The following is a 456,382-nucleotide window of genomic DNA, read 5'->3' as shown; positions in this document are numbered from 1 at the left end:
GCTACCATGACGTTTTAACGTTATCTTCACCCGGTGAGACGCGAACCGATCATGTCCGAGACCCTGACCGAGCCTGTTGCCGTGTCTGATGCTGCCGTGGCCGATGCCGAGGCGCTGCTTTCTGCCGAGCTGCTGGAATTTCTGGGCTGCCGCACGCCCGATGCATGGGTGGCGTGGGCGCTGGAGAACCCCGAGCTACTGCTGATCGACCACGCCCAGTGTGAGAAGAAGGCGGCTTCCACCGCCATGAGCCTGCTCTACCGCTATGTCGATCAGCCGCTGCTGCTCACCAAGATGAGCCAGCTGGCCCGCGAGGAGCTGCTGCACTTCGAGCAGGTGGTCAAGCTGATGGAAGCTCGTGGCATCGCCTACCGGCACCTGAGCGCCTCGCGCTATGCCGAGGGACTTCGCCGCCATGTGCGGCCCGCCGACCCTGAGCGGCTGATCGATATCCTGATCATCGGCGCGCTGATCGAGGCGCGCAGCTGCGAGCGCTTCGCCCGCCTGATTCCCCACCTCGATGCCGAGCTTGCCAAGTTCTATCGCACTCTGGTTAAGTCGGAGGGCCGCCACTATGAGGACTACCTGATGCTGGCTCAGCACCTGAGTACCGCGCCGGTCGAGTCCCGAATCGCCTTCTTCGCCGAGCGCGAGGCGGCGCTGATACAAGAGCCGGATACGGCCTTTCGTTTTCACAGCGGTGTGCCGGCCTGATCCCGGCCTGCCGCTCAGGACGCAGGAATACCATGATGCGGGATGCTTCCGACGTCGCCGATACCCCCACTTCGGCTCGGCTGACACTCTTCGGCCACTTCTCGCTGTGTCTCGGCGAGGACACCTTCACCCAGTTCAGCTATGACAAGGTCAAGGCACTACTGGTCTACCTGCTGCTGCACCATCAGCCGGTTAGCCGAGCCACCCTGGCCGAGTTGCTGTGGCCCGACCAGGGCCTCTCTTCGGGGCGCACCAACCTGCGTCACGCGCTGCACTGCCTCCGCCAGTCGCTGGGCGATCACGCCGACGAGGTTCTGGTGGTGTCGCGCCAGACCATCGCCTTCCAGCTGCCCCAGAGCTGGAGTCTCGACCTCCACGACATCCAGCAGCTGCTCGACGGCGAGCGCGACCTGCCGACCCTGGCTTCCATGCTCCAGCACTATCAGGGCGACCTGGTAGAAGAGCTGCAGATCACTAACTGCCCTGAGTTCCAACGCTGGCTGGTGCAGGTTCGCAACGACTGGCGTCAGCGCGTGATCCGCTTCTCGGAGGCGCTGCTCGAACGTTATGAGAGCGTGCCCGATGAGCTGCTCGAAGGTCTGGTCAACCGCTTCTCCGGCTACGGGCCCTTCCATGAGCGACTGGTCCGCCAGCTCGCCGAGCAGGGTCAGCTGGCCGCAGCTCATGAGCAGTACAACGCCTATCTGCAGCTCCTGGCGCTCTCGGGGCAGCAGCCCGAGGCCGGCTTCCTGCAGCTGGCCCGCTATTGGTCCGATGTTCAGGCCGACACCGCTGGCGCCGGCAGCGTAGGTTTCTCGCGCACCATGGCGGCGGACAGCTCGCCGCTGCGCGAGGACGAGATCGAGCAGCGTCAGCTTTCGGTGATGGCCATACGGCTGCGTCTCAAGGCCGACCTCTCGACCCGTCCCTCCAGCCGTGCCTGCCTGATGCTGCAGTTCGAGCTGATGCGCTGGCTGGAGGAGCAGTGTCACCACCTGGGCGGCTTCTGGCTGCCCGGCGCCACCGGTGGCCTGGGCCTGGCCTGCTTCGGCACCCACGGTCCAGCGCATCAGCTGGCCGAGCTGGTGGCGCTCTACGAGCACTGTCGGCGCATGCTGCCGGAGGAGTCCGCGCGTCACTGGACGGGGGAGGGCGAGCCGCCGCGGGTGAAGCTCGCCGCCGGCCTCAACAGCGGTCGCGTGATCTACCTGCCCGAGCGTCGTCTGGTCGACCCGCTGGGTCAGGTTACCCAAGGCTCCCTGGATCTGATGAGCGCCGCCGAAGGCAGCGAGCTGGTGATCTCCCAGGAGGCCAGCCAGCACATGCCGCCGGCGCTGGACCTGCAGCCGCGGCTGAGCTCGCGGCTGGTGGCCAGCGACGGCCGCGTGCGGCTGCGCGCTCTCGTGCTGGGGGCGAATGATGGCGGGCGTGAGGCGCTGCCTCCCAGCCTGATCGGCCGCGAGACACACCTGCGCACCCTGCGCGATGCCCTGGCCCGCGCCGGCATCGGCCTGCGCCAGAGCGTGCTGGTCCGTGGCCCCTCGGGGATGGGCAAGTCGGCGCTGATGGTGGGCTTCCGTCAGCTTGAGCAGAGCCGCGACGCTGCCATCTGCTGGCAGCCCACCACGCGCCTCTCGGTGCAGGAGCCCCATGGCGTAGCACGCAAGCTGCTGCGCTGGCACCTGGGGCATGACCTGGATGCCGAGAGCCTGGCTGCCCTGCGTCAGCGGCTAGAAATACCGACACTCGATGAGCTGTCCAGCGAGTTGCTCGAGGAGGCGCTGGGCGCCCGCGAGGCCCGTGCCGGGGCCGAACTTACCCAGAGCGGCGAAGCAGTGGAGCTGGTGGTCGGCCTGGTGCAGCGCCTGATCGGCCAGATTGCCGCCGAGCGCACTCTGGTGCTGATGATCGACGATCTGCAGTGGCTCGACGAGCCCAGCGTCAAGGTGCTGGCCGGCCTCCAGGCACGCCTGCCGATCAACTGCGGCTTCATGCTGGTGGCCAGTCACCACGGCCGCGAAGGTCTGCCCGCCAAGCTGCACTGGGACCACCAGATTACCCTCGGCAAGCTCGATGCCATGCAGTCCTCGCGGCTGCTCTCCCAGCTGGCCCGCCGCTATCGGCTGCACCTCAGCCCACGGCTGCGCGGCCAGATCATCGAACGCTGCGATGGCGTGCCGTTGTACCTTCAGGAGATCGTGCGCCGCGTCGACATGGACCGCCGCGAAGGGCGCAGCGTGCAGCTCGACGAACTGCCCCACGGCCTGCTCGGCCTGCTCGCCAGCCGCATTGACCAGCTCGACGGCGACCGCGAAGTGGCGCATGTGGCCGCGGTGCTGGGCCGGCGCTTCCGCTACGACTTCCTGGCCGAGTGCAGCGAGCTCGAAGGCGCGCGCCTGACCCAGGCCCTGGAGCAGATGCGCCGCCTGGAGATCATCGAGCCCGTGGAGGGCGATGACGCCGGCCGCGAGTTCCAGTTCACCCACCAACTGCTGCAGGAAGCGGCCTACCTCTCCTGCCCGCGGGACGTGCGTACCGCCATCCACCGCCAGGTTGTCGAGCTCATCGAGGAGCGTTTCCCGATGTGGATCGGCCGCCACCCGGGAGACTTCGCCACCCACCTGCGGCGGAGCGGCCAGTACGCCCGCGGCGCGCGCTACTACGAGCTCGCCGCCCGCGAGGCACTCAAGGTCAGCGCTAACCGTACTGCCATGAAAATGGCCGACCTGGGCCTGGCCAGCTTGCGCCAGGTGGCGGGCCAGGCCGAGCGCGAGATCAGCCTGCTCACCGTGCGCGGCCAGGCCGCCTTCGCCCTGGAGGGGCACGGCTCGCGCACCGCCCACGAGAGCTTCGTGCGTGCCCGCGAGCTGATCAAGGCGCTGGCCGAGGAGGGTGAGAGCGTCGATCTGGAGCAGGCCTTCCTGGTCAAGTGGGGGCTGTGGGTGGGCTGCAGCCAGCGTCACGCCCATGCCGATGCCTTCCGGCTAGCCGCTGCGCTGGCAGACATCGCCAGGCAGCTCGAGGATCCACGCTATTCGCGCCTCGCCGAGTACGCCCAGGCCAGCTGCGAGTACTGGGCCGGGCGTATCCCGCTCGCCTATGACCACCTCGACGAGATCAATCCGCTCGAATCACCGATGATGATCGAGTGGCTGCCCTTCTCCGACCACCCCCAGGTGGCGGCGGCCTGCTTCCAGGGCTGGGCGCTCTGCCTGCGGGGCGACTACCGCCGCGCCGAGACCCAGGTGGAGTCGGCCACTCGCCTTGCCGAACGCATCGGCCACCCTGGCAGCCTAGCCATGGCGCTGATGTACGCCGCCGCACTTTACCGGCAGTTGGGCCACGTGCACCTGGCAGCGGCTCGCGCCGAGCGTGCCCAGGCGCTGACAGGGACTCCCGACCTGCACCTGTGGCAGATGGCCGCTCGCGGCGTGCTCGGCTGGCAGCGTGCCATCGCCGGCGATCGCGACGGCCTTGCCCAGATCGAGGCCACCCAGGAGGAGCTCACCGAGCTCACCGGCCGCGATCCCTACACCCGGCCCTCGCTGTGGTTGGTGGACGCCTGCATCGCCCTGGGCGAATTCGGACGCGCCGAGGACTACCTCGACCAGGCGCTGGTCCTCGCCCGCGAGCGCACCACGCTGTTCGTGCCGGAACTCGCCGTGCAGCTGGTGCGTGTGCGCCACCGCCTGGGTCATCCCCGCGAGGAGCTTGTCGCCCTGATCCAGCTGGCCCTGACCCACGCCCGCGAGGACGGCAACCTCCACCAGCAGATCGGCGCCCTGGAGGCCTGGCTTACCCTGATCGACCCCGCCGACGCCGGCGTCCGTCAGGAGTTCCGCCAACTCCTCGCTGAAGTCAGCTACAGCGATGCTCCCATCCTCACCCGCTGGCACAGCCTGCTCGACCGCGCCCAGCCGAGGGCGGTGGATATCGCGCATTAATCTCGGATTGGGGGCATACCCGGGATTCTATTTCGGGGTTGCCCCCAATGGGGGCAGAGGCTCCGGCCTGCCGAACAGGAAGCCCTGGAAGCGTTGGCAGCCACGGGCCTTCAGCCAGTGGTGCTGTTCCTCGGTCTCCACGCCCTCGGCGGTGACCTCGAGCCCCAGGCGGTTGGCCAGCGTCAGAGTGGTGTCGACGATGGCCATGTCGGCGGGGTCATAGGGAATACCGGCGACGAAGCTGCCATCGATCTTCAGTTCGTGCAGGCTCAGCCGCTTGAGGTAGTTGAGCGACGAGTAGCCGGTGCCGAAGTCGTCCAGTGACAGGCGCACGCCCAGGTCGCGCAGTTCGCTCAGCCGCTGGCTGACGCACTCCGGGTTCTGCATCAGCAGTGACTCGGTGACTTCGAGTACCAGCCGCCGCGGTGGGGCGCCGGTGGCGTCCAGGATCTTCCTGAGCTCGGCGACGAATGCCTCCTCGCTGAACTGCACCGGGCTGACGTTGACCGAGATCGCCTGCTCGGCCTGTACGGGATCGCTGGCCCACTCGGCCAGACGATGGCAGGCGGTCTCCACCACCCAGCGCCCGATCGGCACGATCAGCCCGGTCTCCTCGGCCAGCGGAATGAATTCCGCCGGCGAGATCATTCCCTGCTGCGGGTGTGCCCAGCGCAGCAGCGCCTCCCGGCCCGAGACTTCGCCGCGCTCGTCCACCTGGACCTGGTAGAAGAGCCTGAGCTCGTCGCGCTGCAGGGCGCGGCGCAGGTCCGCCTCCAGTCGCACCTGGCGATTCACCGCGGCCTGCACCGCATCGTCGAAGAAGCGCAGCCGGTTACCGCCGGCGGCCTTGGCCTGGCCCACCGCCATGTCCGCCTGCTGCAGGGCGGTGTCGGGGGAGGGCGCCTCGCCATCGAACAGCGAGACCCCGACGCTGCCCGTGATGCCCAGGTCGGCCACCTCCGGCGTCTGAGCGGCGACGATGGCGGAGAGCAACCGCTCACCCAGCCGCTCGACCCGCTGGGCGGCCTGGTCGGCACGTTGGCCGAGGTCGTCCACCAGCACGGCGAACTCGTCGGCGCCCAGGTGGGCGAGGAAGGTCGTGGTGCCGCCCAGCACCTCCTCGAACTGCTCGGAGAGCTGGAACAGCAGTTCGTCCCCCTCGCGGTGGCTGCGGGTGTCGTTGATGCGCTTGAAGCGGTCCAGGTCGATCAGCAGCAGGGCGGTGTAGCGGTGCGCCGCAGGAGGCGTATCGAGTCGCCGGTGCAGCTGCTCCATGAGGTGACGACGATTGGGCAGGCCGGTGAGGGAGTCGTAGAGGGTCAAGCGGCGGTTATCCTCGCGCACCTGGCGGATGGCTGCCAGGTGGTCCTGCACCCGGCGGCGCAGCTTGAGGTTGCCGACCATCGCCAGGCCCATCAGGACACTGGAGCCGATCAGCGCCCAGCCCAGCCATTTCGGCACCGGGCGCCGCCCGTCGCCGCTTCGCCAGCTCTCCAGGGCCTGGTGGTAGGGGGAGCCGGGTTGGCGCTTCCAGCTCAGGAGCTGCGCATCCACCTGTTCCAGCAGTGTTGTATCCCGGCCCGGCGGGGCGGCGAAGAAAAGCCGTGAGGGCTCGAACATGATGGGGCTGGCCGTCAGCCCGTAGCGCGGGGCTTGCCAGCCACCGAAGAGGTGGTTGCTCACCACCGCGTCCGTCGTCCCCTGCTGCACGCTGGTGAAGCCTTCCCGGAAGCCTTCCAGCGCCACCAGCTTGGCCTCGATGCCGAAGCTCTCGAGCATCCGTGCCATGGAGCGCTGCTGCATCGAGTCCTCCAGTACCGCGATGCGCAGCCCCGCGAGGTCGAGCATACCCTCGATCTCGAGCGCTGGGCGATGGTAGAGCTGCGACCAGCTGTGCAGCACTGGCACCCGATGGAAGGTGAAGCGCTCGGCACGCGTCGCGGTCCAGGCCACGTCCGGCATCAGATCTAGCTTGCCGGCTTCCAGCATCGCCAGGCACTCTTGCCAGGTGCACGTCACGGGCTCCAGCTGCCAGTCGTTCTCCTCGGCCAGTGCGACCGCCAGGTCGCCGAAGATGCCGCTGGGCTCGCCATCCTCGCCTGACTGGATCTTGGGCGGGTTGTGGTAGATGCCGATGCGCACCGGCGCCGCCCCCAAGGCGAGTGGAGAGACGAGGGGAGCGGTGGCCAGCAGCGTCGCCAGCAGGGCGATGGTCATCGGCCGAACCCGCGGCATTAGGACGGCGCGGGCTGGGCGGTAAGGCAGGTGCATCCATTCACCGTTGTTGTTGGAGCGGCACACTCACTTATAGCAGAGCGACGGCAGGCGCTGGTTAGAATTTCGGCGACCTCTCAGCCTGCTTCGCGCGGCCGCGGGCAGTGAGCAAGGCCACACAACTCGTCCCTGGGCCCGTATAATGTGGCGCTGACTGTTCCTCACGGCTTGAAAGGATTCCCCATGAAGATCGCCATCGCGGGTACCGGCTACGTCGGCCTCTCCAACGCCATGCTGCTCGCCCAGCACAATCAGGTCGTAGCGCTGGATATCGTTCCCGAGAAGGTCGAGGCGCTCAACGCGGGCCGCTCGCCCATCGAGGATGCCGAGATCAGCGACTTCCTGGCCCACCGCGAGCTCGACTTCACGGCCACCCTGGACAAGCAGGTTGCCTACCGCGACGCGGACTTTGTCGTCATCGCCACGCCCACCGACTACGATCCGATGACCAACACCTTCAACACCTCCAGCGTCGAGGCGGTGATCCAGGATGTGATGGCCATCAACCCGGCGGCAGTGATGGTGATCAAGTCCACCGTGCCGGTGGGCTACACCGTGGAGGCCAGCCGGCGCTTCGGTACCCAGAACCTGCTCTTCTCGCCGGAGTTCCTGCGCGAGGGCAGGGCGCTCTACGACAACCTGCACCCGTCGCGGATCATCGTCGGCGAGCGCTCGGCTCGCGCCGAGACCTTCGCCGAGCTGCTCAAGCAGGGCGCCGAGAAGCAGGCCATCCCGGTGCTCTTCACCAACAGCACCGAGGCCGAGGCAACCAAGCTCTTCGCCAATACCTATCTCGCCATGCGCGTGGCCTATTTCAACGAGCTGGATACCTACGCCGAGACCCACGGCCTCGACACCCGTCAGATCATCGAAGGCGTGGGCCTGGACCCGCGCATCGGCAAGCACTACAACAATCCCAGCTTCGGCTACGGCGGCTATTGCCTGCCCAAGGACACCAAGCAGCTGCTGGCCAACTACCAGGATGTGCCGAGCAACATGATCCAGGCGGTGGTGGATGCCAACCGGACTCGCAAGGACTTCATCGCCGAGCAGGTGTTGGCGCGCAAGCCAGGCGTGGTGGGGATCTACCGACTGATCATGAAGACCGGCTCCGACAACTTCCGGGCCAGCGCCATGCAGGGGGTGATGAAGCGCATCAAGGCCAAGGGCATCGAGGTAATCGTCTATGAGCCGGTGCTGGAGGAGGAGACCTTCTACGGCTCCCGAGTGCTGCGCGACTTCGCGGCCTTCAAGGCCGAGGCCGATGTGATCCTGAGCAACCGCATGGCGGAAGAACTCGCCGATGTGGCAGACAAGGTGTACACGCGGGATCTGTTCGGCAGCGACTGAGGCGGGGTAGAACTTGGGGCTAAGGTGCTGGTGCCCCAAGCGAACACGGTTTCTTGTCGTTGGGGCGGCAGATCGCAAGGGTTTGCCCAGAGTTTTCGGCTCACTGCTAAAGATGTAACCCACACTCCCGCTGCATGCCGAAGAAACGGGTCTCCTCTTCAGTCATGCCGGGCTGCAGCGGCTGGCTGGTGTGCCAGTCGCCAACCGAGGTGTAGCCCTGTTCCCACAGTGGGTGGTAGGGCAGGTCATGCTCGGTCAGGTAACGGTGCACGTCGCGGCTGTGCCAGTCGATCAGCGGATAGACCTTGTAGCGGCCATCGCCCCGCTGCTCCACGACGGGGCGCTGCTCCCGGGTGCTGGACTGCTGGCGGCGCAGCCCGGCGAACCAGGTGCCCACCCGCAGCTCATTCAGCATCCGTTCCATCGGCTCGACCTTCATCAGCCGGTTATAGCGTGTCAGGCCTTCCTGACCCTGCTCCCAGAGCTTGCCGTGGCGCATCTCCAGATGCCCTGGCGACAGCACTGGCCTGGCCACCTTGAGGTTGAGATTCAGCCGCTCGGTCAGCTCGTCGACGAAACGGTAAGTCTCGGGAAACAGATAGCCGGTATCCACCAGCAGCACCGGCAGGTCCGGCATGATACGGGTCGCCAGGTGCAGCAGCACGGCTGACTGGATGCCGAAGCTGGAGCTGAGCACGAAGGTGCCAGGCAGGTTCTCCAGCGCCCACTCGATACGTGCTTGCGCCGACTGCGATTCGAGCAGCGCGCTGGCATGGTCGATATCGATCTCTTGCTGTAAGGCCGCAGATCCCATTGGGTCACTCCGTCTACTCGATTTCCCCTAGAGTAGAGGGCATTTGACAGATAAAAAAGAAATTAATATCTATCTTTTGATCTCTTTTTGGAATATGCGGCCATAATCGGGGTTGGTGGTTCCGGCGCCTACCTCTCGCCCCACACCACGAAGTAGGGATTGAGCTTCTCGGCGGGGGTGGCGTAGGAAAGTGCCTCGCCCTCCAGGGTCTCCACGCGGCCGCCGGCCTGCTCCACCACCGCCTGGGCGGCGCCGGTGTCCCAGAGGCAGGTGGGGCCAAGGCGTGGGTAGACGTCGGCCTTGCCCTCGGCGATCAGGCAGAGCTTCAACGAGCTACCCATGGGCACCATGTCGTGGTTGCCGAGTTGCTCCAGCCACTCGGCCAGGTCGGGGCTGGGGTGGGAGCGGCTGCCCACCACGCGCCAGGTGGCGCCCTCGGCGGGCTTGCCGGCCACGCGGATCGACGTGCGCTCGCCGCTCTTCTCCTCATCCCACGCCACCTTGAACGCCCCCACGCCCCGGGCGGCGAGATAGCTGACCTCCAACGCCGGGGCCACCACCACGCCGAGCACCGGCTTGCCGTTCTCGATCAGGGCGATGTTGACGGTGAACTCGCCATTGCGCTTGATGAACTCCTTGGTACCATCCAGCGGATCGACCAGCCAGTAGCGGCCGTTGGCATCGGCGCCGGCGAAACCCTCGGCATCCTCCTCGGAGAGCACCGGGATGCCCTCGGGCAGGGCATTCAGGCCGGCGACGATGACGTCATGTGCCGCCTTGTCGGCCTCGGTCAGCGGGCTCTTGTCCTCCTTCTCCTCGATGGAGAAGTCACGGGCGTAGACGGCCATGATGGCATCGCCGGCTTTGAGGGCGATGCTATGCACGTCGTTCAGCAGGGTAGAGAAATCCATGGGAATTCCTTGTCCAGTGGCGGTGACCCGCGCTCTTGGGTCAGACCCCGGCAAAACCCCGCCGGTGTCTGACCCGCAAACGCTGCTCAGGAGATCAGCTGGCGCTTACGCAGCATCTCGACGATGGCATCGGCGGCTTCGTCGCTGCTCATCTCGGTGGTCTTGATGTGCAGGTCCGGGGTCTCCGGTGCCTCGTAGGCCGAGTCGATGCCGGTAAAGTTCTTCAGCTCGCCGCGGCGGGCCTTCTTGTAGAGCCCCTTGGGATCACGGTCTTCGGCGACATTCAGCGGGGTATCAATGAAGATCTCGATGAATTCACCTTCCTCCACCAGGTCGCGAGCCATCTGGCGTTCGCTGCGGAACGGCGAGATGAAGGCGGTCAGCACGATCAGGCCGGCATCGACCATCAGCTTGGCCACCTCGCCCACACGACGGATGTTCTCCACGCGGTCAGCGTCGGTGAAGCCCAGGTCGCGGTTGAGGCCGTGACGCACGTTGTCACCATCCAGTAGGTAGGTGTGCTGGCCGGCGGCGTGCAGTTTCTTCTCTACCAGGTTGGCGATGGTCGACTTGCCGGCGCCAGAGAGCCCGGTGAACCACAGCACCGCCGGCTGTTGCGCCTTGGAAAGGGCACGTGCCTGCTTGTCGATATCCACGTGCTGCATATGGATGTTCTGGCTGCGCCGCAGGGCGAAGTTCAGCATGCCGGCGCCGACGGTGTTGTTGGTCATCCGGTCGATCAGGATGAAGCCACCGGTGTCGGCATTCTCCTTGTAGGGATCGAAGGCCACCGCCTTGTTCAGGCTCAGGGTGCACACGCCGATGCCGTTAAGGTCGAGTTGCTTGGCCGCGGTGTGCTCCAGGGTGTTGATGTTCACCTGGTACTTGATGTCGGTGACCGTGGCCGACATCGTCTGGGTGCCCAGCTTCATGAGATACGGGCGACCCGGCAACAGCGGCTCGTCGTGCATCCATACCAGGCTGGTCTCGAACTGGTCGGCGATCTCGGCGGGCTGATCCACACCGGAGATCACATCGCCGCGCGAGATATCGATCTCGTCCTCCAGTAGCAGGGTCACCGACTGGCCGGCGATCGCCTCGTCCAGATCACCGTCGAAGGTGTAGATCTGCTTGATGGTGCTGGACTGGCCGGAAGGCTGCACACGGATGGCATCGCCCGGCTTGATACTGCCGCTGGCGATCATGCCGGTGAAGCCGCGGAAATCCAGGTTGGGGCGGTTGACCCACTGCACCGGCATGCGGAACGGCTGACGTTGCAGGCGCTCCTCGTCCACCTCCACGGTCTCCAGGTAGGCCATCAGCGTGGGGCCGTGATACCACGGCATATGGTGGCCATGCTCGATGACGTTGTCACCCTTGAGCGCCGACATCGGGATGAAGGTGATGTCCTCGAGGCCCAGCTGTTTCGCAAATTCGCGGTACTCCTCGACGATCTCGTCGAAGCGATCCTTCGAGTACTCCACCAGATCCATCTTGTTGATCGCCACCACAATATGGCGCATGCCGATCAGCGACATCAGGAAACTGTGGCGGCGGGTCTGCGGCAGGATCCCTTGGCGCGCATCCACCATCAGGATGGCGGCATCGGCGGTGGAGGCCCCGGTGACCATGTTGCGCGTGTACTGCTCATGCCCCGGCGTATCGGCGACGATGAACTTGCGCTTGTCGGTGGAGAAGAAGCGGTAGGCCACGTCGATGGTGATGCCCTGTTCGCGCTCGGCGGCCAGGCCATCCACCAGCAGCGCGAAATCCATCTCGCCGCCCTGGGTGCCCCACTTCTTGGAATCCGCCTCGATGGCGGCCAGCTGATCCTCGAACAGCAGCTTGGACTCGAACAGCAGCCGCCCGATCAGGGTGCTCTTGCCGTCGTCGACGCTGCCGCAGGTGATGAAACGCAGCAGACCCTTGTGCTCGTGCGACTTCAGGTAGCCCTCGATGTCGCCGGCGATCATGTCGGAGGAATGAGCCATTAGAAATATCCTTCCTGCTTTTTCTTTTCCATGGAGGCAGCGCTGTCGTTATCGATAACGCGGCCCTGGCGTTCGGAGGTCTTGGTGAGCAGCATTTCCTGGATGATTGCCGGCAGGGTATCGGCCTCGGATTCGATGGCGCCGGTCAGCGGGTAGCAGCCCAGGGTGCGGAAGCGCACCTTGCGCATCATCGGCACCTCGCCCGGTTCCAGCGGCATGCGCTCATCGTCGACCATGATCAGCGTGCCGTCGCGTTCCACCACGGGGCGCTCGGCAGAGTAGTAGAGCGGCACGATGGGGATGTTCTGCAGGTAGATGTACTGCCAGATATCCAGCTCGGTCCAGTTGGAGAGCGGGAAGACACGGATCGACTCACCCTTGTGCTTGCGGGTGTTGAAGAGCCGCCACAGCTCGGGACGCTGGTTCTTCGGGTCCCAGCGGTGCTGGGCGGTACGGAACGAGAACACCCGCTCCTTGGCACGCGACTTCTCTTCGTCGCGGCGAGCACCACCGAAGGCGGCATCGAAGCCGTACTTGTCCAGTGCCTGTTTGAGGCCCTCGGTCTTCATCACATCGGTGTGGATCGCCGAGCCGTGGTCGAAGGGGTTGATGTCCTTCTCGATCCCCTCGGGGTTGATATGCACGATCAGATCCATGCCGGTTTCCTCGGCCATCTTGTCGCGGAACTCGTACATGGCCCGGAACTTCCAGCGTGTATCCACGTGCAGGAGAGGGAAGGGCGGTGGCGCCGGCGCAAACGCCTTGCGTGCCAGGTGCAGCATCACCGCGCTATCCTTGCCCACCGAGTAGAGCATCACCGGATTTTCGGTCTCGGCGACCACCTCTCGCATGATCTGGATGCTCTCGGCCTCGAGCTTTTCGAGGTGTGTCAATGTCGTCATGTTTCTTAGTCCTTGGTTAAGAAGCTGTAAGCCGTAAGCCTTGAGCTGTATGAAAACCTGACATCAAGGATTTCAGGTTTTCGCCGCGCAGCGGCGGATCGACAGCTTACGGCTTAAAGCTCCGGGCTGTGTCCGGCGGCACCATCATCAGCCGCACCTCCGGATGCTGCGACAACCAGTCGCCAATGGCCGGTGCCGCCCGGAAATAGGCGCCATGAAAGATCAGCGCCACAGGCTTTCCCTCGGCCTGGTCGAGCAGGCGCTGGAAGAGCGCCAGGTAGTCAGCGACCATCGGCGGTGTCGTCAGTACTCGGCTATACAGCACGCCACGCTTGCCGTGTAGATAGAGTTGGTAAAGCGGCGGCTCGGGCGGCGTGGCCTCCTCCGTCTCCCTCTGCAAGGGGCGGGCGATACGCACGCCACCTTGCCAGAGGCTGTCACCGACCTTGCCGACTTCCTCGAGCACTGGTGCGACCTGCTGGCGATACCAGCGCCCCGCCTGACCACGCTTGCGCTCGAGTGCTTCCAGGGCCATGGGCTCCGGCTTGAGGTCGCGTGCCTCCAGCCAGTGATCGATGGCGCGCGGTGAGACGTCATGCCCCGCCTCCGTGAGCGCATCGGCCAGGGCGCGACTGCTCCAGGCCGGCTCCGCTGTCTCCGGAAAGTTGCGCAAGCATTCATCCAGCACCTCCTGCGCCATGGCATCCAGCCGAGCCGCCTGGCCTGCTTTGCGACCCCGCGGGCGAACCGGCACAGCCTCCCAGCCGCCCTCGCGGAAGGCCTTCCAGGCGGCCGACACCGTCGGCGCCGACAAGCCAGTGCGTGTGGTGGTCTCGGCGACGGTGTGACCATCCAGTCGCAACCTTACGGCCTGCAATCGGCGCTCATTGAGCTTGTCAGGCGACAAATGTTTTGCGCTCATTAGTTGGCATAACCTTATGTTCTGTAACGAAACATCTGCTGACAATTGCAAATGACCGAAGCGCGTTATCGACAATATCATAAAAGGCCAAGTAAACTCCCACAAGCTGGATTTCCTTACCACACTGCAAAGAGCTTCAAGGACGACGCGTCATGACCTGGGCCGTGCTTTTCTCCATTGCCGGACTCCTCGGCCTGCTGATCAGTGGCGTGGTGCGCCCGGCCGTCGCCTTCGTCGGCCTGGCCGGCGCCTACCTGCTGCTGGGTCTGGTTGATACTGCCACCCTACTGGCGCAGTACACCAACCCGGCTCTGGCCACCCTCCTGCTTCTGCTTTTGGTCTCTCTGGCCCTCGAACGCACCCCGCTGCTCGATTGGCTCTCCCAGCGCCTGCTCACAGGCAGCGAGAAGACCGCCACTGCCCGATTGATGGGGGCCAGCGCCGTGCTCTCGGCATTTCTCAACAACACCGCCGTGGTGGCCGCTTTCCTGGGTGCCATCTCGCGTCAGAAGCGCATCGCCCCCTCGCGGCTGCTGATCCCGCTCTCCTACGCCTCCATCCTCGGCGGCATGACCACCCTGGTAGGCACTTCTACCAACCTGGTGGTCAACTCCTTCGCCCTGGGTAGTGGTGGCTTCGAGCTGGGCATGTTCCAGTTCAGTCTGGTGGGTATCCCCGTGGCACTGCTCACCTTCGGGGTACTGCTGTGGCGGGCGCGCAAGCTACCCGAGCATCCGCCGGAAGATACCGCGGAGAAACTCTCCTATTTCCTGGCTGCCGATCTGGAGGCCGGTTCGGAGATGGTGGGCAAGAGCATCGAGCAGAACCAGTTGCGCAGTCTCGAGGGACTCTACCTGCTGGAGCTCGAGCGGGAAGGGCGCCTGATCAGTCCGGTGGGGCCCGAGGAGATCCTGCAGGCCGGCGATACGCTGGTATTCACCGGCGAGGTGGGCAAGGTGCAGGCGCTACAGCGTTTTCCCGGGCTCAACCTGTTTGGCCACCAGGCCGATGACCTGCTGGCCACCAATCTGGTGGAGGTGGTCATTTCCCATGAATCGGAGCTGGCCGGCCAGACCCTGCAGGACGTGGACTTCCGCAGCATGTTCAACGCCGGTGTGGTGGGCATCCGTCGGGGTGGCAAGCGCCTGGAGGGGCAGCTGGGGCAGATCCCGTTGCGCGTGGGTGACTGCCTGGTGTTGGCGGTGGGCAGCGACTTTCGCCAGCACCGCAACATCGAGCGCAACTTCCACCTGCTCAGTGGCAGCTTCAAGCGCCCGCAACTCAAGCGGACCGAAAGTATACTGACCCTGGCCGGCTTCACGGCGGTGATCGGCCTGGCGGCCCTGGAGTGGTTACCGCTGTTCCACGGCCTGCTACTGCTGATGGCCGGGCTCGTAGCCGGCAAGGTGCTCAGCCCCGCCGAGCTACGCCGCCGCTTCCCCTTCGAGCTGTGGCTGATCATCGGCTCGGCGCTGGCCATCGCCCAGGGGCTGGAGAGCTCCGGCGCCGCGGCCCTGCTCGCCCAGGGCATGCAGACGCTGTTTTCCGGCTACGGCATCTACGCCGCCTTCGTGGGCTGCTACCTGATGACCCTGCTGCTTACCGAGACCGTTACCAACAACGCCGCTGCGGCACTGGCCTTCCCCATCGCCTGGACCACCGCCCAGGCCTTCGGCGCCGACCCCATGCCTTTCATCATGGCCGTGGCCTACGGGGCCAGCGCCTGCTTCCTGATCCCTTACGGCTACCAGACCCACCTGATGGTCTACTCCCCCGGCCGCTACAAGATCAGCGACTTCCTCAAGACCGGCCTGCCGGTGAGCCTCACCTACTCGGCCGGGGTGTTGGTGCTGACGCCGCTGGTGTTTCCTTTCTAATCAAACCTACATGGCGGCTTGCTTGGGGCGCGTGCTCTGAGTCCAGTAGGTCGCCTCCTACTTTACGCAACTCGACTACGTGCCGCCGGAGGGGAGAGCGGCGCGGGCTGCCTGTGCCGGATTGAGTGCCTTTCGTGCAGTGTTGGGCCCAGAACCGCGTGCCATGTATACTTTGCCGCCTATCGCCTGAACTGGATACGCGACATCGAGGAAGCAAGGATGGCCGAGGTAGTGACAGCCTTGGCGCAAGCAGCCCGTAACGAACCGTTGAGCGCAATTGTTAGCCGCTTAAGGTACCAGGCCGCCGCGCATAGTGAGGTGCCACTCAGTCGTTGGCTTAAAACGGACAAGCCATCGAACCGGGAGCGGGTTGATGCGTTACGTTGGCAGGTGGGCCCTGTAAGCCTGGATGCCAGCAAGCAACAGCTGGATTTGCCGACACTCGAGCTGCTGCTCGAGTGGGTTGAGTTGTGTGGGTTGGATCACCAGCGCAGCGCTCTCTTCGCCGGGAAGCCGGTCAATGTCAGCGATCGGCGGGCAGCCTTGCACACGGCGCTTAGATGGCCAACGGACGAGCCGGCTCCTGCTGGAAGTGAGCCGGCTGTTGAAGCGGTGCAGAGCCAAAAAGCCAAGATGGCCAACTTGGTAGAGCGGATCAGGTCTGGCGATTGGCAAGGTGCTACAGGCAAACCTATCCGCCACCTGATACATATCGGTGTCGGTGGCTCGGATCTAGGGCCGCGCCTGGCCAGCCAGGCCCTCTCCGAGGAGTGCCAGCAGGGATCCATAGATGTGTATTTTGTCTCCTGCATGGATGGCGGCCAGCTGCTTCCCCTCATGCGTACCCTGGACCCAGCCGTCACCCTTGTCGTCGTTGCCTCCAAATCCTTTGGCACCGTCGATACGCTGTTCAATCTTCGTACGGCGCTGACCTGGATCAGTGATGGCGTCGGACTCGATGAGCAGTCCGTGTGTCAGCACCAGCTGTTGGGCGTCTCTACGCGACCTGACAGGATGGCAGAGTTCGGCATTCCCACTGAGCATCAGCTAGAGTTCGAAGCTTGGGTCGGCGGTCGCTTCTCCCTGTGGTCAACAATCGGGGTGAGCCTGGCCGTGCAGATCGGCATGCCAGCCTTTGAGGCCCTGCTGGATGGTGCGCATGCCATGGATCGCCACTTTCTCGAGGCGCCGGCACATGACAATCTCCCTGTGCTGACCGCCGTGATCGGAGCTTGGAATAGCCAGTTCCTTGAGATACCCACTCATGTGGTGCTTCCCTACGACAGCCGACTCGCCCTGTTGCCTGCCTATCTCCAGCAGTTGGAGATGGAGTCCAACGGCAAGAGCTGCTCACGCGAGGGTTCACCGGTAGAGAGTCGCACCTGTCCCATTTTGTGGGGTGACCTCGGCCCTAATGCCCAGCATGCCTTCTACCAGTTACTGCATCAGGGCAGTCATACGGTGAGTGCTGATCTGCTGGCGGTGACCGAGCGCTATCAGAACGAAGACGGAGATATGCTGGAGCCGCTTCAGGATCAACAGCGTTTGACGTTGGCGAACTGCCTGGCGCAGTCACAGTTGCTGGCACTAGGCGATCAAGCGATCCCTCCCTCCCTGCGGGGGCATCTGTCACATGGCTACCGTGGCAATCATCCCCACTCGCTGTTTCTACTGAAACGGCTGACGCCCTATTCGCTGGGAATGTTGTTGGCACTCTATGAGCACAAGGTGTTTGTGCAGTCACTGCTGTGGAATCTCAACCCCTTCGACCAGCCAGGTGTCGAACTGGGCAAGCGCCTCGCCGAATCAGTTTATCTGCGCCTCAGCGGCGCACAGGCCGAAGCTGCGGAGATGGTTGATGATCTCTCAACGCAAGCGTTATTCGATGACTTCGCGCCTGGCTGTCCTAGTTGATCCTTTTTTCGAACCCCCAACGGAATTATTAACATGACGCAAGTGCGCAAAGCCATCATCCCGGTAGCAGGCTTCGGGACACGCCTTCTGCCTATCTCCAAGGCTATCCCAAAGGAGATGGTGCCGGTAGTTGATCGTCCCATCATCCAGCATGTGGTAGAAGAAGCATTGGCTGCAGGAATCCACGAGATCCTGTTGGTTACACGCACTGGAAAGTCCTCGATCGAAGATCATTTCGACACGCATTTCGAACTGGAGGCGAGCCTCGAGAAGAGCGGCAAGGACGCGATCCTGGCTATGGTCAGGGAGATCGCACCACCTGAGCTCAAGATCACCACCGTACGCCAACCGGAGGCGAAAGGGCTGGGGCATGCCGTCCACTGTGCCGCTCACCTGTTGGGTGAGGGTGAGCCCTTCGCCGTGCTACTCCCCGACGTGCTGGTCAAGCCACAACCGGGTGAAAGTGGCAATGACCTCAGTGCCATGAATGCAATATGGCAGCAATCCGGTGCTGCGCAGATCATGGTGGAGGCCGTGCCGGAAGAAGAGGTGAACCGCTACGGGATAGTGGATTGCGGTGGGGAAGAGCCTGTCAGCGGGGAAAGCCGGGCTATGCGTGGAGTGGTAGAGAAGCCCTCACCTGAAACTGCTCCCTCGCAACTTTCGGTGATCGGGCGTTACATCCTGCCTCATCGCGCGATGCAACTGCTTGCTGACCTCCCGCCCGGAGCCGGCAATGAGATTCAGCTGACCGATGCCATCGACCGCTACCTTAAGGAAGGTGGCCGCGTGGAGGCTTACCGAATGCGTGGTCGCTCCTTCGATTGTGGCAATGTGCAAGGCTGGAATGCCGCCAATGCGCAGCTCGCCAGCGAGGCCGGCCTGCTTATCGCTCTTCGGTGATTGTTGCCATCTGCAGACATGAATACTTTGAGGAGCCACACAGCAAAGTCTATGTCGTTGGTGACGCAGGTATAGCGCCCTTAGAATAGCGTAATACACAGCTGCCCGGGCGAGGGTTTCGGGTGGCAGCCAGTGTTTTCAGGGCATGGGAACCGCCCGGAACAATCCTTGGGCGGTAGCGTGCTCAGTCGCTCCTAAGCTTCTCCCAGTGGTTAGGTGTGCAGACTATTTGGGATAACAGCCACCGGAAAATGCATTTTGTGAAGAATACAGCAGGTACGAGCCGAAACGCCGATGAATGACAGCTCCGAAAATACCGGCAATGTAACGGATGCATTGCCACCGCCGGATGCGGCGCTTGCTTGGGCAAGACTCGCCATGCGCAACAGAAATTGGCAGGATGCTACCGAGAGGTGGGCCATTGTCCGTGAGGTCTACCCACGGCAAGAAGCGGCCTGGGTGCAGGCTGCGGCGGCCCACCGAAGACAGGAAGAGTTTGATGCTTCCGCACGGCTGCTAAATGAGGCAAGGCAACGCTTTCCCGCGCGCCTTGGCCCCATTCTTGGGCTTATCAGCCTGGCTTGCGATCGCGAGCTATGGGACGACGCTGAGGCCTGGGCAGCGGAGGCGCGAACTCGAGAACCGGAAAATCTCCAGTCTTGGTTGAAATCCGCTGAAGTAGCCTCGCGTCGGGGAGATCGAACGCAGGCGGAAGCCTTCAACGAGAGTGCTCGTAGCACATTTCAGGACAAGCCGAAGGTTTGGATCCAACATGCCGAACTGGCCATGCAGGACCAGGACTGGCATCAGGCATTGGAACGCTGGGCTCTGGTACGGGAGCGGTTTCCCGAGCATGCAGAGGGCTTCGTACGCGCCGCGGACGCAGCTCGCGAATTGGGTAACGAGCCTCTGGCGCGCCAGCTGCAGCTCGCGCGCGAGTATGGAAACGCCTGGCTGGAGAGCCTGACGGATAACGAGAGTGACGACGACAGCGAAGAGGAGGGCGAACACCGTGTCACCCCGCCCCAGCGGCGTAACTGGCGGACTTTCGCGGATCTTGTCTGGACCAAGGCGCGCCTCAACCTCAAGAGCGAGGCCAGCAAGAATCACCTGCGCTACCTGTGGTGGATTCTCGACCCCGTGCTCTATATGACGGTGTTCTATATCGTCTTCGGCGTATTGATGGAGCGCGGAGGACCCGGTTTCATCGCCTACCTTTTGACCGGCCTAGTGCCTTTCCAGTGGTTTGCCAAGACGGTGAGCCAGACTTCCAACTCCATCGTCGGTGGCAAGGGGCTGATGCACAAGGTGCGCATCTCGCCGCTGTTTTTCCCCTTGGTAGGCATCGTGCAGAATACCGGCAAACAACTGCTGGTATTTGCCATGCTCGGGGCCTTCCTGATCTTCTATGACCTGCCACCGACCATCCACTGGTTGGCCTTCGTACCCGTGGTATTGTCTCAGCTGTTGCTGATGGTGGTGGTAAGCTGCCTGGTGGCGATGATCATTCCCTTTATCCGCGACCTCAGCAACCTAGTGCCTACCGGCATCCAGTTCCTGCTGTTCACCAGCGGCATATTCTATACCGTGGATCGCATCCCTCAAGAATGGCAGTCGCTGTTCTTCACGAACCCCATGGCCAATATCCTCTTTCAATATCGGCAGATCTTCGTCGAGAACCAATGGCCCGTGTGGAGCATGCTGGGTTGGGTGGTGCTGGGCTCGCTGATTGGCCTCGGTATCGTGCTATGGCTTTACCACCGGCTAGAGCCGGTATTCCCCAAGGTAGTGATTGAGTAATGTCAGGTCAACGAAGCGAGATAATTATTTCATTGAAGGATGTGGGTGTTCGTTACAAGCGTCGTGGCGGATTATTTCGCAAGCCTGAGTACTACCAGGCGTTGGAGGGAGTCAGCTTCGATATTCATCGTGGCGAGTCACTGGGTATAGTGGGACGCAACGGCGCTGGCAAATCCACGTTGCTCAAAGTCATCGCCGGCATCATTCAACCGGATAGCGGCGTAGTGATTAACCATGGAGTAACCGCCTCTCTACTGACACTCCAAGCGGGATTCGACCCCGAGTTGCCGGGTATTGATAACGCCATTCTGGGAGGTATGTTGATGGGCTATACAAGGAAACAAGTAGAAGCAAGGTTAGATGATATCTCTAAGTTTTCTGAACTTAGAGAGTTTATGTATGAGCCTGTAAAGACATATTCGTCAGGCATGCGGTCTAGGTTGGGGTTTTCGATAGCGATGTATATGAGCCCTGATGTCCTTTTGCTTGATGAGATATTAAGTGTCGGAGACCAATCTTTTAAGCAGAAAGCAGAGTCTGAGATGATGAAAAAAATCCATTCAAATCAAACTGTCGTTTTGGTTTCGCATTCTCAGCATCAGATAGATAGAACTTGTGGAAGGAAGATCAAGTTAGAGTCGGCACAAAAATGAAAACTATATATCTTCATGTTGGTGCTCACAAGACTGGGTCTACGGCAGTGCAAAGCTTTTTTAGCTTGAATAGAGAGAAACTTATAAAAAGAGGGGTGCTTTACCCAAAGTTTGATCATTATCAAGAGCTTCCCCATCATATTATCCTAAGACCACTTGTTGAACCTCGCATAAATGACCATATTTGGGATTTTCCGCATTCTGAACATATCGGCTCAGTAGATACAATAAGAAATATATTAAATGAAGAAGCGGAGGAGAGTCAGTGTGACTCTTTGCTGATAAGTACAGAATTTCTTTTTGTCAACAAACCCATTTTTGGGAATATTGTGTGCGGTGCCAATTTTGCGAAATATGCCAAAGAACTTTTTGCGGGATATAAAATAAAGCCTATAGTTTATCTGAGGAATCAATGTGACTGGATCGAGTCATGCTATGTAGAGGCAGTTAAAGGGGCGCACACTTGCTATTATGGATCTTTTGATGAATATTTTTCGGAAAATAAAGGGGCTTTGGATTACCGTCAATATTTGGAGCCTTGGGTTAAAGAATTTGGTGAAGATTTAAGCGTAAGATGTTACGAGCATTATAAAAAAGAGGGTGTGGAGGAAGATTTAATAAATTTTTTGGGTTTTCCATACGATGGTAGTGAGTTTTCAAAGGTAAATAGAGCTGTGTCGAATGTGGGGATATCTAAAGAAGGTGTAGAAATAATAAGAGCCTTCAATTACCTCAATAGCAGAAGGGTTCATGGAGATAAATATATATTCCCATATACAAACAAAGAGCTTGAAGAGAAAGGGTATTTTGGCAAAGAAGGGTATTTAACAAAAGATCAATGCCAGGAAATATATGATGATTTGTATGATGGAAATAAGGAAATCGAGAAACTGTTCTCATCGAATGTCCTTGATGATACATGGCAAGAAGTATTGAAAAGTAGGGGGGGCTCAAATGAGCGTCCTGTTGAAATGTATGCATCAGCAGAGTTAATAAAAGACTTATGTGAAAGCAAGGCGAATTTTGACAGAGGGCTGTTTAATAGTGAAGGAAAATTGAGCGAGATCAATAGCTCTATTTTAGATAATGAAAACAAGCTTAAGAAACTTTGTAATTTAATATCGGAAGTTGATAAAAAACTAGATTCTATTTGCAAGGATGTATATTGCATCAATGAAGCGGTTGAGAAGAATCTTGAGAAATATTATTCATTAACACAGAAAACAAATTCTATAGAAGAAACGATCGTGGAGCTAAGTAATAAAATGGGAGAGAGTAGGGTAGAGAAGGTGCTAAAATTGTTGGGGAAGAAGGATTAGTGCAATGGAGAATGTTATAATACATATTGGAACTCCAAAGACCGGCACAACAGCACTGCAAAGGTTTTTATACCTAAACTCTAAGAAAATGGAGGCAGCAGGGTTTTTATATCCCAAAGAGTTGTGTCATCAGGAGGGGCCCCACTACTCAGTCACTTGGGCCATAGAAGATAATGATGATCAGGTGAAGAGAAAGTTAGATGACATAATAAAGAAAAGCAAGGCGCATACACTAATTATTTCATCTGAAAATTTTTCGGCACCAAGATATCAATCGCCTCTTGCAGTAGGAAAGACAATTGATTTTTTCAAAAGTCTTGGATTCAGGCTTCCGAATATAAAAGTTTTAGTTTATCTAAGAAGGCAGGATGAGTATTATGAGTCGATTTATAATGAGAGAATTAAAAATCATGGTGTGGGGATGCCAATAGGAAAGACAGTGGCACCGCTGGACTACTATTATCTTCTTGGCTTGTGGTCAGAAAAGGTAGGGAAAAAAAATATAATTGCTAGGGTTTACGAAAAACAAAAGTTTCTTGGCGGTAGTATATTTTCTGATTTCTGTCATGGGATCAATTATAAAATGGATGGGAAGGAGAAGTCTCCGGCGGGGGATGTAAACAAGAAACTTTCTCCATATGAAGTTGAAATTTTCAGAGTCGTAAATGGGGTTCCAATGGACTTGGAAAAAAGGAGAGAAATGAATGAATTTATAAGAGAAACCTTATCGGATTGTTTGACGGATATAGAAAGAAATCATACCTTGCTTGGTAAGGAGGAGAAAGAAAAAATATTGTCAATCTATCAAGGAACTAATAAACTTATAGAAGAGGAGTATGATATAAAAGAAAAGCCAATTTTCAGTTCATTTTTAGATGCGAAATCTGCTGAAATGAATCCAGAAAGAATTAGTGAGCTAATGGCGAAGGTCATAGTAGAACTTTGGGAATCAAGGAAAACTCGGTAATTTTTAAGAGGAGGTGTTTGTGAGGGTAGCCCAGGTCAGTAAAGCGGATTCATTTGGAGGAGGAGCTAGCCAAGTAGCGGAACTTTTATACAATGGGCTACATAACCGAGGTTATTTTTCTCATCATCTCACGAGTTGGGCGGGTAAGGGGTATGAAGATAACCGATATCCTTTGTATGGAAAATATGAAAGAGAAATCAGAAAGCTTCACCTTATTACAAAGAAGCTCTTTGTCCCGGAGCTGATGCCATATGAGATTTTCCCACTACGGCGTCATGATCAACGTTCAAACTATAATCTGTTACACTTTCATGACCTTTCTTCAGCCATATCACCTTTAACTCTTGAATATATTTCTAAGAAGATTCCAGTAGTTTGGACGATACATGACTGTTCAGCTGTAACTGCAGGCTGTCTTTACCCTATGGGGTGTGAGAAATATAAAAGCACATGTGTGTCATGTCCGCAAAAAGGGCAGTGGCCTATGGACTCAAAGATAGACCTCTCTTTTATTGGCCATTATATGAAAAAAAGCCTCCACAAGACTAGGAGGATTAATTTGGTCACTCCATCACAATGGATGGCAGATTTTATCCATGGTAGTGGTTTGGTGGATCATGATATTAAGGTCATCTCTAACGGCATTGATACCAGCGCTTTTACACCATCTGCCACAAGCGATGTTGGTAAAAAAATCAGCAGCAAGCGAGGAATAAAGGTACTCCTATCATCAGGGGATATTCTCGATGAAAGGAAAGGTATCAAGTTTTCGCTTCAGGTTTTGAAAAAGCTTAAGCACTTAAATCCGGTAGTCATCGTTGCCGGAAATGTATCTGATGAAGCCAAAAAACTATTCTCTGAGTTTGATACGTTCTACGCCGGGTATGTTTCAGACAAACAGGTCATGGCCTCCCTGTACTCTACAGCTGATATTTTCCTGTTTTGTTCGCTGGCAGATAATCAGCCCCTCGCTGTAATGGAGTCCTTGGCCTCCGGAACACCCGTATATGGATTCAAGACGGGCGGAATCCCTGAAATGATCATGGATGGTGCTAACGGGCATCTAGTAGAACAGATGGATGTGGGTGGGCTAGCAAGGATCATTGAGAATGACTTAAATGCTGGTCGGGTAAAGCGGATGGGTATTGCGGCACGTAATGATGCGGTTAAAAAGTATGATGTAAATTTTATGGTCGATAATTATATTTCGCATTATGAAAATTTGGTCAGCAAATTTTTAAGCTGTGTGTGAGGGGTAGCCAGTGTCCAGCTTTGATTCGGTGTTTAAGCAGGTTGTTAATATTTTTTCCAAGCAAGATATTAGTGTTTTTTCACTCGATGTGTTTGACACGATTCTGCATCGTTCCTGTCCGCCTCAAGTAGTATTGGACACAGTAGATAGGTTCGTTGTTGCCAAAGCGGATGCTTGCGGTCTAGATATTACGATTGATCAAGTAAAGCACGCGCGGGGAGAAGCCTATCTTCGCTGTGCCAATAAAAACGCTGAATCTGGGCTTGATCAGGAAACTCATGTTGAGGATTTCTTTCCCGTATGGATGGAATTAGTAGGGTTCGAGAGAAATATTGCTCATACGATTGCCAATGAAGTAGTTGAATATGAACTTGAGCTCGAGGAACGGGTGCTATATTGCGACCCAGGTATGATTGAGCTGATACGTCATGCTGTAAAGCGCGACATTCGCGTAGTTTATTGCTCGGATATGTATCTCCCAGGGTATTTTATTGATCGTATTCTAGATAAGTTTGGTGTTCTTGAGTTTTTTAGTGGGCGCTATGTTTCATCCGAATATAAGAAACTGAAAAGGACTGGGCAGCTTTTTGAAGTGGTTTTAAGATCCGAGGCGGTGGCTCCCGAACAGGTTGTGCATATTGGAGATAATGTCACGTCGGATTATTTGAAGTCCAAATCAGCTGGGATGCACAGCGTATGGCTGCATGAGACACCTTACTTGAGGCGTCGTGCCTCGTTAGATTATGACTATGATCATTGCCAGGATGAGTGCGCTAAAGCATTTCTTTCCGCTGAACTTGGCTCTTTTTACACTGAAAGCTCTAGCCTCCCTTATTCGATAGGGCGAAAATTTTTAGGACCAGCCTATACGTCCTTTGTCGCTGATGTTATTGAAAAAGCAAAATTTCACAAAATAGAGAAGGTGTTTTTTTTAGCCCGCGAGGGGTATGCATTAAAACGTATCTATGATGTTTTGGCATCATCTCTCAAGGACAGCACTCCTCCTTCAAGTTACATTGCGGGATCACGTATAATAAGCTTGCTTTATTCTGTTGATACGGGTTTAAGTCTTCGCCATCTTGCTGATATATTCTCGAATACTTCTCATTTTACAGTTAAGAACATTTTGTCTCCATTTTCTTTGTCAGAAGAGTTTTTGGAGAAGGTGTGCAAAAGAAATGGTATTTTATATGATCAGGCGCTGCCGCCAAATTTCCTGGAGTGGCCGCCTTTTATCCGCATCTCCGAGGACACGGAACTTAATCAGCTTATAGCTCAGAAGGCTAGTGAGCACCGAGATCTCTATACTCAGTACCTTAAAGAGGTTGGACTGATCGGTACTGGGCGTGTGATGGTTGTGGATGTCGGCTGGGGGGGGCAAATTCAAGATAATTTATTCAGGGGATTACAGATAGCAGGTCACGAGCCAGAGTTCATGACAGGCTGTTATCTAGCCTTGAACGAAAAAGCCCATCACCGGAAGTTGCCTGGCAGCTGGAAGGAGTGGTCTTTGGCGGATAAGGGGCATCTGGAATGGAATGGATACTCCTGCTTTGACACCGTATTTATTTATGAAGCTGCTGTTCGTGCACCACATGGCACTGTCTTACGTCTTGAGAAGAGCGACATCGATGGAAGCGTCTATCCAGTGCTCAAGTCAGAGGAGCAGACATCGCGGGGTGTCGAATTAAAGGATGATCCGGCCTTAGCACAACTTCAGAAAGGGATTATCGATTTTTCCGAATCTTTTTCACTAGTCACAGAACTTTATCCCGACTTTGGCTATAAGGCATTGATGCCTTACGCCTTGTCGTGCCTCTCCGCTGTTAATAGATTTCCTGAGTTTAAAGATTATAATTGGCTCGCATCGGTAGGCAATGTCGCTGATTTAGGCTCAGATCAAGTAAATATTGCGGGCGCTACTTTTTCTAAGAAATTATCTTTTTCCCTAAGGCGTGCCATCTTGGATGCGTCTTGGCGCGAGTTTGTTGCATTTAACTCTCTAGGGATTTTTGGTGTTGCCTATCTGTCGATCATTAAATATGGGCGGTCAATTCCCCATCGGCTTCACGCCTTAATTCCAGGTATCCCATTTCCCGAAATTTCTAATGAAAAAATGTCGAGTTCATTCCGATCTGGGTCTAAATGCTTTACTAACTATAAAGTCGAGTCGTTTCTTTATGATTTGGCTGAAAAGGAGCATTGCACCATGCACGAAAAAGGTGCTCGGGAAGCGGCTTGGGTTAGTGCTAGATACAAGGACGTGTTGACAAAAAAGATTGTAGTTAATTTCTTGGTATATAAGCTTGTGAATATCTCTTTGAGATTTAGGAAGCGGCATCGCTTTTATAATAATGGGTTGGCTCTCAGGTATGTTGTAAAGCGAAGTGCGTACTCTAAAGTATTTCAAATAAATTCCATGCTTAAGAAATATGGCGTTAAGAAATGAGAAGGAAAATTTCTCTGAAATTCCCCTTATTCTATGATTGGCTGCTTAATTTATTTCGTTATTTAAAAATTAAAAAAGGAAATGAATGGAAGTGTAGAGTGTCGGCTCCGGAGGCTTATTTTCAGCCTTTAACTCTTCCTTCTGATGAGATAGGAGCCGGAAGGGCTCCAATATGCCTATTCGCTATTCATTGGTTTTCTCCAAGCGGAGCGGAATATTATGCTCTTGAGTGCGCTCGTCTTGCCCGCGAAGAAGGATTCAAAATTGTGTGGCTGGTGGACTTTCCTACTGGTGAGGGTGGGTGGGAAAAAAAATTTATGGACATTTCATCAAATGCTGTTCTAATTTGGAAGGAGGTAAGTCCTATCTCTTCAATTATGGAGAGATTTCGTAATTCCGAGGGGGCCGTAAAAGCAATACATATCCATCATTCATACTATGCCTATGATCACTTGGATGAATTGAAGTCGCTTTTCCCGGAAGCCAGTGTAATTGATTCAACCCATATTATTGAGATTTCTGATGGAGGATTTCCTCGTCGTTCTCTGAACGCAGGCGATAAGATTGATATACGTAATCCTATATCTCAAGGGTTGTCTGACTACTTTGAAGATCATGGTGTTGTTAGAGATTCTATTTTTCGTACGGCAATTACTCCTCCATTTTGCAATGTTGAAAAAGTCAGTAATGAAGTTTTTTCAATAGGTGTGATTGGTCGACTTTCTCAGCAGAAACGGCCATATCTAATTCCTTTCTTTCTGAAGAATCTAGACCGCTGCCTGCGAGAGGAATCATTTTGTAGTGTTGTTAACTTTTATATTTTTGGTTATGGCCCATATTTAAAATACTTTAAGAGTTTCCCGGGTTTTGGGCGGATTAATATCTGCCTGAAAGAAAATTGTTATGAAAAGGATGAGATGTATGGTGGGCTTAGTTGCGTACTGCAGCTAAGCGAGAATGAGGGGGTTTCACTAGTCAGTTATGAGTCAGCATCTTATTGTGTTCCCTTCGTCGCTACGGATGTAGGGCAGCAAGCTGAGATGGTACACCCCGACATGTTATTGCCAAGAAACCCCAGGCAGGCAGTGAAAAAGGCAGCAAAAATTATTTCCGACATGATAATTAATCCAGAAAAATACAGCTATGTTATTGAATGGCAGAAAGATCGGTTGATTTTTCTTCGTGATCAATATGAATATAAGAATAGGATGAGTCAGCTATATCGGAGGCTACTTGGCTAGTAGAAATATTTTGATGGTAGGCGCCGGCTTCTCCGGCGCGGTAATAGGCCGCAAACTCGCCGAGGCTGGACACGAAGTCACCATTGTGGATGCGCGTTCTCATATCGCCGGCAACTGCCATACTGAGCGTGATGGCGAGACCGGAGTAATGGTGCATTCTTACGGCCCGCATATCTTTCATACCGACGATCAGGAGGTGTGGGATTACGTCAATCGCTTCATGCCCTTCAAGCCCTATGTGAACAGAGTGAAGGCGACTTCCAGAGGGCAGGTGTTCTCGCTGCCGATCAACCTGCACACAATCAACCAGTTCTTCGGCAAGACCATGCGCCCGGACGAGGCCCGTGCCTTCATCGAGGCCCAGGCCGATACCTCCATCGAGGATCCGCAGACCTTCGAGGAGCAGGCGCTGCGCTTCGTGGGCTGGGATCTCTACGAGGCCTTCTTCAAGGGGTACACACAGAAACAGTGGGGCTGCCATCCCAGCGAGCTGCCGGCCAGCATCCTCAAGCGGCTTCCGGTGCGCTTCAATTACAACGACAACTATTTCTTCCACCGCTTCCAAGGCATGCCGGAGCGCGGCTATACCCGTCTGGTGGAGGGCATCCTCGATCACCCGAACATCACTGTGCACCTGAACACCCACTTCGAACGCAGCCAGGTGGAGGCGTACGATCATGTGTTCTACTCCGGTCCGCTGGACGGCTTCTTTGACTACGAGCTGGGCCGGCTGGGCTACCGTACGCTGGATTTTGAGCGCTTCACCCACCAGGGAGACTACCAGGGCTGCGCAGTGATGAACTATGGCGAGGAAACGGTGCCGTATACCCGCATCACCGAGCACAAGCACTTCTCGCCCTGGGAGGAGCACGAGGCCAGTGTGTGCTACCGAGAGTTCAGTCGGGCCTGTGAGCCGGAGGACGTGCCGTATTATCCTATCCGGCTGGTGAATGAGAAGGCGCTGCTCGCTCAGTATGTGGAGAAGGCCAGGCAGCACGATAAGGTGACCTTTGTGGGGCGCCTGGGCACCTATCGCTATCTCGATATGGACGTGACCATTCGTGAGGCGCTAGATACCGCCCAGGGTTTCCTCGAACGTGTTAACAATGACGAGCCCGTGCCGACGTTCTTCGTCGAGATCTAGACCGGGCTCACGAACATAGTGACTAGCAAACGGAATGCCTGACAATCAACCAATCAAGACACCGCCATCGGCCGCCATGCGACTGGTGGCGGTGATCGTTTCCTTCAACCGCCGCGAACACCTCAAGCAGGGGGTGGCGGCGGTACTCGACGAGCCCGTTGCAGGGCTGGTAGTGGTGGATAACGGCTCCACCGATGGCAGCCGCGAATGGTTGGCCGACCAGAACGACCCACGCCTGCATGTTCTCACTCCGGATCAAAACCTCGGCGGTGCCGGGGGGTTCGAGCTGGGTTTCCGCGAGGCGCTCGAGGCCTTCCAGCCCGACTGGCTGGTGTGCTTCGACGATGATGCTCGCCCGGCACCGGGGGCTCTGGGTACCTTCATGGAAGAGGAACTTGAAGGCGTCGACGGGGCCGCGGCGGCAGTCTACTACCCAGATGGGCGAATCTGCGAAATGAACCGTCCGAGTTGGAACCCTTTCTGGCATGGCAAGCTGTTGTGGCGTACTGCCCTAGGAGTATTTACCGGACAGTCTCGAGAGGGCTTTCATCTGGCCGATCGCCACTATACAGCGGGGCGGCGAGTCGAGATCGATTCGTCGTCCTTTGTGGGCTGCTTCGTGCGTGCGGATGCCGTACGGCGTATCGGCTTGCCGAGGGGCGAGCTCTTCATCTACGGCGATGACATAATCTATACCCTGAGCTTACGCAAGGGGGGAGGGCGCCATGTCTTCCTGCCGGGCGTGCGCTTCGTGCATGACTGCTCCACCTTCCAGGGAGAAGTGGTGCGCTATTCTCCGCTATGGAAGGCCTACTACACCTATCGCAATGGCCTGGTGATGTACCGGATAGCGGCTGGTGGTTGGTTCCCACTGGTTCTTCCAGTAAAAGTGCTAAGTTGGATTTCAGCGGTGCGCCATTACCCCGATAAGCGCCAGTATCTGCGGCTCTGCTGGGAGGCCTTGCGTGATGGGTTGAGTCGCTATCCGGGCCGCTCCCACGATGAGCTGGCAAGGCGGTATCCCTGATGGCCAGGGCCAAGACTCTTTCGGGGTTCGATGCCTACTCGCATGTAGCCGCGCGCCTTGCTGATGCCTTCGCGCTGATCGCCGGGGGCTTCATGGCTTACTGGATGCGTTTCGGTTACCTCGTCGACATGGTCGAGCGCTACCAGTGGATGATGCTCTCGGGTATGCTGTTGGGGCTGACCATCTTCGGCTCATGCGGGATATATCGCTCCTGGCGCGGTGCGGTTCGCGTCGAATTGGTGGTGCGTATCGTCCATGCATTCGTGATCTTGGGCGGGGTCATCTTCACCTACCTCTACTTCACCAAGACCGGTGAGCGTTTCTCACGCCTCTGGCTCGGGCTATGGCTCACTAATGCCTTGGTGCTAAGCGTCGGCGCGCGCACTGTAGCCTATCCGATACTAAATCGGCTGCGTAGCCGGGGGAAGAATCGTAAGAGCATTGTCCTCATTGGTGATCTCAACTCCTGCCTGATCGCGCATCGACATATCATGACTCAGCCCTCTGCAGGCTTCGATGTCAGTGCCGTTCGGCTGATGAACGAGGGAAGTTGCCACAAGATTGATGTGCCCGATTGTCGCGCCTTCGATAGGCAGCGTGACAGCAGCATCGTAAGTGATGAGGTCTGGGTTTGTCTGCCTCTGGCTCGTGGCAAATTGGTCGAGGAGATTCTAAGTAACCTGGATCACTGTGTCGGTAATGTTCGTTACATGCCGGACATGAAGGGGCTGCGGTTACTCAATCACGATATCTCGACCGTGGCCGGACTGTACCTGTTCGATATGAGCTGCAGCCCGATGAGCGGCAAGGCTCGCTTGATCAAGGCAGTGGAAGATAAGTTGCTCGCTGGCCTGGCGCTAATACTGCTGTCTCCCCTGATGCTATTGATTGCCCTGGCGGTGAAACTGACTTCGCCCGGGGCGGTGCTCTATCGGCAGGAGCGCATGAGTTGGAACGGCGATCGTTTTCAGATGCTGAAGTTTCGCAGCATGTCTGTAGACAATGAAGCGGATAGCGTCCGCTGGGGTGGCGCCGCCACCAAGAAAGTGACGCTTGTAGGACGGCTGCTGAGACGCTCCAGCCTGGATGAATTGCCACAGCTGATCAATGTGTTGAAGGGGGATATGTCGCTGGTCGGCCCCCGACCCGAACGCACTGTCTTCGTCGAACGCTTCAAGCACGAGATTCCCGGCTACATGCAGAAACACATGGTGCATGCCGGTATCACGGGCTGGGCCCAGGTGCATGGTTGGCGGGGGGATACCGACCTCAAGATGCGTATCGAGCACGACCTCTGGTATATCGACAACTGGTCGGTGTGGCTGGATCTCAAGATTCTCTTTCTTACCGTGTGGCGAGGGTTCTTTCACCCCAACGCACAGTGATCTACTCAAGGATGGTAACCATGCAGGTACTGGTGACTGGAGGCGCAGGCTACATTGGCTCCCACACCGTGGTCGAACTGCTTCACGCGGGTCACGAGGTCGTCGTCATTGATAACCTCTGCAACGGCTCTCGAGAGTCCGTAAGGCGTGTGGAGCGCATCACCGGGAGAGTGGTGCACTTCGTCAAGTGTGATATCCGCGATCGGCAAGCGCTTGATAGTGTCTTTGCTGAGTATGCCATCGAGGCGGTGATCCATTTCGCCGGTCTCAAGGCAGTGGGAGAGAGCGTGGACATGCCGCTTGCCTACTACGACAACAATGTCAATGGCACCCTGGTGCTGTGCGAGGCGATGGCGGCTGCCGGCGTGCACCGCATCATCTTCAGCTCCTCGGCGACCGTGTACGGCAGCGAGGCGCCGGTGCCCTATCTCGAAAGCATGCCGCGCGGCACCACGTCCAACCCCTATGGCACCTCCAAGGCGATGGTGGAGAAGGTGCTGGAAGACCTGGCTACGGCCGACAAGCGCTGGTCTGTGGCGTTGCTGCGCTACTTCAATCCCATCGGCGCGCACCCCTCTGGGCTGATCGGGGAGGATCCCCAGGGTATCCCCAACAATCTGATGCCCTTTATCGCGCAGGTGGCTGTGGGCCGCCGCGATGAGTTGACTATCTTCGGCAACGACTATCCGACAACGGATGGCACCTGCGAGCGGGACTACCTGCATGTGGTGGACTTGGCAGTAGGGCACCTCAAGGCGTTGAAGGCACTGGAGGCGCCAGGTGTCTCCGTCTATAACCTGGGCACCGGCCAGGGTGTTTCAGTACTGGAGATGGTCAAGAGCTTCAAGGGCGTGACGGGTGTAGAGGTGCCGTATCGCTTCGGTGACCGCCGCCCCGGCGACTTACCGGCGTTCTGGGCGGATGCTGCCAAGGCAGAGCGCGAGCTTGGCTGGGCCACCGAGAAGAACCTCGATGACATGATGGCGGATACCTGGCGCTGGCAGTCAGCCAATCCGCAAGGCTACGCAGAGTAGCGAACGACAGGAATCACGCGTGCTAGAATGGCCGGCCTTGTGCCGGCCATTTCTGTTTCTGGCCCCTGGAATTCCCGACCACCGAGCATTTTGCCTTCATGTCCACTCACCACGACACTGGATCGCCTGCATCCTCGACTTATATATCACCGCCCCAGCGCTACACCAGCCTCGCGGTCTTCCTTTTCTGCGCCCTTGCCTTGGTGGTGGATTCCGGCTATTCACTGGGTGCGGCCATGTTGCTCTTGGGCAGTGTGGTGCTGTTGGTGAAGAGGCCTCGCCTGGAGTTGGGTCGACAAGATCTGGCCATCATGGCGGCCCTCACGTTCTACGCGGTTATACGCATCGTCGAGGCGTGGTGGGATGGCCAAGGCTGGTCGGGTGTCGATAATCCATCTCGCTTTATTCTGGCGATTCCCGCGATGTTATTGGTTATGGCATACCCACCACGCTTGAGCTGGTTTTGGAGCGGTCTTGCCACCGGTGCGATGGGGGCTGGGAGTTGGGCTGCCGGGCAAAAGCTCATCATTGGTGTCGATCGTGCGTCTGGTCATACTCATGTAATCCAGTTCGGCAATTTGAGCATGTTGCTCGGTATTCTGTGTCTAGCCGGGCTTGGATGGGCCTATATGCAGCGTCACCGCCACGTTTGGTTGACTTTCATGGCGCTAGGGGCCCTTTTCGGCATTATGGGTTCGCTTTTTTCCGGCAGTCGTGGTGGCTGGGTGGGTATCCCGTTCATTCTGCTGGTGCTCTACCGAGGCTATGGTCGTGATCTCGCCCTTGGATTCAAGGTAGCCGCCCTGGCTATTGTCCTGGTTGGTGGCGTGCTGATGTATGCCTTACCGCAAACCGGCGTACAGCCGCGTGTTCTTCAGGCGTTCGATGATATCGAGCGCTATATCGAGGGCGGCAGTCGTACTAGCTCTCTGGGTGCACGTTTCGAGATGTGGAAGGGCGCCACCCATCTGATTATGGAGAAGCCGCTGACCGGTTGGGGGGAAACCGGATATCGTCAAGGTATGGAAGCACTGGGAGATGAGGGCATCGTTCACCCCAAGGTGGCAAACACCTTCGGGCATCCCCACAACGAGTTTCTCAACGAGCTAGCCAAGCGCGGCGTGATTGGCTTGATAGCATTGTTGGCACTTTACCTGGTTCCGATGCGCCTGTTTGGTCGCCAGTTAGCGGATCGGAATCTTGAGCTGCGTAGCCTGGCCATTGCCGGGGTGCTGCTATCGGTGGCGTATATCGACTTTGGCCTGTCGCAGGCGTTTCTTGCCCATAACAGCGGTAGCATGATGTTTGCTTTCCTGCTGGCGGTGCTGTGGGGCCTTCGAAAGGGACACGGTGGAAACCTGGCATCGAGCTAGTGCGCGTGGGGGAGGCTCCGTTGCTGACGTATCTGTCGCATCAATAAAACGTCGGGTCCGGAACCGTGACGTTGAGGTTCTGCGCCACTTCATGTGGATTGGGCCGGGTCGAACAGCCGTACGCAATGGGATGGAGTCCTCCCCATATTAGGGGTAGCATCCATGGCAACGGCGGTATCCGTGAGCAGACGTTTGTGGTGAACATCAGCTTACTCGGATTTACCGCCGTTTCTCTATCCCGCCTTCGCCCAAGAGTACTTTGCTTTCACGCCAGTCTGCGAAGAACCAAAAAAACGCCGGACACAGTGAGTGACCGGCGCTGTGAGCCTGAAGCGAGTGCCGCTTAGAAGCGGTAGGTGACACCCGCGCCGACGGTCAGCGGGTCGAGCCGCAGGTCGTCCACGGTCTGGCCGGCCTGCTCGAACTCGGCATCGACCTCGGTGTAACGCGCGATGGCAGTGGCGCTGAGGTTGTCGGTGATCATCAGATCCATACCGAGCTGGCCTGCGAAGCCATAGTCGTCATCCACATCCATATCAGCGCCGCTGACGCTGGAGAAGCGAGTATAGTTCACGCCCACGCCGATAAAGGGCTGCACGCGGGCCGCTGATACACCGCCCAGGGGATAGTACTGCAGCAGCAGGTTGGCCGGCATGCGATCGAGCTCGCCTGACTCGCCGGTCTCAAGCGCGTAGTCATGCTCGACATCCTCACCGATGCCGAGCTCCACGCCCAACTTGTCATGAAACAGGTAGCCGCCGGCCAGTCCAAAAGCGTTCTCGCGAGAAAACTCGTCGGCACTGATGTCGGCTTTTGTGAACTCACCGCGGACATAGACGTCGCCGGCCTGATAGGCCATGGCCTGGCCAGCGGCCAGTGAGAGCGTCAGGGCAGCGGTAGCTGCCATTACGGGATTGAAACGCATTATGTCATCTCCTTGGTGTGACCCATCCTAGGTGTACGGTATCAGTGTACGAAAGTCGAACACCGTTTTCCAATTTTCCTGCTGTTCTAGCAGCTTGTTACTCCAAGGCGCTGCTGTGTTCTTCCCAATACCTTCCCAGGTCGCGCTCTTCCGTCAGGTCGTAGAGCGAGTAGCGACGGTTCAGAGTGGCGCCGCCGTCCCGGGTGAGGGGCTGCCAGGCGATCTCGGCGCGATCACGACTGGAGCGAGTGAACATGGCATCGAAGGGAACCGATAAGTAAAGGCCCTTATCGAAGCCACCTTCACCAAAGGCGTCATCGGCATCAGTCCAGGTGCCCCAGGCGCCAACCCGCACGCCGGAGTCGAATTCCCGCGACAGATCCAGCGTGGTGCCCACATCGCCAGCAAGATAGCGCCCCACGCTGAGTTTCGCCAGCACATCCTCGATGCCGGTCTCGAGATAACCGGTCAGGTGGCCGGTCCACTCATCGTAGTCGCGCAGGCCGAAGCGTTGATCGAAGTCGCGTTGCCGCACCCAGTTGAGATCCAGGCCTACCGCCAGCGGACTGTTGAACGGGCGATAGAGCAATTCGCCACCGGCGCCGGCGTACATCATCTCCAGTAGTCCGCCGTAGCCCATGGCGAACCAGTCGTCGCCGAGCTTGGCAGTGCGCGTGTATTGCAGGTTCTCGATGCCCACGGTGGACTCGCTCAGGTAGTCGCCGATATAGGTGCGCACGCGGGGCAGCTCGGAATCGGCGATGTACTCGTACTCATCCAGGTTGTCGAAGGCGGTCCAGGCCAGCTGGCCGGAGAACCAGCCATTGCGGTCTGTTCGGTATTCGGCATCGAGCACCGCCATCAGTCGATAGAGATAGCCGTCCGGGCCGCCGAAGTTCTGGTCCAGCCTCGGGGCAAGGTTCCAGGTGAAACGCTGGGGTTGCGAGGCATAAAGGACGTCACCAGAAGGTTTACGAAGCTCAGCATGAGCGTAGATACCATAAAGGTGATCGCCCGCTCGGTCCGCATCGCGAGTCGCTGCCACCAACGTCTCGCGTTGATGGACGTCTTCACGTAACGCAAGACCGCGGTTTTCCCAACGGAAGCGAAAGCGTTCTATGTCATCGTCGACCTGGGCGTTGAGGATCCGCCCGGCACGCACTTCGCTTTGCATGAGTGAGGGGTAAGTGACTGGCTCACCAGTCACGGTCAGATCGCGACCGTTTTGTTTGATTTCAGATACAGCGATGCCAGCGTTCTGCTCAAGCTCCCGTGTTACGGCCCCCCAATCTGAGCGAGCCGGGGCTGCTGGGTCGGCGGGCGGTGGGTCACGCTTGATCTGGCTCAGTCCTGCCAAATCGAGGTTATATGTAACCCCTGCCATAGCGGTATCACCGCGCTGCCAACCAGCACGGAGTTCCAGTCCATCCGTCAATGCCAGTCGTGCACCATAGTTCAGGCGACTATCCTGCTCCTGGTTGTTGGCCTGGGGCTCGTTGCCATAGTCGTTCCCTTCGTATTCCAGCTGCAGCACCAGCGGATCCCAGGGGGTCTGGTACTCCACGCCACCGAATACCGCCATGGGACCACGGAACAGAGCATCGACGGCAAACTCACCGCCTTGGTCTCCGCCAGCATCGCCTGGGCGTTCGTCAAAGCGGTCGTGTAGCCAGCCAAGGGGTGAGTCGACGTCAGAGGCGTTGCCCAAATACCCCCACCCCAGCCCCAGGGTGAAGTCGAGGTCGTACCAGCGCTTGCTGGCCACCAGGTACTCAGCACCAAATAGGGTGGTGCCACCGACATCACGCAGGCCCAAGGCAAGTTGTGGCCAGTAACGGCTCTCCTGGAGTAGGCGCAGCTTGATATCGAAGCCCTTGTCGAGGTTGGGACGCTCCTCGTCGGAGGCCGCATACTGGCGGTTCTCTACCTCTACATAGCGAAAGCCACCCTCGAGCCACTCCGTAGGCTGAAAGAATACGCTGTAGCGGCGGTAGGGCGAGGTGCGGCTCCAGCTCGCGCTCATGGTACCCAGAGGCACCATGCGCGCCGTTGGCGTCTGCATCAGGCCTACGCCACCGAAATCGCTCTGTCCGGTGCCAAGGTCGCCGGCCAAGCCGTCGGCAAGGGCAGAGGAAGTTATCAGGAGCGAGCTGCAAGCCGCCAGGCTGCCAAACCACCAAGCGGCTGATCCTCCATGCCCACGTTGGGCAGTCCTTGCTCCCTGAGTCCGTTGTTCTTTTGGCCTCCTGGCCACTCGATCCATTTCCTCATGCCGCTTGCAGCGTGTAGCTGAAATCATCCTTCTTCCCTTGCTTCCTGCACTATGCACGAGTCCCCGGGCAACCGCGTAGCCAGATACGCTGGCAGCCTTTCGTTGATCAGCTCCCGTATGCCGCTTGTCTCACCGACATGGTGGGGTAACTTGAGCATTATCCGGCTGCCTGGAGTAAGCGAGGTTGCCTGACGGTTCCAGGCGGCGATGCCACGGGTATGTTGCTTTCCGGCCGGTGTGATAACCACCGCCTGTTCTGCCTCTTGGGTGGCCAGATCAGGTAGGCCAGAGAGTGCCTGATTGAGGTCGAGCCCCGGCTGCCAGGTCACGCGTGAGATACCCCCCAGGTGCCACATCTCGATCCAGTCGGGCACCGCACAGTACCCCCACGAGCGAATCCGCGATAGCACCGGATCGTAACGTTGATTAGCACCCAGCCAGGGGAGGTCATGGCGGCCAGGAGTACGGGCGGGCAGGGGAGGGGTACTCTCCAGCGTCTCACGCCATTGCGTGAGCCCCGCTGCCAGGCTGGCTTGACCGTTGGCCAGAGCACTGAGAATCAGTGGTGCCAACTCGGCAGCCAGGCGCCGCCGCTGGGTTTCCAGACCTCCGGCTGTCTCTTCGCGCAGTGCAAAGGCGTGGTGCCAGGCTACTTGCTGATCTGTCTGCTGTAGGGTGCTGAGCCAGGCATCGGAAAGACGCGCCTCCGGCGAGGGTTCTGCCGGCTGGGCCAAGGCGCCGTAGGGGGCCAGCAGCAGACCGAGGGTCAGGGCTAGTGCGGGGCGTACCGGGTTCACCACCATTGTCTGGCCACCTCCCAGCGAATCGTAGGGCCATCGGGCCAGGGCTGCTCCTCACCGGCCCATAGCCGCCGACTCTGGGGCTCGCGCCACAGCTGCCCCTCAGTGGTGGCGCCGTTCTCCCAGTGCAGCGTCATCTCGCATGGTTCCAGGGTCAGGGTGGCCAGCGGTAACTCGTAGGGTTGGGCCGGCCCGCAATGCAGGTTGCCTTGAGCAGTCAGGCGTTGAGGAAGACCTTCGGCATCTTGCCAGGCGCGAGTAACCGCGAATGAGACAGGAGCCTCCGCCCTCCAAGGCACCTCGAATTCGGCCAACCCACTGTAGTGGGTGTCCAGCAGGTCAGCGACCAAGCCGACGGTCACATGCAGTCCTTCGTGTCGCAGGGTAATAAGCCCACTATTACCGGTGGGCCAGTAGGTTTCGGCATTAGCCTGGGCACCCAGCACTATTAGGCCCTGACGATCACCGGCATCGACGATCAGGCTGGCATAAGGAATCTCGGCAGCCCTTTCGCTGGCATCGTCAGCCGGGACAAGAGCATCGCTGAATACAGATAGCAGGGGGGAGGCCCCCGTGCTTGTACATCCCGCTAAAGCAGCGAGCATTGCGCCGAGCAAAGAGGCTTGGCTCAGACGCGAGAGAGCCGCCCTAGGGCGGCTCTGCAGGGTCATGCTGCCGTGTCTCATAAACGGTATTCGCGACTCCACTCAGTTGGTGCCAGTGGTGCCCGACGATGAACCACCTGATGCTGCAACGCCAACCGCAACGGCGATTGCGGCACCGATACCAACGGTCAAGGCAGCGTTGCTGACGCCCAGAGCGTTGGCGAGGCCAGATGCGCCGCCGCTGGCTGGTGCAGATTGCGGCGCCGGTGCCTGCGCGGCGGAATCGGGGGCACTATCCTGAGCCATGGCGAGCGGTGTGGTCAGCATGCCAGCGATCGCGACCAGAGCAATACCTTTTTTCATCGTGCATTCCCTCCTTCTTGTGATTCTCGAGTAAGCCTGTCGACCCGAGTGTCAAAGCGTTCCACCCCAAGGGTAATGGCTTTCGCGCTGTTTGTCTTGCCTGTGACCTGTAATCTTTTGCGATCGTGGCAGCTTGTCAAGGATCTCTCGTCGCTGTGTAGGAAATCGCCGACATCTTGTGCCGGGGTGACTCGGACAGGTAGAGGTGACATCCGCTCGTCATGTATCATCCCCAGCCTTGGAATCGCTTCTTTGCTTTTCTACCAGATATTTGCATGTTGCCACATGCCGACAGAACCCAGTACCAAGCACTCTCGTCGAGCACGTGAGCCAAGCCGATTCAAACTTTCACGACAGGCTCTATGCCATGCCGAATGCAACCCCCATCAAGCTAGCGGTCACCCTGAGCGGGATCCTGTGGTTAAGTGGTTGTTCGCTGGCCCCGGGCGGGCACATCGACCACCGCTATGAGGCAGCGCCGATTGCCGAACTCGTGGATATCGAGCCCATCACGCCAGGCCTGGTGGCTACCTACCGCCAATCCGTTGACGCCGCCGCGGCGATGCCGGCAGATGTTGTCCAGGCACTGGAGGATTACCAGTACCGCATCGGCAAGGGGGATGTGCTCAACATCATCGTCTATGACCACCCCGAGCTGACGATTCCTGCCGGGTCCGAGCGCAGCGCGGCCGAGGCGGGCAACCAGGTACGCAATGATGGCACGATCTTCTATCCCTACGTGGGCCGCCTGCAGGTCGCAGGCCTGACCCTGGAAGAGGTCCGCAGCCTGCTGACCCGTCGCCTGTCCGAGTACATCATGGAGCCGCAGGTCGATGTGGGGGTGGCAGATTTCCGCTCTCAGAAGGTCTATGTCAGCGGTGCTGTTGAGGAGCCGGGGCGTGTGCCGATCACCACGGTGCCGCTGACCCTGACCGAGGCGATCAGCGCTGTAGGTGGTGCCGAAAACACCGCAAACTGGCATGACGTCATCCTGACCCGCGATGGCGAGAAAGAGCGTCTCTCCCTGTATGCCCTGTTGAGAGAGGGCGACAAACGCCATGAGCGCCTGCTGCAGGACGGGGATGTTCTGCATGTACCCAGCGCCGAGAACCAGGGGGTCTCGGTGATGGGTCAGGTCAATCGCCCCGGCAACATTCCGGTTGGCAACGAACGGCTGACCCTGACCGATGCGATTTCCCAGAGCGGCGGCATGGACGAGCGAAGCGCCGAGGCCTCTGGCATCTTTGTCATCCGGCCGAACCCGCCGGCGCAAGGTGTCAATCAGGTGGCCACTGTCTATCAGCTGGACGTCAGCGATGCGATGGCCTTCTCGCTGGGCAGCCAGTTTACGCTGGAGCCGCAGGATGTGGTCTATGTGACCAGCGCACCGCTTGCCCGCTGGAACCGTGTGATCAGTCTCCTCTTGCCGTCCATCAGCTTGCCGGGGGTCGCGGCGGAAACCGTGGATGACGTGGACCGGGCACAGAACTGATGTTTGACAACATTCTGGTGGTCTGTGTCGGCAACATCTGCCGTAGCCCCGTCGCCGAGGCCATGCTGTGCCGAGCATTGCCTCAAAAGCGAATTCAGTCCGCGGGACTGGGGGCGCTGGTGGGGCAGGGGGTGGATGCCACCGCGCGTCAGCTTGCCGAGGCTGACGGCCTGGCGGTGGCGGATCACCGTGCCCGGCAGCTGACGGTCGAGATGCTCCAGGACGCCGACCTGATCCTGGTCATGAGCCAAGGCCAGCGTCGGGCGGTCGGTGAGCTGTCCCCCCAGGCGCTGGGCAAGACCATGACCTTGGGACGCTGGCTACCTGACGAGCCTGAGATACCCGATCCCTACCGTAAAAGCCGCGATGCCTTCGAGCACGTTCATCACCTCCTCAAAGATGCCACCAATGCCTGGGCGAAGCGCCTCTAGCTCCCAGGCATTGTCAGCACAAGGATTCACTCCCAACGGATGCCGTACCCTTCATCATGAGCGAAACAGACCAGCCATCACAGCGCCCGACGCCTGCTGCCGCGGACGATGAAATTGATCTAGGCCGTCTCTTCGGCCTGTTGCTTGACCATAAATGGCTCATCGTGGCGGTCACCGTGCTGTTTGCGGTGGTGGGTGCCGCCTATGCCTTGCTGGCCACCCCGGTGTATCAGGGCGATGCGCTGGTGCAGGTGGAGCGGCGCTCGTCCGTCAGCCCGTTGGGTGATCTCGCCGAGGTGTTCGGGGAGGAGAGCGAATCCAGCACCGCCGCAGAAGTCCAGATCCTGCAGTCGCGGATGGTGCTGGGGCAGGTTGTCGAGCGGGTCGGGCTCGACACCGTGGTCAGTCCCGTAGAGCTGCCCGTGGTGGGCGGCTTCTTTCGCCGTAACGGCGTAGAGCGGCCAGGCTTCCGGGAAGGGGCGGCTGAGATCTGGGCGGGCGAGTCCCTTCAGTTAGGCCGTTTCGAGGCGACTCGGCCGTGGCAAGGGTTGCCACTGACACTGCGCATTGAAGGGCCCGAGCGTTACTCGCTCTGGCATGACGAAGAGCGTCTGGGAGAAGGGCAGCGGGGCACCCTGGTGGAACTGGCCCAGGGCGAGATTCAGCTGCGCGTCGCCGATTGGCAAGCTTCCGCGGGGGCCGAGTTCGTGCTGCAGAAGCGCTCCGTGCCGGCGGCGATCAATCACCTCAAGTCGCGGCTCGCGGTGAGTGAGATAGGGGGTGGACGCAACAGCAGCACCGGCATGCTGCAGCTGACATTGACCGGCACCGATAGAGAGGAGATTCGTACGGCGCTGGATGCCGTGGCCGAGACGTTCCTCACCCAGAATGTCGAGCGCCAGTCGGCGGAGGCCCAACAGAGCCTGGAGTTCCTGCGTGAGCAGGCACCGGAATTGCGTGCCCAGCTCAGCCAGGCGGAAGACGCGCTGAACAGCTATCGCGTGGAAATGGACAGCGTCGACCTCTCCAGCGAGTCCCAGGCGGCAATTGAGCAGTTCATTGCCCTGGAGCAGCAGCTCAACGAGCTCGAGTTCCAGGAGGCGGAGCTGGCTCAGCGGTTCACCCCCAACCATCCTGCCTACGAGACGTTGCTGCGCAAGAAACGCCAGCTGCAGCAGGAGCGTGCCCAGTTGAACGAGCGGGTCAACGAACTGCCTGCCGCCCAACAGGAAGTGGTGCGCCTGACACGTGATGTGGAGGTGACCCAGGCGATCTACGTCAACGTGCTCAACAAGATCCAGGAGCTGGAGGTGGCGCGCGCGGGTACCGTCGGCAATGTGCGGATCATCGATGAAGCGCTCGTGGGGCAGGCCCCGATCGAGCCCAAGAAGCCCTTGATCGTGGTGCTGGCCACGCTGCTTGGCGGGATGCTCAGTGTCGGCTTCGTGCTGGTGCGTGGCTTGCTGCGTCGGGGGGTGGAATCTCCCGAACAGATCGAGGAAGCCGGCATGCCGGTGTATGCCACCGTGCCGCTCTCCGAGGAGCAGAATAAACTGGTGCGGCGGGTGAAACACCGTCGAGACAAGAAGGCCGCGACCATCAATGCGGGGCTCCTCGCCGACCGAGCGCCGTCAGACAATGCGATAGAGGCTCTGCGTGGCCTGCGTACCAGTCTGCACTTCGCGATGATGGAGGCCAGCAACAACCGGCTGATGATTACCGGCCCCAGTCCGAACATCGGCAAGAGCTTCATCTCGCTCAACCTGGGCGCAGTGTGTGCCCAGGCAGGTCTCAAGGTGCTGGTGGTGGATGCCGATCTGCGCAAGGGGCACGTGCACCATGCCTTCAAGCAGCCGGTGGAGGGCGGTCTGTCCGATCTGCTGTCCGCACAAGCGGAGTACGCGGATGTCATTCGCCAGACCAAGGTGGAAGGTCTCGACTACGTGTCACGCGGCAAGGCGCCGCCCAACCCCTCCGAGTTGCTGATGAATGCCCATTTCACGGCGTTCCTGGAGGAAGCCGGCGCCGGTTATGACCTGGTCATCGTCGATACGCCGCCGATTCTCGCCGTCACGGACGCCGCCATTGTCGGCAAGCAGTGTGGTACCAGCCTGATGGTGGCGCGCTTCCAGCAGAACCCGGTGAAGGAGCTCGAGATCGCCAGTCGCCGTCTGCAGACGGCGGGGGTGAGTCTCAAGGGCGTCATCCTCAACGCCATGGAGCACAAGGCCGCGACGTACTATGGGTATGGTTACTACAACTATTCCTATAAGTGACAACGTGGCCGGCGCTGGCACGAGACTGACGCTGGCCGGCTGAGCGGACAGACCGACAAAGGGACCTCACCCCCGAGCAGCATCCGGGGGTGAGGTCCTTTTGCTATCGGGTGGCCAGGACATGGCCATGGATGATCCCCAGTACGTGGGCATAGTGCGAGAGCATGGTGGAGGGGTGGCTGTGGCCGATCCATTTGGCCACCTGCAGCCACAGGGTGCCACGCTCCAGCGTCGCCTGACCCTCGGCTCCACAGAAGTGCGCAAGCGTGCTGTCGAGGACGTCCGGGGCAAACATCCAGTGGTGCTGGTGTACCAGCTGAGCCACGAAGTCGCGGTGTTGTGCCGCGTGCAAGCGCAGCAGCGTCCAGGAGACGGCGGCGTGGCGCAGGCCGTGGAAATCGATGTCCCCACCGAGCAGCGCGCGCAACCAGTTGATAAGGGGTGTTATCAATCCCGCATAGGTATAGGCATCGGGGGAGGCGTCAGGTCCCAACAGCCCGATGTCGCCAAGCGCTACCTTCGCAAAGCGGGCGCGGCGGGTGCGTATCCAGCCGCGCAGCAGCGCGACCACCGGGGGAGGGGCCATGATGTGCAGGGCCACCCGGCGTCGTGCGCACTCGGATTTCCCGTCGAGGATCTCCACCCAGCAACTGTCGTGGTCCCGCGCGTCGCGCGTGTCGATGACGATGTCGTTGAGTGTCAGTGACAGCACCTCGGAGGCACGTAAGCCGCCGTAGAAGCCCAGTGCGAAGGCCAGCGCCATGGCCTGACGCGGGTCGCCGTCGGGGACGTTCTGCGTCAACGGTGTCCAGACAGTCTGGAAATGGTCCGGGGTCAGAATGCGCGTGCGCAAGGTGCTCGGCGACAGCGGCGAATTGTCCACCCCTGGCAGATGCACGCCATCCAGTTTTCCATGCTCCTGGCAGAAACGGATGAACGTCCGCAATGACGCGATGAAGTTGCGTCGTGTCCGCGGCTGCCACCTGCCGCCAGAATCCGCCGCGATCTGCAGCTCGGTCACGGTTTCATCATCCCAGTCGCTGATGTCCAGAACGGCCTCATCCAGCATCAGGGTGATGGGCATGAGCAGCGACACCTCATTGCTCACCGACTTGACCACGTTGCCTTCACGGCACAGCTTGTAGTAGCAGTAGTGCAATATCCACTGCGGGTAACTGCCGGCGTGGCCGATCAAGGCCTGCAGCTGTTGGTCATACTGTTCGAGCAGCTGGCGCATCCTCGGCTCGACGGCGGCCGTGTTGAGTCGCTTCTTGCCGATGCGTCCGACGTCGGTGAGGAATTTCCGCAGTATCCCCCTGGCACGGGCCGACCAGTCCACGGGCAGGTGGTCGGTGGCGATCTCGGTGGCGCCGGGGGCTTGAGTGATCTTGTTGGGTGTCGCGTCGGCGGCTGACTGTAGCCACTCGAGTGCCTGACGGCTGGAGTCGCGATCGGGGAGGCGGCCACGCAGGGCCCCGGGGTGATAGAGATGCGCCACCTCGCTGTCCGTGGTCAGGGGCATGTCAGTGCAGGTCGGCAGGGGGTAGCGGTTGAGCAGGGTGCTCCACACGGGCGTGTGGCCACGCAGGACGTTGGTGTACTGGCAGGCGTCGGCCAGCGATGTCCAGTTGGTTAGCTGGGTCCAGCGATGCGCCTCGTCCTGTTGGGCCAGTGCCTTGATGGCTTGCTTTGACACCTTGCCGAGTCGCCGGGTCACGTCCTTCACTTTCTGCTGGTGAGTGAGCGAGTCACACGCCGGGGTCTTCGCCACCAGCCAGACGGTGTCGCGTTTCTTGGCGAGGGTGTGCAGGTGGCGCAGCGGGATCCAGATGCTGCTGGGAAGTGGGATACGATAGTGAGCGCCGGAGATGGGCTCTTCCGGCGCGCAGGGAATCAGTAACCAGCGGCCGTTGATATGGTCGGTGGTCAACATCGCCGATGTCGCGACTGCCACGGAGCGGCTCATGCCCAGGTGTTGCATCAGGCGCAGCACGAATACCAACAGCCAGGCATCCATGGAGGTGTCGTTCTGGCACCACTTCAACAGGTGTTGATCCAGGGCCATGATGCTATCGGCGAGTGCCATATCGCGCCCGGTGGCCGGGTGCGCCGTCTGACGTGGCGCGGGTACCGGTAGCGGGAGTAATTTCGCCTCGACGTTGGGGAGGGTGTTCAATGCCTCCAACACGCGATTGACTCGCCTCATGGCGCCATGCTTGCTGATGGCTAGCTGGTGCTGTTTTTTCCACTGGTAGAGCCTTAGTGCGGCTGCCCGGGAGGTGTCGGGATGAATGTCCACGCTGTCTTGTAATTCGTCGCCCACGACGGTCTTCAGAATGAACGTGGTGTCAGTCACTGATCTGGCTGAGACCACCTTGTGCTCTTCGGCGTTGAGCAAAGACAGAATTCGATCTGTGTTTAATGCTGTCATCGCAGAATCTCCCATTTAATGGTTTTAAATCCGCAGCTCTTCAGCCATGTTTGGATCTCCTTGCGTAATGTGCTGCATTTTCCTAAGTTTGTTGTGGCATGAGGCTCCGCCAGGCTTTTTCCATCGCGAGCATGTCCCAGCAGATAGTCGATATAGGGCTCGCTGACCCTTCCTCTTAAATGTGTCGCCAGTGAGTGCCGTGCACAGTTATTAGCCAGTGGGGCCAAATCGTCAGGGAGACTGGTCCTGAGGTCCGCCCAGGTCATGTCTCGGATGACGATTCGTTTGCCTTGCCTTTCTAACCAGCTGGGCGTGTCTCGCCGTCCTTCCCGTTTATCGTTGAGTGTGAAGCCCGCTTCCTCCAGTTGTAACAAGAGCCGGGATGTCCACGTTTGATACTGGCGGACATCGTCTCGGATTTCAGGCAGCAGAGGGATGGTGCGGAACTCCTGTGCCAGGGTCGAGTTCTTGTCGGCGATCCACTGGTAGTGTGAGCCTAACCGGTTCTGGCTGGAGGGGCCGATTGGCCTGGCACCCGTAGACAGGTGCCAGGCCAGTTGGGTATGACAGGCTAACCACCGGGAAAGCGCCAATAAAATATCGGTAGGTGGAGGAGTTTGGCCGTAGTGCATGCTGAGTTCACGCAGTTGCGTCGTGATATGTTGTTTTATTTTCTTGAATATGGGGACAAATACATGTGCTGGCGCCGCTTTCGTCGAACCGATGGTGTCGGAGTCAGTGATATTGCTGTGGCCAGTCAGGGTCTTGTTAATACCCTTGGCAGGGTGGCTGGACAGATGATCCAGATGATTCAATACCGCATCAAATATTTCCTGAAGCTCCGCCATTGGTATTTCCCGATAGGTAGCTGGGGCCGCAATGGACTGTGTGAGGTCGCCGGTGAGTGTCATGGCGGCACAATCATCCAGCGCATGGGGCCGACATAATAACCAGCTGCTGGCACCCAGGCGGGACGCTGTGGGAGTAATGCCGGGAAAGTTCTTGAAATGGCGTCTTAGTTCACTATCAAGTTTTCGTCGCGCACCCTTGAATATATATTCACCCGGTGTGAGAGTGGTTTGCTCTGATAAAAAATCAGTGAAGGTTTCAGGTAGCGACAGCGAGATCCACTGCTTTTCACCTTTCGTGGTGCCAGTCGCCTGCAGTACATAGGTGAGAGTTCCGGTCCGAGGATCCCAGATAGGTTGGCGGGCGTCATGATCATCGCGGTCAGTTGATACAATGGTGAGGCGTAGCCGATTCACAGAGATTCCCGTGGCTAATACGAGTGTCGCGAGCACACGCGATAATGGGGAGAGCGGAATATTCACGATCTCCTTGATAACCTCGGGAACCAGTCTGTGTACATCGGATGTTGCAGGCAATGAACTGGTGCCAATGCTGGAGGACCAGCGGCGTGCCATCTGTTTATCATCATTAACAGATAGCAGGGATGGCGTGGAGCGTTTGAAATATACTATCTCGGTACTGTCATCGTTGTCGCCACCAGACGGTCCTGCAGTATCAAACGTCCTTTTTAACCCTGTTTTTGCCATTTCTTGATCGGCCAGTGAGGTGTTACTGGACCGCTCGGCTGGGGGTTTTTCCTTGCCATGCTGCACCCGTTCACGCTTGGGAGGGTCAGCATCGGCCAGATGAGTTAGCTGTTTGTCATGCCACGGGTCTTTGCGACGCTTTTTCCGGTTTTTTTCGCCAATCGCGCGGCCTCCGCCGTGTCCGTGCCTCTCTCGCTCACCCGGTTTTCGCTGCCCCGAGATGAGCAGTGAAAATTTTTCATAGTATTCCCGCATAGAATCCCGTTTCTGATACAGGATGTCGCTATCAAGGCTGCTGATAAAGAAACTTTTCGGATCGACTGGTAGTGAAGGGGGTGGTATTTCTGACTGTACTACTGCCATTACCATGTGTCGTGTGGTGATCAGGTCAGTATAAAATTTATGACGTGATATACTTTCCACTTCTTCGATGATGAAAATTTCGCGTATCAACTGGCGCGCGATGGAGCTCTTAACACATTTCGCGTCGCCTAGAAAATTTTGGCTTACGATGGCGTAAAATACAGGATATTTTGTGGCGAGCCGCCTTGGGAGTGCTTGTGGCAGCGCATCACTGTTCAGATAAGCCACGATCTCTGCGCTGATAGTGCTATCAACGGTTTTGGTGTCCGTTTCAAACAGAGGGATCGAGGAGGTAAAGGATTCTGCAGCAACGGGAGGTTGCGAATAGCCAACAATCTCCAAAAAATTTTCTGCGGCTACGTCACTCAGCCCGGATGATTTGATCTTTTCCATCCATGCATCTGTGATCTCATGCGGAAATTGAGCGTTGTCAGGATCGTACATGCTTCCTCCGTTTTTTCGAGTCATAACTCCATAATGTTAAAACGCTAGATTCAGCTGATTTTTGTCTATTTCTTTCTTTTTATTAGGCTTGGTATTTACTCTGGCCTCCGGTCCTTCTGCTTCCGGATTTGTTGCGTCCGGCTCTGTTGCCTGCGGCTCTGTTGCCTTAGGCTCTATTGCCTGCGGCTCTGTTGCCTTAGGCTCTATTGCCTTAGGCTCTATTGCCTCCGGCTCTGTTGCCTTAGGCTCTATTGCCTCCGGCTCTGTTGCCTTAGGCTCTGTTGCCTGCGGCGCGGCCTCAGTCCCAGGCTCTGCGATAATCGCAGTGTCTACACCTGTTTCAGGTGTTAGCTTTTTTATTGCATTGTTTCTTTTCTTTACCGATCTCTTTTTTGCCGTTTTATTGTTTTTTTTGGGGTCACCTTCATTTTTCTCTTTTGCGCAGGCTGCTGAATTATTTTCTATTTTAGAAAGGTGCTTAAGGTGCTTAAGGTGCTTAAGGTGCTCAGCAATCGACCGATACTCTATCTTGGCCGAATTTAGTAGTTGAGTGTATTTCGGTCCGTCTAGAGCTTTGTTGTCAAATATCGCTGCCTCAATAGACTCCTTTAGATCAGGGTCATTTTCAATTCTGTTGATTGCAATTTTCCATAAGAGCTCATTGTGGATTTTTTTCTCATGCATGGACATTTGTAATGTTTTAACAATAAACTCGACTAGCTTGCGCGGAATGTTAGGGTTGTCATCCGGGTGGTACTCCAATACATAGAAACTCTTGGGGAGTTTCTTAATCTCTCCGTTTTTGTCTTTCGGAAACTGTTCCCTGACAACGTCTGGATTTAAGAAAGGCCTGCTTCCGTCATCGTTAACAATCCTGAACGGTGGTGTCGTAAGACGCACGCCTTCCTTGCCGACCGGTGATGGATTTTCCTGTCCGCTAAAAACGTCACTAGTGGGTGCGTAAGCCTCCCTGAGCACCAAATAAAAGTCGATGCCTGGTATTGGTTGGAAATCAAATTTTTTCATTACTTTACCCCCATGTCCAGATTGGGCATGTTTTTTATGCAGCCCATGTAAGGGAGTGAGATGTGCTGTTTCAGACCAGTGCCTGTAGTCAGCTCGTCGGGAATACTGCACCCGGTAATGATGTGCCGCCATCCACTGAGATTCGGCGTGGTACGCGATATCTCGGGTTGATGGTGGTCTGCGCAGTGAGCCTGACCGCCACGTCCGACAATTGCGTTCGTATGGTGTATGGATTGCATGCTGAACTCCCGTTTTGTCCTACCTTAAATACAGGGGTCCAACTCGCCGGATTTGTGATGACGGGCGAAAAAAAATTTCTAGCGGCCACCGACTCGGTGTGGGTGTGGTCGATGCAACGTCTGGGCCAGCGCATGCTGATCAAGAGGGCCGGCGCGGGTTATGGGGCTCGTGGAAGGCACCGTCGGGCCTACGCGAACGAGATCGAAAGACGTGAGGAGGTCGTGCCGTTGTGGGGTTGTGGGCCGGGCGCTCCTTGCCTGCAGCACCTCGGCATGGTGTGAATGGCGGTGTTTGTAATCCATGGCTTACATCCTGTGTAGCCATTTTCCCAGTCAAGAAAACTGAAGCCCGGGCTGTCGGCTGGTAGAATCGCCAGCCTGGTGCTATTCAACCCTCCTCAAGGATCAGAGGCCCACATCCTGTGCTGATGCGTCTTCTCACCCCCCTGTTTCGACTGCCACGGGCGCAAAAACGGGCAATCCAGCTGCTGGCGGATGCCGCGTTGATCACGCTGAGCTATCTGCTTGCGATGCTGCTGCGTCTGGACAGCTGGGTATTTGCTAGCGATCCGATGGTTTGGGCAGTGCTTCCGGCGATCATCCCGGTGAGTCTGGCCATCTTTACTCGCTTGGGCTTCTATCGTGCGGTCATCCGGTACATGAGCATGAAAGCGGTGAAGGCGATCCTGGCCGGGGTAGCCGGCTCATCGCTGACTCTGGTAGTGGTGAACTACCTGTTTAGCCTGCCGGTGCCGCGTTCGGTGCCATTCATCTATGCCATGTTGGCGATGATCACGATCGGTGGTGTGCGCTTTGCCCTGCGTGGTCTCTACCTCCGCAACCAGCTTCGGTATAAGACACGGGTTGTCGTGTATGGCGCAGGTGCGGCAGGGCGTCAGCTGGTGATGTCACTGCGCCATGGCTCCGAGTACGAGCCAGTTGCCTTTATGGATGACTCGCCCAGCCTTGAGGGTGCCTTCGTTCAGGGCCTGAAGGTCTACCTGCCCGACGATATCCAGCGACTGATCGATTACTACGGCATCGAAAAAATCCTGCTGGCTATCCCCAGTGCCCCTCGAGCCCGGCGTCGTGAAATTATTGAGCATCTTGAGACGTTGGATGTGCCGGTGCAGACCATTCCCGGCATGGCTGACGTGGTGGCTGGCCGCGCGAAGATCAGTGACCTGCGCGATGTATCAGTGGAAGACCTACTAGGCCGTGATCCCGTGCCGCCTGAGCCTGAGCTGATGGGTGCCAACATAACTGGCAAAGTCGTCATGGTGACTGGTGCAGGAGGTTCTATTGGTAGTGAGCTGTGCCGCCAGATTCTGCGCCAAGCCCCGGCCAAGCTGCTGTTGTTAGACCTCTCTGAGTTCAGCCTCTATCGGATTGAGCAGGATCTCGAGCAGATTGCGCGCGAGGAGGGCATAACCTGCCCGGTGAGGGCGCTGTTGGGCTCTGTGCAGCACCGTAGTCGTGTGCAGAAAATTCTGAGTGCGTTCCGGGTGCAGACGATCTACCACGCCGCCGCCTACAAGCATGTGCCCATGGTGGAGCACAACATAGTGGAGGGGCTGCGCAACAATGTCATGGGGACTCTGGAAACCGCAAAGGCAGCAGTGGAGGCTGGGGTAGAGAATTTCGTTCTGGTCTCCACCGACAAGGCGGTGCGGCCCACCAATGTGATGGGGGCGAGCAAGCGCCTCGCCGAGTTGTGCTGTCAGTCCATGGCGCGGGCTCAGCAGGCTACCCGCTTCAGCATGGTCCGGTTCGGCAACGTGCTCGGATCCAGTGGCTCCGTGGTACCACTGTTTCGCCGCCAAATCGCCGCCGGCGGACCGGTAACAGTGACTCACCCTGACATCACCCGCTATTTTATGACCATTCCCGAAGCCGCCCAACTGGTGATCCAGGCAGGGGCCATGGCCCGAGGCGGCGATGTTTTCGTGCTCGACATGGGGGAACCGGTTAAGATCGCTCAGCTGGCCGGGCATCTGATTCGTCTTTCAGGGTTAGAGCCTAGCTATCCGGTTAGTGACGGAACCGATCGAGCTGGTGGCGATATCGAGATCCGTTTCACAGGCTTGCGTCCGGGTGAGAAGCTCTTCGAAGAGCTGTTGATTGGCGATAATGTTCGCCCTACCCGCCATTCGCGGATAATGACTGCCAGCGAGACATCCCTGAGTTGGGAAGAGTTGGAAGCGTTTATCGAGGTCTTGTTTAACGCCTGCCAGGCTTTTGATGCTCCGCGTATCCGTGAATTGCTGGTCAAGGCCCCGCTGGGATACCAGCCCCAGAGCGAGCTCGTTGACGTGGTCTGGGAAGAACAGACTCCCAACCAGGAGGCGCCGTTGACTCAGCCACCTGACGGCCAGAAGGTCGTCAGACTGAGATCCCGGCAGGCGCCTAACGCTAGCTGACTGCTCCCCACCTGCAAGGTCCCGGATGATCAAATGATATAGAGGAGTTATCCTCTGCTGGCAGCCTGAGTGCTTCTACAGCAATTCATTCGGGAGCAGGTTCATGGACATCAAGCTGCATAAGCAGGCAACCACGACACCGAAGATCCGGTCCGAGATCCAGGCGGCGCCCTCCAGCCTCACGGATAGCGAATTGGCCCGCCAGTATGGCGCCTCCCCCGCGACCATCCGGCGCTGGCGGCACCGCGACGATATCCATGACGGGTCGCACACGCGTCACAACCTGCTGGCCACCGTGCTCTTCACCTGCTGCACGTAGCGACGCAGGGTACGCTCCGAGACCGTCAACTCGCCGACCTTCTCGCGCAGCTTGCGGGCGACCTTGACGCTGCTCAGCTGGGGAAAGGTGCGCAGCAGGCAGACGATGTAGTCGCGGCGGGCGTCGACTTTCTTCTCGCGCTCGCGGTTCGACTGCGCCGCCTCGATGGTGGCCTCGTCCTGACGCAGGTACTTACGGACGGTGTTGCGGGAGATGCCCAGCTCCTGGCCGATGGCACGGATCGACAGGCCCTGTCCGTCATCGTATAACGCTTTGATCTTTTGAATCATTCCCCAGTCCTTCACATCTCCGTCCCGACCCTTGGCTGAGCCGACACGGTAGGTGGCAGCGCTGCCACCTCGGGGGTGGGTCAGAAGCGTTGGCCGATACTGGGTCAGTTTACTTGGCCATTGACACCGCCAGCCCGTGACCGTGCAACCGACTCCTGACACGCAGTGCGGCCGCCTTTTGACACTGATGCCCGTGCTCTGGTCGGGAGAAGGTCAGCTCATGCCTCGGTATAGCCTTCCAACGCAAACGGGTTCAGAAACTGCCTGCCCCACAGGAAGTCGCGGTCGACTGGGCTCAGGTCGGCCTCATCGCAGATAGCACCCCAGTGCTCATGGATGGTCGCGATCTGGTGATTGATGATCTCACGGGCCTGAGTCTGGCTCAGGCCGAGCCGCTCCGCGGCGGCCAGGCAGTGGACCAGCTGACTGCGGCGTTCTTGATCATGCAGCAGCATCGCCTGGGTGGCTTCGCCGCCGGTACGTGACTGAGGGCAGATGTCGTAGGCCGGCGTCAGTCGATAGCTCCCGCCATCCCAGAAAGCCGCATGGTTACGGGCATGGTCGTCGGTGTTGCCGCAGAGCACGTTGAAGACGATGCGGCCGAACAGCTCGCGCAGCGTTTGCCCTGGCTGGTCGAACTCGGCTCGGATTCGATGGGCGAGATCCTCATAGCTGGCATAGCGGGCCATCATCTCGTCCAGACCGAGCAGCGTAAGGGCCGAGAGCACAATGTGCCGACCCCAGCCGTCAGGGGTCTTCACTCTGTCGAAGCGTTCCACCAGTAGGACATCCTTGCCCAGTGAGCGGGCCATCTCGACGGGCGCGACATTGAGACCCGTCTGCTTGGCCAGCCGCATGGCGACGAACTCCGCCTTCACCACGCTGTAGAGGTCAGTGCTGGAAGAAAACTTGGCCACCAGCTTGCGATCCCGATCGTCCAGCAGGGCCTTGGGTCGGGCGCCACCGATACTGCTGCCGTGCTGAATGGCCTGGTCCAGGGCCGGAGGCAGCGGTTCTCCTGCCTCCACATACGCTGAGGCTTCCTGCAGCTCATCCAGGGAGGCAGTCTGGCTCTCGCGTGGCCGGTAATCGGTGGCAGATTCTTGGAAGTCCAGCGCACCGATCCTGTCCGACCCGGATTCGAGCAGGTAGCCTAGCTCGCTGAAGTCGACACCATCAGCCGCATCGCCCTTCTGCCCTGTCAGAAGGTTGATGATGACGCGACGCCCCCAGGCATCCGGGGAGGCGTCACGCAGGCAGGAGGGTAGAGCACCGTTGGTCTGCTCCTGGCTTCCGGGCCGAAGGGGAACCTCGTCGGGGAAGAGGCTGATCGCATCAGGCCGCTCAAGGTAGCGACGACCATAGGTGAAGCGATAACGATCCTGGTCATCGCGGTCGATGCGACCGGCGACCACGGGGAATGTCTGTTCGGGAAGCCAGATCCAGACGTAGGCGCGTCGGCTAGAAGTCATCATCGATGGGCTCTTGGGGCTGACGGCGAACTCGCTTGGGGAGCAGTGTCAGCCGCTCCCGCTGGATCGCCTGTTCGCGTTTCAGTGTGTCCGGGTCATCGGTGAACAGCGACACGCCGACCAGTGCCGCGGCTTCGAAGTATGTTCCGATGGCGACTCGGGGGGAGCCCTTGGCGACCTGGCGGATCGTGACCACGCCGACACCAACCCGCTCGGCGAACTCGTCGCGGGTCCACCCCTTACGTCGCCTTCCCTCTTCGATCAGTCCGGCGAATAGGCGCAGGGAGAGGGAGGCCTTAGGGCTGAGAGTGACGTGTCGCGTTTTCATGGCGATATTATGGCATCGGTAATGGCTTTTATCGATACTATAATGTCATTTTCTTTGCGCTTGCCGACCGCCCCTCTAATGTCATTTTCAGAAGACGACTGCACCAGGTGACGGAGCGTAACGCCAGGTTGCGTATTCCGGGGCATCGTGACCGCCCGTTCCGATCTATCGTGACCGACCATTCCGGGCCAACGTGACCGGCCATTCCATTTCATCGTGACCGATTTCGGCCTCTTTCCCGGAATCCGCGGTCACGATGTCGGAATCATCGGTCACGTTCCCGGAATCTCACCTAACTCGCTGGAATGATTCGGACTTTTACGGCATACCCTTCCTTTTGCCTGCGCTCCAGGAGAGGGACATGCCAGCACCGAGGATTCCCATGCGAACCATCACCGAGGTGTTGCGCCTCAAGTACGACGCCGGCCTCAGCCACGAGAAGATTGCCCGGGCCTGCGGCCTCTCCAAGGGCGTGGTCAGCAAGTACGTCAGCCTGGCCCAGGTGGCCGGCATCCGCTGGCCGTTGCCCGACGGCACCGACGAGGCGGCGCTGGAGGCGCGGCTGTTCCCGGCCAAATCGCCGCCAGTGCGCTTCTCAGCGCCGGACTACTTCCAGGTCCACCAGGCACTCAAGCGCAAGGGCGTCACCCTGCAGCTGCTGTGGGCGGAGTACGTCGAGGTCCATGGCGACAAGGCCTACCGCTACAGTCGATTCTGCGATCATTACCGCGCCTGGCGGGAACGCCAGCGGCGCAGCATGCGCCAGGTCCACCGTGCCGGCGAGAAGCTGTTCATCGACTACTGCGGCCCGACCGTGCCGATCATCAACCAGGCCACCGGCGAGGAGCGACGGGCCCAGGTGTTCGTTGCCGTGCTGGGCGCCTCCAGCTACACCTACGCCGAGGCCACCTGGAGCCAGGCGCTGCCCGACTGGATCGCTTCTCACCAGCGCACCTTCCAGTTCCTGGGCGGTGTCCCCGAACTACTCGTCCCCGACAACCTGAAGAGCGCCGTGACGCGGGCGTGTCGCTACGAGAGCCAGCTCAACACGACCTACGCCGAGATGGCCCGGCACTACCAGATCGCGGTGCTGCCGGCGCGGCCTTACAAGCCCAAGGACAAGGCCAAGGCGGAGGCCGCGGTACTGCTGGTGGAGCGCTGGATCCTGGCTCGCCTGCGCCACCACACCTTCTTCACGCTGGCCTCGCTGAACCAGGCCATCCGCGAGCTGCTGGAGGATCTCAACCGCCGACCCTTCCAGGGCCGCGAGGAGAGCCGGCGCGATCTGTTCCAGGCCATCGACCGGCCAGTGCTGCGCCCGCTGCCGGAGACGCCCTACGAGTACGCCGAGTGGCGCAAGGCCAAGCCTGGCATCGACTACCACCTCGACATCGACAAGCGACTGTACAGCGTCCCGCACAGCCTGGTTGGCCAGGTGCTGGAGGTGCGCCTGACCCACGCCATGCTGGAGGTGTTCCACAAGGGGCACCGGGTGGCGGCGCACCCGCGCCACGCGCCGGGGCGTTTCTCGACCCTGGCCGAGCACATGCCCAAGCGCCACCAGGCGCACCGCGACTGGTCGCCAAGCCGCTTTCTGGGCTGGGCGAAGGGCATTGGCGTCGCCACCCTTGAGATGACCCAGCGGCAACTGCAGGACCGCCCCCATCCCGAGCATGGCTACCGTGCCTGCCTGGGCCTGCTGCAGCTCAGCCGGCGCTACGGCAAGGACCGCCTGGAGCAGGCCTGCGCGCATGCCCTGGCGATCCCCACCACGCGCTACAGCAGCATCGCCTCGATCCTCAAGCAGGGGCTGGATCAGCAGCCGATGCTGACGCTCCCCGAGGCCCTCGATGACCTGCCACCCCACACCAACGTGCGCGGTGCCGAGTACTACCACTGACCCGAGGAGACGACCGATGATGACCCAGCCCCTGCTCGACACCCTGCGCCACCTCAAGCTGACCGGCATGCACGACGCCCTGGCTCACCAGCTCACCCAGCCGGACACCTACGACCTGCCGTTCGAGGATCGCCTGGGCATGCTGCTCGACCGTGAGGTTCTGCATCGCGATAACCGTCGCCTCGACCGGCTGCTGAAGGCCGCCAAGCTGCGGGTGACGGCCTGCGTCGAGGACATCGACTACCGCCACCCCCGCGGCCTGGAGCGGGGCCGCATGGCACCGCTGACGAGCGGCGAGTGGATTGGCCAGTCACTCAACCTGTGCATCACCGGCCCCACCGGGTGCGGCAAAACCTGGCTGGCCTGCGCGCTGGGCAACCAGGCCTGCCGGCAAGGTTACTCGGTGCGCTACCTGCGGGTGCCGAGGCTGTTCGAGCAGCTGCGCATCGCTCAAGGCGACGGCTCTTACGCCCGGCTGATGGGCCAGCTGCAGAAGACCGACCTGCTGATCCTCGACGACTGGGGCATGCAGAAGATGACCGCCCCGCAGCGCCAGGACCTGATGGAGGTGATCGAGGACCGGCACGGCCGGGGCTCGACGCTGATTGCCAGCCAGCTGCCCATCGAGCACTGGCACGACTACATCGGTGCCGCGACGGTGGCCGACGCCATTCTGGACCGGCTGCTGCACAGCGCCCACCGCCTGACACTCAGAGGAGAATCGATGCGCAAGAACGCCGCCCCGCAAGCGGCAGAAGTTGACCCATCGTGACCGGTCAGCTTACAAAACCAGAGCCAGCGAGAGAGCGGTGAGCAGATCGGTCACGATCCCCGGAATGACCGGTCACGTTCGTCGGAATACGCAACGCCAAACCACCGCGCCTAACGGCCAGCACGAAAACCTTCCCCAGTCTTTACGGCAGCCAGTGTGCCAAGCTCAACACCGATGCCAGCCATGCCTTTATCAAGGTGCATTGGCAGAATGACTGGATTTGGATGGGATTTGGGCTGAAAGGCACCTGCCGGTTTCGAGGGAAAGGCAAGGCCAAGTCGCCACTGCTGACCACGAATGGGCGACAGTGGCAGCTTTCCTTACCGGAACAGTTCGAGCCACCGAAGCCAGTAAAAGGTGCGCCTGAGCGGGTATTAGCGGTTGATGTAGGGATTAATACGGCGGCCACCTGGGCGGTGGTTGATACTCAAGGCACTGTCCATGCGCGCGGCTTTATCTCGCGCACGGATAAAGACCGGGAGTGTCGACTGATGGCCCGTATTCGCCAGGCCGCCAAAAAGCACACGCGGCACGGAAGCCGGCTGCCGCCCGGCTTCTGCCGCCGCGACCACCAACGGCTAACCCATCTGGCAGACAATCAAGCCCACCAGATCAGTCGGCAGTTGGTGAATCTAGCGCTTGATCATCACTGCCAGGCCATTGCAGTCGAAAACCTGAAGGGCTGGCGACCCAAAGCGGGTAAAAAACGGACACCGATGAAGGCGCGGTTTCACCGCTGGTTTCATCGCCAACTGGTGACACGCCTCGACAGCAAGGCCGTCGAGGTGGGGCTTCGCTATGTGGCGGTATATGCCCGCGGTACGTCCCGCCACGCCTTCGACGGATCAGGGCCAGTAAGGCGCGACAGAGATAACTACAGCCAGTGTACGTTTAGTTCCGGCAAGCGCTACCACGCCGATCTGAACGCGGCCTATAACATCGCCGCCCGAGGCCATGTTTACTACCAGGGGTGTCGCCGCAAGGCAGCGCCCCGTGCCGGCTCGCAGAAGTCGACCGGCACACCGCGAACTCCGGTATCGCTCTCCTCGCTCTGGCAACAGAGTGCGTGAGAGGGGTAAGAATCCGCGATTCTATTCTTCGAATGAATCGTCGGAGGGTTCAATAATAAAGGATTCGATATGAGTGGCCGATCAAAATTAATAGTGTGAGCAGATCTGTCACTGCCGAGTGGGCGATGAACCTCGTTGCAGAGCCGGTCAAACGTGTGCTCGTCAACTGAGCGTTTCCTCCTCAAACGCCACGACCTGCCGCTCGACGCTGGAAAATTCCACCCCGATCAGATGGATGGGCTTGCCGGAGGTGAGGTACTTGTCAGCATAGCCCTTGGCCTTGATCTGCTCCAGCGCCTTACCCTCGGGCAGTTGCTCTACCACCTTGAACTCGAACAGGTAGAGGTGCCCGAAAGCGTCGACAGTCATGTCCACGCGGCCATGGTGGCTGGCGTCCTCCACCGTGATGGCAAGCCCCAATGCGGCGAAGTGGCTGTAGAAGACGCTGGCGTAGTGTCCCTCGTAGCGAGCGATCGGGTTGTTTCGGTACCAGTCATGAGGCAGGCCGGCGAAGAGCGCCTTGAGATGGGTCTCCAGGCCTGGTAGATCGGCGGTTTTCAGTAGGCGAGGCAGTCGAACCATCAGCTCATCGAGGTGGTCGTTGTTGATGCCTAGTACCGGCAACAACGCCTCGTTCAGGCTGGCTTCTACCTCCTGGTTGGGAAACCCCAGTGCATAGATCGGGCGGTTCGGGATTTCCTCGCGTACGGCCTTGATGGTCAGGTAGCCGGTCTGGAACAGCAGCGCCTCGGTGGCAATATCATCAACGTCGAACCTGCTCAGCAGTGCCGGTCGGCTATGCCAAGCCGTTAGGGCTGGGGTAAAGACACCGCGCTGCTTGAGCACCTCGACCAAGAAGGTCGGCGTCGCGCTCTCGAACCAGTAGGGGCTGAACTTGCGCTCCTGGAACAGCAGCAGCGCATCGAAGGGGTTGTAGACAGAGGCGACGTTCTGGCCGCCCCACCGGTAGCCGTTGTACCAGGCACGGATTTGGTCACGGTCGAGTGCCTGAAGCTCTGGGGCGAAGACGCTGTCGATGTCCTCGTCGGTATAGCCGCAGATCGATGAATAGGGCTCGCTCAGGGTGATGTCACGCAGGTTGTTGAGCCCGGAGAAGAGGCTGACCTTGCTGAATTTGGAGACGCCGGTGAGCAGCACGAAGGCCAGGTGTGGGTCGGCATCCTTGAGCACGCTATAGAGGTTCTTGAGCCCTTCGCGCAGCTCGCGGGCGCGGTCGGGCGCGAGCAGGTTGTCTAGGATTGGTTTGTCGTACTCATCTACCAGGATGACGACACGCTGGCCGTGCTGCCGGTGGACCTTGTGGATCAGCTCGCGAAATCTGCCGGCAATGGAGATGTTGTCGAAGGTCACGGAATGGCGTGTGGCTTCGGCCTGCAGCAGTTCGTTGATGTGCTGGTCCAGTGCCTCACGGTCACTGATAACGCCATCGGCGAAGCTCAGGCGGATGACGGGGTGTTGAGCTCGCCAATCCCATTTGTCGTGAATATATAGTCCGTTAAACAGGGCTTCGCGGCCTTCGAAGAGGCAGCGCAGTGTGTCCACCAGCAGGCTCTTACCGAAGCGCCGCGGCCGCGAGAGGAAGTAATACTTGCCCTCTTGCACCAGGCGGTGGATGTGCGGGGTCTTGTCGACATAGTAGTAGCCACCCTCGATGATGTCTGCGAAGGTCTGAATGCCGATGGGCAGCTTCTTGCGGGTTCGGGTCAAGGCAACCTCCGGTTGGGGCGCTCGTCGTCAACAATAGCAGAGTTATGTGAGCCGCTTCTTGATGCTGTCCATCCAGCCAAGAGCGCCCGGGGTAGCCTGGAAGAGGTCGCGCATTTCCTGGCGGTAATACCATGCCTGGTCGGGGCCGCCGATCGTCATGCCCTGGGGGTTGAGCTTTGGCTGCTTGCACTTGTTGGCGACCAGGAAGTTGAGCACCTTGGGGAGCGCCCGATAGGCCTGGGAAAGGGCCTTTTCGGCATCATGCAGGCGGTTGAGCCGCACCAGAGCCAGCACCCTGCCATAACGGGTCTCTGCCAGCATATCGTCCGAAAATCGCTCACAGATGACCAGGGCCTGCTCATCCTGTCCCGCGCGGAGCAGGCCGTTGACCAGTGGGGCGCGCACGCCCAGGTTGTCGTTTGGGCAGAGATCCAGCAGCCTTGAGAGGCCGCGAATGGCGGCGCTATGGTTCTCCTGCTCGACGGCGTGCTGCATCATCAGCCTGAGCAGGGGGCGATGTTCCAGCCAGGCCCAGGGCAGCTGGCCGTCCTCGGGCAGCGCGTCCAGCACATGGGCAATCAATCGCTCCTGCTGCCGCTGCAGCGCCTTGTTGAACTGCTCGTGAGCGGTACTGAAGGCAATGCCGGCAAAGGCGTCGAGCTGTTGCAGGAAGTCGAGACTTTGCAGCAGCGCCGGGTATTGTCGGATGAGGTCGGGATTCAGCGGATCCTGACTGTCATCAGCCTGGTAGTAGGCCGCCTGGGCCTGCTCGACCTGGGAAGGCAGGATCAGCCCCCACTGGGTGTCATCGCCATCAGGCCCGGGTGGGCCCGGCTCGAAACTGACCGGGTAGAGGGGCTGGCGGAGTGCGGCCTTCAGCAGGCCGGCAATCGGCTTCAGGAGCTCATCCGGCGCGCCGAACATGGCCATGAGGCGGTCGTCTTCCTCGGCGTCCGTTGACAACGCTTCGGGCTCATCTGCGTCATCGGGGATGACGTCTGGCAGGGTGGCCAGGCTAGCCTGCTCTTCGAAGAAGTCGATGGCGTCCGCGAGACCCAGCTCACGGGCAACCGGCAGCCACTCCTGAGCGGTTCGCTGGGCATCTGTATCGGCGCCGATGTCACGCAGGCAAGCCACCCTGAAGAGACCGTTGGACAGGTTGTCGGGGTCCAGCTTCTCGGCTTGGTGGAGGTGTAGTAGGGCTTCGGCGGGGCGTCCATCCACCAGGGCCTGTCCGGTCAGCCAGTGAAGCGCCTCGGCGGCAGCCGCCGGCTTCAGGCTGGGGAGCAGATCGCTCAGGGCCTTCTCGCCGGCCGAGTGATGGCCGAGGGCATTATAGGCGTCGCCTAGCAGGTGGACGGCCTGGGCCTGCAGGTCGGGATTCAGGCCTCCCTGCTTGAGCAGTTGCAACAGTTGGGTGCGCGCCTTGCCGGGGTGGCTGGCCTCCAGTTCCCGCTCGGCGAGTATCAGCCGCAGCGTAGGCGGCGCCTTGCTGGCGGCCTCCTTGCGCTGCTTGGCGGTGAAGAGTGACGCGGCGATCTGCAACACCGGCAACTCGTCGTCGAGGTCTAGAAGGTTTTCACGCTGTAGCGGCTGGCAGCAGCGCTTGAACTTTTTGCCCGAGCCGCAGGGGCAGGGATCGTTGCGCTTCGACTGGGGTAGCGGATCCGGTCGGAAGCCTCGCGAGGGGAGCGGAGCGTTGTCCCATAGGCTGCGTGCAATCGACCAGTAGGGCATCTGCGAATCGAACCATTCGGTAACACCGCTACGTCGGGCGATCTCATCAAGCGCTGCGAAGTAGGCGTCGGCACTCTCGTACTGAAGGATGTGCCGTAATGACGCCTCCAGGAAGGCGTTGATGCTGCTTTCGAGCTCTGCAGGAATCTCGGGATGATCGGCTTCCACCATGGGTAACTCGCCTAGTTTATCCAGTTCAGTTCGTGTTCAGCGGTCGGCCTCATAGGTGGCTGTGTGCTGAGAGGCCACCAGCAGTTCATTGACGCCGGCGGGCTTCATGCTCTTGCCCTCGCCGTGTGCCTTGCCTACAGGGCGGCTCGCCAGCTGCTGCGCATGGTCGATAAGCGCCAAATCTGCCGCAGTGGGTCGGTAGCACCCGTGTCTTGGCACATAGGATACCTGCAAGGGGCCGGTAAGCCGACCTCCTGATTGACCGGAGCCGCCACTACGCCCCCCAATCAAGCCCCCTGCGCTCGATCACCGCCGGCATCCACCAGGCGAGCTCCATCGCCGTGGCCGAGGCGGCCAAGGTAATATGGTGAAAGCCATCGTGCCCACCGGCAAGAAGGCCGGCATCCATACGGGCCGTGTCGCTGTTCGGAAAACAGGCCGCTTCAACATTCAGACCGAGTAGGGAGCGGTGCAAGGCATCTCGCACAAGCACTGCTTGCTGATCCAACGCGGTGATGGCTACGGCTACCACCTCACCTCATCCATTCAACCCAAGGAAGGAGCGGGGCAGGTGGTGGCGTAACAGGTCGCCCTGCGGGCGACGCGCTATCCCTCCCGGTACTGAAAGTACCGGGTATCCCGCGCAAAATCTGATGATGTTGCGGACCTGCTCCGTTCGGTTTTGCAACAGGGACGTTACAAAAAAGTGAATGGTGCCAGCAGGCGTGCGACAACAAGCGCACGATGCTGGCCTTCCGCAAGGAGGTGGATGGCCTGTTGACGGGGCCGAGCTGCGTGCACTGCGCGACCGCCTGGGCATCTCCCAGGCTCAGGCTGCACGGTTGTTCGGCGGCGGTCCGGTTGCCTTCTCCACGTATGAGAACGATGATTTGGCTCAGTCCGAGGCTATGGACCGCCTGATTCGACTGGCGGCGGATGTGCCGTAGGCATTGCGCTGGCTGACACAAGTAGCTATTGAATAAGAGGATGCTGATATAATCGGCAGTGGATCTGACCGAGGCGGAGGGCTATTGGGCGCCACCCTTCGACTTTGAAAGAGTGAAGTTGGTGGCCGATATTGCCGTTGGTTTCGCCAAAGACCAGCAGGACGATCCCAGGCAGTTCATGGTCGAAATGACGGTGGCGATCCCCAACGATCCAGAAGATGGCAAGCGGGCCCCTTATACCTTGCATATCCAGGCCCAGGCATGGATTGAAGCCGCCGATGGCATTCCCAAGGAGCTGATCATGTCCCCCTCGCACAATCCGTCGGAGGATGGCGGCATCAAGCCCACCACCGACAATGGCAGGATCGCCCTGCGCCCCAGTGGCACAGAACTCCTCTACAAACGCTACGCCGAAAGCTTCCGCGACACGGAGCACCTTCAGGCGCTAATAGACGACGCCCAGGCGGCGCTGCGGCAAGTGGCTGGGGAGGGGAGCGAGAGTGCTGCCCCCTGAGAGCCCCCTCCAGACTGACCGAAAGGCCGTCGCCTCCCAGTCCCGCTATTTGAGGTGGCAGACCGCTGCCAGCCTGCCGCTGGTGGCGTTAATGCCACTGCTCCTCCCTGATGGCGGTACCTGGGCCCTGGGAGTGCTCTTCCTCCTGGGACTGGCGTTGGCGCTCCGTGCCGTGGTTGCCTCATCGCCACTGCCCTGGCGGCTACCGCTGCTTTTGGCGGGTATGGCACTGCTCTGGTGGGGCACTGCCCTGCTGCAGGGTGAGGGGAGAGAGGCGCTGCCCTTCGTTGCCGTACTGCTGATGGCCAGCGTGGCCAGCTGGGTTCGCCCGCTCGTGGTGCCGTGCCAGTCAGCCTGGTGGTGGGGTATCGGGCTCACCGGACTCGGCACTGCCGGCTGGGCGCTCTGGCAACATGGAATACAGGGCGTGTCTAGGGCCGATGGCCATGCGCCCCTGCATGCGATTCTCTACGGAAACCTGTCGCTACTGGCGGGGCTATGCTGCCTGGTGGGACTGGTGTGGGCCGCTTCGCAGCCACATCACCGGTGCTGGCTCGCCTGGTTGGTGGCCGGTGCTCTGGGTGGCCTGTTGGCGTCGCTGCTCTCCGGCAGTCGTGGCGGCTGGATCTCCTTGCCGGTGGTTGCCTGGCTCCTCTATCGCCTGTGGTGGTGTCATTGGTCTGTGTGCCGCCGCTGGGTGGTGGGCATGCTCGCACTGGGTCTCCTTGCTCTGCCTGTGCTGCTGCCCCAGACCGGCGTGCAGAGCCGAGTTGCGGCTGCCGTTTCAGAAGTGCAGGACACCCTGGCGGGAGATGCCCGTGGCTCGATCGGCACCCGCGTGGAGATCTATAAGGGCAGCCTGACGTTGATCGCCGAGCGCCCGCTGCTGGGACACGGCCTGGCAGGCTTTCGGGAAGACATGCGCGAGCAGGTGGAGCAGGGCGCGCTGATACCCGTGGTGGCCCGTCACTGGCATGCCCACAACGACCTGCTGGAGGCCTGGGTGAAACGCGGCCTGCCCGGATTGCTGATCGTCATGGGGCTCTACCTGATCCCGCTGTGGGCGGTACTGGGCGCCTGGCCTGGGCTACCGGCGTCACGCCGCAGCCTGGCAATGGCGGGATTGCTGCTCCCGGTCATGTTCTTCGACTTCGGGCTCAGCTATGCCTTCTTCGCCTACCCCCAGGCTCTCGCCGGCTACTTGGCCTGGGCGGTGGTGCTGATGCCCTCGGTCAGCGCGTCAAGACAGCCTGGAAGCTATGGTGTGGCAAATTGAGCTGTGGTTGCAGGTCGCGGCACGGCGTTCGCGCTACACTCTAATCAGCAAAAAACTGTATGTCTGAACATGTATAAGGGCTGTGATGGGACAGGCGCTGATCAATGCCGAAATGTTGAGCTGGGCCCGGGAGCGGGCAGGGCTTAGCACCTCTGTGCTTGCCGAAAAACTCAAGCAGTCTGAGGACAAGGTCTCAGCCTGGGAGGCCGGTGAGGACCGACCGACCTTCCGTCAGGCGCAGCAGTTTGCTCAGCAAGTTCACGTCCCTTTCGGCTACCTGTTCCTGCGCGAGCCCCCCGAGGATGATCTACCCATTCCTGATCTCCGCACGGTAGGCGACCATGCCCCGCGCGAAATCAGCGTGGACCTGAAGGATGTAATGCGTGATGTGCTGCGCCGGCAAATCTGGTATCGCGACTATCAGGTCGCGATGGATGATAGTGCTGCAGCGGTTGTGGGGCGTGCCCGGAGCAGCATGACAGCCGATGCGATCGTGACTGACATGCGGGAGTGGCTGGAGGTGCCGCCTCATCCGGAGAGAGGCCGCTGGGACGACTACTTCCGCGACCTGGTTCAGCGCATCGAGCGGCTGGGCATTCTTGTCATGCGCAGTGGTATTGTGGGCAACAATACGCGCCGTGTGTTGAGTGTTGACGAGTTTCGCGGCTTCGCCATCGCCGACGCCGTCGCACCGGTGATCTTCATCAATACTGCGGACGTGCCTGAAGCTCGACTGTTCACGCTTGTGCATGAGCTGGCTCATATCTGGTTAGGGGAGTCCGGGATTTCCGATGGAGATCCAGCCAACCGCAGACGCATCGAGACACTGTGCAACGCGGTCGCGGCAGAATTTCTGGTGCCAGAGCAGGAGTTTTTGCCGCTGTGGCAGGAGGTAGAGGATTGGAAAGCCAACCTGGCTCCCTTGGCCGCGCATTTTCATGTGAGCCAGTGGGTGATTGCTCGCCGGGCCCGGGAGCTCGAACTGATTGGTGATCAGGACTACCGTCGATATGTGGTCAATCGGCTGGAAGCTCACCGCAATAGGGAAGAGGGTGGGGGAGGGAGTTTTTCTCGGGTGGTGCCTGGTCGTGTCAGTAAACGCCTGGCACAGGCGGTCGCCAGTGAGGCGCTCAGCGGGCGGTTATTGTTGAGAGATGCCTACCAACTGATTGGCGTGAGACCACATAGGCTCAAGACATTTGCCCGCAAGGAGCTCGGCCTGGATGTTGCACTGGGCCGGCCAGACGCTCCCAGATCTCAGGCTCGGTGAGGACGATGGCGTTCCGAGCTTGAGATTAGCTATTTCTTGATCAATTTTCTGCGCTCAGGACGCACTGCCCCAACCCCCATGTCTTTTCTGTGCTGGGGACAGCACGCCGCGGCGCTATCCTGGCACCAGCTTGCTGGCCAGCTTCAGGAAGAGGTCCTGCTCCGGGTACTGGCTGCTCAACATCAGCCGAATCGTGCGCGTGTTGCGGGTGATGACAGCGCCGATCTTCAGCAGCTTCAGGCGGAGGGTGTTGACCTGGGCCTGGGCGAAGGCAGTGCGCTTGAGGTAGATCCGGCGTAGTCGCTCCAGCAGCAGGTAGGCCAACCCCGACAGCAGCAGTCGGTACTGGTTGGGCCACCATTCGTGGCAGCTGGTGCGGTCGGAGAACAGGAACTGCTGCTCCTTGATACGGTTCTCCATCTTGCCCTGGGCACAGTAGCGGTGGTCATAGAGCCACTCGGCGCTGCAGCCGCGCAGGCTGGTGACCACATAGCGGGTGTTGAAGCCACGCCGGCTGGTCTCGGACTTGACGATGACCTTTCGTCGACGCTCCTTCCAGCTCTTGGCAGCGTACTCGATGAAGCCGAAGACACGCTCCTTCTCCCAGCTCTTCTCGAAGCGGATGGCCGACGCGTAGTCGATGTTCAGAGCCAGCTTGGCCAAGCGCTTATTGCCGGCGAGGCCGATGATGTAATCGACGCCGTGGCGGTCACACCAGTTGAGGATCAGCGGACGGCAGAAGCCGCTGTCGCCGCGGAACACGATCTTCACCTCAGGCCACGCCTGGCGCAGCCGCCGGACCAACAGGGCGAGGATGGCACCGGCGTGGTGAGCGGCATCCAGCGAGGCCGGACGCAGATAGCTGACCAGCAGCTGGTCGCCCCAGAACACGAACAGCGGCAGGAAGATGTAGTGGTTGTAGTAGCCATTGAAGTGCCGCCCGAGCTGCTGGCCATGCACCCGATCGTCGGTGGCATCGAAGTCGAGGTAGAGCGGTTTCTTGGGTGGCCGCCGGAACGAGCGAATGAACTGCTCGATCATCTCCTCGTGGATGGTGATCGCCCAGTCCCGGTCGGCTTGCTGCTCGAAGCGGCACAAGGTGGACTGACTGGCCAGCACGCCATCGGTATCGACGGCGGTCTGCAGGGCGATATCGTGACGCAGGGCCTGATGGTCATTGAGATCCTCATAGCCCAGCGCCAGGCCGAACACGCGCTGGCGGACCAGGGTTTCGGTGCGATGCAGGCAGCGCTGAGCGTCGCGCTCGTCGCTGAGCCGGCGAGCGACGGCGCGGGTCAGGCCCATCTCGCGATCGAGCTGCCTCAGCAGCAGGATACCGCCGTCGGAAGTGACATCACCGCCATCGAAACGGGCGATGACCTGACGGCCTTTGCAGCGTGGAAAGGAAGCGGACGGCGTGGTACATTTTGTCATGACGGCTGTAGCGGTTGATTCTGGTGTAGGAGCTTGAATCATAACCGATTTTCAGCCGCTTCTTTCATGTCTGATGCAATATCCAGGATAGCCGATGATCATGCGCCACCTCCCCGTGTGGCCATGTCATCCTCAAGACCCAACGCCTCCCAGTCATCGATGCCCACCGGCTCTAACGGCTCTTGGTACCCCTGCACCGAGCCTTTCAGGCGCTCCACCGGGCTAGCCGGGGGAGTTCCATCAGCACAATGGGGCGGCTCTCCGTCTTGTCGTGACATCTCGACACTTTGTAGAAAACAAACCTTCGTTTTCTTTACAGAAAGGTCGCATATAGGAGCCACACCAGAATAGGGTGTCGCACCGGAGACCTATTGATTGCTTTCCCTGCCATTGACGAGGCAATGCGATTGCATTACCTTAAGTGCATTGCTGTTGCATTGCTGTTGCATTGCCATTGAGCGGAGGCCAATCATGAACACGGCCATTGAGGATGACTCCACCCTGACGGATCGCTACCAGACGACCATTCCGGCATCTGTTCGTCGTGCGCTGAAGCTGAAGCGCCGCGATCGGATTCACTACATGATTCGCCCCAATGGGGAAGTGGTGCTCACTCGCGCCCGCGATGAGTCCAGTCAAGACCCCGTGATGGCTAGCTTCCTGGCCTTCCTTGAGCGCGATCTGCAGGAGCACCCGGAAAATATTCGTTCTGTCACTGCCAGCACCTTTACCGAGGCCGAACGCCTGACGGCGGGCATTGAGGTAGACCTCGATGAGGAACTGCCAGAAGACGACGACGACACATGAGTCCTCTGGAGATAAACGGATGGACGATCTACGCACATCCGCTATTCCTGGAGCAGGTCGATGCGCTCACCAGTAAGGTGAAGCGACTCCAGGAAAAGGATCCACTCGGATATCGCAGCAAACCGGCCACCAAGCGTCTGGCGGCGATTGTGAAGCTGGCCAAGAGCGACATTCCACAGGACCCAGCAGGCCCTCAGTATCGCCAAGGAAACACCCTTGGGGCTGAGCACACCCATTGGTGCCGGGCAAAGTTCTACCAGCAGTACCGGCTGTTCTTTCGCTACGACCTTGCGAGCAAGATCCTCATCTACGCCTGGGTCAACGACGAATCCACCAAGCGCGCCTATGACAGCAAACAGGACGCTTACGTTGTATTCCGCAAGATGCTCAACAACGGTAACCCACCGGATAGCTGGAATGACTTGTGGAGAGCGGCCATCAATGATGGTGAACGCATCAAAGCGCTTCTGGGGGCAGAGGATGATGAGCCTTAATTTCGACATGCTGGGGTCGGCACCTCGTTATCCGTCCCCCAATTAGCCGGCCACATCCTCAGCCTCAGCGGTCGCGTGCAAGCCGGTTACCGGGTAGTCCCCCAATCTCTTAGCGTGTCCTGCCTGAAGGTCTCTCGCTTTCCCTCATGCTGACCCGGCCGCCATGGCTGTCGATGCTCAGCCATCATGTAAAACAATCCTAAGGGTTTTACCCAAAGCGGATGGCTCTTTTGGTTCAGGTTCTGGGTCTAATGCATTGAATTTCGGAAGAATATATGCCGCTACCGTCGTTTCAGGCCGGCCTCATGAATTAACGGGGATTGGGCAGGGTTGCGGGAGGTATGGCGTTTCGGTCCAATACTGGCCTCGCTTTCATGCTTTGAGGAGTCCCCTGTGGCTGAAGCTCATCTCGACGATGCTGCCCCGACGCTCTACCACACCCTGGAGGATATCCAGTGGCAGCGTAGCTTCGACGCGCGCTCGCTGACCCGTGGGCGCGGCTACGCGCGGCAGGACCGGGTGCGTCGGGGAATCCGTCTCGAACATGAGGGAGAGATGCTGGTCTTGCGGGCGCAGGTGGACGGAAGCGGGCGCAGTCGCTATCTCACGAGTCTGGCTGTAGACCCTGACAACCACTCTATGGGCGTGGTCAGCGACTGCAGTTGCCCGGTGGGGCGTCAGTGCAAACATGCGGTGGCGGTGATCCAGAGCTTCATCGACGACATGGAGGCCGACGGCATTCCGCCCCGGAATGACTCGGCGCTACTCGAGCAGCGCTGGGAGTCGTGGCTTGCCGAGCTCCAAACGCCGCTTGGTGGCAAGCGCTACGTCGAGGAGCTGGAAGACGACTATCGCCTGGCGTTGTTTCTGGATATCGACTCGAACCCTCGTGACCCTGTGCTTCAGGTGTCACCGGTCTGGGTGCGGCCAACCAAGCAACGCTCGCGTGGCAACGGCTGGGTCAAGCCACGCCCTATCATGCTGCGAAGTGACGGTAGCCTGACGCCCAGGCCCCCTCAAGGGCTGGTGTCGGCACAGAAAGAGGGGTTGGAGATGCTGATGCTTGGCGAGCAGCGCCGCCAGTTCTCCAGCGTCGGATATGAGCAGTTGTGGAGCCGGGTTACCCACGGCTTCCAGGCGCGGGCCCTGTGGTCGCTGCTGGAGAGCGACACGCCGCCGCTGCTGTTCCATCCCAAACAGACCGGCACAATGCTTGACCCGGGCCAGGCCTGTCGGCTGACCCTGGCCTGGGAGCCTGATGCCGACGGCAACCAGCACCTCTACGCAGATGCCGAGCCCACTGATGTCATCTCCCATGAAGCCGCGATCGTGCGTGCTGGCAGTGAACTCTGTTATCTCGACGAGAAAAATGGTCTTTTCGGGCGCCTGGAGGGTGATCCAAATCTGCTGATGCGCCTGCGCCGCGTGCCCCCACTGCCTCCGGAGATGAGCGGCTGGCTCACCGAGCGTCTGCATCAGGTGCCTGGCCTGGCGGAGCGCCTTCCGGTACCCCAGGAAGTCGAGGAGCGCACTTTGGAGGGTGTGGCGCCCCGCCTCAAGGTCACCATGCAAGTGGCCACCGGACAGCTGGGCTATCGAGATGGCGCCATGGTGCCGCGCTGGATCGAGGTGGGGGCCGCCATCATAGGTTTCGACTACGACGGTATCGAGGTGCCGCCGGAGGAGGGCGAATCCCACCAGGCCTTCCGTGACGGCCAACGCCTCACTGTGATGCGCGACCGTAAGGCGGAGCTGGCCCTGGTGCGGACCCTGCCGCCCGGTATGGTGACTCTGGAACGCCTACGTCAGATTGAGGCGGTGCCTGAATATCTCGACCTTCCCGAGTGGACACTGCTTCTGCCCGTGGAGGGAACGCCACCGAGGAGCGCCGCTGAGTGGCCGACCCACCTGGCCGGGCCCGACGAGTGGTGGGAGATGATCGCCAGGCTGCGTGAGGCCGGTTGCCTGGTTTACTTCAGCGACGACTTTCCCGAGGAACCGACCTACCTCGAGCCGGATGACTGGTACGGCGAGCTGGAACCGGTAGGCAATGGTTGGTTCGACCTGGCACTCGATATCGAGGTGGAAGGGGAGCGGCTCAATCTGCTGCCGATCCTGCGTCGGTTGTTCAGGGATCCGGACTTCCCACTGGAGCCCGCAGAGGACGAAGCCGAGGGTGCCAGCTGGACGCTTGCTCTGCCGGAGAACCGTCGCCTGGTAATGCCGCTCTCGCGGCTGCGGTCGTTGATGGCGCCGATCCTGGATTGGCTCAGCGACGAGAGTGACCCGGAGGCAGCGCTGCGTTTACCGGTGACCGCCGCCGAGAAGGTCGCGCCGCTTGCCGAGCACGAGCGCTGGGCGGGCCGTGAGGACGTCACCGCCTTGGCCAACCGCCTGCGCGCACTGCCCGCCAGCCTGCCGGCTCCCCACGGCTTTACCGGCGAGCTGCGTGACTACCAGGCCCGCGGCATCGCCTGGATGCGCTTCCTTTCCGAGCTCGGCACCGGCGGCATCCTGGCCGACGACATGGGGCTGGGCAAGACCGTGCAGGTGCTGGCGCATGTCCTCGACGAGCGTGCCCGCGGCGCGCTGACCCGCCCCACCCTGGTGGTGGCACCCACCAGTCTGGTGGGCAACTGGTGTGCCGAAGCCGAGCGTTTTGCTCCTGAGCTCAAGGTGGTGGCCCTGCAGGGCGGCCGTGCCCAGCGTGAGCGGCAGTTCGAAGAGACGCTGCCCGGTGCGGACCTGGCCGTCACGACCTATGCGCTGCTGATCCGTGATCTCGAACGCTTGCGTAACCACGACTTCGGCCTTCTGGTGCTCGACGAAGCCCAGGCGATCAAGAACGCCGCCAGCCAGACTGCCCGCGCGGTGCGCGAGCTCAACGTCGGTCGCGCCGTCGCCATGACCGGCACGCCACTGGAGAATCACCTGGGTGAGCTGTGGGCCCAGCTCGATGCCGTGGCCCCAGGCGCCCTGGGCAGTCAGCAGTGGTTTGGTCAACGTTTCCGCACCCCCATCGAGAAGGAGGGCGATGTCGAGCTACGTCAGCGTCTTTCGCGACGCATTGCCCCGCTGATGCTGCGCCGGACCAAACAGCAGGTGCTCACCGAGCTGCCGGAGATGACCGAGACCCGGCGCGAGGTCACCCTGAATGGCGCCCAGCGTGAGCTCTACGAGAGCCTGCGTTTGGCCCAGCATCAACGGGTCCAGCAGGCAGTGGCCGAGCGTGGCCTGGCTGCCTCCGGCATCGTCATGCTTGATGCGCTGCTCAAGCTGCGCCAGGTATGCTGCGACCCGCGACTGGTCAAGTTGGAGAGCGCGCGCAAGACGAAGCGTTCCGCCAAGCTGGATCAGCTACGTGAGCTGGTCCCGCCGCTGGTGGAGGAGGGGAGGCGTATCCTGATCTTCTCCCAGTTTACCGAAATGCTGGCGCTGATCGGTGAAGCGCTCGAGAAGGACGGCATCCCTTTCACCACGCTGACCGGCGACACTCCTGGAAGGACCCGCACCCAGCGTGTGGCACTGTTCCAGCAGGGCGAGATCCCGGTGTTCCTGATTAGCCTCAAGGCGGGCGGCACGGGGCTCAACCTCACCACCGCGGATACCGTGATCCACTACGACCCCTGGTGGAACCCTGCGGTGGAAGCCCAGGCCACCGGCCGTGCCCACCGCATGGGCCAGCAGAACCCGGTGTTCGTCTACAAGTTGGTGTGTGCCGGCACCGTGGAGGAGCGCATCCTCGACCTACAGGCGCGCAAGTCAGACCTCGCCGCATCGATCCTCGAAGGCGGCGCCGAGCAAAGTAGCGAAGGCGCGCTGTTCGATGAGGAGGACCTGGCGCTTCTCTTCGCCCCGGTGACGTAGTCGTGTTTGTCGAGTGGTGGTGGGGGGGGAGTGCGGCATGTTGGCTCGCTAAGCCCATCTACCATGCTTAAGGCTCGAGTGCGGCCGTATCGAATGCCACGATCTGTCGCTGCTCCCGGGAGAACTCCACCCCGATCAGGTGAATCGGCTTTCCGGCGGCAAGGTACTTGTCGGCATAGCCGCGGGCATGTATTTGATCCAACGCCTTGCCCTCGGGCAGCTGCTCCACCACCTTGAACTCGAACAGGTAGAGTTGGCCGAAGGCTGCTACGGTCATGTCCACTCGGCCGTGGTGGCTGGCGTCTTCCACCGTGATATCGAGCCCCAGGGCGGCAAAGTGGCTGTAGAAGACGCTGGCATAGTGGCCTTCGTACCTGGCGATCGGGTTGTTGCGGTACCAGTCGTGGGGCAAGCCGGCGAAGAGAGCCTTGAGGTGGGTCTCGAGGCTCGCTAGATCGTGGCGCTGCAAGACGTCCATCAGGCCGAGCTGGTGGATCTGGGCCTCACTATGGTCAATCCCGAGCACGGGGAGCAGCAGATCGTTGAGGCTGCTTTCCACCTCCAGGTTGGGGAACCCCAGGGTGTAGAGTCGGTAGCCCTGCATGGGCTCCTGCATGTGCTTGATGGTGATGTAGCCGGTCTGGAACAGCAGCCCCTCGGTGGTGATATCGTCAACATCGAAGCGTCCGAGCAGCTGGGCCTTGGCCTGCAGCCGATCCAACTGAGGGGTGAAGACCCCGCGCTGCCTGAGGATGTCTACGAGAAATGTTGGCGTGGCGCTCTCGAACCAGTAGGGGCCGAACTCACGCTTCTGGAATAGCAGCAGCACATCGAAGGGGTTGTAGACCGAAGTGACGTCAGCATCGCCCCAGCGGTAGCCGTTGTACCAGGTACGGATAGTGTCGCGGTCCAGGCCAGGCAGCTCGGGCGCAAAGACTGTGTCAATGTCGTCATCGGTATATCCGCAAATCGTGCTGAACGGGGCATCCAGAGTGATGTCGTTGAGATTGTTCAGTCCCGAGAAAAGGCTGACCTTGCTGAACTTGGAGACCCCGGTAATCAGCACCAAGTGCAGGTGCGGGTCAGCGTCCTTGATCACGCTATAGAGGTTCTTCAGTCCCTCACGTAGCTCCCGGGCACGCTCGTGCGACAGGATATTGTCGAGGATCGGCTTGTCGTACTCGTCAATCAGCACCACTGCCCGTTGGCCGTGTCGCTGATGGGTGTGGTGGATCAGCTCCCGAAAACGGCCGGCAATGGAAGTGTTACGCAGGGAGACGCCTTGCACCTCAGCCTGGGCGTCGAGCAGTTCATGGATGTGGATATCCAGAGCCTCGCGGCTGGTGAGCACGCCATCGCCAAAGCTCAGCCGAATCACCGGGTGGGTCTGCTGCCAGTCCCAGCGATCGTGAATATACAGCCCCGCGAAGAGCTCTTGGCGCCCTTGGAACAGGCAGTGCAAGGTATCCAGCAGCAGGCTCTTGCCGAAGCGCCGGGGGCGGGAGAGGAAATAGTACTTGTTCTGCTGGACCAGGCGCTCAATCACCGGGGTCTTGTCGACGTAGTAGTAGCCCCCCTCGATGATCTCGGAGAAGGTCTGGATCCCGATGGGCAGGCGTTTCTTCCCGGTGGTGGCCAAGGCATCCTCCTGTGAGCGAGCAGCATGGGGCAGGGCCGTGGGCAGAGGATAGCATGCGGGGCGTCGTGAGTGACGGAGCTAGCCTGGAAGGCGAGCAGGGAGGTGCCTCGCCCGCCGCTGTAACGTCGTGATGGCCGATGAGTGCCGGTCGGGCCCACCGACCGAAAATGTCGCCTCCGTGGTTCTAGAGCGGATCGGGCGCCGTTGTTGTCATGGCGCGCTCTGCGTCTCGATATCGAAAGCCACGATCTGTCGCTGCTCCCGGGAGAACTCCACCCCGATCAGGTGAATCGGTTTGCCGGCGGCGCGGTACTTGTCGGCGTAGCCGCGGGCATGTATCTGATCCAACGCCTTGCCTTCGGGCAGCTGCTCCACCACCTTGAACTCGAACAGGTAGAGGTGGCCGAAGGCGGCTACCGTCATGTCCACTCGGCCGTGGTGGCTGGCGTCTTCCACGGTGATATCGAGCCCCAGGGCGGCAAAGTGGCTATAGAAGACGCTGGCATAGTGTCCTTCGTACTTGGCGATCGGATTATTACGGTACCAGTCGTGGGGCAGGCTGGCGAAGAGAGCCTTGAGATGGGTTTCCAGACCTGACAGGTCGTGCTGCTGCAGTTGCTTGAACAAGCTACGGCGCTGAGTCGGACCATCCTCCACGCCAAGGGAAGGCAATAGCGCGTAATTCAGGCTGGTCTCTACCTCACGGTTAGGAAAGCCGAGCGTATACTGGCGATAGCCCAGCATAGGCTCTTCGACATTTTGGATGGTCAGATAACCGGTCTGAAAGAGCAGGGCGTCGGTACTGATATCATCAACATCGAACTGGCTGAGCAGTTCGTACTCCGTCTCCCACTGCTCCAGCTGAGGCGTAAAGACCCCACGCTGCCTGAGGATGTCTACAAGAAATGTTGGCGTGGCGCTCTCGAACCAGTAGGGGCCAAACTCACGATTCTGGAATAACAGCAACACGTCAAAGGGGTTGTAAACCGAAGTGACGTCAGCACCGCCCCAGCGATAGCCGTTGTACCAGGTGCGGATAGTGTCGCGGTCCAGACCGGGCAATGCTGGGGCGAAGACGCTATCAATGTCATCATCAGTGTATCCGCAGATCGTCGCGTATTCTGACAGCAGAGTGATATCACGCAGGTTGTTCAGTCCCGAGAAGAGGCTGACCTTGCTGAACTTGGAGACCCCGGTAATCAGCACCAAGTGCAAGTGTGGGTCCGCGTCCTTGATCACGCTATAGAGGTTCTTCAGTCCCTCACGCAGCTCCCGGGCACGCTCGTGCGACAGGATATTGTCGAGGATCGGCTTGTCGTACTCGTCAATCAGCACCACTGCCCGTTGGCCGTGTCGCTGATGAGTGTGTTGAATCAATTCCCGAAAACGGCCGGCAATGGAAGTGTTATGCAGGGAGACGCCTTGCGCCTCAGCCTGGGCGTCGAGCAGTTCATGGATGTGGATATCCAGAGCCTCGCGGCTGGTGAGCACGCCATCGCCAAAGCTCAGCCGAATCACCGGGTGGGTCTGCTGCCAGTCCCAGCGATCGTGAATATACAGCCCCGCGAAGAGCTCTTGGCGCCCTTGGAACAGGCAGTGCAAGGTATCCAGCAGCAGGCTCTTGCCGAAGCGCCGGGGGCGGGAGAGGAAATAGTACTTGTTCTGCTGGACCAGGCGCTCGATCACCGGGGTCTTGTCGACGTAGTAGTAGCCCCCCTCGATGATCTCGGAGAAGGTCTGGATCCCGATGGGCAGGCGTTTCTTCCCGGTGGTGGCCAAGGCAGCCTCCTGTGAGCGAGCAGCATGGGGCAGAGTCGTGGGCTGAGGATAGCATGCGGGGCATCGTGAGCGACGGGGCTGGCCTGGAAGGCGAGCAGGGAGGTGCCCCGCCCGGCCGTGTAACGTCGTGATGGCCGATGAGGGCGGTTCCGGTGCTTACCGAACGAAAAAACCGTCTCCGTGGTACTCGAACGGATCGGACGCCGTTGTTGTCATGGCGCGCTCTGCGTCTCGATATCGAAAGCCACGATCTGTCGCTGCTCCCGGGAGAACTCCACCCCGATCAGGTGAATCGGTTTGCCGGCGGCGCGGTACTTGTCGGCATAGCCGCGGGCATGTATCTGATCCAACGCCTTGCCTTCGGGCAGCTGCTCCACCACCTTGAACTCGAACAGGTACAGGTGGCCGAAGGCGGCTACCGTCATGTCCACTCGGCCGTGGTGGCTGGCGTCTTCCACGGTGATATCGAGCCCCAGGGCAGCAAAGTGGCTGTAGAAGACGCTGGCATAGTGTCCTTCGTACTTGGCGATCGGATTATTACGGTACCAGTCGTGGGGCAGGCTGGCGAAGAGCGCCTTGAGGTGGGCTTCAAGGCCTGCCAGGTTGTTCTGCTGCAGTTGCTTGAACAAGCTACGGCGCTGAGTCGGACCATCCTCCACGCCAAGGGCGGGTAATAGTGCGTGATTCAGGCTGGTCTCTACCTCACGGTTAGGAAAGCCGAGCGTATACTGGCGATAGCCTAGCATAGGCTCCTCGACATTCCGGATGGTGAGATAACCGGTTTGAAAGAGCAGGGCGTCGGTACTGATATCATCAACATCGAACTGGCTGAGCAGTTCGTACTCCGTCTCCCACTGCTCCAGCTCAGGCGTAAAGACCCCGCGCTGCCTGAGGATGTCTACGAGAAATGTTGGCGTGGCGCTCTCGAACCAGTAGGGGCCGAACTCACGCTTCTGGAATAGCAGCAGCACATCGAAGGGGTTGTACACCGATGCGACCTCAGCATCGCCCCAGCGGTAGCCGTTGTACCAGGTACGGATAGTGTCGCGGTCCAGGCCAGGCAGTTCGGGCGCAAAGACTGTGTCAATGTCGTCATCGGTATAGCCGCAAATCGTGCTGAAGGGGGCATCCAGAGTGATGTCGTTGAGATTGTTCAGTCCCGAGAAGAGGCTGACCTTGCTGAACTTGGAGACCCCGGTGATCAGCACCAGGTGCAGGTGCGGGTCAGCGTCCTTCAAGACGCTGTAAAGGTTCTTCAGTCCCTCACGCAGCTCGCGGGCGCGTTCGGGGTCAATGATGTTATCGAGAATGGGTTTGTCGTACTCGTCGATCAACACGACGACCGGCTGGCCAGTTGCCTGGTGAGCGAGCTCCAGCAGGTCCGAGAGCTCACCGGGGATATCCGTCTTGGGGCTGGTAGGCAGATCGAGATGTTCGCGGTTTTTGCGCAACTGATGGCGGATGCGCGCATCCAACTCCTCGCGGTTGCGCATGACGCCACTGCCGAAGCTCAGCCTAACCACCGGGTGGGTCTGCTCCCAGTCCCAGCGGTCGTGGATATATAGACCTTCAAACAGTGCCTGGCGCCCCCGGAACAGGCAGTGCAGGGTGTCGAGCAGCAGGCTCTTGCCGAAGCGCCGGGGGCGGGAGAGGATATAGTACTTGTTCTGCTGGACCAGGCGCTCGATCACCGGTGTCTTGTCGACGTAGTAGTAGCCCCCTTCGATGATCTCGGAGAAGGTCTGGATCCCGATGGGCAAGCGTTTGTTCCCGGTGGCGGACAAGGCAGCCTCCTGTTTAGGAATTGGGGAGTGTCGTGAACATAGCATGCATGGCTCGGTGGGCCAGGCGTTGCCTTTCAGGGGCGACCGGGGTGGGGCCCCGGTCGTCTTGACGACGTCTCGCTGGGTTAGTTGGAAACGTATGAGCTCACAAACCGAAAAAGTCGCCACCGTGGTTCTCGAACGCGTCGGCAATGCGAATGTACCTCTCGAACGTTCTCTGATCGCGGTGTCCGCTGACCCGCTTGATCTGTACATCGCTCTTGCCGCGAAGATGGGCCTCGGTGATGAATCCCGCCCGAAAGCTATGTGGGGAATACCCTTTTTTCGTCAGGCCTGCTGCCTTGAGGCTCTTCCTCATGCGCCTTGCCAACGTTTGCGCACCCAAGCGACTGCCATTGAGGAGCTGGCCATTGGTGGTTATGGCCCGGAATATCGCACCCTTCGTAATCCCTGAGGCGGTTAGCCAGCGTTCCAGCATGGTGACGGGGCAATATCTTGTACCGGGCGGCGCACGCATGATGCTTTTGGTCTCGATGCGCCCGGTGTGGTTGGTCTTGCTGTGGTGGAGCGTGACGATGACTCCCTCGGGACGCCAGTCAAGATCCTCGCAGGCAATCACGACGACCTCGCTACGCCGGAAGGCACCATAGAAGCAAAGCAGGAATAACGCGCTGTCCCGCAGTCCATGCAGAGTTTGGCGATCTATTACATCCAGCAGCTGATGCAGCTCATTGAGCCGTAGTGCCGGTGCTGAGGCCTGACGTGTATCCCGCGATTTCTTGATGCCCCGTATCACGCTGCGCACCGCCATGCTTTTCACCGGAGATGGCAAGTTGTGGTAGCGGTGCCACATGTGGAGCGAGTTGGCGTACCGAAGCAGTGTCGCTACTGCCTTGCCAGCCTCGTTCTGTGCCGACAGGAAATTGGCAATGTCGACCTCGGTAGCGGGTAGCATGCCGCCGGCCTTCTGGTAGACCTTAAGGTCCGAGCGCAATGCCCGCACGGTGTTGGGCGTGACGCTGGCTGACAGAAGCCGGCGTGCTTCTGATGATAGCCCTTCGGTGGGCAGGACAACGGCACCCTGATCGTATGGGTTGGCACGATGAATGGTCGCCGGGTCATGCTTATCGTGGTGACTCATGATCAGCCCCTCTCAAGTCGTCAGCCGCAAGGCGATCAGGCGCTCGAAGAACGCCTCTGAGAACTCGACATCGGGTGCAATGCCGACTGTCTGCTGAGCATCGGATGTCCCCCAGCTCACCGAGGTGTTCGCGTCCGCACTGGCAGTGGGTGCATCGTCTGCAGCCGCGGGTGACGCTGCCGCCTGAGGTGTCGGCGGTGCGTCCCCGGGGGGAGTTGCACCATGTCCTCCCATGGGTGCTGAGGGGCCATTATCGACCGCGACAGTGGCCAGATCGTCGGGCAGGTCATTACTCAGCCGCCGCGCCATATGAGCCAGCCTGCTGTCGTTCAAGGCATAGAAGTAGCAATCCGGGTCCGTGTCTCCCTGCCGCCGGATGATTCTGCCGAGTACCTGACGGAAATGCTGCTCGGTACGGATATGGCTCAGATAGCAGCCGACACGCAGGCGCGGAATGTCGACGCCCTCGGCCACCATGCCTACCGCGACAATCCAAGGTGTCGTTGCCTGACGGAACTCCGCCAGGCGGGCATGCGCGAGGGGATCACGGCTGGTCACCAGGCAGACGTCGTGGCCATCCGCCTCCAGCTCCTGAGCCACCGCCTCGGCGTGTTCAATGTCGGCGGCGACCACCAGGCCCGCTGCCTGAGGGTCTTGTTGACGAAGGGCGCTCAGCTGTCGGCTGCCCAGGGCCAACAGGCGTTGCATGGGGGCGCCCAAGCGGACCAGGCTGCTGTAATCGACGGCGGGGTGGCGTAGCAGCTGGGGGATGCTGGTATAGCGATGGGTTTCCTGACGCCCAGTCCGTGGGTGAAACCGGCTGAGTTCGATGGCGCGATTATCGACCAACTGCACCCGTGGAAAGCGGCAGACCTTATCGCGGATGGCATCCTGCAGGGTATACACGAAGTCGGGCAGCAGTACCTGTGAAGGGGAGGCTGGCGATGTGTGGCTGTTTGCCGGCGTTCCCATGCCGGCGGGCTCTCCGGCGTGGGGATCCTGAGAGTCCTCCGCGACCTCCAGGTAGCGCAGCAGCGGGAGGCAGCTTCCGTCAGTGCGCCACGGGGTGCCGGACAGCGCCAGGGTATAGGTCATGTAACGCTCCAGCGCCATCAGGGCCATGCCCCACTGGTTGGGACCCTCGCCACCGGCGTGGCCCGCGGCGTGATGGCTCTCGTCCCAGATCAGTAGGACGCGATGCCGTTGCCCAAGGTGTTTCAGGGCCTCCAAGCGTCCCGTGAGGGCCTGATAGGTCAGTCCCGCCCCGACAGCGCCCAGCTCTCCGCTTACCGGATGTCCGGTGCGAGCCTCCAGGGTCTCTATAGCGGCACTGACCACGGCCCGCGTCGGGCCGAGGTACAGGACATGATCAATATCGCCGCGGGCCATCAAGGCCTGTGTGAGCTCGGCCGCCAGGCGCATCTTCCCGGCACCGGGCGTGGCCTGACACAGGAAGTGCGGGTGCTGGGGAGAAAGAGTCGACAACGCCTGTTCAAGGCATTGGGCCTGCCAGTCACGCAGCGGCGGCAGAGTCTGCTGATCGGCGTCATGGTGAGAAGTCGGTAGTATCATGCCATGCCCTCCGCCATGCTGGACTGGTTAGACGGGTCTACCTGATGGGAAACGCAGCGACGCACCTTGAGGTTGGCTTCCCACTTTCCCTGCAGTTGGCCACTACGCTCTAACGCCTGTTCTAGCAGAGGCGTGATGAGCCGGCGGTCGTCGGGAAACTGAGCGATCAGGCTCCGGTAGTGCTCGGCTTCACTGATCGCCACGTGCATGGCGCTCTGCAAGTAACCGCGTTCCTGTTCGAGATGATCGAGAATCGATGTTGTGTCGTCAGAGGGTGAGGGAATAGCAGTATCAGAAGAGGGAGGTGTCGGCTCTGAGACAGTCTCGCCGTCGGGCGTCATTGGTAGGGTCATCCGGAACAAGCGCCGCCGTTTGCCCTGCATTCCGACTTCCTTGGCGAGTTCGAGCTTTTCTAGCGTCTTGATACGATCACGGACCCGGAAGCGCAGCGCGTTGCTATCTACATGCTCAAGTTCCGGCAGCTTGAGCAACTGGTCGCGTACCTCGGGAATACTGAAGGTGCACTCTGACTCCGCATAGCAGAGCAGTTGATGATCCAAGGCTTCCGCGATCATCCGACTCAGCGGGTCACTCAGGTGGCGCTTCTGGCGAGGGAGGGTGGTGGCAGTATCGACACGCGGGCTCATTGGCTCACCTCCTGAATTGCCTCCAGGGAGATGGCATCCGCGGCACGAGATAGGGACTCGGCCTTGCGCATGTGAGCGTTGTAGCGACGATAGCGAACCCGAAGGCTGCTGTTGGAGGAGAGGGCGGCGAATGCCATGGCGCGGTGGGCGGCAGCTCGCGCGCGGCGATCACTGCGGTGGGGGAGTGCGATTGAATAGTTCATGGGTAAGACTTCCTTTGTGATAGAAGTCGCCCACATTGCTGTCAATCAATGGAGGCGACGGTACGCGGGTTGACAGACCGGACACAAAGGAACCCGGCAGACCCGAAGGTCTCCCACGCACCGCCGCCATAGACATGGAAGGCAGAGAAAAAGCGCCTACCATGGCAGTGGCGCCTGTGCGCCTTTGTGATTTCGGGCTGTCAATCCCGATCGAGCTATTTAACTCGATGAATATACAGTAGCAGCTGGTCTTATATCTGTAAAGCCCCTGAATGCGACGTTATCACGGTTCGCATGATGGATTGACTTCCAAACGCTTAGTCATGCCTCGTCGCCCGGTCAATCGACTGTGCAGTGGTCTGAAGCCAGCACTAATACTCTTGATTCCGGCATCTACTATATAGATTCGACTTGTGCCTTCACCTGCTCAACTATGTGCGCCCCGATGGGGATTGCCGAGGTGGCAGCCGGTGAAGGCGCATTGCCGACGTTCACGGTCCGAGGGGTGTTGACGAACAGGAAGTCGTCCACCAGCGTCCCGTCGCGAGACACTGCCTGAGCCCGCACTCCGGCCGGATAGGGGGTGAGATCGTCGAGGGTTAAGCTCGGGCAATACTTGCGGACCAACTCAAGGTAGCCCCGCTTGTGCAGAGAGTTCTTCATCTCCGAGAGGCCCGGGCGCAGGTTCCTAGCCAGAACCTTGAGGATGCCGGGATTGGTCAGCATCTGTGTCAGGTCACGAGGAGACACATCGCGCCGACGATAGCCCTCGCGCTTCAAGGCCAGTACGGCATTGGGGCCTACGGTCACGGAGCCATCGATCATTCGCGTCAGGTGGACACCCAGAAAGGGCATGGAGGGGTCCGGGATCGGGTAGATCAAGTGGTTGACGATGTCGTTGTGCTGTTCCGGCAGCTGATAGTATTCACCGCGGAAGGGGCAGATGCTGAACCCCGGATCCTGGCCCAACATGCGGATCACCCGGTCAGCCATCAAGCCTGAGCAGGTGACGAGATAGCGCCCGGTGAAGTCGCCGGCGCTGGTGGTCACTACCACTTCTTGCTCCCGCTCATCCAGGTCGGTGACCTCCGCCCCATAGCGGATCTCACCCCCTGTGCGCTCGAACTCGGCAGCCATGGCGCGGGTCACTGCCGCGTAGTCGACGATACCGCTGGAGGGCACGAATATGCCGCCAAGCCCAGTAATGTTGGGTTCACGCTCGGCGAGTGCCTCGGGCTCTAGCCACTCACGCTCCAGGCCGTTGGCCTCGGTGCGTTCCCACAGCGCCTGCATGCGCTGCATCTCCAGCTCGTTGGTAGCCACCAGCAGCTTGCCACAGCTGTCGTAGGGAATGTCGTGGGCCTCGCAGAAGGCCTTGGTGGCTTTATTGCCCTCCAGGCAAAAACGCGCCTTGAGACTTCCCGGCGTGTAGTAGACCCCGGCGTGGATCACACCGCTGTTGTGTCCGGTCTGGTGGCGGGCCGCCTCGGACTCCTTTTCCACCAGGAGCATTCTGCGCTCTGGATAGGCCTGCTGGAGTTGCATGGCAGTAGACATGCCCAAGATGCCGCCGCCGATAATGATGAAATCGTACATGCCGTCCTAATTCCTCGTTGTCCTGCTGTACGGGCTCCGTCATGACCTGACGGGGCCGAAGCAGTGTGGTTTCATTTGCTGGCGAGTGCTGCCCCCTGCAACTCTGCTTCAAGGAGAGTTGCAGGGTTTAGCCACTTGATGGTGATCTCGCCAGCACGCCTGGCCGTTTAAGCAGTGCGGGCGATATGTCCAGCCTGGTGGCGTCCCTGGTGAACGCTCCACACGAATATGGCAACGAAGATACCCAAGCCGACCAGGTCGATGGTGAGCATGCCGTGCGGCCACAGCATCAGGGCGCCGATCGGGAACATCAGCAACCGCAGCCACCAGGTCAGCTCGTGTTCGAGGTACCCCTCGAGGCCTGCGATGATCGCGTAGATGCCAAACAGCGCCATGGCGAACACGATGGTCATCTCCAGCGGCGTGCCGGTGATCAACGGTGACCAGACAAAGAGCAGCGGTACGATGTAAAGCCCCTTGGCGATCTTCCATGCGGTCAGGCCGGTGCGCATCTGCGGCGTGCCAGCGATCGCCGCTGCGGCGAAAGCGGTCAGACACACCGGCGGGGTGACGTTGGAGTCCTGCGAAAGCCAGAAGATCACCATGTGTGCCGCGACCAGCGACATGGTTAAAAAGTGTGGCGACAGTGCCTGCTCATAGAGCTGGCTTGTGAAGGTATCGGGTACTGCATCGAGAAGGGCTTGGGCCTCGGCCAGGCTCATCGGTGCCGCCAGGGCTTGCAGTTGATCCGGTGCAGCCAGCATGAATACCGCCTTGGCCTGTTCTGGCAGGTTGCCGGCGACGATTAGGTCGAGAAGCTGGCCATGGGCCATGAGGTTGTACAGCGCAGGCGCCGACAACGTAGCCAGCACGATGTAGGACGCGGTGACCGGAAGACCCATGCCGAGGATCAGTGAGGCGATGGCGATCAGCACGATGGTTATCAGCAGGCTACCGCCCGCCCAGTCGGTGATCATCAGCGAGAAGGTATTGCCGATACCGGTAGTCGAGACCACGTTGATGATCAGGCCCACGGTGATCAACAGGATCGCTGTGGTGATCATGTTGCGTGTTCCCTGAACCAACGCCTCGACGATCAACTTCGGCGTCATCGGTTGCTTGGAAAGCCAGGAGGCGACGATCACCGAGACGATGGCGATGCCCGCCGCATAGGTCGGTGTGAAACCATAAACGAGTGCTGCCACCAGCACGACGAGCGGCAGCAGGTAGTGCCAGCCGTTTTTGAGAACCTCGCCGATGCGCGGTGCATCGGGGTCGTCGAGGTGCTGGGCGTTGCTGCGCTTGGCTTCGATGCGCACGAACATGGCGACGGATAGAAAGTAGAGCAGTGCTGGTAGTGCCGCGACACCGATGATGGTCAGGTAGGAGACCTGGGTATAGGAAGCCATGATGAAGGCTCCAGCCCCCATGACCGGTGGCATCAATTGGCCACCTGTCGAGGCAGAGGCCTCAACACCAGCGGCGAAGCGCGCCGGAAAACCCGCCTTGCGCATCAGCGGGATCGTGATCACACCGGTGGAGACGGTGTTGGCCACGGCAGATCCTGACACCGAGCCCATCAAGCCCGATGAAAACACCGCCACGAAGCCGGGGCCGCCGATGAAGCGTCCCGCGGCACAACGTGCGAGCTCGATGATGAATTCCCCGGCGCCTGATTTGACCAGGAAGGCACCGAAGAGGATGAACATGAATACATAGGACCAGGAGATCCGGGCGATCGAGCCCAGCATGCCCTCGCCGCCGATATAGCTGCGGAACAGCACCGTTTCCCACGACAAGCCGGGGAAGTTGAATACGCCACCGACGTACTGCCCCCACCAGGCCACATAGGTCAGCGCGATCACGCTCAGTACGGGAATGAACCAGCCGGTGGTGCGCCTTGCGAATTCTAGGATCAGCCCCACCGCAACGATCGAGACGATCCAGTCCGAGGCGATGAAGGTCACGCCACGCTCATAGAGGGCATTCTCGAACACCATCAAGTAGACAGCACAGCCGATAGCGGCCACTGCGAGCAGAATATCAATGGCGAACACCGCCCGCCGTGGCCCGGCATGTTGAGGTCGTGCCAGAGGGACGGCCAGGGCGCATAGCGCGCCGAACAGGCCGAAGTGCATGGCGCTCGTCCATAGCGTGGATAGCGTAGAGAAGGTGTTGAAATAGATATGAGCACAGGCAATAACGATGGCGAAGGCAATGAGAAATGGCCCCAGCCATGGATGCGATAGGCGTTCATCGGCCTCTTGTGCATCCTCATCACGGATGGAATCGAGGGTTGAGTTGCTCACGGCGATCTCCTGATAGCGGCGTGCGTCATGAGGGGAGCGGCAGCGTCGCAATCGAGCGCAGCACCGTCCGTTGGAAGGAGGGCTGGGCGCCCAGCCAGTGGCCGGACGCCCGGTGCGGGTCTCGGGTTACTCTGCGATCAGGCGCTCGGGGATCTCCAGCCCCTGCTCTTCGAAGAAGCGTGCCGCCCCCGGGTGCAGGGGCATCGGCAGGCCGACGATCGCTTTCTCAAGAGCCATCGCCTTGGTCGCGGGATGGATGTTGTTGAGGAACGGCAGGTTCTCGTACATCGCCTTGGTGATGGCGTAAACGTCATCTTCAGGAACGTCGGCGCGTGCCGCCAGAATATTGGGCTGGGCGATGGTATGGATAACCTCGTCCTGGTTCGGGTAGGTGCCTGCCGGGATGTCGTAGGCGGACCAAAGCTCGAACTTGCTGTTGACCTTCTCCAGCTGCTCCTCAGTGAAGTCCAGTGTGGTGATATCGCCGTCGGCATTGGCATAGGCACGGGTCACGGCCGAGGCAGGTACACCTGCGGGAATGTTCATGCCGTCGATGGTGCCGTTCTGCAGGGCGTCTGCGCTCGGACCATAGCCCAGGTAGGCGATATCCATTTCGTCTGGCTCGATGCCCAGCTGACCGAGGATGTAGCGACCTGACCCTTCAGTACCGGAGTTGCGTGCACCGATCGAGAACGACTCGCCGTAGAGATTAGTCATGTCGTCGATGGTGCCGGAGTCGACCACGTCGTCCTCAACCACGAAGTGCTCAACGTTTTGCCACAGCATGGACACGCTGCGCAGGTTCTTGTACGCCTTGGGCACGGGGCCGTCACCTTCCCAGGCATAGGCGCCATATAGCCCCTGCAGAATCCCGAACTGGGCCTGGTCTTCGTCCATCAACTTCAGGTTCTCACTGGAACCAGCGGAGCTGATGGCTGACAGGGCAATGCCGGTCTCGGGTTCGAGCTTGACCTTGACCAGGGTGGAAAGCGCGACCCCGACGGGATAGTAAGTCCCCCCAGTGGTGGCGGTGCCCATGATGTACTGGTGGGATTCCTGGGCCAGTGCGGAGGAGGCGGAGATGCCCAGAGCCGCGGCGGAGGCCAGGCCGATGGCGGATTTGAGGAACTGACGCTTATGCATGCCATGTCTCCCTTGAGGAAAGTTAGCGATTATTGTGTTGCGTCAGTTTATAAGCAGATGGCCTGCCAGAAAGATATAAGTAGAATTAAATCAGTTGGTTAAGTTTTTTTTGGTAAAGGGAGGAGGGCGGCATCGGCAAGTTCTTGCCTGCATGCAGAGGGGTGTCGGCCATTTTTTGCCGATGCAACAGCAGCCCTGCAGGTAGCATTGCCATATCGCCCGTGGCATCGAAAGCGATATGGCGTGGGATGGTGGGGGAGGTTGATGTTCTCATCCCTGGCCGGATGGCTTGGTTGGAGTTGAACCTTCAGACGTTCCCGGTGGCCACCGTGGAGGTATCGGCTTGCCCGCAGAACGCCTCGCGACGCAGCCCGTGGCGTTGCATCTTCTGGTTGAGGGTCCGTCTCGGCAGATCGAGCTCTTCAAGTACCGCCTGGATGTTGCCACGATGACGAGTCAGCGCTGCACGCAGCAAGGAGGCCTCAAAGGCGGCGACTTGATCGGCGAGTGATCCTTCGGTTGCCTCCCCGGACGCGACCTCAAGGTAAGGGATGTCCAGGTTGAGCGTGAAGCGCGTCGCCGCGTTGCGCAGCTCGCGCAGGTTTCCGGGCCAGTGATGGCGCCCAAGCGCCGCGAGTAGCTCACCATCGGCCTCGCGTTGGGGGCGCTGATGAACCTCTGCTGCTTGGCGGCTGAAGTGTATGAACAGCGTGGCAATGTCTTCGCGGCGCTCACGCAGGGGAGGGATCCTCAATTCGGCGATGGCCAGCCGGTAGTACAGGTCCTCGCGAAACTCACCGAGAGCCGCCTGCTGCAGGAGGTCTGTCTTTGTCGCCGCCACCACGCGAAGATCGACGTTGATGACCTGGTTGCTGCCCACCCGCATTACCTCACCCTCCTGCAGTGCTCGCAGCAACTTCACTTGAGTGGCGAGTGGCATTGACTCGATCTCGTCGAGGAAGAGGGTGCCGCCGCTGGCGTGTTCGAGCTTGCCGACGCGGCTTTCTAGCGCACCGGTGAAGGCTCCCTTCTCGTGGCCGAAAAGTTCTGACTCGACTAGCTCCGGGGGAATGGCCCCGCAGTTAAGGACCACGAAAGGTGTGGCTTCGCCGGGACCGAATTCGTGCAAGCAACGCGCCACGACCTCCTTGCCGCTGCCGGTTTCGCCATGTATCAGCACATGGGCGCGAGTCGAGGCGAGGTTGGCGATCTGGTCGCGCAGGCGCTGCATGCCCGGCGCCTCGCCGATCAAGCGCGCCGCCAGGCCGCCCTGGCGCAGCGCTTGGCGCAATCGGCGGTTCTCCTGTCCCAGGCGGCGGCGCTCCAGTGCCCGTTGGACCTGTTCTTCGAGTCGCTCCGGATCGTAAGGCTTCTCGACAAAATCCCAGGCCCCCTGCCGCATGGCATGCACCGCCATGGGCACATCGCCATGGCCAGTGATCAGCAATACGGGCAGGTCATCATCGGTGTCCTTTACAGCCTGCAGGAGTTGCAGGCCGTCGAGACCGGGCATCTTGACGTCGGAGATCAGCACGCCGCAGGGAGAGCCCGCCCGGAGCTCGTCAAGAACTGCCTGGCCGCTCGCGAAGGTGCGCACCGCCAAGTCACAAAGCTCGAACCACTGGGTCAGCGACTCCCGTACCCCGGGATCGTCGTCGACTAGCCAGACGGGTAGCTCGCTCATGTCGGGATGTCCTTGTTGCCAGGTTGCCGTGATGACTCGCCGTTTACCCGCGTCAATATGACATGGAAAACGGCGCCGCCGAGGTGGGCAGGGCGGTTTTCGGCGCGGATGCGACCCTTGAGATCCTGAACGATCCCATAGGCGATGAACAGCCCCAGGCCGAGGCCGTCGCCCACCTCCTTGGTGGTGTAGAAAGGGTCGAAAATATGTTCGAGGGTCGCCTCGTCTATACCAGGCCCATTGTCCGCCACGGCCAGTTCGACCTGCTCGGGGGTCAAGTCCACGCGGACGTCAAGACGCGGGGACGGGGTATCGCGCAGGGCATCCAGGGCGTTGCGCAGCAGGTTGGTAAGAAGCTGTTCAATGCGGACGCTATCCCCGGCGACCCATGCCGTGGAGTCCTCGGGCAGCTCTAGATGCAGCTCGACCTTTTGACGCTCCAGGCGATCCCTGAGCAGCTCAAGCACAAACTGTAGTCTTGCGACCAGGTCGACAGATTCAAGCGTTCCGCCCTTGCGAGCGAAGATCTTGAGCTGTCGGATCAGAGTCGCCAAGCGGTCGGACAGGTCGTGGATATGGCGGAAGTTGTCGATGGCCGTGGCCTCACGGCCACGCTCCAGCAGACGAGCCCCGCTAACTGCATAGGTCCGGATGCCGGCCAGGGGTTGGTTCAGCTCGTGAGCGATACCTGCCGCCATGGTGCCCAGTGCCGCGAGCTTGCCAGCTTGCACCAGTTCCGCTTGGGCCGCTTCGAGTTCCTGCGTACGCGCTTTTACCCTTGCCTCGAGGCGCTCGTTGGCCTCCTGAATGATGCGCGCTTCTCGGTCACGCAGACGTTGACGCTTCTGGCGCTCGCGTAGCCAGAGGCCCAGTAGCAGCAGGGCCAGGGTGGTGCCTGAGGCAGCTAGCAGAGCATTGCGTGCGACGGTGTAGAGTGGTCGGACGGGCACCAGGTAGTGCATGGTCCAGTCGAGGGTCGTCTGGGGTAGGGTCAGGTCAAGGTAGCGTTCACCCAGGTCTCCAGTGCTTGTGTCGCCAACATGCAGGGAGCCGTCAGGCAGGCGTTCGCCAAGAGGGCGCAGCGGTGTCTTCAGGAATTGTCGCTGTTCGTGGATCTCCTCCATGGCATTGACACCGATATCGTCCAGTCGACGATAACGCCATTCCGGGCGGCTCGAAAGGATCACCACGCCGTTGGTATCGGAGAGCAGCACTTGCTCGCCTGCCTGTCGCCAGCTGTCCTGCAGAGCTTCCAGAGAGATCTTGACGACCAATACGCCACCGGGGCGGCCCGAGGCCCCTCCCTGAACTGCGGCAGAGACAAAATAGCCGGCTCGCCCCGTGGTGCTGCCGATGGCAAAGAACTCACCCTGACCCTCGGCCATGGCATCCTGGAAATAGGGTCGGAAGTCATAATGGTGGCCGAGAAAACTGGCATCGCTGGCATAGTTGCTGGCAGCGATGGTGACACCCTCATCATCCATCAGGAAGATGGCCTCGGCCCCCGAGCTCTCGGCCACATGGGCCAAGTATCGATTGACCTGCTCAGTGAAAACGCCGACCTCATCGACAACCGCCGCCTGGACCAGGGAATGGCGAGCCAGTAGTCCTGGAAGATAGGTGAAGCGTTCCAGCGCCCCGTTGAGGCTGCTGGTGTAGAGCGCTAGGCGCGAATCGGCGTGCCGACGTGCCTCATTCGTGACACGCTCTAACTGCCAATGCCACACCCACCACAACATCACAGCGAGAGCTGCGGCGGTGATGGCGATCGTCAGGCGACCTAGTCTACGACGAAGTACTTGGTTCACGGGTCAGCCTCCCGCTGGCATGCAGGCGGCCGGTAGACCAAGTTGCTGACCATATCTATGACGAGCACTCCATATACGGAGGAAACAGTCCATCAGGTGGTGACAGGGTAGGGTAGCCCGATTTTACCCCGCCGACGGCTGTCAGGCAGCTGTAGCGGGATTTATGCAGTGTTTCCCTAGCCGCCTAACATAGCCCGCAGCGCCGGGGCCTTTGTCCTAACACCGTTGGCATGGCCCTTCTGAGTCCAAATGGCTATGCGACGTCAACTACTTTGGCCGCTTGGCGACAATTAAAATGGCCGGTTGGGTGGGGTAGTTGTCGTCAGTCCGACGACCCAGCTTTTCCTCCTTGTAATTGTCGTTGATAAGCACGCTTACGGTAGCTCTCCCCGCTCAGCTCCATCAGCGTGGCGTGGTGCACCAACCGGTCGATGGCGGCCACGGCCATCATGCTGTCGGGGAAGATACTGTCCCAGGCGCTGAACGGCTGGTTGGCGGTGATGATCAGGCTGGCCGACTCGTAGCGATGGGCGATCAGCTCGAACAGCACTGACGTCTCGGCCTCGCTGCGTTGGACGTAGCCGATATCGTCGATCACCAGCACGGCGTACTTGTCGAGCTTGATCAGGGCGTCGCTCAGGCGCAGTGCCTGCTTGGCAGCCTGGAGCTCCTGGACCAGGCTTGAGGCGGTGGCGTAGCGCACCCGGTAACCCTGGTCGACCAGCGTATGCCCGAGCCCGGCCGCCACGTGGCTCTTGCCGACGCCGGAGGGCCCAAACAGCAGCAGGTTGTGAGCCTGGTCGACCCACTGCGTGTCGCCGGCCAAGGCGCTCAGTTGCCGGCGCTGCTCGGCCGCGATGGCGTCGAACTCGAAGGACTCCAGCGTCTTGCCCACCGGCAGCCGGGCCTCCTTGAGGTGCCGGGCCAGCCGGCGTCGCTCACGCTCGGCCAGCTCGTGCTCGCATAGGGCGGCCAGTGTTTGTGGCAGGCTCCAGTTTTCGGCTCGGGCGCGGGTTTCCAGCTGGGGCCAGCAGGCGGCCATGGTGGGCAGGCGGAGCTGTCGCAGTAGCAGCGGCAGCGTCTGGGCATCAGGCATGGCAGCACACCTCTGTGGTCGGCACGCTGGGCACCAGATGGTTGTAGCTGGCGATGTCATGCTGAGTCACCTGGGGGAAAACCAGCGTGGCGCTCGGCGTGGCGGCGAAGCGGGCCTGGAGCTCGGCCAGCGTCGGGCTCTTCCCGCGCGCCAGGGCGCCCAGCCAGTAACTGGCGATCGCCTCGGCCTGGTCCTGCTCGGCGGCCAACGCCAGAGCGCCAACGATGCGCTTGCAGGCCTCGGCGACCGGCAAGGCGGCGGTCAGCCGGGCGTACAGCTCGCGCCACTCCGCACTCGGCAACAGGTCGTCGCGGAACGTCAGCCCCGCCAGCGCCCGGGGCTTGCGGACCAGCCAGCCGATCACATGGCGGTAATCGATGACCCGCAACCGGCCGCTTTCCGGCGTGGCATGCAGCCGCCTCAGCGTCAGCAATGCTTGCTGTGCGTGATGCAGCACCAAGCGATCATCGTAAAGGTGCACCCGCAGGTTCTCGCCGATCAGCCGGGACGGCACCGAGTAGAGCACCTTGCGCACCTGGATGGTGCTGGAGGTAGTGACGCGCACCGTCACCTCGCTGTAGTCGGTACCGGGCCGGCTGGGCAGTGGCTGTAGCGCGCCACGCTCGACGGTGATCCGGGCCGCGTTGCGGCGGTTGATCGCGGTGGTCACCTCATCGAGGAAGGCCTGATAGTCATCGAGGCTAGCGAAGTCCTGGGAGCCGCGCAGCGTCAGGCGCTGTTGCAGGCGCCGCTTGAAGTGGCCATGTGGCGACTCGATGCTGGCGTTTTCATGGCCGCGCCCTGGGTTATTACGGGTGGCCGTCATGCCGTAGTGAGCGCACAGGGCAGCATAACGCTCGGTGAGGTCGGCTTCCGCCTCCCGGCCGAGGTTGCGGAAGGCCGCCGACAAGCTGTCGGTGCGGTGCTCCGCGGGGACACCGCCAAGCCGCTCCAGCGCACGGGTCAGGCCTTCAGCCAGCGCCGGGTAGCTCTCGCCACCGAGCACCACCCGGACATAACACCAGCCGCTGTAGGCCAGGCGGAAGTGGTAGAGCCGGTGATCAAGCAGCTCCCCTGCCACGGTAATGACAATCCCCTTGAGCTCGGTGAAGTCGGAGAGGCCGCGCAGCCCGGGGCCATGGGTTTGCGGGAACATTACCTCTTTCTCCGGGCCGTGCGCGGCTCGCCAGCCCTTGACCCGGCGCTGCAGGGTTCGCAGCAGGCTGTCCGGGTACTGGCCGGGGTGCTGCTCCTGCAACCACTCCAGCAGGGTCAGTGCCTGCAAGCCCGGGGCGGCGGCCAGCTGGGGGACGAGCGTGGTCTCCCACACATCGGCGAAGGGGTCGGGCCGGGTTCGCCAGTGCCGTGATGCCGGCGGCTCGGAGGACTCAGCCCGGCGTTCGAGGCGGCGAGCGGTTCTGACGGAGAGGCCGGCCTTGGCGGCGGCGACCTCCTGGGTCTGGCCTTGTTGACGTTGCGACATATAGAGCGTGACCTGTTGGCTGGTGACCGCCATACCGGCTCCCTGGTGGGTCGGGACAAGCGGTCAAGCTTAGGGCAACCGGTCACAGTAGTTGTCGTCGGCCGGCCAGAGTAATTGTCGCTCTATAAAATGGCCAAGGCTCGGCAAGGATGGCTGTTTTATATCACTTTGCACAATCGAGCAGCCGGGGGTTCTGCGTTCTTGTCTCTGCATGGCAGTGGGTGCACGTAATCAAGGCGAGAGAGTTGGGCTGTGGCTCGACAACGAATTCCTGCCAAGGATGCTGTCCCAGACCCATTTCAACGCTGCCGCACTGTAAGCAGCAGATGATGAAGGCCCCTTCAGGGTCTCGTTCCAACGTGATCAAAGGTGGCATACGGCTCCCTCCATGGTGGCCATTCGCCAGCTTAGAATGGACATCTCTACTGTGATAGACGATTCCCACCCGGTTTCCTGTCAGTATTCTCTTACAAAGCCAGCGTCAGTGTCGGCAGTGTAGCGATGCACAGTCACAGAGTTTCCCGTGGCCTTCGACATTCGCGGCGCTTCGTCCAGAGGCTATTATTGGCTTCAGAGGCGATTTTTTCGCCTGGCCGGGCACGATGGACGATCATCCCACGGGAGATCCAGGCAACCGGGCGGTGTAGCTAGTTTGTAAGAGATCTCTGACATTGTCCGTGTCGAGCCGCAATCGCATAGATGAGGGTCTCCGTCTGTGCTAACATTCCCGGCTTAAGATTGCTGTGGTTCTTGCTTTAACTGCTTGATAAGCCCGGTTTAATTTTGTTTTCGAGCCGCCAGGGAGGGGTGGCTTCAGGTGTACAGCTTGATATGCTTGCGCGTCACGTTAAGGCGTCAAGCCCAACGGCCTCAGGGATGCGCCTCGGACACCCTGGGGCGGTAGCGTGCCTGAACGCCTTACAGGAGCACAGCGAGAGTAGGCGGTAGACAGCCTCAGGATCCTTAGAGAACCAGCCGGCATCGGTCTGGCTTTGGGCCTCTTCCCTCTGTCCTCGCCAAGTTGGCGACCGACGATCCCCACCGGCACAGCGTCACCGCTAAAACACTTGGGATGACGGCTCCTTCACGCCGCCGTAGAAATCTCCGGCGTGACCTTCGAAAGCATCGCTACGCCGGATATAGCGCTCGAAGGTGCTCTGGGAGCGATGACCGCTGACACGCTTGATATCCTCTGCCGCCTTGCCGCGACGATGGGCCTCGGTGATGAAACCGGCGCGAAAGCTGTGAGGTGAGAAACCACGGTCGGCCATGCCAGCGGCTTCCAGGTGGTGCGCCAAGCGCTGGGCGACCACGCTAGCGGTCAATCGCCCGGCACCCAGCCTGTCACCATGGGTGAGGCTGCGAAATACCGCCCTGCGCTGGATGCCAGATGCCGCCAGCCAAGCCTCAAGCAGCCGCACGGGGCAGTAGGGTAGCGCAGCAGGCGCGCGGAGGATTGCCTTGGTCTCCTCAACGCCTTTCTGGTTGGTCTTGCTACGCCGCAGACCAACTAGAACGCCCCCGGCCTCCCACTGGATATCCTCCAGGTAGAGCGCCACCACCTCGCTGCGACGAAAGGCGCCGTGAAAGGCGAGGGCAAAGAGGGCGCTATCGCGCTTGCCGCGTAGGGTCGAACGATCGATGTGATCCAGCAGGCGATTCAGGTCCTCAAGCAACAGCGGCGGCGCCTTCTTCTGGCGGGTACCGGCCGAACGGCGAATGCCGCGCATCACTGAGCGCACCGGCATGCTTCTCACCGGGGACGGCAGGTTCATGTAGCGATGCCACATGTGCAGTGAGTTGAGATAGCGCTCAAGTGTTGCGGGCTTCTTGCCCAAGGCTCGCTGGTCGGCAATGAAGTTGGCGATATCGAACTCATCCGCCGGCAGCAGGCCTCCTGCATGCTGGTAGACGCGCAGGTCGGCCCGCATGCCGCGAATGGTGTTCTTCGACACGCTGTTGGCGATATGGCGGCGCGCCCGGGCCGACAGGCGCTTCACCACCTGGGGAAGGCGTTCGAACTCCACCACCGCCTCATCAGGCTCGATCAGCTGCCCGTTGGGCAGGGAAAACGCATGAAAAACCGCTCTACGACGGGCTTCGTAGCGCTTTACCAGTAGGAGCTAATGTGGTCATCTAACGGTTTTTTTCATGGATGACACGATGCTGACATCGTCCCTTATGCACCATCTATCGATCGTTCCCGATTTCCGCCAGGCGTGGAAAGTGCAGCATCAGCTGTCGGATATTCTCTTCCTGACGGTCTGTGCAGTGATCTGCGGTGCGGAGGGATGGGACGAGATAGAGGATTTTGGCCACGCAAAGCTGGATTTTCTTCGCCAGTACGGTGATTTTGAGGCTGGCATACCGAGCCATGACACCCTGGCCAGGGTGATGGCGCTGGTGAATGCCGAGCAGCTTCAAACCGCCTTTGCCGAGTGGATGAAGGCTTGTCATGACGTCACCGATGGGACGGTGGTTGCCATCGATGGCAAGACCCTGCGCGGCTCGTACTGCCGAGGGAAGGGCAAAGGGGCAATCCACATGGTCAGCGCCTTCAGTGCGGCGAATGGTGTGGTGCTGGGCCAGGTCAAGACGGCCGAAAAGTCCAACGAGATCACGGCGATTCCCGAGCTGCTCAAGCTTCTCAACCTGCAAGGCTGTCTGGTGACGATCGATGCCATGGGGTGCCAGAAGAAGATCGCCACTCAGATCCTGCAGAAGGGCGCCGATTACCTGCTGTCCGTGAAGGGCAACCAGCCGGCCTTGGCTGACGCCTTCGAGGCCGCATTTCCCATGGCCAAGGTCGCCAGCTTCGAGGGTGACGCCTATATCACGGATGAGAAGAACCGAGGACGGCAAGAGACCAGATACCATATTGTCAGCGAGGTTACTGAAGAATTTCAGTAGCTTAGCTATGAATGGCCGGGGCTGAAATCGGTAGGCGTGGTGATGAGTTTCCGCCAGGAAGGCGATGAGACGCCGGAAGCCCCGATGATCCGCTACTACATCAGCTCTGCCGATCTGAGCGCCAAGAAGCTCGACGAGGCGGCTCGTCAGCACTGGCATATTGAGGCGAAGCTTCACTGGTCCTTGGATGTGGCACTGCGTGAGGATGCCTGCAAAATCCATCGCGGACGGGCGGCAGAAAACCTCGGCAGGGTCCGACATATCGCTTTGAATTACCTGAAAGGGGAGAAGCGTTTCAAGGGCGGAATCCGGCGGAAACAGAAGAAAGCGGCGCTGGATGAGACCTATCTGGCAGACATTCTCGCGGTGTAGGATCTTTCATGCGTTTTCCCTGGCCCGTTGGGAATATCACAAGCCATGGCGCTCCCCCTTTACTGCTCGGCTTAGGCTATGCTGGAAAAAAAGACAGTATAGATGCCGAGGGGGTGGACGCCATGGCTAAACACCACGACACGGGGTACAAGGAGCTCTTCAGCCACCCGGAGTTCGTCAACAGCTCATTGAAGGCTTTGTATCGAGCGAAATCGCCGAGCTGATGGACTTCACCACCCTGAAGAACCACAGCGGCAACTACATCACGCCACTGTTCGAAGAGAGGCTCGAGGACCTTGTATGGTTGGTCGAAGCCCGCTGGGAGGGTGTCTCCCAGCGGGTCTTCCTTTACATCCTGCTCGAGCTCCAATCCTCAGTGGACCAGCGCATGCCGATTCGGTTGCTGCACTATGTGGCCTGCTTCTATGACCATCTGCTCAAGACACGGCAGACCACGCCCGCCAAGGGGTTTCCGCCGGTGCTGCCGATTGTGCTCTACAACGGCACGCGGCCCTGGACGGCATGCGAGGATGTCTATCACATGGTTCAGCCGGAACCCCCGGCCTTCCTACGGGTCTATCAGCCGCACCTGCGCTACTATCTGGTCGACGAGGGTCGCTATACTGATGAGGAGCTGGCCGAGCGCCCCACGCCGCTTAGCGGCGTGTTCGGCATCGAGAACGCCACGGGGGACCGGCAGGCGCTGCAGCGTGCGGTAGATCGCATCGTGGCCATCATCCAGGCCGATCCGAACATGCGGCGTACCGACGAGATCGTGACCCGTTGGCTGAAGCGACATCTTCAGTGGCTGGGTACTGGGTTCAACCTGGATCGGCTCAACAGTGTGGTGGAGGATAAAGAGATGTTGGCAGAAAACCTCGAGAATTGGGCGAAGAAAGAACGTCAGCAAGCCTGGCAGCAAGGCCATCAGCAAGGCCATCAGGAAGGCCATCAGGAAGGCATATCTTTGGGAGAGCAAAAGGCCCGGCGCGAAACCGCCTGCAACCTGATTAAGACGACCAAGTTGGACGACGCCACCATCGCCCACGCCACCGGTCTACCGCAGGCCGAAATCGCCGCTTTGCGGCATGAGCTAGAGCGCTGACTGAATTATTCTGAATCTTTCCACGTTGCCCAGGCTTTCTGTGTAAGAAGGGGGCGCTGAATGTCAGATCAATTCCCAACAATAATTCAGAAGGTCATGCATGAACCAATCAGGTTTCAGCATAGGGAATGGCTGATAGGATGGCTGCAAGGAAGATTAGGAGCTGCTAGGAAACTAGCAGTAGCGCAACTAAAGGCCGGCGCTTGGGGTGAAAAAGAGATTGCTCAGGTGTGTGGGTTGCCGTTGGCAGAGGTGCATGCGCTGCGTGACAATCCTGACATCAGTGGGGAGCTATCTGAACAGTCAGCAGATAGATTGGAAAAATGGGCAGAAAGAATCTGGCGAGAGGGTGCGCGCCATCTCCTGAGAAAAACACTGGTTGATCGATTTGGTTGTTTGTCTGAGTGGGCCATCAGGAAGTTAGACATTGCGAGCGATTTACAGATTTCGCAATGGCTTTATGAGATGCTTTTTGCCGAGACGATGGAGGACCTGCTTGAAGATGAATACGAATATGCACCGACTCGTAAAACCCTTATGGAACAATGGATAGATAGCGGCATCAAGCAAGGGGTAAGACGTGCTCTCCGAAGGCAGATATATGTAAAGTTTGGAGAGCTTCCCGCCTGGGTCGATGAGCGCCTGAAGCAAGCCAGTGACGAACAGCTGGATACCTGGGTAGCCAGGATCCTCACCGCCAACACACTCGATGAGATCTTCAACCACTGAGCTATGCGTCTGAATCAGCACGAAATTGATGTCATCAAGGCGTCCGCCGCGGAAATATTTGGCAAAGAAGCCGAGGTCCGTCTCTTCGGATCCCGCGTTGATGACGCTGCCAGGGGTGGCGACATCGACTTGATGGTCACTGTCACCCAGCCCGTTGAGAACCCTGCCTGGGACTGTGCGCGTCTCGAAGGGGCGATCATCATGAAGCTCGGCGAGCAGAAGATCGATGTTCTGCTGGATGCTCCTGGGTTGAAGCGTTTCCCGATCCATGACATCGCCCGGGAGAAGGGCATCCGGCTGTGAGGAGCAAGCAATGACTCTATCGCCGGAAACCGCCGAAAGACTGTCGTTTCTCGTGAGGGTCGTCGGTAAGGAAATTAATCACCTCGAGTATGCCGATGAGCAGGCATTCATCCCGCCTCTGACCCGTGAAGCAGTTGAAGGTTTGGATAACAATCCCGCACTAGCCTTGAGGATCGAAGCCTTCACTAGCTGTTTCTGTCGCCTTCAGGATACCGTTGGCGATAAGCTCTTGCCGGCTCTTCTTAAGGCGCTGGGGGAGCCTGCAAGTGCTTTACTGATCAACCTCAACAAGGCGGAAAAGTACGGTTGGCTGAACTCAGCTGATCAATGGGTCAACTTGCGACAGCTTCGCAACAAGATGATCCACGAATATATCGAGGATTCAGACGTCCTATACGTCTCATTGATGACGGCACATGACAATCTCTCGGTCTTGAAGAAATTTGCTAGTAGCCTTGTTTCGCAAGTAGAACAGTTGAAAACATCTTGATCCTTTTACCATGCGCTTATCTTCGTCTGACATTAATGCTATCAAGGCAGTGGTTGCCGAAAACTGTGGCGAAAGGGCCGTCGTTCGGCTCTTCGGCTCCCGCCTCGATGACACCGCCAAGGGCGGTGATATCGACCTCATGGTGGAACTCGATCAAGCGGTTGAGCACCCTGCGCGCTTGTCGGCCTGGCTCAGTGTCAAGATCATGCGCGCCACGCAGGGTCGCAAGGTGGATGTGATTCTGGCGGCCCCCAACCTCGAGGAGTTGCCGATTCACCGTATTGCCCGTGAACAGGGGGTAATATTTTAGTCGCAACAGCCTTGATCGGGTGAATCACGATGCTTTAATCTCTCCGCGAGATCGCTATTTCGGGTTCAAGTTAGAAACCCGGCGCTATGCACGGCTAACAAGCTTCTTCAAAGATCTTGAGGGGCGACTGTATCGTTCCGCCATTTACGCCGTTAAGCAAGAGTTAGAGCGCGTGCATGCTCTACTCAAAGAAACTGGGCTTGATCAGCGTTACAAGCACAACGACACGAAATTCGCCAAGCACCTTTTTAAAGAGATCACAATGCTTCAGCCTCGACAGCCGAAAGTAAGCTAAACTTAGGATAAAGTCGATTAGGGATTAGCGTGTCGATAGAAGCGAGAAACCAGCCCACGATTGAGCCTGACACGGCATTGGGAATTGCTTTAGTTTCCTTTTTCGATGTTCTTGAGCCAGTCTTCGCCTCTGGTGACAAGGGCGTTTTCCAAGTTATTATTTTTGGCGGGTGTGCGGTCCATATTCATACGCAAGCGCGCGGTAGTGCGGACGTGGATGCTGAGGTGGCGTCTTACGGCTATGCCGATAAGTCTGAAATCGTTGCTCTACTGAATGACGACGCCTACGTGTTTTCGAATGAAGAGGGAATGCCGCAGATATTAGAGCTGGATACCAGTTTCAACACAACACTTGGCCCATTGCATGAAGACTACGAGGACCGCGTCATTCGGCTGATGACGAGAACGAGCGTTCCCAACGTGGAGGTCTACATTGCCAGTGCTCTGGATGTGGCAATTTCCAAGCTCGGTCGTTTTGGCGACCGTGACCAGCATGATATCCAGGCGCTGCTCCAGCTTCCTTATGTTGACATCGACGAGTTTGAGCGATTGGCTCGGGAAGCGATCAGCTATTTCGTTGGCGACGAAATCCGTATATTGGGCAACCTGAAAGTAGTACTTGACGAATATCACCATTGTGGGGGGGAGTCATGACGCTTTCCTTTACACGCAAACGCCTGTATCGGGTCGGCTCGCGCCCACTCGAGTATGCTGTCGATGACGTGAGGCGGCTAGCCGAGGCCGTCTGGTATCTCGGATATCGCCCGACGCAACCCGAACTGGAATGGCTGCGTAGCGTGATGCCACGTGAGGCATTTCAGCGTACGCTTTGCGTGTTAGAACTGCTTAGTCAGTATCCAGTGTGTCGCCGAGATACCGCACAACATCTGCAACAGCTTACCCGGTATTTCCATGAACAACTGCTGGGAAGCTATGCCCTCCCCAACCAAGGGCGATATTCTCCCAGCAGACGGTGGGGGCTGAACGAAACGGTCGCGCCACTACGTAAAGCATTGCTTCCTTTGCAGACGCGAACATACGCTGATGCAACTGGTCATCGTCATGGGTTGAGTGCCTAATACTGCCTTTCGACCTTTCCGGCAGCCTTCCCTTATCGCTAATATCTCGCCAAATCAATAGGTTAGATAAATCGCTTTCGCCACAATGCGGCACCACCCCGCCAAATGGCGGGGCCTTTGACGAAACGCCCGAGTCCGCCAATTGGCGGGCCCAGGTGTTTCGGCAGTACGCTGCCAGTGGCCATTCGTGACCCAGTTGCCACTCTTGTGATGACGTCCTGTTTACCGCGAATTACTGCGTTTATTTCTTCAATTCAGAATTGCGATTCCTCAATCTTAGCGACACTGATATATAGCCATGAAACTCCTGATCACCGGCGGCGCGGGCTTTATCGGCTCGGCCGTGATTCGTCATATCATCCGCCATACCGCTGACAGCGTCGTCAACGTCGACAAGCTCACCTATGCCGGCAATTTGGAGTCTCTGGCGGAAGTGGCAGACAGCGACCGCTATGCCTTTGAGCAGGTCGATATCTGCGATCGCGCCGAAGTGGAACGCGTTTTCCGTGAGCATCAGCCTGACGCGGTGATGCACTTGGCGGCCGAGAGCCATGTGGACCGCTCCATCGATGGCCCGGCGGAGTTCATCCAGACCAATATCGTGGGTACCTATACGCTGCTGGAAGTGGCCCGTGCCTATTGGAACGGTCTGGATGCCGAGCGCCGCGATGCCTTCCGCTTCCACCATATCTCAACCGATGAGGTTTATGGCGACCTGGAAGGGCCCGAAGGGCTCTTCACCGAAGAGACTTCCTACGCCCCCAGCTCACCCTACTCGGCCAGCAAGGCCAGTTCGGATCATCTGGTGCGCGCCTGGCAGCGCACCTACGGCCTGCCGACGCTGATCACCAACTGCTCCAACAACTACGGGCCCTATCACTTCCCCGAGAAGCTGATCCCGCTGATGATCCTGAACGCCCTGGAAGGCAAGGCACTGCCGGTCTACGGCAAGGGCGAGCAGGTCCGTGACTGGCTCTACGTGGAAGACCACGCCCGTGCCCTCTACAAGGTGGTGACGGAAGGGGAGGTAGGGGAGACCTACAACATCGGCGGCCATAACGAGAAGCAGAACATCGAGGTGGTGAATACCATCTGCGCGCTGCTGGATGAGCTGGCCCCGTCGCAGCACTCCCCCTATGCCTGCCTGATCACCTACGTGGCCGACCGCCCCGGCCACGATCTGCGCTACGCCATCGACGCCGACAAGATCGAGCGCGAGCTCGGCTGGCGGCCGGAAGAGACCTTCGAGTCCGGCATCCGCAAGACGGTGCAGTGGTACATGAAAAACCAGGCGTGGTGCCGTCGCTTGCAGGACGGCAGCTACCAGCGCGAGAGGCTGGGTACGACCACTAACGTGTAGGAGCGCAGATCCTGCGCGATCCTTCGCGAAGCGATGGCAGCACACAGAACACAGAAAGGAATCACCATGGCACGCAAAGGCATCATTCTCGCCGGTGGCTCCGGCACCCGGCTCTACCCCATCACCATGGGCGTCTCAAAGCAGCTGCTGCCGATCTACGACAAGCCGATGATCTATTACCCGCTCTCCGTGCTGATGCTGGCCGGCATTCGCGAGGTGCTGATCATCAGTACCCCGGAAGACCTGCCGAGCTTCCAGCGCCTGCTGGGAGATGGCAGCCAGTTCGGCATCGAGCTGACCTATGCGGAGCAGCCTAGCCCCGATGGCCTGGCCCAGGCCTTCATCATCGGCGAGGAGTTTATCGGCAGTGACAGCGTCTGCCTGGTGCTGGGCGATAACATCTTCTATGGCCAGGGCTTCTCACCCAAGCTCAAAGAAGCCTCGGCACGAGCCAGCGGTGCCACGGTTTTCGGTTACCAGGTGAAGGATCCGGAGCGATTCGGTGTGGTCGAGTTCGATGCCGGCAAGCGCGCTATCTCCATCGAGGAGAAGCCGGTCAAGCCCAAGTCGCACTACGCGGTCACCGGTCTCTACTTCTACGATAACGACGTGATCGAGATTGCCAAGGGTGTGGAGCCGTCGCATCGCGGTGAGCTGGAGATCACCAGCGTCAACCAGGCCTACCTGGAACGCGGCGACCTCAACGTGGAGCAGCTTGGCCGCGGTTTTGCCTGGCTGGATACCGGCACCCACGAGAGCCTGCTGGAAGCCGCCCAGTTCGTGGAAACCATCGAGCGGCGACAGGGCTACAAGATCGCCTGCCTGGAAGAGATCGCCTGGCGTAACGGCTGGATGAGCACCGCCGAGATGGTGGACGCCGGCGAGCGTTTGGCCAAGAACGGCTATGGGCAGTATCTGCTCTCTCTGGTCGAAGACGAATAAACCGTGTCAGCGCCTCCCTTCACCAACGGTTGCCCACCATGATCCCCGTCACCAAGCCCTACCTGCCCAACCGGGAAAAGCTCAAAGCCTACATAGATGGCATCTACGACCGCCAATGGCTCACCAACAATGGCCAGCTGGTGCAAGAGCTCACCAAGCGGCTGGAAGCCTACCTGGGCGTTGAAAACCTTCTGCTGGTTGCTAACGGAACCCTGGCCTTGCAGATCGCCTATCGCGCCCTGGGCGTGAGTGATGCAACTCCGGGCGCACAGTCGGAAGCCATCACCACCCCGTTTACCTTCATCGCCACCGCCAGCTCCCTGAAATGGGACGGCGTGCAGCCTGTATTTGCCGACATAGACCCGAACTCCTGGTGTCTGAACCCGGCCAACATTGAGGCGGCCATTACCCCGAACACCCGGGCTATCGTGCCCGTGCACGTATTCGGCAACACCTGCGATGTTGAGGCCATCGGCGCCATCGCCCAGAAGCACAAGCTGAAAGTCATCTACGATGCCTCCCACGCCTTTGGTGTGACCTACAAGGGTGAAAGCCTGCTCAAGCACGGTGATGCCGCCACCCTCAGCTTCCACGCCACCAAGCTGTTCCACACGGGCGAGGGCGGGGCCATTATCTTCAAGCGCAATGAAGATCTGGAGCGGGCGAAGAAAATGATCAACTTCGGCATCACCGGGCCAGAGAGCATCGAAGAGCTGGGCATCAACGCCAAGATGAATGAGCTGCAGGCGGCGATGGGCTTGTGTGTGCTGGATGAAATGGAAGACAACCTGACAGCCCGTGTGGCTGTATGGCACCGGTATGAACAGGCTCTGAGCCCGGCCCTGCAACAGCAAGCCAAGCCGGAAGCACTGCAATACAACTACGCCTATTTCCCGGTGGTGTTTGACAGCGAGGAACAGGCTGTGCGAGTGGCGGCCACGCTGAAGGAGAATGGCATTCTGGCGAGGCGGTATTTTTATCCGACCCTGGAATCGGTGGCGTGTTTGGGTGCGGAGGCCGACCAGCCCGTCTCCAGAGATATTGCCAATCGGATACTTTGCCTGCCGATCTATTCCAACCTTTCTATTGACAGTATCGATAAAATCACAGGCATCGTGACAGAGGTAACTAACGGATGAAAAAGGTTCTTTTCCTTGGTGGCGCGCCCACTCAGATTCCGCCAATTAAGTACGCTCTTGAGCAAGGCCATCACGTTATCACTCTGGATTACTTGCCGGAAAACCCCGGCCACAAGCTTGCACACAAGTACTACAACATTTCGACTACGGACAAGGATGCTGTGCTGGAAGTGGCGCAGACTGAGGAAATTGATGGCGTCTTAGCTTATGCCTCAGACCCTGCCGCGCCTACCGCAGCCTATGTAGCAGAAAAAATGGACTTGCCAGGCAACCCGTATGAGTCAGTGGAGATTCTTGCCCGGAAAGATCTGTTCCGAGATTTCCTAGCTAAGCACAACTTCAACGTGCCACGCTCAAAAGCTTTTTATAACGAATACGAAGCCAAGTTATGGCTGGATGAAATTGGCGTACCGGCCTTTGTAAAGCCCGTAGACTCATCTGGCAGCAAAGGCGTGACTCACTTGCAAAATGCTGAGGACTTTAGCGCAGCATTTGAACACGCGTTGAGTTTTTCGCGTGAAAAGAAAGTGGTCGTTGAGGAGAAAATTGTACGTCAGGGCTATCAGGTTGCCGGCGATGGTTTTGTGCTGGATGGAGAGCTGGTGTTCAGGTGTTGGGCGGACGAGCATTTCGATAAACTTTGCAATGGCTTGGTTCCTATCGGTCAAACATTCCCCACATCGCATAACGAAGACCTGCTGAATGAAGCCCATCGGGAAACACAGCGGCTTTTAACCTTGCTGGAAATGAAAACGGGCGCACTGAACTTTGACTTTGTCTTCTCCGAAGATGGGAAGTTTTACTTTCTTGAGCTTGGCCCACGGAACGGCGGCTGCTTGATCCCCGAAGTTATTCGGTACGCAACAGGTGTAGACTTGATCAAGTACACGGTAGATGCGGCGCTTGGCTTGCCCTGTACAGGGCTGACAATGAAGCCAATTAATGGGTTCTGGTCAAGTTACATGGTGCATGCTATTGACGACGGGAAATTCAAAGAGCTGTCTCTATCCGAAAGAGCCAAAGAATACATCGTAGAACAAAATGTTCAAGTGAGGCCGGGCACCCAGGTAAACGTATTTAGCGGGTCCCATGATACCTTGGGCACGATGATTCTGAAGTATCCAAGCCAAGAAGAAATGCTGGATATGGTCGACAATATGGAGCGGGATATTCGTGTCATTGTCGACTGAAGCTCTTGGCGGTTATCTTGAACTGGAGCTACCGAAACGTAGCGCTCTTTGGCTTGATACTGCCTGCAAGTTCAATTCTGCTAGGGCAGCGTTTGCCAGCTTGGTAGGTCAGCTAAATGTAAAGAGTGTCTGGCTTCCACGTTATCTCTGCAATACGATGATTGATGTATTGAGTGGTCAGGATGTTGAGCTGTATTCCTACGATCTGACTGATGATTTTGGCGTAAAGGGTAACTTTTCCCTAAATCGGGATTCATTACTTTTATACGTAAATTACTTTGGTGTATGTACTCGGCAGGCGCGTGAAATCATAGACCAGTATGGTGCTGATAACGTCGTTATAGACAATTCTCAGGCTCTGTTTGGTGGGCAGTTTGAAGCTCTTGCAACCATCTATTCTCCAAGAAAGTTCTTTGGTTTACCAGATGGGGGCTTGCTCTATTCAACCGACCCTCGGATTAAGCAGCCAGAGCAGCGGGATGAATCTTCAGAATCCCGAATGGTTCATCTTATCAGTCGGATCACGAAAAGCCCGGAAGCGGCTTATCAGCATTATCTCGAGGCTGAACGAGCGATCTCGAAATTACCCGTGCAAGGGATGTCGCGTTTGACGGAGCGCCTGCTTCTGTCAGTCGATTATCAAAGGGCGAGAAAAACACGAACCAGTAACGCTCGGTATCTTCACGAGCGCCTGGGCCAATACAATCAGCTGAACCTCAATATTGACGAAACTGCCGCGCCCTTGTGTTATCCGTTTCTGCCGAGCGTGAAAGCAGTTAGTAGGACAGATCTAATTAAAGGGCGTATATTTGTGCCAACCTATTGGCCCGAGGTGCTGGGCCGAGTGGAGGAAGGTTCTTTCGAATGGAATCTCGTCACGAACGGCTTGTTCCTGCCCTGTGATCAGCGCTACAACGAAGACGATATGGACAGGCTAATCAGCCTGATTGCAATAAAGTAAAAGGTTCCAAAATGGCAGCTCCAGAAAAACGGATTGAAAAATACGCACGGGTTTCCGCTCTCGAGGAATTGCTAAAAGATCTGAATGGCAATCTGGCAGATACTAATAAAAAATATCTGAAAAATTCAGGCGAGCGGTTCTCTAAAATCTTTTTAATGGGGCCTCATCGCTCTGGTAGCACCCTATTCATGCAATGGCTCGCCAATACCGGCCTCGTAGCTTACCCAACCAATATGCTTTCCCGCTTCTTTGGGGCACCTCTGGTAGGCGCAAAAATCCAGCAACTGCTGACGGACCCTCGTTACAACTTTCGCAACGAAATTCTGGACTTCAATTCCGATGTTAACTTCAGCTCCGACAACGGAAAGACCAAGGGCGCGTTGGCTCCGAACGAGTTCTGGTACTTCTGGCGCCGGTTCCTGCCGTTCGACGAACTGGATTACATGCCAGCGGATGAGCTAAGGTTAAACGCCAACCTGGCAGGCTTCCGGGACGAACTGAACGCTCTGGCAAACATCTTCGAAAAGCCGTTCGCCATGAAAGCCATGATCATGAATCAGAACATACCGGAGCTGGCCGAACAGTTCGAAATGCCACTTTTTATCTGGATTCGCCGCGACCCAGTCTTCAACATCCAGTCTGCCCTGGAAGCCCGAAAACGACAGTACGGCGACATCAACACCTGGTATTCATTCAAGATAAAAGAATACCCGGAGCTGAAGAGCCTCGACCCGCTCGAATCCGTAGCCGGTCAGATCGCGGCCATCAACCGCTCGGTAGAACAGGGCATTGCTGCGTTGCCAGACCACAAGAAGCTTGTCGTTCAGTATGAGGATTTTTGCCAGCGGCCGGAGTACTACTACAACGAAATCACCCGCCGGCTGGTTGACCAGGGTGGTATTCTTTCAGCGCCAGAATATTGTGGTGATACGTCATTTACCAATAAAAACCAGTGGCGCTTAAAGGAGTATTCGTTTGCCAATGCTGAAATAGTATATCAGAAGATCTGACGTGTTACATTGCTTCCTTATGAAACAGGCAATGGGCGATAACTATAATAACTCCTAACAATCTGCGCGATAGCGCAATCTCAGCATCTGCATACTGGAGATGTCATGAACCCGCCTGATTCACGAGGGTGCTGATCGGGCGGTCTGAAGGTTCTGGCTAACGGGGTCGCTTATCAGAACCGGGCTCTTTAGCGCGAGTGGCCGTTGATTAATGCCATAGCTAGGCCTTTTTCCCGCTTTCTTATAGCTCTTTTGAATAAATTGCGGCCGTCCAAGCAAACGTGATCGGCGACCGCTGCTCCGGTCGCTCGCTTTCTAATGCTGTGGTGGTCTCGCAGGAGCATCAGCTCAGTGCGGTCAGCTTCGGCAGCCCCTTCAGCAACGTCGGCCACCACTTGTCGGCGGCGGCCTCCAGATAAAAGGTGATTCGCCGAGCGTGCAGCCTCAGCGTGGCGGCCACCTTCAGCACCTGCTCGCGCATCCGGCTGAGGCTCCAACCTTGCCGGGTCTGCCGCTCCAGCAGGCAGCTCAGGCCATGCAGGACCTGGTAGGCGTAGAGGTTAAGCAGCAGGCTCACTTCATTATGTGCCATCACGTCCCAGGCCCCCACTGTCAAGCTAGTTGGAGTGTCAGCGGCTGTTAGACTCTGAACGATGTGGGGCGTGACGAGGTTCCGATGAAGTACTCAGACGAGCGCCGGGAAGCCATCCTCAAGAAGCTGCTCCCGCCGCATAACCGCACGGTGGCGGAGGTGGCCCAGGAAGAAGGCATCTCCGCGGCAACGCTGTACACCTGGCGCAAGAAGGCTCGGCAAGCAGGCCGCCTCCTGCCGGACCAGAGTGATGACCCTGAGGGCTGGAGCTCTCAGGACAAGTTCCACGCCGTACTGGAAACGGCGGCCCTCAGTGAAGCCGAGCGTGCCGAGTACTGCCGGCAGCGGGGCCTCTACCCCGAGCAGATCCAGCGCTGGCGGGCGAGCTGCGAAGGTGCCAACGACCGGAGCGATGCCGCTTCGAAGCAGGTCAGCGAAGCCCGCAAGGCGGAGCGCCAGGAGAACAAGGAGCTCAAACGTGAGCTTCGCCGCAAGGAGGCTGCTCTCGCGGAAACCGCGGCGCTGCTAGCGTTGAGAAAAAAGGCCCGAGCGATCTGGGGGGACGAGGACGAATGATCAGCACTTCAGATCGCCAGGACGCCGTACAGCTGATCGATGAAGCCCGCGCCGCAGGGGCCCGCCTACAGGCCGCCTGTGCAGAGCTCGGCATCGGTACCAACACCTACCGTCGCTGGGTGCGGGGCGATCAGGACCGCCGGCCTGAGGCCGTGCGGCCTGTGCCGCGCCACGCGCTGTCGCCTGAGGAGCGTCAGCAGGTGCTGGAGATCTGCCATCGTCCCGAGTTTGCCAGCCTGCCGCCGGGGCAGATCGTGCCGCGGCTGCTGGACGAGGAAGGCCTCTATGTGGCGTCAGAGTCCAGCTACTACCGCATCCTCCGGGAGCATGGCGAGCAGCACCATCGTGGCCGGGCTCGTGCCCCACGTCCCAAGGGTGATCCACAGAGACACCGCGTAACGCGCCCAAATGCCTGTTGGAGCTGGGACGTGACATACCTGCCGACCCCGGTGCGTGGGCAGTTCTACTACCTCTACATGATCGTCGACATCTACAGCCGCAAGATCGTCGATGCCGAGGTCTTTGACCAAGAGTCCATGGCCAACAGTAGCGAGGTCATCCAGCGCGCTGTGTTGCGCGAGGGCTGCATCAATCAGCCACTGGTGTTGCATGCCGACAACGGCTCCGCCATGAAGGGCTCGACGCTCCAGGCGACGCTGCAGCGGCTGAACATCACCCCGTCGTACAGCCGCCCCCGAGTCTCCAATGACAACGCCTTCTCGGAGTCGCTGTTCCGGACCTGCAAGTACCGGCCCGACTACCCGGTGGATGGCTACGAGAACCTGACAGCGGCGCAGCAGTGGGTAACCGGCTTCGTGCACTGGTACAACCACGAGCACCGCCACAGCGCCATTCGGTTCGTTACCCCGGGTGAGCGGCATGCTGGCCAGGATGATGAGGTGCTGGCCAGGCGAGATGCCATCTATGCCGAGGCGAAACGACAACATCCCGGTCGGTGGAGCGGTGCCACTCGGAACTGGACACCGCGCCGGACGGTCTGGCTGAACCCGGACCGGGAAGACCCGCTGGTTCAACGCGATCAGCGATTAGAAGCCGCCTGATTCCAGGTTCCAACAAGCTTGACAGGCATCGCAGGGAAAACGCATGAAAAACCGCTCTACGACGGGCTTCGTAGCGCTTTACCAGTAGGAGCTAATGTGGTCATCTAACGGCTTTTTTCATGGATGACCCGATGCTGACACCGTCCCCAGGGAAAACGCATGAAAAACCGCTCTACGACGGGCTTCGTAGTGCTTTACCAGTAGGAGCTAATGTGGTCATCTAGCGGCTTTTGCTCATGGATGACCCGATGCTGACACCATCCCTTATGCACCATTTATCGATCGTTCCCGACTTCCGCCAGGCGTGGAAAGTGCAGCATCAGCTGTCGGATATCCTGTTTTTGACGGTCTGTGCGGTGATCTGTGGTGCCGAGGGTTGGGACGAAATCGAGGATTTTGGCCACGCGAAGCTCGATTTTCTCCGTCAATACGGCGATTTTGAGGCTGGCGTGCCCAGCCATGACACCTTGGCCAGGGTCATGGCTCTGGTAAATGCCGAGCAGCTGCAAAGCGCATTCGCCGAGTGGATGAAGGCCTGCCACGATGTAACGGAGGGCGCGGTGGTGGCCATCGATGGCAAGACCCTGCGCGGCTCGTACTGCCGAGGGAAGGGCAAAGGGGCAATCCACATGGTCAGCGCCTTCAGTGCGGCGAATGGTGTGGTGCTGGGCCAGGTCAAGACGGCGGAGAAATCCAACGAGATCACGGCGATTCCCGAGCTGCTCAAGCTTCTCAACCTGCAAGGCTGTCTGGTGACGATCGATGCCATGGGGTGCCAGAAGAAGATCGCCACTCAGATCCTGCAGAAGGGCGCCGATTACCTGCTGTCCGTGAAGGGCAACCAGCCGGCCTTGGCTGACGCCTTCGAGGCCGCATTCCCCATGGCCAAGGTCGCCAGCTTCGAGGGTGACGCCTATGTCACGGATGAGAAGAACCGAGGCCGGCAAGAGACCAGATACCATATTGTCAGCGAGGTTACTGAAGAATTTCAGAAGCTTAGCTATGAATGGCCGGGCCTGAAATCGGTAGGCGTGGTGATGAGTTTCCGCCAGGAAGGCGATGAGGTGCCCGAAGCCCCGATGATCCGCTACTACATCAGCTCTGCCGATCTGAGCGCCAAGAAGCTCGCCGAGGCGGCTCGTCAGCACTGGCATATTGAGGCGAAGCTCCACTGGTCCTTGGATGTGGCACTGCGTGAGGATGCCTGCAAAATCCATCGCGGCCGGGCGGCAGAAAACCTCGGCAGGGTCCGACATATCGCTTTGAATTACCTGAAAGGGGAGAAGCGTTTCAAGGGCGGAATCCGGCGGAAACAGAAGAAAGCGGCGCTGGATGAGACCTATCTGGCAGACATTCTCGCGGTGTAGGATCTTTCATGCGTTTTCCCTGGGTGGCCGGCCGCGTGGCCGCTTCAGGAGCGGTGCTGCCAGCTTCTGTAGACCGGTGTGACTGCGCAGCCGGGTTCTTTGCGGAACACACTGAATTTTCAAGAGAATACCATCCGCGATCTTTTTATTCAGGTCGGCCTCATGAATAAGCTAGGATAAACTTTCTTTGGTTAGTCAATCAAGCGGGTCAGTAATTTAACAAACGTACATGTAATTTCAAGATAAGTTAAATCTAGCTGTTAACTATGATTGTCTGCCTTAGATACAATATTACTTGACTTATATTAAAAATCACATTTTTCTATGGCATCCAGTTCGCCTTTTACCCAAAAAGTAATTCATAATCTTATTTTGTCCTCATATTTAATTTCGAATTTAGGAAATTGAAGAACATTAAAATCGAGAAATTAATGGAATATGCTCCAGTATTGATCACCGTATATAATCGCCATCAACATCTCAAAAGATGTGTTGAAAGTCTTTTAAGATGTCCGGAATCTAAATATACAGTGTTATATATTGCTTCTGATGCTCCCGCTAGAGAGGAAGACGAAGTTGATGTGATAAAGGTGCGAGAATATATTAGGTCTATAGAGGGTTTCTATAATGTTATTGCGTTTAACCGAAATAAAAATATTGGATCATTTAATAATTCTCATCAGGCACGACGAGCGATTTCAGACATCCACCCAACGCATATACGGCTTGAAGATGATGTAATTGTTGGCAAGGGTTTTTTACGTTTCATGAATGCTGGGCTGGCGAATTTTAAGGAAGACCCAAAAGTAGTGGCGGTGTGTGGTTATCTTCCGCCCAACATAAGAAGTGAAAATGGAAAACCATTTGCAATGAACCAATTTTCTCCATATGGCTTTGCAAAATGGAGCGATAAAGACAAAAAAATATATAGTATGTTAGACTCCAAAGTTCTTAAAGACTGCTTCAAGGATTTTAAATTTTTTAGAGAATTCGAAAATAATCACCCTGCCTCTGCAAGGTCACTACCTTTGATCTGGAATGGCGACTTTATGCCTGGTGATATCATTCATGATATATTAATGCAGAAAAATAACTATCTTGCATTGTATCCGCCAGTATCCATAACGGCCACAAGAGGGAACGATGGAACAGGTCTGAATACTGGTGTGAGTCGAATTCTACAAAGTCAAGAGCCCTCAGATTTGTTTTTTGAACCTACAGATTTAAATATTAAGAGTGGGCTGAATGTAGCTGAAAGAATTTCAATATCAAGGCGCAGATTCTTTAGTAGGGTTTTGAACTACTCAATATTTTTTTCTTCAAAGTGTTTTAAAGGGTATTATAAAATATACCGGTTTGCTAGGTGGTTCACAAAACTCCTTCGTAGAATAAGCTAATACTGTGATTGCTAAAAGCCTTGCTAAGTTGTTTTCAGGAAATATAGTGGTTCAATTGGCATCATTGTCGCTTATGCCAATAGTAACAAGGATTTATAGCCCTGAAGAACTTGGACTTTACCAGTTTTTGACCTCGACAGCTCTGATAATTTCGCCATTCGTTACGTTATCATTGACGCATGCGATGATTGCAGTAGATCAGGATGAAGAGTTTTTTAATATAGGGAGTGCCTCAATATTACTAGTAAATTTTGTGTCAGGTTTTTTTTCCATCATTTTCTTTTTTTTAAGCATGTTTTTTAATATGCTTGATGGTTTAAACGCTGCGCACTCTCTTTATTTATATTTTTTGCTTATGGGGGGAGGGTTGTATTTAGTATTTTCAACCTTAAGCGTAAGAAAAAAAAGATACATGAGATTCTCGATCCAGTCTATAATATTGTCTTTGTCTAGCAATTTTTCAAAAGTTTTGCTAGGTACTGTTAAACCTGTTGCAGAATCATTGGTCTTGGGCACTATAGCTGGAAACTTTTTAGCGATATTATATTCAATAAGATTTTGGCCAGTTAAACGGATTTTTTTCTCTATAGTACCAAGCTTCTGGTCTCTCTCTCATTATGTTTTAAAATATAAAGATTTTTCTCTGCATTTAACCTTTTCAAATGTTATCTCAATTTTTTTAAGCTGGCATATCATATTTATGGCGCCTTTTTTTGGCGAAGCTAAAGAAGTGGGTTTTTTGTCTCTAGCAATTATGGCAATAAGAACTCCGGCTTACCCCTTCTTGATGAGCATATCAAACTATACATTTAATGAGGTTGCAAGAGCGAGAGAAGAGGGCGTTAACTCTTCTATTTTTTTAGCTAAAGTTGGAGCAATCGGATTGGCGATAAGTCTCTCAATATTTTTCACTTTATATTTTTTTAGCGAGAATTTATTCGCCTTGGTTTTTGGCAGAGAGTGGATAGGGTCCGAAGCTTTTGCTCTTCTAATATCTTTTCCTTTGATTAGTGCTTTTTCTTTTTCTCCAATATACAAAGCTATAGCAAATGTTTTTGGTTTTCAAAAAGAACTGTTGATTATAGATTTCTTTTTTTTATTAATAATTACATTTGTTTGTTATTTTTCAATTGTATTGGGTGTTGATCTTTTGTTTTTCTTGAAGATGAGCTGCTTTGCTTTGTTTTTTTTACATATTGTTAAGATGTCAATAGTTTCGGTCTTCTTTTTATATGGCAAAAAATATGTTGCTTAGACGTGAAGGTGTTATAGTCAAATCTGGTGGATGGTGGTTAGGTTAGGCGGCCCCTGTCTGACTGATCGGTTACCTGCTCCCCATCCTGAAGCCGGACGTTGTTCACGACCAGGTCGAGTAGCCCGAGGGAACCGCCCCCCCCCAGTGTCAGAATGAGTGTCGCACCCTCTGATACCCTGTTCTTATAAACCGATCAGGGGGCGAAAGGAGACACCCATGCCTCGTTACTCCGAGGATCGCCGGCAAGCCGTGGTCACCAAGCTGCTGCCTCCCCACAACCCGATGCCTGTCAAGCTTGTTGGAACCTGGAATCAGGCGGCTTCTAATCGCTGATCGCGTTGAACCAGCGGGTCTTCCCGGTCCGGGTTCAGCCAGACCGTCCGGCGCGGTGTCCAGTTCCGAGTGGCACCGCTCCACCGACCGGGATGTTGTCGTTTCGCCTCGGCATAGATGGCATCTCGCCTGGCCAGCACCTCATCATCCTGGCCAGCATGCCGCTCACCCGGGGTAACGAACCGAATGGCGCTGTGGCGGTGCTCGTGGTTGTACCAGTGCACGAAGCCGGTTACCCACTGCTGCGCCGCTGTCAGGTTCTCGTAGCCATCCACCGGGTAGTCGGGCCGGTACTTGCAGGTCCGGAACAGCGACTCCGAGAAGGCGTTGTCATTGGAGACTCGGGGGCGGCTGTACGACGGGGTGATGTTCAGCCGCTGCAGCGTCGCCTGGAGCGTCGAGCCCTTCATGGCGGAGCCGTTGTCGGCATGCAACACCAGTGGCTGATTGATGCAGCCCTCGCGCAACACAGCGCGCTGGATGACCTCGCTACTGTTGGCCATGGACTCTTGGTCAAAGACCTCGGCATCGACGATCTTGCGGCTGTAGATGTCGACGATCATGTAGAGGTAGTAGAACTGCCCACGCACCGGGGTCGGCAGGTATGTCACGTCCCAGCTCCAACAGGCATTTGGGCGCGTTACGCGGTGTCTCTGTGGATCACCCTTGGGACGTGGGGCACGAGCCCGGCCACGATGGTGCTGCTCGCCATGCTCCCGGAGGATGCGGTAGTAGCTGGACTCTGACGCCACATAGAGGCCTTCCTCGTCCAGCAGCCGCGGCACGATCTGCCCCGGCGGCAGGCTGGCAAACTCGGGACGATGGCAGATCTCCAGCACCTGCTGACGCTCCTCAGGCGACAGCGCGTGGCGCGGCACAGGCCGCACGGCCTCAGGCCGGCGGTCCTGATCGCCCCGCACCCAGCGACGGTAGGTGTTGGTACCGATGCCGAGCTCTGCACAGGCGGCCTGTAGGCGGGCCCCTGCGGCGCGGGCTTCATCGATCAGCTGTACGGCGTCCTGGCGATCTGAAGTGCTGATCATTCGTCCTCGTCCCCCCAGATCGCTCGGGCCTTTTTTCTCAACGCTAGCAGCGCCGCGGTTTCCGCGAGAGCAGCCTCCTTGCGGCGAAGCTCACGTTTGAGCTCCTTGTTCTCCTGGCGCTCCGCCTTGCGGGCTTCGCTGACCTGCTTCGAAGCGGCATCGCTCCGGTCGTTGGCACCTTCGCAGCTCGCCCGCCAGCGCTGGATCTGCTCGGGGTAGAGGCCCCGCTGCCGGCAGTACTCGGCACGCTCGGCTTCACTGAGGGCCGCCGTTTCCAGTACGGCGTGGAACTTGTCCTGAGAGCTCCAGCCCTCAGGGTCATCACTCTGGTCCGGCAGGAGGCGGCCTGCTTGCCGAGCCTTCTTGCGCCAGGTGTACAGCGTTGCCGCGGAGATGCCTTCTTCCTGGGCCACCTCCGCCACCGTGCGGTTATGCGGCGGGAGCAGCTTCTTGAGGATGGCTTCCCGGCGCTCGTCTGAGTACTTCATCGGAACCTCGTCACGCCCCACATCGTTCAGAGTCTAACAGCCGCTGACACTCCAACTAGCTTGACAGTGGGGGAACCTCTCTCCGCAGGTGATCGCGGAGCAGGAAGGGATCTCACTGGGTACCGTCTACAAGTGGCGTAAGGAAGCCCGTGCCGGGGGGCGTTGCCTGCCGGATGCCCTGGGCAAGGGCGCCGATGGCTGGTCGTCCAAGGACAAGTTCAGAGCCGTGTTCGAAACCGCCTCGATGAACGCCCAGGAAACCGCGGAATACTGCCGCCGTCGGGGGATCTATCCCGAACAGCTGGAGCGCTGGCGGCATGACTGTGAGCAGGCCGCTAGTCTCTCGCACTCGGAACGCCAGCGTGAGGCCGACGAGGCCAAGCAGCAGCGCAAGCGCATCAAAGCGCTGGAGAAGGAGCTTGCGCGCAAGAACGAGGCCAGGGAAAACGCATGAAAAACCGCTCTACGACGGGCTTCGTAGCGCTTTACCAGTAGGAGCTAATGTGGTCATCTAACGGTTTTTTTCATGGATGACACGATGCTGACATCGTCCCTTATGCACCATCTATCGATCGTTCCCGATTTCCGCCAGGCGTGGAAAGTGCAGCATCAGCTGTCGGATATTCTCTTCCTGACGGTCTGTGCAGTGATCTGCGGTGCGGAGGGATGGGACGAGATAGAGGATTTTGGCCACGCAAAGCTGGATTTTCTTCGCCAGTACGGTGATTTTGAGGCTGGCATACCGAGCCATGACACCCTGGCCAGGGTGATGGCGCTGGTGAATGCCGAGCAGCTTCAAACCGCCTTTGCCGAGTGGATGAAGGCTTGTCATGACGTCACCGATGGGACGGTGGTTGCCATCGATGGCAAGACCCTGCGCGGCTCGTACTGCCGAGGGAAGGGCAAAGGGGCAATCCACATGGTCAGCGCCTTCAGTGCGGCGAATGGTGTGGTGCTGGGCCAGGTCAAGACGGCCGAAAAGTCCAACGAGATCACGGCGATTCCCGAGCTGCTCAAGCTTCTCAACCTGCAAGGCTGTCTGGTGACGATCGATGCCATGGGGTGCCAGAAGAAGATCGCCACTCAGATCCTGCAGAAGGGCGCCGATTACCTGCTGTCCGTGAAGGGCAACCAGCCGGCCTTGGCTGACGCCTTCGAGGCCGCATTTCCCATGGCCAAGGTCGCCAGCTTCGAGGGTGACGCCTATATCACGGATGAGAAGAACCGAGGACGGCAAGAGACCAGATACCATATTGTCAGCGAGGTTACTGAAGAATTTCAGGAGCTTAGCTATGAATGGCCGGGGCTGAAATCGGTAGGCGTGGTGATGAGTTTCCGCCAGGAAGGCGATGAGACGCCGGAAGCCCCGATGATCCGCTACTACATCAGCTCTGCCGATCTGAGCGCCAAGAAGCTCGCCGAGGCGGCTCGTCAGCACTGGCATATTGAGGCGAAGCTCCACTGGTCCTTGGATGTGGCACTGCGTGAGGATGCCTGCAAAATCCATCGCGGACGGGCGGCAGAAAACCTCGGCAGGGTCCGACATATCGCTTTGAATTACCTGAAAGGGGAGAAGCGTTTCAAGGGCGGAATCCGGCGGAAACAGAAGAAAGCGGCGCTGGATGAGACCTATCTGGCAGACATTCTCGCGGTGTAGGATCTTTCATGCGTTTTCCCTGAGGGCACACCTCCAACTAGCTTGACAGTGGGGGAAGTGGTGCTGGATCAAATGGCTGAGCCGGCGATCCTAGAAGGCAAGGATTGTGTGGCGGAATGCGCTTCAACTCTTTAAGTTACTGCCGTTTCCCAAGGCGAGGATCGTTCACCCATGCTGATCCTTCAGCGAAACTGATGGTTGAAGAGCCTGATGCGTTAATTGCGCGCGTCCGGATCTGTGGGGGGGCCGGGTCGAGCAATCGCTCGGTCTACCCGACTATCTTCGTTTTCAGGCCGCCCTCATGAATAAGGGGGGGGGCAATAGCGTTGCGCTTGGAACTTGAGACCGCCCTCCCAATTGTTTTTAACAATGCCAAAAAATAGGCTATAGCTTATAATGAGTGTAATTTTAATATGTAATATTATTGTTTGGTTTTGGCCCTTATTTTTTTTTAGAGGGTTGCGGTTTCTTTCATACCTTTTTGTTGCCTATTTGTTTTCACAGTCCTACTATCTTCAGCCGCTCATCTATGAACTTTTTGGTATAGATTATTGGTACGGTTTCCCGATAGATCAGTTGGGAAAAATATCTTTATATAGTGCGTTGTCGGGTTTTATTTACAGCCTTACTTTTTATGTATTCTCAAAAAATATAAAAACAAAAAGTAGAGATATTGTTAGAGGGCCTTTAAACTTTATTCTCGGATTATTCCCAAGGTCAAAAATAGTTCTTTTCGTATATTTTGTTTCTTTTATTTATTTGGCATATTTAATATATAGTGTTTCTTTTTATATTGGTGATCTAAATAGATATCAGTGGTGGTATGGAGGGTACCGAGAGCAGTTTGGCTCGGGTCTTTTATTTATAAAATATTTATTGCCGATTCTGATTTTTTGGGTTTTTAATGCATTTTCTAAATCTAAAAAGTTTGCATTTATTTTAAATTTTTGTATATTGTTTATGGCTGTTGTATTTGTTTCTTTTGATGGTTCCCGAAGGGAGCTCGTATTGCCTTTGCTATCTTTTTTGGTTTTTTCAGTACGTTGTTTTCAGTTAAATAATCGCGGTATTGGGATATTTTATTTAGGCTCGTTTGTTTTTTTTATATTATTTATTGCTTACGCAGGAATCTCTCGGTCTGTTGTAGGTTGGTCTGCTATATTAGGAGGGGTGGAAGGTGTTAACTTGGGACACTTTTTTTCAGGACTTCTTTCTCCTATGCCAACAGTCTACGTATCTGGATCCATGATCGAATATATTAGTTCAAATGGAGTTCAAGGGTTTGGAAGCTATTTTTCAGCAGTGGTGAATGCAATATTCCCACATTTTATATTTGGGTATTATGTAGGTGGCCAGCCGCTAGTTTTAGAAATGCACAACCAACTTGGTTGGGTTGGGAGAGATTTTGGGTTTTTAGCTGAAGCAATTTACGCTGGAAGTTGGTACGCAGTAGCTCTTATGCATTTTTTAGTTGCAGTGTATCATTCTTTTATTTTTAATTTAGTTGTTAAGATTAATACTTTAGCATGTTTTTTATTTTTTGTATTTTTCCATGTAGCCCTAATTCAATCCTTACGGTCTGACTTTATGAACCTTCTCAAGTGGGCAGTTTATCCCGCAGTTTTTTTGGTGATTTTGTTTTTCGTGATTCGTGCTCTCAGGTGGTTTTTAAAGAAAGCTTATTAATATTCACCGTCAAGGAACTTCTGATCAATTCGTCTCTGAGCGGCTGGAGGACTCAGAGGAGCACAATCACCACGTCGACGCTCACTCTCCAAGGAAAACGCATGAAAAACCGCTCTACGACGGCTTCGTAGCGCTTTACCAGTAGGAGCTAATGTGGGCTCTTCGTCGTTGGGTGTGGAATTCGCCCCCTGAGCTGGGCCAGGATATGGCCTCCACGACGACAGGAGACATGGCATGGACGGCACCCAGATTCTGACCCTCGGCCTGGGCCTGGAAGCGCCCTGGATCCTCAAGGACCAGCACCTGGATACCGCCGTGTCACCCCACCGGCTGGACCTCTACGTCGAGGCCGAGCGGGGCAGCCTCTACCCCTGTCCTGACTGCGGCAAGGCCTGCCCGGCTCACGACTTCGCCGACAAGACCTGGCGGCATCTGAACTTCTTCCAGCACCACTGCTACCTGCACGCCCGCGTGCCTCGCACCAAGTGCCCCGAGCATGGTGTGAAACGCATCGAGGTGCCCTGGGCGCGACCGGGCAGAGACTTCACCCTGCTGTTCGAGCAAGCCGCCATGTCGTTGGTCAAGGAGATGCCGGTACTGGCCGTCTCCCGGCAGCTGGAGATCTCCGACAAGCGGCTGTGGCGCATCGTGCACCACTACGTTGGCCGCATGCTGGGGGAGCTGGATCTGAGCAACGTGGCCACCGTCGGAGTGGACGAAACCGCGTCCCGACGTGGCCAGCGTTACGTGACGGTGTTCCTCGACATGCGGCGCAAGCAGGAGCCGGTGATCTTCGCCGTCCCCGGCCACGGCAAGGACACCATCAAGGCCTTCAGCGCCTTCCTGGCGGCTCATGGCGGCGATCCGGACAACGTGGTCGAGGTCGTCTGTGACATGTCACAGGCCTTCCTGAGCGGCGTGGCCGAGCATCTTCCCAGGGCCGAGGTCACGGTCGACTGGTTTCATATCGTGCAGACCTTCACCAAGCGGCTGGACGAGGTACGCAAGAAGGAGCGCCGGGAGCAGGGACACCCCAAGTCGCTGCGCTGGGCCCTGCTGAAGAGCCTGGACAACGAGAACCTGACACCCAAGCAGCTGGCGGCGCTCCAGGAACTGGTGGCTGACCAGAGCGCCACGTCCGATGCCTGGGTGATCAAGGAGAAGCTGCGCTGGATCCAGAAGGCACCGACACCGCGAGCGGCCCGGTGGCGTATCACGAACTACCTCAAGGTCATGAAGGCGGCGGTCTCGGAGAAGCCACTGCTGAAGCCCATGGGAAAAGCTCTGGAGACGCTGGAGCGGCACACCGACGCGGTGGTCAGGCGCTGGATCTCGGGGCTGACGAACGCGCGACTGGAAGGGATGAACGGCTTGTTCCAGGCGGCTCGGTCACGCGCACGCGGCTACCGGAACGAGGCCAACTTCCTAAGAAACTCGCTGCTCGGGGGCCTGCACCGGAGCCAGTTCGTACCCCAGTGACTTCGCCCGCCGATGGAGGTTGCTCACCAGCCGCTGCCGGTAACGCTCCTCGTAATGGTCTACCCCAGGGTCCTGATATTTCCAGCCGTAGCGTAATGTGTTGTAGAACAGTAACGCCAGCTTGCGTGCCGTGGCCGTCACCGCCTTGGCCTTGCCAATGCGGCTCGCCAGCCGACGGTAGTAGGCACCCAGCGCCGTCTCCGTTCGCCCGATGACATTGGCTACCAGCCGCAGCAGGGCCGCCGCTCGACTCCTGGTGCGCTTGGTTCTCGATGACAGCAGCTTGCCGCCGGAGATCTTGTTACCTGGCGACAGCCCTAACCAGGACGTGAAGTGCTTAGGTGTCGGCCACTTGGCCATGTCGATGCCGCATTCGGCAATCAACTTGAGCACCAGATAGGCCCCAAATCCATTCACCTGCGTCAGGTCAACGCCCAGCACCCGGAATAGCCGCCCACGCAGGTCGAACGTCGGCGCATTGTGGTTGGTGTCAGCGCGTCGCGGCGGGGGTAAAGGTGCCGGTGGCAGCGGCGCATTGTCCGCCAGGGCGGTCAGCGCCGCCTCGATATGCCTATCGCAGTCGGCCACATGGTCTTGATAGGTGTCGTAGAGGGCCAAGGACTGACGCAGGGCCAGCACATGTTCCTCACGGTAGTGGCCCACCAGCGCCTCGCGAATCGTCGCCTCGCTCGACTTGCAGCGGCGGTCGCGATAGCTGGCCAGCACTGCCGGGTCGCGTTCACCGGCGACGATGGCCCGTAGGATTTGCATGCCGGTCTTGCCGGTGATGTCGCTGACGACATGGTGGAGCTGCAGGTTCATCTCCATCAACGCTTTCTGCATGTGCTGAATATGCGAGGCGGCATAGGCCAATAGGCGTTCACGATGGCGGACCAGGGCGCGAAGGCTGGCCAGTTCCTGGGTAGGCCGGAAGCTACCACGCAGCAGGCCATAGGCATGCAGGCGCTGGAGCCACTGAGCGTCGTTGACATCCGTCTTGCGACACGGCACGTTCTTGACGTCACGGGCATTGACCAGCAGCGCTTCCAGGCCACGCTCTTCCAGGATCTCGAACACCGGAATCCAGTAGATACCGGTGGACTCCATGGCCACGGTGGTGATGCCCTGCTGCACCAGCCAGTGGGCCAGGCGTTCGAGATCATCCCGCCTCATTCACGAGGGCGCTGATCGGGCGGTCTGAAAGTACTGGCTGGCGGCATCGCTCATCAAGATTGGCTTCTTCAGCGCGAATGGTCGTTGAGTAATGCCAGAATGCGGACTATTTCCCGCTTTCTTATAGCTCTTTGGAATCAATTGCGGCCGTCCAAGCAGCCGCGATCGCCGACCGCCGCTCCGGTCGCTCGCTTTCTGATGCTGTGGTGGTCTCGCAGGAGCGTCAGCTCAGTGCGGTCAGCTTCGGCAGCCCCTTCAGCAGCGTCGGCCACCACTTGTCGGCGGCGGCACCCAGATGAACGGTGATTCGCCGAGCGTGCAGCCTCAGCGTGGCGGCGACCTTCAGCACCTGCTCGCGCATCCGGCTGAGGCTCCAGCCTTGCCGGGTCTGCCGCTCCAGCAGGCAGCGCAGGCCATGCAGGACCTGGTAGGCGTAGAGGCTGAGCAGCAGGCTCACCTCGTTGCGTGCCATCACGTCCTGAACGGTGGAGGCGCCGCGATCAGTCGACGAGAGGTGCACGTCGAGCGCCGACTTCACCTCGCCCATGTGCGCCTCGGCGCTGCCGCGCTTGCGGTAGAGCGCCAGGACCTTCTCCGGCGGCCAGTCGAACTTGCCGAGGTTGGTGACCAAAAAGAAGGCATGCAGCAGCAGGTCATCGGGGCGTTCCTGCACCACCAGCACGACGCGACGCGGTGCCGACCAAGAGCCCGCTTGATACTCCAGATCGTGGCACCACTCGCCAGGGAAAACGCACGAAAAACCGCTCTACGACGGGCTTCGTAGTGCTTTACCAGTAGGAGCTAATGTGGTCATCTAGCGGCTTTTGCTCATGGATGACCCGATGCTGACACCATCCCTTATGCACCATTTATCGATCGTTCCCGACTTCCGCCAGGCGTGGAAAGTGCAGCATCAGCTGTCGGATATCCTGTTTTTGACGGTCTGTGCGGTGATCTGTGGTGCCGAGGGTTGGGACGAAATCGAGGATTTTGGCCACGCGAAGCTCGATTTTCTCCGTCAATACGGCGATTTTGAGGCTGGCGTGCCCAGCCATGACACCTTGGCCAGGGTCATGGCTCTGGTAAATGCCGAGCAGCTGCAAAGCGCATTCGCCGAGTGGATGAAGGCCTGCCACGATGTAACGGAGGGCGCGGTGGTGGCCATCGATGGCAAGACCCTGCGCGGCTCGTACTGCCGAGGGAAGGGCAAAGGGGCAATCCACATGGTCAGCGCCTTCAGTGCGGCGAATGGTGTGGTGCTGGGCCAGGTCAAGACGGCGGAGAAATCCAACGAGATCACGGCGATTCCCGAGCTGCTCAAGCTTCTCAACCTGCAAGGCTGTCTGGTGACGATCGATGCCATGGGGTGCCAGAAGAAGATCGCCACTCAGATCCTGCAGAAGGGCGCCGATTACCTGCTGTCCGTGAAGGGCAACCAGCCGGCCTTGGCTGACGCCTTCGAGGCCGCATTCCCCATGGCCAAGGTCGCCAGCTTCGAGGGTGACGCCTATGTCACGGATGAGAAGAACCGAGGCCGGCAAGAGACCAGATACCATATTGTCAGCGAGGTTACTGAAGAATTTCAGAAGCTTAGCTATGAATGGCCGGGCCTGAAATCGGTAGGCGTGGTGATGAGTTTCCGCCAGGAAGGCGATGAGGTGCCCGAAGCCCCGATGATCCGCTACTACATCAGCTCTGCCGATCTGAGCGCCAAGAAGCTCGCCGAGGCGGCTCGTCAGCACTGGCATATTGAGGCGAAGCTCCACTGGTCCTTGGACGTGGCACTGCGTGAGGATGCCTGCAAAATCCATCGCGGACGGGCGGCAGAAAACCTCGCCAGGGTCCGACATATCGCTTTGAATTACCTGAAAGGGGAGAAGCGTTTCAAGGGCGGAATTCGGCGGAAACAGAAGAAGGCGGCCCTGGATGAGACCTATCTGGCAGACATTCTCGCGGTGTAGGATCTTTCATGCGTTTTCCCTGGCTCGCTCAGCACGTGGTATCGGCAGCTGCGTGAGGCCAAGGAGAGCGGTGACCGCCGACCTCAGCGTGCGCCTCAACACCATGCCGTGCCACGCATCACGGCAAGGGCCGCCAATAAGGCGTGACGTGGGACATCAGCAAATTGCCCACGCAGCGACACGGCGTCTACCTCAATTTCTACGTGGTGCTGGACCTGTACTGTCTTCATCGTGGCTTGGATGGTCTCCCACAAGGAGAATGCCGCCTTGGCTCAGTAGCTCTTCCAGGAGGCCGTGGATCGCTACGGAATCCCGCACGGAGCGCTGACGCTCCACCAGGATCGAGATCGAGGCTCGCCGATGATCGCCCGGAGCTATTTGGACCTCATGGGAGAGCTCGGGGTCACGTGCAGTCATACCCGGCCGCGGGTCAGTAACGACAACCCCTTCAGCGAAAGCAGGTTCAAGACCAGATATCGCGAGATTGTCGAGGTCCGCCAGCGAGCACTCGATGACAGCTTGGAGGCGCACCCTGAGCGGTTCATACGTGGACGCCCCAAGGTGGCGATGCCACCGGCCAGTGTCTCGATCAATCCGGTACAGCCCGATGACGACGACCCGGTCCCCTACAGTGTGGTGAACTTCCCGACGCTATCCGCGGCAGGTTCCGCCACCGCGACGAAATCGACATTAATTTTTAACGATCTGTCCGAATCAGGTTGACAGGTTCCGCCAGGGTCCGACATATCGCTTTGAATCACTTGAAAGGCGAGACATCTTTCAAAGGTGGTATCCGGCGCAAGCAGGCGAAAGTCGCGCTGGATGAGACCTACCTGGCAGACATTCTCGCGGTGTAGGATTTTTCATGCGTTTTCCCTAGTTTACCAAGCGATTGGTTAATAACACGGGAGCCGGCACATAGTAAAAATATAACATATTTGACTTTTAGGGCAGAGTTCATCAATGTGATTTAGTTAATTAATTAAATTGGTAATTTTTGAATTTTTAGGAAATAGAGGGCTCAAAGGTGGTGCTAATAAATGCATCTAATCTTCATACAGGAGGTGGCGTGCAAGTTGCCGCTTCATTTGTATTTGAAATAGTAAGCATTGAAGATTCTGATCTTGATTTTAAGATTTGGATATCAAGTTCTGTAAGTGATTCTCTAGTTAGGCTTGGCGTACCTGTAGAGAGATTACCTTTTGTCGAAGTTGTAGATGTTTATGGGCTGATGGGTTTTTTTTCTCCACTGAACTCTTGTCTTTCTGATTTTGATCTTGTTTTTACAATATTTGGCCCAAATTATTTCCGGAATAGAGATTATATAAATATCGTTGGTTTTGCTCAGTTATGGATTCTTGATGATTCCGCGTACACTGTTTTATCTCCGCTAAGCCGCATTAAATCCAAGCTTAAATACCTTGTTCAAAAGGTTTTCTTTAAAAATTCAGATGCGCTTGTCGTTGAGTTGGAGCATGTTAGGGAAGGTATTTGTAGAGAGAGAATTGCTACGCCTGACACTGTGTATGTGGCCAACAACTGCATTTCATCTCTTTACTTTGAGTCGGGGGTTTGGCAGTCGTTGGAGGATGATGTCAGCAGTTCGAACTTCAAAGTTGGTTTTCTTGGCAGGGACTATCCTCATAAAAATACTGTTATACTCCCTGAAATAAAGCGTATTTTATTGGAAAAGTACAGTCTTTCCGTTGATTTCTTCGTTACACTTAATCAATACGAATGGGAGGGTAAATCTGAAGGCTTTAAGTCTTCTGTCACGAACGTAGGTAGCCTTTCAGTTACTCAGTGTCCAAGTTTCTACCAAGCTCTTGATGCTGTTATTTTTCCTAGCCTGCTGGAGTGTTTTTCTGCTACGCCGTTGGAGGCCATGGCGATGGAAAAGCCGCTTTTCGCCTCAGACAGGCGTTTTGTTAAGGATATATGTGGTGACTTTGCTTTCTACTTTAATCCTCTTGACCCTGAGAATGCAGCCGACGTAATTAGTGAGTATCTCCGTAATTGGCACGGTACAGACACAGCTAGGCTGAGATTAGCTAGAAATCATGCGGTTAATTTTTCCAATGCAAGAGAGCGGGCCGAGCGATACCTCGAAATTGTTAATGCTGAATTGGTCAGGCATCGAGGACGTAGAAGTTGATAAAATTTTTTGACTATTGGGAGATTTTGTTTGTTTAAGAATAAGACCCTTCTTATCACAGGCGGCACCGGATCCTTCGGCAACGCCGTTCTCAACCGATTCCTTGATACCGACATCGAAGAAATACGCATCTTCAGCCGGGATGAAAAAAAACAGGATGAGATGCGCAAGCGCTACGCTAATCCCAAGCTCAAGTTTTATATTGGCGATGTGCGGGACTACAATAGTGTTCTGAGCGCGATCCGATGTGTGGACTTTATTTTTCATGCCGCCGCGCTCAAGCAGGTTCCGTCCTGCGAGTTTCACCCCATGGAGGCGGTGAAAACTAACGTCATCGGCACCGAGAACGTGCTGGAGGCGGCCATCCAGAACGAAGTGAAGCGGGTGGTGTGCCTGAGTACCGACAAGGCGGTTTACCCCATAAACGCCATGGGTATTTCCAAGGCGATGATGGAGAAGGTGATGGTGGCCAAGTCCCGCAATGTGGACCCGGAAAAAACCGTGATCTGCGGCACTCGCTACGGCAACGTGATGGCCTCTCGTGGCTCGGTTATTCCGCTGTTTGTGGACCAAATTCGAGCCGGCCAATCCCTCACGATTACCGACCCAAACATGACCCGCTTCATGATGTCCCTGGCGGATGCGGTGGACCTGGTTTTGTACGCCTTCGAACACGGCAGGAATGGTGACCTGTTCGTGCAGAAAGCTCCAGCGGCAACCATCGAAACCCTAGCCCGGGCGCTAACCAGTCTGGTGGGTAATCCGGACCACCCCATCAATGTGATTGGCACCCGCCACGGTGAAAAGCTATTTGAAGCCCTGCTCAGTCGGGAAGAAATGGCCTGCGCCCAGGATATGGGGGATTACTATCGCGTTCCACCGGATCTGCGGGATCTGAATTACGGCAAGTTTGTGGAGCAAGGCGAGGAGAGGATCACCCTCACCGAGGATTACAACTCCCACAATACCGAACGCCTGGATGTAGCCGGTATGCAAACCTTGCTGCGTAACCTGGAATTCATTCGCGCCCTGGAGCGGGGTGAGTACCAGAGCCCGGAGGACTGAGTGATGAAAGTACTAGTAACCGGCGCTAACGGTTTTATCGGCAAGAACCTGCAAATCCACCTTCAGGAGAAGGGTGGTTTTGAGGTGGTGCCCTTCACCCGGGAACACACCGAGCATGACCTGCCCGGCCTGCTGGACGGCGTGGATTGGATTGTGCATCTGGCAGGCATCAACCGACCGCAAGACCCGGCCGAGTTCATTACTGGCAATGCCGGGCTGACCCAGGCATTGTGTAATGCAGTGCATGCCACAGGCCGGCGCATTCCGGTAATCTATAGCTCGTCGATTCAGGCCGAGCGGGATAACGACTACGGCAACAGCAAGCGCGAAGCAGAAGAGGCCCTGCTAGCACTGCACGAAGCCACCGGCAACCCGATGTACATCTACCGCTTGGCCAACGTGTTCGGAAAATGGGCACGGCCCCACTACAACTCGGCGGTGGCCACTTTCTGTCACAACATCGCCCGGGATATACCGGTACAGATTAATGCCCCGGATGCGGTGATCAACCTGGTGTACGTGGACGATGTGATCGCGAGCTTTCTCAGCCTGCTGAGTGGCGAGCCACAGAGTGGCCCGTTTGTAGAGGTGGAACCGGTTTACCAGATTACGGTAGGCGAGCTGGCCAGCCAGTTGAACCGTTTCAAAGCCACCCGCGATAACCTGATTACCGAGCCGGTAGGCACCGGGCTGGTGCGGGCGCTCTATTCCACCTACGTAAGTTACCTGCCCCCGGAGTGCTTCACATACACAGTGCCTCAGCACAGAGACGACCGCGGTGTATTTGTGGAAATGCTGAAAACCCCAAGCGCCGGCCAGTTTTCATTTTTCACCGCCCATCCGGGCATCACCCGTGGCGGCCATTACCACCACTCGAAAACCGAGAAGTTTCTGGTGATCAAGGGCAAGGCTTGCTTCCGCTTCCGCCACATCCTCACCGGGGAGTTCTACGAGCGGTTTACCCATGGCTCCAAGTCGGAGATTGTGGAAACTGTTCCGGGCTGGACCCACGACATCACCAACGTAGGCGAAGAGGAGCTGGTTTGTATGCTCTGGGCCAATGAAATCTTTGACCGGGACAACCCGGATACTTTTTCGTGCCCGGTGGGTACCGAAGCCTGAACGAATCTGGAACTGCCATGAAAAAACTTAAAGTCATGACTATTCTGGGCACTCGCCCGGAGATCATTCGCCTCTCACGGGTGATGGCAGCGCTGGATCAGGTGGTCGATCATAAGATCGTCCACACCGGCCAGAACTATGACTACGAACTCAATGACGTCTTCTTCGAGGAGCTGGGCGTACGCCGTCCGGACTACTTCCTCGACGTGAATACCTCATCCTTGGGCCGCAGCTTGGGTGAGATCCTGATCAAGACGGAGCAGGTGCTGCTGGAGGAGAAGCCTGACGCCGTGCTGGTGCTGGGCGATACCAACAGCGCCATCGCCACGTTGATGGCCAAGCGTATGAAGATACCCACCTACCACATGGAGGCGGGGAACCGCAGCTTCGACGCCAACGTGCCGGAGGAGATCAACCGTAAGCTGGTCGACCACCTGGCCGACTTCAACCTGGTCTATACCGAGCACGCTCGGCGCCACCTGATCAGCGAAGGGCTCTTGCATCGCTTCATCTATCTTACCGGCTCGCCCATGCGCGAGGTGCTGGAGCACATGCTGCCGGAGATCCAGGCGTCCACCATTCTGGAGACCCTGGGTCTCGAGGCCGGCAAGTACTTCATCGTCAGCGTGCACCGCGAGGAGAACGTGGATAGCCGCGACAACCTGCGTGAGGTGGTCGAGGCAATGCAAGCCCTGCACCAGCACCATGGCTACCCGGTGGTGGTCTCGACCCACCCGCGGACCCGCAATCGCCTGGAGAAGCTGGGGCTGGCCGGGGAAGGCGAACAAGAAGGAGGCATTCGCTTCCTCAAGCCGTTCGGCTTCTTCGACTACAACCAGCTGCAGATGCAGGCCTGTTGCGCCATCTCCGATAGTGGCACCATCAGCGAAGAGGCATCGATCCTCGGCTTCCCGGCGGTAACGCTGCGCCGCTCCATCGAGCGCCCGGAAGCGCTGGATACCGGTGCCATTGCCCTCACTGGCCTCGGCAAGGAAGGGCTGCTGGATGGCGTACGCATCGCCACGGCGTCGCGGGAGGTGTTCTCCGGTAACGAGCGGGAAGTGCCCGAGGCCTACCAGGTGCGCAATACCTCCGAGCGGGTGGTGCGGTTGATCACCGGCACAGCCAAGCTGGCTAACCGCTGGCGGAACATGGATGAGTTCAGTCGCTATGACTGGAACTGAAACTTACACGCAAGCATCGGCTGATACCGCGGCATCGACCAGGCCACTCAGAGTGCTGGCTGTACACCGTTATTACTGGCCGGACACGCCGCCCTACGCAGCCATGTTGCGTCGCATCGTGGCGAGTTGGCGTGATGCAGGCCACCAGGTGGAGGTGCTGTCTTCCCAGCCCTCCTACAAGGGAGAGCTGGACAACGCCAAGCGATCCCGCCGCGATGATGTCGATGGCATCAGCGTCACCCGCCTTTCCCTGCCTAGCGAGGCTGGCCGGCCACTGACGAGGATGGTGAACGCCATCCGCCTTGGAGGTGCCGTGATCTTGCGCGCCATCACGCGCCGGCCCGATGTGATCATGATCTCCACGGCACCGCCGGTTCTGGGCGGAGCTGCCGCTGCACTGGCCGCAAAGCTGACCGGGGCACGTTTCATCTATCACTGTATGGATCTTCACCCCGAAGTAGGCAAGGTGTCGGGCGAGTTCGCGCATCCGCTGGTCTACGGCGTGCTTGGCAGGCTCGATAACTGGAACTGCCGGCGGGCCGATCCCGTCGTTGTCCTGTCACGCGACATGGAGAAAACGTTAAGAGAGCGACGGGGTGGCGAGTGCTTGTCCATCGAGGTGCTCAACAACTTCAGCCTGCCCGCTGAAAAAACGTTGCCTGATGAACTTCCGTTCGAGTGGTCCGATGAGACCTTCCGGGTATTGTTCGCAGGAAATATTGGCCGCTTCCAGGGGCTCGATACCGTGGTGGAAGCCATGGGCTTGCTGAAGGAGCGAGAGGACATCGAGTTCGTGCTGATGGGTGAGGGGGCTGCCAAGCAGCGCCTTCAGCGGAGAAGTAATGAGCTCGGGGCCCGTGTGCGCTTCCTTGGCCACCAACCCGTGGAGATTGCCAAGGCAGCCATGCAACGCGCCGATGCAGGGTTTGTCAGCCTGTCGGCCGGCGTCTATCGCTATGCCTATCCCAGCAAGACCATGACTTATCTGGAGCAGGGCTGCCCCTTGATCGTGGCCGTGGAGCCCGAGAGTGAACTGGCGTCTGAGGTGGGTGCGGGTGGATATGGCCACACGGTTCCGGTCGGTGACAGCCAGGTGTTGGCAGAATTATTGATTCGACTGGCGGATGATCGCTCTGAAGCTGCGGACATGCGCGCTCGGGCCAGAGAAAAGGCAAAAAACACCTTTTCCGAGGATGTCGTACTCAAGCAGTGGGTCGAATTGCTGCAATCAAGCGAGGTGGAAAGGGAGTGACATCCAATAACGTGATCATCATCGGTGCCCCCCGGAGCGGCACCAACATGCTGCGCGACGTGCTCTGTGAATTTGATGGCGTGGCTACCTGGCCTTGCGACGAGATTAATTACCTCTGGCGCCATGGCAATGTTCGTTATCCCTCCGACGAGATCCCTGCTGAGCGTGCCACGCCTGCTGTACAAGCCTATATGCAGAAGCAGTTCCGGTGGGTCTCCGAGCGTTATGGGGCGCATACAGTGGTCGAAAAGACCTGCGCCAACAGCCTGCGCGTGCCCTTCACCGATCGCGCCGTGCCGGATGCCCGATATATCTACATCTACCGCGATGGACTCGATACCACCGGCTCGGCCAAGTTGCGATGGCAGGCGAAGCTGGACATTCCGTACTTGATGGAGAAGGTGCGGTTCGTTCCCCTGACGGATCTGCCGTATTACGGCACGCGCTACCTGTGGAGCCGCGCCTATCGGCTGTTTTCCCGGGAACAGCGCCTGGCGTTCTGGGGGCCAGCCCTTGACGGCATGCCTGAGATTCTTGAGCGCCATACACTCAACGAGGTGTGCGCGCTTCAATGGCAGCGCTGCGTCGAGAACGCCGAGGTGGCCTTCGCCAAGATGCCCGATGAACGGGTTATCCGTGTGCGTTACGAGGACTTCGTACGTGATCCCGAAGGAGAGCTGAGGCGGCTGGTCGAATTTCTTGGACTCCAGGTAAGCGACGTGACCATTCGGGAATCCGTTTCGGGAGTTTCCAGCCGCAGCATCGGTAAAGGGCGAGCCTCATTGGAAGAGGATGAAGTCGCGGGTCTTGAGGCGTTGATCGGAAGGACACTGGAGCGCTATGGCTATTGTGGTTGAATCGTCGGGGCTAAGCCTAGGCCAGTCTCTCTTGAAGCGGGTCTTCGATGTGATGTTGTCTGCCATTGGGCTGATCTTGAGTGGTTGGCTGATTTTGCTGGCCTGGTTCGCAGCTAGCCTCGATACTCGCAGCAATGGTTTTTTTGTCCAGAAACGCGTTGGGAAAGGCGGCCGTCTTTTCACTGTGGTAAAGATCAAGACAATGCGTCCTGATGGCAAACTGACAACTACGGTCACTCGTTCGGGAGATCCCCGTATTACTCCTCTGGGAGCTTTCTTTCGTCGCACCAAGATTGATGAGTTGCCACAGCTTTGGAATGTACTATTGGGTGACATGAGCTTCGTTGGTCCTCGGCCGGATGTTCCTGGTTATGCAGATAAACTGCAAGGCGAGGAACGGGCCATGTTGTCGATCCGACCAGGCATTACCGGGCCGGCCACGCTCAAGTATCGGAATGAAGAAGAGTTGCTGGCAGCCCAGAACGATCCGGAAACCTATAACCAAGAAGTGATCTGGCCTGACAAGGTCCAGGTTAACCTTGAGTACATTCGTAACTGGTCGCTACGGCGCGACATTCGGTACATTATGAATACGGTGTTTCATTAAATGCTAAATGGACCTTTCTCACCTTGGCCATCTTTTACTCAAGAAGAAGCCGATGCGGTGCAGCGCGTGCTGCTCTCCAACAAGGTGAACTACTGGACCGGTCAGGAAGGGCGCGAGTTTGAGCGCGAGTTCGCCGACTTTGCGGGTAGTGAATACGCCATTGCCGTTGCCAACGGCACCACGGGGCTGGACCTGGCGCTGAAGGGGCTGGGCATCGGCGAAGGGGAAGGTAGGGGGCGTGATGAGGTGATCGTCACCTCGCGCACCTTCCTGGCTTCGGCCTCCAGCATAGTCACCGCCGGGGCGGTACCGGTGTTTGCCGATGTGGACCGCGATTCCCAGAACATTACCGCCGAGACGGTGGCGGTGAAGATCACGCCGCGCACTCGGGCTATTCTCGCAGTGCATCTGGCCGGTTGGCCCTGTGAGATGGATGCCCTGATGACGCTGGCCGAGCAGCACGGCCTAACTGTGATCGAGGACTGCGCCCAAGCCCACGGTGCCCGCTATCGCGGCTGCAGCGTGGGCAGCATCGGCTACGTGGGCTGCTGGTCGTTCTGCCAGGACAAGATCATGACTACCGGTGGGGAGGGAGGCATGGTCACCACCAACGACGAGGCGCTGTGGCGGCGCATGTGGGCCTACAAGGACCACGGCAAGGGCTGGGAGGCGGTCTACGAGCGCGAGCACCCTCCGGGATTTCGCTGGCTGCACGAGAGCTTCGGCACCAACTGGCGGTTGACTGAGATGCAGTCCGCCATCGGGCGCATTCAGCTTGCGCGTATGCCGGAGTGGAAGGCGGCGCGTCAGGCCAATGCCCGGCGCATTTGGCAGACGGCTGCTGAGTGCCATGGCCTGAGGGTGCCGGAGATTCCTGCGCATATCGAGCATGCCGCCTATAAGTGCTATGTGTTCGTGGAGCCGGAAAAGCTGGCCGAAGGGTGGGATCGTGACCGCATCCAGAGCGCGATCATCAGCCGTGGCGTGCCGTCTTTCTCTGGCTCCTGCTCGGAGGTGTACCTGGAGAAGGCGTTTGATGGCACTGGATGGCGGCCTGAAGAGCCGCTAACGGTAGCTCGAGAGCTGGGGGAGACCAGTCTGATGTTTCTCTGTCACCCCACGCTGACCGAGGCGGAGATCGACAAGACCTGCCGGGTGCTGCGGGAGGTGATGGAGTTGGCCAGTGAGAACAAGGACGATTCATGACGGTTTTGGTTACCGGCGGCGCCGGCTATATCGGCTCCCATACGGTGCTGGCCCTGCTGGAGGCGGGGCATGAGGTGGTGGTGCTGGATAACCTCTGCAACGCCTCCCGTGAGTCGCTGCGCCGGGTGGGGCGATTGACCGGACGCTCTCTGTTCTTTGTCGAGGGGGATATCCGCGACCGCGCTCTGCTGGATCGGCTGTTCCGCGAGCATTTGGTCAGTGCAGTGATTCACTTCGCTGGGCTCAAGGCGGTAGGAGAGAGCGTTCAGCAGCCACTCTCCTACTACGAGAACAACGTCGCAGGCACCCTGGTGCTCTGCCAGGCCATGCAGGCCGCCGGCGTCACGCGGTTGGTCTTCAGCTCGTCTGCCACGGTGTATGGCGATAGCCACCCCATGCCGCTGCATGAAGGCCTCCCCACCGGGCAGCCCACCAATCCCTACGGGCGCTCCAAGCTGATGTTGGAGGAGGTGCTGCGCGATCTGGCCGTGTCAGACAACGCCTGGTCCATTGCGCTGCTGCGCTACTTCAACCCCGTCGGTGCCCATTCGAGCGGGCTGATTGGTGAAGACCCCCAGGGCATACCCAACAACCTGCTTCCTTATGTGGCCCAGGTGGCCGTGGGGCGCCGCGAGCGCCTGACGGTCTATGGCAGCGACTACCCCACATCCGACGGCACCGGCGTTCGCGACTACATCCATGTGATGGACCTGGCCGAAGGGCACCTCTGCGCCCTGAATGCTCTGGCTGAACGCGATGGTGTGCATACCTGGAACCTGGGCACCGGCCAGGGATACTCCGTACTCGAGGTGGTGAAGGCCTTCGAGCAGGCCTCGAGGCGTGCGGTGCCCTACCGCATCGAACCGCGCCGCCCGGGCGACGTGGCCGCCTGCTGGGCAGATGCGACCCTTGCCGAGCGGGAGCTGGGCTGGAAGGCTAGACGCGGTTTGGCGGAGATGATGGGTGATATCTGGCGCTGGCAACGGCAGAACCCGAATGGCTATCGATAGTCTGCGTTGCTCTGGTAACGAAACAAAGGAATCAAGATGAAAGTCGCCATTGTCGGCACCGGCTACGTTGGCCTCTCCAACGCCACGATCTGGCCCAGAACAACCGGGTCCTGGCACTGGATATCGTTCCCGAGAAGGTGGCGATGCTTAACGACCGCTGATCGCCCATCGTGGACGCCGAGATCAGCGCCTTTCACGCCCACCGCAAGCTCGACTTTACCGCTAGCCTGGATCACGAAGCCGCCTGATCCCACGTTCTAAGAAGCCTGACAGGCATCGCCCCACAGGCGGTCAGCTTCGGCACCTCCGGCCATCGGGGCCGCGCCACTGCGGGCTCCTTCAACTGCGACCATCTGCTGGCGATCACCCAGGCGGTGGTTACCTACCGCCGCCGGGAGGGCATCGACGGGCCGCTGTTCCAGGGCCAGGACAGCCATGCGCTCTGCGCCCCGCCCGGCCTGGGAGACGGCCCTGGGCGTGCTGGTGGCCAACGGGGTGGAGGTGCGCATCGAGCGCGATACGGCGCTGACCGCCACGCCCCTGGTCAGCCACGCCATCCTGTGCCATAACCGCGGCCGCGAGGCGGCCCTGACCGATGGGCTGATCATGACCCCCTCACACAATCCGCCGGAAGATGCCGGTATCAAGTATAACCCGCCCCACGGCGGCCCGGCGGATACCCGGACCACCGGCTGGATCGAGGGCGAGGCCAACCGCCTGCTGGCTGCGGGGACGGCGACGATTGCCTGCGCGACGCCGGACGAGGCCCGGGCCCTGGCCGTACCCCAGGACATGCTGGGCGAGTACGTCGAGGCCCTGGGGGAGGCCATCGACATGGACGCCATCGCCCGCTCGGGCTTGCGCCTGGTCGCGGACCCCATGGGCGGCACTACGCTGCCGGTGTGGCAGGCCATCGCCGAGCGCTGGGGCCTCAACCTCGAGGTGGTGAATACCGCGCTGGACCCGAGCTTCGCCTTCATGCCGCCGGACCACGACGGCAGGATCCGCATGGACTGTTCCAGCGCAGCGGCCATGGCGGGGCTTCTATCCCGCAAGACCGACTTCGATCTGGCCTTCGGCAATGACCCGGACGCCGCTCGCCATGGCACCGTCGATGCGGCGGGGCTGATGAACCCGAACCACTACCTGGCGGTGGCCATCGACTACCTGCTGACCCACCGCCCGGCCTGGGAGCGCTCGCTCAAGGTGGGCAAGACCCTGGTCTCCTCCTCGATGATCGACCGGGTGGTGGCCAGCCACGGCTGCACCCTCTTCGAGGTGCCGGTGGGGTTCAAGTGGTTCGTGGAAGGGCTGCATCGCGGCGAGCTAGCCTTCGGCGGCGAGGAGAGCGCCGGGGCGAGCTTTCTCACCATGGATGGCCGGCCCTGGTCTACGGACAAGGATGGCATCCTGCTCTGCCTGCTCGCCGCGGAGCTGATGGGGGTGACCGGCCAGCGCCCCAGCGAGCGCTACGCTGAGCTGGTCGCCCGCCACGGCGAACCCCATTACCGCCGGGTAGACACCCCCTGCAGCCGCGAGCAGCAGCAGGCGCTGAAGACTCTCGACGCCACCGCCCTCGACCTCGAGACCCTTGGCGGCGACCCGCTCCACCAGCGCCTCAACGCCGCCCACGGCAACCTGGCCCCAATCGGTGGCATCAAGCTCACCACCGACAATGGCTGGATCGCCCTGCGCCCCAGCGGTACAGAACCCCTCTACAAGCTCTACGCCGATAGCTTCCGCGACACGGAGCACCTTCAGGCGTTAATAGACGATGCCCAGTCGGCGCTGCGGCGAGTAGCCGGGGCGGGGAGCGAGAGTGCTGCCCGCTGAGAGCAACTTCCAGACTGACCGAAAGGCCGTCGCCTCCCAGTCCCGCTATTTGATGTGGCTGACCGCTGCCAGCCTGCCGCTGGTGGCGTTGATGCCGTTGCTGCTCCCTGATGGCGGTACCTGGGCACTGGGCATGCTCTTCCTTCTGGGGCTGGCGTTGGCGCTCCGTGCCGTGGTTGCCTCATCGCCACTGCCTTGGCGGTTGCCGCTGCTGCTGGCCGGTATGGCACTGCTCTGGTGGGGCACTGCCCTGCTGCAGGTCGAAGAGAGCGACGCGCTGCCCTTCGTGGCCGTGCTGCTGATGGCCAGCGTGGCCAGCTGGGTTCGCCCGCTCGTGGTGCCGTGCCAGGCCGCCTGGTGGTGGGGCATCGGGCTCACCGGGCTGGGCACCGGCGGCTGGGCGCTCTGGCAACATGGGATACAGGGGATGTCTCGGGCCGTTGGCCATGCGCCCCTGCATGCGATTCTCTACGGAAACCTGTCGCTACTGGCGGGGCTGTGCTGCCTGGTGGGGTTGGTCTGGGCCGCAACGCAGCCACATCGCCGGTGCTGGCTCGCCTGGTTGGTGGCCGGTGCCCTGGGCAGTGTGCTGGCGTCGCTTCTCTCCGGCAGCCGTGGCGGCTGGCTCTCCTTGCCGGTGGTTGCCTGGCTCCTCTATCGCCTGTGGTGGTGTCATTGGTCTGTGTGCCGTCGCTGGGTGGCGGGCATGCTCGCACTGGGTCTCCTTGCTGTGCCTGTGCTGCTGCCCCAGACCGGCGTGCAGAGCCGGGTCGCGGCTGCCGTTTCAGAAGTGCAGGACACCCTGGCGGGGGAGGCCCGTGGCTCGATCGGCACCCGTGTAGAGATCTATAAGGGCAGCCTGGCGTTAATCGCCGAGCGCCCGCTGCTGGGACACGGCCTGGCAGGCTATCGGGAAGGCATGCGCGAGCGGGTGGAGCAGGGCGCGCTGATTCCCACGGTGGCCCGCCACTGGCACGCCCACAATGACCTGCTGGAGGCCTGGGTGAAACGCGGCCTGCCCGGATTGCTGATCGTTATGGGGCTTTACCTGACCCCGCTCTGGGCGGTGCTGCGTGCCTGGCCTGGGCTCCCGGCATCACGCCGCAGCCTGGCCATGGCGGGACTGCTGCTCCCGGTCATGTTCTTCGACTTCGGGCTCAGCTACGCCTTCTTCGCCTACCCCCAGGCCCTCGCCGGCTACCTGGCCTGGGCGGTGGTGTTGATGCCGCCGAATCAGCCAAGGTACGCACGGTGATGGCCAGTTCAGGTTTTGCGCGCGATCGCCAATGGAGCCGGTTGGCATCAGTGTACCGTCCAGTTGGGAGTGGGCCACTCTACACCCGTGGAACTCCCGCGTTACCATGGCATGACATTGAATGCTGGAGAGTCGCTGTGCCCGATATTCGCCTGCGAATCGAACTGCTTGATACCGATCCGTTGGTCTGGCGCCGTATGGTGGTGCCCGAGCAGATAAACCTGCATCGTCTTCACGAGCTCATCCAGGACGTGTTGGGCTGGGGAGACTGCCACCTCTACGAATTCGAGTGCAACGACCGTTATTACGGCGAGCCGGACGAGTGGAGCGATCGCCCCATCGCACAGGCACGCAATGCCAAGCTGAAGTCACTGGCGGCCCGTGCCAAGGGTGGCATCTTCCACTACCTCTATGATTTCGGCGATGGCTGGGAGCACCGCATTGTGGTTGAGGCAACAGGGCTGGAGGAGAGTGACCCCTGCCCTCGGCTGATCGACGGTGACATGGCCTGTCCGCCGGAAGATATCGGTGGCACAGGAGGCTATGCGGCCCTGAAGGCGGCGGCAGCCGGTGAGAAGGATGCCTATGGTCAGGAGTTGCTGGAGGCGATCGGTGGCCAATTCGATCCCGAGGCGCTGGATGAGGACGAGATCGCCTTCATGCTCGAGCCCTTCCAGGCGAGCTTTCGGCGCTTGGGCAGCGGATCTGCACAGCCGCGCCCGACGCAGGGCCAGCCCCTGGACATGGAGCAGTTCCTCAAGGCCCAGGGCATCCATAGCATCGAGGAGCTGATGCAGGCCCTGCAAGGCGAGATCGACCAGAATCGCAAGTGAATGAATGCCCCTGACACTCAGGGAGCCTTGCCAGCCGTCCTTCCCCTTATCATGCTGATCGGCGCAACGCGTCCACCTACCCCCGAGAGACCCTTATGAGCACCGAACCCGAACCCCAACTCATACAGAGTTCCTTGAGCCAGACCATCACCCGCGATAGTCATATCCTGCAGATTGATATTTACCGGCTGGAGGAGGAGGCCAGCTGGGTGCTGGAAGTGGTCAACGAGACTGGCACGTCCCATGTGTGGGACGACCGCTTCGCCACGGATCAGGCTGCATTGGATGCGGTACACGAGGCGCTCGACGACGACGGCATCACCGCCTTTCTGGACTGACAGGCAGAACGACCTGATCGGGAAGGTACGGCTGGGTGACCGGGCATGGGAGGAGCTCCCGTGTCAGGTAGCTCGTCGATAGCCCGAAGGCGATGAGCTGGCCACCAAGGAGCGTGTTGATGTACGACCTGTTGAAGGTCCTGGTAGCGAACCTGATGATGCCGCTGCCGGTGAGTCTGGGGCTGGGTCTCCTGGGGCTTCTCCTGTTCCGCTGGCAACGGCGGTGGGGTGTCGCGCTGATGGGCCTAGGGCTGGGCGTTCTGTTCCTGGCCAGCTGGCCGCCGGTGGCGGATCGCTTGCTTGCCCCCCTGGAATCACGCTATGCGGCACTGGACACCTTGCCCGACGATGACGTATTAGCGGCCGTGGTGGTGCTGGGCGGGGGCTGGGAGCCCGACTCGCCGCGCTCGGCGGTGGGCCGTTTGAGTGACAGCTCGGCCATGCGGCTGATGGAAGGCATCCGACTCTGGCGACAGCGACCTGAGCTGCCGTTGATCGTCTCGGGTGCCAGCCGTGACCCCGACATCGCTCCGGTCGCTCAGGGCTATGCCGACGCGGGAGCTGAACTCGGTGTCCCGGAGGACCGGCTGATGGTGCTCGACACCCCGACCGACACTGGCCTGGAGGCGCAAGCCGTGCGTAATGCCCTGGGGGAGGGCAGCCAGGTGGTGGTGGTCACCTCGGCCTCACATATGCCGCGTGCCATCCACCACTTCCAGCAGGCCGGGTTGCTGCCGGTGCCGGCGCCGACCCACTACCTGGCGCGCCATCAGCGCCGGGGGCAGCTTCAGGAGTGGGTGCCCTCTGCCACCGAGCTTCGCAAGACCGAACGGGCGGTCTATGAAGCCCTGGGACGCCTGGCTGTCAGCTGGGAACATTGAAACGAGCGTGTCGAGATCTAAGCGCCGGTAACGGCGCCATCGGCCACGAGAGGCTCTAGGACGGGGGCTGCGGCGTATTGGCGATAAGGCCCGCTTATCGGTACAGAGTAGCATCGTGGTGTCGCTTTCCAGTAGGTAGCGCGCAGAGATTACGAGCCATGGAATGCCTTCGGCGAGCTGCAACCCCGCGTATGCATTGCGACAGTGGGTGGGTCACGTCAAAAACTGCCATCAAACGATGTGCCTAGCTAACAAGCCAACGCTCCGATTTCCCCCCATATAACAACGCTTTGCCGCCCCACTCCGATCCAAGACATGATGAATACCCCACAAAAGCTAAGCTGAGCCTTGCAAGGTGGTGGATCGTAACTTAATGTAACCTCAGGTGCTGAACGTGACGGCATCGCTGGTGTTAATCGGGTGGCTGGCCGCCCACGACAACCCGAAGGGCCCATGGGCCGGACGGACAGGAGAAGGGGAAAGACGATGAAGACAAACGAATTAGTGAAAGCGAAGCGCGGTCAGGGTGGTTTTACCCTGATTGAACTGATGATTGTGGTAGCGATCGTTGGTATACTTGCTGCGATTGCTATTCCCAGATATCAGGACTATGTTGCAAGGTCTCAAGTTACCGAAGGCTTATCCTTGGCTTCAGGGTTGAAAGTCGACATGTCTGAAACTTTTTTGTCTACGGGTAGCTGGCCAACTACCATTGGTTATGGAACAGCCACAGACCCTGCTGGAAAATATGTGCAATCGCTTGCAACTTCGACTAGTGGGTCCGGCTCTTCGGCTGTTGGTGTTATACAAGTGACTATGAAAGGGTCTGGAGTTGCTAGTGCAATAACTTCAGACACCTTTAACTTGTTTGCTACCCTTGATGCTAGTAATGCAGCTATCACTGGCTGGCCTTGTTCTGTTGGCTCATTGGAAGATAAATATTTGCCCACTTCTTGTCGTAAGTAAGCTTTCCGCTCTGGTCGTGTAATTTTTGGCTGGGCAATGCCCAGCCTTTTCTTGTGGCTTCGTGTGCGGCCTTTATTTTTTTATTTTTCGGGAAAAGCCTATTAGCTTCCTTGCCTGTGGTTGATTGATTTTGGTAGAGACGACTTTCTGCAATAATTATATTTCCGTAAAGCTCAGGGGATGGCATAATTTTTTTGTTTTTATTTGCCCATTTTATAAATAACGAAATTGAATCTTTATCTTTGATGTCTAGTGACGAGCGTAGATGTTGGCTCATTAATATTAAGTCAAGCATCATAGGGGTTCCAAATGGGTTGTCTATGATGGAAAACCCATAAATTTTATTTTGCCCTGATTCAATATGGTTTTTTACTTTCCAAAGAGTAAAGTTATGACTTGCCATAAACAATATTACTATTAATGGTACGGCTATTCCACTGGCGCGAATTCCAGATGTGTACAGGTTTTTCTTGTTTTTTTCTTGCCAGCATTTCCCTGCCGCCATCCCCAAAAGCAACACAAACACCAGCCAGTGTACCTGGCTATGATAGAAGGGCAGTTCCAGCATGCTGTGAATCAGCAGCGGCAGCAGCAGGGCGGCCAGTACCAACCTGTCTCCCTTCTGCTCTTTCGCGACTAGCTTCCAAAGCACCCAGCCGCCGAAGGTGACCAGCGAAAGCAGTGGCAACAACCCGCCTTCGATGCCCCAGTAGAGCAGCTCGTTATGCGGATGGGCATACGTCTGAGTGATGATCGGATCGACGATCTCCGGTTGGTTCTGCAGCAGGGCGGCACGCCAGTCGGCGAAACTGTGCAGGAATTCGAATTGGAAACGGCCATAACCCCATCCGGTGAGGGGTTCCTCCAGGATCATCTTCAGGCTATGCAGGTACACCGGAATCCGTTCGCCACCACCTTGTTCCAGCTTGCGTGCCACCGCACCGCCACCTTCCGTGGTCAGCAGGAACAGCGCTGCGGCGATCACGATGCCGGCGATCAGGGCGGTGCCCCATTGCCTGAAGCGAGCGCGATCCTGATGCCACAGGTAACCCATCACCAGCGGCACGGCGATCAGGGTGCCTAGGAAACCGCTGCGCGAGGCGATAGTAAGCAGCAGAAACGGAATGAATAGCGGCGCCAGCAAGGTGATACCGCGCTCTACGTTGCTGCGCGCCTCGGCGAACAGCCAGGCGGAGATCACCAACCCCGTGGCCAGGAAGCTTGCCATTACGTTGACCTGCTGGAAGACGCCATAGGGGCGCCCGCTCTCGACGGGGTAGCCAAGCCAGTTGCCTGGCTGCAGCACGAAGTGCTGCACGTAGCCGAAGGCGGTCTCCAGCAGCACCCCCGAGAAGATCGCCATGCCGATCCACCACCAATCGCGGCGGGTGAACTGCAGTTGGGCGATACCCAGCAGCAGGATGGCGCCGGCGGTGACGGTGAGCATACGGGGCAGGGCGATCAACGAGGCCTCGTTCCAGCTCCACAGGAAGGGCAGCCATAGCGCCAGCAGTAACAGGCCTAGGCCCTTGTGGAAGGCGCTGAAGCGGATCACCCCGCGGCTCGCCGGCCACATGGCGATGGCCATCATCACCCCGAAGCCCATCCATACCGCGGCGTTGTGGGGCATGCGCAGCCCGGTGCCGCCCAGGTTGGGGAAGGTGACGTGCAGCAGCACGGTGAAAGTGACGAAGGCGGTGACGATGAACGCCTTTCTCAGGCGCGGGTTGGGGGCTTGGTCGTCGTCCTCTGGCCCAGTGTGGGACGCGTTGGTGTCCTGGGCAGCTGGCATGGTGTTGGCTGTCATGATGTTCCAGACCTATAGAGCCTTGGGGCTGTAGCAATTTGTAACCGCTAGTCTCCGGGTTGCCGGGGTCGAGCGCAACATGCCGACCGAATCTGGAGGTGAGCCAATGTGTCATCGGATGATGGTGCATCGCACATGGATGGAGTTTTGTGCCGCTGAAGAGATGGCTGAGTCGTTAGTAGGGTTGGCTATCAGATAGCCAATCCTGATGAGATTTATCTATGTGATATGTGCCTCCACAGGCTGCACAAATTCAGATCGTAACGTGGTCGTCGGTGGTCCGGTGTTGAAAAAGTGCAGACCGAGTGGTGGTCGATGGGCTGCACTTTTTCAGCAGGCGCAGCAAAAGTGCTGGAATTCGGGTTTTGCTGAAGTGGGTGCAATTGTGCGTCGGCCGGTGAAAAAGTGCAGATGCCCGTGGAGCGTCAGTCGGGTAATTGAGTCGTCGGATCTGCAAAAGTGCAGAGAATCGGGTTTTGCTAATATGGCTGCATTTGTGCGCCAGAGGGTGAAAAAGTGCAGATGTGGGAAGGGGGACCATCTGGGGCGGATCTGCAAAAGTGCAGGAAATCCGCTTTCGCGCAAAGGGGTGAATTTGTGCAGCAGGTGCTGCAAAAGTGCAGCTGGCGTTCTCGTAAGCGGTTGATTTTAAAAGATTCGACCGATAAGAGGTGTATTATCGATACCCTGGATACGCTCAACACTAGCAGGCAACGGCGCTGCACCATCAGTGAAGTGGACCCCATCCTTCGGACCACCTGACAGGTCATCTAAGCTCGGATCGGATCATCATCGGCGTCAGGCCGCCTGTTTCACTGGTTGTGGGAAGTACGCCTCATCCGGTGTTGCATCGTCCAATCCCTGATGGGGCCGCTCCTGGTTGTACCAGGCGAAGTAACGGCCCAGTTCCTGCTTCAGGTGGGCCCCGTCCTTGAAGGCCCTCAGGTAGACACACTCGTACTTCACGCTGCGCCAGAGCCGCTTCACGAAAATGTTGTCTCGGTAGCAGCCCTTGCCGTCCATGCTGATGGTGACGCTGTGAGCTTCCAGGACACCGCTGAAGGCCTGGCTGGTGAACTGGCACCCCTTGAAGATCTCGGGCGCTCCGTGACGGGCCAGTGCTTCCTCCAGCGCATCCACACAGAAGTCCGTGTCCAGAGTGCTGGAGACCCGCCACGACAGGGCACGGCGGCTATACCAGTCCATCACCACCATCAGGTACATGAACCCGCGTGCCAGCGGAATGTAGCTGATGTCGGTCGCCCACACCTGGTTCGGCCGGTCGATCGTCAGGCCGCGCAGCCGGTAGGGGTAGATCCGGTGGCCCTTGCCCGGCAGGCTGGTCCGTGGCCGCGGGTAGACGGCCTGGAGACCCATCTGACGCATCAAACGGCGCACCCGCTTGCGGTTGACCCGGTGCCCCAGCCGGTTGAGGTGGACGGTCATCCGGCGGGATCCGTAGACCGGCGTCAGCAGGTGCTGCTCATCGATCAGGCGCATCAGCACCAGATTCTCGGCCAGCCATTCGCGCTGCTGGTAGTACAGTGAGGAACGGCTGATGCCCAGCAGCTGACACTGCCGTCTCAGACTCGGGGTAGCGGAAGATGGCGGCTCGATCATGGCCAGGCGCTGGGCCCGGCTCAACGATCGAGCCTGCGAGATAAAAAATCTCGTTCTACCGTCAACTTACCGATCTCACGGTACAGAGTATCGATCTCCTCCTGGCTCTTCTGGGCGGCCTTGCCGCTGCTGCCCTTGAAGATGTCAGCGGCGTTGTCCAGCAGTTCACGCTTCCACTGGCTCACCATGGAGGGATGTAGCTCGAAGCGAGCTGCCAGCGCCGAGGTGGTCTCGTCGCCCTTCAGCGCAGCCAAGGCCACCTTGGCCTTGAACTCGTTGCTGTACTGCCGACGTTTCTTGCTCATGATCAGGGTCTCCTGGTCGGTCTGATCAGAGCTTAGCGCCTGGTCCGAATTTCGGGGACCACTTCACAGTCACCGATTGCAGCGATGAAGGAGAGGTCCATTCGTCCTGAGTTATTTACCAAAAGGGTGGTCAATCACACGGGACCCGACACCTATACTCTAGTGCGGCTTTCGGCCTTCAAGACGCAGAAGTACCGGCCAAGCTTCCCCGCCGACGGTTTCGCGACCCTGACCAAGGCCCAGGAGTGGGTTCAGCAATTCACCGAGTGGTACAACCACCAGCACCGGCACAGCGCCCTTCGCTACGTCACGCCGAGCCAGCGCCATAATGGCGAGGCCAAAGGCATCCTGGCGCAGCGCCGGGAGGTCTTCGAGGCGGCGAAGCAACGTCACCCGGAGCGCTGGTCGGGTGACATCCGGAAACTCAGCCTGCCAGAGGTAGTGCACCTGAATCCCGAGAGGGACCCGGTGCCACAGGCAGCAGGGTTTTAAAGAGCCAGAACCATTTCATGTGCCAACTATGTTGACAGACTCCGACGTTCTACAGTACGAAAAGCCGCCCATACAGCGCCATCAGCGGTTCTCCCGACAACAGGGTAATCCAGCCGGCAAGCGACAAATAGGGGCCGAAAGGCATGGGGGCGCCTCGCAAGCGCGGCACGGCCAGCTGGATAAGGATTCCGAGTACGGCGCCGACGCCGGCGGAGAGGATCAGCAGCAGGGGCAGGTACTGCCAGCCCATCCAGGCGCCTAGGGCGGCGAGCAGTTTGAAGTCGCCATAGCCCATGCCCTCCTTACCGGTGATCAGCTTGAAGGCCCAGTAGAAGCTCCACAGCACCAGATACCCGGCCATGGCGCCGATTACGGCACTGGACAGCATCAGCGGCTGGAACAGCAGCTGGTAGAGCAGGCCGGCCCACAGCAGCGGCAGGGTGAGGTTGTCCGGCAGCAGTTGGGTGCGCAGGTCGATCACCGCCATGGCTAGCAGCGCCAGACAGGCGCCGAGGATAAACACACCCTGCCAGGTGGCGCCGAAGAGTACCACCACGGCGAGCGCCAGGGCACCGCCGGCCAGCTCCACCAGCGGGTACTGGGGGCTAATACGCGCCTGGCAGTTGGCACAGCGTCCGCGGCACTTTAGCCAGCCCATGACCGGAATATTGTCGTGCCAGGCGATGGGGTGCTCGCAGCTCGGGCACATGGAGCGTGGGGTAAGCAGGTTGAACGGCTCGTTATGTTCCTCGGGCAGTTCCAGGGCTTCGCGAGCTTCGGCTCGCCAGCCGCGCATTAGCATTACCGGCAGGCGGGCGATGACCACGTTGAGGAAGCTGCCCAGGCAGAGGCCCACGAAGGCCGCCAGGGGGAAGAGCAGGGAGGTGGGGAGGTCTAGCAAAACAGGGCCTCAAGGAAGCAAGGGGTTAGGTGCCTGCCGCCCCTTTTGGGGTCAGACCCCGGCCAGGACGTCAGGTGTTGTCAGGGTGCACGATTCTGGCGGTGGTCCCTCCGCTGGGGTCTGACCCCAAAAGGAGGTTCGGTGGAACGGCCGGGGCGCCTGACGGCGCCAGTCGCGAGGCGGAGCCGGAACGCCGGACCGCTCCCTTCTACAATTCGATAGCCGCTTGGTCGGCTTTGTTAGATGACAGAGCCGAGCTCGAAGATCGGCAGATACATCGAAATCACCAGGCCGCCGACCAGTACGCCGAGAACCACGATGATAAAGGGTTCGAGCAGTGAGGTGAGGGTGTCGACCATGTTGTCGACCTCCTCCTCGTAGTAGTCGGCGACGCGGTTGAGCATGGCGTCCAGCGAACCGGCTTCCTCGCCGATGCCGACCATCTGCACCGCCAACGGCGGAAACTGCTCGGTCATGCGCATAGCGAAGGCGAGCTGCTGGCCGGTGGCGACGTCCTCGCGGATCTGGCCCACGGCGCGCTCATAGACCTTGTTGCCAGTGGCGCCGGCGGCGGTGTCCAGCGCCTCCACCAGCGGCACGCCGGCGCCAAAAGTGGTGGCTAGGGTGCGCGAATAGCGTGCCACGGCAGACTTGTCGAGGATCTGGCCGATCACCGGGATCTTCAGCGACCAGGCGTGCATGCGGTAGGCAAAGCTCTCGGATTTCTTCACCCCGGTGCGGATAAAGAAGATAAAGGCCGCCACGCCGACGATGAACCACCACCAGTAGGCCTGGGCGAACTCCGACATTGAGATGGTCATGCGGGTCATGGCCGGCAGTTCGGCGCCAAAGCCGTGGAACAGGCTCTCGAACTGCGGCACCACCTTGATCAGCAGCAGGGCGGTGACGCCGATGCCTACCGCGATGACAGCGGCGGGGTACCATAGCGCCTTCTTCACCCGGGACTTGAGCGATTCCACCTTCTCCTTGTAGGTAGCCACGCGCTCGAGCATGCGATCCAGCGAGCCGGACTGTTCGCCAGCCGCCACCAGGTTGCAGAACAGCTTGTCGAAGTGCTGCGGGTGGCGCTGCATCGCCTCGGAGAAGCTGGCACCGGCGCCAACATCGTTCATCAGCTCCTGCACCAGGGCGCTCATGGCAGGCTTCTTCATGCTCTCCGCCACCACCTGGAAGGCCTGCAGGATAGGCACGCCGGCGCGGATCATGGTGGCCATCTGGCGGGCGAACAACATGATGTCGCGGGGCTTGATCTTGCCCATGCCACCGCCGATCCCGCCCTTGCGGCGCACGTTCTTGACGATGATGTTCTGGCCGCCGAGGATTCGCTCGACCTCCTGTTTCTGGGCGGCGATCAATTCTCCACCCACCTTGCGCCCGCCGGGTCCCTTGCCGGTCCAGTTCCAGCGGTAGAGCTTGGTCTTCTGGTGAGCCCTGAGTTTGCGTGCCGTGGCCATGGTGTGTTCCCTGTTCCCTGAGTTCTTCTTAGCTACAAGTTACAAGGCGCAAGCTTCAAGGAGAAGGCTTGAAGGGCTGCTGTCTGGTAGGAGGGATGCTTTGCATCGCGATCAGAGGCCGCAGGCCTCCCGGTAAACCCACCTATGTTTGGCAACTCCCCCCAAGGCGCCTGGCGGCGCCAGTCGCGAGGCGGAGCCTCCCTCCTACAATTTTGCCGTGCAGGGCATTCTTCCAGCTTTTAATCCTTCGTCACCCTGAACACCTCCGCCAGGCTGGTCACGCCCTGCATCGCCTTGAGCAGGGCGCTGCGGCGCAGGTCCGGGTGGCCTTCCTCGCGGGCCTGGGTGTCAAAATCCATGGAGTTGCCGTTGCGCATGATCAGCTGGCTCATGGCGTTGCTGATCGGCACCACCTCGTAGATGCCCACGCGGCCCTTGAAGCCCTTTGTGCAGTGCTTGCAGCCCACCGGTTCGAAGATGGTGGCACCGGCGATCTCCTCAGGCGTGAAGCCCTGCTCCTCCAGCACTTCGTGGGGGATGTCCGCGGGCTGCTTGCAGTGCTTGCACAGCCGCCGGGCCAGGCGCTGGGCGATGATCAGGCTCACGGAGCTGGCGATATTGAATGGCGCCAGGCCCATGTTGGCTAGGCGCGTCAGCGTCTCCGCCGCCGAGTTGGTGTGCACGGTGGAGAGCACCAGGTGGCCGGTCTGGGAGGCCTTGACGGCGATCTCGGCGGTCTCCAGGTCGCGAATCTCGCCGACCATCACCACGTCCGGGTCTTGGCGCAGGAAGGCGCGCAGGGCGCTGGCGAAGTCGAGCCCGATCTTTGGCAGCACGTTGACCTGGTTGACCCCGGGCACCTTGATCTCCACCGGGTCTTCGGCGGTGCAGATGTTGCGTTCCACCTCGTTCAAGATATTGATGCCGGTGTAGAGCGTCACCGTCTTGCCGCTGCCGGTGGGGCCGGTGACCAGGATCATGCCCTGGGGCTGGTCAAGCACCGTCTCGTACATCGCCTTCTGCTCGGGGGTGAAGCCGAGCTGCTCGATGCCGATCTGCGCCGAGGTGGGGTCGAGGATACGCAGCACCACCTTCTCGCCGTACACCGTGGGCAGCGAGTTGACGCGAAAGTCGATGGAGCGTGACTTGGAGAGCCGCAGCTTGATGGCGCCATCCTGCGGCAGACGGCGCTCGGAGATATCCAGCCGCGACATCACCTTGAGGCGTGCGGCGATTCGAGTGCGCATGGCGAAGGGCGGATGGGCAACGTCGTGGAGCATGCCGTCGATGCGAAAGCGCACCCGGTAGCTGGTCTCGTAGGGTTCGAAGTGGATATCCGAGGCGCCACGGTTGATGGCGTCGAGCAGGATCTTGTTGACGAATTTGATGATCGGCGCATCTTCACGGGCTGACTGTGCGTCGGCATGGATATCCACCTCGCCGCTGCCGTCATCATCGGCGTAGCCTAGCTCGCCGATGGCGTCGTCTACTCCCTTGAGCGAGTCGAGCATGCTCTTCTCGCTGTTGGCGAGATACCCTTCCAGCACGGGCACCAACTGGTCCACCGGGGCCAGGATGCCTTCCGGCGTGAGGCCGGTAGCGAACTGCAGTTCGTCGAGCTGGGCCAGGGTTGAGGGGTAGGGCACCGCCACGGTAAGGCGGTGACCGTGCTGGATCAGCGGCAGCACCTTGAGCTTGCGCAGGATCTTCTCGGGAAAGCGCTCTGCTTTGGGCAGCGTCTCAGCGCGGATGGCATCCAGATCCATGATCGGCAGACCATATTCCCAGGCCGCTGTCAGCGTGGCCTGGCGGGCCGAGACCAGCCCAGTATCGATCACATGCTCCAGCAGCGAGACCTCGCTCTCACGGGCCTCCTCCTCAGCGCGCACCGCGGCCGCGTGTGAGAACCGCCCATCCGCCACGAGCCGCCGCGCCAGGCCGCGCAGCCCGCTGGTATCAGGCTGGGTACTCTTGAGCGGGGCTTGGGGTGGGCTGCGGTAATCGTTCATGGTGTCTCGCGCTGTTGGGGCGGGGCCATCAGCCCCCGGATGGCAAATGCCATGCTGGCTTTACGATATGCCCCATTCTAGCCTCCAACCTCTCTCACGCCCAGCCGGCGGCGCGCCGACACCGACGGGATTTCAACTCTGTGGAGGACCCTGCCTCAACTCGTTGAGTTGGGGCAGGGTATGTTTTGCTGTTGATCGTGGTGGCGCGATCATCGGGATTCTGGCGGCGATTGCAATACTGCAGTAACAGAATTATTGATTGCAATTGACCCCGCACCGTAAGGCTAGTCCGGGACAGACTCCCATTTCCGCACCTGGCCTTCAGGCATGAACGCGCCAGCGACCTGCAGAGATGCCGGCCGTTGGCGTTTACGCTCCTGCTTGCCACGCACAACCCCTGTCGTTGATGTTGCAACGCAGCACTAAGTGGTGCTATTGTGCATTGCAGCAGAGCGGGGCCTTGAATGAGAGATCCCGTTCCCATCAGCCAGAACCGGAGTATCTCGATATGATCAACGCATTCGCATTCGACACCAAGCAGTTCGACACCGCCCAGTTCGACTCGCTTTTCTTGGCCCCGGCCCGCGCCTTCGCCGCTCTTTCGGTCGATTACACCGAGAAGCTGGTCAACGCCCAGCTCGAGGCAACCAAGGCCTACACCGACACCAGTCTGACGCAGCTGCGTAACCTGGTGCAGGTGAACGACGCCGAAGGCCTGAAGAGTTACCTGGAAGGCCAGCAGCAGGTAGCCCAGGAACTGAGCGAGCGCCTCAAAGGGGATGCCGAGAAGGTCGTGGCCCTGCAGCAGGAGTTCGTGCAGGAGAGCCAGAAGCTGGCCGAAGGCAGCGTCAAGCAGGCCCAGGAATCCGCCAAGCAGGTCACCGAGTCTGCCGCCACCGCTACCAGCAAGGCCGCCAAGGAAGCCGCTCCGGCTACCAAGGCCAAGACTGCCGCTCAGGCGTAAGTCTCCGGCCCGCATCGCGGGCTGACAGAGCTGGAAGACCCCAACAAGCCGCCGATCCATGGTCGGCGGCTTGTTGCTGTTCCAGCCTTGTTGCTTGACCCCTTGACCCCTTGACCCCTTGACCCCTTGACCCCTTGACCCCTTGACCCCTTGACCCCTTGACCCCTTGACCCCTTGACCCCTTGGCCGCTTGCCCCCTGCCTGTCGCCTACACTAAAGGCGATTCCCCCGGCAAGGAGGCCAGCGCAATGCCCGACTACCCCTATATTGAACACCACGGCGGCGCCAGTGGCGTCACCGGTAGCTGCCCTCGCCTGCAGATCAGTGATGACCTCGCGTTGCTGGTCGACTGCGGGCTGTTTCAGGGCCAGGATGCCGACCACGTCGATGGCTTCGAGCAGCTCCAGGTGCGCTTCTCGGTCGATGACGAGCTGGCGCTGGTGGTGATCCATGTGCATATCGACCATATCGGCCGGCTGCCCTACCTGCTGGCGGCGGGATATCGCGGGCCGATACTCTGCTCGGTGCTATCAAGCAGGCTGTTGCCGCTGGTGATCGAGGATGCGCTGAAGATCGGCTTTACCCGAGATCGAGCGCTGATTGAACGCTTCCTGGCCGAGGTGGAGGGGCGCCTGGTACCGCTGCGCTACCGGGAGTGGCACACCCTGGTGGATGACGAGCGCCACCGGGTGCGGGTCACGCTGCGCCGGGCGGGGCATATCCTCGGCTCCTGCTATGTGGAGGTGGACGTGCTCGAGCGGCAGAGTGGTCGCAGCCAGCGCACCATCTTCTCCGGCGACCTGGGCGCGCCCTATGCGCCGCTGCTCTCGGTACCCCAGGCCCCGTGGGGATGCGACAGCCTGGTGCTGGAGAGCACCTACGGCGACCGGCGCCACGAGGATCGCCGCCAGCGCCGTGGGCGGCTTAAGGCGGCCATCGACCGGGCGCTGGAGAACGGCGGCACGGTGGTGATCCCGGCGTTCAGCATCGGCCGCACCCAGGAGCTGCTCTACGAGATGGAGATGCTGATCCACCAGGCGGATAGCCCGCGCTGGCGGGGGCTCGAGATCATCGTCGATTCGCCCCTGGCGGCGCGCTTCACCGAGGTGTATCGCGAGCTCAAGCCGTGGTGGGATGCCGAGGCCCATGTCCGATTGCGCGCCGGGCGGCATCCTTTGAGCTTCGAGAATCTTTATATCGTTAGCTCGCACCAGGAGCACGAGCGTACGGTGGCCTATCTGGCCGAGAGCCATCGCCCGGCGGTGGTGATCGCGGCCAGTGGCATGGTCAGCGGCGGGCGGGTGGTCAACTACCTCAAGCGCATGCTGGGCGATCCGCGCCACTGCGTGCTGTTTACCGGCTACCAGGGCGCCGGTACGCTGGGGCGCGATATCCAGCGCTACGGGCCCCGGGGCGGCTGGGTAGAATTGGACGGTGAGCGCATCGATATCCGCGCCCGGGTGGAGACGGTCTCGGGCTATTCCGCCCACGCCGATGCCCGGGACCTTCTGAACTTCGTGCGCCGCATTCGCCGCCCGCCACTGCATATCCGCCTGGTGCACGGCGAGCGCCACGCCCAGCAGGCGCTGCGTGAGGCGCTTATGGCCTGGGCGGCCCAGAAAGGGCATGAGATGACGGTAACGCTGGGGGTGGATCTTGGCGAGGGCTGATCGACTCTCTCCGCGGTTTTCCCAAGGTGCCTGCAAGCTGCGATACTCTGCCGTTGACCTCGATCACCGTTGCAGGGAGCACGCCATGGCCACCATCGAACACTCCGCCATTCTCGCGGCGCCGCCGGGGCGGGTCTTCGCGCTGCTGGAGCGGGTGGAGGACTTCGCCGACTACTCCGACCTGATCCACAGCATCGAGGCGCTGGGCGATGAGCGCTACCGCTGGCATGTGCATGCGGTGGGGCGCGACTGGCACTTCGACGTGGAGATTACCGAGCGTCGCGCGCCGGAAGTGCTGGCCTGGGCATCGCTGGACGGGGTGGAAAACCAGGGGCGCTACCGGTTGCGAGCGGTGGAGGGTGGCACCGAGGTCAACTTGACCCTGACCTACAAGCTGCGTAACAAGCTGCTAGAGAAGGCGGTGAACAAGGCCGCCACGCCGCTGGTCGGCCGGGTAAGCCGGCAGATCCTGGCAAGGGTGGCCGAGAGATTGTGACAGGTTAGACCTTGGGGTCTGACCCCCATGTAGTTGATTGTTCAACCATTCCAGAGTGTTGGCGCAACACGCAGCAACGGGGTCAGACCCCAAGGGCGATCAGCTTCAAAGGGCTAAGTCGAACTCTGGGGCTGACTCCAGAAGATAAATCAGCGCCGTCGACGGCATCTTTCAAACTATACTGAACCGGCCTGGCTTGTCGGCACCGTCGCAGGAGCGGTGGGATGGCCGCATCCACAGGGAGGGCGAGAGATGTTCAAGGAGTTCAAGGAATTTGCCGTTCGCGGCAACGTGGTCGACATGGCGGTGGGCATCATCATCGGCGGCGCCTTCGGCACCATCGTTACCAGCCTGGTGAATGACGTGCTGATGCCGCCGATCGGTCTGCTGATGGGCGGGGTCGACTTTTCCAATATCTTCCTGGTGCTGAAGGGTGAGGGGCCCTATGCCACTCCGGTTGATGCCGCCGCCGACGGTGCGGTTACCCTGAATATCGGGCTGTTCGTCAATAACGTGATCAGCTTCCTGATCGTGGCGTTTTCAGTGTTCCTGCTGGTGAAGGGGATCAACCGCCTGCGTCGCCAGGAGGCCGCGGCGCCGACCGAACCGGCGGCGCCGCCGGAGGATATCCTGCTGCTGCGCCAGATTCGCGACAGCCTGGTCGAGCGGGGCGATGAGAGCCCGGGTGAGCCTGTCGACCCAGTTCCCACGAAGATGGGCTGAACCAGTTGATACGAGGTCGGGGCCGGCGCCATGCCGGCCCTGCACATTTGTGGGCTATCGATTACCCCGGACAGATGTGCAAATTCTATTAGCCGGCTATCTAGCTCGATATCAAGCGGGGGGCTATGATCATTGCTGAGGAGGCCGGGGGGTCTCCCTTGAGGATATGGCCATGATCAAGGCGCTGTTCTGGTGTTTCCTGGTGCTTTTCTCGCAGCTGTGGCTGCTGCGCTGGGTCGATGGGCGGGTGTTGGGGATGCAGTTCGGGGAGCAGCAAGAAAAAGATTCATCGCACACTGGCGTGAACCAGTTAGGCAGTGAGTAGAGGGAGGCCGTGGTTCATTGTGGGAGGCCGGGTTCCCCGAGCGACTGGCGCCGATAGATGCCCTGATGATGTTGCCTGATTACGAGCGGCTACTGTGGGAGGCCTTCGGCCTCCAGTCGCGATGCAAAGCACCCCTCCTACAAGCTAACAGACGGAGTCACGCTGCGAAGCCGGAAAGCCGAACTGATCCCTCCTACAGCGTGGATCGGGCCCAATTGCGAAGACCGTTAGGTCCCTACCGATAACGGTAGACCCTCAGGCTGGGCAGAAAGGGCTCGTCCTCGAGGCGTTCGTCGCGGCGGCGAGCGCGGGTGCGTGCCTCGGGTGGTTGCAGTGGCGGCAGGTTGTGGTCGGGCAGGCGGCCGTCGGGCGCGGGGATAAACAGCGGCAGGGCGACGTTCATGGCGCGGCGGGTGCGGCCGTCGTCGAGGGGCTCACGATAGAAGAGGTTAGCGCGCATCAGCGGGGCCTGGCGTTGCACCTGGGCCAGGGGCTCGCCGCTGGGCAGGCCGGCCAGCTTGCGCAGCTGGATGCGGATATGCGGCGCGTCGCTGTCGAGGGCCAGCAGCTTCTGCTCGGCCTCCCGCACCGTCAGCTTCTTGATCGAGCGCCCGCTCGAATACCAGGCCAGACGCACCCGGGCCAACGGCGCCTCGCTTGCGGGAATCGCCCGCCAGCACTGCTTGAGGTGCACCCGGGCCAGCCCCTCGCCACGCAGGTGGTCGTGCAGGGCGGGGTGGCGGAAGGGCAGCACCGCCTTGGCCTCGGGGATCAGCGCCGGCACCTGGTCGCGAATCTTGGCGGTCAGGGCGGCAAACTCGGCCTTGGCCGTATTGGCCGCCGCCACGGCCTCCATCACGCTCTCACTCGCCGCCACCAGGCCGATATGCGCACGCGTGGCGCGACCGTCCTGGCCATCCTGATACCAGACATCCTGCAGCGCCCCGCGCAGCCACTCCTCGGCACGGTCATGCTCGACCGGCTCGGGTTCGCTGAAGATCCAGCAGGCGCCGGGGGAGCGGGCATACGCCTCGGCGACCTCGGCGGTGCCCTCGATCAGGGCGTCGAAGACCGCCTCAAGCTCGGCGAGCAGGCGGTACTCCGGTGGCTGGATGTGGGGCGCGGTCATGGTTATTGATCGTCCTGGAAGGCGCGTTCGGCGCGCATGATCATCTCGTCGATCTCTGTCTCGTCCATGGCCGGCTCACCGGCAATGCGGTGGCTGCCATCGGCCCAGGCGCCGAGATCGATCAGCCGGCAGCGCTCGCTGCAGAAGGGGCGGTAGGGGTTGTCCTCGCGCCATTGGACCTTCTTGCGGCACTGGGGACAGGCGACTTCCAGGGGGCGGTTTGAATCGGTCATGGGGCTCCGGGGGGGAGGGTTAGTTGGTGAGTACATAAGGGGCAGATCCAGAGATGCCCTCAGAGTTTTACATCTAAATCAAGAGGCTACATATTTCTAGCGGATGCCAGAGAGATCGGTGTAGCCCTTGGGGTCTGACCCCCCCACGTTGTTGTTGCTCAGTCATATCAGATTGTGGGTGCAACACGCAGCAGCGGGGTCAGACCCCAAGGGCGCGGCACCGTGCTAAGCCCAATGGTCTGATCCCAAAGAGGACTGAGACGCCAGCTCTCGATAGCGCCGATCCAACTCGGCGACCTGGCGGCGCATCTGGGCTTCGCTGCCGCCATTATCCAGCACGTCGTCGGCGCGGGCCAGGCGTTCGGCGCGCGGCATCTGGGCGGCGACGATGGCGCGGGCCTGGATTTCGTCCACGCCGTCCCGGGCGGCGGTGCGTTGGATCTGCAGTGCCTCGGGGACGTCGATCACCAGGGCGCGGTCGACCATCTGGTGCTGGCCGGATTCGAACAGCAGCGGCGAGACCAGCAGCACATAGGGTGCACCGCTTTCCGCCAGGTGCTCGAGATGGGCGATCAGCCGCTCTCGGATGCGTGGGTGGGTCACTGACTCCAGCCAGCGCCGCTCTCCTTCATCCTGAAAGACGATCTCGCGCAGCGCCCGGCGGTTGAGGGTGCCATCGGCGTTGAGCACCTCAGAGCCGAAGCGCGCGGCGATCTCGGCCAGGGCCGGCTCGCCGGGCTCGACCACCTCGCGTGCGACGTCGTCGGCGTCCACCCAGGGCGCACCGAGTGCCTCGAAGGCGCGCGCCACGGTGGACTTGCCCGAGGCGATGCCGCCGGTGAGGCCGATGATCAAGGCCATGTCGCTGTTCTCCTTGGGGTCCCGTTGGCGGCGTAGTCTAGCATTCTTGACCTGGGTGCTGGCGGCAAGCTCGCTCCTGCTCCATGGTTGTGATATCAGCCATGGATGTTGCAACAGGAGAGGATGATGGTCGAGCCGCTGGGTGTGGCGCAGGTGTTTCAGGCGTGCTCGGAGGAGGCGTTCACCTTCGAGGTCTCGAGCGAACTGGAGTCGCTGGATCTCTTGGCCGGCCACGAGCGGGCCCGGGAGGCGCTGGCCTTCGGCACGGCGATCCGCAGCGACGGCTTCAACCTGTTCGTGCTCGGCCAGCCGGGGCACGGCAAGCACAACCTGGTGGGGCGCTACCTGAACGAGCGCTCGAGTAACGACCCATCGCCGCCGGACTGGTGCTATCTCTACAACTTCGAGGACCCCTCGGTGCCGCTCTATCTGGAGTTGCCCCGGGGGCTGGGGCGCCAGCTGCGCGGCGATATCGAGGCGCTGACCGACGAGCTGCGTGGGGCGATCCCGGCGGTGTTCGAGAGCGACGAGTACCAGAATCGCCTGCAGGAGATGAAGCAGGCCATGGGCGAGCGCCAGCGCGATGCCATCGAGGCGATCCGCCGCGAGGCTCGCGAGCAGGGCGTGCTGCTGCTCTCCACCCCCAACGGCTTCACCTTCGCCCCCGCCGACGGCGACAACGACAAGATGATGTCGCCCCAGGAGTACGAGAAGCTGCCCAAGGAGGAGCGCGAGCGCATCGAGCATACGGTGGAGATTCTGCAGCGCAAGCTGACCCAGACGATCCGCCGTATGCCGCGGTTGGCCAAGGAGCTGCGCGAGCAGGTCCAGCAGCTCAACGAGGAGGTGCTGCAGAGCGCCATCGGTGCGCCGCTGGCGGAGCTGGAGGAGCGCTACCAGGCCGAGGAGGGCGTCATCGCGCACCTGACGGCGATTCGCGAGGCGATCCTGCAGCACGCCGAGGCCTTTACCGCCGATGATCCCGAGATACCGCCGGAGGCGATCTTCAGTCGGTTCTACATCAACCTTCTGGTCGACAACGCCGACACCCAAGGCGCACCGGTGATCTACCAGGACCTGCCGGGCCACCAGCACCTGGTGGGGCGCATCGAGCACCATGTGCACAATGGCACCCTGCTCACCGACTTCTCGCTCATCCGCGCCGGCGCCCTGCATCGCGCCAACGGCGGCTATCTGGTGCTGGATATCCGCGGGCTGCTGACCCAGCCCGGCGCCTGGGAGACCCTCAAGCGGGTCCTGCATGCCGGCGAGATTCGCACTGAGTCGCTGGAGCAGGCCTACGGGCTGATCAGTACCGTGAGCCTGGAGCCCCAGCCGATCCCTCTGGACGTCAAGATCGTGCTGCTCGGCGAGCGGCTCCTCTACTACCTGCTCTGCGAACACGACCCGGAGTTCCTGGAGCTGTTCAAGGTGCAGGTGGACCTGGAGGATGAGCTTGAGCGCAACGAAGAGAGCCTGGCCCTCTATGCGCGGATGGTTGCCACCCTGGCTCGGGAGGCGGCCCTGGCGCCGCTGGATCGCAGCGGCGTGGCGGCGACCATCGAGCGCGCCAGTCGGCTGGCCGATGACCAGCAGCGCCTGACCGCACGCCACCGCGACCTGCATGACCTGCTGATGGAGGCCGATCACTGGGCCACCGTGGCGGGTTCCAGCGTGATCCAGCGTGAGCATGTGGAGAAGGCGGTGGCCCAACAGCTGTGGCGAGCCGGGCGTATCCGCGAGCGCAGCCATGAGCAGATCACCCGCGGCACCCATATGATCGCCACCGAGGGGCACGTGGTGGGGCAGGTCAACGGCCTCTCGGTGCTGGCATTAGGTGACTTCGCCTTCGGCCAGCCCACCCGCATCACCGCCACAGCGCGGCCAGGCAGTGGCCAGGTGGTTGATATCGAACGCGAGGCGCGCCTGGGTGGACGCATACACTCCAAGGCGGTGATGATCCTGTCGCGCTACCTGGCCGGCCGCTATGCCCGGGAGGCGCCGCTATCGCTGTCGGCGAGCCTCGCCTTCGAGCAGTCCTACGGCGGCATCGAGGGCGATAGCGCCTCGGTGGCCGAGGTGTGCGCACTGGTCTCGGCCATCACCCGGGTGGGTCTCGACCAGGCGTTTGCGGTCACCGGCTCCATCAACCAGCACGGCGAGGTGCAGGCGGTGGGTGGCGTCAACGAGAAGATCGAGGGCTTCTTCGATGTCTGCCGCGCGCGGGGCGAACTGAACGGCCAGGCGGTGATCCTGCCGGCCACCAACGTCGAGCACCTGATGCTCAAGCGCGAGGTGCGCGAGGCGATGGCGGCGGGCACGTTTCGAATCTACGCGGTGCGCCACGTGGATGAGGCACTCGCCCTGCTCACCAGCGAGACACTGGGCGAGGCCGATGTAGAGGGCAACTTCCCGGCGGAAAGTCTGAACGGTCGCGTCCAGGCGCGCCTGGCGGCCTTCCAGGCCGTGGTCAAGGCCGCCTCCGGCGATGACGAGGAGGATGCCGCCGACGGCGGCGAGGAGGGCGGAGATGCCTCGTGAAGTGATACCTCGTGAGGCGAGGCCCCATGAAACAAAAGCCCCGCTGGAGCAGACAGTAGGTGCCGAGGCGCTACGCGTACTGGCACTGCTGGATGACTCCCGCCAGGGGCTGGCGGCGCTACAGGCCGCGGCGGCCCTGGCCGAGCAGGCGCGTGCCGAGCTGGTGGCGCTGTTTGTCGAGGACCTGGACCTGCTGCACTGTGCCGCCTTCCCGTTCTCGTGTGAGGTGGGTGCCAGCAGTGGGGTGGCGCGGCCTCTCAGCCTGGAGCTTATGGAGTCGAACCTGATTCGCCAGGTGAGGCGGGTAGAGCGGGCGTTGCAGCAGGCCGCGGCGGGCAGGGAGCTGCGCCATCGCCTGCAGGTCAGCAGGGGGCAGGTGGCAAGCGAGGCCCTGGCCGAGGCGTCGCCCGGCGATGTGCTGGTACTGGGTAAGGCGGGCCTGTCGGCGCGTTGGGGCAGCCGGCTGGGCTCCACCAGCCGACGGCTGATCCTGGAGGCACCCTGCACCGTGGTTATCTGGGATGAGCGCCACCCGCCGGAACCGGGGCCGCTACGTTACTTCCGCGGTGAGGCGCCAGTGCTGCCCTGGGGCGAGACGCCGGAGGAGGCGGTGCGCCGCCATCCGCTGTTCCTGGGCCGCGAGGAGCTGGCTTCCATGGACGCGCCGACGCTGGAACGCTTCCTGGCCCGCGCCCGCCGCGGCGCCCTGGCCATCACGCGTAAGCGCCTTGTTGCGCTGCTCGAACAGGATGCCGACCTGCTGGCCCGCATCCCGGTGCCGGTGGTAGTGGTGCCTTGAGATCGCCTCATCAGTTCATTGGAGTTTACGTATGAAAAGGATCAGCGATGTCGATCTCCGAGAAAAACTTGATTCTGTCCTCGATAATCTGAGTGGGCCTGTGATGGTGACTCGAAATCGAGGTGAGCCCGCTGTATTGCTGTCATATCAAGAGTTCCGGTCTCTCCAGGAGACTTTGCATCTCATGACAAGTCCACGAAATGCTCAGCGACTCGATGAAGCTATCGCCGAGGTTTCACATTCCCCAGCTGACCCGGAACGTTAGCCCGGTGGCCACGAAGGCCACCGAGAGCAGGGTGACCGCAGCGATATGCCAGCCCATCAGCGGCAGGGTGTCGGAAGAGAGCCTGGGTATGACCCGGAAGCGGGCATGGGCGGCGACCAGGGCGGTCAGCAGTAGAAGCAGCAGCTTGATGCGGATCAGGTGGGCGATGGGGCCGGCGTCCATGTCGAACCACAATGCCAGCGACGGCACCTTCTGCCAGGCCAGCCACAGCCCGGTGACGATCTGCACCAGCAGGGCCGGCATGCCGAGCCTCTCGTAGCCCTGCTCGAACCAGTGCAGCGAGGCGACGTCGCGGCCCTTCAATACCCGGGGCAGGATGGTGAAGGCGAGCACCAGGTGGCCACCGGTCCAGATGGTGGCGCCGAGCAGGTGCAGAAGCAGCAGGGTGGCGGTCATGTCGCCCTCCTTTGGCGAGAATGATTTTCGCTAATTCTACTGGATCGTTGTCGTCCGGCTATCTCTCCAAGTGGGTAGAGGTGCTATCTTGGGCCTCAATCGCCTATCGCAAGGAGCCTTCATGAGCCAGCCCACCCCTCCCGAACCTCGACCCGACGCAGCGGTGCCCTCCACCAGCGGCAAGCGATATGAACGCATCTTCGAACGCTTCCTGTGGAATAGTCGGCTGCTGGTGATGTTGGCGGTGGTGCCGAGCCTGCTGGGGGCACTGGTGCTGTTCATCATCGGTACCATGGATATTCTCAAGCTCACGGTGACCGCCGCGACCTACTACCTGGTCGGCGGGCAGCCCGATATCCACGAGACGGTGGTGCCGAGCGTGGTGATGGCGGTGGACATCTACCTGGTGGCCATTGTGCTGCTGATCTTCGGCCTGGGGGTGTATCGGCTGTTCGTGTCGCCGATCGAACCGGCCGAGTCGCACCCGGCCTCGAACCCCTTCAATGTCTCGTCCTTCGACGAGCTCAAGGACAAGATCGCCCGGGTGGTGATCCTGGCCGTGATCATCGAGTTTTTCCGCGCGGTGGTGGATATCACCTTCGAGACGCCGCTGGATGCCATTTACCTGGCGCTCTCGGTGCTGGCCCTGGCCGGGGCCCTCTACCTGATGAGTCGCGCCCATAAGCACCACCGGGAGTAGGCTCGCCGACGCTATGGCACAATACTCCTTTTTTATGTTCGACAAGGATCGCCAATGGCGTATGTGCTGGTGATGGGCGGCCTCGCCCTCTCGGTAAGCTTCACCCTGGGCTGGGCGCTATGGCGCCTGGGCCGTGCTGCCCTGGGCTGGCTGGGCGGTGGCCCCTCTACGGGCAAGTCGAAGGTCAAGCCGCGGGCCCGCAAGCCTGCGGCAAAAAAGCCGGCCGCCAGCAAGGCGGCAACCCCGCGCAAGACGACCGCCCGGCAACCGGCCAGGACGCCCAGCGAGCCCTGGGCACTTACGCGCTGGCTGGCGGCGCGCGACTCCCTGTTACCCCTGGCCAGCCTGGCACTGATGCTCTATGCCCTGGGGCGCATCGTGGTGTTCGGCCTTCAGCACCGTCCGGTGGAAGCGCCGGCATCATTCCCCCAGGTCGTCGACGTGGTGGGCTGGACGGCGGCGGTGCTGCTGGGCCTGGCGCTGCTCTCCCTGCTGGCACGCTGGCGCTGCCGTGATTAACCCCGCCCCCCCTTGGGGTCAGCCTCCCCCCTAGGTGGGTTCATAAGGCTGACCCAAGGGCTGGCGAACCCCGGGGCGGCTGGCGGGTCCCAGCCTTAGCGAAGAGAAAGGAGACACTCGTGTTAGCCAATATCCAGCGATTCTTTCAGGAGATGCTCGCCGAGGGGGAGGGTGGTGCTGGTCGCGAGGCGCCGAGCCTCGAGCTTGCCGCAGCGGCTCTGCTCTGCGAGGTGATGCGTGCCGACTACGAGGTGACGCCGGAGGAGCTCGACACCCTGCGCGCTCAGCTGCGCGACCATCTGCGGGTCAGTGATGAGGCCCTCGACGAACTGATGACCCTGGCTCAGGAGGAGGTCGATGGCGCCGTGGATCACTACCAGTTCGTCTCCCTGATCAAGCAGCATTACGACTACGACAGGCGCTGCGAGCTGGTAAGAATGATGTGGGCCCTGGCGCTGGCCGACGGTGAGCAGCATCATCTGGAGGAGCACCGTATCCGGCAGCTGGCCGATCTGCTGCATGTCAGCCATGGCGACTTCATCCGCACCAAGCTTCAGGTGCGGGAGCAGGCCGGGGCCTCGGCCGGCGGTTAAGCTGGCTCCTCACCAACTCTGTGCTGTCGAGTGGAGAAAGGCATTCTGTCCGGACATCATCATTTATCGATGGTGACTAAAAGGCGCGCCATGTCCCGCACTAGAAATCGGGAGCATGGCGCGCATTTTGGACAAGTCAGTGGGAAGCCAGATCGTTGAAGAGTGCTGGGTTGTCGCGAAGCGTCGCTAGCACCTTGGCCGCCAGGCCTGTGGGGTTACGGCGCTTGGTTTCCCAGCTTCTGATGGTGTCGACGCTAGTGCCCATGGCGCTGGCAAACTCGGCCTGAGAGACATGCAACTGGGCCCTGATGGCCTTCACGTCGGCGACCTCATGGCGCGTGACGCGGCTAGCTTGGGTCCGGCCCTGTTTGATGTCGACGGCTTCCTGCAGCGATGTCTGGAGTTCGTCAAAGATGCTCATTCTGAAGGCCGATGTGTTGATATATGTACAAAGTACATCTCTCGGCCATGGATGTCGATCATGCTCCATCCCTTACGACGAGGCCCGCTGCGCCATTATGCCGCGACTTCGATAAAGAGATAGCTAATGCTCATCTTCACCCAGAGGGTGCGACGAGGAAGTCCCACTGTTATGTTTTATTTAACACTCAGGATGAGCCATGCTAGGGGGACAACAAGACGTTTCCCCGAGGAGCCTTCGCTATGCTGGAAACCCGTTCCGCCCGCCAGTCTGCGGCCCATGACCACTCACCCCGTGCCGAGCATGCTGCCATCAACCGCCACTTCTGGATGCCGTTCAGCGCCAACCGCGACTTTCATGCCCATCCGCGGCTGATCACCGGCGCCGAGGGGCGCTACTTCATCGACGATAGCGGCCGCCGGCTGTTTGACTCCCTCTCGGGTCTCTGGACCTGCGGCGCCGGACATAATCGCGAGGAGATCCAGCAGGCCGTGGCCCGCCAGCTCGGCACCCTCGACTATGCTCCGGGCTTCCAGGTGGCGCATCCGCTGGCGTTCCAGCTGGCCGAGAAGATCGCCGAGATCACGCCGCCGGGGCTGGATCATGTGTTCTTCACCGATTCTGGCTCCGAGTCGGCGGACACCGCCGTGAAGATGGCCAAGGCCTACTGGCGCGCCAGGGGGCGTCCAGAGAAGACCCGCCTGATCGGTCGCGCCAAGGGCTATCACGGCGTGAACGTCGGTGGGACGAGCCTGGGTGGCATCGGCGGTAACCGCAAGCACTATGGCCAGCTGATGGAGGTCAGCCATCTGCCGCACACCCTGCAGCCGCAGCTCGCCTTTACCCGTGGCCAGGCCGAGAGCGGTGCCGAGCTTGCCGATGCGCTGCTCGAGCATATTGCCCTGCATGATGCCTCCAACATCGCCGCGGTGATCGTCGAGCCGATGTCCGGCTCCGCCGGGGTGATCGTGCCGCCCAAGGGCTATCTCGAGCGGCTGCGCGATATCTGCACGGCCCACGATATCCTGCTGATCTTCGATGAGGTGATCACTGCCTTCGGTCGCAGCGGAGCGCGCACCGGTGCCGAGGCCTTCGGCGTGGTGCCGGACATGATGACGGTGGCCAAGCAGCTCACCAACGGCGCGGTGCCCATGGGCGCGGTGATCGCCTCAACCGAGATCTATGACACCTTCATGCACGCCGGCGGCCCCGAGCACGCCATCGAGTTTCCCCACGGCTATACCTACAGTGCCCACCCGGTGGCCTGCGCCGCAGGCCTGGCGGCACTGGAGCTGTTCGAGCGCGAGGACTTCCCCGCCCAGGTGCGTGCCATCGCCCCGGCGTTCGAGGCGAAGCTGCATGCGCTGAAGGGGCGTTCCCATGTGGTGGATATTCGCAACCATGGCCTGGCCGGGGCGATCCAGCTCGCGCCACGCGACGGGGACCCGACGATTCGCCCCCGCGATGCTCACCTGGCGTTGTGGGAGGCGGGTTTCTATGTCCGCTTCGGCGGCGACACCCTGCAGTTCGGCCCGCCGTTCGCCAGCACCGAGGCGGAGCTGGAGCGGCTGTTTGATGCGGTGGCCACGGTGCTGGACTCGATAGTCTGAGGTTTTTCGTATTACTGGATTATTCATCTATAAATGGGTCGATAAACAAGAATAAATCATCCATTAAGTGGGTTGTTTGGCATCCTGGTCTGCTGGTGCAACGTTATGATGCGTTGAGTGTTCAGCCACCGTGTCGTCGGTCGACCGGGTGGCGCTTGTGCGTCTATCGTTGAGTCAGGCCTCGCCGCATGGTGAGGCCTGTGTCCTTTTCCAGGAGGTGTTGGTGATGTCTCGTGAAATCGTGGTTCTGGGTGCCGGCATGGTCGGCGTATCGGTGGCCTGGCATCTGGTGCGCCAGGGCCATTCGGTGACGCTGGTGGATCGCCGCGAGCCCGGCCGCGAGACGTCGTTCGGCAATGCCGGCATCATCCAGCGCGAGGCGGTGCGTCCCTATCGCTTTCCTCGTGACCTCGGCACCCTGATGCGCGTACTGCCCAACCGCGAGGTGGATATTCGCTATCGCCCCACGGGCATGGTCGGCGCGGCAAGCCCGCTGCTGCAGTACTGGATCAACTCCGGCAAGTCCCGCTACGCCAAGATCGTGCCGGAGTACGCCTCACTGATCATGCGCTGCCTGGAGACCCATGCCCCTATGGTCGAGGCCGCCGGTGCCGATCACCTGGTGCGTCGCGACGGCTGGCTGGAGCTCTATCACACCCAGAAGCCCTTCGATGAGCGTATCGCCGAGGCGCGCGAGAACCGTGAGCGCTTCGGTGTGGAATTCGAGGTGCTCGACGCGGCTGGCCTATATGCCAAGGAGCCACACCTGAAGAAGGGTCTGGTGGGGGCCATCCACTGGATCCAGCCGTGGACAGTGGCGGATCCCGGCGCCCTGGTGCAGGCCTATGCCGAGCACTTCCAGCAACAGGGCGGCCGTTTCGTGCAGGCCGAGGTCAAGGGTGTCGAGAAGGGCGGCAAGGGCTGGAAGGTGACAACCACCGGTGACGAGACACTGGAGGCCGAGCAGCTGGTGGTTGCCATGGGCCCCTGGAGCGGCAAGCTGCTCTCGCGCCTGGGCATCTCGGTGCCGCTGTTCGTCAAGCGCGGCTACCATATGCACTACGCCAGCGCCGACGAGAATGCCCACCTCAACCACTGGATCATGGATGCCGAGACCGGCTTCCTGCTCGAGCCAATGCGTGCAGGCATTCGCCTGACCACTGGGGCAGAGCTGGCCGACCTGGATGCGCCGCCCAGGTTCAAGCAGCTCAAGGCGGCGGAACAGGCCGCCAGGAAGATCTATCCGCTGGGTGAGCGTCGCGATCCGGAACCCTGGAAGGGCGCGCGCCCCTGCTTGCCTGACATGAAGCCGATCATCGGCCCGGCGCCCGGGCAGGAGGGAATGTGGCTGGCCTTCGGCCATGGCCACCAGGGCTTCACTCTGGGGCCGGTGACCGGGCTGCTGCTGAGCCAGATGATGGCCGGCGAGACCCCCGAGGTGGATATGGCACCGTTCAGCGCCACGCGCTTCTGAAACGACTCCGAGTCTTTGGTGCCGCGGGGTGTGCTATGCCTTGCGGCGCTGCTTGACCTGGTGGGTACCCAGCTTGACCAGCAGGGTGACGATGAATACCAGCCAGCCGGCGGTGGCCACCACGTTGAAGAGCAGCAGTTTCTGGATGCCGCTCAAGGGCGTGAAGATCAGTTCGAAGGTGATCCCGAACAGGAAGGCGAGGAACAGCGGCAGCGCCAGGATGTGCATCCACATCTCGGTGCGCCGCTTTCTGACGTGGTAGCGCCGCAGCAGTACCCGCGTCGGGCGGTGCACGAAGGTGACCAGCACGGTGGTGCCCAGCAGCAGCAGGGCGGCCAGGGTCGGCTCCAGGTTGCCCAGGTGGGCCGACAGGCTGATCGACCAGTAGACGACCAGCCACATCAGGCCGGCCAGGATGGCGGCCAGATCGGCATAGTGGCGAACCTTGGGCATCGTCTCTCCCTCGTGAAGCTGGCCCCGCGAAAACTGGCGGCATGATACGGGATTTTCTTGCTTCATGGCGAGTTGCTGCGAGTGCCGGGCGACCTCTTCTGCGGTTTGTCCCCCGCGCCCCGCGCTGGTGGGCTTGCTACCTGGCAGAACGCAGTACCAGCTTCCTTACCCAGTACCATCGATTGATCAGTAGTGCGGCGAAGATCAGCGAGCAGCCCGCGAGCTGCAACAGACTCATTGTCTCGCCGTACCAGGCGGCGGCCAGCAGTGCTGTCCATACTGCCTCGAGCATCAGGATGACGGCGGCGTGGCTCGGCGTGGTCAGGCCCTGGGCGTAGACCTGCAGGAAGAAGCGCAGGGTGCTGGCGAGCAGCACGCTGGCCGCCAGCCAGCCCAGTGTGATGCCACCGATACGTGCGGGCCAGGGTTCGATCAGCGCCGAGACCAGACCGAGCAGGATGCCGACCACCGTGAGCTGGATGGCGGTGAGCGGCAGGGCGGGGAGGTGGCGTACCACCCGGGTGTTGACGTTGATCAGCAGCGAGAAGAGCACGGCGGAGGTGGCGATCAGCCACTGGCTGGGCTCCAGGCGCAGGCCGGCGTTGAGCGAGAGCAGGGCGAAGCCGGCCAGGGCGATGGGCAGGGCGATCCAGGTGGTGCGTGGCGGGCGGTCGCCGAACAGCAGTTTCGCCACGATCGGCACCAGCAGGATGCCCAGGCTGTTGATGAAGGCACTCTCGCCGAGGTGGCTCGAGTGGTAGAGCCCCATGATCCAGAAACTCAAGGCTCCGCTGAACAACAGGCCGACACCGGCGCCGGCGGCGAAGTCCCGGGCGGAGAGGCGGCGCAGGGCCGGGAGGGCGAACAGCGCAAGCAGCAGCCCGGCCAGCAGGAAGCGCGTGCCGATGAACAGCAGCGGCGGCATGCCGTCCAGCGCCTCCTTGGAGAAGATCCAGCCAGCAGCGGCGAGCAGGGTGACGGTGAGCAGCAGCAGGTCGGCACGCAGCGGACTGCGCTCGAGGGAGTCGGTCATGGAAGTCCCGGTGGTCAAGCGAAGCCCATAGGTTAGCAGACTAGCGGCCATCGGGCTCTGCCTCGCCAGGCGCCATTGGGTATACTGGCGCCACGCCGATATGAACCCGCCAATACAGGATCCACCGTGACTACCCTGACCCTGACCCTGACTCGCCCCGACGACTGGCACCTCCATCTACGTGACGACCAGGCGCTGGCCGCCGTGGTCGAGGCCTCCGCCCGCCAGATGGGTCGCGCCATCATCATGCCCAACCTGAAGCCGCCGGTGACCACCACCGAGCAGGCGCTGGCCTATCGCGAGCGTATCCTGGCGGCGTTGCCCGAGGGCAGCCGCTTTCAGCCGCTGATGACGCTCTACCTCACCGACAATACCCCCGCCGAGGAGATCGAGCGCGCCCACGCCAATGGCCTGGTGCAGGCGGTGAAGCTCTATCCCGCCGGCGCGACCACCAACTCGGCCTCCGGGGTCACCGACATCACCCTGTGTGACGATGCCATCGCCACCATGGAGCGCCTGGGTATCCCGCTGCTGATGCACGGCGAGGTCACCGATGCCGAGATCGATATCTTCGATCGCGAGGCGGTGTTCATCGAGACGGTGCTCAAGCCGCTGCTGGAGCGTCACCCGAACCTCAAGGTGGTGTTCGAGCATATCACCACCGCCGAGGCGGCCGAGTTCGTCGCCGCGGCGCCGGCCAACGTGGGCGCCACCATCACCGCCCACCATCTGCTGTTCAACCGCAACCATATGCTGGTCGGCGGTATCCGGCCGCACTACTACTGCCTGCCGATCCTCAAGCGCGAGCGGCATCGCCAGGCGCTGCTGGCGGCGGCCACCTCGGGCAGCCCGAAGTTCTTCCTGGGCACCGACAGCGCGCCCCACGCACAGGGCGACAAGGAGAGCGCCTGCGGCTGCGCCGGGGCCTACACCGCGCCTGCGGCGATCGAATACTACGCCACGGCCTTCGAGCAGGCCGGCGCCATCGAGCGTCTCGAGGGCTTCGCCAGCCACCATGGCCCGGACTTCTATGGCCTGCCACGCAACAGCGATACCGTCACCCTGGTCCGCGAGCCCTGGCAGCTGCCCGAGTCGTTGCCCTATGCCGGAGGCGCCCGCATCGTGCCGCTGATGGCCGGCGAGACGCTGGAGTGGAAGCTGGTTGGTGAGCAAACGGCTTAGCCTTCGATATCGCCGATAAATCGGGCTCCCACAAGATAAATCAGGCTCCGGCAATAGGCAGTCTGCAGTCTCACTCGGCGATAGCGAGGATAGGCGTGGCTATGCATCACATGTGTTGCTATTCTGTCTTAAAAGCAACAGATGTGGTGCATTATTATGAGCATTCACGAAGAGCTGAAGCGTCGCCGTCATGACCTCGGCTTTACCCAGTCCCAGATCGCGGACCGTATCGGCATGACTCGCCAGCAGTACCAGCGCCTGGAGCGGGGGGGCAATCCGCGGCTGGATACCCTGCAACTGGCTGCGGATGGTCTCAATACCCGCCTGATGCTGATCCCTGTCGAGCAGTGGTATCGGGTCAAGGAGCTTCTCGAGGAGGGGCAGGAGGAGACCGTTCCCCTCGATGAGGATCCCTGGCAGGGCCTGCTCGACGAGGAGGACTGAGCATGGTCAACGAAAGTGTCGAGATGCTGTCGCTGTGGCTGCACGGCCGCCGCCTGGGTTGGCTGGCTGAATATCGTGGTGGTCGCAATGTGCTGGTGTTCGACGACTGGCGACTCGACGAGAGCCGCGCCACCTTGTCGCTGTCGCTGATGCCTTCGGCACCGCACAGTCAGCGACTGCTGCAGTCGCCCTGGATACGTCGCCAGCGGCTGCATCCCTGGCTCTCCAACCTGCTGCCGGAGGGCGCGCTGCGGGAATGGCTTGCCGCCGAACTCAAGGTGCATCCGGACAACGAGTTCCCTCTGCTGGCGGCCCTTGGTCATGACCTCCCGGGGGCCCTGGAGGTCGCCGCCGTGGCGCCCGATGAAATGCCCGCCTGGGTGCTTGCCCATCGCCGGAGCATCAGCCCGGAGCCGCGCCAGGTCGCTGTGGGGCGGGGCTTCTCCCTGGCGGGGGTGCAGATGAAGTTTTCCATGCGTGGGCAGGACGGGCGTTTCCTGGGCGCCGGGCAGGCGCTGCCCGGGGACTGGATCATCAAGCCGCCATCTCCTGTTCATCCGTGGCTCGTGGAGAACGAATACTCCGCTATGCGCCTGGCAGAGGCGGCCGGGGTGACGATTCCGGAGATTCGACTGATCCCCCTCGAGGAACTGGATGGGCTGCCGCGCCTGAATCTGCCCGATGAGCCAATGGCCTATGCGATCAAGCGATTTGATCGGGCTGGGAGTGAGCGGGTGCATGCGGAAGACTTCGCCCAGGTGCTGTTTCGCTACCCCCATGAGAAGTGCTCCGGCCCAAGCTATGAGCAGGTCGGGCGGCTGGTACGCGAGTTCTCCGCCGACGGCATGGCGTGCGCGGCGCAGATGGCGCGGCGCCTGCTGGTTAATGCACTGTTGGCCAACGGCGATGCTCACCTGAAGAACTGGAGCCTTGTCTATCCCGATCGCAAACGGCCAACCTTGTCGCCTGCCTACGACATCGTGATGACGCGGGCTTATCTGCCTGCTGAGGGGGAGGCAGCGTTGAACCTAAACGGCAAGAAAGGCTGGGAGCAGCTGCGGCTCACCGATTTTCAGCACTGGGCGGGCAGGGTAGGCGTAAGCTGGCCGGCCGTGGAGTCGGAACTGCAGGATACGCTGCGTCGTGCCAGAGACAACTGGCCCGATATGCTGGAATCGCTGCCCATGGCCGAGTCGCACAAGGCATTGCTGCGCGAGCACTGGCAAAGCCTGGCAACGGAATGGCGGATCGGTTAACGCTCCTCGTCGATCTTCGACGGGTAGTGAGGGGCGTTAACCTGTCGCTCCAGGAAGTCGAGGCCGGTCTCGATGGCATCGCCACGGGTAAGGAAACTGAGGAAGTGGCCGCGACCGTGCTGGAGGAAGAGCTCGGCTTCACCGCCCTGGGCCCTCAGCGCCTGGTAGAAGTCGGTGGCATGATCCACCGGGACCAGGCGGTCCCAGGTGCCGTGGAACAGGAAGAAGGGCGGCGGTGTGCTCTGGATCTGTCTGGCCGGGGAGGCAAGCCGATACTGCTCGGGCACCTCGGCGCGGGTGCCCCCCAGAAACTGCACTACCAGCTTGCCATCATCGAATTTGAACAGATCGGTGGGCGTGCCGCCCGCGACGACAGCCGCCAGCCGGGCGTGCTCGCCTCCGTGGGGCTCGGCCAGGGGCCCGTCGCTGCCGGCCAGGGCCAGCAGGCTGACCAGATGCGCCCCCGAGGAGAAGCCGACCCCGACGATGCGATCGGTGTCCACGCGCCACGCCTCGGCGTTGGCATGCAGCCACGCCATGGCCTGCTGGAGGTCGTGCAGCTGGGCGGGGAAGCGGTAGTCGGGGGCGAAGCGGTGTTCGATATTCACCGTGATGAAGCCGCGCCGGGTAAGGGCCTCGGCGATCTCTTCCATGTCGTCCGGCGTGCGATTGCGCCAGCCGCCGCCGTGAACCAGCAGGGCGGCCGGGCGCAGGTCGTCGCTTTCGCCCCGGGGCAGGCGCACCCGCGCACTGAGCGGCTCCGGCCAGTCATCCGGGGTATAGCGGTGGTTTGCCAGCTGCCGGATGGTGGCCGGCTCCCCTGTCACTCCAGGGTGGTCGGCGTCTTCGACCTCGCGGCCGTCGCTTCCCAGGTGGGTGTTGGCGCAGCCAGCGAGGCCCAGGCTGGCCAGCAGCAGGGCGCCTCGGCACCAGGTCGTGGCTGCCATTGCCTCAGGCGCCCGCCACTGCCGTCTCACGCTTTCGATCGGCCAGGCGTGCCACCATCGCCTCGATCATCTTCGAGGAGTGCAGGGCGGCCTTCTCCAAGAACTGCTCGAAGGAGAGGTGATTGTCGCCGCCGCCGGCGATGTCGGAGAGGGCGCGGATCACCACGAAGGGGCAGTCGTAGAGGTGGCAGGTCTGGGCGATGGCCGCGGCCTCCATCTCGGCGGCGAGCATGGTGGGGAAGCGCTGGCGGGTCTGGGCCACCAGGTTGGGGCAGGCCATGAACACATCGCCGGTGGCGATCAGCCCCTCGACCACATTGACCTCGCCCAGCGCCTCGACACACTCCCGGGCCAGGTGGACCAGGCGCTCGTCGGGCAGGTAGGCCGCGGGCATGTCGGGGACCTGGCCGTGCTCGTAGCCGAACACTACGGCGTCGACGTCATGGTGTCGCACCTCGCTGGAGACGACGATATCGCCGATCTCCAGACCCTCGCCGAAGCCACCGGCGGAGCCGGTGTTGATGATCGCCTCGGGCTTGTACATGTCGAGCAGCAGGGTGGTGCCGACGGCGGCATTCACCTTGCCGATGCCCGACTGCAGGATCACCACCTCGACGCCATGCAGCAGGCCGCTATGAAAGGTATTGCCGACATGGGTGTGGGTCTCGCGCCCCTCGAGCAGGGAGGCGAGCCGTGCCACCTCCTGGCTCATGGCGCCGATGATGCCGATGCGCTTCATGCGAAGACCTGGCTCCACTCGTCGCGCTTGGCCAGGAAGCCACGCGCGATCTGTTTGGCGCCTTCCAGGCTGTGACTGGCGGCCCAGCCGCACTGCATCTCGTTGCAGGCCGGGACTTCGCTGGCCTCGAGCACGTCCTTGAGGGTCTTCTCGACCAGCTCGAGCACGCCGTCGTAGTCGTCGTGGTTGAGCATCGCCCAGTAGAAGCCGGTCTGGCAGCCCATGGGGCTGATGTCGACGACCTTGTCTGTGTGGTTGCGCGACATTTCTGCCATCAGGTGCTCCAGGGAGTGCAGGCCGGGCATCTCCATATGATCTTGGTTGGGCTGGCAGATGCGCATGTCGTACTTGTGGATGGTGTCGCCGTGCTCGCCGGTCTTGACGTCGGCCAGGCGCACGTAGGGAGCCTTCACCTTGGTGTGGTCGAGGTTGAAGCTTTCGACGTTCATCTTGTCGCTCATGAAATCCTCATTCTGCTGTGGGGTCAGACCCCTAAGTGTGCTTTGGGGTCTGGCCCTTAGGGAAAATTAGCTGGCGTCGTGGAGGTCGGCGGCCTGCAGGGTGTTCTCCAGCAGGCTGGCCACGGTCATGGGGCCGACGCCGCCGGGGACGGGGGTGATCCAGGCGGCACGCTTCGCGGCGGCCTCGAAGTCGACATCGCCGATCAGGCGGCCGTCCTCCTGGCGGTTGATGCCCACGTCGATGACGATGGCGCCCTCCTTGACCCACTCCCCCTTGACCAGGCCGGGCTTGCCCACCGCCACGATCAGGACATCGGCACGGCGCACATGTTCCTCGAGGTTGCGCGTGAAGCGGTGACAGACGGTGGTGGTGCAACCGGCGATCATCAGCTCCAGGGACATGGGGCGGCCGACAATATTGGAGGCGCCGACCACGGTGGCGTCCAGGCCGCGGATCGCCAGGCCGGTCTCCTCGAACAGCGTCATCACGCCCTTGGGCGTGCAGGGGCGCAGCAGTGGCAGGCGCTGGGCCAGGCGGCCCAGGTTGTAGGGGTGGAAGCCGTCCACGTCCTTGTCCGGGCGGATGCGCTCGAGGAGGGGGCGGGCATCGAGCTGCTCGGGCAGCGGCAGCTGGACCAGGATGCCATCCACGGCCGGGTCGGCGTTGAGACGGTCGATCAGTGCCTCGAGCTCGTGCTGGGTCGTGTCCGCGGGCAGCTGGTGACGAAACGACTCGATGCCGGCCTCGACACAGGCGTTGTGCTTGTTGCGCACATAGACCGCGGAGGCGGGGTCCTCTCCGACCAGTATGACGGCAAGACCCGGTGCTCGGCCCCCGGCCTCGCGGCGCGCCTGCACCTGGCGGGCGACCTGCTGGCGAACACGGGCGGCTATGGCTTTGCCATCGATCAGTTGCGCGGTCATCGAGGATCCTCTGGGTGGCTGGAATGGGTGGCTAAAAAATCAGAGGCGTGATTTTCGCATGCCGGGCCCGCGAAACAAAGCGGGCGATAGCGGAAGGTGGTACGTATTTACTTGACCGGGCGGGAAAGTCACGTAGAATACGCAGCGCTCGACGAGGCCTCTGCGGCGGCGTCCAGCCCGCTAGATCGCCGGCGGAGTGTAGCGCAGCCTGGTAGCGCGCCTGCTTTGGGAGCAGGATGTCGGGGGTTCGAATCCCTCCACTCCGACCACAACTTCTTGAATGTCTTGCGGTTTCTTGGCACTCAGGGTTGCGGCGAGGCGACCTGGAACGTAGAATGCGCCCATAGCTCAATCGGATAGAGCAACGGCCTTCTAAGCCGTAGGCTGCAGGTTCGAGTCCTGCTGGGCGCGCCATCCGGGTGCGGTAGCAGGAAGTCGATTCGAGCAACTGTCGATGTGGTGGATGTAGCTCAGTGGTAGAGCCCCGGATTGTGGCTCCGGTGGTCGTGGGTTCGATCCCCATCATCCACCCCACCTCGACATCTTTAGCAAGGCAATGGTGGATGTAGCTCAGTGGTAGAGCCCCGGATTGTGGCTCCGGTGGTCGTGGGTTCGATCCCCATCATCCACCCCACGCCTTGACTCCTCAGCAAGAACCTCCGAACGTGCTCCATAGATCGCCTTCGTCAGATGCTCTCCGCGAGGTCGTCTGATTGGTGTGGCTGGCTCTTCGTCAATAGTTCGTCGTCAACCGATATCCTCCAGGCATTCCAGTGCGTGGCGCAAGGTGTGCGCATGCGGTCGCCCTGGCGTCGGCGATTTCTGGCGTAGATGCGTCGCCAAGCCTTGTAATCTCTCGCTTCGCCCCCATTTGTCTCGCCATGGCGCTTGCCAGTGCCGGGCGGGATTCATAAAATCCCCCCTTTGAATTTCCATTCACGCAACACGATGCCCCCAGTCGGTAGAGGACATTTCATGCAAGTTTCCGTCGATACGACCTCCCAGATCGAACGCCGCATCACGGTTCAAGTACCGGCCGCCGAGATCGATGAGGCCGTCAATGCCCGTCTCAAGGATGCCGCCAAGAACGTTCGTATGGACGGTTTTCGTCGGGGCAAGGTGCCGATGTCGGTGATTCGTCAGCGCTACGGCAGCGACGTGCGCAACGAGGTGGTGGGCGAGGTGATGCGTGAGCGCTACGTTCGCGCCATCTCCGAGCACGAGCTCAACCCGGCTGGCTTCCCGCAGATCGAGCCTACCGTCAACGAGGCGGGCAAGGACCTCGAGTTCGTGGCGACCCTGGAGGTCTACCCGGAGGTCGAGCTGGCCCCGATCGAAGGCACCGAGGTCGAGCGTCCCGTGGTCGAGGTGACCGAGGCCGACGTCGACGAGATGATCGATACCCTGCGCAAGCAGAATGCTGCCTGGGAAGCGGTCGAGCGCGCCGCCGAGGATGGCGACCAGGTGACCATCGACTTCCAGGGCTTCCTGGGTGACGAGCCCTTCGAGGGCGGCAGCGCCGAGGGTCACGACCTGGTGATCGGTTCCGGCAGCTTCATCCCCGGCTTCGAGGAGCAGCTGATCGGTGCCCAGGCCGGCGAAGAGAAGGAGATCAAGGTCACCTTCCCTGAGGACTACCAGGCCGAGAACCTGGCCGGCCAGGAAGCCACCTTCAAGGTCAAGGTCCACGCGGTGAAGGGTCAGACCCTGCCCGAGGTCGATGCCGAGTTCGTCCATAAGTTCGGCGTCGAGGATGGTGATCTCGACAAGTTCCGCGCCGAGGTCAAGAAGAACATGACCCGCGAGGCGAGCCAGGCGGTGGATAACCGCGTCAAGCAGCAGGTGCTGACCGCGCTGCAGAAGGCCAACGAGATTCCGGTGCCCCAGGCGCTGGTCCAGCAGGAGACCGATGGCCTCAAGCGCCAGGCGGCCCAGCAGTTCGGCCTGGGCGAGGACTTCGACGTCTCCCAGTTGCCCAACGAGCTGTTCGAGGAGCAGGCCCGGAGCCGCGTCGAGGTGGGTCTGCTGCTGGCTGAGGTGATCAAGGCCAACGAGCTGGAGGCCAGCGACGACGAGATCCGCGCCAAGGTGCAGGAGCTCGCCGAGCAGTACCAGGAGCCCGAGCAGGTGGTCGAGCACTACATGGGTAACGACCAGCTCAAGACCCAGGTCAAGTCCGCTATCCTCGAAGAGAAGGCCGTGGACGTGCTGCTTGGCCAGGCCAGCGTCAAGGACGTCGAGATGTCCTACCAGGACGTGCTGGCCGCGGCCCAGCAGCAGGAAGAGGCCGAGGAGGACGAGGGCAGCGAAGAGGCCGGCGAGCAAGAGCGCCAGGCCTGATTGATGCCCCCGCGCCCCGGTTCATGCCGGGGCGCTGTTTCTCTTCGCTTCCATTCATCGGATGCAAGGACAACACGCAGATGAGCAACGAGTTCGATATCCAGAATGCCGGCGGCCTGGTGCCCATGGTGGTCGAGCAGAGCGCGCGCGGCGAGCGTGCCTACGACATCTATTCCCGCCTGCTCAAGGAGCGTGTGATCTTCCTGGTGGGTCCGGTGGAAGACTACATGGCCAACCTGGTGGTGGCACAGATGCTGTTCCTGGAATCCGAAAATCCGGACAAGGACATCCACCTGTACATCAACTCGCCGGGGGGGTCGGTGACGGCGGGCATGTCGATCTACGACACCATGCAGTTCGTCAAGCCCGACGTCTCCACCGTGTGCATCGGTCAGGCGGCGAGCATGGGCGCGCTGCTGCTGGCCGGCGGGGCGGCAGGCAAGCGTTTCTGCCTGCCCAACTCGCGGATGATGATCCACCAGCCGCTGGGCGGCTACCAGGGTCAGGCCTCGGACATCGAGATCCACACCCGTGAGATCCTCGGTATTCGCGACAAGCTCAATCGCATCCTGGCGCAGCATACCGGCCAGGACATCGAGACGATCGCCCGGGATACCGACCGCGACAACTTCATGGACGGCAACCAGGCCGCGGAGTATGGCCTGATCGACGCCGTGCTGGATAAGCGGCCCACATCCTGATAGCGTGATTTGCATTACACGCTGAATGTTCCCGGCGGCGCTGGCCGCCGTTGTGAGCTCGGTGGCGCCGGCTCTGGCAGGTGCCACCAACATGAAAAGAGGTAAGCGAATGGCCGACGGCAAAGGCAAGGACGACGGTGGCAAGCTGCTCTACTGCTCGTTCTGCGGCAAGAACCAGAACGAGGTGCGCAAGCTCATTGCCGGCCCGTCCGTCTATATCTGTGATGAGTGTGTCGACCTCTGCAATGACATCATTCGCGAGGAGGTGCTCGATGCCGATGCCGAGAGCGACGATGAGCGTCTGCCGACGCCTCGCGAGATCCGTCACACGCTCGATGATTATGTGATCGGCCAGGACCGCGCCAAGATGGTGCTGTCCGTTGCGGTCTATAACCACTACAAGCGCCTGAGCTCCGACGTGAAGAAAGACGACGTGGAGTTGGGCAAGTCGAACATCCTGCTGATCGGCCCCACCGGCAGCGGCAAGACGCTGCTCGCCGAAACCATGGCGCGGCTGCTCAATGTGCCGTTCACCATTGCCGATGCCACTACGCTGACCGAGGCCGGCTACGTGGGCGAGGATGTCGAGAACATCATCCAGAAGCTGCTGCAGAAGTGTGACTACGATGTGGAGAAGGCCGAGCGCGGCATCGTCTACATCGACGAGATCGACAAGATCTCGCGTAAGTCGGACAACCCCTCCATCACCCGTGACGTCTCGGGAGAGGGCGTGCAGCAGGCGCTGCTGAAGCTGATCGAGGGCACCACCGCCTCGGTGCCGCCCCAGGGTGGCCGCAAGCATCCGCAGCAGGAGTTCCTGCAGGTTCACACCGGCAACATCCTGTTCATCGTCGGCGGCGCCTTCGCCGGTCTCGACAAGGTGATCCGCGACCGCGCCGAGAAGGGCGGTATCGGCTTCAATGCCGAGGTCAAGAGCAAGGATGACAGCAAGCCGGTGGGCGATATCCTGGCCACCGTGGAGCCCGAGGACCTGGTCAAGTTCGGCCTGATTCCGGAGTTCGTCGGTCGTCTGCCGGTCATCGCGACCCTGACCGAGCTCACCGAGGATGCGTTGATCGAGATCCTCACCGAGCCCAAGAACTCGCTGATCAAGCAGTACGCCAAGCTGTTCGAGATGGAAGGCGTCGAACTTGAGTTCCGTGACGATGCCCTGCGGGCAGTGGCTGGCAAGGCCATGGCGCGCAAGACTGGTGCACGTGGCCTGCGCTCGATCCTCGAATCGGTGCTGCTCGACACCATGTACGAGATTCCCTCGCTGGAGGGTGTCAGCAAGGTGGTGATCGACGCCTCGGTGATCGGCGGCGAAAGCGAACCGCTACTGATCTATTCGCAGCAGCAGGAAGCCGCCAGCGACGGTACCGACGGCTGATCGATCGGGATCTATCCCACGGGAGCGCCCTGTCTCCATCGCCGGCCCGGCCGGCTGGAGTCGCGGCAGCTCCCGTTTTTTTTGTCCTCTCGGCTCCTGCCTTGCAAAGTCACCCGGTCGCCCCCATTCCACGGGGCATCCCTTCGTTTTCTTTGAGGTACGTCTGCGATGCAGCAGAACGCTGATCAGACCCTGAGTCTGCCCCTTTTGCCGCTGCGGGACGTGGTCGTCTACCCGCAGATGGTCATTCCCCTGTTCGTGGGTCGCGAGAAGTCGATCCAGGCGCTAGACGCCGCCATGAGTGCCGACAAGAGAGTGCTGCTGGTTGCCCAGCGCGAGGCCAGCAAGGACGATCCCGACCGCGACGACCTCTTCGCCATCGGCACCGTGGCCGAGATCATGCAGCTGCTCAAGCTGCCCGACGGTACCGTCAAGGTGCTGATCGAGGGCGTTTCGCGCGCCGATGTCGGCGAGCTGCAGGCCGGCGATGATTACACCAGCGCCGAGGCTCTGCTGCGCGAGAGCGTGCCGCTCACCGAGCGAGAGCAGGAAGCGCTGGTGCGCGTGCTGCTCAACCAGTTCGAGCAGTACGTCAAGATGTCGAAGAAGGTGCCTAACGAGGTGCTCAATTCGCTCTCCGGCATCGAGGACCCCAGCCGTCTGGTAGACACCATCTGCGCTCACCTGTCGCTGAAGATCGACGACAAGCAGCAGCTGCTGGAGATGGACAAGGTGCGCGACCGCATCGAGCACCTGATGGCACTGATCGAGTCCGAGATCGACCTGCTGCAGGTGGAGAAGCGCATCCGCTCTCGGGTCAAGGACCAGATGGAGAAGTCCCAGCGCGAGTACTATCTCAACGAGCAGATGAAGGCCATCCAGAAGGAGATGGGCGAGCTCGAGAATGTGCCCAACGAGGCCGAGAAGTACGAGCAGGCCATCGAAGAGTCCGGCATGCCCAAGGAGGCCCGCGAGAAGGCCACCCAGGAGCTGGGCAAGCTGAAGATGATGTCGCCGAACTCCGCCGAGGCCACCGTGGTGCGCTCCTACCTGGACTGGCTGGTGTCGGTGCCCTGGAAGAAGCGCACCCGGGTCAAGCACGACCTGGTCCACGCCCAGAAGGTGTTGGACGAGGACCACTATGGCCTCGACGAGGTCAAGGCGCGGATCCTCGAGTACCTGGCGGTGCACAAGCGGGTCAAGAAGCTCAAGGGGCCGGTGCTGTGTCTGGTGGGGCCGCCCGGGGTGGGCAAGACCTCGCTGGGCAAGTCCATCGCCCGGGCCACCAACCGCAAGTACGTGCGCCTGGCGTTGGGCGGCGTGCGTGATGAGTCCGAGATCCGTGGTCACCGCCGCACCTACATCGGCTCGCTCCCGGGCAAGATCGTGCAACGCATGTCCCGCGCCGGGGTCAGGAACCCGCTGTTCCTGCTCGACGAGGTCGACAAGATCGGCATGGACCATCGCGGCGACCCTGCGTCGGCGCTGCTCGAGGTGCTCGACCCGGAGCAGAACGATACCTTCAGCGACCACTATCTGGAGCTGGACTACGATCTCTCCGAGACGCTGTTCATTTGTACCGCCAACTCGATGAACATCCCCGGACCGCTGCTCGACCGCATGGAGGTGATCCGCCTGCCCGGCTACACCGAGGACGAGAAGCTGGCCATCGCCAAGCGCTACCTGGTGCCCAAGCAGCTCAAGGCCAACGGCTTCAAGGACGAGGAGCTGGCGTTCTCCGACGAGTCGCTGCTCGAGCTGATCCGCTACTACAGCCGCGAGGCCGGGGTGCGCGAGCTGGAACGCCAGATCGCCAAGGTGTGTCGCAAGGTGCTGCGCGTGCGTCTCGAGAAGGAGAGCAAGGAGGGGGCCCAGGCACCCATGCTGCTGGCCGCCGCGGATATCGAGGAGTATGCTGGGGTGCGCCGCTACAGCTACGGGCTGGCCGACCAGGAAGATCAGGTCGGTCGCGTGACCGGGCTTGCCTGGACGTCGGTGGGTGGTGAGCTGCTCAATATCGAGTCGGTAGTGACCCCGGGCAAGGGGCGCGTCAACAAGACCGGTTCGCTGGGTGACGTGATGAAGGAGTCGGTGAGTGCCGCCCACACCGTGGTGCGTGCACGTGCGCTGTCTCTGGGTATCGACCCCGAGCGCTTCGAGAAGGAAGACCTGCATATCCACGTGCCCGAGGGCGCGACGCCCAAGGATGGCCCCAGCGCGGGTATCGCCATGGTCACCGCCATGGTCTCTGCCTACACCGGTCGGCCGGTGCGCTGCGATGTGGCCATGACCGGTGAGGTCAACCTGCGCGGAGAGGTCATGCCGATCGGCGGCCTGAAGGAGAAATTGCTGGCCGCCAGGCGCGGTGGTATAAAGACCGTGCTGGTACCCGAGGAGAACCGCCGGGACCTCAAGGAGGTGCCGGATAATATCAAGGAGGCTCTCGATATCAGGCCGGTACGCTGGATCGACGAGGTGCTTGAGGTGGCATTAGCTAAAAGGAATGAGGAATCCGAGGGGGAATCCCGTTCCGATGACGCCTCTTCAGCGCAGTCAATGATCAGCACGCATTGAGGTCAATTTCCCCACTATTATTCTGCTCAAAGCCTGATATGGTGGGGCTCTGCCCTGAATGTTGCTTGACAGCGCTTTCTCCGCATTGCTATAAATTACCTCATGCTGTGATCGTGCTTGTTGGTTGAAATACCGGTTCGATTGGGGCCAATTTCCGAAAAAGTCAAGGGGTGAAGTGTGAACAAGTCTGAGCTGATCGAAGCCATCGCCGCGTCTGCCGATATTCCCAAGGCATCCGCCGCGCGCGCTCTGGATGCCATGGTGGATTCCGTGACCGATAGCCTGAAGAAAGGCGACAGTGTCTCCCTCGTCGGTTTCGGTACCTTCCATGTGAAGGAGCGTGCTGCTCGCACCGGTCGCAACCCCCAGACCGGTCAGCCGATCGAGATCAAGGCGGCCAAGGTGCCCGGTTTCAAGGCCGGCAAGGCGCTGAAGGATTCCGTCAACTAATCCTGGCCAACTGGAGAAGCGCGCCGTTCGCGCCGCCGCTGGTTGACCGTTGATGGTTGATTGATACAGGCGCATCGCCCTCGGCGGTGCGCCTGTCTTTGTTATCGGCAGCCGAATTTTTAGATATCCATTTCGAGGCAACACTTCCGAGGCCTGCATGCTGCAAAGTATTCGAGACCGCTCCCGAAGCTGGGGAGCCAAGATCATCGTCGGGGCAGTCGTGGTGACCATGGCGCTGTTCGGTGTGGAGTCGCTGGTGGGCCTGTTCGGCAACAGCGGTGACGAGGTCGCCGAGGTCAACGGCGAGCCGATCATGCGCCAGGAGCTCGAGCTCTCCGTTCAGCGCGCTATCCGCAGCGGCCAGGTCCCGCCGGAGCAGGAGCGCGCGCTGCGTGGCCAGATGCTCGACGAGCTGATCACCGACAAGGTGCTCAGCCAGTATGCCGAGGAGGGCGGCCTGCATCTCTCCGAGGAGCAGCTCGACCAGATCATCGTCTCGCTGCCCGAGTTCCAGGATCAGGAGGGACGGTTCGACAGTGAGCTGTTCCGCAACCGCCTGGCCAGCGCCGGCTATACGCCGGTGGGCTTCCGCGACCAGCTGCGCCGCGACATGAAGCAGCAGCAGCTGCAGCAGGGGCTGGCGTTCAGTGATTTCACGCTGCCCAGCGAGCAGCAGCGCCTGGCCGAGCTGCAGCGCCAGACGCGGACCTTCCGCCACGCGGCTCTGGATGCCGGGTCACTGGAGGAGGAGATCGTTCCCTCCGAGACGGCCATCGAGGAGTACTACGCCGAACACCAGGACAGCTTCCGCCGGCCCGAGCAGGTACGCCTGAACTATGTGGTGCTCGACCGCCAGGTGATGGCCGACCAGGTGGAGATCGACGAGGAGGCGCTGCGCGACGCCTGGCGTGAGCAGACTGCCGATGCCGATCGCCGTCTCTCGCACATCATGCTCAGCTTCGGTGAAGAGCGCAGCCGTGAGGAGGCGATGGCCGAGCTGGAAGCGGTCCAGGCCCGCCTCGCCGAGGGCGAGTCCTTTGCCGATCTGGCCGCCCGGGTGTCCGATGACACCGTCTCCGCCGAGCAGGGGGGCGACCTGGGCGTGGTCAGTCGTGGCTTCTTCGGTGAGGCCTTCGACGAGGCCGCCTTCTCCCTGGATGAGGGAGAAGTCTCGGAGATCGTCGAGACCGACAACGGCCTGCACCTGCTGACCGTGACCGGCCTGGAGCGCGAGTCGTTCGAGTCGATGCGTGACGACCTGCGTCGTCAGCTGGCCCAGGACCGGGTCAGCGGGGAGTTCAACGACAGGGCCCAGCAACTGATCGACGAGAGCTTCGCCTCAGACGACCTGCAGAGTGTCGCCGAGGATCTCGGGCTCGAGCTCCAGACCAGCGACTGGGTTTCCCGCGACGGTGCCGAAGGCGTTCTCTCCGAGCCGGGCGTGATGTCCCAGGCGTTCAGCGGGGACGTGCTCGAGGAGGGCTACAACAGCGAGGTGATCGAACTGGACAACGATCGCCGTATGGTGCTGCGCGTAGCCGAACACCGTGAGGCGACCACGCTGCCGTTGGCTGAGGTGCGCGACGAGGTTGCCGCCGAGGTCGAGAGAGAGATGCGTCGCGATGCGCTGCGTGCCCGGGCCGATGAGCTTGTTGCCGCCCTGCGTGACGGCGAGTCGATCGACCTCGACTGGCAGCAGGCCGAGGAGGTCAGCCGTCAGGATAGCCAGGGACTTTCTCGAGGCATCGTCGACGCCGCCTTCCGGCTGCCGGCCCCCGAGGGTGATGCCCCGGCCTATGGCACGGTGGTCGACGGCGATCGCGCCGTAATCATCGCCCTGGAGTCGGTCGGTGAAGGCGAGGTCGACGAGCAGGTCGAGCAGTTCGTCTCCTCTATGGCCGAGCGCCTGCGCGCCCAGGCCGCCATCCAGGGGCTCATCGAGCACCTGCGTAGCGAGGCCGAGATCAAGCGCTAGGTGGACAAGCTATAAGCTGCCAACCAGCCAAGCGGCCAAGAAAAAGTAGAAAGCAGAAAGTAGAAACCCCGCACCCCTACAGGGCCCGCGGGGTTTTCTTTTGGTGCTCCAGTTTGATGTGAAACCAGTTCGTATGGGGGCAGCTCCGTTGCGCGACTGGAGGCCGAAGACCTCCCCGGATGACGCCACCCCAGATCGGCAACTTCACGTTAATGCGCGATGAGTTATAAAATTGTTATGGTGTAACATTATGACTCCCGAGAGGATCCTTATGTCCGCGCCCCTGGCCAATATCCCCGTCCACCTGATCACCGGCTTTCTGGGTAGCGGCAAGAGCACGCTCATCCATCGCCTGATCGACCAGAAGCCCGCTGGCGAACGCTGGGCGGTGCTGGTGAACGAGTTCGGCCAGGTGGGCATCGACCAGGCGATGTTCGATGAGCGGGATGATCTGGTGGTCAAGGGGCTTCCCGGAGGTTGCCTCTGTTGCCAGCTGGCCTTCGTGATGCAGGCGACCCTGGTCAACCTGCTCCATCGCTATCGGCCGGACCGGCTGATCATCGAGCCCTCGGGGCTGGGTCATCCGGCGGGGCTGCTGGAGGTACTCCGCGGGGAAGCCTTTAACGACGTGCTGGCGGTTCAGGACATCATCACCGTGCTGGATCCGCGCCGCCTCGACGACCCTCGCTCCCGTGAACACGAGACCTTCCGTGACCAACTGGCCATCGCGGATGCCGTGGCGCTGACAATGGATGACCTGGCAACGCCCAGCCAGCGCGCCGCCGCCGAGGCCCTGCTGGCCGAGAGTTGGCCGGCCAAGAAGTGGGTACGACCGGCTCCCCATGGCGAGCTGCCTCTGGCGCTGCTGCTGGATGGGGTTGGTGGAAACCGAGTGCCATCCCGGTCGTCACCCGACAGCGAGGCGCATCGCCAGTTACGCGAAGCGGCGGGCTCCAGTCTTGTGTTGGAGGGGTTCAGCGAAGCCACGCCGACGCCGGGGCAGCCCGTGCGTCAGCAAGGCGACTCGCTGGGCTATGCCACCCTTGGATGGCGCTGGCACCCGGAGGATTGCTTCGATCTGGATTGCATCACGGCGCTGCTCGGCGAGTTGCCGGTACAGCTGCGCATCAAGGGGGTACTGCATACTGATGCCGGCTGGAAACGCTACAACCGCGCCGATGCCACGGTGAGCCTGGAACAGGCCGGCTGGCGACAGGATTCGCGGCTGGAGATCATCGGTGAGGCGGGTAGTCTGCCGGAGGCGGCGGCCCTGGAGGCCCGCCTTGCTGCCTGCCGACTTGCGCCGCCTTCAGACTAAGGCGATCTCGCGCAGCTCGGGCTCCCCATCGCCGTCGACCACGATCTCCCACCCCTTGCCGGGTTGCCAGTCACCGAGCACGATGCGCTGTGCGGGCTGGTCGTCGACCTCGAGTTCATGCACCGCCGGGCGATGGGTGTGGCCGTGGATCAGGGTGGTAACGCCGTGCTTGGCCATCACCTTGACTACCTCCTCGGGCGTCACATCCATGATGTCCTCGGCCTTGTTGGAGTTGGCCTCACCGGATTGGGCACGCAGCTGGCTGGCCAGGGCGACGCGCTGGTCGATGGGCATCGACAGTACCTGCTCCTGCCACAGCGGGTGGCGGGCCTGGGCGCGGAAGGCCTGGTAGGCCTCGTCCCGCGTGCACAGGCTGTCGCCATGCATCAGCAACACGGGCTTGCCGCCCAGCTCGACCACGCTGGGATCATCCAGCAGGGTGGCGCCGGCCTCGCGGGCGAAGCGCTCACCCAGCAGGAAGTCGCGGTTGCCATGCATCAGGAAGATCTTGGTGCCATCATCCGCAAGCCGGCGCAGCGCTCGGGCGATACGCGCCGCCAGGTCGGCATTGCCGCTGGGGTCGGCACCGACGAGGTCCAGCAGGTCATCACCAATCCACGCCTCGAAGAAGTCGCCGAGGATATACAGGGCATCGCTGCCGCAGGCGCGCTCCTCCAGCCAGCGCAGGAAGCCCTCGGTGATCTCGGGGGTGCCGGGGTGCAGGTGCAGATCGGAAATCAGCAGGGTGGCCATGATGGTGAGTTCTCACGTCGTGCGTCGCAAGGCAAGACGCCCGCACGGGGCGGGCGCCAGCTGAGGCAGGGCAGGGGGATCAGTCTTCCTTGACGTAGGCCTTTTCGATGATTACGTCCTGGGCCGGCACGTCGGCGTGCATCCCACGACGGGTGGTTTCGACGTTCTTGATCTTCTCGACCACGTCCATGCCGTCGACTACGCGTCCGAACACGCAATAGCCCCAGCCCTGGATGGACTTGCCGCTGTGGTTGAGGAAGGTGTTGTCAGCGACGTTGATGAAGAACTGGGCGGTGGCGGAGTGCGGATCCTGGGTGCGCGCCATGGCCAGGGTGCCCTTCTCGTTGGCCAGGCCGTTGTCGGCCTCGTTCTCGATCGGGTCGCGGGTGGGCTTCTGGTTGAAGTCCTCGTCGAAGCCGCCGCCCTGGACCATGAAGCCCTCGATCACGCGGTGGAAGAGGGTGCCGTCGTAGAAGCCGTCGCGCACATACTGCTCGAAGTTGGCGGCGGTCTTGGGGGCCTTCTCGTGGTCCAGCTCGACGCTGATGTCACCGTAGGTGGTCTGCAGAACGATCATCGCTAAGTTCCTGTGCAATAAAGGGGCTCCGCCTTGGCGTTGCCCGTGGGCGTGGCGCTATAATACCGGTTTTGCTTCCATGCGCGAAGCGAGCGTGGGGCAGGGCACGGCGGTTGCCATTGGTGGCGGCGCCCGGGGCTGATCCGGCGGCAGGCCTTCGAGGAGGCGCTGTGACCCCCTCCTTGGGCGCTACCGACGCCATCCCTGGCGTAGGACCTCCTCTAGCCCTGCCCCCGGCGCCTCCCACTGAGGCGCGTTGGCAACGCTTGCGCCGTCAGGCCCGCACTTTCAACCAGAGGCTGTTCTTCTCAACATGTCCACCGAAACCACCAGCGCCCCGAATTTCATCCGCAATCAGATTCGCGAGGAGCTCGAGGCCGGGCGTACCGGCAAGATCGTGACCCGCTTCCCGCCGGAGCCCAACGGCTTCCTGCATATCGGGCACGCCAAGTCGATCTGTCTCAACTTCGGGCTGGCCGAGCAGTTCGGTGGCGACTGTCATCTGCGCTTCGATGACACCAACCCAGCCAAGGAGGAGCAGGCCTATATCGACGCCATCAAGGAGGACGTCAGCTGGCTGGGCTTTGAGTGGGCAGGGGAGGTGCGCTTCGCATCCGACTACTTCGACCAGCTCTATGCCTGGGCCCAGCACCTGATCCGCGAGGGCAAGGCCTATGTCGATGACCTCTCGCCGGACGAGATCCGCGAATACCGCGGTACCCTCACCGAGCCGGGTCGCCCGAGCCCCTATCGCGAGCGCAGCCCCGAGGAGAACCTCGACCTGCTGGAGCGCATGCGCACAGGCGAGTTTGCCGAGGGCGAGAAGGTGCTGCGGGCGAAGATCGACATGGCCTCGCCCAATATCAACCTGCGCGACCCGATCCTCTACCGCATTCGCCATGCCACGCACCACCAGACCGGCGACAAGTGGAAGATCTATCCCTCCTACGACTTCACCCATGGCCAGTCCGACGCCATCGAGGGGATCACCCACTCCATCTGCACCCTGGAGTTCGAGGATCATCGCCCGCTGTACGAGTGGTTCCTCGACAACCTGCCGGTGCCGGCCAAGCCGCGCCAGATCGAGTTCGCGCGACTCAACCTCAACTACACCCTGACCTCCAAGCGCAAGCTCAAGCTGCTGGTGGACGAGGGCATCGTCGATGGCTGGGACGATCCGCGCCTGCCGACCATCTCCGGGATGCGTCGCCGTGGCTACACGCCGGCGTCGATCCGCAAGTTCTGCGAGATGATCGGGGTGACCCGCGCTGACGGCGGCCTGGTGGATATCGCCATGCTCTACCACGCCATCCGCGCCGACCTCGAGGACAATGCGCCGCGGGCCATGGCCGTGCTCAAGCCGCTCAAGGTGGTGCTGACCAACGTCCCGGAAGGCCACGAGGAGACCTACGAGGTCCCCGGCCATCCGGCGCGCGAGGACATGGCCGTGCGCAAGGTGCCCTTCACCCGCGAGATCTATATCGATCGCGACGACTTCATGGAGGAGCCGCCCAAGAAGTTCTTCCGCCTGGCACCGGGCAAGGAGGTGCGGCTGCGTAACTCCTACGTGATCCGCTGCGACGAGGTGGTCAAGGACGACGCCGGCGAGATCACCGAGCTGCGCTGCTCCGTGGACTTCGACACCCTGGGCAAGAACCCGGAAGGGCGCAAGGTCAAGGGCGTGATCCACTGGGTCAGTGCCGAGCACGGTGTGCCCATGGAGGTACGCCTCTATGACAACCTCTTCCTTGAGGAGCAGCCGGACAAGGACAAGGACGCCGACTTCCTGGAGCACCTCAACCCCGATTCGCTGGTGGTCTGCCAGGCCGTGGGTGAGCCCAGCCTGGCCGAGGTCGACGCCGAGAGCCGCTTCCAGTTCGAGCGCGTGGGCTACTTCTGTGCCGACCGCCACGCCTGCCGCGATGGCAAGCTGGTGTTCAACCGTACCGTGGGGCTGAAGGACACCTGGGCCAAGGTTCAGAAGAAGGAAGCCCAGAAGAACGTCCAGGACAAGCAGAAGGGCTGACATGCAGATCTACAACACGCTGACCCGTCGCAAGGAACCCTTCACGCCGATTGAGCCGGGCAAGGTGCGCATGTATGTCTGCGGCATGACTGTCTATGACTACTGCCACCTGGGCCATGCCCGGGTGATGGTGGCCTTCGATGTCATCACCCGCTATCTGCGCCAGCGCGGCTATGACGTCACCTATGTGCGTAACGTCACCGATATCGACGACAAGATCCTGCGCCGGGCCGACGAGAACGGCGAGACGATCGCCTCGCTCACCGAGCGGATGATCGAGGCGATGCACGAGGATGAGGCGCGCCTCGGTGTATTGCCGCCTGATCATGAGCCGCGTGCCACCCGGCATATCGACGACATCCTCGCCATGATCGAGACCCTGATTGCCAAGGGGTACGCCTATGCGGCGGACAACGGCGATGTTTACTACCGGGTACGCCGCTTCGAGGGCTACGGCAAGCTCAACAACCGCGACCTCGACGAGATGCGTTCGGGAGCCCGGGTCGAGGTGGACGAGCACAAGGAGGACCCGCTCGACTTCGTGCTTTGGAAGGCGGCCAAGCCCGGCGAGGCGAGCTGGCCATCGCCCTGGGGCGAGGGCCGTCCTGGCTGGCATATCGAGTGCTCGGCGATGTCCAAGTGCTGCCTGGGTGAGACCTTCGATATCCACGGCGGCGGGCCGGACCTGACCTTCCCCCACCACGAGAACGAGATCGCCCAGTCCGAGGCGGCCAACGGCAAGCCGTTCGTGAATACCTGGATGCATGCCGGGGCGGTGCGGGTGAACCACGAGAAGATGTCCAAGTCGCTGGGCAACTTCTTCACCATCCGCGAGGTGCTCGAGCACCACGACCCCGAGGTGGTGCGCTACCTGCTGGTGGCGAGCCACTACCGCAGCGCGATCAACTATGCGCCGGAGTCCCTGGCCGAGGCCCGCAAGTCGCTTGAGCGCTTCTACAATGCTCTCGAAGGGCTGGCTCTTGAAGGACTCGCTCTTGAAGGGCGGGCGCTTGAGGGGGGCGCGGGCGATGGCGCCGGTGGCCAAGTGGCGTCGGAGTTCGAGTCGCGCTTTACCGCCGCCATGGACGACGACTTCAATACCCCCGAGGCGCTCTCGGTGCTCTTCGACCTGGCCCGGGAGCTGAACCGGGCGAAGAAGGAAGCGCCCGGCGAGGCGCCGGCCCTGGCGGCAGAGCTCAGGCGCCTGGGGGCCGTCCTGGGCCTGCTGCAGCAGGATCCGGCCACCTTCCTCAAGGCTGGCGCTGGTGAACTGCCGCTATCAGAGGAACAGATACAAGCGAAGATCGACGAGCGCGCCGCGGCCAAGAAGGCGAAAGACTTCGCCGCCGCCGACGCCATCCGCGACGAACTGGCGGCATTGGGCATCATCCTCAAGGACTCCCGGGAGGGCACCGGCTGGGTGTTCGAGAAGCCTGAGGCCGAGGAATAGGGCAGGCCCCTTGCGCTGAACGCCTCGCTCCAGAAAGCCTGCCAGACAACCAGGACGCCCGGCCCCCTGAGCTTCATCCACAGGGGAGTTGGGCGTTGTGGTCTTCGGGGTAGAGGGCCGGCGGACTATCCGGTCAGAAGAGCGCAGTTGGCTTTCTGGAGAGCATCCAGGTGCTGCGCTATTTCCCGACGTACTCCTGCACTGATGCCCAGCCCCCTGGCCTCCTCATCCCATGCGTTGATCGCCGTCACTACTTCCTCGATGACTTGCCGAGCCTCGCTCCAGCGTGTGAAGCCGGCCTGGTCGGCCAGTGCTTGAACGACCTTTAACGGCGGGTTCTTGCCGTGCCCCTTGAAGGCGGTGGCGTGCTCGCCGTAAGGGCCCGGGCTAAAGGTCATGTCATAGGCGGGGGAAAGGCACCATTGACCGTCATCCTGCAGGAGAAAGGCCCAGTTCTTGCTGTGGTCGTCCTGGTTGCATGCGAAGAGGTTGAATATTGCCCGACGAAATAGTGCTCTGCCGATGGCGGGACTGCCGCAGAGGACCTGGCCGGCTTTGATGATGTCTTCGTAATCGAGCGATGGCAGGCGGAAGTCGGCGTCCAGTAGTCCGCAGGCACTGCTCATGTGGTAGCGCCCCTGTTGGCTGCAGTCGAAGCGCCGCAGCGCCAGCCACGCTAGTGCCGGAGAGCCTTTGGGTGGGGTGATGAGCTGCCAGTCAGGCGTTTCGATTCCGCCCCGCTTGGCCAGGGTCAAGTAGACCGCCTCGCATAGCCCTTCTTCATGTCCCAGCGCCAGTGCGCTGGAGGTGAACTTGACGAGCCAGGGCTCCAGTCCCGGGCGAGGGCGGGTGCTGGCCCGGTCGGTGCTGCCTGGCGAGAGGTAAACCTGCACCTTGGGGCGGGCCCCTCCTGAGCTGCCCGCCTGAGCGAGTGTGGCGAGCACAGTATCGGTCTGGCCCTCGAAGAGCTGTCGGGCCTGTTCACCCAGCTCGCCCAGGCGACTCCAGTGGTCGGCTTCGTCTGAACCAATAAGTGCCGAGGCCGGGTGATAGCTGAGAGCTCCCATGCCGTGCTCGCCGACGAAGGCCAGCCGGTCCATGGCAGTCACCGCATGGGGTGGTATGCCGTGCTGCCGAAACAGGCGATCCATCAGCATCAACCCCCAGCCGTCTGGCAGCGAGTCGGCGAATAGGCCGTGGAGCCCCTTGTGGGGAGCGGGAGGGGCAGCATGCAATCGCGCGTCGAAGGGGAGCTGGAACGGCGACAGGCTGTGGTGCTCGCGACAGTAGGCGTCGTCGTACTGGAAGAAGACGCCCTGCCTGTTCTGGGCCAGGCGGCCGACGAGTACCCGATGGCCATCGCTGAGGCGACGTCGCACGTCCAGTTGTCGGATGGGAGTGAAGTCAATCGTCACGCAGCACCTCTTCTATGCTGCCAGGCATGGTCGGCGCTGGCGCCGCCAACTCTGCCACACGCTCCAGGCGATCCACGCTCTGCCACAGCAGCAGGAACTGCCGCAATGAAATCTGGCCGGTCGTCTCGAATCGCTTGATCGTGGGGGCCGGCACGCCGCTCCGCTCTGCCAGGGCGTCGCGGGACAGCTTGAGCTCGCGCCTGCGCTTCCTGATGGCTCTCGCCAAGTCGTGCTGGACATCGCTTGCGGTAAGTAGCGTGAGTCGCATGGCGCCTCTTATAGACATTATGATGTCTATAACTGAATGCTTTGAATGAAAATAGATATTATAGTATCCAGTATGTGCTTATTCAACTCATCGCAGGCCTGTTTCTAGATGCTTATTTTCCCATTAGGGAAAATCTCCGGGCAGACCCCCTTGATGCTTATAATTTTGGCTCTTCGACGCCAGGTGTGGAATTCGCCCCCTGAGCTGGGCCAGGATATGACCTCCACGACGACAGGAGGCATGACATGGACGGCACCCAGATTCTGACCCTCGGCCTGGGCCTGGAAGCGCCCTGGATCCTCAAGGACCAGCACCTGGATACCTCCGTGTCACCCCATCGCCTGGATCTCTACGTCGAGGCCGAGCGGGGCAGCCTCTACCCCTGTCCTGACTGCGGCAAGGCCTGTCCGGCTCACGATTTCGCCGACAAGACATGGCGGCACCTGAACTTCTTCCAGCATCACTGCTACCTTCACGCCCGCGTGCCCCGCACCAAGTGCCCGGAGCATGGCGTCAGGCGCATCGAGGTGCCCTGGGCCCGGCCGGGCAGCGACTTCACCCTACTGTTCGAGCAAGCCGCCATGTCGCTGGTCAAGGAGATGCCAGTGCTGGCCGTCTCCCGCCAGCTGGAGATCTCTGACAAGCGGCTGTGGCGCATCGTGCACCACTACGTCGGCCGGATGCTGGGGGAGCTGGATCTGAGCAACGTGGCCACCGTCGGCATCGACGAAACCGCCTCTCGGCGCGGCCAGCGTTACGTGACGGTATTCCTCGACATGCAGCGCAAGCAGGAGCCGGTGATCTTCGCCGTCCAAGGCCACGGCAAAGACGCCATCACGGCGTTCAGCGCCTTCCTGGCGGCCCATGGCGGCGATCCTGACAACGTGGTCGAGGTCGTCTGTGACATGTCACAGGCCTTCCTGAGCGGCGTGGCCGAGCATCTTCCCAAGGCCGAGGTCACGGTCGACTGGTTTCATATCGTGCAGACCTTCACCAAGCGGCTGGACGAGGTGCGCAAGGAGCGCCGGGAGCAGGAACACCTCAACGTCCTGCAGGAGGCTGGGATGAGTGAGCACGGGTGGAGCAGGCTACAGCAGCAGCGCCACCACATTGCCTGGCAGTGTCGACGCGCAGATGGGTGGTAGGTAGCATAGAGTTTTGTGCGCTATGATGCTCATTTAACCTGCTGGTATGATTCATTGTGAGCTATGCTTCTCATAAATAGCGTTTTAGTCAAGAATTGAGCATTTAAATGCGCATAGGTAAGCCGTGAAACTGACCCTGCAAATCCATTTCGACAAGACCTGGCACGATGCCGCCCAGGTGTCACTGCCAGATCCGGAGCGCGGGACCTTTGGCGTGTCCAGGCTTCGATACGAAACTGACTATGCCGTCGAGTGGATGTTTCACGATGACTTACATGCCACCAGCTTGGTGCTGCCGGTAGAGCTGATGCTGACGCATGAGTCTCCGCGTTGGTTTGGTTTCCTGGAGGACATCATGCCGGCGGGGGCCAGCCGTCGCTTCTGGGTGGACTATCTCGGTATCCAGCACCTTTCGAGCGGACGACAGGATACGGAGCTACTGGCTCGCGGCACCATTGCGCCGGTGGGTAACCTTCGCGTCAAGGAGGCAGTCCCCGACAATCGCCTGAGGGATGCCCTCGGTGAACGACGCTTCCCGGTGCAGAGCGTGGTGGAACGGGATGTCGACTTTCTGGAGTATGCCCAGCAGATGGGCGCGGCTAGCGGCGGGGCCACAGGTGCCGGTGGCGAGGCTCCCAAGCTGCTGCTCCGGCTTACCACGGACGAGCAGGTCTGGATCGATACCTGGCAGGATGAGGTCCATTGCGCGGACCTGCCGATGTTGGTGAAGTTTCCCCGCGGCCGCCGTAGTGCCGATGACTGCGATATCCTGCGTGCCGAGTATCACTACTACAAGGAGCTCGCCGCTCTTGGCATCGACACCATCGAAACCGACGCCATGCGATTGATCGAGGGCGAGCGCTATCCCTCGCTGTGGCTGCCGCGCTTCGATATGCACTACCGAGACGGGGCCTGGATTCGGTACGGTCTGGAATCTGTTTACTCCTTGCTGGGAGCGTCGCCTGGCACCTTCCTTCGCCATGGTGAGACCCTACGTCGCCTGGTGGCGCTGCTTCAGGGCCAGTACCGTATCCGCGAAGGGGGTGAGGCCTTCGACACCCGGGCCTTCGTCATCGAATGGGTGCAGCGTGATCTGCTGAACATCGCGTTCGGCAACTCCGACAACCACGGCCGCAATACGGCGCTGCTGAAACGCCCCGAGGGAGTTTGGCTCTCACCGGTCTACGATTTCGCCCCGATGCGAGCCGATTCCGAGGGCGTCACGCGGACCACCCAGTGGGGCCCGCCGCTTGAGGCTGGGGGCGAATACGACTGGCACGCCGTTGCGAAATCTCTGTCGGATCTCGTGGAGCCCGATCAGCTGATGGAGGCGCTCCGGCAGCTGGCAGGCGATCTCGAAGGCCTCGATGAGCGCCTGGCCTTGCGCGGCGTTCCCTCTCGAATTCTGGATATGCCATCGGTAGGGTTACGGTCCCTTGGCACGCGCCTCAAGCGCTGGGGGTTGTTGTGAAGCCACGCCATGTCGATGAACGTGAAGCGGCGCTGGTGGCGTTGCTCCAGCGCTTCTATGCAAGCGAGCTGACCGACGGTCAGCTGTTGCGTGCCCTGCGTCGGGACGTGCTGGGTCTCTCCCAGACCCGCTACGCGGCTCTGGTCGGCATCAGCCGTCGCACCCTCTCCGACCTGGAGGGCGACAAGGGCAATGTCACCCTGGAGGTGAAGAACCGCGTCTTCCGGCCCCTGGGGCTGGAGGTCACCTTGCTGCCGCGCAAGCGAGCCCTGCTGGCCCAGGCCCTGTCACCCACCAAGTAAATGGGAGCCCGCTTGGACTACACCCCCTTTAGCTATGTCACTGCCGAAAAGGCTGAGCTCTACCGGAGGGTGATGCGCGCCTTCGTGGAGGCAAAGTCGCACTTCCTGGTGCATCTGCGCCCGGAGGATGTGCAGCAGCAGATCGGCGAGCCGGAACTGGCCAGCGTGCAGTCGGCGCTGACCCAGCTGGTGGCCTGGGGCAACCTGGATGCCGAACGTGACAATGCCCGGGTGACCAGTGTTGAGGACTACTATCGCGCGCTCTACGTCTATCAGATTACCCGCCAGGGCGAAGCCGTGGAGGCGGCCCTGGCCACCTTCGAGCAGGAGCTGGGGCGGCGCGGGGCCCTGCAGAGCGTGGCGCTGGAGGATATCCGTACTCGCCTGCGCGCCCTGCTGACCCTGGCACAGAGCGAGTCGCCCTCGGCCACCGAGAGCCAGCTGCTGCTGCGCGACCTGGCCGGCGTCTTCGCCGATCTGGCCGAGAATGCCCGGGCCTTCATGACCGGACTGAACCGCACCCTGGAGGGGCAGGGCAGTGATGCCGATGCCTTCCTGCTCTACAAGGAGCGGGTGATCGGCTATATCGAGCGTTTCCTGGGGGACCTGACTACCTCTTCCGGTGAGATCGCCGAGCTGATTCGCGCATTGGATGGCGACGGCGATGCGCAAGCGCCCGTGGCGCGATTGCTGCGCCAGGCTGCCGAGCGCGAGCTCCTCGATCTGGCACCCGGAGAATCTCCCGATGATGATGAGCGTGCCCGGGCCTTCGCCGAGGCTTGGCGGCGTTGGCACGGTCACTGGGAGGGCTTGCGCGCCTGGTTCCTCGACCAGCCGGGGCGTCAGGCTCAGGCCCGCCTGCTGCGCAGCAGTGCTCGTCGTGCGGTGACCCAATTGCTGGAGATGGTCGGCCGGCTCAACGAGCGGCGCATGGCGCGCAGCGACCGCTCCGCTGACTTTCGCACCCTGGCACGCTGGTTTCTGGAGTGTGATGGCGACCGCGATGCGCATCGCCTTTGGCGAACTGCCTTCGGCCTGACGCCGGCCCGCCATCTGGTGATCGACGCAGAAACCGCGGAGGCGTGGCAACAGTCTCCGGTACCGGCCAGTACGCCCTGGGCGGAGGCCCCGGGCATGCAGGTGCAGGCGCGGCTGCGCGCCACCGGCAGCTACCAGAAGCCCGGGGCGCCGCCCAAGCTGCGCAGTCGCGCCCGGGAGCGCGAGTTGCTGGCCCGCCAGTTGGCTGAGGAAGCCAGTGCGGCACGAGCTGCGCGGCGCCAGTTGGTGGAGCGGCGTGCTGAGCGACTCTCGGAACTGGGCGAGCTGGATGATGGCGCCTTTCGCCTGCTGCTCAACCTGCTCGGCGATGCCCTGGCGGCGAGTCCCGGCGATGATTCCCCAGTGACGACAACCACCGGCGACGGTAGCCTGCGCATCACCTTGACGCCGCTGGGACCCAAGAGCACCGCGACCCTGCGCACGGAAGCCGGTGTACTCCGTGGCCGTGACTATCGTCTGGAGATCGTCGATCTGGAGGAAGACGAATGGAGGAGCTGAGCGATGCCCTGACGCGGCAGCGCCAGGAGGAGCAACGCCGTGCCTTGCGTGCGCTGCTGGCGAGGCCGCTGATCCGCAGCGATGACAGCGCCTTCCCCCTGATTCGCCGTCACGTGGCCACCCTGCGCGACTGGCTGGCCCGGGAGACCGGTTGGCACCTGCAGAGCGAGCGTGACTTCGTGCGCCTGCACAAGCGCCCCGCTGATCTCCAAGACCCGACTCGCCCAGCGACGGTAGGGCGGGGGACCCAGCGCAAGACCTTCAATCGTCGCCGCTATGCGCTGTTCTGCTTGCTGCTGGCGGATCTCGAACGCGGTGATGCCCAGATCACCCTGGGGCGCCTGGGGGAGGGACTGGGGCAGGCGGTCGATGATCCTGCCCTGGCCGAGCGCGGGCTGGCCTTCTCCCTTGACCATCAGGAGGCGCGCCGCGACCTGGTGGTCGTCGTCCGCCTGCTGATGGAACTCGGGGTGCTGGTGCGCGTGGCCGGCGATGAGGAGCAGTTCCTACGTCGTGGCCTGGAGGGCGATGTGCTCTATGACGTGGACCGCCGACTGCTTTCCGCCCTGCTGGTCACCGCCCGAGGCCCTTCCCTGATGGCCCTGAACGGTGCCGATGCCGAGCTCGACCTGGACGCACGCCTGCGTGCCCTGAGCGAGACCTTCGTGCCGGATACCCCCGACGGGCGCAATCGCGAGCTGCGTCACCGCCTGGCACGCCGGCTGCTGGACGACCCGGTGGTCTATCTTGAGTCCCTCGACGAGGAGGAGGCTGCCTATCTGGCCAATCAACGCGGGCCCATGCTGCGTCGCCTGCAGCAGGCCACGGGGCTGGTGGCCGAGGTGCGCGCCGAAGGGCTGGCACTGGTGGATCCTGAGGGCGAGCTCACCGATGAGAAGATGCCGGCGGAGGGCACCGAGGGACACCTTGCGTTGCTGATGGCTGAGCGCCTGGCCGAGGACGCCCCCGCCGCAAGTGGCCCCAAGGGCATTACCCTGGAGGAGGCGGAGTCCTGGATCCTTCAGTGGCAGGCCGACTACCGACGCTACTGGCGCAAGTCCGCCTGCGAGCCGGGCGCCGTCCATGGCCTGGCACGGCAAACCCTGGCCCGCCTCGCGGCGCTGGGTCTGGTCCGGCGCCAGGCTCAGCATGAAGGCGGCCGCATTCTGCCGCTGCCGGCACTGGGGCGCTTCCGCGTGCATGCACCAACACTGCCGGATGCCTCCGATACCTCTCGATACGCCCAATCCGATTTGTCCGAGTCCGACACCAATGACTGAGCCTTCCGCCCCGATGAGTGAGCTTCCCGAACCGCAGAGCACCCGCTGGCAGCCCCTGCGCTGTGGCCTGGTGGAGATCTTCTACTACGACGAGGAGGTCTTTCACTTCCACGACGGGCGGCTGCTGCTGCGCGGCAACAACGGTACCGGCAAGTCCAAGGTGATGGCGCTGACCCTGCCGTTTCTGCTCGATGGCCAGTTGCTTCCCTCGCGGGTGGAGCCCGATGGCGACAGCGCCAAGCGCATGGAGTGGAACCTGTTGGTGGGCGAGTATCAGGAACGCCTGGGCTACACCTGGCTAGAGTTCGGGCGCCTGGGGGATGAGGGGCCCGAGACCTTCACGGTGGGCTGTGGGCTCAAGGCAGTCGCGGGGCGACCGGTGCGCTCCTGGTTCTTCACCACCCCACAACGCGTCGGGCGTGATCTCTTCCTGATCGATAACGGGAGAAGCGTGAGTCGTGAGCGTCTTGGCCAGGCGTTGGGCAACGTGGGGCAGCTGTATGATCGTGCCGCCGACTATCGGCGTGCCATCGATGAACGGCTCTTTCATCTGGGCGAGCAGCGCTATGGCGCCTTGCTCGACCTGCTGCTGCAGCTGCGCCAGCCACAGCTGGCCAAGAAGCCTGACCCCAATCGTCTCTCCCAGGCCCTCAGCGATGCTCTGCCACCCCTCGGACGAGGCCTGATTGGTGAGGTGGCCGAGGCCTATCGCAGCCTGGATGTCTACCGCGAGGAGATACAGGGGCTGGAGGAGACGGCTCGTGCGGTGGAGGCCTTCCTGGGCCACTACCGCCACTATGCCGGCATCGCGGTGCGCCGCCGGGCCGACTTCCTGACCGCTGCCCACGCCGAATATGAGAGGGTGCGCCTGCAGCTGGGCCGCGATCGCCAGGCCCACGCAGAGGCGCGGGAGAGTCGCGAGGCGTTGGGTGAGTCCCGCGAGGTCCTCGCCGAGCAGCAGCGGGAGCTGGCGGCACGTCAGCGCACCCTGGAAGCCAGCGACGCGATGCGCTCGGCGGAGGCGCTGCGCAATGCCGATGAGTTGGCGCGTCAGCGCAGAACTCGCGCTGACCTCGAACATCGACGGCTCGGCCGGGATCGCGAGAGCGACCGGCGAGCCGAGGCCCGCTTCCTGGAGGCCGAAGAGTCATTGAAGGGCGGCGTCGCGAATCTGGAGACACGCCGCGATGAGAGCGCGGCGCTGGCCGATGCGGCGGGTGTGGGCGGCGACCATCGTCGAGAAATCGCCACGCGATTATCGGCGGAAACGGGCGAGCAGGCGCCTCCCGATGCCCGGGGTGTAGAGTCGCTGCAGCAGGCGCTGCGGGACCTGCAGCGTCGTCGCGAGGAGGGCGTGACACACCTCAACCGCCGCCTCGATGAGATCGACAAGGCCGAGCGGGCCTTCCACCGGGTGGAGGATGCGGCGCGCCGGGAGGAGGAGACCCTGGCGAGTCGCGAGGAAGAGTGCCAGGAGGCGACGGGTGCGCGTGCCGAGGCGGCTGAAGCCCTTCAAGCTGACTGGCGTGAATACTGCGTCGCCCTGAAGGAGCTTAAACCCGAGGATCCTGAGGCGCTGCTCGCCGAGCTCGCTCCCTGGTGCGATCACCTGAGCGGTGATGACCCTGTCGAGGCAGGGCTCTCCATGGCGCGAGATGCCCGGCGCGAGGCGCTGGGCCAGCAACGTCATACGCTGGAACAACGGCATCGAGAGTTAGACCTCGAGCGCAGCGAACTCGAGCAAGAGCGACAGCGGTTGGAAACAGGTGAAGCGCGAGTGCCACCCACGCCCCACACCCGGGGCGAGGGTGGTCGTGAGGCTCGTCCCGGCGCCCCGCTTTGGCAACTGGTGGACTTTAAGGCAGGCCTCAAAGCGAGACAGCGTGCCGGGCTGGAGGCGGCCCTGGAGGCTTCTGGGCTGCTGGACGCCTGGGTGCTGCCGGATGGCGAGCTGCTCGCCCCCGGCACCTGGGATACATTGCTCACGCCGCTCGCCGATGGCGCCATCCGAGTGGGGGAGGAGAGCCTGGCCTCCGCCCTATGCCCCGACCTTCCCGAGCATTCTCCGGTGAGCCTGGCGGTGGTCGAGAAACTGCTGGCTAGCATTGGCCTGGGTGTTTCCGAGACCTTTGCCTGGGTGAGTCCCAAAGGTGCCTGGCGGCTGGGTCCGCTTGGCGGGCAGTGGGGCAAGGACGAAGCGGTCTATATCGGTCACGCTGCCCGGGAAGCGGCACGTCAGCGCCGGCTGGCAGAGATTGCCAAGATGCTGGAGGGCCTTGCCATGGAGGCTGACGGCATCACCGCCGAGCTCGAGCAGCTCGCTGCGTGTCTCGAGGTCATCGACCAGGAGTGGCAGCGTCGTCCCAGTGCCCAGGCCCTGCGTGACGCCCACGCCGCCGAGGCGGCAGCGCGGCGCGCTCGGGATACGCAAGCCGAGCGTCTGGAGCACGCCCAGGCCAAACGTGAAGAGGCCCGCGAGATGCTGGAGGCCCAGCGCGGCGAGCTGTATCTCGCCGCCGAGGATCTGCGTCTGCCGGCCGAACGTGAGTCCCTGGCCCGCCTTCAGTCCGCGCTTAATGATTACCGGCTCGCCATCAGCGAACTGGTGCAGGCCATCACGGCCTGGCAGCAGGCCAGGCTTCGCTGTGACGAACTGAAGGAAGAGCACCAGCTGGCTCGTGAGGCGTTGGCCCAGGCCGAGCGGGAGCAGGCCGAGGCCGAGGAGCAGGCTCGTGAGGCGGAGGTGCGCCGGGATACCCTGCGCGACACCATGGGGGCCGAGGTGCAGGAGCTGGAGCGGCAATTGGCGGCCCTTCAGGAGCGCAGCGAGGCGTTGGTACAAGAGGAGCGTGAGCTCGCCTCACGCTACGAGACTCTTCTCGGCGAAGTGGCACGCCTCGCCGAGAAGGTGGACCAGGGCGAGCAGCGCCTGGGCGAACTGGACGAACGTCGGGCAGGGAGGATCGCTGACTTCCGGTCCCTGGTGGAGGAGGGACTGCTGCGGGTGGCTGCGCCGGAACGTTTCATGGACGAGGAGGCGCCTGGCTCCTGGGCGGCAGACCCTGCTGTGCGCCTGGCTCGGGCCGCCGCCCAGGCTACCGCCGCTATCAATGCCGATGACGAGAGCTGGCACGCCCACCAGGGGCGGCTGCACGAGCACATCAAGCTGCTCACCGATGTGCTCTCCCGCGGCGGTCACGACTGCATCGCCGAAGCCCGGGACGACCTGTTGCTGGTGCGTATCGTCTTCCAGGGGCGTCGCCAGGATCCCGATGCCCTGCATCGCCAGCTCAACGACGAAATCAATCAACGCCAGGCGCTGCTCAATGCCCGGGAGCGTGAGCTGCTCGAGAACTACCTGATCGACGAGGTGGCAAGCCACATCCAGGAGCGCATCACCGACACCGAGCGTCACGTACGCGAGATGAACGGCGAGCTGGAGAGTCGTCCCACCAGTACCGGTATGCGGCTGCGCATCCGCTGGCAGCCACTTGGCGAGGGACAGAGCGCCGGTGGCATGACCGCCCCGGCGGGGCTGGAGGATGTCTGCCAGCGGCTGCGGCGTCAGGCCCTAGATGCTTGGTCGGTAGAAGATCGTGAGGTAGTGGGGGACTTCCTGCGCCGGCGCATCGAGGAGGCACGGGCCAATGACGAGGGCGGTGCCCTGCAGGAAATACTCGAACGCGCCCTGGACTACCGCTTCTGGCACCGCTTCGTGGTGGAACGCCATCAGAACGGCCAGTGGCGCCCCGCCTATGGCCCGGCCTCCGGGGGCGAGCGCGCCCTGGTGATCACCTTGCCGCTATTTGCTGCAGCGGCCAGCCACTATGGCAGCGCCCATGAGCATGCGCCGCGTCTGGTAATGCTCGACGAAGTGTTTGCGGGGATCGACGACGACGCCCGAGCCAAGAGCATGGGGCTGTTGGCCCAGTTCGATCTCGACGCCGTGATGACTTCGGAGCGTGAGTGGGGTTGCTACCCCGATGTGCCGGGCCTGGCCATCGCCCAGCTGGTACGTCGCGAAGGGGTTGATGCCGTGCATGTGACCCGTTGGAAATGGGACGGCCGGCGCCGGACAAGAGACGAGGTGCCCGTCAGTCAGGCGCCGCAAGAGGTTGCGGAACCAGCGCAGATGTCAGCGCCGGGCGGGATGGACAGCCTGTTCTAGCGCGTCCTCGATCTGCTTTTCTATGCCCAGTGCCCACCAGTAGGGTTGAAAGCTGCGCTCCACGCTCTCGCTGAGCAACGCAAGAAACGGCTCGTAGTCGCCGCTGCAGTGGGCAGTATCCAAGGCTTCATAGTAAGCTAGGCGCTGCTCGATCTGGATCAACGCTGCGGGGAAACCGGCCTTCATCAGCTCAAGGTTCATCAACAAGCGCGAGGTACGGCCGTTACCGTCAATGAAGGGATGAATTTTGACGAATTCGCCGTGCACACGGGCGGCACGCTGAACTGGGTGTAACCGCTCTGCATCGTCACGATACCAAGCGATAAAGTCACTCATGGATTGGGGGACGATATGGGCTTCAGGCGGTCGGTGCTCTGCCCCTGAGATCAACACATTACTCTGGCGGTAGGCTCCGGCATGCTTGTCGTCGATGTTTTTCATCACGAGTTGATGCAGCGATTTGATCAACCATTCCGAGAGAGGAGCGTTCTGGCTGACCATTTCCTCCACCATCAGAATTGCCTCTCGGTGGTTGATCGCCTCGAAGTGCTCGCGGAGGGTCTTGCCCCCTACGGTGATGCCTTCGAGCGCGACCTTGGTTTCCTTGAGGGTTAGTGTGTTCCCCTCGATAGCGTTGCTATGGTATGTCCATTGCAGCACAAGAGAATCATGCAGATTTTCAACTACCTGGGGCGGCAAAGGTCGGTGCTGGTCCAGTTGGGCCTTGAGCCAGTCCAGACGGTGAAAGCGTTCCGACATGTGTGGCCTCCTGGCCAGGTTGCTTTTTGCGAGGCGTCTATAAGGCAGGAGCGAATGCCCTGTACTGTATACGAATATATCATTAGGGCTGATGTGTCGCCTTTGACGTAAGGTAATGTTGTGAGAAAGGAGGTCCAATGGCCAAGCGAAAATTGCCTATCGGCATCCAGACCTTCGCCGATATCTTCAACGGTAAATACCGCTCGGTGGGCAAGCCGTTCCACATCATCGGTGTCGAGTTCTCTCCCGAGCAACGCCAGATCGTCGCCGTCGAGTGAGAGCAGATCCCGGCGTGACCGATGATGTGGATCATGATCGCTTGCGGCGGCTGCTGGGCGGTCCAGAGCTTGCCCGCTTGCGTCAGCGCCTGAGAGGCAAGCTACTGCGCGAGGGGGGTGGCCGCCTGACCCTGAGCCGGGCCAGCGAGCTGGAACGTGACGCCGTGGAGCGCCTGGTGGGGCGGCCTCCGCGCCAGGGCAAGTCACTGAGCGTGGAGCTCGAGGTCCTCTCCCGTGCGCTGGCGCGGGCCGGTGTGTCGACAGATCTGCAAAGCGCCCTGGAGGCGCTGGATGGCCCGCTGGTTGATGCTCGGACCGAGCGCGATGCGGCACGCCAACGCTGGGACGAGCTGCTTGACTCCTATCATACTGATGCCAAACGGTTGGGGGTGAGCGACTGGCTTGCGGACCTGTGCAGGGGCGGCCAGCTCAAGCGCCTGACCGGTGGTAGTGAAGAGCAGGGCGCTCGCCTACTCGAACAGGCACTCTCGGTACTCGAGCGTCTGCCAGCACAGGGGTTGACGCTGAGTACCCTGGCCGCCGAGTGTCTGGGTGATGCCCACGCACTGGATGCCGGCCAGCCGGTCTCGGCCCTGGTACGCCGCGCCCTGGCCCGCCACTGGCGTGGGGGTGTGGCGCTGGAGCATCCGGATGAGCGCTCAACCTGGGCCCATGCCGGTGTGCTGCTGGGCGGCGATATCACCAGTGCGGTGCTGACCCTGGGCCTTCCCGTGCGTGGCAGTGAAGGTGTGGATGCGGCGCTTGAACACTACCTTCGGGTTGCTGAGCCCAGCTGGTTGACCTTACGTCAGCTGCTGCGTCATCCCCCGGAGTGGGACGTTGAGGGGCGTGATGTCTTCGTCTGTGAAAACCCGGCAGTGGTCGCTGAAGCCGCCGAACGGTTGGGGACCGGGTGCGCTCCGCTGGTGACCACCTGGGGGCGTCCCGGTGCCGCCGTGCTCACGCTGCTCGAACAGCTGGAGGCTGCCGGCGCGGTGCTGTACTACCACGGTGACTTCGACTGGCCGGGCATCAGTATCGCCAACGCCCTGCTGGCGCGCTTCGCCATGCGACCCTGGCGGATGGGGGGAGCCGATCTGGAGGCCTGTGCTCATCTCGAGGGCAAGCCGTTGGAGGGCAAGCCCCTCGAGGCTGTGTGGGATTCGCAGTTGCGCAGTGCCATGGAAAGTCGAGACCGCGCGCTGCATGAGGAGCAGCTCATCGAGATTCTACTAGGCGACCTGCGGTTGCCGCCGGGGCATCAGCTGTCGGGATAGGGTGGCAGCGGGATCTGCCTCGGCCAGTCGTCGGCGACCAGGAAGAGACGCTGCCAGCCGGCGTCCGGGTGCCATAGGGCGATCTGCAGCGGGGCGGCCGGGATCCGGAAGTGGTCGATGAGCTGAGCCTCCAGGTCGCGCAGGCGCAGCAGGTGCTCGGGGCGGGGCAAGGCGAGCCAGTGGGGCTTGTGGAGCCGGGTGCCATGGATGCCGCGGGGCAGACCGTCGCGGTAGCGGTGCCAGTCACGCCAGTAGAGCCAGCATCCGCGTAGATGGTCGTGAGTCGCCTCCCGCGGCGGTTGCAAGGGTCGTTGCCAGGGAACGAAGAGCACGCCGGGCATGGCTACCTGACGCTGCAGGTTCGCCAGCCCGTCGCCTCTGTGGCGGTGTAATCCCAGTCTGGCCCTGATGGCGTCCCGTGTCTCGGGCAGGTCGGTCAGGCGCAGCTGGCGGCGGTGCAGGTGCTCGCGCTTGCCGGCCAGGCTGTCGGCGCCGCCCGGCCCGATCCAGCGCGCCTGGCTCTGGGGGTCGCCCGGCCCCTCGACAAGCCCCAGATAGAACTTGATGGCCACCTCAAGGTGGGTGATCGAGGCTTCCCCATGGCGTCGATAGAGCAGGTCCAGCTCGCCGAGGGTCAGCTTGCCGCTCATGATGCGCAGGTTGTGGGCGAGAAGTTCGGTGCCCGGTGCCCAGGCCAGCAGGAACTGCCAGAGCCGCTCGTGGTAGAGCCCCATGCGGCCCTTGAGCGTGTTGCCGACGCATCGCTCCAGCGGCTGCGGCCAGGCCTCCAGGGTATCCAGCCAGCGGGCGGTGCGTTCATCGTCCTCCAGGCCCAGGGTTTCCCGGCTCGGGCGGCCCGGCCAGGGCATGCGGATCAGGTCGGGGGCCAGCAGCACCCAGGCCAGATCACGCACCAGCGGGTGATGGCAGCGATCCAGCAGGGGCAGGGCATCGGTGGGCATGCAAGCTTCCTGTGCGTTGGCGGTGGAACACTGCAGGTATTCCCAGGTTTCCTTATACTTCAGCGTACATCCATGAACCGCCAGGTGGTATTTCGCCATGCGACACGCCCTGCTTCCCATCGCCAGCCTCGCCGCCGCCATTTCACTTGCCGCCACGCCTCTGCATGCCCAGGAACCGGTCACGGTCTCCTCCAAGATCGATACCGAGGGTTCAGTGCTGGGCGAGCTGATCATTCAGCGCCTCGAGGCCGGCGGTGTCGAGGTGGAGGAGCGCCTGCAGCTGGGCGCCACCAGTATCGTGCGCGAGGCGCTGCTGGCCGGTGAGATCGACCTCTACCCCGAGTACACCGGCAACGGGGCGTTCTTCTTCGACATGACCGACAGCGACGTCTGGCACGATCCCCAGGCCGCCTATGAGACGGTCCGTGAGCTGGACGCCGAGAACGACCTGACCTGGCTGACGCCGGCCTCGGCCAACAACACCTGGGCAATCAGCGTGCGTGGAGAGCTGGCCCGGGAACATGAGCTGGCCACCCTTGCGGACCTGGCGGCCTTCCTCGACGAGGGCGGGGAGATCAAGCTGGCCGCCAGCGCCGAGTTCGTCGAGTCCGAGCAGGCCCTGCCGGCGTTCCAGCGGGCCTATGGCTTCGAACTTGATGATGACCAGCTGCTGGTGCTCTCCGGTGGCAATACCGCCTCCACCATGCGCGCGGCTGCCCAGCAGACCAGCGGCGTCAATGCCGCCATGACCTATGGCACCGATGGCGGCCTCAAGGCGCTGGATCTGGTGGTACTGGAAGATACCCTGGGCGTTCAACCGGTCTACCAGCCGGCGCCAGTGGTGCGTGCCGAGGTTCTGGAGGCCTGGCCGGAGATCGAAAGTCTGTTGGCACCGGTCTTCGCGGCCCTGGACCTCGATACTCTTCAGCGGCTCAACGGTGATGTGGCGGTGAACGGGCGCGCCCCGGCCGATGTGGCCGCCGACTTCCTCTCCAGCCTGGAGGAGTAGGCGAGTGCTGCGCAGGGATGCGCCTATCAACCGGGTGATGCTGTCGCTGGCGCTGGTCGCGCTAGTGACCTGGCTTTCGCTCCCTCTGGGGAGCATCGCCCCCAATCGCATCGTGCCCGGCACGGCCCACGTCATCACATCGGCCATCGGCTGGCCGCTGTCGCTGGTGAGCTGTCTGCCGCTGCTAGGCCTTCTGATGCTGGCCTGGCGGCCCGGCCGAAATGTCTATCGCCTGGCGCTGGGCCTGACCCTGTTGCTGCTACTGGCACTGCCAGCCTGGCTGGCGCTGATGGCTCAGCAGCGCCTCGACCCCGAGCTGCCTCAGGCGCGGCTGGGTATCGGCGCGGCCTGGTGGCTGATGCTGTTCTGGCTCTCGCTGCTGTTGATTGAGCTGCGGACGCGCCTTGCCCTTGCCGGCTGGCGGTTGGCGCTGCTGATGCTGCCCGTGCTGGGCGGCTGGTGGTTGGCGGCCGGCTGGCTCGAGCCACTGGCGCTCTGGCAGGAGCTGGCTGGCCGCCGCAGTGCGTTCGTCGAGGCGGTGGTCGACCACCTGCTGCTGGTGGGTGGTGCCGTGGGGGCGAGCCTGCTGCTGGGCGCGGGCATTGCCCTGGCCATGCGCCAGAATCCGCGTGTCGAGCGTATCGGCTTCGCGCTTCTTAACTTCCTGCAGACCATTCCCAGCCTGGCGCTGTTTGGCCTGCTACTGGCGCCGCTGGCCTGGCTCGCCTCTCGGTTCGAGTGGCTCGCCGCATTCGGGGTGAGCGGGATCGGCTGGGCACCGGCCTTCCTGGCGCTGCTTGGTTATAGCCTGTTGCCCATGGTACGCAACACCTTCGTCGCCCTCTCCGAGGTGGATCCCGGCGTACTTGAGGCGGCGCGCGGCATGGGCATGAGCCGAGGCCAGGTGTTTCGCCAGGTGCGCCTGCCGCTGGCCCTGCCGGTGGTCATCGAGGGCGTGCGCATCACCACCGTCCAGGCGATCGGCTTGACCGCCGTGGCGGCGCTGATCGGCGCCGGGGGGCTGGGCACCTTCATCTTCCAGGGGCTGGGTCAGGCGGCCATGGATCTGGTGCTGCTAGGCGCCCTGCCGATACTGGTCATGGCGCTGGCCGCCGATGCCCTGCTGGGTGCCCTGACGCGGCGCCTCGATCACCGCACCGACCTGGCCCCGGGAGCCACCCCATGATCGAACTCAAGAGTGTCACCAAGCGTTTCGGTGGCGAGACGGCGGTGGATGCCATCTCGTTGACGGTGAATCGGGGTGAGCTGTGCGCCCTGGTGGGCACCTCGGGCTGTGGCAAGTCCACCACCCTGCGTATGATCAACCGCCTGATCGAGCATGATGGCGGCGAGATCCATATCGATGGGCGGCCGATTCGCGAGTTCGACGGGAAGATCCTGCGCCGCCGGATCGGCTATGCCATCCAGAGCACTGGGCTCTTTCCGCACTGGACCGTGGCCCGCAACATCGGCCTGGTGCCGCGGCTGCTCAAGTGGCCGGCGGACCGGGTCAACGCGCGTGTAGAGGAGCTGATGGCGCTGCTCGGGCTTTCGGTCGAGCAGTTCGCCGACAAGTACCCCTCCCAGCTGTCGGGTGGTCAGGCCCAGCGCGTGGGGGTGGCTCGGGCGCTGGCGGCGGATCCCGATATCCTGCTGATGGACGAGCCCTTCGGCGCCCTGGATCCGATCACCCGCGAGGGGCTGCAGGTCGAGCTGCGCGACCTGCAGTCACGCCTGCAGAAGACCATCGTCTTCGTGACCCACGACATGGATGAGGCTCTGGCGCTGGCCGACCGCCTGGTGGTGATGAATGCCGGACGCATCGTCCAGCAGGGCAGGCCGCTCGAGCTGCTGCGGGCACCGGCCGACGACTTCGTGGCGTCGCTGCTGGGCGGGGATGATCGCGGTCTCAAGGAGGCCGCCATCACTCGGGTCGCCGAGCGCATGCAACCGCTCTCGCCGCGTCTGCCGCCCCAGGCCCGGGTGCATCGCGACTCCACCCTGCGCCAGGCCCTGGCGGTGATGTTCCGTGAACATGCCGACAGGCTGGCGGTGGTCGACGACGAGGCGATGCCAGTGGGGGAGCTCTCGCTGCGGCGTATCGTCGGGGCGGGTCGCGAGGGAGGCAGTGACACGTGAGCATGGCCCTCCTGACACGCTGGTCCGCGCCGTTGGTCTGGCTCGCCCTGCTGCTGGCCCTGGCTCTGGGGGGCGAGTGGCTCGAGCCGCTGCTGCGCTGGAGCGAACCCGATGCCCGCCGGCTTCTCTACCCCCAGGCCGACCTGCTGACCTTGCTGGCGCGCCATGTGCAGGTGGTGGCGATCGCCTCCGGCCTGGCAGTGGTGATCGGGGTGGGGGCGGCGATCCTGGTGACGCGCCCCGGGGGGCGCGATTTCCTGCCCTTGGTGGCGCAGTTCGCCTCCATGGGACAGACCTTCCCCCCGGTGGCGGTGCTGGCCCTGGCGGTGCCGGTGCTGGGCTTTGGCACCTGGCCGATCATCGTGGCGCTGCTGCTCTATGGGCTGCTGCCGATCGTGCGCAATACCCTGGCGGGACTGGAAGGGCTCGATCCCGCGGTTGAGGAGGCCGCTCGCGGCATGGGCATGGGCGGCGGCCAGCGGTTATGGCAGGTGGAGCTGCCCCTCGCGGCACCGATCATCCTCGCCGGCATCCGCACCTCGGTCACCGTCAACATCGCCACGGCAGCGCTGGGGGCCACGGTGGGGGCGAGCAACCTCGGCGCGCCGATCATCGCCGGCATCGTCAACGGCAATACCGCCTATATCCTTCAAGGCGCCGTGATGATCGGCCTGCTGGCGCTGGCGGTTGATAGCTTGTTTGCCCGGTTGGTGCCAGCAAGGCAGTAATATCGTCTGCTGATATCGACCAAAGGTGAAGGCTTTTCTGCTGTCGATACTCGCCAGTTTACGTTAACGTCATCTCGGGTTGCGTTGATCCCTCGGGAGTGATCCTCCTGGCAAGGGGCGAGACAAGCGACAACACTGCCCTCAAAAGGGGGAGAGGATGACAAGATGACAACGACACAAGATATCCATTCGCCGCAGTTCCTCAGCGGCGACGAGTTCTCCATTCCGACCTTCCGCCTGCTGAAGCAGGACGGCAGCCTGTATGACAGTGCCGAGGCGCCCGAGCTCTCCCGCGAGCAGGCGCTGAAGATCTATCACGCCATGGTGGCCACCCGGGTGCTCGACGAGCGCATGATGGCGGCCCAGCGCCAGGGGCGGCTGTCGTTCTACATGCAGTGCACTGGCGAGGAGGCCGCGGTCATCGGTGCCACCGCGGCACTCGACGATGCCGACATGATCATGGCCCAGTACCGCGAGCAGGGTGCGCTGGTCTACCGCGGCTTCAGCTATGACGAGTTCATGAACCAGCTGTTCGGCAACGAGCTCGACTACGGCAAGGGTCGGCAGATGCCGATCCACTACGGCTCGCGCAAGCTGCACTACATGACCATCTCCTCGCCGTTGGCCACCCAGATTCCCCAGGCCGCCGGCTACGCCTACGGCCAGAAGCTCGCCGGCGAGGGCCACTGCACGCTGTGCTTCTTCGGCGAGGGCGCCGCCTCGGAAGGCGACTTCCACGCCGCGCTCAACATGGCCGCGGTGCACGAGGTGCCGGTGATCTTCTTCTGCCGCAACAACGGCTATGCGATCTCCACCCCCTCCATCGAGCAGTTCGCCGCCGATGGCGTGGCGCCGCGGGCCTTCGGCTACCGCATGCACGTGATCCGCGTCGACGGCAACGATATCCTGGCGGTGCTGTCGGCGACCCGCGAGGCGCGGCGCATCGCCGTGGAGCACAACAAGCCGGTGCTGATCGAAGCGATGAGCTATCGTCTGGCGGCCCACTCCTCCTCGGACGACCCCTCGGGCTATCGCTCGAAGAAGGAGGAGGAGGCTTGGCGCGAGAAGGATCCGATCCTGCGCATGCAGCACTGGCTGACCGAGCAGGGGTGGTGGAACGACGACGAGGAGAAGGCGCTGCAGGAGTCGCTGCGCCGCGAGGTGCTGGAGACCATGAAGCGCGCCGAGAAGCGCCCGCCGCCCCCGCTGGACAGCCTGGTCAGCGATGTCTATGCCGACGTCACCCCGGCGCTGCAGCGCCAGCTCGACCGCCTGAAGACCCATATCCGCCAGTATCCGGAGAGCTACCCGAAGGGGGCGCGCTCCCTCGACCCGGACGTGAAGGTTCGCGACAACGAAAGCGCAGCCGATGCTCAGGGAGGGGAGTGAGATGCCGACCATGAACATGCTGCAGGCGATCAATAACGCCCTGGATATCGCCATGGCCGAGGACGACAAGGTGCTCTGCTTCGGCGAGGACGTCGGCATCTTCGGCGGCGTCTTCCGCGCCACCAGCCACCTGCAGGAGAAGTACGGCCGCACGCGCTGCTTCAACACGCCGCTGGTGGAGCAGGGCATCATCGGCTTCGCCAACGGCCTGGCCGCCCAGGGCTCGGTGCCGGTGGCGGAGATCCAGTTCGCCGACTACATCTTTCCGGCCTTCGACCAGATCGTCAACGAGACCGCCAAGTTCCGCTATCGCTCCGGTGACCTGTTCAACGTCGGCGGCCTGACCATCCGTGCTCCTTACGGCGGAGGCATCTCCGGCGGGCTCTACCACTCCCAGTCGCCGGAGGCCTATTTCGCGCATACGCCGGGGCTCAAGATCGCGGTGCCGCGCAATCCCTACCAGGCCAAGGGTCTCCTGCTGGCGGCGATCCGCGATCCGGATCCGGTGCTGTTCTTCGAGCCCAAGCGTCTCTATCGCGCCTCCACCGGCGAGGTGCCCGAGGAGGACTACCAGCTGCTCCTCGGCGAGGCGGAGGTGACCCGCGAAGGCACCGACGTCACCGTGCTCGGCTGGGGAGCGCAGATGGAAGTGATCGACCGCGCCGTGGAGCTAGCCGAGAAGGAGGGCATCTCCTGCGAAGTGATCGACCTGCGCACCATCCTGCCCTGGGACGAGGAAAGCGTGGTGGAGTCGGTGCTCAAGACCGGGCGGCTGGTGATTACCCACGAGGCGCCGCTGACCGGCGGCTTCGCCGGCGAGATTGCCGCCACTGTTCAGGAACGCTGCTTCCTCTACCTGGAGTCGCCCATCGCCCGGGTGACCGGCCTGGATACCCCCTTCCCGCTGACTTTGGAGAAGGAGTATCTGCCGGACCACCTCAAGGTGTTCGAAGCGATCAGGGCCAGCGTGGCCTTCTGATCCGATATCGGAAGCGACCAGGACAGGAGTGAACCAGATGAGCGATTTCATGCTGCCCGATATCGGCGAAGGTATCGTGGAGTGCGAAGTAGTGGAGTGGCGCGTGGCCGAGGGCGACGTGATCGAGGAGGACCAGCCGGTGGTCGAGGTGATGACCGACAAGGCGCTGGTGGAGATCACCGCGCCGGAGGCGGGGCGCATTACCCGGCTGCATGTGGCGAAGGGTGATACGGCCCGCGTGCATGCCCCGCTGTTCGCCTACGAGGCCGAGGGTGAGGCAACCACCGAGGCGGCCGAGCCGTCGACCAGTGCCGCCGAGGAACCGGCCGCGCCGAAGCCGTCGTCTACGCCGGCAGCCACCGGGAGCGCGGCCAGCAAGGACTTTATCCTGCCCGATGTGGGCGAGGGGATCGTCGAGTGCGAGGTGGTCGAGTGGCGGGTCCAGGAGGGCGAGGCCATCGCCGAGGACCAGCCGGTGGTCGACGTGATGACCGACAAGGCGTTGGTGGAGATCACCGCCCCCGAGGCGGGGGTGGTGAGCAAGCTGCATGTTGCCCAGGGCGAGATCGCCCGGGTCCATGCGCCGCTCTATGCTTACCGCCCGGAACATGTCGAAGGCGAGGGTAGCGAGGTTTCCGGCGCCGCCGAGCCAGGGCCGAAGCCTGTGACCCGAAGTGTATCTTCCGACGATAGTGGCGATGCACGGGAGGCAGAGCCTGGCCGCGGCCCCTCAGAGCCTGGCCGGGGCCCCTACGGACGGATCCCCGCGGCGCCTGCGGTACGACGGCTGCTGCGCGAGCACGGCCTCTCACTGGAAACGGTCCCCGGCAGCGGCAAGCAGGGGCGCGTGCTCAAGGAGGATGTGCTGAGCTATCTAGAGAAGGGCGAGCTCGAGCAGGGCAAGGCGAGCGTCGCCGGCGAGAAGGCGACGGCCGCTTCCTCGAAGTCCCCCGCGCAGGGTGAGGTGCGCGTGGAGCCGCTGCGAGGCGTGCGCGCGGTAATGGCCAAGCGCATGGTGGAGGCGGCCAGCACCATTCCCCACTTCCAGTATGGGGAGGAGATCGATGTCACCGAGCTGCTGGCACTGCGCGAGCGGCTCAAGCCCCGCGCCGAGGCCGAGGGCGTGCGCCTGACGTTGATGCCCTTCTTCATGAAGGCCATGGCGCTGGCGGTGCGCGAGGCGCCGATCCTCAATGCGCGTCTCAACGAGGCGGTTGATGAGATCCACTACCTGCCCTCGGTCAACGTCGGCATGGCGGTGGATAGCCGTGCCGGCCTGCTGGTGCCCAACGTCAAGGGGGTGGAGGGGCTATCGCTGCTGGACATCGCCGCCGAGGTCGCGCGCCTTACCGAGGCGGCACGCTCGGGCAAGGTGGCCCAGGAGGACCTGCGGGAGGGCACCATCAGCATCTCCAATATCGGCGCCCTGGGCGGCACCTACGCCGCACCGATCATCAATGCCCCGGAGCTGGCTATCGTCGCCATCGGCAAGACCCAGTGGCTGCCGCGCTTCGATGCCGAGGATCGGGTGGTCAAGCGGGCGATCATGACCGTGACCTGGGCCGGCGATCACCGGGTCATCGACGGCGGCACCATCGCGCGCTTCTGCAATGCCTGGAAGGGCTACCTGGAAGCACCCGAGACGATGCTGCTTCACTTGAGCTGAGACCATGCCCCAGGCGCCCCTGCAGCAGTTCTATATCCCCGAGGAGCAGTCGGTCTACCTGCTCAGCCAGGACGACGCCCGCAAGCTCAAGGCCTGGGTGGCGCTCTGCCAGGAGCAGCTGGAGCAGCTTGGCTATCGGAATATCGAGCTGGTCGGCAAGGGCGCCTATGGCTTCGTCTTCGCCGGCGTCACCGCCGTGGGGGACCAGTACGTCTTCAAGTTCACCCGGGTCAACCTGCCCCAGCATCTGCAGGATCGCCTTGAGGAGGAGGCCTTCATGCTGGAGCAGGTCGACCATCCGCGGGTGCCGCGGCTGATCGCCTATCAGCGGGTGCGCCACCAGTCGATTCTGGTGATGCAGCGCGCGCCGGGGCTGAACCTCGAGGAGGTCTCCCTGCGCGAGGGGCGGCTTTCGCCGCGGCTGATCGTGCGCATCGCCGACCAGCTCGCCGATATCCTGCGCAGTCTGCGGCGCGAGTCGGGCCCCGCCGGCAAGCCCATCGTGCATGGCGATATCAAGCCCTCCAACCTGGTCTTCGATGACCGCGACGAGACCATCGCCCTGATCGACTGGGGCTCCTCGGTGTTCGCCCAGCTCGATGCCAACCAGCAGTTTGTGGCTTCCAATGTCATGGAGCTGATGTCCGACAACCTGCAGCAGACCAACGCCCGGCTGGGGGATGTCTACTTCATCGGCGAGGAGCAGTTGAACGGGGCGCTCTCCTCGCCGCGCTTCGACGAGCAGGGCGCCGCAGGCACCCTGTATGCGCTGGCCTCGGCGCAGTCCTGTCGCTTCGGCTACCACGCCATCCCGGCCACCTCGCTGGGCCTGCCGGTGGAGTTCGCGCGCATGCTCGATGGCATGCTCGACCCCGATCCACGCCTGCGTCTCAAGGCCGGTGACCACTTCATTCGCGAGATGCCGCGCCTGGCGCGCACCGTGATGATCGACCTGCCCGAGCCCGCCGAGGCGGCGCTGGTGCCGGTGTGGGCGCGCCCCACCAGCCGCGAGATCGATACCGTGGTGTACAGCTCGCGCAAGGCCTTCCTGCGCGAGGAGGGCGCGCCGGAGACCCTCAACGACGTCAATGACGTGCAGCTCGATCGCTACTACAAGAACTTCATGCAGGGCATGGGGGAGACCGAGAAGGCCTTCCTCGCCGCGGTGAGTCGCCTCGGCCGCTATCCGGTGGTGGGGGGGCTGGCGGTACGCTGGGAGAGCGACGGGGTGTATATCGACACCACCCTGAACCTGCATGATCCGGCGCTGAAGCCGGCCTTCATCGCCGCGGTCAACAACATGGTCAACCTGGCGCGGGCCATCTACCGTCGGGGGATCTTCAAGAGCTGCCTGTTCAATGCCCGCGATACTCTGCACCTGGAGCGTGAGAGCCCGGAGCAGTCGTTCGAGATCGAGCCGGGCATGCGGCTGCACTACGAGGTGAGTGCGGTGCCGGAACTGGAGGATCGGGCGCGCCTGCACAGCTACTTCGAGGATGGCCCCGACCCCGAGGAGTTCCTGGTGCTGCCCGAGGCGATCATCACCTCGCTGGAGGCCCTCAACGATATCCACCACACCGGCATGATCATCTTCGAGGCGCTGCCGGCGCATCTGAAGATCCACAGCTACTACCGCCTGCTGGATCCCTCCCGGGAGGCCGAGTTCCGTGCCCGGCTGGAGGAGATCCTCGCTGCCGTGGGGCTGATCGAGGGACTCGGCGTCTCCGGCTTCATGAAGATGCCCTACAAGGACACCCGCTTTTTCCCCCATGTGGAGCGTCAGCCCGAGCGGTTCTACCCGCGCAATCCACGTCAGGTCTTCGACTAGAACGTTCCGTGTCTCGTGATGGGTTTATGCTATTATTGTGTCTGTAGATACATGGCGCAAAGGGGTTAACCATGGCCACCATGGAAGCACCGGCAACCGACAGGTCGAAAAGTGCCACTGGGTTGAAGACTGCCGTCGCGATACTGGAGAAATGGGGAGCGAGCGGTGAACAGGTCGCGGCAATCCTGAGGGTATCGCGCAGTACTTATGCCCGGGCCAAGCGAGCTGACCCCGAGTGGCGGGTCAGCCTGGACGAGGATCAGCTGACACGTGTCAGCCTGGTGCTTAACCTCCATGCAAGCCTGCGGGTCCTCTTTGACAATCCCTGCAACCTCTATGGCTTTATGGCCATGGCCAACCATAATGCGCCGTTCCATGGACGCTCGCCGCTCGAGGTGATTTCGGGTGGCAACATCCTGGCGCTCTACGATGTCTTTCGCCATATCGATAGCCTGCGAGGCGCCCAGTGGTAGCACTGTCATCGCTACCGCGGCTGGTGGCGGGTGAGCAGCAGGGCTATCGCCTGGTCAACTCCAAGTTCCCACCCATCCACCTCTTCGACGATGTCGCCAGTGCGGATGAGTTCCAGGCTCTCTATGAGCTCCAGGCATTGACCAACTCCCGGCTACGCGCCGAGGTGGGGGACCTGAGTCTGCTGCCCATCGAGGAGATCCCCTTTGATACCCCGGGCTGCTCCTATGCCGTGGCACCTTTCACCCACGTCAATCCGGCAGGGTCGCGCTTCAGCTCGGGAGAGTACGGTGTTCTATATATTGCTGATGCCATGGCTACGGCACTGTCCGAGGTGCGGCATCATCAGGAGGCCTACTGGCGCAATGTGGCCGATCTTAACTATGAGCGCTTCGTGTTGCGTGGCTTGAAATGCCGATTCCATGAGTCAGCCATGCTGGATGCTCTCGGACTCCGGGCAACTCACCCGATCTATGACCCGGATGACTACACGGCGGCCCGGACATTGGGGCAAAGCGTTAAACGCGCCGGCCTGCCGGGGCTTCGTTACCGCTCGGTACGCCGTCCCGGTGCCGCCTGCTGGGCGCTGCTGACCCCGAAACCGGTGATCTCCATGGTCCAGACCGCTCACTATGAGATGGTCTGGAATGGCACTATCACCGGCGTTAACCGGCTGTCCACCCCCTGAACAGGAACCCAGATGTTAGAGCCGATGCTGTTCAAGCTGCTGGCCACCGCCGGCATCGTCATCCTCGTCGCCCTGGCGGTGGCCCGGGTGGGGCCGCGCCTGGGCGGCATCCTGGCCGGCACCCCGGTGATCCTTGGGCCCGGTTACTTCTTCATGCTGCGCGAACAGGCTCCGGCCTTCGTGCAGGAGGCGGTGCTCTCGACATTGCATGCACTGGTGGCGACGCTGCTGTTCACGGTCTGCTTCGTGATCAGCGCCGCCCGGCTATCGGCATTGAAGAGCCTGAGCCTTGCGAGCCTGCTGTGGGTACCGGCGGCGCTGCTGTTCACCCAACTGCCGGGTGGGCTGATGGGCGCCCTGGGCGCCTACCTGGCGGTGCTGCTGGTGGCCGAAGGGATCAATCGCTGGCTCAGGCTGGGGCAGCCGGTAGTGGTGGCGAGCTCGGGGTGGCTCGACCTGCTCTTGCGGGGCCTGCTGGCCGGTGGGCTGGTAAGCATTGCCACCACCCTGGCGGCCCGGGCGGGACCGGGCTTCTCTGGCATCATCCTGGGGTTTCCGGCCGGCATCCTGACCATCGCCTGGGCGCTGCATGAACGCTACGGGGCTGAGGTGGCACGCATGACGGTGAGCATGACCCAGCGGGGCATGCTCAGCCTGCTGGCCTTCTGTACGGTGAGCTATCTCGGCGTGGGGCTGCTGCCCGGGATGGTGGTGTTCGCGCTCTCCCTGGCGGCCTCGATGGCCACCAGCTTCCTGCTGTTCATGTTCAGCCTGTGGCGGGCACGGCGGCGGTATGCCTGGCAGCCTACGGCGAGAGCCGAGTGAGAGCGTGCTGGCGACAGGCTGCCGAGCCCCGGCGCGCCGCGGAGGTGCCGTCGACCTCTCCCCCAGCGGCCGAGTTACCCGGGAGGCGGGGGGGACGTTGAGGCGTGAACCTGGCCGCTCACGCCCCCAGCCCGCTCTCGCGCAGCAGCTGGTCGATGCTGGTGGCCGCCCGGGTAGAGTGGGACCCCTCCAGTAGCAGTTCGGCCTCGAGGGACGCGACACCGCTTTCCAGGCAGCGTTCGATAAGCAGCGTCTTGCTCAGGCCGGTGGCCTGGGCGAGGTGCTCGAGACGTTCCTCCAGTTCACGCGGAAGTCGCAGCAGATGAGGCATGTCACGTTCTCCATTATTAGAGGCTTGCCGTGTTACCCGACATTGGCCATCCTTGCAGGCCTTCATGTCGCTACCATGACAGATTTTCTGGAGTGTGGCACCGGGACGACCCGGCTTGCCTTCCACGCTGCGGGGACGGCCTCGCCAAGCAAGGGATGAACGACCATGGGAATGGCCTGGATGCTGCTGGTCCTGGCGGGGCTGCTGGAGGTGGCCTGGGCACTGGGACTCAAGGCCTCGGAGGGCTTCACGCGGCTGTGGCCCAGCCTGTTTACCGTGACCACCATGCTGGTGAGTTTCTATCTGCTGGCCCAGGCCATGAAGGCGCTGCCGGTCGGCACTGCCTATGCGGTGTGGGTGGGTATCGGGGCGCTGGGCACCGTGGTGCTGGGCATCCTGATCTACGGCGACAGCGCCTCTCCGCTGCGCCTGGCCAGCCTGGCGCTGGTCCTGGTGGGGCTGGTCGGCCTCAAGCTGGCCGGCTGACAGAGGGACTTCCCCTCAGGCCAGCCCTTGCTGACGCATGGCCTCGGTGATGATCGGCACCGGCGTCATCAGGTGCTCGCGCATCATCTCGGTGGCGCGCTCGGTATCCCGGGCCAGGATCACCTCGACCAACTCGGCGTGCTCCTGATGCTTGCGCGCCAAGGCCTCCTGGGAGAGCACCGTCTCGCGCAGCCAGAGATGGCGATAGCGCTCCACCTGGTCGAACAGGCTGTCGCGGATCTGCAGCAGGTGCGGCGAGCGACAGCCACTGACGATGGCGGTATGGAAGGCCTGGTGGCGTGTGTCCCAGACGTCGAGCAACTCGTCGGTGGAGTCGACCTTCATCACCTTGGAGAGGGTGTGGGCCCGAGCCAGGATCTCGGCTTCCCAGCTGTCGTCGCCGCGCTCGATGGCGAGCCTGAGCAGCAGGCCTTCGACCTGGGCCCGGGCGTCGTAGATATCGGCGAGCTCGGCCAGTGACATCGGCGCCACCCGGAAGCCGCGCTGGCTGATAGCCACCACCAGCCGCTCCGCCACCAGTTGGGAGAGCGCCTCGCGCAGGGGGCCGACGCCCAGGTCGTAGCGCTCCTTCAGCCGGCTCATCAGCAGCTTCTCGCCGGGCTTGAAGACGTTGCGGATGATGTCCTTCTTCAGGCGATGATAGGCGCTGATGCCGAGGTTCTCGCGGGTCGCCGCAGTGTCGAGAGTCGATGAGTCCATGCTGTCGTCATTTTGTCCATGTGCCTGACATGATAGCCGAATATCGCCACACTCGATAATCCCTCACCGGGCTCCGTCCGACTCCTCGCTGTCGGTGTCCTTCGCCGGGGGCGGCTTGAGTGCCTGCCAGGCCGCGTAGGTGCTGAGGAATACCCGCCCCGTCAGGTCATCCAGAAAATCGCTGCGCTTCAGGCGGTCCATTACCGGGCCCTTGACCTCGGCCAGGTGCAGCGTCACTTCCGCCTCCCTGAGGCGTTCGTTGATGGCGTCCAGGCTCTCCAGTGCCGAGGCATCGATCAGGTTGACCGCCGAGCAGATCAGCACCACGTGTTCCAGTCCCGGCTGGCGCGCCACCATGCGCAGCACCGTGTCCTCCAGGTAACGCGCATTGGCGAAATAGAGGCTCTCGTCGATGCGCAGGAAGGCCACGCTGCTCAGGGTCTCGACCTCGTGGCGCTGGGTGCTGCGGAAGTGCTCAGTATCCGGGATGCGGCCCACCACCGCGCTGTGGGGGCGGCTGGTGCGGTAGAGGAAGAGCCCGATGGAGAGCAGCACGCCGCTGATGATACCGGCCTCGACGCCCTCCACCAGCGTCAGCAGGATGGTTACCGCCATGGCCGAGAAGTCGCTGCGCGAGTAGCGCCAGGTCTGGCGAATCAGCGGGATATCGACCAGGGTAAGGATCGCCACGGTGATGGTGGCGGCCAGGGTGGCGATGGGCAGGTGGTGCAGCAGCGGGGTGAACAGCAGCGTCACCAGGCCGATGCCCAGGGCGGCGAAGAGGCCGGCCAGTGGTGTCTGGGCCCCCGCCTCGTCGTTGATCACGGTGCGCGAGAGCCCCCCGGTCACCGGCATGCCCGCGGTGAAGGCCGCGGCCAGGTTGGCGCCGCCCAGCCCGACCAGCTCCTGGTTGGGCGAGATGCGCTGGCGACGCTTGGCGGCGAGCATTTGGGCCATGGATATCGACTCCACGAAGCCCACCACGCTGATCAGCAGGGCGGGAATCAGCAGGGCGCGCCACAGGGTGAGATCCATGCTCGGCAGGGTCAGCGGTGGCAGCCCGGCGGGAATGGCGCCGACCACGGCGACGCCGCGCTCGGCGAGTCCCAGCTGCCAGCTGAGCAGGGTGGTGGCAACTACCGCCAGCACCGGGCCGCTGCGCGCCACCAGGCCGGCGGTGGAAGCGGCCAGCCCCAGTCGCGTCAGCAGGCGGGTGGCATAGCGGCGGCTGACGACCAGGAAGAGCAGGGTACCCAGGCCTATCGCCAGTGTGAGCCAGTGCAACCGATGGAGCTGCCCGGCGAGGCTGGTCAGCAGGTCGAGGGCGTTATAGCCACTGGCCGAGATCCCCGCCAGGTGGGCTGTCTGGCTGATGGCGATCAACAGCGCCGAGGAGGAGAGGAAGCCGGCGATCACCGGGTGGCTCAGGAAGTTGGCGAAGAAGCCCAGGCGCAGCAGGCCCATGGCCACCAGCATCGCACCGGAGAGCAGCGACAGCACCAGTGCCGCCTGCAGGTAGGCGGCGCTGCCTGGCATGGCCACATTGGAGAGCGCTGCGCCGGTCATCAGCGCGATGATTGCCACGGGGCCGATCGCCAGAGTGCGACTGGTGCCAAGCAGGGCATAGAGCACCGCCGGCAGCAGGCTGGCATAGAGCCCCACCACGGCGGGCAGCCCGGCGAGCAGCGCATAGGCCAGCGACTGGGGGATCACCATCACGGTGACGATCACCCCTGCCAGCAGGTCGGCCCCCAGCAGGCGTCGGTTGTAGTGGGGCAGCCAGGTGAGTACCGGCAGATAGCGCTTGAGCATCCTGTCCCTGATCGGCTTGGGGAATAAGGCGTTAGCCTAAACGATATTAGTGCTTGCGTTCAGGGTTGGTTAGCATCAGGTAAAACCGACAACACCCCACAACATGCAAGGACACGCCATGCAACGCGAAACCATCGCCCTCCATCACGGCTATGCCCCCGACGACCAGCACGCGGTGGCGGTTCCGATCCACCAGACCACCTCGTTTGCCTTCGATAGCGCCCAGCATGCCGCGGACCTGTTCGACCTCAAGGTCGAGGGCAACATCTACTCGCGGATCATGAATCCGACCTGCGCCGTGCTCGAGCAGCGGGTCGCGGCGCTGGAGGGCGGCATCGCCGGCCTGGCGGTGGCTTCGGGCATGGCGGCGATTACCTACGCCATCCAGACCATCGCCGAGGCGGGCGACAATATCGTCTCCATCAGCGAGCTCTACGGCGGCACCTACAACCTCTTCGCCCATACCCTGCCGCGCCAGGGCATCCAGGTGCGCTTCGCCGACAGGGATGACCTGGCCGGCCTCGAGGGGCTGATCGACGAGCGCACCAAGGCGGTGTTCTGTGAGAGTGTCGGCAACCCCTCCGGCGGCGTGGTCGACATGCAGGCCCTGGCCGAGGTCGCCCATCGCCACGGTGTGCCGGTGATCGTCGACAACACCGTGCCCACACCCTTCCTGTGGCGACCCATCGAGCATGGGGCCGATATCGTCATCCATTCGGCCACCAAGTATATCGGTGGCCATGGCACCACCGTGGGTGGGGTGATCGTCGACTCCGGCAAGTTTCCCTGGGCCGACAATGCCGAGCGTTTCCCGCTGCTCAACGAGCCGGATGTCTCCTACCATGGCGTCTGCTATACCCGTGACCTGGGCGAGGCGGCCTTCATCGGGCGTGCCCGGGTCGTTCCGTTGCGCAACATGGGGGCGGCACTCTCCGCCCAGGCCGCCTGGCAGCTGCTGCAGGGCCTCGAGACCCTGGGACTGCGCATCGAACGCATCTGTGACAATGCCCAGCGCATCGCCGAGTACCTGCAGGGCCACGATGCCGTGACCTGGGTGCAGTATGCCGGCCTCGAGAACCACAAGGACCACGCCCTGGCGCAGAAGTACATGGGCGGTCGCGCCTCAGGCATCCTCAGCTTCGGCATCAAGGGCGGCCGCGAGGCCGGCGCGCGCTTCTACGATGCCCTGGGGCTGGTGCTGCGCCTGGTCAATATCGGCGACGCCAAGACCTGCTCGTCGATCCCGGCCGCCACCACCCACCGCCAGCTCAATGACGAGGAACTGGTCAAGGCGGGCGTGACCGCCGACATGGTGCGTCTCTCCATCGGCATCGAGCATGTCGACGACATCATCGCGGACCTCGATCAGGCGCTGGCGACAAGCCAGGCTTGAGACGTCCCGGGGCCGCTCACGGTCCCGGTTTTTGCTATTTCCCGGCCGGCTGCGTGACCTCACGCGGCCGGCTTTGCCATGCCGACCACGAGTAGAGGGCGAGTCCGGTCCAGATCAGCACGAAAGTGATCAGCTGCGCACCGGATAGCGCTTCGCCGAACACCAGCAGGGCGATCAGGAACTGGATGGTGGGGTTGAGGTACATCAGGAAGCCCAGTGTTGCCAGGCGAAGTCGCCTGGCGGCCCCGGCGAAGGCGAGCAGCGGCAGGGCGGTGATCACCCCGCTGGCGATCAGCAGCAGAGTGGTCCGCGTGTCCCCCAGGAAGTGCGAGAGGTCGGCCTGGGTCAGCCAGCCCAGGGCGACCAGCCCCAGGGGCAGCAGCAGCAGGGTCTCCACGAACAACCCCGAGAGGCCATCCAGGGGCACCTGCTTGCGCAGCAGGCCGTAGGTGCCGAAGGAGAAGGCCAGCGCCAGGCTGATCCACGGCAGCTCGCCGAGCAGCACCAGCTGGATGAGGATCGCCACGGCGGCCAGCGCCACCGCCACCGCCTGCAGGCGGTGCATGGTCTCGCGCAGCACCAGCATGCCCAGTGCCACGTTGACCAGCGGGGTCATGAAGTAGCCGAGACTGGCCTGGAGCACATGGCGGGTCTCCACCGAATAGATGTAGAGCCCCCAGTTGAAGGCGATCAGCAGCGCGCAGCCGAGTACCCGTCCCAGGCGCCGGGGCTGGGCCAGGGCCTCGCGGATCGGTGCCCAGCGCCCGAGCAGGGTCACCAGGCCGACCAGGAACAGGCAGGACCACAGCACCCGGTGAATCAGGATCTCGAAGGCGGGCACCCCCTCGAACAGCGCGAAGAACAGCGGGAAGCAGCCCCACATGCCGTAGGCGGCCAGACCGAACATGACGCCCTGACGGGCCTCGCGATCGGCGGGGGGAGTGGCGATAGACATCGTGAACCTCGTGGCGAAACAATCCGCCAACTTAGCAGGCTATTGGGCGCCGTTCCACGCTGCCGGCTGACGCTGGTCGCCACTCTGGGGTAGTCTGGGCGCCAATAACGTCACCGCGAGGGGAAGAAGGATGAGCGAGCTGAGAACCACCCTGGTGCAGTGTGACCTGCGCTGGGAGGATCCGGCGGCCAACTGCCGGATGCTGGAGGAGACCCTGGGCGATCTCGGCAGCGAGCAGACCGACCTGATCGTGCTGCCGGAGATGTTCGCCACTGGCTTCACCATGAACTCCCGTGAGATGGCCGAACCCTTGGGCGAGAGCGCGACCGTCGCCTGGCTGCGCGAGCAGGCCTGGCAGCGCGGCTGCGTGGTCACCGGCAGCGTGGCGATCGTCGAGAATGGCGACTATTACAATCGTCTGGTGTGGGCGCGCCCGGATGGCTCCTGTGCCACCTATGACAAGCGCCACCTGTTCCGCATGGCTGGCGAGCACGAGCGCTATGCCATGGGGCACGAGCGGGTGATCGTCGAGCTCAAGGGCTTCCGTATCCTGCTCAGCGTCTGCTACGACCTGCGCTTTCCGGTCTGGCTGCGTCAGCAGCCCGGCGAGGGCGAGCATTTCGAGTATGACGTCCTGCTGTGCGTGGCCAACTGGCCGGCGCCGCGGCGCCACCCCTGGCGTGTCCTGCTGCAGGCCCGCGCCATCGAGAACCTGTGTCCGGTGATCGGCGTCAACCGCGTCGGCGAGGATGCCAAGGGGCTGCCCTATGCCGGGGACTCTATGCTCATCGATGCCAAGGGGGAGGCCCTGATCGACGAGCCCGAGGGCAGCGCCTTCGTCAAGACCGCCAGCCTCTCGCTGGACGAGCTGCGGGCCTTCCGCGACAAGTTTCCCGCCTGGCGTGATGCCGACCATTTCAGTCTCGCGGATGGGGTAGGCAGCTGATGCGTCTCGATCGTTTCCTGAGTGAATCCACCGAGCTGACCCGCAGCCTGGCCAAGAAGGCGATGCACCGCGGCGAGGTCAGCGTCGACGGTGAAGTGGTCAAGAACCCGGCCACCCAGGTGGACGAGACCCGCCGGGTGACCTGGAACGGCCAGCCGCTCGCCCTGGTGGGGCTGCGCTACGTGATGCTGCACAAGCCGGCCGGGGTGGAGTGCACGGCGCGCCGGACCCTCTATCCCCGGGCCATTGACCTGATCGAGCTGCCCATGCTCGAGCGCCTGCAGACGGTGGGGCGTCTGGACGTGGACACCACCGGCCTGGTGCTGCTCACCGACGATGGCCAGTGGTCGCATCGTGTCACCTCGCCCAAGCGGCGTTGTGGCAAGGTCTACCGGGTGACCCTCGCCGAGCCGCTCGAGGGCAGTGCCCTCGATGACGCTATCGCCCGCTTCGCCGAGGGGCTGCTGCTCGACGGCGAGGAGAAGCCAACCCGTCCCGCCGAGCTCGCCATGCGCGAACCCACCGTCGCCGAGCTGACCCTCTTCGAGGGCAAGTATCATCAGGTGAAGCGGATGTTCGCGGCCATCGGCCATCACGTCGTGGCCCTGCACCGTGAGTCCATCGGCCCGCTGTCGCTGGGTGATCTTGCCGAGGGCGAGTGGCGCGAGCTCAGCGCCGAGGAGGTCGCGGCCTTCTAGCCAGCGGCGGCCGGCGGCAGGGGCTCGGCGGCGAGCGATGACCAGGTGGCGCTGCGATTGCGCCCCTGGTATTTCGCCTGGTAGAGCGCCTTGTCGGCCAGGCCCAGCAGGGCGATGGGTTCCCGGGAGTGGCAGGGATAGGTGGCCACGCCGCAGGAGAGGGTGACCGTCGGCAGCGCCTGGTCTCCGTGGTGCAGGGTCAGCCGTCGGACCCGTTCAACCAGCTCGCCGGCCCGGGCCTCGGCGCGTTCGGTCGTGGCGCCGGGGAGCAGGGCGACGAACTCCTCGCCTCCCATGCGACACACCACGTCGGCGTCGCGGAAGTGATCCTGGAGCAGTTCGGCCACCGCCATCAGCACGCTGTCACCCGCCTCGTGGCCATAGCGGTCGTTGATCTGTTTGAAGTGGTCGAGGTCGATCATGATCAGCGAGAGCGGCGACCCCTCGCGATCGGCACGGCTCGCCTCGTGCTGCATCAGTTCGTCGAAGTAGCGACGATTCTTGAGCCCGGTGAGCGGGTCCTCGTAGGAGAAGCCCTCGAGCTTGCGTACCAGGCAGTCGAGCTTGGCGGTCCGCTCGCGAACCTGCTCCTCGAGGTGCCGGTTGAGGCGCGACAGCTGGCGCTGGGTCCGGCGGTAGTGCCATAGCGATACCCCCACGATAGCCAGCGAGAAGGCCAGCAGCCCCAGGCTGACCGGTACCTTGCGCCAGTCCAGCAGGCCATGGGCGACCGCCATGTCCGCCAACAGCAGCCCCGCCATCACCGCGAAACTGCCGATGATCCAGCGCTGCTCGGCTTCCAGGCGATGCAAGTGCCAGGCGGCCAGCGCCAGCATCAGTGGCAGGGTGATCGCCAGCATAAGGTCGAAGGGCGGAAAGGTGCTGGCCACGGTCACCAGGCCCAGCTGGCTGAGCGCCAGTGCGCCGAGCAGGTAGGCCAGATGCAGGCGCCATAGCACCCCCATGCAGCGTTGCGGTGTCCCCTCCAGCCAGTGCGTGAGCAGCAACCCCATGCCTATCGGCAGCGTGAAGTAGCCGGCCGCGGCCAGGCTGTCCCACAGCAGCGGGCGGTCGAGGAGCAGCTGGCTGAACTGGGTTTCGGCGAGGATCATGGTGCTGGCCGCCAGCGAGAAGAGGGACACCGCGCCCAGGCTATGACGCTGCGCCCCGATCAGCGCGAAGCTGCCGGCGAGCAGGGCGAGGAGCAGCGAGAAGGCGCTGATCACCACATCCTGCCAGGAGCGCTGCACGATCATCGTCAGCACATCCAGGCGATCCATGACCCTCGCCTCGCCCCACAGGCCGATGTCGGTGTAGTCGGAGAAGACCCTGACATGCAGCGTCTTGCCGGCGAAGTCTTCGGGCAGCTCGATCATGTGCCAGGGCCAGCCGGCGAAGCGGCCACGGCCCTGATCGTCGAACTCCCCGTAGTGGTAGAGCGGCTCCCCGTCCAGGTAGAACTGGGCGATCAGGTCGATGCTGTAGATGTAGATCACCGGGTCGCGCCACTCCCCGTCGGGGAGCACCGTGCGTAGCCAGAGGTGCTCCTGCCCGGCACGACCGGGGGGATTGGACGGGAAATCGATGGCTTGCCACGCGCTGCTGTCGGCGTCATCGAGCCAGGTGGGGGTGCCCGAGGCATCCCGGGGAGAGTCTCCCCAGCGCCACTCCCAGCCGACAAGGTCTCTGGGCGGCGCGGTGGCCGCCAGCAGCGCTTCGGATAGCAACAGGCTCAGCAGGACGGTGACAGCAAGGATCAGGGAGCGCATGGGACACCCATGGTTTACAAGGGTGCGCCGAGTATAGGCCAGAGCCGGTGGCCCGGCCCTGTTCATTTGCAGGGGAAATGCCTCATCCGCTGGCCGACAGCCCGGCGGCCCTGACCAGTGCCCGGGTGTAGTCGCTGCGCGGTTGCTTCAGCACCTCGCGGCAGCTGCCTGCCTCGACCACCTCGCCCTCCTTGAGCACCATGACGCGGTGGGCCATGGCGCGCACCACCGCCAGGTCATGGCTGATGAACAGGTAGCTCATGCCGCGGCGCGCCTGGAGGTCGCGCAACAGGGCTACCAGCTGCTTCTGGACGGTGCGGTCCAGCGCCGAGGTGGGCTCGTCGAGCACCAGCAGGGCGGGTTCGAGGATGATCGCCCTGGCCACGGCGATGCGCTGACGCTGGCCACCGGAGAACTCGTGGGGGTAGCGGTCGGCGCAGTCGGCCGGCAGGCCCACCTCGCGCAGGGTGTCGGCCACCCGGCGGCGCACCTCGCTCTCGGCGAGTTCCGGGTGGTGAAAGCGCAGCCCCTCGCTGACGATCTCGGCGACCGGCAGGCGCGGTGAGAGCGAGCCATAGGGATCCTGGAAGACGATCTGCACCTGCTGGCGCATGCGGCGCAGGGCACCACCGGAGAGGGTATCCAGCCGGGTGTCATCGAGGTGGATCTCGCCGTGGCTCTCCACCAGGCGCAGCAACGCCATGGCCAGGGTGGTCTTGCCGGAACCGGACTCGCCGACGATGCCCAGCGTCTCGCCGCGACCCAGGGTGAGCGACAGCGGCCTGACCGCCTCGAAGGCGGGCGGGCGCGGCATGAAGAGCTTCCTGGGGCGCTGGAAGCGCACGCCCAGGCGTTCGGCGCGCAGCAGAGGTTGTTGCGTCGAGCTGACCGGCTCGGGGCGCCCCTCGGGCTCGGCCTCCAGCAGGGTGCGGGTGTAGGCGCTCTGGGGTGAGGCGAACACACGCTCCACCGGCCCCGTCTCCTGCTCGCGGCCCTGGTAGAGCACGCAGACCCGGTCGGCGTGGCGGCGCACCAGGTTGAGGTCGTGGGTGATGAACAGCATGCCCATGCCGTGGTGGTCGCGCAGCTCGGCGAGCAGGGCGAGGATCTCCTGCTGCACGGTGACATCCAGCGCCGTGGTCGGCTCGTCGGCGATCAGCAGCTCCGGGTCGTTGGCGATGGCCATGGCGATCATCACTCGCTGACGCTGGCCGCCGGAGAGCTGGTGCGGCCAGGCGTCGACCAGCTCTTCGGCGCGAGGCAGCTTGACCTGGGCCAGCAGCTCGATGACCCGGGTGCGTGCCGCACGTCCGGAGAGTCCCTGGTGCAGGCGCAGGGTCTCGCCGATCTGCTTGCCCACGGTATGCAGGGGGTTGAGCGAGGTCATCGGCTCCTGGAACACGAAGCCCACCCGGCCACCACGCAGGCCCTGCCAGTCGCGGTGGCGCAGGCGCGCCAGGTCGGTATCACCCAGCCATCGCCCGCCGCTGACGCTGGCATTGCCCGGCAGCAGGTTCATGGCGCCCAGCGCCGACACCGACTTGCCGGAGCCGGACTCGCCCACCAATGCCAGGGTCTCGCCGCGCCCGACGATGAGGTTCAGGCGGTCGACCACGGTGACGCCGTCGAAGGCGATGGAGAACTCCTCGAGACGCAGCAGATCAGGCATCGGCGGGACTCCTCTCGACGGCCGGGGCCGGGGCAGGGTGTTGGATATGGCGAGGGTCGAAGGCGTCGCGCAGCCCCTCGCCGATGAACACCAGCAGCGACAGCATCAGCGACAGGCTGACGAAGGCGGTGATGCCGAGCCAGGGGGCATGCAGGTTGTTCTTGCCCTGGGCCACCAGTTCACCCAGTGACGGCGAGCCCGGCGGCAGACCGAAGCCCAGGAAGTCCAGCGCGGTGAGGGTAGTGATGGCGCCGGTAAACAGGAAGGGGATGAAGGTCAGGGTGGCGACCATGGCGTTGGGCAGCACATGGCGCCACATGATCAGCCGCGGGGTCAGGCCCATGGCGCGCGCGGCGCGCACGTACTCCAGGTTGCGGGCGCGCAGGAACTCAGCGCGCACCACGTCGACCAGGCCCAGCCATGAGAACAGCAGCATGATCCCCAGCAGCCACCAGAAGCCGGGCTGCACGAAGCTGGCCAGGATGATCAGCAGGAAGAGCACCGGCAGCCCCTGCCAGATCTCGGTGAAGCGCTGGCCGATCAGGTCGGTCTTGCCACCGAAATAGCCCTGGATGCCGCCGACCAGCACACCCAGAGCCAGCGAGCCGGCGGTGAGTACCAGGGCGAAGGCCACCGACAGGCGGAAGCCGTAGATTACCCGGGCCAGCACATCGCGACCCTGGTCGTCGGTGCCCAGCCAGTGCCGCCCATCGGGGGGCGCCGGGGAGGGGCGCATCATCTGCATGTCCAGGGTCTGGTAGGAAAAAGGCACCGGTGGCCACAGCGCCCAGCCATGTTCCTTGATTTGGGCGCGCACGAAGGGGTCGTGATAGTCGGTGGTGGTTGGCAGGAAACCGCCGAACTCGGTCTCCGGGTAGTCGACCAGCAGCGGCACGTACCACTGGCCGTCGTAGTGCATCACCAGCGGCTTGTCGTTGGCGATCAGCTCGGCGGCGAGGCTGACCACGAAGAGCGCCAGGAACACCCACAGCGAGACCCAGGCGCGGCGATTGGCGCGGAACACGCCGAAGCGGCGCCGGGTGATCGGCGAGAAGCGTCCCGCCAGGGTGGTGAGAAAGCTAGCGGCCATCGGCTCAGGATCCCCGTGTCTCGAAGTCGATGCGTGGATCGACCCACACATAGGTGAGGTCGGAGACCAGCTTGAGCAGCAGGCCGATCAACGTATACAGGTAGAGGGTGCCGAAGATCACCGGGTAGTCACGCTGCATCACTGCCTCGAAGCCGAGCAGGCCGAGCCCCTCAAGCGAGAAGATCACCTCGATCAGCAGTGACCCGGTGAAGAAGATCGACACCAGCGCGCCGGGCAGGCCGGCGATGATGATCAGCATGGCGTTGCGAAAGACATGCCCGTAGAGCACGCGCTGGTCGCTGGCGCCCTTGGCCCTTGCGGTGAGCACGTACTGCTTGTGGATCTCGTCCAGGAAGCTGTTCTTGGTCAGCATGGTCAGGGTGGCGAAGCTGCCGATGGTCATGGCGATCACCGGCAGGGTGATGTGCCAGACGTAGTCCTTTACCTTGCCCCAGGCCGAGAGATCGTCGAAGTTCGGCGAGGTGAGCCCGCGCAGAGGGAAGAGGTCCCAGTAGCTGCCGCCGGCGAACAGCACGATCAGCAGGATAGCGAACAGGAAGCCGGGAATGGCGTAGCCGACGATCACCAGCCCCGAGGTCCAGACGTCGAAGCGTGAGCCATGGCGCAGAGCCTTGCGGATGCCCAGCGGGATGGAGATCAGGTAGACCAGCAGGGTGGTCCATAGCCCCAGCGAGACCGACACCGGCAGGCGTTCGATCATCAGCTCGATCACCGGTCGGTCGCGGAAGAAGCTCACCCCGAAGTCGAAGGTGGCATAGTCGGCCAGCATGCCCAGGAAGCGCTCGTGGGCCGGCTGGTCGAATCCGAACTGGACCTCGAGCTGCTCGATGAAGCGCGGGTCGATGCCCCTGGCGCCACGGGACTCGTCCTGAACCACCACCTCGCCGCCGCCGGTATCGAGGCGCGTGCTGGACATGCTGTCGACACCTTCGAAGCGGGCCAGCATCTGGTCTATGGGCCCGCCGGGGGCGGCCTGCACGATGATGAAGTTGAGCAGCATGATGCCCAGCAGGGTGGGGATCATCAGCAGCAGGCGACGCAGGACATAGCGGCTCACGTTCGCGCTCCTCCCCGGTTGCGGTTGTCACGGGTCGACATGCCCCTAGCCTCCCTGCTGTCGGCGTTCGATGGTCGCCGCGCGTTCGGGGTCCACCCACCAGGCCTCGAGGTCCATGCCGTATTCGGGGGATGGTTCCGGCCAGCCGAACTTGTCCCATACCGCGAGCCGCGTCTCGCCGGAGTGATAGTGTGGGATGACGATGAAGCGATGGCGCAGCACGCGGTCCAGGGCGCGGGCCAGGGTGTTGAGCGTCTCGCGGCTGTCGGCGCGGATCAGTTGCTCGACCAGGTCGTCTACCACCGGGTCGGCCAGGCCCATCAGGTTGCGGCTCTGGGGGACCTCGGCATATTCGCTGGTCCAGAACTCGCGCTGTTCGTTGCCGGGGTTGTTGGATTGCGGGAACTGGCCGACCACCAGGTCGAAGTCGAAGCTTCGCAGCCGGTTCAGGTACTGGTTGATGTCGACGATGCGGATGGTGCCGCGGATGCCCAGGCGCGCCATGTTGCGCACCATCGGCTGGACCACCCGCTCCATGCCGGTATCGTAGAGCAGCACCTCGAGCTCCAGCGGCCGCCCTGTCTCGGCGTTGACAAGGCCGCCGTCGCGCACTTCAAAGCCCGCGTCGCGCAGCAGTTCCAGGGCCAGGCGCAGCCGCTCGCGCAACGTCTCGGGATGATCCATGGGCAGCGGTTCGCTGAACACGTCGTCGGGCAGCTGGTCGCGCCAGGGCTCGAGCACCTCGAGCTCGGCGGTGCTGGGCAGCCCCTCGGCGGCCATCTCGGAGTTCTGGAAGAAGCTCTCGGTACGCCGGTAGGCGTCGTAGAAGATGTTGGCGTTGAGCCACGGGAAGTCGAAGGTCAGCGCCAGGGCCTCGCGGACCCTCGGGTCCTGGAACGTCTCCTGGCGCAGATTGAAGACGAAGGCCTGCATCCTCGCGGGTTGGCCGTCGGGCACGCTGAGCTTCCTGACCAGGCCCTCCTCGAAGGCCGGGAAGTCGTAGCCGATGGCCCAGGTGGCGGCGCGCGCATCGACGCGGTAGTCGAGGATGCCCGCCTTGAACGCCTCCCAGGCGATATCGCGGTCGCGGTAGTAGTCGTAGATCAGTCGGTCGATATTGTGGCGTCCGCGCTTTACCGCCAGCTCGCGCCCCCAGTACTCCTCCACCCGTGCATAGACGATGCGCCGGCCCGGGTCGACCTCGGCGATGCGGTAGGGACCGGAGCCGGGGTGGGCATCGAGGGTCGGGGAGGTGAAGTCGCGCCCTTCCCAGTAGTGCTTCGGCAGCACCGGCAACTGACCGACGATCAGCGGCAGCTCCCGGGAGTGGCTGGAGGCGAAATCGAAACGCACCGTGTCCGCGTCCAGGGCGGTGACACTCTCCACATCGGCGTAGTAGGCGCCGTAGAAGGGGTTACCCTGCTCGGTCAGCAGGCTGAAGCTGAAGACCACGTCCTCGGCGGTGACCGGCTCGCCGTCATGGAAACGCGCCTCGGGCCGCAGGTCGAACTCGATCCACTCGCGTTCGGGGTCCAGCCGGATGCCCTCGGCCAGCAGGCCGTAGAGCGTGAAGGGCTCGTCGGGATTGCCCTCGAGCAGGGTGTCGTAGATGCGCGAGACCCCGGCGGCGGGTGTGCCGCGTATGATGAAGGGGTTGGTGGAGTCGAAGCTGCCCCCCACTGCCGCCTGAGTCAAGGTGCCGCCCTTGGGTGCCTCGGGGTTGACGTAGGGGAAGTGCTCGAAGCCGGCGGGAAGCTCGGGTTCGCCATACAGCGCTAGGCCGTGCACGGTGGGCACGTCGTCGGCATCCGACGAGGCCTGGACGGCACTCAGCGGGACCACAAGGGCGAGCAGGGCAAATAACGAGGCGGCAGCGGGCCGAACGAAAGGCGAGGCGGCAGCGGGCCGGCATGAAGGTATTGGCATTCTGACATCCCGTGTCGACAGGGACGCCGGCCGGTGCCGGCGTCTTACCCACTAGGCATGGCCACTTAAGGTGTCAGCCCCGGGCACGAAAGACAATACCCGCCTGCTGCGCGGCGGGGCCACCCATGGCCCCGCAGGGTCCTCAACGCGAGGCGAGGCTACGTGTCGGCAGCTCGAGCGCCTGTCCGGGTTGGATCATGTTGCCGTTTATGCCGTTGGCCTGGCGCAGCTCGGCGACGCTGATGCCCTGGCGGGCGGCGATGTCGGCCAGGGTATCGCCGCGGCGAACCACGTAGCGGTCGTCGCCGGGCGCGGCGCTTGCCACGGCCGAAGCGGGCGATGCCAGGCGGGCCATCATTGCGTCGGCTCGCTCGCTGGGCACCAGTAGTACCCGATCCTTGCCGGGATGGATGGCGCCACCGGTGACTCCCGGGTTGAGCTCGGCGATGGTGACCTGGGAGACGCCGGCGAGGCGGGCCGCCTCATCCAGGCGTAGAGGCCGTTGCACGGGGATCTTGGCGAAGGCCGGGGCGTCCTCGATCTCGGGGAGGGCGACCTGGTAGTCGTCAGGATCATTGATGATGGCAGCGATGGCCTTGAGCTTGGGCACGTAGTTCATGGTCTCCCGTGGCAGCGAGAGGCTCCAGTAGTCGCCACCCTTGCCCTGGGCCATGGCCCGGCGACGGGCCTTGTTGACGGTGCCGGCACCGGCATTGTAGGCCGCCAGGGAGAGTTCGATGTCTCCCTCGTACCACTGGTCCGCCTGATACTCGATATAGTCCAGGGCCGCATAGGTGGAAGCCACCACGTCGAGGCGTCCGTCGTAGCCGCGCTGCCGGGAGAGGCCCAGGGAGTCACCGGTGCGTGGCATGAACTGCCACAGCCCGGCGGCCCCGCGGTGGGAGCGTGCGGCCGGGTCGAAGGAGCTTTCGATGAAGGGGATCAGGGCGATCTCGCCGGGCAGGCCGCGCTCCTCGACCTTCTGGGTGATCCAGGCCAGCCAGGGGCGCGCGCGCTCGGTGATCTCGGCGATGTTGTGCGGAGACTGCCGGTAGTGGTCGATCCAGGCCTGCACGCGCGGATCGTGCAGGTCGTCCTGCCACTGGAAGCTGTCGCGCAACCGGCTCCAGGCGTCACGGGTCTCCAGCGCCAGGGCATCCCAGAAGTGCTGGGTCATGTCGCCGGGGGCGGGCTGAATCGCGCCGTGCTGTGCGGTGCCGGCGGAGCGCTCGAGTGTGGCGGCCTGGCTGTGGGCGCCGGCGGTCATCAGGGCGCCCAGCAGGGCGGCGCTGCTGGCGAAGGCGAATAGCCTGCGGCGGGTGGTGTGGTAGGTCATCCGGAAGTGTTCCTCCAAGGCGCGTCGAGGCCGTCCGAACGATTCGGAGCCATGGGACGTCCAGGGATCGAGTTCAGAAGTTGTCCTTCCAGGCGCGCAGGGTGGCGAAGGTCGCCTCGTCGCTGTCGACGTCGCCATGGGACGAGGCGGCCTGGCGCACGCCGGCATCTGCCACGCGCAGGAAGGGATTGATGCGTTTCTCGCGGGCCATGGTGGTGGGCAGGGTGGGGCGCTCAAGCTCCCGTGCCCGCTGGCACTCTTCCATGGCCTGTGCCACGTCCGGATTGTGGGGGTCGGCGGCCAGCGCAAAGCGCAGGTTGGCCTGGGTATATTCGTGGGCGGCAAACACCAGGGTGTCGTCCGGCAGGGCGGTCAGCTTTTCCAGCGAGGCGTGCATCTGCTGCGGGGTGCCCTCGAAGAGACGGCCGCAGCCGGCACTGAACAGGGCGTCGCCGCCGAACAGCAGCGGCGGGATGCCGGCGGTGAAGAAGGCGATATGATCCAGGGTGTGCCCGGGTACCGCGATCACCTCGAACAGCCGCCCCATGACGCGAACCTCATCGCCCTCGGCCACCGGGGTGTCGATCCCGGTGATGGCCGGGTTGTCGGGCCCGATCACCCGCGGTGAGTAGCGCTCGATGAGTTCGCCAAGGCCGCCGGTATGATCCTGGTGATGATGGGTGATCAGAACGGTCGAAAGCGTGAGCCCCTCGCGTTCGAGCAGGTCGATGACCGGGGTGGCATCTCCGGGATCCACCACGCACACATCGGGGGTCGTGTCCTGGCGCAGAAGCCAGATATAGTTATCGCTAAACGCGGGAATCGGTGTCACGCTCAACATGGCCTAGTGTCCTGAGTGGGCATGAACGGTTCGCAAAATCCGCCCAATATGAAGAGTAGGGAGGGTCATGTCAACCGAGACCAGCGCCCAGCGCCTCGCTGCGCTGTTCCGCGAGGGCCAGCAGTTCTGGGCCACGCCGGCGGGTGAGGCCGTGCGTCGTGCCGAACGAGCCTGCCTGGGACCGGCCTGTGAGCGGCTCTTCGGCGTGCATAGCCTCGAGCTTGGGTTCGCTGGCCTGCTGGCCGACATGTGCCCGGTTCGCCATGCGCTGCGCTGGGCCCCCACCCGCGAGCTGGCGCAGGGGCCCTCGACCCTGGTCTGCTCCCCCGATGCGCTGCCTCTCCCCGATGAAAGCCTCAGCCTGGTGGTGGTGCATCACCTGCTGGAGATTGCTCCGGATCCGCACCATATGCTGCAGGAGGCAGCGCGTGTGACCGCCGACGAGGGACGTCTCATCCTCTTCGGTTGGATGCCGATCTCCGCGGGAGGCATGGGGCGACTGTTGCCGGCGCGGCGACGGGTGATGCCCTGGCGGGGCCAGTGGCGTGCGCCGGGCCGCCTGCGCGACTGGCTGGCGTTTGTCGACTTCGAGATCGAGCGGGTAGACTACTGCGCTTTCCACCTGCCCGGCCGGTCACCCCGCAATGCCCTGTTCGAGACGCTGGGCCGGCGCCACAACCTGCCGCTGGGCGATAGCTACATGATCCAGGCGTGCCGTCGTCCCCAACTCGTTCAGCCCCATGGCAGCCGCCTGCGCTTTGCCGCTCCCGTGGGCGGTTCGGCGTTTGGCGCCGCCCGGCTCAAGCCCGATCCTGGTGCGGCCCAAGAGAGAAGGAAGAGAGAGGTTGAGTGAGTCAGACGCCGGCGAACTCCCGTCGGTCACCATCTATACCGACGGTGCCTGCCGCGGCAATCCCGGTCCCGGCGGCTGGGGTGCACTCTTGATCAGTGGGCCCCACGAGAAGCCGTTGAACGGTTACGAGGCGCGCACCACCAATAACCGCATGGAGCTGATGGCGGCGATAATGGCGCTGCGCGAGCTGAAGCGGCCGTGTCGCGTGGCGCTGTGGACCGACTCTGAGTACCTGCGCCGTGGCATCACCGAGTGGGTCCACAACTGGCTCAAGCGGGGCTGGAAGACCGCGGGTCGCCAACCGGTCAAGAATGCCGAGCTGTGGAAGGAGCTACTCGAGGAGACCCATCGCCACCGGATCGAGTGGCACTGGGTCAAGGGGCACAGCGGCCATCCGGGCAACGAGCGCGCCGACGCACTGGCCAACGAGGCCATCGACAGTCACCGACAGCAGGCGTGAGAGAGTAACGATGCGGCAAATAGTGCTTGATACAGAAACCACGGGGATCGATCCCCGGGAGGGCCACCGGCTGATCGAGATCGGCGCGGTGGAGATGGTCAACCGCCGGCTCACCGGGCGTACCTATCATCAGTTCATCAATCCCGAGCGGGAGATCGAGGCAGAGGCGATCTCGGTGCACGGTATCACCAACGAGCGGGTCGCCGATGAGCCGCTCTTTGCCGAGATCGTCGATGAGTTCTGGGCCTTCATCGAAGGTGCCGAGCTGGTGATCCACAACGCGCCCTTCGACGTGGGCTTCATCGACCATGAGCTGTCGATGCTCAACGGCACACGGGGCGAGTCGCGCCTGGGGCCGGTGGCCGAGCACTGCGGCATCCTCGATACCCTGCAGATGGCGCGGGACAAGCATCCCGGCCAGCGCAACAGCCTGGATGCGCTGTGCAAGCGCTACGAGATCGACAATGGCCACCGTGTCCTCCACGGCGCCCTGCTCGATGCCGAGATCCTGGCCGAGGTCTACCTGGCGATGACCGGCGGCCAGACCGCGCTGCTGCTCGACTCCTCCATGGGCGCGGAGGGCGGCAGCCGCATGGGGATCCAGCGGCGTCCGGTATCGCTTCCGGCGGGGCAGCTGAGGGTATCGGCTCCCAGTGATGAAGAGCTCGCCGCCCATCGCCAGAAACTGGCGCGAATCCGCGAGGCGGCGGGCGAGTGCCTGTGGGACAGCATCGAGGGGATCGTGCACTGATGCTGCGTCGTGAATTGCCCCTGGAGGCCCGGGAGGGCCATGTCATTCGGCTGGCCGAGGGGCGCATCGCCCCGGCCCCCGACGGTGGTGTGCTGCAGCCGGTGATGCCCTGGACAGCGCAGATGCAGCCACTGGGCTACTGGCAGGATGTGCCGCTGGCGCTCTCCCTCGAGGCACAGGCCGGCAGCGACTGGCCGACGGCCCGCGACTGGCTGGCGCGCTTGCCCGAGTCTCGCTTCCCGCTGGTGTCGACGGCCCTCCAGGTGGGCGCCTGGCTGCGCAACCATCGGTTCTGCGGTCGTTGCGGGGCGCCGGCCGAGCGACTCGACGCCGAATTCGCGATGCACTGTCATGCCTGCGGGCACCGCAACTATCCCCGGATCTCGCCCTGCATCATCACCCTGGTGACCCATGGCGAGGCCCTGCTGCTGGCGCGCAGTCCGCGTTTTCCGCCGGGGCGCTACTCGACCCTGGCCGGCTTCATCGAGCCGGGAGAGTCGGCTGAGGAGGCCGTGCGCCGCGAGATCTTCGAGGAGGTGGGGCTCAGCGTCGGGCGGATTCGCTACTTCCGCAGCCAGGCCTGGCCCTTTCCCCACTCGCTGATGCTGGGCTTCTTCGCCGAGGCGGCCAGCCGCAGGATCCGTATCGACGGCGTGGAGATCGCCGATGCCGCCTGGTTCTCGCCCCGCAAGCTGCCGCAGCTGCCGCCGCTCTACTCGATCTCCCGGGCACTCATCGAGACCCATCTGGCCGAGGTGGCGGCACGCTAGGGGGCGTCGCGGCGGGCCGTCAGCGCGCCCTCTCGCGATCCCTGCGGGATGTCAGTCGGCGGGGAACAGGCTGGTCAGCTTGGTGGCCAGCATTACGTTACCGGTGGCCTTCAACTTGCCGGTCATGAAGGCGGTCATGCCGTTGACCTCGCCGGTCATCAGCCCCTTGAGCGTGGCGGTGCTCATGGAGAGGCTGACGGACGGGTCATCATGCTCTCCCTCCTCGACACTCAGCTCACCGTTCTGGATGACCAGGTAGTGGCTGTCGGCATCGTCGAAGTGGAACTGGAAGACGTCATCCATGCCGCTGGCGGCCTGGGGGTCGAATCGGGAGATCAGCGTGTCGAGGGTGGACTGGCTCATTGGTGGCTCCTGGTGGGGCGGGTTGACGCCGCGAGCGTATTTCAAACAATCGTTTTATTCAAGCGGGCCGTGAGGCCGCTCACTCATGCAAGCGGCCAGAGGCCGCAGAGGAGGCGACGATGGGAGACTGGCTGGCGGATTTCGGACTGTTCCTGGCCCAGCTGACGAGTCTGGTGGTTATCGTTGGACTCGCTGTCACGGTGGTGGCCAGGCTACGCAGCGAGGCGGGCAGTGACTCGCGCCTCAAGCTCGAGGAGCTCAACCGGGGGCGTGATGACAGGAAGCGGCGACTGCGCCTGGCGGCCAGCGAACCGGGTGCCCGCAAGCGCCTGATCAAGGCGTTTCGCCGCGAGGACAAGGGGCGCGCCAAGGCCGGCAAGTCGGAGAAGGGCGATCAGGAGAGGGGCCGCACGACGGTCTGGCTGCTCGACTTCCATGGCGATATCCGCGCCAGCGGCACCGGGCGCTTTGCCGAGGAAATCTCGGCGGTGATCTCGGCCGCCGAGTCGGGGGACGAGGTAGTGGTTCGCCTGGAGTCCGCCGGTGGCCTGGTGCACGCCTATGGCCTGGCCGCCGCGGAACTCGATCGCCTGCGCGAGGCGGGACTGACCACCACCGTCTGCGTCGACAAGGTGGCTGCGAGTGGCGGTTACCTGATGGCATGCGGGGCGGACAGTGTCCGCGCCGCCCCGCTGGCGGTGCTGGGGTCGATCGGCGTGGTAGCCCAGGTGCCAAACGTCCATCGCCTGCTCAAGCGTCACGATATCGATGTCGAAGTGCTTACCGCCGGGCGCTACAAGCGCACCCTGACAGTGCTCGGCGAGAATACCGAGGAGGGCCGCGAGAAGTTTCTCGACGACCTGGAGACGACCCACGAGCTGTTCAAGCGCCATGTGGCCAAGCGTCGCCCCGCACTGGATATCGAGGCGATCGCCACCGGCGAGATCTGGTACGGCAGCGAGGCGCTCGACAGGGGCCTGATCGATGCCCTGGGCACCAGCGAGGCCTACCTGGTGGAGCGCATGCAGGAGGCCCGGGTGATACGGGTCAGGCTGGAACCACAGCGTCGGCTTGCCGAACGCCTGGGGGTGGCGGTGTCGGCGGGCGTGGAGCGGGCGCTGCTGAGGGGCGCGGAGGTGCTCGACGCCAGTCGCTGGCATAAGCGCTAGGGCGGATATTGATGCCGGCGCCTCGGCTGAATCACTCCTCGGCCAGGCCTAGATTGACCAGGGTGGCGATGATCGCCCTGGCACTATCCCCCTGCAGCGAGTAGTAGATGGTCTGGGAACTGCGCCGTGTGGTGACCAGCTCCTCCCGGCGCAGGATCGCGAGATGTTGTGAGAGGGCCGACTGACTGAGGGTCAGTTGTGCATTGAGTTCGGTCACCGACATCTCGCCCCCGTCGAGCAGGCAGAGGATACGCAGTCGGTTGTCGTTGGCCATGGCCTTGAGCAGGGCCGTGGCGCGATCGATGGCGCCGCTGCCCCCTTCGATGAGTCTTTCTGCCTCGTGGCTGGGAGTGTGCATGGCGTGTCCCCGCGCTACGCGTGAGTGGAAAGGTCGAGTCGCACACGATGGCGCACCGTGACCGTATATTGGGGTTTACTCAAGCATAGCCTAGTCCCCGCCAAGCGTGCGCGTTGAATTGACCTCTTTCGCGAGTCGTTATTGCACCCGTTGTTGACAATAAAGCTTCAGGCCTTGCACCTTTCGTCGAAAATTAGCCTATCGTATGAGGGTGTTTCGGGGTTTGTGCTTTACAGTGTCAACAATCATCCGCACTGACCGTGACAGGAACGCCATGAGCACCTACGCCAACGAATTCCGCCGTTCGATCGAGCAACCCGAGACCTTCTGGGCCGAGCAGGCCCGACGCATTCCCTGGTTCAAGGAACCTCAGCGGATCCTCGACTATGACGAGGCCAATCATGCGCGCTGGTATGGTGACGGTGAGCTGAATATCGCCTATGCCGCCCTCGATCATCACGTCGAGCAGGGGCGCGGTGACCAGCCGGCCCTGCTGTGGGACTCCCCGGTGACCGACAGCAAGCGCACCCTGACCTATCGCGAGATGCGTGACCAGGTGGCAGCCTTCGCCGGCGCGCTCAGGGACCTGGGCGTCGAGAAGGGTGATCGGGTGGTGATCTACATGCCCATGGTGCCCGAGGCGCTGGTGGCCATGTATGCCTGTGCCAGGCTGGGTGCCGTGCACTCGGTGGTGTTCGGTGGCTTCGCTCCCCATGAGCTGGCCGTACGTATCGAGGATGCCGCACCCAAGGTCGTGGTGGCGGCCTCCTGCGGTGTCGAGGTCAACAAGGTACTGCCCTACAAGCCGATCATCGATGCGGCCATCGAGCAGAGCGAACACAAGCCAGACGCCTGCGTGATCTTCCAGCGCGAACAGCATATCGCCGACCTGGGGGAGCGCGACCACGACTGGGCGACCCTGGTGGAGCAGGCCACTCCCGCCGACTGCGTGGCGGTGAAGGGTACCGATCCGCTCTACGTGCTCTACACCTCAGGCACCACCGGCAAGCCCAAGGGCGTGGTCCGCGACACCGGCGGTTATGCGGTGGCGCTGGCCTACTCCATGGACGTGATCTACGACGTGGCCCCGGGCGAGGTGTTCTTCTCCGCCTCGGACGTGGGCTGGGTGGTCGGCCACTCCTATATCGTCTATGCACCGCTGCTGCGTGGGGCCACCAGCGTGGTCTACGAGGGCAAGCCGGTGAAGACACCGGATGCCGGCGCCTTCTGGCGGTTGATCGAGGAGTATCGAGTCAAGAGCTTCTTCACCGCGCCGACCGCCTTCCGCGCCATCAAGAAGGAGGACCCGGACGGCAAGCTGCTGGCCGAGTACGACATTTCCAGCCTCAAGGCGCTGTTCCTGGCCGGCGAGCGTCTCGACCCGCCCACCTTCCACTGGCTGGATGACCTGCTCGACGTGCCGGTGATCGACCACTGGTGGCAGACCGAGACTGGTTGGCCGATCGCCGCCAACCTGCACGGCCTGGAGCCGATGCCCACCAAGGCGGGCAGTGCCACCGTGCCGGTGCCGGGCTTCGACGTGCAGATCCTCGATCGTGAGGGCGAGCAGGTCGCGCCCATGGAGCAGGGTAGCGTGGTGATCAAGCAGCCCATGCCGCCGGGCTGCCTGACCGGCGTGTGGGGCGACCCCCAGCGCTTCCATGCGGCCTATATGGCAGCCTTCCCGGGCTACTACCTGACCGGGGACGGTGGTTATATCGACGAGGATGGCTACCTGTTCATCATGGGGCGCACCGATGATGTCATCAACGTTGCCGGCCATCGTCTCTCCACTGGCGAGATGGAGGAGGTCGTTGGCGCGCACCCCGCCGTTGCCGAGTGCACCGTGATCGGTATCCACGATGCGCTCAAGGGGCAGCTGCCGGTGGGCCTGGTGATTCCCAAGGACGGTTTCACCGGCCGCGAGGTGGAGCTCGAGGAGGAGCTGATCGCCCTGGTGCGCGAGAAGATCGGTCCGATCGCCTGTTTCAAGCAGGTGCTGGTGGTGGATCGCCTGCCCAAGACCCGCTCCGGCAAGATCCTGCGCAAGCTGCTGCGCAATATCGCCGACGGCAAGGAGTTCGCCATCCCCTCGACCATCGATGATCCGGCGAGCCTCGAGGAGATCCACGACGCCATGAAGTCGCGGGAGGTCGGTGCCGCGCACGATGCCCGTCAGGTCTGATCCGCGAGCCATCCAGCGACAACGCACGCCGCCCCCGGGGCGGCGTGCTGCGTTGGGAGGGAAGGGCGCGCATGGCCAGCGGGCAAGCCAACCCGTATAATGTGCCCGCGCCGGCAGATGCCGGCGCCTTCCTGCAAGAGGGTTCCCTCACCCCTCCACCAAAAAAGGACCCGAGATGTTCGTGCTTTCCGACTCCCAGTATCGCCGCTGCCTGGCGCTGCTCGTCACCTTCCATATCGCCGTGATTGCCGCCAGCAACTACCTGGTGCAGTTGCCCTTCACGCTGTTCGGCTACCATACCACCTGGGGCGCCTTCAGCTTTCCCTTCATCTTCCTGGCCACCGACCTGACCGTGCGCCTGTTCGGCAAGGGACCGGCTCGGGCCATCATCATGCGGGTGATGCTGCCGGCACTGGTGATCTCCTATGTCATCTCGGTGGTGTTTCCGCGGGGCAGCTTCGTCGGGGTGGAGGCCCTGGGGGAGTGGAACCTGTTCGTCGCCCGCATCGCCGTGGCCAGTTTCATGGCCTATGTGCTGGGTCAGCTGCTCGACGTGCACGTCTTCGACCGTCTGCGCCGCCTCCGGGCCTGGTGGGTGGCGCCGGCGATCTCCACGGTGGTGGGCAACCTGGCCGATACCTTCGCCTTCTTCTCGATCGCCTTCCACAACAGCCCCGACGCCTTCATGGCGGCCAACTGGCTGGAGATCGCCACGGTGGACTATGTCAGCAAGCTGATCATCAGCCTGCTGTTCTTCCTGCCCCTCTACGGGGTGCTGCTGGCCTGGCTGAGTCGCCGCCTGGTGGCCGTCACCGGTAGCGACGATGTGGCTCCCGAGGTGGCGCGCGCTCGCTACTGAATCCCAACCGACACCCCTGGACGAGGACAACCCCATGTCGATCGAGCTCAATTACCTGGATACCGGCGGCGATGGCACGCCGCTGGTGGTGATCCATGGCCTGTTCGGCAGCGCCGATAACTGGCGCTCGCATATCAAGGCGTGGGAGACGAGCCGCCGGGTGGTGGCGGTGGACCTGCGTAACCATGGCCGTTCTCCGCATGTCGCGGGCATGGGCTATGCGGAGATGGCCGGGGATGTGCTGGCGCTGCTCGACCGCCTGTCGATATCGCGAGCCCATCTGCTCGGCCACTCCATGGGCGGCAAGGTGGCGATCTCCCTGGCGCGCCTGGCGCCGGAGCGAGTCACATCGCTGATCGTCGGCGATATCGCGCCGGTGGCCTATGGCCATGACCACGATAGCGTGTTCGCCGGACTGCGTCGGGTGGTGGAGGGCCGCCCGGCCAATCGCCGCGAGGCCGATGCGTTGCTCGCCGAGCACGTGAGCGAAAAGGCCGTGCGACTGTTCCTGGCCACCAACCTGGTGCGTGGGGAGGGAGAAGGGCTTGCCCTGCGGCTGGGGCTGGACGAGATCCAGGATGACTACGAGTCGATCATGGGGGAGCCGGCCGGCAGCGAGCCCTTCGCCGGGCCGACCCTGGTGCTGCGGGGCAGCGCCTCACACTATATCGCCGATGAGCACCTGCCGGCGCTGCGAGCGGTATTGCCGGAGACGCGACTGGTGACCCTGGAGGCGGGTCACTGGCTGCATGCCGAGAAGCCCGACGCCTTCCGGGAGTCGATCGATGCCTTCCTGGCGGAGGTGGAGCCGACCGCCGACTGACCCTTACTCGGCGCCGGGGTCCACCGCCAACCGCTCCAGCGGGCTGATCGTTTCGATCAGCCCGTTTTCATGCAGGTAGGCCTCAACCTGGCGATAGCGCCTGCTGTCCAGTGCCGCCGGCTGGGCGCTCAGGCGCATCAGGGTGGCACTCCAGGCGTCACGGTTGGCGGCAGTATCGAGGGTCGGCTCCAGTTCGACCAGGGTTTCCCATGCCGCCTCGGGGTGCTCGATCATCCAGAGTGTCGTGTCGCGCAGGATATCGACGAGTTCGATGATGGGTTCCCGGAGGCGGGACAGGCGGTCGCGATTCGCCACGAGTATCAGCCCGTCGTGAAGCGGAATGCCGTGCTCCTCGACGTTGAGCAGGCGGGTCGATACGCCGCGATCGGCCAGCTGGCGTGGCAGTGTCAGGCGCAGAGGCGTTACCAGGCCATCCAGCGACTGCTCGGTCAGGGCGGTGGCCAGGGGGAAACCGGTCTCCACCAGGGTGACCTCGTCGCGGGCGATGCCGTGGGGGGCGATCAGGGCAGGCAGCAGGAGCTCACGGCCCTCCTCGGTTGCGTGTCCCAGGGTGAGTCCGGCGAGGTCCGCCGGTCCCTCGACGCCGGTGGATTCGCGGATCACCACGCCGGCCAGCGGGGTATCCGCCAGGGTCGCCACGCGAACAGCAGACTTGCCGCGCGCGACCTGCAGGTGCAGCTGCAGCTGATGGGTGAGTGCCAGGTCGACGAGGTTGGCATCCAGGAGGCGCAGCGGGGCGCCGGGGTCGGCCGGGGTCCTGAGTTCCAGCTCCAGTCCCTCGCGCTGGGGCAGGCCGTTGCCCGCCGCCAGGATCAGGGCGGCATGATGCAGGCTGGGATACCAGTCGAGCATGACCGTCAGGGACTCCAGCGGCGGAGGCGCCAACGGTTCGGGAGGCGCGTGGGTGACGCTGGGAACCGGCAGGTCGGGCTCATCGGCCGATCTCTCGTCGCTGACAGGTGGCACTTCGACCTCGATTACCTCAGGTGGCGCAGTTGCCTGCTCTGGTGTCGCATCGAGGTCGGGCACCATGACATCGCCATCCAGGGTCAGCGGTGCGGGAGGGGCTTCGAGGCTCTCCTCTGCCCAGGTCTGGGCGGGCATCAGCGCCAGGAGGACCGGCAGGCAGAGGGCGAGGCATGAGCGTCGCCAGGCAACAGGGACACGGGGGTTGGGCATTCACGGGCTCCGCGACGGGTAGGTGGCGCTTGGCCGAGGGCAAGTGTATCCGCGCAGCCTGCCGGGTGGCCAGTGGCCCGCCATCGGCATCGCGCGGTCACGGGGCGCATGCGATAATGACACTTCTGCCATCGAGAGGATGCCATGGACGTCATCAATACCCTGTTCTTCTTCACCGGGCTGCTGATCGCCTTGAGCGTGCTGGGCAGTCGACTCTCCAGCCTGATAGGGCTTCCCCTGCTGCTGATCTTCCTCGGCCTGGGGATGCTGGCGGGTGAGGACGGGTTGCTGGGTATCCGGTTCGACAATTACCCGCTGGCGTTCATCATCAGCCATCTGGCCCTTGCGATGATCCTTCTCGACGGCGGGCTTCGCACCCGTCTGAAGACCTTTCGCGTGGGTTTCAGGCCGGCCCTGACGCTGGCCACCCTGGGGGTATTCATCACCAGCGGGCTGGTCGGCCTCTTCGCCATGTGGGTCTTCGAGCTCACCCTGATCCAGGGACTGCTGGTAGGCGCCATCGTCGGCTCCACGGATGCCGCGGCGGTGTTCTCGATGCTCAGCGGCCGCGGACTGAACCTCAACGAGCGCGTCGGGGCGACACTCGAGATCGAGTCCGGGACCAACGATCCCATGGCGATCTTCCTGACCATGGTCCTGGCCGAGATACTGGTTGGCCAGATAGAGGGTCCCCTGGAGACCGGGCTGCTGCTTGTCGAGCAGTTCGGCCTGGGCCTGCTGATCGGGCTGGGGGCCGGCTGGTTGAGCGCGCGACTGTTGCGTTGGGTGGATTTGGCGCCCGGGCTCTACTCGCTGCTCGCCCTGTCACTGGGCTTCTGCATCTTCGGTCTGACCAGCTTCCTCGGCGGCAGCGGCTTCCTGGCGATCTACCTGGCCGGGCTGATGATCGGCAACCAGAAGGGCCGCCATCTCAATTTCATCCTGCCGGTGCACGACGGCCTGGCCTGGCTGAGCCAGATCGGACTGTTCCTGATGCTCGGCCTGCTGGTATCGCCCTCGGACCTGCTGCAGTATGCGCTGCCGGCGACGCTGGTTGGTCTGATGCTGATCTTCGTGGCCCGCCCGATAGCCGTGGTCATCTCGCTCAAGCCGTTCTTCAAGTTCCGCTGGCGCGAGATCGGCTTCATCTCCTGGGTGGGGCTGCGCGGTGCGGTGCCCATCGTGCTGGCCATCTTCCCCGTCATCAGCGGGGTGGAAGGGGCCTCGTTGTATTTCAATATAGCCTTCGCGGTCGTGCTGCTGTCGCTGCTGGTGCAGGGCGGGACACTGTCGCTGATGGCACGCTGGACCCGTGTGCTGATGCCCAGCACGGTGACCCCCAACCATCGCGGCCCCCTGGGGATCCTGCCCGAGAACGACTACGAGATGTTCGTCTATCGAGTCGATAACGAGGATATCGCCGATACCCCCATCCGGCTGCTGCGCTTCCCCTCCGGCGCCCTGATCTCGGCGCTGTTTCGTGAACATGCCATGCTGCACCCCAAGGGCAGTACCCGGCTGCAGCTGGGCGATGTGCTGTGCGTGATCGGCCGCAGCGAGGACCTGCCGGCGCTGAACCGGCTGTTCAATGGCGAGGCCAAGCTCAAGCAGGAGCGTGCCTTCTTCGGTACCTTCACCTTCGACGGTGACGCCAGGATGCAGGAGATTGCCGATGCCTACGGGCTGACCCTGAGTCCCGGCGAGCGGGACATGAGCCTGAGTGACTTCGTGTCGTTGCGCGTCGGTGGCCACCCGGTGGTGGGCGACGACGTCGACTGGCATGGCATTCACTGGGTGGTCAGCGAGATGGAGGGCAACCGCGTGACCCGGGTCGGCCTGCGGCTCTACTAATGGCAGCTAAGGTCTTGATCGCATTTGGCTCTTGACCGAGGCGCGAAAGCTGGTAATATTCTCCGCCGTAAGCCGGAGGGATGGCAGAGCGGTTGAATGCACCGGTCTTGAAAACCGGCGTGCCTTCGCGGGCACCCAGGGTTCGAATCCCTGTCCCTCCGCCATTATGTCTTACGAATCAAGCGCCTACGGGCGCTTTTTTCGTTGTGCGCCTACCAGGGATCCTTAAGGCTGTTATCGGTGCGGCTTGCGAGTGACCGTGCAGTGGCACACATCGCCGTCGATACTATCAATGCGAACAACGACTGGGCGGTCCTCGGCTGGGTCTTCGGTGAACAGGAGCCAGCTATTGGAATCCAGTCCCCGGATATACTCCCTGCCCACTTCAGGCTCCTTCACCTGGTCAGTGCCGATGTCTGTGGTCATGCCAACCTCAAGACGTCTGATGTCTTGCATGGTCTGCTCCTATATCACTGAAAACGGATTACCATCCTGCAGGATGGCCTGTTGCGTCCTTATGTGGATGTTCTGCCTTCGACATTGGGATGCTGGAGAAATTCATCAGAACCGGCTGATCCCTTGCGGGCGTCGCCGAGAACTCACAGAGTAGGGGCATCACTGTCGTCCGAGTCGATCATGCCGAATTCTGAAGCCTCTCATGTCCTGTCTAGACCCGTTACGGCTGTTTCCACTGCACTGCTGTGGAACGGCCGTATCCTGATGGTGCGCCGCGCCCATGCGCCCAATGCCGGGCGGCTGGCCCTGCCGGGCGGCAAGGTAGAGCCCGGGGAGACCCTGCAGGCCGCCGCCGAACGTGAACTGCTCGAGGAGACAGGGTTGCGAGCGCGTGCCGGCGAGGTCTTCACGGCAATCGATGTGTTCGACCATGAGATCGACGGCAACCTGCGAGCCCACTACGTGATCATCGTCCTGCGCATGGAGTGGCAGGGCGGCGTGGAGGGTGCCGCCAGCGATGCCACCGAGCTGGTCTGGCTGGATCAGGGCGAGCTCGAGGCCGCGGGCAACGACGTCTGCAGTACGGCTGCACGGGTCGCCAGGGCGCTTCTGAAGGATGCCGCACAGCAGAAACAGCGTTGAGTGCCGACGGCTCAGACTCTTGCGTGCGGAACTTCCAGACGGCATGCTAGTCCACTGGCAAGATCAATTGACGACAGGGAGCACAGGATCAATGGCCTATCAAGAGTCACAGATGACCCGCCAGGAGACCCAGACCCGGGTGTCCAGCACCAACAAGGTGCTGCGCAATACCTACGGGCTGCTGGCCATGACGCTGCTCTTCTCCGCCGTGACCGCTGGTGCCGCCATGACCATGGGCATCGAGCGCATGAACATCTTCGTGTTCTTCATCGGCGCCTACGGACTGATGTTCCTGGTCCATAAGACCGCTCACTCCGCCATGGGGCTGCTCACCACCTTCGCCTTCACCGGCTTCATGGGCTTCACCCTCGGTCCGATTCTCAATGCCTACCTGGCACTGCCCAACGGCGCCGCCCTGGTGATGAACGCCCTGGCCATGACCGGTCTGACCTTCATCGGCCTTTCCGCCGTGGCGCTGGTGACCAAGAAGGACTTCAGCTTCCTGGGTAACTTCATGATGGCAGGCGCCATCGTGCTGGTCCTGGCCATGCTGGCCGGGCTGATCTTCCAGATCCCCGCCCTGATGCTGATGGTTTCCGCCGGCTTCGTGCTGTTCTCCTCCGCGGCGATCCTCTACCAGACCAGCGAGATCGTTCACCGCGCCGGCGAGACCAACTATATCCTGGCCACCATTACGCTCTACGTGTCGATCTACAACCTCTTCGTCAGCCTGCTGTCCCTGCTGGGGATCATGAGCAACGACTGACGTCGCGTTCGACAGGCCATGAAGAAATGGCTGGCCCCGCCTCGGCGGGGCCAGCCTGTTTTCAGGAGACCCATGGATGCGCTACGCCATCCTTCTGCTCGATGCCCCCTATACCAGCCAGGCGGCCCACTCGGCGTTGCGCTTCACCCGCGCGCTGTTGGCCGGGGGGCATGTCGTCGATGGAGTGTTCTTCTACCATGACGGCGTGCATAACGCCGCCAGGTTGGCCGCTCCGCCTCAGGATGAGCCCCACCTGGTCGATGCCTGGGCCGAATTGGGTCGTGAGCACGCTGTGCCGCTGCAGGTCTGTATCGCCGCTGCCTTGAGGCGTGGCCTGCTCGACGAGAAGGAAGCCGCGCGCCACGGCAAGCAGGGCTTCAGCGTCGAGCCCCCCTTCGAATTGACGGGGCTGGGCCAGCTGGTCGATCTCGGCCTGCGCTGCGACCGCCTGATCACCTTCGGCCCTTGAGGAGAAACTTGCCATGCAAGACGAGATGCCCCAGGCCGACCTGCTGGTGATCCTGCGCCATGCCCCCCATGGGTCGAGCTGGCTGAAGGAAGGGCTGGATGTTGCTCTGGTCGCCGCGGCCTTCGATCGCCGGGTGACGCTGCTGTTCATGGGAGAGGGCATCACGGCGCTGCTCGAGGGCCAGCAGGCGGGACCCCTGGGGCAGAAGGGCACCGCCGCGACCCTGGCCATGCTGGAGATGTACGATATCGACAGCCTGCTGGTGGAGGAGCGCGGGATGGAGGAGCTTGGCCTGACCAGTGAGCAGCTGATGCTGCCGGTGAGGCGCGTGGCCGATGCCGAGATCCCCGGCCTGCTGGCAGACCATGCCCTGGTACTGAACTTCTGATGAGACACGCCATGTTGCTGCATACCCTGAATCACTCTCCGCGGTCCCCTGTCCTCGACCAGGTGCTGGCCGCGATGGGGCCGGAGGACAGGCTGCTGCTGATCGAGGACGCGGTTATCGGCGCCTTGCCGGCCCACCAGGGCCGGTTCGAGAGCGTGACCGGGCGTGTCTACGCCCTGCATGAGGACCTCGCGTCACGCGGACTGCTCGCGCTTTGCGACGAAGCGGTACGGGTCGTCGACATCGCGGGCTTCGTGGCCCTGACCGAGGAGTGTGAGCGCACGGTGAGCTGGTACTGATGGCAAGCACAGAAATATACCGTTATCTATCTTATGCGAAACAAACTATCCCGCTCGATCCCGAAGGCTTCCTCGTCAACATGGAAGACTGGTCACCGGAGGTCGCCGAACAGCTGGCCGAGGAGGAGGGCATCGTGCTGAGCGAGGAGCACTGGGAGGTCATTCGCGTGCTGCGTGACTTCTATGCACGCTTCGAACAGGCGCCGGCAATGCGGCCGCTGGTGAAGGCTGTCGGCCAGGCACTCGGACCCGACAAGGGACGCTCCATGCACCTGATGAAGCTGTTTCCGGGCAGCCCCGCCAAGGTCGGCGCGCGGCTAGCGGGGCTGCCCAAGCCCACCAACTGCCTGTGAGCATGCCGTCAGCTACCTCTCCCTGCGGGAGAGGCTTGTGAAAGCAAGTCCGGCTGACCAGGGAGAGCGGTAACCAACCCGCTACGTTGATAACAGGTCGCCAAGACCCACCGCCAGATGCTTCCTCAGTCTGGCGCTCTGGAAGATCAGAATCATGCTGCGGTACGCCGCCTCGGGCGCAAGGTAAAACGCCGAAGGTTCTGATCGCGGCGGAAACGCAGGAGCCGGTTATCGACATTCCCGAGGGGAGACGGGCCGACAGGCCCGCGACACCAGGCCCGTAAGGGCATTGATAGGGAGACAATCGCATCGCGGTTTTCGTATTGGATAAATAGAAGCAGCCCTTGATGCCGTGCAGCGAGAAACGCGCCCGGCTGCTGCTGGCGCGGGGTCGGGCGGTGGTGCATAAGCGCTACCCGTTCACGATCCGGCTCAAGGGTCGGGTAGGTGGCGACACCCAGCCGCTGCGACTCGGCATCGACCCCGGCAGCAAGACCACCGGGCTGGCGCTGGTGCGCAAGGATGCTGAGGATCGTCACGTGCTGTGCCTGTTCGATCTTGTCCATCGTGGCTTTCAGATTCGCAAGGTGCTGGCGCAGCGCCGAGCCTTTCGTCGCCGTCGTCGTAGCCAGAACCTGCGCTACCGGGCGCCACGCATCAACAACCGCACCCGACCCAAGGGCTGGCTGGCTCCCAGCCTGCAGTACCGTGTCGATACCGTCACGGCTTGGGTGAACCGGCTGACTCGTCTGGCGCCGGTCACTGCCATCAGTCAGGAGTTGGTGCGCTTCGATACGCAGAAGCTGGAGAACCCGGAGATCAGCGGTGTCGAGTACCAGCAGGGCTCGCTGCTCGGCTACGAGGTGCGCGAATACCTGCTGGAAAAGTGGGGTCGCGAGTGCGCCTACTGTGGTGATACCGACACCCCACTGGAGGTCGAGCATGTGGTGCCTCGCGCTCACGGCGGCTCGAACCGCGTCAGCAACCTGACGCTGGCCTGCCACGCCTGCAACCAGGGGAAAGGCAACGGCACGCTGGACGCCTTCTTTACCACCGACAAGGGGCTCAAGAAGCGACTCAAGGCCAACAGCCAGTCGGCGGGTGCTCGACTGGAGCGCGTGCAACGTGAGCTCAAGCGCCCGCTGGGGGACGCCAGCGCCGTCAATGCGACCCGTTGGGTGCTGTTCGTTGCCCTCAAGGCCACCGGTCTGCCGGTGACAGCAGGTAGCGGCGGGCGCACCAAGTACAACCGCCAGCGCCTCGGCATTCCCAAGACCCATGCCCTCGACGCCGCCTGCGTCGGTCCATTCGGCCGGCTGCATGGCGAGAACCGCCCTACGCTGGTCATCAAGGCAGCCGGGCGCGGCAGCTATCAACGCACCCGACTGAACCGGCACGGCTTCCCGCGTGGCTATCTAATGCGGCAGAAGCAGGTTCGCGGCTTTCAGACCGGCGACATGGTGAAAGCCGTTGTGCCCACCGGCAAGAAGGCCGGCATCCATACGGGCCGTGTCGCTGTCCGGAAAACCGGCAGCTTCAACATTCAGACCGAGCAGGGAGCGGTGCAAGGGATCTCGCACAAGCACTGTTTGCTGATCCAACGGGGTGATGGCTACGGCTACCACCTCACCTCATCCATTCAACCCAAGGGAGGAGCGGGGCAGGCGGTAGCGTAACAGATCGCCCTGCGGGCGACGCACTATCCCTCCCGGCACTGAAAGTACCGGGTATCCCGCGCAAAATCTGATGAACTTCCTGGCCCATGCCTGGCTGGCCCGCGGCGGCGGCGATGACTTCCTCTACGGCAACCTGATCGCCGACGGGGTGAAGGGACCTGATCTCGACGGCTGGTCCGCCGAGGTCGCCCGCGGGATTCGTCATCACCGTCGCGTCGATGCCTTCGTGGACTGCCATGGGGTGACGCGCGAGATCCTCGCGCGCTCACCGCGCTCGGGCAGACGCTTCGTGGGCATCGCCCTGGACCTGGTCTGGGATCACTTCGTGGCCCTGGAACCAGGGGTGGCGGAAGGGGATTCGCCCCTCGTCAAGCGCAGCTATCGGCTTCTCGCCCGCCGCGCGGCGCCGGCACGCCTGGCACCGATGATGCCGTTGCTGGTGGAGCAGGACTGGCTGAGACGCTATGCCGACTTCGCCTTTACCTGCCGTGCCATCGCCGGCATCGGCCAGCGACTCTCCGGCCCCAACCGGCTGATGGAACTGGTGCCCTGGCTGGAAGCCGAGTACCCGCTCCTGCGTGATGATTTCCAGCGCCTCTGGCCTGCGGTGCGCGAGGCGCTGGAGGTGACTCCCGACTCGCCTAGGCGTCACTCCTGAGCCACAGGCAGGTCACGCGATCGCCCGGCGAGATCGTGGTCTGCGGGGGAATCACGGCCAGGGCATCGGCCTCAATGCACGAGGAGAGCACCGCCGAATTCTGGTCGGCGAAGGTCTCGGCATGTGGTCCCTGCTCGTCGAACCGCAGCGCTACCCGCATGTAGTGGGCCCGCGGGCCGGTGCGGGTCGAGAAGCTGCTGAGCGCCGGGATCTCGGGCAGCGAGACCAGCGCCGAGCAGCCCAGCATGCTGCCGACCAGTGGCCTCAGGAACAGCCAGGCACCCACGAAGCTCGATACCGGGTTGCCCGGCAGCCCCACGAAGCGTGTCTCACCGTCTCCCCGTGGGATCCTGCCCAAGGCCAGCGGCTTGCCCGGGCGGATCGCCAGTCGCCACAGATCCAGCTGCCCGAGGGACTCCACGGCCGCCTTGACGTGGTCCTCCTCGCCGACGCTGACGCCGCCAGTGGTCACCACGATATCCGCCTGGCTGGCGGCCTCGGCCAGCACCTCCCGGGTAGTGGCAGGGTCATCGGGTATCGACGCCGTCATTACCAGAGAGGCCCCGAAGCGCTCCAGCAGGCGGCGGAGCATGGGGCGGTTGGAGTTGTAGAGCTGGCCCGGACCCAGCGGCTGGCCGGGGTCGACGATCTCGTCGCCGGTGGAGAGCAGGGCGACCCGCGGCCGACGCCGCACCTCGACCTCGGTGATGCCCTGGCCGGCGAGATGCCCCAGGGCGGCGGCCTCCAGCCGTCGTCCGGCCTCGAGGAGCGTGTTGCCGCAGGCGACGTCCCGCCCACGGCGACGGATGCTGTCACCTGCCGTGACATCCGCCGGGATAAGGGCGGTGTCACCCGAAATCTCGACGCGCTCCTGCATCACCACGCAGTCGGCGCCCGGCGGTATCTCGCCGCCGGTGAAGATCCTGGCGCAACTGCCCGGTTCCAGGGGCTGGACCGGGCTCCCAGCGGCGATACGCTGGCGGATCGGCAGGCTGCGTCCCGCGTCCCGATGGTGCAAGGCATAGCCATCCATGGCGCTGTTGTCGAAGGAGGGCACGTCGAGCCTCGCCATGACAGCCTCGGCCAGCACGCGACCGGCTGCCTCGTCACACGGCACCCTCTCGCTGTCCAGCATGGCGACACCCTGCAGCAGTGCCTCCAGCGCCGCAGCGACCGGCTTGAGTTCGTTATCCATGCTGGCCTCGCTCCGGGATCACCGGGTTGGCCTGAATGTATAGAAAGTTGCATGGTTTGTGCCGATTGATCGTCATGTCAGCCATGCTGGCCTCGTTCGGGAATCACCAGATTGGCGAAATTACACGGCTTGTGTCGGCTGTCGAGCTGTTCGGCGAGGATGCCATCCCAGGCGGTACGACAGGCACCGGTAGAACCTGGCAGGCAGAACAGCACCGTGGCGTTCGCCAGCCCGCCCAGGCAGCGGCTCTGCACGGTGGAGCTGCCGATCTCCTGCCAGCTGAGCTGGCGGAACAGCTCCCCGAAGCCCTCGATCCGCTTGTCGAGCAGCACCGATACCGCCTCCGGCGTGGAGTCACGCCCGGTGAAGCCGGTGCCACCGGTGGTGAGTACCACCTGTATCTCGGGGTCGGCGATCCACGCCGAGACCACGGCACGTATGCGGTAGACGTCGTCGGGGACGATGCGCTTCTCCGCCAGGCGGTGGCCGGCCGTGGTCAGGCGCTCGACCAGTGCCTGGCCGCTGCGGTCGGTCTCCTCGGTGCGGGTATCGGAGATCGTCAGCACGGCGATGGAGAGGGGGATCATCGACTCAGCCATTCTGTACCGACTCCGGGTTGGGCTTCTTGGGGGCGTGGCGTGCCTCGAAGGCGGCCTGCTGCTCCGGCGTGGCCTCCTGCTGGTACTTCTCCTTCCACTCGGCGTAGGGCATGCCGTAGACATACTCGCGGGCCATGTCGTAGTCGAGCTCGGCGCCGCGCTCCTCGGCGGCGGTCACCAGCCACTTGGAGAGGCAGTTGCGGCAAAAGTCGGCGAGGATCATCAGGTCGATGTTCTGCACCTCCTTGTGCTCGTCCAGATGACGCAGCAGGCGGCGGAAGGCGGCCGCCTCGAGTTCGGTGCGGGTTGATTCGTCCAGGTGTTGCATGGGGATCACTCCATCCGGTAGTAGGCATCCAGAATAACAAAAGACACCGCCCGAAGGCGGTGTCGAAGGTGGCTTGATCCATCACGCTAGGTGGAACTCTGCGGCGAGGAGCCTCCTGTCGCTTCCTTGCTGCCGGTGGCGAGCTGCTCTTCGGGCACGGCGCTCTCCTTCACCTCTTCATACCACAGGTTATGGTGCTCCTTGGCCCAGGTCTCGTCGACATAGCCAGTGGCCATGCCCTCGAGGGAGCCCTCGGTGCCCAGGGTGCCGATGTAGATATGGCCGAGCGCCACGGCGGTGAGACCCAGTGCGCCGATACCATGCACCAGGTTGGCCCACTGCATGGTGTCACGCGCCTGGCCATAGTTGGGGAAGTCCAGGACCAGGCCGCTGATGATGACCACCACCCCGGCGGTGGCCAGCAGCCAGTACCAGACCTTCTCACCGGCATTGGCGAAGCCTGCATCGGGATGCTCCTTGCCCACCAGGCCGCCCCCCTTGCGGAACCAGTCGATGTCGTGTTTCTTCGGCAGGTTGTGCACCAGCAGCTTGGCCAGCAGGATCAGCAGCAGGATGCCGAAGAGCGGCCCCAGGTAGTTGTGCACCAGCTTGGAGGCCGACACCATGGCGCCCCAGGCGCCGGCGCCGAACAGCGGGTAGAACACGTGCTTGCCGTAGAGGAGGGTGAGCCCCGACAGGGCGAGCAGGATGAACAGCGTGGCCACGCTCCAGTGCAGTGAGCGCGACACGGCGCTCCAGCGCAGCAGTTTCCTGCCCGTGCGAGGCTCATCCAGCTTCTTGCGGCCCGCGATCAGGTAGAAGAGCACGATCATCGCCAGCATGCCGCCGATGACGATCAGCCCGTAGGGTGACACCCAGCGGTTGCGCCACTGGCGCCAGGTCTCGCCGCTGGCATTGACCAGATTGTAGTTGGAGTCGAAGCGGCTGTCGCGATAGTTGGCATCGACCTCGCCGCTGCGAACCTGGCGCCAGGTGTCGGCGTCCAGGGCGGGTACGGCGGTGGCCGCTTCGCCCTGGGGGTCCGACTGCGCCTGGGCGCCCTGGGTCAGCGCCAGGCCAACCACCAGCACCAGGGCCAGCAGCGGCAGTCGCCATAGCGACCGCCATTGGATGGAGTGGCTCATGAGATCACCTCCTCAGCCCTGGCGGGCCGCATCGTAAGCGAGAGAGTCCGCTGCCGAAACGTCCGGCTGACCCACCCGGGTGCGCTCCTGCTCGCGGCGCTGGTTGCCGGACCAGCCGCCATCCTTGTGGCCGCGCTGGACGACACGTTGGCGGAAGATGTCGGCGACTTCCTGGGCGTCGCCGGCGAGCAGCGCCTTGGTAGAGCACATCTCGGCGCACAGCGGCAGCTTGCCCTCGGCGATGCGGTTAGCGCCGTACTTCTGGTACTCCTCCTCCTTGGTCTCCGCCGGACCACCGGCGCAGAAGGTACACTTGTCCATCTTGCCGCGCTCGCCGAAGGCGTTCTGCTGGGGGAACTGCGGGGCGCCGAAGGGGCAGGCGTAGAGGCAGTAGCCGCAGCCGATGCAGAGGTCCTTGTCGTGGAGCACGATGCCGTCATCGGTCTTGTAGAAGCAGTCGGTGGGACAGACCGCCATGCACGGTGCGTCGTCGCAGTGCATGCAGGCGACCGAGATCGATACTTCCTCGGGTTCACCGTCGTTGAGTGTGACGACCCGGCGGCGCTGGATGCCCCAGTCGGTCTCGTTGGCGTTCTTGCAGGCGGTGACGCAGCCGTTGCACTCGATGCAGCGCTCCGCGTCGCACATGAATTTCATCTGGGCCATGGTAGTCTCCTCGTCGCGGGGCGGGCCCGGCCCACCCCGCGTGTTTCGTCAGGCGTCAGGCGCGCTCGATGCGGCACAGGGTGCACTTGGTTTCCTGCATCTGGGTCACGCTGTCGTAGCCGTAGGTGGTGGCGGTATTGGCCGCCTCGCCCAGCACATAGGGTGCCGAGCCCTCCGGATAGACGTCGTGCAGGCTCTCGCCCTGGAACATGCCGCCGAAGTGGAAGGGCATGAACACCACCTCGCGGGCGACGCGGTTGGTCACCAGTGCCTTGACCCGCACGCGGCCGCCCTCGGCACCCTCGACCCAGACGTCATCGCCCTCGCCGATACCCAGGTCGTTGGCCAGCGCCGGATTGATCTCGACGAACATCTCCTGCTGCAGTTCGGCGAGCCAGGACATGGAGCGGGTCTCCTCGCCACCGCCCTCGTACTCCACCAGGCGTCCAGAGGTCAGGATGATCGGGTAGTCCCCGGTCACATCCTGCTCCTGGATGCTCTTGTAGAGCGTCGGCAGGCGGTAGTGGGAGGCGACGTCGTCCCAGGTCGGGTAGTCCTCGACCAGGTCGCGGCGGCTGGTGTACAGCGGCTCGCGATGCTTGGGGATGGGGTCGGGGAAGGTCCAGACGTTGCAGCGTGCCTTGGCGTTGCCGAAGGGCGCACACTCGTGGGCGATGGCCACCCGCTGGATGCCGCCGGAGAGGTCGGTCTTCCAGTTCTTGCCCTCGGCCTCAGCCTGCTCCTCCGCGGTGAGATCATCCCACCAGCCCAGGTCCTTGAGCATCTCGGCGGTGAACTCGGGATAGCCATCCTCGAGCTCGGAACCCGCGCTGAAGGAGCCATCTGAGAGGATGTTCTGGCCGTTGTGCTCGATGCCGAAGCGGGCGCGGAAGGTGAGGCCACCCTCGGAGACCTTCTTGCTGGTGTCGTAGAGGATCGGGGTGCCGGGGTGGCCCATCTCGGCGTTGCCCCAGCAGGGCCAGGGCAGGCCGTAGTAGTCACCGTCTGCGGGACCGCCCTCGGCCTTGAGGTCGCGGAAGCTGAAGGTGTGCCAGTTCTGCTGGTGCGCCTTGAGACGCTCCGGGCTCTGGCCGGTGTAGCCCACGGTCCACATGCCGGCGTTGAACTCGCGGGTGATGTCCTCGATCACCGGCTCGGTGCCTTTGACCTCGATGTTCTTGAACAGCTGGTCGGCGAAGCCCAGCTTGCGCGAGAGCAGGTACATGATCTCGTGGTCGGGTTTGGACTCGAACAGCGGGTCGATCACCTTGTCGCGCCACTGGATGGAGCGGTTGGTGGCGGTGACACTGCCGGTGGTCTCGAACTGGGTCGCCGCCGGCAGCAGGTAGACACCGTCCTGGCGGCCATGCATGACGCCTGCCACGGTGGGGTAGGGGTCGACGATGACCATCATCTCCAGCTGCTGCATGGCCTTCTGCATCTCGGGGCCGCGGGTCTGGGAGTTGACCGCATGGCCCCAGTAGAACATCGCCTTGAGCTGCGTGCGCTGGGTGATGTTCTCGTCGTCCTCGAGTACCCCGTCGACCCAGCGCGACACCGTGATGCCATTGGTGTACATCGGCTGGCCGTCCGAGTACTCGGTCTGGTCGAAGCGGCCCTTCAGCCACTCGTAGTCGAGATCCCAGACCCGTGCCCAGTGCTTCCAGGCGCCTTCGGCCAGACCGTAGTAGCCGGGCAGGGAGTGGGACATCAGGCCCAGGTCGGTGGCGCCCTGGACGTTGTCGTGGCCGCGGAAGATGTTGGCGCCGCCACCGGACTTGCCGATGTTGCCCAGTGCCAGCTCGAGGATGCAGTAGGCACGGGTGTTGTTGTTGCCGGTGGTGTGCTGAGTGCCGCCCATGCACCACACGATGCAGCCCGGGCGGTTCTCTGCCAGGCGGCGGGCGGTGTCGTACATCTGCGCCTCGGGCACACCGGTGATGCGCTCGACCTCATCGGGCGGGAAGTTGGCGACCTCCTCGCGCACCTCGTCCAGGGCGTAGACGCGCTGGTCGATATACTCGCGATCCTCCCAGCCGTTCTCGAAGATGTGCCACAGCAGGCCCCAGATGAAGGCCACGTCGGAGCCGGGGCGGATGCGCACATAGCTGTTGGCCTTGGCGGCGGTACGCGTGAAGCGCGGGTCGACGACGATGATCTCGGCGTTGCTGCGCTCCTTGGCCAGCAGGATATGCTGCATGGCGACCGGATGCGCCTCGCTGGGGTTGGAGCCGATGAACATGATCGACTTGCTGTTCTGGAGGTCGTTGAGCGAGTTGGTCATCGCCCCGTAGCCCCAGGTGTTGGCCACCCCGGCCACGGTGGTGGAGTGGCAGATACGCGCCTGGTGGTCGGTGTTGTTGGTGCCGGCCAGGGCGGCGAACTTGCGCAGCAGATAGGCCTGCTCATTGCTGAACTTCGCCGAGCCCAGCCAGTAGATGCTGTCGGGGCCATGCTGCTCGGTGAGCTGGAGCACCTTGTCGCCGATCTCCTCGATGGCGTCCCCCCAGCTCATGCGCTGCCATTCCCCACCCACCAGCTTCATGGGGTACTTGAGGCGCCGGCTCGAGTGGCCGTGCTGACGCAGCGAGGCGCCCTTGGCACAGTGGGCGCCTCGGTTGATCGGGTGATCGAAGGCCGGCTCCTGCTTGGTCCAGACCCCTTCCTGGACCTCGGCATAGACGCCGCAGCCCACCGAGCAGTGTGAGCAGACGGTGCGCTTGGTCTCCACCGGGGCGTCGGAGAACGCGGTCTTCTCGGCGGCTTCGGCGCGGCGCATCATCGGCGTGCCCATGAAACCGGCAGCGGCCAGGCCACCGGTGGTCGCCCCGCTCCGCTTGAGGAACTGGCGACGTGAAATGCCCAGGCCCTGGGGCCGCTGGGACTGTGTCTTACGAGTCAGACGCATGACATCTCTCTCCTCGCTGGCGGCCGTCAATCACGCAGGGTGGCGTAGTAGGCCCGGATATGGGGGGTTTCGTGGTAGTTGCTGTCGGCCTTCTCGGGGGCAGCCTTCTCCGCGGTGTCGGCCTGGACCAGTGTCACATGGCCCACGGCGGCAGCGGCACCCGCCGCGGCGGTGCCGGCTCCCAGGGTCTTCAGGAAGCGCCGGCGCTCCGGATTGCTTGTCGTGCGCATGGTGTTCTCCTCTCTCATTTTCTCGTCATTCTTGTTGTGGCCGTCGGTCGGCCTTGTTCTGTTGATGCCTGTCGGGTCAGGGCTCGATGATCCTGACCGGGGAGCGCTCCGTCTCTGCGGCCAGCTGGCTGCGCTCCCGGGCGATGAAGGCCTGCCCGAGCTCTCCTGTTCGAGCATAGAAGGCCGTGTCGACTCGGGCCAGATCGCCCAGACAACGCTCAGTCCATGGTGCGAGGTGCGACATGAAGAAAGTGGCGGTCTCCGCCGAGCGGTCCTCGATCAGCATGGCCATGATCTCGAACAGCGCGGCCAGGTGATCCTCGGGTTCGTGGCTGGACTCACTGCGCATGAAGCCGAGTCGACGCAGGTCCTCGCGCAGTGCCACCAGCGCCTGGTCCATCAGCTCGCCGTTGCGGTACCAGGAGGCGTAGGGGGTGATCTCGCCCTGGACCACACCCACCAGATGGCGGAAATGGGCGCGCTCGAGCTCGCTCGGGGTGGCGCCTCCGGCGGCATGGGAGAGCCCCGCCAGTGCTGAAGCGACGGGGTCCCGGTTCTCCTCGACATCACCCTCGAGCTCGAGTCTGGCGAGCCAGGCGAGCAGCTCGTCATCGACGGGTTCGCGTATCAGGCGTGCCAGCAGGCGGTAAAGGTCAGCGCGCAGCGCCTCCTGCTCATCCGGCGCTGCCTCCGTGGCCAGCATGTCCTGATCCATCTCCTGGCTCATCGCGTCACACCTTCAGTTGGGATTCGGGGTCGCGGACCATGCCCTGGTACACATCCTTGACGCGACAGTCCTCACACATCTCCAGTCGCGACGCGGCGTCGCCGGCGAAGTAGGGGTGTTCGGCCAGTTTCGCCTTGATGGTGGCGATGGTGCTTGCGCTGGCGAAGGGCTTGCCACAGCGAATGCAGCAGAAGGGCGGCTCCTCGTGACGAGCCTGGCGCTGGGTACGGCTCGCATCGGCCAGGAAGCCGGGCACAAGGCGAATGGCATCCTCGGGGCACGCCTCCACGCACAGGCCGCACTGCACGCAATCGGCTTCGCGATAGCTAAGCAGCGGGGTCTCGTCACCGCTGGCCAGGGCCGGAGTGGGACAGTTGCTGACACAGGCGAAGCAGAGCGTGCAGGCGTCGCGGTCGACCTCCAGCCCCCCGTAGGCCGCCCCGCGAGGCATGGGGTGACGCTGCCCGTCGGCCTGGCCGAGTGCCGTCAGGCGTGCCAGTACCTCCTCGAAGCGCTCCCGCTTGGGCTGCGCGGATAGTTCGAGAGGTTCATCGCTGAGCGGCAGGTACTCCGGCAGGGCATCACGGGCGGCACCATCGCCGCGCTGGATGCGCTTGATGCGGCCTGGCTCGTGACCCAGCGCCGCCAGCAGCGCCTGGGCCTGGGCGATCTGGTCATCGATGAAGGTGGACAGCGTGGGTGGCAGCTCGGGATGAACCTGGATACGCACCTCGGCGGCCCCGGCGGCCAGCGCGGTGAGCCACTGGTCGTGGCCGGCGTTGCCCAGTTCCTCCAGCGGGACGTCGAGCACACAGCCGGCCGGCTCTTCCTCGACCTCCAGGTCGCCGGCCTCGACGAAGCGCATCACCGGTAGGCTGCCGCCGGCCTGGCGATAGGCGTCCAGCCAGCTGGCCAGGGCCTCCTGCTGACGCGCCGGTTCCGGCAGGCGGAACTGGATGGCGCCGGTGGGGCAGGCGCTGGAGCAGCTGCCCACACCCTGGCAGAGGTAGGGGTCGATCTCGATACGCGACTCGATGCGACCCTTGTGGCTGGATATGGCGTCCGCGGGACAGACCTCGAGGCAGCGGGTACAGCCGACATTGCCCGAGGCGGAGTGGGCGCAGAGGTCGGCGTTGATCTGGAAGTAGCGCGGCTTGTCGAACTCGCCGACCAGCTCGGCGAACTCGTCCAGGGCCGTATCGCACTCCGCGTCTCCCCAGGCGAGGTGACGATACCCGGGGGGTGGCAGTTCCAGTTCCAGGGCCGGTGAGCGACCCAGGTCGAGGATCAGGTCGGCATGCTGACGACCGAACAGCGGCAGCGTCAGGTCGAGCCGCTCATCCGGGCCGTGGAGGCCAACGCTGAACCGCCCCAGGTAGCCCTCGATACGCAACTGGCTGCGTTGCGTGGGCGACAGGGTCCGGCAGGGCAGGCGTCGGGTGCTCTCCAGCAGGGCCTCGACCTGCGCGTCGTCGAGGCCGGTATCGGCGGCGGCTGGCTCGGTGATCAGCAGGGCGATGGCGGAAAGCCCTTGCCCCTGCAGGCGTTGAGCGGCCTGGCGGACGCTGACCTCGTCGCCCAGGAGCAGGGCGTGACCGGCGCTCTCGTAGGTGACGCTGGCGGGGGTCAGGTTGACCGGCCAGGAAACGCGCTGCCGAGCCGCCTCGCGGGCGCTGCGGTTGGCAGCGTCGTCCACGGTCACGGCGTCAATGGGTGATGTCATGCAGCCTCACGGTAGTGGTGTCGTGCTTGTTGTCGTTATTGGTGAACATTGAAAAATCAGCATTAACTAAATTTATTATCGCCGCCAATTGCCTCTTCGTCTAATCGATTCTTTGCGTCGGTCTCGTGTCGCGGGGTGGCCTGAGCGCCGTCATCATGGCTCTCGTCACGCTGCTCCTCGGCCGGCCGTGTCGCCTCAGCGAGCAGCTCGCTCTCCGCGCCCTCCGTCGCCTCGGGGGCCTCCTCGCTGGGACGGGTCCAGCGCCGCAGTTGCTCCGCCACATCCCGGGCCAGCGGCTTTAGCACCTCGCGATAGTTCTCGTCGTAGTCATCGAGCCCATCGCGGACCCCGTAGTTGCCTGAGGTCCACAGGCGACGCAGGGCGCGCCGGCGCAGCTGGCCGCTGACGCCTTCCTTGAGGTAGGCGGTGAAGTCAGACCCGGCCGGCAGGTCGTCGGGATCGGGCAGGGTGTGGTCGAGGCTGCCGGGCGCCAGTCCCTCGGGCTCGACTGCCATGTCCTGCGACGTCTCACCGGCGGACTCATCCAGGGTATGCTCGGAGGTGCGTGCTACAGGCTCCCGGTCGGGCTCGTCCGGTACCTCTTCCCCCAGCTTGCGGCGAGACCAGCGTTCGAAGCGACTCATGGCGTCATCTCCCGGGCGCGCCCGGCGCCCTTGCGTTTCTTCTTGCGTCCCTCTTCGGGCGCCTCGCCATGGCGGGCCAGGTAGGCCTCGAGCCAGGCCTGGATCGCTACTGGCATCGCCACGTCCAGCACCTGCTGCTCGCCGTCCATCCAGCTGGCGGCGACATCCTGACTGGCGCTGATCGCCGAGGGAGTGGGGGAGCCGCCGGCGTCGCCGCAGCGGACGAACAATCGAGGGGTAGCGGAAGTCAGGTTGAAGCGGTAGGCGGCGCGCTCGGTCAGGGTAAGCTGCAGGGTCAGTGTCCAGGGCCCTGCATCCCCGGGCGTCAACTCGCGGATAAAGTGACGCCGCGAGACGAATCCCTTGATACGGGTGGTTTCTTCACCCAGCGCGAGACTCACGCTGCGGTGGTTGGTTAAGGCTGTCATCGAAGGACTCTCGGCCATGGGTGAGTGCATTAAAGACTTTCAGTATCGTCAATGCCATCATGTGCCATCAACGTCTTTCAGGAGCCCGCACCGGATGTCACCGATCAGTCTCAGCCGTGCCCGCCTGCCTGCCACCCTGGAGATCGAGGTCCTCGACGAGTATGGCGATCCGCGTCGTCAGGCGATCGCCGCCGAGCGGCCGTTGACCCTCTATCTCAACAAGCGCGAGATCGTCACACTGATGACCCTGGGGGCGGACCCCGAGGCACTGGTGGTGGGCTATCTGCGCAACCAGGGGTTGCTGGGGCGTCGCGAAGACCTGGAAGCGGTGCATGTCGACTGGGAGGTGGAGGCCGCCGCGGTGGTCACCCGGCACCTTCCCGAGGATCTCGACGAACGCCTGGGGCATCGTACGGTCACCACCGGCTGTGGCCAGGGCACGGTGTTCGGTCGCATCCTGGATGCTGTCCCCGAGCACTCCCTGCCGGATGCCCCGGTGCGCCAGTCGGTGCTCTATGCCCTGCTCGAGAACCTGGGTGCCCACAACGAGACCTACCGCAGCGCCGGCGCGGTGCACGGCTGTGCGCTGTGCCGGCAGGACACGGTACTCGACTTCGTGGAGGACGTTGGCCGCCACAACGCCGTGGATACCCTGGCGGGACGCCAGTGGCTGGGCGAGAGCGATACCGCCGGGGCGGATATCTTCTACACCACCGGCCGGTTGACCTCGGAGATGGTCATCAAGGTGGCCCAGATGGGCATCGGGGTGCTGGTGTCGCGCTCCGGGGTGACCCAGAAGGGAGTGGAGCTGGCGGAGCGGTTCGGGGTCATGCTGGTGGCCCGGGCCAAGGGGCGTCACTTCCAGGCAATCCATGCCCACCGGCGCCTCGAGCTGGACGCCATTCCGGCCAGGCGACCCGGCGACCGGCGCCACGAGAAAGTCTGATCAGGCGACGTCACCGCGGGTACACACCGACAGCACCACGGCATCGGCATCGCTGACCGAGACCAGGGCATGGCCCATGGCACTGTCGAAGTAGATGCTGTCTCCGCTCGCCATACGCAGCGGCTCGTAGAACTCGGTATACAGCAGGATCTCGCCCTCCAGCACCATCAGGAACTCCTCGCCGTCGTGACGGACCCACTCGCTGAACTCCTCGAAGTGGCGTGCCCGCACGATGGTCTTGAAGGGGATCATGCGCTTCTGGGCCAACTCGCAACTGAGCAGTTCGTGCTCGTAGGTCGGCGTCGGGTGCAGTTCCCCCTGGCCACGCGGGGTCAGGACACGACGCCCCGTGGTGCGCGCCTGCTGGCGAGGCGGGGAGAGCAGCTGGGGAAGGTCGATGCCCAGCCCGCCGATCAGCTTCTGGACCGCAGTGAACGTCGGCGAGATCTGGTCATTCTCGATCTTTGACAGGGTGGAGCGTGCCAAACCAGTGCGCTGACTGACGTCTTCCAGGGTCCACTGGTTGGCCAGGCGTATCTCGCGCAGGCGCTCGCCGAGGCGCAGCGGCTCGACGAAGGGCTTGCGACCGGAGGCGATGCGCAGGGCGGCATCCTGATCATTGGTAGCAGTCATGGAGCGGGATTCACTATTGGAAACAGGTTTTCCAGAGCTTACCACAGCGCCACCGGGGGACGGCTATTCCCGGCGCAGGCAGCGCCGCCGGTTTCCTAGCTGTCGGAAACAGCGTCGTCGAAGGGCAGCCCCAGCAACGCCTTGACGTGGGCATCCACGCAACGACCCAGCGACTCCAGGTGATAGCCACCCTCGAGTACCGACACCAGCCGTCCATCGGCATAGAGCTCGGCGATCTCCAGCGCCATATGGGTCACCCAGTGGAAGTCCTCGTCCTCCAGGTTGAGCTCGGCCATCTCGTCCTCGCGGTGGGCGTCGAAGCCCGAGGAGAGCAGCACCAGTTCGGGCTTGAAACGATGCAGGGCTGGCAGCCAGTCATCCTCGATGGCCTTGCGGAAGGCGGCGCTGTCGGTGCCGGCGGAGAGCGGGGTGTTGACCACGTTCTGCCATTCGCTGCGCAGGTAACGCCAGGGATAGAACGGAAACTGGAAACTGGTGCAGACCAGCACCTCGGGGTCGTCCTTGAAGATGTCGATGGTGCCGTTGCACTGGTGGACATCGAAATCGAGGATGGCGATGCGCCGTGCGCCGTACTTCTTGCGCGCGTGGGCGGCACCCACCGCGACATTGTTATAGAAGCAGAAGCCCATGGCATCGGTGGCTTCGGCGTGATGGCCAGGAGGGCGCACCGCGCAGAAGACGTTGTCGGCCTGGTGGCGAAATACCTGGTCGACGCCACGGATCACCGCCCCGGCAGCGACACGCGCCGCCTTGAGGCTGTCGGGGTTCATCATGGTGTCACTGTCCAGGGTGACGATCCCTTGCTCCGGCACACACTTGTCCAGGGCACGCAGGTGGCGCACGGGGTGGACCAGGGCGAGCTCCTCCTCGGTGGCCGGCCGCGCCTCCGACTGCATGGTCTGCTGCAGGGTGCCCGACAGGGAGAGGCGGGCGCGGATTGCCTCGAGCCGCAGGGGGCTCTCCGGGTGTTCCGGCCCCATATGGTGGAGGTTGCAGTCGGGATGGGTGATGTAACCGGTGATCATGGCGCTCTCCGTGCTGACTGGGATCACTTTACTTGGGCCAAGCCCTTGCCAGACAGTGTCAATAGGTCGTACACAGTAGGCAGTCATTTCTTGCGTCAACAGCCGGGAGATCGCCTTGAGCACCCGTTTTCTCCGTCACTTCTTCGAACCGGGCACCATCGCCGTGATCGGCGCCTCGGAAAAGTCGGAATCCCTTGGGGGCATCGTCATCCGCAATCTGCTGGAGGGAGAGTTTCCCGGCACCATCTGGGCGGTCAACCCCAAGGGCTACAGCAGCGTGCACGGCCAGCCGGCCTTCGCCCGGGTCTCCCAGCTCCCCGAGGTGCCTGACCTTGCGGTGATCTGCTCACCAGTCGAGACGGTGCCGGGACGCATCGCCCGGCTGGGCAGCTTCGGCTGTCGTGCCGCCCTGGTGCTCTCCGGCGGTTCACATCTCGACGAGGAGCGTGATGGCAAGGCTTCGATCCGCAGCCGCATGCTGGATGCCGCCCGCGCGTCCGGCATTCGCGTGCTGGGTCCCGAATGCATGGGGCTGATCGTCCCGGGACGCCGGCTCAATGCCTCCTACGCCAACCAGATCATCAAGCGCGGCAAGGTCGCCTATCTCGGCCAGTCGGGGATGCTGGGCACGGCGATGATTGACTGGGCGGCGGGGCGCGGGGTGGGCTTCTCCCACCTGATCACCCTGGGCGACAGCGTCGACGTGATGCTTCCCGACCTGCTCGACTACATCAATCAGTACTCGCCGACCCAGGCGATCCTGCTTCATCTCGAGAAGGTCATGGATGCCCAGCACTTCATGACCGCCCTGCGTGACGCCTCGCGCAATCGCCTGGTGCTGGCGATCAAGAGCGGGCGCACCCCCCAATCGGATCTCACCGGCCTGCCGCCCACCCCGGGCATCGCCAACCGCGACCAGGTGTTCGATGCCGCCTTCTCCCGGGCCGGTGTGGTACGCGTGCACGACTCCGACGAGCTGTTCGACGCCCTGATGACCCTGTCGCGCATGAAGCCCCTGCGCGGCGACCGTCTGGCGATCGTCTCCAACGGCCTGGGGCCGGCGATGCTGGCCATCGACAAGCTGATCAATGCCGGCGGAAAGCTGGCGGACTTCAGCGAGGAGACGCGTCACGCCCTGCGCAGCGGTGGCCTGGATATCAGCAAGCCCGGCGAGAATCCCGTCGATCTGGGGGGCAACGCCACGCCGGAGATGATGGTCGATGCACTGGAGATCGTCGCCGCGGACCCCGGGGTCGATGCCGTGCTGGTGGTGCATGCCCCCACCCGCCTGGCACCCTCCAGGGTGACCGCCCAGGCGCTGGTGGCCAACCGCAACCGCTTCCGGCGTAACCTGCTGACCAGCTTCATGGGCCTCGAAGAGGCCTTCTCGGCACGCCACGAGTGCAACCTGGCCGGCATCCCCACCTATGTGTCACCCGAACAGGCGGTCAAGGCGTTCATGCACATGGTGAACTACCAGCGGGTCCAGGCCCTGCTGCAGGAGACCCCGCCGAGCCTGCCTTTCTCCACCACCCGCGAGATCCGGGTGCGTTGCCGCAAGCTGATCGAGGCGGTCAAGGCCGAGGGGCGCGAGACGCTGACCCACTCAGAGACCGCCCAGGTGCTGGAGGCCTATGGCATTCCCGTGGCGCAGCGCCGCTATGTGATGACGGCGGAGGAGGGGGCCGCGGCGGCGGAGGAGTTAGAGGGTGCCATGGCGCTGAAGGTGATCCACGAGGGCAACTGCCGGCCGTTCCGCTATCGCAAGCATCCTCATCGCCTCTCGGCTGGCCTGCTTCAGGATCTGAAGACGCCGCAGCAGGTAGCGGAAGGCATCGAACTGCTGAGTGAGAAGATTGCCGAGAAGTACCCTGCCTTCGAGGTGCGCGAGTACTGCCTGCAGCCCATGCAGCGCGGCAAGCACTCCATGCAGGTGTGCGCCGGCATCACCCGCGATCCGGTATTCGGGCCCGTGGTGGTGTTCGGCATCGGTGGCTACAAGGTCAATATCCTGGCCGACCGCCAGGTGGCCTTGCCGCCACTCAACATGCGCCTGGCCGAGGATACGGTGGAGCACACCCATGTGGCGCGCCTGATCCACGAGCATTCGAGCGATCCGCGTCGCGATATCGACCGGCTCTGCCAGCTGCTCGTCAAGCTGTCGCAGATGGCCAGCGACCTGCTCGAGCTGCGTGGCCTGGAGATCAACCCGCTGGTGCTCAACCGCGACGACATGGTGGCGGCGGACTTCGCCATGGATCTCGGCCATCCGGCACGCTTCGCGATCATGCCCTATCCCGAGGAGCTCAGGGAGTGGGTCACGCTGAAGAATGGCTGGGAGGTCGAGGTGCGTCCGATCCGTGCCGAGGATGCCCCGCTGATCACCAGCTTCCATGGTCAGCTCTCCGAGGAGAGCATCCGCTTCCGCTACTTCCACAACAAGGCGGACCTGACCCAGCGTGACCTGTCGATGCTCTCGCATATCAACTATGACCGGCAGATGGCCTTTATCGCCGAACACCTGCTGGAGGATGGCAGCAAGGAGATGCTGGGGGTGGTCAGGGTCTGGAACGATCCCGACAATATCCGCACCGAATTCTCGGTGATCATCCGCGATGACCTGCAGGGCCTGGGCATCGGCAGCCTGCTGATGAACAAGATGATCAACTACTGCAAGAGCGTCGGTACCCTGGAGATGATCGGCAAGATCATGGTCGACAATCACCCCATGCGCGCGCTGATGAAGCACCTGGGCTTCAAGCAGCGCTACAACATGGAGGAGCAGGTGGTGGACGCGGTGCTGCGCCTCAATGAACCCGACAGCGAGTGGCAGCGCCACCGCCTGGAGAGCCTGCCGGACTGAGGGGCTCGGGGCGTTCCCCAATGTGCCGCCGCGGGATCATGCCCCGGCGGCATCGGCAGGGCAGGCAACGCCTCAGGAAGCCTCACGGCGCGAGGCGGAAGTGGTGCCAGTCGCCGTCGCGGCGCTCGTAGCGGATCCGGTCATGGAGGCGGCTGGGCTGGCCCTGCCAGAACTCGACCATCTCGGGAATGACGCGATACCCACCCCAGTGCACCGGGCGCGGGATCTGCTGCCCCTCGTAGGCCTGCTCGAAGCGTGCCTGACGCTCCTCGATCCAGGTGCGGTCGGGAATCACCACGCTCTGGGTGGCGATCCAGGCGCCGAGCTGGCTGGCCCGGGGACGACTGGCGAAGTAGTCGTCGGACTCCTGCTCGCTGACCTGCTCGACATGCCCCTCGATGCGCACCTGTCGTGCCAGCGACGGCCACCAGAAGGTCAGGGCGGCGTGGGGGACGTTGGTCAGTTCACTGCCCTTGTGACTGTGGTAATTGGTGTAGAAGACGAAGCCCTGCTCATCGATGCCCTTGAGCAGCACCACCCGGGCGTGGGGAAGTCCCTGGCTGTCCACGGTGGCCAGGGTCATGGCGTTGCCGTCGAGGCCTTCGCTCTCCAGCGCCAGGGTCAGCCACTCCTCGAACAGCGGCATGGGGTCCTGGGTGACCTGGGCCTCGTCGAGCTGGCCGCCTTCGTAGTCGCGGCGGATATCGGCAATCTTGCGTGTCATCGTACGGAGCTCTCCTGAAATCTCTGTGCATGTTGGCCGCTTCGAGGACGCAGCTCAACACCTGTTTTGCAGCGCGGCAACATTTTTTCTGACTTACAGTATAGCGTTGCGGGCATCTCCATCCTCACCCCATCCAGCCCAGCTGGACCATAGCCATGTAGGCGCCGGTACCGCCGATGATCGAGAGCAGGGCGTTGCGTCGCCACAGATGCAGCAGGGCGACGATCAACGAGGCCATGATCATCGGCCAGCCATTGGCGCCGGCGTTGAGCTGGCCATCGAGCAGGGGCCGGAAGTCGCGCAGCGCATAGATGACCAGGATCATCATCACCGTGGGGGGCAGGTAGCGACCCAGGTGCAGGATCAGGGGGTGGTCGGCATGCCGCGCCAGTGCCACGAAGGGGATGACCCGGGTGGCGAAGGTGGCCAGGGCGCAGACGCCGATGAACAGCAGCAGCGACGGGGTGCTCATGCGCTGGTCTCCGGGTGGCGGCCGAGACGGTAGTGCAGCAGCAGGATCAGGCTGGCCGCACCGATGGCGCCCAGCAGCAGGTGACGATCCGGCAACAGCAGCAGGGCGCCCAGCCCGGTGAACAGGGCGATGGCGAAGGGCAACCAGCGACGCAGGCGACGCGCCTGTTCGAGGGTGAGCACGATGAACAGTGCCGTCAGGGCGAATTCGATGCCCTGGCTGTTGAAGGTCAGCGTGGTGCCCGCCAGCACCCCGGCAATGGAACCCAGCACCCACCAGGCCTGGTTGAGCAGGCTGACCCGGAAGGCCAGGGCCTGGTCATCGGCGTGCCCGGCGGGCAGGGTGGTGATCAGCGAATAGGTCTCGTCGGTGAGGGCGAATATCAGATAGGGCTTGCGCCAGCCGGCACCCTGGAACCGCTTGAGCAGCGAGAGTCCATAGAAGAGGTGGCGGGAATTGAGCATCAGGGTCGCCACGGCCAGCTCCATCAGTCCGGCGCCGGCGGCGAGCAGGGCCACGGCGAGGAACTGTCCCGCACCGGCATAGATCACTAGTGACATCATCACCGCCGCCCACCAGGGTACCCCCACCTCCACGGCGAGGATGCCGTAGGCGGCCCCCAGAGGCAGGTAGCCGAACATCACCGGCAGGGTGAGCTTCCCGGCCTCCTTCCAGGCGAGTGGTAGTGACACGGTGATAGACTCCTTTCCATCATGGGTTGATGCGGTGGTTGGCAGCGATGCCCATGGTAAGACAGATCCACCAATTTGGCAGCTGTCGACAAGATTCGCGACTGATTAATGCACGGAGGCAAGATGACTCGACTACTGGTCTGGGATATCCCGGTTCGACTCTTTCACTGGTCCCTGGTCGCCCTGGTGGGCCTCTCCTTCTACACCATGAAGACCGAGGGCGTCCCTTTCGTCTTTCCGGTCGAGATCCATGCCCGCGCTGGCTACCTGCTGCTGGGACTGCTGCTGTTTCGCTGGCTGTGGGGGCTGCTGGGCAGTCCTCATGCGCGCTTCGCCAGTTTCCTGCGCTCCCCCAGCAGCATGATCGACTATGGCCGGCGCCTACTCGGCGGCAGGCCGCCCGCGTTCGCCGGCCATAACCCCCTGGGCGGCGCCATGGTCCTGGTCATGTTGCTGTCACTGTCGTTCCAGGCGGTCAGCGGCCTGTTCATGACCGACGATATCTTCTTCAAGGCGCCGCTGAACGTCTGGGTGGCCGGCGATACCGTCGATATCCTCATAGCACTCCATCACCTCAACGCCAACCTGCTGGTGGTGCTGATCACCGGGCACCTGTTGGCGCTGGTGGTGCATCGCGTGAAGGGAGAGCGGCTGGTGGGCGCCATGATCACCGGGCGCAAGACACTGGCGCGCCGCCCCGAGGATGAACCCGACGCTGGCCTCAAGCGTCGCGCGGCGAGCCTGTGGCTGGCCCTGGCCTTGATCGTGCTCTGCGCCCTGCCGGTGATCTGGCTGTGGTACGCGTGAGCCGAATGCGCGACGGGGCGGCCTGAAGGCCGCCCCGTCGCATTTACATCCAGGATGGTGTCTGAGTATGACTACTCGGCACGGAAATCGTCGTGACACCCCTTGCAGCTGTTGCCCACGACGCCGACCTGGCGGCGCAAGGCGTTGAACTCCTCGCCGTCCTCGACCATCTGGGCCAGGGTGGCGGCCTCCTGCTTCAAGGTCTCCTGCTTCTCCTCGAAGCCTTCCCAGTCGTCGGCGATCTTGGCCAGGGCGTCGGTCTCGGCATCGTGGTCGTCGCCCTGCAGGGTGCCTTCCATGAATCCTTCCCAGGGCAGGTGGGCAACGGCTGCCAGGTTGTTCGCCCGGGTGGCGAACTCTTCCGCGTCATACTCGATATCGCCCTGGGCCATGTCGCCCATGGGGCCCAGCTGCCAGGCCATCACTCGCAGGGCCGACTGGCGATAATCGATGGCATCCTCGGGCTCTGCGGCCTGGGCGGCAAGCGGCAGTGCAAGCGCGGCCGACAGGCCGAGGGCGATAAGGGGACGGAACGTCACGGTCATCACGAGCTCCTTTCGTCAGTATTGGCTCAATCGGCTTGATATGAATCAAGCCGCTTCAAGCCTAGCACGCCCACGGCTCAGCTGCTGTGGGCGTCGTGTCGCATCTGCCGGCTGCGAAAGCGTGCATAGCCGGTACAGCCGACAAACAGTGCCAGTGATACCACCGCCTCGACCACGCCACGCACGCCCTGCCCGGGAAGCGTGGCGACCATCACGCCCTGGGCGAAGTAGAGGAGACTGACGAAGGCCAGCCAGGCATGGCCACGGGGGCGACGGCCGATCAGCGACGGCAGGAAGAGCACCAGCGGCAGCACGAAGGCGACGATGGGCACCAGTGGGCCGGTGTCGCCCTCTATCTGCATGCCACGATAGACCATCATGGCCATCAGCGCGGCGTAGCTGCCGAGCACCAGCCAACGCATCTTGGCGGTCAGGACATCGAGCCCCCTGTCCTTCTCCATCCGCTCCAGTGCGGCCCTCATGAGTGACTCTCCTGCAGCGTGGACAGCGCCAGGGCTAGGCGAGCCAGCCGGCGTCCCTGGGCGTACGCCAGGCTTCGCTCATGCTCATCGAGGGGCAGGTCGCTGCGTTTACCAGCCAGGTGGCTGGCACCATAGGGCGTACCCCCGCTGGTGGTCTCCATCAGCTCGGTCTCGCTGTAGGGCAGGCCGGCATAGACCATGCCGTGGTGCAGCAGCGGCACCAGCATGGTCAGCAGCGTCGCCTCCTGGCCACCATGCAGGCTCGAGGTCGAGGTGAAGGCGGTGGCCGGCTTGTCGATCAGCGCGCCCCCCAGCCATAGCTCGCTGGTCCCGTCCAGGAAGTGCTTGAGGGGCGCCGCCATGTTGCCAAAGCGAGTGGGGCTACCGATGGCCAGGCCGGCGCAGTGGCGCAGGTCATCCAGGCTGGCGTAGACCGCCCCCTCGGCGGGAATCTCGGGGTCCACCGCCTCGCAGGTGGCGGAGACCGGCGGTACGGTGCGCAGGCGTGCCTCGACACCACGCAGGGACTCCACGCCGGCAGCGAGGCGCTCGGCCATGGCGCGGGTGGCGCCGTGCCGGGAGTAGTAGAGGATCAGCACGTAGGGCAGGGAAGCGCTCATCTAAGCTCCAGATAGCGGGGGATTGAAAGGGAAGCTCACGCCAGCAGCGCAAGGATATCCTCGGGAGGGCGACCGATCACGGCCCGCTGGCCATCGTCGGCAATCGGCCGCTCCATGACCCTCGGGTGGGCGAGGAGCGCCCGGATCACCTGCTCCGGGTCACTGGCATCGGCGGCAAGGGCCTTCCATTCGGCCTCCTTGGTGCGCACCAGGCGCTCCACATCGCCTTCCAGCCGGTCGATCAGTGCGCGCAGTTCTGCCTCGTCCAGGGGCTCGTCAAGATAGCGGCGCACCGCGACCTCGACACCACGCTCCTCGAGCAGGGCCAGGGCCTGGCGTGACTTCGAGCAGCGCGGGTTGTGCAGCAGGGTAATCCGGGTCATGGGGTTCCTCGACAAGATGGCCAATTGGCGTCGGTTCGCGGCATTGTAGCAAGGGCGACGGGGTGGCTCACGGGGATGCCGGCGCCGGCGACGCCTCGGGCAGGCGGCGATAGACCCAGGCCTCGCTGCCATCGGCGAGGGGCAGACGCACCCGCTCGTAGCGAATGCCCAGGCGCTCGTAGCGGTCGAGTCTGGCAAGCTCCTCGGCGGTAACGGTCAATACCTCGCCCGGCACTTGCTCGCCGGGCGCCGGCTCGAGGTCTAGTCCGCTCCGTCGCCAGTCCTCGAGGTGTGCGGGACGGGTCTCGACCCGGTCGCCGATCACGATCCAGCGCACCGGTGGCACGCGCAGGGTGCCATAGACGAAGACCTCATGGGGGCCCTCGCCGATGGGATCCAGATGGTCGGGGCGCTCGTAGGTGAAGGGGCTCAGCATGGTCAGCCACAGCCAGCCAGCGACTGCCAGGGGGGTGCCGATAAGGGTGGTGGTCAGCAGGTGTCGGAGTCGCATGGAGGTCTCGCCGTTGCGGTCGCCCCATCCTGCCATGCCCCGGCGTCGCGACGCGAGGTTGGGCTCTGCTAGGATGGCCTTTCCCATGACGATGGAGGGCTGAACCATGAACCCGACGGCACGCAATGACCTCGATTTCCAGGCGCTGATGGGGGATGTACGCCCGCTGACCCGGGGCAGGGATCGCGCCGATACCGGCCGTTCTGCGCGTTCGCCCAGCGAGGCACAGCTGGCTCGTCGCGAGAGTGCCGCCGCCGAGCTGGAAGGTCACGGCTTCCTCTCCGACGACTTCGTCGACCTGGTGCCGCCCTTCGACCCCCTCGACTATCGCCGCGACGGTATCCAGCAGGGCGTGGCGGATCGCCTGCGCCACGGTGGCTATGCCGCCCAGGCGCGGCTGCACCTGCTGCGCCGTCCGCTGGAGGAGTGCCGGCGCAGCCTGCCGCCCTTCATCCACGAGGCCTACGCCCATGACCTGCGCTCGGTGCTGATCGTGCATGGCCGCGGCCAGGCCATCGACAGTCCGCCCAACGTGCTGCGCTCCTACCTTGCCAAGTGGCTCACGCAGTTTCTCGAGGTGCAGGCCTTCGTCTCCGCCCAGCCCGCCGACGGCGGCTTGGGCGCCACCTGGGTGTTGCTGCGCAAGAGCGAACGCGCCCGCGCCGATAACCGCGAACGCCAACAGAAACGGCGAGGTTAGGCGAAGGCTGGCTCGCGCATGGCCTGGCTCCGTTCGCGCTCGCGGCGCCGGAACAGCGGCTCGGGCTGGTCCACCGCCGGCTGGTAGGCGCGGCTGAAGACGTTCAGGTTGCGCAGGGCGTCCTCCAGCCACTGGTCCTCGCGCAGCGAGAAGCCGTCAAAGCCGCAACGGCGCATGAAGAAGAGCTGGTCGACCAGCACATCGCCGATGGCGCGGATCTCGCCCCGATAGCCGTGACGCTCGCGCAGCAGCCGCGCCAGGCTGTAGCCGCGACCGTCGGTGAACTTCGGGAAGTCGATGGCGACCAGCGGCGCCGCGGCGAGGCGTGCGGCCAGGGCGTCATCGAGCTCGGTATCGGCGGCAAGCCAGGGAGCGCGCCCCTCGACAGGCTCGCCCTCGAGCCACTCGTCGAGCGGCACGATGGCCGGCGTTCCATCCACCGGCTGGCCCTCGCGGATCAGCTGCCAGTCATCGACGGCCGGCTGGCCGCGGAAAAGATAGGGGCGTTGGCTTGCGGAGTGGGGGGCCTGATCAGGCATAGACGCGCTCCTTGAAGGGCTTGAGACCGATGCGACGATAGGTGTCGAGGAAGGTCTCGTCGTCGCTGCGCTCGCTGACGTAGACCTTGAGCAGGGTGTCGATGACCCCGGGGACCGCCTCGCGGCTGAAGGAGGGGCCGAGGATCTTGCCCAGCGATGCCGCATTGCCCTGGGCGCCGCCGAGCGAGATCTGATACCACTCCTCGCCTTTCTTGTCGACGCCGAGGATGCCGATGTGACCGACATGGTGATGGCCACAGGCGTTCATGCAGCCGGAGATATTGAGCTCCAGCGGGCCCAGGTCGTAGAGGAAGTCCAGGTCCTCGAAGCGTTCCTGGATGGCCTGGGCCACCGGGATCGACTTGGCGTTGGCCAGGGCGCAGTAGTCACCCCCGGGGCAGCAGATCAGGTCGGCCAGGGTGCCCACCGTGGGATTGGCCAGGCCCAGTGCCTCGAGCTCGTGCCACAGCGCCTCCAGGCGATCCATGGGCACATCGGAGAGCACCAGGTTCTGCTCATGGGTGACGCGCAGCTCGCCGAAGCTATACTCGTCGGCGAGATCCGCGATCTGGTGCATCTGCTCGGCGGTGACGTCGCCGGGCGAGTGGCCGCTGCGCTTCAGGGAGAGGGTAACCGACGCGTAGCCGGGCACCTTGTGACCGTGGACGTTGTTGGTCATGAAGCGGCCGAAGGCGCGATTCTTGCCGCGCAACGCCTCGATAGCGGCGATGGCCTCGTTGGTAACGGGGCGCCGCTCGGGGTCGACGAAGTGAGCCGCCACCCGTTCGACGCTCTCCCGGGTCAGGGTCTGGGGGCCATCCTTGAGATGGGCCCACTCCTCCTCGACGCGGCGGCGGAACTCCTCGACGCCCAGGGCCTTGACCAGGATCTTGATGCGCGCCTTGAACTTGTTGTCGCGGCGGCCGAACTGGTTGTAGACCCGAACCAGCGCCTCGAGGTAGGTGAGCAGGTGCTGCCAGGGCAGGTCGTCGCGGACCACCTCGCCGATCATCGGCGTGCGGCCGAGGCCACCGCCGGCCAGCACCCTGACGCGCACTTCGCCCTGGGCGTCCCTCCACAGCCGCAGGCCCACGTCGTGGACCTGGATCGCGGCGCGATCCTCGGCGGCACCGGTCACCGCGATCTTGAACTTGCGTGGCAGGTAGGCGAACTCGGGGTGGAAGGTGGACCACTGGCGGATCAGCTCGCACCAGGGGCGCGGGTCGACCTCCTCGTCCTCGGCGACGCCGGCGAACTGGTCGGTGGTGGTGTTGCGGATGTCGTTGCCGCTGGTCTGGATGGCGTGCATCTGCACGCTGGCGAGCTCGGCCAGCATGTCCGGCACGCTCTCGAGCTTCGGCCAGTTGAGCTGCAGGTTGGTGCGGGTGGTGAAGTGCCCATAGCCACGGTCGTAGTCGCGGGCCAGGTCGCCCAGCTTGCGCAGCTGGTAGGCGGCCAGCATGCCGTAGGGGATGGCGATGCGCAGCATGGGAGCGTAGCGCTGGATATACAGGCCGTTCTGCACCCGCAGCGGCAGGAACTCCTCTTCGCTCAGGCGCCCGGCAAGATAGCGATCCATCTGGTCGCGGAACTGGGCCACGCGTTCGTTGACGAGGGTCTGGTCGTGGGAATCGTAGCGATACATTCAGCCATCCTGCTGCAGTGAAAGTGGCAGTGCCTGGCCATGCACGATACGCGGAGCACCATATTATTTAAAAGAATAAATATTCATAGTTTTTATACTTAAAGTAATTAGGGGGCATTCCTACACGCAGAGCCGCTGCCAGCGCCGACGCTGCCAGATCGCCGCAAACCACATCGAATTGAGGATGCGATAGGCGAGCTGTACCCACCAGATGCCCAGTAATCCCTGCTCGAACCAGACGCCTACCAGCCAGGCCAGCGGCAGGAAGAGCAGCCACTGCAGCGACAGGGTGGCGGTCATTACCGTGCGGTTGGCCCCGGCGCCGAGCAGTGCCTGGGCCAGCACCAGTGCCGCGGCATCGAGCACGATCATCAGCGCAGTCAGGCGCAGCGGCAGCCGTGCCAGCTCGATCAGGGCCAGGTCATGCAGGAAGAGCGAGAGGACGGCATCGGGAAACAGCGCCATGGGCAATGCGATGACCGCCAGGCAGAGCCAGGCGAGGTGCACCACCTCCCAGCCCCAGCGGTGGGCATCACCGTGCTCCTCGCGCCCCAGCGCCTGGCCCACTAGGCTCATGGCCGCCATGCCCAGCCCCACGCCGGGCAGGATCAGCAGCAGCGAGAGGTTCACCAGCACGTGTCCCACCGCCACGCTGGCGGTACCGACCTGGCCCAGTATCCAGAACAGTACCGCGTAGCCCGCCGCGAACCACAGCTGCTGGAAGGAGTGGGGGCCGGCCAGGCGGAGGGTGGTAAGGAAGGTGAAGCGGCGGGGCAGCCCGGCGAGGAAGCCGCTGGGCCGGGCGTGGCGCAGGCTGGCCACGGCCCACATCGCGAGTCCGATGAACAGCGACAGGGTAGTGCCGGCGCCGGCGCCGGCGGCGCCCATGGCGGGCAGCCCCAGGTAGCCGAAGATCAGACCCAGGCTCGCCATCACGTTGATGACATGCATCGCCAGGATGATGCGCAGGTAGAGGCCGGTCTGCTGGATGCCGTTCCAGTAGCCGCGAAAGCAGAAGATCATCGCCACGGCTACCAGCGACAGCACTCGCCAGCGGAAGTAGGCGACCGCCTCGGCGTTGACCCCGGGATCCTGGCTGATCAGCGCCATCAGCGCCGGTGCCTGCCACAGGCAGAGTGCCGTCACGGGCAACGAGAGCCCGACGGCGATGACCAGGCCGGCATTGAGTGGCATGGCCAGGCGCGTCCAGGCCTGCTCGCCGTGGCGCCGTGCGGTCTGGGCCTGCACGCCGGAGGAGAGTCCGAACACCAGGGCGGTGATCATGAACATCACATAGCCGCCGATACCCACGCCGGCCAGGGGCACCTCGCCCAGCGAGCCCACCATGGCGGCATCGATCAGGTTGATCAGGCTCTGGGAGAGCATGCCGGCGATGATCGGCAGGGCCAGGCGCAGGATGATGCGGCGACGTGTCGAGGGAGGCAGCATGGCGTTCCGCGGCAGGGGCTGGGTGCGGGCCGCCTGGGCGGCCCGCAGCGAGTCAGGCGGGGTCGTAGGAGAGCACCGGCGCCAGCCAGCGTTCCATCTCCTCGAGACTCATTCCCTTGCGCTCGGCCAGGGCCTCCACCTGGTCGCGGGTGATCTTGCCGGTGGAGAAGTATTTCGACTGCGGATGCGAGAAGTACCAGCCGGCCACGGCGGCCGCCGGCCACATGGCGAAGTTCTCGGTCAGGGTGATACCGGCTGCCTCGGTGGCCTCGAGCAGCCTGAACAGGGTGGGCTTCTCGGTGTGATCGGGGCAGGCTGGGTAACCCGGTGCCGGGCGGATGCCCTGGTACTTCTCGGCGATCAGGGCGTCGTTGTCTAGCGTCTCCTCGGGCACATAGCCCCAGAACTCCTTGCGTACCCGCTCATGGAGGCGCTCGGCGAAGGCCTCAGCCAGGCGGTCGGTGAGTGACTGCACCAGGATGGCGTTGTAGTCGTCGCCGGCGGCCTTGTACTGCTCGGCCAGCGCCTCCACCCCGTGTCCGGTGGTCACGGCGAAACCACCGATCCAGTCGGGCTTGCCGCTCTCCCTGGGCGCCACGAAGTCGGCCAGGCTATAGCAGATCCCGTCGCGGTTCTTGGTGGTCTGCTGGCGAATATGGTGCAGGCGCTCGATCACCGTCTCGCGGGACTCGTCGGCATACACCTCGATGACGTCGTCATCGACGCTGTTGGCGGGCCAGATCCCGATCACGCCGCGCGCCTCCACCAGCTTCTCGTCGATCAGCTTGCGCAGCATCGCCTGGGCGTCGTGGAACAGGCTGCGCGCCGCCTCGCCGACCTTGGCATCATCGAGGATCTTCGGGTACTTGCCGGCCAGCTGCCAGCTCATGAAGAAGGGCGTCCAGTCGATCCGCTCGACCATCTCCTCGAGGTCGTAGTCATCGAAGGAGAGCGTACCCGTCATGGCCGGCCGGGGCGGGGTGTAGGCGTTCCAGTCGAGGCGACACTTGCGCTCCCGGGCCTGGGCGTAGGTCAGGTCGGCGGCCTTGGGGCGACGCTTGGCGTTGCGTTCGCGAACCTTCTCGTACTCGGCGCTGATCTCCGCGACATAGTCCGGCTTGAGCGTCGGCGAGAGCAGCTTGCCGGCGACCCCCACGGCGCGGGAGGCATCGGAGACGTAGATCACCGGCTGTTGATACTGGGGCTCCACCTTGACGGCGGTGTGGGCCTTGGAGGTGGTGGCGCCGCCGATCAGCAGCGGAAGCTCGAACCCCTGGCGCTGCATCTCCTTGGCCACGTGGACCATCTCGTCCAGCGACGGCGTGATCAGCCCGGAAAGGCCGATGATATCGGCATTCTCCTCCCGGGCCGTCTGCAGGATCTTCTCCGCCGGCACCATCACGCCGAGGTCGACCACCTCGTAGTTGTTGCACTGCAGGACCACGCCGACGATATTCTTGCCGATGTCGTGGACATCGCCCTTGACCGTGGCCATGACGATCTTGCCCTTGGCCTGGGTGTCCTCGTTGAGGGCCTTCTCCGCCTCGATATAGGGGATCAGGTAGGCCACCGCCTGCTTCATGACTCGCGCCGACTTGACCACCTGAGGCAGGAACATCTTGCCGGCGCCGAACAGGTCGCCGACCACGTTCATGCCGTCCATCAGCGGCCCCTCGATCACCTCGATGGGGCGGGTGGCGCGCTGACGGGCCAGCTCGGTGTCCTCTTCGATGTAGGCGGTGATGCCCTTGACCAGGGCGTGCTCGATGCGCTTTTCCACCTCCCAGGAGCGCCACTCGAGGTCCTCCTTCCTGGCTGCGCCGCCGCCGTCACCCTTGTACTTCTCGGCGAGGTCCACCAGGCGTTCGGTGCTGTCGGCGCGACGATTCTGGACCACGTCCTCCACCGCCTCGCGCAGCTCCTCGGGAAGGTCGTCGTAGACCGCCAGCTGACCGGCGTTGACGATGCCCATGGTCAGCCCGGCGCGGATGGCGTGATAGAGGAATACCGAGTGGATCGCCTCGCGTACCGGATTGTTGCCGCGGAAGGAGAACGATACGTTGGAGACGCCACCCGAGACCATGGCGTGGGGCAGATGCTCACGGATCCAGCGGGTGGCCTCGATGAAGTCCACGGCGTAGTTGTCGTGCTCCTCGATGCCGGTGGCGATGGCGAAGATATTGGGGTCGAAGATGATGTCTTCCGGCGGGAAGTCGAGTTCGTCGACCAGGATCCGGTAGGCGCGCTGACAGATCTCGGTCTTGCGCGCGAAGGTATCCGCCTGGCCCGCCTCGTCGAAGGCCATCACCACCACGGCGGCGCCATGGCGACGACAGATGGTGGCCTGCTCGCGGAAGGCGTCCTCGCCCTCCTTCATGGAGATGGAGTTGACCACCGCCTTGCCCTGGATGCACTTGAGGCCCGCCTCGATGATCTCCCACTTTGAGGAGTCAACCATGATCGGCACCCGCGCGATGTCGGGCTCGCCGGCGATCAGGTTGAGGAAGCGCACCATCGCCTCCTGGGACTCGAGCATCCCCTCGTCCATGTTGATGTCGATGATCTGGGCACCGTTCTCCACCTGCTCGAGGGCCACCTCCAGGGCGGTGGTGTAGTCCTCGTCGACGATCAACCGCTTGAAGCGCGCCGAGCCGGTGACGTTGGTGCGCTCGCCGACGTTGACGAACAGCGAGTCGGGGCCGATGTTGAAGGGCTCCAGGCCTGACAGGCGGCAGGCCTGGGGAATGTCCGGCACCTGGCGCGGCGCCATGCCCTGGATGGCGCGATGGATGGCGGCAATATGGTCGGGGGTCGAGCCGCAGCAGCCGCCGATGATATTGACCAGGCCGCTTGAGGCGAATTCGGCAACGATGGCCGCCATCTCCTCCGGGGTCTGGTCATATTCACCGAACTCGTTGGGCAGGCCGGCGTTGGGGTGAGCCGAGACGAAGGTCTCCGCCTTGGTGGAGAGCTCCTCGATGTAGGGACGCAGTTCCGCGGCCCCCAGAGCACAGTTCAGGCCCACCGAGAGCGGCTTGGCGTGGCGCACCGAGTTCCAGAACGCCTCGGTGGTCTGGCCGGAGAGGGTGCGGCCAGAGGCGTCGGTGATGGTGCCGGAGATCATCACCGGCAGGCGCTCACCGCGTGCCTCGAACAGCTCCTCCAGGGCGTAGATCGCCGCCTTGGCATTGAGGGTGTCGAAGATGGTCTCGATCATGATCAGGTCGGCGCCACCCTCGATCAGCGCCTCGGCCGCCTCGTAGTAGTTCTCGCGCAGCGCATCGAAGGTGACGTTGCGCTTGGCCGGATCGTTGACGTCCGGGGAGAGCGAGGCGGTGCGCGAGGTGGGCCCGAGAACCCCGGCCACATAGCGGGGGATGCCGGTCTCGGCGCCCACCGCATCACACACCTCACGCGCCAGGCGCGCCGCCTCACGGTTGAGCTCGGGGACCTGCGCCTCCATGCCGTAGTCGGCCTGGGAGAGGCGCGTGCTGTTGAAGGTGTTGGTCTCGACGATGTCGGCGCCGGCCTCGAGATACTCGCGATGGATGCGCGTGACCAGGTCGGGGCAGGTGAGCACCAGCAGGTCGTTGTTGCCCTTGAGGTCCGAAGGCCAGTCGGCGAAGCGCTCCCCCCGGAATTCCTCCTCGGAGAGGCCGGCGTTCTGGAGCATGGTGCCCATGCCCCCATCGAGCATCAGGATGCGCTCGGCGAGATGTTCGATCAGGGTAGCGGTCTGGGCAGTGGGAACGGCGGCCATGGTGTGAATCGGTCTCCAGCGGGGTAGTGTCCGGGGGTCGCGGCCGCTGGGTGCCTCGGGGCATCTTCTGTGCAGCGGCCACTGTCAAGCCCGACATGGTACCAAACTGGCCGCGGCGGGGGCAGGTGGGTGCACAAAAACCCAGCAAATCAGTCGGGATTGTCTCGCCGCGTCCCGTGTCTTACCATTGGCAGCATCACTTTATCCGGTACGCGGCTACCACGCCGCTGCCGCGGACCGACAGCGACAGCTTCACAAGAGGGTGCCATGAGCGAACCGATCCAGATTACCGACAGTGCCCAGGACTACCTCGCCGAGCTGCTCGAGAAGCAGAACGTCGAGGGTATCGCGGTACGCATCTTCATCACCCAGCCGGGTACCCCCTATGCCGAGACCTGTCTGGCCTACTGCCGGCCCGGTGAGGAGGAACCGACCGACGAGAAGCTGGAGCTGCCCAAACTCGGCGTCTTCCTGGACAAGAACAGCCTGCCGTTCCTCGAGGAGGCGGTGGTCGACTTCAACGCCGACCGCATGGGCGGTCAGCTGACCATCAAGGCGCCCAACGCCAAGATGCCCAAGGTCAACGCCGACAGCCCGCTGGAGGATCGCGTCAACTACATCCTCTACAGCGAGATCAACCCCGGCCTCGCGGCTCATGGCGGCGAGATCAAGCTGGTCGAGCTGACCGGTGAGAACGTGGCCGTGCTGGCCTTCGGTGGTGGTTGCCAGGGTTGTGCGGCGGTGGACCTGACCCTCAAGGAGGGCGTCGAGCGCACCCTGATGGAGCGCATCCCGGAGCTGGGTGGTATCCGTGACGTCACCGACCATACCGACACCACCAACGCTTACTACCGCTAGGCGGGACCGACCGGGGCGCTGCCCGGGTCGACAGGAAGATAGGGCCAGCCGTGAGGCAGGCCCTGTGCCAACGCAAGGGCCCCACCGATCGGTGGGGCCCTTGTGCTTGCGTCCGGTGAGATCACTGGGCGTCGTCGGTGGGCTCGCGCTTCTCGCTGCTCTTCTCTTCATCATCGGTATCATCCTCCGCCTCGCTGCCCCTAGCCGTCGGCGTCTGCCACAGGCAGCGGTGCAGCTGCTCCTCCAGATGTCTCACCCGCTGGGTCTGGTCCTCCAGATGACGCTTCTGCTCGTCGATGCGGGCCTGCAGCAGCGCCTGCTCATGCTGACGAGTGTCCGCCAGCGACTCGGCCTGGCGCCGCGCCCAGTCGGTCTCGCGATGGCGCTTCTCCTCCTCGGCCAGCCGGGCACGCGCCTCCTGCAGCTGTGACTCCTGGCGGGCGAGGCGTTTCTCCAGCTGCTCCTCGCGGCCGGCCGCGGCCTTCTCCTGGGCCTGTCGCTCCTGACGCGCCTGGTCGAGCAGCGCCATCAGCCGTGTCTCGGCACTTTCGTGGCGCTGCTCCTCTCGCGTCAGCTTATCGCGATGCTCGGCTTCCCGGGCCTGCATGGCCTGCTGATGCTCGTCCGCCACCCGTGTCGCCTCATCCCGATGACGCTGCAGCAGGGACTCCGCCTCGGCCAGTCGCGTGGCGAGGCGCTGCTCGGCCTTGCGGAGGCTCTCGTTATCCGCCTGACGGGTGGCCAGCTCGGCGCTGAGCGTCTCGAGTCGCTGTTCTGTGCCGGCCAGGTGGCTGGCCAGTGCCGTTTCGCGCTGCCGGGCATCCTCGGCCTGGCGGTGGGCGTCGGCGGCAGCCTCACGGGCCTCCTCGATCTTGCGGTCCGCCTCTTCCCGATAGTGCGCCAGCGCTTGGTTGGCGCTCTCCTGGGCCTGGCGCCATAGCCCTTCGGCGAGCTCCTGCAGGGCAGCCGGCATGCCGCGAGGCGGGGGAACGTCACGGTTCTGCTCTCGCTGTTGCCGCCACTCGCGCAGGTGCTCGCTGATGGTGGTGAAGCTGCCGGTGCCAAGAATCTCGCGAATCTTCTGCACGCTGGGGGCGTCACCGCGGGTCAACAGTTCATCGATGGCTCGCTGCACGTCTTCGTAGGTCACGCCACTGCGCGCCATGGGTCTCTCCTCGGCAGGAAGGGGTGCGAGCTGGTGGATCTCGATGCCCCTCTGGGGGTGTTTTCCGGCGCAGCATAGCGGGGATTGTCGATAAATGGAAGATTATTACATTATACGTAAAGCGTAGAATACGATATGAAATGGAGAATAAAAGCAAGATTACGCGGCTTATCTTGCTTTTTATGGACCGTGAACGGGATACTGTCGAGCAAGGAGCAAGGAGCAAGGAGCAGTGCGGAGTGGGAGTGAGCAGTGCAAGGGACAGATAGCGAATTGCCGGTCGGCGTCGAGACGAGCCTTGTGGAGCGCCCAATGGCCGGGCAGGGCGGTTATATCGCGGCGCGCAGCGATGCCGAGGCGGTAGCCGAATGGCTGGCGGAGTATCGGGCCAGCCCGAGGACCCGGCGCGCCTATCGTCGCGAGGCCGAGCGCCTGCTGCTGTGGCTCGCCGAGCAGGACATGACGCTGAACCAGGTGAGACGCGACCATCTGGAGGGCTTCGAGGCATTCCTCGCCGACCCCCAACCTCGCTCGCGCTGGGTCGGGCCGCCGCGGCCTCGCCAGGCTGAGGACTGGCGCCCGTTTCGCGGCCCGCTGTCGCCGGCGAGCCGCCGCCAGAGCCTGGTGATCTTGCAGGGCATGTATGCCTGGCTGGCCGAGGCGGGGTGGGTAGCCCACAATCCCTTCCGGTTGATGCGCGACAAGCGGCGGCGCCTGGACAATCGTCATGGCGGCATCGAACGCTACCTGGAGGCACCGTTGTGGGAGTGGTTCTGGGGCTGGTTGACCGGCGCAGGCAGTCCAGCAGCTATGGAGGAGGGCGGCTCACCGCGAGAGCGTTACCAGCGCCACCGGCGCCGCTTCGTGTTCGGCTTCGCCTACCTGCTGGGCCCGCGCATCAGCGAGATGAGCGCGGCGCGCATGGGCGACTTCCAGCGGCGGGAGGGGCGCTGGTGGTGGAATGTCATCGGCAAGGGGGGCAAGACCGCCAGCATTCCGGTACCGCCCGACATGCTGACCCTGCTGACCGAGTGGCGTCTTGCCCTGGGCCTGAGCCCGGAACCCCAGCCGGACGATGCCACACCGTTGCTGCGTGCCCTGGATGGCAGGCGGGGCATCGGCGACAACCGCCTCTACCGGCTGATCCGCGAGACATTTCGCGAGGCCGCCGATGCCCTCGAGGAAGAGCAGGGGGAGGGCGCCCATGGCTGGGCGCTGTGCCTGCGCCAGGCGACCCCGCACTGGCTGCGCCATACGGCGCTGACCCATCAAGCCCAGGCCGGTGTCGAGCTGCGCTACCTCGCAGCCACGGCACGCCATTCGAGGCTGGATACCACGGCCCGCTACCTGCACGCCGAGGATGAGGCCTGGCACCGCCAACAGTCGCTGCATGGCCTTGCCGAGCGAAGAGAGGGGTGGCAGGGGGCGGACGCCGCCCGGGACGAGCCGGTATAATCGCCACAACGACCACGAAGGAGATCACATGACGATCGACACCACCGCCGAACAGGCGCAGCAGGAACTGATCGACGAGTTCGAGATGTTCGACAACTGGATGGATCGCTACCAGTACATCATCGATATGGGCAAGGCGCTGCCCGACTTCCCCGCGGAATGGATGCGCGACGAACTCAAGATCCAGGGCTGTCAGTCCAATGTCTGGATGCACCACGAACGCCGCGGCGAGGTGGTGCACTTCGACGCCATCTCCGATGCCGCCATCGTCTCGGGGCTGATCGCCGTGCTGATGCGGATCTACAACGATCGGCCGGCCGCCGAGATCCGTGATACCTCGCCGCACTTCCTCGCCGATCTGGGGCTCGACAAGCACCTCTCGCCGACGCGCAGCAATGGCCTCAACGCCATGCTCAAGCGCATCTACGAGGTGGCCGAGCAGGAAGCCGCCTGAGGCTCAGCGCACCCGCTCGTCATCCGCCGGCGGCCGGGGGCGAAAGTTCTCGTCGAGCTCGGGATCCTCGCGGCACAGCGCCTCGCTGGGGCCGCCGGGTACCGGGTCGATGCCGCCCTCGCAGCCGGGGTGGCAGCGCGCGATGCGACGGGCGGCCATCAGCCCACCCTTGAGCGGCCCGTGCACCCGGATCGCCTCCACGGCATAGCTGGAGCAGCTCGGCCAGTAGCGACAACGCGGCCCGAGCAGGGGGCTCAGGGTGACTTGGTAGAGCTTCACGAGGGCGATCATCAGCCAGGCAGTGCCCTGGCGCAACAGCCGCACCAGCTTGGCCAGCCAGGCCGCCAGGCAGGGCATCAGGCCTTGCCGTAGAGGGAATCGGGGTCGATCAACGGGGCGCTGGTGATGCGCGCCGCGTCCTTCTCAAGGGCCACATAGAAACAGCTGCGGCGTCCGCTATGGCAGGCCGGTCCGGTCTGGTCCACCTGCAGCAGCAGGGTGTCGCCATCGCAGTCCAGGGCGGCACTGACAAGGTGCTGCTGCTGGCCGGAACTCTCGCCCTTGCGCCACAGCTTGCCGCGGGAGCGCGACCAGTAGCAGACCCGGCCCGTGTGCAGCGTCTCTTCCAGCGCCTCGCGATTCATCCAGGCCATCATCAGCACCTCGCCGCTGTCATGCTGCTGGGCGATGGCCGGGATCAGGCCATCGGCATTGAAGCGGATGGCCGCAAGCACGTCGGCCAGCGCATGGCGGCTGTCGGCGGGGGCCCGTTCCAGGGCCTTGAAGGTGTCGGGCATGGGGATTCTCCGCAGGATCGGGGCTCTCGCAGGTTGGGCTCAGTCGTCGGTGGCGCAGCAGGCATCGCAGCGCCCCAGCAGCTCGATGGTCTGACGCTCCACCCGGAAGCCCAACTGGCGGGCACAGCCGGAGAGCTGGGCATTGACCTCATCCAGGTGCAACTCCTCGACACGCCCGCAGACGCGACAGATCAACAGCTGGAAGCCGTGGGAGTGCTCGGGGCAGGGGCAGGCGACATAGGCATTGAGCGACTCGATGCGATGCACCAGACCCTGGTCGATCAGGAACTCCAGGGCACGATACACCGTGGGCGGCCTGGCCGAGGCGTGCTCGGTCGCCAGGCGGTCGAGCAGGTCATAGGCCTTGAGACCCCCGGGGGCGTCGGCAATCATCTCGAGCACCCGGCGGCGAATGGGCGTGAAGCGTGCGCCGCTCTGCTGGCACTGCCGCTCCGCCTGGAGCAGCAGGTTACGGGATTCGGTCATGGGACCCGTCGGCTGTGGATTCTGCCGCCATTCTACGCGGCTGTGCGAGGGCGGGCCACCGAGGCTCAGGCCTCGGCGACAGCCTCGAGTTCGCTGCGCCGTGCGAAATGCTCGCGAGCGAAGGCCACCCGTGCTTCGGGCGACACGCCCTCGGGCTGCTTCTCGACCAGGTCGAGACGACGCCGGAGCCCCTCGCCATTGGCCATCTGGATCGCCAGCCCCGGGCGTGCATTGAGCTCGAGCAGCATGGGTCCCTGGTCGCGGTCGAGCACCATGTCGGTGCCCAGGTAGCCGAGGCCGGTCATCTCATAGCACCCGGCGGCGAGCAGCAGCAGGGTAGGCCAGTCGGGGATGGCCAGACTGGCCAGCTCATGGCCGGTATCGGGATGGTCGTGGCGGGTACGGTCGAACTGCACGCCGCGAATGGCGGTACCGGTGGCGATATCCAGACCCACCCCGACCGCCCCCTGGTGCAGGTTGGCCTTGCCGTCCGAGGCCGCGGTGGAGAGGCGCATCATCGCCATTACCGGATAGCCGCGGAAGACGATCACGCGGATATCCGGGACCCCCTCGTAGGTATATTCGGAGAGGCTCTCGTCGAAGTTGATCAGCGCCTCGGCCAGCGCCACGTCGGGAGCACCGCCCAGCGAGTAGAGGCCGGAGAGGATATTGGAGACGTGGCGCTCGACGTCCGGCAGCCGCATCCGGGCCCCGCTGGGCTTGATGAACTCGTCCCCCTCCACGCGTTCGATCACCAGGATGCCCTTGCCGCCACTGCCCTTGGCCGGCTTGATCACGAAGCCGTTGTGCCCGGCGAGCAGCTCGCCGATGTGCTTGACGCCGAACTGGGTGGTCACGGTGCCGATCAGCGCCGGGGTGGTGATGCCGAAGCGCTCGGCGAGCAGCTTGGTCTGCAGCTTGTCATCCACCAGCGGATAGAGGCGGCGGTTGTTGTAGCGCCCGATGTAGCGGATATTGCGCCGGTTCATGCCGATGATGCCCTTGGCGCGCAGCTTGCCGGGGGTCGTCCATTCACGCATGGCTCAATCCTCGGTGACCGGCTTGAAGCGACGCAGTTCCAGCAGGCGATAGCCGGTGTAGTTGCCGATCAGCAGGATCAGTGCCATCAGGATCAGCTGCACCCCCAGGAAATTGAAGGTGATATGCCGCACCCAGGGGTTATTCATGGCCAGGAAGGCCAGCACCGCGGTGATCAGGCTGCCGCCGCCCTGGATCAGCACCTGCTTGGGGCCTTCCTCCTCCCACAGGATCGACATGCGCTCGATGGTCCAGGAGAGGATGATCATCGGGAAGAAGGTGATGGTCAGGCCGGCATTGAGCCCGAACCGATAGGCGAGCACCGAGAACACCGAGATGATGCCGATCACCGTGATGATCACCGCCGTGACCCTCGCCACCAGCAGCAGGTTGAGATAGGAGAGATAGCTGCGGATCACCAGGCCTACGGCCACCACCAGCAGGAAGCCGATCAGCCCCGTGGCCAGGCTGGTCTGGATGAAGGCCAGGGCGATCAGCACCGGCATGAAGGTGCCCGACGTCTTGATCCCCACCAGGATGCGCAGCAGTACCACCACCAGTGCACCGATGGGGATCAGCAGGATGGTCTGGAAGAGCGCCTGCTCCTCCAGCGGCAGGCTATGGATGGAGAAGTTGAGCAGGGTATCCTCGGCCAGCTGGTTGCGCACGGCGGCAGCCGCGGGCTGGTTGCGGGAGAGCATCGAGAAGGTGACCTGGGAGTTGGTGCCGCCCTGTACCTCGAGCACCGCCTGGCCACTTCCCTCCCAGATCAGCAGGTTATCCGGGCGACCCTGCTCACCGGTCGCCGGGTCGAACAGCTTCCAGCTCTGTTCGTCGAACACCTGGATCCAACTGGTCAGCGACTGGCGGCGCCTTCCATCCTCGAGCAGCAGCCCGTTCACTTCCCGGGCGGGAACCCCTGCCTGGTTGAGCAGGCGAACCAGCAGGGGAGTGCGGTCGAACTGGGTCAGCAGCAGGCGGGCATTCTCGCCCTGGCGTTCCGCGTCGAACTCATGGAATAGCTCGCGGGCGAAGGTGAAGGAGTCGGCACTGCGACTCCAGGCGCGTTCGATCAGCTGCGTGGCCGCCGTGTCATAGGGGCGCTCCCAGACGATGTCGCGGCGCAACGGCGGGGCCTCCAGGCGCGGCGGACGGCTGTCCGGTGCCACCAGGACCTGGGCGGTGTAGTAGAGCTGCTGTGAGCCGCTGGCCTCGCGGATCGACCACTGGGCACGCCGGGCACCATCCTCCTCCACAAACGACAACCCGAACCCCGGCGAGGCAGTGTGTTCGGTTAGCAGCCGGAAGCCTTCCTGGGACGACGGCAGTGCCATGTCCACCAGCACCGGATCACCCAGGGCGGTGAAGTTGACCTGGGCTTCCACCTCCCACACCTGGCGCTGTTCGCCCGGCGTCCAGGGCACCTCGAGCTGATAGTGGCGATGCAGGCTCATGGCTACGCCGGCCAGGAACAGGACGCCAACCAGCAGATAGAAGGGCAGTCGTGACATGGGTCTTCCTTGGCAGAGAGCGGTTGATGCGCGGCTCAGCGCTCTTCGTTGTCGAGATCGGCGTCATCCTGATCGCGTCCGGCTTCCGATGCCGGGCGCCCGCCGGGATATTCGGGACGCTCGTGGAGATAGCGCTCGGCTACGTCGACCACGGCAATATCGAGCAGGAAACGCCTGCCCAGCAGGGCCGGGTAGTCGAGATGGGTGCGGTCGCTCAGGGTGAACTCCACTGGTTCGCGAATTGCGCCCAGGGTCATCATCAGCGTGACCACCGGGCGTGATTCCTCACCGGTGGCCTGGATGATACGGACACGCCGCTCGATGGGGGCCTCGATCCATTCGTCACGCACCGCATCGACGACCACATCGTCGTCGGTCAGCCCCAGTTTGAAGCGGATCCAGTCCTCGCCGTCGCGTTCGAAACGGGTGATCTCGCGGGCCGACAGCGACGAGGTATTGGCGCCGGAGTCGATGCGTGCCTTGAGGTAGGTGCCCACGTCGGGCAGGCCGATCCATTCGCTGCTGCCGAGCACCGTCTTGTTGGCCAGCCCCAGCTCGTCGGCGGCGCACTCACGCCTGACCACGACCGGCTCGGGGGCGTCGACCGAGAGGTCGTCCAGCCGGGCATTCATCCCGCGCAGCAGCGAGCCCACCTCACGCACATCACCGATCAGGGTATCCTGGCGGCTGGTGACCGATGATATCTCGTTGCCCAGCCGCGACTGGTCGTCGCAGCGGGCGCTCAGGGCATCTTCCAGCGCATCCATTCGCACATGGAAGTCAGCCGGCGTCAGCGGCGCAGGCGGTGCGGGCTTGTCGTTCAGGGCAACACAGCCGGTGAGCAGCAGGGCGGACGTCGCAAGAGCGGCGCTCAACAGGGGATGGGGCATGGGGCAGGACAATTCCTTTGAACAGTGCGGGGATAATAAGGAGTCGCCAAGGACCTTGTCCAACCCGGGCGCATACGGGGCTGGCGAGAATGCGTGCGGAGGACCCGAAGAGTCGGGTTTCTATAGGCGCCATTTAACATAATATACATTATACGAACTTGTTGGCCTCATCGCTTTGGACCGGAAACGACGCTAGCGCAGGCGCACCATTTTGCCTCTGGTAATCAGTGTCATGCATGGATGGCGCCCTGCCATCAGTACTGGTCACGCCGGCACGGGTCGGCTAGCCTGTTGCTGTACCTATATTCTACAGAGGTCTTACCAATGTATAGGAAATGGCTGTCACGCCTGGCACTGCTGGGTGCCGCCCTGCTGCTGGCCGGTTGTACCAGCGTCGATATCGAGCGCTACGCCGGGACGCAACCACGCCTGGATATCGCCGACTACTTCGAAGGCCAGACCCGCGCCTGGGGCATGGTGCAGGACTACAGCGGCGAGGTGCAGCGCCGTTTCACGGTGGAGATCGAGGGGCGTGCCGAGGGCGACACCCTGACCCTGGACGAGCACTTCGTCTATGACGACGGCGAGACCGATCGCCGGGTGTGGACCTTCGAGCGCGACGGCGAGGATCGCTGGCTGGGCACCGCCAACGACGTCGAGGGGCCCGTGACGGCTCGCCAGGCGGGGCATGTCTTCAACATGACCTACCGGCTGCCGGTAGAGGTCTCCGGCCGCGAGATCACCTTTACCCTGGATGACTGGATGTACCTGCAGCCCGACGGGCGGCTGATCAACCGCACGGCGATGAAGAAGTACGGCGTGACCCTGGCCGAGATCACCATCGTCTTCACGCGCGGCGAGTGAATTCCCGATACGCAGCGGGCCCCGGCATCGCTGCCGGGGCCCGCTGTAGGCTTGTCTCGGCGATGCCGAGACACTGCCCGCTTACTCGGCAGGCGCGTAGGAGCCATCCTCGCGGTGCACTTCGTTGCCGGTCAGGCCCGGGGTGAAGACACAGGCCAGGTGCATGGTCTTGGTGGCCCGCAGCAGGTGCTCGTCGTGCTGGTCGAGGATATAGATATCGCCCGGTTTGATCGGCCAGATCTTGCCGTCGGCCAGGGTCTCCACCTCGCCCTCGCCCTCGATGCAGTAGACCGCCTCGAAGTGATGCTTGTAGTGGATATGGGTCTCGGTACCCTCGAAGATCCGAGTGATATGGAAGGAGCAGTTGCCGCCATCATCGGCCAGCGACAGGCGGGTGCTGTCCCAGTTGCCGTTCTCGGCGGTGACCAGGCGGTCTGTCTTGCGGCACTCCTCGAGATTGCGAACGATCATATCTATCTCCTTGAAATTCGGTGGCGGCGCGATCGGTGATCAGGATCGGCCGAGTGCTGGCGGACCGCCGGGGCGGCCCGCTCAGGATATCAGCTCAGTGCCTGCTTGGCGCTCTGCTCGAGGATGTCCAGACCCTTCTGCAGGTCCTCCTCGGGGATGGTCAGCGGGCAGAGGCACTTGACCACTTCGCCGTCCTGGCCGCTGGTCTCGATGACCAGGCCATTCTCGAACGCCTTGTGGGTGATCTTGTCGGCGATCTCGCCGCTGCCCACGTCGATGCCACGCATCAGGCCGCGGCCGCGCTCGGAGGCCTCGATGCCCTGCTCACTGATCCAGGCGGCGATCTTGGCGAAGCGCTCGGAGACGATGTCGCCCTTGCGCTGCACTTCCTTGGCGAAGCTGTCGTCGGTCCAGTAGTTCTCGATGGCGGCGGCAGCGGTGGTGAAGGCCAGCGCGAAGCCGCGGAAGGTGCCGTTGTACTGGCCCGGCTTCCAGATATCGAGTTCGGGACGCATCAACACCTGGGAGAACGGCAGGCCGAGGCCGGAGAGCGACTTGGAGTTGGTGACGATGTCCGGCACCACTCCGGCATGCTCGAAGCTGAAGAACTTGCCGGTGCGCCCGCAGCCTGCCTGGATGTCGTCGACGATCAGCAGGATGTCGTGGGCACGGCAGATCTGCTCGAGGCGCTTGAGCCAGTCGAGGCCGCAGGCGTTGATGCCGCCCTCGCCCTGCACGGTCTCGACGATCACGCCGGCCGGCACGTCGAGGCCGCCGGACTTGTCGCTGAGCAGCTTCTCGAAGTAGTCCAGGGTGTCGGTGCCGTCGCCCAGATAGCCGTCGTAGGGCAGGAAGCTGCCGCCCACGGTGGGCACGCCGCCGGTCGCCTCGCGGAACTTGCGGTTACCGGTGGTGGCCAGCGCCCCCATGGTCACGCCATGGAAACCGTTGGTGAAGGTCACGATGTTGTGACGCTTCTTGGCATTGCGGGCCAGGCGGATGGCCGCCTCGACGGCGTTGGTGCCGGTCGGTCCGGGGAACTGCACCTTGTAGTCCAGGCCACGCGGCTTGAGGATGATCTCCTCGAGGGCCTGGAGGTAGCGGCGCTTGGCGGCGGTCCAGAAATCCAGACCGTGGATGATGTTGTCCTCGGCCAGGTAGTCAAGCAGGGCCTGCTTGATCTTCGGGTTGTTGTGGCCGTAGTTCAGGGTGCCGGCACCGGCCAGGAAGTCAATATATTCGCGGCCATCCTCGTCGGTCAGACGGGCGTTCTGCGCCTTGGTGAAGACCACCGGAAAGGAGCGTGAATAGGTACGGACTTCGGATTCCATGCGTTCGAGGATCTGGGTCTGCATCGAGAGACCTCCTGTTGATGGAGAATGAATGGGCGTGAGCACGCGAGACGCTAGGGCTACCCCGCGTGCAGAAGAAAAGTGGCGAGCGTCAGAGACGATCGGTCTGGAATGGGCCGATCCTGACCAGGTTCTCGGGGTCGTGTTCGCCGCCGAGCTGGTCGGTGGAGAAGTACTCACGGCTGTTCAGCGGCGCCTGCCAGCGGTCGGCGAGACGGCGGAACAGGCCCCAGGAAGCCTGGTTGTCGGGGGTGATGGTGGTCTCGAGGTGGTGCACCTCGGCGAGCTCGGGGCGCGTCATGATGGCCTCGACCAAGCGCCGGGCCAGGCCGGTACCACGCGCCTTCTCGCCCACGGCAACCTGCCACAGGAAGTAGGTATCCGGGGCGTTGCTCTTCACGTAGCCCGAGACGAAGCCGACGATCTCGCCCTCCTCGTCCGTGGCGACCGCGCAGGTATCACGAAACTGGGTGGCCAGCAGCAGGTAGGCATAGGCGGAATTGACGTCGAGCGGGGGGCAGGACTTGACCAGTTCATAGATGCCCCAGCCGTCATCGGGGTTGGGCTTGCGGATGAACAGGTCGCTGGCTTCGGCGTCGACCACTTCGTCGGCCACGGTGGGCCGCGCGAGGTCGGCGGAAGGCGTGAAGGGCTCGGTTGTTGTCATCATGGGCGGTGTTCGCTTCGGCGATGTCGGGAGGGATTATACCAAGCGCCCGGCAAATCTCAAATCTGGGATTATTTTGCAGGGCATGATCCATAATAAAAAATTATGCGAGCGTCTCGGCGGGCAGTTGATTCCGCTCGGCGACTCGATCCACACGGCTGTTGTGACTGCCATAGGGCAGCGCTCGGATCACCCGCCCTGCCACCAAGTCTAGTCCAGGCTACCGATGGTCGCCCCAACGCAAGGAGCCGCCCGAAGGCGGCCCCCAGGGCAGCGCTCAGCGCCGGGTCGGCGTGCGCATGGTGACGAACTCCTCGGCGCCGGTCGGGTGGATACCTACGGTGGCATCGAAGTCGGCCTTGGTGAGCCCGGCCTTCACGGCGATGGCGATCCCTTGGATCACCTCGCCGGCCTCCTCGCCCACCATATGGGCGCCTACCACCACGTCGCTCTCGTCAGCGACGATCAGCTTCATCAGGCAGCGCTCGGCACTCCCCGACAGGGTGTGCTTCATGGGGCGGAAGTCGGCGCTGTAGACGCGGATCTCGCCGAACTGCTCCCGTGCCTCCTCCTCGGAGAGCCCCACGGTACCGATATTCGGGTGGCAGAATACCGCGGTGGGGATGTTGCGGTATTCCAGCGCGGCAGGCGGCGGCGTCTCCTCGAAGTGGCAACGCACCAGGTGCATCGCCTCGGCCAGCGCCACCGGGGTGAGTTCCGGTCCGCCGGTGACATCGCCCAGGGCCAGCACCGAGGGCAGCGAGCTCTCGAAGCGCTCGTTGACCTTGATATAGCCCCCGTCGTCCAGCGCCACGCCAAGGGTGTCCAGCCCCAGTCCCTCCAGGTGCGGGCGGCGTCCGGTGGCGGCCAGTACCGCATCCACTTCCAGGACCTCGCCGTCGGTCAGGGTTACCGCCAGCCCCCCTTCGACCTTGTCGATGCGTTCGATGTTGGTCTCGAAATGCAGCTGGACCCCCTTCTGGCGCATCTGGTCGCGGGTGAATTCGCGCACCTCGTGGTCGAAGCCGCGCAGGAACAGCTCGCCGCGGTAGATCAGGTGGGTGTCGCTGCCCAGGCCGTTGAAGATGCTGGCGAACTCCACGGCGATATAGCCGCCACCCAGCACCAGGAAGCGCTCGGGGAAGCTCTCCAGGTCGAACACCTCGTTGGAGCTCACGGCCAGCTCGCTGCCGGGAAATTCCGGCACCCAGGGCCAGCCCCCAACGGCGACCAGAATCTTCTCGGCGCTGTGCACCTCGTCGCCTACCGCGACGCGATGAGCGTCGAGCAGTCGGGCGCGGCCATTGATCAGGCGCACACCGGCACCGTCGAGCAGCCGCGCATAGATGCCGTTGAGCCGCTTGATCTCGCCCACCTTGTTGTCACGCAGGGTCGGCCAGTCGAAGCTCGGTGCCTCTGCCAGTCGCCAGCCGAAGCCCTCGGCATCCTCGAAGGCGTCGTGGAAGTGGGCGGCATAGGAGTAGAGTTTCTTGGGCACGCAACCCACGTTGACGCAGGTGCCGCCCAGGTAGCGGTCCTCTGCCACGGCTACCCGGGCACCGGCAGCCGCGGCGGTGCGCGCCGCCCGCACGCCGCCGCTGCCGGCGCCGATCACGAAGAGGTCCCAGTCGTAGGTGGATGATTCGAAGTCGGACACGGTGTCGCTCCTTGTCGTGGGCGCTGGGCCCTGGATTCGATGCGGCGATGATAGCAGCGATGGCGTAGCAACGGCATGGCGGCACCGCGTCGCATCAGGGCGGCTTGTTGACCGCTTCCCGGGGGGACGGTAAAAGAGGCGCCAACTCTCACCACCTCTTCACTTGAATCGAGGCCAACCATGAGAAAGGAAATCGAGACCCTGCTTGAGAACAACCGCGCCTGGGCCGAGGACGTCAGTCGCGACGATCCCGATTTCTTCAATCGCCTGTCGAACCAGCAGAATCCCGACTACCTGTGGATCGGCTGCTCGGACAGCCGTGTCCCCGCCAACCAGATCATCGCCCTGCCCCCCGGCGAGGTCTTCGTGCACCGCAACGTTGCCAACCTGGTGCACCACAACGACCTCAATGCCCTTTCCGTCCTGCAGTATGCCGTGGACGTCCTCAAGGTGCGCCATATCATGGTCGTGGGCCACTATGGCTGCGGGGGGGTGCGGGCCGCCATCGAGGGTGGCGACAACGGTCTGGTCGACAACTGGCTGCATTCGGTGCGCGAGCTCTACTACCAGCACCGCGACGAACTGGAACCGCTACCGCTCGATGAGCGTGTCGACCGCATGTGCGAGCTCAATGCGCGCGCCCAGGTCACCCGCCTGAGCCGCACCAAGATCATCCAGCACGCCTGGCAGCGTGGCCAGCAGATCTGGCTCCACGGCTGGGTCTACGGGCTGGCCGACGGCCGCGTCAAGGATCTCGACTGTACCATCGCCGGCCTCGACGAGGCGGCGGACCTCTATCGCATCAGGCGTGCCACCCCCGCTGGCTGAGCGCCGCGGCGGGCCATTCACCCGGGGCGGGTGGATGGCCTGCTGATATTGAACCCTCCGACGATTCATTCGAAGAATAGAATCGCGGATTCTTACCCCTCTCACGCACTCTGTTGCCAGAGCGAGGAGAGCGATACCGGAGTTCGCGGTGTGCCGGTCGACTTCTGCGAGCCGGCACGGGGCGCTGCCTTGCGGCGACACCCCTGGTAGTAAACATGGCCTCGGGCGGCGATGTTATAGGCCGCGTTCAGATCGGCGTGGTAGCGCTTGCCGGAACTAAACGTACACTGGCTGTAGTTATCTCTGTCGCGCCTTACTGGCCCTGATCCGTCGAAGGCGTGGCGGGACGTACCGCGGGCATATACCGCCACATAGCGAAGCCCCACCTCGACGGCCTTGCTGTCGAGGCGTGTCACCAGTTGGCGATGAAACCAGCGGTGAAACCGCGCCTTCATCGGTGTCCGTTTTTTACCCGCTTTGGGTCGCCAGCCCTTCAGGTTTTCGACTGCAATGGCCTGGCAGTGATGATCAAGCGCTAGATTCACCAACTGCCGACTGATCTGGTGGGCTTGATTGTCTGCCAGATGGGTTAGCCGTTGGTGGTCGCGGCGGCAGAAGCCGGGCGGCAGCCGGCTTCCGTGCCGCGTGTGCTTTTTGGCGGCCTGGCGAATACGGGCCATCAGTCGACACTCCCGGTCTTTATCCGTGCGCGAGATAAAGCCGCGCGCATGGACAGTGCCTTGAGTATCAACCACCGCCCAGGTGGCCGCCGTATTAATCCCTACATCAACCGCTAATACCCGCTCAGGCGCACCTTTTACTGGCTTCGGTGGCTCGAACTGTTCCGGTAAGGAAAGCTGCCACTGTCGCCCATTCGTGGTCAGCAGTGGCGACTTGGCCTTGCCTTTCCCTCGAAACCGGCAGGTGCCTTTCAGCCCAAATCCCATCCAAATCCAGTCATTCTGCCAATGCACCTTGATAAAGGCATGGCTGGCATCGGTGTTGAGCTTGGCACACTGGCTGCCGTAAAGGCTGGGGAAGGTTTTCGTGCTGGCCGTTAGGCGCGGTGGTTTGGCGTGCGGGTGCTTGCGCTGGCCACATCGCCACTGATCGAACCGCGTGACGAAGGAACGCACCTGGCCGACCGCATCCATCAGCGCCACACGCCGGAGATACGAGGGAAATTTGTAGTAGCGGTTGGCAAAGTACGTGTAGCGAACGTGCGGTCGTTTAGCCGTTGGGTGAATCAGCGCCTCAATGACCTTTACCGCTTCATTTCCCTGCGTTGCCCCCACCGTCGGCCAGTGGGTATAGGCGACGGTCATCAGATCGCGCACCAGCCGCCGATACAGCGTCAGCGTATTCGCCAACGCCTGTTGTTGGTCGGCACTGGTGACCTGAAGGGTGAGGGTGTCGGAGCGAATAATGGCCATAAATTTACTATATATCTATCCAGTTACACTTGCAAGGCTGACGCCTTGCTCTGCCTTAACTGTCGATTCATTCAGAGAATTGAATCGCAGAATGCAGCAGATTTTTGTTCAACTTTCGTATTAGCTCATGCTGCTCGATTCATCATGCGCATGACGCCAGTCGGAATTTCGATTGTGCCGTGCCCTGTCGTGTCTCTATGTTGAAGGTTGCAACGCCCGTGCGCGGTGATCGCGCACCAACAACAACCTCGAAAGGGAACCCGACATGAAGTTCAAGCGCACCCTCCTGGCCGCCGTCGTCGGCGCCACCATGACCGGCGCGGCCCTGCTGCCGGCCACCGCCAGTGCGGAGACCACGCTGCGCATGGCCTACGATGCCGACCCGGTCTCGCTGGATATCCATGAGCAACTCTCCGGCGGCATCCTGCAGCTGTCGCACATGACCCACGACCCGCTGGTCCGCTGGACCCAGGACCTGGAGTTCGAGCCGCGCCTGGCTACCGCCTGGGAGCAGGTCGACGACACCACCATGCGCATGACCCTGCGCGAGGGCGTCGAATTCCACACCGGCAACGCCTTCACCGCCGAGGATGTGGTGTGGACCGTCGAGCGCCTCAAGCGCAGCCCCGACTTCAAGGCGATCTTCGCGCCCATCGAGAGCGTGACCGCCGTGGACGCGGCCACCGTGGAGTTCAAGACCGCCGAGCCCTACCCGCTGCTGCTTAACCTGGCCACCTACATCTTCCCGATGGACAGCGAGTTCTACAGCGGCACCGACGAGGATGGCGACCCCAAGGACGAGATCGTCAAGAACGGCAACTCCTTCGCCTCCGCGAACCTCTCGGGTACCGGCCCCTACACAGTGGTCGAGCACCGCAAGGGCACCCGCATGGAGTTCGAACGCAACCCGAACTACTGGGACAGCGAGTCGCCGGGCAACGTCGACACCATCGTGCTGACCCCGATCAGCGAGAACGCCACCCGCGTGGCCGCCCTGCTCTCCGGTGACGTCGACTTCATCGCCCCGGTACCGCCCAACGACCTGGAGCGCGTGCGCGAGAGCGAGGATGCCAAACTGGTCACCATGTCGGGCACCCGCATCATCTTCTTCCATATGGACCAGAATCGCGTCGAGGCCTTCCAGGATCCGCGCGTGCGCCAGGCCTTCGACTACGCGGTGAACCAGGACGCCATCGCCGACCGCCTAATGAAGGGCTTCGCCACCCCGGCGGCGCAGTTCTCCCCCGAGGGTTATGCGGGCCATATCGAGTCGCTGGAGCGTCGTTACGACCTGGAGAAGGCCCAGGCACTGATGGAGGAGGCGGGCTACGCCGACGGCTTCGAGATCACCATGATGGCGCCCAACAACCGCTACGTGAACGATGCCAAGATCGCCCAGGCGGTGGCCACCATGCTGGCGCGCATCAACGTCGACGTGGATCTCAAGACCCTGCCCAAGGCGCAGTACTGGGGCGAGTATGACAATCGCGCCGCCGACATGATGATGATCGGCTGGCACGCCGACACCGAGGACAGCGCCAACTTCCACGAGTACCTCACCGCCTGTCCGGATGCCGACAGTGGCGCCGGCCAGTACAACGCTGGCAACTACTGCAACCCGGAGCTCGACAAGCTGGTCGCCGAGGCCAACCTCGAGGTCGACCTCGAGAAGCGCACCGAAATGCTCCAGCAGGTCGAACAGACCCTCCATGACGAGGCCGCCTTCGTGCCCCTGCACTGGCAGGATCTGGCCTGGGCCGCGGCACCCAACGTCAATATCGAGCCGGTACTCAACGTGATGAACTTCCCCTACCTCGGGGACCTGGTCATCGACGAGCAGGAGTGATTCCGACGCCGGCCCGCCGGGCCGGCGTCATCCCGATCATTCGCCACCCCAGACAACGAGCGACGCACTCCGGCCGCGAGTGCGTTGCCGCCTGTACGCCCACAGGACACCTTCATGATCGCCTTCCTGATCAAGCGCCTATTCCATGCGCTGCTGGTGATGTTCGTCATCAGCATCATCGCCTTCTCCATACAGGACAACCTTGGCGACCCCATCCAGCAGATGGTCGGCCAGTCGGTGCCGGAGAGCGAGCGCGAGGCCCTGCGCGAGGAGCTCGGCCTCAACGACCCCTTCCTGGTCCAGTACCTGCGCTTCGCGAAGAACGCCGTCCAGCTCGACTTCGGCTACTCCTACATCTTCAACGAGCCGACCACCGAGGTGGTACTGCGCCACCTGCCGGCGACCCTGGAGCTGGTAGCCGCCACCACCCTGCTGATCGTGCTGCTGTCGGTGCCCATCGGGGTCTACAGCGCCATCAGGCCTCGCGCCCTGCTGTCGCGATTCTTCATGGGGGTCTCCATCGTTGGTATCTCGATTCCGGTGTTCCTCACCGCCATCGTGCTGATCCAGCTGTTCGCCATCGGCGTGACCTGGACCCCCTTCCCCGCCGATACCGGCTGGGGCAGCTGGCTCAACGACCTGATCACCACCGACGGCGGGATGCCCGCCTACGGACGCGGTGATCCGGTGCATGTCTTCGGCACCTGGTATACCAACTTCGCCTCCAGCGATGGCCTGGTCTATCTGGTGCTGCCCGCCATCTCGCTGGCCTCGATCATGTTGCCGTTGTTCATCCGCCTGATCCGCGCCGAGATGCTCGAGGTGCTGCAGTCGGAGTACGTCAAGTTCGCCCGTGCCAAGGGCATCAGTCTGCGACGCATCTACTTCCTGCACGCACTCAAGAACACCATGCTGCCGGTGATCACCGTGGGCGGGGTACAGATCGGCACCCTGGTCGCCTACACCATCCTCACCGAGACGGTATTCCAGTGGCCCGGCATGGGGCTGATGTTCCTCAATGCCATCAACCGCTCGGATATCCCGCTGATCGTCACCTACCTGATGATCGTGGGCCTGATCTTCGTGATCACCAACACGCTGGTCGACCTGATCTACGGCCTGGTCAACCCCACCGTCAAGCTGACAGGCAAACCCGCATGACTACCCAGACCTCCCCCCAGCAGAGTGCGCCCCTGCCGAGCCGCTGGGAGCGCCTGCGCGACTCCTACCTGCTCTACAGCTTCAAGCGCGACCCGATCGCCCAGCTGAGCCTGCTGGTGTTCATCGTCTTCGTGGCCTGCGCCGTGCTGGCGCCCTGGCTGGCGCCGATGAACCCCTACGACCTGGCGCAGATCGACATCATGGCCTCGGAGCTGCCGCCCTTCTGGATCGACGGCAGCGACCCCGCCTACCGGATGGGTACCGACGCCCAGGGGCGCGACCTGCTCTCCACCATCCTGTATGGCGCCCGGGTGTCACTGATCATCGGCTTCGGCGCCGTGGCGCTGCAGGCGCTGCTGGGCGTGGTGTTCGGCCTGCTGGCCGGCTACCTGGGCGGACGCATCGACGCCTTCCTGATGCGTCTGGCCGATATCCAGCTCTCCTTCTCCACCCTGATGGTGGCCATCGTGGTCGGCGCCCTGGTCAAGGCGATCTTCGGCAGCGCCACCTTCAGCGCCTATGCGGTGCCGCTGCTGGTACTGATCATCGGGCTGGCCGAGTGGCCGCAGTATGCCCGCACGGTGCGCGCCTCGGTGCTCGCCGAGAAGGGCAAGGAGTACGTGGACGCCGCGCGCACCATGGGCCTGCCCAGCCGGCGCATCATGTTCCGCCATATCCTGCCCAACACCCTGTCGCCGATCTTCGTCATCTCCACGGTGCAGGTGGCCAACGCCATCATCTCCGAGGCCGCCCTCTCCTTCCTGGGGCTGGGCATGCCGGAGACCCACCCGTCGCTGGGCTCACTGATCAAGTCGGGCTTCGACTACATCCAGTCGGGCTCGTGGTGGATCACCCTGATCCCGGGGGCTGTGCTGGTGGTGCTGGTGCTGGTGATCAACCTGCTCGGCGACTGGCTGCGTGATGTTCTCAACCCGCGACTCTACAAGGGCTGATGCCATGTCTCTTCTCGAAGTCAACAACCTCGACGTGCGCTTCGCCCTGCGCCGCGGCGACGTCAAGGCCCTGCGCGACGTCAGTTTCACCCTGGACCGTGGCGAGCGGCTGGGTATCGTCGGCGAGTCCGGCGCCGGCAAGTCGGTGGCGGCATTCAGCCTGCTCAACCTGATCGCCAAGCCCGGCTATATCGCCGGCGGCAGCATCCGCTTCGATGGCCAGGAACTGAACGGGATGAGCGACCGCGCCCTGCGCCGGATCCGCGGCAATCGCATCTCGATGATCTTCCAGGACCCGATGATGACCCTCAACCCGGTGCTCTCCATCGGCGAGCAGATGATCGAGTGCCTCAAGGCCCATCGCCGCATCGGCCGTCGCGAGGCCCGCGCCATCGCCCTGCGCAAGCTCGAGCAGGTGCATATCCCCTCGCCCGAGGCGCGCCTCGACCAGTATCCCCACGAGCTCTCCGGGGGCATGCGCCAACGGGTGATCATCGCCATCGCCCTGCTCCTCGATCCGGACATCATCATCGCCGATGAACCCACCACGGCACTCGACGTCACCATCCAGGCCGAGATCATGGACCTGCTGCTCGAGCTGTGTGACAAGCACAACGTCGGGCTGATCCTGATCACCCATGACCTGGGCGTGGTCAGCCAGGTGACCCAGCGCATGCTGGTGATGTACGCCGGCCGGGTGATCGAGCAGGGGCCGACCCGCGAGATCATCAACGACCCCCAGCACCCCTACACCCAGGGGCTGATGAACGCCCTGCCACAGATGGCCACTCCGGGCAGCCGGCTCAACCAGATCCCCGGCAGCATGCCCTCGCTGGACAACCTGCCCAGCGGCTGTGCCTTCCATCCGCGCTGCGGCTTCGTCACCCGTCCCGACGGCAGCGAGCGAGCCGAATGCCGGACTCGGGTGCCCGAGTTCGTGGCTTCCGGCAACTGCCAGGTCGCCTGTCATATGGTGGCCGAGATGCTCGACCAGCAACGCATTCCGGCGGAGGAGACGACCCGATGACCGCTACTGCTACCCTCGCCCGACCCGCCGCCGCTGCCGATACCCCGCGCCCGCTGCTCGAGATCCGCGGCCTGGAGAAGCGCTTCTCGCTCTCCGGCGACTTCCTCGAGCAACTCAAGTTCAAGGGCGGCAAGCTGGTGCGCGAGCAGGTGTATGTTCACGCCATCAACGGCGTCGACCTGGAGATACAACGCGGTGAAGCCCTCTGCGTGGTCGGCGAGTCGGGTTGCGGCAAGTCCACGGTGGCGCGCACCGTGATGGGCCTGCTGCATCCCACGGCTGGCGAGATCCACTACGACGGCCAGCGCATCGACAACCTCTCGACCCAGGAGCTGATGCCCTACCGTCGACGCATGCAGATGATCTTCCAGAACCCATATGCGTCGCTCAACCCGCGCATGACCATCCAGCAGACCCTGGAGGAGCCCATCCGCCTGCACCACCCCGACTGGGGCCGCCAGCAGGTTCGCGACAAGGTCGACGAGGTGATGGCGTCGGTAGGCATCGCCGCTGACTGGGGAAAGCGCTACGGCCACGAGTTCTCCGGCGGCCAGCGCCAACGCATCGCCATCGCCCGGGCGCTGGCCGTGGATCCGGAGTTCATCGTCGCCGATGAGCCGATCTCGGCGCTCGACGTCTCCATCCAGGCGCAAGTGCTCAACCTGCTGATGGATGCCCGCCAGGAGCGCAACCTCACCTACCTGTTCATCACCCATGACCTCGCCGTGGTGGAGCACTTCGGTACTCGGGTGGCGGTGATGTACCTGGGCCGGGTCTGCGAGGTGGCGCCCACGGCGACGCTCTTCGCCACCCCGCGCCACCCCTACACCCAGGCGCTGATGTCGGCAATTCCGCGCCTCGAGGACGACCGCCCGCAGCATATCCGTCTCGAGGGCGAGGTTCCCACGCCGGTCCACCTTCCTTCGGGCTGCGTGTTCCATGCGCGTTGTCCGCATGCCAACGCCCGCTGTCGCCAGGAGGTGCCCGAGCTGATCGCGCGGGACGATGGCAGCCGGGTTGCTTGCCATGGCGTCGAGGAGGGCCGCATACAGTGAGCCGGCAAGGCATCTGGCATAATGCCCCTTTGGCACGCCGTCGGGAGAGGATATGGAGCTGCGCTGGCTCGAGGACTTCATAGCGCTGGCGCGCACGCGGCACTTCTCGCGAGCCGCCGAGCAGCAGAACGTCACCCAGCCGACGTTCTCTCGCCGCATCAAGCTGCTCGAGGAGGAGATGGGCACGGTGCTGGTCAACCGCCAGACCCTGCCCCTCTCGCTGACCCCGGCCGGGGAGGAGTTCCTGGACCTTTGCCATACCGTCACTCAGCGCGTCGACGATAGCCGGCGACGCCTCGCCCAGTTTGCCGACCAGCACGCCGGGCGCATCCGTCTGGCGGCGCCCCAGAGCCTGCTGAGCCACTTCCTGCCCGCCTGGCTGGGGCAGTGGCCGGTGCCTCCGCCGATCACTCCGGACCTGCGTGCCACCGGCTGGCTGGTGGATGACTTCTTCCGCGCCCTGGCCCGCGACGAGTGCGACCTGTTGCTGTGCTACTGGCCATGCACCCCCTGCGGTATCGAGCCGGAGCTGCAGGAGACCCTCTCCTGCCGGCTCGCCGACGAGCGGTTGGTTCCCGTCTCGCAACCGGAGGCCGACGGGAGCCCCCGCTTCGCACTGGAAGGCGCCTCGCGCCTGCCGCTGATCGCCTATCATCCCCGCGGGCTGACCGCCGGTGCGATCCGCGCCCACCTCGCCCGGATCGATGACACCCCCGATTTCAGCATCCTCAACGAGAGCATCCAGAGCGGCAATGTCCGCGAGCTGGTCGCCCTGGGCTACGGCCTGGGCTGGCTGCCCGAATCCAGCGTACGCATGGCACTCGCCCGGGGTGACCTGGTGCCGGCCGGCGGCGAGCGCTGGCAGGTACCGCTGGAGATTCGCCTGTTCCGGCGCGCCGACAACCAGCAACCGGCGGTAACGGCCCTGTGGAATGACCTCGCCACCCTTCATTCACCCGATTGAGCCTCGCTCCACCATGACATCCGATCTCGACACCCTGCAGGAGCGCCACCTCGACGCCCTGGAGCGCGACTACGCGCAGATTCTCGCCCACCACTCCCTGGACGGTGTGCTGATCCACAGTGGTCACCCGCGCGCTCACTTCGGCGACGACCAGGAGGCGAGCTTCGCTGCCTACGGCCACTTCGTGCACTGGACAGGCCAGGCCCAGCTGGCCCACAGCTGGCTGCTGGTACGCCCAGGACAGGCGCCCCGTCTCTATCTGCATGCCCCGGAGGATTTCTGGCATCTGCCCGCTGCCCTGCCCGACGAGGCCTGGGTCGCACGCTTCGAGGTCGAGCGTGGCCGCTTCGAGACCCCGCCGGTGCTGCCTGCCGGTCGCTTCGCGGTGATCGGTGACGTCGATGCCGCCACGGCCCAGGCACTGAGAGTGCAGGCCAACCCGCCCAGCCTGGTGGCGGCGCTGGATGAGCTCAGGGTGCGCAAGAGCGAATATGAGGTGGCCTGCATCGGTGAGGCCAATCGATGCGCCCTGCTGGGCCATGCTGCCGCCCGGCGCTGTTTCCTGGAGGGCGGTGCCGAGCTGGATATCCAGCTCGCCTATCTCGGCGCCTCCCGCCAGCGCGAGGGCGAGCTACCCTACGCCAATATCATCGGGGTTAACGCCCACGGCGGGGTGCTGCACTACCAGCACTATGATCGCCAGGCGCCTGGCATGCGTCACAGCCTGCTGGTCGATGCCGGTCATCGCCACCGCGGCTACTGTGCCGATATCACCCGAAGCTGGGCCGGGCCCGACGCCGATCCGGCCTTCCAGCCGCTGGTCGACGGGGTCACCGCCATCAAGGACCGGCTGGGCGCGGCCCTGGCTCCGGGTATCGACTTCGTCACGCTTCAGGAGAGGATGCACCGGGAGCTTGCCGAGCTGCTGGTGGACCAGGGGATCGTGCGTGGCTCCCCCGAGGCGGCGGTGGAAAGCGGCCTGACCCGCGCCTTCTGCCCCCACGGCCTGGGCCACCTGCTCGGCATCCAGGTCCACGACGTGGCCGGGCGCATCGATGCGGCGGGCCGCCCGCTGCCGCCACCCGAGACCCACCCGGCGTTGCGCCTGACCCGGTCACTGGATGCGGGCATGGTGGTGACCATCGAGCCGGGGCTCTACGTGATCCCGATGCTGCTGGCACCCCACCGCGGGCGAGATGACGTCGACTGGGGGTTGGTCGAGCGACTGGCCGGCCACGGCGGCATTCGTATCGAGGACAACCTGGTGGTCACCGTGGATGGGACCCGCAACCTGACGCCCAGCGACGCGGGCTGAGCATGGCCCGCCGGGGCCTCAGCCGATCGGGCAGCTGACCCCGGTGCCGCGCAGGCCGCAGTAACCACCGGGGTTCTTGTGCAGGTACTGCTGGTGATACTCCTCGGCGTAGTAGAAGTCGCCAAGCGGGGCGATCTCGGTGGTGATGCGCCCGCCGCCGGCCCGGGTCAGCGCCTGCTGGTAGGCATCCCGGGTACGCTCGACGACCGCCCGCTGGGCTTCGTCCTGGGTGAGGATGATCGAGCGGTACTGGGGCCCGATATCGTTGCCCTGGCGGTCACCCTGGGTAGGATCATGGGCCTCCCAGAACACCTGCAGGAGACGCTCGAGGTTGATCTCGGCGGGATCAAACACCACCCGCACCACCTCGGCATGGCCGGTGAGTCCGGTGCAGGTCTCCTCGTAGGTGGGGTTGGGGGTGATACCGCCGGCGTAGCCCACGGCGGTGACGTAGACGCCGGGCAGCTGCCAGAACAGCCGCTCGGCGCCCCAGAAGCACCCCAGGCCTAGCACGACCTGCTGCATGCCCTCGGGAAAGGGGGGCAGCATCGTGCGGCCGTTGACCGCATGCACGCCGCTGATGGCAAGCGGTGTCGCGCGTCCGGGCAGGGCCCGGCTGGGATTGAGCGTCATGGCGTTCTCCTTGTGAACACTCCCACGCATCATGCGACACATCGATGCGGGGCTTCAGGCTCTCGCCGCCAGAGCGTTGAGAGCGTGACCGGTGTTCTCGGTTTGCCAGGGGAGCTTCTGCCCGCTGACAACTGCCCGTCCTTGCGGCGGGTCAGCTTGTGTTTCCAGGCCCAATAGCGGGCACCGATGTTGTAGCTGGCGTTGAGGTCGGCGTTGTACTGCTTGCCGTTCGGAAAGGTAGCCAGTTCGTGCTGTGCCTTGTCCCGCTTGACGCGACCCGAGCCATCGAAAGCCCAGGAAGACGTGCCCCGGGCATAGACGTAGACAACCCGACCACCCGCCTCGGCCATTTTCTGCTCGATCAGCGTGGTCAGCCGGCGATGTAGCCACTGATGGAAGCGTTGGCGAAGTCCCGACCGCTTCTTGCCAGCCTTGGGGCGCCAGCCCTTCAGGTCTTCCAGCACGATCACATCGGCGCCCTGTGCCAGTGCGAAGTCGACCAGTCGACGGGAGGTCTGCTGGGCAATCTGCTCGTTGATGTGCTGGGCCTTGCGGTACCACGTCCGCCCGAACCCTTTCGAGAGCCTGGCGGTCTTGCGCGCCTTGCGGCGAATCAGCGTGGCGCGCTTGTCGCGACGGTCTATGTCCGCGGCGGGGTGGAAGAATCCACGCGCTGCGACAGTGCCGTCCGGTGTCACGATGCTGGCCGTGGCCAGCGTATTGATCCCCACGTCCACGGCGCATACGCGCTGCTGATCGGGGAGATTTCCTGGCGTGATCTCCACCGGTATCGCCAGGTGGCAGCGCCGGTTGAGCACCAGGGTGGGTGACTTGACGGTGCCCCGCAGATGGCGCTGGCACACCGCCTTGATCGCCACGTTATGCCACAGCCACTCCTTGCCATCCCACAGCTTCAGGCTGGCGGTGGTGAAGTCGGCATCGAACTTGACCAACTGCCCGCGATACATCGCCGGATAGCAGCCGGCCACGGGGTTGAAGCGCGGTGGCTGGGCATTTTTCCGCTGGCGATCTCCCGACTGCCAGGCCCAATAGCGGGTCAGGTAGCTCGATACCTGGCCCTTGACGAACTCGATGGCGGCTCGGCGCAAGTAGGACGGGAACTTGTAGAAACGCTTCACGAAGTAGTGGTGGCGAGGCGAGGGGTTCTTCTTGGTCGGGTGCATCAGCCGCTCCACGGCAGCGGCAAAGCTGGGGGCCTGCTGCAGCGACGGCCAGTTGGCCAGGACCACCACCGACAACGCACGGCAGAACTGGCGATACTCCGCCAGCGTCAAACGCATCAGGTGTCGCTGCTGCGTCGTGGCCTGTAGTGGCCACTTGTCCGTGCGAATCATCGTTCGAGCCATGCGAAAAGCCTAAGTCATTACCTGATATTTATCCAGCATTTGCCTTGACGTTCGCCAAGGCTCGCCGCTTAACTAGCGCATCACGCTTCGCGTCGATACGTAGGATGCGCGGCTGATTTGCTCAATGCTGTTCGCTATTCGTCGTCCAGGATCCGCGGATTGCCGGCACGGCTGAAGGTGTAGACCAGGTCGACGGCCTGGGCAGCACCGGAGACCGCCTCCAGGTAGAGGCTGCGCCAGATGTTGTAGCGCAGAGTAAGCTCGGCGATGGGCGAGAAGACCCCCACACCATAGCGCACCTCGAGATCGTCGGTCAGCTGGCCACTGAGGGTCACCTGGCTGTCCTCGCCGCTGCCGGCGGTGTCCAGGGTCAGGTCGGAGACGCCAAAGGCTTCACCGATGCCGCCCACCGCGCCGCCGGCCTGCCCCACCGCCATACCCACCAGCGCCGAGGTCAGGGCGCCATCGGTGTCGCTGTCGTTGGGCGCGCGGCCGCGCAGCAGGTAGGAGAGCGCGCTGGCCTCGTCCATGGCTGGCTCCGAGAACACCCTCAGCTGCGGCGAGGCGGCACTGCCGGTCACGCGCAGGCCGGCGATCACCCCATCCTGGGTGGCATCGGGGTTGCGCACCGCCTCGAAGTTGAGCAGCGGCTGTCCGGGTGGGCCGCTGAACAGCAGCTGCCCCTCGCGGATCAGCAGGTCCTGCCCGTAGGCGCGGAAGCGGCCCTCCACCAGGCTGACGTCACCGAACAGCTGCACCGGTCCGTCCTGCTGGCGCACCTCCAGGGTGCCGGAGAGGCCGGACTCCAGCCCGTAGGCGGAGAGCTGCATGTCCGGGCCGAGGCGCAGCCCGATCTGCACATCCAGTGCCATGCCCGCCCTGGCCATGGCGTCGGCGGTATCCTCGCCGTTGTCATCCCCTGCCGCGGCCCGCTCGGCCTCGCGCCGGGCGCGCTCATCGTCCTCCCGCGTGATGATCACCTCGTCGGGGCTGGGGGCGACCGCCGAGGCGGGCAGCTCGCCGACCTCCAGCCGCGCCCAGGGGACCTGGACGTCGCCGCGCACCTGCAACAGGGTCGGTCGCGCGCGTATCTCGAGGTCGGGGGCGATGCGCAGTCGCCCGAACTCGGGCAGTACCGCCAGCACCGGCTGCTCGCGGCCACGCAGGGAGACGTCGGCTCGCCAGTCGTCCGCCGAGGGCCAGGCGGCGTCGCCATCGATCTCCAGGCGCCCCTCCTCGGCGGCGATATAGCCCTGGATGCTCGCCGCCGTGCCGGCCAGCTCGATGCCCACCTCACCGTTGCGGACCTCCACGGGCACATCGGCACCGCTGGCCTTGAGCCCGCTCAGGTCGATGCGCCCACGCATCTCCGGCGCCTCGAGGCGACCCGCCAGATCGATGTCACCGGCGAAGCTCCCCTCCAGAGTCTCCATGCCGGTGACCAGGCTACGATAGGGCGCCAGGCGCAACCCATCGAGGGACAGGTTGCCCGTCAGGCGTCCTTCCCCCGCGGGGTCGTCGATCCGCGCTTCCAGCGCCAGGCTGCCGGCCTGGTCGAGCCCCAGCTCCAGGGCGATCTCGGCGGTCTGCTCATCGGCACGGATCCGGCCGCCGAGGCGTGCCTCGGGCAACGACCAGGGCTGGCCATAGGCATCCTGGCCATCCAGGGCCAGGCGACTCTGCAGGCGACCGTCCGCCCGCCAGCTACCGCCGGCGCCCCAGCCGGCATCGAGATCCAGCTCGGTCACGCCTTCGGCCGACCAGGCCTCCGGCAGGAAGGGATCGAGCAGTGCCATGGGCACCTCCTCGACCCTGAGGGTGACTGCGCCGCCCTCCGCCGAAGCGGCCATGGGCTCGACCAGGCACAGGCTGCCGCCCTGGCGTCGGCTCAGGCAGAACGGCTGCACCCGGGCACTGCCCTGCTCGAGGTCGGCGGAGAAGAGCGCGGGGCCGTCGAGGCGCAACTCTCCCTGCTCGGCATCGACCTCGAGGATGGAGAGCTGGCCCGCATAGCGGGTGCGCGCCTGGTCGAGTCCCCCTTCCAGTACCAGCGCGGCCCGGGAAAGCGGCATGCCCGACGGCGCCGCGGCGTCCAGAGTCAGGCGGTGTTCGGAGAGCCGGCCATCCAGGGCCAGGGCGATCTCGTCGAGGCGCTGGCCGCCGGCCTCGAGGCCGGCAATCTCCAGGCCCACCTCCATGGCCGGATCCTCGAGGCCACTGACCCGCCCGACCAGGCTGAGCCGGCGAAGCCGGTTATCGGCGAAGGCAAGCGAGTCGCCGGCGAGATCCAGGTCCAGGCCGGGCGCCTCCAGGCTGCCATCGGCCTCGATCCGGCCGCTGATGCGGCCCGACAGGGCCTCGTGCAGGCTGGCCAGGTCTGGCATGTCGAGCTCACCCGAAAGATCGATGCGCGGCTCGCTCACCTGCCCGGCCAGCTGCAGGCGGTTCTCACCCTGGCGAAAATCCAGGGTGGTGATATCCCAGCGCATCCGGCTGTCGCCCTCGAACTCGGCACGCAGGGCCAGTGACCGCTCCTGCAGCTCGCCGTCGATGGCCAGGTTCGGTACCGCCAGGGTCCAGCCCTCATCGGTCTGGCGGAAACTCGCTTCCAGGTCGCCGTCGAGGCGGCCGGGCAGGCCCTCCACGAAACGGCCGGGATCGACGTTGTCGAGGCGAGTCTCGGCATCCACCGCGACGCCATCGGCCCAGGCGACACGCCCCCGGCTGACCACGGAGGCGTCGCCCAGGGAGAGCGACAGCGGTGTCCAGGCAAACTGACCCAGGTCGCCGCTGCCGTTCAGGGCGAGTCGCGTGTAGGGGAGCTGGGGGCCCTCGGCGTTGAGCGAGGCGGCGATCCGGTAGTCGACCAGGCTGCCCTCCAGGCGCAGGGCAAGATCCTCGACCAGCCAGGGATCGATGGCATCGCCCTGCTCGTCGACGCTGCCCGGCAGTGGCCACTGCACCAGCTCGCTCGTCAGGCCGGCGGTGAAGGGCAGGGTCGGCTCCAGAACATCGAGACGCGCATCCAGGGCCAGGTCGACCGGGCCGCTGAGTTCCAGGCGCACCAGCAGGTCGGCCAGGCTGCCATCGAGGCCCAGGTCGATCCGCTGTCCGGCCAGCGCCGGCATGATATCGGGAAGCCAGAGTGCGCTCTCCAGGCGCAGTTCCAGGGGGTAGTCGCCAGCCAGGTCGACGGCGGCCGCCAGGCTGGCGTCGCCATCACGGGTGGAGATATCCAGCGGGCGCACCTCCAGGGAGTGCCCCTCGCCGAACAGCGACAGGGCAAGGCGCTCGACCCCGTACTCCACGGCGCCTTCCACCGCACTGTCCTCCACCAGCAGTTCCGGCACCTCCACGCGCAGCGGCAGGATCACCTCGGGCAGCTCGCGGCGTGGCTGCTCTTCCAGGGCGCTGGCCGCCAGTCCCTCGGCGGGTGCGGCCACCTCGTCGGGGAGTGGCGAGCGCACGGTGATGGCGGCATCGATGGCCTCGGCGGCGAGGCGCGGGCCCTCGTATTCGCCCTCGCCCAGTGCCAGTTGGGCGCCAGGCGACAGCGGCAGCAGCAGACGGGTGCCGACCAGGCGGGTGGGCAGCAGGCTGAGCGTATCGCCCTCGGCCGTGGCGCCGGTGCTGAAGTGATCCCAGCGCAGTCGTGTACCGTCGGCGAGCAGCACTTCCACGTCGTCGAGGAAGATTCGCCGCAGCTCGATGGGGAACGGCAGCTCGATCGCCCCCGGGGGCTCTGCGGAGGGCGATGGCGCCTCATCCTCGGCTTCGCTCTCGGCCAGGCGCACCCGGGCACCCTCCACGCCCAGCACGTCCAGACACAGGCGGCCGGAGAGCACACACTCCTCAGACCACTCCAGCTCGAGTCGACGCACCGCCACGTTGGCCGGTCCGGCCTGCATGGCGAAGCCCTCGAGGACCAGGCGGTCCAGGGGAGCGCCCTCGTAGGCATCGAGGGTAAGAAGCCCCATCCGCTGGCCCTGGTCGAGCAGCAGACCGGTGCCCCAGGGCGACAGGGCGAGCCCCAGGGTGAAGAACACCAGGCCGAAGAGCCACAGGGGCAACAGGATCAGCAGGCGAATCAGCGCCCAGAGCAGGGTCAGAACTCTGGACCGATGGCGAAGTGTAGGCGCCACGAATTGTCCTCGTCGTCGAATGGGTGAGCGATATCCAGGCGAATCGGGCCGACCGGGGAGACCCAGCGCACGCCCAGTCCCGCGCCGGTCTTGAGGTCATCGGGGCCCCAGTCGTCGAAGGCGTCACCGGTATCGACGAAGGCCGCCCCCCACCAGTCGCCGGTCATGCGGTGTTGCCATTCGAGGCTGTAGGTGAACATCTGCTGGCCCCCGGTGAGTTCGCCCTCGTCGTCACGCGGCGAGAGGCTCTCGTAGCCGTAGCCACGCACGCTGTTGTCGCCGCCGGCGAAGAAGCGCAGCGACGGGGGAATCAGCGAGAAGTCATCGGTCTCGATGGCGCCGACGCCGACGCCGGTCACCACGCGGTTGTTGGCACCGATCTTGCGGATCCAGCGCGACTCGCCGGTGAGGCGCAGGAAATCGGCGTCGGAGCCCCACAGGCCGTCGGAGACCTCCAGGCTCAGCTGCTGGCGATCGCCCCAGGTGGGAAACGTGGGGTTGCGGGTTCGCGTACGCGACCAGCGGACACCAGGATAGAGCAGCAGCACCTGCTCGCTGTCGCTGCCCTGGGTAAAGTCCTCGTAGGTGGTGCGCACATAGAGATGCTGGATCCAGCCATTCTCGAATTCCCAGCGGCGCGCCCCCTCGACGGTGGCTTCCAGCGACCGGGTGTCATCGTTGTCCTTGTGGCTGAGTCCGTACTGGAAGCGGTAGCTGTCACGCAGGGGGTTGTCGAGTGGCAGCGTGTAGAGGCCCCCGAAACGCTGCTCGGGAGCCGACAGATAGAGATCATGGTCGAGGCCGTGGCCGTAGCGGTTGATCCACGGCTGCTCCCAGGAAAAGCGCATCCGCGGCCCCACGTCGGTGGCGTAGCCGACGCCCACCTCGAACTGGTGGCGGTCGGCCGGCGCCACGCTGACGTCGATGGGGACCGAAGGGAACTCTTCCTGGCGCGCCATCAGCGCCGCCGTCCCAGCCAGGGCCGCCCCGGAGAGGCGTGGCGGCAACTCGTAGCTGCCTTCGCCGTCGGTTGCCACCGCCTGAGACCAGCCCGGCTCGGCCTCCTCGAGCGCCAGAGGGGGGCGCTGCAGCCGCGGCCTCACGGTGACGGAACGGAACCACTCGGTCTGCCCCAGGCGCTGGTTGAAACTTGCCAGCTCGCCGGCCAGGTAGGGATCGCCGGGGGTGAAGGGCAGCAGCCGTCGCAGACGCTCGGGCTCGATATGGCTGCCGGAGATGGCTACGTCGCCGAAGCGGTAGCGTGGGCCGCTGTCCAGGGTCAGGTAGAGCCTGGCGCTCTCTTCAAAGGGGCGGACTTCCATGCGACGGTCGGCATAGCGCCACTCGAAGTAGCCACGCTCCAGGGCCAGGTTGGCCAGCTTTCCGCGCAGGCTGTCGTAGGGAGCGTGAACCAGTGGCTCTCCCACGGTCAGCGGGAAGGCATCGATCGCCTCCTGGAAGGGAGGATCCTCCCGGGCATCGCCTTCGAGGCGGAAGTCGAGGGTCTCGATGCGCACCCGCGGGCCCGGTTCGATGGCGAGCTCGACATACTCGGGCGCCTCGCCTTCCGCCAGGCGGGCCTCGATCTGGGGTTCGTAGTAACCATAGACACGCATCGCCTCGGCGGTGCGGCGACGCGATTCACCCTCCAGCCGTGTCCGGCTGTACTGGGTCTCGTCCAGCCCCTCGAGGTAGTGACGGATGTTATCCGCCACACTGCCCTCGATACCCTCGATGCGGGCCTCGATGGCCAGCACGCCCGGCGCGGGCAACAGGCCCAGCACCAGAGTCGCCGCGATCAGGCGCACTCCCACGCGATTTTCCATATCCCTACGCCTTGCCGTCTGCGACTCGTGGGGATGCCCTGGCGCAAGCCTCAAGGCCTGAGTGCCTCGAGCCGGGCACTGAGCGCAAGCTGGCTGCGCCGCAGTTCGCCCGCCTCGGCCTCGAGCGCACTTAGGCGCTGGCGCAGGGCATCTCTTTGTTGGCCCTCATCTTCCCGCGCCTCGTCGACGCCTTCAAGCGTCTCGGCAAGTGAAGCGACGCGCGCCTGAAGTTCCTCGAGGCGTGAGCGCTGCTCTGCCTGGAGCTCGTCAAGGCGCGCCTCCTGCGACTGCTGCTCCTCACGCAGCGCCTCGAGGTCGGCAGTGTCGATGAGCTGGTCCCGCAACTCGGCGAGGCGGCGGGCATCGTCAGCGTGGGCCTCGCTTAGCAGGTCGAGGCGTTCAACGAGGGCGCCGCGCCCCTCCTCGCCGGCGCGCTCCAGGGCATCGAGGGAGTCCTGGAAGGCGGTTAGCATCGCTTCGCGGGTCGCGGCGGCCTCGCCCATGCGGATCAGCCGCGCCTCCTGCCGATCGATCAGCTCCTCGAGGCGTTCGAGCCCCGCGGCGAGATCCTCCTCGACCACCGTGAAACGGCGCTGCTGGGTCTCGTCCTGACGCTCCAGGGTGTCGAGACGCGCCTCGAGGCGCGCGAGGCCATCGCCTTCGCCGATGGCGGCATCGAAGCGCGCATGAACATTGGAGAGTTCTCCGCTCAGCCGGGCAGTCTCGGCCTCCAGACGCTGGCGCTCCTGCCAGCCGAACCAGCCCATGGCCCCCACGGCACCGACGAGCATCAGGACCAGCAGCCACAGCGGCCAGACCCGTGGCGGCTCGGGATAACGGGGGCGGTGTGCCGTCAGGCTGGCCTCCGGATCCGGGACGATCGGTCCAGCGTAGCGGCGCGGTTCCGGACGCTCTGCCATGCTCTGCTCCTTGTCTGATATCATCCCGCGATGCCCGGAGGCACGGCCCATGGTACGCCAGACAGTGTAAAGGGTTTACGCTCTCCGGCGCACGGGGCGGCGCCAACGCAGCCCCTCACCCTGCCCCTCACCCTGCCTTCGTCGCCAAGGAAGACCGATGTCATTCGAACTGCCTGCGCTGCCCTACGATACCAAGGCCCTGGAGCCTCATCTCTCCCGCGCGGTGGTGCAGCAGCGCCACGGGGAGATCCAGCGGGCCTGCGTGGCTCGCCTCAACCGGCTGGTCGCCGGCACGCCCTGGGCGGAGTGTTCCCTGGAGGCCATCGCCCTCGGGGCCGAGGGTGAACTCGCCCGAGAGGCGGCGTATGCCTGGGCCCTCACCTTCCACTGGCACTCCCTCTCGCCCCGCGGCGGCGCTCCCGGCGAGGCCCTGGCGGAAGCCATCCAGGCACGCTGGGGAGGCCTCGATGGCCTCCGCGATGCATTTGCGATTGCCGCCAGGGAAGGCCCCGCCGGCGGCTGGGTATGGTTGGTGCGGGAGGATGATGGCCTGGCCGTGGTGGCCAGCGATGCGGGCAGCCTGCCCCTCAGCCGCGGGCTGACGCCCCTGCTGGCTCATCGTCTGATGGACGAGGCCGATGCGGATGGCTCAGCGGAGCTGGCAGCCTTCTGGGCGCTGGCCAACTGGCGCTTGGCGACCACCGGCTTCTCGGGGCCGGCCGCACCGGCAAGGTGATATCGCCGGATCAGGGGTTGGCGCGGCGGCCGATTCCCCGGTAGTGGAGCCCCTGGGCGGCAACCCACGCCGGATCGTAGATGTTGCGCCCATCCAGCACCAGGCGCTCGCTCAGCAGCGTGGCCAGTTGTCGCCAGTCGGGATTCCAGTAGGCCTTCCACTCGGTGACCAGCATCAGGGCATCGGCGCCCTGGCACGCCTCCAGCGGGTCGCCATCGAAGAGCTCCAGCAGCGGGTGGTTGCCCACCTCCTCACGCAGCGCCGGCAGCGCCGCGGGGTCGTGGAGGCGAACCCGCACCCCCTGGGCCCATAGTGCGCGCAGCAGGGTCAGCACCGGGGCGTGGTCGATGCGAGCGGTTCCGGGCTTGAAGGCGGCTCCCCAGATCGCCACGCAGCGCCCTTCCAGACGGCCATGGAGGTGCGCCCACAGCTTGCGGAACAGCGTCTCCTTCTTGTGCTCGTTGATGTCGAGCACCTGCTCGAGCAGCGCCGAGCGACGCCCGCTCGAGGACTGTACGTCGGCCAGGCGCATCAGGTCTCGGGAGAAGTTGGGACCGCCGAAGCCACAGCCGGGGTAGAGATACTCGTAGCCGATACGGGGATCCGACCCCATCCCCTGGCGCACGAACTCGACGTCGACGCCCAGGCTGTCGGCGAGCCCCGCCACCTCGTTCATGTAGCTGATGCGGGTCGCCAGCATGCCGTTGATGGCCAGCTTGGTTAGCTCGGCGGCGCGGCGCGGCATGCGCTGGATCACCTCTCGGCGCCGATTGAAGGCGCGCAGGAGCTCGCGGACCTGTGCCTCCGCCGACTCATCGTCGCAGCCCAGCAGCCAGCGACCCGGCCGAGTGAAGGTTTCCCAGGCACGCCCCTCCTCGATCATGTCCGACAGGGCCACGGCGTGGCTGCCCTGCCCCAGCCTGCCCTCCAGCCGCTCGGTTTCGCCGACCGGGAAGGTGGAGTGATTGACCAGCAGCCGCGACTGGGCCCCGTTGCTGCCCAGCGCCACGAACAGCTCGTCGAGATCGCCACGCTGCTCCGGCGAGAGTGATAGCCAGACCACCTCCTGGGGGTGCTGCAGGGCCTCCTCGGCGCTCGCTACCAGGCGCAGGCTGGCGTCGGCCAGTCCGGCCTCCAGCTGGTCGAGCAGACGCGGCTCGCGGATCAGCCAGTCGGCCCGCCGCAGGGTGGACCAGGGCTGATCACCGTGAGGCAGCCAGGTGACCTCGTGACCCACCCAGCAGAGGGCGGCGGCGGCGGTGGCGGCGGAGAGTTCGCTGCCGTGAACCAGCACATGCATGGGTCAGGCCTCCCCGGCGTAGCGGGTGAGCAGCTCGCGGAATCCCTCGCCGTAGCGGGCATGGCGACGGCCGTAGGCGAGAATCGCCTCGAGATAGCCGAGCTGGTGGCCGCAGTCGAAGGTCTTGCCGCGCATGCGATAGGCATCGACACCCTCACGGGCGCGCAGGGCCTCGATGGCATCGGTGAGCTGGATCTCGCCGCCGGCACCGGGCGGGGTCTCGGCGAGCAGCGCGAAGATGCTGCCGGGCAGCGCATAGCGGCCGATCACCGCCAGGTCAGAGGGAGCCTCCTCTACCGGCGGCTTCTCCACCACGCCGGCCAGCGGGCGTGATTCGCCCGGGGCGGGAACCTCCCCGCCGGTGTCGACGATGCCGTACTTGCTGGTCATCTCGTGGGGGACCTCCTCGACCATCAGCTGGGCGTGGCCGCTGCGCTGGAAGGTCTCCAGCATGCCGGCCAGGTCGTTGCGCTCGAGGCCCTCGTCATCCACCAGCACATCGGGGAGCAGCACCGCAAAGGGGGCGTCGTCGCCGACCACCGGGCGGGCGCAGAGCACGGCGTGACCGAGGCCCAGCGGTTCGGGCTGGCGCACGCTGATGATGTTGACGTCATCGGGGACGATAGAGCGCAGCTCCTCAAGCAGCTCGTGCTTGCCCTTGGCCTCGAGGCTCGCCTCGAGCTCGAAATGCTTGTCGAAGTGGTTCTCGATGGCTGCCTTGCTGCCGTGGGTCACCAGCACGATATCGCGGATGCCGGCGGCAACCGCCTCCTGGACCACGTACTGGATCACCGGACGGTCAACGATGGTGATCATCTCCTTGGGAATCGCCTTGGAGGCCGGGAGGCAGCGGGTGCCGAAACCGGCGACGGGAAGCACGGCCTTGCGAATCATGGTGAAGTCCTTGTCGATCTCTCAGCATCAGTGAGTGTCACCGCGGCTTGCGGCGTTCCTTCCCGGGTGAGAGACGTGGGAATGCCTCCCCGGGAACGGGTATCATGGGCATGATACCGGACGCGACCAGGCCTGCCACTGTGTCGACACGACGACAGCGACTGTAGCGTCACGCCAACAACCTGGCCGAGGCCTGTACCATGAACCAGCAACGGAGAGCGCAGATGGGCGCAACATCAACCTCAGCGGACAACGTAGATCCGGGCGAGATCGCCAAGTTCGAGGCCCTGGCAGGACGCTGGTGGGACGCCACGGGGGAGTTCAAGCCGCTGCACGATATCAATCCGCTGCGCCTGGACTTCATCGACGCACGTGCCGGCCTGGCCGGGCGGCGGGTGCTTGATGTGGGCTGTGGCGGCGGCATCCTCGCCGAGGGCATGGCCCATCGCGGTGCCGAGGTCACCGGCATCGACCTGGGCGAGGCCCCGCTGGGCGTGGCCCGCCTGCATGCTGAGGAGAGCGGGCTTGCCATCGAGTACCGCCGGGTCAGCGTCGAGGCCCTGGCCGAGGAGGCGCCGGAAAGCTTCGATGTGGTCACCTGCCTGGAGATGCTGGAGCACGTGCCGGATCCTGGCTCGGTGGTGCGTGCCTGCGCAACCCTGGTCAAGCCCGGTGGCCAGGTGTTCTTCTCGACCCTCAACCGTAACCCCAGGGCGCTGGCCCTGGCGGTGGTGGGGGCCGAGTACCTGCTGCGCATGCTGCCCCGTGGCACCCACGACTATGCCAAGTTCATCCGCCCCGCCGAACTGGCCGGATGGTGCCGTCAGGCAGGCCTGGAAGTGCGTGAGCAGAGCGGACTGGTCTATAACCCGCTGAGCCGCCGCTACCGGCTGCACCCGACCGATGTCTCGGTCAACTACCTGATGCACTGCCGGCGCGAGGAAGCATGATCGCCATGTCCCGCCCCGCCGCCCTGCTCTTCGATCTCGACGGGACCCTGGTGGATACCGCACCTGACCTGGCCCGGGCCACCAATGCCCTGCGCGAGCACCATGGCCTCGCCGCCCTGCCCTATCCGCTGATCCGCGCCCAGGTCTCCAACGGCGGCAGCGCCCTGGTGGAACTCGCCCTGGGCCTGCCACGTGAGGCAGCAGGGCACGACGAGGCGCGCACCTTCCTGCTCGCTGCCTACGGTGAGGCAGTGGCCGCGGAAAGTCGCGTCTTTCCCGACCTGGTGCCGTTGCTTATGGGCTGGGAAGCGGCCGAGCGTCCCTGGGGCATCGTCACCAACAAGCCACGCGCCTATGCCGCGCCGCTGGTGGAGGCCCTGGCGCTCTCTCCCGGAGCGCTGCTCTGCGCCGACGACCTGCCGGTCAAGAAGCCCGATCCGGCACCGCTGCTGGAGGCGGCGCGCCGCCTGGGTGCCGATCCGGCGCGCTGCTGGTATATCGGCGACCACCTGCGCGACATGCAGGCGGCCAGGGCGGCCGGCATGGCCGCCGTAGCGGTAGGCTGGGGCTATATCGAGGAGCAGGACGACTACCGCCGCTGGCCCGCCGACCTCTGGTTCGAGACCGGCGAGGCGCTGGCGGCGGCGCTGGATTGAGAAGGCACGCCAGCGGCAGCGGTGTCAGGCCTTCGGCGGTTGGGCGTCGAACTTCTCGCCGTTGTGGCCGCGACTCTCGGGGCCCATTAGCCACAGGTAGGTGGGCATGATCTCCTCGGCGGTGCGCAGGGCATTGGGATCCTCGCCCGGATAGGCGGTGCGGCGCATCTGGGTGCGGGTGGGGCCGGGGTTGAGGCTGTTGACCCGGATGTTTCCCAGGTGCTCCAGCTCATCGGCAAGCACTTCCACGAAGCCCTCGGTGGCAAACTTCGAGACCGCGTAGGCACCCCAGTAGGCGCGTCCCTTCCTGCCCACGCCGGATGAGGTGAAGATCACCGAGGCATCCCGGGAGCTTTTGAGGAGTGGCAGCAGTGCCTGGGTCATCCAGATTGGGCCATTGATGTTGACCTGCATGACCTGCTCCCAGAGCTCGGGATTGTACTGCTCGAAGGGCATGATGCGACCGAGCTGCCCGGCATTATGCAGGATGCCATCCAGGCGGCCGAATTCCCGGTCCAGGGTCTCGGCCATGTCGTGGTAGTCCTTGAGGGTGGCACCCTCGAAGTTCAGCGGAAAGATCGCCGGCTGCGGGCCGCCCGCGGCCTCGATCTCGTCGTATACCGCCTCCAGCTTGGCGATGGTGCGCCCCAGCAGGATCACCGTGGCGCCGTGTCGGGCATAGGCGAGTGCTGCGGCCCGGCCGATGCCATCGCCGGCACCGGTGACCAGGATCACGCGGTCGCGCAGCAGCTCGCTCGGCGCCTGGTAGTCGATCTTGCAGGTGGTCATTGGTTCTCCTCGGTGATCAGTTGCCGGCGTCGCGCAGGAAGTCGCCGGCCAGCCCCGCCGCGGTACTCTCGGGATATGCCTCGCGGACCTGCTCGAGCAGTTCCCGGCTCTCGTCCGGCTGGCCCTGGCGCGCCTTGAGCAGGCCCAGCTTGTAGAGGGCGTCGGGTACCTTGTTGCTCTCGGGGTAGTCGTCGAGCACCGTGCGGAAGGCCGCCTCGGCGGGTTCCAGGCGCCCCTCGGCGGAATGCAGTTCGCCCAGCCAGTAGTGGGCGTTGGGGGTCAGGCGGCTGTCCGGATAGTCGCCCACGAAACCCTCGAAGGCGGCAATGGCCGCATCGAACTCGCGTGCCTGGACGCTGGCGAAGGCCTGCTGATAGGCCGCCTGGGCATCGGGATCGTCGCTACGCGGGGCCGGAGAGTCGGACTGGTCGGCCACCTGGTTTGCGGCCTGCTCGTCGACTCTCTGGCTAGCCTCGTCGGTCGCATCACCACTGGTCGGGCCGGCGCCCACCGACAGCGAGGAAAGGCGATCCTCGAGGTCCATGTATTGCTGACGGGTCTGCCCGCGCAGCTGTTCGAGCTGATGGCGCAACTCCTCGACCTGCCCACGCAGGCGGCGTAGCTCTTCCTGGTGCTCCTGTACCTGGTTGAAGATCACCAGACTGCCACCCGCCGCTTCACGGGTTTCCGTCTGCTGATAGAAGGTGTTGGGCTGTGCGGTCAGGTCCTCGACCACCGGCTGCTGGGCCAGTGCGGGAAGCCCTACGGAGAGCGGGAGCACCATGGCTCCCGCACCGCACAGTCCTTTCAGACCGTGTTTCATCTGTGTCTCCCTCGACGCGGGCGCTCGCCTCAGTAGGCGAACACGACCCGGCGGTTCTGGGCGAAGGCCTCTTCATTCTGGCCGCGGGCCGCCGGACGCTCCTCGCCGTAGCTGACCACCTCGACCTGGGAGGGGGACACACCCTGCACGGAGAGGAACTGCTCCACCGAACGGGCACGCCGCTCGCCCAGCGCCATGTTGTACTCGCGGGTTCCACGCTCATCGGTGTGACCCTGGAGAACCACGCGCGCATTGCCGTTTTCGCGCAGGTAGCGGGCGTTGGCGGCCAGCACCGGCTCGAACTCGCTGCGGATGCGGTCGCTGTCGAACTCGAAGTAGATGGTGCGCTGCTGGGGGATACGGCCGTCCGCCTGCTGGCCGGAAGCCCCTGCGGTGCCACCGTAGCCGGAGCCGCTGGTCCGACCATCGCTCACGCCACTGCTGCTGGCACCGCTGCCATCGCGGGTTCCGTCCATGGAGCCGTCCTGGGTACCGCCGGTGCTGGAGCAGCCGGCCACCAGGGCCAGCGACAGGGCGACCGCCAGGGAACGGGCATAGGGCTTGAATTGCATCGTTTCATACTCCTGAAGCATCAGTTCATGAAAGGTGACCACGCGGGTTCGCGCACATCACCCTGAGCGGAGGGCAGCCGGAAGGACGCGCGTCCATCGGCAGTGACTGCCCCCAGCACCCCGCTGTTACCCTGCTGGGTGGCGAAGATTACCATGGTCCCGTTGGGCGCAACACTGGGCGACTCGTCCCAGCGTGACTCGCTCAGCGTCACCAGGCGGCCGCTGTCCAGATCCTGGCGGGCGACCTGGTAGCCCTCGCTGGAACGATGGATCAGGAACAGCGCCTCGCCGTCCGGCGAGAAGCGGCCACGGGCATTGTAGTTGCCGGTGAAGGTCAGGCGCTTCTGCTCGCCGCTGGCCAGGTCGTGGCGATAGAGCTGCGGGCCGCCGCTGCGGTCGGAGGTGAACAGCAGGCTGCGACCGTCCGGCGCCCAGGAGGGTTCGGTATCGATGGCCGAGTCGTTGGTGAGGCGTTGCAGGTCGCGGGACCCGATATCCATCACATAGATCTCCGGCTGGCCATCCTTGGAGAGCGACATGGCCAGGCGGCGACCGTCCGGTGACCAGGCCGGGGCCCCGTTGATACCCTGGAAGGAGCTGATGCGTGCCCGCTGTCCGGAACCCAACTCCTGGACGTAGATGGCGGGACGCTCGGTCTCGAAGGAGACATAGGCCAGCTTGCGCCCATCCGGTGACCAGGCCGGCGACAGGATCGGCTCCCGCGAGCTCAGCACCTGCTGGCTGTTGTGGCCATCGGCATCGGCCACGTAGAGGGCGAACTGCATGTCGTCGCCAACGCCCTGGGAGGTGACGTAGGCGATGCGCGTTGAGAAGGCACCGCGAATGTCAGTGATCGCCTCGAACACCTGGTCGCTGATGTAGTGCGCGGCGCCGCGCAGCTCGCCCGAGTCGGCAGTGACCACCTCGCCGAGCATGCGTTTCTCGCCACTGACATCCATCAGCTCGAAGCGCAGCCGGTAGCCGTCGCCCTCGCGCTCGGCGCTGCCCACCACCAGGTAGCGCACGTCCAGGGCCTTCCAGTCGCCGTAGCGTACTTCATCGGCGCTGGCGGGCTGGTCCATCATCTGGCGGCGCGGCAGCGGTTCGAAGTAACCGCTGCGCTCGAGGTCGTCGTGAATCACCTGGGCCACGTCCTCGGGCAGCTCCTCGCCACCTGCAAAGGGCACCACGGCAATGGGCGTGGCACTCTCGTTGCCACGGGTGATCTCGATGGTCAGGTCGGCCTGGGCGAGTTGACTCACCAGCAGCAGCGCGGCGGCCAGCCAGGCAGTCATCAGGGATTTCATCAGCGTACATCTCCCGGTCTGAAGCGCAGATTGAATTGACGGTAGTCCCGTTGCACACCGGCTGGCAACTGTCGCAGTTCGGCGAACGGTGCCGCGGCCTCAACGGCCTGGACGGCGGAACGGTCGAAGGCACTGTCACCGCTGGAGCGTGAGATCTCGGCGACAAACAGCTCTCCGGAGGGGCCTAGCCGTACCGATATCTCGGCCGTCGCCCCGGAGGAGACATTGGGGGGAATCCGCCAGGACTGTTCTACGGCCTGGCGCACCAGAGCGATAAAGTCGTTGGCCGCCTGTTGACCCTGTTGCGCATTGGCGACACGCTCATCCGCCCCCTCGATCAACCGCTGCATCTCTGCCTCGGCCTCCTCACGGGCACGACGGGCTTCCTCCTCCGCCTCGCGCTTACGCGCGGCCTCCTCCTCGCGACGGCGCTGCTCCTCGGCTTCCTGTTCGCGGCGGGCCTGTTCCTCCGCCTCGCGCTGGCGTGCGGCCTCCTCCTCGCGACGGCGCTGCTCCTCGGCTTCCTGTTCGCGGCGGGCCTGCTCCTCCGCCTCGCGTTGGCGTGCGGCCTCCTCCTCGCGACGGCGCTGTTCCTCGGCCTCACGGCGCTGCGCCTCGGCTTCGCGCTCGCGCCGGGCCTCTTCCTCGGCCTGACGCTGCTCCTCGAGACGCCGGGTCTCGGCCTCGGCCTCCTCGCTACGCCTGGCAGCCTCGGCCTCGGCGGCCTGACGTGCCTCCTCGAGCGCCTGTTCCTCCACCTCTTGCTGCGCCTCGCGCTGCGCCTCCTGAGCGGCGGCCTGCTCTTCCGCCTGGCGGGCCTGTTCCTCGGCTTCGCGCTGCTCTTCGGCCTGCCTGGCCAGGGCACGCTGACGCGCCGCCTCGGCCCGCTGGGCCTGGTCGGTAACGGTCTCGGTGCTGACCAGGGTCGCCTGAACGATGGAGGATGGCTGGGGCTCGCGGTCGCTGGCCGGCAGGCTGATCACGCTGATCAGCAGCACCAGGACGTGCAGCCCCACCGCCAGCAGCGTCGGCAGCCCATAGCCTACCCGGGCATGTCGTCTGGCCATGGTGCGCTTACTCCCCCCCGCTCGGCGGTTCGGAGATCAGCCCCACGTTGGCGACGCCGGCGGTCTGCAGCGTGCCCATCAGGGTCACGACCTGGCCATAGGAGACGTTGCGATCGCCGCGTACCATCACCGGCGTGCCGGGCTTGCGCTCGAGCAGGATGATCACGCGATCGGCGACCTCCTCCAGGGGCATCTCGGTCTCGTCGCCGCCGATGGAGAGGTAGTACTGACCGTCGCGATCCACCGACACGATGATCGGGTCGCTGTCCTCGGGGGGATCGATGGGCTCCGAGGTCACCTGGGGAAGATCGACGTTGACCCCCTGGGTCAGCATGGGTGCTGTGATCATGAAGATCACCAGCAGCACCAGCATGACGTCGATGAAGGGGACCACGTTGATCTCGCCCATGGGCTTGCGGGCTCCCCCGCGATGAAAGGGTCCATGCATGACGTGACTCCCTCAGGCACCGCCGGCGTCTGACCGGCCCTGCAGGTTGCGGTGCAGGATGGAGTGGAACTCCTCGGCGAAGTCCTCGTACTTGCCCAGCAGGCGGCCGGACTCCGCGGACAGGCGGTTGTAGAAGATCACCGCCGGAATGGCGGCAAACAGCCCCATGGCGGTGGCGATCAGGGCCTCGGCGATCCAGGGCGCCACGGTGGAGAGGGTCGCCTGCTGGGCCATGGAAAGGGACTGGAAGGAGCCCATGATGCCCCACACCGTACCGAACAGCCCGATATAGGGGCTGGCCGAGGCCACGGTAGCCAGGAAGACCAGGTGCAGGTTGAGACGCTCCTCCTCCCTGGACCAGGCCACCCGCATGCTGCGCTGCACCCCTTCGAGGATCGCCTGGGGGCTGCGGGTCTTGGACATCAGCCGGTTGAATTCGCGAAAGCCGGCGCGAAAGATGTGCTCGGCACCCTGGGTCTCCTGCTCCGGGGGCACCTCGCGGTAGAGCTCATTGAGATCGACACCGGACCAGAAGCGGTCCTCGAAGCCACGGTGGGCCTTGCGGGCGCGGCGCATCATGAAGGTGCGTTGGAAGATCACGATCCAGGAGAGGATCGACCCCACCGTGAGCAGCAGCATGACCAGCTGCACCACGGTGCTGGCGTTCATGATCAGGTGGGGTATGGACATGGCGTCGTTCACGGGCATCCTCGTCAGGCTTGCGGTTGAGCAGAAGTGTGAGCCAGCAGCTCGGCGAGCGCCGGCGGCCAGGGTATGGGCCTGAGGCGCGTGGCATCGATACAGGCGATGTCGACCCTCGCCTCGCACAGGGGTTCCCCGCGACGGGTCACCACCTGGCCGAACTGCAGCCGGGCACGACCCGCGGTCAGGACCTCCGCGCTCACTTCGAGCGCGTCATCCAGCCTGGCGGGCTTGGCATAGCGGCACTCCAGCCGGTGCACCACCAGCTGGACCCCGCTCTCGAACAGCGCGTGCTGGGTGATGCCCCGTGCGCGTAGCCATTCGCTGCGTGCCCGCTCCATGTACTTGAGATAGTTGACGTAGTAGACGATGCCGCCGGCATCGGTATCCTCGATATAGACGCGAACCGGGAAGCGAAACTCGCTCATGGACGCGTCTCCCCCGCGGCATCCTCGGCGCCGGCCGCGGGAGCCAGGCCGAAGTGCTGCCAGGCCTGGCGAGTCACCACCCGACCGCGGGCGGTGCGCATCATCAGCCCCTGCTGTATCAGGTAGGGCTCGATCACGTCCTCGATGGTGTCGCGCTCCTCGCCGATGGCGGCGGCCAGGGAGTCGACGCCCACCGGCCCGCCGTCGAACTTCTCGATCATCGCCAGCAGCAGGCGGCGATCCATATGGTCGAGGCCGTGCTGGTCGACATGAAGCATGTCCAGGGCCCGGTCGGCGATCGCGGCGTCGACATGGCCGTTGCCGCGCACCTCGGCGTAGTCGCGCACCCGGCGCAGCAGCCGGTTGGCGATGCGCGGCGTGCCCCGGGAGCGTTTCGCCACCTCCAGCGCCCCTTCGGGATCGGCCACGACCCCCATCAGTCGCGCCGAGCGTGAGACGATCTCGGTGAGCTCCTCGATGGCATAGAATTCCAGGCGCTGGACGATACCGAAGCGGTCACGCAGCGGCGACGTAAGCAGGCCCGCTCGGGTGGTGGCGCCCACCAGGGTGAAGGGCGGCAGGTCCAGCTTGATCGAGCGTGCCGCCGGCCCCTCGCCGATCACGATATCGAGCTGGAAGTCCTCCATGGCGGGATAGAGGATCTCCTCCACCACCGCCGAGAGGCGATGGATCTCGTCGATGAACAGCACATCACCAGGTTCGAGGTTGGTGAGCATGGCGGCCAGGTCACCGGCGCGCTCCAGCACCGGCCCCGAGGTCGACTTGAGCCCGACGCCCATCTCCTCGGCGATGATGTTGGCCAGGGTCGTCTTGCCGAGCCCCGGCGGACCGAACACCAGGGTGTGGTCGAGGCTCTCGCCGCGTCCACGAGCGGCGCCGATGAAGATCTCGAGCTGCTCGCGTACCCGGGGCTGGCCGATGTAGTCGGCGAGTCGCTTGGGGCGAATGGCGCGATCGACGGGCTCCTCTCCCTCGCGGACATCGGCGGCGATCAGGCGGTCGCTCTCCAGCATCGTGCTACCCCGCCATCCGGCGGCTCAATGCCGCCTTGATCATGGCCTCGGTACTGCCCTCGCCCTCGAGGCCACTGAGCATCCTGGCCGCCTCGGTCGGCTTGTAGCCAAGGCTGACCAGTGCCGCCTCGGCATCGGCCAGCGGGTCCTGTCCCGGCGAGCCGGGCCGACTGCCGCCCTCGAGTCCCGACAGGGAGGGCTCCGGGGACTCCCAGTGGGGGAAGCGGTCACGCATCTCGATGATCAGCCGTTCGGCAGTCTTCTTGCCGACGCCGGGCAGCCGCGTCAGCGACTTGACGTCATCATCCAGCACGCAGCGCCGGAACGCCGCCTCGTCCATGCCGGAGAGGATCGCCAGGGCCAGCTTGGGCCCCACGCCGTTAACCTTGATCAGCGCACGAAACAGGGTGCGTTCCTGGTCGCGCAGGAAGCCATACAGCAGGTGGGCATCGTCGCGCACGCTGAGATGGGTGTAGAGCGATACCGCCTCGCCGACGGCGGGCAGGGCCACCAGCGTGGTCATGGAGGCCTCCAGCTCGTAGCCGACGCCGGCCACATCCACCACCAGCCAGGGGGGCTGTTTGTCGAGAAGCGTGCCTCGCAGGCGTCCGATCATGGGAAGTCCGTATCCTTGCGTCAGGGTGGGCGGCAGGTGCCGCCGTTGGGGCCACTATACTGGTCGGCCGCGGGGCTGGCCAGCCCGGTAGAACGGCGTTCGAGAACGCCGAAAGCGTCGCCTGGAAGCGACAGCGTCAGGGCCGAAAATCGCGCCAGGAGCCGCCCTTGCGCCGGCTGCGATGGCCACCGAAGCTGCCGCTGGTGACCAGCCCGCGGCGAGCATGGGCATGGGTCAGGGCAATGGCCAGGGCATCGGCGGCATCGGCCTGGGGAGTCGCCGAGAGCCCCAGGATCGCGGTCACCATGTGCTGCACCTGGAGCTTGTCGGCACGCCCCGAGCCGGTGACCGCCTGCTTGATCTGGCGCGGACCGTACTCGCTCACCGGCAGGCCGTGGTTGGCCGCACAGACGATGGCGGTGCCGCGCGCCTGGCCTAGCTTGAGGGCCGAGTCGGCATTCTTCGACATCACCACCTGTTCGATGGCGAGCTCCGCCGGGCGATGCACGGCGATCAGCTCGCTCACCCCCGCATAGACCTGGGCCAGCTTCTGGGCCAGGTCGTCGGCGCGAATGCGGATGCAGCCGCTGGCCACGTAGCGCGGCGTGGCCGTAGTCACGTCCAGCACGCCATAGCCGGTGATCCGCGAGCCGGGGTCGATGCCCAGGATCAGCATGTCGGCCATTCACTCGATAGCGTCGAGAACGGCATCGTCGAACTCCGCGTTGGTGGTGACATTCTGGACGTCATCCAGGTCCTCGAGCATGTCGATCAGGCGGATCACCTTGCGGGCAAGCTCCTCGTCTTCGATCGGTGTGGTGGTCTCGGGGAACAGGCCCAGCTCACTGCGCTCGGGCTCGATGTTCGCCCCGATCAGCGCCTCCTTCACCTCATGGTAGGCGTCGGGGGCAGTGACCACTTCCAGGGTGTCGTCATCGAGGGTCACGATATCCTCGGGCTCGGCCTCCAGGGTCGCCTCGATCACCGCCTCCTCCGAGATTCCCGCAGGCAGCGCCAGGCGGCCCTGCTTGTGGAACATGAAGGCCACCGAGCCGCTGGTGCCGAGGTTGCCGCCGCACTTGCTGAAGGCATGTCGCACTTCCGAGACGGTCCGGTTGCGGTTGTCGGTGAGGCACTCGACCATCACCGCCACCCCTTCCGGGCCGTAGCCCTCGTAGATGCACTCCTCCATGGCGTCGTCATCGGCATTGCCGGCGCCGCGGTCGATAGCGCGCTGCACGGTGTCCTTGGGCATATTGTTGGAGAGCGCCTTGTCCACGGCGGTGCGCAATCGCGGGTTGTCTGCCGGATCGGGACCACCCTGGCGCGCGGCCACGGTCAGCTCACGGATCAGCTTGTTGAAGATCTTGCCGCGCTTGGCGTCCTGGGCCGCCTTGCGGTGCTTGATATTGGACCACTTGCTATGGCCGGCCATGCTACCTCCGTTTATCCGTAAGCGCTGGCAGGTGTGGCTTCCACCATGGCGAGGGGCGCCGGGGAACGCCTCAACACCAGCGCTTCAGTGCAAACAGGATATGACACCGGCGCCCTGGGGCGCCGGTGAGATGCATCGGGTCGGGGGCGTCATTACTCGCCGGTGGACTCGGCCCTGGCCTTCTGCCGCAGGCGGATATTCAGCTCCCTGAGCTGATCGCCGCTGACCTCGCCCGGCGCGTCGGTCATCAGGCAGGCCGCACTCTGGGTCTTCGGGAAGGCGATCACCTCGCGGATGGTACGCCCGCCGGTCATCAGCATCACCAGGCGGTCGAGGCCGAAGGCCAGGCCGCCGTGGGGCGGTGCGCCGTACTGCAGGGCGTCGAGCAGGAAGCCGAACTTCTCGCGGGCCTCCTCCTCGCCGATGCCGAGGATCTCGAACACGCGGCGCTGCATCGCCTGGTCATGGATACGAATGGAGCCGCCCCCCAACTCGGTGCCGTTGAGCACCATGTCGTAGGCACGCGAGAGCGCCTCGGCAGGGTTCTCCTTGAGCTCCTCGGGGCTGCACGCCGGCGAGGTGAAGGGGTGGTGCAGCGGGCTCAGGCGACCATCGTCGTCGGCCTCGAACATCGGGAAGTCCACCACCCACAGCGGCGCCCACTCCCGAGTGTAGAGGTCGAGGTCCTCGCCCAGCTTGACGCGCAGCGCACCGATCGCCTCGTTGACGATGCGCGCCTTGTCGGCGCCGAAGAAGATGATGTCGCCATCCTCGGCACCCACCCGCTCGAGGAGCTCCTCGACCACGTTCTCCATGAACTTGACGATGGGCGACTGCAGCCCCTCCAGTCCCTTGGCGCGCTCGTTGACCTTGATCCAGGCCAGGCCCTTGGCACCGTAGATGCCGACGAACTTGGTGTACTCGTCGATCTCCTTGCGCGAGAGCCTGGCGCCACCCGGTACACGCAGGGCAGCCACGCGGCCGTCGTCGGCGCTGGCCGGCCCGGAGAAGACCTTGAAGTCGACCTGCTTCATCAGGTCATCGACGTCGGTGAGTTCCAACGGGATGCGCAGGTCGGGTTTGTCGGAACCGTAGCGGTTCATCGCCTCGTGCCAGCTCATGCGCGGGAACTCGGGCAGCTCGACGCTCAGCACTTCCTGGAACAGCTGGCGGATCATCGCCTCGGTGATGCCCATGATGTCCTCTTCTTCCACGAAGGAGGCCTCGAGGTCGATCTGGGTGAACTCCGGCTGACGGTCGGCGCGCAGGTCCTCGTCGCGGAAGCATTTGGCGATCTGGTAGTAGCGGTCGAAGCCGGCCACCATCAGCAGCTGCTTGAACAGCTGTGGCGACTGGGGCAGCGCGAAGAAACTGCCCGCATGGGTACGGCTGGGCACTAGGTAGTCGCGGGCACCCTCGGGGGTGGCACGGGTCAGGATCGGCGTCTCGATATCGAGGAAGCCCTGGCCCTCGAGGAAGGCGCGCACGCTGTGGGAGATGCGCGAGCGCAGGCGCAGCTTCTCGATCATCTCCGGGCGACGCAGGTCGATATAGCGGTGCTTGAGACGCACCTCCTCGCCCACCTTGCCATGCTCGTCGAGCTGGAACGGCGGGGTGGCGGCGGTGTTGAGCACCTCCACGTCCTTGGCCAACACCTCGATCATCCCGGTGGGCATGTTGGGGTTCTGGGTACCCTCGGGGCGCAGCCGGACGCGGCCCTGGATGCGCAGCACATACTCGCTGCGGGCACGGTCGGCGTTGGCGAAGGCCTCGGCGGTATCGGGGTCGACCACGACCTGGGCGATGCCATCACGATCGCGCATGTCGAGGAAGATCACGCCCCCGTGGTCACGGCGGCGGTGAACCCAGCCGCACAGGGTGACCGTCTGGTCCACCAGGGTCTCGTTGAGCTGGCCGCAATAATGGCTGCGCATGTCGTGTCCTGTTCTGTTGCGTGGTGTAAGTCGAATAACGTGAATCGACGAGGGGCGGCCCTCAGGCCGCCGCTCCATCCTTCTTGCTGGTCTTGGTGTCAGGCTTGGCGCCACCGCCGTCACCGGCGAGGTTCTTCTTGCTGCCGGACTTGAAATCGGTCTCGTACCAGCCACCGCCAGCCAGCCGGAACCCGGCGGCGGAGACCAGGCGCGACAGCGCCGAGGCCGCGCAGGCGGGGCAGTCGGTCAGCGGCTCTGCGCTGAGTTTCTGAAGCTTTTCCAGACGGTGGCCGCAGGCCTTGCACTCGTATTCGTAGATGGGCATGGTTTGATCACTCCCAATCGTCATCACCCAGTATCAGGACGCGGTCGGGCCAGGCCCGACTCAGGCGAATATGCGGCCGGCCCCAGCAACTTCCAAGCCTGCCAAAGCCCGCTATTATAGCGCGCCTGACACCAGTGCGGGCAAGGCGCACCTCACACAGCAAGGATCCCTCGATGAAAGCCGTGATTCTCGATGCCGCAAGCCTCGGCCCCGATGTCGACCTGGCGCCTCTGCGTGACCAGGTCGATGACCTGGTCATCCACGCCAGAAGCACCACCCATGAGGCCCGGGAGCGCCTCACCGCCGCCGAGATCGCGATCGTCAACAAGGTGGTGCTGGACGCCGCGACCCTCGACGCCCTGCCCTCCCTGAAACTGATCTGCGTGCTGGCCACGGGAACCAACAACATCGACATGGCCGCGGCGAAGCGCCTGGGCATCGCGGTGAAGAATGTGACGGGCTACGGCACCGCCAGCGTGGCCCAGCATACCCTGATGCTGCTGCTGGCCCTGGCCAATCGCCTGCCACTCTACCGGCGCGACGTGGCGGCAGGTCGCTGGGGCGAGAGCCCCTTCTTCTGCCTGATGGATCATCGCACCCTGCAGCTCGAGGCCAAACACCTGGCGATCGTCGGCCAGGGGGAGCTGGGGAGCCGTGTGGCACAGCTGGCCGAGGCCTTCGGCATGCGCGTGACCTTCACCGCCCGTCCCGGCAACGAGGCCCATGACGACCGCCCGGGGCTGGCCGAGCTGGCCCCGGAGGTGGATGCGATCAGCCTGCACTGCCCGCTCAACGAGGACACACACCACCTGGTGGGTGCCGACCTGCTGGCCCGGCTCCGCCCCGGCGCCCTGCTGGTCAACTGCGCCCGGGGGGGCATCATCGACGAATCGGCGGCCCTCACCGCCCTGCGCGATGGCCGCCTGGGCGGACTCGGCGTGGACGTACTGCCCGAGGAGCCGCCCCGGGACGGCCATCCGCTGATCGATGCGCTGAACGAACCGCTCAACCTGATCGTCACGCCCCACAACGCCTGGATCACCCCCGAGGCGCGCCAGAACGTGGTGGCGCTGACGGCCGACAACCTCCGCGAATGGTCACGGGGGCGGTGACGATGCAGCGAGTCGAGAGCCAGCACTTCTACTGCCATAACTATGGTTCCATCAACCTCGACCACTTCTATCGGGTCCCCCACCTGGTGGCACCGGGGGAGACACTGGCTAGCCACGATTACCGCGTGGGGCTGGGCGGCAAGGGCGCCAACCAGTCGTTGGCCATGGCTCGGGCCGGTGGCCGTCTCAGCCACTGGGGGCGAGTCGGGCGCCAGGACGCCTGGGCCCGTGACACCCTGGCTCGGGCCGGCGTCGATGTCGGCCAGGTCAGGCTGGTCGATGAGCCCAGCGGGCACGCCATCATCCAGGTGGACGATGCCGGCGAGAACGCCATCATCCTGTTCCCCGGCGCCAACCACGGAAGCTCGCGAGAGCAGTTGGCCGAGCTCGTCGATGCTGCCACCCCGGGTGACTGGCTGCTGCTGCAGAACGAGCGTAGCGGTCTGGAGGAACTGATCCCCCTGGCCATCGAGCGGGGCCTGAAGGTGGCCTTCAACCCGGCGCCGATGGATGACAGCGTGGTGCAATTGCCGCTGTCGCTGTGTTCCGTGCTGTTCGTCAACCGCACCGAGGCCGCCCGACTGGCTGGCCTCGCCGTGCAGAGCAGCGCCGAGGCTCTGCTCGATGCCCTGGCCTCACGGCTGCCCGAGACTGAGGTGGTGCTGACCCTGGGCGGCGAAGGCGCCTGGTACCAGCACCAAGATGAACGCCGCCACCAGCCGGCGCTACCGGTCATGGCGGTGGATACCACCGCCGCCGGCGATACCTTCATCGGCTACTACCTGGCCGCCCTGCAGGCGGGCATGCCGATCGCCGATTGCCTACGCCGCGCCGCCACTGCCGCAGCCCTCGGCGTGCAGCGCCCCGGCGCCGCTGAGAGCATTCCCGCTCTCGACGAGGTGGAGCGGGCCCTTAGGCAAGGCCCCGGGTCACCGGGTGCCCCCGTCAACCCTGAAGCCCCCTGACCGCGGAGCGCGTCATGACACATTCCATCATCTTCGACACCGACCCTGGCGTGGATGACGCCCAGGCCATCGCCATCGCCCTGCGCCATCCCGAAATCGAGCTGCTGGGCATGACCACCACCTACGGCAATGTCGATGTGGAGGTGGCTACCCGCAATGCCCTGCTGCTCGCCCAGCTGGCCAGGCGCGACGATGTCCCGGTCGCCCAGGGTGCCGCCGCGCCCATGATCAAGCCCCGTCACGCGCCCCCCGCCCATATCCATGGCGCCAACGGCCTGGGCGATATCGCCCTGCCCGAGGTCGAGGGGCGGGCCGATCCCCGCAGTGCGGGGCAGTTTATCGTCGATACAGTGAACGCCCGTCCCGGCGAGGTGACGCTGGTGGCGGTGGGTCCGGTGGGCAACCTGGCCGCGGCGCTGCAGCTCGACCCCGCGATCATCGACAAGGTGAAGCAGGTGGTGATCATGGGCGGGTCGGTCCGCGAGGGCGGCAATGTCACCCCCGTGGCCGAGGCCAACATGTTCAACGACCCGGATGCCGCGGCGAGGGTGCTGACCGCCGGCTGGCCGTTGACCCTGGTGGGGCTCGATGTCACCCACCGCTGCGTGCTGACCCCGGCACACATGGCGCGTATCGAGGCGGGCCAGGGTGAGCTCGGCCAGGTGCTGGCCGGCAGTTACGCCTTCTACCGTGACTTCTATCACGAGTTCCTGGGCATCGATGGCTGCTGCCCCCACGACAGCTGCGCCCTGGCTTGGCTGCTGCGACCCGAGCTGTTCACCACGGCCCGCGGTCACCTCACCGTGGCCACCGAGGGCGATGCCGAGGGGCAGACGATCTTCGCCCCCGAGGGGCGTGGATTCATCGAGGCGCGCTGGTCGCGCACCCCGCTGGTGCAGGTCTGCCTGGGTGTCGACGGCGAGGCGGTCAGCGACTGGATCGCCGACGTGCTCGCCTGAGGCTCAGCCGGTACGGAAGTCGTCCGGGGCGTGGGTCTCGAGGACCTCGAGTTCCACGTGGGTGACCCGGGCGTTGTCCGGGCCCTTCCAAAGCCACTCGGCGACTTCCCTCACGGCCTCGCGGCGGCCGCACAGCAGCACCTCCACGCGGCCGTCCGGCAGGTTGGTGGCATGGCCGGTGAGGCCGTGCCTGAGCGCCTGCTCCTGGGTGGCGCGGCGGTACCAGACGCCCTGGACCTTGCCGGTCACCAGGGCCTTCACGCAGGTCGTCTCCATGGCGAACTCCTTGTCTCGATGGTCGACTTCCTTTCTACCAGCCACCGCCCCCACTCGGCCACCCTCGGGCACCCTCGGGCACGATGGTCCTGGGCAGGCCGACGCTGCCCTCAGGCGTCGTCGCGACGGGGTGCCTGCGCTTCCGGCTGCTCGACGGCGGTGCTTACCGGCGAATGGCGGATATCCCCAAGCAGCTCACGCCTGACCACCACGGCGGTATTGCGCGGCACCAGCGGCTTGCCTCGCTCGCTAAGGTGACAACGCGTGAACGCGGCGCCGAACAGCAGGATCAGCGAACTGTAGTAGACCCAGAGGAGGATCATCACCACCGACCCTGCCGCGCCGTAGGTAGAGGCGGTAGCGGTATGTGACAGGTAGACGGCGATCACCGAACGGCCTACCGCGAACAGCAACGCTGTCACCAGGGCCCCCACCACCACGTCACGCCAGCTCAGTACCACGTCGGGCAGGACCTTGAAGATGGTCGCGAAGAGCGCGGCGATGACCGCCAGGGAGACCAGGAACTCGGCGGTGGTGGTCAGCAGGCCCACATAGGGCACCATCTCGTCGGCGGCCTGCAGGGCGGCGCGAAGCATCACGCCGAGCACCAGCGAGACCAGCAGGATGAAGCCGATGGAGAGCACCACGGTCAGCGACAGCAGGCGGTTCTTGATGAACACTAGCGCGCTGTTGGCACTGGGTCGCGCGGTCACTCCCCAGATGGTGTTGAGGGAGAACTGCATCTGGGCGAATACGGTGGTAGCACCCACGAGCAGTGCCCCGAAGCCCAGCAGGGAGGGCAGCAGCCCCGACTCCTCGATGCGTGACTGGGCCACGGCGGCCTCGATGGCGGCGGCGGCATCCTGCCCCATGGTGCCCTGCAGCTGGGCGACGATCTGTCCATGGGCGGCCTCCTCCCCCAGCACCAGACCGATCACGGTGACCGCAATGATTACCGTGGGTGCCAAGGAGAATAGCGTGTAGAAGGCCAGCGAGCCGGCGTAGCTGAAGGCGTTGCGCTCCAGCCATAGGCGGATGGCACCATGCATCACCTGCCACCAGAACATCACCTCGGCCTTGAGCCGGGCGGGCGATAGCTTCCTTGGATCGAACATCAAACTCCCCGCTTCCCTGTGCCTGTCGAAGATCGTTTTGCCACAGCATACCGGAAGCCCACCTCGAGCGTCTTGCCGGAGCCCGGGGCGCATTGCAAGCCTCTGTGTGCACAAACATAATGGAGTGGACACTTCACAGCAGGCCCCTCCATGAGCCCTTGCACGGACACCACTTCCGATAGCCCCGATTTCGACTGCCTGGTCTTCATCGGTCGCTTCCAGCCGCCGCACCTGGGCCACCTGGCGGTGATCCATCAGGCCCTGAAACGCGCCCGGCAGGTGATCGTGATGGTGGGTTCGGCCTGGCAGGCGCGCTCCCTGCGCAACCCCTGGCGCTTCGACGAGCGTCGCGCCATGCTGCGCAGCGCCTTCGATGCCGAAGAGAATGAACGCCTCGCCGTGGTACCGCTGCTCGATGCCCTCTACAACAACGATGTCTGGGTGCGTGACGTGCAGCGCAAGGTGCGTGATATCGCCAGTCCTCTAGGTGCAAGACTTCCGCGCATCGGCCTGATCGGGGCCAGCCGTGGTCAGTCCAGCTACTACCTGTCGCTGTTTCCCCAGTGGGAGTCGGTGAGCGTGCCGCTGGTGGAGGGCATCTCCGCCAGCCAGATACGTGAACGGCTGTTCCGCTCCACTTCCTCCGCCGGCGACTACCTGAGCACCGGCGCGTCCCACGACCTGCCTCCCGGGGTTGTCGATACCCTGCGTGGCTTCTGCACCGGGGAGGGTTACCGCCAGCTGATCGAGGAGCAAGTGCTGCTCGACCAGTACCGCAGCGCCTGGGCCCAGGCGCCCTACCCGCCCATCTTCGTCACGGTCAATGCGGTGGTGGTGCAGTCCGGCCATGTCCTGCTGGTGCGGCGCACCGCGGCGCCCGGCAAGGGGCTCTACGCCCTGCCAGGGGGCTTCATCAATCCCCATGAACGCCTGCTGGACGCCTGCCTCCGGGAGCTGCGCGAGCGGGTGCGGCTGAAGGTGCCCGAACCGGTCCTCAAGGGCTCGCTGCGCGGGCAGCGCCTGTTTGATGAGCCCCATCGCAGCTGGCGGGGGCGCACCCTGGCCGAGGCCTTCTACTTCGCGCTGCGCCCGGAGCAGCAGCTGCCGCGCCTGAAGCCGGTGCAGGGCGGCGATCACGCACGCTGGGTGGCGCTGGCCGACCTCGACCCGGAGAGCCTTTTCGAGGACCACTTCTTCATCATCCAGGACTTCCTGGGGCTACCCGCTGACTTCGGGGGGGCCTAACTCTCGCCTGCCTGAGAATAGCGACGATCCGCCTGGGGCCGGGCTATCGGGCGAAGCATGCACTCGCCCCTTTTTCAGGCCTGGAGGAAGTCGCGAGGCAACTTCTGCATCTGCTTCCAGAGCTTCTCGACGCCGGGCTTGTGGACCAGCGAGCAGCGGTAGAGGCGGATCTCTAGCGGGATATCCCACTTCTCGTCGCCGGCACGTACCAGGCGGCCATCCTTGAGTTCCTCACGGATACAGAAGTCGGGGATCCAAGCCAGGCCCATGCCCTGCATCACCATGCCCTTGAGCCCTTCAGCCATGGCCGTCTCGTAGACGGTACGCAGACGCAGGCGCAGCGGGTCGTTCTTGAGCAGCATGCGCACGCTGCGCCCGAGGAAGGCGCCCTGGGTGTAGGCCAGGTAGGGAATCGAATCCTCGCCCCGGAGGGGAAAGCGAGGCTCGCCATCCTCGTCCGGCAGACAGACAGGCACCATCTTCACCTGGCCGATAGAGAAGGAGGGAAAGACCTCGGAGTCGAGTTGCATGGTGGCATGGGAGTCGTGATAGGCGAGCATCAGGTCGCAGTTGCCCTCACGCAGCACGTGGATTGCCTCGCCCACATTCATGGCGATCAGGCGGGTGGGCAGTTCACCGATGCCCTGCTGCAGGCGCGAGATCCAGGGCGGGAAGAAGCTCAGTGCCAGGGAGTGGGCGGCGACGATGTCGAGGGCCTCGTTGGCCATGGCCAGGCCCCGCAGATGTCCGAGGCTCTCGTTGAGTTGCTCCACCAGGTTGCGGGCCGTGACCAGGAAGAGCTGGCCCTCCGGTGTCAGCCCGACCGGGGTTGTGGAACGATCCACCAGGGTGGCACCGACGGCCTGTTCCAAGGAACGAATGCGGCGACTGAAGGCAGGCTGGGTGACGTGGCGCTGCCGCGCCGAGGCGGAAAAGCTACGTGTGTTGGCCAGGGCAACGAAGTCCTCCAGCCACTTGGTCTCGAGGTTCACCGCGACTCCCGATCCGTGTGGTGGGCGTAACGACCGAGGGATACCGGTCATCGCAAGATTTTAATATATCACTGAATCGGGGCCAGCAGGTAGGCGGCCCGGGAGACCAGCTTGCGCCATAGCGGACGCGAGGTGATCTCCTCGATATCGATGCGACGGCAGTCGCTGAAGTCCTTCTCGAGCATCAGCCGAACCTGGGCGGCAAACTGGCGATCCGGCAGGAAGGCGGTGATCTCGAAGTTGAGTCGGAAGGAGCGGTTGTCCAGGTTGACCGTGCCGACGCTGGCCGCCGCATCATCGATCAGCATGACCTTCTGGTGAAGGAAGCCGGGCTGGTAGCGATAGACCTTGACGCCGGCACGCAGCATGTCGGGCAGGAAGGAGAAGGCGGAAAGGAACACCAGCAGGTGGTCGGGCCGCTCGGGCATCATGATGCGCACGTCCACACCGCGCATGGCTGCCAGGCGCAGGGCATCCTGAACCCCCTGGTCGGGCACGAAGTAAGGGCTGGTGACCCAGAAGCGCTCCCGGGCACTGTGGATGGCGTGCTGGACCAGCAGGCTGGCGGTGTCCTGGGTATCAGCCGGCCCCGAGGGAACGATCACCACGCTGTGGCACTCCTCGCAGGTCAGTGTCGGCTGCCAGGCCAGGTTGATCAGCTCACCGGTGGCCCAGTGCCAGTCCTCCCAGAAGGCCTCCTGAAGCCCCAGTACGCTAGGCCCGGTCAGCTTGAGGTGGGTGTCGCGCCAGGGGCCATGACGGGGATGGTGCCCCATGTACTCGACCCCGACGTTGAAGCCGCCGAGCCACCCTTCCCTGCCGTCCACCACCAGTACCTTGCGATGGTTGCGGAAGTTGAGCTGGAAACGATGGCGAAAGCCCCGCGAGGAGCGGAAGGCGCTGACCTCGATGCCCTCCTCGGCCAGGTCACGCAGGTAGCCCTCGTTGAGCTGGTGACTGCCCACCTCATCATAGAGAAAGTAGATCCGCACCCCACGCTCTGCGGCACGCACGAGATGTCGCTTGAGCTCGGCGCCCAGGGCATCGTTGCGCACGATGAAGAACTGGACCAGAACATACTCCTCTGCCCTGTCGATACCGTCGAAGAGGCTGTCGAAGGTCGCCTGGCCGTCGACCAGCAACTCGGCACGGTTGCCGCTGGTCATCGGCATCTGGGCCAGCTGTTCCACGGCACGCACATCGGGGTCGCGGGCATCGGCGAGGAAGGGTTCGACCTGGGAACGGTAGCGGGCCAGTACCCGGCGCAGCACGCTGTCGCGTTCGCCGCGGGCCGAGACATAGCCATAGAAGCGCGGCTGCCCGAAGATCCAGTAGGCAGGCAGCGCCAGATAGGGAAAGGTGAGCAGGGAGAGAATCCAGGCGATGGCTCCCTGGGAGGTACGGCTGGACAGCAGGGCGAGTACCGCGGAAAGGATACCCAGCAGATGTACCGTAAAGATCGCCAGCCCGATCAGCCAGGACGTCATGCGCACTCCCTGCAGAAACAGTCCTGAGCAGCATACTCAAACGGCAGCAGCCCCGCCAGATGGCGGGGCTGCTGCGGATCACCGGGCGACCTCAGGCACGCTCGGCGATGATCTCCTTCCACTTGGCGGGACCGGTCTGGTGCACCGAGGTGCCCTGGCTGTCCACCGCCACGGTCACCGGCATGTCCTCCACCTCGAACTCGTAGATGGCCTCCATGCCGAGATCCTCGAAGCCCACCACACGGGCCTTCTTGATCGCCTGAGCCACCAGGTATGCGGAGCCCCCCACCGCCATCAGGTAGACCGCCTTGTTGTCGCGGATCGCCTCGATGGCCGCTTCGCCGCGCTCGGCCTTGCCGACCATGCCCTGCAGGCCGGTCTCCTCGAGCATGGTGCGGGTGAACTTGTCCATACGGGTGGCGGTGGTCGGACCGGCCGGACCCACCACCTCGTCACCCACCGGATCCACCGGGCCCACGTAGTAGATAAAGCGACCCTTGAGGTCCACCGGCAGCGGCTCACCCTTGGCGATCATGTCGACCATGCGTTTGTGAGCGGCATCACGGCCGGTGAGTAGCTTGCCGTTGAGCAGCAGGGTGTCACCCGGCTGCCAGGTCTGCACCTCCTCGGGGGTCACGCTGTCGAGGTCGACGCGCTTGACGTTGTCTCCCGCCTCGCGGGTGATCTCCGGCCAGTCCTCCAGCTTGGGTGCCGGCAGGGCCGCGGGACCGCTGCCATCCAGGGTGAAGTGGGCATGGCGGGTGGCGGCGCAATTAGGGATGATCGCTACCGGCTTGTTGGCGGCATGGGTCGGGTAGTCCTTGACCTTGATGTCGAGCACCGTGGTCAGGCCGCCCAGGCCCTGGGCGCCGATGCCGCTCTTGTTGACCTTGTCGAACAGCTCCAGACGCAGTTCCTCGGCACGATTGGAAGCGCCGCGAGCCTGCAGCTCCTGGATATCGATGGGGTCGAGCAGTGCCTCCTTGGCGATCTCCATGGCCTTCTCGGCGGTGCCACCGATGCCGATGCCCAGCATGCCGGGCGGACACCAGCCGGCCCCCATCTTGGGCAGCTGCTCCATCACCCAGTCGACCACGCTGTCTGATGGGTTGAGCATGGCGAACTTTGACTTCGCCTCGCTGCCGCCGCCCTTGGCAGCCACGTAGACCTCCACGGTATCACCGGGAACGATCTTGTGGTGGATGATCGCCGGGGTGTTGTCGCCGGTGTTCTTGCGGGCGCCGTCAGGATCGGCCAGCACCGAGGCACGCAGCACGTTGTCGGGCAGCTGGTAGGCGCGGCGCACGCCCTCGTTGACCATGTCGTCAAGGCTCATCTCGGCATCCCAGCGCACATTCATGCCGACGTGCAGGAAAACGGTGACGATGCCGGTGTCCTGGCAGATGGGGCGATGGCCCATGGCGCACATGCGCGAATTGATCAGGATCTGGGCGATGGCGTCCTTGGCCGCCGGGTTCTCCTCGCGCTCATAGGCCTGGGCCATGGCGTCGATGAAATCCTTGGGATGGTAATAGGAGATGTACTGCAGGGCATCGGCGACGCTCTGGATCAGATCATCCTGACGAATCACGGTCATGGGCAAGGGACTCCTTGGCTTGTCGGCATGCCCGCTCCTGAACGGCGCTTCGTGGCCGCGGTGGCGGGCTCGAACGGGCGGCATTATACCCTACCCTTCGCCCTGTCTTCATTGATGCCACCAAAGTGGATTATGTGTGGTTTGAGAAAGTAGATAACGGTATAAATATCGGTTTCGAGACCCTCAGGCTACCTACCCTGATGCTCAGCACAATGGCGGCAGCGTCAGGCTGCCTTACCCTAGCGCCAGCTGGCGTTCCCTGAGCTCATGCAGGCGATCACGCAGCCGCGCGGCCTCCTCGAACTCCAGGTTCTGGGCCGCCTCGAACATGGCATCCTCGACCCGGGTGAGCTCTCGGACCAGCTCCTGGGGGGAAAGGTCTGCGGGGTCGTAGACACCGGCCGGCTCGGCCACCTTGCGCTCCCCGCGACGCCCCTTGCCCTTCTTCCCCGGTGTCTGGGCCGCCTCGAGGATATCCGCCACCGAGCGGGTCACCGTGGTCGGAGTGATGCCGTGCTCCTCGTTGAAGGCGATCTGCTTGGCACGGCGGCGCTCCGTCTCGTCCATGGCACGACGCATGGAGTCGGTGACCCGGTCCGCGTAGAGGATCGCCTTGCCATGGGCATTGCGCGCGGCCCGCCCCATGGTCTGGATCAGCGAGCGCTCGTTGCGCAGGAAGCCCTCCTTGTCGGCGTCGAGGATCGCCACCAGCGAGACCTCGGGGATATCCAGGCCCTCGCGCAGCAGGTTGATGCCGACCAGCACATCGAACTTGCCCAGGCGCAGGTCGCGAATGATCTCCACCCGCTCCACGGTATCGATATCCGAGTGCAGGTAGCGTACCCGCACCCCGTGCTCGTCCAGATATTCGGTGAGATCCTCGGCCATGCGCTTGGTCAGCGTGGTCACCAGCACGCGCTCGTCGGCCCCGGCCCGCAGGTGGATCTCGGAGAGCAGGTCATCCACCTGGGTGGTGGCCGGGCGCACCTCCAGCTCCGGGTCGAGCAGGCCGGTGGGACGCACCACCTGCTCCACCACCCGGCCGGCATGCTCGGCCTCGTAGGGGCCAGGTGTCGCCGAGACGAAGATGGTCTGGGGACAGATCGCCTCCCACTCCTCGAACTTCATGGGACGGTTGTCCAGCGCCGAGGGCAGCCGGAAACCGTACTCCACCAGGGTCTCCTTGCGCGAGCGGTCGCCCTTGTACATGCCGCCGACCTGGGGAACGCTGACGTGGCTCTCGTCGATGAACAGCAGCGAATCGTCGGGCAGGTAGTCGAAGAAGGTGGGCGGCGGCTCCCCGGGGTTGCGCCCCGAAAGATAGCGGGAGTAGTTCTCGATGCCGTTGCAGTAGCCGAGCTCCAGCATCATCTCGATGTCGTAGAGGGTGCGCTGCTCCAGGCGCTGGGCCTCTACCAGCCGCTCGTGCTTCCTGAGCCACTCAAGGCGCTCGACGAGCTCCGCCTTGATCTGGTCGATGGCCCCCAGGATCGTCTCCCGGGGGGTCACGTAGTGCGACTTGGGATAGATGGTCATGCGCGGCACCTCGCCACGCACCTCGCCGGTGAGCGGGTCGAACAGGCGGATCGAGTCGATCTCGTCGTCGAACAGCTCGACGCGCACCGCCTCGTCCTCGGCGTCGGCCGGAAAGATGTCGATGACGTCGCCGCGCACCCGGTAGGTGCCGCGCTTGAAGTCCATGTCGTTGCGGGTGTACTGAAGCTCCGCTAGGCGGCGCAGCAGCTTGCGCTGATCGATCAGCTCGCCGCGGGTGAAGTGCAGGCGCATCTTGAGGTACTGGTCGGGATCGCCCAGGCCATAGATGGCGGAGACCGAGACCACGATCAGGGCGTCGCGACGCTCCAGCAGTGCCTTGGTAGCGGAGAGGCGCATCTGCTCGATATGGTCGTTGATCGAGGCATCCTTCTCGATGAAGGTGTCCGAGGAGGGCACATAGGCCTCGGGCTGGTAGTAGTCGTAGTAGGAGACGAAATACTCCACGGCGTTGTCCGGGAAGAAGGCCTTGAACTCGCCGTAGAGCTGGGCCGCCAGCGTCTTGTTGGGCGCCATGACGATGGTCGGGCGCTGCAGGCGCTCTACCACGTTGGCCATGGTGAAGGTCTTGCCGGAGCCCGTGACCCCGAGCAGGGTCTGGTGGGCCAGCCCCGCCTCCAGGCCACCCACCAGGCCTTCGATGGCCGATGGCTGGTCACCTGCAGGCTGGAACTTCGAGGCGAGGCGAAAGGGCTTGCTCATGGGGTCTCCGGGTTGGGGCAGCGGCCGACCCGGCCGCCGCTCGGTATCACGCCCCGGATCAGGCCGGGGTCACGGCTCGGGTGCTCACCTCCACCGTGGAGCTGGTCATCAGCCGGTGGATGGGGCACTTGTGGCTGATCTCCTCGAGGCGGTCGACCTGCTCCGGGTCGCTGATGCCGTGGAAGGTCATCTCCACGTCGAGGCGGTAGGTGCCGTGGCGTTCCTCGCTGTCATCGCGGTGCACCTTGACGCTGATGCCCTCCAGGGGCCACTTCTTGCGCCGCGCATACATCATCGAGGTGATCGCCTTGCAGGCCCCAAGCGACAGATCGAAGTAGTCGTGGGGGTCGGGAGCACCGCCCTCGCCGCCGTAGGATTCCGGCACATCCACGAACAGGTCCTCGAAGCCGTCGAGCTCGACCCGCTGACGGAAGATATGGTTGCGTACGCTTTGGATCTCAATGGTCTTCTTCACACGGATACTCCCTGCTCACCTGACTTGGATCGGTAGCCTCAGGGCCTCGATCGCCTTGATCATCGCCTCCCGCCGGGCGCGCCCCTCCACCTCGGCGCCGTGGCGCCCCACCTCGGCGCTATCGACGCCATCGAGCATCATCAACGCGGTGGTGATGCGATTGACCTGATCGGCGTCGGTGACACCCTCGAAACTCAGCGACTGGTGGGCCATGACGTGACTCCTGGCTTGCCTGGCATGGATGAACCCGGGAGTCTAGCATGGGCCACCCGGGCCGGCAGCGGTTGCAATGTCGCGGCGGCGCCCGCATGTCTCCGGGTATCCCGACCCTTTCCCTGACACGACGAGGCTTCCCATGCAGGACTGGATCACCGAGCTGGGCGCACGCACGCTCGCCGACGACCGCATCACCTTCGACACACAGGATGCCGCACGCCAGGCCCTGGATGCCACGGTGGTGACACCGCTCCTGCAGTTCGGAGTGCTGGATGTGGTGGGTGCCGATGCCGAGAAGTTCCTGCAGGGCCAGGCGAGCGCCCAGCTCAATCTGGTCGATGGCGACTTCGCCCCACTGACGGTGATCTGCACCCCCAAGGGGCGGATGCTGGCCAATGCCCAACTGCTACGCGTGGCCGAGGGCCACTACCGGCTGATCCTGCACCGCGACCTGGTCGACTCCCTGGCCGATCACCTGAAGAAGTTCGCCGTCTTCTACAAGGTCGAGCTGACAGCGCGAAATGACCTGGCGCTGATCGGCCTGATCGGCCAGGAGGCCTCCGCACTGGCCGAGGTACGCCTGGATATTGCCCCCCCGGCGATCTGGCACCAGGCCGGCGACGCCGAGACCCAGCTGCTGGCACACCCCGGCCCCCGCCCGCGCCTGCTGGCCATCCTGCCAACCGAGCGGGCGACGGAGGTCTGGCCGACCCTGGCAAAGCAGGCCACGCCGGCAGGCAATGCGGTCTGGTGCCTGCACGATATCCAGGCGGGTCTGGCCTGGTTGACCTCACACCACCGCGACGCCCTGCTGCCGCAGATGATCAACTGGGAGGCGCTGGGCGGCATCAGCTTCAAGAAGGGCTGCTACACCGGCCAGGAGGTGGTGGCACGCGCCCACTTCCGGGGGCAGGTAAAGCGTCGGTTGATGCGTGGCCAGCTCGACGGCAGCGTACTGCCGGAAATCGGCAGCCCCGTCCTCGACACCAATGACAAGGCAGTGGGCGAGGTGATCACCACCGAGCTCGACGCCTACGACCAGGCAGAGGTGCTGGTGGTGCTGAGCACCAAGGAGGATATCGGCCCTCTGAACGTGGCCGGACAGAAGCTCAAGCTGCTGCAGCTGCCCTACCCCATCGAGCGCCTCGACCCAGAGAGCCTGGCGGCGTCATAGCCGAAACAGGCGACGTGCGGTGGCAGTGCTGTTCGCTGCCACCGCCTCCGGACCCTGCCCCCACAGCCTGGCGACGACCCGGCATACCTCGGCCACTCGGGCGGGTTCATTGCGCTCCCCCTGGTGGCCAGCCAGAGGCATGTCGGGACTGTCGGTCTCCAGTACATAGCCGTCATCGGGCAGGCTCTGCACCGCCCGCTGCAGGCGTTTGGCCCGATCGAAGGTGACCGCCCCGCCAAGCCCCACCACGAACCCCAGGTCGAGGAACTTGCCGGCCTGCTGCGGGGAGCCGGCGAAGGCGTGAACCAGGCCGCCGGCGGGAAGGTCGAGCTGGCGCAGCCGCTTGGCTACCGGGTCGTTGGCCCGCACGCAGTGGATCACCACCGGCAGCTTGCGCGCCTTGGCAATACGCAGCTGCGCGTCGAACAGCCGCCATTGGGCGTCCAGGGTGTCGCCGAAGCGGGCGTCGATGCCGCACTCGCCCACCGCCACCGATTGCGGGTTCGCATCCAGCACCTGCGCAAGCGCCTCGATGTCCCCCGCGGCGTGCTCCTCCATGAAATACGGATGCAGCCCCAGGCAGACACTGACGTCATCGCGTACGCCCAGCGCCAGCACCCCGGCCCAGCGACGGCGCGTCGTGCCCGGCACGATGAAATGCGCCACACCCGCCGCCCGGGCCCGCTCGATCACTGCCTCGCGGTCGGCGTCGAAGTCGGAGAAATCCAGATGGCAGTGGGCGTCGATCAGCATAGTGACAAGCGACAAGGATCAAGGCGCAAGGCAGAGGTATCCTTGCTACGTGTATGAAGCGAGGGAGCGCCGGGGGCGGGTCGAAGAGGAGGTCCTATGCCAGGGATGGCATCGGTAGCGCCCAGGGATGGGTTCACAGCGCCTCCTCGAAGGCCCGCCGCCGGATCAGCCCCGAGCGACGCAGCAACTTATCGCCAGGGTATCAATGCTCCCGGGTGGGCTGGAAGCGGATCTCCGGCCAGCGCTCCTGGGTCATTTGCAGATTCACGCGCGTGGGGGCGATATAGGTCAGGTAGCCGCCGCCATCGATGGCCAGGTTGGTGCTCGCCTTGCGCTTGAACTCCTCGAGCTTGCGAGCATCGTCGCAGTAGACCCAGCGCGCGGTATTGACGTTCACCCCCTCGTAGACACAATCGACCTTGTACTCCTCCTTGAGGCGGTGGGCGACCACGTCGAACTGCAGGGTACCCACCGCACCGAGGATCAGGTCGTTGTTGTCCAGCGGCATGAACACCTGGGTGGCCCCCTCCTCGGAAAGCTGCTGCAGGCCCTTCTGGAGTGCCTTCATCTTCAGCGGGTCCTTGAGGCGCACGCGCTTGAACAACTCCGGCGCGAAGTGCGGGATGCCGGTGAAACGCATGTCCTCGCCCTGGGTGAAGGTGTCACCGATCTGGATGGTGCCGTGGTTGTGCAGGCCGATGATGTCACCGGGCCAGGCCTCCTCCACCTGGGCGCGGTCCGAGGCCATGAAGGTCAGGGCATCGGCGATCTTGACGTCCTTGCCGATGCGAACATGGCGCATCTTCATGTTCTTCTCGTATTTTCCAGAACAGACGCGCAGGAAGGCGATACGGTCGCGGTGATTGGGATCCATGTTGGCCTGGATCTTGAACACGAAGCCGGTAAATCGGCCATCCTCGGCCTCCACGGTTCGCGTGTCGGTCTCGCGGGGCTGCGGCGGCGGCGCATATTCGACGAAGCCGTCGAGCATCTCGCGCACCCCGAAGTTGCCCATGGCGGTACCGAAGTAGACCGGCGAGAGTTCACCGCGCAGGTAGGCCTCGTGGTCGAACTCATGGGACGCCCCGCGCACCAGCTCCACCTCCATGCGCAACTCCTCGGCCTGCTCCTCGCCGAGCACCGCGTCCACCTCGGGGTTGTCGAGCCCCTCGATGCGCTTGTCATCGGGAATGCGGCTGCCCTGCCCCTGGGTATAGAGGTGGATGGTGTCGTTATAGAGATGGTAGACACCCCTGAAGTGACGCCCCATACCGATCGGCCAGGTCATCGGCGCGCACTGGATATTGAGCACCTCCTCGACCTCGTCCATCACCTCGATGGGATCGCGGATGTCACGGTCCATCTTGTTGATGAAGGTGAGGATCGGCGTGGTACGCAGGCGACAGACCTCCATCAGCTTGATGGTCCGCGCCTCGACGCCCTTGGCCCCGTCAATCACCATCAACGCCGAATCCACCGCGGTCAGGGTGCGGTAGGTGTCCTCGGAGAAGTCCTCGTGGCCGGGCGTGTCGAGCAGATTGACGATGCGTCCACCGTAGGGGAACTGCATCACCGAGGTGGTCACCGAGATGCCGCGCTCCTGCTCCATCTTCATCCAGTCGGAGGTGGCGTGGCGGTCGTTGCGCTTGCTCTTCACCGAGCCGGCCATCTGGATGGCATTGCCGAACAGCAGCATCTTCTCGGTGATGGTCGTCTTGCCGGCATCCGGGTGCGAGATGATCGCAAAGGTGCGCCGAAGCCCGGTCTCATGGGCCTGTTTCTGGTCTGACATGCGTTGGGTTCGCCAATTGGTTCTCGACCCGATGCTCGAACGGGGCCGTGCAGGGCCGAGAGAGGAGTTTGGCGGGTATTCTACGCCCTCGCCGGGCCGAAATGTAGGTGGGACACACCACCCCGCGGCGCAGGCGCGCTATCATGGGGCAGTCGAGAAGGAGCCACTATGCCCACCACGCAGCCACTGCCGCTCTCCACCCCCAACCGCAACCTGGTGCGCCTGACCATTGTGCGTGGCATCACCTGGACCGGCTTCCTCGCCGCCATCATCCTCGGGGTCGAGGTGCTGGGCTTCGAACTCCAGGTAACCGCGGTGATCGGTGTGGTGCTGGTGATGGCGGTGATCAACCTCGCGACGTGGTGGCGCCTGGGCCGCCACCGCGCCGTCACCGATGGCGAGTACCTGCTCCACCTGCTGGCCGACGTTGCCGGCCTGACCCTGCTCTTCTATTTCACCGGCGGCGCCAGCAACCCCTTCATCACCTACTACCTGGTGCCGGTGACCATCGCCGCCGCCACCCTACCCTGGCGCTGCGCCTGGATCATCGCCGCCACCTCCATGCTCGGCTACAGCACGCTGCTGGCCTTCCATCAGCCGGTCCCCCAGTTGACCGGCGCTCACGGGTCGAGCGGTGGCCTGAACCTGCACGTGCTCGGCATGTGGCTCAACTTCGCCCTCTCGGCAGGCCTGGTGACCTTCTTCATCTACAAGATGGCCCACGCCCTGCGCAACCGCGAGCAGGCGCTGTCGCGGACCCGCGAGGCCGCACTGCGCAACGAGCAGGTACTTGCCGTGGCCACCCAGGCCGCCGGCACCGCCCACGAGCTGGGCACCCCCCTCTCCACCATGGCGGTACTGCTTTCGGAGATGCGCGCGGAGGCCGAGGACAACCCCATGCTGCAGAAGGATATCGAGCTGCTGCGCCAGCAGGTGGATACCTGCAAGACACGGCTGCAGCAGCTGGTGGAGAGTGCCGACCGCCGCCGCATGGGTGAACCGCAGATTACCGATGCCGAGGTATGGCTGGCCGGGGTGGTCCAGCGCTGGCTGGTGCTGCGCCCGGATGTCAGCCATCACATGACGGTGGCGGAACATCGCAACCGCCCCTGGCTGGCGGTGGATACGACCCTGGAGCAGGCACTGACCAACCTGCTCAACAACGCCGCTGACGCCAACCCCGACGACATCGCCATCAGCCTGGACTGGCAGGACGATGAGGTGATCATCGACATCCGCGACCACGGGCCCGGTGTGGCACTGTCGATCGCCGACCAACTGGGCGAGACCTTCGTCTCCACCAAGAGCAAGGGGATGGGCATCGGCCTGTTCCTGACCCATGCCACCATCAACCGCTTCGGCGGCGGCGTCAGCCTCTACAACCACCCGGAGGGTGGCACACTGACCGAGGTGGTGCTGCCGCGCAGTCCCGCCGCCGAATGAGCCCACCCACCACCCGAGCGAGTGACCCATGCAAGACACACCCGAACGCCTGCTGATCATCGACGACGACGAGATGTTCTGCCACGTGCTTGACCGCGCCATGACTCGCCGCGGTTACGAGGTGGTGGTCGCCCGGGACGCCCAGGAGGCGCTCTCCCTGGCCCGCCAGCATCGCCCCACCCTGGCCACCCTCGACCTCAAGCTGGAGCATGAATCGGGGCTCAAGCTACTGCCCGAACTGCTGGAGGTGGTGCCGGAGTGCCGGGTAGTGATCCTGACCGGCTACTCCAGCATCGCCACGGCCGTGGAGGCGATCAAGCTGGGAGCTGTCAACTACCTGTGCAAGCCGGCCGATGCCGACGAGGTGCTGGCCGCCTTCGACAAGGATGATGGCGACCCCCAGATCGAGGTGGCCGACCAGCCCCCCTCAATCAACCGTATCGCCTGGGAGCATATCCAGAAGGTGCTGCAGGAGCACGACGGCAATATCTCCGCCACTGCCCGTGCCCTGGGCATGCACCGCCGCACCCTGCAGCGCAAGCTGCAGAAGCGGCCGGTGCGGCGGTAAGCCGTAAGCCGTAAGCCGTAAGCCGTAAGCCGTAAGCCGTAAGCCGTAAGCCGTAAGCCAGGATTTTAGGCACCTCAGCTTACGGCATGCGGTTTATCTTACAGCTTCAAGCTTACAGCTCCGGGCGAAGCCCGGTTATTGCGCCGTCCACCCCAGATCGATGTTCCAGCTGGCCCCGGTGACGGCGCCGGCGGCGTCGGAGGCCAGGTAGGCCACCAGTTCGGCGACCTCGCTTGGCTCGATCAGGCGCTTGACGGCAGCGTTCTTGAGCATGATCTGCTCGATCACCTCCTGCTCCTGCATGCCGTGCAGCTTGGCCTGGTCGGCGATCTGGTTGTCCACCAGCGGCGTCTTCACGTAGGCGGGGCAGATGGCATTGGCGGTGATGCCCTGGGCGCCACCCTCCAGCGCCGCGGTCTTGGTCAGGCCGATCATTCCATGCTTGGCACTGATATAGGCCGACTTGCCCGGCGATGCCACCTGGGCATGTACCGAGGCGATGTTGACGATTCGTCCCCAGCCATTCTCGCGCATGGAGGGCCAGGCTGCCTGGGTGAGCAAGAAGGGCGCGGTCAGCATCAGGTCGATGATCTGGCGCCACTTCGCCTCGGGAAACTCCTCGATCGGCGAGACGTGCTGGACGCCGGCATTGTTGACCAGGATATCCACGCGCCCGAAACGCTTGATCGCCTCGGCAACGGCAGCCTTGCAGGCTTCACCGTCTGTGAGGTCGGCCTGGAAGAAACTGGCGCCGGCCTCCTCGGCCACCTCGCGCCCCGCGGGATTGAAGTCTACCGCCAGTACCTGATGACCCAATTGGCAGAAGTGACGCACCACCGCCTCGCCGATACCGCTGCTGGTACCGGTGACGAGGGCGACGCGGGGGGTGACGGACGCTGACATTGGCGACTCCTTGTTGATGTAGATTGTGTAAGCACGCGGAGCCACCAGCATAAGGGGATGGCGGCATGTCGCGCCACCTCGGCGAGGTGGCGCATCACTCTCCGCGCGGGGAGGCTTCCCCGGGCTCCTGGGCGGGAGCCATCACCCGCTCCATCAGCTGCTGGGCGAGACGGCTGGCGTCCTGTCGCGTGGCGACATCGGCGAGGTCATCGAGCAGCACCAGGCGCCAGCAGCCGAGCGACTCACCCAGCGCCACCGCCTCCATGGGGTAGCTCCCCGAGGGCAGCGACAGCGTGCAGCGCTCCCCGGCGGCAGGCAGGGGCTCGGCCTCGTCGGCGGGCAGCATCACCAGCCACAGCGATACCGGTGTGACCAGAGCACCCACCAGCTGCTCGCCGTGCTCGGGCAGGCGATAGCACTGGAAACAGAGCGCATCGGCGGCCAGCCGCGGATTGAAATGGGGCAGCGACTTGGACTCGCGCAGGTGGCTGGCGGTCCAGGCCTCGGCAAGCCGCCGCAGGCGCTGATACTGATCCGGAGTCAGGGCATGCATGAGTCTCTCCACGATGTCGGGCGGCGCCAGTATAGGCGCAGCGGGCCGCCGGGCCCAGTAGCCGTCGGCGCCCGATCGGCGACCTGCTAGGCTATCGACACGCGCCATGCCGGATCCGACCAGTCCAGCCCAATCAGAGGGAGTCCACCATGACCGACAACCAACGCCTGCAGCTTGCCCTGGAGATCGCCCTGGAAGCAGGGGAGCAGATCCGCGCTGCCCGCCATGGCCGGGACTTCGGCCATCGCTACAAGGGCGGCGAGGAGCTGGTGACCGATATTGACGTGGCGGTTGACCGGCGGATCGGCGAACGCCTGGAGGCCGCCTTCCCGGGGGAGGCACGCCTCAGCGAGGAGCTCGCCCCCGATCGCAGTGCGCTGGCCGTGGAGGGCCCCCTGTGGGTGGTCGACCCCATCGATGGTACCGTCAATTTCGCCCATGGCCTCGCCCATGTGGCGGTCTCCATCGCCTGGCTGGAGCATGGCGAGGCGCGCATCGGCGTGGTCCACGCCCCCTTCCTGGGCGAGACCTATACCGCGATCCACGGCGAGGGGGCCTGGCGCAACGGCGAGACGATCCACGCCAGTCGCCGCCAGGACCTGAGTCGCAGCCTGGTCGCCACCGGCTTTCCCTACCGCCGCGACAGCCGACCGCCACTGATGCGCCGCCTGGCCGCGGTGCTCGATCACTGCCAGGATGTGCGCCGCAATGGTTCCGCGGCACTCGATCTGTGCAATGTCGCCTGCGGCCGACTGGACGCCTACTACGAGAGCGTCTCGCCGTGGGACTTTGCGGCCGGCTGGCTGATCGCCAGGGAGGCCGGCGCCCGCACGGGTCACCTCTACCCCTGCCCCGAGGGCATCCCCGAGGCACTCTACGGCGAGAACCTGCTTGCCTCGAGCCCGGGCATCCACGCCGAACTGGGTGAACTGTTACGGCGTGCCGATGCCGGCGAACTGGACACGCCCTGAAGCACAGCGGCTGACTATCCATAGCGGCGGGCAATGGCCCGGCTCGCCAGGGCCTATTGGCCAGGGCGTCCGCTATCACGGACAATAGCCATCTTTGTTCCAACCAGCGCCCAAGGCGCCAAGGAGAGCCCATGTTCGTCACCATCTACGGCCGACCCGGCTGCCCCTTCTGCGTGTTTGCCAAGGACCTCGCCCAGCGCCTGGAGGCCTCCGGGGCCATAGAAGGGTTTCGCTATATCGACATGCATGCCGAGGGGTTGACCAAGGCCGACCTGACCCAGAAGGTGGGCCAGACCGTGCACACCGTGCCCCAGGTGTTCCTCGACGCCACCCCGATCGGCGGCTTCTCCGAATTCGATCAGTACGTACGCAAGCACGGCCTGCTGTCTGCAGCCCAGGCCCACTGACGCCGGCCCCCCTCGCAAGCGTAGTCCTGGCGTTGAAAGGTCCCTTGACGCCGATGCCTATACTTCCCGCCAGTCACGACGACAAGGGAAGCGCTTTCAATGCAGAGGGAAGAGTTCATTCAGCAGCTGTGGCTGGATTTCGTTCATCAGTACCCCGAGATCGGCGGCCTGCGCCTCTGGCCGCTGGATGCTCCGGTCGAATATCTGGCCCTGCTGACCCTCAATCATCGCCACCACGGCATGGATGCCCTGCTGCCTGCACTCGAGCGTTTCGGCTTCCGGGTCCGGCACCGCCATGCCATGGCCGATCGCGGCCTGCTGGTCAACCTGCTGGCACCACCGGGTGATGGCCCCTGGCTGGCCGTCGCCGAACTGCAGATGGGCACCCTGGCGAGACAACCCCGGGCACTGCTCGAGGCGCTGGTCAACCAGGCTCCCGAGGCTGCCCACCGCGGCCCCAACCGCCTGTGCCGGGGGCGTCCCTGGCCGATGCCGGACTGGGAGGACTACCAGGCCCTGCACCAGGCCCATCCCCTGGCCGCCCTGCTGGCCGTCAACGGACCGCGCCTGCACCATGTCGGCTACGACTGTCGGCATCTAGAGGCCAGCCTGGACGACCTGCACGGGCGCATGGAGGAGGCCGGATTCGCCGGCACCGACGACCGCCATCACGGTCTCTTCCCCATCTCGCCACTGGTCGACTACCGCTTCTACCCTTCGGGATCACGGCGCCTGCCCTTCGCCGAAGGCGACGAGCACCGTGTCGAGACCGGCGGTATCGCGCTGGTGCAGAAGTCGGTGAGCGCGCATCAGGAGCGCGTGGTCGAACTGCTGCTGCCTCACCACACCCGCTGCGAACTCTCCTGAGCAGCCATCCACAGAATCTGTGGATAACGCTGTGCAACATTGGCGCTTCTGCCCCGGACCATCGGCCCGCCGGCGCCATGGTCATAAAATCACCACCCTTGAGTCACATCTCCTCTAACGCACGCGGCCCGGACGCATGACGTCCGGGCCGCGGCGAGATCGGGCAAGGCGCGATATCAGTCGAAGGTCATCTCAGGGACGTGGTCGGGCACCACCAGCTTGCCTGCCGTCAGCGACTTGATCTCCTCGACGGAGACCCCCGGAGCGCGCTCCTTGAGGTGGAAGGCGCCGTCCTTGATCTCCAGGTAGGCGAGGTCGGTCAGCACTCGATTGATGCAGCCGGCGCCGGTCAGCGGCAGGTTGCAGCTCTCAAGCAGCTTGGACTCGCCATGCTTGGAGGCGTGGGTCATGGTGCAGATGATGTTCTCGGCGCCGGCCACCAGGTCCATGGCGCCGCCCATGCCCTTGATCAGCTTGCCGGGGATCATCCAGGAGGCGATGTTGCCGTTCTGGTCGACCTCGAAGGCCCCCAGCACGGTCAGGTCGACGTGGCCGCCACGGATCATGGCGAAGGATTCGGCCGAGGAGAAGATCGCCGCACCGGGACGGGCGGTGACCGTCTGCTTGCCGGCATTGATCATGTCCGGGTCGACTTCCTCCTCGGTGGGGAAGCGCCCCATGCCCAGCAGACCATTCTCGGACTGCAGCATCACGTCGATGCCGTCGGGGATATAGTTGGCCACCAGGGTCGGGATGCCGATGCCCAGGTTGACGTAGAAGCCATCCTCGAGTTCGCGCGCCACGCGCATTGCCATCTGTTCGCGAGTCAGTGCCATCTTGTTGCCTCTTTGTTCGGTAAGAAACGATCGGTGAGAAACGCTTGCTGCGAGGAGATCACGCCTCGCGCACGGTGCGCTTCTCGATGCGCTTCTCGAAGGAGCCCTGGATGATGCGATCGACGTAGATCCCCGGGGTGTGGATCTGGTCGGGCTTCAGCTCGCCCGGCTCGACGATCTCCTCGACCTCGACCACGGTGATCCTGCCGCAGGTGGCCGCCATCGGATTGAAGTTCTGGGCGGTATCACGGTAGACCACGTTGCCGTAACGGTCGGCCTTCCAGCCCTTGACGATGGCGAAGTCGGCGTGGAACGCCTCCTCGAGGATGTGCGGGCGACCGTTGAACTCGCGCACCTCCTTGCCCTCGCCGATGGGGGTACCGTAGCCCGTGGCGGTATAGAAGGCGGGAATGCCGGCACCACCGGCGCGCATCTTCTCGGCCAGGGTGCCCTGGGGAGTCAGGATCACCTCGATCTCGTTGTTGAGCATCTGCTGCTCGAAGAGGGCGTTCTCACCCACGTAGGAGGCATAGATACGCGAGATCTGCTTGTCCTCCAGCAGCAGGCCCAGGCCGAAGCCATCCACGCCGCAGTTGTTGGAGATCACGGTGAGGTCCTTCACGCCGCGCCGCTTGATCTCGGCGATCAGGTTCTCGGGGATGCCACACAGGCCGAAGCCACCGGCGGCGACAGTCATGCCGCTCTCGATGCCTTCCATCGCCTCTGCATAGGAATTAACGCGCTTGTCGAATCCGGCCATAGGGCGCCTCATGTTGTTGTGGACTGAAGTACTCGGGAAGAATAGCGGGTCTGCGGAAGACTCGTTGCCCTAGTGTTGGGGTGAGGGATATATTTGTTAAGTTTGTTTTTCTTATCGTTTGATCGTAAAACCTGATTAATTAGACCTTGGTCGCACATCCACTTCCGGTAAACATCATGACCGTCAAGCAGCTTCGCGCCTTTCTCGCCGTGGCCAGCGCCCTGAGTTTTACCCAGGCATGCGAGCGCCTGCACCTCTCCCAGCCGGCCCTGAGCCTGGCGATCAAGGGGCTCGAGGAGAGCCTGGGCGGGCGCCTGCTGACACGCAGCACGCGCAGCGTACGCCTGACGCCCGAAGGCGAGTCGCTGGTCCCGCTGGCCAAACGGCTGCTGGCCGAGTGGGACAACACCGAGGAGCTGATGCGCCAACGCTTCACCTTGCAGATGGGGCGGCTCGGGGTGGCCGCCATGCCCTCCTTCGCTGGCAACCTGCTGCCGCCGGCACTGATGGCGTTTCGCCAGCACTATCCGCGCATCAATATCACCGTACATGACGTCATCAACGAGCAGGTGATCGAGATGGTGCTCAACGACCAGGTGGAGCTGGGCATCGCCTTCGAGCCCGAAGCCGTGGGTAGCCTCACCTTCACTCCCCTGTTCAGCGACCGCTTTGTCGCCGTGGTTCCACCGCGCTCGCTGCTGGCCGGACACACTTCGCTGGGCTGGGAGATGCTGCTGACCCACGACTTCATAGCCCTGCAGCGCCCCTCCATGGTACGCCGCCTGCTCGAGCAGCAGCTGGAAACGGAAGGCATGGCACTGCCCGCCGCCTTCGAGAGCCACCAGCTCGCGACCGTAGGGCGCATGGTGGCGAGCGGCCTGGGTGTCAGCGCCGTGCCCTCGTTGTGTCGCGGCCAGATGGAGGAGCTCGGTGCCCGCTGCCTGACGCTGGAGGCCCCCACCATCCAGCGCGCCGTGGGCATCCTCACCCACGGCGAACTCTCTACCGCGGCCCTGGCCCTGAAGGAGGTGATCGTGGCGACTCAGGAGGCCACCGCCGGGCTCCTCGCGGGCCGGTGAGCCACGCACGTTGGTCCCAGGCGCTGGGCAGGCGTCGGGCGATCCTTTAGCATTGCCGACATTCCCCCGGCCACCAATGGAGACCCGCATGTCGACCCTCCGGGGCATCGTCAGCCTGCTGCTGCTCACCCTGACCACCCTGCTGTGGGGCCTGCCCCTGCTGCTGATGACACTGGTGAAACTGATCACCCCCGGGCACCGCCTGCGCCTGGCGGTGCTCAGGGTACTCAATGCGATCGCCCTCAACTGGATCGGACTCAACCTGTGGTGGATGCGACACTGGCTGAAGCCACGCTTGGAGATCGAGCTACCGGAGGGCATCTCGCGCCAGCACGGCTGGCTGGTGCTCTCCAACCATCGCAGCTGGACCGACATCTTCGTGCTGTTCTTCGCCCTGCACCGGCGCATCCCCATGCCCCGCTTCTTCCTCAAGCGACAGCTGATCTGGGTCCCCATCGTGGGGCTGGCCTGGTGGGCCCTGGAGTTCCCCTTCATGCGCCGCATGAACGCCGAGCAGCGCGCCCGCCACCCCCACCTCGCCCGTCGCGACCAGGAGGCCACGGAACGCATGTGCCAACGCGCCCGGGAGATGCCCATCGCCATCTTCAATTTCGTCGAGGGCACCCGCTTCACTCCCGCCAAGCACGCCGCCCAGGACTCGCCCTATCGGCATCTGCTCAGGCCCCGCGCCGGTGGTGTAGCCCAGGTCCTCAATCTGCTCGGCGACCAGCTCGCAGGCATCCTCGATGTCTCCCTCCACTATGACAATCCGCGCCCCACCTTCTGGGGCTACCTGTGCGGCCGCGAGGGTCGCATCGTGATGCATGCCCGTCTCCTGCCGGTCGAGGACTGGATGCTAGGCGGCAACTATCAGGATAATGCCAGCGACAAGGAACGCTTCCACTCATGGATCAATGCGCTTTGGCACCAAAAGGACGAGCGGCTCTCGCACTTCTGATCGCCCTGCTGCTGATGCTGACCGGCTGTGCCTCGCAGCCGTCGGAGAGGACCACACGGGATGCGGCCGAGGCCTCCCGTCTCGGCGGCTGGGTCAGTGTGCAACGTGGCGACACCCTGGGCGAGCTGGCGAGCCGTGCGGGCGTGCCCCTGGAGCGCCTGCAGCGCTTCAATCCGGATGTCGACGCCAGACGCCTGGAGGTGGGTCAGCGCCTGTTGATGCCGACCCAGCGTGAGCGTGCACCATACCGGGGGCCCTACCGCTATCAGGTGCGCCCCGGGGACACCTACTCGAGCATCGCCCGGCGCTTCCACACCCGTGCCTCGCGCATCCAGGCCGCCAACCCGGGCGTCGAGCCCACCCGCCTCGAGGTCGGCCAGCTGATAAGCGTGCCCCTGGCCACGGGCACTTCCCGCAGCGACTCCCGGAACACGGCAAGCAGCAATTCGAGCTCGAGCAGCGCGGCACCCGGCCGCCGCGCCAGCCTGCCCGATCCGGGCGACCTGCCGAGCTCGGCCCGCCGCTGGCCCTGGCCATTGGACGACTATCGCATCGTGCGTCCCTACGGCACCGACAGCCGAGGCACCCTGCAGCCGATGCTGCTGGCCACGGAACGAGGCGCTCGGGCCAAGGCCGTAGCGGCCGGCGAGGTGCGCTATGCCGGCAGCATGCGCCAGCTGGGCAAGGTGGTGATCGTCCACCACCCCGACAACCTGCAGAGCGTCTATGCCCTCTGTGAGCGACTGCTGGTGGAGAATGGCCAGTCAGTGGCGCAAGGCGAGGCCCTCTGCGAGGTGGGGTACAGCAACGCCACCGAACGCCACGACCTGCTGTTCGACCTCCGCCACGGTGGCAAGCCAGTGAATCCTCGCGGCGTGCTGCGCTGACATGGGCGCTTAACGCGCCTGTCGCCGAGCTGTCATCGACCGCCACCATCCTTGACGACAATCGGGCACACGCCCGCCTGCGACGAGGATGGAGATGCGCATCTGCCTGGTCAGCGAGACCTGGACGCCCGAGATCAACGGTGTCGCCCACACCCTGGCACAGCTGAGCCGTGAACTGCTCGGCCGCGGCCACCGCCTGGAGCTGGTCCGCCCACGCCCGCCGGTGCCCGGCGCCGCCGAGGGCCTGGCGGGAGAACTCCAGGTCCCGGGCCTGGCCGTGCCCGGTTATCGCCAGGTTCGCTTCGGCCTTCCCGCCGCGCGCCGCATCACCCGGCGGTGGCGAGAGTCGCCACCCGATGTGGTCTACCTGGCGACCCAGGGACCGCTGGGCTGGTCCGCCCAGCAGGCCGCTCGCCGCCTCGGCCTGCCCGTGGTCGCGGGCTGGCACACCAACTTCGACCACTACTGCCGGGACTACGGCATGCCCTGGCTGGCACCGCTGGTGGAGGCCCGCCTGCGCACCTTCCACAACCGCTGTGCGGCGACCCTGGTGCCGACCCGCACCCAGGCCGATGACCTGCGCCGCCGTGGCTTCCAGGACCTGCGCTGCATGGCCCGGGGTATCGATGGCACGCGCTTCACTCCGGGCTACCGCGACGAGACCCTGCGACGGCGCTGGGGCGCGGGCCCGCATACTCCGGTGGCACTCCATGTCGGCCGACTCGCGCCCGAGAAGAACCTCGACCTGCTGCGTGACAGTTTCCAGGCGATGCGCGCCGCTCACCCCGAGCTGCGCCTGGTCATCGTCGGCGACGGCCCCTCCCGGCGCAGCCTGGAGCGCAGCCTGCCGGAGGCCCATTTCGCCGGCTTCGTCTCCCCCGAGTTGCTGGCTCGTCACTATGCCAGCGCCGACCTATTCCTGTTTCCCTCGCTGTCGGAAACCTGGGGCAACGTACTGCTGGAGGCGATGGCCAGCGGCCTGGGGGTGGTTGCCTTTCGCCACGCCGCCGGCGCCGAGGTGATCGACGACGGACACAATGGCCTCTCGGTTGCCGCCGGCGACGAAGCGGGCTTCCGCGAGGCCGCCGTGGCGCTCTGCCAGCACCCCGCCCGCTGGGCTCAGCTGGGACGAGCCGCTCGCCGGAGAGCCCTCGACTACACTTGGCCCGCGATCGCCGACAGCTTCCTCTCCACCCTCGAGTATGCCCGGGAGAAACGCCATGAGACCGCTCGCCCCTGCCGTGTTTGAACGCCTCGACCTGTTCGAGTGGCATCTCTGTCGACGCCTGGGCCGCTACAACCTCTACCGCCCCTGGCTGAACACCCTGCGTCTCGCCAGTCACCTGGGTGACTGGCCGGCCTGGGTGGTGCTGATCGCTGTCCAGCCCCTGCTGCAACCGGAGAAAGGCTGGCAATACCTGCTCCAGTACTCGTTCACCGCACTGCTTGCGATCGGCGTCTATCGGCTGCTCAAGACGCGACTGTGTCGCGAACGCCCCTTCATCACCTTCATCGGCAACGTCAGTCGACAGGCACCGGCCAGGGACCGCTACAGCTTCCCCAGCGGTCACACCATGCATGCGGTGATGTTCCTGGTGCTGACCGCAAGCCACCTGCCGTGGCTGGCCCCCTGGCTGGTGCCACTGGTCGCACTGATTGCCCTCTCCCGGGTCGGCCTGGGCCTGCACTATGCCAGCGACGTGCTGGCCGGGGGCCTGATCGGTCTGCTGTTCGCGTGGGGTAGCCTGGCCCTCGTCGGTTGATGCGTCCCATGGCATTCTTGGTGCATGCCGATCGAGACCCTGCTTGCCGACCCGCCGTTGTGGTTTGTGGCCCCCCTGCTCGGGGAACCCGACGCCAACGCCCTGCTCGCCACCCTGGATGCCGAGCTCGCCTGGCAGCGTCCCACCCTGCGCCTCTACGGACGCGAACACCCCATCCCGCGACACCAGGTCTGGATGGGCACCCCGGAGGCCTGCTACCGCTACTCCGGCCGTGAGTTCCTCCCCGAGCCCTGGCATCCCGCCGTGGCCGATCTCCGCGATCGGGTGATCAGCGTGCTGGCTGCCGCCGGCATCGATGCCCGCTTCAACAGCGTCCTGCTCAACCGCTACGCCAGCGGCGAGGAGCGCATGGGCTGGCACAGCGATGACGAACCCGAACTCGGCGACGACCCGCTGATCGCCGCGGTCAGCCTGGGCACCGAGCGTCCGTTGCGCTTTCGCTGGAAGCGCCGCGAGGCTCCGGCCTTCAATGTCTGGCTGCCCCATGACAGCCTGCTGGTGATGGGGCCGGGTGTGCAGCGGCGACTGCAGCATGCCCTGCTGCCACGCCGCCTGCCGGGAGTACGTATCAGCCTGACCTTTCGCCAGGTGATTTCCCCGCGGTGAACAGGACCTGCTGAATCGAGGCCTCACGGCCAAGTCATGATGATCATCAGAGATAACGGTATATATCTCCGGGCATCGCCAATCCCATGAACGATGCCACTTCATACCACCGTATGGTGCCCCGATACGCGAAGAGGCGCCCCGCAGGGCGCCTCTTCGGCCGTCATGGCGAGCGCGGCATCACGACTTGTCGTGATCCAGCTCCTCGCCCGGCAGCACTTCCTCGCCATTGAAGTAGGCGCGGGCCAGCTTGAACACCACCGGCGACAACAGGGCCAGGGCGATCAGGTTGGGAATGGCCATCATGGCATTGAAGGTATCCGCCATCAGCCAGATGAAGCCCAGCTGGGCCATGGCACCCAGCGGGATCGCCAGCACGAACAGCACCCGGTAGAGCATGATGGAGCGGGTACCGAACAGGAACTGGAAGCACTTCTCGCCGTAGAACGACCAGCCCAGGATGGTGGTGAAGGCGAATACCGCCAGCGCCAGCGAGACGATCTGGTTACCCATGCCCGGCAGCGCCTCATCGAAGGAGAGTGCGGTGAGCGATGCCCCCGCCTCACCGGTTTCCCAGACACCGGCCGTCAGGATCACCAGGGCGGTGATGGAGCAGACGATGATGGTATCGATGAAGGTACCCAGCATGGCGATCAGGCCCTGGCGAACCGGGTTCTTGGTCTGCGCCGCGGCGTGGGCGATGGGCGCGCTGCCCAGGCCCGCCTCGTTGGAGAAGACGCCACGGGCGACACCGAAGCGGATCGCCGCCATCACCGCCGCACCGGCGAAACCGCCCATGGCGGCGTGCGGGTTGAAGGCGTAGTAGAAGATCATGCCGAAGGCGTCGCCGATCTGGCCGGCATTGATGGCCAGCACGACCAGGCCGGCGAGCACGTAGAGGATGCCCATGATCGGCACCAGCTTGCCCGCCACCTTGGCGATACGCTTGATGCCGCCGAGGATGACCGCCCCGGCCAGCACCATGATCACCACACCGGTGATCCAGTGCGGCAGGCCGAAGGTGGAGTCCAGGGCATCCGCCACGGAGTTGGACTGCACGGTGTTGCCGATACCGAAGGCCGCCACGGCACCGAAGAAGGCGAAGGCGCCGGCCAGCCACAGCCACTTACGTCCCAGGCCGTTCTTGATGTAGAACATCGGGCCGCCGACGTGATAGCCGGTGCTGTCCGTCTCGCGGTAACGGACCGCCAGCACGGCCTCGGAGAACTTGGTGGCCATGCCCACCAGCGCCGTGATCCACATCCAGAACACCGCACCGGGACCACCCAGGGCGATAGCGGTGGCCACGCCGGCGATGTTGCCGGTACCGATGGTGGCGGAGAGCGCCGTCATCAGGGCGTTGAAGGGAGAGATTTCGCCCTCTTCCTCCTTGGTCTTGGTCTCACCGGGGGCCAGTTTGCGGTCGCGCCCTTGCCACATCAGCTTGAAGCCGGTGCCAAGCTTGCGGATCGGCATCAACTTGAGGCCGGCCTGCAGATAGATACCCACCCCGAGCAACAGGATGAGCATCAATGGCCCCCACACCACGCCGTTGATGGCGCCGAAGATACTGTTCAAGGTTTCCACGTGAATCTCCCTAAGCGATTATTGTTGTGCGCTGGGGTTCGCCGGAAGGCAAGTGCAGCCCTGCTTTCGCGAGAGTCGATCGCTGCCGCCACACGGCAACAGCAGCACATGATCTATCGCGATCCGGCTTGCCAGGGGCGCGAACCTCAACGCAAGCCCGCGTAACATAGCGGATTCTATGGTCACTACACCACCCAGACGAACGACGCAGGTTCAACACAGACGGTGCAAGGTCAGGCACGAGTTTCCAATCAGAAACATGTCGACCTGCCATGCTAGCCGTCGGCTGTCAGCAGAGACCGGCTGCCAGCCCGCGTCGCCTGAGCAACACCGTCAGCCCAGAGGCGGTCAACGGGGCCAGTTGTGGCTGACCGTCCACTGCATGGCAACTGGTGTGCCTGGCCTGGAACAGTCCAGGCTGGACGAATCCGCCACGACGGGCCACCCTGAATGGCGAGTCCTCGCCCTGCGCCTTTGGCGAACGTTGACGGGCTCGCCAAACGCCATCAATGGCGGTAACATTCGCCCTACCTGGAAACTCTTTTCTTATAGGAAATTTCGATGAGCTCAATTCCTGCCAATCTGCGTTATGCCGAAAGCCACGAGTGGGTCCTCGACAACGGCGACGGCACCGTCACCATCGGCATCAGTGACCACGCCCAGGAGTCTCTGGGTGACGTGGTGTTCGTCGAACTGCCCGAGGTCGGCCGCACCCTCGAGCTCAAGGAAGAGTTCGGCGTGGTCGAGTCGGTCAAGGCCGCCTCCGACCTCTATGCTCCGGTGGCCGGCGAGGTCATCGAAGTCAACGAGTCGCTGGAAGATGCTCCCGAAACACTCAACGAGTCGCCCTACGAGGATGGCTGGATCATGAAGGTGCGCCTCGCGGATGCCACTCAGCTCGACGACCTGCTCGACGCCGACGGCTACGAGGCCGTGGCCAGCGCCGACGACTGATCCCGCACGACCTGCTCCACTCCCCGACCCGCCGGGTCGGGGTCCCGACGATCTGCCGTGTCGCCCTTCGGCGACCGGCCCTTTTCATCGACAGGGTGTTACATGGCTCTCGACAACCGCCGCCTGGCCGACCTGGCCGCTCATGATGCCTTCATCCAACGCCACAACGGCCCTCGCGAGCAGGACGTGAAGGCCATGCTCGCCGAACTCGACATGGCGAGCCTGGACACCCTGATCGAACGCACCGTACCCGCCGATATCCGCCTCGGGAATGAACTCGACCTCGACCCGCCCAAGGGCGAGGCCGAGGCGCTAGCCTACCTCAAGCGCCTGGCGGCACAGAACCGCCCCTTCAAGAGCTACCTGGGCCAGGGCTACCACGGCACCCACCTGCCCACGGTGATCCAGCGCAACGTGCTGGAGAACCCCGGCTGGTACACGGCCTACACCCCCTACCAGCCCGAGATCTCCCAGGGCCGCCTGGAGGGCCTGCTCAACTTCCAGCAGGTGGTCATGGACCTGACCGGCATGGAGCTGGCCAACGCCTCGCTGCTCGACGAGGCCACCGCCGCCGCCGAGGCCATGGCCCTCTGCCGCCGCGCCAACAAGAAGGTCAAGAGCGATGTCTTCTTCGTCGCCGATGATGTCCTGGCCCAGACCCTGGACGTGGTGCGCACCCGTGCCGCCTACTTCGGCTTCGAGCTGGTGGTGGCACCGGCCGAGCAGCTCGCCGAGGTGGAGGCCTTCGGCGCCCTGCTCCAGTACCCCGGCGAGAGCGGGCGGGTGAGCGACCTGGCACCGCTGCTCGAGACGGCCAGGGAGCGCGGCATCATGACCTGCGTGGCCGCCGACATCATGGGTCTGGTGCTGCTCAAGGAGCCCGGTGCCCTGGGTGCCGATATCGTGGTCGGCTCCACCCAGCGCTTCGGCGTGCCCATGGGCTTCGGCGGGCCGCATGCCGCCTTCTTCGCGACTACCGACAAGCTCAAGCGCTCGATCCCCGGGCGCATCATCGGCGTCTCCAAGGACAGCCGTGACGGCCAGGCCCTGCGCATGGCGATGCAGACCCGCGAGCAGCACATCCGCCGCGAGAAGGCCACCTCCAACATCTGTACCGCCCAGGCGTTGTTGGCCAATATCGCCGGCTTCTATGCGGTCTACCACGGCGCCGAGGGGCTACGCACCATCGCCGGCCGTATCCACCGTCTGACCACCCTGCTGGCGATGGGCCTGCAGGAGAAGGATGTCACCCTGGCCTACGACAGCTGGTTCGACACCCTGCGCCTGACCGGCATCGATGCCGGCAAGATCCATGGCCGCGCACTCACCCACGAGATCAATGTTCGCTACTTCGACAATGGCGACGTGGGCATCAGCCTCGACGAGACCACCACCGCCCACGACCTCGACGTGCTTTTCGACGTGCTGCTGGGCGAGGAGCATGGCCTCTCGGTGCGCGAACTGGACGAGCGCGCCGTCGCCGAAGGGGCGAGCGGGATTCCCGCCGCCTGCCGTCGCGACAGCGACTTCCTGACCCACCCCACCTTCACGCGCTACCGCAGCGAGACCGAGATGCTGCGCTACCTCAAGCGCCTGGAGAACAAGGACCTGTCGCTGGCCCACGCCATGATCCCGCTGGGATCCTGCACCATGAAGCTCAATGCCACCAGCGAGATGATCCCGATCACCTGGCCGGAATTCGCCGAGGTGCACCCCTTCGTGCCCCGCGACCAGGTGGCCGGCTACAAGCAGATGATCGACGAGCTCTCCGCCTTCCTGGTGGAGATCACCGGCTACGACCACATCTCCATGCAGCCCAACTCCGGCGCCCAGGGCGAGTACGCCGGGCTGGTGGCCATTCGCCGCTACCAGGCCTCCATCGGCGAGGGGCATCGTGACGTCTGCCTGATCCCCAGCTCCGCCCACGGCACCAACCCGGCCTCGGCGGCGATGGTCGGCATGAAGGTCGTGGTGGTGGAGTGCGATACCGACGGTAATATCGACATCGATGACCTGCGCGCCAAGGCCGAGAAGCACGCCGATGCCCTCTCGGCGATCATGATCACCTACCCCTCCACCCACGGCGTCTTCGAGGCCGGCGTGCGCGAGGTGTGCAAGCTCGTACACGACTACGGCGGCCAGGTCTACGTGGATGGCGCCAACATGAACGCCCAGGTGGGCCTCTCGCGCCCCGGTGACTTCGGCGGCGACGTCAGCCACCTCAACCTGCACAAGACCTTCTGCATTCCCCACGGCGGTGGCGGCCCGGGGATGGGGCCGATCGGTGTCAAGGCGCATCTGGCGCCCTTCGTCTCCAACCATGTGGTCACGCCCATCGACGGCGTCAACGCCGAGTGCGGCGCGGTGGCGGCGGCGGCCTTCGGCAGCGCCTCGATCCTGCCGATCTCCTGGGCCTACATCAAGATGATGGGCGCCCGCGGCCTGCGTGAGGCGACCGAGCTTGCCATCCTCAACGCCAACTACATCGCCGCGCGCCTCGGTGACCACTACCCGGTGCTCTACAAGGGCCAGAACGGTACCGTGGCCCATGAGTGCATCATCGATATCCGCCCGCTCAAGGCGAGCTCCGGCATCAGCGAGGAGGACATCGCCAAGCGCCTGATGGACTACGGCTTCCACGCCCCCACCATGTCTTTCCCGGTGCCCGGCACACTGATGATCGAGCCCACCGAATCGGAGTCGCGTTACGAGATCGACCGCTTCTGCGACGCCATGATCAGCATCCGCGAGGAGATCGCCCGCGTTGAGGCCGGCGAATGGCCCGCCGACAACAACCCGCTGGTCAATGCGCCGCACACCCAGGCCGACCTCATGGACGCAGCCTGGGAGCGCCCCTACTCTCGCGAGCTCGGCGCCTTCCCCAGCGAGGCGGTCAAGGCGGCCAAGTACTGGCCGGCGGTGAACCGGGTCGACAACGTCTTCGGCGACCGTCAGCTGATCTGCTCCTGCCCGAGCATCGACGAGTATCGTGACTGACGCCACGCCGGCGTGCGCATGACACGACAGGGCCCCGCCATGGCGGGGCCCTGTCGCGTTCGGGGGCAGGCGCCGCTGGTGAGGCGGTGCTAGAGCGACGGCCCCACCTCGGCGGGATCACCGTAGCCGTGCAGTGCCACACGCCGCTGCTCACGGAAGTCCTCCAGCAGGCGCACATAGCGCCGCGGCATCTCGCTGCCCGCCCGGGTCACGCAGTACAGCGTCTCGTGTACCGCCACGGGCAGCTCCAGCGCCTTGACCTGGCGCTGCCAGGGCGAGGTCTCCAGCACCGGGCGTGAAACCACGGTGAAGCCCAGCCCACGTGCCACGGCATCCAGCACCATGCCCACCTCGTTGGTGAACCCCTGGCGGCGAAAGTGGCTCATGGAGCGAAACTCCCGGGGGAAGTTGCTGCGCAGCAGGGTGCTGGCATGGTTCAGGCCGTCGAAGTAGCTGATGAAACCGATCCCCATCAGTTCGGCCAGGCCGGTACCGGTGAAGTCCGCCGGCACCACCAGGCAGAGCGGCTCACGGTGCCAGGGGGTCACGTCCAGATCGGGGTGGCGCATGGGCTCGGTAACGATGCCCAGGTCATAGCGCCCCGCCAGCACGTCCTGGGCGATCTCCTGGTTGAAGGCGAAGCTGTAGCTCACCGTCAACCCGGGATACATCTGCTGCTGGCCGAGCAGGAAGGGGTAGAGCATGGCGCCCACGCTGCCCGGCGACGCCAGCCGACAGTCACCCGAGTAGGTGGAGTCGGCATCCAGCGAGTGACGGAACTGCTCATGCTCGGCGAACAGTTTGAGGGCATAGTCATACACCCGCCGGCCGGCCTCGGTCAGGGTGAAGCGTCGGCCGTGACGCTCCAGCAATGACTTGTCCAGATAGCCCTCGAGCTTGCGCACATGCTGGCTGACCCCGGGTTGGGTCATCTCCAGGCGGTGTGCGGTCTGGGTAAAGCTGCCGGTCTCGACCAGGGTGATGAAGGTACGAAAGTAGAGCGCATTGAACATGGCGGATCACACGGCGAGTGGAGCGACGATTCTATCACTGCCGTCCCACCCGGCGTGATAGCATCACGGGGCACTTTACCGCACGACAAGGACGCCAGCATGCCCGACACCATCTCCAGCATCATCTCACCGGAAGGCAGCCTCGAGATCCTCTCCCAGCACGAGGTGGCGCGCCTTCACGACACCTCCCGCGCCGGCCTGCACGACCTGCTGCGCTGCTGCGCCCTGGCCGTGCTCAACTGCGGCTCGCCCATCGACGACAGCCTGGCGCTGCTGGAGGCCTATGCGGACTTCGATATCGAGGTGATTCCCCAGGATCGCGGCATTCGCCTCAAGCTGACCAATGCCCCGGCCGAGGCCTTCGTCGACGGCAAGATGATACGCGGCATCCGCGAGCACCTCTCTTCCGTGCTGCGCGATATCGTCTACGTCTACAACGAGATCCAGGGCCACCAACGCTTCGACCTGACCACCGCCGAGGGCACCACCAACGCGGTATTCCATATCCTGCGCAAGGCCGGCACCCTCAAGCCCGGCGTCGACCCGAGCCTGGTGGTGTGTTGGGGCGGACACTCCATCTCCCGCGAGGAGTACGACTACAGCAAAGACGTGGGCTACCACCTGGGCCTGCGTGAGCTGGATATCTGCACCGGCTGCGGCCCCGGCGCCATGAAGGGGCCGATGAAGGGCGCCAACGTCGCCCACGCCAAGCAGCGCCGGCACCAGGGGCGCTACCTGGGCGTTTCCGAGCCAGGTATCATCGCCGCCGAGGCCCCCAACCCCATCGTCAACGAACTGGTGGTGATGCCCGATATCGAGAAGCGCCTGGAGGCCTTTGTGCGTCTCGGCCACGGCATCATCGTCTTCCCCGGCGGCGTCGGCACCGCCGAGGAGATCCTCTACCTGCTGGGCATCCTGCTGCACCCCGACAACACCGACATGAAGCTGCCGGTGATCTTCACCGGCCCCGCGAACAGCGCCGACTACTTCGCCCGCATCGACGAATTCCTGACTTATACCCTCGGCGAGCAGGTGCGCAGCCGCTATCGCATCATCGTCGATGACCCCGTCGAGGTGGCGCGCACCATGCGCAAGGGCATCGACGAGGTGGCCGACTACCGTCGAGCCCGCCAGGATGCGTTCTACTTCAACTGGCGGCTGACCATCGACCGCCACTTCCAGGCCCCCTTCGAGCCCACCCATGCGGCCATGGCGAGCCTGACGCTCGATCGCGAGCAGCCGGTCCATGAGCTGGCCGCCAACCTGCGGCGCGCCTTCTCCGGCATCGTCGCCGGCAACGTCAAGGAACAGGGCATCCGCGCCATCCAGGCCCACGGGCCCTTCCGCCTGCACGCCGAGCCGGAGCTGATGGCGCGCCTGGATGCGCTGCTCGACTCCTTCGTCGCCCAGGGGCGCATGAAGCTTACCGGTGACTATGAGCCCTGCTATACGCTCGGATAAGGGGCAAGGGGAAATACACCAGGGTTCACGTACGCAAGGAGCAAGCCAAGGAGTTTCCTTGTCGCTTGCTCCTTGTGGCTTGTAGCTGATGGCTGGCCTAACGCGGCGCCTTCACCCAGAGCGACAGGGCGTGGAGCAACAGCCCCAGGGTGGCGCCGTGGGCGAGCCACAACTCCCAGCCGATGAAGTCACTGAACAGGGCATGCCAGCCCCCCATGCCGGCCAGGCCGGCCACCAGGCAGAGCCCCAGGCGGCTCAGCAGGCGCGGCAGGCGCAACCGCTCCGGCGCGGCCAGCAGCCGCCACTGCAGTACGCCCACCAGGCAGACCACGGCCAACGCCATCAGGATCAGGTTGAAGCGGCTCTCATGCCCCCCCACCAGGTAGCGCGGCAGGGTGGCAAGCATCAGCAGCGCAAGGCCGAGCACCAGGCTGAGCCGTTCCGGCGTCGGCTGGGCCCCCATCTCAGGCGACCTTCAACTGCTGTGACTCGATCCACTCCTCGACCCAGGGCAGCGCGGCATCGTCGGCCATGAAGGTCTCCATGGCGTCGATCTCCAGGCGCTCGCCCAGGCGGGTGGCGCCCTGCCCCGCGAGCAGTTCGTCGAGCTGGCGGCCGGCGCCGCAGAAGGTCTCGCCGTAGGAGCTGTCGCCAAGGGCGATCAGCCCGTAGCGCAACCAGCCGAGCCCGGGGCTCTTCTCGGCGATGGCATTGGCGAAGGAGGCGAAGGCCCCGGGGTAGTCGCCACTGCCGGTGGTGGAGACGCAGAACAGCGCGAGGTCGGTGGTCTCGGCGTCGAGATCATCCAGGGTGGGGTTCTCGAGGATGGCGACCTCGTATCCGGCCTCCTCGAACAGCGGCTTGACCTGCTCGGCGACGTCCAGAGCGCCGCCATACATGGTACCAACGAAGATCTTCAGCATGGGCATGTCACTGTAGTACCTGAGAAATTTTCTCGGATACTAACACGTCTCGTGGACCCCTCGCATCCGTCGCGTCGTGCCGGCCCAGCTCCTCACCTCCAACTGAATCTGGATCAAGGCCGTGGCATTTCGTCGCAGGGTTCACACTGCGGCAGGGCCCTATATCCGACTAGAATGGTGGGTCTTGTAGCCCCCTGACGGAGATATCATGCAGCAGACCTTCGAGGCGTGGATCACCCCGCTGATGATCGGCGGGCTGATCGTGTTCATGTGTTTCATCATCTGGGACCTGGCGAAGAAGTCCAACGCCGGGCGCTTCGGCACCATCATGCTGTTCGTGGTACTGGGCGCGGGCATGCTCGGCTATGTACTCAAGGTGATCATCACCTGGATGCTGGAAAACGGCGGCGCCGTATAGCAACCACACCGGGTACGTGAAAGCAGAGGGCCACCCCGTGGGGTGGCCCTCTGCTTTCGATGGCTACGGGACATTCAGTGGTGTTCGCCATCATAGCCTTCCACCTGGCTCTTCAGTTTCTGCCCGGGGCGAAAGGTCACCACCCGCCGCGCGGAGATGGGTATCTCCTCCCCCGTCTTGGGGTTGCGGCCGGGCCGCTCACGCTTATCGCGCAGGTCGAAGTTGCCGAACCCTGACAGCTTGACCTGCTCGTTCTCGCGCAGGCAGCCGCGGATCTCGTCGAAGAAGGCCTCCACCATGGACTTGGCCTCCCGCTTGGAGAGACCGAGTTCGGCATGCAGGTGTTCGGCCAGCTCCGCCTTGGTCAGTGCACCCATCGTCACTCTCCCCTCTAGGCCCATCCCGGCCCATCCCGGGTGTGTTAGACGGCCGACACCTGCCTGCCTTGCCCCGTCCTGAACGGCACCTAACCGCGCAGCTCCGCTCCCAGGTGCTGACGAGACTCGTTGACGATGGCATCGACCAACTTGTTGATTTCCTCGTCATTGAGCGTGCGCGAAGGATGCTGCCAGGTCAAGCCCAGGGCGACGCTCTTGCGCCCTTCCGGTACGCCCTTGCCCTGGTAGAAATCGAACAGGCGACACTCGATCAGCCACTCGCCGGCCTCCTCACGCAGGGTATCCAGCAGCGCCTGCACCGGGAGGTCCTCGTCGACCAGGAAGGCCAGGTCACGGCGCACCTCGGGGTAGCGTGACAGCGGCATGAAGGCCGGCACCCGGCCCTGGGTCAGGGCATCCAGACGCACCTCACAGAGTACCGCATCGACCTTGAGACCCAGCTGGGCGCGTACCGCCGGATGCAGGGTGCCGATCCAGCCGGCCTCCTCGCCACGGTGCAGGATGCGTGCACACTGCCCCGGGTGAAGCGACGGGTGCTCGGCGGGCTCGAAGCGCCACGCCTCGGCATCGCCACCCATGGCCAGCAGGCTCTCGAGATCGCCCTTGAGATCGAAGAAGTCGACCCGGGCGCGGTCTCCCGCCCAGCCTTCCGGCTCGCGGCTGCCACAGGCCAGGGCACCCAGCATCGGCACCTGCGCCAGGTTGTCGAGCTCCCCCCGGAACACCAGGCCGGTCTCGAACAGCCGTACCCGGCTCTGCTGCCGATTGAGGTTGTGTTGCAGCGCCCTCACCAGGCCCGGGAAGAGGCTGGCCCGCATCACCGAGAGATCCGCGGAGATGGGATTAGCCAGCACCGGAGACACCGCCTCGGGCAGCAGCGTCTTCTGCAGCTCGGGCGCCACGAAGCTGTAGGTCACCGCCTCCTGATAGCCACGAGCCACCATCTGGCGGCGCAGGCGGGCCAGCGGAGTACGCGCCTCATGATCCGGGCGCAGCCCCAGGCGCGCCTGGGGGCGACGCACGGGCAGACGGTTGTAGCCGTGGATGCGGGCCACCTCCTCGATCAGGTCCTCCTCGATGGCGATATCGAACCGCCAGCTGGGAACCTCCACTCGCCAGCCCGACTCGGTGGTCTCGACCTGCATTCCCAGGCGCTCGAGGATCTCGCCGACCTCCGCGGCGGGGAGCGCCTTGCCCAGCGCCTGCTCGAGGCGTGCGCTGCGCAGCGTGACACGCCGCGCCGTCGGCAGGTGCGCTTCGCTGGCCACCTCCACCAGGGGGCCGGCCTCGCCGCCGACGATCTGAAGCAGCAGCGCGGTGGCACGCTCGGCGGCCTCGCGGGCGAGCAGCGGGTCCACGCCACGCTCGAAGCGGTGGGAGGCGTCGGTGTGCAGGCCATAGGTACGCGCCTGACCGGCTACCGCCAGGGGAGTGAAGAAGGCCGACTCGAGGAAGATGTCACGGGTCTGCTCGCTGACTCCCGAGTGCTCGCCGCCCATCACGCCGGCGATGGCCAGCGGACCGCGTTCATCGGCGATCACCAGGGTGGAGGCGTCGAGACTGACCTCCTGGCCGTCGAGCAGCACCAGGCGCTCACCTTCCCGGGCTAGCCGCACGATCACCGTGCCCTGCAGGTTGGCGCGATCGAAGGCGTGCAGCGGCTGACCCAGCTCGAGCATCACATAGTTGGTGACATCCACCACCGGGTCGATGCTGCGCACGCCGCCACGCCGCAGGCGCTCCACCATCCACAGCGGCGTCTCGGCGCTGACGTCGACGCCCGTGATCAGGCGTCCGATATAGCGCGGGCAACGCTCGGCATCCTCGACGCGCACCGGGAAGGTCGCCTCGTGGCTCGCCGCCACCGGCGCGCTCGTCGGGCCCTGGACCGCCAGACGGTTGAGCACCCCTACCTCGCGAGCCAGCCCCTTGAGGCTCAGGCAGTCACCCCGGTTGGGCGTCAGGTCGACCTCGATGGTGTGATCGTCGAGCCCCAGCCAGGCACGGAAGTCCTCGCCTGTCGGTGCCGTGGCGGGAAGCTCCAGGATGCCCGGGGAGGTCTCCTCCTCGAGGCCCAGCTCCGAGGCGGAACAGATCATGCCGCGGGACTCCTGGCCACGCAGCTTGGCCTTCTTGATCTTGAAGTCACCCGGCAGCACGGCACCGACCCGGGCAAAGGGTACCTTCTGCCCCGCTGCGACGTTGGGCGCCCCGCACACCACCTGCACCGGCTCGCCGCTGCCGTCATCGACTCGGCAGACGCTGAGCTTGTCGGCATCCGGGTGCTGAGTCTTCTCCAGCACCTCGGCCACCACCACACCGGCGAAGGTCGCGGCGACCGGCTCCACGGCATCCACCTCGAGGCCAGCCATGGTGATCTGGTCGGCCAGGGCCTGGGTTCCGAGCTGAGGCGAGACCCACTCGCGCAGCCACTGTTCGGAAAATTTCATCGCAAATCCTATCGCTGTGTTCTGCTTATCCGGTGGACGATCAGGCGAACTGGCGCAGGAAGCGCAGGTCGTTGTCGAAGAACAGCCGCAGGTCATTGACCCCGTAGCGCAACATCGCCAGGCGCTCGGCCCCCATGCCGAAGGCGAAGCCGGTGTAGCGCTCGCTGTCGATGCCGGAGTGACGGAACACCTCGGGATGCACCATGCCGCAGCCCATCACCTCCAGCCAGCCGCTGTGTCCACAGACCCGGCAGCCCTCGCCGCCGCACATCACGCACTGGATATCGACCTCGGCGGACGGCTCGGTGAAGGGGAAGTAGGAGGGGCGGAAGCGAACGGAGAGATCCTCACGCTCGAAGAAGGCGTGCAGGAAGTCCTCGATGGTCCCCTTGAGGTCCGCGAAGCTCACATCCTCGTCCACCAGCAGCCCTTCCACCTGATGGAACATGGGCGTATGGGTGAGATCCGAGTCGCTGCGATAGACCCGCCCCGGACACACGATACGGATCGGCAGCTTACCTTCCTTCATGGTACGCACCTGCACCGGCGAGGTGTGGGTGCGCAGCAGCCGGGTGGCGTCGAAGTAGAAGGTGTCGGCCATGCCCCGCGCCGGGTGATGGGCGGGTATATTGAGGGCCTCGAAGTTGTGGTAGTCGTCCTCGATCTCGGGACCGACCGCCACGTCATAGCCGATACGGGTGAACAGCCCCTCGATACGCTCCAGGGTGCGGGTGACCGGGTGCAGCCCGCCGCTGGGCTGGCCACGACCGGGCAGGGTCACGTCGAGCCGCTCGGCGGCGAGGCGCGCCTCCAGAGCGGCCTTCTCGAGGCTCGCCTTGCGCGACTCGAGCTCGGCCGTCAAGGCCTGCTTGGCCTCGTTGATACGCTCGCCGGCGGCCGGGCGCTCGCCGGCGGGCAGCTTGCCCAGCCCCTTGAGCAGCGCGGTGATCTCGCCCTTCTTGCCGAGGTAGTGCACGCGCAGCTCTTCCAGGGCCGCGATGCTGTCGGCGGCCTGGATCGCCTCGCGGGCCTCGGTGACCAGGTTGGGAAGGTGGTCCATCCGTTGCGCTCCGAATTCGATACGTAAAACACAGGGCTAAAAAAAACAGGGGAAGAGCGGCTGCTCTTCCCCTGCGACGTCTGCAGCCATACGGCAGATACCGTACGGCCGGAAATGACGCTATCTCTTACTGGGCAGCCTTGGCCTTCTCGACGATGGCAGCAAAGGCTGCCTTCTCGTTGACGGCCAGGTCCGCCAGGACCTTGCGGTCAATCTCGATGCCGGCCTTCTTCAGGCCACCAACGAAGCGGCTGTAGGACAGGCCGTGCTGGCGTGCGCCGGCGTTGATGCGCTGGATCCACAGGGCGCGGAACTGACGCTTGCGCTGACGACGGTCACGATAGGCGTACTGGCCGGCCTTGATGACCGCCTGCTTGGCGACGCGGAAGACACGGCTGCGGGCACCATAGTAACCCTTGGCCTGCTTGAGAATCTTCTTGTGACGGCGACGGGCGACGACGCCCCGCTTGACACGAGTCATGGCTTACTCCTGACGAAAAATGGGTTCTACCAAGGGCTTAGAGGTTGGGCAGCATCCGCTGGATGAGCGCCTTGTCCGCGTCGTGGATCTGCTTCATGCCACGCAGATGACGCTTCCGCTTGGTGGACTTCTTGGTCAGGATGTGGCTACGGAACGACTGCTTGTGCTTGAAGCCGTTGGCCGTCTTCTTGAAGCGCTTGGCAGCGCCGCTGTTGCTCTTGATCTTCGGCATGAGAATAACTCCGCTCGAGGTTCTTCAGAAAACCCGAGGCCGACGCGAGACACTCATGCCTCCCGCCCGTTTGACCGGCCACCGGATCACTTCTTTTGGTACTGCTGGTACCGCTTACTGCTTCTTCTTGGGGGCAATGATCATGATCATCTGGCGGCCTTCCATCTTGGGGAAGGACTCCACGGTCCCGAGCTCCTCGAGGTCGGCGGCGATCCGCTCCATCAGCTTGCGGCCGATGTCCTGATGCGCCATTTCACGACCACGGAAGCGCAGGGTGACCTTGCCCTTATCACCGGCTTCGAGGAAGCGCGTCAGGTTCTTCATCTTGACCTGATAGTCGCCCTCGTCGGTGCCAGGCCGGAATTTCACTTCCTTGACCTGAATCTGCTTCGTCTTCTTCTTCTGGGCAGCCTTCTGCTTCTTCTGCTCGAAGACGAACTTGCCGTAATCCATGATCTTGCAGACGATCGGATCGGCATTGGAGATCTGCACGAGATCCATACCGGCGGCTTCGGCACGCTCCAGCGCCTCGCTGGTGGGCACGATGCCCAGCTGCTCGCCGTCGCTGTCGATCAGGCGAACCTGATCCTCGGTAATGCGCTCGTTCATCGGGGGGCGCTTATCCTGGACGCGCCCTCTTGGGTTGCTACGCTTGATGTTCCGTCTCCTTAGGCAATTGACGAATGTCTCTCACCGAGTTCGTCACCGAGGCGGGCCATGAGTTCATCGACCGTCATGGTGCCAAGGTCCTCACCGCTGCGCGTACGCAGGGCAACCGAGTCGGCTTCGACTTCCTTATCTCCCACCACCAGGAGATAGGGAACTTTCTGCAAGGTATGCTCGCGGATTTTAAAGCCGATCTTCTCATTCCTCAAGTCCGCCTTGACGCGCAAGCCGAATTTCTGCAGACGACGCTCGAGATCCAGCACGAATTCGCGCTGGGAATCGGTGATATTGAGGATCACCGCCTGCTGTGGCGCGAGCCACAGCGGCATGGCACCGGCGTAGTGCTCGATGAGGATACCCAGGAAGCGCTCGAAGGAGCCCAGTATCGCACGGTGCAGCATCACCGGTGTCTTGCGTGCGCCGTCCTCGTCGACGAACTGGGCGCCGAGGCGGCCGGGCAGGTTGAAGTCGAGCTGCAGGGTGCCGCACTGCCAGACACGATTGAGGCAGTCGCGCAGGGAAAACTCGATCTTGGGTCCGTAGAAGGCCCCCTCACCCGGTTGCAGCTCCCACTCGAGGCCGGTGGCATCGAGGGCGGCCTCGAGCCCCGCCTCGGCACGATCCCACAGCTCCGGCTCGCCCATGAAGTCATCGGGACGAGTCGACAGCTTGAGCTCCACATCGTCGAAGCCGAGATCCTGGTAGACCTTGAGGGTCAGGGCGATGAACGCCTCGGCCTCGGACTGGATCTGCTTCTCGCTGCAGAAGATATGGGCGTCGTCCTGGGTGAAGCCGCGTACGCGCATCAGGCCATGCAGGGAGCCGGAGGGCTCGTTGCGGTGACAGCTGCCGAACTCCGCCAGGCGCAGCGGCAGGTCCCGGTAGCTCTTCAGCCCCTGGTTGAACACCTGTACGTGACAGGGGCAGTTCATGGGCTTGATGGCGTAGTCGCGCTTCTCCGACTCGGTGGTGAACATCAGCTCGCTGTAGTGGCCCCAGTGGCCGGACTTCTTCCACAGCGAGAGATCCACCACCTGGGGCGTCTTGATCTCCTGGTAACCGTTCTCGATCTGGACCCGGCGCATGTACTGCTCCAGGGCCTGATACATGGTCCAGCCGTTGGGGTGCCAGAACACCATGCCCGGCGCCTCCTCCTGGAGATGGAAGAGGTCCATCTTGCGCGCCAGCTTGCGGTGATCACGCTTCTCCGCCTCCTCGAGGCGCTTGAGGTAGGCCTTGAGCTGCTTCTTGTCGGGCCAGGCGGTGCCGTAGATGCGGGTCAGCATCGGCTTCTCGGCGTCGCCGCGCCAGTAGGCACCGGCCAGCTTGGTCAGCTTGAACGCCTTCAGGTGCCGGGTATTGGGCACGTGGGGGCCCCGGCACATGTCGATATACTCTTCGTGATGATAGAGGCGGATACTCTCGCCTTCCGGAATCTCGCGCACGATCTCCTGCTTGTAGGGCTCATCGCGATGCAGGAAGGTGAGCATCGCCTTGTCACGGTCGACGTACTCGCGGACCACATCATAGCCCTTGTCGATCAGCTCCTTCATGCGCTTCTCGATGGCTTCCAGGTCCTCGGGGGTCGCCGAGCGGCCGAAGTCGATATCGTAGTAGAAACCATCCTCGATGACCGGGCCGATGGCCATCTTCGCCTCGGGATAGAGCTGCTTGACGGCATGGCCGATCAGGTGGGCACAGGAGTGGCGTACCACCTCCAGGCCTTCGGGATCCTTGGCGGTGAGGATGGCCACCTCGGCGTCATGCTCGATGATGTCGGCCGCATCGACCGGCACACCATTGATCTTGCCGGCCACGCAGGCCTTGGCGAGTCCGGGGCCGATATCCTCGGCCAGCTGCATCACGGTAAGCGGTTCGTCGAAGCGTCTCTGGCTGCCGTCGGGCAGGGTCACGATGGGCATGCAGGGGTCCTTTCGCGCAGTGGTGGCCCATACGAAAGACCACATGTCGCAGTGAACGAAGAATGGAAGCGTAGTGTCAGCCGGAGACCGACCATCGCCGGCGGCGTCGAACGCCAGGCGAGACGGTGTCGGCCCGTGCCGGGTGACGCGCTACGATAGCAAAGCGCCAGGTCGGGCGCCACAGTCCAGGCGCAGCAGCCCAAACGCAGCAGGGGCGCCCGAAGGCGCCCCTGCCTCGCGAACTCAGAGAGTTCGCTTGAGATTGAACCGAACTTACTGGCTCATGATCTCGACGCGACGGTTCAGGGCACGGCCTTCGTCGGTCTCGTTGGTGGCGACCGGGCGCTCCTCGCCATAACCCACGGTACGCATGCGATCACCGGCAACGCCCTGACTCATCAGGTAGCTGGCCACGGAATCGGCACGATCCTGGGAGAGACCCAGGTTGTACTCGTTGGAGCCCACGGCATCGGTGTGACCGGCGATGGTCACGCGAACCTCGGGGTTGTTGTTGAGAGTACCAGCCACCTGGTTCAACTCGGAAGCGGCACCGGGGCGCAGCTCCGCAGAGTCGAAGGCGAAGGTGACGTCGCTGGAGAGGGTCACCGGCTCGAACTCGGGCTCCGGCTCGGGCTCCGGCTCGGGCATCGGCTCGGGCTCGGCTACCGGCTCCGGAGAGTCGGCGCACAGCATGGCACCGATGGTGGCACCCGCAGTCCCGCCGATGGCAGCACCGGTGTCCTCATCGGACTCACCGCTGGTGGCATAACCGATACCACCGCCGATCACGCCGCCGGCCAGGCCACACACCATCGGGTGCTGGTACCAGGGCTTGTCGACAGAGGAGGTCGTGTTGGAAGTGGCACAGCCGGAGAGGCCGACCACCAGAGCAGAACCGAGCAGCAAGCCAGTCGTGGACTTCTTCATATGAAACTCCTTCTCTTTTCTTTTATCGCTCCAGGGCAGGCAACCGCTTACCGCCTTCCCAGATGATCCCGACGATCGGGTGTTGCGCTCTATGTCGCAACATCCATGCCGCGACACAGTGACCTGATGAAAACGTTCACTGGTCTCGACACGCTGCCAAGCTTGCAGTAGCCCGGCAGATCTTTCAATCGCGTATGGCTAGATTAGCAGAATTGTGGCGAAAGCGCACAGTGTTCGATAAAGCAGTCGTTCGAGGCACTGCTCAGTGCAGGCTCGCCGGCCAGTCGCGCCGGAAGGCCAACGCCGCCCTGGCAGCCTCGAGCACGGCATGGCGATGCTCCTCCTCTACAGCGAAGCGCTCCTTGTCCTCCTTGAAGCGCTCCTTGGGGCTGAGCGCCTGACGCGCCTCGTGGGTATGCAGGTGCCGGGTCAGCGCGTGCACCTGGCCGAAGGGCCGGAAGCTCTCGCGTTCCAGCAGGCGCGAATCGAGGATCTCCAGCAACACCTTGCAGCGCCATGCACCCTCGGTGATATCGACCTGCTCCTGGAGCAGTGCCGAGGCCACCAGCTCAAGGTTCTCCAGGCAGTTATCGTGGGCACGCTTCAGCTCCTCCTGCTGACTCGCCCGGCGCCGTCGCACCTCACGCCACAGGGTAAAGGCATAGGCGCCGAGTCCGGCGATGATCACCAGGGCAAGGCCGGCGAGGATCAGGGCAGTGGTGGTACTCATCGGGGATCACCGTGGTATCACGAGAAATGAGCTGACGATTCTACCCGCTTGTGCGCCGCCACCCCAACGTCACCACGATGACACCCCGGGAGCCGCCGAGGATTTCAAGCGTGATGCCACCGGCACGGGACGCTGACGCCTGACTGCATACTTAAGTATAATGCGATCACCTAGCGTTCCATGCATCCCGCCAACCAATGGAGACAGGCATGTCCGAGTCCCCCACTCCCGCAGGCGCGCCGGCGCCGCCTTCCACCGCCGCCAAAATCGGACTGTGGCTCGGTCCCGCCCTGCTGCTGGCCACCCTGCTGTTGCCGCCACCGGCGGAGATGTCACCGGCGGCGTGGGCCTGTGTGGGCATGGCGCTGCTGATGGCCACCTGGTGGTCCACCGAGGCCATACCGATTCCCGCCACCTCGCTGCTGCCCATGGTGCTGGTACCGGCCCTGGGGCTGGGCAGCATGGGCGAGGCCACCGGAAGCTACGCCAACCCGATCATCTACCTGTTCCTGGGTGGCTTCCTGCTCGGCATCGCCATGCAACGCTGGGAGCTGCACCGCCGCCTCGCACTGCACGTGCTGAAGCTGGTGGGTCACCAGCCGCGGCGTCAGATCGCCGGTTTCATGCTCGCTACCGGCTTCCTGAGCATGTGGGTCTCCAATACTGCCACGGCGATCATGATGCTGCCCATCGGCATGTCGGTGATCAGCCTGCTCGGCGACAGCGATCCCGAGGAGCTCAGGCGCTACGCCACCGCCCTGCTGCTGGCCATCGCCTACTCGGCCAGCATCGGCGGCGTGGCCACCTTGATCGGCACGCCGCCCAACGCCCTGCTGGCCGGTTACCTGGCCGAGGATCGTGGCATCGACCTGGGCTTCGCCCAGTGGATGGTCGTGGGGCTGCCGATCAGCATCGCCATGATGACGGCGGCCTGGTGGTGGCTGACCCGGCGCGGCTTCGCGCTCAATGCGGCCGACCAGAGCGCCGACATGGTCGACGACGAGCTGGAAAGGCTCGGTCGTATGTCGTCCGCGGAGCGCCGGGTGGCCATGCTCTTCACCCTCGCCGCACTGGCGTGGGTGGCCCGCCCGCTGCTCAATGACGCCGGCCTGTCCTGGCTCACCGACACCGGCATCGCCATCGCCGCCGGCATCGCACTCTTCCTGACACCCAGCGGGACACGGGCCGGAGAGCGGCTGCTGGTCTGGGACGATGCCCAGAAGGTGCCCTGGGGCATCCTGCTGCTGTTCGGTGGTGGCCTGGCCCTGGCCGGCACCATCACCCGCACCGGGCTGGCGGAGTGGATCGCCAACCAGTTGGGGATCTTCGGCACCCTGCCGCTGCTGGCCATGATCGGCATCGTGGTACTGGTGATCATCTTCCTGACCGAGGTGACCTCCAACACCGCCACCGCCGCTGCCTTCCTGCCACTGCTGGGCGCCCTGGCGCTGTCGCTGGATATCTCTCCCCTGCTGATCACGGTGCCGGCGGCCATCGCCGCCAGCTGTGCCTTCATGATGCCGGTGGCAACGCCACCCAACGCCATCGTCTTCGGTACCGGCCACATGAAGATCCAGTCGATGATCCGGGCCGGCTTCGCCTTGAACCTGATCAGCAGCGTGCTGGTGACACTGATGGCCTACGGACTGATCCAGCTCTTCTGGTGATATCTCTCCCTGCCAACGACGCGGGCCCGGCATCTGCCGGGCCCGCGTCGTCTGGTACCACAGCCCACCTGACTCACGGCATCGCCGGAGCCACCCACAGCGACCACGCCTGGGCATAGTGGTCGAGCAGCAGCACCCCGAACAGTCCCAGAATATAGCGGATCGAGAACCAGAAGGCGGCCAGAGGGGCCTTCGGGTCCTGCCCCCGCCACACCCGGTAGTTCCAGACCATGAACCGCATATTGAGCGCCATCACCCCGACCAGATAGAGCGCCCCGCTCATGCCGATGGCGAAGGGCAGCAGGGTCACCGCCACGGTCAACCAGCCATAGAGCCACACCTGCAGGCGGGTAAAGGCCTCCCCATGGGTGACCGGCAGCATCGGCACCCCGGCACGGGCATATTCATCGCGCTTGTGAAGCGCCAGTGCCCAGAAGTGCGGCGGGGTCCAGGCGAAGATGATCAGCACCAGCAGCAACGGCTCGGGGCCGACCTGGCCAGTCACCGCCGTCCAGCCCAGCAGCGGCGGCGCCGCCCCGGCCACCCCGCCGATCACGATGTTCTGGGGCGTGGCGTGCTTGAGGAAGGCGGTATAGACCAGCGCATAGCCGATCAGCGAGCCTAGGGTCAGCCAGGCGGTCAGGGCATTGACCTGCCAAACCAGCAGGCCGAGTCCGGCCAGCGAGAGCAGCGTGGCCCATGCCAGGGCGATGCTGCCAGGCATGCGCCTTGCCGCCAGCGGGCGTCGTGAGGTACGCAGCATCATGGCATCGAGTCGCCGGTCGACCACATGGTTGAAGGCCGCGGCCCCGCAGGCGGTCAGGCCGATCCCGACCAGGCCGTAAAGCACCACGGCCGGCGACGGCAGCACCGGCTGGGCCAGCGCCATGCCCACCAGGGCACACACCAGCATCACCAGCACCACCCGCGGCTTACACAGGGTCACCAGGTCCCGCCAGCCCCATTCACCCAGCGCCGGGGACGGGAGTTCGGCGACACGGATCTCGGTCGTCAGCGCATCAGACATGGAGCCACTCCTTCTTCTGCAACGATGATTGTTGTGTCGTGGTCGATGCCGGCGCCAGGCAGCGCCATCTCCAGGCGGCCAGCGCCAGGCTCAGCACCAGCGCCACGGCGCCTGCGGTATGCAGCAGCGCCAGCCACAGAGGCAGCCACAGCAGCACATTGGCCACCCCTAGCGAGAACTGCACCCCATAGGCCAGGGCCAGGGCCCCCAGCCACGGACGCATCGCCGTCTCGCGTCGGTAGCACAGCAGCAGCGCCAGGATCGCGACTCCCAGCGCCAACGCCCCCAGGCGGTGCCCCACCTGGATGGCGCTGCGCGCTTCGGCATGCAGCTGGCCATGCAGGTAATTGGGGCCGACGCTCTGGGTCAGGTGAAAGCCCTCGCTCCAGTCCAGGGCCGGCCACCATTCGCCGTTGCAGGTCGGGAATCCCTGACAGGCGATGCCGGCATAGTTGCTCGATACCCAGCCGCCCAGCGCCAGCTGAGCCACCAGCAGCATGGCGGCAAGCCCCCAGAGCGGCGTCAGAGCGCGGCGCGGCGCGGCAACCCCGCCCGGTGTCAGGATGCCGCTTGCACAACGCCTCAGGCGCAGATGCAGCCACAGGAAGACCAGCATCACCGCCAGCCCCCCCAGCAGATGCAGGGTGACCACCTGGGGCCACAGCTTGAGGGTCACCGTGAAGGCACCGAATGCCCCCTGCACCAGGATCAAGGCCAGCAGCCCCAGGCTGAGACGCCAGGGATAGTCGGCACGCCGCCGCAGGGGCCTCCCCAGCACCACCAGGGCAATCACCAGCACTCCCAGGGTGGATGCCACATAGCGATGGATCATCTCCATCCAGGCCTTGGCACTCTCCAGCGGTGCTTCCGGACTGTGGGCCAGGGCTCGCCCCTCGTCAGGCACCACCAGGGCGCCATAGCAGCCCGGCCAGTCGGGGCAGCCCAGCCCGGCATCCACCAGGCGCGTCCACGCTCCCAGCAGAATCACCCCCACCGTGAACACCACTCCCGCCAGGCTCAGTACCTTGAGCAGTGCCAGTCGGCGCTGTGCTGCGTGCATCGCCCCACCTCCCTCATTTGCCACGACATTGCCGCGAATGGATCAGCGCCCCGCCAGCTCCTGGCCACCCTCCCAGGGGGCCTCCGGATTCATGCGCAGCAGGCGTCCCAGGTCTGCCTTCACCGCATAGGGGTCCACATCCGCCGGATAGCCGAGCACCGGCTGTCCACGCGGGTCGAGCAGCCATAGCCGACCCGACTCGAGCCAGCACGGCCGCTCGGCCCAGCGCGCCACCACCTCGCCGGGTAGCGCCTCGGCCCGACCGCCCACGCGCAACCGGCTGACGCGGGGCGCCTCACGCCCCAGGGCGCGATGCAGCCGCCACCACTGGTCGCTCAGCTCGGCACAGCGCTGCCTGCAGTCGAAGGCCAGTACCCAGTCGCCGGACATCGACGCTGCCATGGGCGTGGCCAGTGGCCACTCGGCGAGAACCGGGACCTCAGGGGCCAGCTCGCCATGGGCCGTGCGCCCCTCGGGGATGCCGATTCGCCAGAGCGCCATGACCGTGGCCACCAGCACCGGCAGGGAAAGGAACAGCAACAGCGCCACCAGCTTCAGCCGCCCATGGCGCGCAGCATGGTTCATCGTCATCGTGAGTCCTCCGTGGGCAAGCCGTCGCGGTCACGGCGCATGCGCCGCCCGCCGATAATCATCACCACCAGCGCCGCCAGCGCCAGGCCCCACCACTGGACGGCATAACCCACATGGCGACTCGGCGGCATCACACTGGGCGTCCACCAGGCAGGCAGCGCGCCGGGCCCCTCCTCCAGATGCAGCCAGCCAGGGTGGGCGAAGTCGAGGGCCCAGGCGTCGAGCTGGATACGCTGCAGCCGTGCCCCCTCATGGTTGGGACCGAACAGCGGCGCGCCCTCACCCGCCGCCTGCCAGCGTCCACGCAGGGTGACCCTGCCCTGTGGCGTCGCCACGGCAGGGTCGGCACGGCTGGTGCCGGTCTCCAGGAAGCCGCGCTGCACCAGCCAGATCCGCCCATCATCGCCTCGCAGCGGGGTCAGCGGAGCGACCCCCAGGCGACCGTCATGGGTGCGGTTGTCCAGAAACAGCGTGCGGTCCGCCAGGTACTCGCCGCTGAGCGTGAGACGGCTGCCCTCGGGGGGCATCTCGCTGGGCGCTGTCAGGGTCGGCGCACTCGCCAGCCGCGCCAGATAGTCACGCTTTTCCTCGCCGCGCTCCCACTGCCAGAGGCCCAGCGCCAGCCCCAGCACCACCAGCAGCGACCACAGGCTCCACCACAGGCGTTGCCGCCACCTTCCGCGGCGGGCATGCTGGGAAACATTGCTGCCCAAGGAGTGTTCCATGCTGCTCAAGGTCCTGATCGCTCTGGTGTTCCTGGCCATGCTGACGAGCCTGGCCGCCGGCGCCGGCTTCCTGCTGCGCGACAGCGGCACCTCACGGCGCCTGCTGGTCTCCCTGAAGCTGCGGGTGGCGCTGGCCGCCACCCTGCTGGCCCTGCTCTTCTACGGCTTCTATGCCGGCAGTCTGGGCTGATCCTGCGAGTCCCTGACACCGGATCAGAACACGTAGACGAACAGGAAGAGCCCGATCCATACCACGTCCACGAAGTGCCAGTACCAGGCCGCCGCCTCGAAGCCGAAGTGGTTTTCCGGGGCGAAGTGCCCCCGCAGGATACGGAGCAGCATCACCGTGAGGATGGTGGCACCGATAATCACGTGGGCCCCATGGAAGCCGGTAAGCAGGAAGAAGGTCGCCCCGTAGATCCCCGCCTCCAGGGTGATGCCGTAGTGGTGGTAGGCCTCGTAGTACTCCACGCCCTGGATGATGATGAAGGTGAAGCCCAGCAGCACGGTGACCAGCAGCCAGTTGCGCGTGGTCTCACGCATCCCCTCCTTGAGCCCCTCGTGGGCCACGGTGAGCGTGATGCTCGAGCCCACCAGGATCAGGGTGTTGACCAGTGGCAGCTGCCAGGGGCTGAAGGTATCGCGGGGGCCGGCCACGTCGCCCGGCGGTTCCAGCAGCGGCCAGCTGGCGGTGAATTCCGGCCACAGCAGTGCGGCCACGCCCTTGGCCCCCTCGCCGTCCAGCCACGGCAGCGCGAAGGTGCGCACATAGAAGAGCGCACCGAAGAAGGCGGCGAAGAACATCACCTCGGAGAAGATGAACCAGGCCATGCCCTGGCGGAAGGAGCGATCCATCTGGGCATCGTAGAGCCCGCCCCGGGACTCCTTGACCACATCCCGGAACCACAGCCCCATCACCGCGAGCACCGCCAGCACCCCCGCCACCAGCAGTGCGCTCCCCCGGCCATGCACCATCAGCATGCCGGCTCCGATCATCATCGTGCCCAGCGCCAGCGAGCCGAGGATCGGCCACTTGCTGGTTGCGGGGACGTAGTAGCTGCCACCACTCATGCCTCATCTCCTTTGCCGGCAGTCGCCCGGGCCTGAAGCACGGCTTCATCGCGGGTGACCGGATACAGGGTGTAGACCAGGGTCAGGGTATTGACGTCCTCGGGCAGGTCGCGAGCCAGCTGGAAGACCAGCGGCAGTTCCAGGCGCTCGCCCGCCTCCAGGCGCTGCTCCTGGAAGCAGAAGCAGGCCAGCTTGCGCAGGTGCGGCGTGGCCTCGGCCGGCGACACGCTGGGCACCGCCCGCCCCCACAGCGCCGTCTCGGCCGGATTGTGGAAGGTGAAATCCACCTCGGCGCTCTGGCCGGGGTGCAGGCGCACCTGGCTGGTCTCGACCTCCAGGTTCCACGGCAGCCCGGCGCTGCCCCGGGTGATGAACTGCACCGTCACCATGCGCGAGTCGTCGACCTCCTCATGGACGATCGCCTGGGCCGAACCGCTGGTCTTGCCGTTGAGGCCGGTGACCTCGCAGAACACGTCATAGAGCGGCACCAGGGCGAAGGCGAAGGCGAACATGCCGGCCAGGGCAAACAGCGTCTTGGCGACGGTGCGGCGCACCCCCCGGCGGGACGCGTTCGGCGAGGCATGACTCTCAGGCATGAGCGACTCCTCCTGTGCTTGGCATGGGCGTCATTCACCCTCACAGCGGAAGGTGGGCGGGTGCTCGAAGGTATGCAGGGGCGCCGGGCTCGGCACGCTCCACTCGAGGTCCTCGGCGCCCTCCCAGGCCTTGGCCGGTGCCTTCTCGCCGCCCCGCACGCACTTGATGATCAGCAGCACGAAGAGCAGCTGGGAGGCGCCGAACATGAAGGCCCCCAGGCTGGACGCGAGGTTGAAGTCGGCGAACTGCAGGGCGTAGTCGGGGATGCGCCGCGGCATGCCGGCCAGGCCGGAGAAGTGCATGGGGAAGAAGGTCAGGTTGACCCCGATCACCGACAGCCAGAAGTGCCACTGGGCCAGCTTCACGTTGGGGTAGTGGCCGGTCCACTTGGGCAACCAGTAGTAGGCCGCGGCGAGGATCGCGAACAGTGCACCCGGCACCAGCACATAGTGGAAGTGAGCCACCACGAAGTAGGTGTCGTGGTACTGGAAGTCGGCAGGCGAGATCGCCAGCATCAGCCCCGAGAAGCCACCGATGGTGAACTGCACCACGAAGGCCAGCGCGAAGAGCATCGGCGGCTCGAAGCTGATGGAGCCGCGGAACATGGTGGCGATCCAGTTGAACACCTTCACCCCGGTGGGCACCGCGATCAGCATGGTGGTGTACATGAAGAACAGCTCGGCGGCCAGCGGCAGGCCCACAGTGAACATATGGTGGGCCCAGACCAGGAACGACAGGATGGCGATGGCCGCCGTGGCATAGACCATGGAGGCGTAGCCGAACAGGCGCTTGCGCGAGAAGGTCGGGATGATCGCCGAGACGATGCCGAAGGCCGGCAGGATCATGATGTAGACCTCGGGATGCCCGAAGAACCAGAACAGGTGCTGGAACAGCACCGGGTCCCCGCCGCCGGCGGCATTGAAGAAGCTGGTACCGAAGTTGATGTCCATCAGCATCATGGTGACCGCCCCGGCCAGCACCGGCATCACTGCAATCAGCAGGAAGGCGGTGATCAGCCAGGTCCAGCAGAACAGCGGCATGTCCATCAGTCGCATGCCCGGTGCGCGCAGGTTGAGGATGGTGGCGATGATGTTGATGGCCCCGAGGATCGAACTGATGCCGGCGATATGCAGCGAGAGGATGAAGAAGGTGGTGGATGGTGGCGCATAGGTGGTGGAGAGCGGCGCGTAGAAGGTCCAGCCGAAGTTGGGGCCACCCCCCGGCATCAGCAGGGTGCTGAGCAGCAGTGTGAAGGCCACCGGTAACAGCCAGAAGCTGAAGTTGTTGAGCCGCGGCAGGGCCATGTCCGGTGCACCGATCTGCAGTGGCACCATCCAGTTGGCCAACCCCACGAAGGCAGGCATGATCGCCCCGAACACCATGATCAGACCGTGCATGGTGGTCATCTGGTTGAAGAACTCCGGCTCCACCAGCTGCAGGCCGGGCTGGAACAGCTCGGCGCGCACCACCAGCGCGAATACCCCACCGATGAAGAACATCGTCAGCGAGAAGATCAGGTAGAGGCTGCCGATCTCCTTATGGTTGGTGGTGAGCAGCCAGCGCATCAGGCCACGCGGCGGGGCGGGATGCGCCGCCGCCTGGCCGCCGGCACTGGCGGTGGAGCTCTGCTCGACGGGGTGATGCAAGGGCAACTTGGGTGCCATGGTGAATCTCCCTGATCTTCGCTGTTCTTGTCTGATCGTTGGGGAACCGGGAGCCGGTCTAGTCGGCCAGCCGCTCGGCAATCTCCGCCGGCTGAACCAGGTCACCGGTTTCATTGCCCCAGGCGTTGCGTTCATAGGTGATCACGGCGGCAATCTCCACCGGGCTCAGGGTATTGCGGAACGCCGGCATGGCCGAGCCCGAGACTCCGTTGACCACGGTCTCGATATGGCGCTCCCGCTCATCCATCAATGCCTGATTGCCCGCCAGGGCCGGGAAGGCCGGCGGATTGCCGCTGCCATCCGCCTGGTGACAGGAGGCACACACGGCGTTGTAGCTCTGCTCACCGCGCGCCATCAGTTCGTCCATGGACCACTCGCGGTCGACGCCCGATGCCTCCTGGGCGCTGGCCTCCTTGCGCTCGGCCAGCCAGGCATCGAACTCCTCCTCCTCCAGGGCCTGCACCACGATGGGCATGAAACCGTGGTCCATGCCGCACAGCTCGGCACACTGGCCGCGATAGATACCGGGCTCGTTGATCCGCACCCAGTTCTCGTTGACGAAGCCGGGAATGGTGTCCTGCTTGACGGCGAGATCCGGAACCCACCAGGAGTGGATGACATCGTCGGAGGTGAGCAGGAAGCGCACCTTGCGACCCACCGGCAGCACCAGCGGCTCATCGACTTCGAGCAGGTAGTGCTCGCCCCGCTCTCCCTCGCCGCGGATCGTCTCTCGCGGGGTGCCGAGGTTGGAGGTGAAGGCGACGTCCTCCCCCAGATACTCGTAGCGCCAGCGCCACTGCTGCCCGGTGATCATCACATCCAGGTCGGCATCGGAAGGGTCGTACATCTTCTTGAGGGTGGCGGTGGCGGGGACTGCCATGCCGATGAGGATCAGCAGCGGGATCGCCGTCCAGATCACCTCGACCAGGGTGTGCTCGTGGAAGTGCGCCGCCTTGGCCCCCTTGGAATGACGAAAACGGAACAGGGAGTAGAACATCACCCCGAACACCACCACGCCGATGACCACGCAGATCCAGAAGATGGTCATGTGCAGCGAGTGAACCTCACGGCTGACGTCGGTCACACCCACCGGCATGTTCCAGCCGTTGGCCATGGCCAGCGTCGTCATCAGGGGGACGACCAGGCAACCTGCCATCCACACGATGAACGTGCGCATCGGCGCCTCCTCCTAGCTAGTTGTCGTGGCTTATTGTTGTCGTGAGCTGTCGTGTCGTGCGGTAACTGCACGCTACTGCTCGATCAGTTCAGATACACCTCATAAAGTGAGTGTAGACCCCTCGCCTGCGGCCAACTGTCGCAGAACTCCATTCCGCCAACGGCAATTTCAACGGGCCACCGTCACGGCGATGAAGGCCACCCCGACCACCAGCAGCAGCGCCATGAGCAGGCCCACGACGATGAAGGCCACGGGATGGCCCTTTTCGAAGTCCTCGCGCCGCTGCACATCCTTCTGCACACCGAAGAAGGCCGCTAGCACAGACTTGACCACGCTCCACATCGCACACTCCCCATGCCGGAAATCGAACACGCGCGGTTCCACCGCAGGTCTTCCCCGTCCACCTCTCCTATACTCTAGTCAAGAGACCACGGCATTTGCCGCAAAGTCATCCGATGGTGCATTCCGCAGGAGGTCATCATGACCCAGAATCCCTTTGCCAACCCGATGCTGGAGTGGTGGCAGCAGCAGTGGACCCAGGGCGTCAATCCCATGGCCCGCACCCAGCTGGCGTGGATGGAGAGCCTTGCCGAGGCCCTGCAGCTGGAGGCCCAGTTCCTGAAGGCCATCGCCGAGAGCGGTGAGAAGATCGCCAAGTGCTTCGACGGCAAGCAGCCCACCACCCCGGAAGAGGTGCAGGCATGCTACGAGAAGCTGGTGAAGGAAGTGGGCGATGCCCAGATGAAGCGCCTGGAGCAGGCTACCCAGCTCACCCACGATTTCCGCAAGCGGCTATGGGAGGAGATCTGACCGACCTTGGCCGCGTCCGCACAGCGTCAGACGACACCCCAGGCGCCCTTCAAGGGCGCCTACTCAGTTGCCCAACCCGAACAGCCCTGTGATCAGCGGCAGCAGGAAGGCCGTCAGCAAGCCGGTCAGGCCCATGGCCAGGCCCGAGAAGGCCCCGGCCACGGCACCGATATGCGCGAAGGCCTGGGCGGTGCCGAAGCCGTGGGCGGAGAGCCCCAGTGCAAAGCCCTGCACCGCCGGATCCTTGATGCGCAACAGGCGGAATACCCAGGGCGCCAGCGCACAGCCGATGGAACCGGTCAGCAGCACCAATCCCGCGGCCAGGGAGGGAATGCCTCCGATCTGCTCGGCGATACCCATGGCGATGGGAGAGGTGACCGAGCGCGGGGCCAGGGAGAGCACCGTCTCCAGTCGCGCCCCCATGGCCAGGGCGATTCCCAGGGTACTGGCCACCGCGGTAACGATGCCCACCCCACAGGCCAGCAGCAGCGGCATCAGCAGGCGCCTGATCCGCTCGCGATGATCATAGAGGGGAATCGCCAGTGCCACGGTGGCCGGACCCAGCAGGAAGTGAATGAACTGGGCCCCTTCGAAGTAGGTGGAATACTCCATGTCCACCAGCAGCAGCAGGCCGATCAGAATGGCGATGGAGAGCGTGACCGGGTGCACCAGCGGCGTGCCCCCCAGTGCCTTGTTGATGCGCACCGCCAGGGTAAACACCAGCAGCGTCACCAGCAGGGAGAGCAGCGGATTACCGGAGAGATAGACCCATAGCTGGTCGAGTGTCGCGACGTTCATCGCCCCGGCCCTCCGCGGCGACGATTGAGCCGATCCAGGGCCCAGGCGGTGGTGGCCAGGGTGAGCGCCGTGGATACCACTAGGGTGACGAGGATCGGCCACAGGTCGCGTCCGATCAGGGCGAAGTGGACCATCAACCCCACGCCCGCCGGCACGAAGAGCAGCGTGAGGTAACGTAGCAGCCCCTCTCCCGTCAGGCGCAGGCTGTCCGGCACCTTGCCACGCACCATCAGACCCACCAGCAGGATCACCATGCCGATCACCGGTCCCGGAATCGGCATGGTCAGGCCACGCGCCACCAGTTCTCCCAGAAACTGACAAGCGAGCAGCACGCTCATTCCCATGATCAGCGGCATTCGCCACCTCCCGCGTACAAGGCCACCCAAGCCGGAACGCAGGGCGTACTGCCCCGCACCGGTGCGAACCACCGCCCAGGACGAGCCGGCTCAGCGCAACTGGCTGTCCTTGCTGCCCCTGCGGTTGTAGCCCGCTGATGCACCCTGCCGCTTGTCGCGCTCTGCCTGGCAGGCGACACACAGACGCACCCCGGGAATGGCCTCGCGCCGGGCCTGCGGTATCTCGTCATCGCACTCCTCGCAGTGCGTAAGGCTCTCTCCATGCGGCAGCCGGCTTCGAGCCAGCGATACCGCATCCTCAACGCTGGCATCGATCTGATCCTGAACCGCACCATCCTTGCTCCATCCGCCCGCCATCTCCATCTCCTCCCGGCCATCAGGCCGGCAACGCCTACTCGCGCCCGGCCCGAACGGGAAGGTCCCGAACTGGGTTACCGGACACACCTCTCCGCGGCGAACCACGCCACCGCTTGTGCTCGATCCTGATGATTGCGTCACATCATAGTGCATAACCCACGCCGGCCCCAGCGGCCCCGAGCCAAGCGGTTGATAAGAAAGTGCAAAAGGGGCTTTTCATTTGCCGACGAAAGCGCTAGTATACGCCTCGTTCTCGGGGGACAGGCCAGATGGCCACAAAACCCGAAAACAGAGTCGGAGCGTGGCGCAGCTTGGTAGCGCGTTGCAATGGGGTTGCAAAGGTCGCAGGTTCGAATCCTGTCGCTCCGACCAGAAACATCAAGAGAAACCGCCACTTACGGATCATGCCGGGTGGCGTTTTTTCGTTGCGCTTTTTGTAGTGGCGTATGGGTAGCACGCGTCGAAAGAAACCTCAGCTACCTATAACATGCCGCTACTTTCTGCCCCGCTCTGATATTCCCTTCCGTCCCGGAATCCAGACCACTGACTACCAAGGAAATTCAGAAAGAGAGTTCCTCCAGGCAGCCAGTAGAAAGAAAAGGGCCGCCATGCAGCTGGCGGCCCTTGGGATCGGAAGAAGATCGGAATCAGAAAGAGAGAATCTCGCCATCGGCGGGGATATCGACATGATCCTCGATGCCTTGTGCCTGCACGTACTCTCTCAGCTCTTCCCGTGTCAGCGACATATGGTTGATGGCATCCATGTGCGTGGCGATCACGGTTGCTTCTGGTGCTACCTGGGTAGCGCGGAGTACATCTTCCTTGCCCATGATGATGGATTCATCATAATCGCTGCGCAGCGCTTGTCCGGCGTTCAGTACTACGATCTTGGGGTCGTACTCATCGAACGCCTGATCGACTTCATCGCGCCAGATAGTGTCGCCCACCAGGTAGAGAGTCTCCTGGCCAGGTGCCTGGAAGACCACGCCCATCACCTCCCCGAGAGCGGCGGCGACTTCAGGTGAGGCATACATTTCATCGGTGCCGTGCTGGCCGCCGGTCTTGCTCAGGGTGACGCCATCGAACTCGGCCGTATCGGAAAGGACGCGCACATGGGTAAAGCCCTGCTCACGGATCATCTCCGCATCGTCTTCGTACTGAGCGAACACCGGGATATCCTTCGGCAGCAGCTCCTGGGCGGCGGCGTCCCAGTGGTCGAGGTGGGTGTGGGTGACAATCACGGCGTCCGTGTCATCGATCACCTCCTCCGCCGACATCGGCAGCCCGACCAGCGGGTTGCGCAACTCGCTGCGGTAGGTGCCCTCGAAGCCCGGGTAGGCGCCCTGCTCGGCCAGCATGGGATCGATCAGGAAGGTCGTGTCCTCATAGGTGATCTTCAGCGTGGCGTTGCGGATCTGCTGCACCTGCTGAGTCGCCTCCTGAGAAATCGTCTCAGCGGATGCCGTGCCGGCGATAAGGGCTGTGGCCAGGGCCAGGGAACCGGCGAGGGTCTTGATCAGCATATGGATACTCCTCGATTGCGTTGCTAGGTTGATGGCAAGCAGTCTAGAGGGGTTCACCTGGACAGATAATTGGCCTGAATGACAATCTTCGAAAGTTTCGGGCCACGATGCAATACTGATGAACAATCGAATCCCAGGAGACGCACCTTGCCGCTTCCCAGAGTCGGACTGATCCTGTACCCGAATATCAGCCCCTTCCATTTCTCGGTGCCCTATACCGTGTTCGGCATGGCTCTGCTCGATCGTCCGCTGTTCGAGCTGTTCATCGTGGCCCCGGAGGGGAAGCCGCTGGAAGCCGAACGGGCGATGACGATACGGCCCGACGGCGGCTTGGAATTGCTGGATTGGGTGGATATCGCGGTGGTGCCAGGCTGGCATGTCCTGAATGAACCACCGCCGCCGGCGTTGGCCGAGGCGCTGGTCCATTGTCATCAGCGGGGTGCCCATGTGGTCGGCCTGTGTTATGGCACCTATGCCCTGGCCTACGCCGGGTTGCTGGACGGCAGGCGGGCGTCGACTCACTGGATGGCCGAGCGCGATTTCCATAGCCGCTTTCCCAGGGTCAAGCTGGATACCAATGCGCTCTACGTGGAGGAGGATCGCCTGGTGACGTCTGCCGGCACCGCGGCCGGCCTGGATTGCTGCCTGTACCTGCTGCGCGAGTATTACGGCGCGCAGATTGCCAACAAGGTGGCCCGGGCCATGGTGGTCCCCCCGCATCGGGAGGGTGGCCAGGCACAGTTCATCGAGCAGCCGGTGGCCTCCTCGACCCAGGATGCGCATATCAACCGCCTGCTCGACTATCTGCGAGAACACCTCGCGGAGTCGCACACTATCGACGAGCTCGCTGCCCGTACCGCCATGAGCCGGCGTACCTTCACGCGCCATTTCCACAAGGCCACCGGCATGACGGTGCTGGAATGGCTGGTGAGCGAGCGGTTACGGCGAGGACGCGAGCTGCTGGAAACCACGTCCTTGTCGGTAGAGGCCATTGCCGAAAGGATCGGTTTCCACACGGCCACGTCGTTCCGGCAGCACTTCAGGCAGCGCCATCGGATCAGCCCTAGGGACTGGCGCAAGACCTTCGGCGAGACCCACTGAGCATCACCGGACCCGCTTTCGTACCCACGGCAAGGGAGAGCGGTTCAATCAGACGGTGCTGAGACGCCGATATCCCGCAGCCCCTCCGCGCACTCCTCCAATTGCTGGATCATGCGCTCCATCACTTCGCTACGCGCCTCCAGGTAGTCCTGGGCCTCATCATCGGTGGCGTGACGGCTGTCCAGCACGGCCTGGCTGGCCGCACTCTTCAAGGCCAGGGCCATGGCACGCAGGCTGTCGGCGGTACGGTGGGTCTGAGCGGAGTTCTCCAGCTCGGCATCGGCACCGTGGCGGAAGAAGATCGGCACTACGCTGTCATCGGCATCGAAGGTGATGGCGTCGCGCAGGGCAACCTCGGCCGAGCTGTAGCTGGCGTTGCCGCTGCCATAGCCGGCGCTGTCGCGTACCACATGGCCACTGTGGTCGAGGATCCGCCACTCATAGGGCTCATCGCCATAGACCTCGATATGGCCGGGTTCGTAGGGGCGGTCGATACGATGCTGGATAATCACGGCAATTTCCTCTGCAGGGGCCGATGGCGGCGCAGCTTCACTCTTGGCAAGCCGCGTACGGTCTGGATACTTCCAGCATAAGCCCGTGGAACGCCCGCCGCCTTGACCTGGCACACCAACCGCGACTTCCGGCTACACGAGTTTCAGTGGCTCGATATCGCGGAAGATGCCGGTCCTGGTCATGTCGCGGCGCAGGGTGAAGGCCTCCAGGGCGGCCACCGGATCGATCTGGTCGAGGCTGTCGAAGTGGATCTTCAACCACTGCGCCCGGCTGACCTTGACGCTGTAGAGGTACTGGTCACGCTCAGCGCCGGTGGCAGGATCTACCACCCGGCGATAGCCGGAGACGCGGGCCTCCTCGACTCCGGGCAGGCGGGCGAAAACCGCCCCCAGCACACGGAAGGCGATGCCGTGCACGTGATCACGGTAGAGCTTGCGCTGGCGGGTGGCACTCAGCCTGCGTGGCGAGAGCTTGAGCTGCTTGGGCGGCATGCCCCAGTAGCGATCCGGCATCTCCTCCTCACCGGGCAGGTCGATATCCAGGGCGATGGTCGAGACATCGCTGCCCAGGTCGAAATCGACCAGCGTCTCGCGGGGCCAGTCGATCTCCTCCAGCCGCTCGCGCAGGGTGGCCTCCATGGCTTCCGGGTCATCCCAGACCCCATCACTCTCGCGCTGATAGCGGGCGAACTCAGCGGCATCATGCTCCGCCTTGCGCCACTCCCAGGCCCGATAGCGCTCGTCGAACTCGGCCCTCAGGCGCCGACTCTGCACTTCCCGGGCTCGCCGGGCCGGAGGCCACAGCGCATGCCACCACACCGGGGCCAGCGGCTGGAACGGCGCCGGGGGTGGCTCGCCGAAGTCGCGCATCGCATAGCCGGCAGCCTCCGGCGCGGGCGTCTCCTCATGCAGCCGACCGAGCCGGTCGAGGTCGGCATTGAGCCGCTCGCAGAGGGCCTGGAGCTGCTCACGCAGGACTTCCTCGGCATGCCGGCGCAACACCCTCGCCTCGGCATCCGACATCGGCACCCCGTCGGCATGGAAGTAGATGACCTGGCCACTCTCATCGATCTCCAGCTTCACGGCCAGGCTGCCGCCCTCGGCCAGCTGCGCCTCCAGGGCAGCAGCATCGCAACCCGCGGCTCCTGCGTTCCTTCCGGAGTGACCATCGCCTCCGTTCAGCTTCTGCCGGTAGGCAAGCCCGGTACCGGGGATCCCGGCGTGGCCATGCACGCCACTCGGCCCCACACTGAGGCTGGCACCCCGCGGACCCAGCGAGAGGCCAAGGCCTCGCTTGCTGATATTGAGGCGCACCCCGGGTGCGAGGCGAATGCGGCGCTGAAAACGAAAGGCCATCCTGACTCCCTGTCCTGTGTGATGTCGGCAATCACGGCGACGCCGGGGAACCACCGGCTACCGACAGCTGACCAGAAAACCGCTCGCTTTCCAACGCCAGCTCGTTCAGTCGCGCTGCGGGTCCAGCGGTTCGTCCTCTGCTGGCGTAGTCCCGGGCCCCACTTCGAGCCTGGCACGCTCGAGGATCTCGGCAGGCAGCTCCTTCTTTACCGCCACGCCCAGTTCGCGGAACTCGCTGGCCTGCTTAACCAGGTTAGCGCGGCCGTTGACCAGCTGCCCCAGCGCCCGGTCGTAGCTCTCGCGGGCGCCATCGAGCTTGCGGCCCACGTCCTGCATGCTGTCGAGAAAGGTGGAGAGCTTGCTGTGGAAGCGCTCGGCCTTGCGGGCCAGCTCAGCGCTATGGCGGCTCTGGTTCTCGAAGCGCCACAGCTGGCCGACGATATTCAGGCTGGTCAGCAGCGTGGTGGGGGTGGCCACCAGCACGTTGCGCTCGATGGCGCGCTGGTAGAGGGTGGCGTCGTGGCGCAGCGCCTCGATATAGGCCGACTCCACCGGGATGAACATGATCACCACCTCCGGCGAGTTGAGCCCCGGCAGGTCGTAGTAGTGCTTGTCGGCCAGCTCCTCGATGCGATCGCCCACCGCTCGGGCATGGGCGGCCAGTGCCCGCTGGCGGGTCGCCTCGTCCTCGGCGTTGACGTATTCCAGGTAGGCGGCAAGCGAGGTCTTGGCGTCGATCACCAGGTGGCGCCCCTCGGGCAGGTAGACCAGCGCATCGGGGCGACGCTTGCCCGCCTCGGTGGTGAAGCTCTTCTCGCGCTGGTAGTCCTCGCCGGGGCGCAGGCCGGCGCTATCGAGCACGTTCTCCAGCATCAGCTCGCCCCAGTTGCCCTGGACCTTCTTCTGCCCCTTGAGCGCCTCGGTCAGCTGGGCGGCCTGGTCGGTGATATCGCGATTGAGCTGCTGCAGGTGCTTGAGCTCGGTGGTCAGGCTGGCGCGCTGGGCGGTCTCCTGGTGGTGGAGGGTCTCGACCTTCTCGCGGAAGCCCTTGATCTCCTCCTGGAAGGGCTTGAGCAGTCCCTGCAGGTTGCGCTCGGAGAGCGACGAGAAGGCCCTGCCCTTCTGCTCCAGCAGCTCGTTGGCGAGGTTCTCGAACTCCACCCTGAGCTGGCCCTTGCTCTCCTCCATCCACTGAAGCTGGCGGGCGAAGTGCGCCTCCTTCTCCTCCAGGCGAGTGGTCAGCTCGCCATGGGTCTGCTTGAGCGCATAGTAGGCCTCGCGGAAGCGCTCGAGCTCCCGCGCCTGGGCCTGGTTGGCCTCGCGCTGGGTCTCCACCTCGCCTTCGGCCACCTGCAGCGCCACCGTCTGCTCGCGGGCTTCCAGCTGCTGGGCATGCAGCTCGCCACGCATGACCTCCCGCTCGCGGCGCGCGGCAGCGATGCGACGTTGCTGGAGGGCGAAGGCGATCACGAGGCCCGCCGCGAAGGTGGCCAGGCCCAGGATCAGCTGAGTCGTGTCGAGCGTCTGCAGGTATTCCACAGTGGCGTCGTCCGGTTGGGGCATCAGGGAGTCGGGCAGGGGTGCAGCGGCACCACGACCCAGTCGTCGGTGCTGCCGAACCACTGCTGCAGCAGGCCACGCTGCTCGCCGAGCAGGATGGCAAGATAGCCAGCCAGCGGATGGTCCTCGGGGAGCCCCGCAGCATGCTTACGCAGCGCCGCCTGGTAGCGCTGCTGCTCGGGGGGCAGCTGCTGGGCATTGGCACGCTCGGCTACCACCGCCAAGGGTGGCAACAGCTGGTGGCTGGCACCGCGCTCCAAGGCAATGCACACCCCCTTGGCATCGAAGTCGCCCAGGTAGAGATGCGGCCGACCGCTTGCGGCCCAGTCGGTGGCCAGGTCGGTGAAGCCGCCGCCATAGAAGCTATCGCCGCGGTAGAGCACCAGCGGGCGCGGCCAGGGCGAGAGTGCCGGCAGCGTGTCGGGCAAGCCGTAGAAGCTGTCGAGGTTCTCGACCTGCACCAGGGCGTCGAAGGCGGCGAGGTTGAGGTCGCGACGATCGAGATCGAGGCAGTCGTGCGCCCGGCAAGCGACCCCTGGACGGCTCACCGCCGGCAGGCTGGCCAGCACCCGCCGCTCACGCGGCTTCTCGCGGACGCCCTTCGCCTCACGGTTGCCGAGCTCCGCCTGCTCGGCGGTGGTCAGGCCGGAGAGCCCGGCGGCGATGGCGGGCTCGCCGAGGGCGGCCAGGGCCTCGTCGATGCGGTCCAGCAGCTCACGGTCAAACACCAGGCGGGCATGGGTGAGGCGCGCACCGAGTTCGATATCGTGCGCCTGGCACCAGGCGACCACCTCGTTCACCACCTGGCGGCGAGGCCTCTCCTGGCGGGCGGAGCGTCGCAACGCCTGGTCGGCGTCGCGGAGCAGGTTGCGGGCGCGGGACGATAGATGCATGAGGCCTCAGGCGAGCTGCAGGGTGACGTCGTGGATCAGCCGGACATGATTGTAGCGGCTCGCCTGGCTCTCCTGCTGGCTGAGGCGGAAGGCGCGCTGTTCGCTTCTGGGTAGCCCCTGGAATTCGGCGATCACCTGGAATAGCCAGATTTCCTCACTCCACTCGTACTCCCCCTGCTGCAGGAACTCCAGGGCGCTGAGCCCCTCGCCGCCGTCCACCACCGCCAGATAGAAGCGCTCCACATCCTCCTTGAGGGCCTGCTGGCGAGCGGCCACGAGGGTATCCTCCTGAGGCGCGGCGGCACCCGCGGCGGTCACCGGCTGCGGGCGCGGAGCGGGCCGCGGCAGGCGGTGCAGCAGTTCGCCGAGCACACGGCTATCGGGATGGTGGTCTAGGGCGGCGGCACCGGCGGCGACCAGCGGGGCGGCACGGTTGACCAGTGCCGGCACCTCGCCGCGCCGGGCGTAGTTGCCGGGGACGAAGCCTGGGTGCTCACGCAGGAAGCCGGCCATGCCGGCCACCAGGCGGCTGCGCGACTGCTGCTGGCGGAAGCGCGCCATCAGCTCGACCAGGCGCCGCTGTACCTCGCGCAGGCTGGTGTAGTGCTGGGTCAGCTGCTGCTGCAGGCCGCTGACCAGCAGCTTGCGCAGCGCGCCATCGCTGCCCACCAGCTCGATCAGCTCGTCGAAGTCGATCAGCGCGAGGCCATCGAGCAGGCGCACGATCTGCTTCTGGGCACGCTGGTTCTCGCGGATCTTGTCGCCCAGGCGGCTGACAAAGCCGAAATCGCCGTTGAGGCGTCGCCACAGGCTGTCGATGGCGTCGGCGAAGCGGCCATTGAGGTCATCCACCTCCTGGCGCAGGCGCAGTAGCTGCTGTTCCTGGCGCCAGTACTCACCACCGTCGCGGGCCTCACGATAGCTCTGTACCAGGCTGCGCAACAGCTCTAGGGTCTCGGCCACATCGGCGTTGACGTGGCGGCGGCTCTCGTCGGCGAGCATCTCGGCGATCAACTCGCGCACCTTGGGCGCCAGCTTCACCCCGCCCTGCTCATCGGGGCGCCACAGGATGCGTGCCGCCAGCAGCCGGTTGAGAGCGGTGGTGCTCAGCCCCTCCAGCGGCACCTCGTCCCGGGCGTAGCCGGCCATCAGCGCCTCGGCGTGCTTGCCCAGCAGCGTCAGGCGCTCGACGCCGGTGCTGACCAGGCGGCTCTCCAGGGCGTGGGGATGGTCGACACTCACAGCAGGCTCTCCTGGCCGCTCGGCGCCTGGTCATCCACCGGCAGGTTCTCCTCGTCGCGGATGAAGCGCGCCAGGTCGATGAGGTAGTCGATCTTGGCGGTGACCAGGTAGTACTGGCGGTCGGCATGGGGCTGGAGCAGGTAGCCGTGCTCCTTGAGCCGCTTGAACACCTGCTTGAGCTGGGCGTCGAGCTGGTCGCTCTGGGAACCGAAGAAGGGGTCGGTGGCCAGGCGCTCGAGACGCTCGCGCAGCCCCTGGTTGTCCTCGCAGCGCGAGCTGAAGTCGGCGGGCTTGAGCACTTCACCGGGCGCGGCCGGCCCGTCGCGCCCCAGCGCCTCCTGGACCAGCTGCAGCCACTCCAGCAGCGGCAGCAGGCTCGCCACGGTCTCGCCCAGCTGCCGCGACAGCTGCTCCCGGGCGGCCTCGTCGAGCACCCGCCAGGCCAGGAAATAGACGCTGCCCTCGTCGTTGCTGGCCAGGCGGCGGTTGAGCGGGCGCAGGTAGGCGTCGATCCGCTCGCGGGTCTCATCGTCCTGCAGGCGGCGAAAGGCGCCCTCGTCGCTCACCGCGCAGATGAACTCGCCGGCCAGCAGGCGCTCCAGCAGGGGACCGAACTCCACCATGGAGCGCTCCATCGGGGTATGTTCACTCATGATGCCGCCTCCTCTGCGCGGGCCTGCAGGCGCTGGGCCAGGCGGCTCAGGCGCGGCTCGATGCGCTTGAGACGGCGCTTGGCTGGGGCGGCCTCGTCACGGTCGATCAGGTAGCGATTGTGGAACAGCAACAGCACGTCCGACTCCGGATTGGGGAAGGCGCCGACGATATGGATGCGGTTGTTGTCACAGGCGTCGAACAGCTTCTCGACGTTGTGGTAGGCCAGGGTGCCGATCTCGTCGATGGGCCAGTGGATGGCGATCTCGGCCGGGCCACGCAACAGTCGGGTGAAGGCGAGCAGGAACTTGCACAGGATCAGGTAGGCCATGCCGTGGCTGGAGGACTCCAGCAACTGGCGGTCGTTGCGGATCACCAGGTCGGTGCCGCCCTCGTTGAGGTGCAGCTCCAGGCGCAGCAGGCTCTCGAAGCTGTACTGCTGGTCGCTGCGCAGCAGCTCCACCACGTCGGCCAGGGCATCCAGGTAGTCGTCGCCGGGGAGCGGCTGACCCGAGTCGCGCCACTCGCGGTAGCGCTGGGCGAAGCGCTTGAGCGGCTCCCAGAAGCCCAGCTCGTCGATGGTCGACTGGATCCTCACCTCGGCGCGGCCGATGCCCTCGAGCACCAGGTCGTCGGCCACCTCGTCGGAGAGGCGCCGGCTCTGGGCGCTGATGCGCCGGTTGAGATCGCTGAATACGGTGAAGAACTTGTCGAGGTCGTCGGAGAGGTTGCGCCCCTCCTGCAGCAGCTGCTGCTGTTGCCCCTCGAGCAGCTGGAGCATGCCGGCGATCACCGGCAGCAGGCGGCGCGGGCTCTCGCCGTCGAGCCGGGCGCGTTCGGCCGCCAGGGTGGCCTGGAAGTCGGCGCTGGCTCCCTTGATCAGCTCGGACTCGAGCTTCTCGCAGCCACGGCGCAGGGCATCGAGCTCACGGGCGTGGTCGGTGAGACCCTGGCGCAGGCGCTCGATGCGCTCTTCCACATCCCCCGGTGCCTCGCCGAGGGGCTCGGGAGCCGGCTCCAGGGCCAGGGTTTCCAGCTTGTCCAGTAGCGGCGCCAGGGTCTCCACCAGCGCCTTGGCGGCGTCACGCCGGGTGGCAAGTTCGCTCACCGCGGCCTGATGCTCGCTGCGGGCAGTACGGAAGTCGGCAGCGTGCTGTTCGCGCTCCCGCACCAGGGCATCCCGGTCGCGGGCAAGCTCGGCCTCCTTCGCGACCAGGCGCGGCTTGCGCTCGCCCCACTCCACGCGCATGAAGTGACGATATTCCCTCAGTTCATCCTCGCGCTCGGTGGTCTGGCGAATACGCTTGCCCAGCGCCTCCAGCCGCGCGCGGGTATCACGCACGGTCTCGGGGTCGACACCCTGCTCGGCCAGCTCACGATCGAAGGCGGCGGTGAGCTCGTCACGCTGGCGGCGATGCTCCTCCTTGTGCTCGGCGAGCTGGCGGCGGTACTGGGCGACCTGCTGGTCGAAGCCGGCCAGCCGCCCCTGGAAGTCGGCGGTCAGCTCCAGGCGTTGGGCACGGTGGCCGTCGGCCAGCGCCTCCAGCGCCCGGTGCTGCTCGTCGCGCAGCGCCTGGTGAGCGGCCTCCTGCTCCGCCAGCGCCTCCTTGGCGCTGGCCTGGCGCGTCTGCTGGGCGGCGGCGTGGCGCTGCTGGCACTGGCTGCGGGCCTGCAGGGCGTAGTCCACCTCCTCGGCGGCACGGCGGCGGGCGGTACGCGCCCGCTCGAGGCGGGCATCGGCCTCCTGCACCTTCTGGTGGCAACCGCGCAGCGACTTCTCGGCAGCCGCTTCGCCCTCCTCGGCCTGGGCCAGCGCCTGCTCGGCGGCCTCGATCTCGGCCAGCAGGCTGGCCTCGTCCTGGGCGTAATCGGGCAGCGCGATGGCAGCGAGGTCCAGGGCGAGCCCGAACAGGTCGTCGCTGCCATCGTCGTTGAACTGGGGAGCGAGGTCGCGGCGCTCGAGCAGCTCCGGGGCGATCACCTTGCCCAGGCCCTGTTCCCAGCCCGGGCGGTGATGGCGCAGGAAGTGGCGCAGGCTGCCCTGGGCGGGATCACGCTGGACCAGCAACTCGTCGAGGTGTCCGCGGGAACGCGACAGCTGGGTGCGGGCCAGCTCCAGGTCGCGCTCGGCGAGCCCCCGGGCCTGGCGGCACTCATCGAGCTCGCCACGCAGTGATTCCACGGCGCCGGCGGTGGCGCTCTGCTCGCTCTGGGCCTGGTCGACCCGAGCCTGGGCCTGCTCTGCCTCGCGGGCCTCCTCCGCGCTCTGGGCGGTGTGGGACAGCTGCGCCTTGAGTTCGGCGAGACGCGCGGTCACCTGCTCCAGGCGGGCGCGATAGTCATCATCCAGGGCCTGGCGGCGAGCCTGGTAGTCGGCATCCAGGCGGCTCTCGGCCTCGCCCTGCTGGTCGCGGCAGGCCTCCTTCTCCTCGCCCAGGGCATCGATCAGCGCCTGGAGGTCGTCGCGGCGCGACTCGAGCAGGTCGCCCAGCTCCACCAGGCGCGCCTCCAGCTTGGCCTTGCTCTCCTTGACCGCCTGCTGCATCAGCTCCAGGTGGTCGCGCAGCTGTTGCTGCTGCTCACGCCACTGGGGCAGCGCCTTGAGGTCCTGCTCCAGGCCCGGCATATCCGCCGTCTCGTAGGCCTCGAACTGGCGCTGCAGGTCATCGAGCACGCCGCGGGTCTGGTCGAGCTCGCTGTCGACTCGGCTGGCACGGTCGTTGAGGGCGTCGCGGCGCTCCTGATAAGCCGTATCAAGGGCCTTGAAGTCACGCTGGCGCTGCTGGATCTCGGCCTCGCGCTCGGCCTGGTCCCGCGCGGCACGGTGGCGGTCCGCCTCCAGCTGGGGCTTGAGCTGCCACAGCGTCGCCTCAAGGTCGGCGATCTCGCGATCCAGGCGTTCGAGCTCACCCAGCGAGCGCTGCAGCGGCTCCAGGCGCATGGACTGGCGCATGCGAGCGATCCACTCGCGGGCCTTGGTATTGCGGATATGGGTCACCGGCAACTCGACCCCGTCCTCCTCGAAGATCGCCGCCAGCATGGTCTTGAGGGTATCCATCTTGCCCTCCTTGGCATGCACCGCGGAGACCAGCTTCTCCATATGCCGGATGCGCTGGCCGGGACGCACCAGGCTGAAGCGGGCGGCCACCTGGCGCAGGCGCAACCCCTCCTTGCTGTTGCCCCGGGGCTGGGTCCCGGTCTGGGTGAAGTCGTTCTGGATCACCGCGCGATACTCGGAGGTCGCCCCCAGCTTGGGCGAGACCGATACGCCCCGCCGGCGCAGGCCGTTGGCCCACTGGGCATAGTCCAGGGCGGCCACGCCGGCCTCGCTCTCGACCAGGTAATCCTCGGGGCGGTAGGCGTCGCCGACGAAGCGGTACTCGACTCCGCCCTCGCTACGCCGTGTCAGCACCGCCTGGCACACATCACCCTCCTCGCGGCGGTATTCGTAGACGAGGTAGCTGTTGCGATGCGGCAGGTAGAAGGCATCGAACTTGAGGCGGGTGCGTGGCACCACCTTGTTGGGCAGTTCACCATAGAACACCGGCACCAGCCGCTGCAGGGTGGTCTTTCCCGAGGCATTGGTACCACAGATATTGGTGTGGCCATCCACACTGAGCTCGACCACGCCTTCGAGGTGGCCGTGTATCATCACGATGCGAAGCAGCTGGCCCATGTCGCGTCCCTGGTCGTTTGGCATGGCGGTAGCCGGGTCATCGCCGGCGAGCGCACATAGTGCCGTAGCGGCGTGGCCTTCTCAATCGACAGGGGGCGGCCCGCGGGACAGGATGCCGGCAAGCGGGCCGGCCGCGGCGCCAAACGCAGCGTGCGTGTGGGAAAGCGAAGAAGTCAGGAGAGGTGAACAAGTGGCCATCCCTGGCCGGGGAGAAACTCAGCCGATATAGGCGGCGATCGCCTCGTGGGCGGCCTTGACGGCCTCGGCCTTCTGCAGCAGGTATTCCAGGACTTCCGGGGTGTGGATGGGCAGTGACATGGCGTGTCTCCTTTTTGGTTACCCGTCTAATAAAGCGCACCGCCGCACAGATTTCAATATCCGGGAAGTATTTCCATAAAATTTTTTTCGCAGCGATACCCAGCGTTACAGACCGGTGCCATGGATGCGCCTCGGCTGTCATGGCAGGCGCCGGCGGGTTACGCTGGCGTCGACAGGAGGCTCGCCATGCTCTCTCGCTTCACCGCCCAGCGCCTGCACAATACCCTTCAGCACCTGCTGATCCTGGCCGGCATGTCGCTGCTGCTTGCGGTGCCCGCCTGGTTGCTGGCGGGAAGCGGCGGTGTGCTGTGGGCCTTCGGCCTGGTGATGCTGACCCTCTACCTCGGTGGTCGGATACCGGCGCGACTGCTGCTGGCGCGCACCGGCGCCGGGGTGCTGCATCGCCACCAGGCACCACAGCTCTATCGAGTGATGGACCTGCTCTATCGGCGGGCGGGGCTCACCCAGCAGCCCTGGCTGTTCTATGTGCCCTCGCCGGATCTCAACGCCTTCGCCGTGGGAGATGCCAGGGACGGCGGTATCGCCGTCACCGAGGGGTTGCTGCACGGCCTGTCGCTGCGCCAGCTGGCCGGGGTGCTGGCCCATGAGGTCAGCCATCTGCGCCACGGCGACACCCGGGTGATGTCCATGGCCGCCACCATGACACGGCTCACCATCTGGGGGGCCTTCCTGGTGCAGCTGGCGCTGATCGCCATGCTGCCCATGGCCATGGCCGGCGAGATCCGCATGCCGTGGCTGGAGCTGATGGTGGTGGGGCTGGCCCCCGTGGCGAGCACCCTGCTGCAGCTGGCACTGTCGCGCAACCGCGAGTTTACCGCCGACCTGGAGGCGACGGCGCTGACCCGCGATCCGCAGGGCCTGGCCGACGCCCTGGAGGCCCTGGAGCGACGCAACGGGATGTGGCTGACGACCCTGTTCGGCCGCAGGCAACTCCCGAGCTGGCTGCACTACCTGCAGACCCATCCGCCGACAGATGAGCGGGTGCGGCGCCTGCTGGCGCTGGCCTCGCAGCAGGGGCCCCGGCCGCCCTCCTCGCGCCCCTATCGACCCTCCCATCCACTGGTGGAGACACGCCCGGAGCGCCAGGGGCATCGCTACTGGCTCGGCCGCCCCGGCAACCGGCGCCAGTGATGTAACGCAGACGGCACCCCGCGGGGTGCCGTCATGCCGGGAACCACGGTCGCCGAGGCGACCGCAAGCCCATCCGAGGAAGATTACTGGGCGGGCGCCTGCTGCTGTTGCATCTGCTGCTGCATCTGGCGCATCTGCTGCTGGCGCTCCTCGATCTGGCGTTCCAGCTCGTCTCGCTGCGCCGGGCTCAGGGCCGCCTGCATGCGCGACTGCATCAGCACGCTCTCGGCGGTCATCTCGCCGGTGAGGTCACCCAGCAGCTCGGCATCCTGGCGAATGGCGGCCTCGTCGAATTCAGGGCCGGCGTTCTGCTGCAACCGCATCTGCACTTCCTGGGCCTCGCTGCGCAGCGACTGGATACGCTGGCGAGACTCGCTGAGCAGGCTCACCAGCTCCTGCTCCTGGCCCTGGTCGAGGTCCACCATCTGGTCGAGCTGGGCCACCTGGTCCTCGGCGCTGGGCGCCTGGCCCTGGGGCATCTGCTGGGCGAAGGCCGGCACGGCGAGCGCCAGGGACAGTGAGGATACGGCGAGGGACTTGCGCAGGGTCATGGGATCTCCTGAGTCATCGAATTGGCCCCTGACCCTAGCGGACCGCATCGGGTGGCGTCCACCGTCGCCACGAATCCATGCCCTCTGGTTCGACGCTGGGGTTCGGCCTTCGGATCGGCGACAATCCCGTGATCCACCACCCTGGAACCCTGGACCAGACAGCACACAGGACCCTACTGCATGAAATATATCGGAGCCCATGTCAGCGCCGCCGGCGGCGTCGACCAGGCGGTCGAGCGCGCCGTGGCGATCGGCGCCAACGCCTTCGCGCTGTTCACCAAGAACCAGCGCCAGTGGCGAGCCAAACCGCTCGACGAGGCGGTGATTACTGACTTTCGCGACGCCTGCCGGCGCCACGGCTTCGGTCCGGGACAGATCCTTCCCCACGACAGCTACCTGATCAACCTCGGCCACCCCGAGGCCGAGGGGCTGGCCAAGTCCCGGGCTGCGTTCCTCGACGAGATGCAGCGCTGCGAGCAGCTGGGCATCGACCGCCTCAACTTCCATCCCGGCAGCCACCTGCGCAAGATCAGCGAGAGCGACTGCCTGGCACGCATCGCCGAGTCGCTCAACCAGGTGCTCGCCGAGACTGATGGCGTCACCGCGGTACTCGAGAACACCGCGGGTCAGGGCAGCAACCTGGGGTGGCGCTTCGAGCAGCTGGCCGAGATCATCGAGCAGGTGGAGGACAGGTCGCGGGTCGGCGTGTGCATCGACACCTGCCACGCCTTCGCCGCCGGCTATGACCTGCGTACCCGGGAAGCCACCGTCGCCATGCTCGACGAGTTCGACGCCGTGGTGGGCATCGAGTGCCTCAAGGGGATGCACCTCAACGACGCCAAGAGCGAGCTTGGCAGCCGGGTGGATCGCCACCACAGCCTCGGCCGGGGCAATATCGGCAGCGACTGTTTCAGCGCCCTGATGCAGGACCCGCGCACCGACGACATGCCGCTGGTACTGGAGACCATCGAGCCCGTCATCTGGGCCGAGGAGATCGCCTGGCTGCGCGCCCAGCAGGAGGCGGCATGAAGGGTTCATCGGAAATCAGCATCCGCCCCTATGATCCCACCGACTGGCCGGCAGTCTGGGCGATGCTCGCGCCGGTGTTCCACGCCGGCGAGACCTATGCCGTGCCCCGGGACATCACCGAGCAGGATGCCCACCGCATGTGGATCGAGCTGCCGCGGGCGGTACAGGTGGCGGTGGACGAGGCGGACAAACCGCTCGGCACCTACTACATCAAGCCCAACCAGGCCGGCCCCGGCGACCATGTCGCCAACTGTGGCTATATCGTCGCTGCCGAGGCGCGAGGCCGCGGCTTGGCGGGGCAGATGTGCGAGCACTCCCTGGCCCTGGCCCGGGAGCTCGGTTTCACCGCCATGCAGTACAACCTGGTGGTGGCCACCAACACGGTGGCGGTGCGGCTATGGCAGGCCCACGGCTTCGCGGTGTGCGGCACACTGCCCGGCGCCTTCCGCCATCCGGTGCTCGGAGCGGTGGACGCCCATGTGATGTACCGCCGGCTGTAAGCCGCCCAGGCCCGGCCAGCGTCGATTGACCGCTTTGCCCGCCTCGGTGCATGCTCTTGGACGCTGGACTTAGCAACACGCTGACACCAAAAGGAAACCAACAATGAAAGGCTTTGCACGCAGCTCGCTGGCACTGGGCATTTCACTGGCCGTGATGGCCTCTGCCAACGCATCAGATTTCGCCGACATGGATCCTATCACCCTGCGCCTGGCCCACGTGGTCAACGAGCAGGACGGCTTCCATATCGCCGCCATGAAGTTCGAGGAGCTGGTGGAGGAGCGCACCGACGGCAAGGTGGACATCGAGCTCTACCCCAACGCCAGCCTGGGCGACGAGCGCACCCTGCTCGAGGGGATGCAGATCGGCACCGTGGACATGGGCGTGATCACCAACGGTCCGGTGGCCAACTTCCTCGAGGAGATGGCGGTGTTCGAGCTGCCCTTCCTCTTCCCGAGCCCCGAGGCCGCCTACGAGGTGCTCGACGGCGAGATCGGCCAGGAGCTGCTCGACCGCCTCTCCGAGGTCAACCTCAAGGGCCTGGCCTACGCCGAGCGCGGCTTCCGCAACCTCACCAACAGCGAGCGGGCGGTCACCTCGCCGGAGGACATCGACGGCCTGCGCATCCGCGTGATGGAGAACCCGGTCTACGTCGACACCTTCCGCGAACTGGGTGCCAACGCGGTGCCCATGGCCTGGACCGAGGCGCTCACCGCCATGCAGCAGGGCACCATCGACGGCCAGGAGAACCCGGTCAACGTTATCCACTCCTTCAAGCTCTACGAGACCCAGGACCACATGACGCTGTCGCGCCACACCTATGCGCCGGCGCTCTTCGTGATGGGCATGCCGGTCTGGAACAAGCTGCCGGAGGCCGCCCAGGCGGTGGTCGAACAGGCCGCCCAGGAGGCCGCCGAGCACGAGCGCCAGGTGAATGCCGAGATGGAGGCCGAGCAGTTGGCCGAACTGCGCGAGGCGGGCATGCAGATCGTCGAGGAGCCCGATATCGCCGCCTTCCAGGAGGCCGTGGCCCCGGTCTACGAGCAGTACGGTGAGCAGTTCGGCGACACTCTGCCGCGCATCCAGGAGGCGCTGAAGTAAGTGACCTTCTCCGCCCATTCCCTGCTGCGACCGCTGCGGTGGAGTGAGCGCGCCCTCGACGCCGCCATCGCCCCCGTGGTCTTCACGGCGATGGCGGCGTTGATCGGTGTGATCACCCTGCAGATCGTCTCGCGGGTCTTCTTCACCGCGGTGGGCTGGACCGAGGAGGTGGCGCGCTTCCTGCTGGTGTGGATCACCTTCCTGGCCGCCACCCTCGCCTTCCGCCGCGGCCGGCATATCGCCGTAACCTTCGTGGTGGACGCCCTGCCCGGGCTGCCCCGGCGCCTGGCGCGCATCGCCGCCCTGCTGGTATCGCTGGGCTTCCTGCTCGGGCTAGTCACCATCGGCTGGGAGTACATGCAGGTGCAGAGCTTCCAGAAATCCGCCTCATTGCGCCTCTCCATGACCTGGGTCTACGCCGTGATCCCGCTCTCCGCGGCGATCATGGCCTGGTATGCCCTGGTAGACATCGCCGGCCTGGCACTGGGCGATGACCCCATGCCGCCCGCCGACGACGAGGAGCAGCCATGACCGCGCTGCTCTTCGTGCTGTTCCTGATCTTCATGCTGCTGGGGGTACCCATCGCCCTGGCCATCGGCGCCAGCACCCTGGTGGCACTGCACGCCCAGGGCGTGCCACCGATGGTGGTGACCCAGCAGATGTTCCAGGGCATCAACTCCTTTGCCCTGGTGGCGGTACCGATGTTCATCCTGGCCGGCGACCTGATGGCCCAGGGCAAGGTGAGCGAGAAGCTGGTCGACTTCGCCGATTCGCTGTTCGGCTTCCTCAAGGGGGGCCTCTCCATCGTCTCGGTGGGGGCCGGGATGTTCTTTGCCGCCATCTCCGGCTCCGGCGCCGCCACCACCGCCGCGGTGGGCTCGAGCCTGGTGCCGGAGTTGCGCAGGAAGGGCTACGAGCCCGCCTCGGCGGCCAGCCTGATCGCCGCCAGCGGCACCATCGGGGTGGTGATCCCGCCCTCGGTGCCGATGATCATCTATGCGGTGATCGCCCAGCAGTCGGTATCGTCGCTGTTCCTGAGCGGCATCCTGCCGGGCATCGCCATGGGCCTCGGGCTCTCCGCCATCGCCATCGTGCAGGCCTACCGCCGCAACTACCCGCGGGGCACCGCCCTCTCGGCGGCCACCATCTGGCGCACCTTCCGCAGTGCCAGCTGGGGTCTGATGACCCCGGTGATCATCCTCGGCGGCATCTTCTCGGGGATCTTCACGCCCAGCGAGGCGGCGGTGGTGGCGGTCAACTACGCCCTGCTGGTGTCGCTGTTCATCTACCGCGACCTGAACCTGGCCGACGTCTACCGCATCCTGATCCGCTCGGCCATCACCACCTCGGTGATCATGCTGGTGATCGCCACCTCGGCGGTACTCAGCTGGACACTCTCCAGCTGGCAGGTGCCCGGCGCCATCGCCCAGGCGGTGCTGTCGCTCTCCACCGACCCGCTGGTGATCATGCTGCTGGTGGTGGCGGTGATCCTGCTCACCGGCGTGTTCATCGAGACCGCCAGCGCCCTGATCATCCTCACCCCGGTACTGCTGCCGCTGGTCACCCAGCTGGGCATCGACCCGATCCACTTCGGCCTGATCATCGTGGTGGGCCTTGCCATCGGCATGATCACCCCACCGGTGGCGATCAACCTCTACGTGGCCTCCTCAGTCACCCAGCTGCCGCTGGAGCGCATCACCCGGGCGATCATTCCCTACCTGCTGGGACTGATCGCGGTGCTGCTGCTGGTGGTCTACGTGCCGATACTGCTCGGCTGGTCGGGTTAAGCGGCCTTGCCCCTACGCCGGCCAGCGGTGACGCTGGCCGGCCCCCCTTCACCGTCTCACCGGAGATATTGCATGCCCCTCACCCGCCCGCGGCTCGTCGCCCTCGCGCTGCCCCTCACCATCAGCCTGGCACTGCTGGTCGGCTGCACCACCTACAGCTACCCGGACCGCGAGAGCGAGACGGTATGGGGCGTCCCCGCCGAGGACGAGACGCTGACCCGGGAGGAGCGCGAGAATGCCCCGCCGCGCTATCGCGTGCCGGGGGAGGTGCCCGAGTCCGACTAGGATGTCTGCGGCCTCAGCTGGTTGCTGCGACCCCCGCGAGTGGCAGATGAGGGCCTAGCGTTTCCTGCCCCGCGGCTTGCCGCCGGGAGCGACGACCTTGGCGCGCGAACCCGAGGGACGCCCCCCCTTGGGCTTGCCCCCCGCCTTGCTTGCCGCTGCCTTCTTTCCCGCCGGCTTCCTGCCCGGTCCAGCCCCCTTCTCCGTCACCTTGCGCCTGGCGGGCTTGCCACCGCCGGGCTTTCCTGCACCGGTCTTTCCAACACCAGTCTTTCCCGCCCCCGGTTTGGCAACGTCACCGCGGCGAGACGCGCTGCGTTGCCCGGTTGCCGCCTTGCCTGACGACCTGCTTTCGGGCTTGCCGGCACCGCCTCGGGCTCCCTTGCCGGCCTTGCGTCGCGCCGTGCGACGCTCAGGCTGCTGAGCCTCGGAGCTGGAGTGCTCGGTCAGGGAGAGGATCGTCGACACCTCGGCCGGGCTCAGGTCGCGCCAGTCACCGGTGGCCAGTCCCTTGAGCGAGACGTTCATGATGCGGATGCGTTCGAGCTTCACCACCTCATAGCCGAACACCTCGCACATGCGCCGAATCTGGCGATTCAGCCCCTGGACCAGGGTGATGTTAAAGACGAAACGCGACTCCCTGACCACCCGGCACTTCTTGGTGACCTCGCCGAGGATCGGTACCCCGCCGCCCATGCCGGCGATGAAATCGTCGGTGATCGGCTTGTTGACGGTGACCCGATACTCCTTCTCGTGCTGGTTGCTCGCCCGCAGGATGCGGTTGACCAGATCGCCGTTGTTGGTCAGGAAGATCAGCCCCTGGGAGTCCTTGTCCAGCCGGCCGATGGGAAAGATCCGCGTGCCGTGCCCGACGAAATCGACGATATTGGCCTTCTCGACCGGGTCCGTGGTGCTGACGATGCCCACCGGCTTGTTCAGCGCGATGAACACCAGGTCCTCCTCCTCCAGTTCCAGGGGCTCGACGACCTGGCCATTGACCTTGACGACGCTGCCGGGGACGACCCGGTCACCGGGAGTGGCGCGCCGGCCATCGATCTGCACGCTGCCCTGCTCGATGTAGCGATCGGCTTCCCGCCGCGAGCACATGCCGCTTTCGCTGATGTACTTGTTGATCCTTTTCGAGAGGGTCTGGGCCATGGGACGCATCCGGAAGGTGAAGTGAGCTGGTAACAACGGGCACTCATTCTAGCAACTGCAGGCCCGGGCCTCGACCGAACTCATCACCGCGCAAGGGCTATCGCAGTTACCGTAGCGCCCTTCGCCCTTGTACCACCGCGATCGCCGATAAATCGGGCTCCCACCATATCGGGCTCCCAGTAATAGTGTTGTCTCTATTTGCGATAGCCCTGATCACGGCGCCAGGGCTATCACAGCTAGCCATGCAGCGATACCGAAAGTCGCCGCCTCATTTCAGCAACTTATCACTGAAGCTTGCCCTGCATCACTGCACTGCAGCATCGAGTGTGTTACACCTTAGGCTTCATCACGCCCGCAGCCGGAGGTCACAGGATGTCCGAACCCCACGCCCGGAAGGCAATCGCCTGGCACGCCCAGCCCGAACAGGAAGCGCTGGAGCGTCTCGAGGCCGACAGTGACGGGCTCTCCGCCAGCGAGGCCCAGGCGCGGCTGGAGCGCTTCGGCCCCAACCAGCTGCAGCAGGCCGAGGCCCGCCCCTGGTGGAAGCGCTTGCTCGAACAGCTCAACAATGTGCTGATGCTGGTGCTCATCGGCGCCGCGGTGGCGAGCCTGGGGCTGGGCCATGGCGTGGATGCGATCGCCATCCTGGGCGTGGTGCTGATTATCGCCCTGATCGGCTTCATTCAGGAGGGCAAGGCCGAGCAGGCACTGGAGAGCATTCGTGACATGCTCTCCCCTCAGGCCAAGGTGCTGCGCGACGGCAAGCGCCAGACGATTCCCGCCGAGCAGCTGGTGCCGGGGGACGTGGTGATGGTGGAGAGTGGTGACCGGGTGCCGGCGGACCTGCGCCTGCTGGAGGCCAGACGGCTGCGCACCGAGGAGGCCTCCCTGACCGGCGAGTCCACCGCCGTGGACAAGGACACACCGCCGGTGGCGGAGGACGCCGACCTGGGCGACCGCACCGGCATGGCCTACGCCGGCACCATCGTGGTCCAGGGCGCCGCACGGGGCCTGGTGGTGGAGACCGGCACACGCACCGAGCTGGGCCGCATCTCCGAGATGTTGCGTGGCGTCGAGCAGCTCAAGACACCGCTGCTGCGCCAGATCGATCGTGCCGGTCGCGTGCTGGCCCTGATCATCCTGGTGATCGCCATCCTCACCGCGGCCTTCGGCGTGCTGGTCCACGGCCAGCCCGTCGGCGACATGTTCATGGCCGCGGTGGGCCTCGCCGTGGCGGCGATCCCCGAGGGCATGCCCGCCATCGTCACCATCGGCCTGGCCCTGGGGGTGCAGGCCATGGCCCGCCGCAACGCCATCATCCGGCGACTGCCGGCGGTGGAGACCCTGGGCTCCATCTCCACCATCTTCTCCGACAAGACCGGTACCCTGACCCGCAACGAGATGACCGCCCGGTCGATCTGGCTGCCCCAGGGGGAGATCCGCATCGACGGCACCGGCTTCGCCCCCGAGGGTGACTTCCACACGCTGGACGAGGACGGCGAGGCACAGCAGGCGCCGCTGGATCTCGACGACCACCACGCCCTGCGCCACTTCCTCAAGGTCGGCGTGCTCTGCAACGACGCCGAACTGGCCCGCGAAGAGGGCCACTGGAAGATCCACGGCGATCCCACCGAAGGCGCCCTGGTGGTGGCGGCCGCCAAGGCGGGCCTGGAGGCGCGCCCCCTGCGCGGCGATCACGACCGCCAGGACGCCATCCCCTTCGAGTCCGCGAACAAGTACATGGCCACCCTGCATGAGATCGACGGACGCCACTGCCTGCTGGTCAAGGGCGCCCCGGACCGTCTGCTGGAGATGTGCCACCGCGTGCGCCAGGAGGATGGCGAGGACAGCGAACTCGATCACGCCGAATGGGAAGAGCGCATTCATGCCCTCTCCGGGCAGGGGCTGCGGGTGCTGGCGCTGGCCGAGAAGCCCCTCCATGACGTCGAGTCGCTCGAGGATCACCACGCCGAGGACGGCCTGGTGCTGCTGGGACTGGTGGGACTGCTGGACCCGCCCCGGGACGAGGCCATCGAGGCGGTGAAGGAGTGCCTGGCTGCCGGCATCCGTCCGGTGATGATCACCGGCGACCATGCCGTTACCGCCCTGGCCATCGCCCGCCAGCTGGGTTTTGCCCATACTGAACGCGCGATCAGCGGCCGCGAGATCGAGGCGATGTCCGACGCCGAGCTGGCCGAGGTGATCCTCGAGGTGGATGTCTTCGCCCGGGCCGCACCGGAGCACAAGCTGCGCCTGGTCCAGGCGATGCAGTCCCACGGCGGCATCTGTGCCATGACCGGCGACGGGGTCAACGATGGTCCGGCACTCAAGCGCGCCGACGTCGGGGTGGCCATGGGCATCCAGGGCACCGAGGCCGCCAAGGAGGCCGCGGAGATGGTGCTGGCCGACGACAACTTCGCCACCATCGTCGGAGCCATCCGCGAGGGGCGCAAGGTCTACGACAACATCCGCAAGACCATCACCTACCTGCTGCCCACCAACGGCGCCCAGGGGCTGGCGATCCTGCTCGCCGTGCTGGCCGGCACCCAGCTGCCGGTGACCCCGGTGCAGGCGCTGTGGGTCAACATGGTGGTGGCGGTGACCCTGGGCCTGGCACTGGCCTTCGAGAAGGGCGAGGGGGACCTGATGCGTCGTCGGCCCCGCAACCCAGACGCCGCCCTGCTCGACCTCTTCCTGCTGTGGCGGGTGGGCTTCGTCTCGATGCTGCTGCTGCTCGGCGTGTTCGGGGTCTTCTCCTGGATACTCAATGCCCAGGGCGGCAGCATCGAGCTCGCCCGCGCGGGCGCGGTGAACATGCTGGTGACGGGCAGTGCCGCCTACCTGATCAACAGTCGCTTCCTCACCGCCAGCACCCTCTCCCTCCAGGGGATCTTCGGCAGCAAGCCGATATGGGGCTCCATCGGCGCCGTGGCCCTGCTGCAGCTGGGCTGGACCTACCTGCCGTTCATGCAGTTGGTGTTCGGCGGTGAAGGGCTCGAAGCCCCCCACTGGCTGGCGATCCTGCTGGTGAGCGTGGCCATCTACCTGGTGATCGAGGCGGAGAAGTGGGTGCTGCGACGGCGGCGCTGACCCCACGGCACCAACGACAGCGGCACGCTTGTGGCCCATGCTGTGGAGGTCGCGGGTGTCCTGAGTAACCCCAGCCAGAGAGGAAGGCCATGCCGCTGCTGCTGACACTGCTGCTGCTCCTGCTGGGGCTGCCGAGCCTGGTGGCCATCGTCGCCCTGGTGCGCCTCGCCCGTCTGACGCGTCGGGTGGAGTCACTGGAGGCGGCCCTGGCCCGACCCGCCACGGAGGACGCGCCGGCCGCCCCCTCCCGGGGCAGGAAGGTCGAGACAGGCGCGAGCCGACGCCCCCTCTGGCGCGACGGCCTCGCCCGCCGGTTGTCCAGCGGAGCTCGCCGGGTGCGAGGCGCCGCGGCAGGCTGGCTCAGCGAGGGCAACCTGCCGGTCAAGATCGGTATCCTGGTGCTCTTCGCGGGGCTCGCGGCACTGATCCGCCACGCCTCCACCCAGGGCTGGCTGACCCTCTCCATCGAACTGCGCCTGGCCGGCATCGCCGTCCTGGCGGTGGCCGCCCTGGGCTTCGGCTGGCAGCAGCGTCGCACCCGGCGGGTGTTCGCGCTGAGCCTGCAGGGCGGGGCCATCGGCGTGCTGTTGATGGTGATCTTCGCCGCCGCCCAGCGCTTCGCGCTGCTGCCCCTGCCGCTGGCCTTCCTGCTCAGCGTGGCACTGGTGGCCGGGGTCGGGGTGCTGGGCGCACTCCAGAATGCGCTGGCACTGGCCGTGCTGGGCAGCCTGGCGGGCTTTCTCGCGCCGCTGTGGCTGGCCCGTGCCCCCGGCGATCCGCTGGTGCTGTTCGGCTACTACGCGCTGCTCAACCTGGGCATCTTCGCCATCGCCTGGGTGCGCCACTGGCGGCTACTCGACCTGCTGGGTTTCGTGGCCACCTTCGCCATCGCCACCGCCTGGGGCGTACTCGACTACAGCCCGCGGCACTACGCGGTGGCCCAGCCCTTCCTGGCACTGTTCTTCCTGCTCTACCTGCTGATCCCGATCCTCCACGCCAGGCGCCGACAAGCGCAGGCGTCGCCGCACAGGAAAGACAGCCGCATCGACGGCAGCCTGGTCTTCGGCACGCCACTGGTGGCGTTCGGTCTCCAGGCGGCGCTGCTCGAGGGCGAGCGGCTGTCGCTGGCCCTGTGTGCCCTGGGCATCGCACTGCTCTATGCCCTGCTCGCCAGCTGGCTGCTGCGCCAGGCGCGCACGCGTCAGCTCGGTGAGGCCCACGCCGCCCTGGCACTGGGCTTCGCCACCCTGGCGATTCCGCTGGCACTCTCGGCGCGAGTCAGCGCAGCGCTCTTCGCCGTGGAGGGGGCCGCCCTGATATGGCTGGGCATTCGCCAGCACCGCCTGCTGCCCCGCCTCGCCGGCCTGGCCCTGCAGCTGGTTGCCGGCCTGACGCTGCTTGGCAGCCTTGTCTTCGCCTGGGCCGTGGACACTCCCGTCGCCAACGCCGCCTTCATGGCCGGGGTGATCCTTGCCGCGGCGGGCCTCGTCTCCGCCGAGACCCTGTGGCGAGGCGGTTACCCCCGCTGGGCGCTGGCCGCCCTCGCCTGGGGCCTGGCCTGGTGGCTTTCCATCGCCGCCCGGGAGATCGACCTGTTCGCCGCTCCGGCCATGGCCGATGACTGGCGCCTGGCGCTGCTGGCAGTCACCGGGCTGGCCCTGGCCGAGCGCTACCGCCGCCGGCCGGCTGCGGCGCTGGCCTGGGGCGTTGCCGGTGGGCTGCTGCTCGCGGCCCTCCTGCTGGCCGGGGCGCTCGAGTGGGTGCTCATGGCTCCTCTCGCCACCGGCCCCCTCGCCCCCTGGGGCTGGGCCCTGGTGATCGTGCTCGGCTATCGCCAGCTGCAGGGGCTGGCGCGACACTCCGAAGCACTCCAGTACGAGCCCCTGCCGCCCGCCGCCTGGGCCCAGGGGGCCTGGCTCGCCTCCACGCCACTCTTCCTCAGCACCCTGCTGCTGCAACCGTTCCCCCTGAATCTGGCACCCGCCTGGCAGCTCGCCGCCGGGCTGCTGCCCTGGCTCACGCTCGCCGCCCTGCTCTGCCACCGACCCGGCTGGGTGCTGCGCCCCCTGGCCGAGACGGCACAGGCCTGGCGCGTCTCGCTCGCGACCGGCCTGCTGCTGGTGCTGGCCCTCGCCTGGGTGGCGCTGCTGCCGCGCACCGGCGCCCCCTTCCCGCTGCCCTGGCTGCCGCTGGCCAATCCCCTGGCGCTGGTGCAGTGGGCGACGCTGCTGGTCGCCTGGCAGCTCTGGCGGGGCGGCCTCTGGCCTGGGGCGGCAGACCGCCACGCCCCGGCCCTGCTGGGGGGCGCGGCCTTCCTGCTGCTCACCGTGGAGCTGCTGCGCGGGGCGCATCTGGTCGGCGGAGCCCCCTGGTCGCCGGCGATGCTGGAACTCGGCCTGGTGCAGACCGGCCTCACCCTGCTGTGGAGCCTGCTCGGCGTGATCGGCTGGGTGCTGGGCTCGCGGCGCCGACAGCGCACCCTGTGGCAACTCTCCGCACTGCTGATGGCGGTGGTACTGGTCAAGCTGGTAGCGGTGGATCGCCAGCACCTGGGCAACCTGCTGGGCATCGCCTCGTTCATCGGCTACGGGCTGCTGTGCATCGGCGTGGGCTTCATCGCCCCAGCACCGCCGCGGCAACAGGAGGAGGCGACATGAGAGGCATCGGATATCTGGCACTGCTGGCCTGGCCGGCTCTGGTCGCGGCCGGGGAGCTCGAGGAGGAGTGGAGTCACGCCTGGCCGCTGAGTGTCGAGGAGCCGGCGGCGGCCTATCGCCTGGAACTGACCCCGGAGATCTACCGCACCCTGCACTCCCCGTCGCTTGCCGATCTGCAGGTGGTCGACGCCCGTGGCCAGGCGGTACCCACCCTGATACAGCCTGCGCCCGCCCCGGCGTCGACCGAGCGCCTGCAACGGGCCCCCTGGTTTCCGCTGCCACCACCGCCCCTCGACGAGGGGCGGTGGGAACTGATCGGCGAGACCGACGCCGAGGGCCGACTGCGCCGCATCGAGACCCGCGGCGGGGGATCCAGCGAGGCCGGGGAGGCCGGCGCCGCCCTGGTCGACCTGAGCGCGATCCAGCGCCCCGTTACCGCCCTGAACCTCACCTGGGACGACGACGCCGCCCCGCTGGACAGCCTCTACCGGGTCGAGGCGAGCGACGATCTCGAGACCTGGCGTGGCGTGCTGAGACAGGGACGGCTGCTGGATATCACCCACGACGGCGAACGCCTGGTGCGCCGCCGCCTCGAGCTGGGCGAGGTCTCGGCCCGCTACCTGCGCCTGCGTCCGCTGCCGGGCCAGTCGGCGGTGGTTCTCGCCGGCATCCAGGCGGTGACGCGTCAGTCGGGGCCGGTAGCCAAGCCGAGCTGGGAGTCCCTCGAAGGTGTTCGCGCGGAAGGCGGCGAGTTCCACTACCGACTGGCGGCACGACTGCCGGTGAGCCTCGCCGATGTGACGAGCGACACCCCCTACGCCGCCCGCTGGCGACTGGAGAGCCGCGAGGCGCCGGACGCCGCCTGGCAGGCACGCACATCGGCGTGGACGGGCTATCGCCTGGTGGAGAGGAATAGTGAACTGCGCTCGCCGCCCCAGCCAATGCTCGGCTCCCATCGCGATCGCCACTGGCGACTGCTCGCCGACTCGCCACGCAGCGGTCCAGCGCCAACACTGCGCCTGGGCTACACGCCGGAGCGGGTGGTGTTCCTGGCCGAGGGCGAGGCCCCCTGGCGGCTGCTGGCCGGCAGCGCCCGGGCACGGCGCCAGCAGGCCGCGGTGGCGCCGATGCTGGACTCGCTGCGTCGGCGCCAGGGTGAAGGCTGGGAGCCGGCCAGTGCTCACCTGGGCGAACGGCAGACGCTGGCCGGCGAGGCCGCCCTGACACCACCCCGGGACTGGACACTCTGGCTGCTGTGGAGCGTGCTGGTGGCCGGTACGCTGCTGGTGGGTGGTCTGGCGCTGCGACTGCTGCGCCGCGGCGATGAGGCCTAGGCTCTGTCCGAAAACTGGCTGCGCTCGGCCATACGGCGTTAAAAATCGACTCAAAGTACTCATTTACACCCCGTAAACTCCGTCTTTTCGCCGATTTTTGCCTTGTCTGACCTTCGCTCGCCGACTTTTCAGACAAAGCCTAGGCTGACAGAGGCTAGCGCCGCTTGGTGCGGGCGGTGGCCTCGGCGGTAGTGGGGTCCTCGGGCCAGGGGTGGTTTGTATCGAATAACATCACCCTCGTTGACACTGTGATAAATACGAGATGAATCTTTACAAAACAGCATGTTATGCATCGACCAGTGCTGCTAGGCGGTATCTGTCAACAGAGTGACCAAATATGGGGCTTCAGGTAAATAAATTGGCCATTCGTTGACACCTGACTGACCACAACACGCTGCTCATCAGGCATCACTGGCATGCGGTAGAGGCTGGTTGTATTGGTGCAGCTAGGTCGGCGGCGGCCAGAGGCACCCTCGAACCGGCCTTTACCGCTCGGCGTCATGTCTTATTCTCTGACAATTGACGTCCGGACATGACATAAATTGAAGAAAGCTGTATATCGTCAGGTCAGATGGGTGCCTGAGGCCGCATTTGTTCGGGCCAGGCCAGACTGGGAGTTTTACCAGGCGCTTCAGCGAGTATATGCACTTAGTTGGTTTGGTGGGTGCTTAAGATCGCATTTCCGAATCAGACCTCTCCTGAGCCTGCAGCCCGGGGAGTCCACGAGTGTAAGCACCTAGCTAGCTGTCCAGGTCGGTTGGGGGTTTGAAGTCGCGTTTCTACGTGCGAAGCGGCCTATGGCTGGCGAGGCACTTGTATGTTGATGTCGAGCTTATCGCCAGCAAAAAACGATTGGTGCTGCCTGGAAGTATGTCCACATCGCGGATTCTGCTTCATTCAGGTTTTGAAAAAATCGATTCATTATAATAATTGTTAGCATCGCGAAAGTTTGCGCTGCACACGGCCCTACGAAACATTCGTGAAACTCATTCGATCATTGCCTAGCTAGGTTGCACTCTCATAAAAAGAGATCAGGAAATGAATAGTCTGTTTGTTAGAAACAACCTATGACATTAATCAAAATAATTCGACGGCATTCACCTGCTGTATCAAAACTGAACATTTTCTGGATGTAGGTGGTGAGGTCTATTGAATCATATAGAAAATACTACCATACTACTTACCTCCATCCAGCCCATAGAGAGGAAGCCCATGTCAATTCTCACCACCTACATACAGAAAGAACAGCAGCTGAAGCAGCTCCAGGAGGAGCTGGACAGGCTGAAAAACGACGATCGCCTGAAGACAGAGCTGGAGTTCAAGAACCACCTTGAAGACCTAATGCGCGAGTTCGATAAGTCAGCCACTGAGGTTATCAAACTACTGAATCCGGCATCGATTTCTGACAAGGGATCCAACAGCACCAGGAGTACCGGCCGCGCCAAGCGCAAGCTGAAGATCTACAAGAACCCTAACACCGGTGAAGTCGTCGAGACCCGCGGCGGTAACCAGAAGACACTGAAGCAGTGGAAGGATGAATATGGCGCTGAGGTGGTGGAAGGTTGGCTGGTGAGGACTGAGAATTAAAATCTCATAGCCTGCCTGCCAACGTGTTGGCAGGCAGCTTTTGGCCAGAAGCGGCCATTGAGATTATCCTAACTTACAACGCCACCAGCAGAGGCGATGGCAGCCCCCTCCACCTCTGACTGACTTTGTTATGCAATTAACTATGTAGCGACGTTATTGCTGTAATCTTCCGAACACGCTCTAACCAGATCCATGTTCACTTCTTCGCAGACAAGCCTTTTTCTGTCAAATTTTTCTGAGAAATATTTCTTCGCTAACTTTTCAGGTATTAATGCAGTGCCATACCAGTCATATAGCCAGCTTATAAGCTGTTTGTCATTTTCCACCACATAGACAGGGGTTTCAAACAACTCTCTTAGGCCATCAATGCTCCTTTTGCCACAATATGGACGCGGTTCTCTAACTTCTCTCCCTAGCTTGTCCCACCCGATCCATTGGCTATAGAACGCAACTTGAATAGCTTGTATACCTTGAGAAGCATAAAATTCAACATAATTTTCATCCAAGCTGGGCTTTGCCGCTTGGCAATATTTCCGCATTAATTTTAGAGAAACTTTACCAAATCGATCTTCAGGTAATTTATGTAGAGTACTTTTTAAATGATGGTAGTTATTGAAGCCGAATTCTTGGCTACAGAGGTCAAGCTTCTGGCAATGAGACTTGTCTTCGAAAGTGGATACCTTTGCAATATATTTAAGACTATCTAAGCACTCTTTATATGCAAACATCTTTTTACTCCGACAGCCCTATGTTAATCATAGTTAGCATGCTGCTTGCTTGGCTTCAAAGTAAATTTTGGAAGGTCAATTAGGTATTTCCCAACGCAGCAGGGAGGCTACCTATGCCTACTCAAATTATTAGGAAACAGCTTGGATTTGTCAATACTTTTAAGGTCCCGCATGCTCGATATTCGACTTGAGCGCGCACGCGCTTTCAAGAATGCTTTTCCACTCACTCAGTCATCTCTTATCTCACCGAAAAACAAGCGTGTTAAGCCTAGACTGTTAATATCGCATCGCCTATATTGCATATCCCATAGAAACGGGATCGTGACTGGTTCCCCTATAACCATGTCGGCTTTGGGTCGTCAGTGACTGCCCGATCAAGGCAGCCTAAAGATCAGCTTCCGGCCAAGACCTGACATTCAGGCGATTATAATGTAACCATCAAGTCAGTCTACCGAAAAAAAAGCGTAGCGGTTTATAGGTCGGCTGGATTTACTTGTTTGAGCATTACCATTACTGTACACACCGTCAGTCCCCCATCAGCCGTTCCAAATCCTTCATACCCTCTTCATAATCCTTATCAGCAATGGCCATCTCGCACTCCATACGAATTTCCATATACATCATTTCTGGGTCATAAGCGTATTTAGTTCTCCTGTACCAAGCATAAGCATCGTAAACCATCATTCTTCTAACTTCGTTATAAAAATCCTCGCCTTGCTCTGCATCACGTTATTCCATCAGTTCATCAAGGTCTTCTCTAGATAAATCCCTTGGCGCCTCTGATGAAATAAACTCTTAAACACCATCTGTAACATAGGTTGCGTATTGTACGCAGTCTATCGTGCTGGATGGTGAGCCAGGATGGCTGTAATCCATCGCAATAGATGTAGAGGACACCACTAAGAGCCCTCCCAACAGTAATCCACTACGCATACTGTCACCCCTTTTACTGCCCGAAGACAACATTCCTCAATAAATGAACCCTGAGAACTGCATTTTCCATCCCCGCCCCTGTCAATATTTTATACATCTCCCATAACCCAATGCTGATCCAGCTATCCCTCTCACATTAGCAGTTTCATGACTGGAATAGTACGCCACAGCTCCATGTCTGGCTCACAAACGGGACCACAGAGGAATGCACGCATCAAGCGGTGAAAGGATCTCAGGGGCTTGTATCGGCCTCAGGATCCGAATTCGGCCATGAGCGGACATCCAGAATATGCTGATGCAATGCCCTGAATAAACCGCCAATTTGGAGCGGCAGCGGAACATTGGTCGGCTTGATTCAGTGGTTATGCGTATTAATATAGCTCAAGAAGGTTCTCCCAAGTTTTGATCACCGGTAGAAACGGAGAGCGAACTCTATTCAATAGCTCGTAATACTCGAATTTACTCTCTTCTTCGACGACACCCTTGGGTATCAAATATGAGTAACTAATACTATCTTCCTGCACCAATGATCTCTCGTAGGTGGGCCGCACATACCCAATTATCCCATAGTAAAGATTGACGCTTAACTCACATAATTTAGTAAAGTGATAACCACCAAAATCATCGAACAGCCAAGTATCTATGTCTTCCAATACAATAACCTCGGATCCCGGGTCTAACTCAGCGCCACTCTGATTGTAAATATTCGTGATCTTCTTCAAGATCGCGTTGGATCTTGTCAGTGCGTGCTTGCATCTGTTGCCTATTAAATATAAAGCATCTTTCCTAGACAAATTTACCCGCAATTCCTTGCCGATGTTTGCAGAATAGATGTCATACTCAAACTCATGGCTCAACCAATCTTGAAATTCCTCAACAGCCTTCTCTAGCGCTGCCGTATCAGCTCCGGCATCAAGCTCTGGATGTTTCGACACTTTGTGCAAAATATTAAGTATGTTATCACCATCTTCTTTAGATGGAACAATCTCCTTATTTACGCCAGCAACGACTTCCAGAAGCAATATATAAAAATACTTTTTTGCTGTTGTGTCTTTAGGCAAAACTGATTTTACGATTTTGTCTCGGCCTTCTGGGAAACAGCATATAGAGTAGTTTACGTAGTTTGTAATCAACTCAAGCGCCGTATTCAGAATCCGTATTTCTTGTTGTATATCCATTTCTACCTACGCATAACATCAATGAACTGGCTGACTGCCTTTGCCGGACGGGCCGCTTAGGTGTCGACAGTTGTCATAAACTACTTGTTATTATAGAATAAAGCTTCTTATTCGGCCAGAAGCGGACCTTATCGAATGACAGCGAAGGGGAGTGTTGCTAAACATACATGGCGCCTGTAGTTAATGTCTCGCTGAACTCGTCAAAGCTACCATTTCGTTGCAGCGTTCTCACCTGCCATAGATAAAACGAGCGCACCTTTTCTCTCATCGAGGCTGGCCCTTCACGGTAACCCGTGCCTCGCGAGGTGAGTGCTGTACCGCAGTTCCCACCGAACTGCATCGGACGCGCGGCTCCCCAGCCCGCATTCCAATAACAAAGGTCCGCGACGACCTGCTCATCTACCTTGATCTCCAACTTCCCGTCACGAGGGGTGAGTTCGGCCTGGTAAGAGCCAGGTAGCGTTGGAAGGAAGAGCCGCCCCGGATACAGGTCGTGCTGAAGATAGCCCAAGCGGTCGAAATCGAGCGGTGCGGCAAGTGGCCAGGCCTTGCACTTCCCATCCATCAGACCGTCAAGGTGGGGTAGTGCTAAGAGGGTCGTCGTGCTCAGTGGTTCTGGAGCCGCGCTGGGAAGCATCCGTCTGTGGGTCCAGAAATCTTCCAGATGTGCAGCCAAGTCGGCATCGGCGATGTTGCTGTCAGCCGCTTGCGACCATCGAACGATGGAAACTTCCACACAACGTTCCATCGACATCACGATTGGCGAACTGAATGCAATCAGTTCGTCACCCGGACCCACTGCTTGCACGCGGCCAACCAAGTCTTGCAAGGATGCTTCGATCACCTCGGTATCGCCGTCGAAGTCAGTCTTCCCCGGAAACCAAGCTGGGCGACGAGGTCTGAGAAAGGCCAAGGTCGGGTGGATAGGCAATGCTAAAAGTGCCCGCTCGTCTGCCCGTTTCGTTGGCATGGCCCAGAACTCCTCGGCAACCGCGAGCGTGCGAAGGTAGGCAGAGATAGCGCGAAGGGCTGTCCGCGAGGAGAGCTGCCCGACAAAACCATCGCCCAGGGCCCGCAAGAAGTGCCAGAGGTCTCCTTGGAACGGAGCGTCTGGATAGGAATCTCGGTTCGCCGTCCACTCAAAGGCCATTTGCCGGACGAACGGCAGCCGAGTATGGTTCTCGAGCTCGCCCATGGAAGTCCGGAAGATTCGGGGCAGATCTGAGCCTTGCACGCTGTCAAAGTCCTCGGGTATCTCGAAGTCCTCGGGCACCTCCTCTAGTCCCTCCCCGTCCCTTTCTGCCAGCAGCCCCAGACTTTTCAGAAGCATGTCCGAAAGGATGGATCTCCTCGGGATGCTCTCAGGTAGCTTGGGTGTGGGCGAGTAGCCATACCCTTGTGCCGCCATCCAGAAGATGCACAGGACCTCGATCACTTCAGCCTCAAGCTTGCGCGAGCTCAGCAGCTGGAGCAGCGCGGTCTCGGCCCTCGAACCTGGCTCACCCAGCCGAGCTGCCAGCTCCTGCATGGTCCACCACCTTGCAGACGTCGACGGCCAACCAAGCCGGGCAATGAGGATGCGAAGCTCGTCCATCAAGCCTCCGATTCCGTAGAGGAGACCAACTCCGCCGCCCAGCGCGGCCGCTCTAGGGGCAGGGTACGGGTGTCTTCAATGACGCAGTTGACCATCGTCTCGGCGAACTTAATGGCCTCCGCGATTCGCTTTTGTCGCGCATAGAAGTAGACCATCAATTCGGTGGGCGCCACACGTGGCGGTTCGGGGTCGCCGAACATGCCGTAGGTTGTCGCAGCTACGAACTCGTCGCAGCGCCGCGGATAGTGCTTGACGATCAAATCGAGCCTGCTGCAGGTCTTCTCTCCGTTCTCCGCAAACCCGACCCAGGCACCGTTACGGATGTGCGCCTGGACGAGGTACTTCCATGCCGCATTCACGCCGCTCAGCTTGCGTCTCGTCTGAAAGGCCAGGTCAGACAGCACCAAGACGCCCTTGCGCCGGCCCTCTTCTGACAGAAGCAATCCGTCGAGCGCCGTGAGCAGTCGTTTTCCCTGCCCAGCCTGGTCCCAGTGCTGATACCAAGCGCGAAGAAGCCTCGCTTGCTCGTTGTAGCTGGTCGATAGGCTGTCGAGCAGGTCGCTGAGTTGTTCCGGCCCAAAGGTCGTGACATCTCCCGTATAAGGCTTGCTCTCGCTATCGCTGCCGGGATGCTCCGATCGTCGCAGCAGGCCGATGTCCCAACCGACATGCTCTCGAAGGACGCGAAGCCGCTCTGCAGCGCTTGAGCTGCCTTCCTGTGTAAGTCGCTTCAGCGCGTCATGGATCTCAGGATGCAGTCCGGTTCGCATCAACGAGTCCAGGGGCCAACCGTCCTTGATGGCTTGCCCCACGTATTCCCGCAGACTGTCTTCCGCTTGCGACCAGTCGCCTGCGTGCGTGTGCTCCTCGTACTTGATCACCAGCGCTGACGGCCTCAACCTCGCAAGCAGCCGATCAGCGGCCGCCAGAACGTGTCTGGTGCCCTTTCCGTCGGTGTAGTTCAGAACGTGGTGGACCTGCGACGCGATAAGATCGAGCAACCTACGAGCGTCGTCCGGTGCGACATCGACCAGGTAGCCGATAGCGTCGACCGTATTGTTCAGCGTAGGGTCTTTGCGATGCGCATAGCCGGTTGTCAGCTCCCACGTCTGCTTGCACAACTCGCGAGCGCTGGTACTCAACCCATGGTTTAGCGCAATGGCACAGAGCTGGAGTGGCGTCTGAAGATGTACGCTGGTTTCATGGCGGATTTCTGCATCAAGCAGGATACGCTGAGACTGGACGAAGGCTGCTGCCGCATCGTCGCTCATCCTTGTCAGTAATCCGGCCGCGTACTGGGCGCGGAAGGACGCGCTGTCAAACCAAGCGCACTGCCCGGCTGCCTCCATGGTTTCTTCGGTCAGGGCCACATCGACGAAGTGATCCAGCAGGATGCTGCCCAGATGGATGTCGCAGGCAATGCGATGCAGCGCGCTCCGGAAGTCCTCGGCTGCAGAGCTCGCGTCATAGCTTTGCCTGAAACGCCTGCACTCCACCGTCTTGAGCAACTCGAACAGCTCATGGAAGTCCACGAACTTCCCCCTCCACCAGTGGTGCGCAACTTGCGCCGCGGCCACAGAGAGTGCGTTGAGGAATTCGGTGATGTTCCTCCTGCCTTCGTAGACGGGGGCCCGCACGAACTCAAACGCGGTCTGATCTTCTGCAGCCATGCACAGGCTCAGCTGAACGGCGCTGAAAAACCAGTGGTGCGCGAGTGTCGCCAGATCTTCCTTACGTTCGTAGTAGTTGCCCTTGAGCCACTCAATGGGGATGGGCTTGTTCAGCGGCTTAGAGGCCCGCGTGTAAGCCGCCTCTACGGCAGCGACAAAGGGGGTTCGGTCAAGTTCGTGGAAGTCATCGCGCTCTGCAATGCTCACTCCGGCGGTCGCCGCCGCGCGGACGCACGCATCGCTGATGATGCTCTTGCTCTTACCAGGAGCAAGCGAAGCAACAGCCGCCATCAAGCCATCCAAATTGCCTTCTTCAACCAGCATCTGGACCCGCGGCAGCCAAACGACCGGCCCGTTTTCGGTAACCAGACGGGCCAGGGCTGTCGAGGTCGCAGCGATAGTACCAAGCCGAGCAAATGCGTCGACCAGAAACTGAAACTCATCAGAGTCGGCGTTCGACGAGTACTTGCTGGAGAAACGGCTCAAGCCTCTAAAGCGACGAAGTGCCTCTTCACCGCACATTTCGGCCAGAACCTCGTCGCCCCGAGCATGTAGGGCCAACCCGAGCGCGGCAAGCCGCAGGATGTCCGCCTCATGCCTGGAGGCCACGGCCTCACGCACGACGCTCTCCTCTGGGGTCAGAGTCAACGTGAACGAGATCAGCCTGGCCATGTCGTCGTTCTGCATCTGGAACTGGCTGCCACCGACCATCCGTGCCTTGAGATGCTCTAGTCGATAAGCCTCAGCGAACTCGTTGGTTTCCAGCGCTGCGACCAGTGCATCGGATAGCAGCGTATCAAAGAGCGACTCTGGATATCCCTCTTCAAGGCGGAGCATGATCCAATCGCGGGTGAGGCCGGTGATGAGGTTCTTAGGGTCACCCAGCCTCGCCTGGACCGTCCAGAGCCAGTTCACGCGCAGCGATGTGGGCGCAGAGTTCTCCAACCAGCTTGCCACTGCAGGCATCAGCTCGTTGATACGGTCAGCGTAGCCTGCTGTTGCACGCACGAAGACCGCCAGACTCTCGTGGAAAACCCTCAGACCAGCTGCCGAAGAGTGAAGCAGATGCTCGACTTTCGCGACGTCCGGCTCCGCCGCGCCAACTTTCGCTGCGATCTCTCCGAATGCTGCCCTAGGCCAGAAGAACGAGAACGCACAAACGAGTCGCAGCGTGTCCTGGAGGCTTGGAGAAAGGCCTGCCCACAGCGATGCATAGTAGAACTTTGCATCTTTGCCCAACTCTCCCTTCAATTGCTCAACATCCCACTGCGACAAGCTTCGACCGGCATGCTCAAGCTCCGCGGCCGCATAGATGACGTGCAGAGGGTGGCCATTGGTCTTCGCGCGAAGAGCGGCTGCGGCCTCCTGCAGCTGACTTTCTGCCCCATGCTCATCCTCGAAGCCAGTCGTAAGCCAGCCTTCCCGAAATGCCTTGCGCAAATAGGACAGGACTGCATTCTCAGACATCGCCGGTAGCGTGCGCCACTCGGCCTTGGGCGCTAAGGCAAGCAGGTCCGTAGGCAACTGGGCGTCGTCCACGAGCTGAGTACCAACGAGCAGCAACATGTTATCCGGACATGGGATTACCTGGGAAAACACATCGTCCAGTGGCCGTTTGTCCCCAGCGTTAATGCGCCAGACGTGATCTAAGCCGTCCAGGACAAGAACGAATGGTTTGGTCAGTTTCTTGTAGTGGGAGGCACACGCCTCAAGGAGCGAGCGTAGGTCACCTGCAGGGGCCTGGACATCGGGATGGAACCGTTTGACCTGGGCTTTGATGGATTGCTCGACCACGTAACTGTTCACCCGGTCGCGCCCCCGCTCCGTCGTCGAGAGGAAGTAGTGATGTCGGACCGTGGGGATGCCCTTCTCGGCGAGCGTGTCGCACAACGCGCTCAGGTATGTGCTCTTTCCACGCCCCGGCGGTCCTGTGAGGACAATAGCGCTCTCGACAGCATCGACGGTGTCCTGGACAAATTCTCGATGGAACGACTCATCGGGTACCTCGTAGCCCAAAGGGACCACGAAGTCCTCAGGTAAAGGTTCAGGTGGCGTCGAGCGCAGGATAGTACGGACCTGCTCGAGCGTGATCCAACCGTCAGGGGGCGGGAAGTTCTTCCGCGTCGCCCAGTTCAACGCTACGTTCTTAAGGGTGGCAGTGCCCTCGGGTGTGCCGTGCTTGCGAAGTCGTGCATCGATCTCTTGCTCCAGCGTGTCGAACCCCTTGTAACTGTGGAGAATATGCAGTTGGCTGAAGAATTCATCACAGTCTTGTTCGCCACCAAGTTCGGCGATGACCTCAGAACGCCTGGGCTCGGGGATCTTGGAAAAGGAAATCATTCCAGCATCTAAGCAAGCCTCGATGGCGACATCTGGTCGTCGGTTTGTCGTGAGCGAGAGCTCGCCAACGCGAACGGGATCGAGCTTTTTAAAGGCGTCGAACCACTTGCGAAGCATCGATCTAGAACGTGCCGTCTTGCCAGACTTCTCAAGCATCCATTCCCACGACAGCAGATGTGCATCAGGATTAGGGGTGAACTTGACCTGTTGAAGGTCTACGAGGCCATCGCTTCGTTCGATGACGATATCATCGAGCCCTTGCGGCGCTTCGTTTTCGTCATCGCACTCGAATTTCACCCGGCTATAGCGAGCCGGCGCGTCGAGCCAGTCGCAAAGAATCTTGAGGCCATGACGATTTTGATAAATGTATCCGGCCGCAGTGATTGCAGTTTTCTTGATGTTCTCAGACATAGTTGCCCGACGTAATGAGCTTAGTTTTGATTCAAGTGTCCAGTGCATCCATTCGCAAGAACTCGGTCGGCCATGGGCCGGTGTCGAAGCGCTCACGCGCATCAATGGTATCGGCACAGCGTTCGCCGGGAAAGTCCAGCAGAGCGGTTTAATTTGCGGGGTTGAATAGGTTCAGAGCTGGTTGAGGAATATCTGCTACCGGCCAGAAGCGGTCGCTTCACCATCTCCAGACTCGCCTTCCGATCGCTCGCTATCGTTCAAAAACTATTTTCCACCCGCCAAATCAATAAATGTGCCTGTTGCATATGAAGCTTTCTCAGACAACAGCCAAACGATAGCATTCGCCACTTCCTCTGGACATCCACCTCTCTTCATTGGCAATGACGTTTTTATGCGATCTACTCGACCTGGCTCGCCACCATCAGAATGCATATCAGTATATATAAATGCAGGTCTAACAGCATTAACGCGAATCCCCTCTCCTGCCACCTCTTGAGACAGACCTATCGTAAGCGTGTCAATTGCCCCCTTTGATGCAGCGTAGTCGACATACTCTCCAGCCGAGCCAAGTCTTGAAGCGGCAGACGAAACATTAACGATCGCGCCGCCCTGACCTCCACGATTTTTAGACATGCGTCTCACCGCCTCTCTTGCGCACAGGAAAGGGCCGACCACGTTTGCCGACAAAATCCGCTGAAGCCGCTCCACATCAATATCCTCGACTCTTATCTGCCTTTCAAGAATACCCGCATTATTGACCAGCGCCGATATCTTGCCAAGCTTATCATCTACAGTTTCGAATAGTTCTCTGACACCAGACTCTAACGAAACATCCGCCGCAACAGCGATGGCATGCCCACCTTCTGCTCTGATACGTTCAACAACCGCATCGGCTGCCTCCTTATTGTTCTTATAGTTGACGCATACAGCATACCCCTGGTTTGCACATAAAAGCGCAGTTGCAGCGCCGATACCGCGCCCACCCCCGGTAACAATCACCACTTTTTCCATATACAACCTCCAGTTAACAGTTAATAATTTATTTTGGAGTAATTAAGGTCATTTTTGAAAAACTGATCACTTGCGAGCGTCAGCTGTCGGCCAGAAGCGGATGTTAGGGAATATTGATGTAACGCCCGCAGCATGGGCGCGCCGTTATAAGCGCCTCCTGCCTGCGCTTGTTATAAATCCAACACCAAATTAGCACTGGTACCGGCCCTTAATATGTTGTTGGTAGTAACGACCAACGGAGCCAGATCTCACAAATTCTCGAAACACTCTTTCCGATACTCCGCAAAAGGTATACACAGGCTGGCTATCTTGAAAATCGATAAACATCCTGTGTTTACTATTATCATATCCGACTGCTTTAATAGCACTAGATGCTACCGCAACCCACTCAATCATGATATATCCTTACGATTTCTAACGCCCGCAACAAAGTGCAGCGTGGTATTTTCCGAGTGCTTGCGATTGTTATACGTTTTCTATGCATGTACTTCGCCACCAAGCTCTACTAAAAGCCAATTTAGCTGGCTTCTTGCGCTTGAAATAATCTCGTCGAAGACAAGAACTTCAGAGTTAGGCTCTTTGTTATAGTGAGGGGGAAGATCTTGACCTCTTTTTCCGCCTACTAACAGAACTCTCATTTCGGCATTTGTATAAGGTACGAAATCATTTCGATACGCAGTAGCCTGCTGGTAGTCTTTGTACCTTAAGCTATGGCCTGGCCGCTTAAACTCAATCAATAGGTATTCATTTGCAAAATTAGCGCTTAGAAGGAGATCTGGTCGCTTATTAGCTCTTTTTCCAGAATATTTTTTATCTAAATATTCCTCCACCTGCCGCTTTAGTGTTTTATTGCTGCTAAAAACAGAATACTTAACGCCAAAAACCCATAAACACTTTTCAAGTGCGGTGTGAACCACACTTTCCTCTGTATCGTCTTTTTTGCAAAGCTCTTCAAACCGGTCAAGGAACTCCAGCCTGCTTTTAGCTTGCTCAGCTACAATTGCAAGCTCTGCCAAGCCAAACTCAGTCAATGCTTCAGCTAGCTTGGCTATATCCGAGTGCTTAGCATCATGTATGTAATCTAACACCGCACGATAATCCGTTCGTTCAAGCGCATCTAACAAAACCCCGACTATAGGTTCTACTTTTGACTCAGGCTCTCCATAGTACCTCCCCAAAATTGATTTTATCGCTTTGTCTGCGTATTGTCTTTTATACTCTGGCAGTTCTGCGAGCCGTTCATTAATTCTTCTCTTTAATCTTGCTTGTGCAAGATTCATTTCACGACCATATTCTTGTTTGACTTTTTCTTTGACTATCGGGCGAACATAGTCTGCAACCTCTTGGTACAGTTCGCTATTCTCTACCAATGCTCCCCAATCAGCAGTCACATGGTCAAAGAGGCCGTCGACCTCTACCTCGCCATATATTTTCTCCAATAGCTTTGGAGGGAAATCATCTTCCTTATCCAATCCAAAGAAGTCGGGGCTACCTACAATCTTACCGGCAACTCTTATAGATATTCCTGGCTGCTTTAACTTCCCTTTTTGGTTTGACACCGCGAACTCTAGCTTCACGCTTCCAGCAGATGGAAGTTCTGTATTATGTTCAGTGTAATTTCCCTGCAAATCATCAATACCTAAGTCCTTACCATTAACCTTTAAATTAAAGCCTTCTTCTCGGCCATATTCTTGAAGTAATAGTTGCCGCATTTTTTCTGGATTAGGAAAGGCCAGCCCGTGAATGAGATCTGATAACGTAATCTTGGTTCCCTGAGCTTCTTGATCGCAGTCTTCCACGATAAGGCTGATGGGCAGATCTTCAATATCAGTTGCGTTTTCAAAATCTTTTGTTGATATTGAAAATTCACATTTTTTTCCTCTGGCCCACGTCTCTAACTGCATCGAGTTTGCTATCATTAACCCTGCGAATTTACCTATACCTTTTTTTCCTTTAACTTTTCGCTTCTTTACCGACGTAAGCTCACCCCGTCTTTTTCTACGATCACTTGCAATAAACAAATATTCTCTAAGCAATTCCTGCTCGGTCATTCCAGAGCCGCTGTCATGCACAATAATAGGTCTGTCAGTCATCGGCTCTGGAAGTAAAATATTAACTGATGGGGCGTCAGCATCCCAAGCATTATCTACTAACTCCTTAAGAGCTCTCTCAGTAGATCGATAATTTTCCGAGAGCAGCTTGGCTAGTCTTGTATCAACTTGAAATGCTATTTTTTTCATAAATCATTCCATTAGATGAAGCATAAATACGTATAACGTCGCGCTCTGTGGAAAATTTGAAGCCCAGAGTAAGATTTGTCTGACAGCAGCGCCTTGTTAGCCATTTTCCTCTTCCATCTTATCTTTAAACACCGTTTCAATAGCTTCTTTAGCTACAGGATCAATGATATAGGTGTAGCTTCTTTGAGGCTGTGCAAAAATTATGCTGTTTGAATAATTCGAGAATACTCGTTCATTGTCATAGTATTGGCTGCCGCCCGGGGACCGATTATATCTCATTGTGCGTATTGAGTCTTTAGTGAGAAAATCTTGGAAATGCCTTGCATCTTCTGGCTGAATACCTTCAAAAAATCTAACTAGCGCGTTAAATTTAAGTTCATCAAATCTTCGCCAGAGCTCGTTTTCTAAAATGTCCTTTGCAACTGCGGTTAAAGACGCAGACTCATACCGCTCTCCAACTGCTGGGGTATAAATAATCTTGAAGCCTTTAAGAGTGAACAAAGGAGCCCCTTTTTTAACCTGAATATGGTTCTGCCTTTTTAATTCCTGGATTATGTAAAGCTGAAATATGTCTAGTGTTTCAAATGCACTGCGAATGCTTTCTCGATTTCTTAAACTTTGAGACTCGGCGTTTTTGGCATCTTCCGCTGCCTTAGCCAACTTTTCTTTTTCTTCCTGCCGCTTCTGAAAATAGGAATATATGAGCCCTATAACCCCATAGGCCAAGCGGACGGAAGTAATAAAGGTCAAACCACTGAGAACCGTTTCAGAAACAGGGTCAATTGTGACTAAGCCTTTGTACGAACAAAACAAAATAGCTATAGATACAGCAAATATGGCTATATTCAGCTGCATGTCCTTGGCTTTCGTAAGAAGCTCCAAAACTTCTTTAGAACTCTGCACTAAGATTCACTCCTAGTTGATGACTAACCGCTCAGCTTTTATTCGTCGTGCGGCCTGATATCGGATGAACGCGCATGCCGCCTTTGCTGACAGGTCCGCTTTGGGTCGTGTGCTGCCGAGGCTCTATCCATGAGAATAGACTAACATTCTCCATTCGGCCAAAAGCAGTCTTTCAGAAGCCCCTGATGTAATCGGTTGAGTTAAGCCGACATACGTAGTGTAGACAACCACGTGGCAATCTCTTTCTGCTACGACGTAGCTGTAGCGTAGCAGGTTAAACTTAAACGTTCTTTTTATTTCTCGGTGTCGCCGGGCGAGATCTACTTCAAAGCGTCCGCAACGTCCTCTGCAGTACGTGAAACCGCCGCCATGACAGTTTGGTGCTCGCTGTTCGCAATAAGCTTGCCGCTCGGCCGGTGGAAGGAAGCCAGAACTTCACCATTTTCGACATTTATAACCCGAACTGTAGAGAATCCGTTGAGCATGCCCGCCGTGTGGTGACTTGTAACTTTTCCCATAACCAGTACTTGAGCACCAATCTCTCTCGCTTTTGCTAAAGCTAGTTCTGTTGGGGCAAGGTTGCCGCCGGCCATAATGTCCGTCGACTCGCTGCGAAGCACGGAGCCCTGAACGACGGAGGCGGATATGCGAGGCTCAAGATATGCAATAAAAAAATCCGTGCTCTCTTCAACAAAATTAGGATTTCCCTCGAATCGAGGAACAAAAACCTTTGTGATCGTGAGGTTCTGTATTTCGGCGTCTTTGACACGAACGAGAGATGGGTTTGCACAGCCAATCAAACTGAAAACGATGATGAGGAGCATTGTAATATTACGCATAAAAAAACCTTAATTTATGAGGAATAACCACCAAGCTTCTCAGTGCAAACGAAGCTCAGCGTAGTTGCGTCCTAAAGAGCACTTTATTAGGCGAACTCTTTCCAGTGTTTCATGTATAGCGAGCCAAATTCAACGATTGCCAATCCATCGCACAACAACTGCGGGTGGAACAAAACTGGCTTAGACGGCTCTCCCTCAAATGAGTGAAGAAACACAAAAGATGGCCTCCCTATGTTTTCTTGTTCTTCATAGAGCTCATCAAGCTTCTTCCATTCCATGGCCTTTATTAGCTCCATCTTTTTATTTTCAATCTCATTGTAGCGCTCACCTTCTTCTTTAGTGAATTCCGCCGGGGGGATATATAGCGGGATTCTGTGAGCCAATGCGTCGCGAAAGGACTTTAAGTATTTCTCATGCCAGTCTGTAATTTTATCTGAAGCTAGAAAGTCACGAAGTGGTTCAGGAAGATGCTTGGTCAAGCTCTCGCGAAACAGTCCCACTCCATGTTTTCCGCCAACATCCCCTAACAGGTCATGCCGATAAACAAATGACCAGGCCCAATTATCAAAAATACCATAGAGGTTCATCACATAAGCATGAAGATTTATCTGAACATCATAAACCACATCTCTTCGGAGTGGCTTTTTGGCAGCAAGGGGAAATTCATTAAATATATTTTCTAGACATCTTTTTAAGATATTCAATCTTCGTGCTACACCATACAAGAGATGCTCTTTCACACCTGTATGGTCTATTTCTTGAGCGGACAATACGGTTTGAAACATTAACTCTTCCAGACCCTGGCGTACTCGTGTGTACTCTGCCTCAAATTTACCAATCTGCTCTTCCGTGTACCCCATAGGAATTCTCCAGCTCTCGCCTGACAAGTATTATATTGGCACCTTTATTATTCTTTAACGTACTGACATGTTCTCCCGTATTTCACCGCCGACCTATTCCTCCACAACTGTCAACCAGTTAAGTTAATTTTTATGATGCCAAATAAAACTAACCAACATGCCGGCTATATAACACCAATGAACCTGCCTGAGCATTTTCCAACATGCCAGATTTGGATCGCCAACTACCTCAACCACCCCATCAGCATAGGCTAAAGTTCTTCACCCGGCCAATAGCAGCCAAACGCAAATCTATCGTCACCACAACTACCCAACCTCTTGCACCACCCTGCACTCCGGGTAACCAGAACACCCCCAGAACTGATTGCCAACATTCTTACCCCTTTTGGATGTCCGCAATACCATGCTGCTGCCGCACTTGGGGCATTTGCGCTGAGCATTAGGATCAGACCTAGTTTTAAGTTGTGCAACGTGTCTTCGGTGGGTCTCACGTGTGGGCGCAAGCCTACCAGCCTGGATTTTCATGAAGGCCTCTTGAACCTCCGTCTCAGATAGAACGACCTCCTGAAACGACTTGATGTAATTCACGTAACCACCGCCACGAGTGATGCTCTTCGGCATCCTGGTCTTTAGTTTCGAACTACCAGTAAAAACCACAATAGAGTGAATGACTGCCGAAGGAACATCGAGGGCGCTCTCCAGAGCTTTTACATGCTTGTAGTTCTGGCGTAACGGATTCTGGAACCTGAATGACTTCCGATAAATCTTTTGGATCCATTGTGCCTGATGTTCGTCACCAAAGATCCAACCTTTCATATTCTTTGTTTCCACGACGAAGATCCCGAATCGGGACACAAAGATATGATCAATCTGAGTTGAGCCGTCCAGCGTAGGCAGGGTCACATTGTGGATCGGTTTGTATGTTTCCGCTGGCAACCGAATCCTGGCGGCCGCTTTAACCAAAGCCTCTCCGAAAAAGCCCTTGAACCATGGTGACTTGATGAGACCAATCAGAAAGGCTATGGGAATGACCCACCACAACGGCCCTAATACTTCTTTGATGAATAAAGAATGATCCAAGATTTATCTCACTGGAGAATTTTTAACAAATACATTCTTTTAAGAATGCCTGTCATTTTGAGTGCCCTACCTTTAAGGCTCCTCACTTTTTAACGCTCGATAACGCGCGCATGCCTGATTGCGAGATTCCGCGCTTGCAGTTTTATCAAATGTAAGTCTATTGCATTTCCTTTTTGCCAGCTCAAGTGGTGAAGCTTTGCTGGAAGATGCAATAGAAGCTATTGTAGGCCGAAAAGAGTTAGATGCTGAGCAGTACATATTCTTCAGCTGATCATATCTAACACTATATTCGTTATTTTCCTGAAGATATTGACATGCGTTGACAAAATGCTCTTTTGCCGCCAGTGTGCATTTTGAGAACTCGTCAATACGCTCTCTTTTATCTGCACAGACAGAGTCACCCCGTATACTCCACATCTGGTGCTGATACGAGATGAGCTGATCGTTATGATCAACTACGACAGTTTTTACCTCAGTTCCCACGGACTCTTGTATGTGATTGCTTACAGCACTTGAAGTGCTATCCAGTAACGCTGCGAACAGGGCTGAAATGGGGTCCATGTGTTCCTCTATCTTAATTCCCAACTGTGCTTGCTCTGCTATTCAATGAGCGCGAATACCACCCTGCCTACTCACGCTTATTATATAGCTATCTTCCTTGATATATTCATCAGTATAAGCTGAAAGTCGTCATCCGGCCAGAAGCAGACGTACCAATAGTCACTTTGGCTAGATATACCAGATGCCCGGAGCCTACGACTGTCCGTTGGCGGTATCGCTCCTGCTGTGCCGCGGCTAAGGAAAGGGCATGGTTATCCCATCGGTATTGCCGTTACAATAGGACCATTCCCTTGCTGACCACAATTGCTTCAGCAGAGCCCTTGAACCACTTCAGATATCCCTAATGTTGTCCACCCTATGAACCCTGCTGGCATCGACACTAGCGCACTACTCACCATGCTGGGCTTGATCACTGCAGTGTGGGCGGTTGTGCCAAGCACTGCCAGGCTCAGCTTTCGGTTGAGCTTAAACTTGTTCGACTGGTTGGCCATCTGGGCAGCGTTGCTCATTATCCACGGGCTTTTCTTCGAGCCCGTGCTCACGTCACTTGGGTTTCCGGCCCTTGGGCCATGGCTGTGGGGTTTCGACAAGAGTGCCGCCCAGTACCTTCTGTTTCTGCTCCTCGCCGCCTTTGTGTATTGGCGGTCGCGCAGAACGAGGTTGACGCGCTGGAACCTCGGGCTCTTCGATGACCTCACCACGTCGCTTTTGCACGCAGGGAAGCTCGACGAACTCTCCGAGTTGCTGCATCTTCATCTCGATTCGGCGCTGGACTTGGCCGCATCGAAGAGCGTGCGCGGCCGCCTGGCCGATAAAATTCGCCCGCAGCGTCCCGGCTTCCAAGTCATCGTCCGAGACGACGGGTCCATCACTCTGGGGCAAGGGGCCCCGACTAACAGGTTATTCCGCAAATTGTTTGGCTTCCGCGAATGGCTTGCCGACCTAGTTGGCCCTTCCCAGCAAGTGCAGCGCCGCGCAGCCATCGTCGTAAAGCGGCTGTTATCATCCCGCCGCCTGGCCTCACATCTCGCCATCGCGAGACCATACCTCTGCATGGAGGTCATGGAGCGCGCAACGCGCTTTGTGGAAGGCTTCCAAGATGAGTTCTTCCACGCGCTATTGGCCAATGAGGCCAGCGTCTTCTACAGCGAGCTCAAGAACAACGACAACTTCGGCGAAGGTGGACACCGCCTGGCACTTCCTGATGAGAACCGACTTTTACGGTTCTACTGCGTCGATGTTAATGTGGCCGCTCGACTCGGGGTTTACCGGTCTGTCGGCGAGGCCGTACTCGCGCGGATTGATGCCGATGAAGTCCTCGAAAAGAAACTCAATGGGAGGCTGCTAACCTTTCAAGAGGTTGGAAAGCACCACGACCCTGTGTATACCGGCATTTGGTTCTTCAGGATCATGGTCCTGGAGGGCCTGCATCAGCGCACCGCTGACCACTTGTGGCTACACTACATGCCCCATTTCGCCAGCCGCTTAGTTGATCGCGCTCGCGAAGTTCGGCCGGAAGACGAGAACCATGAGTTCCCAACGCCGCTGGGCTACCTGCTGTACGAAGTCGTTGACACTACTGCAGTATGGGTGAGGGATGCCGAAGCTCTAACAGAGCCTGGCGACATACTGCGTCCCGACCAGCTCGAAGGAAATCACATCTACATTGCCTTCGAAGCTGCAGAAGCCATCGGCCGAGTGATTCAGATTATCCTAATGTCGCCGCGCGTGCCCTGCCGACTCAAGCACGAACTGCTTAGTGTGGCGCTCACCACCCTGCGAGACCTAGAACAGCGTGCGCACTTGGCACCTTTGGCCAGGGTGATGCGGGCACACCTCATCGAGCCTTACAGTTTCCTAAAACAGAGCAATTATTTATATACCCTGAAGCAATGCTTCGATGAACAGGACCATGTGCTTCGGGCTCAGCTGAGGTGCTTTAGTGAGGAACTCGACGCTGCTCAGCAGCTGCGCTCTGAGAATTAATCTGTATTCAGAGTGTGGATATAATCGACGAATTCCCTACAACTACTTTGGGTCGTCAACTGCCTCCACCATTCCATCAGGATAGACTAAAGTTACTCATTCGGCCAGAAACGGACATTCAGCCAGAGCTGATATAACGCCGCATTAAGGTGTGAGCAACGCTACCACGAAACCCAACCATACCACCGTAAGCATAAAACCCAACGATGGAATGAAAAATACCAAGCGTTGGGAATCACTCTTAAATGCTTTGTTATGAGTAAATTATGGCTTAACGCTGATTTCTTTTAACACTTTCGCTGGGTTACCACCAATTACGACATTGTCCCCAAAACTCTTCGTTACCACTGCACCAGAGGCTACCACCACATTGTTCCCAAGGGTCACGCCAGGGTTGATAACCGCATGACCACCTATCCAACAATTATCACCAATTTTTATTGGCTTCGCTAGCTCTAAACCACTGTTCCTCGCGATTGGGTCTAAGGGATGTGTCGCAGTATAAATTCCAACTTGAGGTGCTAGTAAACAGTTCTTACCAAATTTTACTTCCGCAACATCCAAAATCACGCAGCCGAAATTAGCATAGAAATTATCACCAACATGAATATTAGAGCCGTAGTCACAATTGAAATAAGATTCAATGTGAATATTGTCACCTGTTGTACCAAACAAATTTCTAATTATTTCAACACGCTTTTGATGAAACTCGACAGAGGTTGTATTCAACTCTTCAGTTAACAGTCTAGCGTTCAATCTTAGCTTTAATAACTCTTCATCACTTGGATCATAAAGCTTACCTGCTAACATTTTTTCTTTTTCTGACATTAAACTTGGACTCCAAGACCAATCTACTCATAACGCAAAAGCTCAGCCGCGCGCGTTAGCGTGTCGGCTGGAGCGTCTTGTTGGGCAGCACAAGCCACTGCACTACCGCCTGAACACAGACACCCGCCCCTACCGCGAGAGCAAGCGCACTCCAAAACTCGACTCGGGGCCAAAGGAGGGCCAGCACGAGGAAGAAGGCGCCGAAAGAGTAAAGGCCGCGCACCATTCCGCGATACATATGAGCAACTTGATGCGCCCCCTCTGCCCGATGCGTAAAGACAGCCAACACGAGACCAATGATCGGGAATACGGCCAAAAGCCCGCTCCAAACTTCCCCGAGCGATGCTGCGGCAGCGGTTACACCGAGCGTCAGAAGCGCTCCCGTGGCCATACGATAGGGCAGATCATTAGAGGCTGGGCCTCGCCCTACCAGGGGCGTGGTGTTTGGAAGCACCTTTGGCGCTAGAAGAAGAGACGCGACGGCCACTGCCAGAGCGACCTCCGGGGCCCCAGGAAGCGCCGCCAAGCCAAAAGCCACTACAATCCATGCAGCAACACCACAGCCTAATGCCACAGGCCAAGACCACTTAGTACTTGCCCAGCAGTAGGCAACGCCAAAAACCAGCAATCCAGCGATAGCAGAGATTGCCGCAATTGCGGCAACGGCGCCAAAGTCGGCCCCGTGTTCCAGAGCCACGAATACGACTATGGGCCCTGCCACGATGGGAAAGCCCCCGAGCAATCCAGCAACACCCGCCCCCCACCGGCGGCCGGCAAGCGTTACGGCGGCGATGAACAGCGGCACGACCGTTAATTTGAGAATCAGCACTTTTCAGTTCCTTCTGCCCAACAGTTATTAGACAGCATGCTCGTTTATTGACTTGAACGATCACGCGCGTTCAACATTCTTATACCTGCACACCAACCCATTGATTTTTATATGCACTTTCGTCGACGTGGCTACATAACACCAATAAACGCGCTTGCTGTCTTTGCCGGCATGTCCGCTTTGGGTCGTCAACTGTCATTTCCTGCTCATCAGCATAGACTAACATTCCTCAACCGGCCAGAAGCAAACCTTCAGCATATACTGATATAATGGAGAGCGAAGCGGCGGCCCGCAAGAGACGCCTGCCTTACGGGATTGTTTAGGAGACTTAACTGGTAGCATCGATCAAACTGCCAAACAAGTCACGATGCATGTATGTTGTCTGATTAACCGGTATGCTCAAGCTGACATTGCCGGGGCGCAGTATCTGTCCTGGCTGTACCAACCAACTCTCAAACCCCCTATTAAATCGGTTCCACTTCGCTTTATCTTCTCTTCTCTTGGAAATGACGATGTAAAACCAATAGCTTTTGATGATTACAGCTCTAACTATAAATCGATTTCTTAACGGGCCATCGTAGTTTATGTCTGTGCACCTAAAAAAATCCGGCTTAAGCTGGGCAGTAAAACCCTGCTCGGGGATGTACATAGTAGACGACGTAACAATCAACAATCTAAGCTGGACGTCGTTTGGTTTATACCCCCCATCTAATATGTAGCTTGAAAATTTCTCATGGGCACTTATCTTTCCATTGTCTTCATATTGAGTACGGACAGAGTTAAAAGAAACCTTCAGCAAACCTCGCAACAATTTTTCATAATTATACTCAAGGGATGCAGACTTTCCAGGAGCAATTACTGTGTGAAAAAACGAGTCGTACAATTCACACAAATACGTGTCGAGCGAGCTCAGCTTTACACTATTGCATGAAGCACAAACATCCTTTATCACCGGATCTGACTTAAAAAAACGGTTTACTTTCTTATTGTAGGTGAGCCCATCAGAACCAAACCGCTTAATGAAACCATTAGGCCAGATATGCTCTTTGGTTAATGGCTGGCATTCTTTGCAATATGCACAACGTTTACTCACGACTAAATCCCTATATAAACCGATACGCCTAACTGATAAACGCGGCGCCTAGCAGCCGCTAGCCGATACGACATCTGGTAACACGGCAGCCTCTTCACGCAATCCACTTGAGCGCAAAGCTTAAGTAAGAGGTATCGCGCGTTCTACAGCGTGTATTGCCTCTTCCATGATGTCCTCGAGATAAACCTTTACTCCGCACGCCTCAAGCTCCGAAATGTAAGAGCAAGCAACCTCAATGTTCTTCTTCTCGTGCGGCCTCTCAGCCTCAACGGCATAAAGTATCTGCCTAAGAATATCCAGTCGAAATAACAGACGGGAAGAATCATTCTGCGGACCGCCGGCCGAGACGTTGACCTCACGAGAAAACGGACGAGGAAACTTGTTTTCAGAAACCCCGGCAGCGAGGATTGAATGATGGGCCGCCACGTTGCGGAGCGCCTTGAAAAAGCGAAAGACGCCAATGGTTTCAAGTTTCTTGCGAGCCTCTGGATGGGACATGTCCCAGACTGTGGCCAACGAGAAAAGATACGCATCAAAGTACCCGACCATGAGCCAATAGGCATCGACAGGCGGGCCGCAATGTAACCGGTACTGAGATAGGAAGTACTCGGCATGTTTGAGGCGCAGTTGCACCGGAGGAGTGTTCGAAAGGGTTGGCTCATCCATAATGCAACCTCTTCATACCTGACAAGGATAAACGCGCATGCTGCCTTTTCCGTTAGGTCGAAACGTGACTGACTGCAGGCTCCAGCACACTCCGAAGATATTCTGGACCATCCTATACATTCCACCCGAGGAGGTCCATACCATGAACACATCAATAACAGCTTCCCGCGAGCCTTGGAACAAAGGTAAGCTGGTTGGTCAGAAAACCCCGCTTCGCCTCAAAGACATTTGGGCCATTCGTGTCAGACTGCAGCTAGCTGATAAGAAACGTGATCTGGCGCTATTTGAGCTAGCCATCGATAGCAAACTGCGAGCCTGTGACTTAGTTAAGTTACGCGTCCGAGATGTAGCCCAGAGCAAACATGTGTCTTCAAGAGCCATCGTCACTCAGCAGAAAACGAAGAGGCCAGTACAGTTTGAGATAACCGAGCAGACTCGCACTGCCGTAGAAGAGTGGATGCAGCTTGCACATCTCCGAAATGATGACTACTTGTTTCCAAGTCGCCTGAAAAGTTCGTGTCACTTGTCTACGCGGCAGTACGCCCGCATCGTTAAAAACTGGGTTGCCGCTATTGGCCTAGAGCCTTCGGCCTATGGTACTCACACGTTGCGACGCACCAAGGCATCGTTAATTTATCGTCGAACGAAAAACCTGAGAGCCGTTCAACTGCTCTTAGGCCACACAAAACTCGAAAGTACCGTCAGATACCTTGGGATTGAGGTAGATGACGCATTGACCATGGCTGAGCAAACAGAGGTCTAGCGAGAGCCACCGACGGCTTAGTCTCTAGGCTGTCGCTATCCAGCCAGAAGCGGATATTGAAGTTTTCCTGAGGTATAACGCATGAATCAGCCGCCGCTTTCAGCGGTCGGCTGGGTTGACTTGTTAAACCTGAACTTCTCGGCGACATACTTCGCAGAATTCTCAATGTATGGAAACACCGTGCTCTCGTTGATGTTTAGCAAGTCTAATTCTCTTAATATAGACACCTTATCCGACACAGTGATTCTTGACACTTTAATCTCAGGCGTGCCTTCCTCATCGAAGACAGAATCCAGACCAAACAGAAGGAATGCACCAGATTGAGAAGATATCCGATCATTACTCTGCTTCCCCTTAACACAAATTATTTTTCTTAAATCATCCGGAATAATAGCCGCTTCAAAAAATGGCTTCTCCTCTCGTATAAAATGAAGGAGACGTCTTACTTGAGGCTGCTCATTGAAGTCTGCCTCATCAAACTTTATCTCGTCTTTCTCTGATTGAGGCAAACGAGCCAGATTCGCAATGCAGCTAGCCAAATCTGAATCAAAGTACTTCACATCCTTACGATCCATTGAGAATATGATTACTTCTCCATCCTCACTAGCGGCTGACTTACATGCAAAGTAAAGAGCAATTAGTGGATTGGAAGTGATATCAAGTAGCCGTGTAGGCAATGAGTAGTGCTGCATACGCACGAGACTATCAAGCGTATAAACATCCGATTGAAAATCAGCAGAATTTGAAACCAGCAACTCCCGATATAGAATATGCTCGCTGTCCTTATACAGATAATCTCCATCTTCATCTCTACGAAACAAAGATGGCTCCAACTTGTATTTTTTCTTATTGGAGTGGCCACGGTAAAAAACCTCTAGCCCGCTTCTTTTCTCGATTGATAGGACCTTGCCGATAAAACCCTGTACTGTAGAGATTCTGGGGTTTTTAGATTTCCCTACCGTTGGTCGCTCCTGTTTGATTTTTCTAGATTCACTCTCCTCCTCCAGAACCCCCTTTGCTCGAAGTCTTTCGAATAAGTCTTCATCCTTAACTGCCCAGTGGGTCCTGTTCATCTCCCAACTACGAATATCTAGGAGTGGAGCAATTGATTTTATCTGATCAAACGAGATAGGTTCGATGTCTCGGTTGAACTCGAATTCGATTAGCAGTTTGCGACCACGCTCCTTGACAGATGTGAGATAGCCGATATGCACATCAGAATCTTCACCCTCATAGGCGAACAAGCTTGGGTAGCTTTTCAAGTTCTCGATATGGGAATTGCTCAACTCTTTAAGGGCAGAAGCAATATCTTCATTTGTATATTCGAGAAACCGGCTCTTGTCGAACTCGTAGAACCCCTCATCCCAGGCACCTTCAATCGCCGTTACTAGCAGGTTATACATTGATTCCCTAATTATTTAATAAATTTAAATACAGCAGCAGGGGCGCGACGCAGGAGCGCCCCTTGCCTGCATTTGTTATGGATTTTCGGCATACGGCAACCCTTGATGCGGGAGCCCTATACCGCCGGACATGCTCACTTTTACATAAGCGTCTTCCCCGAGAACCCAGTAATATAAGTTCCAAAGCTCATCCGGGAACAATTTCAAGCCCGAACCACCAATATAACCAAAGTGGTTGCTGATAAACATTTCCTTGACTAAGGGGAACAGTTCACCTGCATACTTATCTTGTCCAGCAACCATGGCGGCAGTGATAGAGGTAACTAAATCAGCTAGTTGTAGGTGCTTAACCAAGTGGGAGGAAGTTGTAAGGATATTCAGCGCTATACGATCTGGGCCAACATGCACAGTTCCGTTGTTAACCCTTTCAAGAAAATCGGACAAGAAAGCTTCGTCTTGTTTATGGCTGCCGCCTGGCCGATCAGCGATCATCAGACCAATAGTATCGTTCTTCTCAAGGTGAACGGATATCCGCTCAAAAGCGAAATCCAGACATTTATTGAAGGCGCGCTCCCCCTTAAGCGTTGTGCGCCCCTCATCCCAACAAATGACGATTACCTTTACGCCGTGATCCAATGCAGCTTGTAGAATCTCACGGTAACATTCAGTTCTACTCTCACCGTGCAAGTTTTCATAAATCCATGATTTTTTCTTGGGCGACCACTTAATTTCCTCGTTGACGGGAATGGCGTATTTTTTCTGGCAGATATCGGTGATCTGCTGTTCAAGGGACATCAACGCCTCTGGGGACACAAAAAATCCGCCAAATGAGATTATCTTACCCATCCCATCTCGAACTCCCTTGTGGGTTGAGTCATCGGCGAAGAACAACTCCATGGGCCATCTCCTATCCGTAACAGGCAATAGAACGCGCGTTTGATATTCCACTTGAAAGCGCATGCGCTTTCAATAAATTTATCCTGCGCGCTCGCCCACCTCTTATCTTATTAAAAACCCTACAAATTCAGAATAACACGTAAGTATGGGGCTAATCATCGCGCATGCTGAATATCCCCGATGAAAGTGCTGGCCGCCTTTCCTGGCATGTCCGCTTCGGGTCGATAGCGGTCTTTCATTCATGTATAGACCCCGTACTCCAGTCGCATGATAAGGTCGTAAATTTGCTGAGGATCTTCCACCATCACATCTGCCGGAGTGCGACTTCGAAGAGCAATTTCTGGGCTCGTCATCCAGCGTTCGGCACCTTCTCGACTTTCAAACAATCGCTCGGCGGCTTGCCAGATATCTCTCTCAGTAGGTGCCTCCAGAATTTCGCGTCCAACATCGGGTGTGTCCTGCCAAGCTTGTAACTCATCAGGGGGTGGAGCCTGAAGATCGCACTGTGCCAGTAGTTGATCGAGGGAGTAAGGCCGCTCCTCCGCGGGAACAGCCTTGGTGGTGTCGACATCGGGTCGGGTGAGCATTTCTCGCAGCCACGCCTCAACTTTCGCGCACACCGCGTCATTCTCTTCAGGCGGCACGAGAGTGGCGTCGATCTCACCGCTACGGCAGATGAAGAACTCGTCCGGAATGGTCAGGGCGTAACCGCCGCGCAGGTAGGCGATGATCTCCCCGCTCATAGCCGCCATGTAGGAACGGTCGCTTTGCAGGCATTCAAGCGCCTCTCGGAAGCTCTCCAAGGGCTGTGGGAAGCGGTCACGGAGGTCGATGGCCCGGTAGGCAAAGATACGAGCGAGCGGGTCTGTGGGAGGGTGTGAGGGCTGTGTCATGAGGAGGCTACCCAGCTGATGGTGTGGCTATCAGGGTAGCCCATGGCCATCGTGGACTACCGTTGCTTCCTGACGGTCACCAGCGTCAGTCCAAGAAGGCCACGATGCCTTCCTCGTCGATCGCCTCATGTGCCGCATCCAGAGCGGCCTGGTCAGTAGCGAAGCGGTCGTCCCACACATGGGAGGTGCCATCGTCGTTGACGACTTCCAGCAGCCAGTCGGTCTCCTCCTCCAGGCGGTAGATATCCACCTGCAGGGTGTGGCCGTCGCGGGTGATGGTCTGGCTCAGGGGGCTCTGGATCAGTTCGGGTTCAGTGCTCATGGCGGTGTCTCGTGGTTGGCGGCGCGAGCGGCGCCGGGTGACGTTGCAGCGTCGAGCCGGCCTATTCGTCTATCGAGGAGCTGAAGGTGGGTTGGAAGAGAGTTCCCTCGGTGAGGTGTTCCTCTACCTGGCCGGCCAGGAGCATCTCTCTTCGAGACGGGTAGTGGCGCAGCAGTTGTCTGGCTTTCCAGCGAATGGGCTCGGGGAGAGAAACATCCTGGCAGAGCTCTTTCAGAAACTCCCTCGCGTGAATCACCGCACGAGTTCGCTCAGATGGCATGGTCATCGACGTCTCTCCCCTTTCAGCTTATGTACGGCGGCGACAGTTCGCTCACTCCACCCCCAGCGCCTTTACCACGGCATCCACCGGCTCGGCATAGAAGCTGGTCTGGAACTTGGTGAACAGCTCGGCGGGGATGGTTGGGATATCCGCGGCGCTGGCCATCGGCAAGGTGACGCGCTTGCCACCGGCGTCGAAGGCGACCTGCAGGCACTCGGCCAGGCTCTCCACGGGCTTTAGGCTGCCACCCAGGCTCATGTCGCCCAACACCACCATCTGGCTCTGCGTGGGCCTGCCCAGCAGTCCTGAGGCGAAGGCCACCAGGCTGGCCAGGGCGAGGTCGCGCAGTACGCCGGTGTTCTGCAGGTCGACCACATGCAGGTGGAAGTCGTGCTCCAGCACCTTGCTGGAGCCACTGATGCGGCTGGCGTTGGCCTTGGCGGCGGTCATCTCGCCGAGCACGGCGTCCATGTCGGCCTGGGAGGTGACCACGATCCAGGCGCGGCCGCCGCAGATGGTGCCGAGGTTCTCGGTCAGCGTCTGCAGGGTCAGCATCAGCCGGGTATTGCTGCCGATGAACTGACCCACCTCGTCGACCATGAAGACGATGCGCTGAGTCGGCGACTTGGCGTCCAGGTACTCCTTCACCCAGCGGCAGAAGTTCTCCACCGAGACGCTGAAGGTCTCCTCGGAATCCTCGAACCATTTGTGGGCCGCCTCCGGGGAGAGATCCAGTGCCTGGCTGATCGCCTGCTCGATATCGTCCTGGTAGAACTGGAAGCCGTCGCGCTCCTCTTCCCAGACCATGCCGCTGGCCTCCTGGAAGGCCTCCTTGAAGCGCTCCAGCACGCCGCGCTGGGCCAGGTGGCGCTCCATGTGGGCGATATGCGGGTGGTCGCCGCTGAAGCCCTGGTACTCGTTGAATACTCGCAGGAAGACATTGAGGATCGGGTTGCCGCCGTCGTTGGAGCTCGCCTTGCTGTCGATGTTGAACAGGATGACGTCGGCCGGCTGCTGTACCGCCTTGGTAACGTCGGCGCGGATCATCGGGTCATGGAGCTTGTGCTCGTCGAAGAACTCGGCGGCGCGGCGGTGGTTGCCGGCCTCATCCTCGGCCTCGATGTTGGCCAGCAGATACGACAGCGCCTTGAGGAAGTGCGACTTACCCGAACCGAAGAAGCCCGAGATCCACACTCCGACACGATTGGCGATGGAGGGGTCACTGAGCGGCGTGGTGTAGGACTCGAAGAAGGCGCGGAAGTGCTTCTCCAGCTCGTTGGTCACCACGTACTCGTCGAGCTCCTGGTAGACCGTTTCGCGGTCCTTCTGGTCGGCCTTCACCACCCCATTGATGGGGCGGGTGAGGGATTTCTGGAAGAGGTCCTGGATACGCATGTCCGATCGATTCCTTAACGGGCAACGCCTCGCTCCCGTGGCGGGGCAAGGCGGTCAATAAAGCGGGTACCAGCGCAGCGCGGCTGCCGGCTGGCCTTCAGATCGAGAGTTCCCCCGGGACTGACTGAACCGGGCGCCCATGCGTCACGGCACGAGAGAAAACGCCCGGTAGTAGTGGTTACTGGCGATCTGGTCGAAGAGGGTCAGGCTCTGGCCGTCATAGCGGCCAGGATAGAAGAGCACCAACGGCTTGTGGCCGAGCCTGCCGTGCAGCGCATTGAGCAAACTGTGGGCACGCATCACCGGCCAGACGCTACCCACGCCTGACAGAAGAATGATATCGGGGTCGTCCGACAGGGCGTGTCGGATAAGGAAGGGGCGAACTTGTCCATGTGCAGCGGGCCACGCAGCGCCTTGAGCAGCGCCGCATCGCCCTTGGTCTGCTGCATGGCGATGGCCTTATCGAGAAAGCCACGCTCATGGAGATAGTCGCGCAACACGCGAAGCAGGTTGACGTGGTCGACCGTCAGCTCGCTGTGCTGACGGGACAGTACCCCTTCCAGGAAGGTTAGGTACTCGCGAACCTGCAGCTCGTGCTCGGGGGGATAGTCGAAGATCCAGAAGCCGATCTCGTTGCCAAGGCCCTGGCCGGAGAGGAAAGCCGGGCTGGTGATCTTTTCGGCGATCTGGTTGAGGCGATCTTTCAGGTGAGGATCTTCGCGGTGGGACGGCCCCTGCGTGAGCGGTGACATACGGCTCTCATCCTTGCGTCCGGTGTCGTTCTTTTCGTTATGATTGAGCGTCTTGTAATGCTTGATGCCGCGGCCTGCGGTGGATAGCGAGCTTTCGGGCACGCTACCGCCAGCCCGGGTCCATAGCGTTCAACGCGGCCCCAGGGAGCTCAAGCAGTCCAGCAGCCGAATCAGGTGGTGCCTTTCCAGCAGGCTCACTACCTCGGGCCGCAGCATCAGCGGTCGTAGCCGGCGGCTACCCGCACTCTCTATCAAGCCTACTTCGGATAGCATGCGAAAGGCCACCTGGCCCATCTTTCGTCTAGAGGAGGCGGTCCAGCCACTGATAGCCGGATCGCGGTAGGCACGATCGGCGAGGAAGTCATCCCACTGGTACGGCTCAAGGCGCTCGGCCTGAGTCACCAAGGCATCGACCACCACCGTCTCCAGGAACTCCACCAGCAGCAGGTTGCGAGCCAACGCTGCGCAGAACGCCACCTGGGTGGCTAGCTGGTCATCTCCATCGTGCAACATCTGCCAGAACGACTCAGGAAGCCGCACAAGGCGTTTGCGAATTGCCTGGGCCATGCGCCTGGCCGTGGCCGGCCGCGCCTTCTGGAGGCGATTCTCGTCAAGGATGGCCGCCTTCCATGCCGCGTCGTCGACACCCGCTAGCAGCAGCTCCGCCACGATGCGGCTCTCGCGGACCATGAGCGAGCCGCCGATGAGGTCGGAGTTGTAGTGGAAGTTACTGGTCTGCCAACGCATTGCGATACTCATTACGTCTGATTAATTCATCATATCACCTGAACCGATGGAACTGGCAGCGCTGAGTCACCTATCACCACCGCCGAACATTTCTAACTTTAATAAGCCCCATTAACGCAGCACCATTCCAAAGGTCGCTATCAGCCCTCGATAGTAATACTCCCTGCCATTCGAACTGAATAATCCGACCAGCAGTAAATTATTGACGTATGCGGAATTTATATCTGCTTAACTCCTTCTCAAGTTCTCTGACCCTCTCAACTAACATAAGATTCTGCGTAAGAACTTTATCCATCACTTCGCTAAGCCTATCAACTTCCAATCGGCGTTTTTCTGCAAGCGCCTTAGCCCTTTCCAACTTCTTCTTATTCGCAGTGGACGTAGAGAATCCAGCCCCTCTCTTTAAGGCGTCTATTCGGGCAATCAAAGGTAAGTGATATTCTCGGCTACGTTTTAAATAACCTTTATCAAAGCCAGCTTCAATACTCACCATAGCCGGTGTAATGTCCTCATACTTAACTCCAACATGGTCAGAAATGTGTGGTTCACCAGACAAGAGCCGTTCAAGAGCCTTTTCACAGCGCTCTAAACTGCTGATCTTAGGCATCAGCCTTCTCCAAAACCTTAATAAGCTTTTTATCTCTAAAATCAGTCAACTTTGTGACTTCCATCTTGGCAATTTGGTGTTCTACGCTTGCTTCTGGAAAAGTTTCCATATCCGCCTCAGCCTTTGACAACTGACTAAGCAACCTGTCCTCTCGTATGATGGCGCCGGGACAACTTAGACAGGCTGTTATATCACCAAGGAGAAAGTCATTGCACGGGCCAACTTTCGTGCATCCACCAAGCAACGTATTTCGATAAGCTATCTCACCCTTCTCAGCCATCTTAATGGTAGTATCCTTGGCTGAAAGAACAGAAATTTCGCCTTTCTGAACACGCCCTTTTAGCTTTTCAAGATAGGAGCCGGTCCCGCCCATCAGGGTGGCCTCCGACTCAAAAACATCATCGAATAGTTGGTCTACTGCTGCTACAGGGACAGCCATTTGGAAGTCATGAGCAATGTGTGACATGGGATTAATTTTTATTTTCTTTCGATCATCCCAACGCCCAAATATTGAAAGAAAATTATGATTATTTCTAGAATAATACTTAGCCATCATTTGAGCTAAATGCTTAAACTGATGAGACACTGTACGCATTGATACAAATCCGCTGTTCGCAGCATAGAACGCCAGAGACCTTCTAAATTGATGCGATGTAAGAGGCCAGAACTCACCCTCTTTAAACAATTCTTCCTGACTAAATTCACGATCTGGATCTGTATACTGAAGGTGAACCAAGTCATCTTTCGTGATTCTAAAATCCGGACTTGTCAGAAGAGCATCGCCCCCTCTAGCAAGATTATTTCTGAACTCAGTAGCTGTGAATTTTGGTTTTATATTATGTTTTAAAATGGATACATTGATTAATAAAGGGCAATTTTCTGGTTTTACACCCCATACATGCGCTATTCCTTCAACAATAGACTCAGCAAGTTTTACAGCCTTAACAACTGAATCTGGTGCAAGCCATGTATCTTCCTTTTTAAAACCAGTAAATTTTGTATGAGTAGAAACTATGCTAACCATTCTTGCAGAATCCAAGATAGCTCCACTATCATCCAAGACAGGTTCAGAAACCAGCTCATTTCCTAAGCACCCGTAATACGTTCTAGCGCATTCTTCATGCCTCATTCCAGTGTAAATATGGATAACATACTTAACCAGGAACTGGATTCTCTTTAAGAAACGTGCTAATGACGATCGCGAGGCGCTATAAATTTTAAATTTATCATATAGCAATTCTTCAAGACCGTGATCCTCTATCAAATTACTCATATCGGGGTGGTAGTAACCAGACCGAACACCAGCACGGGCCCTCTGCCTTGACTCTGTAATACCATTTAGGGGATCTTTCAAGTCACAAATTAGGGCCTTTATTTTCTCCCGATGCGGGTAGACATCTTCAATTAATGACTCGTAATGGTTCATAATCGCTATGTAGATTCGAGGAGGGATTACTGGGTGTTGACGGTCCTCAAGCCGTTCAAAGTTGAACAACTTCTTAGGGCACGATTCAAAACCCAACACATCAATATCAATCTGATTCAATGCAGTAAGGAGTGCAGATGTTTGCTTAAGTTGATTCTTGGCAACATCCTTCCTCCCAAGATAGCTCCTCAAATAGGCGCTATTAGACAAAAGATCAAAAAGGGAAATACCCTGAGCTAGATCATTATCGAGACTGGACACACAGAACCTGGCCATTGACCGCAGCTGAAAAAAGTACTGAACAAGCGTTGAAGCACTCAGCCGACCAAGATAGCCGCTAGCGGAAAAATGCATGAGCAGATAGAGAATAAACTTAGCTTCTTCTGATAACTTACTCCTAAAAACCTCATCGTCACACTTTACAAAGTCACCAAAGCTCAACACGCGAATTTTCTTGGAAGATAACCTGTAAGGGTTAAAATCCCAATGGTCTTCACCGTAGATAGCCGTGGGGTTCCCGTTTGAATCTCTGCACAAGACATGATCCGCAGTTGGCCTATAGACAAACTCATCGGGAGAATTATCACTGAGAAAAAAAGCATTCCCCCGGTTAATAAACAATACATTTAAACTCCCCTCTTTCACAAGATCACCCCCATTTCTTCATATCGATTAAGGCGAGATTCCCAAAAAGGGGTTAGCACGCCTAATTCAAAAACTTCCTCGCGAATGACATCTATAGAGTCGATCATTTTAGGATATAGCTCAGTCATCCTTTTTAGCAAGGCTTCAACACGTAAGCAAAGATCTTGAAATAGCTGATCTGCTGCTTCAAATTCCACAGCTTGCCCCCTAACTTCCTCAATAACGTACTTTAAACATAGTAACTTTCGAATATCCTCATCATCTGCATGGCAAACATAGTGCTCACAATACAGACACCCATACTGCGTCCGACAATTCGGCTCAATCAGAGAACCTTCACTAATTTCTTCGGCATTACCTAAATCATTACAGTGGCCAACGGCAATGTCTACACCGGAAATACCGTCATCAGAGCCAATAAGCTTTACTTTCTCTGCTGAACTTTTTACGGCACCCCAAAACTGAGATAGCTCTCGACTTGAATCATCAACACTAGGCGCACCATAGCTGCGACGGTTCGTTTCCAGTGAATGATTCAGAAGATCTGCTGCTTCTTCCTCTGTCGCGCCAATAAACTCTAGGGCGATACTCTTATATTTTCTGGCCAACATAGGTGATATATTTTTAACATAGCTAGGAAACAGCTTTCCCTTTAATTGCTTGAAAAATCTGGTCTGGAAGTCACTGCGCAAAGGAACAGGCATATCTCTTTTTCCAGATGTTTCTGCATTGGAGAAAAAAAGCAAATCATATTCCTCTCCATCGAGTAACCAATCCCTAAATTCTAGATACTCTCTCAATATTTTTAATCCCCTCCTTCCTCCGAGAGGATAGGGTTCGACACGACCTTTCGCCCTGTGCTTGATTGATATTAACTCTTTTTTTACGCTGCCTTTGCCAACCGCTAATGCATCCTCATACTTCAAATTGACCAGCGGAGTATTGTTCATCCCCGTAAGGAATTGCAGCAAAATAGCATACCCACGAATGACCTTTTGGGCCCAAAAAACACGGTAATAGGCACGACTTTTATCAACATTTGACTTTTGAAATATCTTCAATGACCGATTATATTCATTTTTTAATGAAGATCTTCTCTTTTTTTCCGAAATAGTAGTAGATCGTAGATCCACCTTACTCTCAACATATTCATTCATGGTTAGCAACCTACCATTCTTTAAATCGAAGATGCCTATAGAAGATAATTCTTCCCCATGAATTTCCGGGCTATAAGAATATCCCGTATTGCCCGTAAAAATGTACATTTTGCACTTCCCCTCATTTATCGTTAGAGGGAAATCATCATTCATGAGTGCCTTTCTAAGTCCTCTAATAAAGGGAACTAGATAGGATAGGTACTCGTTAAAATCATGGCGAGAAGGAGCTTGAGTAATATTCTTTTTTTCTCGAATTCGATAGGTTTTCGCTTTAATTTGATACTCTACATCAGAGAACATCAACCCAATAATCCCGTGAATCAACATTCCTTGGCGTTTCGCTGCAGTATTAACTGCCAACCTACCATTTTGTATTTCATGGTAAAGATAATCAGTGTAAGCTATATAAGCCTTCTCCGCTCTCTCCTCACTACTAAGAAAATTCGAGTAACGATTGCTATCCAGCCAGTCAAAAATTTTAACTATCTCTACTAGTTTAGTATTGATAGACTCATCACGAAGACCACTAACCGCCACAGTATCTAGATAGCGAGCTACAAACTCTCGCCGATCCACCATAAGGCTACTCATAATAACAGGCAACGCCTGTATCTCTCTATTTGTATTCCATCCTGATCTCCGCACAGCTCTTTGAGAAAAGCAGAGCGACCCTATATCGTGGGGTTTTTTCCTTTCAGATGCAGGCAGGCTAAGTAATATGTTCTCGGGGCGAAGGATTTCCGCTCCCAGTTCTTTCCTTGTAAGCACAACATAGGGACGTGATTTATAGACACCGTCATTAATCAAAATACACCCCCTCCTTAAAGATTTTTTCCGGGAGAATCAGCCCTTCATAAAGTTCTTGATTTTCTAGTCTCCTGTCCATATTTCGGAATAGCTTCAGATAATTCTCAGTGGTTTCTCTGTTTTTGTGATACAAGCGTTCTTGAATGACACTGATAGCCTCAGCCGAAGTTAAAACACCTTCCTGTATCTTTGGTTCAAGTCCTTTCCAAAGCAACAAGGCGAAGGTTGCTCGCAACCAGTGGTAGTAAAAATCTTTTGGAAATTCATTAGAGGCGACTTTAAGGATTTTTCGTTTTAAAGTCTCAACAACTTGGCCCCGAGGTGGAGATTTGACCATCGGATAACGTGGATCATCTCTGGCCATGAAGTAGCAATTCCCTTGATCACTGAGAAATAAATAAACATCCTCATCAGCGATCTTATCCAAATTAGGATTATCCTTCTCATATCGACTCTTAAATTTTTCCCTGCGAGCTTTAGCCTGAGAACTGTGTGCGTATACGTAAAGCTCCTTAACCAATTGCTCAGGCAGCTTGAGTGCTTGGTGTTTGTTGTTTTTCGTATCAACTTGAGTTCCTGGTCCAGCATGCAACACATAGTACCCATGTGCATTGGGGCCAGAGCTAATGAGAAGATCAATGTGCTTCACTCGAAGTGTTAGCACTGTCTGTTTCCTTGCCCCTGTCATAATTGGAAATAGCATAATAAGTCTTTCAATCGGACTCCACTTCAGGCTATTTATAATATCCTTAAGCTCTTTTAACTCAAAGCTTTGCAGGGGGCGAAGAACCTCCCCATCATCACGCACAAATCCTATTTGTACCTTAGAGGTTTGTGGAACAGATTGAGTTTGTGACCGCTTCAAACGATCAACAGATCGAGCGCCTGAATGAGTCTGGAAGTAAATCTTAATGGTTTTTACCGAGTCAACCCGTTTCATGGAAATATCATGCCAGTTTTCCGAAACAAATTGGTAAAACTGATAGACATCTGATGTATATTGATTTACAACTTGGGCACTCAGCCCGCGCTCCTCAATCAAATACTGAAAATAACGGTATGTCGGCCGAGAAGTTAGTCTTCTACCACTGAAGTCCAGCCAGTTTATTGCATTTTGTTCAGTAAATATTTTGTAATCCAGAAGCCTGGAAGCTCTTCTACGCGCATCATCTGCAGGGCGATTAAAAACATGCTTATTAGCGACAATATCAATGAGGTAACTATTTGCTTCGTACCATGGAGAGCCGTCAGCATTGATCAAAAAAGGGAAATTGTAGATACCACTATGGCACTTGGAGGCTACGAGCTCTCGGGTAAGGTATACTTTATCTTCTGTCTCTACGCCAATTAATGGAACTTCCAAAGCCCCCTTCGTTTTGGAGGCGCTTAACTGGCCAAACAAGTCCTCCGCCTTAGAGATGTTTACAATCCTTTCGGAAAGATGGAAACCTTCATGAGACATACAATGCATTAACTTTTCCACCAAACTTATGAATCTAATGTTAGCGTTTATAAATCCGCATTGGAAGAAGAAAAACCAGCGATGCAACTATTGCTGACACGTCACCATGATTTTATGGAAGCATGAAATGCAAACATTTTCAACATGCCAAAAATTTAATAACCACACCATGTAATGAGAAATATCGATTAACTACACCATGTAATGAGAAATATCACTTAACCACACCATGTAATGTGAAATATCGCTTAACCACACCATGTAATGCGAAATACTGCCTAACCAGGAAATATACAAAATCAGGAATTTACATTACCTTGATCAATTGCAGCCCGATCTTTGTTAAACATTCTCTCTAGAATTTATATAAAATATACGCTCTCATTTAAAGGCACCTAAATAATGTTTAATTTCAATAAAATACTGCCGATATAAAACCAATACATTTTTAAATAGCGGATTTGTAATACATTCTGGATTCATAGAATAACCGCAGCACTTTAGACACCACGGTGGAGGCAGGAGGGCCAGCGCCGGTACCTTTTTCGGAACACCATGGGATAGAGTCCTCCCCACCCTCCCGGCGCCAGTGCGCCAAACTGAGAGGGTGAGGCTGAACTGATCTAATTGGAGCGGACACCCCGGTAAGCCTCATTCTAGAGGCATCGGAGGTGTTCATGACCAAGAAGGCGCGACGTCGGTACTCCGACGAATTCAAGGCTGAGGCTGTCAACATGGTTCTAGGAGAGGGTTATGCCATCTCCGAGGCTGCCAGGCGGCTGGATATCGATCGCAACCTGCTGGATCGCTACCACCAGCGATTGCAGGAACTGGTCGCCGAGCAGCCTCATCAGATTCGACCCTTGCAGGCTCGCTTTCAAGAAGAGACCGGCAAGACGGTCAGCATGGTGCCCCTTCGCCAAGCGTTGAAAAAAATCGCTATAGCTTCAAGCGCGTTCGGAATTCACTGAAGGAGCAGCGCGACGAAACGGATTTCCGCAACACTCAGGGCTTTCTCCAAGGAGCTTCACAAGTGGGAAGACCAGGGCGAGCATGAGCTCTATTACTTTGATGAATTAGGCTTTTCCCAGTCATAGCCGGTGCCATACGCGTGGAGCCCCTTCGGCAAGTCCTTCGAAATAACGGCATACTCATATAGTCAAACTCTGAACGTACTGGGGCTCCTCAGCCGAGACGGGAAGCTGGTCTTCCATACCACCACGGTCTCAGTGACCACCGTGACAATCATCGAAGTGTTTGAACTTTTTGTGTCCCAGAAAGCCCCCGATGCCTTTGCCGTCGTGGTGCTCGACAATGCCAGCATGCATCGCTCCAAGGCTTTCAGGCGGAAGATAGTGGAGTGAATGTCGCATCGTGTGCACCTGGTCTACCTATCGGCTTACTCGCCGGAGCTGAACCTGATTGAGATTCTGTGGCTGCAGATGAAGTATGCATGGCTACTGTTGAGTGCCTACCTATCATTTGAGCACCTCTACAACGAGGTTCATCGCCTACTCGGCAGCTACGGATCTGATAACGCGATTAATTTTGAATAGCCACTTAGCACAGGATACGGATATTTCCGTTTACAACCAGCAACAACTCAACTCGAGCGCCGAATCACTGGACACGCGGCCACGCAAGACACTGCACAGCTTACGCCGTTAGAAGTTACGCCAAGGTGCTAAAGAAATCGGCCGCTGGCCTGAGTACCCGTCAATAGCATTTCTCTTGGCTAGCTTACCATTAATTCAATGTATCGCATTTGATCATGAAGGTTCCTCTCTGCAGCGCCTATCTACAGGTGGAATAATTACCAATTTAATAACCGAGCTGTCGGAAACGGCCATGACTCTTCTAACTGACTCCTCATTTCGTCGCGACCTTTTTAATAACGTCGCTTAATAATGCTAAGCCTACCAACAACCAAGCCACGATTAAGTTGAATAAGTTCGGATATTGAATCCAGGATTAGCAGAGAGGGAAGAGCGAGAACCGTAATCGAGTGCTGCGGCCTTATCCCGAAAACGACAGACTGGCGGCAGATTGCCGATACCAAGCTAAGAAAGCGAGTCAGGAAGCTGGATGACGGCCCCCAGAGATTGCTCGGCTAGATGCCATCCTAGGTCGACTACATTCTGTCAACGGCCTTATGTTAGGCACCTGGGTGTCAACAGTGGAGTCATGCGCTAGCTTGGGATAGCGCCCCCTCATCTCGCGGCGCACCTCGGCGTAGCCGCCCGCCCAGAAGCTCGCCAGGTCGGCGGTGACCTGCAGGGGACGCCGCGCCGGCGAGAGCAGGTGCAGCAGCACCGCCGCGCGCCCGTCGGCTACCCGCGGCGAGGCGTGCCAGCCGAAGCACTCCTGCAGTTTCACCGCCAGCACCGGCGGCTGGCCCTCCAGACAGGGGGCGTAGTCGACCCGGTGTCGGGCACCGCCAGGCGCTCGGGAGCGAGCTCGTCGAGCCGGGCACGCAGCGGCCAGTCGAGGGTGTCCAGCAAGAGGCGAGCCAGCGGCAGGCGCTCCACGGCCTCCAGGCGCGTGAGGCCGTCGAGGTGCGGGCCGAGCCAACTCGCGAGGGTCGCAAGCAGCACTTCCTCGCTGGCCTCCGGCCAGTCATCGCCCAGGTTCGCCCGCAGCAGCGCCAGGCGGCCGCGCAGCTGGGTAAGCGACTCGTCCCGTGGCAGGCCGCGGCGGCGCAGCGCCTCGAGCAGGGCCTCGCGCACCGCCTCGGCAGGCAACCGCTGGAGCGGGCGGCGTTCGAGCACCACGGCCCCCAGGCCGCGCACCTGCTCGCCGACGAGGCGGCCCTGCTCATCGGACCACTCCAGGCGCGGGCGCCACTCGGTGCACTCGGGATAGAGCGCCGCCAGCCGGTCCACGCCAAGCCCCACCGCCCGGAAGATCCGTGCCCCGCTCGCCTCGCCGGAGAGCTCGGCGGCCACCAGCAGCTCGGCGTGGGCCAGGGGGTGCGCCTCCGTCAGGGTCGCCAGTCCTCCGGAAGCCAGGCGAAAGCGGCCCGGGGCGTCCAGGCGCTGGGCGATGCGTTCCGGGTAGGCGACGGCCAGAAGTTCCCCCAGCGGAGCCAGGCTCGCCACCTCGAGGGGCACACCGGCGGTCCGGACCAGGCGCTCGGTATCGCGCCACCACTGGCGATATCTACGGGGCTCACGCAACCGTGACTGCAGCGCCCGTTCCAGGTCGCGCTCCTCGTCACCACCGCGCTCCTCCAGCAGCGCCACCAGGGCACAGGCCAGCGGCAGCGCATCGAGCCCATGGGAACGCTCCAGCATCGCCGCCAGCCGCGGGTGGGTCGGCCAGCGGGCGGCGGAGCGCCCCAGTTCGGTCAGATGGAAGGCGTCGTCAAGCAGGCCCAGGCGATGCAGCAGCTCGCGCCCGGCGGCCAGCGCCGCGGCGGGTGGCGGGGTTACCCAGGCCAACTGGCTCGGGTCGGTGATGCCCCAACGGGCCAGCTCGAAGGCGAGCGGCGCCAGATCGGCCTGACGAATCTCCGGCTCGCCATGGGGAACCAGCGGCTGCTCCTCGGCCCACAGCCGCAGACAGAGGCCCGGCCCCTGGCGGCCGGCACGACCACGGCGCTGGTCGGCGCTGGCGCGGTTGACGCGGCGGGTCTCGAGCCGCGTCAGGCCGCTCCTGGGCTGGAACACCGGCACCCGCTCCTGACCGGCATCCATCACCAGGCGCACGCCATCCACGGTGACGCTGGACTCGGCGATGGCGGTGGCCAGCACCACCCGCCGGCGCCCCTCGGGATCCGGACGCAGGGCGCGGCGCTGGGCTTCCAACGGCAGGCGGCCGTGCAACTCCATCACAACAAGCTCAGGCGCCCGGCCGGCGAGCTCCCGGGCCAGCCGGCGAATCTCCGCCACCCCGGGCAGGATCACCAGGGCATCGCCTGCCTGCGCCGTCATGGCCTCGAGCAGCACACGGGCCTGCTGGGAAGCGGTGTCGTCGCGGGCATTGAGGGCGCGGTGGCGAGTCTCGACGGGGTAGCTGCGCCCGGGGCAGTCGATCACCGGGGTCGCCTCCCCCAGCACCCCGAGCAGGGCCTCGACATCCAGGGTCGCCGACATCACCAGCAGGCGCAGGTCGTCGCGCACCGACTGGGCATCAAGCGCCAGCGCGAGGCCCAGGTCCCCCTCCAGGCTGCGCTCGTGGAACTCGTCGAAGAGGATGCCGGCCACGCCTTCGAGCAGCGGGTCCTCCTGGAGCATCCGGGTCAGCACCCCCTGGGTGACCACCTCCAGGCGGGTGTGCGGGCCGACGCGACTCTCGCCGCGCATGCGGTAGCCGACGGTCTCCCCGGCCTGCTCGCCCAGGCTCTCGGCCATGAAGCCGGCGGCCAGGCGCGCCGCTACCCGCCGCGGCTCCAGCAGCAGCAACCTCCCCTCGCAGGCCCAGGGCGCCTCGAGCAGCGAAAGCGGCACCCGGGTGGTCTTGCCGGCGCCGGGTTCGGCCACCAGCAGCGCACGGGGATGATCGGCCAGGGCCGCCTGGATGGCGGGCAGACGGGACTCGATGGGAAGTCACGTCATGCCGGCTTACTCGAAGCGACCGCTGTTCTCGAGAAGGCGTTTACCATGCACGACGGCAACAATCAGCACTGTGTCATCACCACTTTGATAAACAAGACGATAGCTATAAACGAAGGCTTCTCGAAGGGTAGGATCCTTGAATTCCGGTACAACACGGCCACTGTCGGGGAATTCGGCGATATCGCGCGCCTTGGCCACCAGCTTGCCAACCACTGCCGATGCGTAGAACGCGGAATCACGCTCGATGTACTCGGCGATCAGCTCAAGGTCCTCGAGGGCTTCCGGTGACCAGACTAGCGTTGCAGCCACTTGGCCAGCCTCTCCTCGACCTGTGCCTGACTCAAGGTCCCCTCATGCTCAGCTCGGGTGAGACCACGCCGGACCTTTTCGGTGACATAGAGGTGATACTGGATGTCCTCGAGGGAGCAATCCTCGGGCAGCGATTCGAGCATCTGCCGTACATCCTGCTTTGCCGTGTTCATGTCGCGCCTCCACCGACCATGCCCTGTTTCATGCCATCTTATCATGCGCCTTGTGGCCTGGACGTCACGCCACACCCCTTGAGGATCACCAGGGTCAAAAAGGCGGTGATCGACTCCACGTCGGCGTCGCTCAGCGACTCGCGGTCGGTAATGCCGAGCACCTGGGCCTCGAAGTCGGCGTAGTGCTGGGTGGCCGACCAGATCAGGAAGATCAGCCATACCGGATCCACCGGATCCATCAGGCCGCGCTCGGCCCACTGACGGAAGATCGCCGCGCGCGCCTGGACCCAGTCGCGCAGGTCGCCGCGCAGGTACTCCTGCAGGAAGGGGGCGCCACCCAGGATCTCGGCGGCGAAGAGCCGCGAGCCTTCGGGGTGGCGCCGGGAGAGCTGCATCTTGCTGCGGATGAAGGCCTCAAGCACCTCGGCCGGGTCGTCGTCCACCGAGATGTCGTCGAGCAGGGCGTTCCAGCGCGCCATCATCCGCTCCAGCAGTCGAACGTAGAGGCCCCGCTTGCTACCCATGTAGTAGAGCACATTGGACTTGGGCAGCCCCGCCTGCTCGGCGATGGTGGCCAGGCTGGCGCCTCGGTAGCCGTGGGCGGCGAAGACCCGCTCGGCAGCGGCCAGGATCTCGCGCTCGTTGCGCTCTCGGGTAGCGCCGTTGCCACCCTCCCCCCTGGGGTTCGCGGGGACATCTCCCTGGCTCATCAAGCGCCTCCTGGCCATATGAAAGGTTGCGGGGGAGTTTGCCGCATGCCCCGGGAGCTTGCAAAGCACCCATATCTGGACCATGCTGAGATCATTCCTGACCGAATGGTCAAGATATTTCCTGAGACGAATCCCTGACGCGATCGACGGTCGCAACAACGAGTCGCAATCAACAACAGAGACAACACGATGATCGACTTTCTGCTCAACGGGCAGCCCCGCCGGTGCGAGGCCTCGCCCGACACCAGCGTGCTCGAGCTCCTGCGCGACACCCTGGGACAGACCGGCACCAAGGAGGGCTGCGCCTCCGGCGACTGCGGCGCCTGCACCGTGGCCATCGGCGAGCCCGATGCCGACGGCAAGACCCGCTACCACGCCGCCAACGCCTGCATCACGCCGGCCCAACAACTACAGGGCCGTGCCCTGGTCACCGTGGAGGGGCTGGCCCAGGGCGAGACCCTGCACCCCGCCCAGGCGGCCATGGTCGAGCACCACGGCAGCCAGTGCGGCTTCTGCACCCCAGGCATCGTGATGTCGCTCTTCACCCTGCATGAAAGCCAGCGACGGGGAGATGGAGAGCGTCCGGCGCCCCTGACCCCCGAGCGTCTGGAGGCGGCGCTGGGCGGCAACCTCTGCCGCTGCACCGGCTACCGCCCGATCCGCGATGCGGCGCTGGCCATGGGCGACTATCCCGAGGCGCGCGCCGAGTGGCTCGACCTCGCCGTGGATGCCGCAGCCCCGCCGCAGGAGGCAGCGCCCGAGGCGGCCTTCGTCCAGCCCACGACCCTGGAGGCACTGGTCGCCGAGCGCCGCGCCCACCCCGAGGCGCCGCTCGTCGCCGGCGGCACCGACCTGTGGCTCGAGGTGACCCAGCGCCTTGCCCGCTTCCCGCGGGTGGTGGACGTCACCCGGGTGGCCGAGCTCGCTACCCTCGAGGAAACCACCCTCGCGGATGGCCGCGCCGGCTGGTGGATCGGCGGCGCGGTGACCTATGCGCGGCTCGAGCCGCTGCTCGCCGAGCACTACCCGGCCTTCGCCCACCTGCTGCATCGTCTGGGCTCGGCCCAGGTGCGCAACCGCGGTACCCTGGGCGGCAACATCGCCAACGCTTCCCCCATCGGCGACACCCCGCCGGTGCTGCTCGCCCTGGGCGCGCGGCTATGGCTCGCCGGACCGAAGGGTGAACGCGAGCTGCCCCTCGACGACTTCTTCCTCGACTACAAGAAGACCGCCCTGAACCAGGACAGGGAGTGCGAAGGCGAGGTGATCCGCGCCATCTTCCTGCCCAGGCCAGAGGCGG

General features: G+C 62.5%; 406 protein-coding genes, 6 tRNA genes and 9 pseudogenes (1 of these 421 cut by a window edge). 205 read left to right on the top strand and 216 right to left on the bottom strand.

All coding sequences use genetic code 11. The features are described 5' to 3' along the window. The first annotated feature begins 51 nt into the window (after positions 1-51). Together ACJ7IV_RS09170 and ACJ7IV_RS09165 are read left to right on the top strand one after the other, a co-directional pair. Positions 52-714 carry a MiaE family protein gene (locus tag ACJ7IV_RS09170; protein WP_483864128.1) on the top strand — a complete coding sequence of 221 codons (663 nt, stop codon included), beginning with the start codon at positions 52-54 and terminating at the stop codon, positions 712-714. Positions 715-749: 35 nt separating this feature from the next. Then, the gene (locus ACJ7IV_RS09165; RefSeq protein WP_483864127.1) at positions 750-4,658 is read left to right on the top strand and encodes an ATP-binding protein; all 3,909 of its coding nucleotides are present in this window, start codon (positions 750-752) and stop codon (positions 4,656-4,658) included. A gap of 27 nt (positions 4,659-4,685) precedes the next feature. On the opposite strand, the gene ACJ7IV_RS09160 is transcribed toward ACJ7IV_RS09165, so the two are convergent. Then, on the bottom strand, positions 4,686-6,875 hold the full coding sequence (locus ACJ7IV_RS09160) for a putative bifunctional diguanylate cyclase/phosphodiesterase (RefSeq protein WP_483864126.1): 2,190 nt from the start codon (positions 6,873-6,875) through the stop codon (positions 4,686-4,688). A gap of 240 nt (positions 6,876-7,115) precedes the next feature. On the opposite strand from ACJ7IV_RS09160, the gene ACJ7IV_RS09155 reads away from it, so the two are divergent. Beyond that, positions 7,116-8,282, top strand: a complete 1,167-nt coding sequence (locus ACJ7IV_RS09155) for a nucleotide sugar dehydrogenase (RefSeq protein WP_483864125.1) — start codon at positions 7,116-7,118, stop codon at positions 8,280-8,282. 106 nt (positions 8,283-8,388) lie between these two features. Here ACJ7IV_RS09155 and ACJ7IV_RS09150 read toward each other — a convergent pair whose 3' ends face one another. The 5 genes from ACJ7IV_RS09150 to ACJ7IV_RS09130 form a co-directional block, all read right to left on the bottom strand. After that, entirely contained in the window at positions 8,389-9,096 is a 708-nt protein-coding gene (locus tag ACJ7IV_RS09150; RefSeq protein WP_483864124.1) for a phosphoadenylyl-sulfate reductase, read from the bottom strand. A 128-nt stretch (positions 9,097-9,224) separates the two neighbouring features. Next, positions 9,225-10,007, bottom strand: coding sequence for a 3'(2'),5'-bisphosphate nucleotidase CysQ (gene cysQ / locus ACJ7IV_RS09145; protein ID WP_483864123.1), 783 nt, complete (start codon positions 10,005-10,007; stop codon positions 9,225-9,227). A gap of 86 nt (positions 10,008-10,093) precedes the next feature. Beyond that, complete coding sequence (gene cysN / locus ACJ7IV_RS09140) at positions 10,094-11,998, bottom strand: sulfate adenylyltransferase subunit CysN (RefSeq protein WP_483864122.1); 1,905 nt, start codon at positions 11,996-11,998, stop codon at positions 10,094-10,096. Continuing rightward, positions 11,998-12,900 (bottom strand): sulfate adenylyltransferase subunit CysD, encoded by a 903-nt coding sequence (cysD, locus tag ACJ7IV_RS09135; RefSeq protein ID WP_483864121.1) that lies wholly within the window; start codon positions 12,898-12,900, stop codon positions 11,998-12,000. The genes cysN and cysD overlap by 1 nt, the downstream gene beginning before the upstream one ends. A 106-nt stretch (positions 12,901-13,006) precedes the next feature. Next, positions 13,007-13,927, bottom strand: a complete 921-nt coding sequence (locus tag ACJ7IV_RS09130) for a helix-turn-helix domain-containing protein (protein ID WP_483864120.1) — start codon at positions 13,925-13,927, stop codon at positions 13,007-13,009. Positions 13,928-13,974: 47 nt separating this feature from the next. Between ACJ7IV_RS09130 and ACJ7IV_RS09125 the strand changes: the two genes are divergently transcribed. From ACJ7IV_RS09125 to ACJ7IV_RS09055, 15 genes are all read left to right on the top strand, one after another. Further along, positions 13,975-15,699 (top strand): SLC13 family permease, encoded by a 1,725-nt coding sequence (locus ACJ7IV_RS09125; protein WP_483864119.1) that lies wholly within the window; start codon positions 13,975-13,977, stop codon positions 15,697-15,699. A gap of 219 nt (positions 15,700-15,918) precedes the next feature. Beyond that, positions 15,919-17,613 carry a glucose-6-phosphate isomerase gene (gene pgi / locus ACJ7IV_RS09120; protein ID WP_483864118.1) on the top strand — a complete coding sequence of 565 codons (1,695 nt, stop codon included), beginning with the start codon at positions 15,919-15,921 and terminating at the stop codon, positions 17,611-17,613. 33 nt (positions 17,614-17,646) lie between these two features. Next, positions 17,647-18,516, top strand: coding sequence for a UTP--glucose-1-phosphate uridylyltransferase (locus ACJ7IV_RS09115; protein ID WP_483864117.1), 870 nt, complete (start codon positions 17,647-17,649; stop codon positions 18,514-18,516). A gap of 294 nt (positions 18,517-18,810) precedes the next feature. Beyond that, positions 18,811-20,316 (top strand): ABC transporter permease, encoded by a 1,506-nt coding sequence (locus ACJ7IV_RS09110; protein WP_483864116.1) that lies wholly within the window; start codon positions 18,811-18,813, stop codon positions 20,314-20,316. Then, positions 20,316-20,969, top strand: a complete 654-nt coding sequence (locus ACJ7IV_RS09105) for an ABC transporter ATP-binding protein (protein WP_483864115.1) — start codon at positions 20,316-20,318, stop codon at positions 20,967-20,969. The genes ACJ7IV_RS09110 and ACJ7IV_RS09105 overlap by 1 nt, the downstream gene beginning before the upstream one ends. Continuing rightward, positions 20,930-22,288, top strand: coding sequence for a hypothetical protein (locus tag ACJ7IV_RS09100; protein ID WP_483864114.1), 1,359 nt, complete (start codon positions 20,930-20,932; stop codon positions 22,286-22,288). The genes ACJ7IV_RS09105 and ACJ7IV_RS09100 overlap by 40 nt, the downstream gene beginning before the upstream one ends. Before the next feature lie 4 nt (positions 22,289-22,292). Next, positions 22,293-23,255, top strand: a complete 963-nt coding sequence (locus tag ACJ7IV_RS09095) for a hypothetical protein (protein WP_483864113.1) — start codon at positions 22,293-22,295, stop codon at positions 23,253-23,255. Between the two features lie 19 nt (positions 23,256-23,274). Beyond that, on the top strand, positions 23,275-24,507 hold the full coding sequence (locus tag ACJ7IV_RS09090; protein ID WP_483864112.1) for a glycosyltransferase: 1,233 nt from the start codon (positions 23,275-23,277) through the stop codon (positions 24,505-24,507). 10 nt (positions 24,508-24,517) lie between these two features. After that, positions 24,518-26,956 carry an HAD family hydrolase gene (locus tag ACJ7IV_RS09085; protein ID WP_483864111.1) on the top strand — a complete coding sequence of 813 codons (2,439 nt, stop codon included), beginning with the start codon at positions 24,518-24,520 and terminating at the stop codon, positions 26,954-26,956. After that, entirely contained in the window at positions 26,953-28,197 is a 1,245-nt protein-coding gene (locus ACJ7IV_RS09080) for a glycosyltransferase (protein WP_483864110.1), read from the top strand. Before ACJ7IV_RS09085 ends, ACJ7IV_RS09080 begins: the two co-directional genes overlap by 4 nt. A 13-nt stretch (positions 28,198-28,210) precedes the next feature. Beyond that, positions 28,211-29,341, top strand: coding sequence for a UDP-galactopyranose mutase (glf, locus tag ACJ7IV_RS09075; RefSeq protein WP_483864109.1), 1,131 nt, complete (start codon positions 28,211-28,213; stop codon positions 29,339-29,341). A gap of 34 nt (positions 29,342-29,375) precedes the next feature. Next, on the top strand, positions 29,376-30,368 hold the full coding sequence (locus tag ACJ7IV_RS09070; protein ID WP_483864108.1) for a glycosyltransferase: 993 nt from the start codon (positions 29,376-29,378) through the stop codon (positions 30,366-30,368). Next, positions 30,368-31,753, top strand: coding sequence for an undecaprenyl-phosphate glucose phosphotransferase (locus ACJ7IV_RS09065; protein WP_483864107.1), 1,386 nt, complete (start codon positions 30,368-30,370; stop codon positions 31,751-31,753). Before ACJ7IV_RS09070 ends, ACJ7IV_RS09065 begins: the two co-directional genes overlap by 1 nt. Positions 31,754-31,773: 20 nt before the next feature. Next, complete coding sequence (galE, locus tag ACJ7IV_RS09060) at positions 31,774-32,787, top strand: UDP-glucose 4-epimerase GalE (RefSeq protein ID WP_483864106.1); 1,014 nt, start codon at positions 31,774-31,776, stop codon at positions 32,785-32,787. Between the two features lie 98 nt (positions 32,788-32,885). Then, positions 32,886-34,160 carry an O-antigen ligase family protein gene (locus ACJ7IV_RS09055; protein WP_483864105.1) on the top strand — a complete coding sequence of 425 codons (1,275 nt, stop codon included), beginning with the start codon at positions 32,886-32,888 and terminating at the stop codon, positions 34,158-34,160. Positions 34,161-34,503: 343 nt separating this feature from the next. Here the strand turns inward: ACJ7IV_RS09055 and ACJ7IV_RS09050 are convergent, their stop codons facing one another. From ACJ7IV_RS09050 to ACJ7IV_RS09030, 5 genes are all read right to left on the bottom strand, one after another. Further along, a complete protein-coding gene (locus ACJ7IV_RS09050) occupies positions 34,504-35,085 on the bottom strand; it encodes an OmpW/AlkL family protein (RefSeq protein ID WP_483864104.1) in 582 nt (193 codons plus the stop codon). Between the two features lie 97 nt (positions 35,086-35,182). Continuing rightward, complete coding sequence (locus ACJ7IV_RS09045; RefSeq protein WP_483864103.1) at positions 35,183-37,198, bottom strand: YjbH domain-containing protein; 2,016 nt, start codon at positions 37,196-37,198, stop codon at positions 35,183-35,185. A gap of 182 nt (positions 37,199-37,380) precedes the next feature. Continuing rightward, positions 37,381-38,160 (bottom strand): capsule biosynthesis GfcC family protein, encoded by a 780-nt coding sequence (locus ACJ7IV_RS09040; RefSeq protein WP_483864102.1) that lies wholly within the window; start codon positions 38,158-38,160, stop codon positions 37,381-37,383. After that, on the bottom strand, positions 38,151-38,828 hold the full coding sequence (locus ACJ7IV_RS09035; RefSeq protein WP_483864101.1) for a hypothetical protein: 678 nt from the start codon (positions 38,826-38,828) through the stop codon (positions 38,151-38,153). Before ACJ7IV_RS09035 ends, ACJ7IV_RS09040 begins: the two co-directional genes overlap by 10 nt. Positions 38,829-38,864: 36 nt before the next feature. Continuing rightward, positions 38,865-39,125, bottom strand: coding sequence for a hypothetical protein (locus ACJ7IV_RS09030; protein ID WP_483864100.1), 261 nt, complete (start codon positions 39,123-39,125; stop codon positions 38,865-38,867). Between the two features lie 367 nt (positions 39,126-39,492). Between ACJ7IV_RS09030 and ACJ7IV_RS09025 the strand changes: the two genes are divergently transcribed. From ACJ7IV_RS09025 to ACJ7IV_RS09015, 3 genes are read left to right on the top strand one after another with little or no spacing between them, the layout of a single operon-like run. Beyond that, the gene (locus ACJ7IV_RS09025; protein WP_483864099.1) at positions 39,493-40,617 is read left to right on the top strand and encodes a polysaccharide export protein; all 1,125 of its coding nucleotides are present in this window, start codon (positions 39,493-39,495) and stop codon (positions 40,615-40,617) included. Continuing rightward, complete coding sequence (locus ACJ7IV_RS09020; RefSeq protein WP_483864098.1) at positions 40,617-41,048, top strand: low molecular weight protein-tyrosine-phosphatase; 432 nt, start codon at positions 40,617-40,619, stop codon at positions 41,046-41,048. The genes ACJ7IV_RS09025 and ACJ7IV_RS09020 overlap by 1 nt, the downstream gene beginning before the upstream one ends. A gap of 56 nt (positions 41,049-41,104) precedes the next feature. After that, entirely contained in the window at positions 41,105-43,324 is a 2,220-nt protein-coding gene (locus ACJ7IV_RS09015; protein WP_483864097.1) for a polysaccharide biosynthesis tyrosine autokinase, read from the top strand. 103 nt (positions 43,325-43,427) lie between these two features. On the opposite strand, the gene ACJ7IV_RS09010 is transcribed toward ACJ7IV_RS09015, so the two are convergent. From ACJ7IV_RS09010 to ACJ7IV_RS09000, 3 genes are read right to left on the bottom strand one after another with little or no spacing between them, the layout of a single operon-like run. Next, a complete protein-coding gene (locus ACJ7IV_RS09010) occupies positions 43,428-45,755 on the bottom strand; it encodes a tyrosine-type recombinase/integrase (protein WP_483864096.1) in 2,328 nt (775 codons plus the stop codon). Beyond that, positions 45,752-48,118 carry a hypothetical protein gene (locus ACJ7IV_RS09005; protein WP_483864095.1) on the bottom strand — a complete coding sequence of 789 codons (2,367 nt, stop codon included), beginning with the start codon at positions 48,116-48,118 and terminating at the stop codon, positions 45,752-45,754. The genes ACJ7IV_RS09010 and ACJ7IV_RS09005 overlap by 4 nt, the downstream gene beginning before the upstream one ends. A gap of 36 nt (positions 48,119-48,154) precedes the next feature. Then, complete coding sequence (locus ACJ7IV_RS09000; protein ID WP_483864094.1) at positions 48,155-49,144, bottom strand: hypothetical protein; 990 nt, start codon at positions 49,142-49,144, stop codon at positions 48,155-48,157. 62 nt (positions 49,145-49,206) lie between these two features. On the opposite strand from ACJ7IV_RS09000, the gene ACJ7IV_RS08995 reads away from it, so the two are divergent. The 3 genes and pseudogenes from ACJ7IV_RS08995 to ACJ7IV_RS08985 form a co-directional block, all read left to right on the top strand. Further along, entirely contained in the window at positions 49,207-49,665 is a 459-nt protein-coding gene (locus ACJ7IV_RS08995) for a hypothetical protein (RefSeq protein ID WP_483864093.1), read from the top strand. Between the two features lie 146 nt (positions 49,666-49,811). Beyond that, entirely contained in the window at positions 49,812-51,803 is a 1,992-nt protein-coding gene (locus ACJ7IV_RS08990; protein WP_483866570.1) for a polysaccharide biosynthesis protein, read from the top strand. Positions 51,804-51,906: 103 nt separating this feature from the next. Further along, a pseudogene (locus ACJ7IV_RS08985) lies at positions 51,907-52,101 on the top strand (IS481 family transposase); the annotation flags it as partial. A gap of 197 nt (positions 52,102-52,298) precedes the next feature. Here ACJ7IV_RS08985 and ACJ7IV_RS08980 read toward each other — a convergent pair. From ACJ7IV_RS08980 to ACJ7IV_RS08970, 3 genes and pseudogenes are all read right to left on the bottom strand, one after another. Beyond that, positions 52,299-52,412, bottom strand: a pseudogene (locus ACJ7IV_RS08980) (helix-turn-helix domain-containing protein); the annotation flags it as partial. A gap of 218 nt (positions 52,413-52,630) precedes the next feature. Continuing rightward, the gene (locus tag ACJ7IV_RS08975; RefSeq protein WP_483864092.1) at positions 52,631-53,827 is read right to left on the bottom strand and encodes a type II toxin-antitoxin system HipA family toxin; all 1,197 of its coding nucleotides are present in this window, start codon (positions 53,825-53,827) and stop codon (positions 52,631-52,633) included. Positions 53,828-53,873: 46 nt separating this feature from the next. After that, the gene (locus ACJ7IV_RS08970) at positions 53,874-54,212 is read right to left on the bottom strand and encodes a helix-turn-helix domain-containing protein (RefSeq protein WP_483864091.1); all 339 of its coding nucleotides are present in this window, start codon (positions 54,210-54,212) and stop codon (positions 53,874-53,876) included. A gap of 361 nt (positions 54,213-54,573) precedes the next feature. On the opposite strand from ACJ7IV_RS08970, the gene istA (ACJ7IV_RS08965) reads away from it, so the two are divergent. The 3 genes from istA (ACJ7IV_RS08965) (at position 54,574) to ACJ7IV_RS08955 (ending at position 57,954) form a co-directional block, all read left to right on the top strand. After that, positions 54,574-56,112, top strand: coding sequence for an IS21 family transposase (istA, locus tag ACJ7IV_RS08965; RefSeq protein WP_483864090.1), 1,539 nt, complete (start codon positions 54,574-54,576; stop codon positions 56,110-56,112). Between the two features lie 16 nt (positions 56,113-56,128). Further along, positions 56,129-56,884 (top strand): IS21-like element helper ATPase IstB, encoded by a 756-nt coding sequence (istB, locus tag ACJ7IV_RS08960; protein WP_483864089.1) that lies wholly within the window; start codon positions 56,129-56,131, stop codon positions 56,882-56,884. Positions 56,885-57,108: 224 nt separating this feature from the next. Beyond that, on the top strand, positions 57,109-57,954 hold the full coding sequence (locus tag ACJ7IV_RS08955) for an IS200/IS605 family accessory protein TnpB-related protein (protein WP_483864088.1): 846 nt from the start codon (positions 57,109-57,111) through the stop codon (positions 57,952-57,954). Between the two features lie 162 nt (positions 57,955-58,116). Here ACJ7IV_RS08955 and ACJ7IV_RS08950 read toward each other — a convergent pair whose 3' ends face one another. The 3 genes from ACJ7IV_RS08950 to ACJ7IV_RS08940 all read right to left on the bottom strand — a co-directional run bounded on the left by ACJ7IV_RS08950 (position 58,117) and on the right by ACJ7IV_RS08940 (position 62,122). Continuing rightward, positions 58,117-59,682, bottom strand: coding sequence for an ATP-binding protein (locus ACJ7IV_RS08950; RefSeq protein WP_483864087.1), 1,566 nt, complete (start codon positions 59,680-59,682; stop codon positions 58,117-58,119). A gap of 42 nt (positions 59,683-59,724) precedes the next feature. Then, on the bottom strand, positions 59,725-61,590 hold the full coding sequence (locus ACJ7IV_RS08945) for an SEC-C metal-binding domain-containing protein (RefSeq protein ID WP_483864086.1): 1,866 nt from the start codon (positions 61,588-61,590) through the stop codon (positions 59,725-59,727). A 274-nt stretch (positions 61,591-61,864) separates the two neighbouring features. Next, a complete protein-coding gene (locus tag ACJ7IV_RS08940) occupies positions 61,865-62,122 on the bottom strand; it encodes a hypothetical protein (RefSeq protein WP_483864085.1) in 258 nt (85 codons plus the stop codon). 178 nt (positions 62,123-62,300) lie between these two features. Between ACJ7IV_RS08940 and ACJ7IV_RS08935 the strand changes: the two genes are divergently transcribed. The 4 genes from ACJ7IV_RS08935 (at position 62,301) to ACJ7IV_RS08920 (ending at position 65,597) form a co-directional block, all read left to right on the top strand. Further along, the gene (locus tag ACJ7IV_RS08935; protein WP_483864084.1) at positions 62,301-62,537 is read left to right on the top strand and encodes a type II toxin-antitoxin system MqsA family antitoxin; all 237 of its coding nucleotides are present in this window, start codon (positions 62,301-62,303) and stop codon (positions 62,535-62,537) included. A 58-nt stretch (positions 62,538-62,595) separates the two neighbouring features. Then, a complete protein-coding gene (locus ACJ7IV_RS08930; RefSeq protein ID WP_483864083.1) occupies positions 62,596-63,051 on the top strand; it encodes a hypothetical protein in 456 nt (151 codons plus the stop codon). Between the two features lie 91 nt (positions 63,052-63,142). Beyond that, entirely contained in the window at positions 63,143-64,327 is a 1,185-nt protein-coding gene (locus ACJ7IV_RS08925) for an O-antigen ligase family protein (RefSeq protein ID WP_483864082.1), read from the top strand. An 85-nt stretch (positions 64,328-64,412) separates the two neighbouring features. Then, positions 64,413-65,597 (top strand): ImmA/IrrE family metallo-endopeptidase, encoded by a 1,185-nt coding sequence (locus ACJ7IV_RS08920; protein ID WP_483864081.1) that lies wholly within the window; start codon positions 64,413-64,415, stop codon positions 65,595-65,597. A 114-nt stretch (positions 65,598-65,711) separates the two neighbouring features. On the opposite strand, the gene ACJ7IV_RS08915 is transcribed toward ACJ7IV_RS08920, so the two are convergent. Continuing rightward, positions 65,712-67,031 (bottom strand): IS1380 family transposase, encoded by a 1,320-nt coding sequence (locus ACJ7IV_RS08915; RefSeq protein WP_483864080.1) that lies wholly within the window; start codon positions 67,029-67,031, stop codon positions 65,712-65,714. 471 nt (positions 67,032-67,502) lie between these two features. Between ACJ7IV_RS08915 and ACJ7IV_RS08910 the strand changes: the two genes are divergently transcribed. From ACJ7IV_RS08910 to ACJ7IV_RS08900, 3 genes are all read left to right on the top strand, one after another. Continuing rightward, positions 67,503-67,838 carry a type II toxin-antitoxin system PrlF family antitoxin gene (locus ACJ7IV_RS08910; protein WP_483864079.1) on the top strand — a complete coding sequence of 112 codons (336 nt, stop codon included), beginning with the start codon at positions 67,503-67,505 and terminating at the stop codon, positions 67,836-67,838. Continuing rightward, a complete protein-coding gene (locus tag ACJ7IV_RS08905) occupies positions 67,835-68,332 on the top strand; it encodes a type II toxin-antitoxin system YhaV family toxin (protein ID WP_483864078.1) in 498 nt (165 codons plus the stop codon). Before ACJ7IV_RS08910 ends, ACJ7IV_RS08905 begins: the two co-directional genes overlap by 4 nt. Before the next feature lie 393 nt (positions 68,333-68,725). After that, positions 68,726-72,199: a DEAD/DEAH box helicase gene (locus ACJ7IV_RS08900; RefSeq protein ID WP_483864077.1), complete on the top strand. Its 3,474-nt coding sequence runs from the start codon at positions 68,726-68,728 to the stop codon at positions 72,197-72,199. 67 nt (positions 72,200-72,266) lie between these two features. On the opposite strand, the gene ACJ7IV_RS08895 is transcribed toward ACJ7IV_RS08900, so the two are convergent. The 15 genes from ACJ7IV_RS08895 to ACJ7IV_RS08825 all read right to left on the bottom strand — a co-directional run bounded on the left by ACJ7IV_RS08895 (position 72,267) and on the right by ACJ7IV_RS08825 (position 94,110). Beyond that, the gene (locus tag ACJ7IV_RS08895; RefSeq protein ID WP_483864076.1) at positions 72,267-73,838 is read right to left on the bottom strand and encodes an ATP-binding protein; all 1,572 of its coding nucleotides are present in this window, start codon (positions 73,836-73,838) and stop codon (positions 72,267-72,269) included. Positions 73,839-74,048: 210 nt separating this feature from the next. Then, positions 74,049-75,617 (bottom strand): ATP-binding protein, encoded by a 1,569-nt coding sequence (locus tag ACJ7IV_RS08890; RefSeq protein ID WP_483864075.1) that lies wholly within the window; start codon positions 75,615-75,617, stop codon positions 74,049-74,051. A 212-nt stretch (positions 75,618-75,829) separates the two neighbouring features. Beyond that, positions 75,830-77,401, bottom strand: coding sequence for an ATP-binding protein (locus tag ACJ7IV_RS08885; RefSeq protein ID WP_483864074.1), 1,572 nt, complete (start codon positions 77,399-77,401; stop codon positions 75,830-75,832). A gap of 145 nt (positions 77,402-77,546) precedes the next feature. Then, positions 77,547-78,542, bottom strand: coding sequence for a site-specific integrase (locus ACJ7IV_RS08880; protein WP_483864073.1), 996 nt, complete (start codon positions 78,540-78,542; stop codon positions 77,547-77,549). A 12-nt stretch (positions 78,543-78,554) separates the two neighbouring features. Beyond that, positions 78,555-80,114, bottom strand: a complete 1,560-nt coding sequence (locus ACJ7IV_RS08875; protein ID WP_483864072.1) for a DEAD/DEAH box helicase — start codon at positions 80,112-80,114, stop codon at positions 78,555-78,557. Continuing rightward, positions 80,111-80,761, bottom strand: a complete 651-nt coding sequence (locus tag ACJ7IV_RS08870; RefSeq protein ID WP_483864071.1) for a hypothetical protein — start codon at positions 80,759-80,761, stop codon at positions 80,111-80,113. Before ACJ7IV_RS08870 ends, ACJ7IV_RS08875 begins: the two co-directional genes overlap by 4 nt. Beyond that, positions 80,758-80,964 carry a hypothetical protein gene (locus ACJ7IV_RS08865; RefSeq protein WP_483864070.1) on the bottom strand — a complete coding sequence of 69 codons (207 nt, stop codon included), beginning with the start codon at positions 80,962-80,964 and terminating at the stop codon, positions 80,758-80,760. Before ACJ7IV_RS08865 ends, ACJ7IV_RS08870 begins: the two co-directional genes overlap by 4 nt. A gap of 396 nt (positions 80,965-81,360) precedes the next feature. Continuing rightward, positions 81,361-82,560 (bottom strand): L-2-hydroxyglutarate oxidase, encoded by a 1,200-nt coding sequence (gene lhgO, locus ACJ7IV_RS08860; RefSeq protein WP_483864069.1) that lies wholly within the window; start codon positions 82,558-82,560, stop codon positions 81,361-81,363. A gap of 167 nt (positions 82,561-82,727) precedes the next feature. Continuing rightward, positions 82,728-84,869: a TRAP transporter permease gene (locus ACJ7IV_RS08855; protein WP_483864068.1), complete on the bottom strand. Its 2,142-nt coding sequence runs from the start codon at positions 84,867-84,869 to the stop codon at positions 82,728-82,730. A 126-nt stretch (positions 84,870-84,995) separates the two neighbouring features. Beyond that, entirely contained in the window at positions 84,996-86,012 is a 1,017-nt protein-coding gene (locus ACJ7IV_RS08850) for a TAXI family TRAP transporter solute-binding subunit (protein WP_483864067.1), read from the bottom strand. 307 nt (positions 86,013-86,319) lie between these two features. Then, the gene (locus ACJ7IV_RS08845) at positions 86,320-87,696 is read right to left on the bottom strand and encodes a sigma-54-dependent transcriptional regulator (RefSeq protein ID WP_483864066.1); all 1,377 of its coding nucleotides are present in this window, start codon (positions 87,694-87,696) and stop codon (positions 86,320-86,322) included. Next, positions 87,693-89,504 (bottom strand): sensor histidine kinase, encoded by a 1,812-nt coding sequence (locus ACJ7IV_RS08840; protein ID WP_483864065.1) that lies wholly within the window; start codon positions 89,502-89,504, stop codon positions 87,693-87,695. The genes ACJ7IV_RS08845 and ACJ7IV_RS08840 overlap by 4 nt, the downstream gene beginning before the upstream one ends. Positions 89,505-89,826: 322 nt before the next feature. Next, complete coding sequence (gene istB, locus ACJ7IV_RS08835) at positions 89,827-90,600, bottom strand: IS21-like element helper ATPase IstB (protein WP_133483961.1); 774 nt, start codon at positions 90,598-90,600, stop codon at positions 89,827-89,829. Next, positions 90,593-92,116 carry an IS21 family transposase gene (gene istA, locus ACJ7IV_RS08830; protein ID WP_416221188.1) on the bottom strand — a complete coding sequence of 508 codons (1,524 nt, stop codon included), beginning with the start codon at positions 92,114-92,116 and terminating at the stop codon, positions 90,593-90,595. Before istA (ACJ7IV_RS08830) ends, istB (ACJ7IV_RS08835) begins: the two co-directional genes overlap by 8 nt. A 1,025-nt stretch (positions 92,117-93,141) precedes the next feature. Beyond that, positions 93,142-94,110, bottom strand: coding sequence for a site-specific integrase (locus ACJ7IV_RS08825; RefSeq protein WP_483864064.1), 969 nt, complete (start codon positions 94,108-94,110; stop codon positions 93,142-93,144). Positions 94,111-94,246: 136 nt separating this feature from the next. On the opposite strand from ACJ7IV_RS08825, the pseudogene ACJ7IV_RS08820 reads away from it, so the two are divergent. The 14 genes and pseudogenes from ACJ7IV_RS08820 to ACJ7IV_RS08755 all read left to right on the top strand — a co-directional run bounded on the left by ACJ7IV_RS08820 (position 94,247) and on the right by ACJ7IV_RS08755 (position 106,277). Further along, a pseudogene (locus ACJ7IV_RS08820) lies at positions 94,247-95,365 on the top strand (ISAs1 family transposase). Between the two features lie 8 nt (positions 95,366-95,373). Continuing rightward, a complete protein-coding gene (locus ACJ7IV_RS08815) occupies positions 95,374-95,589 on the top strand; it encodes a hypothetical protein (protein ID WP_483864063.1) in 216 nt (71 codons plus the stop codon). Further along, on the top strand, positions 95,553-96,470 hold the full coding sequence (locus ACJ7IV_RS08810; protein WP_483866569.1) for an Rpn family recombination-promoting nuclease/putative transposase: 918 nt from the start codon (positions 95,553-95,555) through the stop codon (positions 96,468-96,470). The genes ACJ7IV_RS08815 and ACJ7IV_RS08810 overlap by 37 nt, the downstream gene beginning before the upstream one ends. Before the next feature lie 60 nt (positions 96,471-96,530). Continuing rightward, positions 96,531-97,199, top strand: a complete 669-nt coding sequence (locus ACJ7IV_RS08805) for a hypothetical protein (RefSeq protein WP_483864062.1) — start codon at positions 96,531-96,533, stop codon at positions 97,197-97,199. 3 nt (positions 97,200-97,202) lie between these two features. Beyond that, positions 97,203-97,502, top strand: coding sequence for a nucleotidyltransferase domain-containing protein (locus tag ACJ7IV_RS08800; protein ID WP_483864061.1), 300 nt, complete (start codon positions 97,203-97,205; stop codon positions 97,500-97,502). A 10-nt stretch (positions 97,503-97,512) separates the two neighbouring features. Further along, on the top strand, positions 97,513-97,992 hold the full coding sequence (locus ACJ7IV_RS08795; RefSeq protein WP_483864060.1) for a hypothetical protein: 480 nt from the start codon (positions 97,513-97,515) through the stop codon (positions 97,990-97,992). A 10-nt stretch (positions 97,993-98,002) separates the two neighbouring features. Continuing rightward, positions 98,003-98,302: a nucleotidyltransferase domain-containing protein gene (locus ACJ7IV_RS08790; RefSeq protein ID WP_483864059.1), complete on the top strand. Its 300-nt coding sequence runs from the start codon at positions 98,003-98,005 to the stop codon at positions 98,300-98,302. A gap of 324 nt (positions 98,303-98,626) precedes the next feature. Further along, positions 98,627-99,250 (top strand): DUF6036 family nucleotidyltransferase, encoded by a 624-nt coding sequence (locus ACJ7IV_RS08785; RefSeq protein ID WP_483864058.1) that lies wholly within the window; start codon positions 98,627-98,629, stop codon positions 99,248-99,250. A 723-nt stretch (positions 99,251-99,973) separates the two neighbouring features. Continuing rightward, a complete protein-coding gene (gene rfbB / locus ACJ7IV_RS08780) occupies positions 99,974-101,035 on the top strand; it encodes a dTDP-glucose 4,6-dehydratase (protein ID WP_483864057.1) in 1,062 nt (353 codons plus the stop codon). Between the two features lie 66 nt (positions 101,036-101,101). Next, a complete protein-coding gene (gene rfbA, locus ACJ7IV_RS08775; RefSeq protein WP_483864056.1) occupies positions 101,102-101,977 on the top strand; it encodes a glucose-1-phosphate thymidylyltransferase RfbA in 876 nt (291 codons plus the stop codon). 38 nt (positions 101,978-102,015) lie between these two features. Beyond that, positions 102,016-103,116 (top strand): DegT/DnrJ/EryC1/StrS family aminotransferase, encoded by a 1,101-nt coding sequence (locus ACJ7IV_RS08770; protein ID WP_483864055.1) that lies wholly within the window; start codon positions 102,016-102,018, stop codon positions 103,114-103,116. After that, on the top strand, positions 103,113-104,306 hold the full coding sequence (locus tag ACJ7IV_RS08765) for an ATP-grasp domain-containing protein (protein WP_483864054.1): 1,194 nt from the start codon (positions 103,113-103,115) through the stop codon (positions 104,304-104,306). Before ACJ7IV_RS08770 ends, ACJ7IV_RS08765 begins: the two co-directional genes overlap by 4 nt. Then, the gene (locus ACJ7IV_RS08760) at positions 104,290-105,267 is read left to right on the top strand and encodes a hypothetical protein (RefSeq protein WP_483864053.1); all 978 of its coding nucleotides are present in this window, start codon (positions 104,290-104,292) and stop codon (positions 105,265-105,267) included. The genes ACJ7IV_RS08765 and ACJ7IV_RS08760 overlap by 17 nt, the downstream gene beginning before the upstream one ends. An 11-nt stretch (positions 105,268-105,278) precedes the next feature. Further along, on the top strand, positions 105,279-106,277 hold the full coding sequence (locus tag ACJ7IV_RS08755) for a sulfotransferase (protein WP_483864052.1): 999 nt from the start codon (positions 105,279-105,281) through the stop codon (positions 106,275-106,277). Between the two features lie 343 nt (positions 106,278-106,620). Here the strand turns inward: ACJ7IV_RS08755 and ACJ7IV_RS08750 are convergent. After that, positions 106,621-106,875 (bottom strand): annotated as a pseudogene (locus ACJ7IV_RS08750) (IS1380 family transposase); the annotation flags it as partial. 78 nt (positions 106,876-106,953) lie between these two features. Here ACJ7IV_RS08750 and ACJ7IV_RS08745 point away from each other — a divergent pair. From ACJ7IV_RS08745 to ACJ7IV_RS08730, 4 genes and pseudogenes are all read left to right on the top strand, one after another. Then, positions 106,954-108,506 (top strand): annotated as a pseudogene (locus tag ACJ7IV_RS08745) (IS3 family transposase). A 248-nt stretch (positions 108,507-108,754) separates the two neighbouring features. Beyond that, positions 108,755-109,873 (top strand): ISAs1 family transposase, encoded by a 1,119-nt coding sequence (locus tag ACJ7IV_RS08740; protein WP_483864051.1) that lies wholly within the window; start codon positions 108,755-108,757, stop codon positions 109,871-109,873. A 431-nt stretch (positions 109,874-110,304) separates the two neighbouring features. Further along, a complete protein-coding gene (locus ACJ7IV_RS08735; RefSeq protein ID WP_483864050.1) occupies positions 110,305-111,270 on the top strand; it encodes a glycosyltransferase family 2 protein in 966 nt (321 codons plus the stop codon). Positions 111,271-111,274: 4 nt separating this feature from the next. Further along, the gene (locus tag ACJ7IV_RS08730) at positions 111,275-112,525 is read left to right on the top strand and encodes a lipopolysaccharide biosynthesis protein (RefSeq protein ID WP_483864049.1); all 1,251 of its coding nucleotides are present in this window, start codon (positions 111,275-111,277) and stop codon (positions 112,523-112,525) included. Between the two features lie 311 nt (positions 112,526-112,836). Here the strand turns inward: ACJ7IV_RS08730 and ACJ7IV_RS08725 are convergent. Beyond that, positions 112,837-114,389 (bottom strand): annotated as a pseudogene (locus ACJ7IV_RS08725) (IS3 family transposase). 88 nt (positions 114,390-114,477) lie between these two features. Here ACJ7IV_RS08725 and ACJ7IV_RS08720 point away from each other — a divergent pair. The 4 genes from ACJ7IV_RS08720 (at position 114,478) to ACJ7IV_RS08705 (ending at position 119,211) form a co-directional block, all read left to right on the top strand. Next, the gene (locus tag ACJ7IV_RS08720) at positions 114,478-114,843 is read left to right on the top strand and encodes a transposase (RefSeq protein WP_483864048.1); all 366 of its coding nucleotides are present in this window, start codon (positions 114,478-114,480) and stop codon (positions 114,841-114,843) included. An 84-nt stretch (positions 114,844-114,927) separates the two neighbouring features. Then, positions 114,928-116,046, top strand: coding sequence for an ISAs1 family transposase (locus ACJ7IV_RS08715; RefSeq protein WP_483866568.1), 1,119 nt, complete (start codon positions 114,928-114,930; stop codon positions 116,044-116,046). A gap of 396 nt (positions 116,047-116,442) precedes the next feature. Then, on the top strand, positions 116,443-117,732 hold the full coding sequence (locus tag ACJ7IV_RS08710) for an O-antigen polymerase (RefSeq protein ID WP_483864047.1): 1,290 nt from the start codon (positions 116,443-116,445) through the stop codon (positions 117,730-117,732). 234 nt (positions 117,733-117,966) lie between these two features. Beyond that, complete coding sequence (locus ACJ7IV_RS08705) at positions 117,967-119,211, top strand: ISL3 family transposase (protein WP_483864046.1); 1,245 nt, start codon at positions 117,967-117,969, stop codon at positions 119,209-119,211. Here the strand turns inward: ACJ7IV_RS08705 and ACJ7IV_RS08700 are convergent. Then, positions 119,158-120,384 carry an IS110 family RNA-guided transposase gene (locus ACJ7IV_RS08700; RefSeq protein ID WP_483864045.1) on the bottom strand — a complete coding sequence of 409 codons (1,227 nt, stop codon included), beginning with the start codon at positions 120,382-120,384 and terminating at the stop codon, positions 119,158-119,160. The two genes, ACJ7IV_RS08705 and ACJ7IV_RS08700, sit on opposite strands and share 54 nt — an antisense overlap. A 223-nt stretch (positions 120,385-120,607) precedes the next feature. Then, positions 120,608-121,129 (bottom strand): annotated as a pseudogene (locus ACJ7IV_RS08695) (transposase); the annotation flags it as partial. A 97-nt stretch (positions 121,130-121,226) separates the two neighbouring features. On the opposite strand from ACJ7IV_RS08695, the gene ACJ7IV_RS08690 reads away from it, so the two are divergent. The 18 genes and pseudogenes from ACJ7IV_RS08690 to ACJ7IV_RS08605 all read left to right on the top strand — a co-directional run bounded on the left by ACJ7IV_RS08690 (position 121,227) and on the right by ACJ7IV_RS08605 (position 138,909). Beyond that, a complete protein-coding gene (locus tag ACJ7IV_RS08690) occupies positions 121,227-122,345 on the top strand; it encodes an ISAs1 family transposase (protein WP_483864044.1) in 1,119 nt (372 codons plus the stop codon). Positions 122,346-122,639: 294 nt separating this feature from the next. Beyond that, a complete protein-coding gene (locus ACJ7IV_RS08685; protein WP_483864043.1) occupies positions 122,640-123,068 on the top strand; it encodes a hypothetical protein in 429 nt (142 codons plus the stop codon). Positions 123,069-123,414: 346 nt separating this feature from the next. Continuing rightward, a complete protein-coding gene (locus tag ACJ7IV_RS08680; RefSeq protein ID WP_483864042.1) occupies positions 123,415-124,500 on the top strand; it encodes a glycosyltransferase in 1,086 nt (361 codons plus the stop codon). 30 nt (positions 124,501-124,530) lie between these two features. Then, positions 124,531-125,565 carry a polysaccharide biosynthesis protein gene (locus ACJ7IV_RS08675; protein ID WP_483864041.1) on the top strand — a complete coding sequence of 345 codons (1,035 nt, stop codon included), beginning with the start codon at positions 124,531-124,533 and terminating at the stop codon, positions 125,563-125,565. 3 nt (positions 125,566-125,568) lie between these two features. Then, positions 125,569-126,687 carry a UDP-2-acetamido-2,6-beta-L-arabino-hexul-4-ose reductase gene (gene wbjC, locus ACJ7IV_RS08670; RefSeq protein WP_483864040.1) on the top strand — a complete coding sequence of 373 codons (1,119 nt, stop codon included), beginning with the start codon at positions 125,569-125,571 and terminating at the stop codon, positions 126,685-126,687. A 35-nt stretch (positions 126,688-126,722) separates the two neighbouring features. Continuing rightward, entirely contained in the window at positions 126,723-127,871 is a 1,149-nt protein-coding gene (wecB, locus tag ACJ7IV_RS08665) for a non-hydrolyzing UDP-N-acetylglucosamine 2-epimerase (protein WP_483864039.1), read from the top strand. 52 nt (positions 127,872-127,923) lie between these two features. After that, positions 127,924-129,123, top strand: coding sequence for a glycosyltransferase family 4 protein (locus ACJ7IV_RS08660; RefSeq protein WP_483864038.1), 1,200 nt, complete (start codon positions 127,924-127,926; stop codon positions 129,121-129,123). Continuing rightward, positions 129,120-129,980, top strand: coding sequence for a sulfotransferase family protein (locus ACJ7IV_RS08655; protein ID WP_483864037.1), 861 nt, complete (start codon positions 129,120-129,122; stop codon positions 129,978-129,980). Before ACJ7IV_RS08660 ends, ACJ7IV_RS08655 begins: the two co-directional genes overlap by 4 nt. Continuing rightward, complete coding sequence (locus ACJ7IV_RS08650; RefSeq protein WP_483864036.1) at positions 129,964-130,587, top strand: sugar transferase; 624 nt, start codon at positions 129,964-129,966, stop codon at positions 130,585-130,587. Before ACJ7IV_RS08655 ends, ACJ7IV_RS08650 begins: the two co-directional genes overlap by 17 nt. Then, positions 130,588-131,793 (top strand): DegT/DnrJ/EryC1/StrS family aminotransferase, encoded by a 1,206-nt coding sequence (locus tag ACJ7IV_RS08645; RefSeq protein ID WP_483864035.1) that lies wholly within the window; start codon positions 130,588-130,590, stop codon positions 131,791-131,793. It abuts the gene before it with no gap. Beyond that, positions 131,790-132,803 carry a UDP-glucose 4-epimerase GalE gene (gene galE, locus ACJ7IV_RS08640; RefSeq protein ID WP_483864034.1) on the top strand — a complete coding sequence of 338 codons (1,014 nt, stop codon included), beginning with the start codon at positions 131,790-131,792 and terminating at the stop codon, positions 132,801-132,803. The genes ACJ7IV_RS08645 and galE (ACJ7IV_RS08640) overlap by 4 nt, the downstream gene beginning before the upstream one ends. A gap of 266 nt (positions 132,804-133,069) precedes the next feature. Then, positions 133,070-133,183, top strand: a pseudogene (locus ACJ7IV_RS08635) (hypothetical protein); the annotation flags it as partial. A 55-nt stretch (positions 133,184-133,238) separates the two neighbouring features. Further along, positions 133,239-134,636 (top strand): phosphohexomutase domain-containing protein, encoded by a 1,398-nt coding sequence (locus ACJ7IV_RS08630; protein ID WP_483864033.1) that lies wholly within the window; start codon positions 133,239-133,241, stop codon positions 134,634-134,636. Next, positions 134,623-135,891, top strand: coding sequence for an O-antigen ligase family protein (locus tag ACJ7IV_RS08625; RefSeq protein WP_483864032.1), 1,269 nt, complete (start codon positions 134,623-134,625; stop codon positions 135,889-135,891). Before ACJ7IV_RS08630 ends, ACJ7IV_RS08625 begins: the two co-directional genes overlap by 14 nt. A 137-nt stretch (positions 135,892-136,028) precedes the next feature. Next, the gene (locus tag ACJ7IV_RS08620; RefSeq protein WP_483864031.1) at positions 136,029-136,724 is read left to right on the top strand and encodes a plasmid pRiA4b ORF-3 family protein; all 696 of its coding nucleotides are present in this window, start codon (positions 136,029-136,031) and stop codon (positions 136,722-136,724) included. A gap of 95 nt (positions 136,725-136,819) precedes the next feature. Further along, positions 136,820-137,062, top strand: coding sequence for a hypothetical protein (locus ACJ7IV_RS08615; protein ID WP_483864030.1), 243 nt, complete (start codon positions 136,820-136,822; stop codon positions 137,060-137,062). 119 nt (positions 137,063-137,181) lie between these two features. Next, entirely contained in the window at positions 137,182-137,943 is a 762-nt protein-coding gene (locus tag ACJ7IV_RS08610) for an ElyC/SanA/YdcF family protein (protein WP_483864029.1), read from the top strand. A gap of 486 nt (positions 137,944-138,429) precedes the next feature. After that, positions 138,430-138,909 carry a pilin gene (locus ACJ7IV_RS08605; protein ID WP_483864028.1) on the top strand — a complete coding sequence of 160 codons (480 nt, stop codon included), beginning with the start codon at positions 138,430-138,432 and terminating at the stop codon, positions 138,907-138,909. On the opposite strand, the gene ACJ7IV_RS08600 is transcribed toward ACJ7IV_RS08605, so the two are convergent. Both ACJ7IV_RS08600 and ACJ7IV_RS08595 read right to left on the bottom strand, forming a co-directional pair. Next, complete coding sequence (locus ACJ7IV_RS08600) at positions 138,842-140,716, bottom strand: Wzy polymerase domain-containing protein (RefSeq protein WP_483864027.1); 1,875 nt, start codon at positions 140,714-140,716, stop codon at positions 138,842-138,844. The two genes, ACJ7IV_RS08605 and ACJ7IV_RS08600, sit on opposite strands and share 68 nt — an antisense overlap. Positions 140,717-141,514: 798 nt before the next feature. Then, positions 141,515-142,641, bottom strand: a protein-coding gene (locus tag ACJ7IV_RS08595; protein ID WP_483864026.1) for an IS3 family transposase whose coding sequence is annotated in 2 segments (ribosomal slippage) — positions 141,515-142,368 and positions 142,368-142,641 — 1,128 coding nt in all. Because the reading frame shifts where the segments join, the coding sequence is not laid out codon by codon here. Between the two features lie 126 nt (positions 142,642-142,767). Here ACJ7IV_RS08595 and ACJ7IV_RS08590 point away from each other — a divergent pair. Then, entirely contained in the window at positions 142,768-143,133 is a 366-nt protein-coding gene (locus ACJ7IV_RS08590; RefSeq protein WP_483866567.1) for an integrase core domain-containing protein, read from the top strand. Between the two features lie 49 nt (positions 143,134-143,182). Here ACJ7IV_RS08590 and ACJ7IV_RS08585 read toward each other — a convergent pair whose 3' ends face one another. The 3 genes from ACJ7IV_RS08585 to pilB form a co-directional block, all read right to left on the bottom strand. After that, a complete protein-coding gene (locus ACJ7IV_RS08585; protein ID WP_483864025.1) occupies positions 143,183-144,034 on the bottom strand; it encodes a prepilin peptidase in 852 nt (283 codons plus the stop codon). Positions 144,035-144,273: 239 nt separating this feature from the next. Beyond that, positions 144,274-145,509 (bottom strand): type II secretion system F family protein, encoded by a 1,236-nt coding sequence (locus ACJ7IV_RS08580; protein ID WP_483864024.1) that lies wholly within the window; start codon positions 145,507-145,509, stop codon positions 144,274-144,276. 239 nt (positions 145,510-145,748) lie between these two features. After that, complete coding sequence (pilB, locus tag ACJ7IV_RS08575) at positions 145,749-147,518, bottom strand: type IV-A pilus assembly ATPase PilB (RefSeq protein ID WP_483864023.1); 1,770 nt, start codon at positions 147,516-147,518, stop codon at positions 145,749-145,751. Between the two features lie 508 nt (positions 147,519-148,026). Here pilB and ACJ7IV_RS08570 point away from each other — a divergent pair. The 5 genes from ACJ7IV_RS08570 (at position 148,027) to ACJ7IV_RS08550 (ending at position 151,696) form a co-directional block, all read left to right on the top strand. Further along, the gene (locus tag ACJ7IV_RS08570; RefSeq protein WP_483864022.1) at positions 148,027-148,482 is read left to right on the top strand and encodes a phasin family protein; all 456 of its coding nucleotides are present in this window, start codon (positions 148,027-148,029) and stop codon (positions 148,480-148,482) included. A gap of 248 nt (positions 148,483-148,730) precedes the next feature. Beyond that, a complete protein-coding gene (locus tag ACJ7IV_RS08565) occupies positions 148,731-150,152 on the top strand; it encodes an MBL fold metallo-hydrolase RNA specificity domain-containing protein (RefSeq protein ID WP_483864021.1) in 1,422 nt (473 codons plus the stop codon). A gap of 85 nt (positions 150,153-150,237) precedes the next feature. Next, positions 150,238-150,648 (top strand): SRPBCC family protein, encoded by a 411-nt coding sequence (locus ACJ7IV_RS08560; RefSeq protein ID WP_483864020.1) that lies wholly within the window; start codon positions 150,238-150,240, stop codon positions 150,646-150,648. Positions 150,649-150,900: 252 nt separating this feature from the next. After that, complete coding sequence (gene mscL, locus ACJ7IV_RS08555; RefSeq protein WP_483864019.1) at positions 150,901-151,371, top strand: large conductance mechanosensitive channel protein MscL; 471 nt, start codon at positions 150,901-150,903, stop codon at positions 151,369-151,371. Between the two features lie 172 nt (positions 151,372-151,543). Then, entirely contained in the window at positions 151,544-151,696 is a 153-nt protein-coding gene (locus ACJ7IV_RS08550; RefSeq protein WP_483864018.1) for a hypothetical protein, read from the top strand. Positions 151,697-151,931: 235 nt separating this feature from the next. Here ACJ7IV_RS08550 and ACJ7IV_RS08545 read toward each other — a convergent pair whose 3' ends face one another. The 3 genes from ACJ7IV_RS08545 to coaE form a co-directional block, all read right to left on the bottom strand. Continuing rightward, a complete protein-coding gene (locus tag ACJ7IV_RS08545) occupies positions 151,932-152,825 on the bottom strand; it encodes a DNA replication terminus site-binding protein (RefSeq protein ID WP_483864017.1) in 894 nt (297 codons plus the stop codon). A gap of 2 nt (positions 152,826-152,827) precedes the next feature. Further along, complete coding sequence (gene yacG / locus ACJ7IV_RS08540) at positions 152,828-153,058, bottom strand: DNA gyrase inhibitor YacG (RefSeq protein ID WP_483864016.1); 231 nt, start codon at positions 153,056-153,058, stop codon at positions 152,828-152,830. A 225-nt stretch (positions 153,059-153,283) separates the two neighbouring features. Continuing rightward, positions 153,284-153,913 (bottom strand): dephospho-CoA kinase, encoded by a 630-nt coding sequence (gene coaE / locus ACJ7IV_RS08535; RefSeq protein ID WP_483866566.1) that lies wholly within the window; start codon positions 153,911-153,913, stop codon positions 153,284-153,286. 132 nt (positions 153,914-154,045) lie between these two features. On the opposite strand from coaE, the gene ACJ7IV_RS08530 reads away from it, so the two are divergent. The 3 genes from ACJ7IV_RS08530 to ACJ7IV_RS08520 are packed head-to-tail and all read left to right on the top strand — an operon-like array spanning position 154,046 to position 157,524. Continuing rightward, positions 154,046-156,460, top strand: a complete 2,415-nt coding sequence (locus ACJ7IV_RS08530) for a Lon protease family protein (protein WP_483864015.1) — start codon at positions 154,046-154,048, stop codon at positions 156,458-156,460. Beyond that, positions 156,450-157,259, top strand: coding sequence for a universal stress protein (locus ACJ7IV_RS08525; RefSeq protein WP_483864014.1), 810 nt, complete (start codon positions 156,450-156,452; stop codon positions 157,257-157,259). Before ACJ7IV_RS08530 ends, ACJ7IV_RS08525 begins: the two co-directional genes overlap by 11 nt. A gap of 31 nt (positions 157,260-157,290) precedes the next feature. After that, positions 157,291-157,524, top strand: coding sequence for a type II toxin-antitoxin system Phd/YefM family antitoxin (locus tag ACJ7IV_RS08520; RefSeq protein ID WP_483864013.1), 234 nt, complete (start codon positions 157,291-157,293; stop codon positions 157,522-157,524). Here ACJ7IV_RS08520 and ACJ7IV_RS08515 read toward each other — a convergent pair. Next, positions 157,495-157,941 carry a CopD family protein gene (locus ACJ7IV_RS08515; protein WP_483864012.1) on the bottom strand — a complete coding sequence of 149 codons (447 nt, stop codon included), beginning with the start codon at positions 157,939-157,941 and terminating at the stop codon, positions 157,495-157,497. The two genes, ACJ7IV_RS08520 and ACJ7IV_RS08515, sit on opposite strands and share 30 nt — an antisense overlap. Positions 157,942-158,062: 121 nt before the next feature. On the opposite strand from ACJ7IV_RS08515, the gene ACJ7IV_RS08510 reads away from it, so the two are divergent. The 3 genes from ACJ7IV_RS08510 (at position 158,063) to ACJ7IV_RS08500 (ending at position 159,753) form a co-directional block, all read left to right on the top strand. After that, a complete protein-coding gene (locus ACJ7IV_RS08510) occupies positions 158,063-158,641 on the top strand; it encodes a YqhA family protein (RefSeq protein ID WP_483864011.1) in 579 nt (192 codons plus the stop codon). A gap of 54 nt (positions 158,642-158,695) precedes the next feature. Continuing rightward, positions 158,696-159,160 carry a hypothetical protein gene (locus ACJ7IV_RS08505; RefSeq protein ID WP_483864010.1) on the top strand — a complete coding sequence of 155 codons (465 nt, stop codon included), beginning with the start codon at positions 158,696-158,698 and terminating at the stop codon, positions 159,158-159,160. A 119-nt stretch (positions 159,161-159,279) separates the two neighbouring features. Beyond that, positions 159,280-159,753, top strand: coding sequence for a tellurite resistance TerB family protein (locus tag ACJ7IV_RS08500; RefSeq protein WP_483864009.1), 474 nt, complete (start codon positions 159,280-159,282; stop codon positions 159,751-159,753). Between the two features lie 136 nt (positions 159,754-159,889). Here the strand turns inward: ACJ7IV_RS08500 and nadS are convergent, their stop codons facing one another. Further along, entirely contained in the window at positions 159,890-160,174 is a 285-nt protein-coding gene (nadS, locus tag ACJ7IV_RS08495; protein WP_161432025.1) for a NadS family protein, read from the bottom strand. A gap of 329 nt (positions 160,175-160,503) precedes the next feature. Here nadS and aptA point away from each other — a divergent pair, with 329 nt between their 5' ends. Together aptA and ACJ7IV_RS08485 are read left to right on the top strand one after the other, a co-directional pair. Beyond that, on the top strand, positions 160,504-161,784 hold the full coding sequence (gene aptA / locus ACJ7IV_RS08490) for an omega-aminotransferase AptA (protein ID WP_483866565.1): 1,281 nt from the start codon (positions 160,504-160,506) through the stop codon (positions 161,782-161,784). Positions 161,785-162,010: 226 nt separating this feature from the next. After that, on the top strand, positions 162,011-163,258 hold the full coding sequence (locus tag ACJ7IV_RS08485) for an NAD(P)/FAD-dependent oxidoreductase (RefSeq protein ID WP_483864008.1): 1,248 nt from the start codon (positions 162,011-162,013) through the stop codon (positions 163,256-163,258). A gap of 33 nt (positions 163,259-163,291) precedes the next feature. On the opposite strand, the gene ACJ7IV_RS08480 is transcribed toward ACJ7IV_RS08485, so the two are convergent. Next, positions 163,292-163,711: a hypothetical protein gene (locus ACJ7IV_RS08480; RefSeq protein ID WP_483864007.1), complete on the bottom strand. Its 420-nt coding sequence runs from the start codon at positions 163,709-163,711 to the stop codon at positions 163,292-163,294. A 136-nt stretch (positions 163,712-163,847) separates the two neighbouring features. Then, positions 163,848-164,744 carry a DMT family transporter gene (locus tag ACJ7IV_RS08475; RefSeq protein ID WP_483864006.1) on the bottom strand — a complete coding sequence of 299 codons (897 nt, stop codon included), beginning with the start codon at positions 164,742-164,744 and terminating at the stop codon, positions 163,848-163,850. A 126-nt stretch (positions 164,745-164,870) separates the two neighbouring features. Between ACJ7IV_RS08475 and pyrC the strand changes: the two genes are divergently transcribed. From pyrC to ACJ7IV_RS08460, 3 genes are all read left to right on the top strand, one after another. Beyond that, on the top strand, positions 164,871-165,926 hold the full coding sequence (pyrC, locus tag ACJ7IV_RS08470; RefSeq protein ID WP_483864005.1) for a dihydroorotase: 1,056 nt from the start codon (positions 164,871-164,873) through the stop codon (positions 165,924-165,926). A gap of 156 nt (positions 165,927-166,082) precedes the next feature. Beyond that, positions 166,083-166,370, top strand: coding sequence for a helix-turn-helix domain-containing protein (locus ACJ7IV_RS08465; protein ID WP_483864004.1), 288 nt, complete (start codon positions 166,083-166,085; stop codon positions 166,368-166,370). A 2-nt stretch (positions 166,371-166,372) separates the two neighbouring features. Further along, on the top strand, positions 166,373-167,626 hold the full coding sequence (locus tag ACJ7IV_RS08460) for a type II toxin-antitoxin system HipA family toxin (RefSeq protein WP_483864003.1): 1,254 nt from the start codon (positions 166,373-166,375) through the stop codon (positions 167,624-167,626). Here the strand turns inward: ACJ7IV_RS08460 and ACJ7IV_RS08455 are convergent. The 4 genes from ACJ7IV_RS08455 to folD all read right to left on the bottom strand — a co-directional run bounded on the left by ACJ7IV_RS08455 (position 167,623) and on the right by folD (position 170,697). After that, positions 167,623-168,573, bottom strand: coding sequence for an alpha/beta hydrolase fold domain-containing protein (locus ACJ7IV_RS08455; RefSeq protein WP_483864002.1), 951 nt, complete (start codon positions 168,571-168,573; stop codon positions 167,623-167,625). The two genes, ACJ7IV_RS08460 and ACJ7IV_RS08455, sit on opposite strands and share 4 nt — an antisense overlap. Before the next feature lie 4 nt (positions 168,574-168,577). Further along, positions 168,578-169,312 (bottom strand): 5'-methylthioadenosine/S-adenosylhomocysteine nucleosidase, encoded by a 735-nt coding sequence (gene mtnN, locus ACJ7IV_RS08450; protein ID WP_483864001.1) that lies wholly within the window; start codon positions 169,310-169,312, stop codon positions 168,578-168,580. Further along, on the bottom strand, positions 169,309-169,773 hold the full coding sequence (locus ACJ7IV_RS08445) for an S-ribosylhomocysteine lyase (protein ID WP_161432032.1): 465 nt from the start codon (positions 169,771-169,773) through the stop codon (positions 169,309-169,311). Before ACJ7IV_RS08445 ends, mtnN begins: the two co-directional genes overlap by 4 nt. 66 nt (positions 169,774-169,839) lie before the next feature. Then, positions 169,840-170,697, bottom strand: coding sequence for a bifunctional methylenetetrahydrofolate dehydrogenase/methenyltetrahydrofolate cyclohydrolase FolD (folD, locus tag ACJ7IV_RS08440; RefSeq protein WP_483864000.1), 858 nt, complete (start codon positions 170,695-170,697; stop codon positions 169,840-169,842). Between the two features lie 192 nt (positions 170,698-170,889). Between folD and ACJ7IV_RS08435 the strand changes: the two genes are divergently transcribed. The 11 genes from ACJ7IV_RS08435 (at position 170,890) to ACJ7IV_RS08385 (ending at position 181,445) form a co-directional block, all read left to right on the top strand. After that, positions 170,890-170,966: transfer RNA gene (locus tag ACJ7IV_RS08435), tRNA-Pro, on the top strand. 68 nt (positions 170,967-171,034) lie between these two features. After that, a tRNA-Arg gene (locus ACJ7IV_RS08430) sits at positions 171,035-171,111 on the top strand. 45 nt (positions 171,112-171,156) lie between these two features. Further along, positions 171,157-171,231: transfer RNA gene (locus tag ACJ7IV_RS08425), tRNA-His, on the top strand. Positions 171,232-171,256: 25 nt separating this feature from the next. Further along, a tRNA-His gene (locus ACJ7IV_RS08420) sits at positions 171,257-171,331 on the top strand. A 341-nt stretch (positions 171,332-171,672) separates the two neighbouring features. Continuing rightward, positions 171,673-173,037 (top strand): trigger factor, encoded by a 1,365-nt coding sequence (tig, locus tag ACJ7IV_RS08415; RefSeq protein WP_483863999.1) that lies wholly within the window; start codon positions 171,673-171,675, stop codon positions 173,035-173,037. 80 nt (positions 173,038-173,117) lie between these two features. Further along, positions 173,118-173,738, top strand: a complete 621-nt coding sequence (gene clpP / locus ACJ7IV_RS08410; RefSeq protein ID WP_232911503.1) for an ATP-dependent Clp endopeptidase proteolytic subunit ClpP — start codon at positions 173,118-173,120, stop codon at positions 173,736-173,738. 109 nt (positions 173,739-173,847) lie between these two features. Then, complete coding sequence (gene clpX, locus ACJ7IV_RS08405) at positions 173,848-175,128, top strand: ATP-dependent Clp protease ATP-binding subunit ClpX (protein WP_161432036.1); 1,281 nt, start codon at positions 173,848-173,850, stop codon at positions 175,126-175,128. A gap of 168 nt (positions 175,129-175,296) precedes the next feature. Next, on the top strand, positions 175,297-177,702 hold the full coding sequence (lon, locus tag ACJ7IV_RS08400) for an endopeptidase La (RefSeq protein ID WP_483863998.1): 2,406 nt from the start codon (positions 175,297-175,299) through the stop codon (positions 177,700-177,702). Positions 177,703-177,879: 177 nt separating this feature from the next. Then, complete coding sequence (locus ACJ7IV_RS08395) at positions 177,880-178,152, top strand: HU family DNA-binding protein (RefSeq protein ID WP_027962884.1); 273 nt, start codon at positions 177,880-177,882, stop codon at positions 178,150-178,152. A gap of 157 nt (positions 178,153-178,309) precedes the next feature. Then, on the top strand, positions 178,310-180,127 hold the full coding sequence (locus ACJ7IV_RS08390) for a SurA N-terminal domain-containing protein (protein ID WP_483863997.1): 1,818 nt from the start codon (positions 178,310-178,312) through the stop codon (positions 180,125-180,127). A gap of 271 nt (positions 180,128-180,398) precedes the next feature. Then, the gene (locus tag ACJ7IV_RS08385; RefSeq protein ID WP_483863996.1) at positions 180,399-181,445 is read left to right on the top strand and encodes a CobW family GTP-binding protein; all 1,047 of its coding nucleotides are present in this window, start codon (positions 180,399-180,401) and stop codon (positions 181,443-181,445) included. Here the strand turns inward: ACJ7IV_RS08385 and ACJ7IV_RS08380 are convergent. Both ACJ7IV_RS08380 and ACJ7IV_RS08375 read right to left on the bottom strand, forming a co-directional pair. Next, the gene (locus tag ACJ7IV_RS08380) at positions 181,437-182,198 is read right to left on the bottom strand and encodes a UDP-2,3-diacylglucosamine diphosphatase (protein ID WP_483863995.1); all 762 of its coding nucleotides are present in this window, start codon (positions 182,196-182,198) and stop codon (positions 181,437-181,439) included. The two genes, ACJ7IV_RS08385 and ACJ7IV_RS08380, sit on opposite strands and share 9 nt — an antisense overlap. A gap of 79 nt (positions 182,199-182,277) precedes the next feature. Next, the gene (locus tag ACJ7IV_RS08375; RefSeq protein ID WP_213313200.1) at positions 182,278-182,775 is read right to left on the bottom strand and encodes a peptidylprolyl isomerase; all 498 of its coding nucleotides are present in this window, start codon (positions 182,773-182,775) and stop codon (positions 182,278-182,280) included. 313 nt (positions 182,776-183,088) lie between these two features. On the opposite strand from ACJ7IV_RS08375, the gene ACJ7IV_RS08370 reads away from it, so the two are divergent. Continuing rightward, the gene (locus ACJ7IV_RS08370; RefSeq protein ID WP_483863994.1) at positions 183,089-184,801 is read left to right on the top strand and encodes a glutamine--tRNA ligase/YqeY domain fusion protein; all 1,713 of its coding nucleotides are present in this window, start codon (positions 183,089-183,091) and stop codon (positions 184,799-184,801) included. A gap of 1 nt (position 184,802) precedes the next feature. After that, positions 184,803-186,251, top strand: coding sequence for a cysteine--tRNA ligase (gene cysS, locus ACJ7IV_RS08365; protein WP_483863993.1), 1,449 nt, complete (start codon positions 184,803-184,805; stop codon positions 186,249-186,251). A gap of 125 nt (positions 186,252-186,376) precedes the next feature. Here the strand turns inward: cysS and ACJ7IV_RS08360 are convergent, their stop codons facing one another. Both ACJ7IV_RS08360 and ACJ7IV_RS08355 read right to left on the bottom strand, forming a co-directional pair. Continuing rightward, a complete protein-coding gene (locus tag ACJ7IV_RS08360; protein WP_483863992.1) occupies positions 186,377-187,666 on the bottom strand; it encodes a type II toxin-antitoxin system HipA family toxin in 1,290 nt (429 codons plus the stop codon). Next, complete coding sequence (locus ACJ7IV_RS08355) at positions 187,656-187,934, bottom strand: helix-turn-helix domain-containing protein (protein ID WP_483863991.1); 279 nt, start codon at positions 187,932-187,934, stop codon at positions 187,656-187,658. Before ACJ7IV_RS08355 ends, ACJ7IV_RS08360 begins: the two co-directional genes overlap by 11 nt. 245 nt (positions 187,935-188,179) lie before the next feature. Here ACJ7IV_RS08355 and ACJ7IV_RS08350 point away from each other — a divergent pair, with 245 nt between their 5' ends. The 6 genes from ACJ7IV_RS08350 to ACJ7IV_RS08325 all read left to right on the top strand — a co-directional run bounded on the left by ACJ7IV_RS08350 (position 188,180) and on the right by ACJ7IV_RS08325 (position 197,857). Beyond that, positions 188,180-189,079, top strand: coding sequence for an ISL3 family transposase (locus ACJ7IV_RS08350; RefSeq protein ID WP_483863990.1), 900 nt, complete (start codon positions 188,180-188,182; stop codon positions 189,077-189,079). Positions 189,080-189,203: 124 nt separating this feature from the next. After that, entirely contained in the window at positions 189,204-190,550 is a 1,347-nt protein-coding gene (locus tag ACJ7IV_RS08345; RefSeq protein ID WP_483863989.1) for a type II toxin-antitoxin system HipA family toxin, read from the top strand. Next, positions 190,547-190,852 carry a helix-turn-helix domain-containing protein gene (locus ACJ7IV_RS08340; RefSeq protein WP_483863988.1) on the top strand — a complete coding sequence of 102 codons (306 nt, stop codon included), beginning with the start codon at positions 190,547-190,549 and terminating at the stop codon, positions 190,850-190,852. The genes ACJ7IV_RS08345 and ACJ7IV_RS08340 overlap by 4 nt, the downstream gene beginning before the upstream one ends. Positions 190,853-190,864: 12 nt before the next feature. After that, complete coding sequence (locus tag ACJ7IV_RS08335; RefSeq protein ID WP_483863987.1) at positions 190,865-192,409, top strand: TIGR02677 family protein; 1,545 nt, start codon at positions 190,865-190,867, stop codon at positions 192,407-192,409. Continuing rightward, the gene (locus ACJ7IV_RS08330) at positions 192,397-193,689 is read left to right on the top strand and encodes a TIGR02678 family protein (RefSeq protein WP_483863986.1); all 1,293 of its coding nucleotides are present in this window, start codon (positions 192,397-192,399) and stop codon (positions 193,687-193,689) included. The genes ACJ7IV_RS08335 and ACJ7IV_RS08330 overlap by 13 nt, the downstream gene beginning before the upstream one ends. A gap of 13 nt (positions 193,690-193,702) precedes the next feature. After that, the gene (locus ACJ7IV_RS08325) at positions 193,703-197,857 is read left to right on the top strand and encodes a TIGR02680 family protein (RefSeq protein ID WP_483863985.1); all 4,155 of its coding nucleotides are present in this window, start codon (positions 193,703-193,705) and stop codon (positions 197,855-197,857) included. Here ACJ7IV_RS08325 and ACJ7IV_RS08320 read toward each other — a convergent pair. Continuing rightward, on the bottom strand, positions 197,825-198,616 hold the full coding sequence (locus tag ACJ7IV_RS08320; protein WP_483863984.1) for a Fic family protein: 792 nt from the start codon (positions 198,614-198,616) through the stop codon (positions 197,825-197,827). The two genes, ACJ7IV_RS08325 and ACJ7IV_RS08320, sit on opposite strands and share 33 nt — an antisense overlap. Before the next feature lie 137 nt (positions 198,617-198,753). Here ACJ7IV_RS08320 and ACJ7IV_RS08315 point away from each other — a divergent pair, with 137 nt between their 5' ends. Both ACJ7IV_RS08315 and ACJ7IV_RS08310 read left to right on the top strand, forming a co-directional pair. Continuing rightward, positions 198,754-198,894 (top strand): hypothetical protein, encoded by a 141-nt coding sequence (locus ACJ7IV_RS08315; protein WP_483863983.1) that lies wholly within the window; start codon positions 198,754-198,756, stop codon positions 198,892-198,894. Positions 198,895-198,908: 14 nt separating this feature from the next. Further along, positions 198,909-200,171, top strand: a complete 1,263-nt coding sequence (locus ACJ7IV_RS08310) for a TIGR02679 family protein (RefSeq protein ID WP_483863982.1) — start codon at positions 198,909-198,911, stop codon at positions 200,169-200,171. Here the strand turns inward: ACJ7IV_RS08310 and ACJ7IV_RS08305 are convergent. Next, entirely contained in the window at positions 200,156-201,133 is a 978-nt protein-coding gene (locus ACJ7IV_RS08305; RefSeq protein ID WP_483863981.1) for a DUF1853 family protein, read from the bottom strand. The two genes, ACJ7IV_RS08310 and ACJ7IV_RS08305, sit on opposite strands and share 16 nt — an antisense overlap. Positions 201,134-201,230: 97 nt before the next feature. Here ACJ7IV_RS08305 and osmF point away from each other — a divergent pair, with 97 nt between their 5' ends. From osmF to ACJ7IV_RS08250, 11 genes are all read left to right on the top strand, one after another. Further along, positions 201,231-202,142: a glycine betaine ABC transporter substrate-binding protein OsmF gene (gene osmF / locus ACJ7IV_RS08300; protein ID WP_483863980.1), complete on the top strand. Its 912-nt coding sequence runs from the start codon at positions 201,231-201,233 to the stop codon at positions 202,140-202,142. 7 nt (positions 202,143-202,149) lie between these two features. Beyond that, complete coding sequence (locus ACJ7IV_RS08295) at positions 202,150-203,328, top strand: ABC transporter permease (RefSeq protein ID WP_483866564.1); 1,179 nt, start codon at positions 202,150-202,152, stop codon at positions 203,326-203,328. Next, complete coding sequence (locus tag ACJ7IV_RS08290) at positions 203,325-204,281, top strand: ABC transporter ATP-binding protein (protein ID WP_483863979.1); 957 nt, start codon at positions 203,325-203,327, stop codon at positions 204,279-204,281. The genes ACJ7IV_RS08295 and ACJ7IV_RS08290 overlap by 4 nt, the downstream gene beginning before the upstream one ends. 2 nt (positions 204,282-204,283) lie before the next feature. Further along, complete coding sequence (locus ACJ7IV_RS08285) at positions 204,284-205,009, top strand: ABC transporter permease (protein WP_483866563.1); 726 nt, start codon at positions 204,284-204,286, stop codon at positions 205,007-205,009. Positions 205,010-205,174: 165 nt separating this feature from the next. Next, the gene (locus ACJ7IV_RS08280; protein WP_483863978.1) at positions 205,175-206,398 is read left to right on the top strand and encodes a thiamine pyrophosphate-dependent dehydrogenase E1 component subunit alpha; all 1,224 of its coding nucleotides are present in this window, start codon (positions 205,175-205,177) and stop codon (positions 206,396-206,398) included. Position 206,399: 1 nt separating this feature from the next. Next, the gene (locus tag ACJ7IV_RS08275) at positions 206,400-207,377 is read left to right on the top strand and encodes an alpha-ketoacid dehydrogenase subunit beta (RefSeq protein WP_483863977.1); all 978 of its coding nucleotides are present in this window, start codon (positions 206,400-206,402) and stop codon (positions 207,375-207,377) included. Positions 207,378-207,414: 37 nt separating this feature from the next. After that, entirely contained in the window at positions 207,415-209,043 is a 1,629-nt protein-coding gene (locus tag ACJ7IV_RS08270; protein WP_483863976.1) for a dihydrolipoyllysine-residue acetyltransferase, read from the top strand. 4 nt (positions 209,044-209,047) lie between these two features. Continuing rightward, positions 209,048-210,871, top strand: coding sequence for a protein kinase domain-containing protein (locus tag ACJ7IV_RS08265; RefSeq protein WP_483863975.1), 1,824 nt, complete (start codon positions 209,048-209,050; stop codon positions 210,869-210,871). Between the two features lie 71 nt (positions 210,872-210,942). Further along, complete coding sequence (locus ACJ7IV_RS08260) at positions 210,943-211,344, top strand: antitoxin Xre-like helix-turn-helix domain-containing protein (protein WP_483863974.1); 402 nt, start codon at positions 210,943-210,945, stop codon at positions 211,342-211,344. Next, positions 211,338-212,030: an RES family NAD+ phosphorylase gene (locus ACJ7IV_RS08255; RefSeq protein WP_483863973.1), complete on the top strand. Its 693-nt coding sequence runs from the start codon at positions 211,338-211,340 to the stop codon at positions 212,028-212,030. The genes ACJ7IV_RS08260 and ACJ7IV_RS08255 overlap by 7 nt, the downstream gene beginning before the upstream one ends. Before the next feature lie 12 nt (positions 212,031-212,042). Beyond that, positions 212,043-212,855 carry a hypothetical protein gene (locus ACJ7IV_RS08250; protein WP_483863972.1) on the top strand — a complete coding sequence of 271 codons (813 nt, stop codon included), beginning with the start codon at positions 212,043-212,045 and terminating at the stop codon, positions 212,853-212,855. A 118-nt stretch (positions 212,856-212,973) separates the two neighbouring features. Here the strand turns inward: ACJ7IV_RS08250 and ACJ7IV_RS08245 are convergent, their stop codons facing one another. After that, complete coding sequence (locus tag ACJ7IV_RS08245) at positions 212,974-213,186, bottom strand: hypothetical protein (protein WP_483863971.1); 213 nt, start codon at positions 213,184-213,186, stop codon at positions 212,974-212,976. 165 nt (positions 213,187-213,351) lie between these two features. Here ACJ7IV_RS08245 and sugE point away from each other — a divergent pair, with 165 nt between their 5' ends. Then, positions 213,352-213,672, top strand: a complete 321-nt coding sequence (sugE, locus tag ACJ7IV_RS08240; RefSeq protein ID WP_483863970.1) for a quaternary ammonium compound efflux SMR transporter SugE — start codon at positions 213,352-213,354, stop codon at positions 213,670-213,672. Positions 213,673-213,687: 15 nt separating this feature from the next. On the opposite strand, the gene csiR is transcribed toward sugE, so the two are convergent. Together csiR and ACJ7IV_RS08230 are read right to left on the bottom strand one after the other, a co-directional pair. Then, positions 213,688-214,392 carry a DNA-binding transcriptional regulator CsiR gene (csiR, locus tag ACJ7IV_RS08235; RefSeq protein WP_483863969.1) on the bottom strand — a complete coding sequence of 235 codons (705 nt, stop codon included), beginning with the start codon at positions 214,390-214,392 and terminating at the stop codon, positions 213,688-213,690. 63 nt (positions 214,393-214,455) lie between these two features. After that, on the bottom strand, positions 214,456-216,204 hold the full coding sequence (locus ACJ7IV_RS08230; RefSeq protein WP_483863968.1) for a SulP family inorganic anion transporter: 1,749 nt from the start codon (positions 216,202-216,204) through the stop codon (positions 214,456-214,458). Between the two features lie 118 nt (positions 216,205-216,322). Here ACJ7IV_RS08230 and ACJ7IV_RS08225 point away from each other — a divergent pair, with 118 nt between their 5' ends. After that, complete coding sequence (locus ACJ7IV_RS08225) at positions 216,323-217,597, top strand: O-acetylhomoserine aminocarboxypropyltransferase/cysteine synthase family protein (protein WP_483863967.1); 1,275 nt, start codon at positions 216,323-216,325, stop codon at positions 217,595-217,597. A gap of 34 nt (positions 217,598-217,631) precedes the next feature. Here the strand turns inward: ACJ7IV_RS08225 and rarD are convergent, their stop codons facing one another. Next, positions 217,632-218,552, bottom strand: a complete 921-nt coding sequence (gene rarD / locus ACJ7IV_RS08220; protein WP_483863966.1) for an EamA family transporter RarD — start codon at positions 218,550-218,552, stop codon at positions 217,632-217,634. 130 nt (positions 218,553-218,682) lie between these two features. Here rarD and ACJ7IV_RS08215 point away from each other — a divergent pair, with 130 nt between their 5' ends. Next, positions 218,683-219,498 carry an amidohydrolase gene (locus ACJ7IV_RS08215; RefSeq protein WP_483863965.1) on the top strand — a complete coding sequence of 272 codons (816 nt, stop codon included), beginning with the start codon at positions 218,683-218,685 and terminating at the stop codon, positions 219,496-219,498. Next, a complete protein-coding gene (locus tag ACJ7IV_RS08210; RefSeq protein WP_483863964.1) occupies positions 219,498-220,196 on the top strand; it encodes a pseudouridine synthase in 699 nt (232 codons plus the stop codon). The genes ACJ7IV_RS08215 and ACJ7IV_RS08210 overlap by 1 nt, the downstream gene beginning before the upstream one ends. Here the strand turns inward: ACJ7IV_RS08210 and ACJ7IV_RS08205 are convergent. The 7 genes from ACJ7IV_RS08205 to gloB form a co-directional block, all read right to left on the bottom strand. Continuing rightward, a complete protein-coding gene (locus ACJ7IV_RS08205; RefSeq protein ID WP_483863963.1) occupies positions 220,193-221,965 on the bottom strand; it encodes a GGDEF domain-containing protein in 1,773 nt (590 codons plus the stop codon). The two genes, ACJ7IV_RS08210 and ACJ7IV_RS08205, sit on opposite strands and share 4 nt — an antisense overlap. Positions 221,966-222,047: 82 nt before the next feature. After that, positions 222,048-223,634, bottom strand: a complete 1,587-nt coding sequence (locus ACJ7IV_RS08200) for an ABC transporter ATP-binding protein (RefSeq protein ID WP_483863962.1) — start codon at positions 223,632-223,634, stop codon at positions 222,048-222,050. Then, complete coding sequence (locus tag ACJ7IV_RS08195; RefSeq protein ID WP_483863961.1) at positions 223,627-224,724, bottom strand: ABC transporter permease; 1,098 nt, start codon at positions 224,722-224,724, stop codon at positions 223,627-223,629. Before ACJ7IV_RS08195 ends, ACJ7IV_RS08200 begins: the two co-directional genes overlap by 8 nt. A gap of 4 nt (positions 224,725-224,728) precedes the next feature. Continuing rightward, the gene (locus ACJ7IV_RS08190; protein ID WP_483863960.1) at positions 224,729-225,802 is read right to left on the bottom strand and encodes a microcin C ABC transporter permease YejB; all 1,074 of its coding nucleotides are present in this window, start codon (positions 225,800-225,802) and stop codon (positions 224,729-224,731) included. A gap of 45 nt (positions 225,803-225,847) precedes the next feature. Beyond that, positions 225,848-227,728 carry an extracellular solute-binding protein gene (locus tag ACJ7IV_RS08185; protein ID WP_483863959.1) on the bottom strand — a complete coding sequence of 627 codons (1,881 nt, stop codon included), beginning with the start codon at positions 227,726-227,728 and terminating at the stop codon, positions 225,848-225,850. Positions 227,729-227,870: 142 nt separating this feature from the next. Beyond that, positions 227,871-229,064 carry a transglycosylase SLT domain-containing protein gene (locus ACJ7IV_RS08180; protein WP_483863958.1) on the bottom strand — a complete coding sequence of 398 codons (1,194 nt, stop codon included), beginning with the start codon at positions 229,062-229,064 and terminating at the stop codon, positions 227,871-227,873. A gap of 73 nt (positions 229,065-229,137) precedes the next feature. Then, on the bottom strand, positions 229,138-229,905 hold the full coding sequence (gloB, locus tag ACJ7IV_RS08175; protein WP_483863957.1) for a hydroxyacylglutathione hydrolase: 768 nt from the start codon (positions 229,903-229,905) through the stop codon (positions 229,138-229,140). A gap of 67 nt (positions 229,906-229,972) precedes the next feature. On the opposite strand from gloB, the gene ACJ7IV_RS08170 reads away from it, so the two are divergent. Genes ACJ7IV_RS08170 through nudC form a run of 4 tightly spaced genes read left to right on the top strand, consistent with a single transcriptional unit; the run spans position 229,973 to position 232,739 of the window. Next, the gene (locus ACJ7IV_RS08170) at positions 229,973-230,758 is read left to right on the top strand and encodes a methyltransferase domain-containing protein (RefSeq protein WP_483863956.1); all 786 of its coding nucleotides are present in this window, start codon (positions 229,973-229,975) and stop codon (positions 230,756-230,758) included. Further along, positions 230,751-231,218 (top strand): ribonuclease HI, encoded by a 468-nt coding sequence (rnhA, locus tag ACJ7IV_RS08165; RefSeq protein ID WP_483863955.1) that lies wholly within the window; start codon positions 230,751-230,753, stop codon positions 231,216-231,218. The genes ACJ7IV_RS08170 and rnhA overlap by 8 nt, the downstream gene beginning before the upstream one ends. Positions 231,219-231,228: 10 nt before the next feature. Further along, positions 231,229-231,969, top strand: coding sequence for a DNA polymerase III subunit epsilon (gene dnaQ, locus ACJ7IV_RS08160; protein WP_483863954.1), 741 nt, complete (start codon positions 231,229-231,231; stop codon positions 231,967-231,969). After that, on the top strand, positions 231,969-232,739 hold the full coding sequence (nudC, locus tag ACJ7IV_RS08155) for an NAD(+) diphosphatase (protein WP_483863953.1): 771 nt from the start codon (positions 231,969-231,971) through the stop codon (positions 232,737-232,739). The genes dnaQ and nudC overlap by 1 nt, the downstream gene beginning before the upstream one ends. Before the next feature lie 51 nt (positions 232,740-232,790). Here nudC and ACJ7IV_RS08150 read toward each other — a convergent pair whose 3' ends face one another. Continuing rightward, positions 232,791-233,102: an SCP2 sterol-binding domain-containing protein gene (locus tag ACJ7IV_RS08150; RefSeq protein ID WP_213311458.1), complete on the bottom strand. Its 312-nt coding sequence runs from the start codon at positions 233,100-233,102 to the stop codon at positions 232,791-232,793. A 119-nt stretch (positions 233,103-233,221) separates the two neighbouring features. Between ACJ7IV_RS08150 and sohB the strand changes: the two genes are divergently transcribed. Continuing rightward, positions 233,222-234,271 (top strand): protease SohB, encoded by a 1,050-nt coding sequence (gene sohB / locus ACJ7IV_RS08145; protein ID WP_483863952.1) that lies wholly within the window; start codon positions 233,222-233,224, stop codon positions 234,269-234,271. 31 nt (positions 234,272-234,302) lie between these two features. Here the strand turns inward: sohB and ACJ7IV_RS08140 are convergent, their stop codons facing one another. Further along, positions 234,303-234,629, bottom strand: coding sequence for a metalloregulator ArsR/SmtB family transcription factor (locus tag ACJ7IV_RS08140; protein ID WP_213311459.1), 327 nt, complete (start codon positions 234,627-234,629; stop codon positions 234,303-234,305). Positions 234,630-234,903: 274 nt separating this feature from the next. Between ACJ7IV_RS08140 and ACJ7IV_RS08135 the strand changes: the two genes are divergently transcribed. From ACJ7IV_RS08135 to ACJ7IV_RS08125, 3 genes are all read left to right on the top strand, one after another. Further along, positions 234,904-236,814 carry a propionyl-CoA synthetase gene (locus tag ACJ7IV_RS08135; RefSeq protein WP_483863951.1) on the top strand — a complete coding sequence of 637 codons (1,911 nt, stop codon included), beginning with the start codon at positions 234,904-234,906 and terminating at the stop codon, positions 236,812-236,814. A 175-nt stretch (positions 236,815-236,989) separates the two neighbouring features. Further along, complete coding sequence (locus tag ACJ7IV_RS08130) at positions 236,990-237,673, top strand: 7-cyano-7-deazaguanine/7-aminomethyl-7-deazaguanine transporter (protein WP_483863950.1); 684 nt, start codon at positions 236,990-236,992, stop codon at positions 237,671-237,673. 34 nt (positions 237,674-237,707) lie between these two features. Further along, complete coding sequence (locus ACJ7IV_RS08125) at positions 237,708-238,496, top strand: alpha/beta fold hydrolase (RefSeq protein WP_483863949.1); 789 nt, start codon at positions 237,708-237,710, stop codon at positions 238,494-238,496. Positions 238,497-238,499: 3 nt separating this feature from the next. Here the strand turns inward: ACJ7IV_RS08125 and ACJ7IV_RS08120 are convergent, their stop codons facing one another. Next, positions 238,500-239,696, bottom strand: a complete 1,197-nt coding sequence (locus ACJ7IV_RS08120; RefSeq protein ID WP_483863948.1) for an ABC transporter substrate-binding protein — start codon at positions 239,694-239,696, stop codon at positions 238,500-238,502. 144 nt (positions 239,697-239,840) lie between these two features. Between ACJ7IV_RS08120 and ACJ7IV_RS08115 the strand changes: the two genes are divergently transcribed. Both ACJ7IV_RS08115 and ACJ7IV_RS08110 read left to right on the top strand, forming a co-directional pair. Continuing rightward, the gene (locus tag ACJ7IV_RS08115; RefSeq protein ID WP_213311463.1) at positions 239,841-241,547 is read left to right on the top strand and encodes a potassium/proton antiporter; all 1,707 of its coding nucleotides are present in this window, start codon (positions 239,841-239,843) and stop codon (positions 241,545-241,547) included. Positions 241,548-241,621: 74 nt separating this feature from the next. Continuing rightward, positions 241,622-241,711, top strand: a tRNA-Ser gene (locus tag ACJ7IV_RS08110). Between the two features lie 70 nt (positions 241,712-241,781). On the opposite strand, the gene ACJ7IV_RS08105 is transcribed toward ACJ7IV_RS08110, so the two are convergent. Then, the gene (locus ACJ7IV_RS08105) at positions 241,782-242,003 is read right to left on the bottom strand and encodes a hypothetical protein (RefSeq protein WP_483863947.1); all 222 of its coding nucleotides are present in this window, start codon (positions 242,001-242,003) and stop codon (positions 241,782-241,784) included. A 180-nt stretch (positions 242,004-242,183) separates the two neighbouring features. On the opposite strand from ACJ7IV_RS08105, the gene ACJ7IV_RS08100 reads away from it, so the two are divergent. From ACJ7IV_RS08100 to ACJ7IV_RS08065, 8 genes are all read left to right on the top strand, one after another. Beyond that, complete coding sequence (locus tag ACJ7IV_RS08100; RefSeq protein ID WP_483863946.1) at positions 242,184-242,645, top strand: NUDIX hydrolase; 462 nt, start codon at positions 242,184-242,186, stop codon at positions 242,643-242,645. A 91-nt stretch (positions 242,646-242,736) separates the two neighbouring features. Next, entirely contained in the window at positions 242,737-243,411 is a 675-nt protein-coding gene (locus ACJ7IV_RS08095; RefSeq protein WP_213311465.1) for a Bax inhibitor-1 family protein, read from the top strand. 76 nt (positions 243,412-243,487) lie between these two features. Then, on the top strand, positions 243,488-243,880 hold the full coding sequence (tusD, locus tag ACJ7IV_RS08090) for a sulfurtransferase complex subunit TusD (RefSeq protein ID WP_213311466.1): 393 nt from the start codon (positions 243,488-243,490) through the stop codon (positions 243,878-243,880). A 13-nt stretch (positions 243,881-243,893) separates the two neighbouring features. After that, positions 243,894-244,268, top strand: a complete 375-nt coding sequence (gene tusC, locus ACJ7IV_RS08085; RefSeq protein ID WP_483863945.1) for a sulfurtransferase complex subunit TusC — start codon at positions 243,894-243,896, stop codon at positions 244,266-244,268. A gap of 11 nt (positions 244,269-244,279) precedes the next feature. After that, complete coding sequence (gene tusB, locus ACJ7IV_RS08080) at positions 244,280-244,567, top strand: sulfurtransferase complex subunit TusB (RefSeq protein ID WP_483863944.1); 288 nt, start codon at positions 244,280-244,282, stop codon at positions 244,565-244,567. Then, positions 244,567-244,920 carry a TusE/DsrC/DsvC family sulfur relay protein gene (locus tag ACJ7IV_RS08075; RefSeq protein ID WP_483863943.1) on the top strand — a complete coding sequence of 118 codons (354 nt, stop codon included), beginning with the start codon at positions 244,567-244,569 and terminating at the stop codon, positions 244,918-244,920. The genes tusB and ACJ7IV_RS08075 overlap by 1 nt, the downstream gene beginning before the upstream one ends. 347 nt (positions 244,921-245,267) lie before the next feature. After that, positions 245,268-246,596, top strand: a complete 1,329-nt coding sequence (gene iscB / locus ACJ7IV_RS08070) for an RNA-guided endonuclease IscB (protein ID WP_483863942.1) — start codon at positions 245,268-245,270, stop codon at positions 246,594-246,596. Between the two features lie 70 nt (positions 246,597-246,666). Continuing rightward, complete coding sequence (locus ACJ7IV_RS08065; RefSeq protein WP_213311471.1) at positions 246,667-247,254, top strand: ACP phosphodiesterase; 588 nt, start codon at positions 246,667-246,669, stop codon at positions 247,252-247,254. Here ACJ7IV_RS08065 and ACJ7IV_RS08060 read toward each other — a convergent pair. The 11 genes from ACJ7IV_RS08060 to ACJ7IV_RS08010 all read right to left on the bottom strand — a co-directional run bounded on the left by ACJ7IV_RS08060 (position 247,238) and on the right by ACJ7IV_RS08010 (position 257,847). Then, positions 247,238-248,449, bottom strand: coding sequence for a molybdopterin molybdotransferase MoeA (locus ACJ7IV_RS08060; RefSeq protein WP_483863941.1), 1,212 nt, complete (start codon positions 248,447-248,449; stop codon positions 247,238-247,240). The two genes, ACJ7IV_RS08065 and ACJ7IV_RS08060, sit on opposite strands and share 17 nt — an antisense overlap. Before the next feature lie 77 nt (positions 248,450-248,526). Next, positions 248,527-249,048: a molybdenum cofactor biosynthesis protein B gene (gene moaB, locus ACJ7IV_RS08055; protein ID WP_213311472.1), complete on the bottom strand. Its 522-nt coding sequence runs from the start codon at positions 249,046-249,048 to the stop codon at positions 248,527-248,529. Further along, a complete protein-coding gene (locus ACJ7IV_RS08050; RefSeq protein ID WP_483863940.1) occupies positions 249,041-249,376 on the bottom strand; it encodes a DUF1244 domain-containing protein in 336 nt (111 codons plus the stop codon). Before ACJ7IV_RS08050 ends, moaB begins: the two co-directional genes overlap by 8 nt. Before the next feature lie 86 nt (positions 249,377-249,462). Beyond that, on the bottom strand, positions 249,463-250,521 hold the full coding sequence (locus tag ACJ7IV_RS08045; RefSeq protein ID WP_483866528.1) for a formate dehydrogenase subunit gamma: 1,059 nt from the start codon (positions 250,519-250,521) through the stop codon (positions 249,463-249,465). A 12-nt stretch (positions 250,522-250,533) separates the two neighbouring features. Beyond that, positions 250,534-251,187, bottom strand: coding sequence for a formate dehydrogenase FDH3 subunit beta (fdh3B, locus tag ACJ7IV_RS08040; RefSeq protein ID WP_483866527.1), 654 nt, complete (start codon positions 251,185-251,187; stop codon positions 250,534-250,536). 55 nt (positions 251,188-251,242) lie between these two features. After that, the gene (locus ACJ7IV_RS08035) at positions 251,243-254,095 is read right to left on the bottom strand and encodes a molybdopterin-dependent oxidoreductase (RefSeq protein WP_483866526.1); all 2,853 of its coding nucleotides are present in this window, start codon (positions 254,093-254,095) and stop codon (positions 251,243-251,245) included. 26 nt (positions 254,096-254,121) lie between these two features. Then, entirely contained in the window at positions 254,122-254,325 is a 204-nt protein-coding gene (locus ACJ7IV_RS08030; RefSeq protein ID WP_161432104.1) for a twin-arginine translocation signal domain-containing protein, read from the bottom strand. Positions 254,326-254,401: 76 nt separating this feature from the next. Beyond that, positions 254,402-255,052, bottom strand: a complete 651-nt coding sequence (locus ACJ7IV_RS08025; protein WP_483866525.1) for a TorD/DmsD family molecular chaperone — start codon at positions 255,050-255,052, stop codon at positions 254,402-254,404. 4 nt (positions 255,053-255,056) lie between these two features. Continuing rightward, the gene (locus tag ACJ7IV_RS08020) at positions 255,057-256,775 is read right to left on the bottom strand and encodes a 4Fe-4S binding protein (RefSeq protein ID WP_483866524.1); all 1,719 of its coding nucleotides are present in this window, start codon (positions 256,773-256,775) and stop codon (positions 255,057-255,059) included. Between the two features lie 62 nt (positions 256,776-256,837). After that, positions 256,838-257,419 carry a DUF3306 domain-containing protein gene (locus ACJ7IV_RS08015; RefSeq protein WP_483866523.1) on the bottom strand — a complete coding sequence of 194 codons (582 nt, stop codon included), beginning with the start codon at positions 257,417-257,419 and terminating at the stop codon, positions 256,838-256,840. Beyond that, positions 257,416-257,847 (bottom strand): DUF3305 domain-containing protein, encoded by a 432-nt coding sequence (locus ACJ7IV_RS08010; RefSeq protein WP_483866522.1) that lies wholly within the window; start codon positions 257,845-257,847, stop codon positions 257,416-257,418. Before ACJ7IV_RS08010 ends, ACJ7IV_RS08015 begins: the two co-directional genes overlap by 4 nt. Positions 257,848-257,941: 94 nt before the next feature. On the opposite strand from ACJ7IV_RS08010, the gene ACJ7IV_RS08005 reads away from it, so the two are divergent. Then, positions 257,942-258,793, top strand: a complete 852-nt coding sequence (locus tag ACJ7IV_RS08005; RefSeq protein ID WP_483866521.1) for a formate dehydrogenase accessory sulfurtransferase FdhD — start codon at positions 257,942-257,944, stop codon at positions 258,791-258,793. Here ACJ7IV_RS08005 and ACJ7IV_RS08000 read toward each other — a convergent pair whose 3' ends face one another. Together ACJ7IV_RS08000 and ACJ7IV_RS07995 are read right to left on the bottom strand one after the other, a co-directional pair. After that, entirely contained in the window at positions 258,794-259,426 is a 633-nt protein-coding gene (locus ACJ7IV_RS08000) for a helix-turn-helix domain-containing protein (protein ID WP_483866520.1), read from the bottom strand. A 95-nt stretch (positions 259,427-259,521) separates the two neighbouring features. After that, on the bottom strand, positions 259,522-260,472 hold the full coding sequence (locus ACJ7IV_RS07995; protein WP_483866519.1) for a histone deacetylase family protein: 951 nt from the start codon (positions 260,470-260,472) through the stop codon (positions 259,522-259,524). Between the two features lie 115 nt (positions 260,473-260,587). On the opposite strand from ACJ7IV_RS07995, the gene ACJ7IV_RS07990 reads away from it, so the two are divergent. Further along, positions 260,588-263,335, top strand: coding sequence for a bifunctional acetate--CoA ligase family protein/GNAT family N-acetyltransferase (locus ACJ7IV_RS07990; RefSeq protein WP_483866518.1), 2,748 nt, complete (start codon positions 260,588-260,590; stop codon positions 263,333-263,335). Positions 263,336-263,417: 82 nt separating this feature from the next. Here ACJ7IV_RS07990 and pdxH read toward each other — a convergent pair whose 3' ends face one another. The 3 genes from pdxH to ACJ7IV_RS07975 all read right to left on the bottom strand — a co-directional run bounded on the left by pdxH (position 263,418) and on the right by ACJ7IV_RS07975 (position 265,223). Further along, entirely contained in the window at positions 263,418-264,059 is a 642-nt protein-coding gene (gene pdxH / locus ACJ7IV_RS07985) for a pyridoxamine 5'-phosphate oxidase (protein ID WP_483866517.1), read from the bottom strand. A gap of 124 nt (positions 264,060-264,183) precedes the next feature. Further along, positions 264,184-264,531, bottom strand: coding sequence for an AzlD domain-containing protein (locus tag ACJ7IV_RS07980; RefSeq protein ID WP_213311486.1), 348 nt, complete (start codon positions 264,529-264,531; stop codon positions 264,184-264,186). Beyond that, positions 264,528-265,223 (bottom strand): AzlC family ABC transporter permease, encoded by a 696-nt coding sequence (locus ACJ7IV_RS07975; RefSeq protein ID WP_483866516.1) that lies wholly within the window; start codon positions 265,221-265,223, stop codon positions 264,528-264,530. The genes ACJ7IV_RS07980 and ACJ7IV_RS07975 overlap by 4 nt, the downstream gene beginning before the upstream one ends. 123 nt (positions 265,224-265,346) lie before the next feature. Between ACJ7IV_RS07975 and ACJ7IV_RS07970 the strand changes: the two genes are divergently transcribed. Next, the gene (locus ACJ7IV_RS07970) at positions 265,347-266,030 is read left to right on the top strand and encodes a cytochrome b/b6 domain-containing protein (protein ID WP_483866515.1); all 684 of its coding nucleotides are present in this window, start codon (positions 265,347-265,349) and stop codon (positions 266,028-266,030) included. A 71-nt stretch (positions 266,031-266,101) separates the two neighbouring features. Here the strand turns inward: ACJ7IV_RS07970 and ACJ7IV_RS07965 are convergent, their stop codons facing one another. The 5 genes from ACJ7IV_RS07965 to ACJ7IV_RS07945 all read right to left on the bottom strand — a co-directional run bounded on the left by ACJ7IV_RS07965 (position 266,102) and on the right by ACJ7IV_RS07945 (position 268,571). Beyond that, positions 266,102-266,575, bottom strand: a complete 474-nt coding sequence (locus ACJ7IV_RS07965; RefSeq protein WP_483866514.1) for a c-type cytochrome — start codon at positions 266,573-266,575, stop codon at positions 266,102-266,104. Positions 266,576-266,652: 77 nt separating this feature from the next. Then, positions 266,653-267,057, bottom strand: coding sequence for a DUF2069 domain-containing protein (locus tag ACJ7IV_RS07960; RefSeq protein WP_483866513.1), 405 nt, complete (start codon positions 267,055-267,057; stop codon positions 266,653-266,655). Continuing rightward, on the bottom strand, positions 267,054-267,677 hold the full coding sequence (wrbA, locus tag ACJ7IV_RS07955; protein ID WP_232911593.1) for an NAD(P)H:quinone oxidoreductase: 624 nt from the start codon (positions 267,675-267,677) through the stop codon (positions 267,054-267,056). The genes ACJ7IV_RS07960 and wrbA overlap by 4 nt, the downstream gene beginning before the upstream one ends. Before the next feature lie 35 nt (positions 267,678-267,712). Beyond that, a complete protein-coding gene (arsC, locus tag ACJ7IV_RS07950) occupies positions 267,713-268,060 on the bottom strand; it encodes an arsenate reductase (glutaredoxin) (protein WP_483866512.1) in 348 nt (115 codons plus the stop codon). A gap of 67 nt (positions 268,061-268,127) precedes the next feature. Continuing rightward, complete coding sequence (locus tag ACJ7IV_RS07945) at positions 268,128-268,571, bottom strand: gamma-glutamylcyclotransferase family protein (RefSeq protein ID WP_483866511.1); 444 nt, start codon at positions 268,569-268,571, stop codon at positions 268,128-268,130. A gap of 106 nt (positions 268,572-268,677) precedes the next feature. On the opposite strand from ACJ7IV_RS07945, the gene smrA reads away from it, so the two are divergent. Then, on the top strand, positions 268,678-269,271 hold the full coding sequence (gene smrA / locus ACJ7IV_RS07940; RefSeq protein WP_483866510.1) for a DNA endonuclease SmrA: 594 nt from the start codon (positions 268,678-268,680) through the stop codon (positions 269,269-269,271). Here the strand turns inward: smrA and ACJ7IV_RS07935 are convergent. The 4 genes from ACJ7IV_RS07935 to metH all read right to left on the bottom strand — a co-directional run bounded on the left by ACJ7IV_RS07935 (position 269,268) and on the right by metH (position 276,664). Further along, positions 269,268-269,810 carry a DUF934 domain-containing protein gene (locus tag ACJ7IV_RS07935; RefSeq protein WP_483866509.1) on the bottom strand — a complete coding sequence of 181 codons (543 nt, stop codon included), beginning with the start codon at positions 269,808-269,810 and terminating at the stop codon, positions 269,268-269,270. The genes smrA and ACJ7IV_RS07935 overlap by 4 nt on opposite strands. Then, positions 269,803-271,455, bottom strand: a complete 1,653-nt coding sequence (locus ACJ7IV_RS07930) for a nitrite/sulfite reductase (RefSeq protein ID WP_483866508.1) — start codon at positions 271,453-271,455, stop codon at positions 269,803-269,805. Before ACJ7IV_RS07930 ends, ACJ7IV_RS07935 begins: the two co-directional genes overlap by 8 nt. A 120-nt stretch (positions 271,456-271,575) precedes the next feature. Then, a complete protein-coding gene (locus tag ACJ7IV_RS07925) occupies positions 271,576-272,904 on the bottom strand; it encodes an MATE family efflux transporter (protein WP_483866507.1) in 1,329 nt (442 codons plus the stop codon). Between the two features lie 52 nt (positions 272,905-272,956). Next, positions 272,957-276,664, bottom strand: coding sequence for a methionine synthase (gene metH / locus ACJ7IV_RS07920; protein WP_483866506.1), 3,708 nt, complete (start codon positions 276,662-276,664; stop codon positions 272,957-272,959). 267 nt (positions 276,665-276,931) lie between these two features. Here metH and nfuA point away from each other — a divergent pair, with 267 nt between their 5' ends. After that, positions 276,932-277,522: a Fe-S biogenesis protein NfuA gene (gene nfuA / locus ACJ7IV_RS07915; protein WP_232911604.1), complete on the top strand. Its 591-nt coding sequence runs from the start codon at positions 276,932-276,934 to the stop codon at positions 277,520-277,522. 121 nt (positions 277,523-277,643) lie between these two features. Here nfuA and ACJ7IV_RS07910 read toward each other — a convergent pair whose 3' ends face one another. Next, a complete protein-coding gene (locus ACJ7IV_RS07910) occupies positions 277,644-278,687 on the bottom strand; it encodes a DNA-binding protein (RefSeq protein WP_483866505.1) in 1,044 nt (347 codons plus the stop codon). A gap of 312 nt (positions 278,688-278,999) precedes the next feature. Between ACJ7IV_RS07910 and ACJ7IV_RS07905 the strand changes: the two genes are divergently transcribed. Both ACJ7IV_RS07905 and ACJ7IV_RS07900 read left to right on the top strand, forming a co-directional pair. Further along, a complete protein-coding gene (locus tag ACJ7IV_RS07905; protein ID WP_483866562.1) occupies positions 279,000-280,142 on the top strand; it encodes a tyrosine-type recombinase/integrase in 1,143 nt (380 codons plus the stop codon). Positions 280,143-280,170: 28 nt separating this feature from the next. After that, a complete protein-coding gene (locus ACJ7IV_RS07900) occupies positions 280,171-280,596 on the top strand; it encodes a SufE family protein (RefSeq protein WP_232911608.1) in 426 nt (141 codons plus the stop codon). A 3-nt stretch (positions 280,597-280,599) separates the two neighbouring features. Here the strand turns inward: ACJ7IV_RS07900 and yidD are convergent, their stop codons facing one another. From yidD to ACJ7IV_RS07870, 6 genes are all read right to left on the bottom strand, one after another. After that, positions 280,600-280,953 (bottom strand): membrane protein insertion efficiency factor YidD, encoded by a 354-nt coding sequence (yidD, locus tag ACJ7IV_RS07895; RefSeq protein WP_483866504.1) that lies wholly within the window; start codon positions 280,951-280,953, stop codon positions 280,600-280,602. Further along, entirely contained in the window at positions 280,953-281,393 is a 441-nt protein-coding gene (gene hisI / locus ACJ7IV_RS07890; protein WP_483866503.1) for a phosphoribosyl-AMP cyclohydrolase, read from the bottom strand. The genes yidD and hisI overlap by 1 nt, the downstream gene beginning before the upstream one ends. A 39-nt stretch (positions 281,394-281,432) precedes the next feature. After that, complete coding sequence (locus ACJ7IV_RS07885; protein ID WP_161432131.1) at positions 281,433-281,879, bottom strand: Fur family transcriptional regulator; 447 nt, start codon at positions 281,877-281,879, stop codon at positions 281,433-281,435. A gap of 65 nt (positions 281,880-281,944) precedes the next feature. Next, the gene (locus tag ACJ7IV_RS07880) at positions 281,945-282,919 is read right to left on the bottom strand and encodes an alpha-L-glutamate ligase-like protein (protein WP_483866502.1); all 975 of its coding nucleotides are present in this window, start codon (positions 282,917-282,919) and stop codon (positions 281,945-281,947) included. Positions 282,920-282,922: 3 nt separating this feature from the next. Continuing rightward, positions 282,923-284,428: a UUP1 family membrane protein gene (locus tag ACJ7IV_RS07875; protein ID WP_483866501.1), complete on the bottom strand. Its 1,506-nt coding sequence runs from the start codon at positions 284,426-284,428 to the stop codon at positions 282,923-282,925. A gap of 35 nt (positions 284,429-284,463) precedes the next feature. Then, positions 284,464-285,318: an ATP-dependent zinc protease family protein gene (locus ACJ7IV_RS07870; protein WP_483866500.1), complete on the bottom strand. Its 855-nt coding sequence runs from the start codon at positions 285,316-285,318 to the stop codon at positions 284,464-284,466. Between the two features lie 324 nt (positions 285,319-285,642). Here ACJ7IV_RS07870 and ACJ7IV_RS07865 point away from each other — a divergent pair, with 324 nt between their 5' ends. Next, positions 285,643-286,182, top strand: a complete 540-nt coding sequence (locus ACJ7IV_RS07865) for a DUF3833 domain-containing protein (RefSeq protein WP_483866499.1) — start codon at positions 285,643-285,645, stop codon at positions 286,180-286,182. Between the two features lie 81 nt (positions 286,183-286,263). Here ACJ7IV_RS07865 and ACJ7IV_RS07860 read toward each other — a convergent pair whose 3' ends face one another. From ACJ7IV_RS07860 to gorA, 4 genes are all read right to left on the bottom strand, one after another. Continuing rightward, on the bottom strand, positions 286,264-286,653 hold the full coding sequence (locus ACJ7IV_RS07860; RefSeq protein WP_232911622.1) for an ectoine synthase: 390 nt from the start codon (positions 286,651-286,653) through the stop codon (positions 286,264-286,266). A gap of 89 nt (positions 286,654-286,742) precedes the next feature. Beyond that, positions 286,743-288,008 (bottom strand): diaminobutyrate--2-oxoglutarate transaminase, encoded by a 1,266-nt coding sequence (ectB, locus tag ACJ7IV_RS07855; protein ID WP_483866498.1) that lies wholly within the window; start codon positions 288,006-288,008, stop codon positions 286,743-286,745. Positions 288,009-288,096: 88 nt separating this feature from the next. Next, positions 288,097-288,675 carry a diaminobutyrate acetyltransferase gene (ectA, locus tag ACJ7IV_RS07850; protein WP_232911623.1) on the bottom strand — a complete coding sequence of 193 codons (579 nt, stop codon included), beginning with the start codon at positions 288,673-288,675 and terminating at the stop codon, positions 288,097-288,099. Positions 288,676-288,949: 274 nt separating this feature from the next. Next, on the bottom strand, positions 288,950-290,329 hold the full coding sequence (gene gorA / locus ACJ7IV_RS07845; RefSeq protein ID WP_483866497.1) for a glutathione-disulfide reductase: 1,380 nt from the start codon (positions 290,327-290,329) through the stop codon (positions 288,950-288,952). 180 nt (positions 290,330-290,509) lie between these two features. Here gorA and can point away from each other — a divergent pair, with 180 nt between their 5' ends. Continuing rightward, positions 290,510-291,157 carry a carbonate dehydratase gene (can, locus tag ACJ7IV_RS07840; RefSeq protein ID WP_483866496.1) on the top strand — a complete coding sequence of 216 codons (648 nt, stop codon included), beginning with the start codon at positions 290,510-290,512 and terminating at the stop codon, positions 291,155-291,157. 101 nt (positions 291,158-291,258) lie between these two features. Here can and ACJ7IV_RS07835 read toward each other — a convergent pair whose 3' ends face one another. Then, positions 291,259-292,590 (bottom strand): IS200/IS605 family accessory protein TnpB-related protein, encoded by a 1,332-nt coding sequence (locus tag ACJ7IV_RS07835; protein WP_232913544.1) that lies wholly within the window; start codon positions 292,588-292,590, stop codon positions 291,259-291,261. A 265-nt stretch (positions 292,591-292,855) separates the two neighbouring features. Here ACJ7IV_RS07835 and ACJ7IV_RS07830 point away from each other — a divergent pair, with 265 nt between their 5' ends. The 7 genes from ACJ7IV_RS07830 to pepQ all read left to right on the top strand — a co-directional run bounded on the left by ACJ7IV_RS07830 (position 292,856) and on the right by pepQ (position 300,911). Then, entirely contained in the window at positions 292,856-294,436 is a 1,581-nt protein-coding gene (locus tag ACJ7IV_RS07830) for an ABC transporter substrate-binding protein (protein WP_483866495.1), read from the top strand. Positions 294,437-294,550: 114 nt separating this feature from the next. Continuing rightward, positions 294,551-295,597 carry an ABC transporter permease gene (locus ACJ7IV_RS07825; protein ID WP_483866494.1) on the top strand — a complete coding sequence of 349 codons (1,047 nt, stop codon included), beginning with the start codon at positions 294,551-294,553 and terminating at the stop codon, positions 295,595-295,597. Continuing rightward, positions 295,594-296,550 carry an ABC transporter permease gene (locus tag ACJ7IV_RS07820; RefSeq protein ID WP_161432143.1) on the top strand — a complete coding sequence of 319 codons (957 nt, stop codon included), beginning with the start codon at positions 295,594-295,596 and terminating at the stop codon, positions 296,548-296,550. Before ACJ7IV_RS07825 ends, ACJ7IV_RS07820 begins: the two co-directional genes overlap by 4 nt. Positions 296,551-296,554: 4 nt before the next feature. Beyond that, positions 296,555-297,577 carry an ABC transporter ATP-binding protein gene (locus ACJ7IV_RS07815; RefSeq protein ID WP_483866493.1) on the top strand — a complete coding sequence of 341 codons (1,023 nt, stop codon included), beginning with the start codon at positions 296,555-296,557 and terminating at the stop codon, positions 297,575-297,577. After that, entirely contained in the window at positions 297,574-298,632 is a 1,059-nt protein-coding gene (locus tag ACJ7IV_RS07810) for an ABC transporter ATP-binding protein (protein ID WP_483866492.1), read from the top strand. The genes ACJ7IV_RS07815 and ACJ7IV_RS07810 overlap by 4 nt, the downstream gene beginning before the upstream one ends. Positions 298,633-298,684: 52 nt before the next feature. Further along, the gene (locus ACJ7IV_RS07805; protein WP_483866491.1) at positions 298,685-299,596 is read left to right on the top strand and encodes a LysR family transcriptional regulator; all 912 of its coding nucleotides are present in this window, start codon (positions 298,685-298,687) and stop codon (positions 299,594-299,596) included. A 13-nt stretch (positions 299,597-299,609) separates the two neighbouring features. Continuing rightward, positions 299,610-300,911: a Xaa-Pro dipeptidase gene (gene pepQ / locus ACJ7IV_RS07800; RefSeq protein WP_483866490.1), complete on the top strand. Its 1,302-nt coding sequence runs from the start codon at positions 299,610-299,612 to the stop codon at positions 300,909-300,911. Between the two features lie 18 nt (positions 300,912-300,929). On the opposite strand, the gene msrA is transcribed toward pepQ, so the two are convergent. The 5 genes from msrA to ACJ7IV_RS07775 all read right to left on the bottom strand — a co-directional run bounded on the left by msrA (position 300,930) and on the right by ACJ7IV_RS07775 (position 309,799). After that, complete coding sequence (gene msrA / locus ACJ7IV_RS07795; protein ID WP_483866489.1) at positions 300,930-301,544, bottom strand: peptide-methionine (S)-S-oxide reductase MsrA; 615 nt, start codon at positions 301,542-301,544, stop codon at positions 300,930-300,932. A 29-nt stretch (positions 301,545-301,573) separates the two neighbouring features. Further along, positions 301,574-302,911 (bottom strand): RNA-guided endonuclease TnpB family protein, encoded by a 1,338-nt coding sequence (locus tag ACJ7IV_RS07790; RefSeq protein WP_483866488.1) that lies wholly within the window; start codon positions 302,909-302,911, stop codon positions 301,574-301,576. Between the two features lie 134 nt (positions 302,912-303,045). Beyond that, positions 303,046-307,053, bottom strand: a complete 4,008-nt coding sequence (tamB, locus tag ACJ7IV_RS07785) for an autotransporter assembly complex protein TamB (protein WP_483866487.1) — start codon at positions 307,051-307,053, stop codon at positions 303,046-303,048. Next, positions 307,017-308,879 carry an autotransporter assembly complex protein TamA gene (tamA, locus tag ACJ7IV_RS07780; protein ID WP_483866486.1) on the bottom strand — a complete coding sequence of 621 codons (1,863 nt, stop codon included), beginning with the start codon at positions 308,877-308,879 and terminating at the stop codon, positions 307,017-307,019. Before tamA ends, tamB begins: the two co-directional genes overlap by 37 nt. Positions 308,880-308,929: 50 nt before the next feature. Continuing rightward, positions 308,930-309,799: a hypothetical protein gene (locus ACJ7IV_RS07775; protein WP_483866485.1), complete on the bottom strand. Its 870-nt coding sequence runs from the start codon at positions 309,797-309,799 to the stop codon at positions 308,930-308,932. A gap of 157 nt (positions 309,800-309,956) precedes the next feature. On the opposite strand from ACJ7IV_RS07775, the gene ACJ7IV_RS07770 reads away from it, so the two are divergent. Continuing rightward, positions 309,957-310,535, top strand: coding sequence for a Fe-Mn family superoxide dismutase (locus ACJ7IV_RS07770; RefSeq protein WP_483866484.1), 579 nt, complete (start codon positions 309,957-309,959; stop codon positions 310,533-310,535). A gap of 10 nt (positions 310,536-310,545) precedes the next feature. On the opposite strand, the gene ACJ7IV_RS07765 is transcribed toward ACJ7IV_RS07770, so the two are convergent. Together ACJ7IV_RS07765 and galU are read right to left on the bottom strand one after the other, a co-directional pair. Continuing rightward, a complete protein-coding gene (locus ACJ7IV_RS07765) occupies positions 310,546-311,835 on the bottom strand; it encodes a nucleotide sugar dehydrogenase (protein ID WP_483866483.1) in 1,290 nt (429 codons plus the stop codon). 3 nt (positions 311,836-311,838) lie between these two features. Further along, positions 311,839-312,729: a UTP--glucose-1-phosphate uridylyltransferase GalU gene (gene galU, locus ACJ7IV_RS07760; RefSeq protein ID WP_483866482.1), complete on the bottom strand. Its 891-nt coding sequence runs from the start codon at positions 312,727-312,729 to the stop codon at positions 311,839-311,841. Positions 312,730-312,953: 224 nt separating this feature from the next. On the opposite strand from galU, the gene ubiG reads away from it, so the two are divergent. Both ubiG and ACJ7IV_RS07750 read left to right on the top strand, forming a co-directional pair. Beyond that, positions 312,954-313,679 (top strand): bifunctional 2-polyprenyl-6-hydroxyphenol methylase/3-demethylubiquinol 3-O-methyltransferase UbiG, encoded by a 726-nt coding sequence (ubiG, locus tag ACJ7IV_RS07755; RefSeq protein WP_483866481.1) that lies wholly within the window; start codon positions 312,954-312,956, stop codon positions 313,677-313,679. Further along, entirely contained in the window at positions 313,676-314,335 is a 660-nt protein-coding gene (locus tag ACJ7IV_RS07750) for an HAD-IA family hydrolase (protein WP_483866480.1), read from the top strand. Before ubiG ends, ACJ7IV_RS07750 begins: the two co-directional genes overlap by 4 nt. 24 nt (positions 314,336-314,359) lie before the next feature. Here ACJ7IV_RS07750 and ACJ7IV_RS07745 read toward each other — a convergent pair whose 3' ends face one another. The 14 genes from ACJ7IV_RS07745 to ACJ7IV_RS07680 form a co-directional block, all read right to left on the bottom strand. Further along, the gene (locus tag ACJ7IV_RS07745; RefSeq protein WP_483866479.1) at positions 314,360-315,124 is read right to left on the bottom strand and encodes a YciK family oxidoreductase; all 765 of its coding nucleotides are present in this window, start codon (positions 315,122-315,124) and stop codon (positions 314,360-314,362) included. 16 nt (positions 315,125-315,140) lie between these two features. After that, positions 315,141-315,947: a tol-pal system protein YbgF gene (gene ybgF, locus ACJ7IV_RS07740; RefSeq protein WP_483866478.1), complete on the bottom strand. Its 807-nt coding sequence runs from the start codon at positions 315,945-315,947 to the stop codon at positions 315,141-315,143. Between the two features lie 29 nt (positions 315,948-315,976). Further along, positions 315,977-316,519, bottom strand: coding sequence for a peptidoglycan-associated lipoprotein Pal (gene pal, locus ACJ7IV_RS07735; RefSeq protein WP_213311530.1), 543 nt, complete (start codon positions 316,517-316,519; stop codon positions 315,977-315,979). 20 nt (positions 316,520-316,539) lie between these two features. Beyond that, positions 316,540-317,826: a Tol-Pal system beta propeller repeat protein TolB gene (gene tolB, locus ACJ7IV_RS07730; RefSeq protein WP_483866477.1), complete on the bottom strand. Its 1,287-nt coding sequence runs from the start codon at positions 317,824-317,826 to the stop codon at positions 316,540-316,542. Then, entirely contained in the window at positions 317,826-318,893 is a 1,068-nt protein-coding gene (gene tolA / locus ACJ7IV_RS07725; RefSeq protein WP_483866476.1) for a cell envelope integrity protein TolA, read from the bottom strand. The genes tolB and tolA overlap by 1 nt, the downstream gene beginning before the upstream one ends. A gap of 7 nt (positions 318,894-318,900) precedes the next feature. Next, positions 318,901-319,341, bottom strand: coding sequence for a protein TolR (tolR, locus tag ACJ7IV_RS07720; RefSeq protein WP_161432160.1), 441 nt, complete (start codon positions 319,339-319,341; stop codon positions 318,901-318,903). Positions 319,342-319,353: 12 nt separating this feature from the next. After that, entirely contained in the window at positions 319,354-320,043 is a 690-nt protein-coding gene (gene tolQ / locus ACJ7IV_RS07715; RefSeq protein WP_161432161.1) for a protein TolQ, read from the bottom strand. Between the two features lie 11 nt (positions 320,044-320,054). Then, positions 320,055-320,471 (bottom strand): tol-pal system-associated acyl-CoA thioesterase, encoded by a 417-nt coding sequence (ybgC, locus tag ACJ7IV_RS07710; protein WP_282040214.1) that lies wholly within the window; start codon positions 320,469-320,471, stop codon positions 320,055-320,057. Next, on the bottom strand, positions 320,468-321,505 hold the full coding sequence (gene ruvB, locus ACJ7IV_RS07705; RefSeq protein WP_161432163.1) for a Holliday junction branch migration DNA helicase RuvB: 1,038 nt from the start codon (positions 321,503-321,505) through the stop codon (positions 320,468-320,470). The genes ybgC and ruvB overlap by 4 nt, the downstream gene beginning before the upstream one ends. A gap of 4 nt (positions 321,506-321,509) precedes the next feature. After that, complete coding sequence (ruvA, locus tag ACJ7IV_RS07700; RefSeq protein ID WP_483866475.1) at positions 321,510-322,121, bottom strand: Holliday junction branch migration protein RuvA; 612 nt, start codon at positions 322,119-322,121, stop codon at positions 321,510-321,512. A 136-nt stretch (positions 322,122-322,257) separates the two neighbouring features. Further along, a complete protein-coding gene (gene ruvC, locus ACJ7IV_RS07695; protein WP_483866561.1) occupies positions 322,258-322,797 on the bottom strand; it encodes a crossover junction endodeoxyribonuclease RuvC in 540 nt (179 codons plus the stop codon). A 9-nt stretch (positions 322,798-322,806) separates the two neighbouring features. Beyond that, positions 322,807-323,556 (bottom strand): YebC/PmpR family DNA-binding transcriptional regulator, encoded by a 750-nt coding sequence (locus tag ACJ7IV_RS07690; protein WP_483866474.1) that lies wholly within the window; start codon positions 323,554-323,556, stop codon positions 322,807-322,809. A gap of 152 nt (positions 323,557-323,708) precedes the next feature. Next, positions 323,709-325,490: an aspartate--tRNA ligase gene (aspS, locus tag ACJ7IV_RS07685; protein WP_483866473.1), complete on the bottom strand. Its 1,782-nt coding sequence runs from the start codon at positions 325,488-325,490 to the stop codon at positions 323,709-323,711. Positions 325,491-325,551: 61 nt separating this feature from the next. Next, on the bottom strand, positions 325,552-325,815 hold the full coding sequence (locus ACJ7IV_RS07680) for an FmdB family zinc ribbon protein (RefSeq protein ID WP_483866472.1): 264 nt from the start codon (positions 325,813-325,815) through the stop codon (positions 325,552-325,554). Between the two features lie 173 nt (positions 325,816-325,988). Here ACJ7IV_RS07680 and ACJ7IV_RS07675 point away from each other — a divergent pair, with 173 nt between their 5' ends. The 3 genes from ACJ7IV_RS07675 to ACJ7IV_RS07665 are packed head-to-tail and all read left to right on the top strand — an operon-like array spanning position 325,989 to position 328,851. Continuing rightward, the gene (locus ACJ7IV_RS07675; protein ID WP_483866471.1) at positions 325,989-326,927 is read left to right on the top strand and encodes a D-2-hydroxyacid dehydrogenase; all 939 of its coding nucleotides are present in this window, start codon (positions 325,989-325,991) and stop codon (positions 326,925-326,927) included. A gap of 2 nt (positions 326,928-326,929) precedes the next feature. Continuing rightward, entirely contained in the window at positions 326,930-327,892 is a 963-nt protein-coding gene (locus tag ACJ7IV_RS07670; protein WP_483866470.1) for a ribokinase, read from the top strand. 14 nt (positions 327,893-327,906) lie between these two features. Beyond that, a complete protein-coding gene (locus ACJ7IV_RS07665) occupies positions 327,907-328,851 on the top strand; it encodes a nucleoside hydrolase (protein ID WP_483866469.1) in 945 nt (314 codons plus the stop codon). A 3-nt stretch (positions 328,852-328,854) separates the two neighbouring features. On the opposite strand, the gene ACJ7IV_RS07660 is transcribed toward ACJ7IV_RS07665, so the two are convergent. Continuing rightward, positions 328,855-329,127 carry an acylphosphatase gene (locus ACJ7IV_RS07660; RefSeq protein WP_483866468.1) on the bottom strand — a complete coding sequence of 91 codons (273 nt, stop codon included), beginning with the start codon at positions 329,125-329,127 and terminating at the stop codon, positions 328,855-328,857. Between the two features lie 110 nt (positions 329,128-329,237). Beyond that, positions 329,238-330,242, bottom strand: a complete 1,005-nt coding sequence (locus tag ACJ7IV_RS07655; RefSeq protein ID WP_483866467.1) for a YihY/virulence factor BrkB family protein — start codon at positions 330,240-330,242, stop codon at positions 329,238-329,240. Positions 330,243-330,392: 150 nt separating this feature from the next. On the opposite strand from ACJ7IV_RS07655, the gene ACJ7IV_RS07650 reads away from it, so the two are divergent. Further along, positions 330,393-331,487, top strand: a complete 1,095-nt coding sequence (locus ACJ7IV_RS07650) for a bifunctional nicotinamide-nucleotide adenylyltransferase/Nudix hydroxylase (RefSeq protein WP_483866466.1) — start codon at positions 330,393-330,395, stop codon at positions 331,485-331,487. Between the two features lie 74 nt (positions 331,488-331,561). Here ACJ7IV_RS07650 and ACJ7IV_RS07645 read toward each other — a convergent pair whose 3' ends face one another. The 6 genes from ACJ7IV_RS07645 to ACJ7IV_RS07620 form a co-directional block, all read right to left on the bottom strand. Further along, a complete protein-coding gene (locus tag ACJ7IV_RS07645) occupies positions 331,562-332,479 on the bottom strand; it encodes a LysR substrate-binding domain-containing protein (protein WP_483866465.1) in 918 nt (305 codons plus the stop codon). A 68-nt stretch (positions 332,480-332,547) separates the two neighbouring features. Further along, positions 332,548-333,966 (bottom strand): cardiolipin synthase, encoded by a 1,419-nt coding sequence (gene cls / locus ACJ7IV_RS07640; RefSeq protein WP_483866464.1) that lies wholly within the window; start codon positions 333,964-333,966, stop codon positions 332,548-332,550. A 91-nt stretch (positions 333,967-334,057) separates the two neighbouring features. Further along, on the bottom strand, positions 334,058-335,563 hold the full coding sequence (locus ACJ7IV_RS07635; RefSeq protein WP_483866463.1) for a fumarate hydratase: 1,506 nt from the start codon (positions 335,561-335,563) through the stop codon (positions 334,058-334,060). 234 nt (positions 335,564-335,797) lie between these two features. After that, entirely contained in the window at positions 335,798-337,819 is a 2,022-nt protein-coding gene (uvrB, locus tag ACJ7IV_RS07630; protein WP_483866462.1) for an excinuclease ABC subunit UvrB, read from the bottom strand. Between the two features lie 58 nt (positions 337,820-337,877). Continuing rightward, on the bottom strand, positions 337,878-338,294 hold the full coding sequence (locus tag ACJ7IV_RS07625; RefSeq protein WP_483866461.1) for an OsmC family protein: 417 nt from the start codon (positions 338,292-338,294) through the stop codon (positions 337,878-337,880). 15 nt (positions 338,295-338,309) lie between these two features. Then, on the bottom strand, positions 338,310-338,507 hold the full coding sequence (locus ACJ7IV_RS07620; RefSeq protein ID WP_161432179.1) for a hypothetical protein: 198 nt from the start codon (positions 338,505-338,507) through the stop codon (positions 338,310-338,312). 142 nt (positions 338,508-338,649) lie between these two features. Between ACJ7IV_RS07620 and ygfZ the strand changes: the two genes are divergently transcribed. Continuing rightward, positions 338,650-339,684 (top strand): CAF17-like 4Fe-4S cluster assembly/insertion protein YgfZ, encoded by a 1,035-nt coding sequence (ygfZ, locus tag ACJ7IV_RS07615; RefSeq protein WP_483866460.1) that lies wholly within the window; start codon positions 338,650-338,652, stop codon positions 339,682-339,684. Here ygfZ and ACJ7IV_RS07610 read toward each other — a convergent pair. Further along, positions 339,679-340,437 carry a TatD family hydrolase gene (locus ACJ7IV_RS07610; protein WP_483866560.1) on the bottom strand — a complete coding sequence of 253 codons (759 nt, stop codon included), beginning with the start codon at positions 340,435-340,437 and terminating at the stop codon, positions 339,679-339,681. The two genes, ygfZ and ACJ7IV_RS07610, sit on opposite strands and share 6 nt — an antisense overlap. Positions 340,438-340,639: 202 nt before the next feature. Then, positions 340,640-342,229, bottom strand: coding sequence for a peptide chain release factor 3 (locus tag ACJ7IV_RS07605; RefSeq protein ID WP_161432181.1), 1,590 nt, complete (start codon positions 342,227-342,229; stop codon positions 340,640-340,642). 168 nt (positions 342,230-342,397) lie between these two features. Here ACJ7IV_RS07605 and ACJ7IV_RS07600 point away from each other — a divergent pair, with 168 nt between their 5' ends. Both ACJ7IV_RS07600 and ACJ7IV_RS07595 read left to right on the top strand, forming a co-directional pair. Next, the gene (locus ACJ7IV_RS07600; protein WP_483866459.1) at positions 342,398-343,672 is read left to right on the top strand and encodes an ATP-binding protein; all 1,275 of its coding nucleotides are present in this window, start codon (positions 342,398-342,400) and stop codon (positions 343,670-343,672) included. Between the two features lie 28 nt (positions 343,673-343,700). Further along, a complete protein-coding gene (locus ACJ7IV_RS07595; protein WP_213311556.1) occupies positions 343,701-344,240 on the top strand; it encodes a response regulator in 540 nt (179 codons plus the stop codon). Between the two features lie 135 nt (positions 344,241-344,375). Here ACJ7IV_RS07595 and ACJ7IV_RS07590 read toward each other — a convergent pair whose 3' ends face one another. Both ACJ7IV_RS07590 and hybE read right to left on the bottom strand, forming a co-directional pair. Next, positions 344,376-345,143, bottom strand: a complete 768-nt coding sequence (locus ACJ7IV_RS07590) for a 3-hydroxybutyrate dehydrogenase (protein ID WP_483866458.1) — start codon at positions 345,141-345,143, stop codon at positions 344,376-344,378. A 94-nt stretch (positions 345,144-345,237) separates the two neighbouring features. Further along, a complete protein-coding gene (gene hybE, locus ACJ7IV_RS07585) occupies positions 345,238-345,696 on the bottom strand; it encodes a [NiFe]-hydrogenase assembly chaperone HybE (protein ID WP_483866457.1) in 459 nt (152 codons plus the stop codon). Positions 345,697-345,845: 149 nt separating this feature from the next. Here hybE and ACJ7IV_RS07580 point away from each other — a divergent pair, with 149 nt between their 5' ends. The 3 genes from ACJ7IV_RS07580 to ACJ7IV_RS07570 all read left to right on the top strand — a co-directional run bounded on the left by ACJ7IV_RS07580 (position 345,846) and on the right by ACJ7IV_RS07570 (position 347,941). After that, positions 345,846-346,667: an inositol monophosphatase family protein gene (locus tag ACJ7IV_RS07580; RefSeq protein ID WP_483866456.1), complete on the top strand. Its 822-nt coding sequence runs from the start codon at positions 345,846-345,848 to the stop codon at positions 346,665-346,667. A 131-nt stretch (positions 346,668-346,798) separates the two neighbouring features. Beyond that, positions 346,799-347,074 carry a GrxA family glutaredoxin gene (locus ACJ7IV_RS07575; protein WP_483866455.1) on the top strand — a complete coding sequence of 92 codons (276 nt, stop codon included), beginning with the start codon at positions 346,799-346,801 and terminating at the stop codon, positions 347,072-347,074. A gap of 99 nt (positions 347,075-347,173) precedes the next feature. Continuing rightward, on the top strand, positions 347,174-347,941 hold the full coding sequence (locus tag ACJ7IV_RS07570) for a VOC family protein (protein ID WP_483866454.1): 768 nt from the start codon (positions 347,174-347,176) through the stop codon (positions 347,939-347,941). A 176-nt stretch (positions 347,942-348,117) separates the two neighbouring features. On the opposite strand, the gene ACJ7IV_RS07565 is transcribed toward ACJ7IV_RS07570, so the two are convergent. Together ACJ7IV_RS07565 and ACJ7IV_RS07560 are read right to left on the bottom strand one after the other, a co-directional pair. After that, entirely contained in the window at positions 348,118-348,777 is a 660-nt protein-coding gene (locus tag ACJ7IV_RS07565; RefSeq protein ID WP_161432189.1) for a CoA transferase subunit B, read from the bottom strand. A gap of 58 nt (positions 348,778-348,835) precedes the next feature. Beyond that, positions 348,836-349,537 (bottom strand): CoA transferase subunit A, encoded by a 702-nt coding sequence (locus ACJ7IV_RS07560; RefSeq protein ID WP_483866453.1) that lies wholly within the window; start codon positions 349,535-349,537, stop codon positions 348,836-348,838. Positions 349,538-349,713: 176 nt separating this feature from the next. Between ACJ7IV_RS07560 and ACJ7IV_RS07555 the strand changes: the two genes are divergently transcribed. From ACJ7IV_RS07555 to ACJ7IV_RS07530, 6 genes are all read left to right on the top strand, one after another. Continuing rightward, positions 349,714-350,616, top strand: a complete 903-nt coding sequence (locus tag ACJ7IV_RS07555) for a LysR family transcriptional regulator (protein ID WP_483866452.1) — start codon at positions 349,714-349,716, stop codon at positions 350,614-350,616. An 88-nt stretch (positions 350,617-350,704) separates the two neighbouring features. Next, positions 350,705-351,574: an acyltransferase gene (locus ACJ7IV_RS07550; protein WP_483866451.1), complete on the top strand. Its 870-nt coding sequence runs from the start codon at positions 350,705-350,707 to the stop codon at positions 351,572-351,574. Next, positions 351,538-352,461 (top strand): LysM peptidoglycan-binding domain-containing protein, encoded by a 924-nt coding sequence (locus ACJ7IV_RS07545; RefSeq protein WP_483866450.1) that lies wholly within the window; start codon positions 351,538-351,540, stop codon positions 352,459-352,461. The genes ACJ7IV_RS07550 and ACJ7IV_RS07545 overlap by 37 nt, the downstream gene beginning before the upstream one ends. A gap of 94 nt (positions 352,462-352,555) precedes the next feature. After that, positions 352,556-353,710 (top strand): glycosyltransferase family 4 protein, encoded by a 1,155-nt coding sequence (locus tag ACJ7IV_RS07540; RefSeq protein ID WP_483866449.1) that lies wholly within the window; start codon positions 352,556-352,558, stop codon positions 353,708-353,710. After that, the gene (locus ACJ7IV_RS07535) at positions 353,682-354,224 is read left to right on the top strand and encodes a phosphatase PAP2 family protein (RefSeq protein ID WP_483866448.1); all 543 of its coding nucleotides are present in this window, start codon (positions 353,682-353,684) and stop codon (positions 354,222-354,224) included. Before ACJ7IV_RS07540 ends, ACJ7IV_RS07535 begins: the two co-directional genes overlap by 29 nt. A 24-nt stretch (positions 354,225-354,248) precedes the next feature. Then, positions 354,249-354,851 (top strand): alpha-ketoglutarate-dependent dioxygenase AlkB family protein, encoded by a 603-nt coding sequence (locus tag ACJ7IV_RS07530; protein ID WP_483866447.1) that lies wholly within the window; start codon positions 354,249-354,251, stop codon positions 354,849-354,851. Between the two features lie 180 nt (positions 354,852-355,031). On the opposite strand, the gene ACJ7IV_RS07525 is transcribed toward ACJ7IV_RS07530, so the two are convergent. Further along, complete coding sequence (locus ACJ7IV_RS07525) at positions 355,032-356,438, bottom strand: alanine/glycine:cation symporter family protein (RefSeq protein ID WP_483866446.1); 1,407 nt, start codon at positions 356,436-356,438, stop codon at positions 355,032-355,034. A gap of 561 nt (positions 356,439-356,999) precedes the next feature. Between ACJ7IV_RS07525 and gcvH the strand changes: the two genes are divergently transcribed. Both gcvH and gcvP read left to right on the top strand, forming a co-directional pair. Next, positions 357,000-357,392, top strand: coding sequence for a glycine cleavage system protein GcvH (gcvH, locus tag ACJ7IV_RS07520; RefSeq protein ID WP_213311569.1), 393 nt, complete (start codon positions 357,000-357,002; stop codon positions 357,390-357,392). 102 nt (positions 357,393-357,494) lie between these two features. Then, complete coding sequence (gene gcvP / locus ACJ7IV_RS07515) at positions 357,495-360,389, top strand: aminomethyl-transferring glycine dehydrogenase (protein WP_483866445.1); 2,895 nt, start codon at positions 357,495-357,497, stop codon at positions 360,387-360,389. An 89-nt stretch (positions 360,390-360,478) separates the two neighbouring features. On the opposite strand, the gene ACJ7IV_RS07510 is transcribed toward gcvP, so the two are convergent. Then, on the bottom strand, positions 360,479-361,402 hold the full coding sequence (locus ACJ7IV_RS07510) for a LysR family transcriptional regulator (RefSeq protein WP_483866444.1): 924 nt from the start codon (positions 361,400-361,402) through the stop codon (positions 360,479-360,481). Between the two features lie 99 nt (positions 361,403-361,501). On the opposite strand from ACJ7IV_RS07510, the gene ppnN reads away from it, so the two are divergent. Continuing rightward, positions 361,502-362,863 (top strand): nucleotide 5'-monophosphate nucleosidase PpnN, encoded by a 1,362-nt coding sequence (gene ppnN, locus ACJ7IV_RS07505; RefSeq protein ID WP_483866443.1) that lies wholly within the window; start codon positions 361,502-361,504, stop codon positions 362,861-362,863. A gap of 97 nt (positions 362,864-362,960) precedes the next feature. On the opposite strand, the gene ACJ7IV_RS07500 is transcribed toward ppnN, so the two are convergent. Together ACJ7IV_RS07500 and ACJ7IV_RS07495 are read right to left on the bottom strand one after the other, a co-directional pair. Then, the gene (locus ACJ7IV_RS07500) at positions 362,961-363,326 is read right to left on the bottom strand and encodes a hypothetical protein (protein ID WP_483866442.1); all 366 of its coding nucleotides are present in this window, start codon (positions 363,324-363,326) and stop codon (positions 362,961-362,963) included. 1 nt (position 363,327) lies between these two features. Continuing rightward, positions 363,328-363,792, bottom strand: coding sequence for a flavodoxin domain-containing protein (locus tag ACJ7IV_RS07495; protein ID WP_483866441.1), 465 nt, complete (start codon positions 363,790-363,792; stop codon positions 363,328-363,330). 202 nt (positions 363,793-363,994) lie between these two features. On the opposite strand from ACJ7IV_RS07495, the gene ACJ7IV_RS07490 reads away from it, so the two are divergent. Beyond that, on the top strand, positions 363,995-364,204 hold the full coding sequence (locus ACJ7IV_RS07490) for a DUF2788 domain-containing protein (RefSeq protein WP_483866440.1): 210 nt from the start codon (positions 363,995-363,997) through the stop codon (positions 364,202-364,204). A 74-nt stretch (positions 364,205-364,278) separates the two neighbouring features. Here ACJ7IV_RS07490 and ihfA read toward each other — a convergent pair whose 3' ends face one another. From ihfA to ACJ7IV_RS07445, 9 genes are all read right to left on the bottom strand, one after another. After that, on the bottom strand, positions 364,279-364,581 hold the full coding sequence (gene ihfA, locus ACJ7IV_RS07485; protein WP_213311572.1) for an integration host factor subunit alpha: 303 nt from the start codon (positions 364,579-364,581) through the stop codon (positions 364,279-364,281). An 89-nt stretch (positions 364,582-364,670) separates the two neighbouring features. After that, the gene (pheT, locus tag ACJ7IV_RS07480; RefSeq protein ID WP_483866439.1) at positions 364,671-367,052 is read right to left on the bottom strand and encodes a phenylalanine--tRNA ligase subunit beta; all 2,382 of its coding nucleotides are present in this window, start codon (positions 367,050-367,052) and stop codon (positions 364,671-364,673) included. A 40-nt stretch (positions 367,053-367,092) separates the two neighbouring features. Beyond that, entirely contained in the window at positions 367,093-368,112 is a 1,020-nt protein-coding gene (pheS, locus tag ACJ7IV_RS07475) for a phenylalanine--tRNA ligase subunit alpha (protein ID WP_483866438.1), read from the bottom strand. Between the two features lie 127 nt (positions 368,113-368,239). Further along, on the bottom strand, positions 368,240-368,593 hold the full coding sequence (gene rplT, locus ACJ7IV_RS07470) for a 50S ribosomal protein L20 (RefSeq protein WP_013332273.1): 354 nt from the start codon (positions 368,591-368,593) through the stop codon (positions 368,240-368,242). Positions 368,594-368,630: 37 nt separating this feature from the next. Then, a complete protein-coding gene (gene rpmI, locus ACJ7IV_RS07465; RefSeq protein ID WP_023006837.1) occupies positions 368,631-368,825 on the bottom strand; it encodes a 50S ribosomal protein L35 in 195 nt (64 codons plus the stop codon). 114 nt (positions 368,826-368,939) lie between these two features. Further along, a complete protein-coding gene (gene infC, locus ACJ7IV_RS07460; protein ID WP_282040319.1) occupies positions 368,940-369,482 on the bottom strand; it encodes a translation initiation factor IF-3 in 543 nt (180 codons plus the stop codon). Positions 369,483-369,493: 11 nt separating this feature from the next. Then, positions 369,494-371,413, bottom strand: coding sequence for a threonine--tRNA ligase (thrS, locus tag ACJ7IV_RS07455; protein ID WP_483866437.1), 1,920 nt, complete (start codon positions 371,411-371,413; stop codon positions 369,494-369,496). Between the two features lie 273 nt (positions 371,414-371,686). Continuing rightward, positions 371,687-372,340 (bottom strand): OmpA family protein, encoded by a 654-nt coding sequence (locus ACJ7IV_RS07450; protein ID WP_483866436.1) that lies wholly within the window; start codon positions 372,338-372,340, stop codon positions 371,687-371,689. 262 nt (positions 372,341-372,602) lie between these two features. Continuing rightward, positions 372,603-373,070 carry a DUF2489 domain-containing protein gene (locus ACJ7IV_RS07445; RefSeq protein ID WP_483866435.1) on the bottom strand — a complete coding sequence of 156 codons (468 nt, stop codon included), beginning with the start codon at positions 373,068-373,070 and terminating at the stop codon, positions 372,603-372,605. Between the two features lie 209 nt (positions 373,071-373,279). On the opposite strand from ACJ7IV_RS07445, the gene ACJ7IV_RS07440 reads away from it, so the two are divergent. Continuing rightward, the gene (locus ACJ7IV_RS07440) at positions 373,280-374,737 is read left to right on the top strand and encodes an SLC13 family permease (protein WP_483866434.1); all 1,458 of its coding nucleotides are present in this window, start codon (positions 373,280-373,282) and stop codon (positions 374,735-374,737) included. 73 nt (positions 374,738-374,810) lie between these two features. Here ACJ7IV_RS07440 and cyoE read toward each other — a convergent pair whose 3' ends face one another. Genes cyoE through ACJ7IV_RS07420 form a run of 4 tightly spaced genes read right to left on the bottom strand, consistent with a single transcriptional unit; the run spans position 374,811 to position 378,140 of the window. After that, complete coding sequence (cyoE, locus tag ACJ7IV_RS07435) at positions 374,811-375,764, bottom strand: heme o synthase (protein ID WP_483866433.1); 954 nt, start codon at positions 375,762-375,764, stop codon at positions 374,811-374,813. Beyond that, positions 375,757-376,824, bottom strand: coding sequence for a COX15/CtaA family protein (locus tag ACJ7IV_RS07430; protein ID WP_483866432.1), 1,068 nt, complete (start codon positions 376,822-376,824; stop codon positions 375,757-375,759). The genes cyoE and ACJ7IV_RS07430 overlap by 8 nt, the downstream gene beginning before the upstream one ends. 42 nt (positions 376,825-376,866) lie before the next feature. Further along, positions 376,867-377,415, bottom strand: a complete 549-nt coding sequence (locus ACJ7IV_RS07425) for a hypothetical protein (protein WP_483866431.1) — start codon at positions 377,413-377,415, stop codon at positions 376,867-376,869. After that, positions 377,412-378,140 carry an SURF1 family protein gene (locus ACJ7IV_RS07420; RefSeq protein WP_483866430.1) on the bottom strand — a complete coding sequence of 243 codons (729 nt, stop codon included), beginning with the start codon at positions 378,138-378,140 and terminating at the stop codon, positions 377,412-377,414. Before ACJ7IV_RS07420 ends, ACJ7IV_RS07425 begins: the two co-directional genes overlap by 4 nt. Here ACJ7IV_RS07420 and ACJ7IV_RS07415 point away from each other — a divergent pair. After that, on the top strand, positions 378,139-378,330 hold the full coding sequence (locus ACJ7IV_RS07415) for a DUF2909 family protein (RefSeq protein WP_483866429.1): 192 nt from the start codon (positions 378,139-378,141) through the stop codon (positions 378,328-378,330). The two genes, ACJ7IV_RS07420 and ACJ7IV_RS07415, sit on opposite strands and share 2 nt — an antisense overlap. Positions 378,331-378,353: 23 nt before the next feature. Here the strand turns inward: ACJ7IV_RS07415 and ACJ7IV_RS07410 are convergent, their stop codons facing one another. The 5 genes from ACJ7IV_RS07410 to ACJ7IV_RS07390 form a co-directional block, all read right to left on the bottom strand. Further along, a complete protein-coding gene (locus ACJ7IV_RS07410) occupies positions 378,354-379,211 on the bottom strand; it encodes a cytochrome c oxidase subunit 3 (protein WP_483866428.1) in 858 nt (285 codons plus the stop codon). Beyond that, complete coding sequence (locus tag ACJ7IV_RS07405; protein WP_483866427.1) at positions 379,208-379,807, bottom strand: cytochrome c oxidase assembly protein; 600 nt, start codon at positions 379,805-379,807, stop codon at positions 379,208-379,210. The genes ACJ7IV_RS07410 and ACJ7IV_RS07405 overlap by 4 nt, the downstream gene beginning before the upstream one ends. 30 nt (positions 379,808-379,837) lie before the next feature. Beyond that, a complete protein-coding gene (gene ctaD / locus ACJ7IV_RS07400; protein WP_483866426.1) occupies positions 379,838-381,472 on the bottom strand; it encodes a cytochrome c oxidase subunit I in 1,635 nt (544 codons plus the stop codon). A gap of 58 nt (positions 381,473-381,530) precedes the next feature. Then, positions 381,531-382,649, bottom strand: coding sequence for a cytochrome c oxidase subunit II (gene coxB / locus ACJ7IV_RS07395; RefSeq protein WP_483866425.1), 1,119 nt, complete (start codon positions 382,647-382,649; stop codon positions 381,531-381,533). A gap of 168 nt (positions 382,650-382,817) precedes the next feature. Beyond that, positions 382,818-382,991: a DUF2970 domain-containing protein gene (locus ACJ7IV_RS07390; RefSeq protein WP_213311133.1), complete on the bottom strand. Its 174-nt coding sequence runs from the start codon at positions 382,989-382,991 to the stop codon at positions 382,818-382,820. Between the two features lie 138 nt (positions 382,992-383,129). Between ACJ7IV_RS07390 and ACJ7IV_RS07385 the strand changes: the two genes are divergently transcribed. After that, entirely contained in the window at positions 383,130-383,459 is a 330-nt protein-coding gene (locus tag ACJ7IV_RS07385) for a hypothetical protein (RefSeq protein WP_483866424.1), read from the top strand. A gap of 63 nt (positions 383,460-383,522) precedes the next feature. On the opposite strand, the gene ACJ7IV_RS07380 is transcribed toward ACJ7IV_RS07385, so the two are convergent. The 3 genes from ACJ7IV_RS07380 to ACJ7IV_RS07370 all read right to left on the bottom strand — a co-directional run bounded on the left by ACJ7IV_RS07380 (position 383,523) and on the right by ACJ7IV_RS07370 (position 384,970). Further along, positions 383,523-384,257 (bottom strand): LrgB family protein, encoded by a 735-nt coding sequence (locus ACJ7IV_RS07380; RefSeq protein ID WP_483866423.1) that lies wholly within the window; start codon positions 384,255-384,257, stop codon positions 383,523-383,525. Further along, positions 384,254-384,613 (bottom strand): CidA/LrgA family protein, encoded by a 360-nt coding sequence (locus tag ACJ7IV_RS07375; RefSeq protein WP_483866422.1) that lies wholly within the window; start codon positions 384,611-384,613, stop codon positions 384,254-384,256. The genes ACJ7IV_RS07380 and ACJ7IV_RS07375 overlap by 4 nt, the downstream gene beginning before the upstream one ends. A gap of 90 nt (positions 384,614-384,703) precedes the next feature. Continuing rightward, positions 384,704-384,970: a DksA/TraR family C4-type zinc finger protein gene (locus ACJ7IV_RS07370; RefSeq protein WP_483866421.1), complete on the bottom strand. Its 267-nt coding sequence runs from the start codon at positions 384,968-384,970 to the stop codon at positions 384,704-384,706. Positions 384,971-385,265: 295 nt separating this feature from the next. On the opposite strand from ACJ7IV_RS07370, the gene ACJ7IV_RS07365 reads away from it, so the two are divergent. After that, positions 385,266-385,342: transfer RNA gene (locus ACJ7IV_RS07365), tRNA-Pro, on the top strand. Positions 385,343-385,617: 275 nt separating this feature from the next. Here ACJ7IV_RS07365 and ACJ7IV_RS07360 read toward each other — a convergent pair. Continuing rightward, positions 385,618-386,493: an MBL fold metallo-hydrolase gene (locus tag ACJ7IV_RS07360; protein WP_483866420.1), complete on the bottom strand. Its 876-nt coding sequence runs from the start codon at positions 386,491-386,493 to the stop codon at positions 385,618-385,620. Between the two features lie 147 nt (positions 386,494-386,640). Here ACJ7IV_RS07360 and ACJ7IV_RS07355 point away from each other — a divergent pair, with 147 nt between their 5' ends. Further along, on the top strand, positions 386,641-387,594 hold the full coding sequence (locus ACJ7IV_RS07355; protein ID WP_483866419.1) for a GlxA family transcriptional regulator: 954 nt from the start codon (positions 386,641-386,643) through the stop codon (positions 387,592-387,594). Between the two features lie 44 nt (positions 387,595-387,638). Here ACJ7IV_RS07355 and ACJ7IV_RS07350 read toward each other — a convergent pair whose 3' ends face one another. The 7 genes from ACJ7IV_RS07350 to ACJ7IV_RS07320 form a co-directional block, all read right to left on the bottom strand. Continuing rightward, a complete protein-coding gene (locus tag ACJ7IV_RS07350) occupies positions 387,639-388,106 on the bottom strand; it encodes a hypothetical protein (protein ID WP_483866418.1) in 468 nt (155 codons plus the stop codon). 132 nt (positions 388,107-388,238) lie between these two features. Then, positions 388,239-389,462 (bottom strand): DUF4236 domain-containing protein, encoded by a 1,224-nt coding sequence (locus ACJ7IV_RS07345; RefSeq protein WP_483866417.1) that lies wholly within the window; start codon positions 389,460-389,462, stop codon positions 388,239-388,241. Positions 389,463-389,567: 105 nt separating this feature from the next. Next, positions 389,568-391,025, bottom strand: a complete 1,458-nt coding sequence (locus ACJ7IV_RS07340) for a DNA recombination protein RmuC (protein WP_483866416.1) — start codon at positions 391,023-391,025, stop codon at positions 389,568-389,570. After that, positions 391,025-391,915: a DUF7281 domain-containing protein gene (locus ACJ7IV_RS07335; RefSeq protein WP_483866415.1), complete on the bottom strand. Its 891-nt coding sequence runs from the start codon at positions 391,913-391,915 to the stop codon at positions 391,025-391,027. Before ACJ7IV_RS07335 ends, ACJ7IV_RS07340 begins: the two co-directional genes overlap by 1 nt. A gap of 6 nt (positions 391,916-391,921) precedes the next feature. Continuing rightward, complete coding sequence (locus ACJ7IV_RS07330) at positions 391,922-393,157, bottom strand: hypothetical protein (RefSeq protein WP_282040260.1); 1,236 nt, start codon at positions 393,155-393,157, stop codon at positions 391,922-391,924. Next, on the bottom strand, positions 393,154-393,780 hold the full coding sequence (locus tag ACJ7IV_RS07325) for a condensin complex protein MksE (RefSeq protein ID WP_332875625.1): 627 nt from the start codon (positions 393,778-393,780) through the stop codon (positions 393,154-393,156). The genes ACJ7IV_RS07330 and ACJ7IV_RS07325 overlap by 4 nt, the downstream gene beginning before the upstream one ends. Positions 393,781-393,806: 26 nt before the next feature. Further along, positions 393,807-397,484 carry an ATP-binding protein gene (locus tag ACJ7IV_RS07320; protein WP_483866559.1) on the bottom strand — a complete coding sequence of 1,226 codons (3,678 nt, stop codon included), beginning with the start codon at positions 397,482-397,484 and terminating at the stop codon, positions 393,807-393,809. Between the two features lie 504 nt (positions 397,485-397,988). On the opposite strand from ACJ7IV_RS07320, the gene ACJ7IV_RS07315 reads away from it, so the two are divergent. After that, positions 397,989-398,954: a zinc metalloprotease HtpX gene (locus tag ACJ7IV_RS07315; protein ID WP_483866414.1), complete on the top strand. Its 966-nt coding sequence runs from the start codon at positions 397,989-397,991 to the stop codon at positions 398,952-398,954. An 83-nt stretch (positions 398,955-399,037) separates the two neighbouring features. Here ACJ7IV_RS07315 and ACJ7IV_RS07310 read toward each other — a convergent pair whose 3' ends face one another. Then, positions 399,038-399,505 (bottom strand): hypothetical protein, encoded by a 468-nt coding sequence (locus tag ACJ7IV_RS07310; protein ID WP_161432272.1) that lies wholly within the window; start codon positions 399,503-399,505, stop codon positions 399,038-399,040. Between the two features lie 180 nt (positions 399,506-399,685). Here ACJ7IV_RS07310 and nfo point away from each other — a divergent pair, with 180 nt between their 5' ends. The 6 genes from nfo (at position 399,686) to ACJ7IV_RS07280 (ending at position 404,205) form a co-directional block, all read left to right on the top strand. Beyond that, on the top strand, positions 399,686-400,534 hold the full coding sequence (nfo, locus tag ACJ7IV_RS07305) for a deoxyribonuclease IV (protein WP_483866413.1): 849 nt from the start codon (positions 399,686-399,688) through the stop codon (positions 400,532-400,534). Beyond that, entirely contained in the window at positions 400,531-401,034 is a 504-nt protein-coding gene (locus ACJ7IV_RS07300; protein ID WP_483866412.1) for an N-acetyltransferase family protein, read from the top strand. Before nfo ends, ACJ7IV_RS07300 begins: the two co-directional genes overlap by 4 nt. Before the next feature lie 103 nt (positions 401,035-401,137). Beyond that, the gene (locus ACJ7IV_RS07295; protein ID WP_483866411.1) at positions 401,138-402,133 is read left to right on the top strand and encodes a TRAP transporter substrate-binding protein; all 996 of its coding nucleotides are present in this window, start codon (positions 401,138-401,140) and stop codon (positions 402,131-402,133) included. After that, on the top strand, positions 402,134-402,664 hold the full coding sequence (locus tag ACJ7IV_RS07290) for a TRAP transporter small permease (RefSeq protein ID WP_483866410.1): 531 nt from the start codon (positions 402,134-402,136) through the stop codon (positions 402,662-402,664). Next, the gene (locus tag ACJ7IV_RS07285) at positions 402,661-403,920 is read left to right on the top strand and encodes a TRAP transporter large permease (RefSeq protein ID WP_161432279.1); all 1,260 of its coding nucleotides are present in this window, start codon (positions 402,661-402,663) and stop codon (positions 403,918-403,920) included. The genes ACJ7IV_RS07290 and ACJ7IV_RS07285 overlap by 4 nt, the downstream gene beginning before the upstream one ends. A gap of 72 nt (positions 403,921-403,992) precedes the next feature. Further along, complete coding sequence (locus ACJ7IV_RS07280) at positions 403,993-404,205, top strand: hypothetical protein (RefSeq protein WP_483866409.1); 213 nt, start codon at positions 403,993-403,995, stop codon at positions 404,203-404,205. Positions 404,206-404,259: 54 nt separating this feature from the next. On the opposite strand, the gene rluF is transcribed toward ACJ7IV_RS07280, so the two are convergent. After that, on the bottom strand, positions 404,260-405,360 hold the full coding sequence (gene rluF, locus ACJ7IV_RS07275; protein ID WP_483866408.1) for a 23S rRNA pseudouridine(2604) synthase RluF: 1,101 nt from the start codon (positions 405,358-405,360) through the stop codon (positions 404,260-404,262). A gap of 372 nt (positions 405,361-405,732) precedes the next feature. On the opposite strand from rluF, the gene ACJ7IV_RS07270 reads away from it, so the two are divergent. The 4 genes from ACJ7IV_RS07270 to ACJ7IV_RS07255 all read left to right on the top strand — a co-directional run bounded on the left by ACJ7IV_RS07270 (position 405,733) and on the right by ACJ7IV_RS07255 (position 414,028). Next, positions 405,733-408,450: a cation-translocating P-type ATPase gene (locus ACJ7IV_RS07270; RefSeq protein ID WP_483866407.1), complete on the top strand. Its 2,718-nt coding sequence runs from the start codon at positions 405,733-405,735 to the stop codon at positions 408,448-408,450. Positions 408,451-408,539: 89 nt separating this feature from the next. Next, positions 408,540-411,107, top strand: coding sequence for a DUF2339 domain-containing protein (locus tag ACJ7IV_RS07265; protein ID WP_483866406.1), 2,568 nt, complete (start codon positions 408,540-408,542; stop codon positions 411,105-411,107). Beyond that, a complete protein-coding gene (locus tag ACJ7IV_RS07260) occupies positions 411,104-412,441 on the top strand; it encodes a DUF3999 domain-containing protein (RefSeq protein WP_483866405.1) in 1,338 nt (445 codons plus the stop codon). The genes ACJ7IV_RS07265 and ACJ7IV_RS07260 overlap by 4 nt, the downstream gene beginning before the upstream one ends. A 1,212-nt stretch (positions 412,442-413,653) precedes the next feature. Continuing rightward, the gene (locus ACJ7IV_RS07255; RefSeq protein ID WP_089677414.1) at positions 413,654-414,028 is read left to right on the top strand and encodes a histone-like nucleoid-structuring protein, MvaT/MvaU family; all 375 of its coding nucleotides are present in this window, start codon (positions 413,654-413,656) and stop codon (positions 414,026-414,028) included. Between the two features lie 140 nt (positions 414,029-414,168). Here ACJ7IV_RS07255 and ACJ7IV_RS07250 read toward each other — a convergent pair whose 3' ends face one another. The 12 genes from ACJ7IV_RS07250 to ACJ7IV_RS07195 all read right to left on the bottom strand — a co-directional run bounded on the left by ACJ7IV_RS07250 (position 414,169) and on the right by ACJ7IV_RS07195 (position 429,815). After that, positions 414,169-414,756: a hypothetical protein gene (locus ACJ7IV_RS07250; RefSeq protein WP_143004407.1), complete on the bottom strand. Its 588-nt coding sequence runs from the start codon at positions 414,754-414,756 to the stop codon at positions 414,169-414,171. A gap of 525 nt (positions 414,757-415,281) precedes the next feature. Then, positions 415,282-415,440, bottom strand: a complete 159-nt coding sequence (locus ACJ7IV_RS07245; protein WP_483866404.1) for a hypothetical protein — start codon at positions 415,438-415,440, stop codon at positions 415,282-415,284. A gap of 620 nt (positions 415,441-416,060) precedes the next feature. Further along, entirely contained in the window at positions 416,061-416,867 is an 807-nt protein-coding gene (locus ACJ7IV_RS07240) for a hypothetical protein (protein ID WP_483866403.1), read from the bottom strand. A 157-nt stretch (positions 416,868-417,024) separates the two neighbouring features. Next, positions 417,025-418,461 (bottom strand): hypothetical protein, encoded by a 1,437-nt coding sequence (locus tag ACJ7IV_RS07235; RefSeq protein ID WP_483866402.1) that lies wholly within the window; start codon positions 418,459-418,461, stop codon positions 417,025-417,027. After that, on the bottom strand, positions 418,461-422,882 hold the full coding sequence (locus ACJ7IV_RS07230) for an ATP-binding protein (RefSeq protein ID WP_483866401.1): 4,422 nt from the start codon (positions 422,880-422,882) through the stop codon (positions 418,461-418,463). Before ACJ7IV_RS07230 ends, ACJ7IV_RS07235 begins: the two co-directional genes overlap by 1 nt. Positions 422,883-423,146: 264 nt before the next feature. Next, positions 423,147-423,893, bottom strand: coding sequence for an SDR family oxidoreductase (locus ACJ7IV_RS07225; protein ID WP_483866400.1), 747 nt, complete (start codon positions 423,891-423,893; stop codon positions 423,147-423,149). Between the two features lie 189 nt (positions 423,894-424,082). Next, positions 424,083-424,289, bottom strand: a complete 207-nt coding sequence (locus ACJ7IV_RS07220) for a KTSC domain-containing protein (protein ID WP_483866399.1) — start codon at positions 424,287-424,289, stop codon at positions 424,083-424,085. 80 nt (positions 424,290-424,369) lie between these two features. Further along, positions 424,370-426,133 carry an ATP-binding protein gene (locus ACJ7IV_RS07215; protein ID WP_483866398.1) on the bottom strand — a complete coding sequence of 588 codons (1,764 nt, stop codon included), beginning with the start codon at positions 426,131-426,133 and terminating at the stop codon, positions 424,370-424,372. Between the two features lie 96 nt (positions 426,134-426,229). Beyond that, on the bottom strand, positions 426,230-427,036 hold the full coding sequence (locus ACJ7IV_RS07210) for a hypothetical protein (protein WP_483866397.1): 807 nt from the start codon (positions 427,034-427,036) through the stop codon (positions 426,230-426,232). Positions 427,037-427,356: 320 nt separating this feature from the next. Beyond that, positions 427,357-427,875, bottom strand: a complete 519-nt coding sequence (locus ACJ7IV_RS07205; protein ID WP_483866396.1) for a hypothetical protein — start codon at positions 427,873-427,875, stop codon at positions 427,357-427,359. Positions 427,876-427,961: 86 nt separating this feature from the next. Further along, the gene (locus ACJ7IV_RS07200; RefSeq protein ID WP_483866395.1) at positions 427,962-428,735 is read right to left on the bottom strand and encodes a hypothetical protein; all 774 of its coding nucleotides are present in this window, start codon (positions 428,733-428,735) and stop codon (positions 427,962-427,964) included. Between the two features lie 306 nt (positions 428,736-429,041). Beyond that, a complete protein-coding gene (locus tag ACJ7IV_RS07195) occupies positions 429,042-429,815 on the bottom strand; it encodes an NERD domain-containing protein (RefSeq protein WP_483866394.1) in 774 nt (257 codons plus the stop codon). 1,032 nt (positions 429,816-430,847) lie between these two features. Here ACJ7IV_RS07195 and ACJ7IV_RS07190 point away from each other — a divergent pair. Further along, positions 430,848-432,362, top strand: coding sequence for a hypothetical protein (locus ACJ7IV_RS07190; protein WP_156940933.1), 1,515 nt, complete (start codon positions 430,848-430,850; stop codon positions 432,360-432,362). A 264-nt stretch (positions 432,363-432,626) separates the two neighbouring features. On the opposite strand, the gene ACJ7IV_RS07185 is transcribed toward ACJ7IV_RS07190, so the two are convergent. Together ACJ7IV_RS07185 and ACJ7IV_RS07180 are read right to left on the bottom strand one after the other, a co-directional pair. After that, positions 432,627-433,190: a sugar O-acetyltransferase gene (locus ACJ7IV_RS07185; RefSeq protein WP_222568464.1), complete on the bottom strand. Its 564-nt coding sequence runs from the start codon at positions 433,188-433,190 to the stop codon at positions 432,627-432,629. Between the two features lie 2,042 nt (positions 433,191-435,232). Next, positions 435,233-435,778, bottom strand: a complete 546-nt coding sequence (locus tag ACJ7IV_RS07180) for a hypothetical protein (RefSeq protein ID WP_483866393.1) — start codon at positions 435,776-435,778, stop codon at positions 435,233-435,235. A 142-nt stretch (positions 435,779-435,920) separates the two neighbouring features. Between ACJ7IV_RS07180 and ACJ7IV_RS07175 the strand changes: the two genes are divergently transcribed. Further along, on the top strand, positions 435,921-436,541 hold the full coding sequence (locus ACJ7IV_RS07175; protein WP_282039924.1) for a tyrosine-type recombinase/integrase: 621 nt from the start codon (positions 435,921-435,923) through the stop codon (positions 436,539-436,541). 86 nt (positions 436,542-436,627) lie between these two features. On the opposite strand, the gene ACJ7IV_RS07170 is transcribed toward ACJ7IV_RS07175, so the two are convergent. The 13 genes from ACJ7IV_RS07170 to ACJ7IV_RS07110 form a co-directional block, all read right to left on the bottom strand. Beyond that, on the bottom strand, positions 436,628-437,944 hold the full coding sequence (locus tag ACJ7IV_RS07170) for an FRG domain-containing protein (RefSeq protein ID WP_282039926.1): 1,317 nt from the start codon (positions 437,942-437,944) through the stop codon (positions 436,628-436,630). A gap of 75 nt (positions 437,945-438,019) precedes the next feature. Beyond that, a complete protein-coding gene (locus tag ACJ7IV_RS07165; protein ID WP_483866392.1) occupies positions 438,020-438,841 on the bottom strand; it encodes a DUF3800 domain-containing protein in 822 nt (273 codons plus the stop codon). A gap of 239 nt (positions 438,842-439,080) precedes the next feature. Further along, positions 439,081-439,734, bottom strand: coding sequence for an antitoxin Xre/MbcA/ParS toxin-binding domain-containing protein (locus ACJ7IV_RS07160; protein ID WP_483866391.1), 654 nt, complete (start codon positions 439,732-439,734; stop codon positions 439,081-439,083). Between the two features lie 85 nt (positions 439,735-439,819). After that, positions 439,820-440,056, bottom strand: coding sequence for a hypothetical protein (locus ACJ7IV_RS07155; protein WP_483866390.1), 237 nt, complete (start codon positions 440,054-440,056; stop codon positions 439,820-439,822). Positions 440,057-440,117: 61 nt separating this feature from the next. Beyond that, positions 440,118-440,336, bottom strand: coding sequence for a BPSL0761 family protein (locus ACJ7IV_RS07150; protein WP_483866558.1), 219 nt, complete (start codon positions 440,334-440,336; stop codon positions 440,118-440,120). A gap of 51 nt (positions 440,337-440,387) precedes the next feature. Further along, the gene (gene brxC, locus ACJ7IV_RS07145) at positions 440,388-441,731 is read right to left on the bottom strand and encodes a BREX system P-loop protein BrxC (protein WP_483866389.1); all 1,344 of its coding nucleotides are present in this window, start codon (positions 441,729-441,731) and stop codon (positions 440,388-440,390) included. A 144-nt stretch (positions 441,732-441,875) separates the two neighbouring features. Beyond that, positions 441,876-442,031: a BREX protein BrxB domain-containing protein gene (locus tag ACJ7IV_RS07140; protein WP_483866388.1), complete on the bottom strand. Its 156-nt coding sequence runs from the start codon at positions 442,029-442,031 to the stop codon at positions 441,876-441,878. Further along, positions 442,031-442,585, bottom strand: a complete 555-nt coding sequence (locus ACJ7IV_RS07135) for a hypothetical protein (RefSeq protein WP_483866387.1) — start codon at positions 442,583-442,585, stop codon at positions 442,031-442,033. The genes ACJ7IV_RS07140 and ACJ7IV_RS07135 overlap by 1 nt, the downstream gene beginning before the upstream one ends. Positions 442,586-442,612: 27 nt before the next feature. Beyond that, complete coding sequence (locus ACJ7IV_RS07130) at positions 442,613-443,230, bottom strand: DUF1819 family protein (protein ID WP_483866386.1); 618 nt, start codon at positions 443,228-443,230, stop codon at positions 442,613-442,615. A gap of 199 nt (positions 443,231-443,429) precedes the next feature. Beyond that, on the bottom strand, positions 443,430-443,837 hold the full coding sequence (locus ACJ7IV_RS07125; protein ID WP_483866385.1) for a hypothetical protein: 408 nt from the start codon (positions 443,835-443,837) through the stop codon (positions 443,430-443,432). After that, entirely contained in the window at positions 443,830-445,908 is a 2,079-nt protein-coding gene (locus tag ACJ7IV_RS07120; RefSeq protein WP_143004403.1) for a hypothetical protein, read from the bottom strand. The genes ACJ7IV_RS07125 and ACJ7IV_RS07120 overlap by 8 nt, the downstream gene beginning before the upstream one ends. Further along, positions 445,905-447,872: a hypothetical protein gene (locus tag ACJ7IV_RS07115; protein WP_483866384.1), complete on the bottom strand. Its 1,968-nt coding sequence runs from the start codon at positions 447,870-447,872 to the stop codon at positions 445,905-445,907. The genes ACJ7IV_RS07120 and ACJ7IV_RS07115 overlap by 4 nt, the downstream gene beginning before the upstream one ends. After that, entirely contained in the window at positions 447,865-449,343 is a 1,479-nt protein-coding gene (locus ACJ7IV_RS07110) for a site-specific integrase (protein ID WP_483866383.1), read from the bottom strand. Before ACJ7IV_RS07110 ends, ACJ7IV_RS07115 begins: the two co-directional genes overlap by 8 nt. Before the next feature lie 668 nt (positions 449,344-450,011). Here ACJ7IV_RS07110 and ACJ7IV_RS07105 point away from each other — a divergent pair. After that, positions 450,012-450,305 (top strand): transposase, encoded by a 294-nt coding sequence (locus ACJ7IV_RS07105; protein WP_483866382.1) that lies wholly within the window; start codon positions 450,012-450,014, stop codon positions 450,303-450,305. 129 nt (positions 450,306-450,434) lie between these two features. After that, a pseudogene (locus ACJ7IV_RS07100) lies at positions 450,435-450,890 on the top strand (IS630 family transposase). 517 nt (positions 450,891-451,407) lie between these two features. Here the strand turns inward: ACJ7IV_RS07100 and ACJ7IV_RS07095 are convergent. The 5 genes from ACJ7IV_RS07095 to ACJ7IV_RS07075 form a co-directional block, all read right to left on the bottom strand. After that, complete coding sequence (locus ACJ7IV_RS07095; RefSeq protein WP_483866557.1) at positions 451,408-451,737, bottom strand: ATP-dependent helicase C-terminal domain-containing protein; 330 nt, start codon at positions 451,735-451,737, stop codon at positions 451,408-451,410. Then, positions 451,707-453,821 carry an ATP-dependent helicase HrpB gene (gene hrpB / locus ACJ7IV_RS07090; protein WP_483866556.1) on the bottom strand — a complete coding sequence of 705 codons (2,115 nt, stop codon included), beginning with the start codon at positions 453,819-453,821 and terminating at the stop codon, positions 451,707-451,709. Before hrpB ends, ACJ7IV_RS07095 begins: the two co-directional genes overlap by 31 nt. Positions 453,822-453,896: 75 nt before the next feature. Next, positions 453,897-454,199: a type II toxin-antitoxin system RelE/ParE family toxin gene (locus tag ACJ7IV_RS07085; RefSeq protein WP_081712078.1), complete on the bottom strand. Its 303-nt coding sequence runs from the start codon at positions 454,197-454,199 to the stop codon at positions 453,897-453,899. Beyond that, the gene (locus ACJ7IV_RS07080) at positions 454,184-454,372 is read right to left on the bottom strand and encodes a hypothetical protein (protein ID WP_161432287.1); all 189 of its coding nucleotides are present in this window, start codon (positions 454,370-454,372) and stop codon (positions 454,184-454,186) included. The genes ACJ7IV_RS07085 and ACJ7IV_RS07080 overlap by 16 nt, the downstream gene beginning before the upstream one ends. Positions 454,373-454,413: 41 nt before the next feature. Continuing rightward, positions 454,414-455,082 (bottom strand): TetR family transcriptional regulator C-terminal domain-containing protein, encoded by a 669-nt coding sequence (locus ACJ7IV_RS07075; RefSeq protein WP_483866381.1) that lies wholly within the window; start codon positions 455,080-455,082, stop codon positions 454,414-454,416. Positions 455,083-455,271: 189 nt separating this feature from the next. On the opposite strand from ACJ7IV_RS07075, the gene xdhA reads away from it, so the two are divergent. Continuing rightward, positions 455,272-456,382, top strand: the 5' portion of a protein-coding gene (xdhA, locus tag ACJ7IV_RS07070; protein WP_483866380.1) for a xanthine dehydrogenase small subunit. The gene runs 386 nt beyond the window's last position; the window shows 1,111 of its 1,497 coding nt (coding positions 1-1,111); its start codon is at positions 455,272-455,274; the stop codon falls past the right edge of the window.

This window comes from Halomonas sp. C10-5 (genome assembly GCF_057169305.1).
This window is presented reverse-complemented; position numbering and strand designations above follow the sequence as displayed.

Excerpts from the sequence above, each read along its gene's own strand:
- ACJ7IV_RS09170 (WP_483864128.1), top strand. The coding sequence starts at position 52 with ATGTCCGAGACCCTGACCGAGCCTGTTGCCGTGTCTGATGCTGCCGTG.
- ACJ7IV_RS09165 (WP_483864127.1), top strand. The coding sequence starts at position 750 with ATGCGGGATGCTTCCGACGTCGCCGATACCCCCACTTCGGCTCGGCTG.
- ACJ7IV_RS09160 (WP_483864126.1), bottom strand. The coding sequence starts at position 6,875 with ATGACCATCGCCCTGCTGGCGACGCTGCTGGCCACCGCTCCCCTCGTC.
- ACJ7IV_RS09155 (WP_483864125.1), top strand. The coding sequence starts at position 7,116 with ATGAAGATCGCCATCGCGGGTACCGGCTACGTCGGCCTCTCCAACGCC.
- ACJ7IV_RS09150 (WP_483864124.1), bottom strand. The coding sequence starts at position 9,096 with ATGGGATCTGCGGCCTTACAGCAAGAGATCGATATCGACCATGCCAGC.
- cysQ (WP_483864123.1), bottom strand. The coding sequence starts at position 10,007 with ATGGATTTCTCTACCCTGCTGAACGACGTGCATAGCATCGCCCTCAAA.
- cysN (WP_483864122.1), bottom strand. The coding sequence starts at position 11,998 with ATGGCTCATTCCTCCGACATGATCGCCGGCGACATCGAGGGCTACCTG.
- cysD (WP_483864121.1), bottom strand. The coding sequence starts at position 12,900 with ATGACGACATTGACACACCTCGAAAAGCTCGAGGCCGAGAGCATCCAG.
- ACJ7IV_RS09125 (WP_483864119.1), top strand. The coding sequence starts at position 13,975 with ATGACCTGGGCCGTGCTTTTCTCCATTGCCGGACTCCTCGGCCTGCTG.
- pgi (WP_483864118.1), top strand. The coding sequence starts at position 15,919 with ATGGCCGAGGTAGTGACAGCCTTGGCGCAAGCAGCCCGTAACGAACCG.
- ACJ7IV_RS09115 (WP_483864117.1), top strand. The coding sequence starts at position 17,647 with ATGACGCAAGTGCGCAAAGCCATCATCCCGGTAGCAGGCTTCGGGACA.
- ACJ7IV_RS09110 (WP_483864116.1), top strand. The coding sequence starts at position 18,811 with ATGAATGACAGCTCCGAAAATACCGGCAATGTAACGGATGCATTGCCA.
- ACJ7IV_RS09105 (WP_483864115.1), top strand. The coding sequence starts at position 20,316 with ATGTCAGGTCAACGAAGCGAGATAATTATTTCATTGAAGGATGTGGGT.
- ACJ7IV_RS09095 (WP_483864113.1), top strand. The coding sequence starts at position 22,293 with ATGGAGAATGTTATAATACATATTGGAACTCCAAAGACCGGCACAACA.
- ACJ7IV_RS09080 (WP_483864110.1), top strand. The coding sequence starts at position 26,953 with ATGAGAAGGAAAATTTCTCTGAAATTCCCCTTATTCTATGATTGGCTG.
- glf (WP_483864109.1), top strand. The coding sequence starts at position 28,211 with ATGGTAGGCGCCGGCTTCTCCGGCGCGGTAATAGGCCGCAAACTCGCC.
- ACJ7IV_RS09070 (WP_483864108.1), top strand. The coding sequence starts at position 29,376 with ATGCCTGACAATCAACCAATCAAGACACCGCCATCGGCCGCCATGCGA.
- ACJ7IV_RS09065 (WP_483864107.1), top strand. The coding sequence starts at position 30,368 with ATGGCCAGGGCCAAGACTCTTTCGGGGTTCGATGCCTACTCGCATGTA.
- galE (WP_483864106.1), top strand. The coding sequence starts at position 31,774 with ATGCAGGTACTGGTGACTGGAGGCGCAGGCTACATTGGCTCCCACACC.
- ACJ7IV_RS09055 (WP_483864105.1), top strand. The coding sequence starts at position 32,886 with ATGTCCACTCACCACGACACTGGATCGCCTGCATCCTCGACTTATATA.
- ACJ7IV_RS09050 (WP_483864104.1), bottom strand. The coding sequence starts at position 35,085 with ATGCGTTTCAATCCCGTAATGGCAGCTACCGCTGCCCTGACGCTCTCA.
- ACJ7IV_RS09040 (WP_483864102.1), bottom strand. The coding sequence starts at position 38,160 with ATGGTGGTGAACCCGGTACGCCCCGCACTAGCCCTGACCCTCGGTCTG.
- ACJ7IV_RS09035 (WP_483864101.1), bottom strand. The coding sequence starts at position 38,828 with ATGACCCTGCAGAGCCGCCCTAGGGCGGCTCTCTCGCGTCTGAGCCAA.
- ACJ7IV_RS09030 (WP_483864100.1), bottom strand. The coding sequence starts at position 39,125 with ATGAAAAAAGGTATTGCTCTGGTCGCGATCGCTGGCATGCTGACCACA.
- ACJ7IV_RS09025 (WP_483864099.1), top strand. The coding sequence starts at position 39,493 with ATGCCGAATGCAACCCCCATCAAGCTAGCGGTCACCCTGAGCGGGATC.
- ACJ7IV_RS09020 (WP_483864098.1), top strand. The coding sequence starts at position 40,617 with ATGTTTGACAACATTCTGGTGGTCTGTGTCGGCAACATCTGCCGTAGC.
- ACJ7IV_RS09015 (WP_483864097.1), top strand. The coding sequence starts at position 41,105 with ATGAGCGAAACAGACCAGCCATCACAGCGCCCGACGCCTGCTGCCGCG.
- ACJ7IV_RS09010 (WP_483864096.1), bottom strand. The coding sequence starts at position 45,755 with ATGACAGCATTAAACACAGATCGAATTCTGTCTTTGCTCAACGCCGAA.
- ACJ7IV_RS09005 (WP_483864095.1), bottom strand. The coding sequence starts at position 48,118 with ATGTACGATCCTGACAACGCTCAATTTCCGCATGAGATCACAGATGCA.
- ACJ7IV_RS09000 (WP_483864094.1), bottom strand. The coding sequence starts at position 49,144 with ATGAAAAAATTTGATTTCCAACCAATACCAGGCATCGACTTTTATTTG.
- ACJ7IV_RS08990 (WP_483866570.1), top strand. The coding sequence starts at position 49,812 with ATGCGTCTTCTCACCCCCCTGTTTCGACTGCCACGGGCGCAAAAACGG.
- ACJ7IV_RS08970 (WP_483864091.1), bottom strand. The coding sequence starts at position 54,212 with ATGAAAACGCGACACGTCACTCTCAGCCCTAAGGCCTCCCTCTCCCTG.
- istA (WP_483864090.1), top strand. The coding sequence starts at position 54,574 with ATGCCAGCACCGAGGATTCCCATGCGAACCATCACCGAGGTGTTGCGC.
- istB (WP_483864089.1), top strand. The coding sequence starts at position 56,129 with ATGATGACCCAGCCCCTGCTCGACACCCTGCGCCACCTCAAGCTGACC.
- ACJ7IV_RS08955 (WP_483864088.1), top strand. The coding sequence starts at position 57,109 with ATGGGATTTGGGCTGAAAGGCACCTGCCGGTTTCGAGGGAAAGGCAAG.
- ACJ7IV_RS08945 (WP_483864086.1), bottom strand. The coding sequence starts at position 61,590 with ATGGTGGAAGCCGATCATCCCGAGATTCCTGCAGAGCTCGAAAGCAGC.
- ACJ7IV_RS08935 (WP_483864084.1), top strand. The coding sequence starts at position 62,301 with ATGGTGCCAGCAGGCGTGCGACAACAAGCGCACGATGCTGGCCTTCCG.
- ACJ7IV_RS08925 (WP_483864082.1), top strand. The coding sequence starts at position 63,143 with ATGCCACTGCTCCTCCCTGATGGCGGTACCTGGGCCCTGGGAGTGCTC.
- ACJ7IV_RS08920 (WP_483864081.1), top strand. The coding sequence starts at position 64,413 with ATGGGACAGGCGCTGATCAATGCCGAAATGTTGAGCTGGGCCCGGGAG.
- ACJ7IV_RS08915 (WP_483864080.1), bottom strand. The coding sequence starts at position 67,031 with ATGACAAAATGTACCACGCCGTCCGCTTCCTTTCCACGCTGCAAAGGC.
- ACJ7IV_RS08910 (WP_483864079.1), top strand. The coding sequence starts at position 67,503 with ATGAACACGGCCATTGAGGATGACTCCACCCTGACGGATCGCTACCAG.
- ACJ7IV_RS08905 (WP_483864078.1), top strand. The coding sequence starts at position 67,835 with ATGAGTCCTCTGGAGATAAACGGATGGACGATCTACGCACATCCGCTA.
- ACJ7IV_RS08880 (WP_483864073.1), bottom strand. The coding sequence starts at position 78,542 with ATGAGTCACCACGATAAGCATGACCCGGCGACCATTCATCGTGCCAAC.
- ACJ7IV_RS08875 (WP_483864072.1), bottom strand. The coding sequence starts at position 80,114 with ATGATACTACCGACTTCTCACCATGACGCCGATCAGCAGACTCTGCCG.
- ACJ7IV_RS08870 (WP_483864071.1), bottom strand. The coding sequence starts at position 80,761 with ATGAGCCCGCGTGTCGATACTGCCACCACCCTCCCTCGCCAGAAGCGC.
- ACJ7IV_RS08865 (WP_483864070.1), bottom strand. The coding sequence starts at position 80,964 with ATGAACTATTCAATCGCACTCCCCCACCGCAGTGATCGCCGCGCGCGA.
- lhgO (WP_483864069.1), bottom strand. The coding sequence starts at position 82,560 with ATGTACGATTTCATCATTATCGGCGGCGGCATCTTGGGCATGTCTACT.
- ACJ7IV_RS08850 (WP_483864067.1), bottom strand. The coding sequence starts at position 86,012 with ATGCATAAGCGTCAGTTCCTCAAATCCGCCATCGGCCTGGCCTCCGCC.
- ACJ7IV_RS08845 (WP_483864066.1), bottom strand. The coding sequence starts at position 87,696 with ATGAGCGAGCTACCCGTCTGGCTAGTCGACGACGATCCCGGGGTACGG.
- istB (WP_133483961.1), bottom strand. The coding sequence starts at position 90,600 with ATGCCTGATGCCCAGACGCTGCCGCTGCTACTGCGACAGCTCCGCCTG.
- istA (WP_416221188.1), bottom strand. The coding sequence starts at position 92,116 with ATGGCGGTCACCAGCCAACAGGTCACGCTCTATATGTCGCAACGTCAA.
- ACJ7IV_RS08815 (WP_483864063.1), top strand. The coding sequence starts at position 95,374 with ATGCGTTTTCCCTGGCCCGTTGGGAATATCACAAGCCATGGCGCTCCC.
- ACJ7IV_RS08805 (WP_483864062.1), top strand. The coding sequence starts at position 96,531 with ATGTCAGATCAATTCCCAACAATAATTCAGAAGGTCATGCATGAACCA.
- ACJ7IV_RS08800 (WP_483864061.1), top strand. The coding sequence starts at position 97,203 with ATGCGTCTGAATCAGCACGAAATTGATGTCATCAAGGCGTCCGCCGCG.
- ACJ7IV_RS08795 (WP_483864060.1), top strand. The coding sequence starts at position 97,513 with ATGACTCTATCGCCGGAAACCGCCGAAAGACTGTCGTTTCTCGTGAGG.
- ACJ7IV_RS08790 (WP_483864059.1), top strand. The coding sequence starts at position 98,003 with ATGCGCTTATCTTCGTCTGACATTAATGCTATCAAGGCAGTGGTTGCC.
- rfbB (WP_483864057.1), top strand. The coding sequence starts at position 99,974 with ATGAAACTCCTGATCACCGGCGGCGCGGGCTTTATCGGCTCGGCCGTG.
- rfbA (WP_483864056.1), top strand. The coding sequence starts at position 101,102 with ATGGCACGCAAAGGCATCATTCTCGCCGGTGGCTCCGGCACCCGGCTC.
- ACJ7IV_RS08770 (WP_483864055.1), top strand. The coding sequence starts at position 102,016 with ATGATCCCCGTCACCAAGCCCTACCTGCCCAACCGGGAAAAGCTCAAA.
- ACJ7IV_RS08765 (WP_483864054.1), top strand. The coding sequence starts at position 103,113 with ATGAAAAAGGTTCTTTTCCTTGGTGGCGCGCCCACTCAGATTCCGCCA.
- ACJ7IV_RS08755 (WP_483864052.1), top strand. The coding sequence starts at position 105,279 with ATGGCAGCTCCAGAAAAACGGATTGAAAAATACGCACGGGTTTCCGCT.
- ACJ7IV_RS08740 (WP_483864051.1), top strand. The coding sequence starts at position 108,755 with ATGCTGACACCATCCCTTATGCACCATTTATCGATCGTTCCCGACTTC.
- ACJ7IV_RS08735 (WP_483864050.1), top strand. The coding sequence starts at position 110,305 with ATGGAATATGCTCCAGTATTGATCACCGTATATAATCGCCATCAACAT.
- ACJ7IV_RS08715 (WP_483866568.1), top strand. The coding sequence starts at position 114,928 with ATGCTGACATCGTCCCTTATGCACCATCTATCGATCGTTCCCGATTTC.
- ACJ7IV_RS08710 (WP_483864047.1), top strand. The coding sequence starts at position 116,443 with ATGAGTGTAATTTTAATATGTAATATTATTGTTTGGTTTTGGCCCTTA.
- ACJ7IV_RS08705 (WP_483864046.1), top strand. The coding sequence starts at position 117,967 with ATGGACGGCACCCAGATTCTGACCCTCGGCCTGGGCCTGGAAGCGCCC.
- ACJ7IV_RS08700 (WP_483864045.1), bottom strand. The coding sequence starts at position 120,384 with ATGAGGCGGGATGATCTCGAACGCCTGGCCCACTGGCTGGTGCAGCAG.
- ACJ7IV_RS08690 (WP_483864044.1), top strand. The coding sequence starts at position 121,227 with ATGCTGACACCATCCCTTATGCACCATTTATCGATCGTTCCCGACTTC.
- wbjC (WP_483864040.1), top strand. The coding sequence starts at position 125,569 with ATGAAAGTACTAGTAACCGGCGCTAACGGTTTTATCGGCAAGAACCTG.
- wecB (WP_483864039.1), top strand. The coding sequence starts at position 126,723 with ATGACTATTCTGGGCACTCGCCCGGAGATCATTCGCCTCTCACGGGTG.
- ACJ7IV_RS08650 (WP_483864036.1), top strand. The coding sequence starts at position 129,964 with ATGGCTATTGTGGTTGAATCGTCGGGGCTAAGCCTAGGCCAGTCTCTC.
- ACJ7IV_RS08645 (WP_483864035.1), top strand. The coding sequence starts at position 130,588 with ATGCTAAATGGACCTTTCTCACCTTGGCCATCTTTTACTCAAGAAGAA.
- galE (WP_483864034.1), top strand. The coding sequence starts at position 131,790 with ATGACGGTTTTGGTTACCGGCGGCGCCGGCTATATCGGCTCCCATACG.
- ACJ7IV_RS08630 (WP_483864033.1), top strand. The coding sequence starts at position 133,239 with ATGCGCTCTGCGCCCCGCCCGGCCTGGGAGACGGCCCTGGGCGTGCTG.
- ACJ7IV_RS08615 (WP_483864030.1), top strand. The coding sequence starts at position 136,820 with ATGAGCACCGAACCCGAACCCCAACTCATACAGAGTTCCTTGAGCCAG.
- ACJ7IV_RS08610 (WP_483864029.1), top strand. The coding sequence starts at position 137,182 with ATGTACGACCTGTTGAAGGTCCTGGTAGCGAACCTGATGATGCCGCTG.
- ACJ7IV_RS08605 (WP_483864028.1), top strand. The coding sequence starts at position 138,430 with ATGAAGACAAACGAATTAGTGAAAGCGAAGCGCGGTCAGGGTGGTTTT.
- ACJ7IV_RS08600 (WP_483864027.1), bottom strand. The coding sequence starts at position 140,716 with ATGACAGCCAACACCATGCCAGCTGCCCAGGACACCAACGCGTCCCAC.
- ACJ7IV_RS08580 (WP_483864024.1), bottom strand. The coding sequence starts at position 145,509 with ATGGCCACGGCACGCAAACTCAGGGCTCACCAGAAGACCAAGCTCTAC.
- pilB (WP_483864023.1), bottom strand. The coding sequence starts at position 147,518 with ATGAACGATTACCGCAGCCCACCCCAAGCCCCGCTCAAGAGTACCCAG.
- ACJ7IV_RS08570 (WP_483864022.1), top strand. The coding sequence starts at position 148,027 with ATGATCAACGCATTCGCATTCGACACCAAGCAGTTCGACACCGCCCAG.
- ACJ7IV_RS08565 (WP_483864021.1), top strand. The coding sequence starts at position 148,731 with ATGCCCGACTACCCCTATATTGAACACCACGGCGGCGCCAGTGGCGTC.
- ACJ7IV_RS08560 (WP_483864020.1), top strand. The coding sequence starts at position 150,238 with ATGGCCACCATCGAACACTCCGCCATTCTCGCGGCGCCGCCGGGGCGG.
- mscL (WP_483864019.1), top strand. The coding sequence starts at position 150,901 with ATGTTCAAGGAGTTCAAGGAATTTGCCGTTCGCGGCAACGTGGTCGAC.
- ACJ7IV_RS08550 (WP_483864018.1), top strand. The coding sequence starts at position 151,544 with ATGATCAAGGCGCTGTTCTGGTGTTTCCTGGTGCTTTTCTCGCAGCTG.
- ACJ7IV_RS08545 (WP_483864017.1), bottom strand. The coding sequence starts at position 152,825 with ATGACCGCGCCCCACATCCAGCCACCGGAGTACCGCCTGCTCGCCGAG.
- yacG (WP_483864016.1), bottom strand. The coding sequence starts at position 153,058 with ATGACCGATTCAAACCGCCCCCTGGAAGTCGCCTGTCCCCAGTGCCGC.
- ACJ7IV_RS08530 (WP_483864015.1), top strand. The coding sequence starts at position 154,046 with ATGGTCGAGCCGCTGGGTGTGGCGCAGGTGTTTCAGGCGTGCTCGGAG.
- ACJ7IV_RS08525 (WP_483864014.1), top strand. The coding sequence starts at position 156,450 with ATGCCTCGTGAAGTGATACCTCGTGAGGCGAGGCCCCATGAAACAAAA.
- ACJ7IV_RS08520 (WP_483864013.1), top strand. The coding sequence starts at position 157,291 with ATGAAAAGGATCAGCGATGTCGATCTCCGAGAAAAACTTGATTCTGTC.
- ACJ7IV_RS08515 (WP_483864012.1), bottom strand. The coding sequence starts at position 157,941 with ATGACCGCCACCCTGCTGCTTCTGCACCTGCTCGGCGCCACCATCTGG.
- ACJ7IV_RS08510 (WP_483864011.1), top strand. The coding sequence starts at position 158,063 with ATGAGCCAGCCCACCCCTCCCGAACCTCGACCCGACGCAGCGGTGCCC.
- ACJ7IV_RS08505 (WP_483864010.1), top strand. The coding sequence starts at position 158,696 with ATGGCGTATGTGCTGGTGATGGGCGGCCTCGCCCTCTCGGTAAGCTTC.
- nadS (WP_161432025.1), bottom strand. The coding sequence starts at position 160,174 with ATGAGCATCTTTGACGAACTCCAGACATCGCTGCAGGAAGCCGTCGAC.
- aptA (WP_483866565.1), top strand. The coding sequence starts at position 160,504 with ATGCCGTTCAGCGCCAACCGCGACTTTCATGCCCATCCGCGGCTGATC.
- ACJ7IV_RS08485 (WP_483864008.1), top strand. The coding sequence starts at position 162,011 with ATGTCTCGTGAAATCGTGGTTCTGGGTGCCGGCATGGTCGGCGTATCG.
- ACJ7IV_RS08480 (WP_483864007.1), bottom strand. The coding sequence starts at position 163,711 with ATGCCCAAGGTTCGCCACTATGCCGATCTGGCCGCCATCCTGGCCGGC.
- ACJ7IV_RS08475 (WP_483864006.1), bottom strand. The coding sequence starts at position 164,744 with ATGACCGACTCCCTCGAGCGCAGTCCGCTGCGTGCCGACCTGCTGCTG.
- ACJ7IV_RS08465 (WP_483864004.1), top strand. The coding sequence starts at position 166,083 with ATGAGCATTCACGAAGAGCTGAAGCGTCGCCGTCATGACCTCGGCTTT.
- ACJ7IV_RS08460 (WP_483864003.1), top strand. The coding sequence starts at position 166,373 with ATGGTCAACGAAAGTGTCGAGATGCTGTCGCTGTGGCTGCACGGCCGC.
- ACJ7IV_RS08455 (WP_483864002.1), bottom strand. The coding sequence starts at position 168,573 with ATGGCAGCCACGACCTGGTGCCGAGGCGCCCTGCTGCTGGCCAGCCTG.
- mtnN (WP_483864001.1), bottom strand. The coding sequence starts at position 169,312 with ATGAAGCGCATCGGCATCATCGGCGCCATGAGCCAGGAGGTGGCACGG.
- ACJ7IV_RS08445 (WP_161432032.1), bottom strand. The coding sequence starts at position 169,773 with ATGAGCGACAAGATGAACGTCGAAAGCTTCAACCTCGACCACACCAAG.
- folD (WP_483864000.1), bottom strand. The coding sequence starts at position 170,697 with ATGACCGCGCAACTGATCGATGGCAAAGCCATAGCCGCCCGTGTTCGC.
- tig (WP_483863999.1), top strand. The coding sequence starts at position 171,673 with ATGCAAGTTTCCGTCGATACGACCTCCCAGATCGAACGCCGCATCACG.
- clpP (WP_232911503.1), top strand. The coding sequence starts at position 173,118 with ATGAGCAACGAGTTCGATATCCAGAATGCCGGCGGCCTGGTGCCCATG.
- clpX (WP_161432036.1), top strand. The coding sequence starts at position 173,848 with ATGGCCGACGGCAAAGGCAAGGACGACGGTGGCAAGCTGCTCTACTGC.
- lon (WP_483863998.1), top strand. The coding sequence starts at position 175,297 with ATGCAGCAGAACGCTGATCAGACCCTGAGTCTGCCCCTTTTGCCGCTG.
- ACJ7IV_RS08390 (WP_483863997.1), top strand. The coding sequence starts at position 178,310 with ATGCTGCAAAGTATTCGAGACCGCTCCCGAAGCTGGGGAGCCAAGATC.
- ACJ7IV_RS08385 (WP_483863996.1), top strand. The coding sequence starts at position 180,399 with ATGTCCGCGCCCCTGGCCAATATCCCCGTCCACCTGATCACCGGCTTT.
- ACJ7IV_RS08380 (WP_483863995.1), bottom strand. The coding sequence starts at position 182,198 with ATGGCCACCCTGCTGATTTCCGATCTGCACCTGCACCCCGGCACCCCC.
- ACJ7IV_RS08375 (WP_213313200.1), bottom strand. The coding sequence starts at position 182,775 with ATGATCGTTCTGCAGACCACCTACGGTGACATCAGCGTCGAGCTGGAC.
- ACJ7IV_RS08370 (WP_483863994.1), top strand. The coding sequence starts at position 183,089 with ATGTCCACCGAAACCACCAGCGCCCCGAATTTCATCCGCAATCAGATT.
- cysS (WP_483863993.1), top strand. The coding sequence starts at position 184,803 with ATGCAGATCTACAACACGCTGACCCGTCGCAAGGAACCCTTCACGCCG.
- ACJ7IV_RS08355 (WP_483863991.1), bottom strand. The coding sequence starts at position 187,934 with ATGCGACTCACGCTACTTACCGCAAGCGATGTCCAGCACGACTTGGCG.
- ACJ7IV_RS08350 (WP_483863990.1), top strand. The coding sequence starts at position 188,180 with ATGGACGGCACCCAGATTCTGACCCTCGGCCTGGGCCTGGAAGCGCCC.
- ACJ7IV_RS08330 (WP_483863986.1), top strand. The coding sequence starts at position 192,397 with ATGGAGGAGCTGAGCGATGCCCTGACGCGGCAGCGCCAGGAGGAGCAA.
- ACJ7IV_RS08325 (WP_483863985.1), top strand. The coding sequence starts at position 193,703 with ATGAGTGAGCTTCCCGAACCGCAGAGCACCCGCTGGCAGCCCCTGCGC.
- ACJ7IV_RS08320 (WP_483863984.1), bottom strand. The coding sequence starts at position 198,616 with ATGTCGGAACGCTTTCACCGTCTGGACTGGCTCAAGGCCCAACTGGAC.
- ACJ7IV_RS08315 (WP_483863983.1), top strand. The coding sequence starts at position 198,754 with ATGGCCAAGCGAAAATTGCCTATCGGCATCCAGACCTTCGCCGATATC.
- ACJ7IV_RS08305 (WP_483863981.1), bottom strand. The coding sequence starts at position 201,133 with ATGCCCACCGATGCCCTGCCCCTGCTGGATCGCTGCCATCACCCGCTG.
- osmF (WP_483863980.1), top strand. The coding sequence starts at position 201,231 with ATGCGACACGCCCTGCTTCCCATCGCCAGCCTCGCCGCCGCCATTTCA.
- ACJ7IV_RS08290 (WP_483863979.1), top strand. The coding sequence starts at position 203,325 with ATGATCGAACTCAAGAGTGTCACCAAGCGTTTCGGTGGCGAGACGGCG.
- ACJ7IV_RS08285 (WP_483866563.1), top strand. The coding sequence starts at position 204,284 with ATGGCCCTCCTGACACGCTGGTCCGCGCCGTTGGTCTGGCTCGCCCTG.
- ACJ7IV_RS08280 (WP_483863978.1), top strand. The coding sequence starts at position 205,175 with ATGACAACGACACAAGATATCCATTCGCCGCAGTTCCTCAGCGGCGAC.
- ACJ7IV_RS08275 (WP_483863977.1), top strand. The coding sequence starts at position 206,400 with ATGCCGACCATGAACATGCTGCAGGCGATCAATAACGCCCTGGATATC.
- ACJ7IV_RS08270 (WP_483863976.1), top strand. The coding sequence starts at position 207,415 with ATGAGCGATTTCATGCTGCCCGATATCGGCGAAGGTATCGTGGAGTGC.
- ACJ7IV_RS08265 (WP_483863975.1), top strand. The coding sequence starts at position 209,048 with ATGCCCCAGGCGCCCCTGCAGCAGTTCTATATCCCCGAGGAGCAGTCG.
- ACJ7IV_RS08260 (WP_483863974.1), top strand. The coding sequence starts at position 210,943 with ATGGCCACCATGGAAGCACCGGCAACCGACAGGTCGAAAAGTGCCACT.
- ACJ7IV_RS08250 (WP_483863972.1), top strand. The coding sequence starts at position 212,043 with ATGTTAGAGCCGATGCTGTTCAAGCTGCTGGCCACCGCCGGCATCGTC.
- ACJ7IV_RS08245 (WP_483863971.1), bottom strand. The coding sequence starts at position 213,186 with ATGCCTCATCTGCTGCGACTTCCGCGTGAACTGGAGGAACGTCTCGAG.
- sugE (WP_483863970.1), top strand. The coding sequence starts at position 213,352 with ATGGGAATGGCCTGGATGCTGCTGGTCCTGGCGGGGCTGCTGGAGGTG.
- csiR (WP_483863969.1), bottom strand. The coding sequence starts at position 214,392 with ATGGACTCATCGACTCTCGACACTGCGGCGACCCGCGAGAACCTCGGC.
- ACJ7IV_RS08230 (WP_483863968.1), bottom strand. The coding sequence starts at position 216,204 with ATGCTCAAGCGCTATCTGCCGGTACTCACCTGGCTGCCCCACTACAAC.
- ACJ7IV_RS08225 (WP_483863967.1), top strand. The coding sequence starts at position 216,323 with ATGCAACGCGAAACCATCGCCCTCCATCACGGCTATGCCCCCGACGAC.
- rarD (WP_483863966.1), bottom strand. The coding sequence starts at position 218,552 with ATGTCTATCGCCACTCCCCCCGCCGATCGCGAGGCCCGTCAGGGCGTC.
- ACJ7IV_RS08215 (WP_483863965.1), top strand. The coding sequence starts at position 218,683 with ATGAGCGAGCTGAGAACCACCCTGGTGCAGTGTGACCTGCGCTGGGAG.
- ACJ7IV_RS08210 (WP_483863964.1), top strand. The coding sequence starts at position 219,498 with ATGCGTCTCGATCGTTTCCTGAGTGAATCCACCGAGCTGACCCGCAGC.
- ACJ7IV_RS08205 (WP_483863963.1), bottom strand. The coding sequence starts at position 221,965 with ATGCGCTCCCTGATCCTTGCTGTCACCGTCCTGCTGAGCCTGTTGCTA.
- ACJ7IV_RS08200 (WP_483863962.1), bottom strand. The coding sequence starts at position 223,634 with ATGCCTGATCTGCTGCGTCTCGAGGAGTTCTCCATCGCCTTCGACGGC.
- ACJ7IV_RS08195 (WP_483863961.1), bottom strand. The coding sequence starts at position 224,724 with ATGGCCGCTAGCTTTCTCACCACCCTGGCGGGACGCTTCTCGCCGATC.
- ACJ7IV_RS08185 (WP_483863959.1), bottom strand. The coding sequence starts at position 227,728 with ATGCCAATACCTTCATGCCGGCCCGCTGCCGCCTCGCCTTTCGTTCGG.
- ACJ7IV_RS08180 (WP_483863958.1), bottom strand. The coding sequence starts at position 229,064 with ATGACCTACCACACCACCCGCCGCAGGCTATTCGCCTTCGCCAGCAGC.
- gloB (WP_483863957.1), bottom strand. The coding sequence starts at position 229,905 with ATGTTGAGCGTGACACCGATTCCCGCGTTTAGCGATAACTATATCTGG.
- ACJ7IV_RS08170 (WP_483863956.1), top strand. The coding sequence starts at position 229,973 with ATGTCAACCGAGACCAGCGCCCAGCGCCTCGCTGCGCTGTTCCGCGAG.
- dnaQ (WP_483863954.1), top strand. The coding sequence starts at position 231,229 with ATGCGGCAAATAGTGCTTGATACAGAAACCACGGGGATCGATCCCCGG.
- nudC (WP_483863953.1), top strand. The coding sequence starts at position 231,969 with ATGCTGCGTCGTGAATTGCCCCTGGAGGCCCGGGAGGGCCATGTCATT.
- ACJ7IV_RS08150 (WP_213311458.1), bottom strand. The coding sequence starts at position 233,102 with ATGAGCCAGTCCACCCTCGACACGCTGATCTCCCGATTCGACCCCCAG.
- sohB (WP_483863952.1), top strand. The coding sequence starts at position 233,222 with ATGGGAGACTGGCTGGCGGATTTCGGACTGTTCCTGGCCCAGCTGACG.
- ACJ7IV_RS08140 (WP_213311459.1), bottom strand. The coding sequence starts at position 234,629 with ATGCACACTCCCAGCCACGAGGCAGAAAGACTCATCGAAGGGGGCAGC.
- ACJ7IV_RS08135 (WP_483863951.1), top strand. The coding sequence starts at position 234,904 with ATGAGCACCTACGCCAACGAATTCCGCCGTTCGATCGAGCAACCCGAG.
- ACJ7IV_RS08130 (WP_483863950.1), top strand. The coding sequence starts at position 236,990 with ATGTTCGTGCTTTCCGACTCCCAGTATCGCCGCTGCCTGGCGCTGCTC.
- ACJ7IV_RS08125 (WP_483863949.1), top strand. The coding sequence starts at position 237,708 with ATGTCGATCGAGCTCAATTACCTGGATACCGGCGGCGATGGCACGCCG.
- ACJ7IV_RS08120 (WP_483863948.1), bottom strand. The coding sequence starts at position 239,696 with ATGCCCAACCCCCGTGTCCCTGTTGCCTGGCGACGCTCATGCCTCGCC.
- ACJ7IV_RS08115 (WP_213311463.1), top strand. The coding sequence starts at position 239,841 with ATGGACGTCATCAATACCCTGTTCTTCTTCACCGGGCTGCTGATCGCC.
- ACJ7IV_RS08105 (WP_483863947.1), bottom strand. The coding sequence starts at position 242,003 with ATGCAAGACATCAGACGTCTTGAGGTTGGCATGACCACAGACATCGGC.
- ACJ7IV_RS08100 (WP_483863946.1), top strand. The coding sequence starts at position 242,184 with ATGCCGAATTCTGAAGCCTCTCATGTCCTGTCTAGACCCGTTACGGCT.
- ACJ7IV_RS08095 (WP_213311465.1), top strand. The coding sequence starts at position 242,737 with ATGGCCTATCAAGAGTCACAGATGACCCGCCAGGAGACCCAGACCCGG.
- tusD (WP_213311466.1), top strand. The coding sequence starts at position 243,488 with ATGCGCTACGCCATCCTTCTGCTCGATGCCCCCTATACCAGCCAGGCG.
- tusC (WP_483863945.1), top strand. The coding sequence starts at position 243,894 with ATGCAAGACGAGATGCCCCAGGCCGACCTGCTGGTGATCCTGCGCCAT.
- tusB (WP_483863944.1), top strand. The coding sequence starts at position 244,280 with ATGTTGCTGCATACCCTGAATCACTCTCCGCGGTCCCCTGTCCTCGAC.
- ACJ7IV_RS08075 (WP_483863943.1), top strand. The coding sequence starts at position 244,567 with ATGGCAAGCACAGAAATATACCGTTATCTATCTTATGCGAAACAAACT.
- iscB (WP_483863942.1), top strand. The coding sequence starts at position 245,268 with ATGCCGTGCAGCGAGAAACGCGCCCGGCTGCTGCTGGCGCGGGGTCGG.
- ACJ7IV_RS08065 (WP_213311471.1), top strand. The coding sequence starts at position 246,667 with ATGAACTTCCTGGCCCATGCCTGGCTGGCCCGCGGCGGCGGCGATGAC.
- ACJ7IV_RS08060 (WP_483863941.1), bottom strand. The coding sequence starts at position 248,449 with ATGGATAACGAACTCAAGCCGGTCGCTGCGGCGCTGGAGGCACTGCTG.
- moaB (WP_213311472.1), bottom strand. The coding sequence starts at position 249,048 with ATGGCTGAGTCGATGATCCCCCTCTCCATCGCCGTGCTGACGATCTCC.
- ACJ7IV_RS08050 (WP_483863940.1), bottom strand. The coding sequence starts at position 249,376 with ATGCAACACCTGGACGAATCAACCCGCACCGAACTCGAGGCGGCCGCC.
- ACJ7IV_RS08045 (WP_483866528.1), bottom strand. The coding sequence starts at position 250,521 with ATGAGCCACTCCATCCAATGGCGGTCGCTATGGCGACTGCCGCTGCTG.
- fdh3B (WP_483866527.1), bottom strand. The coding sequence starts at position 251,187 with ATGGCCCAGATGAAATTCATGTGCGACGCGGAGCGCTGCATCGAGTGC.
- ACJ7IV_RS08035 (WP_483866526.1), bottom strand. The coding sequence starts at position 254,095 with ATGCGTCTGACTCGTAAGACACAGTCCCAGCGGCCCCAGGGCCTGGGC.
- ACJ7IV_RS08030 (WP_161432104.1), bottom strand. The coding sequence starts at position 254,325 with ATGCGCACGACAAGCAATCCGGAGCGCCGGCGCTTCCTGAAGACCCTG.
- ACJ7IV_RS08025 (WP_483866525.1), bottom strand. The coding sequence starts at position 255,052 with ATGAGCCAGGAGATGGATCAGGACATGCTGGCCACGGAGGCAGCGCCG.
- ACJ7IV_RS08020 (WP_483866524.1), bottom strand. The coding sequence starts at position 256,775 with ATGACATCACCCATTGACGCCGTGACCGTGGACGACGCTGCCAACCGC.
- ACJ7IV_RS08015 (WP_483866523.1), bottom strand. The coding sequence starts at position 257,419 with ATGAGTCGCTTCGAACGCTGGTCTCGCCGCAAGCTGGGGGAAGAGGTA.
- ACJ7IV_RS08010 (WP_483866522.1), bottom strand. The coding sequence starts at position 257,847 with ATGACAGCCTTAACCAACCACCGCAGCGTGAGTCTCGCGCTGGGTGAA.
- ACJ7IV_RS08005 (WP_483866521.1), top strand. The coding sequence starts at position 257,942 with ATGTCACCGATCAGTCTCAGCCGTGCCCGCCTGCCTGCCACCCTGGAG.
- ACJ7IV_RS08000 (WP_483866520.1), bottom strand. The coding sequence starts at position 259,426 with ATGACTGCTACCAATGATCAGGATGCCGCCCTGCGCATCGCCTCCGGT.
- ACJ7IV_RS07995 (WP_483866519.1), bottom strand. The coding sequence starts at position 260,472 with ATGATCACCGGTTACATCACCCATCCCGACTGCAACCTCCACCATATG.
- pdxH (WP_483866517.1), bottom strand. The coding sequence starts at position 264,059 with ATGACACGCAAGATTGCCGATATCCGCCGCGACTACGAAGGCGGCCAG.
- ACJ7IV_RS07980 (WP_213311486.1), bottom strand. The coding sequence starts at position 264,531 with ATGAGCACCCCGTCGCTGCTGCTGTTCATCGGCGTCTGCGCCCTGGCC.
- ACJ7IV_RS07970 (WP_483866515.1), top strand. The coding sequence starts at position 265,347 with ATGACTCGACTACTGGTCTGGGATATCCCGGTTCGACTCTTTCACTGG.
- ACJ7IV_RS07965 (WP_483866514.1), bottom strand. The coding sequence starts at position 266,575 with ATGACCGTGACGTTCCGTCCCCTTATCGCCCTCGGCCTGTCGGCCGCG.
- ACJ7IV_RS07960 (WP_483866513.1), bottom strand. The coding sequence starts at position 267,057 with ATGAGGGCCGCACTGGAGCGGATGGAGAAGGACAGGGGGCTCGATGTC.
- wrbA (WP_232911593.1), bottom strand. The coding sequence starts at position 267,677 with ATGAGCGCTTCCCTGCCCTACGTGCTGATCCTCTACTACTCCCGGCAC.
- arsC (WP_483866512.1), bottom strand. The coding sequence starts at position 268,060 with ATGACCCGGATTACCCTGCTGCACAACCCGCGCTGCTCGAAGTCACGC.
- ACJ7IV_RS07945 (WP_483866511.1), bottom strand. The coding sequence starts at position 268,571 with ATGCGACTCCGACACCTGCTGACCACCACCCTTATCGGCACCCCCCTG.
- smrA (WP_483866510.1), top strand. The coding sequence starts at position 268,678 with ATGAACCCGACGGCACGCAATGACCTCGATTTCCAGGCGCTGATGGGG.
- ACJ7IV_RS07935 (WP_483866509.1), bottom strand. The coding sequence starts at position 269,810 with ATGCCTGATCAGGCCCCCCACTCCGCAAGCCAACGCCCCTATCTTTTC.
- ACJ7IV_RS07930 (WP_483866508.1), bottom strand. The coding sequence starts at position 271,455 with ATGTATCGCTACGATTCCCACGACCAGACCCTCGTCAACGAACGCGTG.
- ACJ7IV_RS07925 (WP_483866507.1), bottom strand. The coding sequence starts at position 272,904 with ATGCTGCCTCCCTCGACACGTCGCCGCATCATCCTGCGCCTGGCCCTG.
- metH (WP_483866506.1), bottom strand. The coding sequence starts at position 276,664 with ATGGCCGCCGTTCCCACTGCCCAGACCGCTACCCTGATCGAACATCTC.
- nfuA (WP_232911604.1), top strand. The coding sequence starts at position 276,932 with ATGAGCGAACCGATCCAGATTACCGACAGTGCCCAGGACTACCTCGCC.
- ACJ7IV_RS07910 (WP_483866505.1), bottom strand. The coding sequence starts at position 278,687 with ATGGCGCGCAGTGGCGTGACCTACGAAGACGTGCAGCGAGCCATCGAT.
- ACJ7IV_RS07905 (WP_483866562.1), top strand. The coding sequence starts at position 279,000 with ATGGCCGGGCAGGGCGGTTATATCGCGGCGCGCAGCGATGCCGAGGCG.
- ACJ7IV_RS07900 (WP_232911608.1), top strand. The coding sequence starts at position 280,171 with ATGACGATCGACACCACCGCCGAACAGGCGCAGCAGGAACTGATCGAC.
- yidD (WP_483866504.1), bottom strand. The coding sequence starts at position 280,953 with ATGCCCTGCCTGGCGGCCTGGCTGGCCAAGCTGGTGCGGCTGTTGCGC.
- hisI (WP_483866503.1), bottom strand. The coding sequence starts at position 281,393 with ATGCCCGACACCTTCAAGGCCCTGGAACGGGCCCCCGCCGACAGCCGC.
- ACJ7IV_RS07885 (WP_161432131.1), bottom strand. The coding sequence starts at position 281,879 with ATGACCGAATCCCGTAACCTGCTGCTCCAGGCGGAGCGGCAGTGCCAG.
- ACJ7IV_RS07880 (WP_483866502.1), bottom strand. The coding sequence starts at position 282,919 with ATGCGTGAATGGACGACCCCCGGCAAGCTGCGCGCCAAGGGCATCATC.
- ACJ7IV_RS07875 (WP_483866501.1), bottom strand. The coding sequence starts at position 284,428 with ATGTCACGACTGCCCTTCTATCTGCTGGTTGGCGTCCTGTTCCTGGCC.
- ACJ7IV_RS07870 (WP_483866500.1), bottom strand. The coding sequence starts at position 285,318 with ATGCCCCATCCCCTGTTGAGCGCCGCTCTTGCGACGTCCGCCCTGCTG.
- ACJ7IV_RS07865 (WP_483866499.1), top strand. The coding sequence starts at position 285,643 with ATGTATAGGAAATGGCTGTCACGCCTGGCACTGCTGGGTGCCGCCCTG.
- ACJ7IV_RS07860 (WP_232911622.1), bottom strand. The coding sequence starts at position 286,653 with ATGATCGTTCGCAATCTCGAGGAGTGCCGCAAGACAGACCGCCTGGTC.
- ectB (WP_483866498.1), bottom strand. The coding sequence starts at position 288,008 with ATGCAGACCCAGATCCTCGAACGCATGGAATCCGAAGTCCGTACCTAT.
- ectA (WP_232911623.1), bottom strand. The coding sequence starts at position 288,675 with ATGATGACAACAACCGAGCCCTTCACGCCTTCCGCCGACCTCGCGCGG.
- can (WP_483866496.1), top strand. The coding sequence starts at position 290,510 with ATGAGAAAGGAAATCGAGACCCTGCTTGAGAACAACCGCGCCTGGGCC.
- ACJ7IV_RS07835 (WP_232913544.1), bottom strand. The coding sequence starts at position 292,590 with ATGGCCATTATTCGCTCCGACACCCTCACCCTTCAGGTCACCAGTGCC.
- ACJ7IV_RS07830 (WP_483866495.1), top strand. The coding sequence starts at position 292,856 with ATGAAGTTCAAGCGCACCCTCCTGGCCGCCGTCGTCGGCGCCACCATG.
- ACJ7IV_RS07825 (WP_483866494.1), top strand. The coding sequence starts at position 294,551 with ATGATCGCCTTCCTGATCAAGCGCCTATTCCATGCGCTGCTGGTGATG.
- ACJ7IV_RS07820 (WP_161432143.1), top strand. The coding sequence starts at position 295,594 with ATGACTACCCAGACCTCCCCCCAGCAGAGTGCGCCCCTGCCGAGCCGC.
- ACJ7IV_RS07815 (WP_483866493.1), top strand. The coding sequence starts at position 296,555 with ATGTCTCTTCTCGAAGTCAACAACCTCGACGTGCGCTTCGCCCTGCGC.
- ACJ7IV_RS07810 (WP_483866492.1), top strand. The coding sequence starts at position 297,574 with ATGACCGCTACTGCTACCCTCGCCCGACCCGCCGCCGCTGCCGATACC.
- ACJ7IV_RS07805 (WP_483866491.1), top strand. The coding sequence starts at position 298,685 with ATGGAGCTGCGCTGGCTCGAGGACTTCATAGCGCTGGCGCGCACGCGG.
- pepQ (WP_483866490.1), top strand. The coding sequence starts at position 299,610 with ATGACATCCGATCTCGACACCCTGCAGGAGCGCCACCTCGACGCCCTG.
- msrA (WP_483866489.1), bottom strand. The coding sequence starts at position 301,544 with ATGACGCTCAATCCCAGCCGGGCCCTGCCCGGACGCGCGACACCGCTT.
- ACJ7IV_RS07790 (WP_483866488.1), bottom strand. The coding sequence starts at position 302,911 with ATGGCTCGAACGATGATTCGCACGGACAAGTGGCCACTACAGGCCACG.
- tamA (WP_483866486.1), bottom strand. The coding sequence starts at position 308,879 with ATGGAAAATCGCGTGGGAGTGCGCCTGATCGCGGCGACTCTGGTGCTG.
- ACJ7IV_RS07775 (WP_483866485.1), bottom strand. The coding sequence starts at position 309,799 with ATGGCAGAGCGTCCGGAACCGCGCCGCTACGCTGGACCGATCGTCCCG.
- ACJ7IV_RS07770 (WP_483866484.1), top strand. The coding sequence starts at position 309,957 with ATGTCATTCGAACTGCCTGCGCTGCCCTACGATACCAAGGCCCTGGAG.
- ACJ7IV_RS07765 (WP_483866483.1), bottom strand. The coding sequence starts at position 311,835 with ATGCATGTGCTGGTTCACGGCAGCGAACTCTCCGCCGCCACCGCCGCC.
- galU (WP_483866482.1), bottom strand. The coding sequence starts at position 312,729 with ATGATTCGCAAGGCCGTGCTTCCCGTCGCCGGTTTCGGCACCCGCTGC.
- ubiG (WP_483866481.1), top strand. The coding sequence starts at position 312,954 with ATGGGCGCAACATCAACCTCAGCGGACAACGTAGATCCGGGCGAGATC.
- ACJ7IV_RS07750 (WP_483866480.1), top strand. The coding sequence starts at position 313,676 with ATGATCGCCATGTCCCGCCCCGCCGCCCTGCTCTTCGATCTCGACGGG.
- ACJ7IV_RS07745 (WP_483866479.1), bottom strand. The coding sequence starts at position 315,124 with ATGACCACCTGCAAGATCGACTACCAGGCGCCGAGCGAGCTGCTGCGC.
- ybgF (WP_483866478.1), bottom strand. The coding sequence starts at position 315,947 with ATGAAACACGGTCTGAAAGGACTGTGCGGTGCGGGAGCCATGGTGCTC.
- pal (WP_213311530.1), bottom strand. The coding sequence starts at position 316,519 with ATGCAATTCAAGCCCTATGCCCGTTCCCTGGCGGTCGCCCTGTCGCTG.
- tolB (WP_483866477.1), bottom strand. The coding sequence starts at position 317,826 with ATGAAATCCCTGATGACTGCCTGGCTGGCCGCCGCGCTGCTGCTGGTG.
- tolA (WP_483866476.1), bottom strand. The coding sequence starts at position 318,893 with ATGGCCAGACGACATGCCCGGGTAGGCTATGGGCTGCCGACGCTGCTG.
- tolR (WP_161432160.1), bottom strand. The coding sequence starts at position 319,341 with ATGCATGGACCCTTTCATCGCGGGGGAGCCCGCAAGCCCATGGGCGAG.
- ybgC (WP_282040214.1), bottom strand. The coding sequence starts at position 320,471 with ATGAGCGAGTTTCGCTTCCCGGTTCGCGTCTATATCGAGGATACCGAT.
- ruvB (WP_161432163.1), bottom strand. The coding sequence starts at position 321,505 with ATGCTGGAGAGCGACCGCCTGATCGCCGCCGATGTCCGCGAGGGAGAG.
- ruvA (WP_483866475.1), bottom strand. The coding sequence starts at position 322,121 with ATGATCGGACGCCTGCGAGGCACGCTTCTCGACAAACAGCCCCCCTGG.
- ruvC (WP_483866561.1), bottom strand. The coding sequence starts at position 322,797 with ATGCTGATCCTGGGCATCGACCCCGGCTCGCGGATCACCGGCTATGGC.
- ACJ7IV_RS07690 (WP_483866474.1), bottom strand. The coding sequence starts at position 323,556 with ATGGCCGGCCATAGCAAGTGGTCCAATATCAAGCACCGCAAGGCGGCC.
- aspS (WP_483866473.1), bottom strand. The coding sequence starts at position 325,490 with ATGCGCAGCCATTATTGCGGCCAGCTCAACGAGACCCTGGTGGACCAG.
- ACJ7IV_RS07680 (WP_483866472.1), bottom strand. The coding sequence starts at position 325,815 with ATGCCCATCTACGAATACGAGTGCAAGGCCTGCGGCCACCGTCTGGAA.
- ACJ7IV_RS07675 (WP_483866471.1), top strand. The coding sequence starts at position 325,989 with ATGAAAGCCGTGATTCTCGATGCCGCAAGCCTCGGCCCCGATGTCGAC.
- ACJ7IV_RS07670 (WP_483866470.1), top strand. The coding sequence starts at position 326,930 with ATGCAGCGAGTCGAGAGCCAGCACTTCTACTGCCATAACTATGGTTCC.
- ACJ7IV_RS07665 (WP_483866469.1), top strand. The coding sequence starts at position 327,907 with ATGACACATTCCATCATCTTCGACACCGACCCTGGCGTGGATGACGCC.
- ACJ7IV_RS07660 (WP_483866468.1), bottom strand. The coding sequence starts at position 329,127 with ATGGAGACGACCTGCGTGAAGGCCCTGGTGACCGGCAAGGTCCAGGGC.
- ACJ7IV_RS07655 (WP_483866467.1), bottom strand. The coding sequence starts at position 330,242 with ATGTTCGATCCAAGGAAGCTATCGCCCGCCCGGCTCAAGGCCGAGGTG.
- ACJ7IV_RS07650 (WP_483866466.1), top strand. The coding sequence starts at position 330,393 with ATGAGCCCTTGCACGGACACCACTTCCGATAGCCCCGATTTCGACTGC.
- cls (WP_483866464.1), bottom strand. The coding sequence starts at position 333,966 with ATGACGTCCTGGCTGATCGGGCTGGCGATCTTTACGGTACATCTGCTG.
- ACJ7IV_RS07635 (WP_483866463.1), bottom strand. The coding sequence starts at position 335,563 with ATGACCGTGATTCGTCAGGATGATCTGATCCAGAGCGTCGCCGATGCC.
- uvrB (WP_483866462.1), bottom strand. The coding sequence starts at position 337,819 with ATGAGCAAGCCCTTTCGCCTCGCCTCGAAGTTCCAGCCTGCAGGTGAC.
- ACJ7IV_RS07620 (WP_161432179.1), bottom strand. The coding sequence starts at position 338,507 with ATGGCCCACCAGTCGCTGAGTTTCGAGGGTGTCACCGACGCCGATCAG.
- ygfZ (WP_483866460.1), top strand. The coding sequence starts at position 338,650 with ATGCAGGACTGGATCACCGAGCTGGGCGCACGCACGCTCGCCGACGAC.
- ACJ7IV_RS07610 (WP_483866560.1), bottom strand. The coding sequence starts at position 340,437 with ATGCTGATCGACGCCCACTGCCATCTGGATTTCTCCGACTTCGACGCC.
- ACJ7IV_RS07605 (WP_161432181.1), bottom strand. The coding sequence starts at position 342,229 with ATGTCAGACCAGAAACAGGCCCATGAGACCGGGCTTCGGCGCACCTTT.
- ACJ7IV_RS07600 (WP_483866459.1), top strand. The coding sequence starts at position 342,398 with ATGCCCACCACGCAGCCACTGCCGCTCTCCACCCCCAACCGCAACCTG.
- ACJ7IV_RS07595 (WP_213311556.1), top strand. The coding sequence starts at position 343,701 with ATGCAAGACACACCCGAACGCCTGCTGATCATCGACGACGACGAGATG.
- ACJ7IV_RS07590 (WP_483866458.1), bottom strand. The coding sequence starts at position 345,143 with ATGTCAGCGTCCGTCACCCCCCGCGTCGCCCTCGTCACCGGTACCAGC.
- hybE (WP_483866457.1), bottom strand. The coding sequence starts at position 345,696 with ATGCATGCCCTGACTCCGGATCAGTATCAGCGCCTGCGGCGGCTTGCC.
- ACJ7IV_RS07580 (WP_483866456.1), top strand. The coding sequence starts at position 345,846 with ATGACCGACAACCAACGCCTGCAGCTTGCCCTGGAGATCGCCCTGGAA.
- ACJ7IV_RS07575 (WP_483866455.1), top strand. The coding sequence starts at position 346,799 with ATGTTCGTCACCATCTACGGCCGACCCGGCTGCCCCTTCTGCGTGTTT.
- ACJ7IV_RS07570 (WP_483866454.1), top strand. The coding sequence starts at position 347,174 with ATGCAGAGGGAAGAGTTCATTCAGCAGCTGTGGCTGGATTTCGTTCAT.
- ACJ7IV_RS07565 (WP_161432189.1), bottom strand. The coding sequence starts at position 348,777 with ATGGCACTGACTCGCGAACAGATGGCAATGCGCGTGGCGCGCGAACTC.
- ACJ7IV_RS07560 (WP_483866453.1), bottom strand. The coding sequence starts at position 349,537 with ATGGCCGGATTCGACAAGCGCGTTAATTCCTATGCAGAGGCGATGGAA.
- ACJ7IV_RS07555 (WP_483866452.1), top strand. The coding sequence starts at position 349,714 with ATGACCGTCAAGCAGCTTCGCGCCTTTCTCGCCGTGGCCAGCGCCCTG.
- ACJ7IV_RS07550 (WP_483866451.1), top strand. The coding sequence starts at position 350,705 with ATGTCGACCCTCCGGGGCATCGTCAGCCTGCTGCTGCTCACCCTGACC.
- ACJ7IV_RS07540 (WP_483866449.1), top strand. The coding sequence starts at position 352,556 with ATGCGCATCTGCCTGGTCAGCGAGACCTGGACGCCCGAGATCAACGGT.
- ACJ7IV_RS07535 (WP_483866448.1), top strand. The coding sequence starts at position 353,682 with ATGAGACCGCTCGCCCCTGCCGTGTTTGAACGCCTCGACCTGTTCGAG.
- ACJ7IV_RS07530 (WP_483866447.1), top strand. The coding sequence starts at position 354,249 with ATGCCGATCGAGACCCTGCTTGCCGACCCGCCGTTGTGGTTTGTGGCC.
- gcvH (WP_213311569.1), top strand. The coding sequence starts at position 357,000 with ATGAGCTCAATTCCTGCCAATCTGCGTTATGCCGAAAGCCACGAGTGG.
- gcvP (WP_483866445.1), top strand. The coding sequence starts at position 357,495 with ATGGCTCTCGACAACCGCCGCCTGGCCGACCTGGCCGCTCATGATGCC.
- ACJ7IV_RS07510 (WP_483866444.1), bottom strand. The coding sequence starts at position 361,402 with ATGTTCAATGCGCTCTACTTTCGTACCTTCATCACCCTGGTCGAGACC.
- ppnN (WP_483866443.1), top strand. The coding sequence starts at position 361,502 with ATGCCCGACACCATCTCCAGCATCATCTCACCGGAAGGCAGCCTCGAG.
- ACJ7IV_RS07500 (WP_483866442.1), bottom strand. The coding sequence starts at position 363,326 with ATGGGGGCCCAGCCGACGCCGGAACGGCTCAGCCTGGTGCTCGGCCTT.
- ACJ7IV_RS07495 (WP_483866441.1), bottom strand. The coding sequence starts at position 363,792 with ATGCCCATGCTGAAGATCTTCGTTGGTACCATGTATGGCGGCGCTCTG.
- ACJ7IV_RS07490 (WP_483866440.1), top strand. The coding sequence starts at position 363,995 with ATGCAGCAGACCTTCGAGGCGTGGATCACCCCGCTGATGATCGGCGGG.
- ihfA (WP_213311572.1), bottom strand. The coding sequence starts at position 364,581 with ATGGGTGCACTGACCAAGGCGGAGCTGGCCGAACACCTGCATGCCGAA.
- pheT (WP_483866439.1), bottom strand. The coding sequence starts at position 367,052 with ATGAAATTTTCCGAACAGTGGCTGCGCGAGTGGGTCTCGCCTCAGCTC.
- pheS (WP_483866438.1), bottom strand. The coding sequence starts at position 368,112 with ATGGACCACCTTCCCAACCTGGTCACCGAGGCCCGCGAGGCGATCCAG.
- rplT (WP_013332273.1), bottom strand. The coding sequence starts at position 368,593 with ATGACTCGTGTCAAGCGGGGCGTCGTCGCCCGTCGCCGTCACAAGAAG.
- rpmI (WP_023006837.1), bottom strand. The coding sequence starts at position 368,825 with ATGCCGAAGATCAAGAGCAACAGCGGCGCTGCCAAGCGCTTCAAGAAG.
- thrS (WP_483866437.1), bottom strand. The coding sequence starts at position 371,413 with ATGCCCATCGTGACCCTGCCCGACGGCAGCCAGAGACGCTTCGACGAA.
- ACJ7IV_RS07450 (WP_483866436.1), bottom strand. The coding sequence starts at position 372,340 with ATGAAGAAGTCCACGACTGGCTTGCTGCTCGGTTCTGCTCTGGTGGTC.
- ACJ7IV_RS07445 (WP_483866435.1), bottom strand. The coding sequence starts at position 373,070 with ATGAGTACCACCACTGCCCTGATCCTCGCCGGCCTTGCCCTGGTGATC.
- ACJ7IV_RS07440 (WP_483866434.1), top strand. The coding sequence starts at position 373,280 with ATGTCCGAGTCCCCCACTCCCGCAGGCGCGCCGGCGCCGCCTTCCACC.
- cyoE (WP_483866433.1), bottom strand. The coding sequence starts at position 375,764 with ATGTCTGATGCGCTGACGACCGAGATCCGTGTCGCCGAACTCCCGTCC.
- ACJ7IV_RS07430 (WP_483866432.1), bottom strand. The coding sequence starts at position 376,824 with ATGCACGCAGCACAGCGCCGACTGGCACTGCTCAAGGTACTGAGCCTG.
- ACJ7IV_RS07425 (WP_483866431.1), bottom strand. The coding sequence starts at position 377,415 with ATGACGATGAACCATGCTGCGCGCCATGGGCGGCTGAAGCTGGTGGCG.
- ACJ7IV_RS07415 (WP_483866429.1), top strand. The coding sequence starts at position 378,139 with ATGCTGCTCAAGGTCCTGATCGCTCTGGTGTTCCTGGCCATGCTGACG.
- ACJ7IV_RS07420 (WP_483866430.1), bottom strand. The coding sequence starts at position 378,140 with ATGGAACACTCCTTGGGCAGCAATGTTTCCCAGCATGCCCGCCGCGGA.
- ACJ7IV_RS07410 (WP_483866428.1), bottom strand. The coding sequence starts at position 379,211 with ATGAGTGGTGGCAGCTACTACGTCCCCGCAACCAGCAAGTGGCCGATC.
- ACJ7IV_RS07405 (WP_483866427.1), bottom strand. The coding sequence starts at position 379,807 with ATGCCTGAGAGTCATGCCTCGCCGAACGCGTCCCGCCGGGGGGTGCGC.
- ctaD (WP_483866426.1), bottom strand. The coding sequence starts at position 381,472 with ATGGCACCCAAGTTGCCCTTGCATCACCCCGTCGAGCAGAGCTCCACC.
- coxB (WP_483866425.1), bottom strand. The coding sequence starts at position 382,649 with ATGCGCACGTTCATCGTGTGGATGGCAGGTTGCCTGGTCGTCCCCCTG.
- ACJ7IV_RS07390 (WP_213311133.1), bottom strand. The coding sequence starts at position 382,991 with ATGTGGAGCGTGGTCAAGTCTGTGCTAGCGGCCTTCTTCGGTGTGCAG.
- ACJ7IV_RS07385 (WP_483866424.1), top strand. The coding sequence starts at position 383,130 with ATGACCCAGAATCCCTTTGCCAACCCGATGCTGGAGTGGTGGCAGCAG.
- ACJ7IV_RS07380 (WP_483866423.1), bottom strand. The coding sequence starts at position 384,257 with ATGAACGTCGCGACACTCGACCAGCTATGGGTCTATCTCTCCGGTAAT.
- ACJ7IV_RS07375 (WP_483866422.1), bottom strand. The coding sequence starts at position 384,613 with ATGCCGCTGATCATGGGAATGAGCGTGCTGCTCGCTTGTCAGTTTCTG.
- ACJ7IV_RS07370 (WP_483866421.1), bottom strand. The coding sequence starts at position 384,970 with ATGGCGGGCGGATGGAGCAAGGATGGTGCGGTTCAGGATCAGATCGAT.
- ACJ7IV_RS07360 (WP_483866420.1), bottom strand. The coding sequence starts at position 386,493 with ATGCTGATCAAGACCCTCGCCGGTTCCCTGGCCCTGGCCACAGCCCTT.
- ACJ7IV_RS07345 (WP_483866417.1), bottom strand. The coding sequence starts at position 389,462 with ATGGCCTTTCGTTTTCAGCGCCGCATTCGCCTCGCACCCGGGGTGCGC.
- ACJ7IV_RS07340 (WP_483866416.1), bottom strand. The coding sequence starts at position 391,025 with ATGCCCCAACCGGACGACGCCACTGTGGAATACCTGCAGACGCTCGAC.
- ACJ7IV_RS07335 (WP_483866415.1), bottom strand. The coding sequence starts at position 391,915 with ATGCATCTATCGTCCCGCGCCCGCAACCTGCTCCGCGACGCCGACCAG.
- ACJ7IV_RS07325 (WP_332875625.1), bottom strand. The coding sequence starts at position 393,780 with ATGGTGGAGTTCGGTCCCCTGCTGGAGCGCCTGCTGGCCGGCGAGTTC.
- ACJ7IV_RS07320 (WP_483866559.1), bottom strand. The coding sequence starts at position 397,484 with ATGGGCCAGCTGCTTCGCATCGTGATGATACACGGCCACCTCGAAGGC.
- ACJ7IV_RS07315 (WP_483866414.1), top strand. The coding sequence starts at position 397,989 with ATGCTCTCTCGCTTCACCGCCCAGCGCCTGCACAATACCCTTCAGCAC.
- ACJ7IV_RS07310 (WP_161432272.1), bottom strand. The coding sequence starts at position 399,505 with ATGACCCTGCGCAAGTCCCTCGCCGTATCCTCACTGTCCCTGGCGCTC.
- nfo (WP_483866413.1), top strand. The coding sequence starts at position 399,686 with ATGAAATATATCGGAGCCCATGTCAGCGCCGCCGGCGGCGTCGACCAG.
- ACJ7IV_RS07300 (WP_483866412.1), top strand. The coding sequence starts at position 400,531 with ATGAAGGGTTCATCGGAAATCAGCATCCGCCCCTATGATCCCACCGAC.
- ACJ7IV_RS07295 (WP_483866411.1), top strand. The coding sequence starts at position 401,138 with ATGAAAGGCTTTGCACGCAGCTCGCTGGCACTGGGCATTTCACTGGCC.
- ACJ7IV_RS07285 (WP_161432279.1), top strand. The coding sequence starts at position 402,661 with ATGACCGCGCTGCTCTTCGTGCTGTTCCTGATCTTCATGCTGCTGGGG.
- ACJ7IV_RS07280 (WP_483866409.1), top strand. The coding sequence starts at position 403,993 with ATGCCCCTCACCCGCCCGCGGCTCGTCGCCCTCGCGCTGCCCCTCACC.
- rluF (WP_483866408.1), bottom strand. The coding sequence starts at position 405,360 with ATGGCCCAGACCCTCTCGAAAAGGATCAACAAGTACATCAGCGAAAGC.
- ACJ7IV_RS07270 (WP_483866407.1), top strand. The coding sequence starts at position 405,733 with ATGTCCGAACCCCACGCCCGGAAGGCAATCGCCTGGCACGCCCAGCCC.
- ACJ7IV_RS07265 (WP_483866406.1), top strand. The coding sequence starts at position 408,540 with ATGCCGCTGCTGCTGACACTGCTGCTGCTCCTGCTGGGGCTGCCGAGC.
- ACJ7IV_RS07260 (WP_483866405.1), top strand. The coding sequence starts at position 411,104 with ATGAGAGGCATCGGATATCTGGCACTGCTGGCCTGGCCGGCTCTGGTC.
- ACJ7IV_RS07255 (WP_089677414.1), top strand. The coding sequence starts at position 413,654 with ATGTCAATTCTCACCACCTACATACAGAAAGAACAGCAGCTGAAGCAG.
- ACJ7IV_RS07250 (WP_143004407.1), bottom strand. The coding sequence starts at position 414,756 with ATGTTTGCATATAAAGAGTGCTTAGATAGTCTTAAATATATTGCAAAG.
- ACJ7IV_RS07245 (WP_483866404.1), bottom strand. The coding sequence starts at position 415,440 with ATGATGGTTTACGATGCTTATGCTTGGTACAGGAGAACTAAATACGCT.
- ACJ7IV_RS07240 (WP_483866403.1), bottom strand. The coding sequence starts at position 416,867 with ATGGATATACAACAAGAAATACGGATTCTGAATACGGCGCTTGAGTTG.
- ACJ7IV_RS07235 (WP_483866402.1), bottom strand. The coding sequence starts at position 418,461 with ATGGACGAGCTTCGCATCCTCATTGCCCGGCTTGGTTGGCCGTCGACG.
- ACJ7IV_RS07230 (WP_483866401.1), bottom strand. The coding sequence starts at position 422,882 with ATGTCTGAGAACATCAAGAAAACTGCAATCACTGCGGCCGGATACATT.
- ACJ7IV_RS07225 (WP_483866400.1), bottom strand. The coding sequence starts at position 423,893 with ATGGAAAAAGTGGTGATTGTTACCGGGGGTGGGCGCGGTATCGGCGCT.
- ACJ7IV_RS07220 (WP_483866399.1), bottom strand. The coding sequence starts at position 424,289 with ATGATTGAGTGGGTTGCGGTAGCATCTAGTGCTATTAAAGCAGTCGGA.
- ACJ7IV_RS07215 (WP_483866398.1), bottom strand. The coding sequence starts at position 426,133 with ATGAAAAAAATAGCATTTCAAGTTGATACAAGACTAGCCAAGCTGCTC.
- ACJ7IV_RS07205 (WP_483866396.1), bottom strand. The coding sequence starts at position 427,875 with ATGCGTAATATTACAATGCTCCTCATCATCGTTTTCAGTTTGATTGGC.
- ACJ7IV_RS07200 (WP_483866395.1), bottom strand. The coding sequence starts at position 428,735 with ATGGGGTACACGGAAGAGCAGATTGGTAAATTTGAGGCAGAGTACACA.
- ACJ7IV_RS07185 (WP_222568464.1), bottom strand. The coding sequence starts at position 433,190 with ATGTCAGAAAAAGAAAAAATGTTAGCAGGTAAGCTTTATGATCCAAGT.
- ACJ7IV_RS07180 (WP_483866393.1), bottom strand. The coding sequence starts at position 435,778 with ATGGATGAGCCAACCCTTTCGAACACTCCTCCGGTGCAACTGCGCCTC.
- ACJ7IV_RS07175 (WP_282039924.1), top strand. The coding sequence starts at position 435,921 with ATGAACACATCAATAACAGCTTCCCGCGAGCCTTGGAACAAAGGTAAG.
- ACJ7IV_RS07170 (WP_282039926.1), bottom strand. The coding sequence starts at position 437,944 with ATGTATAACCTGCTAGTAACGGCGATTGAAGGTGCCTGGGATGAGGGG.
- ACJ7IV_RS07165 (WP_483866392.1), bottom strand. The coding sequence starts at position 438,841 with ATGGAGTTGTTCTTCGCCGATGACTCAACCCACAAGGGAGTTCGAGAT.
- ACJ7IV_RS07160 (WP_483866391.1), bottom strand. The coding sequence starts at position 439,734 with ATGACACAGCCCTCACACCCTCCCACAGACCCGCTCGCTCGTATCTTT.
- ACJ7IV_RS07155 (WP_483866390.1), bottom strand. The coding sequence starts at position 440,056 with ATGAGCACTGAACCCGAACTGATCCAGAGCCCCCTGAGCCAGACCATC.
- ACJ7IV_RS07150 (WP_483866558.1), bottom strand. The coding sequence starts at position 440,336 with ATGCCATCTGAGCGAACTCGTGCGGTGATTCACGCGAGGGAGTTTCTG.
- brxC (WP_483866389.1), bottom strand. The coding sequence starts at position 441,731 with ATGCGTATCCAGGACCTCTTCCAGAAATCCCTCACCCGCCCCATCAAT.
- ACJ7IV_RS07140 (WP_483866388.1), bottom strand. The coding sequence starts at position 442,031 with ATGCGTGCCCACAGTTTGCTCAATGCGCTGCACGGCAGGCTCGGCCAC.
- ACJ7IV_RS07130 (WP_483866386.1), bottom strand. The coding sequence starts at position 443,230 with ATGCGTTGGCAGACCAGTAACTTCCACTACAACTCCGACCTCATCGGC.
- ACJ7IV_RS07125 (WP_483866385.1), bottom strand. The coding sequence starts at position 443,837 with ATGCCTAAGATCAGCAGTTTAGAGCGCTGTGAAAAGGCTCTTGAACGG.
- ACJ7IV_RS07110 (WP_483866383.1), bottom strand. The coding sequence starts at position 449,343 with ATGCATTGTATGTCTCATGAAGGTTTCCATCTTTCCGAAAGGATTGTA.
- ACJ7IV_RS07105 (WP_483866382.1), top strand. The coding sequence starts at position 450,012 with ATGACCAAGAAGGCGCGACGTCGGTACTCCGACGAATTCAAGGCTGAG.
- ACJ7IV_RS07080 (WP_161432287.1), bottom strand. The coding sequence starts at position 454,372 with ATGAACACGGCAAAGCAGGATGTACGGCAGATGCTCGAATCGCTGCCC.
- ACJ7IV_RS07075 (WP_483866381.1), bottom strand. The coding sequence starts at position 455,082 with ATGAGCCAGGGAGATGTCCCCGCGAACCCCAGGGGGGAGGGTGGCAAC.